Raw genomic sequence first — 461,373 nt, 5'->3', positions numbered from 1 at the left:
AAATCCCATTGGCTGTCAGCTACTTCCTGACATTCTTCACCATCATCGTATTGACCAACGCCTTCAACCTCATTGATGGTCTCGATGGACTCGCTGGCACCATAAGTACTATTACCCTCACCTTTTTAGGTTGGTGGTTTATCACCGCCGGCATGCTTCCTTACGGCATCATTGCCTTCACCATGGTGGGTGCAATATTGAGCTTCCTGCTTTACAACTGGCATCCAGCCAAAATCTTCATGGGAGACACCGGTTCTTTGAGTATCGGTTTTGTACTTTCAGTGTTGGTGATACTCTTTATCGATAAAAACGGCACAATGCTCGGCGCAGAAGGTTTCAAATACAGCGCTCCGATCGCTTCAGGTGTGGCCTTACTTATTGTACCAATTTACGACACAGCAAGAATTTTCACTAAAAGAGTACTGAATGGCAAATCACCATTGGCACCGGATAAAAGCCATGTACACCACTTCCTATTGAGAATGGGTCTTGGCCATGATCAGGTGGCTTATGTGTTGGGAACAGTTAAGCTGCTGTTTATCGGCTTGATTTTCCTAGGCCAATCCTACAATGACCATGTCATGTTGCCAATTGTGGTTTTAAGTGCTGTTACGTTGGGATTGGTATTGGACCGATACACCCTCATCCAGATCATCAAAATCAACAAAACCAAGCCTACGGTACTTTCCACTAGGATTACCAAAAAGGCCTACAAGAAGCCCGCTCTTTCAAAAGAGGTATTGGATAGGGAGAAGTTGAATATGAATTAATTCCTGGTACAGACAATACTTGGTACTAAGTACAAGGTACCAAGTACACCGCAGGACAGACCGCTTTTTTAGGCAATTTTGATGTTGTTCTTAAGGTTGCCGCTGTCACGTTGTCTCACGTTGTCCCGAGGCTGTGCCTCGGGACTCCGAAAATTGAGGCCTGCCTTTGCCGGTAGGCAGGCTTTGCCTCACATTCCGAAACCAACCGCAAAGATTCGCAAGAAACGCAAAGTCTTATTCACAAATTACTTTTTCCTTGCGATTCCTAACTTAGTACAAAATACCTAGTGCTTAGTACAACCCAACGCCACCTTCAAGCTATCCCTCCAATGCGGGATTTCTATATCCAGTGCTTCCTTGATCTTCGACTTGTCCAATACACTGAAATGAGGTCGCTGGGCAGGAGTGGGGTATTGAGCTGAGGGGATGGGTTTGACTTTTATAGATAAGCCACCGTAGTCAAAAATACTATGGGCAAACCCATACCAGGTGGTGACACCCTCATTACTGAAATGATAAATCCCCGGAGAGATCCCTCCAAGGTCAACGATCTTGATGATAGCTTTTGCGAGATCACCGGTATAGGTTGGGGTTCCAATCTGGTCAGCCACCACATTTAGCTCCGATCGGGTTTCAGCCAAACGCAGCATAGTTTTCATGAAGTTGTTGGCATAACTACCATAAAGCCAAGAAGTCCGCACTACCACGGCATTCTTTGCCACTGCAAGCAAGGCTTTCTCACCATCAAATTTAGTCTGCCCATACACTCCCAGTGGGTTGGTGACAGCATCCTCCTTGTAGGCAATATGGGAAGTCCCATCAAATACGAAATCAGTGGAAATATGGATGATGAGTTTATCCTGGCCGAGTTCTGCCAAATGCCTTACCCCATCCACATTGATAGCCTTTGCCCTTTCATCATCCTCCTCGGCTTTGTCTACAGCTGTATAAGCTGCACAGTTTACAATTACGTCAGGGTTTATATCTTCTAAAAATTTCTTGAGCTTTTCCCTATCGGTAATATCCACCTCCTTACTAGAAGCAAATATCCATTCCCCCTCATGTCCAGACTCCCTCACAAGCCCCTCCAACTCCTGGCCCAATTGCCCCTTACCACCGGTTACTAAAATTTTCATATCGTTAAAGTTTTAAAGGGCCACAAAGGCTCCAAGACGCTAAGTTTTTTTCTTTGCGCCTTCGCGCCTTCGTGGCTATACTCTGTGAAATACGAGATATCTGTGTTTTTTTTTTTGCCACAAAGGCTCGAAGACACTAAGTTTTTCTGCTTTGCGCCATCGCGCCTTCGTGGCCAAATTCTTCCACACTATACACTGTGAAATCCGAGGAATCTGTGTTTTTTTCCCACAAAGAAACTAAGACACTAAGTTTTTCCCCTTTGAGCCTTTGCTCCTTCGTGGCCAATTCTTATTAATACTCAAACGGTGAATCAAAATCCATCAGCCTAGGCAGGTTCCTATCTTTTTCGGACAGGATAATCTCTGACTCATCCATCTGCCAATCTATCTTCAGGCTGGGATCATTATAGTGTATACCGCCATCGGAAGGCTGGTTATAATAATTGTCGCATTTGTAGAAAAACTCAGCCGTCTCAGAAAGCACCAAAAACCCATGGGCAAATCCCCTAGGCAGATAAAACTGCTTTTTGTTTTCCGCACTCAGCAACACTGCATGATGCTGCCCAAACGTCGGGGAACCCTTCCGGATATCCACCGCCACATCCAAAACCTCACCGCTTATTACGCGCACCAATTTGGCCTGAGCGTAAGGCGGTGCTTGAAAGTGAAGTCCTCTGAACACCCCTTTTTTGGATTTGGACTGGTTGTCCTGCACAAAATCAGGCTTTATGCCAGTCACTTTCTCGAAAGTCTGCACATTGAAGGATTCATAAAAATACCCTCGCTCATCCCCTATTATATCCGGATCTATCTCAAAGCAGCCCTCTAAGTTGGTCTTAATGATTTTCATGCTGCAAAGATAAGGAAATCATGATGGATTGTAAATGTGCTTGGTAACTTCCTCCAAAAACCGCAAAGATAAGAAGAAACGCAAAGGGGGAGGCAGTTTACCAGAAACCCTGAAGGGCTTGAGCATTTCAGAAAAAGGGAGCAATTTGCTCCCTTTTTTAGCATTATGTCAACTTATTTCGCATTAAAAAATATATAATTGGACCCACAATTGGAAAAAACACCAGAAGCCAGATCCAATATACACTTCTTTTATTTCCTTTATAAACATTTTTATTTATATCAATTACAGCTAAAATAAATAATATAAATACAAATACTAACCCTATAAGATATAATTTTTCAGTTGATATCATAAACATTTATTTAATGGCTAATAGCGCAATGAATTATTGCTGCTGCAACTGTAAATGCACAGGTGTCCATAATGCAGGAAATAGAAGTATTCTATAAACAATAATAGCAATAAGAGTTATCACATGAAATTAATTTAGACAAACTGGCTTTTTCTCTAGACAAATACTCTGTTTTTGCACCGACCCTTTATAAGGGGGCCAATTTTCCCTCAACTTCAGAAGTATAGCGGATTCATTCAACCCAGCAACCCTACAAGGGTTGAACTTTTCAGTAACCGTGGGTGCAGCCCACACCAACAAGTCACCACAACCCCAACAGGGGTTGAGCATCTCCCACTATAAATCAATCTGTGCAAATTTGTGTAATCTGTGGTGACCTATTTAGACTTGCAACCTCGCGTATACCCTTTATCCCCTAAAACTTCACTCCATAGGACACCGTCGGCAGAATTGGAAACAGTGAAAATTGCCTAAAACTAATTGACTCCCCGGTTTTCTCGGTATAGATAAAATAGGCATTCTGACGGTTATAAGCATTGTAAACGTTTACCGAGAATGTCCTTACCCAGTTGTTCCTCCACCTTTTACGATGGCTCAAAGCCAAATCCAGACGATGATAATCAGGCATGCGGTAATTATTCATATCCCGTACCAAAAGAACATCCTCAAAAAAAGTAGGATTCGGGTTCGGAAGATCAAAATTTGCCGGCTGATCGGCATAGTTCGCCAAAGAGATACGGTGGTTGTTGATGGCATTATAAGTCTGGGTACCCAATGTCATCGGCTGGCCAGTTTGATACGTCCAGAGCAGGGAAAGCGTAGTCTTCTGGTTCAACCTCACCAGAGAGGTCAGGGTAATATTATGGGGTCTGTCAAAATTATGGGCAAATACCTCCCCGCCGTTCAGCTCATCAAAGCGCCTGAGTGATCTTGAGAAAGTATAATTTCCCTCAAACCTGAATTTTTCATACTGCTTATCCCCAGAAATCTCAAAACCATATGCCTGACCAAAACCATTATGGGCAAACTGCTCGTCCCAATTTTCTCTAATAGTCCCAAATCCCGAACTTTGGTTGAACTCGATCAGGTTCTGCATTTCTTTATAAAACACCCCCATTTGAACACTGGCGCGTTGAGGTTCCCATTCTTGTGAATAAGAAAACGACACCTGGTCACTGATAGCAGGTCTCAGCCTATCCGTCACGGGAATCCATATATCTGGAGTCAAAGAGGTCCCCGAAGAATTCAAAGAATGTACAGTCTGTCCCATCCGGGCATAATCCGCCTGAATAGTTTTATCCGGAGCTAGATCGTAGGCTGCATTGAATCTTGGTTCCAACAGCAAAAACCCATTAGATTCCGGTAGAAAATATTTGCCTGCCCGAATGCCTGGCTGAAGCCGTAGCCTGGTATCCAATAAAGAAAGGTCGCTTTGAAGATAAACAAACCCATCAAAAGCATTTAACTCTACAAAGTTTCGATTTTCATAGCTGCCAAGCCCCTCCAGTTCAACTCTACTTTGCTCCCAGTCAAGAGGCTGAAAATGGTGGGCCGTAAGGTGCAGACCGGCCTTAAATTTAACCTGATTGGATAAGGCAAAATCAAAATCATTTTTCAACACCAAATCCCGGACCGCTACACGGTAATGATAGCTGTTATATAAATTAATCTCTCCATTATCCAACACCTCATCTTCATTGGAAAGATTATAGCCAAAATCAGAGTATGCAAGTGTAAGATTATAAAACACATTGCCCCCCAATAACCTGTTCCACCTTAAACTGGCAAATCTGTTACCCCAGTCGTTCCTATAAGAACTGTTGTAGGTCCTCAACACATTTTCTCTTGCCAGGAAGGTGCGTGAGCCCACTGTGCTGATTTTATCTCCTCCTGAATAAAAGCTAAAAAACAGCCGGTTCTTTTCATCCACAATATGATTGAGTTTTACATTCAAGTCATGATAATTGTAGTTGAACTTATTTTCAGTGTTTTGTTGCAAAGCATACATTCCCTGTAGAAACAAATCAATAGTAGATCTACGGAAGGAGACCAAGAATGAACTTTTATCCTTTACAATCGGACCCTCCAATGCAATCTTGCCAGAAAACAACCCGATGTTTGCCTCCCCATGATACGACTGCAGATCCCCTTCCTTCAAATAGATATCCGTTACCGAAGAAATCCTCCCGCCGTACTGCGCGGGAAAACCTCCCTTGTAGAAGGTCATGGAATTAATAGCAAAAGGATCAAATATGGATACAAACCCTGCCAAATGACCTGTATTATAAAGTGGGATATTATCCATAAGGATCAGGTTTTGGTCATTATTGCCCCCTCGGACAGAAAACCCAATTGACCCTTCAAGCCCCGGCTGTACTCCCGATTGTTGTTGCAATACATTTAATATATCCACATCAGGTTTAAATGAAGGATATTCCAACAGAGCTGGCGCATTGAAGTTTACCTTGCTAATGGATTTTTTTTCGATCTTTTTATCACCTATCACTACCACTTCTTCCATAAGCTGTGGTGTCAATCTAAAATTAATGGTGGTATCGCTTTCCGCCAAAAGGGTCAGGGTTTGACTCTTATATCCTACGTAACTTACTCTTAAAGTGACCTCATGGCCCCTCCTTTCTTTAAGTGAATAAAACCCATATTCATTGGCAGATGCCCCACTACTTGATTGCGGCAGAAATACTGATGCACCGATAAGGCTTTCCCCAGAAGCAGCATCGGTGATAATGCCATTTATCCTTACTTGTTGACTTTGGGAATTAAAGTGGATGCCAAGAAAAACTAATATCAAAAGGTAATATTTATTCACAGACATTTCCATTCAGATTACATGTTGTAAGTAATTCACTCCTACTGACACCCGCAAAAATTCCAATGCCTCCCTCTATATTGGAGTAAACTGGCTGGATCTGCTTAAAAATATTGGGTAAGTAAGCATCAGAAAGTGTAAAAGAGTTTGGGCTCCCAATCGCGTCCACATGATTAACCAAAGATTTTTTATAGTTATAATACTCCTCTGAAACTGTTAATAATACAGGAAAAAAATCATCAAAAAAAGGATTGCCAATCGTACTGTCAAAAGCAAGACTGATTTGGTCCGGATCACCTGCCTCTTTTTGAAATACAAATGCATGTAGATAATTCGATGGAAGGTTTTCCCTCAAAATCAACTCATCGTTATTATAGGTTTTAAGTAGGTTGTATATGGGGTCTTCATCATCTTCCACATTCCAATAGTCAGTATAAATAAAAGCTTCAAAAAATTGATCTTCATTTGAGTAAGCTTCAAGGTCAAAGGAAATTCGAAAATAAGGGCCACTCCTAGTTTCTGTATCCATAAAACCTGCTGGAAATATCAACCTGCTAGATAGGATTGGTACTGCTTGGGGCACAACGGTGGTTGCGGATAGAGTCCCCTCAGGTGTATCCACATGTAAATGATATTTATTCCCTTCAAACACTTCGGCATTACCCATATAAAAGGAATCAGCCTTCACCAATTGCTCAGAAATTAAATTGCCATTTTCATCCTCCCAGCTGAGGGTTACATCCAATATGTCATCAACCTCAGATACGGAAGATTTGTATAGATGGCTTTTGGAAATGTAAATAGCAGGTAATTGCCCATGCTCAAGGATTCCATTGACTACATATTCAGATTTATTTATGTCAAGACCGGAAGGGTGATACTCTGTGGAACATGAAATAAAGATTATTAATAATAAGAAATAACAGTACTTTTTCAATTTTAAAATTTTTATATAACAAGGGTTCCGAAACTTCCGAAACCCTTAGTTTTAAATTTTCAATAAACTTGTCTCCAAGGGTCATTCCCCCACTTTTTGAAAAACACTTTATAATTCCACCAATTACTACGAACTTTTGCTCTAATTCTTCTTGAATCATATCGAACCAACTCTGATACTGGATTTTGCTCACTTAACGTAGCGCCAAACAAATAATTCATTGAACATGTGGAGCAACCTCTATAATACCATTCAACCCTAATATCAGGATTTTGGTTAACCGTAGTTTCATACTCAACTCTACCATAATACATCCACCTATCAGGACTATCATAGTTAATATCATTAGCAAAGGTCATCAAATTTTGACCAATACTTTTTTCTTGATCATAGCTCACTTCCAAGAAAAACCCATTTGCATCTTCATCCAGATTTAAGTCCATAACAGTCATTGTTATTTCTCCAAATTCTCTATCTGGAGCTTCTCGAGAGGTTTCGTCAGAATTTTCATTTGAGGCTTCCATCAAATCATCAGGGTAGGTCATTGCCAATGTAAAATTAGTATAACTTAACATATCTTCAACTACTCCGTCCTCATCAGATCCAAAATTCACCCTAACTGAGTAATTACCCGATACATCAGAGACAGTTACCACTTTGTTAAACTGAGTTTCAATGGAGGCTTGATCAAAATCAAGATAGTTAATACTTTCCTCAGGAATTATTACATTTTCCTCATCATATCCAGACTCTGAACAGCTATAAAAAGCAGAGGCCAATGCCAATGCTGCAATTTTTAAAGTAAATCTATTATTCATTATTTCTTTTCATTAAATCAAAGAATTTATTTATCGACATGATTGGCCAATCAATCTTAGGTTTCAAAACAAGTAAAAAATTAACTAAAACAACTATTTTTTAGACTAACCCAGTGATTTGTTCGATGAATTCACGCAGTTAAAGATTTCTGAGGGCTCAAAGGTAAAGATGGGCACTACTAGTCCCAGGTAGCGAAATGGAAAAGCGATGAGAGCAGAATGGAAAAAGTCACCAAGTCGAAAAAGTTCAAAAGAAGTCACACAGCTTCCCGAGTAGCGGATCGTGAAAGGGAGATTAAAAATTAGGAATAAGGAATATATAAAATAACCGAGGAAGAGCAGAGAGCACAGAATGATATGAAGGTAGTAGTCGTGGCCACAATCCAAGGTCAATAATGCCCCCATCTCACAACAACCCTGAAAGGGTTGAACCATCAGTAACCGTGGGTGCAACCCACGATTACTGAAAAAACTAAATTGCCAAAACCTTGAGAGAGATTGAACATTATCTGCTGTATAACCTGTAGCATTAAAATCTGGAAAATCCGAGTTATCCAACCATTTCAGATGGCTTATGAGGCTTCTTTCCCGGTTGAAGCATCTCCTACAGGAAACTTGAAGGTATCCAGTCAGTTTTAATAGTCTTTCAATTAGGTAAATGTTTCTGTTAACAAAAGAAAGTTAAAATATTCTAATTGTAAAATCCTTTTACATCGTACACACCGTTAGGCAATTTTTCAACTTCTAAATATTTACCAATGTACTTTGTCAGGTCAACCCCACCAAATGAAACACCACCACCAAAGCTAACGCCAGGAGTCATTGTTACACCGTTAATATGTACTGGTGTCTTAGGCTGTACAGCTCCGTTATGTACGGAAAATAATTCATCAAAATGCACTTTCATAATTTCTTTATTTTTGATTTATTTATTATCTGCACTATAATTATTAAAACACCCACCATTCGATCCTATCTAGTGAATGTTAACCTTTATTAAACGATATTTAACAATCCCCAAATAAACCAAACACAAATCTCAATTTAAAATCTTTTAGACCAAATATCTAAACCACTAGACTAACCAGTTATTGCCAAGTATGAATGCTTGTACCCTTGAACAGGATCATCCAATAAAACAAGATAGTAAGTGAATATAGATTTGGAGAATAGGTTGAACTAGGTTGTCCCGAGGCGAAGCCTCGGGACCCTGAAAATGGAGGCTGTGCCTCATGACCTGATCTACCGATCCGCAAATTCTTCTCGGATCAGACACTCACTAACCCCAAAAGCATCGGGGCCACTGCACCAATCCTTAACGATCGGCCCTCATTGGCATCATACCAATAATTAACATCATAAGCACTCGGGTTAGTAGTTCTAGACGCATACACACTTGGACCATATCCCGTCAAACTACCGCTCCTTGGGATTTGCAATCCCTCAACCTGTTTTCCACCATACTACCTCAAACCCCTCGCCTCCACACCTGTCCCGAGCAGCGTAGCGAATCGGGAATCCTATGCAACTAATAATAATGGTAAACCATCGCCTGCATAGGATCCTGCTCCAATCCCGGGAGGTCGGTATTCATCCACGCTATATTGCCGTTGTACAAGCCTGCTGTCCCCCTTTGCTCATCATACCGATTCCACAGCCCATCCCTTCCGTCACTTGTCACCACATTCGGGTTAATCGGCTTGAAGTCATCGGAATGGTAACCCAGCGTAAACGCAAAAGCATCTTTCCCGGTTTTTAATCCATTGATTCCATCCTCTCCCATATCACCTTCTCCCGGCATATTGACTCCCTTCAACCAGCCTTGCAAAGTATAATAATAATCCAAGCCCTGCACATTGTATTCACCAAGCTCAACCCTCGCGAGTGGTTCGTGAGGATAGTAATGATAAGTGGCTTCGCGATTCCATAGGTAAGCATCCGTACTGGTATGTACGTATTCAATACGGTTGTCTGCATCGTAAGTTTATCTATGACACCCACACGGAAACTATTATATTCATTATTTTGGTGGATAATAATTATCCAACTTCCATGCGTTATCAATTTTTAGAAGCTTAAACCCTGAAGGGTAGTTTCCTATGTCAATATTCTCATAACCTATAGAGAAGACAGCCTCATTTTTTGAAATTTTCACTATCTCCAGCGGCTGTCCTTTATATGATCGGCAAAACTCTTTTAGAATTCTCCCTTCATTCTCTTCAGAAACTTGAAGAACAATTTTCTGAAACCCTTCCACAGTAGACAAGCTTTTAACATTCTCACCATCACCTTCACAAGCGTAATCCATAAATCGATCCCAAAACTCAATAACGCCATCTTTCCCACCTAAATTCTCCTTTAGCAATGCTGAAGTACAACTTAACAATAAAACAAAAAAAATCACGCTGAATATAACCCTTATTCCTTTCATTTCCCTCTTGTATTTTTATTTAACTTATCTTCTTCATAGTTTTTCTGAATTACTTTAATTTGAGCCGGATTAATTTCTGTGGAAGTTTTATCATTCAAATATGTACCACCAATTACCGGGTTAAATCCAGAATACATGGCATTATTGACATTATCTTCTACACATGGAGTGCATGGAATAAAATGTTGACCATCAAAAACATCCGAAAATTCCATATGAGTAATCCTATCGGAGTGTTTTAGACCTCCCGTATGTCCAAGCTCATGTGGAATAGTGTTATTATCGTTCCCAAGAATCATATTTATTACGTATTGTTCATTGAGATAAACTTGATTCCCATTGAGCGGAGCTCTTCCATATCCACTAAAACTAAAGTCACCCTTATTTACCACTTGAAATAGATGATCAGATTCAGAAGCCTCAGAAATATTATTTATCACTCTAACATTGGCAGTGGTTTCCACTTTAGTGGTAGTTCCATCTTTATTTTTATAAGTCATACTATATGAAGTTTGAACCTGCTTTTTTATAGCATTTGCAAGATCCTGCATTTCTAAAAACTGATTTTTACTAGTATTAACTACAGCAGCTTCTAAAGTAATTTTGATAATGGTATTGCCATTTTTTATCAGTTATAGTACTGATAGACCAATCTCTGCCGTCCAATTCTTTATTTAAAATGGGATTATTTGCAACAAAACTATAAGGAGACAAAAATGGGTATTTGGATTTTAAAGGATCTGTACTAAACCATTTGCCGATTTTCGGATTATATAACCTCGCACCATAATCTATATTCCTATTATTTATCACGGACTCTTGCCCTCCAAACCCATACCTATACTCAGTCGTATCCTGGTAAATCCTCCCTCCCATCGCAAGACCAAACGGATAATAATCCGTCAGACTACTCACTTCCGCCCAAGTACTATCCTGGTTAAGGTGAATATTATCAGAAATTGAGATACATGCTTAAGGGAATCCTTTTGGGACTCATCCATTTTTATATCCACACGTTGCGCCCATACTTTCTGGGTAAAAAACAAAATAGCAATCAGCAGGTAAAATTTGCTCATGGCTTAAAAAGGTATATTTCAACAAAAATTAACAAATAGCTCGAAAAGCAATACCAATAGGCTTTTTGGGATCTAACTCAGTAACAATCTGAATAATAAGATTAATGTGCTTCAAAAAACAACAATACCCAAATAGGACATGAATAAAGATTAAATTTCAAACAATAAGTAGAATTAAATTACGTTGTCAAATTTTTAACGCAAACTTTTAATCACATTTTTACTTAAAAAAAGTCAAAATCTACTTAAAACGGATTTAAAAGGAGATTTTATGTAAGAATTTTTTTAATCCAATCCAGCTGAAAATTGTTTCTTACTTCCTCAAGGATGAGTTGTTTCATTCTTTTACAATCTTCTACTTTCTCACAAAAAAGCCAGCCCGGAACCCAGACTGGCTTTTATTCAACGACTTTTCAGTTGTTGACAGGTCCATAAAACCAATCACTCAGAAAACACCTACTACTGGAAAGTACCAAGTAGGCATCGAATCACAAACTTTATAAACTTCATATAACCCATTTAAAACAAATTCCCCCCCAGTTCAGACTATTCTCAGCCTACATCATATCTTTCTCCCCTAGAATTGATCCAAAAAAACTATGGATTATTTCTACAGAACGCCCTTATGGGATCTAAATCCCTATGATGAAGAGGAGGTGATAAATCATTACTCACAAATTCTGAATGCAGTCAAACTATCCTCTAAAAGCCTGCATGATAAAATAAAACCCAAATCCTACAAGGAATTATTCCCCAATGAAAAAACCTCCCTGCTAGCCTATATTCTCAGAGGTAGGTATAGAGCTGTACCGTTTGGAATCTGGGCTGCATCAGGTGTAGGGAAATGGGGAGCCAATTTCGAATCACCTGAGGCGGAAATAGCCACCTTCATAGAAAATCCCATTCCATTTTCAGCCTCAGTCAAATTTCGCCTCGCTCCTCAGACAGTTCATCATCATAATCATATCTACTTTTATTCATTCTCTGAACCTGAAAATAAATGGATTCAAAGGAGACTGAAGCCCAATCTGGTTTTACAATTAATCATAGATCACTTTCAGAGAAACTCGTTTTTGAAAATACCGACCTTCATCAGTTGGTTTGATAATTCACCCCAGGAAGAGGCATTAGACCTTTTTGAAAAAATGCTTGAGGTTAAGTTCCTCATATCGGAAAGTGAATACTCTCCTTTGAAGATTAATATTCAGAAGCATCCGAAAAGCAAATTACAGTGCTATAACCCAAAACTTCCTCAACAAAAGATCAACGTAAATATAAATAGCGACTTGATCCTCGATGAAAAACTGAGATCCAAAATATCCACCATCACTTCCGAAATGGGCAATCTCCTAGAGCTCTCACAAACCAATTACCTTGATCATTTCAAAAAGCATTTCATAAATGAGCATGAGGACCGATACGTCAAAATCACAGATCTATTTATTCACCCCTCATTATTAAAGGAATTCTTATTGAACCCCATTACCCCTTCAAGCTCCCATGAAGCAGAAAACCCGCAGTTACAGCAAATAAGGGCTCATAAAGATAAAAATGCAATAGACTTAAGTAAACTAACCAAACATGCTCCAATTACCCAAAATAAATTCACAACGCTCCTATTCACACCTATATTTAACGGATCTACAGTTCTAATTGACCATATCCATACAGGCAAGCCTTTTTCATTAAATGGCAGAAATACCATATTTAAAACCCATTTCAAACAGGCTTGGCAAACATTCAAAACTATAGATAAAAACGAAGAGGGAATATATGCAGACATTGAGGTTTGGGAAAAACCATTTAACTACCTCACGGCCCATAAAAATATTGCCCCCTACTGCATTAAAATCTTTTCACAATCCTTAACTCACGCTGACATTCCCTTGGAGCGTCTTTATATAGGTATTTCACATAAGGAGTTTATTATTTTCGATCCTTACTTAAATAAAAGAGTAATCCCGCTAATCCAACATTGCCTTAATCCAGAATTGATTACCCACCCAATCTCCAGGTTATTGGTCGAAGTCGCTGGCCAATTTTCTTTCAACACGCCCTTCAGCAATTTTAATCCTAATCCAATTTTCCCTACACTACCTAGAGTCTATTGGAGGGACGCTGTTTTGATGCCCCAAAAATGGTTTATTACCAACCATACCAAGCCAACCGACATAGTCGATTTCAAAAAGATAATTGGAAAATATCCGCTGCCCAAGTATTGTCTGTTTGGTAATGGGGATACACAGGTTGTAATCAATCTCGACCACGACCCCTCACTTCAATACTTATTAAGCAAAGTGAAATATAAATCCGGATTTATCCTAGCTGAATATTTGCCTGATCCTGAAGCCACGAACCCTCAGATTGGCATCAACCTTATCAATACACAATACATCAACTCCCAAAACACGTTTCTTTTCAACCCAAAAATTAAGAAAGACCGGGAGTGGTATACCTTTGATATCAACCTTTGCCCCGACGATTCCCGATATTTTGTTGCGGAGACACTATATCCATTTTTTACCGAGCATAAATACAGAATAGCCTCATGGTATTTCTTGGCTTACCAGTCAGACAAGTTTTTCATTAGGGTAAGGATAAAATTCTCAGACCCCGATGCTAATTCGCCGACCCTATTTGAAAACCAGATGCTAAGGTCGTCAGTAATTTATAGCATACATAGAAAAAGCTATTATCCTGAATATGAAAAATACGGAAGTTGCTGCATCCATCTTAGCGAAGCCCTATTTCATAAAGAAGCTCATTTCCTTTGTACAGGTGAGTTTGACAAGATTCAATATGATACTATCCCCTTATTGGATCCCCCTTTATTATTATGCAAGTTCATATCCCATTTGGCTTGTTCCTCGATCATTGACGAGCAGATGGAGGTATGGATTATTAAGCTAAAAACCAACATAATATCCCAGTTAGACCACCCGCAAAAAAGAAAATTCATCAATTTAAAATCAGAAATAAAAAAGGAGAAACTAACAGAACCTCATGAATTAATTATTCAAAAGTATTCCGATTTTTTTCTTTCCCATCCGTTTAGACCCAATAAATCAAAGTGGGAAATCCTGATTGAAAACCACCTTCACATGCTTATAAATCGGGTTTTTCTCAATCAGCAACCAGAATTTGAATCTTTCATTTGGTATTTGGTATACTCCGGTCTTCTCAAAAAAAAACATACAAACTCTTAAATCTTATTACATGGATATTTTTATGCGCTTCGAACCCGAAAATATTGACCCCTATATGCTGTCCTTATTTTACCTCAAAGTCATCGACACCATCATTCTCCCAAGTATGGGGAATGATGACATGACACCTGGCTCATTTATACCGGCAAGCTGGATGAGATCGAAAGGAATGGAAAAAATGCTTTACTTACATCCTGATGCCAAAGAACCCAATGCAGATCTTCTACCGGATATTACATCGTATCCAAGCCTCTTGGACCTTATTCATGAAATGAAACTTTATAAGCACGGAATCCTTTTATTTTCGCCTTATGAACAAGAACCCCATAATTTTGAAGAACTACCTATATTTAAATCTTTAAATACAGTAAATGTGGACAGAATATACTGGATTGAACAGGATACCGAATATATGCTGGTCAGGACATATCATCACTCCCACAATAAAATCAAAGCCTCACTTATTTCCGACAATTTTATTACTTACTACAGGAGCGCAATCCCCCTAACTCTGCCAAAAGAGATTGAGAATGCATGGGATGAAAGTGATCACTTAGATATCGACAGCCTCAGGGAATTTAAAGTAATTGAGCGATTGATTGGAAGCATCCGGCCCAATTAATCCCAAATTATTTTTCTTAACCAAATCAACTTCATCAAACTAATTTATTAAATTCAAACCTCCAGGATTCCACTCTATCTTACCGCAAGATGAGCAGGCAATCAAACGGTGAGTTATTACAGGATTTATAATTATGTAATAGTATGTTGAAATATTATAAAACCCTGATAAGGGCTCAAAAAAAAAGTATGATTAGAGGCCTCGTGCAATTCTATATAGTTGGGCTGGGAATACTTTGGATCTTCTCCCTCATAGGTTTTTCAAACCTGCTGAAGGACAATAAACTGATCTCCCTTGTTACATGCCTGATTTTTGCCCTTTTTATAGTCTCAGGCTCTGTATTATTCAAAACCCTTCAACATTTCACACTGTCCAAAACGTTTGACAAACCGGCCTTTAGGTCCCTGAATTTTTTAAATATTATAAACGATTCGGGAAACATCCTCAAGCATATCAATGGCATGTTAATGGGGAAATTCAAACACTATCACTTCCGAATCAAGGTAGTAAAATCCTTTGAAAATTACTTTTTGGAAATTGTCCCCATGCTTCAAAACTCAATGGCTCCAGAGATCGAAGCCATTTTTGTCAAGAAATTTGGATACTGTTATTTTAGCCACCTGGGCAAAGAAGTGGAAGCTTCATCAACAGATTTGAATAACTATGCCTTTTTAAGTAATATCCTATCCGAGATGGAAGATCAACTGTATGCCTATAACGCCACGCCCATTGCACGTGAATCCATTTTAAAATAAAGCTGACTTATTGGTTTCACATCCGGAAACTTCCTGTCAAGTAAATATGCCTCTCAACAAGGGCACTACAGCCTCCCGGTAGGTATCTCCTATCGGCAGATAGTGCTTCCCACTTCCATCCAGATATACTTCTTCCGAATTCATGCTGTATACCTGTTTCAAATTCACGATATATTGCCTGTGAATCCGAATAAAGCCCATAGGCTTCAACTTCTCCTCTAGCTTGTTCAAAGGAAAATCACTAAAATAATACTTATCCCTAAAATGGATCTCCGGAGTATTTTTATAGGATTTTATATACACTATTTCATCCAATGAAATATTGACCAACCCCTGGTCTTTATCGGTATAGGGCCTTACAAATTGTTGATTGAAATCCAATAAGACACTTCCACTGGGTTTTACTTTAGACTCAAGCCTTCTTGCTACTACATGTTGCAATACTTTGGTCAACTTGGCTATTCCGACTGGTTTTCTGACAAATCCAGCTGCGTCAACCTCGAAGGCTTCTGATGCCTCCAGATTTTCTCCAGTTATAAATACAATAGGGATATTTGTTTCCATCAGCATTGCGGCAAGCGCAACCCCATCCATAGCAGCCATATTAATATCCAACAAGAGAATTTCCGGAGAATGTTTTTCAACCAGTGGCAGGCAATTCAGGGGATTGGTATCGATAAAGCAAGTTTCAAATCCCGCTATTCTACTGATTAGCATATCCAAATATTCAAGAGCGGGCAGTTCATCATCAATAATGCCTACTTTATAATTTTGATCCATAATCTATATTTAAAATCTGACAGAAAGTATTTTCATATGTCGTTGATATCAAAGTATATGAATTTTTAAAAGTATTTTCAAGCAGATCCCTACAACTCTCCAATCCCATGCCGTGGCCTCTCACCCGATTGTTGTTATTAACTTTGTTTTTAATGATAACCTGAAAGTATAGCCTTTCCTGAACCTCTACAGTTTTTAATAGTCGTATGGTAATGGAAGCGGGAAATTCAACATCATCTACTACACCATGAATAAAAATATTTTCCACTAGGGTGGGCAGCACCAGCCTGGGTATTTTCAATCTTTGGCCATACTCTTTTTCTACATCCACCTGCAGATTCACATGCATTACACCCCCTTTATTATACTTATGGGCCTCCACCAACCGGGTTACTTGCTGGATTTCATCATTCAATACGACTTCAAGTTCATCCTGTCCTATACCATAAGTTACTACTTCAGAGAAATTATATACCTGGTCATATAGGGCAGGTGATTCCTTATAAGTATTGAAAAGCAACGAGGTAAGCGAGTTATTTAAAAAATGTGGGCTCAGCCGATTTAGAACTTTTCCTATTTTCAGACTTTTTACATTTTCTGCGAGCTGCCTCACCTCTTTGTCCAAAATGATGATCAAAACTGGTAACGTGGTTGACAGGGCATAGGAACCAAAATTATAAACCCTGAACATTTCATATATAAAATGTTCAGAAAAGGTATATCCCAAATCGATAGAAACAAAAGAAACCTTGGCTTTCACTAAGCTTGCCAATAAAAACAACATCATGCCCAAAAATACTTTCCTGGCCCCATGCTCCGGATTGCTAAAGAAAACAACAATATACAGGGAGACCAGATAGAAAAACAGTATTACAAATACAACATTGAAAATCAAATATAACAGCGGGGGCAATTCTTCGGCAAACATTGGCCAGGTTTTATAACTGATATACAGATATAGAATCCACAACGTCACATGTATGTACCAAGATTTTCTGTACAGCCTATCCAAGACTGCGTTCAGCCTGTTTTTATCCATATTGAGCATATTCATCCAGTTAGGTTAAAAGCCCCAAGTATCTTCAGGCAAAATTTAAAACACATAAATTATGAATTTACTAATTGAATTAAAGTACTCCATGCTTAAAGACACTAAGCAAAGCAATTTTGTAGTAAATGGCCTCACTAACAGGAAGGAGCAAAAGAAGAAGTTGGCCTACAGCATTTTTACAGAATGCAAGCCTACAATTATCTGGTAAAAGCTCCGACTATTACCTTCTCCTGTTAGCATGATTCCATTGATCGATTCTCTAGAATAGTCAATGATATTCTAAATACCGGATTAGTATCCGGTTGGGTTAAGCAACCCATTAAATAAAAGTGCAGTCCATATCTGATATACCCATATATGGAACTGCACTTTTTTAATCAATACTAAATATATACTCCAACAAACGGTCTACCGGCATTCCCAAAAAATCTGCGAAATCATCAAAGGTTATGAATTGGAAACTTTCTTTCTGATAGTACACTTTCATTTTTCCTATCAAATCATAAGCATAAGTTTTCTCTTTGCCAGTAATTTTCATGATATCCTGTACGGTCACAATTCTACGACCTGTATCCTTCATTTATACCATATACAATTGATTTAGTAGAAACACCTTGTAGCCCTAACATAATCAGGCCATTAATTTTACAACTACCTTTCTTCATAAATTAATTATTGGTTTAACGCACTCAAAATAATTTATCCTCCTGAATTTATCAAATAGTTGAAGCTTTATTTTTTTCGGTTTATTCCGGATTTTTATCCGCAAGTACTCCAGCATCCTCCTTGGCCATTTGGGCAATTACCGAAATCACAGACCCACAGGTCACCATATATCCCCCTATAGCCACTATTAGCGAAGGGAGTGCTACCGGGGCAGCCAGCAATGCAGTGCCCACCCCTACCATAGCCAAACCTGCTTTCTGAAGCCTTTTGAAAAACTTTGGGGTAGGTGAGTTCCACCTCTCCTGTAATTCATTCGTACTATACATATTATCGATTTTTTAAACATTAAACCTTAACCCATAAGCAGTTTCTGAGGTCGGCCTACGGACCCGCTCCCATATTCTCCTTCCTGCTCAGAAGCAGGGCATGTTCGCATGAGATATAATCCCTGATTATTTTCTGCTCCGCTTTTAGGTAGATACACAATTCCCTCAGCTCCCGCTGATCTACCCGCATTTCCCTGATATCCAGCACCATCAGGTGAAGCAGGTAGGCAGATAGGGAAAGTAGGAGGGATATGATCCCCCCTACAATTATTGACATACTTAATCCATCCATGATTGCTCAAACTGAACCAAATTGAGCGCGGCATCTGGATAGCTCCTTATCTCCAGCAATACCTCCTCCCCACTGTCAATTACCTGAAAGACCAACTCCTTAAGCTTCTCAAAGGCTAACTTGGATTGGCTACCCTTACCTTCTCCCGTAAACCTGCTTACCGGTGCTATGCATCCCTCCAGCTGCTTAAGGGCATCATTGGCTGGATGTATCAGGATCAGGGACCTATTGGGCACATTTTGCACTTCTATGTGCCAGTCCCACTTCTCACTGTACCGCTTCACCAAGGGGTAAATTCCCTCAGGTATACAGGACACATTTTGCTGGTTCCGCTTCCACGGCCGTTCTATCGTCTGGCCGATTTTGAAGTCCTCCACTGTCAGGGTACCGTTGGTCCCACCGGGCCAGTACTCCCTCTCTAGATGAATCTTCATTAAGAACCTGAAGCTAATATCAACTTTGCAGCATTATGCGCCCCATTGTTGAGCACATACTGCTTCCCATTGATTTCCTGGAGAAACTCAATACCGATTCCGTAGAACTGAAAAGGCTTATCTTCTATGCGAGACACAGTTAGCATCAGATCACTCACCTCTTCGTTCCCAAGTTTATACACCCCACTGGATACCACCCTGGTTGAGTGTGTTCTGCTTTCAAAATCAACACCCGTACCCACAAGAAAAAGCCTGAAATCCGTTGCTCCGGCCGGCATGGCAATGTGCTTTTTGGGAACAAACTCATCAAAGGCTACAATTACCTCGTCCATTTCCTGCTGTATCCCATGATCCACATAAATGGTGGCTTCATACATACAGTTGTTGCTGAATTGAAACCCAACGAACTGGGACATATCCCCATTTTCAACCTTGCGTTCCCCTCTGTCCGACACCAAATCAGACTTCAGCACTTTGAGCGATGTACTGTACAGCCTGTTGTGGGTTTTGATATCACGGGCACGTAACGTAATTTCCCTAAAGGCATCCTTAAGCATTTTGCCTGCGGCAGCTGCCCTGGCAAACTCCGCCAGATTTTCACGTGTCCGTTCAAAATTTGGATCATTCATAATCCTGGACTTGGATATCCCCCCTTTTTGGCGGGCATGATAGCCATTTGGTCCTTTAAAAAAGGTAACATCTCCCATGGTACCTTCCAGCTTAATAAAACTACTTTGTCTAGCCATTTTTTATGGTTTTAGAATTAAACATGCCCAAATTTGACCCTAACAACCTGACCATCAAAACAAACGCGGAAAATACGGACTATAGCGGAAAATGCGGTAAATACAGGAATGCCAGCAGCTATTATTATATAGTGTCCCCCCAATTTATTTCATTTCCACTTGCCTGCCTCAAAGCCTACCCATATTTGGGGTTAAAGCTGGGGATAAGTAGACCTTGGGATATACATCAAATTATTTTGGGATGCGGATTCAGCCTGTTCGGATAGTAAATTCCCCCATTCAGCCCATCGGCTCCAATTCTCCCTTTTCAAATATTAAATTCAGAGTATAAAATAGTAAGCATTTAAAAGTTGCCACCCCAAGAGCGGAGTTAAATTAAACTCCGCCAATTTGGAAAAAATCAGTTCACTATGGCCTCCAGATCGTCAATAAATACATCAATAATAGCTATTCCACTTATAGTATTATTTGCATATACTGGCCTGGCCAAATTAATTGACTTTCCGGAATTCCGGAGGAGCATGCTTAACCAGCCTTTCCCTACTGAGTGGGCGGAGGTTTTTGCTGTTGGCGTTCCTATAGGTGAGTTGCTTTTAGTAGCCTTACTATTTTGGCAACCAACTCGATTATGGGGAATGGTCGGTTCACTCATTTTAATGACTTCATTCTCCACTTATGTTACCTTAATATGGATTGGTAGCTTCCCTTATGTACCCTGCGGATGCGCAGGCATCTTCGACTCCATGAGCTGGGGAGCACACCTGATAGTAAACTTGGCCTTTGTAGCCATAAGTACTGTAGGAATCTACTTCTACACCAAAATACCTGCTGTAGTATTTCAGGAAGTGGGGACAGGTTGATAGGTTTAATTTCCGCATTGCGGAAGGTGAATGGATTAAGGTAAAACAATGACAATAAACATTCTGCCTCTTCCAAGGTGAGGATAGGAAGCTCACCAAATCAGGTGGAATATAGGGGTCGGTCCGATTCCTTAAAAGAGACCAAGCCACGCGCAGCCTAAGCTCTTACGGACCAAGCGCATGCATGCATTTTAATCAATAAGTTAACCCAACAGTAGCACAACTATTGTTACAACATTTTAAAACAATGAAAAAACTATTTAAAACGCTCCCAGCCCTAGGATTAGCGCTGGCAGCAACCATGGCATTTGCATTCAATATGCCTGAAAATCAGCCAAAATTTGGAACCCCTGACGATGGCGACACTTGGTATGATGTCACTAACATTGACCCAGGGCCAGAATCCTATCAATGTGTTGCATCAGGAGTATGTTTAAGAAGTGCCCCCGATATGGAAGCTCCGCAAGTTGATTCGGGACAATTTGTTTTGACAGGATCCTTAGATCCAATTAGGTAAAATCAAATTATGCCCCGGTTTCCCGGGGCATATCTTTATCTAGGATTTTGCTTTAATCCACCCAGATTTATTTCCTCATCCGGAAGTGGGAATACATACCTGGGACTATTGGCTGATAAGGTATACACCTCCCCACCTATCTCTCTTTCCATATTTATTGCCTGCTGAAGATCCAAATTTAACCTTTTCATATCCTGCCATCTAATACCTCTGAACAAAAGACCTTTCCTTCTCTCCAACAAAACTTTTTGAAGAGCTTCTTCTTGATTGCTAAAGGTGATTGGCTCCAAGGTTCCGCTAACATACCTTGTACTCAAAAGATGATTCATGTAGGTGGCTGCTTCTTCAAGGTTGCCTAACCTCACGGCAGTTTCTGAGATAATATAATACAGCTCATCAGTAGCCAAACCACAAAAAAGTGAAAAATTACCTGTATAGTGGCCTCTGAAATTATATCTTCCATCACCTCGCGGGGTAAAGTATAAGTGAGTCCTAAGATCATCTTGATCGTAAGAAGCAATTAACTCATTATTCACGTACACCTGATTACTAAACTGATACATATAAGTAATCATTTTGGAATGAAAGATTACCTCGGGATTAAATTGTGCAAATGGATAAAATATATTTGGATCAAGGTTATTGTAGTCCATTAAGTCCTGCTTAATGGCCAAAGCCGATTTTGCAGCATCTCCTGCCTCTTCGTAATTTCCCATATTCAGGTATACTCGGGCTAATAAGGCATAACAACTCGCCCTTGAAGGCCTGCTTGGAAAAAGCGGTCTGTCAGGCAAATAGGAAATCGCTGTCTTCAAATCCTGAATTACTTGAGCATAACTCGCTTCCAGTGAAGCTCTTTCCAACCTTTCTTCTACATTTGGAGAAAGACGAAGCGGAACACCCAAATCGGTTGCAGAAGTATTGGGATCATAAGCATTGGAGAAAACAGTCAACAGATCATGAAAAGCATTGGCTCTATAGAAATGAGCACTACCGATCACATTATCCAAATCCGACTTCTTGTTCTCAGGAACATCCAAAAACTTTTGAACTTCTTTTAACACTACATTAGAATAAAATATCTGCCTGTAACTCATCGTCCATTCAGCTGAAAATGGATCATCGTAAATGTTCTCCTTCCACAGATAAGCATTTTGTTCAGCCGTAAAAATAAACCCCACCCATCCTGCATCTGTAGTCCATAAATCATCAGAACCTATTTGGGTTAAACCAGGTCCATCATTCATCCCCATAGTACTTGCGTCCAATAACCCTTGTAAATCTTCAATTGATTCCGGTACAACCAGATCCATTCTGGGTTTTTCATCCAAAAATTCCTCACAACCCATCAAAACTATTGCAAATAGAATATTGTATAAAATATATTTGTGATTTTTCATTTTCTTAATTGTTTATGGTATTTTTTCATCATGAATAGATGCCCCGCCCACCGGAACCGTGTAACTAAACCTTATGAAGAAAGTACGGCGGAACGGGGCATTTTTCTAAAATTCTATTCTTGCACCCATTGAAAAGCTTCTCAGGGCTCTAGAAGTACGAAAATCTGGGTCTGCTACCGCATCGGTCTCTTTCCATAAGATTCCCAGATTATTAGCATACCCATACACCTCCAATCTTCTAAAGGGCAGAGTTTTCAATTTTTCTTTGCCAATAGTATAAGATAGCCTCACATCCTGCAGCCTTACATGGTCCCCCTTTTCAATCCTTACCTCTGATACATTATAAAATGCCTGTCGATTATTATTCAAGGTAGTAGGCATAGAGGGTACATTCGTAATTAGCTCATCCCCGGGCTCAGTCCACCTCCTTGCAAAATCCTCATGAGTGATTCTTCCCTGTAATAAAGCCATGTAATCCACTGTAGGCCTCCTAAAATAATATCCCAACCTATAACTGACATTGACAGAAAGTGAAAAATTGCCGAATGAAAAATCATTCCTAACCGAACCAAAGTTCGTAGGCCGCCCGGGGCCATGATAAATCAAATCCTCCGGCTGCGTGTTTGAAAATATCCCAGCATAGTTCGTACTCGGTTCATTGTTGATATATCCCCGTGGAGCTCCAGTATTGGGATCAAGCCCCGCCCAAGCATAGCTAAACACCGAATACCTAGGAAATCCCTCTCTCGGCAATGGAGATCCTCCTAGGGCTCCTGAGCCATAAGCCACATAATCCCTGCTGACAGCCTCCAAATCATAAGAGATGACCTTTTCCCTTATCATGCTATGGAAAAAATACGTCTGCCACCCAAATCTCCCTTTAAGAATATTGGTGACGAGTTGCACATCCAATCCATGGCTTTCAGTAGCTCCAAAATTCCCTCTAAACCTGTCAATTCCTGTTGAAGTGGGAAACGGACTATCACCGATCAAGTCTAACCCTTGCTTATAATAGTATTCCAAACTTCCACTTATAAGCCGGTTTTTACTTTCAAAATCCAATGCAAGATTTGTAATATGTATCCTTTCCCATCTCAGATTTGGATTAGGAGGATTCACAATCTGAAGATATCGTAATCCAGAAAGTGCATTTGCCGACCCTGGCATATACATAGCAGTGGTGTAGGCACTTACATTTTTATCAATATTGCCATTAAATCCGTAGGTAGCCCGCAGCTTTAAAAATGGAAGCCAAGAGGCATTATAAAACTTCTCACTGCTGACTACCCAACTTGATCCAACTGACCATAATGGAACCCCCCTCTGGTTCGCCTCTACCCCAAATAAATTAGAGGCGTCTTTACGAGCACTTGCCGAAAGGATATACATATTTTTATACGTATAAGACCCATTTAAATAATAAGATACAAACCTATCAGTTAATCCCCCTATACTGTTTCCATAAGGGATTCTTCCCAATGAATTATTTTGGTATCTCCGATATTGGGTTAAGTAATCCACCGGTTGATTCACCCCTATATTATCATCGTAACCATAGTATCTGACACTGTGGTCACTTCTCCCATAATCTTTGAGCTCATACCCGCCTAATCCTACAAATTCATGGTCCTTGTTCCAGACCTTATTATAATGAAGCTGACCTCTCAGACTATGACTTTCCTCGGACACCCCACTTAAATTCAATATCCCCCCTTCTGGAACAGCACGTAATAAGGTACCATCAGGCTGGACCTGAGTGAACGTATTAATCATATCCCGGGCAAAAAAACTTTCAAAAGGATGGTGGACCTCGCCATTGGTCTGGGCATTCCAGTACTGGTAGAGCACCTCAGCTTTTAACCCAGGGAATATTTCATAGCTGACAGTGGTATTTATTCGCAAATCATTGGTTTCTGAATTATCCCTCATCATACCCCGTTCGGCCAAGGGGTAATATTTCCAATCCAATAAACCAGCACCCATAGCACCGTCTGTAAAAGTCCCCCTTATTCCTCTATTGATACCAAGGGGATTACCCATTTCATCACCAAAATGAATATAGGGTGAGTTGTACCCTTGAGGCAATGCGGTTCCGCTTAAAGACCTACTTTGCGCGTAATATACACCTGCCTGTACATTAAGCTTGTTTTTCAAAAACTTCCAATGGTTTTGCCCATTAAGTGTTATTCTACTATCACTATTATCCACTACATCCCCTGCATTGCGATCTAGACCTACTGAATATACATACCGGTAACTCTGACTCCCACCTGAAATATTTAAAGCATATTGTTGATTTACAGCAGGCCTATAATAGTATTTCTCCAACTCCCTTCTGACATCGCGCTGAGAAAACTCACTTATTGCCCTTTCAGCCTCCATATTACTGATGATGCCATCCCGCTCCGCTATCAAAGTTTCAACTACTGGGGATATAAGCGGACGTTGAACAGAGTTTTCCTGAGAATTGTAGTATCCCAGACCAAAAAGCTCCCTCTCCACTCCTATGAAATCTCCAACATCCATCTGAGGGAAATAAAACATATCAGGCTGCTCCCTCAAGGTTATATTTGAATTAAAAGTGACTCTGGGGCGGTCTCCTTCAATCCCGCGTTTAGTCGTTATGACTATTACGCCGTTCCCAGCCCTGGCACCCCATATGGAAGCCGCCGCGGCATCACGCAATACCGTAATACTCTCGACATCATTGGGATTTATGTTTTCTATCTGTCCATCATAAGGAAAATTATCTACAATTATAAGTGGCTGTGCATTTGCATACAGGGTACTGGTGCCCCGGATACTTATTTCAGTCCCTGCCCCTTCCCTGTCCCGATTAAAAACTAATCCAGGAGTTACATCTTCAAGGCGTTCTAGAATGTTGGGACTTACACGCCGGTCCACCAGTTCGCGGTCGGCATGCACAAATGAACCTGTAGCTCTTTCCTTAGAAAGTTGCTGATATCCAGTAGATACTATTTCCACTGCATCCATGGCCATTCCTTCTTCCTGAAGTGAAAAGTTTATGGGTTCATCCAGTGGAACATTGATTTCTAAAACCTGGGGCTCATAACCCAAGAAGCTAATTAAGAGTACATGGCTCCCAGCCTCTATCATCAATCTAAAATCACCCTCTTCATCAGTGACTACTCCATTGTTCGTCCCCTGCACCATCACCAAAGCTCCAGGCAGGGGCTGGCGGTCTTCGGCCGAATACACCTTCCCGCTCACGGGATGGGTTTGTGACTGCATGCCGACCCCTACCGGGATCAGAGCAAGCCATAACATTACTGTAAGTAAAGCGTTTTTCATTTTTATTGGGTTAGTGAAACATGTATATTGATTACTTTTCTGCGAGTGCCGATTCAATAGCATTTTCCAGATCATATTTATCCATAAGTCCAGAAGTTCTAAATATCCTCCCCTTCTTATCCAAAAGGATGAGTCTAGGAAATGCCTGTATATCGTAGTACTTTAAAAATGGGTGTTTAAACCTGTCCTCCATGAAAAGATTAATTGCCTCAGCTGAACTGTATCTGCCTTCCGATAGGCTCTTTTTCCAGACATCTTTATTTCGGTCAGCAGCAATGGAAACCACCACAAAATCCTCCCTTTGCCCATATTTAAGCTCAACCGGATGCACAGTGGTTCTAAACAATTCAACACAGGGAAGGCAGCCTGTAAACCAGAAGTCTATAAGGACCACCTTCCCTTGAAAGTCACTCAGCCTTACTGTATCTCCATTGGAATCAGGAAGAGATAGCTCCTTCATAGGCGTGCCTATTGCCTGTCTAGAGAGGTTGGTTAAAGGAGTCAGTACTACTGAATCCGACACTTTAGGCAATATCTCCCGTAGCATTTCGCCGCTATGTGGATAAATGCTGAAATAAGACATTAAAAATTTCCCCCATAAACGGTCACGTAATGGAGAATCAAAATTTCTTTCTACGATTTTGTAAAATGGTTCCCCATGTACCTTGGACTCTACTACAATCCTTTCCATGAGGTAATCCATATAAAGGGGGGAATTAATGACTATATCCGCATCAAAATCCACAAGTGGTGTTTCCAAGATATATTCATTATAGAGTCTGTTAAATTCGTCTGAATCTTTTCTATAGGAAATATTGAAGCTGTTAAACGTTTTATAAAGTGTCTCACCTATAATCCTGGATTTCAATACTTCCCGATCGACGCGATCCATCAAATGTTTATTGGCATTTAGGATATCAATACCAGGGTAGTTGCCATTTTTAATTTTAACCAGCTCTTGCTCCATTATGGCCACCTTTTCATTTTCAGTCTCCACAAATTTCATTTTCCTATAGGGAGACTTTTGAGCTGTTTCATACTGATCCCTGTAGTTTCCACTTTTAAGAAATCTATCCTTGCTACCAGTCACCATTACTGGATCCTGACCCATTTTATAGGTTTGCCTAGCAAGCTCAACTTCATGCTGGATCCTAAACCTGTCAGCAGATCTTCCAGAAAAAGTGGTCATACCTTTTTTGAGATCAATGTGGATATACACACTGTCACCGGGACGCACCATGAATAGATTTAGCAAGGAGGCCTTGTTGTCTCCAATAGTTAGATAGCCTATGTCAGTAATTTCTCCTGAAGAATAACTAAACACTCTTTTATCAAGAGCCCCTTCCATAAGACTTCCCTCGTTGAGAGGCATAGATTTGATCTCTGGGCCAGGGTCACTGATAAATTTTCCCAGATAATTTTCCCAAAGTTTAATAAATAAAGTATCTACAGGCTGGTTGGAACTGACCTCACCGTAAATGAATATGTTGCCTTTTTGAGGTTCCCCCTCCCCTGATATTTGGGGAGGGTGTTCGGAACCCGGGGAGGAAGGCTCCCCATCAGGTGTAAAAGCAACTTTAAGCCCATATCCCCCCGCTACCATAAGACATAGCGATGCCAGGAAGAAAAAGATGGTTCTTTTTTTCATTGTTGTTTTTTTTAATAAATTTTAAATTGGTATTCCCCTACTGCATTCCGACCAGCAGGCCAGCACCCATGTGACAAACTACCCTCTCCCCCGCCCGGGATCGCATATCGAGTTTAGCTAGGTTAGACATAATCCACCCAGGCAGAGAAAAGGAAGTTCAAATGTCGCGAGCTATTCCCCCTTTGAAGAGCTTGTCCCGAGAGCGTAGCGAATCTTGAGGGGATAAAGGGGGATGTGACTCCAAGGCAACTCCCCCTTTGAAGGGGGCTGGGGGGATGTATCCCGTAGTTTCACCTTTATTCTAAGAGGGATTTGTTTCCGTCAGGTGGCTCCTCCGCCATGGGACTAATCCTCACTTCCACCTTCAGCCTATTCTTCTCCCCCTCCTCTCTTAGTATGACTCCGATTGCCTTGCACATCAATATCGCCTCCTGCTGCTCCCGGCTCAACGGATTAGGCTTAGGGTCAGGTACATATGTGCAATTAGGTTTCGACTTGCTGAGCATCCCCACCTCCAGCCCCCTATCCCCCACCAGGAGCCACAACACACCGTCAAGAAATTGTTTTATACTTTTCATGGTTTAAAGTTTATTGTCCGCTAGCGCGGACGGTTAAAGTTTAATCATATCCAACTCCCCCTTTGAAGGGGGCTGGGGGGATGTGTAACGAGAATTCCATTATAATCCATCCCCTAAACGGCGAAGCCATGTAATCCATAATCGGCGAAGCCAATAACCGGCGAAGTTTGCGAAGCCATCGGACATACCTCTTCCCCGTAGAATTGACACATCCTTTTTTTCATAAGATCAAATGTTAAGAATTCACCGCGACCAATTCCCCCTTTAAAGGGGGCTAGGGGGATGTCCATACGGATCCTATAAACGGCGAAGCCATTTAACCCTTAAACAGCGAAGCAACGCGAAGCTCCGCTTCGCTCAATCCGGCGACTTAATCAGATTTCTCTGTAATTGCTTAATTGTAATATTAACTTTTATTGGAATTGGTCTCTGAACGAGGTCAGAGGGAGATAGGAGGCAGCAGCATACGGAGTATCCCCATAGTCCGTAGCGCAGATAGAAAATTGAAAATAATGAAGTATCTAAAGCATTTGTAAGTAAGAAAGGATATGCAGTGAAAAGCACAGACCTCTTGAACTCATTGCTGAGGTCTGAGAAGTCACCAGAGCCAAAAATTGAAGAGGCCGTGCTTCCACTACATAATATCTTAAATATCCATTTCATCCTTTACTGTTTTGGCTTCTCAGACCTAACATTGAGGATGTTATAAAGCAAATATAATAAGAGCTCACCACTAAACAAATATGTTTAGTAAAAATTTTCATGATTTCTGCAATTTCCATTAATGGATATGGAAATAGAAGACTTTAGAAAGAGATTTGGCTCGAATTTGAAAAGAATACGCTTAAATAAAAAGCTTACCCAAGCTCAATTAGGCGCTTTAGTAAATAAGGATTATCAAGACATCAGTAGGTTGGAAAATGGTCATGTCAACCCATCTGCTTATTATGCATATATCCTAAGCAAAGCTCTAGAGATAAAAATTGAAGAAATCTATCCATTAAATGATTGATTCAATTTTTCTCAAACAAATTGCATGTACAATCCTTTTCATTTCCTTCACCTTTTCCACAAGATCTGAACATTCTCTTTCGGTAATCTCAAAATTCTTTTTATACCTCGCCTCAATGTACCCCCTTCTTAAAAGATTAAAAAGATTGGCTTCATAATCATCTTCAGAGGGTGTTAAAAAGAGTTTATAAAGCTCCTCATTGAGATGTTTGGAATAGTTTCTCAATTTTTGAAGGTTGTGAACAGTTGGTTTATATCCAGAAAAAACAAGTAAAACAGTCCCATAGAAATTTTCAGCCGCTTGATGTAATTCAAATACAGCTTTTCTAAAGCTTCTCCTTTCAAAGGCATTATTTGCATCAATTAAAAACTCTTCCCCCATAGGGAACCATATATCAAAATAATCTTGAGCCCTTTCCTTCAACTGCTCTTTTGTTAAGGCCTTAGGTTTGATAAATTCATATTCTTCAGAATCAAATAAAGTTATCCCTTCATGGATTATTCTGGTAAAGAAAAACTGGCCATAGGATAGACCGGTATTGATGTAATCTATGCTATGAACAATGATACTAACAATCCCTTCGAACTCTTGGTTACACCTATTTTCAATATGACTAATAATTTGATGCTCTTTAGTGGAATTATCCCTAGTCACAACCAAAAAGTCATAATCGCTTAAATAACTTAAGGTAACCCCATCTTCTTCGAGTGAAGAATCAACCCATTTTCCCGTAGCATGGCTTCCAAACAAAATAACTTTGACTGGGTCGGCTTCTTCTTGAATGATTTGAAGTATTTGGGCAATTTCATCCTGCTTGGAACCTGGGAGATGTTTTACATTCATATCCTTCTATTTATAGGTACAATAATAAAGAAAATTGACCAAATAACCGTAAAGAGACCTTTTCACCACCGCACACCGCTTCCTTAAGAGTTGGGGACTATTCGGTTTTATCAATGACTGATTGTTTTACTCCTGAATAAATGAGGAAGTCAATCCGAAGGTAGAAAAAATAAAGAATTGATATTTGTTTTTATTTTCAAAGTGATTAAATTAAATGACTTTTTTAAACAGCTCACTATGAATCGGTTCAGCGTCTTACCCGGACTTTCAATCTTCTTATTTTCTGGGTGTTTAGAGGAAAGACTATTTCCTCCTTTTGAAAGTTTATCACTTCCATCACAAGTTCTTTGGAAATCAAAAGACGAAAGCATAGTGGAAGTAAATAATTCAGGATTACTAATAGGCATCAGGGCGGGGACCACTGTAGTGAGTGCAAGTTCAATGGATTATACTAATATTCCTGAATGCCTGGTAACTGTTCATCCGACCAATTTTCTCTTTCAGGAGCCATCAGTTAAATTTAACAGCACAAAAGATGTAATTAAACGGAATGAAACCCGCACCCTATCATCAGAAGGTGAGAATCAATTGGTGTATAGGGGAGAAAATGATCATGTCCGCTCTATTCTTTACACGTTTGACAAAGGGTCATTAGTAACTGCTGTAGTGTTTTTAAGATCCAATTTTACTTCCAGAGAAAAAGTCATTGATTTTTTAGAACAGCGGTATATCAGAGAGGAATATTCATTTGAGCACATCTGGTTTAAAGGAGAAAGACATCATACGATATATTTGGACGATGGCAGCTTGGGGATGAGGGTGCAGTATCAGTTTAGGCAAGGCTAAAAAAAGAAAAAACTTCCAAAAGTAGTTTAGTTGAACATTATCAGCTCATTTGGGGAGCACATGAAAATGCATCAATTCGTCGTATTATCACTCCAGTTTGAAAATTTGCCTATAGGGAGTCTGGAATAGAAGGGAAAATGATAGTTAAATGATTGGGACGGAAGAGTAGGTGAAAAAATGCACAAGTAGGCCGCCCCCAACCTTCATGATCCAACGGAACGAAAATTCAATTAAGTCCTGCTTTAATAAACTTTCATTTTTTCTTTATCGGAATTCAAAATTAATTTCTAGCAACTTGTAAGGGCAAGGACCGCCACCGGCTGTTGTAGGCAGTTTTTTATTTGAAGCCCCCATTTGTAAAGTTTAAGTCATTTGTTAAAGCATAATAAAATGCTGTCTGCCAAGAATTTTTATTTACCTTCTCTCTTGTGTAGTAGCTGTCTAATAAATGATTTTTAAGAACTACATTTCCTAAACTGGTGTGTAATTCCGTCAATTGATTCCTTATGTTTTCAAATTCTTCTTGAGCGTGTATGGAATATAATTCATTTAAGTTGTAAACTTTAAAATGAAATTTAATCCGCTTTTTTAATAACTCATCCCAATCATTGGGTGGTGAAACAAAATACTCGATTACAAATGGCTTACAATGTAATATTTCCATTTTTAACCAACTGCCCCCTTCTACATCATCAAAATAAGGATGCAAGGTTTCTTCTTCTCCTTTAGTTGGAACTTCCACAAGTTTATCTTTATTACAATCTGTGCAAGCTGGTACAAGGTTAATAGGAGTAATCGAATAAATAGGATACTTTGACTTGGGAAGATAATGATCAAGCGCTCTAACAATTCTCTGAGAGCATAAAGGACATTTACCATTTGGGGCAGAAACAAAAATACTGTCATAGTATTTCCTGCCCTTATTTTGTTTATTGACTAGTCTATTTGTGTATAGTTTTTTTAATTCATCAATATTTAAAGAAGTACTAATTTCTTCTTTCATTTGTATTTTATACAACTCATTTATTAAAATTTTATTTTCCAATTCAAATTCTGCTGTAGTAAAAACTCCAATTGATTTTTGAATTTCAGATTTTAATACAATATCAGTCATATTATCAATGCAATCATCAATAACGGCACTTACTTTTATTGAGGGCTTAGCTATTTTTCTCATTATATTTAATTAGTGTTCTTAAAATGGCTTTTCCTTCTTGACCAAGTTGCTTATCAAGCTTTTTTATACCTGATTCGTAGCTGTCGGAATCGTGGGCTATTTGTTTTAAAATATTATGAAAACCCGAATCCGTTACTTCTAACCCAAATACTTCTTGAGTTAGCTGTCCAATATTTTCTCCAAATGACTCAATTTCAAGTCGCTCTGCAATTGCTGTTGCACCGTGTCTTCTTAACTTCCAAACACAGCTTGCTGGAACTTCTTGTAAAACAACGGGAGAATGAGTTCCAATAATTGCAACTGCATTTCTTTTAATTAATATTTCAGATAAAGCACGAACAAATGCAGAAAGTAAAGGTGGATGCAAGTATGCTTCGGGCTCGTCTAACAGTACTAGACTTTTTTCTTCAATTGTTTCTACTAATCTTGTTATAGTTAACAATACAATTTTATGCCCTGAACTGAGATTGTTAAAAATCGAAGAGGCTATTTGTTTGAACTCATCTTCTATGTTTATTTTAGCAATTTGAGAAACCTCAGCTTCCTTAAATATAGGGTCTGACTCTAACATTTCTAAGGCTTTAACCCATTTACTTCTTTTTCCTTGATGTTTACATACCTCCACACTTTTTACGAATTCATTTTTCAAAACAATTGGACTTTTCGGTGGTAATCTTGCTTTATTCTTCTCTATTCGTTTAAGTCCAATATATGAAAAGTTCATATATTTTGTTTTGTCCCTTTTCTCTTCCATTGGATTAGTTTCATCAAATGCACTAAAGGATACTGAAATTAAGTTAGCAAATGGATTTTTTGTTTCTTCTTGTGAATTCGTGAAAAACCCGTTTTTGATTCCTTTCTGATTACCATTTAAAAGTGATGAAATCATACTATTAAATAAATGGGTTTTACCTACACCATTTCGACCGATTATAACATTAATATTGGTGGGGGGATTAGATTTAGGTTGAACATTAAAATCAAGTTTTATATCGCCTCCTTGACTTTTATAATGTTTGGGAAGATGAAAAGTAAAATTATAAGGAGTGAGTTGTGAGTCGCCAACTGCTAAACGTTTAAATTGTCCCTCAACTGAGACTTGGCTAACCGAACGAAGTAAAGAAATCTTAGTGACATTTTCTTTTAATGCCTCTTTGTAGGTCTCTTCTTTTAAAGCTATATCATTTAAGGCATTTAAAACAGTATCCCTAAAGTCAACCCCAATTGTACTGAGTTTTTCATAATAACTTACGTCCTGTCCTAATGAAAAAAATATGTCGTTTAATGTTTCAAAAAAATCAGGAAGATTTGGTCTTCTTTGGTCATTTGCCATATCCTTTTGTCCAATTTTAACCGAACCTAAATGCATAACATCTCCATTATTATCGTAATAATATAGATTATACAAAGTAGAATATCTAAACCAATCATCCCATGCTGATGGAACTAAAATAATGATGTCTAATTTTTCTGCTTGATTGAATCCTTCAGTGTCTCTTAAGTAAAATTTCATTTTGAATAGTGTGTCTTTTGAATTTACCTACAATCGTGTTATGCAAAGGAATATCAACAAGCTTCCCCAAGCCTTAGCCGACCAGTACATCAAAGGTTCTTACAAAATATAAGGTGATTTGATACACACCCGCTCTTAAGGTAAATTATTCAGCGCCCCCTTTGACCCTACTACGAAGAACTGAACTTTAAATTTACCACTTTCACATCCTACGATACACGAATCCCCTGCTTGCAATTCATAGAGTTGATATGTTAGGTTTCCTATATCATCCGCTTATTTGTTGTTTGTTTTGGTCCTTCAGTTGGGCAAAGCAATCTTTGCCAAGCTCAAGATTTATTGTTAATTGAGGAGAATTGGCATTGTATCTGGCTGTGAAAGGTTGTGTTAAGATTCATTTTCGTAATAAATTTTATAATATTTTCGCCCTTTTTCGTCTATTCCTCGTTCTATTAGTTCTTTATTTCCGTGAATATAGATATGAAAGTTTTTGTCGAGTTTAAGAACGCTTTTAAATATTCTAGCTTGTTTTTTTACTGCTTGTTCCGATATACCAAAATTATCAGAAAGTTGAAATTCATTTTCCTGTCTATAAGTTTGGTCAAACTTTCGGAATGATTCCATTACGTTACCATCTCCAAAAACCTGTTTTTCAAATTCTTGTTTGTCAAAAGCGTCGTTCTTTTTAAAATAATCAACAGAACGGTTTAGAAAATCAATTTTATCCGTTTTACTCACTTCCAAAAAATCATCCAATTGCTTTGTAACAAACTGTTTTGCTATTCCTAAAAAATGGTTGGTTTGATGATAATCATTGTTTAATGGCTTGACAGATAAAAAGTTCTCTTTCCAATAAACAGTTTCATGGCTCCTTCCTAAATTGTCAATAATGCATACCTTATAACCTAATTCTTTATCCAAATTTAAAATAATACAACCTTTATTCAATTTATTCACATTAGATCCTTCATCATAAGAGATAATATCAGTTTTACTTTTGACGTTGGATTTAATGTAATTTTCCTTTGTTTCTGATTTGAATATTCCAATAGCATTTATTAATTTATCTTCATAAACTACATCTACAAAATAACCAATAAACAATTCCCCATTCTTTATTTTTGGATGATTACTATTTTCATACAGATGTTTTGATATTAATTTTGTTTGATCGAAAAATACATCATTTTCTGCAAAAATTTTGTTAGCAATTGTGTATATTTCATTTTGTTCTAATCCCACCGAGTTATAAAAATTATACATTTCATTTCCCGAAAAAGATGAAAGAAAATACCGTTTAATAACATTTAGTAAATCCTCATCTTCTAAATCTGCTAATTTAATAGAAAATTGAATACCTTCATCAAGTATTTTATTACCAACCTGATGGACTGCTAGTTTTTTAATAATTAGACTATCAAATTGTATCATTTACACCAGGCTTTTGTTTGTATTTTGCGTAGTTTTTATCCCTTATTATATTGATTTCTTTTTTAATCAATGCTTTGGTACTTTTGAAATTAGTATCAAACGAAGATGGAGCAGGGGTTATTGAAATACGTAATTCTGTGTCTTTATAACCTTTCGCTCCTAATGCTCCGCTAAAAGCTACCTCAATAGAACAAATTCCATTTCTGTTGAAATATTTGTAGCTAATATTAAACCTAACTTTCTCACATAAAATGGCTGACCTGTATCCTCCATCAGATAAATAAATTGTATCGTGAAGCTCTTTACCATTAAGGTTTAAATTCGAAACCCTACCTTTTAAAGATTCTAAATCTTTCGGCAAACCTGATATAGTATCATCCGCTCTAAACTTCATACTATCCAGAGTTATGTTTTTAATATTAATTTCTTTTGAACTTTGCAAAGTTAGAAAACTTAGTAGAAATTGAACCCTTTCGTTATTGGTGAAATCAAGAAATTGTATTGACTTAAACTCTTCAATTAATAAGTTCTCTTTCTTTAAAGCTTTTTTGAAACCATCAAAATAATTCTTATTCAGCTTGTATGTTTCGGATGAAGTATGTTGGTCTATAAAAATAATTTGGTTGTTTTCGTACTTTATTTCCATTAGAGCATCGTGAAAGGTCTTTCCAGTAAGAAAATCCTTGTTTGTATTTTCTTTTTCAATTTTATATTTTAGTATTAAGTGATTATAGTCAGAGTTAACTCTTGCTAAAATCGGATTCCCTACCAGATTGCAACTTTTTGGTAGTCCCGAGTTATTTACCGATTTTAAAATAGGGAAGAATTCATTGAATGTTTCCCATAAAGATTTACTTCCCAAGTTAACCGTTGCTATACGTTCAATTTCTTTTGGTTTATCCTCTTTTTCTCTGTAAGTTGCTTTTAGACTATCCAGTTCATCTGGACTCAATAGTAAGCATGAGAATAAAGGAAGAATATCATTTTTATTTTTTTTTGCAGTAATGATACCTTTCCTATTTAAAAAAACATGGAGATTTACTTCAGACAAAATACTTGTCCTTAATTTAGGAATTAAGATATCACCATATGGTAATATTTTATCAATATCATCAGAAATTTTGGTAGAGTGAGTAAGCTCGACTTGTTTATCTTGAATCGATTTAGTAAAAGGTGTTTTACTTTGGGTTTCTTTAAGGGAAATTAAATCGAATTTATTGAATCTGTGAAAAGTGATTTTTGTAGTGAAAGTCTCATCTTTATACAATTGCTTTACTGCATTCACTTCATATTCTTTATTGTTATCATAATTGGGGAAATATATTCTGATTTCATTGGTTAGGCCACACAATTTGTGAGATAACCATATTAATCTTGAAGCATTTTCTTTGCTATATGGATTATTACAAAAAATTAAGCAGGAAATTCTTCCTGTATCTTTTTCTTCTTTTACAATTGGAATTATTTCGGAATTAATAAATTGAATAGGTAGTCTTTCACCTGATAAAAGGAGTTGGGACTTTTCCATATTCTTCCCAGTGTTCTGGTAAAGAAATTTTACTTCGCTTAAAGGCAGGTAGTTCTCCGCTGTTTTTATAGAGCTTATCAAAAAAGTAGCTCTTTTATTATCAACCAAAAAAATTTCCTCAAATTTATTCGTCCCAAAATCAATATTATTATTAGTATGTTGAGCTAAGTCATACTCTTTTTCAGAATCTAAACTACTAAGACAGAAAAGCAAACCCTTAAAATGTGTTTGTAGCTTTGAATTCCCCACTAATTGAATTATATTGTCACTTTGTTTAGTACAATCTAGGTTAACAGCTAATTCGTTTATATTCTTTGTTAATTCAGAACCTTTCGAACTTGGATATCCATTTTCGGAATGCTTTACAGACCCGATAATTATATCACGTCTGTCATGATATAAAGGGTTGTCATAGGAGTATAAAATATCTATACCGTGATGTGGGTTACTTTTCACAGTTGGTTTATGCCTTGTCGGGAAAGCACAATCAATGTCAATATTCCACGAGGCACTTCCCCAACCAATAAGTTTGAGAATTTCATTAGCAATTTTTTCTCCATCGCGACCGGAGCGTACTGAATTTTCTGCCATTTTTTTAAACTTTACAAATTTCTTCTATTGTCTATTTCGGAAAACATAAACTAGGTATTGTGCGACTTGGCAACGTGTATGTTAATCCACTGTTTCAATTTCAATTATCTCCCAATCATCATGATTTATATCCGACAAAACCGAATCATATCGATCCTTATGAATTGCAATAGATAATAAATGTGTTGGTCTAGAAAATCCGACATAGGCCATTCTAGCGGATTGCTTTACTCTTGTCCCAACAGTTGATGATATTTGTTTTCCCATTAATTGTCCTGCTAATCTTTGGGATTCATATGATTTTGCATTGGCTCCGTTGCCATCTTTATGAAAATATGTTTCAAGGTAAAGAGTAGCTGTATGGGTTTGACCTTTTGCAGAGTGTATTGTCCCAATCTCAATGTTTACTCCATCGGATTCAAATCTGTTTAATTTAGGCTCATCCTCAATTTCAACTTCTTTAATTTCAGACTCACTATTTATGAAGTTTGCGGATGAAGCGATGGTTTTTTGGAAAACAGAAAGGAAAGTGGGGATATACTCCCTAATTGAAACAATCGTTTCTTGCCCCTTTCCTCTTATGCTTGAAATGGACCATTTATAAAGGTTCAATATCAGAACCTCATATTCATTGTTTTCAAGAGTTTTAAAAAAGTTAAATAATTTTCTTTTGGTGTAAACTCTTTCGTTTTCATCTTCAACATTTTCTAATCGAAGAATCTTTAAAAGTGCATTTAAAATGTTCTTACGAACAGATTCTAGAGTTTTTTTCTCTTTGTCAAAATAGAGGATATAGTCCTCAAGTACTTTGAAGTCAATTTGTGGACCTGAATTTGCTTTTGCAAAAGGGGGCCAATAATCGCTTAGAGCCATTTTGTCCGCATCCTCATGTTCTTTTCTCCAAGCAACTGCCATAAATTTATGGGATGGGTTAATTGGAATTGAACCAGAGGCTTGAAGTTCTTTTATTTTATCTGCAAATGCTGGAATCACCATTCCTTTTGTATCATCTAGATAAACAAAGATTATTGGTTTTATGTCAATGGATGAGCCATCAGAATTAACATTTCTACCCTCAACAGGATTTGGAGTAAGGGCAAGGTTTTGTACCAAAGAAGCAATTCTTGGACTTAATCTGTGACTTCCATTAATGTAAAGCACACTATTCCTGACTGACCAGATATTTTCTAATTGTACAGACCCTGCATTATATATAGCTTGATTTTTATCACCGATTCTTTGAAGTATGGACTGAGTAGATTCATCTGGATGAAAGACCTCTTCAATCAAATTATGTTGATGAATATCCATGTCTTGCATTTCATCAACAAACACATATAGAAACCTCTTTTGCAGAATTGATGAGTAATTACTTATTGATTTCAATTGGAAATCAGCCAAAGAATATGCGTCATCAAAATGAAGGTATCCTTTTTTTAAAAGGTTTAGTTTAAATTGAAGTAAAGACTTGTAGGTGGCAGTTTCAGGGTTCTTTAGTTTAAATGTCTCAGGAGTGCCATTTAAGTATGAAATCAACTTACCCTGTGTTGTTATTCGAAGGGACTTCAGAAATGCTAAACCATCGATTTGTCTATTGAGATAATTCTTGAGACCTACATTATTTGTGTTTAAGTAGAACCTTTCAACTTGTTCGTCATAGATTTCATTGTCGATACGAAACGGTTTTTGTTTAAATTGATTAGTAAAGAATGGAATCGCTAGAAATGTGTCAACAAAACTTTGAATTGTTCCTATAAAATTTGGATATGCAAATAGTTTAGGGCAATATTTCCCAATTCGTTCTTTTATCTCGTCTACAGCTGCATTGGTATGAGAAATAACCAATACTCCACGCCCACTGTTTAGTGGCATATATTTTTCCAAGATAAGAAGTTTCGCTAGAAGCGCTGTTGTTTTGCCACTTCCAGGTACAGCTTGCAAATCAAGTGTTGTAAGGTCACGAATGAAAGTTCGTCTTTCAGGATCAAACTCTTTTCCTTCGGATAATAAGATTTTCTCAGCGTATCCAATATCAGTATCAGTTATGTTAATTTCCTGCCGCATATCGTATGGCTTGAATTAAGTATTTGATACTGTCATCATTATCTTTATCAATATTTATGGTTCGCTCATCTGGAGTCTTTTGTAAGTCTTCATCTATAGCGGTTGCTAATCTATAGGCAATTTCCGTTTTGTTTAGTTTTCTGTTCTTGTCAATCAATTTAATAGCCATCGTCTTTTCAAAATCGGTGTCCCAATCAGTTCCCGAATGAATTGACTTACACACGCTTTGAAGAGTAGATGTTAGGCTAGTTGATTTAAACAAAGAATACTCTAAGGTCCAGTTTGGTGCAGTATAATATTTTATCGATTGTTCGGATCTCGTTTCGTTAAAATCAATAGCTGCTTGGGTTTCTAGTTGGATTGTATCTTCATTTCTTTTTACAAAATCATCCCCATCTTTTTCATATTCTCGAATGTCAGAATCTGTAATTACCGCTATTGGAATATTCATGTAAGGCTCTTCTTTCCTAATGTAAATCTTGGAGTAATGATCGAATCCTGTATTTCCTATATTTACTATGGACACACCCTTTTCAGTTAGATTTATCCCTATAGCCTTTGCTATGCTGGGAATTAATATTTCTTCTGCCCAGCCTTCTACCAGAATAACTCCTTTAGCGAAAAACAGGTTTGCTTTCGTTGTATCAAGAAATTTTTCAAGAAACTTATAATTATCAGAATCTAATTTTGTGTATGCTGCTCCCATCGGGAAAGCATTATTATCATTACAGATAACTAAGTTTTCGAGCTTTAATTTTGAGGCTAGATTAGGGCTGTGAGTAGTTAAGATTAATTGAATGTTTTTTTCGTTTTGAAGCGCTTCGATGATTTGCATTTGTGCTTGAGGGTGGAGATGTGCTTCAAGTTCTTCTATTAATCCTAATCTTAAACCATTCCAAATTTTCTTTTGAAGATGGAGTAATTCTGAAGCCATAAACAATCTGTTTAAAGTTCCTAAACCCGGATTAAGTTCATCCTTAATGGATAGCTCAAGCTTCTCTAGAATGTTTTTGAGATTATTCCCAAGGACGCCAAAATTCGATTCCTTATCCCTAGAGTAAAATGCTTGAATAAACTTATCTATCTCTTCCTTCAGTTCTTTCCCTTTTAAATTTTCACCAGTAAGGGCTGCACCATCCTTGTCTGTTCCTTCAAAATATTTTGCAACGTGCTCATTGAAATCTTGAAATAGCTCTACTAATAGGTGGTCTTGATCTTTTCCTTTAAAGGCTTCATGCCCTTGAAGTATTTGGGTTAATCTAGAATTCTTGCGCGGTATTAATTCCGATTTCGCGTCTCGTAGAGGTTTTAAGTAGGTAGTTTTTAAATACTCTCTTGCTTCTGCCGTTAACTGATATCCTATTTCATCAACCCCGGCCTTAATTTCAGTTGGATAGATATACTGATCTTCGAGATTTCTTTTAGTATCATAGATTAATCTTAAATATGGTTCTGCATTATCACCCTCACCATTCCACCCAAGCCATTCAGTAAAATTCTTTGCTTCATCATCTAAAAACTTTTCAAATCTTAATTCAATTCTTAATCGATTTGAACCAACATAAAAATCATCCCAATCCAACCTGAACCATTCATAACTATGAGTTTTTAAAGCAAGTTTTATTGAATCGATAATTGCACTCTTTCCCGAGTCATTTTCACCGATTAAAACATTTATGCCTTCAGTGAAGTTTAAATCTAAATGTGGTTTTTCTAAATCAAAACTGGCATTGTCACCAAATTTTCGAAAATTCCATATTTTAAGGTTCGATAAGTTCATATTTTTAACTTCTTCTATATTCAGTTCATTTGGAGCGTGTTTAAAAACAGCACTTGTGTTTTTAGCATTGGCTCATGAAGCGCAAAACCAGATTTGTTGGAAGCGCGTGGGACCTATTTTGAATGCATCACAACTCGTAAATAACCAACCCAGTACACAAATCCATTTTTATTCAGCATCCTTGGTTAATCTTATTTTTTTCATTATTGGCCTAAAACTACCTCATTCCCCCTCCCCCCACAATACCGTGATTGGGGTATTTTGCAAGAAGATTAGTAAAAAAGCCAATTTTTAAATTGAATAGTTATGCTTTACTTGGATTTTTTTGTTGAGAAATAGGGGATGACAGATAGTCGATGGAAAAATTTATGATCCGGGCTTTGGAAAATAAAGCGGATTAACCGGTTCTTCGACCAATGCCGGCACAGTTTAAACCGGAACAGGGAGCAGTCCGGGGTAGCATTCTTCTTCAAGCAGTGGGGCGGTAAAAACAAAAAGAAGGCAGGAAGGGAGCTCAATGGCAGGACGTATGATGAGATTCCGGAGATGGAGCTGCAGTGGAGTGTTTAGTATATTAGCACTTGGTCTTCAAAAACCCAAAAAAGCCACGATGTCTCGGAGGCCTTGCGGTATTTCAATTCCTACATGGTGCGATTAAAAGTATAGTAACTTATGCAAAGTTATGGGAAAAGCCGTTATTTCAATTCCTACATGGTGCGATTAAAAGCTTGGGGTCTTTGGCTATTGCTACCTTGGAGCCTTATTTCAATTCCTACATGGTGCGATTAAAGGTTAAAGTTCACCTCTTGATTGTCCAGGGTTTTGCCTATTTCAATTCCTACATGGTGCGATTAAAAGTGTTGATGAAATATTTATCCAGGCTATTCACCTATTTCAATTCCTATATGGTGCGATTAAAAGTGCCAATGTTCAACCCATGGAAATGACCTTAAACCCATTTCAATTCCTATATGTGCGATTAAAAGACTTGATCAGCTCGTAGGTAGCCAGGTCTTTCTTCTATTTCAATTCCTATATGGTGCGATTAAAAGGTGTGTGGTAGCTCAGGCACACGGAGAGATTTCAGATTTCAATTCCTATATGGTGCGATTAAAAGTTTAGTGCACCACCTCCAGGGTAGTGCAGTAGTTAGATTTCAATTCCTATATGGTGCGATTAAAAGTTCAATTTTAACAAACACAAAAATGAATTTAGACAAATTTCAATTCCTATATGGTGCGATTAAAAGGAAGCTGGTGCACGTAGTTGGCCCCGTGGATGAGGAATTTCAATTCCTATATGGTGCGATTAGAAGTACCGCAGCGTAAAACGAGCCAGTGTGACCTTGCAAATTTCAATTCCTATATGGTGCGATTAGAAGCTTCAGCCCGAAATCACCCCATACATGCTAGATGAATTTCAATTCCTATATGGTGCGATTAGAAGCAGGTCACGGTTTCCTTTTAGATTTTTCATAGTCGTATTTCAATTCCTATATGGTGCGATTAGAAGTTACCATCACTGCGGAGATGAGCAGGCAGCTTCACCATTTCAATTCCTATATGGTGCGATTAGAAGACATGCGATCCATCTGCTAGGCGCTTGTTTGATATATTTCAATTCCTATATGGTGCGATTAGAAGTGAAAGTGCACCGGTAGCTTTCTGCAATTCCTGATATTTCAATTCCTATATGGTGCGATTAGAAGCTAGAAGGGGTGGATGAAATTGATACCGAAATAGTATTTCAATTCCTATATGGTGCGATTAGAAGCTCCCGCCCCGTCTTCAATCCCGCCTTCCTTACCGAATTTCAATTCCTATATGGTGCGATTAGAAGCAATGAGGTCAACAACGCAATCGTAAAGCTTTCCGCATTTCAATTCCTATATGGTGCGATTAGAAGACTGCTGATATGCGTGAAAAGCTGGTAAGCCTAGCATATTTCAATTCCTATATGGTGCGATTAGAAGCGAAAATCCCCATATGGATTGGGAAACGATTAAAATATTTCAATTCCTATATGGTGCGATTAGAAGCCACCCTACCCGAACCATTACCCTGCTGGATTACAAATTTCAATTCCTATATGGTGCGATTAGAAGTGGGCACTCAGACCTATGAGGAAAAAATTAAGGAAAATTTCAATTCCTATATGGTGCGATTAGAAGGAAGCAGGACGGACTTTATCAACAGCCTGGAAAAGCATTTCAATTCCTATATGGTGCGATTAAAAGAAAGAACGTGCTTGGCTCCATCGGGGTATTTTCCCATTTCAATTCCTATATGGTGCGATTAAAAGCATCCAAGACCCTGAGACACCGGGAGCATTCCTAGATTTCAATTCCTATATGGTGCGATTAAAAGTCCCAGACAATTGATATACGTATTCCATTTTTCTTATTTCAATTCCTATATGGTGCGATTAGAAGTATCTTTTGGTAAGTCCCTGACAAGCGAATTAAATTATTTCAATTCCTATATGGTACGATTATAAGCTTCGCGTCCATACTCTACATCGTAATCATTATCTATTTCAATTCCTATATGGTGCGATTAGAAGATTCAACGCGAAAGAGGTCGAAGGGCTTAAACTCATATTTCAATTCCTATATGGTGCGATTAGAAGCGAATTCAAGGTCTGGAAAATCGAAACCTTCCGTAAATTTCAATTCCTATATGGTGCGATTAGAAGTACCGCAGCGTAAAACGAGCCAGTGTGACTTTGCAAATTTCAATTCCTATATGGTGCGATTAGAAGTATTTTGGAGGGTATTGGAAATGAGTGCGTTTATCAATTTCAATTCCTATATGGTGCGATTAGAAGGGTTGGCAACTGCTCACCCCAAGTACCAGGAGGCGCATTTTAATTCCTATATGGTGCGATTAGAAGGATCCTTGGATGGAGGCTAAGCGACTGGACCTACGATTTCAATTCCTATATGGTGCGATTAGAAGGGTATTCGATGTGGTACTTGAGGTTGATGGAATTGTATTTCAATTCCTATATGGTGCGATTAGAAGTTTTGACGGAACCATAAACAATCTTGCGGTTAACGAATTTCAATTCCTATATGGTGCGATTAGAAGCGAGTCCAGGATAAAGACCTCTGATGTTTTAAAGGATTTCAATTCCTATATGGTGCGATTAGAAGTTTCCATGTGCTTTAGTCTAATCATGTTAAGCCTGATTTCAATTCCTATATGGTGCGATTAGAAGCAGAGCGAGGAACCAAAAGTCCGCAAGACCCATCAATTTCAATTCCTATATGGTGCGATTAGAAGCAAGACCATCACGGTAGGCACCTACATCGCAGCCAAATTTCAATTCCTATATGGTGCGATTAGAAGGTACCTTTTTCATATCCTAGGTTGCCTGGTATAACTATTTCAATTCCTATATGGTGCGATTAGAAGCCTAGTTCGTTCAGCTTGGCGAAACTTACAAACCTCATTTCAATTCCTATATGGTGCGATTAGAAGTGCTTGTTGGTATGCTGCAAGAGCTGGGTGAGCTTATTTCAATTCCTATATGGTGCGATTAGAAGATCTTCTTTCCAAACTGGATGGACTTTCTTTCGATCATTTCAATTCCTATATGGTGCGATTAGAAGCAGTAAATCCAATTATGTAGATGTGTTCTTTTACGAATTTCAATTCCTATATGGTGCGATTAGAAGTTCGTGGCTTTGCTAATGAGGGGTATGTTATTCAATTTCAATTCCTATATGGTGCGATTAGAAGGCGATTGGTACCAATCTTTTGCTTGATTGCTTAGTGATTTCAATTCCTATATGGTGCGATTAGAAGTTCATCAGCCCAAACAAATACCATTATACCTAAAAAATTTCAATTCCTATATGGTGCGATTAGAAGAAAAAACAGATGCCAACTGAAACAAAGAATTACATATTTCAATTCCTATATGGTGCGATTAGAAGGTTTCCGAATTTGAAATTAAAGACAGAAAAAACGTATTTCAATTCCTATATGGTGCGATTAGAAGCCTACCAAGTATGCACCCCTTGAATTACCATAGTGAATTTCAATTCCTATATGGTGCGATTAGAAGGCTCTGTGGGGTTGGGATAGGTCGTGGGGTGGTCTTATTTCAATTCCTATATGGTGCGATTAGAAGCTTGGTAAATACCACCTCCGGACGTCTTATTTACGCATTTCAATTCCTATATGGTGCGATTAGAAGTCGCTTTTGCTCACTTTATTCCCCAGAACCTCACATATTTCAATTCCTATATGGTGCGATTAGAAGTCGGCATGCAGAAAAGGCCTGTATTTTATTTCCCCTAATTTCAATTCCTATATGGTGCGATTAGAAGAATTGCGAGACACGACAATTCTGATGGAGATTCTACATTTCAATTCCTATATGGTGCGATTAGAAGAATGCGAATAGTGAGATTGAGTGATCTCGAAGAAATATTTCAATTCCTATATGGTGCGATTAGAAGGGTGTCCACTTTGGAGAGAACTGCTGCACCAAAGAGGATTTCAATTCCTATATGGTGCGATTAGAAGACTGTCAGCAGAGGAGTCGATCTACATCGAAGCCCATTTCAATTCCTATATGGTGCGATTAGAAGCTCACTGACCCGATCGTAGATGTGCGGGTTTTCGGATTTCAATTCCTATATGGTGCGATTAGAAGGCTAAAACCCAACTCATAGCCCTTGTAAAATTTCAATTTCAATTCCTATATGGTGCGATTAGAAGAAACTACAATCAGAGCAAAATCAGCCATATTATGTATTTCAATTCCTATATGGTGCGATTAGAAGTTTTGACGGGAATTATCCCATTTATAATTTCTATTATTTCAATTCCTATATGGTGCGATTAGAAGCTTGCCTCTAAGATACAGGCAGGAATCTTAATCATATTTCAATTCCTATATGGTGCGATTAGAAGTTTGTCACTTATGATGAGAGCAGAAAGAAAGGTGGATTTCAATTCCTATATGGTGCGATTAGAAGGGAGTTTCTCGGCAAGTACTTTATAGGTAGTGGCGAATTTCAATTCCTATATGGTGCGATTAGAAGTCCTCTTCTGCGCGTTTCATACGGCTATTCAGTTTGATTTCAATTCCTATATGGTGCGATTAGAAGTAGGGTTGCCATTTTGATGACACTTATGTTTTTCCATTTCAATTCCTATATGGTACGATTAGAAGAACATATACACGGTTTAAAAAACCCTCTGTCGTAAATTTCAATTCCTATATGGTGCGATTAGAAGAAAAATTGATGATATAGTAAACAAAGTCAAATCAAATTTCAATTCCTATATGGTGCGATTAGAAGCTTGCTCTCTATACTGGAAGACAAATGGGTAAGCGGATTTCAATTCCTATATGGTGCGATTAGAAGCACCGTCCGGTCAGTTTGTCGATACCGGAGCTTTATTTCAATTCCTATATGGTGCGATTAGAAGCCGTTCCTGTGGGACATTTGTCTTTCCTTAACCAATTTCAATTCCTATATGGTGCGATTAGAAGTTTTGTGGCATCCTGCAATTATCAGACAAAGCCTAATTTCAATTCCTATATGGTGCGATTAGAAGTGAGGAGGATTTAAACATCCTCATTAAAGGAAATTGATTTCAATTCCTATATGGTGCGATTAGAAGTAAGGATTCAAAATAAGATTCGTAGGCAGAGTAGGATTTCAATTCCTATATGGTGCGATTAGAAGAATGGTCAGCTTATGCACGGAAATAGTATTTTCTAAATTTCAATTCCTATATGGTGCGATTAGAAGCATCGAATGACACCCTTTGATTGTTTTCTTTTTTGGATTTCAATTCCTATATGGTGCGATTAGAAGCTGAAGCGATCTTTGATACCCTCATTATTCTATGCATTTCAATTCCTATATGGTGCGATTAGAAGTTTCTTCAAAATTTCACCTATTCTAAACCTTTTCATATTTCAATTCCTATATGGTGCGATTAGAAGTATGGCATCAGCAATTGAAAAGCTAGCCGGAACCAAATTTCAATTCCTATATGGTGCGATTAGAAGTCCTTTGTTGAAAACGTTTATAATTATTTCAATCAAATTTCAATTCCTATATGGTGCGATTAGAAGGGGCATGGTACATAGGACAGAGAATCCCACAGTTATATTTCAATTCCTATATGGTGCGATTAGAAGACCCTTTATCACTAGCGGAAGAAGCCTTATTAACCGATTTCAATTCCTATATGGTGCGATTAGAAGCCAAGAAATAGCGGTCTTTATGGGCCTGTGATAAATATTTCAATTCCTATATGGTGCGATTAGAAGAGCCAGAAGCTGACAAGTTGCCTCCTGAGCTTTATAATTTCAATTCCTATATGGTGCGATTAGAAGAGGAATTTCATGCTGTGTTTGCACTGACAATAAAATATTTCAATTCCTATATGGTGCGATTAGAAGAGAGGAGTCGGAGCAGTTCTGGATTGCACCTTCATATTTCAATTCCTATATGGTGCGATTAGAAGTGGATACTCAGCAAGGGCTGGGTGGCCAAGACCGAATTTCAATTCCTATATGGTGCGATTAGAAGTTCGTCCCACATGAATATGGGGTACTCATCTGTGGAATTTCAATTCCTATATGGTGCGATTAGAAGCAATCTCCTTGTCGAGGAGGCCTTCCGGAATCAGCATTTCAATTCCTATATGGTGCGATTAGAAGAGTATGGCATAATCCCACCTGCCTTATATCCAAAAATTTCAATTCCTATATGGTGCGATTAGAAGGAAGAAGATCTGAAAGATGAAATAGTAAACTCCATATTTCAATTCCTATATGGTGCGATTAGAAGCAAGTGCTCCATAACCTCTCTCCCCTGCGCTATCATATTTCAATTCCTATATGGTGCGATTAGAAGGAGCGTTTGGAGCGCAAAACGGTCACCAATACCTAATTTCAATTCCTATATGGTGCGATTAGAAGTTTGAAGGGGGGCCGATCAACCAGACCAACTTCAAATTTCAATTCCTATATGGTGCGATTAGAAGTACTGCCGAAAAATGAGTAATTTAGGAGAGCTAAAATTTCAATTCCTATATGGTGCGATTAGAAGCAAGTTCTGGGACTCTTTTCGATTCTGTTACAGAAATTTCAATTCCTATATGGTGCGATTAGAAGTTTGTAGCAATTTTTAACGCAATTGCTGGGTTTTGAATTTCAATTCCTATATGGTGCGATTAGAAGGGAGACCGAAGGGGAACCACCTTCGAGGTGCAGTTATTTCAATTCCTATATGGTGCGATTAGAAGTGAAAAATTCAAGGAAACGGATTGGGCCTCATTTTAATTTCAATTCCTATATGGTGCGATTAGAAGAGTACCTCAGGGATTTTAAGTACAGTATTGATCTGGATTTCAATTCCTATATGGTGCGATTAGAAGAAGATTTCGAAGCAGCTCAGGCCACAAAAGATGCCAATTTCAATTCCTATATGGTGCGATTAGAAGAGTTTTGGTTAAAGGCTTATGATAAGCATTTTTTATATTTCAATTCCTATATGGTGCGATTAGAAGAATCAGAACGAAGGCGGTAATTTTAAAGTAACCTAATTTCAATTCCTATATGGTGCGATTAGAAGAAGGAAGACCGCTACCGCTACGTGTTTACGGATTTATTTCAATTCCTATATGGTGCGATTAGAAGAGGATTCCCGAGGGGAATGGCAGGAAAAAATAAAAATTTCAATTCCTATATGGTGCGATTAGAAGCAATGTTCATGGCGTCAGACCCACCCGTGCAATAGAATTTCAATTCCTATATGGTGCGATTAGAAGCAAGAGTTCCAAAGTCTTTCCACCGAACCTTCACTATTTCAATTCCTATATGGTGCGATTAGAAGAGACGGGTTAGAACCTCCTACTAAGGAGGAATACCTATTTCAATTCCTATATGGTGCGATTAGAAGCTCCTATGCCGAGCAGACGGACAATGATGTGATAGAATTTCAATTCCTATATGGTGCGATTAGAAGCCTCGACCTTAAGCTGGTCTGGCCGCTTCATAGGTTATTTCAATTCCTATATGGTGCGATTAGAAGTTGTCGATTCCGTCTTGGGTAGAGGTGAAATAGTTGATTTCAATTCCTATATGGTGCGATTAGAAGGATGATAAATGAAGAGTATTGTGGAGTTTTAGTTATATTTCAATTCCTATATGGTGCGATTAGAAGTGGATTGTCAGTTGTCGTTTTTATCTTTTTGGACCTATTTCAATTCCTATATGGTGCGATTAGAAGATTCACTTCAGCAATCGTAAAACAAGCGATTAACCTATTTCAATTCCTATATGGTGCGATTAGAAGCCTGTATTTTGTAGTGCGGTTTGAAGACCTGGTTCAATTTCAATTCCTATATGGTGCGATTAGAAGTTTCCTTGTATTGTAGGGTGTAATGCCTGGATACTGATTTCAATTCCTATATGGTGCGATTAGAAGGTTATCTGGGGCTGTCTTATATGCTGGACAGAGCTGATTTCAATTCCTATATGGTGCGATTAGAAGAGGCGTAAAAACCCTCATCCTGCCAGCCTAGCATTTATTTCAATTCCTATATGGTGCGATTAGAAGAATGGCACATAACTCACGGATAGGGGAAATTGTGGCATTTCAATTCCTATATGGTGCGATTAGAAGATACAAGCAAAACACAAATAGCCATGAACGAAACAAATTTCAATTCCTATATGGTGCGATTAGAAGTGTATGGGAATGCAGACCACCATGCCACACATAAAATTTCAATTCCTATATGGTGCGATTAGAAGCAGTTACCTTGGCAGATCTGGCATCAAGCTCAGCATATTTCAATTCCTATATGGTGCGATTAGAAGCTGGGGATTTTTCAGTTGATTTCTACGGAAGAAAAAATTTCAATTCCTATATGGTGCGATTAGAAGGGTGGAGCCAATCCGCATACCCTTCTGCCTTTTCTTATTTCAATTCCTATATGGTGCGATTAGAAGTTAGGTCCTTCTGTTCCTGTGCAAATTCTGAAATTATTTCAATTCCTATATGGTGCGATTAGAAGAACGGATCCTTCGCCGTTGTATTCTCTAATTCCGTATTTCAATTCCTATATGGTGCGATTAGAAGCATAAATAATACTGTTTGTCCCATAACTGTTATCCACATTTCAATTCCTATATGGTGCGATTAGAAGAATATCTCCCTTAATATTTGGCGTTATCCCTAATTATTTCAATTCCTATATGGTGCGATTAGAAGTCGGTTAATCGCGTCTTTATACATTACGGTAACGCGATTTCAATTCCTATATGGTGCGATTAGAAGGTGCAGATAGCTGCCGTCCTGTTTGCTCTCTCCCGATTTCAATTCCTATATGGTGCGATTAGAAGTTTGCCAAAGAGCCTGCCGAGGTCGAGGTGATCAAATTTCAATTCCTATATGGTGCGATTAGAAGATATGACTTTTCAAGAGGGAGTGGTCGATAACAATATTTCAATTCCTATATGGTGCGATTAGAAGACCCTCATTGGTGAAACGGGCACCCCACTCGGCAAATTTCAATTCCTATATGGTGCGATTAGAAGAGAGGGCAAAGGTTTTATCGAGGTATATTCTACCCTATTTCAATTCCTATATGGTGCGATTAGAAGTTGAATGCACACAGTTGAAACCACCCATACAGCTATTTCAATTCCTATATGGTGCGATTAGAAGGTAATTCACCGTTCGCTCTTCCTTTGGCTCTGTTATTTCAATTCCTATATGGTGCGATTAGAAGCCATGTGCTGAGACATAAATTGTATAACCCATTTTATTTCAATTCCTATATGGTGCGATTAGAAGGGAAAATCTGAACCCCTAAAAAACGGTCGTCTTTAAATTTCAATTCCTATATGGTGCGATTAGAAGTCAGCGTATGTATTTATGTCCTTCTGATACTCTGAATTTCAATTCCTATATGGTGCGATTAGAAGTTGTGCCTTCCAAATCGAAGTCCAAAGAACTGTCTGATTTCAATTCCTATATGGTGCGATTAGAAGGACTGTCGAGACATCGTGAATCACTGGAAAAGCCAATTTCAATTCCTATATGGTGCGATTAGAAGGTTTTATAATAGCCTTGGGTTTGAGTCGGTGCTTATATTTCAATTCCTATATGGTGCGATTAGAAGTTCAGTATTGGTTAAAAGGATGCCCGAACCTTGCAAATTTCAATTCCTATATGGTGCGATTAGAAGACCCATTATCATGGCAAAAATTAAAGCAGTAACAATATTTCAATTCCTATATGGTGCGATTAGAAGGGTTCATGATTTCCACGGAATGGTTGGCTTCGACTAATTTCAATTCCTATATGGTGCGATTAGAAGCCTCGGGGAGTGCTGCATAGGCAGTTCCACCTGCGTATTTCAATTCCTATATGGTGCGATTAGAAGGATGAAAGATCAAAAACCCGACTGTCGGGACATCGATTTCAATTCCTATATGGTGCGATTAGAAGCCGTTGGTTTGAGAGGGCAAAAAGACCGTCTACTATCTTCAAGGACCCTTTCAAAGTTAATAAAAATGATAAGATTTTCGTCGATCGGCAGTACCCGATTTTCCCCTAGTGTTCGACAACCTGCAATGCCTGTCCTATTTGAACTTTTCCACAAAAATCAGAGAAAATCTTACCTATGCTTTCACTGCTAAGGACTCCTCCGACAACTACAAAAAAGTATCTAGATTATTCTTCTCTTCACCAATTACCTCCTTTTCAAGCCATTTTTTTTCCCTGCTCTTAAAGATAATCATACTATCCTCCCCTTTCTTCATCAATTGGTTTGCCTCTGCTTTTAGTTCCTTCAGCTTTACAGGCGTGATCTCCCCCTCAAAGACAGAGTTCTGTATCCAGTTGAGGTAACGGCGACAAAGCTTGAGCATCTTGCCAACTCGCTTTTGACCAATGTCATATACCAATATTACATACATAGCTTCTCTCTTTTACCACCAGACCTTGAATGGTCGATAGGTTTCCATATCCAATAGGTGCTTACTTAGTTTATAGCATTCCAGTTTAACCAAACTCTTGTAACTCACCTGCTTCTTCAACACCCTATGTTTGAGGGTTTTGTTCAGTCTTTCCTCAAAAGCCTTGATAAATACTTTTTTACCGGATTCCTTCAGCACAACCTTGTTGACGTGAAAATCAAAATCCTTGGACTGAATTTCTCTTTTGTTCAATACCCTGAATATGGTCCGGTCCACCAGCAGGGGCTTGAATATTTCGGCTATATCCAGAGCCAGTGAATACCTCCTATAGCCCGGCTCGTGCAAAAAACTAATGGTGGGATTCAACTGGGTATGGTAGATCTGGCCCAGGCAAAAGGTATAGCACATCATGTTGCCAAATGAAATAAGGGCATTAATCTCATTCATGGGCGGCTGTTTGCTCCTCCCTTCCATTGCATGATCTTTCAGTATCCCATCAAAAGCCTGATAATAAACATGCCTGATATTACCCTCCACTCCCATTAATGCCTGTACATTATTGGCCCCACCAATCTGTTCAGCTAGGTTGCCGATTTTTTCCAGGCTACCCTCCAGGTCCTTGCCCCGGTTCTGGTAATATCGAAGGTTTTTACAAATGTTGAAGGCAGCCCCTTCCACGAATTTTCCTGCAATGGCTAGCCTTCTGGTCGGGGAAAGATAATGCTTCGTTTGCTGGATCTGCATCTTACCGGCCAAAAGGTATTCCTTGGGCATAAAGCTTCCCGTGTAATGCTCGTAATAATCAAAAAAGTGGACACTGATACCGGCTTTTCCCAAGAAGTTATACATGGCACTGTTTGCATCCAACGCTCCGAAACAGTACAAATCCGAAATTCCCTCCACGGGAAGATATTTGGGTGTCCCTTCCTTCCCGGATTCATCTACGGGGGTAAACTTCAGGGTATTGTCTTTCCGGCTGATCCTGCCGGGGTTAAAAAGGTAGTAGGTCTTTCTCAAAATCTCAATAATTAAGTCAAAAATTTAAATCAGTTCCTCCGGAAGTTCCCCGGAATAGCAGAATTCGAAATAACTGCAGGTTCGGCATAAACTCTTCTTTATTAATGGAGGGCACTTTTCTTGAGATATTAAGCCCTTTACTTCATCTACCCATTTTAACACCAACTCGTCATCACCCTCTTCAAATTCTACCACTTGACTTTGCCGCATCTTGGGATATTCCAAAATAGCAGTCACCCCTTCAATGCCATGTTCTTTCAACACATATATATAATATTTGACTTGTGCTAAATGGGCATATTCAACTCTGTCAGATTTTTTGATTTCATGGACGACTTTGTTCTTGGCGTCATAATAATCAATTTTGATATTGCCAATTTGCAGTTCGGTGTATTTCTGCGCCCTACTTTGATAACTTGTATCCCCTATAAGTTTACCCTCAGCTACCACTTGGGAAGTATGCTCCATTCGAATTCCCTGTGCATGTAACCACATTTGCCGTTTACATACATGGAAAAGGTTGATTAATGTGGCATTAATTCTCATAGTTAAATAAAAATAAGTTCAGAAAATTTCAGATCCTGTAAGCCATTTTCATAGCTGTAAACTTCTTCATGGCTAACTAAATATAGATAGCCATATTCTTCTTTATTCCCTGCATTTCTCAATTCCTTTACCACTTTAGATTCTGAAAAAAGTGAAAAAGTGTACATTCCCATGATGGATTGCAGCATTTTTAAATTTCTTTTTCTACCCACAAATGTATCATTGCTGTCGGTGATCAACTTTTTGTACAAGTCAAATACATCTTTCCCCGCCAATTTGTCTTCACACGGATTTAACCCTAAACTCTCCAGAAACCCCAGTTGATGCGGCGTAAACACTTTTTCTGATCCATGTGTAACAGCCATTTTCAATGGCACAAACACACTGATATTGGATTGATTAATTAGGGTGAATTCAGTATCTATTTTTGGGAAATTTAGTTTTCCAATTAATTCCTCCCGATACTCTTTGTATGTACCAGCCAGTCCCATTTCTTGATTTGAATCATCCAACCACCCTTTTACCTTATCATAAAGCACATCAAACCTTTTTGTCCGTAGGATCTTGAAATAATCTTTCTCCAGGCTGTTGCGAGTCTCCTTAAACCTCTGGTCCTTACCGTAAATCAAACTGGCATTATCCAAATCAAAGAGATAAACTGTACACCCCTCCTTCTTTACATTTCGATTGACACGACCAGCAAGTTGTTCTTCAGAATCTATGATAGAGCGATTTTTAAAACCTAGATCCATGTCAATGTCAACCCCTGCTTCCACTACCTGAGTGGTGATCAATAAAACATTTTCTTCCTGATTTCTTTCAGCTTTTAATTGCCTAATAATTTCCTTTCTCCTAGGTTCCAGAATGGTTCCACTCAGTACATAGATGTGATACCCATAAAACATCTCTTCAGCTAACGCTGCAAATTCGGTAGCTGATTTTTTGAAGATGAACTCAACAATAGTTCTTACCTTACCGTGATGAGCCTTATAATCTTCCGATTTCTCAAAGATCTCAGCTGACAGCCATTCCAGGTAAGCTTGCCGGTCTTCCTTGCATGGCTGTTTTCTGATTAAAAGTTCATCACTGAAGATTACCCGATCGGCAAAATTGGCATTTAGGAAAAAACGGTCGATGGCACCCGGAAGCAGGTAACAGAAATCTGCCTCCACCAAGGTTCCGATTTTGGGTAATGTAGCCGACATCACTATAAACCTTATGTTAAAAGCTTCAGCATATTCTTTTAGCAAGTAGGCCATTTTATCCCATAATGCCGGATTATAAGCCTGCACCTCATCAATGACTACAATACTATTGGCCAACCTATGCAAAAGGTAAATACTGGACTTCTCATTGGATTTGATAATATCAAAGAAGCGGACATGGCTCAGAAAGGTATAAGGATAATTTACAAACTGGTTATGGATGTCATCTAGCCGCTCAACACCATACAGTCCATCTTTTTCTACTTCCTGATCTCCCTTTTGTTTCCAAGGTGCCCTCCCGTGCAATTCTATCCATTCATCCTGCTCCAAGCCGAGTGTTTCCTCCGCTGATAAAAGGGTTTGAGTAACCAAAGTTGTAAAGGGGAAAACATAAAAAACTTTATTCAATTCCTTATTGGCTTGCAGAAGCTCCATTGTAGAAATGAATGCCATATTTGTCTTGCCTCCACCTGTGGGAGCTTCTATGTAGAAAAGCCTTTTTCCCGAATTTTGGCGTATTCGATGAATTACCTCGGCTGCCATTTTTGAACGCAAACCATTTAGGTTTTCAGGAGACTTCTCTAGGTATTTTTCTAAGCCCTCGGCAAGCAAATTTTCTAATGATTGATAAAGTGCATTATTATGGGAATGCGTTCGCTGAAGTGCTAAAAAATGGTTACTCCGTTGACAATCGGTTAAAACACCAAAGGATTCATAATGTGAGGTCCACCCATAACAATAATGAGAAGTAGCATAATAATCTGCTGCTGTAAGCAATGAGAAATTTAGCCGGATCAGCGCGAACCATTCAAACCCTAAATTTTCAAAATTCACATTTCTTTTTCGCAAAGTAAGTAACCCTTCCACCAATTGCGGGGGGAAGGGTTTGTTATAGCAGTAAAGATAACTTTCTAATCCCTTGCACAAATCCGTACTGAGTTTTTCAAATGTATTTCCTGCAGATAAATCTTCCAAGTTGGGACTGTGATGCCTCCCTATATTGTGAGCCATTGCAAAGATGAATAATATAACCTTTTGCTGACTCTCTGGACTCTTGTCTCCTAGCACCCTAAACCCATCTGAAACCTGATGAACCAAGAAAATAAAGGAACTTAAAACAGAATGTTGTGACTCAATACCGTTTTTGACATTATTCGGAAAATGCTTTACATTTTCCAGTTTTCGCTGAAAATTCTCGTTTACCTTTCCGAAATCATGATAAAGAATCGCTTGCCAAAAAAGCCTTTTACAAAATTCAGCCAGGCTTTCTTCATCCTTGCAAATTTTTAGCAACAACCTGTCTATTATTGGCTCTAACCCATGTATCCTAACCAAAACCTGAAAATAATGGGTTACTAAATCCATGTGTTCACTCAAGGTTTCAGCAGGAGTATGCGCTAGGTATTTTTTCGACTCTTTCAGCAAAGTCTCTACCTGTTCCTGGCTGATCACTCCCTTAAATGACCTCATGATTAGTTTAATTGGATAACCTGGTTATCATTAAGCCTGTACAGGTTTTCTAACTGATAATCCGCAGAAAATTTTGCGTTGGAATACACAAAAGGAGCCATCAAGTACTGGTATTCCTTTCCACGCTTTTTCATTTCAAATTCCTGAAATCCCACAGGCAAACGCTCGAAATAAAAAAAGGATTCTGAATACTGCGTAAACATGGCGGCAAACCCAAGGTCGTTGCCATTGACTTCATTATTTCTACTGGTTTCACCTTCATTTTTACGAAAAAGCGATTTTACCTGATAATCTTGACCAAAATCGAACGGCTTTAAATCATACTCCCGAAAACTTTCAGGTTTCCACCATACCGGAAATTCATTTTTCCCCAGATAAGGGATAAATTCCGCCTTTGCATCTTTTAATGAAAGATACAACGGATGATCATTGGCTAGTGCCACAAACACCCGATAGGATGGCCTTATTAGGGTATTTTCGTACGCGATTAGATTTCCATCCTTGTTGGCATAGCCCACAGTGTTAGTATATACGATCATAGTTTTAGGAAAATTTCCGCGCTCAGCACCCAAAGGGGAAATCCCAACTTTAAGGCCCTGGAGTTGCATATAGTACTCAGGAAGCACTCCTCGCTTTTGGTAACCTTCCAGTCCTAATACAGCACCGAAAATACCAAGTAAAGCAGGCTTGTGCAGCATATTGTAGCTCATAGCGATGCCATCATTGGTATCAGGCTTCCGCAAAAAACCAAAGTCTGCTTCTAAGTCTATGGATATTAATTTTTCCATGTATCAAAGATCTAATTCTATTGAACCCTCCGGAAGATTGATTACACTAGATATCGCTTTATTGTAATATATTTCCACTTTTTTCACTTCTGATTTCACATGGTTTTGAGCCAACAATGTTGTAATATCCCCTAAGTCGATCTCCCGCTTCCCATTTTCACTTACTTTTATCAGTTCGGTGAAAGAGGGGAGTACTACTTTGGCATCTTCCTTCAATTCTATCCAAAGCAACAGTTCATTATCCGTTCCAGCTTTGGAGGACGAGTCGTAATAGGTAGCTCCTCTTCTTAAGCCTATTTTCAACTTCTCAATATCATCCTCAGAAAGGTAATTATCTGTCCCTGACAGCTCAGTTAGGGTTGAAAGGTTTTTGGGATTTACAGAAATACCATGCACATAATGTCCTTCCCGCAGTTTGGATTGTGATCCAAGGGTAGTCATGGCTGAATCTTCTTTGCCTTCCGCTGAATTCCTAAATGGAGACATAATTTGCTCTGAATAGATTTCTCCCCTTTCAAATTGGTTGATGCCATGAGTTATCTGTACAGGGCCGTGAAGGGAAAGATTGGTGGATCCGGCATATGTACCTCCAAAAAGCCTGACGTCTAAGCTTTTTAGAAGATTTCCTAGCATTTCCCTTTTTTTTGAAGCTTCTTTCTCTACTCCTTTCCCTTCCCCTTTAGGAATTTCACCAAAATACTTTACATAAGTCTCGTCCAAAGACCGGGGATTTAGCGTATCCTCTTTTAGAGTCTTAAAATAAAAAATTTTATCCTCAGTCTCGTGTTTGAGATAGTTTCTTATTAAATATTTCAATGCCTTATCCGTAGCATAAACCCTACCATCAGGTAAAGTACGAGGCTGATGGGTAAAGTCTGCATTGTAGTTTGAGTTGATGCTTTTAATTACAGCTGCACCATAGGCTCTTCTATTAAATTTGCTCATTGCTTTGAAGTTTATAATTTGAATCTGATTTTTTTGTAAAAAGGACATTTGGACAGAAATAACCTGCCAAAAGGAATGGACGTAACTGTTGCAACCCTGTAATAGGTTCGTAGGCCAAAACTTCACCCGCTAGTTTGTTGAAACGCCGGAAATCAAACCCTATAGCATGTTTATATTTCAGTAGGATCCCTGATATTGCTTCGTTAAAGTGAGCATGATTGGTTTTTTGTAGAAATGGCTCCAGCACAGCATGTGTACGTTCTCCCGCTTCACTTTTTGAGAGCAAAAAGTAAATCAATTGCCCTGCACCAAAGGCATAGGAATCATCTGTGGCAAAATGGGCATCCGCCTCCTCCACCACGCGGGCTATTTCGGCTTTGTGTTCTTCTATTTTACTTGGCATGTGTATATGATTATTAGTTCTGTCAAAATAAGGAGAGAGACTGAAGAAAATATTCAGCTTAGTCTTAATTGCGTATTCTTTATTACTTTCTTTGTTCCTAATATCATCCATGATTCCGGTCATGCAAATGTCTTCAAATTGATGCCTACCCAAATTTGTACGCATAGATTTGTAGATAAAATCATAGATGGGCTTCCTGTATTTCAAAAGTAGGGTATATTGTGCAGCACGGTAATATTTCGGATCTACGTCATCAAAATAACGCATAGTAAAGGTTCCTTTTTTATCATCTATTTTGACCAATGCATTATTGAAAAGTTCCCTGATTACTATTCGCTCAAAATCAAAAACGGTCTTTAATCTAATAGGAGGTTTTAGAGCTTTTTCCTTATCTCTGATCTCGGTGAGATTATTAATTATCCATTCATTGGGCTCGCCCATTTTTCCTTCCCCTAAGAGATACCTGAATTTACTTACGTAATCAAAATCCTGTATTCCCCCTCCTGAAAAGTAAAGTAAATAATAATTCCCAAGATCCTTTTGCCGCTTCCATAACTCAGTGATAAGTTCCCGATGTGAAGGTTTTTGGCCTTCTGATCTGTGATAAAGGTTAATGGCCTCATGAGTTAGTTCGGGTTCATCTATAAATATCGGAGTGGGGTTAGGATACAACCTTTTGCCTGCAAAAATCTGAAACTCCGAAAGGGCTTTAGCTTCCTTGGCACTAATTCTTGATGTGATATCAAAGGAAGCCGTTTGATGCATAAGGAAAGGCTTTTTACTATTAAACCCGTTGTAAAAATTACTTGTACCGAAAACATCTTCTTCAACTTCAATATTATATTCTGACGTATTGAATAATCCTCCTGAAAGATAAATCCCCTGAAACACTCGGTACTTTTCTACTGGCTCATTCCTGTAAAAAATTACATAATCACTCCCATCTAAATCTGTATATTCAGGAATTTTAGCAAGTATATTATTCATTTCGGCTTTCATAAAAACCTTAAATTGAATGGCACCCTGCTTTTCAGTTTCACTTAGTTCGTATTTTTCTTCAAAAGTCTTTCCGAAATAGATGTCAAGTCGATTTAACAGATTTGGTTTTTTGCCATCGGTAGGATATTTGTCTCCTCCTATCCACGACTCACGCTTGAAAGCTAGACAATAGGGGCTAGCTGAATGCAGCCCTTTAATAGGAAGATCAAAACATTTATTTGTATCAATCATCCAAGCGGCTTCCTGCTTTGAAGCACTTTCTAATAAAAAATTTGAAGGTTCCCCGTGCTTTTTACCTAAATAGCGTTCACTCTCAATAACCTTTCCCTTCCCTTCTTCGTCAAATCCAATGAGTATATGTAGCCCTGCCTTGGGTTCCACCGCCCGCTGTTTTACCGATGCGGGCATATCTTTTACCAATTGCACCAATTCCTTTATCATAATTTCTCCTTTTTAATCTCCACACACCCAAACCCCTGACTCCCCAAATGCCCAAACCCAGCATAATATCCAATCTCCTGTAATTCAACAGGAGCCCGAAATTCAAACTCGTAATTGTAGCCGATCAGATGGGTTTCCTGTCGAGTCAGCTGCTTTATCCGAATACCATTTTTATAGACCTTGCCTTTGGGAGCAAATGAAAAATCCGGAACAGCCGCAGACTCGTCCTCCAACCCTTCCCCCACACTGGATTTAAAGGCCCGCCCTTTGACCATCAGGTTTTGGATCAGTAAAATGCCATAGTCCCTGTCTGAGGGATGCAGATAGTCCTCCCCCCCGCTATTTCTTTTTCTTCTTATAAAAATTGGGGAGAGACATCTGTACCGCATAGATTCTTCAAAAACAGGCGGCTCCATAGCCACAATATTTTCAACAGCATAAAATACTTGACTGATTTTATCTCCCAGCACAAAAACCTGGTCCATAAATAATCCTTTGACAAACTCCTCGGCCGCTCTGTCCACCATAAAACTGATCTCAAAACAAGCTCCTTCGCCATGGTGCTGTATCCTTCCTGCCTCCCGAATTATCTTAAAGCCATCAAACGAAAGCCTTGAAAAGGTGAACAGTCTGAAATTCCGACCAAAGGCCAAATATCCCTGCTCATGCAAAAACCTGCTAAAGGCGCTGTCTGCCCGGTCAATGGTCTTATAAATGGCCGATGAAAGCTCATATTGATAATTGATGGGCAAAAAAGCCTTCTCCCCCTCTTTTCTTAAATGAATCCTAAACCGCATATATCAAAATATTTCTTCTAAAATAGCCAATCCCAAAACAAGGCGCCAACTAACGACAGAGACTGTCGCAATTCCTTATCCTATATTTATTCCCTAAATTAAATCACCTCCAAGTTGAGACTTAAATAATCTAAAATCAATACCCCGATCAGGGTATTTTTGCCTATAAATAGCATTAAATTTGATGTTTTTGCCGGATTCCGGTGTGAGTTCTATAAAAATAGCAGTACAGTCCATTAGGTATGCGGCAGCAATACCTGCAGGACCCAAACCAGTCAATGAAATTTGGAACCAGAATCTCCACGTTTTACAGGAAGGGATTATCCGCTGAGAAGTAAACCAAGCCATTTACCTAAAGGCCGTTCACATTACCTCCTCCAAGATTAAGGAATTAATTACAACTAAAAAAAACCGTGATTGGGGTATTTTGCAAGGAAGATGTTGGAATATGAGATCCAAGGGTGTCGGATGATCGATACTAGATTTAATGAGTGTCAATTCAGTGATGACGACAAGGCTAACTGACGTTCGTTAAATTAAATAGGCTTAAATAATAAAATGCGGGACGGCTGAGATAAGCCTGACGGATGAAAAATACCGTGATTAGGGTATTGTGCTTAATACCTGGAAACCATATTTTTATAACTATGAAAATATCCACAAAACATCATAAGCCACATCTCAACATAATTCTCGTTTTGACTTTTATAGGCTCCTATATCTATCATCAGTTCACCCATGGATTCAGGGATTGGCTGACTAACGGACTGTATATATCAGGTGATCCAGATATTGGGTTTCTCTTTTCCAACCTCGGCTGGTGGCCAAAATATTTTCTTATCCCTTTTCTGATTGCTTTACTAATCAGCTATAGATTACGATTTTATCAAATTACAATTAGTGATTCTCCCAATCCAGCTGAGTCTTTTAAAGAAATAGTACATATTTTAGATAATGGCTCAAAAGTACTGATCCCTATCAGCAATGAAAGTGAAAACTGCACCTTTCGAGCAGCCCCACTAACCATGCACGGATCGATATTCGGCACAGATAATATTAATGTCAATTTGCAAGACGGAAAAATAGAGATAGTAGGAAGAAAAAAATTTTTAGCCGAATTGGAAGAAAAACTAACCAATATCCCAACCTCCCCCTGATTTTAGAGCATTGGATGCTAATCAGTTTTAACCGAATCGTTAAATTAAGTCGTAAACGCCGTCTCTTTGAGGGCTCACCGCAGGGCAAATGGTAGTAAATGGTTGTGCAACTTTCCGGTTTACTACAGTTTGGATAGGTGGATGACATGTCAGAGCCAGGCAAATAAATGTAGGAAGCCCAAATCCAGATAGCTATACGAATATTCCAAGGGTCTAAAGGTGGTGGGAGTTTGCTCAGCTTTCCTGTGAACGACGGGTTTTGTCGGGTGAACGACATTCCTGAACCTGTCAAATAAACAAAGTAACCTAAAGCATATATAGATTAAGTCGTAAACGCCGTATCTATGACGGATTGCCGCGAATTGAATGATAGTGGTTGGATCAGCTTTTTGGTGAACGTAGGGTTTTAACGGGTGAACCACATGTCGGAACTGTATATCATTTCACAAAGTAACTTCAAGTCCAGATAGATTCAGTCGAAAACTCCTATGCTATTATGGTACGTCGCTAGTTTGATGGTGTTGGTCATTTGGTCAAATTTTCTGTGAACGATGGGTTATAATGGGTGTTCTACATGGGGTTCATCCTTTAAATTAACGAAGTAACTAAATGTAAAATAGCTACAGTCGCAAGATCCATCATTTTGATTGTACTCCGCAGGGTGGATGGGGTTCGTAGGTTGTTCAGCTTTTCGGTGAACGACGGGTTTTACCGGGTGAACGACATGCCGGTACCTGTAAAACACCCAAAATAAACCCACCTCGCATTTGGCAAAAAACCTCTATTTCAAATAATCAAACTCCGTAAATCCTGAAATTCTATTAAAAAATACCCCGATCGGGGTATTTTTTAATAGAATAGAATGAGCTAAATTTAATCCACAGTTAATCTTATTGATTTTTTCATTTTACCTATTTTTCTATGGCACACACTAATAAGGAAAACACCATCTCTTTAGGGATATGTATGGCAGGGGCTGTTTCTGCAGGGGCTTACACTGCCGGTGTAATGGATTATTTGCTAGAGGCTCTCGATAAATGGGAGGAAAGGAAAATCTCAGATCCCGAAAACACCCCTAAACATAGCGTAAATATTCCAGTAATAGGAGGGGCATCTGCAGGTGGGATGACTGGGATTATCACCGGTTCAATCCTTGAAAAATCTTTTAACCCTGTGCAAGGCCTTGAAAACGGATCAATCCTAGATCCTCAGCCTCATAACAAACTTTATCATTCCTGGGTCGACATGTTGGAGGACGATATGTTTTCAATGATGTTGGATACCTCTGATATAAAACACAGAAAGATCTATTCTTTACTCAATTCAAATTTTATTCAGCAGATAGCAGACAGGGCAATCCAGTTGGACGCAGATCACCCTACAATAAGTAGAAATTACATTGCTGATGATTTGAAGCTATTTGTTACTTTAAGTAACCTCCAAGGATTTTCTTATGACATGAATTTCCGTGAAAGGGAAACTGAAAGGCAAAAGTATTTGCTTCGAAAGCATGCTGACTATGCCTGCTTTTTGCTAAATAAGAACGGTGCACCTCATAATTTGAAGGAAGAAAAAACAAAGGCTGGATACCTTTAGATTTTGCTCAACCTTTAAATGCGGAGATTGCAAAAGCTGCGGCTATGGCAACAGGTGCATTTCCCCTAGGTCTAAGACCCAGGCAAGTAAGTAGAAGCAGTAGTTTTATTTCAGATAACGCATGGAATCATTTATTAAATATTATCTATACCCCAAAAAACGACCCCTATAGCAGTTACTTTGTTGATGGCGGCCTAATAAATAATGAACCCTTTGAGCGTGTACTCGATATTTTAAATGGAAATAAAAACGATGAATCCATAGAAAACTTCAAATCTGCTTTGTTAATGATTGATCCATTTCCAAGTGCGGAAACGAGGTATGAGGATCATGTTGATGAACCTGATTTAAGTGATCTATTTTTTAGAACTTTTTCAGCTATGACCGGCCAGCTGCAAGTTAAGCCCCACCTGGTTGAAAAGGCCTTTAATATTAACAACGGTAGCCACTTTTTAATCTCCCCAAAAAGAAGTTTGGAATATGTAAAAGATGGAGTAAAACAAAAAGAACCATTATATGGCAAATATGCTATTGCTGGAGGTGCACTGGGAGGCTTTAGCGGATTTATTCATAAAGAATTCAGAGTACATGATTTTTTCCTGGGGAGAGCTAACTGTAAGAGGTTTCTAAGAAAACACTTTACTGTCCCCCTTGATAAAAATCATAAAATAATTAATTATGGATATCATCATTTGACAGAAGCGAGAAAGAATTATTTTATTAAGACTAATCAGGATCATAAGCAGGCAGTACAGATAATCCCAATCTTTGACGAAGAGGTCAACAATGATTTTTATATGCCAAAATTCAATAATGGCACTAAATGGCCCTTCAGACAATCAGAGGAGATTTTTAAATATAAAAAACCAATTCGAAAAAGGGTGGACAAGCTCATTATGAATGTTGCCGACCTAAATTTCAAAGACAATCTTCTACTTTGGGCTGGTAAGCAGGTATTTCTGAGAAAAAAGCTTACAAAATTAACTATTGATTTTATAGAGGATTCATTAGAGGACCATAAACTATTGCCTACTGACAACATAAATTTAAAGCCATGACTAGCCCCCAATATCCGATTCTTGGGTCATATGATCTGCCCAAGAAAAATGTTTTCGTCCTTAGCTGCATAGACCTAAGGTTTTCAGATTCATTGTCAAAATTCCTAGATCATGATAAGTTAACCAATAGGTATGACCATTTCATCCTTGCAGGAACATCGTTAGGTACTCAGGGTGCCGGAGTATTAGAAAGTCTATTCAATGATAAGGTAATGGAGAAATATAACAGCTTCTCGGAATGGAAAATGCTTTTTTGCCAACATTTGGACCTGGCTGTAAATCTTCATCAAGTAGAGGACGTTTATATTATGGAACACGAAGATTGCGGAGCATATAAGGGTTTTTTGAAAGATGGCATTTTCACGGAAAGAGAAAAAGAACATAAATGCCATAAACATTTTGCCTCTCAATTGGCCAAAGACATCCAAGAAAAAACATTTACAAGGACTAAACCGGATGGAACCAAAGAGGACTACAAACTAAATGTTCACTGCTTCATTCTGGATCTCAGAGGAAATGTGGATTTACTTTACACAACAACAAGAAAAACCAATGAAACAGAAAATTGCTACGCTAAACAACCATCAAACTAGGATAAAATAAAACAATACGCTTAAATTGGCTGTATTTCGCATTGATACAGTGCAAATAAAGTAGGTGTCCATGAAGGTAGCTTCCCGAAGCTAAAAGAGTAGAATAATTAATTTGCTGTGATCAAGTTGTTTGTTACCCTAATAATTGATCAAATAATAGGCCCTCGAGAGATCGGGGGCTTTTTTTAAAGTTGTGGAAAAGAAGGAACTGGTTCATGCAGCATTAACCTAATCTCTGACCAATAGGCTGGAACAGGTAACCAAAATACAAAATAATAGCAATACTTACAGTAATTAAAACAAATCGATTTTAATCGCCCAGGCCAGCTGCTAAATGACACGATTTGACCCGTTTACCTATTTGGTGATAAAATTTGTATTCCATTTAGAAAGGGAGATAAAAGTGAATCTAAAATCCTTTATACATTCATACACTGATCTCTAGTATTAAATGCATGCTGTTCCATTACAACGACAGGTTTTAATGATTAGTCGACTGAATTAATAATAATTATAAATGAAACGCTTCTATATAAACAGATTTTAGAACTTCAAAAATAATATCAAAAGAAGGTAGTATATTTTTTTTGAAACTTTTAACCGAAACCTAAAACTTACACACAAGTATCATATTAACATTTAATTTTGAAAATATTCAAGATCTAGCAAAAAAACTTTATCAATTCCTATAATTTCATAGTTTAATCTTTGCATAGCCAATATCCCTAAACCAGATTTTCCAGTCACAATCCCTTTTGGATAAAAGTGGTCAAAATTATATCCATCGTCAGATTTTAATAATTTATTAAGTACCCCTTCCCAATAAAAAATAGAATTTTTAATTTCTAAACTTGGAAATATTCGTTGTATTTTATCTAACATAAATATATGACCAACAATACCGTGACAAAATGAAAGGTTCATCCTACCAAGATTATCACTCAGAATAATTATAGGTTCACCATCATTTCTAAAGTCAATTGTAAGCGGTAACCAACAATGCACCAAAAATGGTAAATGGGAGTGCACCAAAAATGGCAACAGGCGTGCACCATTTTGTAAATATACGCTGCCTATTCTTCCTGTTCAAAGAAAGTTTTCCTGTTTTTCATTCTATAACTTTTCCCCGATAAATTTATAATATCGCAACGGAACAGCAGGCGGTCCAACAATGCCGTTGCCAGGACTTCGTCATCAAGCATTTTGGCCCATTCTGCAGGCATTTTGTTGGTGGTGATGATGAAGCAGGTCCGCTCATAGATTTGGTTTATAAAGTTGAAAAGGGAGACGGCAACGCTTTTTTCCACCGGAAAGAGCATGATATCATCTATTATGATGAGATCCGCCTTCTGGAGCCTTTTGTATTCGGCCATTGACGACCTGGTCATGTCCTTCAGCTTCAGGATGTTTGTAAGGTCTTCCATTGTCTTGAAGTAGGCCTTGTAGCCCCTGTCCACCGCATCGGCACCAAGCCCCGAGGCCAGGAATGTCTTTCCCGTACCGGAAGGGCCCATGAGCATGAGGTTGAACCCCTGGTCGAGCCAGTTGAGCTCCCGCAGCTGGTTTATCCTTGTCAGGTTCAGGCCGTTTTCGGCTCCCGGATCGTACTGGCCTAGGTCGTTTTTGAGCGGCAGTCGTGCGGCCTTTCTCCGCCTTGCCACCTCGTTTTTGAGCCTAAGGTTCGATTCCTCCCGGAGCAGTTCAAGGAAGAAGTCCGTGAACCCGGAGCGCTGTTTTTCCGCTTTGGCGATGACCTCGGGCAGGCTGTTGGCCATTCCGGTGATCTTAAACTGCCTGCAAAAGGCGTTGATCTGTTCTTTTTTCTCCATTTTCTGTCTGGTTTTGGGGCCGTGGAAGGCATCCAAAAGATTGCTCCCACGGCCTGTTTTGGTTAACTGTTGCTTTTTTTCTTGCTCTTCACGATATCCTCATACTCCCCGATATTGCTCTTTTCGGGCTGTACCAGGGCGCTGTCGGGCATTTTTCCGCTCAGCGGGTTGAGTACCCTGATGTTGGTTTCCTCCTTCCTTGAGGTGTCCTGTAGCTCCAGGATGGATATAAAATCCGACGCACTGCAGATTGATTGCTCAAGGCAGTACCTCAGGGTGAGCCCGGTCTTTTCCGGATCGGCGCCTATAAGGGCTTTTTCGATCATGCTGAGCTGGTCCCTGACATACCGGGGCTTCTCGGCGCGGATCATTCCTATCCACCGCCGGGCCTCCTCGCTGTCCCTGAACATTCCGGCAACCAGGGCGGCTTTCTCCTCAAGGGAGCCGCTTTTGTCCCTCCTGTGGTCGGTTTTGAGGACTTTTTGGCCTGTTCCCACAGGTATGTCGTGGCGGCAGATTTCCGTGGTGCCCCCGGGTTCATAGATAAAAAGGCCATCCCCCTGTGCCTGTACAGCCACTTCGCTTCCTTTTCCTTTATAGGTGCCCAGGGGAAGAGAGTAGAAGTTGCCCCTGTAAGAGACGGTGTTGTCCTTCCGGACGGCAAAGAGGGCCGGTACGGCGGGTTTTGGGGCACAGGGCCGGTACGGGGTGAGAAAGGGCAGCTCGATGTAAAGCTCTGACTGCGGCTCTTTTTTGGTCACCGCATGGGGAAGTGCGTTTGCGGTACGGCCAAGCCATCCCATGGCCTCGTCGTTGAGGGTTTCGATATTGTGGAAGGTGCGGTTGTAAAGAAAGCTTCTCTTTACGTACCTGACCACGTTTTCGACCTTCCCTTTGGTTTCGGGATCGGCTTTCCTGCAGAAGTAAAGGCTGAAGGACTGCTCCCGGGTATAGGCCCTGAAGGCGTCCGTAAGGATGAGGTCCCCTCCGTTTTCGCTTACCATGAACACCTTGTCCTGGTCATAGACCATTTCCAGGGGGATGCCTCCGATGTATGCAAAGGCATTTTCATGGGCCTCTATGGCCAGCAGGGAAGTGAAGTGCCTGTCGGTGAACCATACGTACTTGAACCGCGAGCGGGAAAGGACAAGTGTGAAGAAAAACACCTTTACCCTCTTTCCCGTGCCGCTTCGCATGTTGTATTCGCCAAAGTCGACCTGGCCCTGTTTGCCGTACGGAAGCTCTTCCGTCATTTCGTACTCTCGGGGGAGTTTGACAAAGGGAAGGTTGTGTTTGTCCCTGACCCAGGAAACGAAGTTGAAGACGGTCTTTGGGGAGACCTTTGGCAGGTCCGGAAAATGTTCCTTCAGCCAGTCATGCATCTGGGCTGCAGGTGTGTCCCTGAAGTTTTCCAGGCGTTGCCTGACAAACTCCTCATAGGGAGCAAGGACCTTGGGGCGCTGTGACTGCTGTATCAGCATCAGCTCATAGTCCTGCTCGCTCATGGATAGGTACCTGCTTACGGTTCGCCTGTTGAGGACAAGGTGCTCGCTGATCTGCCGGAGGGAAAATCCCTCCCTTTGGAGGCGGTGGATTTCGAAATAAGTCATAAATTTGTCTAAGTACACATTCATAAAATGCTAGTTTTGGTAGACCAGCAAAATACTCTAAAATCCTCTTGGGGCATGCCCCAAGAGGATTTTTAGTGGTGCACTATTGTTGCCAAATTTGGTGCATTCTTATTTACCGAAAGTGGTGCAGTTTTATTTACCGATTACAGTCAATATTTTCGCACCGAAAACTAGTTAATAGGGTAATATTTTTTTTGAATAATTTAATCCACATTTCATCTTCTAAAACACAACCACCAAAATAAAACCCAAAACTATTGGAAATAACCCCATGGCACCACCCTTGTACTGAAATTTCATGTTTATCAGTAAAGAACGATTTAGCCTTTTTATCATAGTACAAGGAATTAGGAATTAATCCATTATACAAATTATAAATAAGTTTTAAAAAATTTAAAGCACCATTTAAAAGTTTATGGGTACGAGACTTCAGAATCCCAGATTTAAGAAATTTAGACAGAAAATATATAATGGATCCATGGCCATGTAGAAGACCCATGTTAATTTTCAACTTACCATGTTCACCTTCAGTATAGTAATCAAACCAAAATATTTCATTTTCGGAATAGTATTGAGCTGTATTATCTAAAAAATCAACTATTTTTTCTAAATAAATGGAAACTCCAGAAATATTTCTTTCTAAAAAATAATGAGCTTTACCAAAAGCGCCAACAGTTAAATCATATGAATTATAATTAAAATCACTAATAAGACTTTTCCCAATAAAATGATCAATAGTTTTAATATTATTTAAGACTTTCTTATCAATCAAATTCATATTAACAGATAAACTTAACATCCAGGCTAATCCAGTGACACCATGACCCCATTTAAAATTCAATAAATATTTTTCTGCAGTATCTAGATGATAATCAACAATAAAGTTGCCTCTATTTATACTATCAAAATCATTTGACTTAGACCCATAACAAAGTAAAAACAATCCGTCTGATAAGACTCCACTTAATATCTGGCAATTATCATCAAGATCAATCAAACAAACTGCATTAACACATTGTTTTAACAAGCTATTAAAATCAATATTATTTTTCATAAATTTCTTTTAAAATAAATTAAAAACTCTTGTTTTGGCACTAATATATTTATAATTATCAAGGGGGTATTTATCTAAAACAAAAATGTAATCATAAGTAGAGGATTCAATTAAAGTAACATTAATAAAATTACAATGACTTTTTTCGTCACATAAAATAATATATTCAACCTCTTTGTAAAATCGTTCAGGTAATCCTTTAGTATTATTAACAATAAACTTATCACCCTCAAACCTTCCGGAAATATTCACTTCAACAGAATAAAAGAAAAACCAATAACCAAAGAAAATTAAAAATAATAAAAACAGTAACGAAATTGATAAATTATTAAATTTAATCATACTATTTCTTGTTTTTTGGACAAATTAAAATATAGACCATTGTTAGATAAAAGTTCACTATGTGTTCCAGTTTCAACCACACTCCCTTCATCAAAAACTAAGATATGATCTGCATTTTTAATGGTACTCAAACGGTGAGCAATGATAATCACTGTTCTATCTTTATAAAACTCTTCTAAATTATCATAAATCAAATCCTCATTGATTGAATCGAGGGAATTGGTGGCTTCATCAAAAATCAAAATATCAGGATGTTTAAAAATAGCTCTTGCTATTAAAATCCTTTGTTTTTGCCCACCACTAAGACCAACCCCATCTAAACCAACAGTACTATTTATTGCCCGAGGAAGCTTACCAATTACATCTTTTAAATTGGAAATTCTTATGGCATTTTCCAATTTATCATTATCAATTTCCCCTCCTCCGATAACAATATTATTTAATATTGATTCAGAAAAAATAAATCCTTCTTGTAAAACACTCCCCGATCTTTCTCTCCAAGAGTCATAGGAAATACTATCAAGATTATCTCCGTTCACGAAAATAGATCCAACAGTGGGAGAATATAGTTTTAATAAAAGCTTGATAAAAGTTGATTTACCACTACCACTAGGACCAACTATGGCATTAATCTTACCATTTTTAATAGTTGCATTAATATCCTTCAAAATAAAATTATCTTTATTACCAGAATAGGAAAAACTAACATTTTGAAAAACAATATCAGTATTAATTTCAAGACATTTTTTTGAGTTAATATCGTTTTCGGTAGGGAAATCTGAAGTTTCTTTAAATCTAGAAGAACTAACTTTAGCTAAATCATAGGCTAGTTTAAATTCAATTATTCCATCAATCGGAAGAGAAAGCTGAGCAATAATATATTGTATGGCAATAAACTCGCCAACAGTCATTACACCATCTATAACTTGAAATGCGGTGTAACCTACAATAATTAAGGAAGTAAAATTCATTATGCATAGATTTAAAAATCTACGATATTGGTGTAATTTTATACTTTCTTTTGTAATTTCATAGAGATCACTCCTTAAACCGGTCCATTCTTCAATTTTTTTTGAAATACCATTGTTAAGTTTAATATCCAATATTCCATTTATCATTTGATAAATAAAACTTTGATTTTTGGACATAGTTTCAAACCTAAGATAATCTATACGTTTAAATTTAAACAAAATACTTTTGCTTGCTAAAACATAAATACATATAAAGAAATTTAAAACCAAAAAAAGTCTCCAATCAAAATAAAATAATATAAATTGAAATACGATTAGATTTGTTAAAGAAAGAAGAAAGGAAACCAACTCATTAGTAAGAAAATTTTCAATTCTGGAATTATCAGAAATACTTTGAATAATATCACCTGAATTTTTTGTATCAAAATATTTATATTTAAAATAAACTAATTTAGTTAAATACTTTGTTACTAAATCTATACTAATTTTTGTACCGGTTTTTAGTGCAATAAAATCCCTAAAATATTGTACACAAAGCCGAATAACATGAAATATTATTTGAGATAAAATAATAAACAATACAAAATTATAACTACCATCATCAATACCAAAATCAAATAAGGCTTTAGATAAAAAAGGAAAAATAGCTTGTAATAAAAGTGAAAGAAACAGTCCAAATAAAATAACTATATAAGATATATAATATTTTTTTAAACTGGAAATAAAAAAATAATCTTTATCATTATCCAGATATTTAATTGATTTTTCTGAAAATTTAAAATGATTAAAATGTAAAACATAACCACTATCACCATTGGAGCACCAAAGCCTTAAGAACTCTGATTCATTTAAATTATACTTACCTTTATAAGGGTCTGCAATATGAAAACTTTTTTTACCATTATCTTTACAAGTAATTTTAATTAAAATAACAAAGTGATTATTTTCCCAGTATAAAATAGACGGAAAAAGCTGGTTAACATATAAGCTATCAATATTGGTTTGGTATCCATCACCAGTTAAGCCAAATAATTTGGCGCCTTTATTAATCGAATAAAGCGAACACCCATCCTTTCCAACATCACAGACCTCTCTAAGATAAGAAATTTTAAATTTATATTTTGTAAAGTGATAGAGTATCATTTGAAGACAACAAGGTCCACAATCCATCCTATCTAGTTGCTGAAAAAATTTAAATCTCATGTTAATAAAATTTTATTTATAATATTTATCTTTAGTTAATAGCTTATATAAAAAATCATAACATACTAATTCATAAAGCCTATATTGTTGTGAAAAAATTTTATTAACAAACATATGAATTAAACTCCATACAATACTTTTGGGAAGTTCCTGCTCACCAAATTTTTCATTTAACTTTAAAATTAAATGTTTCTTATTAGAAAATAAACTCAAAATATTTTCTGAAAGATTAATTTGAATATCGGACCAGCCCCTAAAATAAAGGTCAAAAATTTTATTTAATGACTTTTTTGATTCTTTATCAAAATTAAATTCATCAAAATACCCTTCTTTGGAAAGTTTAACAAATCTATACTTATCTTCTAAATTAAAAAAACAATCTAGATAGTAATTCATTCCAAAAAGACAAAAATTCAATTTATCAATATCATTATTTAAAAACCCCTCATTTAAAACATTACATAAAATTTTAGAATCTAAAATAAAAATATTTTCAACATCCACAATTGTAGGCCAGCCGTAACGATTAATTTCTCGAAGATATGTTTCAATGGAAACACTTCTAATATAAGGTTTACTATAAAATAATAAATTTAAGTTAGACATTACTTCCTCTAAACCCTCTTCATTACATTTAATTCTAATTCTTAAATGATCTAATTTATACTCATCAACATACCTAGTAAAGAAAAAATTATGATCCCCCAGATTATTAAGTAAATCAGATATATTTAATATACATTCATCAAAACTATTTTGATTTAAATAAATATTATAATATAACCATTTATCCCCTGGTAAAAATTTAACACAATTAACATCTACTTCATTTGAATCAAATGAAATATCAAACCTATTTATAATTTCATTTTTCATATTTACAACTTAAAAGAATTTCATTTGAAAATGGAGTAAATGAATCAAAATATTCTTTCACTTCAATATATTTTTTACCTTTAATATGTTTAGATTTACAAAAATTATAAAACGTTCGAATACATCTTTTATCATTAATATCAATGTATAATAATTGATCACTATCACCAATTTTAATGTGATTGGAAATATTAGGATGATTTATTTTAATATTATCTATAAAAAAATCTAAATCATCCTTTTTAAAGGCCTGATCCAAGTTAATAGACCAAATTTTGGGACAAAATATTATATCCTTATACCGTACACGAGGAAAAAATGGAACTTGATTAGCCCAATTTCCAACATAAAAATTAGGAGTGTAAAGAGATTTTCTATGTTGAAAATCACAGAGAAACAGAAAAGCAGGATGCTCATTTAACGAAAAATTATAGGCATTTACTAAAACAGGATGAATATATTTTTTATGTTTATTAGAATAAATAACAAATTCATCGTCCACTACCCCTAAATTTAGATCAGATATTTCAATTATAAATTGATTATTAGCATGCGAATTGATTAGATAAGGAATTTCATAATCATAAACTCTTTTATGATGCAGAATATCACCAATTTTAGAATCTGGAATATGGGATATATCTGCAAAAATTAAATTAGGATTGGAATTTTTTTCAAATAAAGATATTTTATTACATAATTCATATATATCTTTATTAGAATTGGTAAAACGACCTAAATAAGCAGACGCACTTCCAGCCAAACAATTTTTTAGAACATAATATGGATTTTCACGATCATCATTAATATTTTTGACAACAGAAAGCATTGTTGAAAAGGTATATGACGAAGGAGGTATTACTTCTTTTAATCCCTCTATATCTTGATCAGTAATTAATATCTCATCATTCCCAGTATACAAACAATCAAGATATTTATTAAACCAAAATTTATTCTTAACTGATATCTTAATTTCAGAATTTGTGCCATGTGGTTTTGACAGCATTGGAAGTATAACATCCCTTTCAGTGATTTTTTTATTATTTAAAGGATAGTTTAGACCAGATACAGGATCAAAAACCAAATTAAATGGAACCATTTGATCCCCGTACATTCTGGAAAATATAGTTTTGAATTTATTAAACCAGGAGTCAGTGCTTTCCAAGCTAGTAAATCGATTCAAAACATGTATGGCTTCTAAAGCCTTATCCTTAACCAATTTATAATCAATCTCGGAAGGTTTATTTTCATAGGTATTAACAAAAAGAATTCTACTTGGAGAACATTTTATGTTTAAGTCAGAAAGTATACTAGAAATTTTTTTGATTATACTTTCAAAATTCGAATAAGGATCAATATTATCTAACATACGAAATATCGAATACAAATTAGACAAATTTTGAAAACTTTTATTTAGGTTTATTTTTTTTATTTCTTCTTCAACAATTATATGATTGGAATCATCACTAACACCTGACATTTCTATTGCATTAATTATAATTTTCATTTCTATACATTGATCAATAAATTTTTTAATATCAAGTATGGAATAATGAGGAAAGGCACCACATATTTCATTTATCAAATCCTGGTACAGGAATATTTTATATTTATTAGAAAATAAAAAATCAACAATATCATTGGATTCAATTGAAAGGTTCTTGTAAACATTTCGATTGTTTACATCATCATATCTAGTAAATATGTAATTAAAATTTTCCTTAATCAAAGAAGAATTAACTTTAAATCTGCAAAAAATCTTATAGTTTTCTGATAAATAATTTACAATTTTATTCAATAATGAAGCGTTGAAAACAACATTCAGTTTAACCCAATTATTATCAATAGAATTAGAATAACCTTCATTAATAACAGATATTGAAGAAAACAAGCCATAAGGCGTACTCCTGGAGCATGCTCGATTATAATATTTAAAAAAAGAATTATGTAATTTTTTTGTTTTCTTTAAACTATATTCATGAGGATTATTTATTAATTTTTTTATTTCATTATAGAAATCATAAGAAGCTAATAACAGCGCATTTTTAAAAACAGTATCCTCCATCGATTCTTTAATTAAATTATTCATATCTAAAGAGGAGTTCGATAAACATGACAAAGGTTTAATCGATGATCTCAAAATTACAGTTTCAAAAATTGAGTATTTATTATTTTTCATATCTCAACATTAATCAATTCACTAAGACTTTCAATGGTTTGATTCCTTTGCTCTATTGATCTCGATAAGTCATGTATAATGATTTCATTGGTGTTAAATAACTCAAAAAACTGTTGAATTCTGTCCTTACAAAAACTAGGTTCGCCTATAATCTTAACGGAATTAGAGTCATTAATAGAAATATTATTTTTAAAAGCCATTTGTTTTAAAACTTTAGGATCCGAAATTGATGAATATTGAATAGCAATATTGCACTCAAGATTCTTTTTATTAAAACTTTTATCTCTCTCCTCCAAAAAAGATTCCCAAATATTTTGGTATTCGGAAATATTTTTCTTTTCATGAAATAGGGAAAGACTAAAATTTGTGTTTAATTTAATAGAATTAAAAGCACTTGATAATGAGGTACCTAAAGACCACGTAGAGGGTAAGGCACCACCATATGGAGGGATTGGCACCATATTTCCATTAGCATCATAAATATTATGGTTATACAAATAATCATAAATCAATTTTTCATTTTCAACTCTTGAATCATACGACATCCCCTCCTTTCCTAATAAATGGTTTAACATATGAGGATCAACCCCACCTCTAGCCAACCCCAAATCTATCCTTCCTGGAAATAATGATGATAACATTTTAAAAGTAGAAGCAACTCGGAAAGGAGAATGATAATATATTAAAATACCAGCTGCTCCTAATTTAATTTTATCTGTTGTTCCAGCCAAAATAGTTAACAATACTTCGGGATTAGTCCAAGAACAAAAATCATTATAATGTTCTGCCATCCAATATCTAGAAAATCCAAAATCTTCTAAATTTTTTACCAATTTTACCGTGTAGTTAATTAAATCGACAGAGGTATTCTCATCAGGATCAAAATATCCAAAGTCTAATAATCCTATATTTTTCATATATAATATATTTAATTCATTCGTTCTCTTTCCCTGAATTTATTTGGTGTGCTTACAGATTTTGTAGTTGAAGAACCTATTCTATAACGTAAAGTCAGCCGATACATTCGGGCATCGAAATACTCTCGACGAAATACTGTAAATTGGTTATATTCAGAATAGGAACGTGTAATGGATTGGCGCCCTAAGTCAGTAGCAAGCACACTAATATTAAGCTTTTTGTCAAAATACGAGGCATTAAATCCTATATCTAGACTGGCAAAGGATCGATAAAAAGTGTTGTTTTCATAAAATGGAAGGTCCTGCCAGTAATTAATTGATAACGTATATTGCTGCTTAGAATCAAGAAAAAAGCGATTATTGAGCTCATATGTAAAGGCATTACCCTGAATATCCCCAACATAATCAACAGTCGACTGCATGCGGTTGTGGTAAAGATTGGCAAAAAAATCCAATTCCCACCAATCTAGTCTGTCAAACAAATAGGATCCTGAAAAACCATATCGAGCTTCATTAAAATAATTCTCATAGGTAAATCGCCACTCTGGATCATCAAAAAAATCAACCGTACTATATCCATTATTAACCCATTGACTGTATAGAGAAAGGTTTACATTACCTAAAGAGTAATTACCCTGTACCATATCACTAATAAACGGCAATAAAAATGGATTACCGGTTACGTATGAAATAGTATTATTATACCATCGAAAAGGAGTAATGGAGCTAAATCTTGGCCTATTGATTCTCCGAGAGTAATTAACAGAGAAATTGGATTCATCGTTAATTTCATATCGCACATAAAACGTGGGAAAAAAATTACCCAGCCGGCGGTTCACTACCTGGCTTTGCTCCTCCTCAGTATGTAATTCAGCCTGATTATACTCATATCGTAAGCCTCCTTTGAATTGAAGACGATGTATTTTTCGCGTCAAAAAACTGATATAAGTAGCATAATTGTGTTCTTTGTAATTAAATAAATCAGTATTAATACTGTCATTAATATTATAATCAATTCGAGAGTTATTCGTCAAATAAAAATATTGAAGACCATATTCAAGTGTTCCTATAGAGTATGGAAAATATGCATCTAATTGGGTAGAGAAAGCTTGGTTATTCAACCGACTTTTATTTTGAAGGTGGTCCTCCAACCCAGTATCGCTATAATGGGTTATGGCATCAAACCTCTCCCGAGGTTGATAATCATTAAAACTTAAAAAGGAAGTTATTCGTTTTCCTGTACTATCGAGTCGGTATATGTATTGAAAATCGATGGCCCATTTATCCTGATCATTCCTTCTTTCTCCTTGAGTTTCCAGAGTATTAAGATCTTTTCTAAGGTTAGAATAAACGTTACCTTGCATTGCATCTAAATACTGAAATGATGCAGTCATCTCATGCGAAGGTGTAATCTGATAGCCCAAATTTACATAAGCACCCAACCTACGCCCCTTATCTCGACGGTTAGTCTGCTCTGAAACCTCATTTCCTTCAGCAAATAAATCAGCCTCAAGCCGGGTAAGGTTATAAAAAAAATTGGAGCTTACTGTAAACCGATTTTTATGATAATTGAGGGCCACTGCATTGTCAAATCCTAGTAGTGAACGTTGAATGATCCCGCTTCGGATAGAAGCATTCCAATCATTCCTATTTGGATCACTTGATCGGGTAACTATATTGAGAACTCCAGCATTTCCTTCAGCACTGAAATTCGCAGGTGGGCTCGTGATTACTTCAATACTTTTTAAATTAGAAGGGTCAAAACTATTTAGAAATGATAGAAGCTCATTGCTACCCAATTGCTGAATTTTACCGTTTACAGTAACAGTAATTTTTCCTTTTCCAACGATACTAAGCATATCATCACGTATTCGGAGCAACGGAACACGGCGGAGCAACTCTTCAGTACTGAGTGTCGCAGCCAATGGATCTGACTCTATATGGTAAACCAAACGATCAATTCTACTCTCCATCAATTGTTGCCTTCCTTGCACTGTAAAGGTTTCCAGTAGTTGATCAGATTCTTCTAAGAAGACTTGAAAGGTTGTATCCTTTTTAGCAACCAATTGTAATTTAAGGGCCTTAGTATTAAAGGATTGAAAATTTAGCTCATATGTAAATCCGACCTGAGCATCTAGGATAAATGTTCCTGTTGAATCTGTAATAACCCCTGAATCATGTTTTTCATGTTTTAGGTAAACGGCTACTCCTTCAATCGGTTTCTTCGATCCTTCCTCCAATACTGAGCCTCGGATCTTTACTTGCGAAGAAGCAGTTGTAGAAACAAATAATAAGAGAAAAATTAATAAACACTTCATAATATAAAACACAACCAAGTCTCCGGTTTATTTATAATTTAATTTATATACTATTCAATAGTCTCACAAGTATCTCGCGAAACATTTCTACAACTGTTTTTACAGGACCCTGAGGTACAACTTGGGTTATCCGCATCAAAACTTCTCCCCCCCTTTATTTCCTTCATAGCGTCACTATCCAAAATAGCAACAGTCTTAACATTTAATCTTAGCGCTTTAATTTCATTATTATTTTCCATGATATACATATTTAATTTAAAAGATTTATTATATAGAGACTTAGTTGTGTTTCTTATTAAAAATCAATAATACATACCTAAACAGGTATTTAAAATAATAAACAAAATCCAAAACAAACTAATCCAATTGATATGGAAAATATTCTAGACTTTCATGTTATACAACCAATTTATACTTTTGTATTTAAATTGAAAATTTTATTAGACTAACCTTTTGTATTTTTAGACATACCCCCCCTTTTACTCGATGAATAGATAGAAGGCGACTTGGATTAATCCGGAATTAACCAAAGGAAAGAAAGAAATAGAATACCAGGAATTCCACTAAATCTTTCAAATTTCAAAGATATTCAAAATGATATCTTATGACAGGACCCTAATTAAGATCTGATTTAGTCTTTTTTTATGGACAGACAAGAGAAACATACTATATAAAATAAACTTAGTACGGTAAATTACTAGCATGAGACATTGATTAGTGGGTGGAATAAATAAAGAAAAAACTTTGATAGACTTTTATAAATTAAGAAAAAAAGTTTACAGAATTAAGATCTCACCCAAAAATACTACATATTCTTATCTTTACTTTTCTCTTTTGCCCTATTATAAATAAAAAAATTTATCATTTGCCCATATTGATACACATTCAATACTACTTGTGGAATAAGAAACAAAGAATAAAACACTAGCAAACAGCCAAAGAAGAGAAAAACTAAATTAATTAATTCACTGAAAAAAGCATGATAAAAAAAATAAAATCCAGTTAAACAAATTATCAATATCTTTAAACTAACCAAACAACATAAAGTAAACGATTGGACCAATATTACCCATGCAAAAACAGATATTATTTTTTGATAGGTAGATCCTTTTAATTTACCATCCTTTACTTTGTTATTTACCATTGAAGAAACCATATCCTTATCACCAGCCGAAATTATAATTGCATAACCTGCAAACGTCAAACCTAAAATAGAGGGAAAAATACTAATTCCCAAATCAATAACTAGGTTTAGGAGTGGGTAAAAAAGAAACGGCCCAGATAAAATAGTAATAAAACTACATAATCCAATTAATAATACAGAAATAAATATAGATAGTTTAAAAATTTTACTTTTAAAAACCCTTCTAAAACCCCCATACAAATGGAAAAGAATGTTAAATTTATTACTATGAATTTGTTTTAAATCATACTGAATCCCACCTTCTTCCATTTCCTTATCTATCTTTTTCCCCATATCTTTTATCAAGATCTGTTTTTACTTTATGGGAGAATTTAATAGGATCATGATTATAATCTTTAATTAAAATGGTGTTCTTCTCAGGATGCCTTTGAGTATTAATAGTTTTTTTCCTATTATTATTGTCAACAATTCTTGCAATTGTGTATCCATTTTCCTTAGATAAAGCTATAGCCCCTTTTAATAATTTGGCATTGGTATTTATGCTTCCCGAATTATCTGGATTAACTTGCATTTTCATTGACCTCGAGTTGCTAATCTTCATTTGTTCATCAAACCATTCAGCAGCTTCTTCACCTGTATCATCATTAGTATACGATACCTGTATCACTAAGGACTTAACAATTTTTGCTGATATTATCTCTTCGAATTGATCTTCGCTTTGTTGTAAGGTAATAGTTAAATGTTCATTATCTTTTAAAAATTGATTAAAAATTTTTTCTAGGAATTGAACAATATAATTTATACTAAGACTTGATGATTTTTCAACTGCCAGGCGGTGATATTTAGGATAAAAAGTAAAGTTAACTTCCTTTAAATCAAAAGCTGCATTTTCAGGAATATGAATATTTAAATCTTCTGCAGTTTCAATATCCTTACTGCTTTTCCCACCTAAATCAATAAACTTTGAAAAGCGTCCATAAAATACTTGTTCACCTTCAATATTTTTTTGAAAGAATAGTCTTATATACAAAGCATCACTCCCACGTACCTTTAACTTTTTTCGCTCCTCCTTTGCAATTGAAAAAAACGAGGAAAGGACGTCTTTTCCTAATCGGAAATCTGAATTTAGGTTTAAATTTAATAAGTAATACTTAGGCGCGGATATTCTAGACATGCGAAAATTTTATTTATATAACAATAATAGTAACATATAAATAAAAACCGAAATTTTTTAGATTAATGTAATAAATCATTAGACGAACCCAATCTATCAAGTATTCCAAATAGCAATCAATTAAAATAATTTTCAGATCCTTGCGGTCAGATTATAGCCACCTTTTCTTACTTTGAATAAATAAATACGTACAGGACAAACCTCTGATCAATTTACCGGAAAAAATTAAAAATATTTAACTTAAAAAAAGGGACATGCAATTGTCCCAACAACACTCCCAGTGGATATCTCATATAAATCTAAAACTTAAATAATTACAAATAAAAGAATTATTATAATCAAGTGTGGAAAATTCCACACTTGATTATACAACTTTTCAAATCCATGAAGTCATTGTAAACTCAATATCCCCCATTCTGAAAATTGGTCTTCCGCTGTTAGGAAAATAACCCCATCCCATATTTGTTTTATCATGTATGATATCCAAAAGTGTACATTTGTCTTTTGGTGCCATGGAAACCAATAATGAATTGCTACTTAGCCACCAAGGGATGTTAATATCTATCCCCTCCCTATTCATAGACAATACTCCTTCCATATTTCTAATTGTATTAGGTCTATCTACACCCCAGACCACTATTAAATTATTAGACTCTTGTTTAAAATCGAGTAAAACATGAGCTGGTCCATTTACCCATCTCATGCTGTTAGCATCGGACCTTGATACATGAACATTATATATTGGCCTTCTGATAATAGCTTGAACTGTATTTTCACTTAAAGCTTCTCCAGTAATTACATACATTCTCATAACATTGGCATTTGGCCACGATCTAATGTTATGACGAAGTCTAAAGTGAGGAATATTTAGACTTAATCGAGTATCTTGAGATAAGTCGATGCACCTCGGAGGACTAATTACAGGGGGATAATAATCTCCATCATCAGGAGGTGGCAAGGTGATGTAATCATCCCCCTGTGATTCTATTGAATAATCTTTAAAACTCCCCAACACTATTGTGGGGTTGTCAATTGCATATTCATCATTTGTAATCACATAGTTATTTTCTATATAATTTATCCCTACATTTTTTTGCCTGAAATTCAGCAAAGATTTTTTGCTAATTGGCACTTTGAAACCAGGGGTTTCTCCAACCCAATCAGGATCATCCAAATGTTTTTCATCCATTTCTTCGGTCCACCATGAAACGGTTAATTCATTTATATCATTAAAATCAAAATTCTCCGCTAAGTAAGGAGCCGTAATAGAAATATTATTATCAATAACAAAAGCAATTAAATCATTAAAATCATTCTCAGTTATTTCTTTATGATTTACTTCTCTATTTATATAAAATTGTTGTACGATCCTTGAGGGAGAGCCTTTTTCTATAATTTCATTGCCTTCAAAAAGATGTTTTAGGTTAATGTTTATTTCACCAGAATTGCTAGGCAATTCGCCATAATCGAAAAGCTCCTCTACAACCTGCCGTTCCTGTAATACTTCTCCCATAAACAAGGCGAGTTCCTTTAACTTCTCTTCATAATCACCAACTTTAGAATCAGTCAATAAAATTGGATCCATTGGAACCTGTTCTTCGCATGAAGTGAGTCCTGCTATAAACACCACCCCTAATATGTACAATATTTTTTTTCCCATATCATTTTTTTTAAAAGGGCCGCAATATAAATTGCGGCCCACAATCTAAATCATACTAAAGATCAATTGCTAATCCCGTATTTATCACAACCATTTCACTTCTTGAAATATTAGTCATATACCCGAAATTTGAAACCCAAGAAACTCGATCTTTTAATTTATTCATTGATGAATTGTTTTATAATACCATTGAATATGGCTTGCCTCATGAATAGGATAGTTAGTTCCAGGAAAAAATCCACGTCCCAAATCCGTTCTATGAAAATTATGCTCTAAAGCTAAGCACTTATCAATAGCTGTATATGCAGGCAATAACATACCTCTTGTTATTTCCCATTTTACATTTACAGAACCTTCTGGTTTTCCATCAGAACTTACTTTTGCCCCTCCTTCAATTGTTCTAGTTGTATTAGGCCTTTCTACTCCCCATACCATATACCAATTTGCCGATTCATATTGCACATTATGAATAATATATGTAGGCCCCGGCTTCCATACCCCATTGTTAGCCTCAGATCTAGAAACTTTAACGTGACCTAAAGTATGATGTACATTGAACCCAGGCATAGGGACTCCATTATTGTTCTCATATTCTCCAGTTATATTCCATAAGTACATATAATTACCATTAGGCCAACTTCTTAAATTACTTGTCAGCCTAAAGTGCGGCATTTGTAGTGTTAGGTAAGAACTTGGAGTTAAATCTGGGCAACGAACACCTCCAGTAGTTGGAGGAGGCAAATAACCACCTCCATCACCAGGAGGAGGAAGAAGAATAGGCTCATCAAAATCACTTTGTTCTGTTTCAAAATTTCCTAGAACAATTGTTGGATTTTCGATAGCATACTCATCATTAGTTACAACAAAATTATTTTCTATATAATTAATTCCGGTTTGTTTTTGTCTGAAATTTATAAGGTTATCTGCATTTTTCATAGAAACTACAAATCCTGGAGATTCGCCCTTCCATTCTAAATCATCAATATGCTCTAGTTCCATCTCATTAGTCCACCAAGAAATGGTAATATTAGACAAGTCATCTAAATTGAAGTTTTCGGCAAGATATGGAGCCGTTATAGAGATATTATTTTCCCGAATAAATTCTATGAAGCTATCAAACTCTTCACTACCTTCTGTGCGATGATTTTCTCTACCAGTATTATAAAAACTATTTACAATTGCAGAATACCTTTTACCTGATGGATCAGTCACCTCATCATCAAAAAGCTGTCTTAAGTTAACGTTTATTTCTCCAGAATTTTCTTCTAAATCTGCAAAACTAAAAAGTTCCTCTCTAGCCTCTGAGTTTCTAAACACTTCCCCAAAAAACAAGGACAACTCCTTTAGTTTTTCCTCATAAAAAGGATCTTGAACTTCAAGTTGATCTAAGCCTATGTCATCTTGCCCATTATCCTGACAAGAAGCCAACCCCCCAAAGAGTAGGACAACAAGTAATTTAAATATAAGTAATTTCTTTTTCATAATAGATAGTAAATATTAAACATTTATTTCCTATCAATTTGATACTATTACCTTATATTAAAAACTTTTTTAGACTAACTTACAAATTACTTAGACCAAATCATTAAAAAATTAATTCAAGTCTCTCCAAAATGTGTTAAAACATATTTTTTGGAAGCACTAGCCCCGAGTATCCCGTACCCATCCACAATATTATCATACACCTGAACTGGCTGTGAAAATGGGTCTTGACTGTTAAATCGCTGCAAGGCCAAGGTGTGTACGTAATCATAATACTCTTTAGAAATTGACCTCAGGGTTATAGTCACCTCAAGTTCAAGTTCAGGCATCAATACTCCAGAAAAATCTATTTGGGCTTTTCTACCATTGAATAATACGTCATCAATAATCAGATTGGTACTACCAATAAGGTATTCCTTTTGGTACACTGGATTTTTAGCCTCCAACTCTACCAATTCTTCAAAAACCATTGGATCATCCCGCCAACTGACATCCATTTCTCCTCGGTAATAAACACTGATTTCATAAAAATTCTCTTCCAATGGATCTTCAAACTCAAGGATAAAATCTGTAATAGTGGCTCTGGTGGATGGATCAATTATTCGGGTGGTCAAATTAACATTATCAATTTCAACCGGAAATGGAACCCTTACAGTGGCAGAGGCAGTAGGTAACCCTGGCTTTGACACTATAAGCTGGTATTCGCTTCCCGGTTTAATTTCAATATTATCCGATCCGTAACTTATAGGATCATTATTTTCCTCTCCTCTAATTAAACTTAACTCATAAGACCTGACGCCGTCTTCTATTAGCTCTACCTTTGCATCGTCCACTGCTTGGAAATCTGCCACTTCCATTACATGCTTACTTTGGCTTACAAAAACCTCTACAGGTTCTCCCGCCCTCAGATCAGCATTCACCACCAAGCGGGGCTCTTTGTCGGGCAATTCCATTTCAAAAAACCTTTGACATGAAAAAAGACAAAGTAGAATAATCGCAAAAGTTATAATCTTCTTCATAGTCATTTAAAACTTAAACCCATACATAACAGATGGTAATATTGGGAATAGGGAGTATTGTTCCATCATTTTGGTGCCGGCTTGCTGATTAAAGCCAATGTCGACAAAAAACGGGTTCATGCGGTTATAGGCATTATACACTGACACGTTCCAGGTACGTACACCCCACCTCGTATCCTTTACAAAGCTTACCCCCAAATCAAGTCGATGATAATCCCTGACCCTAAAGTTATTTCTGGATTCATAATGCTCCACATGACCTGGAGCTATGCCTACCTCCGGATTATTGGTGCTTTGGTAAATAGTAGAAGGAAAAGAGATGGCATTCCCCGTACCATATACCCAAGTCCCAGATAAATGTATTTTGCTGGAAAGTTTATGCGACACCGTTAAGCTCACATCATGTGTCCTGTCATAACGGAAGGGAAACCAGCGGTTAAAATTGATATTTTCAAACTTACGCTCAGTTTTTGAAAGGGTATATCCAAGCCATCCAGTCGTTTTGCCAAGTTTCTTTTGGACAAACATTTCCAACCCATAACTTCTCCCCCTCCCCACTTCAACCAAGTCTTCCCAGTTTTTATTAATGTGTAGAAAAGATGCTCCATCCTGATACTCAATCAATCCGTTCATATCCTTATAGTACCCTTCCACACTCCACTCAAGCCCATGGGTCAGGCTTTTAAAATAACCAAGACTGCCTTGCCAGGAACGCTGGGGACCAATATTTGAAGTAACAGGAACCCACAGATCAGTGGGAAGGCCCAACCCTGCATTAGTCAATAAATGGACGTATTGGGCCATTGTCACAAAAGAAAATTTAATTGAGCTCTTTTCATCAAGCATGTAGCGGCCTGACAACCTAGGCTGAAGGTAGTTGTAATGCTGATTGTCTACCAAAAATCCAGAATAGTGCAACCCTACATTGAATTTCAGGGTATTGGTAACCGCAATATCGTTTTCTATATAGGCCGCATATTCCTGACTGTCCATTTGGTTGGCACCCAAGTTTTGTAAAGTGTCTGTTTTGGAAATTCCCGCAAAGACTCCAGGAGAAAACTGATGAAATATATTGCTGAGCCCAAACCTGATATAATTATTGGAATTAGGTATATAGTCAAAATCAGCCTTGAGAGCATAATCCCGGATTCCAGACCTGTAATCAGCTAAATAATAATCTTCAAAATCTTCCTCCCCACCAACTCGAGAATGGTCATTTTCATTGAAAAGCCTAAAATTATACTTGGTATAGGAAGCCGTAAAGTTACCAAATAGCTTGTTGGAGAATACATGATTCCATCTTAGGGCCGAAATCAAATTTCCCCAGCTTAATCCGAATTCGCTTTTGTCTGTAAAAGTTTCTCCGTTAATGACATGGGACCTATCGGATTTTGAATACCCAACATCATCTCCTGCATAGAGGCTAAAAAATATGCGGTTTTTATCATTTACAATATGATTGAGCTTAGCATTGACATCATAAAAATAATAGCCTAAATTATCTCCATCAGAATAATTACTAATTAAAGGTTTGGCTAGATAGTCTATATACGTCCTTCTTCCTGAAATGAGAAAGGATGTTCTATCCTTTATGATAGGCCCTTCAAGGGTAAGCCTCGATGCCACCAAGCCAATTCCACCTTCACCATGGAACTCTTTCATGTTGCCCTCCTTCATATTGATATCAATAACAGAAGACAACCGTCCACCATAGCGGGCTGGAAATCCTCCCTTTACTAATTCCACATTGTTTAAGGCATCAGCATTGAATAGGGAGAAGAATCCGAATAAATGAGAGACATTGTAAACCGGTACCCCATCAAGAAGGATCAGATTTTGGTCGGGACTTCCTCCCCGCACATAAAGTCCGCTGGCACCTTCCACCCCCGACTGCACCCCAGGCAATAACTGAAGAACTTTAAGCACATCAACCTCCCCCATAAGTGCAGGCATTGATTTTATCTGTCTAATAGGCACATTGATGTTTCCCATTTGAGCGCTTTCGTGGATGGGTTCACTCCTTGAGCTTTCCACAATTACCTCATCCAGCTCATTTAATGGCTCAAGCTGGATATGCAATACCGTATCTTTGAGAATATTAAACTCCACCTTCTCAGGCTGAAACCCAACATAACTGAAAGATAGTGAAGTAATGGAGGTATCCTTTGAAAAACTATAGTAGCCAAACTGATTGGTGACTGTTCCCCGCCGAGAAATATTATCCTGAACCGTAGCCCCTATCAACACTTCCCCGTTTTCGGAACTTTTAACTGTCCCGCTTATGGTTATATTTTGACTATAACTTATAGAAGCGGAAAGAATGAAACAACTAATCAAAAATAATCTTAACATGTCTTAATCTGCGACCCTACCCGAAAGGAGCCTTTCTTAGTTGAGGTGTCTTTTATTTATACATCAATCTAGCGTAACACTTGGGTTAGACTCAGGTAAATCTACTCTCTATGTTGATTTAGACATTCCTCCAGTGAGGATACAATAAGGGTAAAAATTAAGTTAAAATAAATTAAGTTAGACGAATACGGGATATCGTTAGACTAATGCACTCTTAACCCCGCCTGCCTGATTTCGTAAATTATGACTATTGGATTTTAAACAATAAGGCATAGCCTACAAACGATCTCTCTGATAATTAGCTTGGCAGGAAACCATGGGGATACAACTTGATAAACCCAATTACTCCCACGAATACCCCACCTAATCCTAAAAAAACCACGCATCACTCCCCCAAATATGGGTAAGCAATGCGTGGTTAAAAAAGTTATGATCACTTACTTAGGATCGTATAACGTAGCGCTCGTTTCGAAATTCGTTCCGTACGCCGCGTGAAACTCTTTAAATCATTCCCCTGCAAAAGGAAATACCTGCTTCATCACGCTTTTATTGGATTTTTCGGGTAGCTCCTCGATTCTCTTGCCATCTACGGCTACCAATTCGTAGTTTTCGATGATCTTGTCGGCCTTTATGATTCGGGCTAGGATGATCTGCTGCTCGGTGATCCTTACGACTCTGTAGGGACGCTTTACGTCGGTTAAAGCCAAGTCCAAGAACACATACCCATTTTCCTCATAAGGCTCTTCTAGTTCCATAGGCTGTTTTGTATGGAGCATGGAGTCTGTGCTTGGACCAAACCTGTTGCGGTTGTAACGGGTCAGGGTTCGGGGATGGTAATTCCGGTCTTGGAGCAAAGATTTTACCCTTTCCACTGTGATAGGCTCCTTCACATAAGGTGTGGCCGTATAGGCTACCTGAACAGGGGAATAAAATTGCACACCTTTCTGATAATTGTTGGAAACATAAATAGCATCAGCACCAAGCATGGCTGCTTCTAGCTTAAGTTTACGTAGCGCACGGTTATTCACGTTGTTGATAGCCGCAAAGATTGTCACGCCACGAGCCTTGCTATAAATCTGAGGAAGGGCCTTCATGCCATCCAATTGGGACTCGAAGTTAGCAACTTCAATATCCGGCCATCTTTTATAGGCATTGAGGTTAAGGTTTTGGGAAAGAGCAGGAAAACTCAAAGTCACTAGAGCCATAATGGCAAAAATCATTTTATACATATAGAGGGATTGGTTTCTCAAATTTATAGAAATTCATTAAAACTAATTAAATATTACTCAGAAATAATAAAGATTTAGACCAAAATTAACCAGTCTTCAGCTCCCCATCGGACACCGGTCATCCCACATCGGTCATCGGTCTTCCGTCTTCCGTCTTCCGTCTCCTATCATAAAAAAAGCGCCCACCTTTCGGGGACGCTTTTTCTTATTTTCAATTATCTACTAATATCCAGCTACTTATTAATTAAACAAGTATCTAACACCTACCTGCATTCTCCATACGTTTGCGAATGAAGTTGACTGACGGAAGGATTCAGTTGGGAAGTCAGTAGTAGAAGGATTAGGGTTCATTCTGTAAACCGGCTGTCCTGCATCGTTAACACCTCTGTAGTTCAAGAGGTTGTTTTGCCACTGGAACTGAGGGATACCCCAGTCAGGGTTGAACATGTTACCAATATTAGTAAAGTCCATAGAAAGCTGAAGCTTATGCTGACCGTCTCTAGCTACATGGATATCCTGCAGGATTCTCAAGTCAAATCTGTGCACGAAAGGAGAGATAGCTCCATTTCTTTCAGCCAATTGGCCTCTTCTACCGCTCAAGTAGTCACTTTGGTCAATGTAAGCATCCAAAACTTGTCTCTGCTCATCTACTGTTACTATTCTACCACCCAATTCATACTCTTGGAAGTTTAACTCATTGGCAGAGTTAGGAACGTACATCAATCTGTTGGATCCATCACCGAAGTTGCCCGAGTAAGTGTAGCTATATCTACCTGCATTTCCACCTTCATAGAACACACCCACTGTAGTATTGTTAGTCTGGTAAGATAGGCTAGCAATCAATCTGTGAGGTTGATCAAAACCTGCATATCCGAGTTCAGGAGCATTTCTGTCAACCTGAACCGTGTTTGGCCATAGAGAGATCGCCTGGCTACCACCTGAAGCATCCAAATCTCTTGATCTAGATCTTGTATAAGCAATGCTAGTGAAGAATCCACCGTCAAATTGCTTAGACAACTGTGCTGTCAAGGAATAATAATCAGCTTTCTGAGAAGCGTTAGTCAAATAGAATACGTTTCTGAAATTAGGATCATTTGAATAGTTGGTACCGCTCCAGAAAGGTCTATTGTCAGGACCAGCTAATGTTCCGTCAGGTGTTCTTACAATTGCGTTGTAAGCAATAGGTGTAGTCACATCCTGAGAATAGATGAAGTCAAATGTACCGATGATACCGAAAGGAAGTACCTGGTCCACACCAAGGTTGGTTCTCCATACCTGAGGAAGTCTAAAGTTCCTGTCAGTAAGGTTAAGCTCATTGGAAAGTGTAGTTGCTGGATTTTCAGGAGTATAAGCCGTTACATCTGGGTTGAATACGATGCCAGCGTCAATTACTTCCTGTCCTTCAAGACCGTAACCACCTCTGATCACACCTGAACCATTCACCTGGTTTGACAACCATACGAAAGGAATACGTCCGGAGAAGACACCTGTACCACCTCTAACTTGAGTAGTTCTGTCACCAGTCACGTCCCAATTGAAACCTACTCTTGGAGAAAATAAAGGATTAACCTTTGGGAATTGGGCAACATCTGGAACAAATGTGTTTCCATCAGGACCAACAAACTCCTTATTCAACTCATCCAACAAGGGGTTGCTTGGAATATTGATTGGGTAGAAAGGCATATCGACTCTCAAACCACCTGTAATTTTCAACTGAGGAGTAACTTGGAATTCATCCTGAATGTAAACACCTAGCTGACCAAATCTAGTTTCGTCGGTTGGAGGCGTCGTAGAACCGTCCAAGGCAAAACCTTTTGCAAATGCAGTTGGATAAACGTTAGGGTTTCTGTTGATCACACCTTCTACGAAATCATCGTAAGAACCGTATCTGTAGAAGCCGTTGAATACAGGGTTGAACGCGTTGTCAAAAGTCATGTATTCAAAGTTACCACCGATGGTATAAGTATGTCTTCCTTTGTAGATAGAGAAGTTGTTAGTGATGTTAAGTACATTGTTTTCCAACAAGTTACCTACAGTAAACAACTCGTTACCCATTGACATGTAGTAAAGTGGGTTTCCAGAAGCATCTGGCTGCATTACTTCGATGAAAGGGAAATCCTGTCCACCTGGAACACCTCTCTTAGGGTCGGTGATTGAAGTATAACCAATATTCAACTGGTTAGACATGTTATTGCTGATTCTGGAAGTCAATTCAGCAACCATTGACTGTACTCTTCTGTCGTTGGTATAGTTGGCGTTTCTGAAGTTAATACCTTCTACACCCGTTCTGTTGGTGTTGAAATATCTAGTCTGGATATAACGGATGGAGTTACCATTTGTCGGGATGTCGGTAAAGGCCGTGTAGTTGTTATATCTCAACGTCAACTTGTTGTTGTTGTTGATGTTATAATCCAATCTCAAGTTGAATCTTTCCTGCTCAGAGGCAAAGGGATAAGAATCAGGAGCACCAGTTTCATAACCGTAAACACTTCTCATTTGATCCTGAACAAATAACGCCTGATCAAGTGGTACTCTTGAAATAAACTGTCCATCAGGAGTTTCACCTGGTCTAGCTGCTCTTCTCAAGAATGGAGGAGGAGTGGTTTCTGATTCTTTTTCGTAGTTTACGAAGAAGAATAATTTGTCCTTAATGATAGGTCCGCCCAATCTAAAACCCATGATTTCGTTTCTAGCATCGCTAGGGTTTACAAAGTTGTCACCGATTCTATTACCGATCATTTGATCGTTTCTCAAGAAGTAGTAAGCAGAACCTGTAAATTGATTTGTTCCTGATCTTGTTACAGCGTTTACACCGGCACCGGTGAATCCACCCTGACGAACGTCATAAGGAGCAAGGTTAACCTGAACTTCCTCGATAGCGTCCAAAGATACTGGGTTGCCACCGGCAAACTGACCAGAACCAAGACCGAAGTTGTTGTTGTAGATGTTACCGTCAATGGTAAAGTTGTTGAATCTAGAGCTGGTACCAGCGAAAGAGTTACCGTTTGACTGTGGAGTCAATCTGGTAAAGTCGTTGATACTTCTAGAAATAGTAGGTAGAGAGTTGATCGTCTCGTTAGAAAGGTTTAAAGAAGCACCTGTTCTATCAGAGTTCATCACTTTATCCTTAGAAGCACTTACCTCAATTACGTCAAGATCCATACCGTCGCTCATTCTAGCGTTGATAGTATAGTTTTGACCAAGGGCAAGTTGGATGCCTTCAAAGATTCTGTCCTCAAAGCCAATGTAAGTGATAGCTACACGGTAAGGACCGCCCACTCTTACGTTAGCCAATACAAATCTACCTTCCACGTTGGTCACAGCACCGTAGCGGGTTCCGGATGGCTCGTGAATGGCGACTACGTTCGCGCCAGGAAGCGACTCTCCTGTCTCATCGGTCACTATACCCTGCATACTTGCAGTAGTAACCCCTTGTGCAAACAATGCTCCTGAAGCGGAGATAAACATTGCAAGCGCAATCACACATTTAAGTAAGGAATTCCTCATAATATTTTGTTTTTGCGGAAAATGGATTTTAGTTAGGTTATATAATTTTCTTTTCCGGCAGCAAAGATAGATTTGATTTGCTAAGTGATTGACATGCCAATGTTTACAAAATATTAACAATTAAGGTTTTTTAACAGGTTTACTTAACATTAACTTAACATTGAAATCCCTAAAAATCTCTTATTTAACTATTCCAATGTTTAGTGATTTTATTCGTGGATTTACTTCCATTTATTATAAAATCCCAGTGTATTTAGCCAGGGTGAAGGGAAGGTTTAATGAATGTTAATTTCGGTTGTATTAAGTACGATGTACTATGTACTAAGAAAAAAAACCTGCCAGGTTCTGAAAACCTGGCAGGTTTACTACTGCTCCACTCCGTCCTTCGTACCTCGTATTTCGTACTTAAAAAGTATATCTCAATCCCAATTGCGCTCTCCACCTCGAGAAAAAATCATTGGCAAGCCAGGCTTCATCACCACGAACGTCAGCTTTGAATGCTGGAACATTTGGGTCTACAGGTGCAGGAACTCCATTGATCGTTTGCGGCTCTGCTCCGGCCACCGGGTTGCTTCCGAATTGAGCCACTGTCATAAATTGTGCGTTTTGGATGGCATAAGAACGCCCCCACTCATTATTAAGCAAATTACCTGCATTGAGCACATCAAAGGTCACCTCAATCCTGCCGGCATTTCTTACGATGATTTCCTGGGCAATCCTCACATCAAATCGATGCTCAAATGGCGTTCTGGCACCATTTCGCTCAGCGTAGGATCCCCTTCTTTCATTCAGATAAGAATTGTTGCTTATGAAATTATTGACAGCATTATATTGCTGATCGGCTGTTTCAGTAAGTATCCACTCTCCATCCTGAACCGTATAGCGGTCATATAATACAATCTCATTTCTATTACTAGGTACATATATAAGATCATTCCCAAATACTCCATCTCTGTTCATGTCCCCCTGATAGGTAAAGGATATGGGCACACCAGATTGTCCATTATAGAATATTCCAAAAGAGGTGGCCAGAAATCCTGCATACTCTTTTCTATAGTTAATAGCCGCCACGATTCTGTGTGGCACCATAAACTGGCTGAAAGAAAGTTCAGGATTGTTGGGGTTACCAATGGTAGGCACGTTTCTCCAGTTGGAGATGGCCTGGGAGGAATTGCCGGGGTTGATATCCTTGGCAACCCCATAGGTATAACCGATGTTAGCCATCAACCCGTTTTCAAACTGTTTGCTTAACTGAGCTGTCAAGTTATATGTATACCCCTCATCGGTATTAGTAAGGTATACTACATCAGTAAAATTGGGATTGATAAAAGAGCCATCAAACCGTCTCCTATTATCCGCTCCTTCGAAAAAGGTGAATTGATTGTCCTCCAAACCGGTAATGTTGAGGTTTTGGTAGAGAATATTGTTGAAGTTTTGGGTATAAATTCCATCAAAGGTAAATACATAACCGTCTCCAATCATATAATCAGCACCCAAATTCAACCTCAATACCTGTGGATATCTAAACCTCCTATCCGTCACGTTGATTTCTGAAGTAAAGGTCGGAAGTCCTAAATCTGCTGCATTGGGCTGATTATTAGGGTCCGGATTGAAAGTGAATCCCTCCGGAAAATCCCCCCGCTGACTTTGAGCCTGCAACCTGGCTATCTCTATACCGGTGTTGGAAAACTGGTTGGAAAGCCATACAAAAGGTAACCGGCCCGAAAATATACCAACCCCACCTCTTAATTGGAAGGTGGCATCCCCTCTTACATCCCAGTTAAACCCAAATCTGGGCGACCATAGCAGGTTTGATGCTGGCATTCTGTTAGTCGCCACATCAAAGCGGCTTGCAATAGGGGAGTTGTTGAATTCGGGGTTTGCCGATGGATCATCAGGGAAAATCGGAACATCCACCCTCACCCCAAACGTCAATTTCAAATCATCGGTAGCCTGATATTCATCCTGGGCATAAAAACCCAATTGGATTGCCCTGAATTCCGCACCCCAATTTGGCTGACCCTCTACATTGGAGAATGAGAGATCATAGGTCAGAGGTGCGACTTCCCCAGGAGTACCCACCGTCAACCAGTCATCCAAGCTGGCATATCGGTAAGACCCAAATGCTTGCCTGATAAACAGGTTATAGATATTATAGAACTCATTGTGGGTTCCCAGAGTGAAAGTATGCTTTCCTTTGAAAATGCTGAAGTTGTTAGTCAAGGTAAAAACATCCTGATTCAGGGTATTGGCAGTACCAAACTGCTCGGATCCCAGTTGCACATTTCTACCACCGCCTAGATCAACCTGCACATAGGGAAAAGGAGTACCTACAAAACCTCTATCGTCGCGAACCGTGGTATACCCTATCCTCAATTCGTTAGAAGCGCTATTCCCAAAACGGGAGTTCAGTTCCGCAACAGTAGTATTAGTGGTACTGGGGAAAAATTGGGCTCCACCGGACAATACAAAGGTGTTGGCATTCCTAAAGACACTCAACGCTTCGGCATTCACATAGTTATGTCGGATAGAAAAGGTATTGTTATTATTAATGTTCCAGTCCAGCCTTACAAATATCTTTTCCGTGTCAGTGGTTTGGTTGAAGGGCCCCGCATCCCCGATATCGGCGTTAGGAGCTATTCGGTTGATAACGCTAGTTACCTGATTGATTTCATCCTGGGTGATATTGGAGCCTTCACCGATACCAAATAATTGGGGCTGGGTCCTTTCGGTCATTTCCCCATTCAGGAAGAAAAACAGTTTGTCTTTCACAATTGGACCTCCAACTCTAAAGCCATATTGCCTTTCAGTATAATCTGGCACCCTGACCCCTTCAGTAGCTGGGAGCACACCGGTACCAGTGAGGTTTTGGTTGTTTACAAAATAGTAGGCAGATCCACGGAAAGTGTTTGTTCCGCTTCGGGTTACCGCATTGATACCCCCGCCAGTAAAACCGCCCATTCGCACGTCAAAGGGAGCAAGCTCCACATTTATTTCCTCAATAGCGTCCAGAGAAATAGGTTGGGTACCGGTTTGTCCGCCGTTTGTGCCGTCGGCAGCCAATCCAAACACGTCATTATTAACTGTACCATCAATGGCAAACTGGTTATACCGGTTGTTGGTCCCTGCGAAAGAGATACCGTTTCCTCGGGTATTGGCTTGAGGGGTCAGCCTTGCAAAGTCTTGGATCCCCCGCTCGATGGAGGGAAGGCTGTTAATTCTTTCTGAGCCGATATTAGTAGATGCCCCAGTTCGGTTACCGTCAAAGACCTGGTCCCGTCTGGCTGAGATGACCACTTCATCTAGTTCTGCGGCATCATCCTGCAGGGTGATATTTAGGTTTTGGGTCTGACCTAAAGAAAGGTTGACATTTTCGTAGATGGATGATTCGAAACCGATGTAGGAAATGGTGACGGTGTAGGGTCCACCTACCCGCATGTTTGGAATTGAAAACCGCCCCTCCATATTGGTGGTGGTACCGTATCTAGTTCCTGATGGCTCGTGAACAGCCACCACATTTGCCCCTGGCAGGGTTTCCCCAGAAGCTTCAGCTACCCGACCTGAGAGTCCCGATGTGGTGACCCCCTGTCCCATTACCTGCCCACAGCCCAACAGGACCAGAGTAGATACAACAACACACTGTAGAAATTGCTTCATAATAGTAGAATTTTGCGCCAAATGAATTCATTTATATATAGAACTTATTTTTTTTAAACCGTAAACTCCTCCCGACCTCCAACATCCCTAATCCGTCATCCCACATCCGACATCCGTCATCCCACATCCGACATCCCACATCCGACATCCCACATCCGACATCCCACATCCGACATCCCACATCCGACATCCCCACAAATTTAATGTAGTTAATATTCTAAAAGGCAATATTAAAGTTAATTTTTTAACAATTTTTCACGTTTTAGAAACATTTTACTAACATCAATCCTTTATAAAAGTTTTTGATTTACAGGGAATTAAAACAAAACCGTCCATATAAAGCGGCACAAGGGCGTTTAAAAGAATTTCCTATCTTTATTGGCTCAAAACAAAAAAGTGAATGGCAAGGAAAGGAATTGTATGGCTGTATGTGTATCTGATAGCGGGAATAGCTGATCTGGCATTTGTAGCCAATAACGAAAGTACATACAGATTCATAAGTAAGCCTTTGCTATTGCTGTCACTTTATATCTATTTCATCACCAATACCACGCTGATAAAAGGGAGTTTGCTTCGCAAAAGCATGGGGGCAGCATTGCTGTTTTCTCTGGCAGGTGACAGCTTGCTTCTATTCCCCAACCTGTTCCTATATGGGTTAGGGGCATTTCTGATGGCACACCTCTGTTATATAGTAGCCTTCAAACTGACCCAGCATTATCAGTTCAGTTTCTATACCGTCAACTTCGTCAAGCTTTTTTTCTACAACCTCCCCATTTACATCCCGGGGGCAATTGTATATTTCCTAATCCAGCCTAACCTCAATGAGCTTAAAATACCGGTAGTAACCTACCTAATTGTAATCCTGATGATGGCCACACTGGCAAGGGAAAGATTCAAAAGAACAAATGCATCAAGTTTTTGGCAGGTGTTTGTGGGAGCCATACTGTTCATGGTCTCGGATGGGATTTTGGCGTTGAACATGTTTGGTTATCCGATGGCGGATGGGGATACCTTGGTGATGGGGACTTATATCTTGGCCCAGCTGCTCATTGTAATGGGAATACGAAGCCATATCGTATCGCATCCTACAGAGTGAGGTTTAAAGGTTTAAGTCCGCTGGCGCGGGGAGAGTATAAGAGTTCAGGGTTGAATAGAAAGTAGTTGTGGGACGTCATTGCGAACCCGACCACCATATTTGAAACAATGTTTTAGTCGGGTGAAGCAATCTGTAACGGGATTAATTTACGTTGCAGGCTGCTTCATTCCCTCGCAGTGACGGGTTTTCGTCATTGCAAGGCCGGTCCTAAAAATTAACACCCTCCGGCGGAATCAATCTATAAACGTTATTAAATGACTTTACTTAGGCAAATGAAATATATAACCTCAGAATTTCCCGAGAATTGAGCAAACCGGGAGAGGCTTCGGGATAGTACAGGAAATGGACATAGCGGATGGAGAACCTTAGTGATAGGGGGCCTATTTCTAAGCCCAACTGCTGTTTGTGAAGGGAATAAGGACCAAATTGTCGCTTCAATAAATTTGGTCAAGGATAAAGCCAAACTTGCAAAAGTGCTTAATTAAAAACTTGATTTGTACAAATCAATTAGTTATAATTGTTGAAAATGAGCAGTTGATCCCTTGAGCAGTATTGATTCTTTTACAAAAGTTCTGGTTAGGCAACCATTATACCCATATACCCATCTTCTCAAAGCCGATTGGCAATCAATAGTATTGAACGATCCCATGTTTGAAGAGGCCATTTTTTGGTCTTCACCTTCACTACATTCAGCCTTTCAAAAGTTAAAATCAAACACATTAAAACCTAAAGATCGAAGCAAAGTAATAGCTTCAATTTATAAATATTTCATTAGAGTATCATCTAGAGGGACGCCCTTTGGTATAAACGCTGGATTTAATTTAGAAGATATTGGGGATTTAAACACAAAATTAGACTTACGGGAAAAGAGAATAGTTACACCTGACATGGCTTTTATAAGTCGACTCATTTCAATAATTTCAAATATAAGTGAGTTAAAGTCTAAAATGATCTATTATAAAAACCCTACACTCTTCAAGGTTGGTGATGACTTTAGGTTTTATGAAGTTTATGGAAAAGACAAGATTGATTCCTTCAGGCTGTCTTCCGTACAATCCTACTTAATTCTTGATAAAATCCTCTCAGCTTCTATATCCGGATCCACTTGGGGGGAGTTGGTCTCCCTCCTGGGGGCTGAGCCTTCTATGGAAGAAAAGACATCCTTTCTAAACAATTTAACAGATGAAAACCTCTTAATAAATGAACTGCAATACAATATACTATCCAAGGAAATTTTGGACAAGTCCATTTCCCTACTCAAATCAGTAGATACTGAGGAAAAGCAGTTAATCGTCCTTTTGATTAGATACAGGGAAATTATTGAAAAATTAATTAATAACCCATTAGGAGAGGTCCCCTATTTAGATATCAAGCACCTCAAAGAGGACTTCGAACTTGAAATGGGTATAAATGATATTAGGGAACTATTCCAGGTTGATTTAAATAGGAAAGTTAATAATCCAGGACTCAATGTAAAGGATGTAAGTCAAATTAAAGAGGTAATAGACTTCTTGAGCAAATTAATAATACCTGAAAAATTAGAAAACAGGGATCTTTCAAACTTTAAAACCGCGTTTTTTGAAAGATATGATAATGATACAGTTCCATTATTGAATGTACTGGATCCCGACACTGGGATAGGATTTCCAGTTATTAAAAATTTTGGAGCTAATGCTGAAAGTTTTCTACTTTCAGAAATAGAGGTAAAAAAACCAAATAAACCTTATCAAAAAATCAAAATCCAGGAAGATATTTTCGATTTAGATGATCTTTATTTAACAATCGATAAATCAAGCGGTATTAACCTCGGCCAATTGGACGTATCAGGGAAAAGAAGTACCATTCATAACATGGCGCCCACATACTCTGGAATGTGTTCAAAGTTACCTGATGGACATATTTTACTTTATAATGTGGGAGGAACCTCTGCGGTCAACCTTTTAGGGAGATTTGGTATTGAGAATGAGGATATTGATGCTTTCTGTGAAACCATTTTTAAAAAGGAAAAAAACACATATAAAGGTTGTGTATTGGCAGAGGTACTTATTAATCCACTAGGAAAAGATGGAAACGTGGTCAAACGCAAAGTCTATACGGATTATTACATCCCAATTAATAGTGAAATCCCCGTAAAAAATAAGATTGCCATAGAACCAAGCGATATGTATGTTACGGTCAATAAGGGGGAAATTATTTTGCTGTCTAAAAAACTGGGTAAAAGGATTATTCCCCGAATTTCATCTGCACATAATTTCTCGCGAGTAAATTTACCTCTTTATCAATTTTTAGGCAGTATTCAGCATCAAAAATTAAACGGATTCAACCTTGACTCTATTTTACTAAATAACAAAGGTAACTACAGTCCTAGAATTTTTTACAAAAAAATTATATTAAGACCAGCTTCTTGGACATTTCCTATAAATGTCTATGCAAAAGTTGTTGAAAATGGTTTTGATAAATTTAATTTAATTGTTTTTTCATCAAAATGGAAGCTTCCACGGTGGGTAGCCATAAAAGACGGAGACAATGAGTTACCAATTGATTTAAAAAATCCGAACAGTAAAAACATTCTTTGGGAATATTTTAGAAAAAAACAAGAGATTAAACTAATAGAATGGCTTCATTTTAAAGATACATTAGAGGAATATCCTCAATATACAAACCAAATTATAATTTCATTCGTAAATAAAAATATTCAGCCAGATCTCTGTAATTATTCCACTTGTTTTGAGGTAAATACCCCTAAAAGAACCTTCCTCCCAGGCTCTGAAGTTATTTCATTTAAAATTTACTGTGGCGCATTTTCCTCTGACAAAGTCCTGGATGTGTTATTAAATCAATTAGGCAATAAACTGATTAAAGAAGGATTAGTGGACAATTTTTTCTTTGTTAGATACCTCGACCCCCATTACCACCTTCGAATCAGGTATTTTGTAAATACTAAAGTTCAGAATGGTTTTGATAAAGTATTCTCTCAGGTTATAGAAAATGCTGATTTGCTAAAGGAAGCGGGCCAAATTTGGAAAATAGATTTAAGTACTTACAATAGAGAGTTAAACCGGTATGGCTCTAAAATGATTATTTTAGTTGAGCAAATTTTTTACCTTGATAGTATTTGTTATTTAAACCTGGAATCTGAAATCCAGTTTACGGATAATGAGAAAGATCGTTTATTATATGCTTTTGCTAACGTTGATTCTTGGTTTAATTTAATTAACTTAGATCTCACCGAAAAATTATTATTTACAGAACAAATAAAAAAAAAATTTTTATTTGAATTTAATGAGTCAATAGATAGAAAAAACATTAATACCCTTTATAGAAGTTTGGAAGAAGAAATACATAAAATCTTAGAGCCTACTATTGTGACCGAATTTTCTAATCGAACATACGCAATAAATCAACTTATGATGGAAAAAGAGGTCAGCAGGTTAGGTTTACGTGATTTGCTACCTGATCTCATTCATATGAGCCAAAATAGATTCTTTGCTTCTGAACAACGTATTCAAGAATATCTGATATATGAACTGATTTGGAAATATTATAAATCGGAAACAATGAACAATAGAAAATGATAAAAGAAAGTTCTTATTTGAATGAGAAAACCTTACGGAATTTCCTGTATGCTGGCATTTTTATGATAGTGTGGGTAATGAATTTAGTCTTATTTAGATATGGATTTTACAATCTTACCTTTTTCACTTATTCCTTATACAATTTTCTTGTTGTTTTTGTCGTTTACTATATTTTATCTAAAATTATTACATCAACACAAAACCCTATCAAATGGGTGGTTGGCATTATTGCATTTGTTTTGCTTTCTTTTTTATCTGCCTATTTATTAAGTCTTCCATTCAAACTTATGATCCTTATTTATCCAGATAATGGATTAATATTGTATTATTATGACACTTACTATATTCATTCATTTAACCACCTTTTTCGTTCTTTCCCATTGGGTTTTTTGATGAATCGATTATATATTCATTTGATCTTATTTTTCTTGACGTTTATGGCAATTGAGTATGTCCAATACCTGAACAAGATCTCGGAATTACGAATAATTAATGCTAACCAAGAACTTGAACTCCTTAAATCTCAAATACATCCTCATTTTTTATTTAATACCCTTAATAATCTATACCGACTGGTGATGGACAACGAGAAAGCCGGAGAAGTCGTATTAAAGCTTTCAGAGCTAATTAGGTTTACTTTATATGAAACCAATAAGGATTTGATCCCGCTTAAAAAGGAAATTAAGTTATTACAGAAGTATATTGAACTGGAAAAAATCAATTTGGGCAGTAATTTGGATATCTCTTATAATTTTAAGGAAATTGAAACCAAAGAAAAATACATCGCACCTATGATCTTACTTAGCATAATGGAAAATGTACTTAATCATGAACCTATTACATCAAAAAAAAAATCTTGTATAGAGATTAATTCAAGCCAGACTAACCAAACCATATTCTGTAGTATCACCATCTACACCAACTTTAATCCAAACACCTTTTCGTTTCAAAAAAATAGCTGGACTAATATTCAAAAAAGACTAGATATCCTATATCCGGATAAATATACACTGGAAATAAAGGATTTCAAGTGTTATTCCCAAGTCAACTTAACACTTCAACTGGATTGAATAAATTACAAACTGATATGGTAAGTTTCATTCATAAAAACAGAAATTATTTGCTTTTAATACTCTTAATTTGTCTTTTCATATTGATGTGGTCGTTTGATTCATATTGGCTAGAAAGACCATTTTTTGATGATGTTACTTTTTTGTATACTGTTGTATCATTTTTTACAGTTTGGATTAACTACTTCATTATTTCAAAAATTATCTTTAGAATTAGCAATCCCTTTAAATGGATAGTGCTGATTTTAAGTTTGGTATTGCTTTATTTTTTATCCCTTTACACTCTTACATTTCCCCTTAAATATATGCATCTTAGATACCCTCATCATGAAAAGTTAAAATTTTTTTACGAAGGCCTTTACATCACTTCCTATAATGACTTGTTATCCCCACGAGGCCCGGCTCTGCTAATGAGCCAATTATATTTATTCTTGTTTTTATTTCTCGCAGCATCAATGGTTTTTAAGTATATCGAGTCCATAAAGAAAGTTACCGATTTAGAATTGACTAATGCCGAGCAGAAATTGAATCTACTAAAATCACAGCTCCACCCAAAATTCCTTTTAAATACCCTGAACAGTTTGCACCTCCTAACGGAGGACAATGGTAAAGCCAATGATGTGATATTTAAATTATCGGATTTATTAAAATTCACCCTTTATGAAAGTATGGAGGCAAAAATCCCATTAAAAGCTGAACTCTCCTTTCTTCAAGATTTTATCGAGCTTGAGAAAATCAGGCACCATGATAATGTGAAAATTGAATATGACTTCAGCTCCTTCGAAAATGATAAGGTTAAAATTGCGCCATTACTTTTTATCAATTTCATTGAGAATGCCTTTAAACATGGGGTCAACAAAACCCGCGGAAGCTCCTGGGTTACAATAAAACTTGTTCAGGAACCTAAATTTTTGGAATTTAAGATTTTAAACAGCAAGCCTAATCTTAGTAAAGCCGAGCCTAGCAGTATCGGTGGCAAAGGCTTAGTAAATATAACCCGCCGTTTGGAACTTCTGTATCCAGAAAAGCACTATTTGAACATAGAAAATAAGGAAGAAGTATATTCCGTGCACTTAAAAATTGACTTAATATGAACTTAATTAAAAGCCTGATCATAGACGATGAGCCATATGCACAGGAGGTCATTGAGGAATACATCAAAAAAGTTCCCTTTCTCCACCTACTTAAAAAATCTAATGATGCCATAGATGGCCTGAAAGATATTGAGGAGCTAAAGCCTGACCTGGTCTTCATGGATATCCAAATGCCTGAAATGACAGGAATTGAGCTGATAAAAATATTGCAAGGGCATAAACCTGCAATAATCATTACTACGGCCTATTCAGAACATGCCTTGGAGGGTTACGAGCTTGAAATTTCTGATTATCTGCTGAAACCCATTCGTTTTGACCGGTTTTTAAAAGCAGTTAATAAGATAAAGAAGCAGTTAACGCCCTATGAACCTAAGGCATCTCAATATTTTTGGGTAAAGGAAAACGGTAAACTGGTCCATGTCCCCATGGAGGATGTATTGATGGCCAAGAGCATGAAAGATTACATACAACTATACCTTAAAAAAAGAAAAATTATCACCTATCAGACTATGAAACGCATGAAGGAAATATTACCAGCTGAGGAATTCATGAGGGTAAGCCGTTCCTGTATAATTAGAAAATCGGCCATTAAGTCAATTAATGGTAATATTCTAGAAACTACGGTGGGTGAAGAAATAATCATTGGAGGGACCTACAAGGAGGCTATCAAATCCGAGATCAATGAGTGGCTGAGATGATATGTCTAAAAAAATGATACTCCCTCTAAATTAATTTCGTAATTTGGGTAAATTAAGTTAATTCAATTAAATCTTTAAAATTTAAATCATGAAAACAACATTACCAATTATTAAAAAAAGAACTGTAAGTAAGTTAGTAAATCGTAAAACTGGGCCGGGTCAATCAGCAAAAAATATGAGCATAGAAGTTACTTGTACATGGAGCGGTATTAAAAATAACGCCTGAAATGTGTCATTTTGAATTACTTCGATGAAATAATCTGAAGATTTAATAGGACATATAAAGGCAGAATCAAAAATCTTAATTCCTTTCAAGATTTCTCCCTTCCCTTCGGTCGGGCGAAAAGACTAATTAATTAAAAACCCACGCAACTTAAATTGTTACATGGGTTTTTTATCTAGGTCTGCGGTTATATTTATACTTCCTTACTATCCAACTTGATGTGCAGCTCCTTCAGCTGATCCTCAGCGATGGTGCTCGGGCTGTCAATCATCACATCTCTACCTGAGTTGTTTTTAGGGAAGGCAATGTAATCCCTGATGGAATCGGATCCTCCGAAGATGGCGCACAACCTGTCAAAACCGAAAGCAATGCCACCATGTGGGGGAGCACCGTATTCGAAGGCTTCCATAAGAAAACCAAACTGCTTCTGTGCTTCCTCATCTGTGAATCCAAGATGTTTGAACATCAATTGCTGGGTAGCGCGGTCGTGGATCCTGATCGAACCTCCACCTATCTCCACTCCGTTAATCACCAAATCATAGGCATTGGCGCGAACGGCTCCTGGGTCAGTTTCAAGCAATGGAATATCCTCCTGCTTGGGTGAGGTAAATGGATGGTGCATGGCGTGGAATCTCGAGGTTTCTTCATCCCACTCCAGCAATGGAAAATCCATCACCCATAGCGGTCTGAACACCTCCCTGTCGCGAAGACCTAAATCCTCGCCCATTTTAAGCCTAAGCTCAGACATTTGCTTTCTTGCGGTATTTTTATCGCCTGACAAAACCAAAATCAAGTCCCCGACTTCGGCACCACACTTATCTGCCCAAGCCTTCAAATCCTCCTGGTTGAAAAACTTATCAACAGAAGACTTGTAGCTTCCGTCAGTATTGCATTTCACATAAATCAGCCCCTTGGCTCCAATCTGCGGGCGCTTCACCCAGTTGGTCAATTCGTCCAACTGCTTTCTGGTGTATTCAGCAGCTCCTTTTGCACAGATTCCCAAAACTAGCTCTGCAGAGTCAAATACTCCAAAGCCTTTATTTTGAGCCACATCGTTCAACTCGACGAATTTCATGTCAAACCTAAGGTCAGGCTTGTCATTTCCATAATATTTCATGGCATCGGCAAAAGTCATGCGTTCTACTTCACCAAGTTCAACACCTTTCACATGGGTAAAAAGATGACGCACCAACCCTTCAAAAGTATGAAGAACATCCTCCTGCTCCACAAATGACATCTCACAGTCTATTTGTGTAAATTCCGGCTGCCTGTCAGCGCGAAGGTCTTCATCCCTAAAGCATTTTACAATCTGGAAATAACGGTCAAATCCGCTGACCATCAAAAGCTGCTTAAAAGTCTGCGGAGATTGCGGAAGAGCATAAAACTCACCTGGATTCACCCTGCTAGGCACCACAAAGTCCCTTGCGCCCTCTGGTGTAGACTTTATCAACACCGGGGTTTCCACCTCGATAAAATCCTGTCCGTCCATGAATTTACGGGTTTCCTGCATCATGCGGTGACGAAGCTGAAGCTTATTGCGAACCACATTTCGGCGAAGATCCAGATATCTGTACTTCATCCGCAATTCCTCTCCCCCATCGGTTTCATCTTCAATGATGAAAGGGGGTACCTTGGCCTTGTTCAGCACCTCTAAGGAAGCCGCCTTTATCTCAATATCTCCAGTGGGTATCTTATCGTTTTTGGAAGTCCTTTCGATCACCTTGCCTTGGACCTGAATCACAAATTCACGTCCAAGTGAAGCGGCTTTTTTAAGCAATGCCTCATCGGAACTGCCTTCTTCCAGTATCAATTGCGTCACCCCATATCGGTCACGAAGGTCTACCCAGATCAGGCCGCCTTTGTTTCTGACACGCTGCACCCATCCGGCCAACGTCACTTCTGTATTTATATCTTCCGCGCGGAGTTCTCCACAGGTATGAGTTCTTAGCATAACTATCAATAATTTTAGTCACAAAGGTGCAAAGATAAAGGTTCTGCCAGCAGATTGCAGTTTTTTGGGAGATGATTATTTACTGGTTGGAATATTTTTTGAGATGAAACAAATTTAAACCAAGTCCTTTTTAGTATATTTAAAATAACCTTTTTGACTTTTCAATGAAAAAATACCTGTTTTCGGCTCTCTACGTTATCAATTTAAGTTGAGCTTTAGGAAGAAAAATATAAAAAAATAAAGACCATCACTTAGTTTTTCAGCATTTTATGAACTTATTTTGTACAAAACGATACGCTCTAATTAAGTAGCCATGAAGAAAATTTGGATGACTGTGGGACTTGTCCTACTGGTAGCGGCGGGGTATAGCTATTTGAAATACAATAAGCAGGAAAAAGAGCTCCTAGCCAATCAACACCTTGAAAACGAGGTGGATTTAGAAGATGAAGTAATCGAAGAAATAGAGGAAATCCTCTATGGAATCACCATCAATGACCTCGAGATCACCGAAGGCTTGATCGGGAAAAACCAAACCCTCTCCACCATCCTTTCACCTTTTAATGTACCTTATCAAATCATAGATGAGGTCGCCAAAAAATCCAAAGACATTTTTGACGTCAGAAAGTTAGCTTTCAACAAAAAATACACAATCCTTACTCCAAAGGATTCTTCCCAGGCACAATTCTTCATTTACGAGCCTAACCCTGCTGAATTTGTAGTTTTCAGGTTAGATACCGTTGACATCTACAAGGAGGCCAAACCCATGGAACTTCGCAGAAGGGAAGTTGCCGGTACCATCACAAGATCCTTATATGTCAACATGGTAGAGCAGGGAGTCACTCCTGATCTGATTGACCAGTTTGCGGATTTGTACGGTTGGACGGTTGATTTCCAGCGAGTACACAAGGGAGATAAGTTCAAAGTGGTGTACAACGAGAAAGTGGTCGATGACCATGTAGTAGGCGTAGAAGACATCGAAGTAGCTTATTTTGAGCACTTGGGCACTCCTTATCATGCGATTCCTTTTGAGCAAAACGGCGAGATTGCCTATTTTGACCAAGAAGGAAACAGCTTGAAAAAGGCATTCCTGAGAGACCCTTTGAAATATACTCGGATCAGCTCCAGATATAACCTGAAGAGATTCCACCCTGTACAAAAAAGATACAAGCCGCACCTGGGAACAGACTATGCAGCTCCTACGGGCACCGAAATTCGGTCGGTTGGTGACGGCACAGTGGTTGAGTCAAAGTTTACCAGCGCCAATGGCAATTATGTCAAAGTAAAACATAATGGTACTTACACCACCCAATATCTCCACATGTCAAAGCGTGCCGTTGCAGCTGGAACCCGCGTGAAGCAGGGGCAAGTGATCGGCTATGTAGGCAGCACAGGCTTGGCAACAGGTCCTCATCTTTGCTTTAGATTTTGGAAAAACGGCAAGCAGGAAGATTGGTTGAGGGAAAAAATTCCACCGTCCGCACCTATCGCCAAAGACAACCGCATGGCTTACGAAAGGCTTCTAATGGAAAAATTGGACCAACTGGCCAGTATCCCATATGTAGGCGAAGAGCAGCCATTGCTTACGAGCGTGGAGTAAAAAAATGAATAGCCACGAAGGCCCGAAGGCGCACAGAATTTAAACTTTGCGCCTTCGCACTTTTGTTGCAAAAAAAGACGGGAGACCGTAGACAGAAGACCGAATAGGGGGCAATAATCAATCTTCATAATTGGATGAAGCTGTCACTTTTTCTTTTGCTAGTTCTTCCTCTTGAGCTAGTTCTGGATTTGCGGAAAATCTCACTTCTGTTCTTCGATTAGCCTGATGCTGCTCTTCGGTGCACTGGCTGCAATCCACCACCGGGCGGGTTTTGCCAAACCACTGGAAGGCCATCCTGTTTTCATCCACTCCACGCCCTTTGAGGTAATCAAATACCACCTGAGCCCTTCTTTCCGAAAGCCTCTTATTATAATCTTCCGATCCACGGATATCGGTATGCCCCTGCAAGTCCAGATGGAAGTCCCTGCGTTGCTGCATCCATAAGGCAAGTTTCTCCAGCTCCATTTTATGTGGAAGCCTCAAAGTATGTTTATCAAAGTCAAAGTAAACCCGAGGAAGGGCAAGCAACCCATTTTCCTGCAACCTATCCTGAATGGCAGCCAACAGCGTGTTTTCATCACAATCGGCAGCTGCTAGGTCAATCGGGAAGTCATAATCTTTTCCACTTTCCGGGAAGGCTCGCAATACCAACTCACTTCTTCTGTTCAGCTGGTGATCAGTTTCCGAACAAGGCTGACCATTCCCACAATCCCTGACCGGTTTAGTCTTACCGTGCCATTCAGGTGTGATCCGGCTTTTCGAAACGCCTTTTTTAACCAGATATTCCACCACAGACTCTGCTCTCTTTTGGCTTAGTGCCAAATTATAAGTTTCTGAAGCCCTCACATCGGTATGTGAATTAACCTGCAGATCCAAAAAGTCATTCTCCTTCATCATTTCTGCCAGCTTATCCAGGGCAGGCTTGGCTTCGATTCTAATTTCAGATTTATCTAAATCATAATAAATGAGGTCCACAAATACCGGCATCCGATAAGGTATGCGTACCATGGTATAAAACCTTTCTAAAATTTCATCCTCAATTCCTCTAGTAGAAACCGTACTGTCAACTTTGGCAAAATAGCCCTCCCTCTGAATTTTGACCAGATAGTCCGACTCGTTATTCAGCTCAGCGGTATAGATAGCGTATCTGTCTTGTTCAGTCTGCACGTCAGAATTCAGGTTTTTATCCTGAAGAGCAAAAAAGAACTCTTCCTCCACCTCATTCCCATTGCAATCCAGCAAGTTGGCCAGAAAACGCTTGTACATTTCCTCCACCTGATAAATATCATCCAAGCCTTTTCCGCCCAGTCGGTCAGAGGAGAAATACGCTTTCCCTTTTTCCTTGTAAAAATATGCATAATCATCCTGAGGGGAATTATAGGGAAGACCAAGGTTTTCGATTTCACCAAAGCCATCTTCCTCAACAGAAGTCTTGAATATATCCAAGCCCCCTAGGCCTTCATGACCTTCAGAGCTGAAGTATAAATGCCCGTCTTTTAGGAAAGGGTTTCTTTCATTTTCGGCTGTATTTACCACAGGCCCCAAGTTTACTGGGGAGCCGAATTTCAGGTTCTCATCAAAATCCACATAGTAAAGGTCAAGTCCCCCATGCCCGCCTTTCATGTCGGAGGCAAAATAGAGCCTTTGATTTTCTTCATCCACAAATGGGGTGATGATGGCATGGTCGAGAAATGAATTGTGGGGAAAAGCCTTATACCCTACCAGTTCACCCGTACTGTCAATCCGACTAAAGTAAAGCTCGGGATTGATATCGTATACCCTTTTCTTCACCCCTTTCACCTCCCTGGTCACCGTGTAAAATACTATCGGCTGCTGTTTTAAGAAAAAAGGATCGGCAAAATGGTAGGTATCAGGCACCGGGGACTGCACCTCCGTAACCTGAAAATTCTGGTCAACCTTATACACCGTTAGAAAGTCCCTTCCAGTCCAGCCATATGCATCCCGACTAAACCTGTTTCGCCCATCTATCCTAATTGGCTTCTTGCCCTTCCCGATTTCACCCCTGTCAGAGGTGATATAAATATTTCCCCGGTAATCTTCCGCCCAGCCAAAATCCGCAAAACCTGTATTCAGCGAATCCAAAGGCTTCGCTTCCACCAGACGGTTTGGGTTTTGATTTTCCCAAGCCACAAGGCTTACGTTTTTGGTCTCCAGCACTTTTTTAAGCTGGTAAAACTTATCCATCTCTCCTGCACGCTGAGCGGCAATTGCATAGGCTTTCCAGTCCTCAGTAGTGGCCTCTTGATGGCCAGTGACAATTTGCCTCCACTTATAAGCTAGTTCATAATCCCGCATCTGCTCATATGATTGGGCAGCACGTTGCGCGGAGTGGTAAGTGGCTTTTTTCCCGTAAGCTTCAGAATAGACCTTTGCGGCTTCTTGATAATTCAATTCTTCAAACTGCCTGTCGGCGTACCTGAGCATGGAGTTTTGGGCAAAAACCTGGATCCCCATGGTCAATAAAACGATAATCAACAATATCTTCTTCATAATCAAAACCATCTAGGATTCTTCATTCGAACATTGCGCGGAGTGACATAATAACCCACAGACAACTCGTGGGAGTTGTTCCGGTAGTTATTCAGCACATTGGTATTGTGGTCATAGGCGTAGCCTAGTCGGAGATTGCTAAGGGCAAAGATCTCCACGATGAAAGCTACCGCATTACGCCTGTTGAGGTTTGCTTGCAACTGTTCCGAGCCAAGATCCACATTAGAGCGGTAACTTGCTCCCAACCAAAGCCTTTCCATGAAAAGGAACATGCCATTAAGATCATAGCTGGTTGGTGCACCGCCAGTTTCTTCCTTAATCAGGAAGGAAGGTTTGAACTCCACCTGGTCAGACACTGGAAAAAGTGCTCCTGCAGTGAAGTAAAAGTGAAAATTGTGATAAGCAAGTGCCAAATCTTCTCTTTCCAGCGCCTGCCTACCCACCAAATTAAATGCGCTTAAACCAGCATAATACTTGGAGTTGTGCCAAAAGACCCCGACATTCATATTAGGAGCAAACATATTATTCCGTCCTTCCGGAATGTGGATATCGCCATGGTCATTGGGATTAAAAATCGAGCCGTCAATTACATACTCCGTCACACCGGCACTTACCCCAAAGCCCAAAAAGGAATCATACCCGGTCTGCAGCCTGTATGCATATGTCAACAAGGCCCCAGAAGTTTGGGAAGGTCCCAGCCTATCTGACAAGATGGAAGCCCCAAAACCCATTCTGCCTTCATTGGCACTAAGATCCGCTGTGACCGTAAAGGTGCGTGGAGCACCAGGAAAATCCATCCACTGGCTTCTATAAGTACTTTGGACATATGGCTCTCCCTTGTATCCGGCATATCCAGGATTGATGTGAAGGCCATTAAAAATGTACTGGCTAAACTGCGGCAATTGCTGCCCCTCTACTTGCTGGGGCATAATCCACCCGAGCAGTCCACAAACTAGTATTACTCTAAAAAATTTTTCCATTTCCGTCTTTGATTACTTGTATCCAACCCTTAAAAATTGTCTGCTGACCATTACTATCGGTGGATTTGATCACATAGTAATAGGTCCCTGAATTCAGTCCCGGCGCGTTCCAGTTGTTTTGATAGTTGGTGGCCTCATAAATATGATCCCCGTATCGGTTGAAAATGGTTAGGTCGTTTTGGATAAACTTATCCAGCCCCTTGATCGTGAAGAAATCGTTTTTCCCATCTCCCCCAGGAGTGATTACATTCGGAAAGAAGATCTCCGCAATTTCATTTTCATCCCTAGCCTTGTTGTTTGTAGGGTCCACATCTTCCTCCCGGGAGGTTACCTCCACTTCATTGATGATAATCCCTTTATTGTTTGCCTTCACTTCCAGCGTAAAAGTAAGTGTTCCCCCTGCAGGAATCCTGTCAACCTGCCACTGCACTTCCTGCCCATTGACCTGCACGGTGATTTGAGCATCAAAGTCGGCGGTATGGCTGAAGCCCAAGTAGGAAACTTTGGAAGGAAGTACATCTGTCACGATGACCATGTGGGCAGTTTCAGAACCGATGTTGGTCACCTCGATTTCATACTCAAAGGCATCGCCTTCCAGTATTTCTTTGTTGAAGGAGGTTTTCGTGATGGACAGGTCTACCAAAGCATTACGGATATCGACTTTCTCCGCTTCAGCGTCAGCTTCAAAATCATCAATTGTAAGATGTGCACGATTGACAACTTCGCCTTCGGCAATAGCCATGGTTTCGATGACAAGTTCCACCGATTCTCCAGCACCCAGTTTTTCAATTACAAAGACTAACTTCTCCCCATCCTCTCTTTCCAGATTGGAAGAAATGAACATCAATTCCTCTGGAAGGAAATCCTCGATCCTGATATTTTCCAAAGTTTCTCTGCCCTTATTGGTCAGAGTAATCGTGTAGGTAATCATGTCCCCAACCATCACCTCGGTTTGGTCCACATTTTTGACAAACTCAACTTTAGGATCGCCAGACAGCAAGGTGAAGGTAACAACTGCCTTATCGCGGTTCTGCGGGTTACCAAGTTCCCAAAGCTCATACTCCAATGTATATTCCCTTGCCTCTGCAACTCCAGGCATCAATCTCAATGTACCGTCTTCTTCGATTATCAATCCTAGAATGCCATCCAAATCTGTAAAGATGAAGTCAACCTGTTCAGGTCTTACCTTTTGGCCATTTAGAAGGTCATTTCCGAGTATGTTGCCCAGTACCCCGCCAACCTTGGCATCAAACTCACCGAACTCATCATCATTGGCAATGATAGTCGGATTGTCGCCTGGTGGAGTTCCTTCTCCTGCCCGATAGACGACCAAAGCATGTGCTTCCAAGGCAAACTCCACCCCACCGGCATCCACTGTGACGGCATAAGCCCTGTTTCTGATTTTTCCGGCTTCAATATCAGCAGCAGTAACGGTATAAGAAGTGAATAGATGATATTTGCTAAAAGGAGCAACTTCGTCAACGATAGTTTCTAGGCCTGTAAGCGGATCTTCCACCTTGACATTATTGGCCGCAAAGTCCCCCTCATTTTCAATCTCAATCACATAATTAATCTCCTCACCCACCTCGCTGAAAATTGCGCGATCAGCAACCTTGGTCAAGGAAAGGGCAAAGTCAGCCAAGACCTTCACCACCACTGGCACCTTCTCACTTTCACATCCCGCCTCATTTACCTGGCTTACATACACGGTATGCACGCCCGGGAACCAGAGTTGTACCACCGGCTCTTCATCCAGTTTATTACCCCGGAAGTCGTACCACACCAACGTATGATTCTGGGAAGCCTCCACGATATAGTTGGTAGTGCCGTAATCGATGTCGACCACCTTGTTTTTCACCTTGGGCGGCTCCACTTCATTGACCTTTATTTCAAAGGCAAATGCACAAACTTCACTTTCCATCCCCGGAGGAACTGCATAGTAGGTTCCTGAAACAGTAGGAAAAGGATTCGAAGCATCAAATTCCTTCAAGTCCACATTTGGCCCCGGGATTTCGTTATAGAACTTGATTCCAGCAGGGAAAGTCTCGCTGACTTCATCAAAAGGCACTTCCTCACCCTCTGCCAAGCAAAATTCAAACACTCGGTTTTGTGAGTAATCTCTGCACTGGGCAGCATCAAAATTTTCGGTATTCACCCAGACCACCACTGGGCCGGTAATGATTTCACCTTTGCAATCGCCTCCATCCTGATAGCCTCTTATCAGTGAAATTTCAGTGAATGGAGTTCCAGATACAGCCCCATTCCCTGAAATCGAACCTTCTATAGAAATGGATGGGTTGCAATCTTCGTTGGTCAGGATAAAACAATCCTCAGTGGCTCTTACGGTGTAGGTAAGCGTGGCCAGTACAAAATCAGTTGCTTCTCCTAGGCTGGATGGCATAGGCAAGTCGCCCACCTTCCAGATAATAGAGCCATTCGGCCCCATATTCGGGCCAAAACTGGCTCCCGAAGAAGAGTGGTTGGAGAAAAACAGTTGCTCTTCTACAGCCGCATGGGAAGCCGTAAAAGGCAGTGGAATTACTATCTCTGCTTCCTCTATCGGCTCAGTACCCTTATTATATAATTCTATGGTAAATTCAATTTCTTCTCCAGGTTCCACCTCTGCATTCACTTCGGTTAAATCCTTTCCATTAATCCTGCTCACTTTATTTAGGCCCACCACTTCAGGGACGTAGGCATCTACAGAAAATGTCAGGTTGAAAATGATATAGCGATCCCGGTCTGTTCCATATTGGAAAAGGGTAGACGTCTGCTTATTACCAATTACCTCATTGTTTGCATTGGGTATCTCGAACATGGAAATATCCATCCCAGCATTGTGCTTCAGGAAAGGATTGCGAGGATTTTCCCCTGTATGGATGGAGGAATTGAAAAAGTTATCTGGATTGTTTCCCTCATGGCTGAGCCGGATAAATTCTCCGGAGTTAAGTCCTTTTTCGATTTCCAGGTAATTTCCATCTAGGTCCATATCGCCCTCACCGGCCATCACTCCCAGCTTGATGTGGACATCACCGTTTTGGGCGGTTTGGAAACCTTCAATCGGAATCTGATATTCCAAGACCTGGCTCCCGGTCACATAGGCATGCCCGTCAAAAACGGTCACATCCCTCCAGTTCATCTTGGAATTCTGATAGACGATCACCATGCCCCAACCTCCGTAGAATCCCACTTGCTCATCGGTACCTTCAGCCAATGCCATATCAGCCAGGAAGTATTCTCCCAGCCCATGTTCTTTGACCAAATCTGTCACCTCGGCATAGGCCGAATACATCAGACTTTCCGAGCTTTCAGGAAAATAGATTTTGTCAGGCGTGGCTGTAATGGTTTGATAATCGCCTTGGGCGTGTTTGAACTTCACCTCTCTTTTGTTGAGAGTTTTGGTGACCCCATCCTTGGTCACCTCAAAAGTCATAGGACTTTCAGGTCCCGCAGTAGCCCTCCCGGTCCAATAGAGTCCTGCAAAGACAATTTCCGAACAGCTTGGATCTGCTCCGTTTTCCTCAGAAAAAGTCAAGGTGGCGGAGGAAGAATTGAAGGTGTTGGGATCATCGTCTATGTCCACATAGACCATTGAAGAGTTGTTGTTTGTCGCATCGGGGTCCTTGGTCTGGAGGTTGGTGTTACCGATCATGGTGAAATCACCTTTGATGCTGTAAATAGTTTTCTCCGGGGTCGCCGTAGCTGTACGGGGAGAAAAGGGCACCTGAACCTGTGCCTTGACGGGGGACATGCCGGCCATCATGAAGATGAACAACACGCAAATCCACAGCGCCCTTGAGGTACTACAGAAAGAATTCATAATCAAAAAGGTAATGCCAATAAAAAGTCGACCTATAAAAGACCGGTTTCCCTTAAAGTGAAGGATTAATTTTCGCTGAAAAGGAAGGTTTCTGAATCATCGGATGAAAAAGCAGGTTGAAAACCTATATTCTTATCCAAAATACAACCTGATGGGGGCCGAAAAATGCCTGAGCCAACAGTACCGAAATAAAGTATAGATTCTATTCATACAGTAAAAGTTAGATAGTAAGAATCCCTTAAAACAATGTATCATCGCAGGTTATTGGAAATTATTGCTTGAATTACTTCCATAATCCCTGTCAACAATATATAAATTAAAATGCAAAAAATGTTATTTATCTAGGGGATATTTTTTTACAAAGTAAATAATTCCTCAAGATAATGTGATAAAGTGCTTTTATATGCATAAAAAAAGCAGGTGAGTTAACCTGCTTTTCAATTGTTTTTTACTTGATTTTTGTCTTTTTATCTTTAACCAACCGCCTCACATACTTTTCCAAAACCTCGCGTTTGTAAGTCTCCAGCAGCTTTGATTGAAGATTTAACTTATCTAAACTCCAAACCATAACCTTATAAATTAATTTTCTGTCATAAATATAAAACGAAATACCCCTTTACAGGGTTTTAACCAATTAAAACCCATTGGTATCCTAATTTTTGTTATTGGCCTATTTTGACTAACTTGAAAACAAACCACTGATTCATGGAAAACAGAAACTTATCCAAGTTACAGGAAGAAATCAACGAAACTTTTGAACTTCATAGGCAGCAAGCCCTCAAGCTCCGCCTTAGCACCAAAGAGGAACGGGCGCGCAAGCTCTCCAAACTGAGAGAATGGATTAAGAGAAACAAAGCAGAAATTCGCAAGGCCCTTTACGCTGATTTTAAAAAGCCTGCCACCGAAGTGGATTTGACGGAAACCTACTTAGTGCTTTCCGAAATCAACCTAGCTCTAAAAAACCTGAGTAAATGGATGCAGCCAAAAAAAGTTAAAAGCCCCATTACCTTAACCGGTAGTTCATCCTATATACAATTTGAGCCAAAGGGAACATCACTGATCATTTCTTCTTGGAATTTTCCATTTCAATTGGCAATCACACCGCTTGTTTCAGCATTGGCAGCTGGTTGCACTGCCATAATCAAGCCATCGGAAAGTTCACCCCACACCAGCGCCCTGCTCAGAAGAATGGTGATGGAGGTCTTTTCCCGTGATGATGTGGCCTTGTTTGAAGGTGAGGTAGAGGTTTCCACAATGCTTTTGGAAAAACCTTTTGACCATATTTTCTTCACCGGAAGCCCCAAGGTGGGACGGATTGTAATGAAGGCAGCCGCAGAAAACCTCAGTTCAGTGACTTTGGAACTGGGTGGGAAAAACCCTGTGATCATTGATAAAAATGTAAATCTGGAAGATGCTGCACAAAAAGTTGTTTGGGCAAAATTCATGAATGCGGGCCAAACCTGCGTTGCTCCTGACTATTTGATGGTCCACTCCAGCATATTGGATCCGGTTTTGGCTGAAGTTAAAAACCAGATTCAGAAGATGTATGGTACCAAAGGAAAGGCTATCGCAAAAAGTAAAGATTTCGCTCGCATCATCAACTCCAGACACCACAAGAAATTAACCAGATTACTTAGTGATGCACGTCTCAAAGGTGCATCGATTTTCTTCGGTGGCGATATGGATGAGGAAGAAAATTACTTGGAGCCTACCATCCTGACTCAGGTAACTGATGCCATGGACATCATGCAGGAGGAAATTTTTGGGCCAATATTACCAGTTGTTACCTACACAGATATCGAGGACATCGTCCACACCATTAACAGCAAGCCAAAACCTTTGGCGCTTTATATTTTCTCTGACGAGCAATTTGTGATCGATTTTGTTTTAAGCAATACTTCTTCTGGCGGGGTCTGTATCAATGACTGCATTATACATTATTTGCAGCCTGAACTTCCCTTTGGCGGGGTGAATGAGAGCGGTATAGGAAAAGCCCATGGACACTTTGGATTTAAGGCTTTCAGCAATGAAAAGGCAGTTCTGAAACAAAGAGTGGGAATGACGCCAGCCAAAATGTTTTATCCCCCATATGGCTTCGCCGAAAAGAGAATTTCCAAACTGTTCTTGAAGATTTTCGGCTAATGAAAAAGGTACTTTTGGCCTTGTCCGTGATGTTGGTGATGGAAAACAGTTCCGCTCAGCAGAGGGCTAGGGATTACGGGTTTGAATTCGGTGTAATGTCTCCCGGACCGCTCAATTCCATCACGGATGTGGACGGGGTAAAGGTTGGCCATATTACTCTGCATGAAGGAGATAACATCCGAACGGGAGTGACTGCTATTCTTCCTCATGATGAAAACATTTTCCAGAACAAGGTCCCCGCAGCCATTTACCTTGGTAACGGCTTTGGGAAATTGGCTGGCTACAGCCAAGTCAAGGAACTGGGAAACCTAGAAAGCCCCATAATCCTGACCAATACATTGAGTGTGGCGGCTGGGATAGAGGGGGTTATTGATTATACTTTTTCCTGGGTGGAAAACAGCAACGTCTACTCCGTAAATGCGGTAGTAGGGGAAACCAATGATGGGTACCTAAATGCCATTAGGAAAAGAGCCATCAACCCCAGCCATGTGCTTCAGGCTATCGAGGATGCAAAAGGAGGCAAGGTAGAGGAAGGAAACGTGGGTGCCGGGACAGGCACTGTGGCTTTTGGTTTTAAAGGGGGGATCGGCACAGCTTCCCGAAAGCTTCCAGCAAACCTCGGTGGCTATACCGTAGGAGTTCTAGTCCAGTCCAACTTTGGCGGGGTCCTGACTGTTGACGGCCTTCCTGTAGGGAAGCATTTGGAGCAATATTCCTTCAAAAATCAGTTGGAATCTGCAGATGGCTCCATAATGATCATCATTGCAACCGACGCCCCAGTGGGAGAAAGAAATCTGGAAAGAATTGCCAAGCGCGGCATGCTCGGTTTAGCCAAATCCGGCGGTATAGCCTCTAACGGTTCGGGGGATTATGTGATCGCTTTCTCCACTGCCAAGGAACTACGCATTTCGCACAGTGAAAAACCCCTCACCCTATCTCAAACCTCCACTTTACGAAACGACGACATGAGCGCCCTATTCTTAGCCACCATTGAGGCCACTGAGGAGGCGATAATCAATTCCCTTTTTGCGGCAGAGGATATGAAAGGGCGAGATGGTCATGAAGTGAAGGCATTGCCAATCAATGAAGCCATCAAGCTGAAAGAAAAGATGGGAAGGTAGTTTCATTTCGTTCCCATAATGGGATGAAAGACCGAAGCATACCTAACTCGGGGCGGGTCATACTCTTCCTCTATCCATATGCCCAGTTAGCAGTGTACGGATTAGGTATGGATGAGGTATGGACAAGCTCTATATTTGACCTAACCGTACATGGGAGGAGACCTAGCTCACCCCTACCTCAATATCCCTATAAGGTCCCTATAAATTCCCTGTAAGGTCCCTAAAAGGTTTCTAAAAGGTTTCTCGCAAAGGCCACAAAGTGAGTCGCAAAGGGAGCAACGCATAAATCTGTGTGTTTTTTTTAATGGTCTCTCTGAACCTGTTTTCTACTATTGCACCTGACTGCTTTAATCAAAGCTTCAACGATACATTTCCCCCCGTCAGGATAAGTCCAACCTTTTTACCTTGGAATTTTCTGGGGTGCTTCAGGATTGCAGCTAGAGGAACTGCACTCGAAGGTTCAATCACTATTTTCATTCTTTCCAAAATCAGTTTCATGGCTGCTTTGATTTCTTCATCGGAAACGGTGATTATCTCTTTGACCCTTCCTTGGATAATGGCAAAATTTATTTCCCCCAATGAGGTAAGCAAACCGTCTGCTATGGTATTGGGATTCAAGCTGGGTTGGCGAGTACCTGTTTGAAGGGAGCGATAAGCATCATCGGCCCCTTGGGGTTCGCCGGCATACACTTCTAGGCTGGGGTTCATAAACCCGGCCGTAAGAAGAGTCCCCGCCAATAGACCTCCACCACCTACGGGGGTAATGATCACATCCAGCTCCTCCACATCTTCAATCAATTCCAAGGCAGCTGTGGCTTGCCCCTCGATGACGTCCATAAAGTCATAAGGATGGATAAAGGTCGCTCCGGTTTTTTCCACCACCTTTTCCAACATTTCCTCCCGGGCTTGCTGGGTAGGTTCGCACTCGATGATTTCACCTCCATAAGAAGCCACTGCTGCTTTTTTAATACTTGGAGCAGTTTTGGGCATCACGATGTAAGCTGGTATCCCCGCCACTTGGGCCGCTCTGGCTAAGGCCGCCGCATGGTTGCCGCTACTATGGGTCGCAACGCCTTTGGACTTTTGCTCATCAGTGAGCTTTCGCACGGCATTTGCTGCTCCCCTGGCTTTGAAGGCTCCCACTTTCTGAAGGTTTTCGCATTTGAAATAAAGGTGGCAGCCGGCAATCTTGTTGATTGCCGAAGAGGACATCACTGGAGTGCGATGGATAAAGGGCTGAATGGCCTTGTGGGCATCACGGATATTTTCAAGGCTTGGCAGTTCGAAAGTCGACATAGTATGGAGCGGTTGATTCCTTTTGCTGGCAAATTAACATTTTCCTGAGCACAATGCTTATATTGAAAGGGTAAATTGATATTGAATGGATTATAATAAGCTTTTTCGACAAAAGGACGCCTACCCAATCATGGGAGAGCAATTGACCGCCAAAAACACCAAAGTGCTGAACCTCACAGTCAGCAATCCCCATTTATCGGAAGTAAACCTACTGGACATCGCTGATTTCAACCGTTTTATCAAACAACAGATGAATGGCAAAAAGTATGGTATCGGCGGATATATGGAAAATAGGGATATTTATAGACGATCGGAGGTATTTGCACACGATGAGGCTTTCCGGAATATTCACCTGGGCGTAGATATTTGGACTGAGGCAAAAGCACCCGTTTATGCGCCATTCGATGGGAAAATCCACAGTTTCCGGGACAATGCCGGTTACGGAAACTACGGCCCGACAATCATTCTTGAACATGAGGTAGAAGGAATAACGTTCTTTACACTTTATGGCCACCTGATGCGCCAAGACTTGGAAGGGCTGGATAAAGGTCAGGAAATAAAGCAGGGACAACTGTTTTGCCATTTGGGCGAGGAAGAGGAAAATGGTAATTGGCCCCCACATCTACATTTTCAATTAATGAATGACATGCTGGAAAATGACGGGGATTTCCCGGGTGTGAGTGCTGCCCATGAAGCCGACTATTATTGTAAAATCTGTCTAGATCCCAACTTGCTCCTCAGGTTTGAAAGGGATAGCCAAACAGAAAGCTCTATTAGAGGTTGAATAGATAACAAAAAAATTTAGCATGACCCAAAAAGAACTCAAAAGCCTCACTGATTTTAGACGTAAACTTCATCAATACCCCGAGCTTTCCCATGAGGAAAAGGGGACTGCCAAGATGGTGAAGGACTTTTTCCAAGCTTTAGACCCTGCAAAGAAATTTGAAAACTTAGGCGGACATGGAATAGCCTTTCAGTTTGACGGAAAGGAAGCTGGTCCCACCACGATGATAAGATGCGAATTGGACGGTTTGCCGATTGAGGATTTGAGCGAAAGTAAACATGCTTCCAAAAACGATGGAAAGTCGCATACTTGCGGGCACGATGGCCATATGGCGATAGTGGCAGGGGTCGGAGTTCATCTTTTCCAGCATCCCCCCGAAAAAGGAAAAGTTGTTTTGCTTTTCCAACCGGCTGAGGAAACTGGAGAGGGAGCGGAAAAGGTAATCAACGACAAGACCTATCAGGATTTTAAACCCGATTATGCTTTTGCCCTCCATAATCTACCCGGCTATCCCGAAAATCAGGTAGTCATTAAAAAGGGTTCATTTGCCGCAGCCTCTACCGGCATGATCATAAAACTAACTGGAAAAACATCCCATGCAGCGCATCCAGAAGATGGAATAAGTCCTTCTTTAGCGATGAGCACCCTTATGGTGGGTTTACCGTTACTTCCTGAGAGCATGAAGAACTTTGCACTTACTACAGTGGTGCATGCCCAATTGGGCAAAAGGGCCTTTGGCACCGCCCCGGGAGATGCTACCATCATGGCAACTTTGCGCAGCCACGACAATGAAACTCTAGCCGACTTGAGAAGTTATTCGGAAGCGTTGGTCCATAAGGTGGCGGAGGAAAACAAGTTAAAAGCAGAAATCAGTTACACGGAGTCATTTGCTGCGACTGAAAACAGTGAGGAAGCTTATAAATTGGTCAAGGAAGCGGCGAAGCGGCTGAAATTAAAGACCAAAAACATCCGGCTACCATTTAGATGGTCGGAGGATTTTGGTCATTTTTCTAAAGAGACCAAAACAGCTTTATTTGGCCTTGGGGCGGGCAAAAAGCAGCCTCAACTTCACGAACCCACCTATGACTTCCCGGACGAAATCATCGGCACTGGGGTTGGTATTTTTATAGAAACTTTAAAGGAATTTCATTATTGACCATGCAGGGAACCAGCTATATCCAAATCAGCAAATCCGCGTACAAAAAAAACCTCAGCTATATCAGACAGGAAATCGGGGAGCACCCTATAATTTCCGCAGTGGTAAAAGGCAATGCCTATGGACACGGAATCGAAAACATGGTCAAAATCGCTGAAAGTTCAGGTGTCCGTCATTTCAGTACGTTTAGCGTAGATGAAGCTTACCGAGTTTTCCATGCCAGTAAGAAAGGAAGTCACATCATGATCATGGGAATGTCAACAGAATCTCAATTAGAATGGATAGTGGAAAATGGCTTGAGCATATTTGTCTTCGGTATGGATCGGCTGGAAAAAATTCTGACGATTGCCAAGCACAAAGGAAAAAAGGCCAAAATCCATATTGAGGTAGAAACAGGTTTCCACCGCACCGGATTTGAATGGACAGAGAGAGAAAAGCTGAGTAAGATTCTGGTAGAAAACCTCGATCATTTGGTGTTATGTGGCCTTTGTACCCATTATGCTGGGGCGGAAAGTATCAGCAATTATGTACGTGTGAAGGAGCAGATAGATGTCTTTCATCGCTTTAAGGAGTACTTTACAGAAAAAGGGCTGGCATTTTCACTTTATCACACGGCCTGTTCTGCCGCAGCACTTACATACCCAGAAACGGTAATGGATATGGTGCGCATTGGTATTTTGCTCTATGGCTTTTGGCCAAGCCAAGAAACCTACATGGCCAAATACAAACACTTGCTCACCCAAACGACCAAAAACCCACTTAGAAGGCTTCTAAGCTGGAAAAGTGAAATCATGAGTCTCAAAGAAGTAAAAATGGGGGATTTTGTCGGTTACGGCACCAGTTACATGGCTCCACGAAACATGAGGATTGCATTAGTGCCTGTGGGTTATGCGCACGGATTTAGTCGGACGCTGAGCAATCTGGGCAAGGTGCTCATACATGGCAAAATCGTATCTGTAGTCGGAACGGTGACTATGAACAGCATCGCCGTGGACATCACAGAGCTCAGAAATGTAAAAGCTGGAGAGGAAGTGGTGATTATCGGAAAGCAACGCTCACAGGAACTCACCGTGGCCTCTTTTGGTGAAACCTCCCAACAGGTCAATTATGAACTGCTCACCAGACTTCCCCAAAACATTGAGCGTACGATTACAACTTAATCCAGAAGCGCTTCGATATCCTCCTTGCTGAGGCTCTTCATGAAGCTTTCCTCGGTGCTGATCAGCTCTCCGGCCAAGGCCATTTTCTTTTCCTGCAGGGCCATAATTTTTTCCTCCACCGTATTACGAGTGATGAATTTATAAATCATGACCTTATTTTCCTGCCCGATTCTATGGGCACGGTCAATCGCCTGCGCTTCCACAGCTGGATTCCACCATGGGTCAAGTAAGAATACATATTCTGCCTTGGTAAGATTGAGTCCAACACCACCGGCTTTTAAGGATATAAGGAAAATCTTGACATCATCGTTTTCTTGGAATTCCTTCACCTGCCCTTGTCGGTCCTTGGTTGTACCATCCAAATAGGCATATCGGATATTCTCCTCATCCAAAAACTCTTTTACAATCGCTAAGTGTCTTACAAATTGGCTAAATACCAAAACCTTGTGACCCTCACTGGCAGCGGAGTGGAGCATGTGTGTCACATCCTCCAGCTTGCCGGAATCACCCTTATAAGATTTATCCGTCATTTTCGGGTGGTTGGCAATTTGTCTAAGCTGTGTTAAACCTCTTAAAAGGGTGAACTGCTTTCTTGCCATTCCTGGCATTGTCAACTCGTTGACAATTTGCTCCCTGTAATAGCTCTTCACTTCTTCGTAAGCTTTCTCCTGGTCACTGGTCATGGAAGAATACTTCACGTTAATCAGCTTTTCGGGAAGATCGGTAGCTACCTGTGTTTTGAGTCTACGGAGGATGAATGGCTTTATCGTAGCATGGAGCTTTTGAGCTTTATCCATGTCGTTCTTTTTCTCGATAGGAAAAAGAAACTGTTTTTTGAAAAGGCTCTGGTTGCCAAGCAGACCTGGATTGATGAAGTTCATCTGAGACCATAAGTCCATGGTTCCATTTTCCACCGGAGTGCCCGTTAGGATAAGTTTGTTTTTACAGGCAAAATGATTGACCGCTTTGGAAATATTGCTGCCTGGATTTTTGATCGCCTGAGATTCATCCAGAATCACGTAGTTGAAGTAAAATTGCTTCAACACCTCTATATCTAGCCTTGTGATACCGTATGAAGTTAGTACCAAATCATAGTTGGCGAACTTGGAGGTATCTTTGACACGGAAAGAACCGGTATAGGTTAAAATCTTGAGTTTAGGGGTAAATTTTCTCGCCTCCAACTCCCAGTTATAAATTAGGGAAGTTGGCATCACTAATAATGAAGTACTGTCGGGGTTTATCTCCTTTTCATGGGCCAGCAAAGCAAGGGTCTGTACTGTCTTACCCAGACCCATATCATCAGCGAGACAACCACCGAAACTGTAGTCATTCAAAAACCTAAGCCAATTGTAACCAGCTTTCTGGTATGGCCTGAGCTCCCCCCTGAATGTTTTGGGTAAGTCGTAATCCTCAATATTTGAAAAGTCTTTAAGCTTTTCAAGCTTGCGGCTCAAGGTAAGGTTGATTAATTGCCCTTTCTCCAACTCCTGGGCGAGGGCTATATGATGCTTTTTAAGTTTATGATGCTCGTGGGTAGCATCCGTATCTTCTAGAAAGGCAAAAATCTCCGCATAATTGACAAACCAGCTGTCAGGTATTACAGCAATCTCTCCATTTGGCAGCTCAAATTCATTCTTGCCTTGGATAAGCATTTTCCGGATTTTGTGAAAAGGAATTTCAAACTCACCAAACTTGATGATGGCGTTGACATCAAACCAGTCGATGTTTTCTTTAATTTCCACCGAAATAGACGCTTGCCCAATGAAGTACCTTTTCCCCTCGAGATTGTTGTTCTGAAGGATTTTCACCCCCATGGACTCCAACTGCTCGCGATTATGGTTTATCCAATCGAAGGCTTTAGTCTTTTCGAGGGAAAAACGGGAAGATTTCACAGGCAGCCCCATTTCTTTGAGGTAGTCGCCGTAGCTTTTCTCCTTTTCAAGGTCCCTCATGACCTTGTAGAAAATATAATTATCTCCTTGTTGTTCCAATTTCACATCATTGGGACGTTTTTCATCGGATCGGAAGGAATAGTTACCGTATTGAAATTTAAGGTCAAAAATGATTTTGTCCTCAGATTCTCCCTCACCGGAGGTAGCATTGCCGAACAGGTCCTGTGAAGCCCCATTTCCAGGTAGGTCGCTTAGGCTTAGGAATGGCTCCGGCTGCTTTCTTTCTACTTTGATATCAAAGCCTTTGGCATATACGTCAAAAGAACTGACCAGTTGGGTCACAAATTTTTCGTAGTATGACTGCTCTACTTTCTTAGGGATGACGATAAATTTCTTGTTCAGGAATGGCGTCAGTTTCTTGCCGTCAACATTTTTCTCAAAACTATAAAGCTTTTGATCCACCACGAGCCACGCCGGTTCTTTGCAGATGAGGTAGCCGTTTTTGTATTGCCATTCCAGCCTTTCACCGTCATATTTGATGGTGGGAAAATAATGGGTATTTTCATCATTTCTTCTGAAATGGAAAAGTACGGAAGCCTTGTTGGGCATCACTTGGATTTCCTTCCAGATGGGATTGCCATCGTTGCCCATCTCGAAAAGTCGCTTGCCTTGAAGTTTCTCCAATACCTCTGCCCTCAAGCTCTCCAGCTTTACTTCAATTTGTTCCTGTATAGTTTTGTTACCGGTTTTATCATCGTAGACCTTCCGGATAAACTCTTTTGGCTTTAGATTTTTGGTGTTGAACTTTTTGGAAATAGCATCATGCTGCATATTGTCCATGAGCTTGATGAGTTCATAATCCCTATCATCAAGGCCAGATGCAAAATCTTTTGCATTCTTGAAGGAGATGTTTTGATTGGCATATGAAAGCCTTCCCCGCTCATCCAGTTGTACCACAAAGGACTCAAACAGAATCCCAAAGTATTCGTGGATAAAGAGGGCATAAACAATTTCAAAGGGCTTCTCTGAAGAAACTTTCATAATCAATCAGGTTACAAGCAACGGAGGGAAAATGGCGATGAAGGCACAAAATCCATAATACAATAGCTCGCAAAATAATCAAAATTTAGGAAAAAAGCCCTATAAAAGATCCGAAAATTGACCAATCAAAGTTGTTCAATTGTTTTAACTTTAGAGGCAATTATAGCTGGACGGTAGGAAGCCATTAGGGTTATGGCAATCACACTGATGCAGGTATATAAAAAGTCGGTCCACACCATTTTGACAGGATAATTGTCAATGATGGAACTGGCCACACCCAAACTCACAAGCCCGAAAGTATCCTGCAGCCACACGATCAAAAAGCCCAAAACCAATCCGATAATAGCACCGGAAAATGCGATTATAGCTCCTTGTTTCAGGTAAATTGCCTGAATTAGGCTGTCTTTGGCACCCAGTGCCTTGAGCACGGCTATGTCTTTCTTTTTCTCTATTGCCAACATACTTAGAGAGAAAAAAATGTTGAACGATGCGACGGCAAGAATAAAGGTAAGTGTGAGGTAAACAAACAATTTTTCGATCTTGATAGCTCGCAATAATGAGGCATGCTGCTCATCGGTGTCCCTTACGAGGAAATCTTGACCTAAATGTTCACGAAGATTTCGCTTCACTTGTGAGATACGATATCCATCCTGAACTTTTATTTCCAAAGCGGTTCTACGATTGCCATACTCGAGTAATTCCTCCACAAAGCCAATCGGGGCAATGATATATTCATCGTCAAACTGCTTTTCAATGCTGAAATAGCCTATAGGCCGGATGATTTCCCGGTTATACATTTGGCGGGGATCGATTGTTCCTGATCGGCTTGCTTTGGGATAATAAACGGTCAGAAATTCCAGATCATTATTAATATCCACTCGAAGCGTACTGGCCACACCCATACCAAGAATGGCTTCGGGTTGTTTTTCTGTACCCAGGGAAAGCTTTCCACGAAAATAGCCCTGCTCAAACCTGCCCTGATCCAAAAAGTTGTCCGACACGCCTTTTAGCTTAGCCACCTTTTGCACGCCTTTGTAACCGAAAAGGGCATTGTCCTCGATCACCTCGGTGACCACTTCGACTCCTTCCACAGCTTGAATATCATTGAGCCAATCTTTTTCCACACGGAAAGACTTCCCTACTGCTGCCTCTACCTTCAATTCCGCATCAAAGGAGGCATAAAGGCCCCGGATAAGATCTTCCAAGCCATTAAACACCGAAAGCACTATGATCAGAGCCATAGTGCCTACCGCTACCCCGATCATAGAAATCCGGGAAAGAATGGTGATGAAATTTCGCTTCTTTTTGCTTCGGAAATATCGGGAAGCTATGAAAAAAGATAGGTTCAAGATTGGTAAAGCGGTTAATTATTTGTCATCCTCATCATCTTCGTCCTCATCAGTCTTTGGAATGTCAAGGTCAGATATTACCTTATCCATATACTGCGCATAGGCCGCTGAATCATCAGGAAAGAATGCAAGTTCGGGAATTACCCTAACACTTTTACCGATTCTACGGCCAAGGTGCTTGCGGATTTCTTTCTTACTGTCTTCTATTTTCTCAAAAGTCTCCTTATTGTTAGTCAACAAAAAGCTAAGGTAAATCTTAGCCACTCCCAAATCAGGGCTCATCAACACACGGGTTACGGTCACCATGGCGCTGCCGACCAGATGACGTCCCTCGCGTTGGAAGATTTCCCCAACCTCTTTCTGGATTAACTTTGAATATTTTTGCTGTCTTTTGCTTTCCATAACTGATAATTATCGTTACAAATGTAGTGAATTAAATGCGTAAGGTTTAATTTCGTGTTTGCAGATTGCTAAACATTCAACCCTAATCGCCCTTGTTAAGTTTTTTTAAAGTCAATGACCCGTTTCGGATTGCCGGCATTTTGGTAATCCTGCTTATCCTTCGGGTGCCTTATCTGCTGATGGATATTCCGCTACTCACCCCAGAGCTTATGTGGATGCTGACAGGTGAGCGGATGTCACAAGGGTACAATATGTATCTTGATATAATCGATGACAACGGTCCATTTTCGGCTGGGATTTATTGGCTAGTGGATATGGCTTTTGGAAGATCATTAATGGCCTACCAGATTATTGCAGGATTGATCATTATCTTTCAGATTGTCTATATAAACCACTTGTTTATTCGGTATCGGGCTTTCGCCGACACAACATACCTACCTGCATTGGTGATGGGGGTCCTGTTCCACCTTTCCTTTGACTTTCTGACTCTTTCACCCGCCTTGCTTGGCAGCACATTTCTAGTTTTGGCTTTGGGGAAAATTTTCAGTTTGACTTTGTTGAGCGAGGATAGTACTGAGTCTGTCTTGATGGTCGGGGTGTTTGGCGGAATTGCTGCTTGCTTCCACTTTCCCTTGATTTTCTTCCTACCTTATTTGATTGTAGCGGGCATTGCCGTATCGGGATTTAGTTTCAACCACTTCATTCTATCCATGGTCGGATATTTCCAGCCAATTCTGCTTTGCAGTTTGTATTATTTTTGGCAGGATGGATTGCCAGAATTTCTGATGGAATTTGTGTTTGCTACCAGAATCATTGAAACCTATATCCATGTGACCTATTTGGATATGTTGATCTTGTTTATAGTTCCTTTTGGGTTTGCGGCAAGTGGTTTCCTTTTCAGTTCCCTGATGCGGAGCCAAACCATCAACCAGCAGAAGCAAATGCAGCTGATGATGCTTTACATGCTTTTTGCGCTACTTACTCTATTGCTTTCTAATAGGAGAACACCTTATCAAATGCTTGCCTTGTTACCAGCTCTGACCTACTTTATCAACCAGATTTTCATGAATGTGGAACGGAGAGCTGTATTGAGAGGCTTCTTTTATAGCTTTTTGATTTTGGTGCCATTAGTGGGCTACGCTTGGACCTTTCAGAAAATAGAATCTGGAAGGATTACGGCTTATGGGGTTGAAAAAGATACAAAGTACAACTTCACTCGAGACAGAAGAGTGGTCGTGCTAGGTACGGATATGGGCTATTATCAACATGCCTATCCCTCCACGCCCTTTTTGAATTACAACCTTTCCAAGAGGGTTTTGACCGATTTTGAGGATCTCCATGACATGGCCACCACCTTTAAGTATTTCAACAATGAGAAGCCTGAGTACATCATTGATGAGGATGGCGTATTTGAGGAATTGCTCCTTCAAATTCCAGCGCTGAAAGACCTTTACCGCCCGCAAAAGGAAGGCGTTTATAAGTTGAGATAGGATTAGAGGCTCTAAACCCCTACTCTGTTGCTAATTCATTCACTGCGATGAAAGCCATTAGGCCGGAACCGACTTCAAGGGCATCTTCATCGATATCGAATGTAGGCGAATGCACTCCAGAAGTGATTCCTTTTTCTTCGTTACGGATACCTAGACGGTAGAAACAGCCAGGCATTTCTTGGGTATAGTAGGAAAAATCCTCAGCTGCCATCCAGATATCTAATTCTTCCACATTTTCCTCGCCAAGATACTGCTTGGCAGCTTCCTCGGCACGGGAAGTTAATTGAGGTTCGTTGACCAAAAATGGGTAACCCTTTCTGACTTCAAAATCTACCGACCCGCCCATGCCTTCGGCAATTCCTTCGGCCATTTTGACCATGGCAGCATGGGCTTCAGTCCTCCATTTTTCGTTAAGAGTCCGGAAGGTGCCTTCAATTTCAACCTTTTCAGGTATGATATTGGTGGCTCCGTTTGCCTGGACTCTACCAAATGATAGGACTGTAGGGGTTTTAGGACTGGCTTTTCTGCTGACAATTTGCTGAAGGGCTACGATGATGTGACTGGCTATAAGTACCGGGTCAATAAAGTTTTCCGGCATAGCACCATGACCGCCTTTACCTTTTACTGTAAGGTAAAGTTCATCGGTACTGGCCATATACATGCCTTTTCTGAAGCCAACTTTCCCTACATCAATCAAGGGCATCACATGCTGCCCTACAATGCCACTAGGACGAGGTTTCTCTAAGGCACCATCTTTTATCATCAATGAAGCACCGCCTGGAAGCAATTCCTCACCAGGTTGAAAAACTAATTTGATTGTTCCTTCAAATTCCTCTCTAAGCTCCTGGAGGATTTTTGCAGCGCCCAATAGAGATGCTGTATGAACATCATGCCCACAAGCATGCATCACACCCGGATTTTGGGATTTATAGGAAACGTCATTTTGCTCTTCTATGGGAAGGGCATCCATGTCACCGCGGAGGGCCACTATTTTTTTATCGGGATTCTTCCCTTTTATCAAGGCCACCCAGCCAGTATCTGACTTTTTCTCGATCTCCGTAATGCCATACGAGCGCAACTGTGTTTCCACAAATGCGCTCGTATTGTATTCCTTGAAGGATAATTCCGGGTTGGCATGTAGGTGCCTTCTGTTATCTATTACCTCGCTTTTATACTTTTCGGCAAGGGCTTTGATTTTATCTTTCAGCATCAAAATCGTCTTCTATATCATTCTCTTCGAAACCGTCTCTTTCAAATCTATCTTGGATAATCCTTGCTGAAGGAAAATCCTCCTTAATTTTATAATAAAGAGATTGGGCTTCAATTCTATTTACATATTGACCAACTTTCACCAAATACCGGGGCTGCTGGTATTGCATATCGGCTTTCACATCTGGGTGGGTGGTGTACAGATCGTTACGGGTTTCAAAAGCCTTGTCCCTATCCACGCCACTGTAAACCAAAATGGTAAAGCCATTGTAATATTGCTTATCCTCGTTGTCACGTTTAAAATAACCTATGGCTTCCTCCAAGTCCTCATCAACTGGTGAACCTGCCCCTTTAGCAACTGAACTTTCACTTTCCATTTCATCAGGGTCGGGTAATTCCGGAAAAGTCACCCGGGTTTCCGAAAGGTCTTCCGAGTAATCCTTATAAGCATCGGCCGGCCCCCTTTTGATGGCAGCACAGCTAAGGGCAAACATGGAAACCAATATTACAATTAATGCATTTTTCATATCGCAGAATTAATTTTCGATGATTACGCACCGACCGCTTTGAAGGTCATCTTCCACGCTTTTGAATTTCACATTCTTTTTCACGCTACCGTTGGAATATTGAACGGAAACTTTGTCGTTTCTTCCATAAGCTTTATCTGATTTCCTTGGCTCCACCACTTGCTGTCTGCTTGACGGGGCAGTGGCTGCCGGTGTACGGTTACCTGCAATTGAACTGCCAACTTCTTCCTTGGAAGCCTGAACTTTTGGTTCTGGAGCTCTTGGAGCTGCCTGGGCCGGGTTGACCTGATCAGGATTTTGCTTTGGAAGTTCCGCTTTGGAAATGAAAGAAATCACGTCCTCATTAAGCTTTCCAACAAAGCGCTTGAACATCTCAAAGGCCTCAAACTTATAGATAAGCAATGGATCCTTCTGTTCGTAAACTGCATTCTGAACGGACTGCTTCAAGTCATCCATATCCCTGAGGTGTTCCTTCCAGTTTTGATCGATAATTGCCAGGGTCACATTTTTCTCAATGGCCCTGATCAAATCTCTACCTTCGTTTGCGATAGTAGACTCAAGGTTAACCACCACACCAATTTGCTTGATGCCATCAGAGATAGGCACCATGATGTCGCGGACAGTTCCGCCTCGCTGCTCATGCACATCTTTAATTATTGGCAGGGCTCTGGAAAGAATCCTATCGTTTTTAGTTCTGTAATTCTTATATGCCGCATCGAATAGCTCTTGGGTAAGGGTTTGTGAATCCTTAGATTTTACCTGATCCTCAGTGAATTTGTGATCAATACCCAAAGAACTGTAAATGTTCATCCTCAGATTTTCCATATCATCGGAAGCTTTGGCCATATCAATGATGTCGGAGCACACATCATACATGATGTTCAGGATGTCAAGTTCAAGCCTTTCGCCCATCAGAGCATTTTTCCTTCTCTTATAGACAACTTCCCTCTGGGAGTTCATCACGTCATCATACTCTAGCAATCTCTTCCGAACGCCAAAGTTGTTTTCCTCTACCTTTTTCTGGGCTCTTTCGATGGATTTGGTAATCATAGAATGTTGAATTACCTCTCCTTCTTCAAGGCCCATTCTATCCATGAGTTTGGCAATCCTTTCGGAACCAAAGAGCCTCATTAGATTGTCCTCCAGTGACACAAAGAACTGGGAAGAACCCACGTCACCCTGACGACCGGCACGTCCTCTAAGCTGTCTATCGACCCTTCTAGATTCGTGTCTTTCTGTACCGATGATGGCCAAACCGCCAGCCTGCTTGGATTCCGGAGTCAGTTTGATATCCGTACCCCTACCGGCCATGTTGGTTGCGATAGTTACTGTGCCTGGCTTACCCGCTTCAGCTACCACTTCTGCCTCTTTGGCGTGCTGCTTGGCGTTAAGGACCTGGTGTCTGATCTTTCTCAAGGTCAACATTCGGCTGAGTACTTCGGAAATTTCCACCGAAGTTGTACCCACTAGAACTGGCCTTCCAGCCTTAGTCAACTCATTAATCTCGTCAACAACAGCGTTGAATTTTTCCCTTACGGTTTTGTAAACTTTATCCTGTCTATCATCCCTGGAAATAGGACGGTTGGTAGGAATTACAACCACATCCAATTTATAGATTTCCCAGAATTCACCTGCTTCGGTTTCGGCCGTACCGGTCATACCCGAAAGCTTATGGTACATTCTGAAGTAGTTTTGCAAAGTAACCGTGGCGTATGTTTGAGTGGCATCTTCCACCTTCACGTTTTCTTTTGCCTCGATAGCCTGGTGAAGTCCGTCAGAATAACGACGACCTTCCATCACACGGCCTGTCTGCTCATCGACAATTTTCACCTTACCGTCAACAAGAATATACTCGGTGTCTTTTTCGAACATACAATATGCTTTCAAAAGCTGATTTACTGTATGGATACGCTGAGCTTTTACGCCATAGTCCTTTATGATTTCTTCTTTGCGGACCAGCTTTTCTTTTTCATCTATTTTGGCACTCTTTTCCATTTCGGCGATTTCCATACCGATATCGGGTAGGATGAAAAAGTCAGCCGTTTCGTTTTTAGTAGTCAACACCTCGATACCATTATCGGTAAGGTCTACAGTATTGGATTTTTCATCAATGGTAAACAAAAGAGGTTCATCCGCTTCCGGCATCATTCTTTTGTTATCTTGAAGATAGAAATTCTCTGTTTTCTGAAGGATTACTCTGATACCTGGTTCGGAAAGGTATTTAATCAAAGGCTTATACTTAGGCATTCCTCTGAATGCTCTAAAAAGGGATAGTCCACCTTCTTTTTGGTTTCCATCCTTGATCAATCGCTTAGCCTCAGTCAGGTAGCCTTGAATAAGTTTTCTTTGTTCTTCCACAAGAGTGGATACTCTTGGCTTTAGCTCATAAAATTCGTGCTCATCCCCTCTAGGAACCGGGCCGGAAATGATCAATGGCGTCCTCGCATCATCAATCAATACAGAATCGACCTCATCAATCATGGCAAAATGGTGCTTGCCCTGGACAAGGTCATTGGAATCCCTGGCCATGTTATCCCTTAGGTAATCAAAACCGAATTCATTGTTGGTTCCGTACACAATGTCGGAATTGTAAGCTTTTCTTCTTCCGGCTGAATTAGGCGGAAATTTATCGATACAATCTACTTTAAGACCGTGGAATTCAAAAAGTGGCGCATTCCATTCGGAGTCACGTTTGGCAAGGTAATCGTTGACTGTCACCACATGGACGCCTCTACCTGAAAGTGCATTAAGGTAGGCTGGAAGGGTCGAAACTAGAGTTTTACCTTCACCAGTTGCCATTTCGGCGATTTTTCCTTTGTGCAAGGTGATACCACCAATGAGCTGCACATCATAATGAAGCATGTCCCAGGTGATCTCGGTTCCGGCAGCATTCCATTTGTTATGCCAGATAGCTTTCTCACCATCGATTTCAACGTTTGGCTTATTGGCAGCCATCACTTGATCTTCAGGTGTGGCGGTCACAACAAGTTTACTGTTTTCTTTAAACCTCCTGGCAGTTTCCTTAACTACGGCAAAAGCCCTTGGAAGAATTTTTTCCAAAGACTTTTCCAACTCTTGATCCCTGTCTTTTTCGACTTTTTCGATATCGTTGAAAAGGGCATCTTTTTCATGGACTTTGTCAGCCGCCATGCCATTGATCTTTTCCTTGATGGATTTGATCTGCTGGTCAAACGACGCCAAGTCTGTATTGATGATGCTTTTAAGCTCAATAGTCTGGGCCCTCAACTCATCATCCGTAAGCTGGTGAAGCTTGCCAAATTCCTGATTGATCTGGTCAACGACGGGCAAAACCTCCTTTATATCTCTATCTGACTTGGTTCCGAAAACCTTTGCCAGTCCTTTTGCTATTATATCTAACATATATTTTGATCAAATTAAAACGGCTTTAAAATTACTTTCTTTTTGGCAGAATAGTAAATTATTGTCCTCTTTTGATAGTTTTATCTTGGATTCTTAATCGATTGCAATACTGCCTTTGAAAACTTGGCGGGCCGGACCAGAAAGTACCACATCGGTAAACCTTTCACCATCGACCTTCTTAAATTTAACCTGTAAGGTACCCCCTAAAGTTTTGATTCTGATGTTATTTTGTCCAGAAAGGCTGCCGTGCACCAGGGCACATGCCGTCACACCCGTGCCACAAGAAAGCGTCTCATCCTCAACACCACGCTCATAGGTCCTCACATTAAGTTCTTGATCATCGAGAATCTCGACAAAGTTTACATTGGTCCCTCGAGGAGAATATTTGGCACTGTATCTAATTTTAGCTCCTTCTTCCACTACGGGATAATGAGCTGCATCAGCCACAAATTTAACATGATGAGGGGAGCCGGTGTTGAGAAAAAATTCCTCGCCATCCTTGGCTATTCCGGGCACATCACCCATCTCCAGGTGTACGGTTCCTTCATTGAAGAAGGCTTTGTGGGGCCCGTCAATAGCAAGGAAGTAGGTCTCCTCTTTAATAATCCCTAAAAAATGAGAAAAGGCAACCGCGCATCTTGCACCGTTGCCACACATGCTTTGGGTACCGTCAGCATTGAAGTACACCATTTCAAAATCATAGTCCGCATGATTTCTGATCAGAATCAAACCATCTGCGCCGACTCCAAATTTGCGGTCGCAAATACTGTTGATCAGGGGCAAATTTTGGGCATCAAAAGCGTTTTGCCGGTCATCGACCATGACAAAATCATTACCAGTACCCTGATATTTATAAAACTCCAGATTCATTCAATTATTAAGATTTATACGGGATGATTAATATTTCAAAAACCAAACCAAGCCGGATGAGTTAATAAATACGGCGAAACTTGTCAGGAATTCGGACTTATTGGCCGACCTCTTTTTTGTAACGGGCATTTATGGCTAACTTAGTGTGAGCGCCAGGTTGTTTTGGACCACAATTTTATACAATTAAATGAACATAAATAAATTATAATATGAGCAATTTTTCGAGAAGGAGTTTTCTTTCCCGCACTACCAAAGCCACTCTTGCCATAGGCATAGGGTCCAGTGCAATGGGTTCGGCACTGATGGCCTGCAGTACCACTACCCAACAGGATGAGGTGCTGGAAAACTTAAGAACGGGCTTTACCCAGACAGACTTACCGTACGGGTTTTCCGCGCTGGAGCCGCATATCGATGCCAAAACGATGGAGATCCATTACACCAAGCATGCCAAGAGCTACGCCGACAATCTGCAGGAAGCTGCCGGAGAGGAGGATGTTGATATGGAAAAACCCCTTGAGGAAGTAATGATGAATATTTCTCACTACTCTGAAAAAATGAGAAACAACGGGGGAGGCCATTACAACCATGAGCTCTTCTGGAAAATAATGTCTCCAGATGGTGGTGGCCAGCCGCAGGGAAACTTAGCCGAGGCTATCAATGATTCATTTGGAAGCTATGAGGAGTTTGTAAATAATTTTGAGCAAGAAGCTAAGGATAGATTTGGTTCCGGTTGGGCTTGGCTGGTCTTGGATCGCGACAAAAATCTGGCAGTAGGCTCCACGCCAAACCAAGATAACCCACTGATGAACGATGTGGATTTTCAAGGGATTCCACTGATGGGCATTGATGTATGGGAACATGCCTATTACCTCAAATACCAAAATGAAAGGGGAGAGTACATCTCCAATTGGTGGAATGTGGTGGATTGGAACAAAATTGGGGAACGCTATGATAGACTAAAAGCCTAATTTTAATTTATATTCAAGAATCTATTTTTTGGCCCGGGACAGTTTTTACAAAAAAACTGAACTTCCGGGCCTTAATTTTTGACTTTAAAAACTCCCCCAGAGTCATCCGAAATAACATCCTAACACGTTGATTTTCTTTACCTTATTATATAAATGTAACTTTCTTCAATTTAAGGAATAAGCTCATTGGCATATGGTTTGCAAAGTTCGGGAGAAACAAACCAACAAATACAAATATGAAAAAATCATTTTTGAACATCGCAAGAGTAATGATGCCATTCGGCGTAGCCTTTGGCATGATTGCATGTACCACAACTGAGGATGGAACTCCTGTAGAATCAGAAAGCCGTGTTGCCCTTAGAGCAACTGCCAATCCAACTGCAGGAGCAGAAAACAGTAGAGTGGATGTGGGAGCCATTTCTGTAACCGAGTTTCAAGTAGGTACCCAAGATGTAGAAATGCGCTATGCAGCCAAAAGCGAGCTGGGAGCTGGCGTTAACATTGGCAACATCAGCCTTTCGACAAACCTTAATGCTGAATTAGGTACTTCGGCAACACAGCCGAAGTCGAATGTACTGATCCAAAACGGAGAACATCAAACGGCCGTGATCGGAGAGGGAAGAACTCCGGACGGCACTTACACTGAGATCACTTTTGATCTTTATCAAAACACCAATGTGGAGCAGGATCATTTTGCACATGGCAAGTCCCTTTACATTATAGGAGAGGTTAACAATACCCCTACCCGTATTTGGTTTGATTCTGAGGAAGCTTTGAGAGCTACAGCCAGAAATGGAGAAGGGTATTCGATCGACGGAGATGCTGACCTTTGGTTATATTTTGACATGGCGAGCATGTTTGACGGTGTGGATTTCTCTGCTGCCGCGGATGCTGATGGTGATGGCTTTATAGATATTGGCCCGAATGACGTAGATGGGAATGGTGATCTCCATACCGCCATCAGAGCCAACCTGGACTCTTCTGTGGAGTTTGTAAAATAACATTTTTTGATCTAAATCACCCCTAAAGGCCGGCGAAAGTCGGCCTTTTTGTATTTCAGCAGGATAGGATTTTACCAAAAAAAAAGGCTGGTAATCATACCAGCCCTTTGAATTTTAATTGAGCGAAAGGCAAGATTTGAACTTACGACCCCAGCCTTGGAAAGGCTGTGCTCTGCCACTGAGCTACTTTCGCTTTTGTACGTAAAAAAGTATATATAAAAATCCCAGATTTGCCAAAAGGCATTAAAAAATAAGATTTAAAAAATCGCAGGTTCCGTATGAATCTGCTTGGAGCGAAAGGCAAGAATTGAACTTACGACCCCAGTCTTGGAAAGACTGTGCTCTGCCACTGAGCTACTTTCGCTTTTGTACATAAAAAACTCATTTAAAAAAACTTTAGCTATGCCATCCTCTATGGCTCAAAAAGTAATTTAAAAAGAAGCTTGCATCCTTGTGAGGCAAACTTGGAGCGAAAGGCAAGATTCGAACTCGCGACCCCAACCTTGGAAAGGCTGTGCTCTTCCACCTGAGCTACTTTCGCTTATTTATGGAGCATTTATGCAATTACGATTCCAAAAACTGGGCTGCTGGCAACTTTTTTGACCCATCTCAAACAACACCCTGATAGCCAGAAGGAAAAAATATTTATTATTGAAATAATGCAAATTCTAAGTTTTTTATAAGATAGGTAAATAATTATAATTGGGATAAACTTATGATTTGAGGATGGATGTGGGATGACGGATGACCGATGTCGGATGAGGGCAAAAAAAAAGAGCCACTCAGATCTGAGCGGCTCTTTGTACCAGGAGCGGGAATCGAACCCGCACGGCCTTACGGCCACAAGATTTTAAGTCTTGCGTGTCTACCTATTCCACCATCCCGGCAGCATTTCTTTTTACAGAAAGGCTAAAACAACAAAGCCCTTTTTCAAGGGCTTTTGAGCGAAAGACGAGATTCGAACTCGCGACCCCGACCTTGGCAAGGTCGTGCTCTACCAGCTGAGCTACTTTCGCTTATTTGTTTTTAGTGCTTACAACCTCGTGCGATTGTGGATACAAAGGTATAGCACTTTTCTTTATTTGCAAACTCTGCCTTGAAAAAAAATCAATAAATTTCGACCTTAAAGCCCTATTTATTGATTTTCAGAAGCTTATTTATTATCAACTTTTATGCATCATGATTCTGACCAATTCCAAGGTGGAGTTGATTTTGAGTTTTTTCATGATGTTCTTTTTGTGAGTAACCAAGGTATTAGGACTGATGCCAAGCTCCTTAGCCAATTCTGCTGGCGGCATGCCATTCACGATCAATTGGGCCACTTCATATTCCCGCTTGGAAAGGGTATTTTTAGCCACATCCTCAAACTGCTTTTCTACCTTAATCAAGGCACCGTTGTTAGCTGTGTAGTGAAATTCCCAATGAAATTTGGCAGGGTTAGGCGGGGCATTCAACCTCATACAGATTTGTAGATCTAGGATGATATTCCCCTTTTCATCTGTCATATAAGGTACAATAGATGTCTGCTGCCAGATTTCCTCACCTGTCAACCTATGAATCCATCTATAAGTATAACTTGCTCCAAATGTCCTTTTTTCAGCAATACTTAAGGAGTCATAAGTATCAATGTTCATCTTCTGAAACTTGAGCACTTCCTCTCTATCTTCCTCATGAAACATGGACATGGTTGCCTCAAGCCCATACCTTTTAAAATATTCGGCAGGAAGTCCTGACACGTCAAATATATTATCCGTAAAGAAAGCTAGACTAAAATCTCTATAATCAAAGCTACCCACGATAAGGTTATCCTTGATTCCTACTTTCTCACTTAATTCCTGGAGTTCCTTTATGAATTTCTCTTCCTTTTTCTGTCGGCCAAATTCTCTATCGGACCAAGCATGAAATAACTTCCTATACTTGTCCTGAGTCTTTAGCGCTTCCAATAACTCTACACCCATAATCTTTTCGTTCCTCTGATAGCGCTATTATAACCAAAATCGTTCAAAATTGTGCGATTACTCTAGCTTTTTTTTGATTTCATTTAGTTTAATTAGGGCTTCCACAGGTGAGATAGTATTTATATCCAGTTTTTCGATGGTTTCCTTAATTTCCTTAAACTTAGGATCAATTTCAAATAGACTCAATTGGTAATTGTTTTTGGGAACATCTTTAAGCTTTTCTTGCTGCTGATGTAGGCTTTTATCCTTCTCGAGGTGTGACATGATTTCCGAAGCCCTTAACACTACAGGATTGGGCATCCCAGCCATTTGCGCTACATGGATACCGAAGCTGTGCTCACTGCCTCCTTCCTTAAGCTTACGCATGAAGACCACTTTATTCCCCACTTCTTTGACGGATACATTGAAGTTTTTGACCCTTCCGAAGTCATCGGCCAATTGGTTAAGTTCATGGTAGTGGGTGGCAAAAAGTGTCTTTGCTTTGAACTTGGGATGGTTGTGGAGAAATTCCACAATGGACCAAGCAATGGAAATACCATCGTAGGTGGAGGTTCCCCGACCGATTTCATCCATGAGTACCAAAGACCTGTCGGACAGGTTGTTGAGAATACTCGCCGTTTCTGTCATTTCCACCATAAAGGTCGATTCACCCTTACTGAGGTTATCAGATGCTCCCACACGCGTAAAAACTTTATCAATAAGGCCAATTCTGGCATAACTGGCGGGAACGAAACTCCCCATCTGGGCCATCAACACAATCAAGGCCGTCTGTCTCAAAAGTGCAGATTTACCAGCCATGTTAGGGCCGGTGATAATGATAATCTGCTGGCTGGAGTGGTCCAAATAAATATCATTTGGCACATATTCCTCTCCTATACCTAATTGTCTTTCGATTACCGGATGCCTTCCATCTTTGATTTCGATCGCATCGGTTTCGCTGCACTTTGGCCTGCAGTAATTATTGGCTTGGGCCACTTGAGCAAAGGAAAGCAGACAATCCACCATTGCCAACATCTTTGCATTTTGCTGGATACTGCCCACGTACTCGGCAGCATCCTGGACCAATAACATAAAATATTTTTGCTCTAGCGCAATCAGCCTTTCTTCGGCATTCAGGATTTTTTCTTCATAAACTTTCAGTTCCTCGGTGATATAGCGCTCTGCATTCACCAAGGTCTGCTTTCTAATCCACTCAGCAGGCACTTTAGCCTTATGTGTGTTGGAGACTTCCAAGTAATAGCCAAAAACTTTGTTATAGGCTACCTTGAGAGATGAAATTCCAGTTTTCTGGATTTCCCGCTGCTGCATCTGCAAAAGGTAGTCTTTACCCGAATTGGCCAACCTTCTATATTCATCCAAATCCGCGTCAACCCCATTTTTTATCACACCACCCTGGTGGGTGAGCATGGGCGCGTCCTCCATTAACTCATTCTCAATCTTCTCCAGCAAAAATTCACAGGAATTGATCTGGTCCGCAATTTTCTTGAGTGAAGGGTTTTTCTGTTTTTTAAGCAACTCCTTAATGGGTAGAGTGCTTTTAAGGGCCCTTTTCAGCTGGTTCATCTCACGTGGGTTAATCCTGCCCACGGCAACTTTGGAAATGAGCCTTTCCAAATCTCCAATGTGTTTCAAATGGCCGAGAACCTCCTCGCTCATTTCGGCTTGCCTGGAAAAGTACTCCACCACATTCAATCGCTCTTCAATCTGGTCCTTTTCCTTCAGAGGCAATACCATCCATTTTTTCATCAATCTCGAACCCATCGGGGTCACCGACTGGTCCAAAATCTGAATCAACGGAACACCACCCTCCTGTTGAGAATAAACCAGTTCCAGATTCCGGATGGTAAACTTATCCAGCCAAACGAATTTTTCCTCCGCAATCCTGGAAATGGAGGCAATATGCTTTACCTCCTTATGCTCAGTTTCTTCCAAATAGTATAAAATCGCACCAGCAGCGATAATTCCTTCCTCAAGACTTTCTATACCAAAGCCTTTTAAATTGGCCGTCTGGAAATGCTCGGTGAGCTTTTCGTAGGTGTAGTCATATTGAAAAACCCAATCCTCACAGTGGAAGGTGTTGTATTGATCCTTCAAAAGCTCGGAAGCATTGTTGCGATGGGATTTGGAATAAATTACTTCCGAAGGAGCAAAACTTTGGAGCAACTTCTCAATATAAGAGGTACTTCCCTGGCTGGTCATAAACTCTCCGGTAGATAGATCTAAAAATGCCAATCCATGTTCGGTTTTACCGAATTTTATTGACGCCAAATAATTGTTTCGGCGCTTGTCCAGTACATTATCGTTGAAAGAAAGACCGGGAGTTACCAGTTCTGTCACCCCTCTTTTTACGATCCCTTTCACCTCTTTCGGGTCCTCAAGTTGATCGCAAATGGCGACCCTATTACCTGCCCGAACTAGCTTTGGCAGGTAGGAATCCAGGGAATGGTGCGGGAATCCGGCCAATTCAATATGGGAAGCTGAACCGTTGGCACGCTTGGTGAGCACTATATCCAGAATCTTGCTCGCCTTAATGGCATCCTCTCCAAAGGTTTCATAAAAGTCACCGACCCTGAACAATAACAATGCGCCAGGGTGCTTGGCTTTTATAGCATTATATTGCTTCATCAAAGGGGTTTCTTTGGGTTTGGTTTTGGCCATTTTAAGGGGGATTTAAATCTTTGTGCTAATTTTGAAGTGCAATTCAAACCTTGAAATTAAAGGTTTTTAATCAAAAAGCAGATGAAAAAATTAAGTATGGACGAATTAAACCGTCTGTCTGTCGAAGAATACAAGCAAAAAGCCAAAACTCCCCTAGTTCTGGTACTTGACAACGTCCGCAGCCTTAACAATGTCGGCTCATCCTTCAGGACTGCCGATGCTTTTAGGCTGGAGAAAATCATGCTTTGCGGCATTACCGGCACTCCGCCCCATCGAGAAATCCAAAAAACAGCGCTGGGCGCCACAGAGTCTGTAGACTGGGAACACCTGCCAACCACATTGGAGGCAATTGAGAAACTCAAGGCAGAAGGATTTCAAATTTTGGCGATTGAACAGGTGGACAAGAGCGAAATGTTGCATGAATTCCAGCCAGAAGAGGATCAAAAATATGCTATGGTTTTTGGAAACGAGGTTTTTGGCGTGGAGCAGGAAGTCATACAAGCTGCCGACAAGGTCATCGAAATCCCCCAGTTGGGAACCAAGCATTCTCTAAACATTTCGGTTACCATGGGGATTGTGATTTGGGATTTGGTGTCGAAAATGGGGATTTTAAATAAATAGAAAAACCCGGACCTTTCGGCCCGGGCATCCAATTGTCCGAGGATTAGCTCAGGACAATTTGTTCACCTAGTTAAAAAAGTTAACCACACACTGTTTTTAATATCTGAAACATGGGATAATCCTGCTTCTCCTGTCCCGCTGATTCGGGTCCCCATAAAGGAAGCTATATCGGATAGAAATCTCATGCGCACCCCCTGCATTGATAAGGCCTAGCTTGGAGGTGGTAAAGTCAAAGCTGTAGCCGATATCGACACCACTATCGAGCGAAAAACCAAATAGGGCCACAATGGACTCATTGTTTGGCAGTGAATACTTGGACGGCAACCCTCTATACCAAAGCCCCATCACCATAGGTTGTAAATAAATCTGGGTTCCAATGTCAAGTTGGTTAAATGGGTCTTGATGTTTCAAGTTGAAGGCAAAGGAAATTTCCCTTTCCTGTCTGGAATTACTGAAGAAATTATTAACACTACCTGCTCCAAGGTCAAAACGGATTCCGCCATGTGCAGAAAGTTTTACTGGAAGTCTGCTAATGTTATCATCCAGAAAGCTCTGATTGGGCTGGGTCACGTGATGACCAGATATACCCACCCAGTAGGACTCGCCATTCAGCAACATGCCAAAATTGAAATCGGCAAACCTATGACGGCTATCGGTACCTAAGAGTTCACCGCTAAAATCATCCACTGTACCTCTGTGAATATCTAATTGAGACCCGAACACCAAATTGTTGAAATTAACATCCCTCGCTACATAACTCACCTGGCCACCAAATCTTAGGAAAGTATTCATATTCAATCTTACTCTGTAAGAATAGATTGCTCCAACCTCCATAGTACTAAGATGGGCCATGCTTTCCCTGTTGCCGTTAAAGATTAAGCCAATCCCACTGTTGATGTCAAACATATAGTGGTCAATGTAGGCTGAATAGGAATTAAAGGAGTGGTCCAAACCAGGCCATTGGTTTCGGTAGTTTACTCCCACCCGACTCACTTCTGAAGAACCTGCAAAAGCAGGATTCAGATACATAGGATTGGCATAGAACTGCGAATATTGCACATCTTGGGCCGCCGCCGCTATGGCAGAGCCTAAAAATAAAACGAGTAGTAAAATTCTTTTCATCTTCACTGTGGTTAAGTAATACTCCAGTCGCGGTGAACTAACTGGAAATCATTTAAAAAATACTCCTTACCAACACTCTTTGCCGGTTACTTTTACTCTATTAACTCTGGTTTATTCAAGGTTTAAATTTTGTACTATACACTTGATTAATTGCTTTTCATTTTTAGGAATAATATTTTATGTTTTTTAAATACCCCTAAATGAAATTTCTATAATCAGCTGATTCATAGTAAATAATGAAAGAAAATTGGTATATGCAAAATAATTATAAAATTATTTTAACCCTCCATTAATCATCGAAAAACATAATTTTTCTAAAAATTATACAATAAACATAATTTATATTATAAGAGGCTTTTTTACACTTGTAAAGAGAAAATCCGGAGAGTGAAAAATTTTTCCACTCTCCGAAAAAAAATCAATTGATTAGAAGGAATACACCTGATCGGCTGGATCGCTTGCCCTCTCGGGTGGTGTAGTAGATCTTGTAAACATAATTACCGTTGGGACTGAGTTTGCCTTGGTGGAAACCTGTCCATCCTGGATCTTCCATAGAGGTGGTGGTGTACAGTAATTCACCCCAAGTATTGAAAATGTGCATTTCGAAATCAGACAAGCCTCTAAATTTCGGCATGAAGGTATCATTCAGGCCGTCCCCATTTGGTGTAAAGGCATTTGGTATAAGTATTCTATAAGAATCGGTCACTTCCACTTCAATTCGGCTCATGGTGCTGCAACCATATTCGTCATACACCCGCAGTGCGATTTCATAAGTACCAGGGCCTGAATAGGTGTGTTTTGGGTTTTGCTCATTGCTCTTAGTGCCATCCCCAAAATCCCAGTCCCAGGCGATCACATGTCCCTCACTCTCGTCAATGAACTGTATAGGGTCGTTGACCAAAATTTCGCCCTCGCCATCCAAACTGATCACAGAATAGGTGAAATCAGCATCGGCAAACACAGGTGGAAAATCAATCATCCTCGACAGATCAATGTTGCAGCCACGCTTGTCCCTTACAAAAACCGTGATTTCACCAGCTTGATTGAAGTTGACTTCCCTGACATTCTTTTCTCCACTGCTCCACTGGATTTCATACTCTCCAGTGCCACCTTCCACAGTCAGCCAAGCTGTACCAACCACTTCTCTGGTTTCACAGTTGATATCGATCCTTGTGAATAAATCAGCCACCAATGGATCCGGTTCGTCTATTACATAGGTTTTGCTTAGGGTACACCCGTTTTTGTCTGTGACTTTGACCGAGTATTCTCCTGCGCCTAAGCCTGTACGGCTCCAGCTTTTTATACTATTGGAATCGGACCATTCTATGATATAGTCCTGCACACCTCCGCTGATTACATTTTCAATGACCCCGTTTTCAGCACCATGACAAGCCAACATTTCTGTGTGTTTGGACTCAATCTGTAATTGGTCAGGGGCCTGGATCTGTATGATCTCACTGATTGAACAACTGCCATCTTCAACCCTTACTCTATATCGGCCAATCTCAAGACCTGAAATACCGGAAGTGGTTCGGTCTTTAATCCAGTGGTCCGGATTGTCAAGGTTTTCCCAGCGGTAAGAATACGCCCCGCTGCCACCGGTTAACTCAAGGTTAATGGAGCCATTGTCGCTATCGTTACAAGTGGGATTTTGATGTTGTGGTACGATTTTCAACGGAGCACGGTCACCAACAGTGTACACACGTGAAGTTCTACATCCGCCCTCACCCTCTATATCCAAGATATAATTGCCGGGCTGGAGGTTGAATAATTCAGTTGCTCCTTCGAATTCATATAAAGGTGATTGGACACCCGTTTGCGGATCGCTGAATTTCCAAGAAAGCTGAAGATCGCCCATTCCGCCAGATACGTTTACAGATATCATACCGTCCCACATACCGTTACAGGAAATCGGTTCCAAATCCACAGTTTCGACGATTATAGGATCGGCAATGACAATCTCTACGGTATGTTCGGCTTCGCATCCGGTCTCAGTATCTTTCACTGTTACGGTATAATCTCCAGCAGGAAGATTGATCAGACTAGAGGCCTGAGAGCCATTTGACCATTTGTAGGTATAATTGCCTGTGCCACCATTTACCGTAAGCTGAACATTCCCCCTTTCTTGGGGACTGCAGAGAATAAGCTTGCCGTCAGATTCAATTTCAAGAGATGGGGCAGGTTTTGGCAATTCTACGGTGATGGTTTCCGTACAGCCTTTTTTATCTGTAACGGTCACCTCATACATGCCCGGCTCGATACCAAAAATATCCTTGGTGGTGGCGCCATTTGACCACTCATAAGTGTAATCCGGTGTGCCGCCCCTCACTTCCAAAGTAATTGAGAGTTCACCATTTTCAGCACAAAGAATATAATTAGGAGTGGCTACCACCGAAAGTTCCTCTTCGGGCTGGCTTACATAAAATCTTTGGGAAACTCTGAAGCACTTCCTGGAATCCTCTACCTCTACTCTGTAAAATCCTGCTGTCAAGCCTTCCAAAAACGGTGTATCCTCATCTGTATGTTCCCAATGGTATCGGTATGGAGAGTCTCCCTCAAATGGGGTACCGCCCGTTACCTCCACAAAAATTGACCCGTCAGCTCCACCGTGACATGAAACGTCGATGATTTCTTCCTCAACCACCATAGGATCGGTCACCGCTACCACTACCTCAATAGACTCTGACTCACAATATCCCACGGTTGAGTTTCCAATACCTGCTTTAATGGTATATGTACCCGCCCGCACATTCAGTTCATTTCCGAAAATCTGCTGACCATTGACAAAATAAGAATAATTGAGTTGACCATCTCGCTTGCTTCCACTGGCTTTTATGATTAGTTTTCCATCCATATTGTTTCCACAAGAAACAGGAATTATATCAGCCTCCACTTCAATCTTCTCTCCATCCTCAAGCTCAAAGGTGTCCGTCAGCACCAGGCAGTTTTCCCCATCGGTCACCTCAAAGGCATATTGACCAAAAGGAAGGTTGGAAATGGTGTTGATTCTTTGGTTGAATGTATAGGTTTCAAAAGCTTCCCCGTTTCTGGTCAATTCCATGGTGAAGGGGGCAGTGCCGCCTTCAAAATTCACCTGGGCGTTAGTTTCTCCATCGATACAGATGATGGTACCGGGATTCACCGCAACGGTAAAGCCATCAGGCTGGCCAAGTTCAAACTCCCGCTCGATAGGGCATCGTTTTTCATCCAGGAGGGTAAACATGTATTCCCCTTGCCTAAGGTTTTCAAATTCATGCGTGGCACTGGCAGATAAGCCGGAAAGCGTTAGTTTCTCACCGGAATCTTTGTGCAGAAGTGTGGCTTCATAATTTCCATTTCCACCAGAGACCCTAAACTTCAACCAGCCCTCGTCACCCTCAAAACAGGTTGGGTCCTCAAAATCAAAACGTTCAATTTCCAATTCGTCCGGCTGGCTGATGGTGAAGCTTTTCGACTGCTGCCCACAACCTTCCGAATCAACCAACGCTACATTGTACTGCCCCGGTGCAAGCCCAGTGAATACCGTTTGACCCGCTGGCATTGCCTGCCCGTTAATCCGAACCGTGAAGTTTCGGCCACTTTCAACTTGAGGGTCAAGCATGCGGATAACGCCATCGTGGGCACCAGGGCAGGTAATGTCATCAAATTCCACATCGGCAAAAGTAGGCTCCAAAACCTCGTGGATGGTAAATACATGGGCCGTTTCGCCACAACCTTCATCCGTCAATAACAGCTCATAATCACCTGGTGCCAAATCCCTAAAGGTGAAGTTACCTTCAAAAAGATTTTCCTTGATATCGATTACCTCTGAGCCCGAAATAAGCTGTAAGGATTTACCGGATTTCCCTCCGGAAACCGTAAAGGTGACACTGCCCAGATCATCGTAGCAGACCAACTGGGTTGCCAACAAGGATGCCTGAATGACGTTTGGCTGCTGAATGGTGATATCATTGGTCCTTTCGGTACAGTTTTCAGCAAAAGTCACCTCCATAAAGTAGGTGCCTGCCTCCAACTCATCCAATTGACTATCGGCAATCGGCTGTGGATTTTGGCCAGGTAGCCTTTTATACCATTGATGCGAAGCACCGGTCACCGAGAAATCAATTACTCCATCATTCCCCCCGTAGCAGGAGACATCCTGAACCTTATTGGCAGAAAATGATGGGGCATTTGGCTGGGTGATGGTCAGGGTACTGTCATCTTCGCAACCTTTTGCATCTCTCACCATAACAAGATAATCTCCCGCATCTAGCGAAGTAAGTACTGACCCACTCAATGGTGACCAGTTATCGCTTTCATTTATTTTATAAAAATAGTCATACGGGGCAAACCCTCCGGAAGCATTCAGGTAAATAGCTCCCTCTTGTTCAGGGCAGGTTGGATCCACCTGAGAAGTCAAAATGGTAAGTGGAGATTCCGGTCCTTCAATTCTGAGCACCCGGTCAACCACACAGTCTTCCCCAGCCGACACAAAAACCTGATAGAATCCCACATTTAGGCCCTCAACTGTAGTCTGGTTCTGGCCAAACTGCTCATTGGTCTGCAGGTTTAACCAATGAATATTGAAATCAGCGGCATCAAGCCCATTGCCCAAGCCTATCTGAAGCTTTCCACTGTTTTCCTCACAAACTACATCGCTCTTATCCAACAACTGAATGGAAGGACGGGGAAGCGGGGCAATGTTAAAGGTTTCGGAAGTGGCCTTACAGCCATTGGCATCAAATACCTCCAGGGTGTAGTTACCTGGTCTTAAGTCGTAAATATTCTGATTGGTCTGGCCATTGGACCATCTGAATTGGTAATCGCCGCTGCCACCACGAGTGTCCACTTCTATAAAGCCATCGTTTCGGTCAAAACAACTGATGCCCTCTTTTTGGGAAAGTACCACCTGAAGTTCTTCGGGCTGGTTAACCACTATGGTCTCTTGCGCCTCACAGAATCCATCAGCAACAGTCACCAAATAGGTCCCCGCTTTTACGTTTTGGCTCAAGATTCGGGAGGTTTGACCGGGAATTATTTCAAATTCCTGAGTGTCCTTGTTGAAATACTGCCAAGAGTAATCGTAATTTCCTACTCCATTGCTTGCCGTAATTTCAATCCTGCCGTTTTCACTGCCAGAACAACCTGGCTGAGTTACTTCCGGTGTATTTATCGTAAGCCGGTTTTCAGGTTCGTTGACCGTATAGGTTTGCTCAAACAAGCAAGTATTGCCATCGGTGATGGTAAGTTCGTATGTTCCTGCAGGCAGGGCAGTAAGGGTCCTTTCGGAGGATGTCCCATTCGGCCCGGTCCATGTCACTTGGTAATCTCCTCCATCAGCCAAATTTCCACCGGTAATGCTTTGGATATCCAAAACCCCGCTCTCATCACCTTGGCAAACCACATCGGTGATCCTCACATTAGCCTGTATGGCCGGAGGAGATTCAATAGCAAAGGGACCGAAGATTTTATAACAATTGACATTTCCTGGATCAATGACTCTCAAAAAATAATTCCCGTCCTGCAGCCCTTCAATAGTTAAAGAAGTACCTAAAACCTGATTTGGATAGCCCTGCAAAAACCACTCATATGTCAAAATCTGGGATGAGCCGCCTGTGACTGTCGCCTCAAATCCACCATCATTGCCGCCTTCACAGGTTGGCAAGATGGGATTTAATTCTTCGAGCTCAATTTCCTCTGGCTGGTTGATGGAAAAACTGATGGTCTGGGGAAGGGTGCAGCCGTTTTCATCTCGGATGTGCAGCTCGTAAGTTCCAGCGGCGAAACCGTCAATCCGACCGTTTTGCCCTAACCTTTGGTAATTATTTCCTTCAAATGAATAGTAATAGGGAGCTGTGCCTCCTTCAAGGGAAATTTCAACGGAGCCCGTTTCTCCAAAACAAAGCGGGTCAGTAGTGGCATGCTCCAAGTAATCAAGTCGGCTTGGCGCCTCAAAGGTGAATGGGTTAGAGATTATTTCACAGTCATTTCTATCGGTCACCACCAAACGGTAAGTCCCTTCACCCAATCCGGAAATGTCAATTGAAGCTTCACCGGCCAGAGATTCCCACTGCCCACTTGGAAGCTGCTTTTCCCATTGATAGTCATAAGAAGGGTTGCCGCCCTCCACGCGGAGTCCGGCAACACCTCCATCTTGGTCATTATAACAAAGTAAAGGGCTTATGTTATTGTCATAAATAATGACCAAAGGGTCAGGCTGCCCCACGGTGATATCCCTGTAGAGCATACAGCCTTCTGCAATCTGAATAGTAACGGTATATTCGCCGGCCTCCAGACCGGTAAATTCAGCCTCAGTTCCCATATATTCCTCTCCATTCAGCCCAATCAAGTAGGGTTCTGAGCCTTGCAAACGAACAAAAATAGACCCGTCTCTATCGCCATGGCAACTAGTTGGTTCTGAACTCAAATCCTCGATAATAGGGCTCTCGGGATCGGTAAGGGTAAATTCGAATGTTTCGTGGCAGCCGTTGGCATCTATTAAAGTAAGTATATAGTCCCCGGCAGGTACATTTTCCAGTTTTTGGGATTGGCTTAACACATTGGTCGAACCAGTCCTCACCCACTCGTAGGTCCAAGGGGCTCCCCAGCCGCCGACAGCCTCTATCTCGATAGACCCGCTTGCCGCTTCCGGGCAATTGGGGTCAGTGAGGCCGATTAGGGTGTAGCTGATATCCATTTCCGGCTCCCTCACTTGTATTATGTCAGTATTGGTCAGACAGCCATTGGCATCCATGACATATACGGTATAGCTACCGGGAGCAAGATCCTCAAAAGTCTCGGCAGAAGAGGATGAAGGAAGAAGTCCGGCAAAATTATTTTCCAGGCTGAACATATATGGAGCTGTGCCTCCCTGTGCCCTTACCCGGATAGCGCCATCCACGCTGTCAAAGCAGACGTCATTTACCAATTCCACATTTACGCCAAGTTCGGCGGGTTCGCTAATGGAAAAAGTGGTGCTCATCTGGCAACCGTCATCGTCGGTGATGGCAACTGTATAGTTTCCTGGCTCCAGACCGGTTAAATTCAAAGGATCAACGCTATTGTGCTGAGTGGCTGCTCCGCCGTTTATGGTGTAGGAGAAAGGGGCATTGAGTGTGCCCGATAGGGTCAACCTGGCAGAACCATCATCTTCTCCATAGCAAGTGATAGCTGTGGGAGTTGGCTGGATGGTAAATTTGGGGGCATAGACGATCTGGAAAGCATAGTCTTCAAAGCAGGTATCATCGGTAGCCTGATCAGTGAAAACCCTGAAGAAGTAAGTCCCTGGCTCAAGGTCAGTTTCGGTGATCTGCCCGTTGTTTTGAGTTTGGCGGTTATCGCGATAGAGCGCCCCATCTTTCCACAATTGGTAGCCAAATTCAGGACCGTTTCCACCAAGGATTCGCGTAGTGGCGGAACCAAGGTCATTTTCACATACAGGATGCGTCACCTCAGGGCCATTTCCGTCGGCCTGCTCTAGCGGCTCGGGTTCTTCGATGATGATTTCGGCAAAGGCCACACATCCTGCGATGTCCCTGACTTCCACTATATATTCGCCTGCAGGAATATTATTTAGCTGACCCGTATTTTCATACTCCCGGATCAGTTCAGTCGGATTAGATTTATCAAATAATTTTACAGTAAAATTCAGGTTACTGCTGATATTCAAAATAGCCTGACCATTAGCTACCCCGTTACAGTTAGCATCGATAACGGTCACTATTTCCACCCCTACCGGATTGACAATATTTACATTTAAGCTTCGAGTGGCTTTATTGCCATGCCTATCAATAGCTTCAACTATATAACTCCCGTCTGGAACCACTTTGGAGGAAATATAATAATTGTTAGCATCAGGGCTTGCCACTACATCCTCAGCCTCCAAAACCCCATCACGCAGATACCTAAAAGTAATCGGCCCTTCACCAGTAGCTACCAGTGTGGTCTCCTGCAAACAGTCATCAATGGATGTTCTAATAATTGAAACTTGCCCATACGAATTCTGTATCAGGCTGAAAAAAATCACAGCCATCCAGATTAAGATCCAGTTTCGATTAATATGTAGCTTCATGGTCACAGACTCTGGTAAAAGCCAACTATTTTAGCACAGTTCCTATATGAATATTTGAATTTTAAAGAAAAAATAAAGCTTTTTGTGATTACCTATTTTATTTTATGCAATTTGTATTACATAAAATGATATTCTTCAATAGCCTGATTTTTAATAAATTAAAAGAATAAAGTTTTTAAACGCAACAAATAATATTAAAAAACTGCAATTATCGGTTTACCAGTTATATGCTCCAATTACTACATCCTATCTCTATCTGCATTTCCCTAGGGACCAACCACATTTGCTCTGCTAGAAATAAATTTGACTTAAAACGAAAAAGAGCCTAAATAGGCTCTTTTTACATGGTTGGTGGTTGTGAAAATTATCAATTGATCAGCAGGAATACACCTGATTGGGATTTGCGGTCACCCTCTTTGGTGGTGAAATAGATTTTGTACACATAGTTACCGTTAGGGCTCATGCGGTCTCTTACCGTACCGTCCCATCCTGGATCTTCCATACTGTAAGCAGAATAAATCAAGTCTCCCCACTTATTGAAGATATGGAATTCGATATCCTCGACGCCACGATACATTGGCTTAAAGGTATCATTCAGCCCGTCACCATTTGGCGTGAAGGCATTCGGCACCAGCACCCTGTAGGATGCCAACACCTGGATTTCCATTTCGTGAATAGAAGTACATCCAAATTGATCTACCACAGATAACTTCACGGTGTAGAAACCAGTTTGGGCATAACTGTGCTTCGGTTCCTGTTCATTGCTGGTGATGCCATCTCCAAATTCCCATTCCCACGAAACGATATCTCCTAAGGACAGGTCATTGAACTGTATATGGTCGCCCAGCAACACCTCGCCGTTGGTTGTCTGCGTTTCTATAACCGTATAACTGAAGTCTGCAGTGGCAAAAGATGGAGGGAATTCAATTACCGTTTCCACATATTCCATACAGCCGTTTTCATCAAGTATGGTTACCGAGAATTTGCCGTCCTGGGTGAATGAAATTTCATCCACATTTTGCTCTCCATTGCTCCAGTTGATTTGGTATTCTCCAGTACCGCCTGTAACAGTAAGATAGGCTTTCCCAACCACTGTTCTTTCCTCACAGTCTACCTCAAGAGAGGTAGTGAGGTAGGCATCAATTTCTTCAGGTTCTTCGATGGTAATTGTTTTTTCAACATAGCAGCCATTTTCATCTTCTACCCTCACCTCATAGACACCAGCAGGAAGACCAGACCTAGAGTAGCTTTTTTCATCTTCATCATCCGACCAGAAGATTTCCCTGGTTCCCCAGCCACCTTTAGCGTCTATATGGATAAATCCTTCTAGGCTGCCATTACATTCCAGCATCTCAGAATATTGCTCCGTCATTTCCAACAATGGAGGTTCAATGATTTCGATCACCTCCGTAATGGAGCAAGCCCCACTGGAAACTGTCACGGAATAAATGCCAGGACCCAGGTTTTTCCTTTCGGGCAGGGTAGTGGTAAAGATTTCCTCCTCGCCTTCTTTCTGCCACTCATACACATAGCTTCCAATTCCTCCGGTCACCGGAAGGAATATTCTGCCATCATTGGCGAAATGACAGGAGATGTGCTGAGTAACTCTATTTTCAGAAATCTTCAGCGGCTGTGGCGCCTCAATAGTAAAGGTCCTGTTTACAGAGCATTCTAGGGCGTCCTCAATTTTTACTGCATACCCCCTTGGAGAAAGTTGGTCGATGGTAAAAACATCCTCTGTAAACCTCATTTTTCTGATGACATTGTCATTGACAATCAAATCTACAGTGAAAGGAGCCTGATAACCGGTCATTTCATATGTGACTGTACCGTCATTTACACCTTCACAACTAACATTCTGCAAGGCAGCTTGGCGGACTATCTTTTGATCCATAGGGACGATGTAATAGTTTTCCTCAACCCAGCAGCCTGTCTCCTTGTCAATGGCTCTTACAATGTAAGTTCCAGGATTCAAGTTGGTAGCCTTGTTGCCAATCAAGGTCGAACTATGGCTCCACTTGAATTCAAAGTCTCCACTGCCGCCCTCCACCTGAGCTTCGATCTCTGCCTGGTCTCCATTGAAGCATACAGACATTTTGCCTTCCAAAGTAAGCGTCATCGGTTCCTTTGGCTCAGGCATCACCACTTCCTTTTCTATCCAACATCCATTGTTATCAGTGATCACCACTTTATAGGTACCCGGCGCAAGATCTACTACTTTGGCTGTGGTGCTTTGGGCCGCATCATTCCATTGGAAAGTATATGGCCCCACCCCACCATCAGGCTCCACCTCGGCATAGATCTCCTTGGAATCGCCGCAGATATCTACCTTCACGGTGATTTCTGCCTCTAAGCGTCTTGCTGGCTGCTCAATTGTGATGATTTCAAACTTCTGACAGTTTCCATCAAAAATGGTCACCATATAATCCCCAGCGGCAAGATTTTCCAATTTGTACCCTTGTCCAAATGGACCCCAGTTAGGAACAAAATTCCCACTTCCTCCGGTCACCTCGATCTCTATCATGCCAGTTTTTTCACCATGACAAAGCACATCCCTTTTTTCGATTACCTTGATGACAATCTCCTCAGGGTTTTCTATCGTATACTTTTCTGTAATTGAGCAATTGTTTTGATCCGTCACCGTGGCCTCGTAAGTGCCAGGGGAAAGTTCTTTTCTCTCAAACTTGCCCTGATCTTCATCATTATCGGAAAGGTCGGCCCACTTGACAGTCTTGGTACCAAAACCGCCGGAAGCAATCAGCCTGATCGACCCGTCAGTTTTTCCATAACAGCTCGCATCAAATACAATCGGTTCAACACTTAACTCGGTATCGGGCTGGGTGATCGTAAATGTCTTGTTGATCGTACAGCCATTCCCATCGTTAACATACACTTTGTAGCGACCTGCTTTTTGTTCGGCAAGGTTACGAGAGGTAGCCACCTCCGTCTCAGAGAGGTCCGGATTTACCCTTACCCACTTAAAGTCATAACCCCCAGTACCCCCTTGGATGTCCACCAAATTGACACCACCTGTTTGATCGCCATGGCATAACACATGTTGTATCTGGTCGCTTTCGATGGTAATCTGGGTGGCTCCTTGGACAAAAATTTCTCCTTTAATATTACATTGAGATTCATTATTTGTATCATAGAGCGTAAAGGTATAGCGGTTTGGAACAAGCCCCTTACGTATAAAGTCATTGCCAGCAGGATCATCCCACACGATGGAATAGTTGCCCACCCCACCACTAGGAATGATTTCAATCCTGCCATCCTGAACATTGAAACAGCTTTGGTCTCGAACCGAGGAGGTGAAGCCCAAGGCCTCAGGCTCTTTAATTTCCACTTGTTGTTCTACACGGCACAACATGGCATCTTCCAAAATCACCTTGTAGGTGCCGGCCTTTAAGCCCCCCCTTGTCAAACCACTGCCTACTTCAACTTCCTGATTGTCAATTACCACAAACCATTTATAAGACCCTATACCTCCAGCCCGGTTGCTGATGGAGATCGTACCGTTTGACCCATCATGACAGCTGACATCGGTAGCAGATGCTTCAAATCTGAGGTTGGCATCAAATACGGTCAGTTCCTCAATTATAAAACATTCTTTGGCATCCAAGATTTTGATTTCATACTCCCCAGCAGGAATCCCTTCAACTCTGGCATCCGTAAATAGTACCTCCAAGCTTCCCTTTAGCCTCCACTCATATAGGTATCCACCATTGCCACCGATAGGAGTCACCTCCGCCACCATACTGGATTGCTCACCGCAAGCCTCAAGGTTTGCCACCACTTGGGCGGTTAGGTCCAATTCCGGTTCTTCAATTGTAATCGTTTCGGAAAATTCACATTTGCCGTCAGAAACGGTATAGGTATAGGTTCCGGCGGCTAGGCCAGTTCTCCTCAAGGACTTGTTGCCGCTGTTTTCCCAAATCACTGAGTAATCGCCGCTTCCACCTTCAACCTTGAGCTCAATTTCCCCATTGGTCATTCCTTTACAGGTCACATCCTTAATTTCGGGGGTAACTGTTAGCTCAGTAGGTTCAGTTATGGTCACCTGTCCCATCGTGGTACAAAGATTTGCATCCGTCACCGTATACTTATATGTACCCGGCTCTAAGCCGGTTCGGGTGGCCCCTTTCACATCGGTATCTTCCCAGCTAACTTCTCTGATCCCTGTTCCGCCAGATGGAGACACCGTGATCCATCCATCTCCCGCCATAAAGCATGAGATATTTTCAAATGTATGGCTGGCCGCCAATTTCGCTGCAGGCTGGGTGACCTGGAAAGTCCTATCAATAGAACATCCACTTAAATCCGTAACCACAACCAGATAGCTGCCTGCCTCTACATTGGCAAGATTTCTATCCGTGCTGATTACATTTTCTCTTTGGGTGTCGGAAGCCAAATACCAGTTATAGCTGTAATCACCTCTGCCACCGGATACGCTGATGTTTACACCACCCGTTTCATCACCATGGCACAAAACCGGAACCAGCTCCTCTTGGGTAAACCTCATCTGGGTTGCCGCCTGAATGGTCACCTCTCCGTCGTAGAAACACTGGTTTTCATCGGTGATTCTGAAAGTGTGGGTTCTTGGGCTCAGGCTTTCCCGGAGGAAATCTCTATTTCCATTATCCCAGACAATACTCAATTCACCAACGCCTCCAAAAGCTCTAATCTCCACCACACCATCACCAGCGCTAAAGCAGGTTTCATGCTGCAAGGTTTCGAATTCAAAACCGATCTGCTCCGGCTGGTCAATTACCACTTCAATTTCTTCCCTGCATTCATTAGCATCTTCTACTACCACTTTGTAGGTACCGGCTACCAGGCCTGATCTTCTAAATGAACCTTCATCCAATTGTACTCCTGCTACAAAAAACTTGTAAGGCGACACTCCACCCTTGATGTCACTTAAAGTAATGGATCCGGTGTTGCCTCCGTGGCAAAGAACAACTGTTGGGGTGGCGGTAAAGGTGATGTTGGCATCATAAACATCAAAAGTCTTGGTGATTTCGCAGCCTTTTACATCTTCAACAGTAACAGAATAACTGCCCGGCTGTACGCCTTCCTGTCGGCTACCCGTCCAGGATGGCTCAGACCAAGTGTAGGTATAATTGCCGTTTCCACCTTGGGCAGTGACTTCCACCACCATGGATGATTGCTCTCCGCATGTTTCCAGCCTCACCACAACTTCCGCAGAAAGCTCAAACTCGGGTTCCGCAATTTCTACCGTGTTAGAAACTTCACATTTGCCATCAGAAACGGTATAGGTATAGCTACCTGCTCTGAGGCCAGCTCTATTTAATGAGCTGTTGCCGCTGTTTTCCCAGATTACCGAGTAGCTGCCGCTGCCGCCTGTGACGATGAGTTCAATTTCTCCGTTGCTGCCACCTTTACAGGATACAGCTGTAATTTCAGGATCAACCACGAGCAATTCAGGCTCAAGTATGGTTTCTTCGCCGTGGATTTCACAGTTGTTTTTGTCTCTGACGGTATACTTATAAGTACCGGGAGAAAGGCCACTTCTGGTTTCCCCTTCGAAATCGGTATCCTCCCAAGTGACGGTTTTGTCACCCGTACCGCCGTTGGCAATAACCCTGATTTGTCCATCATCTGCTCTGAAACAGCTGATGTGTGTAACATCTGCTCGCGCAGAAAGTGCTATAGTAGGCTGGGTGATTTGATACACCCTGGAGATTATGGTACAGCCGTTTGCATCAGAAACATGCAACCTGTAATTGCCGGCCACTACGCCGGTGAGGTTTTGCTCCTCGCTGATGACGGTCTCCATGTCGGAGGTTCTATACCACTTAAAAGTATAACCACCTGCTCCGCCCTCAACGGAAATTTCCACTTCTCCGGTAGGGTCGCCAAAGCACAAAACAGGCGATACGATTTCCTGCGTGAGAGAAATTTGGGTAGCCTCCTCAATAAACACTTCACCGTCCAATCGGCAATTTTGGTCAGTAATAACAAATGTGTGCCTACCCGGAGCCAGGTTATTTCTTGTGAAAGAGGTGGAATTATTATCCCAACGGATATTAAGATCTCCGGTGCCACCTTGCGGAACAATTGTTACCGAACCATTCTTGGCCAGATAACAGGTTTCGTGCTGGAGGTTTTCAAAAGCAAAACCAAGCTGATCAGGCTGTCCCACTTCCACTTCATTTTCCACCACAAAACAATTCATAGAGTCTCTCACCGTAACGGTATAAACGCCGGCAGACAATCCTGATCGGGTGAAGCCGGTAGTCACTTCTACCCCATTGACTTCCCAGGTATAATCACCTGTGCCGCCTCTGATGTCGGAAATGGTGATGGCGCCTGTGGCATCTCCAAAGCAGAGTGCTGGAGCAGGAGTAGCCGTAAATTCCAGATTGGCATCAAATACGGTAACGGTTTTGACAATATCACAATCTTTGGCATCGATTACGGTAACCTCATAATCTCCAGGAGCCAATCCAAGGGCTCTTTGGTTTCTGTCAATCACCGTTTCGGTACCGGCAAATCTCCACTCATATCTATAGTCACCATTGCCGCCGGAAGGAATAACCTCTGCAATCATGGTATTTTGGTCACCACAGGTTTCAAGCTCCAAGTTTACTTCAGCAGCCAAATGCGCTGCAGGTTCCTTAATTTCTACCGCATGCTGCACCAAGCAATAATTTCTGCTGTCGGTCACATTGACGATATAGGTCCCAGCTTTTAGTCCCGTTTGTTCTAAACTTCTGCTCCCGTTATGAAGCCAAGTGATGATCGGCGCCCCTGCACCTCCCTCAACGGAGATTTTCACAGAGCCATCTTCCCCACCTTTACAGGAAACATCCTCTTGCGCCACAGTTGTGACGATAAGTTTGGCGGGTTCCTCTACTGTAAAGGTTTCGGTCACCTGGCAATTATTCGCGTCCGTCACAGTAACTGTATAATCTCCAGCTGGCAGTTCCTCCCTGTTTCTAACATGAGACTCATCCGTGGTGGGTAGATCATGCCATCTTACGTGACGGAATCCCGTACCACCTTCCAAGAGCAATCTGATTTCGCCATTTGTATCCCCATGGCACTGGACATCAGACACAAGGGCATCCACTGATAAGGCTTGGGAAGGTTGGGTGAGGGTAAAAGTCCTGCCAATTGTACATTCATTTTCATCCGTGATCGTAACCCTATAATCCCCAGCAGACACATTGGTCAAACTCTTTTCCGAAGAAATCGCTTGGCCTGTAGCTAAATTTTTCCATTCATAAGAATACGTCCCCGTCCCGCCGGTGATGTCCAATTCGATTTTTCCGGTACTTTCTCCAAAACACAAGATGTTTGAAATCTGGGAATCCACCTGGATCGGTTCAGCCCTTTCAATTCTTACTGAACCTACTACTCTACATCCATTGATATCCGTGACTTCATACTGATACATACCAGGGTATAGGTTAGTCCTTAGAGGACCCACCCCTCCATCAGACCATCTTGCCACAGCTCCGCCTGCACCACCAGCAATGGTCAAAGCGGCCGTTCCGTCATTGGCATTGTAACAGGTTTCAGGAGTTCCTGTAGCGCTTACAGTCAGCAAAGGCGGCTCCTTAATCTCAACTTCGATAATATCAGAACTACACACTCCGGTACCGTCCATTAGCCAAACTTGATAAGTCTGCTTTGCCCTTAAGTTATTGGTAGAAAGGCCTGTTCTGGAAATTCCGTCAATAACCAGTCGGTAATTTCCCCTTCCTCCTTGAGGATTTTTGATGGTGATGCTTCCAGTATTTCCTCCGAAGCAAAGTACATCCTCCACATCTACCTCAAAAGTGATTTCCTCAGGTGCCGTGATTTCATATTTTTCAAAAATCTCACAGCCTCTATCATCATAGATTCTTACTTCATACTCGCCTTCGGCAAGATTGCCTACCCTATTGGTATTGCCGATCATGTCGCCAGACTCCAGGTTAGTCCATTGGTATCGGATCACACCTGTCCCACCGGTAACAGTTATATCAATTTGTCCGTCTCCTCCTTCAAAGCAGGTCGTTTGGGTGACATTTGCTTGGGAAATCTGTATAGGCTCAGGCTGGGTGATGGTGATCTCATCATTCCAATCACAACCCTTTTGATCCACCACCCGAAGTTGGTAATTTCCGGCAGGCACCTCATCAAATATGATTTGATTACCCTCTAGGGTAATTTCTCTATCATTTAAATATGCCGTGTAGATGCCGTTTCCACCTTGGATGTTAAACACCACATTGGTGGTTCCCTCAAAGCATCTTACATCTTCCTGATATTGCAGGTTGACAGAAATTCCCGCCAAGGGCTGGTTTACCCTGATAGTTTTTGTTTCACTGATACAGTTACCTCTGGTAAAATAGGACGTGTAGTCACCGAATTTAAGATCCCTGATTTCAAAAACTCCACCCACGGCTGCAACTTCTCTATTGTTGACAAACAGACGGTAATCCCCTGCAAGTCCACCCTCCGGTGTAAAGCGGATGCTACCATCTTCCCCACGGAAACAGGTTACATCGGTGACATCAAAGTCAAAATCAAGTAAATCCGGTTGCGGAACATGGATTTCATCTTCAAACTCACAGCCTTTATCGTCTGTAAGTACATATTTATAATATCCCGCATAGGCGTTGGAAAGGGTACGCCCAGTTTCTGAAAGTTGGGTGAATGTGACATTGTCCTGGGAATATTCCCAAGCAACTGAAAAAGGAAGTGTACCGCCCTGCACAGAAAGCTGGATTTCAGTAGTCCCTCCATAGCAAAGGATGTCCTGAAATCTGTGCGTGACCTTAAGCTCGTCAGGCTGGGTAAGCGTGCGTGGGAAAAGTACCAATGCACACCCGTTAGCATCCACAACGTCAAAGTTATATTGTTTTTCAGCCTCCAAGCCTTCAAAAACCTTCATCTCGTTTTCGGTCAGGGTATAATCCTGTCCTTCCAAAGAAACTGTGTAAGGTGCTGTCCCACCAGTTAGCTGCAGGCTAATGGTTCCATTTCCAGATTCAAAGCAGCTTAAATTTGTCTGACTATAATGGCTATAAGAAAAGGCCTGCTCCGGTCCATCAATTACCACCGTTTGCACCGGGCTGATACAACCGTCTGCATTCATGACATACACTTGGTACTCACCTTTGCCCAGCCCGTTGATGACCGAATTGGTGTAGGCTCGGTTATTTACATAATAAATGTATTCTCCGTCATTACTGCCTTCAGCATTGATTTCAATTTGCCCGTTGAAGCCGTTGTAGCAGGTTTCTTCCTCAGCGGTAAATGTGAATTCAAGCTCCTGGCCCTCAGCAATAACAATTGGGGATTCTGATGCTACCAGACAACCGTTTCTGTCCGTGATTTCATAGACATACGTGCCAGCACCTACATTATTATATACGCTTCGGTTGCCATTGATCAGGTGGGAGAATTCCCCAAACTTATCCCCATTTTCATTGAGGGAGAAATATTTCACATCAAATGGCGCAATACCCCCACTTAGATTGACCTCGATGAAGGTGGTGCCGCCCAAACATAGGATTAAACCAAAATTCTCCTGAGCGATAAATGGATCAGGCGTGTTGATGGTGAAAGTCTGGGTGTCAAGGCAGTTTTCCTGCTGGTCAGTCACCTCAATATGGTAATCCCCAACCTCAAGCCCATCAAAAACAACAGGGTTTCCTTCGTTGATGCCTTCAATTTCCTCGCTGAAAGTATTGTCACCGACTTTGGTCAAGACAGCATGGTAAGTTTCCCTGCCCCCAAAGATTTCAAAAGTTGCCTTACCGTCACCAGCCTCATAACAGGTGATGTCGGTTTTGACAAACGAGGTGATCTCAAGCTCCCTTTCTGGCTCTTCAATGTCGATGACAAAATCTTCAGAGGAACAGCCCAAGGCATCCACAATGTTGACAATATAGCGTCCGGGTGTTTTAGGGCCGAAGATCAGCTTGTTTCCTTCTACCATAGGAGTTTCGGAAGAACCATTCACGAAAACCTGATAACTTCTTCCATGTTCAACAAGTAGATTCACAAAGATAAACCTTCCATCCGCTGCGCCGAGACAAGTGACATCATCTACCAAAACTTCATCCACTGTCGGACGCTGTATACTTTCAATGTGGAAAGAACCGGTGAGAGGATCACAATTTACGTCCTCCACTACAAAGGAATAATCCCCGCTTGGCAAATCGGTGAAAATATAATCCGTCCTGTTATTGACATCTTCAATAGTCTGGAAAGTATTATCCGGATAGGTCAGGATGATTCTTTTATCCTCATTGCCTCCATCTACGGAGATGACGAAAGTCCCATTTTCATCCCAACAAACCGGCTGAGTTTCCTCGGCTTTGACTAACTCAAAATCTATAGGCTCTATAATGACAATATCCTCACTATCCTCAAAGCAATCATCATCCTCATTATAAAAAACTCTTAATTTATAGAAACCCTCTGTGAGGTTGGGCAATCTCTGCTCACCTTCATTAGTGTCAATGAAATCATACCCCGGCACAACTTCCCAATTGGATCCTCCGGCAGATTTCAGCCAGCTGTATTGAGTAGCGCCACGGATTTCATACAGGATTTCCCCGTCATTTCTTCCCCAGCAGCTGATGTCCTGAACCTTTTCGGCATGGACAAATGCGGGGGCATTGTCAGTCAAGGTGATAGTTTTCTCGTCTTTACAGCCTTTGGAGTCCACTACACGGAATTCATGATCCCCAGCGTTCAAGGATGAAATCACGGCATTAGTGGCTCTTACCCAATCTGTTCCGTTGAAATATTCAAACCTATATGTTGGTATACCTCCTTTTGCAAAAAGCGCAATGCTTTCCGGCCCGCAGGAATTGGCCTCCATATCGATCACCAATTCCAGTGCCTCCGATGGTCCTCTAACCTGGAAGATTCTTACCAATTCGCAGAAGCCGTTGTTTGAATATCTCAGTTCATAAAATCCGGGGGTAAGGTTTTCAATTTTATTGATCCCCTCACCTTCAGCTACCACTGCTTCGGTGGTTAAGTTAGTCCATTTGGTATTTCTCTGCCCTTCGATACCTCCAAGTAGGTTGACTTCAATATGGGAGGGTGAGCCGAAACATTGCGGATCCAGGATTGCAGCCACCGTGATGCCCAGCTGAGCTGGTTCCACCAAGGTGATCTCCTCTGAAGTGACTTCACAACCATACCCATCCCTTACCGTGACGGTATAGGTACCACCGCCAAGGTTTACAGGATCCTGACGGCTGGAACCATGGCTCCAGGAGTAATTGTAAGGGCCGCCGCTTCCCCCCTGCACATCAATTTTGATGCTTCCATCATTTACCCCAAAACAGGTCGGGTTGGTTTCCTCCACCACTGTGATGGTCAAAGGATCAGGGTTGATCAATTCGATTTCCAAATCGTCTACACAGCCATTCTGATCAACTACTTCCGCCATATATTTTCCAGGCGCTAATCCGGCTAGCGTTGAGGTCGTCCCCGGTACTTGCTCATATGTGCTGCCGTTGAATTTATACCAAGAAATTGTTTTTACCCCTGTACCGCCGTTTAGGTTTACCTCTATTCGACCATTAGTGCCGTTGTGGCAACTTGGATTTACGGCATTGATCAGGTTGATTTCTACTGGGCCGGCCGGTTCTCTCACCACCAGGTTGCTCATGGAGAATTGGCAAGACTTGGAATCAAGGATGGTTACCGAGTAAGTTCCCGGCTTTAGCCCGGAAATATTAGGCTCCACACTGCTAAAGCCGTCTGGCCCCTCCCATGTGATAAAATAGTCCTCACCGGGCGTCAAGGTACCCCCGGAGATATCCAGGTTAATGGCTCCATCCTGCTCACCAAAGCATAAAATATGTTCAATAGTAGGCACAGCTAAAAGCTCCGGGGTTCCCTCTATGGTATATTCCCTTGTAACCTCGCAATTAGGGTTATTCAGGTCCCTCACCCTTACCACATACTCACCGGGGCCCAGACCGTCGATTTCCTGTTCGGTCCCGATGGTGCTATTGCTCCCCCTTCTTGTCCAGCGGATATCGAGATCACCTGAGCCTCCGCTTATGTCCAAATGGATAAAACCATCCCGGCCGTTGAAACAGCTTTCAGGCTGAAGTTCCAGCTTTTCGATGATGATTTCATCAGGTTGCTCGATTTCGAAAATGATGGGTGTCAACTGGCAATTGTTGGCATCACGGATCTGGATCACGTTTCCCTCCCCTGCCGGAAGATTGGGAATGGAAAGCAAAACATTGGGGGTGGTCACTTCAGTACCGCCATTGAAGCTATAGGTATAAGGGGCTACCCCCCCAGAAATCACGATAGCCGCACTTCCGTCTCTGGACCCAAAACAGCTTGCATCGGTAAATGTCTTATCCACCAACTTGAATTCGCCTGGTTGATTGATGGTATAAACTTCATAAAGGGAACAGCCTTTAGCATCAGTTACATAAAGTCTATAAGATCCTGCACCGATACCAAAAATATCCGGTTGCTCCTCACCCTCAATTTTGACGAAGTTGCCTCCTATATTTTTTCTCCACTCGTATTGATAACCACCGTTTCCTCCCACAGCTCTAACCCCCGTGATGGAACCCGTCTCTTCTCCATAACAAAGCACATGTTCCCTTCTAAGCTCACTGTTATCTATTCGAAGCTCCAAGATATCAGGAACTGTGGCCCATTCGATAATCTCACAACCATTCCCATAACTGATTATTACTTCATACGTACCAGGGGACAGATTATTGAAGGCGATATTATTACCCGCCTTGGTTTCGCCGTTAACAGTCGTCAGATAATTGTGCTCATCATTATCAATTCTAACATGGATTTCTCCATTGTCCTGCGCATAACAGATGGGGGCGATGGGATTAACTTCCACACCTGGAACTTCAGCAATCGGAACATTGAAGGGGAACTCCTGAGTACAACCTTTATCATCAGTGATTAAAACAAAATTCTCCCCAGGGGGGAGGTTTGTAGCGGTCTGACCTTCCTGACCATTACTCCACAAATAAGTATAGGGACCGCCCCACCCCCCTGAAGCGGTTACAGTCGCATTTCCGTCAGCAGTACCGACGCATGTAGCTGGGTCCGTATTAAAAGTCGCCTGTATCAGACCCGGAGGGCCAACCACTTCCACAGAAAACACCTCTTCACAACCTTCTTTGTCTCTCACCGTTACTTCGTAAGTTCCAGCACGAAGATTTTTTGCCGTTGGAGTTTCCTGTTGGGCAGGATCGTTCCACTTGTAGGTAAAGCCTCCCCAGCCGCCTTCAGCAATTACCGTAGCCGTACCATCAGTACCATCAAAACATGACACTGGGGTACTTGAAATTTCCCCAACTGAAATAGGTGCCTCAGGGGCCATTACTTCTACTTCGAAATGAAGCCAGCAATCTGTAACCTGATTTCCTCCCTGCACAATTCTGAACTTATGTATTCCAGATGGCATATTTTCATATTCCCAGTAAGGATTGTTACCCAATCCAAGAGAACGATTTGGATCATGTATTTCTGTTCCACCTGGAGGTGTCCGGTATATTCGAAGATTTTGAGGAGGGCCAAGTTGGCCATCCATGTGTCTATTTATCCTGTGAAAATCTAAAATAATATTCCCATCATTTCCACCAAAACATGTTACTGGACTCGTTCGCACTCCAACTTCTATCCTTCTCCAGTCAGGAATTTCAATACTTATCTTCTCTGGGCAGTCTTCTCTTCGGTATTCATCAATCACATGGAGCTCGTAAAGCCCAGACACCAAACTGCCGACCTGCACATGGTTCCCTTCTACATTCACCCAAGAAGAAGCTGGATGATCTGCTCCATCTATTCTACTCGTAATCCTAAAAAGTCTGTATTGAATATTGTCCCCTCCATTTTCGACAAAGTAGCTGAACGCTCCATTAGCATCACAATCCTCTGGATGTATGTTATCCAAAGCCAGCTCGAATGTTTCTATCTCCTCAAAAACCACCTCCAAAATCTCCCTACATCCTGAATTGTCGATGATTTCCAGAGTGTAGGCACCGGAAGGAATTTCATTAAGGTTAACATCCCTGCCCACTCCGCTTTCTGAAAATACTGGGCTGGAGGAATGCTCCCCATAAAGATTAAAGGCAAAGGGGGCGGCACCCCCGACAATATTTCCCACAATTTTGCCATAAGACTGCCCCTCACAGTAGTGGTCCTTTTCAAAATCCAAATCGTATTGGAAATTTCGGCTATCGACGAAATTAAAGGTCTGTGTCAGCTGCTGGATAGGGCTGCTATTGTCAAATACCGTTACTGTGTAGGTCCCGGATTGGGCCATGGATAAAATGGACATGGAACCATCCGCAATGATGTCAACTTGCACTTCCACACCATCTTTCTGCCAAACATACTGATAAGGCGGCAGTCCGCCCCTCACCCGGAGTTCAGCAGTTCTCGCACACTGTGTAAATGACATGTGGTCCACCTGCAAAGGAATATCATCAAATGAAGTTGAGCTGAAATGGCTGTACACCATTGTCCCCGATCCCACTAAAAGCAGAGTGGCAACTAAAAACTTGTAAAAAATACTACTGTAAAAGTTCTCCATACAGAAATTCATTCACAAAACCCCATTTTTCAGCAAAATACACTGGTTTTTAGATATGAAAATTGGTGTTTTACTTAATTTAATTTGGATTTCGTGTTTTCAAATATCATTATTTGCATTACACAAACTGTAATATGATATTTGGATTTAACTAATTTAACTTAGAAATAAAGTAAATAAGTTACATAACTTCCAAATAATGTTGCGAATATATTTTTTAGCGTGAGATACAGCTTTTAAATACAGAGGGTGTTAAAAGCAAAAAATTAGATACAAGAAACAAAAATAAAAACCCCGGAGAGTTGGCTCCGGGGCTTCATGAAATAGTTACAACTACCAGGGCTATTTGCAGTGGTCAACTTGTATTGTAAAAGTATAAATTTGCTTTATATCCTCAAAGCAAATTCTTGTTAAAATTTCTATAAAATCTATAAATATGAATAATTCATTTTAAAGCTCTATTGATACCTGATGCCTTAATATATCCTCAAATGTTTCCCTTTTTCGTATCAAATGTGCCTTACCGTTCAAAATCATGATCTCGGCAGGCCTTAGGCGGCTGTTATAATTGGAAGCCATGCTGAATCCATAGGCTCCCGCATTTTTGATGGCCAATACATCTCCTTCTTTCACTTCCTTAAGTTTCCGGTCTGCCGCGATGGTGTCTGTTTCACATATATAACCTACTATAGTATACACACGTTCAGGCCCTTCTAATCGGGAAATATTCTCAACCCCATGATATGCATCATACATCATCGGTCGAATCAGATGGTTTAATCCAGAGTCCACGCCAATAAAGGTAGAAGCTGGAGTTGCCTTGATTACGTTAGCTTTCACCAACAAAACACCACATTCGCTGACCAAGAATTTTCCAGGCTCAAACCATATTTCCAGTTCTCGGCCATATTCCTTACAGAAATCTTTAAACGCGGCAGATACTTTTTCCCCCACTTCCAAAATATCCGTAGCAATATCTCCTTCCTTATAGGCAACTTTGAAACCTCCACCAAAATCCAGAAAAGTCAGGTTTTTAAATTCACGGGCAGCATCAAATAGGATTTCTGCACCTTTCAAAAACACTTCGGCATCCAGAATATCCGAACCCGTGTGCACATGCAGGCCTGTTACATTCAACTTATGCGCCTCCACAATCTTGAGAATATGCTTCAATTGCAGGATACTGATACCAAATTTGCTATCAATATGTCCTACCGAGATTTTGGCATTACCACCCGCCAGAATATGGGGATTGAGACGGATACAGATAGGTACCTTACTACCATATTCGGTCCCAAAATGCTCCAACATCGGAATGTTATCTATATTAATCATCACGCCAAGATCAACAGCCTCTTGAATTTCTTCAAAAGACACACAATTTGGGGTGTACATGATTTCGTTAGGCTCAAAACCTACGTGTAGGCATAATTTTACTTCTTCAATAGAAACCGCATCCACACCTGTCCCTGACTTCTTCATCAATTTAAGCACATTGATGTTGGAAAGGGCCTTAGTGGCATATTTGATCTTCAAGTTGACGGTCGAAAAGGCCTGTTTGAGCAGGTTAACCTGGTCTATGATCTTCTGACCATCATAGACATATAAAGGCGTACCAAATTCCTCGGTCAGGTCCAAAAGGGATATCCCCTGAATTTCAAATTGCTGATTGTTGATTTCCATATTTCCTTATTTGCCGACAAAGATATAGATTGCCCCACAGGAATAAAAAATATCGTTTGTGATTTCTGCGGCCTGCTCAGTCTCCGGTCTTCCGTCTTCAACCCAAAACCTTGGTTAAATATTGTTAAGCAAATAGCCCCCAGAGGATTTATACCATAAATTTGTAATATGTCCAAAACCAAAATGAACATAGTGATCGTCCTTATGTCCATGGCCACTATTGGCCTGGTGGCATTCCAGTACTACTGGGTCAACGACGCACTGAAGATTAACCAGGAAAGGTTTGAGCAAAATGTCTATCAATCCCTTGCCTCCACAGTGGACAAACTGGAGAAAAACGAGGCTAAAGACATGTTTCTCAGCAATCTTATCCAGGACACAGCTATGCAGGAATCATTTTTCCAACGGATTGAGCCAATTGAATTTACGGTAAGAAGGCGGCAGGTCAGCCGAAAGCGTCCTTCGATGGTCGATAGCATTTTTACCACCACCATGCCCGAAATATCCTCATCCTTTGAAAAGTTGATTCAAACTTATGGCGGGGATCTTGAACTCATTGTGGATGTGGAGAGCTTTTTTACCTACATGCCACCATCTATTGCCAAACAACACCTCACTCCTGATGAACTGGAAATTTTGCTCAATGAGAAAGAAAGGGAGTACCAGTACCTGCAGGACCAATCAAGAAACAACCGTCGGAGAAGGGCCACCAGACCAGAAATCACTCAAAATGAGATCATAGAGGAATTTAGGCTTCCAAAAGATGCCGCAGATCGAATCGTTCAGGCCAACCTCAAAATTGAGGTCATGGAAAAAGTCTGGAACGAAATGATGGAAGGCCAGAAAAGAATTATGGACCGTATTGACCCTCAGGAGGTCAAGCACACTATTTCTTCCCAACTTGCCCAGCGCGGAATCAATCAAACCTTTAAACTTGCGGTGCTGGACGATTCCGACTCAATCATCGGGTTAAGTGATCCCAATCTTAAAGAGGAAATGCTGTATGGAGGAATCAAGGCTCGCCTTTTCCCAAGCGATATTGTCGGGAGAGACAATTATTTATTGATCCATTTCCCCGAAAAGCAAAAGTTTTTACTCAAGCAGGTGTGGATGCCATTGATGAGTTCTTTGGCTTTTTTGGTGATAATTATCGGCTGTTTCGTTTATGCTATCCGTGTGATTATCCGTCAAAAGAAGCTTTCAGAGACCAAAAATGACTTCATTAACAACATGACCCATGAGTTCAAAACCCCCATTGCCACAGTGAGCCTGGCCGTAGAGGCATTGCAGGATCCGGAATTGTTGAATGCCGAAAATTTCCGCAAGCGCTACCTGGGGATTATTCGGGAGGAAAACAAAAGATTAGGGGTACACGTAGAAAAGGTATTGCAAGCGGCAGCTTTGGACAAAAAGGATTTCAAACTCAAGTTTGAAAAAGTCAATCTTGCGGAAATTTTGGAGAAAGCCAAACAACATATCGGCTTACAGGTTGAAAATAGGGATGGAGTGATAAGGTCCCAAATTGACTTGAAAGATCCATATGTGCAGGGGGACCCTTTTCATTTGGCCAATATTATCAATAATCTTTTGGACAATGCAAACAAATACTCAAAAGAGAGCCCCGACATTACCCTTTTGGCTTATGAGGAAAACCAAAAAGTAGTGGTCAGGATTGAAGATAAAGGCATAGGTATGAACAAAGAGGCGCAAAGGAAGATTTTCGAAAAATTCTACCGCGTGCCCACCGGCAATGTCCATGATGTAAAAGGCTTCGGTCTTGGTCTGGCATATGTCAAAACTATGGTTGAGGCGCATAGAGGAGAGGTTTACGTAGAAAGCGAACCGGATAAAGGAAGTATTTTCACCATATATTTACCCAAAAAGAAATGAGCAAAGCAAAACTTTTAGTTGTAGAAGACGATCCCAACCTAGGGGACATTTTGCAGGAATATCTCACCATGAAAGGGTATGGCACTACCCTCTGCAAAGACGGTGAAGAAGGCTGGAATAAGTTTAAAAAAGACAAATTCAGCCTCTGTATACTTGATGTAATGATGCCCAAAAAGGACGGCTTCACTTTGGGAAAAGAAATCAAAAAAGTAGAGGAAAACATCCCAATTATATACCTAACTGCCAAAAACCTAAAGGATGATGTAATCGAAGGCTTGAAAGTAGGCGCTGACGATTACATTACTAAGCCTTTCAGCATGGAAGAACTTCTTTTGAGAATTTCAGCCATCTTAAAAAGGACCATGAGAGGTAGCGGAAATGCCGGTAGTCTGAAAAGCTACAAGTTCGGAGATTTCACGCTGCACTATGATCAGCAAATTCTCGAAAGCCCAAAAGGCAAAAATAAACTCACTAGTAAAGAAAACGAACTTCTGCGCTTACTTGCTGCTGAAGTCAACAACAACGTGAGCAGAAGCCATGCCTTAAAGCAGATCTGGGGTGACGATAGTTATTTCAATGCCCGTAGCATGGATGTGTACCTAAGTAAAATCCGAAAATTATTGAAGGAGGATCCGAAAGTTCAGATTATTACACTGCATGGGGAAGGGTTCAAGCTCGTAGTCGGAGAGGTATAAAATGAGCGGACAAAATCGAAAGGACATCGCCATTGGCCAATTGGTCAATGTGGTTCAAAAAGAGGATCAAAGATCCGGAGAACTTACGGAAGGGGTGGTCAATGCTATCTTGACCAAATCCCCCTTCCATCCCCATGGCATCAAAGTCCGGCTAGAAGACGGAACTGTGGGAAGAGTCAAGGAAATCCTAGAAGAATGATTTAAAACGCCTCGCCGATAAAAATATAAAACCCGGTTCCTTCCTGCGTGAAGGCTACATCCAACCGGGTGTATATATCTTTCTTTGGAAAAAGAAGAAACCTCAAGCCCCCACCAGCGGAGAAAACCACTTTTTTGAGGGAACTAATGTCAAATTCTGGAAAAACTGTACCAGCCCCAGCAAATACCGCTGCCCCAATTCTGTCCGTGAAACCTAGAGGCAAAGGCAAAAACCTATATTCCACCTGAGTGGCCAATTGGTTATTGTCGCGGAATCGACCATAATAGTATCCACGCATGATACTTTCTCCCCCTAGCAAGGCCAATTGATTGAAAGGAACCTGTCCAAAATTAAACTGTCCCAGCAGTTGCGCCGCCAAAACATTGTTTTTTCCCATTGGACGGTAAATCCTGGTGTCAGAAATAAGACTAGTGAAATCGAAAGTACTCCCCCAAGCCCCATCAAAACGCAGTAAGGCAAGTTCTGAAAAGAAGGCATCCCGCACATTCAACACATTGTGCCTTGAGTCATATACCAATCCCAAACCCAACCCTAAGTTGTTACTTCCCTCATAGCCGAGTGGCAATTCGTCAAATGAATCACCTGATCTAGGAACAAAGTTGACGGAAGAAGTCCGCTGAAAATCCAGTTCAGGTCCAATGAAAAGGTTTTTGCCAACCTTTCGTAATGCTCTTTCCTTGATGATTATCTGATTAGCATCCACCCGTGCGGTATAATCCTCAGGTGTATCCATCCCCACACCGTGATAAAAAAGCGGGAAACTCTGTACCCTAATTCTGCCGAGGAAAAGCCATTTATTCTGGTCGGTATACAATGCATGGTCAAACCAAATTCCGTATTGGTTTTCCAAGGTCACAAAAGTGAACCCATTGACCTCACTTAGCCGGTTAGTAGTGTCACGATTGGCATAATAGACGTAAAGCGAGCTAAACCCAATCTCCCAACTCGTCTCAGGAGCATAAGCAATTGTAGGATAGACCAAAAACTGGGGCCGTGTGATATCGCTAGTATCCATGAGGATACTGTTAATGTAACGCTTGAACAGGCTTTGGCCAAAACTGTTGGGAACTTGAGCAAAGAGGGTAAGTAGTACTACGAAAAATGTAAATCGAATTTTCATCAAAGAGAATTAGCGTGCTAATTTACAACTCTTCTTAAACAGCATAAGCATTCAAAAAGTTATTTTTTGAGGAATCAGGAAATTCCATTACTTAAATCTTACAACCTTGCCGTGTAACTTGCTCGTCATTGTCTCAGGAATAGCATTTGTAATTTCTTGAAAAAGCAACTCAACTAACTTTTTCTTAAGAAAGGAACGAGTCAACACAATACTTACTTCACGTACCGGCTGTTCCGCCCCATAAAAAGTCCGTAACCTAGATTTTTCTTCCTCATTGAGGTCGTGAGTTGCCAATTCTGGCAAAAGCGTCACACCTTGATACCTATTGACCATATTCTTCAGGCCTTCCAAGGAACCACTTTCATAATGAAAATTCATCCTGTGGAATTTCGCTTGGTCGCAAATATTCAAAACCTGGTCCCTAAAGCAGTGTCCCTGTTGTAGAACCCAAAGCTCCTCATCAAGTAACTCCTCAATTTCTACTTGTTTTTTACCCAATAATGCGTGTCCCTGGGAAAGGAAGGCATAGAAGTTTTCATAAAACATGGGCTTTTCCAAAATACCTTGCTCGCTGAGTGGTGTTACCACAATCCCCAAGTCCAGCTCGTCATTGCGTAATCTCTTGACCACCTCTTCCGTAACCATTTCTTCAACATCAAGTTGAACGTTGGGATATTTTTCAAGAAACCTCCGCACAAATAGGGGCAAAAGGTATGGAGCAAGTGTAGGAATTATCCCAAGTTTAATCACCCCGCTAATGTCGCCCTTCAGAGAGGCCACCATTTCATAGATCCCTTTACTTTCAGACACTACTTTTTTTGCTTGGGCAAGTATCTGGGCACCTACCTCTGTAGGTATCACGGGCATCTTGGAACGGTCAAAAATTATGATTTCTAATTCTTTCTCCAATTTGCTGATCTGGGCACTTAATGTAGGCTGGGTAACAAAACAGGCCTCGGCAGCATGACCAAAATGGCGATGCTTATCTACGGCAAGTATGTATTCTAGCTGCTGTATAGTCATTTTAAGGGTCAATTTTTTACGAGGCGTAAATATAAAAATGTTTTTTCCTTTTATTTAGATTTGATTTAAATAATGATTAATTTCGCCTCAAATTAAATAAGACTATGCTTAAAACTCTCAAAAAAATTGTGCTTGGCGCAGGATTAGGGATGTTTCTTTTCTCTTGCCAATCGAATGACGAAAATATTGTAAACGTATATACCCACCGACATTATGAAGCAGACCAGCAACTTTTTGATAAATTCTCCGAACAAACCGGGATAAAAGTAAATGTTGTAAGCGCAAGTGCCGATGAACTTATTCAGAAACTAGAACTTGAAGGGGCTGGCTCACCAGCTGATGTATTAATTACCGTAGATGCAGGAAGGCTTTTCCGAGCTGAAGACAAAGATCTATTGCAGCAAATCTCCTCTGACGTTTTGGAAAAGAATATTCCAGAGAAATATAGAAGCCCTTCGGGAAAATGGTTTGGACTAACATATAGAGCTAGAATTTTAGCTTATAGCAAAGAGCGAGTAAACCCAGGTGAGTTGACTACTTATGAGGATTTAGCCGATCCAAAATGGAATGGCAGGGTTTTGACCAGATCATCCGAAAATATTTACAACCAATCTCTTTTAGCCTCCCTTCTATTGGCTAATGGCGAGGAAAATGCCACTGAATGGGCCAAAGCGGTGCTTGGCAATATGCCTAGATCTCCAAAAGGTAATGATAGAGACCAGGTAAAGGCAGTAGCTGCCGGCGAAGGTGACGTGGCAATAGTCAATACCTACTATATCGGCATCATGCTCAATGACTCCAACGCGGAGGAAAGAAAAGCCGCTGAGCAAGTGGGCATCTTTTTCCCCAATCAAGAGGATCGTGGCACTCATGTAAACATTTCAGGAGCTGGAGTGACAAAGCATGCTCCACATAGAGAAAATGCCATTAAACTATTAGAATTCCTATCTGAAGCAGAAGCTCAAAGTATTTTGGCCAACATCAACTTTGAATATCCGGTGAACCTCAATGTGGAACATTCCGACTTGCTCAAGTCTTGGGGGGATTTCAAAGCTGACGAAATTAATCTAGCTCGATTGGGGGCTAAAAATAAGGATGCGGTCATGATCTTTGACCGTGTGGGGTGGAAATAATTATCAATCTGAAAGTTTATAGTAGTCTTGGATATAACCAAACAAAACTATTATTGGTGGAATAAATGGTCAGGGGCTGCGGTCATCATATTGATTGTGATCGCAGTGCCTGTGTTTACGATTTTCTTCAAAATTTTTGAGCCCCCCGGAAACAGCTGGAAGCATCTGTCCGAGAACTTACTAGCAGGCTACTTCCTAGACACCATCCTCCTTTTATTTGGGGTGGCTTTTTTCACTTTTCTGATAGGAGTAACCACTGCCTGGCTCGTTTCCAATTATGATTTTCCAGGCCGAAGATATTTCGAATGGCTTCTAATTTTGCCATTAGGCTTCCCTGGCTATATTATGGCTTATACCTATACAGGCATGTTGGATTATGCCGGGCCAATTCAGTCGTTTCTGAGAAATACCCTAGATATCCAGGTAACCGGCAGCCTGTTGGATATAATGAATCTGCCTGGGGCAATTTTCATATTGTCAATCACACTCTTTCCATATGTATTTGTAATTAGCAGGTCCTCCTTTCTCCAACAGTCCAAAACTTTGCAGGAAGCCTCAGCCCTTTTGGGAAGTAGTAGGTGGAGAACCTTTCAGAAAGTAGCCTTACCATTAGCTAGACCTGCAATAGTGGGAGGCATAGCCTTGGCCTCCATGGAGGTGCTCAATGATTATGGTACTGTCAAATATTTTGGGGTCAACACTTTTACCACGGGCATTTTCAGAGCATGGTTTTCGATGGGAGATGCCACCACAGCCATATACCTTTCAGCCATTTTAATGCTGTTTGTCTTCACCATCCTATATTTGGAAAGCCTACAACGCGGCAACCGCCAATTTGGAAATGCAAACTCCCTGACCAAACCTTTGGAAAGGGTGCACATCAACTGGCAGAAAAAAGCCGTATTTACCACTTTTTGCACAGTGCTTTTCCTTATAAGTTTTCTTATTCCATTGATCCAGATCATCTATTGGGTGATTTTAACTTATGAAAAAGTCATTAATTATGATTTTTTCCTTTTGATTTTTAGAAGCTTCAGTCTAGCTGCAGGCACCGGTGTAGGCGTAGTAATACTGTCTATCGTCTTGTTATACGCCTTGCGACTTAGCCCTTTCAAGTGGATGAAAAATGTGACCAAAATAGCCACTTTGGGCTATGCCATCCCGGGAGCAGTGATCGCTGTGGGCATTATGGTGCCACTTTTGGGTTTTGACAAATGGGTAACTGGGATTATTTCTCCTGGAAACATTAGACTACTCCTTTCCAGAACCCTTTTTGGATTGGTCTTCGCTTATATAGTCCGTTTCATGGCGGTAGGCTATAATCCCATAGACTCTGGTTTCCAAAAGATAGGAATACACATCAACGAAGCCAGCCGGCTTTTGGGCAAAGGTTCCACCAAGACCCTATGGAAAATTGACTTGCCCCTAATCAAGCCCAGCCTCTTCAGTGGGATATTGCTTGTCTTTGTGGATGTTTTAAAAGAATTACCCTTAACTTTGATCCTTCGCCCATTCAACTATCACACATTGGCCACTAAGGCTTTTGACATGGCCACCAACGAAATGATAGCAGAATCGGCAAATGCTGCCCTGATTATTATTTTAACCGGTATTATCCCGATTATATTTCTGAACCGGATGATCAGAAGAAAAGAAGCTTAGGATAAAAAATGACGATATTAGAACTACAATCTGTAGATAAAAAATATAGCCAGGCCGACAATTTTGCGGTCAAAGATGTATCCTTCCAGGTAACCTCTGGCGAAATCCTCGCCCTTGTCGGGGAGAGCGGTTCCGGTAAAACTACCCTTTTAAGATTAGTAGCCGGCCTGGAGCATCCTGATAATGGGATTATTTATCTTTCAGGCAATAAAATCGTCGAGGGTAGAAAGTCTGTGCCATCAAACCAGCGGAAAGTAGGTATGGTTTTTCAAGACTACGCCCTTTTCCCCCACCTCACAATAATTGAGAACGTCAAGTTCGGTCTTCCCAAATCTGGGCCTCATCCTGACAAGATAGCCGAAGACACCCTAAAACTGGTTGGTCTTTCGGAGAATTTCAGTAAATACCCTCATCAACTTTCTGGAGGTCAACAACAACGGGTAGCATTGGCCAGAGCTATAGCCCCACAACCTTCTATATTACTGATGGATGAACCATTCAGTAATTTAGATGCAATGCTAAAAGATCAGGTAAGGGAGGAAATACGCCAAATAATCAAAAAAACCGGAGTTACGGCCATATTTGTAACACACGACACACGAGATGCCCTCTCCACTGCCGACAGAATAGTCATCCTACACAAAGGACGATTGCAACAAATCGACACACCCCGAAATCTCTACGAAAAGCCAGTGAATCCTTATGTCGCTAACTTCTTTGGCAAAAGAAATGAGATCTTGGCGACACCCACAGTAGATGGTTTTTACACACCTTTTGGATTCATTTCTGACGAACGTTCCAAGCAATACACTGAAAGGGTAAGAATACTTTTCCGGCCTGAACATGCCACCTTATATCGAGAAGTGGACCGAGTACTGAGCGGATTTCTTTTCAAGGTGTCCTATTATGGTGATCATCAAATAGTCAAGTTGGCTGACGAAGACGGCAAACGAGTAAGCATCAAAACCCAACCTCATCTGGACCTGAGCGATTTAGCCCAAGTTGGCTTCAGTTTAGACTATTTTGAGGTAGAGCCTGCCTTTTAAAACCACTAATTTGGCTTCCCTACCTATTTTTTTGAAAAAATTGCCATTGATGTAAATTTCCGATTTCCATTCTTTCTATTTTAAACTATAAAAACATGACATTGAGCATGTTTTACTCTCATTTCATTGCCGAATCCGAAAAATCCCTAAACTTTTGTTGTTAAAATTATTGAATTTGTTTCTTTTGTATTATATTTAGAATACTGTAATAGGAAAATAGTGCCCTTTCGAGTCGAACAGTATTGTTTTCGATCAACCTATTATACCCCATTTTATCACCTTGTAAATTCTTAATTATGTTTGAAATAATTCCATCTATATGGCTCATAAACGGCAAGTGTGTCCGCTTGAAGAGAGGGGATTTTGCCACGCAGGAAGTAATTTCCAATAATCCATTGGAAATAGCGCAGGCATTCGAAGATCATGGTATCGAGCGACTGCACTTAGTTGACCTTGATGGCGCAAGACGAGGGGAACCTAAGAACTACCATATCCTTGAAACAATTGCAGGGTATACTAACCTAAAGATTGACTTTACGGGGGGTATCTCTACGGATGGAGATGTGATAAAGGTGTTTGAACATGGTGCCCTTACCCTTACTGCCGCTTCAATTGCAGTAAAAGATCCTGATAAATTTACCCAATGGATGGTTTCTTATGGACGTGAGAAAATTAACCTTGCAGCTGATACCAATCCAGTAGATCACAAGATCAAAATACGCGGTTGGCTGAAAAAAACTGAAATTGATCTTTTTGACCATATCCAATATTTCTATGACCGAGGACTGAAGTACTTGAAGTGCTCTGACATCACAAGAGATGGTGTAATGGAAGGACCAAACTTGCAGCTTTATTCTGAGATTCAAACTAAGTTCCCTGACTTGAGCCTAATTGCTAGTGGGGGAGTTAGAAATGTAGATGATTTTAGAAAACTTAGAGATATGAACCTTAAAGGTGTGGTGTTTGGGAGAGCCTTCTATGAAGAGAAAATCAGTTTGGCTGATATTGACAAGTTTATGGCAGAAAAAGTAGAGAAATAAAAAAAGGAGATTTTAAATCTCCTTTTTTTATGCTTAATATAGTGCTTTACTAATTATCTTCTTTGAATTTATCTACTATGTAGAGGAATAAGTTAAAAGAAAGCGTAGAAACATTATCCTTTCTCATATCTTTTTCTCCACCTTGTCGATAGATATTACCTTGCTTGCTTGAGGTAGTTGCTGGCTTTTCTTTAACTGTGGCAGGTTTTTCTGTAGCACGTGGAGCAGTATATTCGAATGCTTCCGGACTCTCCATTCCAAAATTTTCTTCTACGCGTGGCTCTGGCATATTACGTTCTCCTTCATGACTCTGAGCCATTGATGTTACAGCTAGGGCAGTACATAGCAATGCACTCATTGTAAAAACCTTTTGCCAAATATTCGAAATATTATTCTGTACAACCATTTTTGTTCTGAATTCTATATATTTCCAACGCCAACATAGCAATGAAAGTTTCCAAATATACAAAATATAAGATATGATGCAAACGATTGACTTTATTGATTTCCAAAAGGTTGAGCTTCGAATTGGGACCATAATCGAGGTTTCCGAATTTCCTGAAGCGAAAAAACCAGCCTACAAACTCAAAATTGATCTTGGCCCTATCGGCATCAAACATTCATCCGCTCAGATCACCACCCGATATTCCCTAGAGCAACTAAAAGGTCGACAAGTAATCTGTGTTTGCAATTTCAAACCAAGGCAAATTGCTAACTTTATGTCAGAAGTTTTGGTTACTGGATTCAGTGACGAAAACGGAGCAATTGTCCTGGCATCTGCTGATCAGAGGGTGCCTAATGGATCCAAACTACATTAAATATGATTAAGCCACTGACGCTGCCTGTATTGCTTTCAACTGTGGAAGGTAGAGTGATTCTACAAGGTGACACGTTCGATATCGAAAACATTATCACCGATACCAGGAAAATCACTACCGCCACAAATTCACTTTTCATAGCCCTTTCTGGCCCCCACCACAATGGTGTGTATTATTTAGAGGAAGCATACAAGAAAGGAGTACGGATGTTTTTGGTTCAGGAGGAACTGCCAGATTTCTCAATTTTAAAAAACGCAACAATCATAAAGGTGAAATCAAGCCTGCGTGCTCTCCAACACATTGCCTCCTACCAAAGAAGGCATTTTAAAGGTCAGGTCATATCACTTACTGGGTCCAATGGCAAGACAATCGTCAAGGAATGGCTTAGCCAAATTTTAGGTGAAAAGTATTACCATTACAAAAGTCCAAAAAGTTTCAACAGTCAGGTAGGAGTTCCGCTTTCCATGATGGGTCTACAAGCCGGCCATAAACTGGCCATTTTAGAGGCAGGCATCTCCAGACCGGATGAGATGGATAACTTGGAGTCCATTATTAAACCCAATTTAGTAATATTCACAAACCTAGGATCCGCCCATGCAGAGGGATTCGAAAGCAGGTTTCAAAAGTTAAAGGAAAAAGCAAAACTGGCTGCCAATGCTGACTTTATTATCTATAGGAAAGAACAAGCTGAAGTTGCCCAATATCTTGAGGGAAATTTTCCGGATGGCAACTTAGTTTCTTGGTCCGACAATGTGGGAGTGGACTATTGCTTAAGTGTAAAGATAACAGAGGAGCAAACCAAGATTATTTTACTGCAGCCCAATCTGCAGATGTTTACCTTCACATGCAATTTCAGCGACCAAGCAAGCTTGGAGAACCTTCGCCATGTGATCACCACTGCTTTGACTCTTGGCATGTCTCCTTCTGAGATACAAAAAGGTCTGAGCAACCTACGGCCTTTGGATATGAGAATGTCCATCAAACAAGGCGTAAATGACTGTATACTGATTGACGACACCTACAGCAACGATCTTGAGGGTTTGAAAGTGTCATTGGAGTATATGCAACTCCAGCGTCCAAAACGTCGCAAAGTGCTAATCATATCTGATTTCCTTCAGACAAATCAGAAAGAAACCTATGAGGTTGCGGCCGGCTTGATGCAGCAGCATAAAATTGACAGGATCTATGCTATTGGAGAGCAAATAACTCATTTAAAGAGCTTCAAAAGTTTGAATTGCAGCTTTTTTCAAAACACCTCAGGTTTTCTTGAAAATTTTTCCGTCGATGATTTTCATCAGGATCTAATATTGGTCACAGGGGCACGCAAATTCCAGCTAGAAAGAATCATTCAGCACTTGGAGCAAAAAGTGCACGGCACCTCACTGGAAATTAATCTTAATGCACTAGCCCATAATTTCCATTATTATAAAAGAAAACTCCATCCCAAAACTAAAGTGATGGTGATGGTAAAAGCCTTCGCTTATGGAGGTGGGTCGGCAGAAATTGCAAATATGCTCCAACAAGTCAAAGCAGATTATCTTGCAGTGGCATATACAGATGAGGGTATATACCTTCGAAATAATGGCATCACACTGCCGATAATGGTGCTGAACCCTTCGCCAGAGTCTTTCCCCTTGATTTTTAGCCACCAGCTGGAGCCTGTTATCTATAGTTTTGAGATGCTCAAGCAGCTGACCATTTTTATGAAAACTATGGAAAGTATTATTAATATCCACCTAGACTGTGATACAGGAATGCACCGATTGGGCTTTATGGAAGACGAAGTGCCGGAATTGAAGAAAATCCTGCATAAATCCCCGTTTCTAAGAGTTGCTAGTATTTACACCCATTTGGCCGGAGCTGATGACGATCAGTTTTTAGAGTTTTCTAGACTACAGCTTGAAACTTTTTCTAAAATGGCTGAGGAGTTGTGTAGCGGTCTAACTGAGCAACCCTTATTGCACGCTTTGAATTCGGCGGGGATTATAAATTTTCCGGAATATCAATTTGATATGGTCAGATTGGGCATTGGGCTTTATGGAGTTGAGGTTACCGGTAAGCATGAGTCCCATTTACAAGCTATCAGCACACTTAGAACCACCGTATCTCAAATCAAAACTTTGCCTGCAAGAAGCACCATCGGGTATAGCCGCAAAGGGCAAATGACCAGTGGTGGAAAAATTGCAACCCTAGCCATAGGGTATGCAGACGGGTATGATAGAAGGTTTAGTAACGGAAAAGGATACGTACTTATTAATGGCCAAAAGGCGTCCGTCATAGGCAATGTCTGCATGGACATGACCATGGTAGACATCACAGGGTTAGACGTCAGAGAAGGCGACCAAGCCCTCATCTATGGGGAAGGCATTTCCCTTAAGGAACTCGCTACCAACATAGGTACCATTCCATACGAACTTCTCACTAACATAAGCAGTAGAGTCAGGCGTATATATTACTCAGAGTAACTTTTGATTTTCCTAATTTGCCCTATCACTCGTATCCTTTTTAGCAGGAATAAATCCACCCAGCCCTCTACGCAAGGCATTTTTGGCTTCATTGGCAGCTTTGTTTTTAGCTTCTTCTACCTGACGGTCGGCCTCACGCCGTACGCTATCCCTTGCCGAATCTGCTTTTTGCTTCAATTCATTCTTTAAACTATCCTCCTTTGCTCTATACTGTTCTACGACCTCAGCCTGTACTTGCTGAAGCTGATCTTCAACTTTACCCCTTTCAGCATCTACGCGTGCGCGTACTGCTTGGGTCAATAGGTTTTCAATACTATTTCCTCCCGCCAAATTAAGTCGTGGATTTTGATAGGACCCTCCAATATTGATTGATACCGGAATGATTGTGGAAGTAGCTCCAGCACCGGCACCTGATATGGTGGACAACAAATTATTAACCTGTCCGCCAAAACTACCCGCAGGTACTTTCATGTTGAGCAAGTAATTAATAGTCCCATCAAATCCAGTACTTCCTTCGATGCTAGTCTCATAATCCCAAAGCCTAACATTAAATGGACTTACCATAAGACGACCATCCTCAATCCTAGTACTTAAAACTAAATCCCTGAAAGTAATCGTTTTCGCATCCTTAAGCTGGGTCAATGAGGTAATTCCCTGGATCAACCTACTGTCCTCAACAGCAGCCTGAACAATCTTGATCAACCCGCTACCATCCAAGCTTGAGAGTACTGGCATCATATTCGGTCCCAAGTCACCACTTAAAGCGAAATTAGTATTAAAATTCCCTTTAACATTTTGGGCAATGGGGGCAAACGCCTGTACGGTATTGAGAGAAGTAAACGCCTCCTGAATGCTTACCGCATTAACATTAAAATTCATATCAAATGAAGGCGACTTGATGTCCCTTGAGTCATAGACACCATTGAAAGTCACCTGCCCACCTAGTGTTTGTGTAGCCACGTCTTTCAAGGAAAGTACACCATCCTTCAAAGCCATGCTTCCACGTGCATTTTTTAACACTAAGTTGTCATACAAAACTTCATCCACCCCAATTCCCATAGTGAAATCAATATTTCTCGGCAATTCGATTACCGAAAGGGAGGTGGTATCCTGAGTTTCGTCTCCTCCAGTCATCCATTCATTCACATCAAATTTTGTGGATTTGATGTCCAATTGCCCAGTCAACACCTGATCCTCGCTCATAGCATAGGCGATATAGTTGCTGAGACTACCTGTTGCGGTCACTGGGCTTTGCCCTAGCCTGGCATCAAAATTCCTTAAATTGATGCTATTTGGAGAAAAATCAGCTTTTGCATTTTTAATCCGTACTCCCTGGGGAAGGTCTAGATCAGTATAATAAAGATTCATGATCTCCACATCCCCTTTGGTATCCACCCTATCATAACGGCCAGCTTCCACATCGGCATACCTCCCTTTGGTATCAATATCAGCACGGATTCTCCCCTCCATTATTACATTTTCCATGGGGAAAATAGCGAGCATTTTACCTAAGTCCACTGTTCCATGCAGGCTCCCATCCCAATTTAACTGCTTCAGATCACTTACCTTCATATTTCCACTGATGGTCTCTCCTTCCAGGCTAAATCCAAATTGACTGATATCCACCTGCATATCATCCATGTTGCCTGTGGTGTTGATAATTCTCGTATGAACTTGTAGGTTTTCAATAGGTGCAGGATATTCTGCATTTCTTACATAGCCGTTCCTCAAATTCATGGTTGCGTTGACGGCTGGAATTCGATTGGCAACGCTGTCATATCGCCCTTTGGCAGTGGCATCTACAGAGAGCATTCCTCTCAATTCTGTCCCTTCAATTGGGAAAATACTTGTCATTTCCTCCAAATTTAGTGATCCTTGCAGCTGCCCCTCCATGTCATAAGTCCTCAAATTATCCACAGCCAGTCTTCCACTTACCGGGTTATCCCCAAATTTCATCCTAAAAACCGGAATCTGGACCTGTGTATTTCCCATGTCTGAGGTAGTGTTTCTCACCAACATTTCCATATTCACATCACTAACTGGACGTGGAAGGTCTGGATATTGAAACATCCCATCCGCAACGTTCAGTGCCATTTCAAACGAAGGCATGCTTTGCTCATCAAAAACTCCTCTCACATAACCTGCAAAATCCATTGTCCCTGAGGTCTGAAGCCCCTGGAAGTTCTCATTGTAAATACCCGGAACCAAGGATAGTACACTTCTAAAACTATTATCTTTGCCTCCAAACACAAAATCCATTTCTATTGCTTCAGTCGGCATAGCTAACCATCCGGTCAAATCAAAATTGAACTCATTGAGTGTAAAATCACCTTCTGAGAAAGCAAATCTCATCTGGTCCATATCCACATTGATTTTGCTATCTGCTTTGAATCTCTTGTTTTGAAGATAATTCACCCCTTCATAATCCACTCGAATAATGTCAGCTCGAGCATCGGCATAAAGGTCATAAACATCCAAGGTAAAGTCACCCTCACCCTCCATATCCACATTGGCCAGAGCCATAAAAAAATCTAATTCCCTATCATCATACACCAAGTTCAATCCTTTTACTTCGATAAGATTGATACCCATTCTGAATTCAGAAGGCTCCTCAGAAGCCGCTTCTCCGCTATCCACAGCTATATCATAGTTAGCTGTGCCATCTTCCAGAACTTTGACGTACATCGAGCCTCCCAACAAATGGATTCCACTCAGTTCCGGATAATCATCGAACAAAACAGATCGCAAGTTGATATCCACCTGCAGTGAATTGACATGCATCAAGGTGTCATTCTCAAATGGGGCATTTCCTCTGATGCCAAAATCCCGAATAGTCGCCGACATGTTTGGGAAACGACGCAGTAAACTCAAGCTAACCTTGTCATAATCGTAATAGACCTGGGCGTTAACAGAGGCAGCAATTTCCTGATCTATGCGAGCAAGGATTTTATCTTTGAAAAAAAATGGAATGGCAATCAATACTAGGATAATGAAAAAAAAGATACTTCCTGTAATAATAAGTGCTTTTTTCATGAGAAGATGCGAATTTTAAAGGGATAAGGCCTTATTCAGGCCATCATCTATAACGTAAAAAGCCCTCCAAATGATTTGGAAGGCTTCAATGATTTCAGTCTCGCGTACTTAAACGGACATCAACTTGAAGTGATAATCAGAAGAACTGTTTTTTACATGAGTGATTTCTTTTCTTAAATGATAAAAAGCCTCAAGCAAAAACGCATTCTGCAATTTACCAGCATCTATAGCCTTAAACCCAATTAGCTCTATCAGTTTTTTTACTTTTGCCTTTTCATTCTCACAGTCTCCACAGAAATAGGTTTCTTTTAATAACTCTAAAGGATCGGATTTTGGATAGTCCAATCCCAGGTTATTAAAGGCTTTGTAAATCTTTTTGTGACCAGCTGTTTGCTGAATGTAAGTAGTATTGCAGCCTAGGTCAGGGCAGAATTGCCCGTTGGTGCAATCTATTATTATCTTTTCGGAATTGTTTGAGTTGTTTAGGCAGGCTACTATTTTAGGTAAATACTCATTCTCGCAGCATAACATTACCACATCAGCACTTTCAATTGCAGTACAATATCCATAGAGCTTGTCCTTTTGCATTTCTAGAATTTTCCATTCTATCTGCTTGGGCTCAAACTCGTCCCGCACGCCGAAAATAACATCCACACCACGGGACATGTACTTGTTCCCCAATGTGACGGCTAATTTCGTTCCTCCTATTATTGCTAATTTCATTTTAATCTAGTTTAGTAAATATTAACTAAGCTCTATTGATTAACGCTGTCTATTCAGTATTGTGTTATTAGGTGAAGAAAAACCTCAAAGATTTTTTCGACCCTGCCTCGGGACTTCTCCGTTAATCTTCTGAAATGTAGCGAAATACACCAGTAATACCAAATTTTTTACCGATAAATTGGTTAAATTAAAGCATAATACAATTAATGAAACAAGAAATCCTTAATTATGACTGCGAAATACCTTAGGATTTTTTGAAGATTTGGATCTCTCCAAGCATTTCTTCTTGAATTTTGCCATTACTTGCGATTATTTCTCGGCCAAACACATAATTCGAACCCCCATCAAAATCTGTCACTTTCCCTCCGGCTTCTGTTACGATCAAAGCTCCAGCAGCCACATCATAAGAGTTTAGGTTGTATTCGAAATACCCCTCGACTCTTCCACAAGCCACATAACATAAATCCACCGCAGCACTTCCCAATCTCCGCAATCCATGGGTTTTCTTCATCATACTCTCCAATATGGCTAAATACTTCTGCATCAAACCAAAATCATAATACGGAAATCCCGTAGCAATAAGACTGTCTCCCAAACTGGGCGCTTGGGAAACCTTGATAGGTTTACCATTGCAAAAAGCTCCTCGATCTTTCTGGGCATAGAAGCATTCGTCACGGTTCACTTCATACACCACCCCGAGTTGCAGTTCATTTTTGTGAATAAGAGCAATACTAACCGCATACACAGGTATTCCATGTACAAAGTTGGTCGTCCCATCCAAGGGATCAATGATCCAGCTGTAAGCCTCGCCGTTGTTTTCAGCGGTTCCTTCTTCGGTGATAAAACCCGCTTCAGGCAAAAGTTGACTTAAGTTATCCACAATAATCTTTTCTGCCTGCTTATCCACATAGGACACCAAATCGTTAAAACCTTTATGTTCAACATTATCCACATTAAAGTTTTCACTTTCGGTACGGATAAAATTCCCTGCTAACACAGCGACTTCCTTCGTTTTTTCTAGAATGGCAGTTATATCAATCATTAAGCTTTGGGGTTTTTTCCAGCTACGGTTAGCACTATTTCTCCCTTGATGGGATGCTCAGTATAGTATTCAATCACTTCTTCTAATGTTCCAGCAATGTTTTCTTCAAACATTTTGGTCAGCTCCCTAGATACGCAAGCTTGGCGCTCTGCACCGAAAGCTTCTTTTAACTGCTCCAACGTCTTCATTAGCCTATGAGGCGATTCATAGAAAATCATCGTTCGCTGTTCATCCAATAAAGCTTCTATACGGGTCTTTCTACCTTTCTTATGGGGAAGGAACCCTTCAAACACAAATCGGTCGTTAGGCAGCCCCGAATTGACCAGGGCAGGCACAAATGCTGTAGCACCTGGCAGACAATTGACCACCAGCCCCGCTTCTCTTGCTGCACGAACCAATAGAAACCCGGGATCGGAGATGGCAGGAGTGCCGGCATCACTTACTAGGGCAAGTTGCTGGCCTTGCTCCATCCTTTCAACCAGCTTTTCCACCGTTTTGTGCTCGTTGAAAATATGATAGCTTTGAAAGGGTCGCTGAATTTCAAAATGCTTTAGTAATTTCCCTGTCGTACGGGTATCCTCGGCTAAAATAAGATCAACTGACTTGAGCACATCAAGTGCACGCAGGGTAATGTCTTGAAGATTGCCGATAGGGGTGGGGACCAAATAGAGATCAGGCTTGATAGCTTCACTCATATTTATAGCTTGTCGATGGCATTTGCCAGTTTGCGGTCCTTATCAGTCACTGTATTGCCGGCATCATGCGTGGTGAGCTCAATATCCACCTTGTTGTATACATTGCTCCAGTTAGGATGATGCTGATGCTGCTCGGCCAAAAAAGCCACTCTGGTCATAAAAGCAAATGCCTCCTGAAAATCCTTAAATTCAAAAGTCTTCCTTAATCTGTTGTTCTCTTCAGCCCACATAGGTTTAAGTATTTAAAGTGTTAAAGTGAAATTACGCCCTCTATGGTAGAGGCACGCTCATATACATCCATTACAGCATCACTACTTGGCATCATGGCCTTGATGGTAGCACTGACATAGGTCCCCTTAGTGGATTCCTTCACCGTCATATCACAATTCGGAAGCAGCGCGGCAATTTCATCCTGCCGACCGTTAGGGATGATAAATTTAAACATATAAACAGACGGAAAGTTGGTCTGAGCTTCTAGCTTTTCCTTAAAACTCTCCTTATCAAATTTCTTCTGCATATTTTCTCGATTATATAAACTTCATAACGCCCGTGTATACAAATTAAATCCCTACAACAAAAAAATCCCACCCTCTGCAAGGAGGATGGGATTTAGTATATGTAGGACTCTCCTAGAAGAATCTGTATCTGTAATCTATCACTTCTGCCAATTCTTCCATTGCCATCATTAGCATATAGGCAGTTCTCTGCGAGGAATTCGTAGTCAATTGGCTCTGGTACCTGGAGTAATCAGAAAGCTCTCCAGCTTTGGTTACATTGTTCACTTTCACCAAAATCACCCCAACGTCTTCCTTAATCGGCTGAGAAACTTGATTATTTTCAATTCCAAAAATAGTACCGATGGCTCTTGGAGCAAACCCAACGCCTGGGATCACTGTAGAGCCCAGTCTCAAATCAGGTGTATTTCCTAGAGAAGCGTCGCCTTCAAATACTGCTTTCATATCTTCCAAGGAACTCTTTCCTTTCAACTTTTCAGCGATGATCTTAGCTTTCTTCTCATTTTTCAACAAAGTAGTTACCTCATCTCTTACTTGCTCCAAAGAAGCAGTTCCTTCTTCAGTTTTGTCAGTCAAGACAGCAACCACATAAGCATTATCAAGTTCAAACACTTCGGATACCTTATTTACTGAAGCATCATTGAATGCCCATCTGATCACCTCTCTAGCATTCTGGATGTTGTTCAGGTTTCTGGCTCCTTGATCAAGGCCGTTAGCCTGCAACACTCTGTAGCCTTCTTGCTGAGCATTTGCTCTGAAATCACTTTGACTGGAGCTACTTGCTGCAAAATAGTCCGCATTTCTGTATGCCTCGTTTCTTGTCATATCGCTGGCGATAAGCTCAAGCTCCACGGTAGCAACTTTGTAAGCCTGCGTTTGAGGCATTTCAGTTACTTTAATGATATGGAAACCATATTCTGTTTCAACCAATCTTGGAACTACTCCAGTAGATTTAGCAGCGTAAGTTACACTTGAGAATTCTTCGATAAAGTCATCCTGACCAAACCATCCAAGATCACCACCTCTTTGGGAAGTACCGTCTTGACCATGCTGCATAGCCAATGTAGCGAAGTCTTCACCATCACGAGCCTGCTTAAGTACAGCTTCCGCTTGATTTTTTAGTTCTGCTTTTTGGTTTTCGTCCAGTCCTTCTGTACCAAAAAGAATGTGGCTTGCTCTCATTCTTTCGGTTCCCTCAAATTTGTCAGAAACCTTGTAAGTTACGAAAGTTGATCTCTGTGTTAAGAATGGTCCGTATACACCGCCTTTTTCTAAGTTTTCAACATTCGAAGTCAAAGTGTTTGGAAGATTATCACCTGCCAAATAAGTTCTAAAGGCATTGTTGGTCTCAGAGTTTCTAATTGCAAACACAGAATCAGATTCCGTAGCTCTCAACTCCTCAGTCAATCTTTCGATTTCTCTTCTTACCTGAGCCGAATCTTCAGCACTTGGGGTAAGAGCGAAAGCCACATATTCAATATCTCTTGAGTTACTTACCTGAAACTTATCCTTGTTATTCTTGATATAGTCTTTTAACTCGCTATCAGTTACCTGAACCTCGCTGTCAGAAACGGCATAGAATGGAATAAACAAATGGTCTACATCAGCAACAGTATTTTCCATTTTGTGCTCCAATTTACCTTCGGCTTTAGAAGCGTATACAGCAGTGGAAAGCAAATTGTCATACTTAATTCTCAATCTGGCATCAGCAAACAACCTTTCCTGCTGGGCCCAGAATGCTCTCTGCTGGGGATCCGCGTCATCAAGCGACTGAAGGAAAGCGATTAATTGCTCTCTGTCAAATTCACCTGTTTCCGGATTAGTCAACTGCTGACGCAACTCGGCCACAATGTTTCTACCTTGTACCATGTCTACCAACTCTGCGTCGGATACCATCATACCTAGTTCATCGTACTGCTCAGCAAACATACGCTCAACGATAAGCGCCTGCCAAGCTTGCTCACGAAGACTGTACATCTCATTTTCAGAAGGGGTTCTTCCAGTGTTTTGCTGAAAGGAGAACTTAGCTTCCTCTATCTTCTGCACATATTCCTCATAGGAAATTTTCTCACCCGCTATTTCACCTACGGTGTTTGAGCTACCGCCCAAAAGCGTTGAATTCGGGCTCAATATATCTCCTCCTACAAGGAAAAATATTAAACCTACCGCAATAACACCTATTGCAAGACCTGTTCTCTGTCTGATTTTTTTAATTAATGCCATTCTTCTAGTTTTTGAAGTGTCGCAAAATAATTACATCTGGCCGTAAATTCAAAATTATATGCCTTCAATAATTATTAATTGAGTTAAGATACGGGGAGGATTTTCAATTTTACGGTATCAATTCGGTGCTCCTGCTTGGACACGACTGTGAAATGATAGGGTCCAAACGTCGCTGAAGCTCCTTTTTTGGGAATATCTTCTGTAATTGACAAAATAAATCCCGATAAAGTTTCAAAATCTCCGGAGGGTAGATTCCAAGAATATTTTTCATTTAAATAATCTATTTCATGCCGAGCACTGAGCAAATATTCATTTTCACCAATCTCTTGTTCTATCAAATCGTCATTATCATACTCATCCTCTATTTCTCCGAAAATTTCTTCGATGATATCCTCCATACTTACAATACCACTCGTGCCTCCAAATTCATCTACCACCAAAGCCATACTCTTTCGCTCTGATATAAACTGAACCAGTAAATCATTAGCTAAAGCAGACTCCGGCACGATGATAATTGGAGTTAAAATATCAGATATGCTCTTCGGCTTTTTGAAAAGCTCCAACAAATGGCAATACCCAATCACATCATCAATGCTGTCTCTGTACACAATCACTTTGGAATGCCCACTTTCCACAAACACATTTTTAATCTCCTCAATGTCTTCCTCGATATCCACAGCGACCACATCGGTTCTGGGCACCATACACTCTCGAACTTTGATGGTTTTGAACTCCACTGCTTTATCAAAAATCTTGGTATCCAAATCCATCTTTTTCTCATCCCCGACTACCTCAAGATTGTTCTGAATAAATGAATTTAAATCAGTGATCTTAAAAACCGGCTTATCCTCACTGTACTCCAGATTAAGTACTTTGGTGATGAATACCTTAGATAGCCATACCACCACCCATACTATCGGATACATGAAATAATAGATGATGAGAAATGGGACAGCAAAAACGGCAAGTAAACTGTTGGGATTGAGCATGAATATACTCTTAGGTATAAATTCAGCAGTCACGAGCACTACCAGGGTAGCAATCACAGTTTGAATGATTAATAGAAAAGCCTGATTTTCAAAAATGGCAGGCAACCACCCCAACAGGGCAGGCTCAAGCAGGTTAGCCATGAAAATACCATACAACACCAGGGATACTGTATTGCCTAACAGGGTAGTGCCCAAAAATTGCCCCGGCCGCTTGTTGAAATTAGAAAGGACCCGGCCAGTAAAATCTCCCTGCTTCCCTTGAAGTTCAATATGAAGCTTGTTGGCTGACACGAAGGCTATCTCCATCCCTGAGAAAAAGGCGGAAAACAGCAATGAAACTAATACTATTCCAAAGTAAGAATAATCCATCTAGCGTTTCTTTTTCCTTTGAAGCCTTTCTTCGGGTTTGTGATCTGGGTTCATCTCTTCCTGTTTGTTACGCCTGAGCTTAAACCAAAACAGCAACGCCACCGCAAACATAAACACAGGGTAGGACAGTCCTATTCCCTGAGTGATGGATAGATGTATACCAATTATAATCAATGCTGCTGACAGCGCCAGCAATACTATGTCTTGTACTTTCATTATTCGTCTTCTCCAGGTATGGGAAGCATACCCGTTACTTTTTTGAATTGATATTCGTTAAAGCCTTCGTCAGCCTCCAGACCCGTACCGTTAATAATACGCCCCTCTTCCTGCACCGTAACAAATTTCTCTGTATAAATTATCTTCTTGTCCGGATCCCAAAATAACTCTTCAGAGTTTAGCTTCTGGTTTTTTTGCAGGTTATTCACTCTTACATCGCCTTCTCCCCTGTAAAGGTTCGTTTTCCGGTCAAAAAACCCTTTGTCAGCTTGGATGGTAGACGACATTTCCCCATCCTTTTCGAAAAAGTGGATTTCTATGCCTTCAGGAAATTCATAATCTCCATTGGCAAACTCCATCTGCTTGTCACCCATCAATTTGGTCCTCACTATCGTGGAATCACTATGGTAAAGGACTATATTATAACTTACACTTGTCGGGCCCATGTAATCCTCCAGCTGGCTAGGATCTACATCTTCCCTACAAGAAAACAAACTTATGCAAATAAGCATAAGCACAAAGAAACTTCTCATGTTGCAAATTTAGAAAATAATTCAGGAAACTAAGCTTTGTGCTTAAACCACAAAAAAAAGAGCGGCATTCCTACCGCTCTTTAAATTTATGATTTTTTATCAATTAATCTCTTGTTGCCAAGGCTACGTCTTCACCTATCCAGCAACCAGTATTAATAGTCTGCCCTACTTCATACCCTTCTGTAAACAACTCCTCTTTGGAAGGGAATCTTGCTTTCGCATTAGACATTCCAGAATTGTCACCAGCTCTGCGGAATGCATCGTATGCAGCAATGAAGATAGAGTAATCTTTCACTCTACTCTGACCACCACGACACTCCTGAGAAGAAGACATATATAAGTTTCCAATCAATGAGTAAGAATCTGCAGTTTTGTTAGAATTCAACTCCGCTGCTTTTCTTGCAGAAGATCTAGCTTGAGATTTTTTACCTGTTTGAGACTGCGCCTTAGCGATGTCATAATGTACATCACCTCTTTGCTCGTCCGTAGAAGCCAATGTCAAGGCTTTTTCGAACAACTCAATAGCTCTATCATACTCTTTATTCTGCATATATCTCATACCTCTCACTTGAGAAGTCGAGAATGTAGGGTCATCATTATCGATGATTTCAAGAGATGCTGTAAAAGCTTCTGTGTTTGTACACTTGTATTTAACAGAGTATTGGAAGATTTGCTGAGCCAGCTTGATATTCTCAGGCTCGGCTTGCAACCTTGGACCTAACTTGTTTTCGATAAAGTCACAGTCGATCAAATCCATCGCTACTACCAATTGCTCCACCTGACCTCTCTGAGTGGCCACGTTTGTACCTTCAGCCTCAGCATTGTCAATGATTTCAGTTACCGTTGCCAACCTGTCAAGCAAATCATCTGTAGACAAAGTCTTGTTCATCAGATAATGTCTTCTTACCAAGTCAAAGTAAGCTGGAGTCAAAGTATGAGAAATTGAACCGTGGATTTCAATTGCTTTGTCGAAATCTTCCACAGCGCCTCCTACTCTTTCTTTATCATCTTTGAAATACTGATAGCCGTAGTAAGCCTTGTTTTCAATCCACCTGTCTTCATTATCATAAAGCTCATTTCTCTTGTCATATATAACCATGACAGAATCCTGATATACTTTTTTCTGATCTGCGTCTTCCACTGCCTTCTGAGCTCCGTCATAAACTTTCACCCCGTTGATATAAAGGGCCTCGTTCAAATCTGGTGCATTAGTAAGCAACCAGTTTAAAGGTTTCGTGGCGGCAATAAACTCACCGGATTTCATGTAATCGTTGTAGGCAGCGTTATACTCTCTGGCTTTCGATTCTTTTTCAGGATCTTCCGGCCAGTTCCAAGTTCCCTGAGCTTGGACCATCCCCACTACCATGAAGGACAGTACACCTAATAAGGCTGATTTTGCTTTCATCATTTTCATATTTTATTCAAATACTTTTTTATAGAACCAACTATTGTCATTTATCGAAAAACCTAAGGATACCTTGAAATAGTTCTCTTGAACCAAACCATTATCGGTAGTTCCTCTTGTTCCTAGTTTCATTGCGACGTTCATCAGGGAGAGCTGATTCATAGGAATCGACGCTCCAAAATTAATGCCAAGGTCATTGATTGCCGTGTTATTAACTAAATATGGCGTTTGTTCAAATTCTACCCCAAATCGGTACATAGAGCGGGCAAACACACTTTCTATAGAGAATAAATCCGGGATATATTGACCTCCCAAGGCCACTTTAAAGGAGTTGTTCATCACTCCGGTAGCACCATCAAATGATCTATACTTAGAGAAGTCCTGATGCTGGGCCTCAAGTCCAATCATGAACTTGTTAAGTTTTTCATAACTGACACCATAACCTACTCTGTTAGGTAAATAGATGGATCCTTCCACATTATCACTTAGAACGCTACCTGGGGCATTCGGGTTGCTAGCTTGACCAAAATCGGCCACTTTAGCAAATTCTTTTCCACTAATGTCTCCGTAGACCTGATAAATGGCTCCTAAATGAAGATAACGCTGTTTTCCCAAGGGAGCCATATAGTGCGCACCCCCCTTAAAAGCGATATCGTTCAATGTTAATCTTTCATAATATTCAGACTCTACCCCTCGCCTTTCTCCATTTTCATTCTCCAAAGAAAGAATATTCGTTCTTACTGTCGAACCGAAAACGTATGAAGCTTGCAAGCCCAAATGGAAGTTTTTGGCTACTTTGAATCCTGTATTGACATAGGTTTCACTTAGCCCGCCGTTCCCTTCGATCACATTGAAACTATATAAATCAGAATTTTGGACCGGACTACGCTGGGAAAGATCATAGTTTACCGAACTGATCTGGTTTAGTCCCACACCGATCGACATCTTCGAGGGTTTTACAGGAAGGGACATGGCCGCGTAGCCTAATCCCCCACCATCAAGTTGAGCAGACCTGTCTCCAGTAGTTGCCGTCAGTCTGTTATAATTAAACGCAGCCTGAAAGTTGAAGGCATAGTTTTGAACAGACAGAGCCGGATTGACGTGGTTGACCCCTAAGCTGTTGCCGTAGCTAATGCCCAAGCCTCCCATTGCTTGGTTTTGTGTAAATCCAGAAGTATTGAGATGACCTATACCCAAAGAGCTATAAGTAGTCGTCCCGGACTGGGCAAACACGGTAAATTGTATTAAAAAGGTGCTCATCACACCCAGGATATTCAGTCTAGTTTTTCTCGACATTGTAAGTTAAAATTCTATTCAATCCATGAAGGACCAAATTGGGGATTACAAATATGTGGTCTTTTGTCAGACTTTCAAAGTAATTAGCGTCACCACCACAAATAAACACCTTCAAATCTGTATGATTTTGAGCATATTGGTCGACAAAGCCCAAAATCTCGCCCTTTACCCCATGAAAAATTCCGCTCTGCAAGCAGGTCTCCGTGCTATCCCCGACGGCCTTGACCGATTGATCAAAAGAAACCATTGGAAGCTTGGCGGTAAACTCATGCATTGCCCTGGCCCTCATCTGCAGCCCAGGTGAAATGGCCCCGCCCAAATAGTTTCTACTTTCATCCAGCAAATCATAAGTGATGCAGGTACCCATATCAATGCTTAAAAGTGGGCCTTGTGCCCAATCTAATGCACCGATCACGGCAGCAAGTCGGTCAAGTCCCAGTGTTTGGGGAGTTGAATACCTATTAAATATAGGTATGGGCAAGGTGTGATCGAAATACAGAAAGTCAAACGACCATTCGTTCCTCAGCGTATCCTGGTCTTCACGCACGGAACTTACCAGCGTTTGATCCATCTCCACAGATTCGGCATATTGGGTAACCTCGGAAAGCAATCCAAACCAGCGTTCCTCCTGAAGCTTGTTGCTCCAGAAAAGCCCGGTTTTGATGCGGCAGTTGCCTATGTCTATAATTAAGTTTCTCAAATTGCCGATAAGGGTTGATTTTGGCTACAGCCGAAAGTTCGCTCTAAATTTAAGGAATAATAAAAAAGGTCGGGTTTTCGATAGAATAAATTTAACTTTACCCCCTTGTATTTAACAAACTTTAACCCAGCATGTCTACTAGCAAAACCTATGGAATAATAGGCCTTATGTCCGGTACATCGGGCGATGGCTTGGATATAGCCTACTGCGAATTTGTAAAAACCCAAGGTTGGAGATATGCTATCAAAGAGGCTAAAACGGCTACCTTTCCTGACGATCTGGGCAACCAACTTTCTCAAAGCCATTTGCTTGACGCAGAAAAACTCAGGTTACTGGACATCAATTTTGGAAAATGGATGGGTAAACAGGTCAAAACATTTTGCGAGGCTACAAACCTCCAACCCTTGGCAGTAGCCTCACATGGACATACGGTTTTCCACCGTCCCGACCTAGGCAACACTTACCAAATCGGCAATGGCTGGAGCCTACACGAAAGTTGCGGATTGCCGGTAATCAACGATTTCCGGATGCGTGATGTGCAGCTAGGAGGACAAGGCGCTCCTTTGGTTCCAATTGGTGATATGCTTTTATTCAATGAATTTGACTATTGCCTGAATCTTGGCGGTATTGCAAATATCTCATTTGAGAACGAGGGAAGAAGACAAGCTTTTGATGTCTCCCCGTTCAATCTTTTATTGAATCATTTCGCGAAAAAACTTGGGAAACCCTATGATAATGGAGGAGAATTGGCCAGAAAAGGAAATGTAAATTCAGATCTACTCCAAAAGCTAAACTCTATTCCTTTTTATGCGTCTAAAAAGGCTAAGTCTCTTGGCCGGGAAGATATCGAAGAAGTATTTTTTCCCATGTTTTCTGAAATTCCCACTTTGCCAGAAGATATTTTGGCTACTCTTAACGCACATTATGTAGAGCAGCTGGCAAACGCCATCCCTAAGAAGAAATCAGGCCGTATGCTGGTGACTGGAGGCGGAGCATACAACATCTATTTTATAGAAAGTCTGCAGCAGCGGCTTTCACCTAAAATTGAGGTAGTAGTGCCTGAAGCAGAAGTAGTGGAATATAAAGAAGCGTTGATCTTTGCATTTATGGGTGCACTCTTCCTTAGAAATGAACCCAACTGTCTGGCCAGTGTGACTGGGGCGAGCAAGGATAATATAGGTGGCATATGTTATGGTCTGGAATTGATTAATGATCTTCCCTGACAAAAAATCCAGCGCTTTGCTAACCTGGCCCTTATTTATGTGAACAATTTTAATATTTTTGCCTAACACTATAAACCCAAATGTAATGAAAGAATTATTAGCCAAGTTTGAAAACAAACAACCTGAAATTGTTTTTGAATGGAGCGATAGCGAAACCGAAGCGGAAGGCTGGGTGGTCATCAATTCACTCCGTGGCGGTGCTGCCGGCGGAGGAACTCGAATGAGAAAAGGTCTAGACAAAAGAGAAGTAGAATCCCTTGCTAAAACCATGGAGGTAAAGTTCACCGTATCAGGTCCTGCTATAGGCGGAGCCAAGTCAGGAATCAACTTTGATCCTGCCGACCCTAGAAAAGACGAGGTTTTGAAAAGATGGTATAAGGCTGTTATGCCTTTGTTGAAAAACTACTATGGCACCGGTGGGGACCTCAATGTGGATGAAATCCATGAAGTGATTCCGATCACCGAATCATATGGGCTTTGGCATCCACAAGAAGGTGTGGTAAACGGTCATTTCCACGCCACCGAACCACAAAAAATCAGAAAAATAGGCCAGTTGCGCCAAGGAGTTTCCAAAGTTCTGGAAGATCCCCACTATACACCTAACGGGCAGAAGAAGTACACCGTAGCCGATATGATCACCGGATACGGAGTAGCGGAGGCGGTTAGACATTATTACAAAACTTGGGGTGGCAACCTCAAAGGTAAAAGAGCTGTCATCCAAGGATGGGGCAACGTGGGTGCCGCTGCTGCATGTTTCCTCGCAGTGGAAGGCGTAAAAATCGTCGGCATCATCGACCGTGAAGGCGGTTTAATCAACGAAAACGGTTTTAGCCTTGATGAAGTCCGTGAGTTATTTGTAAACCGAGATGGCAACAAATTGGTGGCGGAAAACATGATTTCATTTGAGGAAATGAATCAGAGAGTTTGGGATATTCAGAGTGAAATATTCATTCCTGCTGCGGCTTCCAGACTTGTTACCAAGGATCAGGTGGAAAGAATGGCCAACGCAGGACTTGAAGTTATCTCTTGTGGTGCAAACGTACCGTTTGCAGATAGCGAGATTTTCTTCGGCCCCACGGGTGTTTTTGCAGACGAGCGAGTAGCCGTAATCCCTGATTTCATTGCCAACTGCGGAATGGCAAGGGTTTTTGCCTACCTTATGTCAGAAAAGGTATTGTTAACTGATGATGGAATCTTCAAGGACGTCAGCAGAACCATTGCCAAGGCCATGAAAAAAACCCATGAAAAGAACCCAGAAAAAACCAGGATCGCCCAGTCATCCTTCGAGATAGCGTTGAAGCAATTGGTTTAATTTATGGGCGTTTAATTAATATTGAAAACCAGGCTATATCTTTCGGCCTGGTTTTTTTATGCTATTTCACTTCCTATTTCCCAATTTTAAATCATTGAATTCGCTGTGAAGGAACTCTGCGAAACTCCTTTTAAAACTCCGCGTAACTCAGTGTCCCTTTTTTGATTTCAGGCTCCCCTTACCATTCATACATTTTTTTTTCTAAATGTAAAAAGAGATCTATCTAATATCTAAATTTGAGGATCCAGATAGATCAAACCTTAATGAAAAACTTTGTTGCTGTTTTAATGCTGCTGATGGGCCTTTCTCTTTCACCCCTACAGGCTCAGCAAACCACACCCACGCAAGAAACCAACCCAGAATATCAAGAGAACATCCAAGATTTAGACACCGACCAGGTGCCTGAATCCATCTTGGAACCAGAACATTTAGAAGAGCATGGCCATGCCCCTGGGTGGCTTGTTATCCCATTTGTACTGCTGCTGTTGATGATAGCGACAGGACCTCTTTTTTATGAGCATTTTTGGCACCATCATTATCCAAAAGTAGCGGTAGGATTGGCTTTCATAGTGGTCTGTTATTACCTATTTGTACTGCACAATGTACATCACCCGGTTCATGCTATGGCCGAGTACATACAGTTTATCGCACTTTTGGCTTCATTGTATATAGCTTCTGGGGGTATATTGATCGAAATTGACAAGAAATCTACGCCCTTGGCCAATGTTGCCCTACTGGTAATCGGCGCATTGGTTTCCAACTTGATAGGCACCACTGGGGCTTCCATGTTGCTCATCCGTCCTTTTATCCGACTCAACAAAAATAACATCAAGGCTTACCATATCATCTTTTTCATTTTTATGGTTAGCAATGTTGGTGGCTCCTTGACACCTATTGGCGATCCTCCGCTCTTCCTTGGCTTCCTAAAAGGGGTGCCTTTCTTTTGGACTCTAGAGGCAAACTGGCCCGCATGGGTTCTTGCTTTAGCTTTACTTTCAACAGCCTTTTTCTTCATTGACCGTAGATTTGGAAAAACTAAGGATGAACTGGCTTTGGAGCACGAGGTGACTTACTCCAATAAGTTTAAAATGGTAGGCGCCAAAAACTTCCTTTGGCTTTTGGTGGTGATCTTATCAGTTTTCCTTGACCCGAATGTTCTGGACTGGGTCCCTGCCATTCATTACGATGGCCAAAAGTTTTCCTTCATGAGGGAAATCATCATGCTCAGTGTCGCATTTCTTTCCTACAGGTTTGCCAATAAAGAGGCAATTAAAGGTAATGAATTTAACTTTGAACCTATCCGAGAGGTAGCCTTCATATTTATTGGCATCTTCGGAACAATGATGCCGGCCTTGGAACTTGTGGGTAACTTTGCCAAATCTCCTGAAGGGTCAGCACTTATCACTCATAATACGCTATTTTGGGGAACGGGTCTCCTTTCCGGATTCCTCGACAACGCTCTCACTTACCTGAATTTCCTTGCAGCGGCCATGGCTTCTCAAGGGGCAGATATAAATAGTGTTTCCATGGTACAGGATTTCGCCCTTAACAAATATGAAAATTCGGCATTTGAACTGATGGCCATTTCCATTGCGGCGGTATTCTTCGGTGCCATGACCTATATCGGCAACGGTCCCAACTTTATGGTAAAATCCATAGCAGAACAAAACGGCATCAAAATGCCATCTTTCTTCGGCTACATCCTGAGATTCTCCATTCCGCTATTACTGCCAATCCTAATAATCACTTGGTTGATCTTCTTCGCGTTCGTCTAAAATAAAAAAATAAACCGCCGAGGAGCGGAAGACGCAGAGAGCAACCGTGTCCTACCTCGTACTTCGTTTTTCGTACTTCCACTTAATCAACCACCTTACTCTTCACTTTCAGCGTCCTAGGGCTCAATACAACCACTTTCTGGGTGGTTTCAAGCTCGTATGTGGATAACTTACCAGTAAGTGCGTCTGTGGATAACTTCGCTAAGGTTTCAGATTGGTAGAACGTATTCCTGTCATGTGACTTTATCCAGACTTCATCTACTCTCTCCCCATTGTAAAAAACTGTCATTTCCTGAATTTCGGACTTTTCTCCATCCTTCAACTTATACAAAGTCTTCCCGTTATTCTCCTGAATATCATAAGCTGTTGCTAAGGATGCCTTATTAATATCAGCCTGAATGAACCAATCCAATTCATTTCTCCATTCCTCTGAAGATAAACGTTGGATTACCTGTTCATGGTCACCGTTGACATAGAGGTCCTTCTCAATAGCCAAACCCTCCAGTCTTTCAATTTGATCTTGGATAAAATCAGCAATGGAAAAATATTTCTGGATCTGGGTGGGGTTTTCCACAGGCCCTTGGGGACTGTTTTGACAGGAAAAACAACCAACTACCAAGATCCAGAATACTAATAGCTTTTTGAACATATTATTTCAACAACACATCTCCAGTCATCTCAGCTGGAATATCCACTCCCATTAATTTCAATATAGTAGGAGCAAGATCACCCAGCTTTCCGTCTTTTACTTCTAAGTTATCCACAGGATCTACCATAATACAAGGGACAAGATTAGTCGTGTGGGCGGTATTTGGTGTACCATCCTCATTGATCATCATATCACTGTTTCCATGATCGGCAATTACAATGGTAGTATATCCATGCGCCAATGCAGTTCCAATGACTGACTCGGCACACTTATCCACAGCTTCACATGCTTTGACCGCAGCTTCAAAAACCCCAGTATGTCCTACCATATCAGGATTAGCGTAATTGAGGCACACAAAGTCCACATCCTCACGTTCCAGCTCAGTGTTGATTTTGGAAGTGATCTCAAATGCGCTCATTTCCGGCTTAAGATCATAGGTTGCCACTTTGGGCGAACTGCAAAGAATACGGCTTTCGCCTTGAAAAACCGTTTCTCTTCCTCCCGAGAAGAAGAAAGTCACATGTGGATATTTTTCGGTTTCAGCAATTCTTATTTGGGTTTTACCTGCCTCAGATAGCACTTCGCCAAGAGTCTGCTGCAGATTATCCTTATCAAATATCACCTTCACATTGTTGAAGGTCTCATCATAATTGGTAAAAGTGATGTAATCCAGGTCAAGCTTTCTCATCTGGTATTCATCAAAATCCCTTTGGGAAAGCACCTGGGTTATCTCACGTCCCCTATCAGTTCTGAAATTGAAACAGATAACCAAATCTTTATCCTCTATCAGACCAAGAGGCTTACCTTCGTCGTTCATTCTGATTATTGGGCGGATAAATTCATCCGTCACGCCGTTGTCATAAGATTTTTGGATGGCCTCAAGAATATTTTTTGATCTTTCACCTTCTCCCTTCACCATGGCATCATAGGCCAGTTTCACCCTTTCCCAGCGGTGGTCTCGGTCCATGGCATAATAGCGGCCAATTACGGAGGCAATTTTGCCGGTAGAATGCTCCAAATGGGCTTCCAGGTCCCTTAGATAAGCGACCCCTCCTTTAGGATCGGTATCACGGCCATCAGTAAAGGCATGAATGAAAGCCTGTTGTACCCCATTAGCCTTTGCGGCATCGCAGAGTCCCTTGAGGTGGTCGAGATGGGAATGTACCCCTCCGTCAGACACAAGCCCGATAAAATGTACTTTCCCTCCCCTTGCCTTAGCATTGGAAAAGGCTTGGGCTAAAATTGGATTATTTGAAAGGTCACCATTCTTGACCGCATTGTTGATTTTGACCAGATCTTGATAAACAATCCGTCCGGCGCCGATATTCATATGTCCTACCTCGGAATTGCCCATCTGGCCTTCAGGCAAACCTACAGCAAGCCCAGAAGCTTCCAGTTTAGAATGTGGATATCTTTCAAAAAGAGAATCGATAAAAGGTGTCTTGGCCTTGGCAATGGCAGAAACCTCCGGATTGGTTGCAATACCCCAACCGTCCAGAATCATCAGTAAAACTTTCTTATTCATAGGGCAAATATAGCAATTTTGCTTCAAGGCCTACCCAATCATCGGGATACCTTTAGCAGATTCAAATTTAAAGTCATTGAATTTTTAGAATTGAAATATTTTAGGTTGCTTTGCACCACAAACATAAATAATCCTATTTTTCCAAGTTAAGTGAAATTGGCAAAGTATTTGAACAAGCCACAGTAATGAAAAAATCCAATGCCCTTTTTGTTTTAATTTTCTCCATGTTGATCATGATACCCATCGTGGCCAATGGTTTAGCCGTGGAAGAAATTATCTCATCTTTCAAAATGGGGTCAAGCAGGGATTTGGCTAAATATTTTGAGAACACCGTGGAATTAAATGTTAACGGCAGCCAGGGTGATTTTTCTAGAAGCCAAGCGGAATTGGTTTTTAGGGACTTTTTCAAACGTTATCCGGCTGAGGACTTCCAAGTGGTCCACAAAGGGGAATCCCACCAAAACATCAAATATCTAATCGGCTACTATTCCAGTGATGAATGCACCTTTAGAGTTCTTATCAAAGGTCGTGAATTTAACGACCAGATGAGAATCTACAGCATGGACTTCAAAAAGGACTAATTTCCGATCTTCACAACCCCTTCTTTTTTCCGCTTATCCAGCATCAATGATTTGGGCTTCTTGCCCCAATATATATGAACGATATTCTGCTGCCCTGCAAACCGCTCGAGCAAAAGGGTGTTCTTGTATTTAACCTCTCTAGGCTTTCTTACCTTTTCACTTTCCAGATAAAACCAGGCGGCATCCTCCTCCACTTCAAATCCCAGATACGACATTTGAATTAGCTTACCATTGACTTCAACCTTATTATGGGCCAAAAGGTATTTTTCAATCATATGATCAAGTACTGTTTGGTCATCAGGTTTCAGGAAATTCACCGATTCCCCATATTCCGCAGACAAGGCTTCCTCCAAGTCATCCCAGAAAATCCGTTGTGCTACCTCCAACCTTTGGCTATCAGTATTGTACCTTGCTTCGGTAAGACTTATGTAAAAGGGGTGAAAAAAAACCATCCATCCCAAAATGGTGGTGATAATAAAATGGACAGGCATTTACTTATTTCTTTTGCTACTTTTGTGCAAATTATACATTAATATTACAATCCCGAAAAGGGCCATCTTAAAATATTATAATACAAGTCACAATTATGAGTCAATTTGAAGTTTATTTCAAATTAGGTATTGCCCACATATTAGATTTAGAGGGGTTTGATCACATTCTGTTTGTTATTGCACTATGCGCCATTTACCTAGGTAGAGATTGGAGAAAGATTATTATTCTGGTTACCGCTTTTACAATTGGTCACTCTATCACTTTGGCATTGGCCACCCTTAATATCATTAAGGTCAACGGAGCTATGGTGGAGTTTCTCATCCCGGTGACCATTGCCATTACCGCCATTTTCAACATTTTCAAGCCCCGACCCACCAATGGCCGCGGCGTACAGCTCAACTATTTCTTCGCCCTTTTCTTTGGACTGATCCACGGACTGGGCTTTTCAAACTACTTGCGCTCACTACTTGGCAAGGAAGCTTCAATCTTCCAGCCTCTGTTGGCATTCAACCTAGGCCTTGAAGTTGGACAGCTGGCTATCGTAGCCATATTCTTAATAGTAGGATCCTTGTTTGTCGGAATATTCGGTAACCGCAAGGAATGGACCTTAGTCACTTCAGCAGTGGTGTTGGGTATGGCAGTGATGATGGTTTTGGAAAATAGATATTGGTAAAAAAGACGGAAGACCGGAGACGGGAGACCGGAGATTAAAATAGTTAGTTAATTGCGGGAAGGCTGAGGGGAAAATCACAAACATCAACTTATGAAAAAAACGTTTCTATTTGTCCTAATAGGCTTTATGCTTTCCCCATTGGCCCAAGGACAGCACAGTGAACAAAACCATGCTGAAAGGTTTGAACAGCTCGGACCTATGCTCCGATCACCGAATGTTTACAGAACCGCCTCTGGTGCGCCTGGACATATGTATTGGCAGCAAAAAGCCGATCATGAGATAGAAGTGGAACTCGATGATGATAACCAATCCATTACCGGCACCCAAAAGGTCACCTACTTCAACAATTCTCCGGATCAACTGACATACCTTTGGATCCAACTCGACCAAAACGAGCGGGCAAAGGATTCGGACACACATAAAATTGCGCCGAGTAAGATTGATTCTCTCATGTCCCTGCGACAGCTGGAAACCATTCTTTGGCATGACCTTGACCTTGGGTACCAAATCAAATCGGTACAAGACCTCCAAGGCAATGACATCCCGGTTACCATCAACAAAACCATGATGCGCGTGGACCTCCCCGAGCCTTTAAAAGCGGGTGAGACTTTCGAATTCCGCGTCGACTGGTCCTTCAATATCCATGACCGGATGAGTTTTATTGGAGGTAGACCAGGTTATGAGTATTTCGAAAAAGACGGCAACTACCTCTACACCATGGCTGAGTGGTTTCCTCGCATGGCCGTTTATTCTGATTTCGAGGGCTGGCAAAACAAGCAGTTTTACGGCAGAGGGGAATTTGCCCTGACCTTTGGCGATTACAAAGTAAGCATCACGGTACCGGCTGACCATATGGTGGGTTCCACCGGAGTGCTCCAAAACCCTGAGGAGGTAATGAGCCCGGCCGAACTTGACAGATGGAACCAAGCCAAGGAGACTTTTGACAAACCGGTCGTAATCCGTACTCAAGCTGAGGCTGAGCGTTTGGAAAAAGGCCGCGCCAAAGACAGGAAAACGTGGATTTTCCATGCCGAAAATGTTAGGGACTTCGCCTGGACCAGTTCCAGAAAATTCATCTGGGACGCCATGGCTGTTGAACTTGGCGGCAAAAACGTAATGGCCATGTCCTACTACGGCAAGGAAGGTAACCCGCTTTGGGAGCAATATTCTACCAGAGTAGTAGCACACACTTTGAAATCCTATTCTGAAAAGACCTTTGATTATCCATATCCAGTTGCCATTTCTGTAGAAGGTAGCAATGGCATGGAGTACCCCATGATCTGCTTCAACTACGGCCGTCCAGATGAAGATGGAACCTATTCTGAAGCAGTTAAATACGGCATGATATCAGTGATCATCCATGAGGTAGGCCACAACTTCTTCCCAATGATTGTCAACTCTGACGAAAGACAGTGGTCCTGGATGGACGAAGGGTTGAATACTTTTATGCAGTTTATGGCCGAGCAAGAGTGGGACAGAGATTACCCATCTCGAAGAGGTCCAGCACATAAGATCGTACCTTACATGCGTTCGGAAAAGCACCTGCTCGAACCCATCATGACCAATTCTGAAAACATCATCCAGTTTGGGCCAAATGCCTATGCCAAGCCTGCTACTGCTCTGAACATCCTAAGGGAAACGGTGATGGGCAGAGAGTTGTTTGATTATGCATTTAAGGAATATGCCCAGCGATGGAAGTTCAAGCATCCGACTCCGGAAGATTTCTTCAGGACCATGGAAGATGCTTCGGCAGTTGATTTAGATTGGTACTGGAGGGGTTGGTTCTTCGGCACCGAGCCTGTGGATATGTCCATCAGCGAAGTGAACTGGTTCAAGATGGACAGCAAAGATCCCAAGGAGGTCAAGGCGCGTCAAAAAGAAGCCTTTGAAAGGGAAGAGGACTACATCTCCAAGGCCCATAATAGAAATGACATCGCAAGCACGATAGTAGAGTCTGATCCAGAAACCCGCGATTTCTACAACAGCTACGACCGATTCCGTGTCACTCCGGAGGATGAGAAAGAGTATAAAGAATTTATGGCCAGTTTGAGCGAAAAAGAAAGAGAATTACTTAACTCTGGCATGAATTTTTATGAAGTAACATTTGAAAACATTGGCGGATTGGTTATGCCATTGATTATTCAGTTTAACTATCAGGACGGCACCTCCGAAATCGAAACGATTCCAGCCGAAATCTGGAGACTGAATGAATCGGAAGTGACCAAAGTGTTCCCTAAAACCAAAGAGGTCAAAAGCATTGTCTTGGACCCTTACCGGGAAACAGCCGACATTGACGAAGCAAATAATTACTGGCCAAGACAGCAGCTGCCATCCAGATTTGAGCTTTTCAAGCAAAACTCAGGAGCAAGAGGCGCCTCCACGGGAGACAATCCCATGAAGCGGGCCAGAAGAAGATAATTACCTTGATTACATAAACCAACTAATCCAGGTAGGCGGACCTTTAGGGGTCCGCCTTTTTTACTTTAAGGCAGGTTTACTTTAGTAATAATTTTTGTCAAAGGGCAGTTCACTAGGTACTTACCACCATGCTCCTTGACATTCAATACTTTTCCTACCTGATCTTTTCACCTACACTCTTTTATATTTTCTAGTGACAAACGGTAGAGAATCCGTATTGGATCGGGAGAGCCTAGGAATTGGTTATAAGTTTGTACCCTATTCAAGCCAATATTATAATATCGATAACGGCACTTGATGATTGACTAGGCTTGGCTTTATTCGCTCTTTCAGAGGGCCTTTTATGGATCGAAATCCAGGACACTTAAAAATTACCTTTGGCGCAGTTTGTGAGGAGTGCAGCCCAGTTAAAAAGTAGATTAAGAATTCCCAGCTTGGAATAAATTCTTTAGTTTTGGGACTTTGAATTAGAAACGAAAACTGATATATAAAATGAGCAAACCAACACTTTTAGTACTAGCTGCCGGAATGGGCAGCAGATATGGTGGCAATAAGCAAATCGACGGATTCGGTCCAAACGGGGAAACCATCATCGAGTATTCCATTTTTGATGCCATCAGAACAGGCTTTGGCAAGGTAGTCTTTGTGGTTAGAAAGGAAATCCTTGAGGAAGTAAAGGAGAAATTTCTTCCTAAACTAGAAGGCAAAATCGAGGTGGAGTTTGTACTACAGTCTCTTGACAGTTTTGTACCTGAAGAATATAATAACCCCGAAAGATCCAAGCCTTATGGAACCGCTCACGCAGTTCTATGCACGCAGGATGTCATCAAGGAACCGTTTGCAGTGATCAATGCTGATGATTTTTATGGTAAGGAAGCCTTTAGTGTGTTATCTGATTTCTTGAGCAATGGTGTTCAGCCTAACCTCCATAGTATGGTGGGGTATGAATTACAAAACGTATTGTCTGACAACGGAACCGTTTCCAGAGGTATTTGCGAAACAAATGAAAAGAACCAGCTTTTGGGAATGGTGGAGACAACTGATATCGGAAGAGAGGGCGATAGGATTGTAACCAAAATGAACGGTGAGACTATCGAATTGGCCCCGACTGCAAAGGCTTCCATGAACTGCTGGGGATTCCATCCTTCATTTATTGAAGCTATCAATGAGCAATGGTCCGAGTTTTTAAAAAACAACTACACCAATCCTAAATCCGAATTTTACATCCCAACAGTAGCCAATCACCTTATCCAAGAGGACAAAGCAGCTGTTGAGATTCTCTCGGGAGGCAAGACATGGTTTGGCGTCACCTATACCGATGACAAACCAGAGGTAATCAGCTCGCTAAAAAAATTACACGAAGAAGGTGAGTATCCTGAAAACCTTTGGAGCTAAAAATTAAAGCCATGCGAGAAATTGCATGGCTTTTTTCATTCCCGTTTCCCGAAATAGGGATAGGCATGCATGCTGTGTTCGTGGATATCCAAACCTTGTTTTTCTACATCCTCAGGCACTCTAAGTCCGAAGGTCTTTTTAATAGTATAAAATGCGACCCAACTGAAAACTAAGCAAAAGCCCCCTACGATCAGAACCCCTAGAATCTGGGATACTAATTGATTCCAGCCCGCTTTTTCCCCGATGATCCCCACTGCAAGCGTCCCCCAAATTCCACTCATCAAGTGAACAGGAACCACCCCTACAGGGTCGTCTACTTTGATTTTATCCATTAAGATTACCCCGAAAACCACCATTACGCCGGCCACCAACCCGACGAGTGCAGCCTGCCAAACATTCATAACATCGGCCCCAGCCGTGATAGAAACCAAGCCCGCGAGGATGCCATTTAGCACCATAGTGATATCAAAAGTCCGGAAAGTCACATAGGAGGTGAAGTGTGCACCGATAGATGCGGAAGCAGCCCCTACAGCGGTGGTTACAAATATCCGGGACAGTTGCCCTGGTTCGGCAGACCCTAATGATCCGCCATTAAATCCAAACCAGCCGAACCATAACAAGAAAACCCCTAAAGTGGCCAAAGGAATATTATGGCCCGGGAATGCCCGGACTTTTCCCTGATAAAATCTTCCTAACCGTGGACCAACCAATATGGCCCCGACTAATGCTGCCCAGCCCCCAGCACTATGCAGTAGCGTACTACCGGCAAAATCATAAAATGGCGTATCCCAATTATCCATAAATCCACCACCCCATTTCCATCTGGCTATAATGGGAAAACAAAGCCCTATATATAAGGTGGAAAACAATAAAAATGGTTTTAATTTAATACGCTCCGCTACGCCCCCAGACACAATAGTGGCCGAAGTGGCCGCAAACATGGCCTGAAAAATAAAATGGGTGTAGTAGGTGTATTGTCCGTCCACAGTTTCAAATCCATCCCCTTCGGGAAAATAGACTCCCAACTTAAACAAGCCTTTCACATCCTCCGCATGCATGATGTTATATCCAATCAGGGCATAAGTAAGTATTCCAATGGATGGAATGATGGAGTTTTTATAGAGAATGTTGATGGTGTTTTTTTGACGGGTAAGTCCTGATTCCAACGTAGCAAACCCAATATGCATGATAAAGACCAAGATGGTGGCCATAATCATCCAGAGGTTGTTAATCATCAGGTTTCCCTCCATTATAGGTCTGGATTTTGAGAAAAAGACTTGAACTCCTTTACTTCCGTGACCACATAGGCTAAACCTGCGTTATTGTAGGTATCCAAACTCTGATAGATTTGCTCCAATTGGTTAGGGCCAACCACAAGTTCCAGCTTTACTTTTTCCTCAAAAATTGAAGGGGAGGGCACTCCTCGATATTGTGTTCCTTTGCTTCCCAGCACAGCAACGCTGCTAACTTGCGAAAAATTTATCATCAGTACTTTTAGCCCCTGGATATCCTCCATCAGTGCATCAAAAGTATGTATAGGCATTAAAGCTTCAATTTTTACCATAATTCAACCGATTCCTACATTAGGCCAACTAGACCAAGATGGGATTGTTTGATCAACGGTAAAGGAGTTTAAACTTTTTATCTTAAAATTGGTAATCTTTAAACGGAATATTTATTGTGGAGTAGTTTTTCTAAATAATACGATCATGAAACAAATGATATTTTCCACCCGCCCATTCTTCACCGACGTAGGATTACTCATTTTCCGTGTTGGGGTTTCACTAATGATGATGACACACGGCTGGGGCAAGATTCTCAACTTCAGTGAGCGGCTAGGATCATTCCCAGACCCATTGGGCATAGGCTCGGCATTCTCCTTACAACTGGTGATTTTCGCGGAATTTTTCTGCGCCATTTTGGTGGCATTGGGCTTTGCCACCCGCTTGGCTTTAATCCCCCTCATCATTAACATGCTCGTAATCGCCTTTGTGGTGCATGCGGGTGAAGGGTTTTCTGACAAGGAATTACCTTTACTGTTTCTGCTTTCATGGATATTCCTTTTCCTCAGAGGAGCCGGAATATATTCTATGGATGGGCAGATGATGAAGAAAAAAAGGTATTAACCTTCAGGCTCCGGCCTAATTGTTCCTTTTTCAATCCGGAAAAAAGTCTTTTCCGCATCTATGGAAGACAAAATCTGCTTGGACCTCTCTGGCCTTGCATCAGTTATAAAAAGTTGCCCAAACTGATGGTCGGCCACCAGGCTGACCATCTTTTCTATTCTGGCATCATCAAGTTTGTCAAAAATGTCATCTAAGAGTAATATGGGCTTTACACCCATTCCTTCCTCCAGAACCTGAAATTGGGATAATTTTAAAGCAATTAAGTAGCTTTTCTGCTGACCTTGAGATCCATATTTTTTCAAAGGAAAGCCATCTATCTCAAAAGCAAAATCATCCCGGTGAATCCCTTTGTTAGTCCTTTTTAAAGCCAAGTCCCGCTGTAGCGATTCCCTGAACATCTTTTCAAACCCTTCAGGGTCACAATGGCTTTCATACCTGACGGTCACGGCCTCCTTGCTATCAGAAATAACCCTATAATGATGCTCCAATTTCGGGCTGAAGTTTTCAATAAACTCTATTCTTTTGGCATAGATGACATGACTCAGCGAAATCAACTCCCGATTGTAAGGTTCAAGCAACTCCTTATCAAACTTGCCACTTTCGGCAAATTGCTTCAACAAAGCATTTCGCTGCTTGAGAAAATGTTGGTAGCGGACAAGGGCCTGGAGATAATTTCTATCCAACTGGGAAAGCATGCTATCGACAAACTTCCGCCTATCCTCACTCCCCCCTTTTATAAGCTGTATATCATCGGGAGCAATCATTACAACAGGAAAAAGCCCTATATGGTCACTCATCTTGTCGTATGGTTTTCCGCTTAATATAAGCTGCTTTTTCTTTCCAGCCTCAAATACGCATCTAAGTTCAAGGTCTTTCCCTTCCCTTTCAAATTCTCCTCCAATGGTAAAAAAACTTTCCTCGTGAAGAATATTTTGAGAATCGATGGTATTGAAAGCGCTGCGAGTGAAACACAAATAATGAATGGCATCTAAAATATTGGTTTTGCCGCTACCATTCATTCCCAAAAAACAATTGATTTCCTTCGAAAACACAGCTCTTTCCTGTTTATAATTCTTGAACTGGTTGAGCTTGATGTTTTTTAGGTGCATAAGGTTTGGTTTGGGGTGGTAAAAGTACGTTTTATGCGTCAATATAGAAAACACCAATGTCCTTTAAAAAGCGCCTGAAGCAGCTCCCAAAACATGGAAAGGTTTTGCTAATCAGCGAAACATGGCCTATATTTGACCCGCAAACTTAGGCTATTTATACAAAATTCGATATGGCGAAGAAGAGTTCGAATAAAACCAAGGCGAAAGCAAAATATTCAAAGGAGACCTATACCTATTGGTATGAGAGCATGTTGCTCATGAGGAGGTTTGAGGAAAAGGCAGGCCAACTTTATGGACAGCAGAAGATCAGAGGTTTCTGTCACTTATATATTGGGCAGGAGGCCTGTGCTTCCGGTGCCATCACCGCACTTGAAAAAGATGACAAGTGGATCACCGCTTACCGTGACCATGCCCACCCACTGGGACTAGGCACTGATCCGGGTGCTGTAATGGCCGAGCTTTTTGGTAAGGCTACTGGCACTACCAAAGGTAAAGGCGGTTCTATGCACATCTTTGACAAAGAGGTAAACTTCATGGGTGGCCACGGAATCGTAGGTGCACAAGTACCAATGGGTCTTGGAATCGGCTTTGCCGAAAAATACCGAGGGACCAAAAATCTTTGCATCTGTCACATGGGTGACGGTGCGGTAAGGCAAGGTGCAGTTCACGAGGCGTTCAACTTGGCGATGCTTTATAAGGCTCCTGTTATTTTCGTGATTGAAAACAACGGTTACGCAATGGGTACTGCGGTAAAAAGATCTTCAAATGTAGATGATCTTTCCACTATAGGTGAATCATACGACATGCCTTCCTTCCCAGTGGACGGTATGAATGTAGAAGCCATCCACGAAGCAGTGGCGGAAGCTGCCGAAAGAGCAAGAAAAGGAGATGGTCCTACTTTGCTCGAATTCAGAACTTATCGTTATAAAGGTCACTCCATGTCAGATCCCCAGAAGTACAGAACTAGGGAAGAAGTGGAAGAGTACAAGCAACGTGACCCTATCGAGCAGGTGAAGAAAACCATTTTGGACAATAATATCTTGACCGAAGATGAGATCGACGCGATCAATAAAAAGGTGAAGAAGCAAGTGGACGAAGCGGTGAAGTTTGCTGAAGAGTCACCATGGCCTGACGGGCAGGATGCCTTCAAGGACGTGTACGTTCAGGAAGATTATCCTTTTGTGATGGAATAAATTAACCATATAAGATATTTTAACCCCCAAAATGAAATCATTTTGGGGGTTATTTTTTTATAAAACAAAAGAATGTCCTAATATTAAGGCTTCATTTGCCGAGCTCCTTTAGTTTCTGGCAAATGACAGGGGAAATAAGATATTGCTATTAAATAAAACATCCTCTATATTTGCGACTGAAAATTAGTAAAAATGGCGAAGACAGACATTAAAAACGTAAAAGCACAACAAGAGCAGGCAAATGAACTTCTGGAAAATCCGGACGTAATTGCTGACAGGTTAGGTAGAGGCGAGGCGTTCTTGAAGGAGAACACGAAATTAGTAGGAGGGATAATCATTGCTATCGTTTTGGTAATCGCCGGAGTAATTGGTTTTCAAATCCACAAAGCCAACCAAAACAAGATCGCCCAAGCAGAAATGTACCAAGCAGTATATTACTGGGAGCAGGATGAAGCAGACCTTGCCCTTAACGGTGACGGAGAACATGCTGGCTTTTTGACAATCATTGACAAATACAGCGGAACGGATGCATCTAATCTAGCACATTTCTATGCTGGATCTCTTTACCTTGCAGAAGGAGAGCACCAGAAAGCGGTTGACCACCTTAAAAATTTCTCTTCAAGTGATTTCTTTGTTCAGGCTAGAGCTTATGCCTTGATCGGCGATGCTCAGATGGAGCTTGGTCAAACAGGTGATGCTATCAACTCCTATAAAAAAGCTGCTGACTACAAGGAGAACAAATTCTTCACTCCTCGCTACTTGAACAAGTTGGCAATTGCCTATGAGGAAAATGGCGACATCAACAATGCAATCAAGACTTACGAGGAGATCGAGGAGAAATACTTCGAATCTTATGAATTTACTGCAGCACGAAAGCATAAAGCGCGCTTAGAAGGCCTTGCCTCTAGGTAATGCTGCTGTGCAGAGCATTTTAGAGAGAGTAAGGCCCACCGGCTTTACTCTTTTTTTGTTTTTATAACTAATCAAAACCCACCAACTCATGGCTACCCAACTTAAAAACCTCAGTGAATATTCAGCAGGCAACATCCCCGATATCAGCGATAAGAAATTTGCCGTAGTGGTGTCAGAATGGAATGAAGATGTGACAGAGGCCCTTTACGAAGGGGCTATCAGCACCTTGCTCAAACATGGGGCTAAAAAGGAAAACATCTTTAGAAAAAACGTACCTGGCTCCTTTGAACTTTCCCTTGGTGCCCAGTGGACAGCTGAAATTGAGGAGATCGATGCAGTTATTTGCTTAGGCTGTGTTATACAGGGGGAAACCAGGCATTTTGATTTTATTTGTGATGCCGTGGCCCATGGAATTACAAATGTCAGTCTAAAGTATAACAAACCGGTGATCTTTGGGGTATTAACACCTAACACTCAGCAACAGGCATTGGACAGGTCAGGAGGCAAGCATGGCAACAAAGGCGACGAAGCTGCCATCACTGCCATCAAAATGCTGGGCTTTTAACCAACTATTTATTTAAACCTATTACTTCCGTATTTGGAATACGGATGCTTTCAGTTATGAAAATCATGAAATTTGGCGGCACGTCTGTCGGCAGGCCCGAGAGAATGCACCAGGTCAAAGACCTTATAATTCAAGACGACTCTCCCAAAATAGTTGTCCTTTCCGCCCTTGCCGGCACTACCAATGCCCTAATCCAAATCGGGGAGGCATTGAGCCAAGCCAATAAGAAGGAGGCCAAGCAAATTATAGATGAGCTGCAAGTTCATTATGAAAGTTTCTATATGGAGCTTTTGAGTACCGAAGCAGGAAGAGCAAAAGCCCTCAGCATCATCCAGGAGCATTTCGAATTTTTGAACATCATTCTGAAGATCAATTTCAACGAGGCCATAAACCGGGACATTTTGGCTCAGGGCGAACTTTTGTCCACCAAGCTGTTCTGCACTTTATTGGATGAATTGCTGATAGACGCTGTATTTCTACCTGCCATCGACTTTATGAGCATCGATGAGAATCAGGAGCCAGAACTGCTTAAAATTGAGGAGAGGTTGAAGTCCATCCTTTCGGACTACCCACACCAAAAGCTATTCATCACTCAGGGTTTTGTCTGCAAAAATCACCGCAAGGAGATCGACAACCTCAAAAGAGGGGGCAGTGACTATACAGCCTCACTTATAGGGGCAGCGCTGAACGCGGAGGTAATTGAAATCTGGACCGATATTGACGGGATGCATAACAATGATCCGAGGATCGTAGACCAGACCAAGCCGATTGCCCAGCTGTCATTTGATGAAGCAGCTGAATTGGCCTATTTTGGAGCCAAGATACTCCATCCTGCTTCTATTTGGCCAGCTCAGATGTACAACGTCCCCGTCAAGCTACTCAACACCATGCAGCCTGATGCATTGGGTACTACCATCACCGCTGAAGAACAAGGACAAGGCGTAAAGGCTATAGCTGCCAAAGACGGTATCACTGCCATCAAAATCAAATCAAGCCGCATGCTGCTCGCCTACGGCTTCCTGAGAAAGGTCTTTGAAATCTTTGAAGCATATAAGACGCCGATTGATATGATTACCACTTCTGAAGTGGCTCTATCTGTAACTATCGATGATGAAACGCATCTTGTAGAGATCATCTCAGAACTGGAGCACTTTGGGATAGTGGAAGTGGATCAAAATCAAAGTATCATTTGTATAGTGGGCAACATGGTAGCCGAAAGTAAGGGCACCTTGAAGGATATCATGGATGCCATGATCGATTTCCCTATCCGCATGGTATCTTATGGGGGTAGCCGTCACAATGTATCTTTACTGGTGAACACCTCAATAAAAAATGATGCGCTCAAATCGCTAAACAGTAATCTTTTTACATTCAATTGATGAAAAAGCCAGCCTTCGGGTTGGCTTTTTAAATTTGGCTAGACTAACCTAGCCATCCATCTGGATAATAGTACCTCGTGGACGATATATCCACCCTCATCTTCCTCAACTACCAGCTCAAGTCTTTCCAGTGCTTTTAAGGCAGTAGCTACGGTACTTGCAGCTCCTAACCCATATTTCAGCAGGAAATCCTTTCCTTGGGGGGATTGAAGAGGCTCTTCCTTGGCTATAGCTTTAAAAAGCCTCCATTGTGTCTTGGTGAGCATTTTAGCCATGCTACCAAACATCCCCTGATGCTGGTTCAAAATCTCATCCAACACAAATGTTATATCTGCATCGCTGACTTTCACACAGTGTGAAAACAAATAATTGCAGATGAGCTGAATGGTGTAAGTCTGCCCTCTAGCCCATTGGTAAATTGTATCGATTTGTTCAAGGGATATTTCTTTCGACCTTGCCTGAAAATGCCCCTGGATAAAAGGCGCATATTTTTCCAACGGTATGGGATCCAATGCCAACAATTGGGCGCTATGGTAAAATGGCCGGTTCTTTTCAGCAAACATGCTAACCATCATTTTTCTATGGCTTCCGCTAAATATGAACCTTACCTCTGGAAACTGCTGCACCCATGTCCTAAAAACCGCCTCGGCATGCCCGTTCTCATAGTTTGACACTTGCTGGAACTCATCAATGGCCACAACTACCCTTTTTTTCCTTTCACTTAAAAACTGTCCTAATGCCGATAAGGAATGTTCTGGTATAGTAGTGGGATTCACCTTGAAGTTGATTTCAGGAACTCCTGTAAGTGCGTTAAATCCCACAGTTACACCCAAAACAGAAAATAGCCTTTGAATGGTAGCTGAAATTCCGGTTTTGGTCTTTCCGTATTTTTCATAGAGGGCTTGTGTGAGGGTATTTATGGCATCCTCTACACTCCTTGTAGCTAAGAAATCTACATATAAACATTCAAAATTACCCGACTCTAACTCATCAAAAAGTCGATAAATCAATGCGGATTTACCCATTCTCCTCCATGAGTAAAGCACAATATTACGGTCATTTTGAAGATGATCAAGCATTGTAGAAAGCTCGTTCTCTCGGTCACAGAAGTATTTTTTGCCCCTGTAAGAGAGAAGAGGAAAAGGATTAAACGGTTTTTTGCTCATTCCAAGCCTGTTTTTAAATTAATCAATCTGACTTCACGCACTTTACGTCATGCAACTTACGTCACGCACTTTGCGTCACGCACTTAACGTCACGCACTTAACGTCACGTAAGTTACGTTATAATGTGAGGTTTTGCAATAGGGAGAGAATGTCAGTTATTTAGTATCTTCATCCAAAATTTGAACAATATGCGTTTTTTATATTTTGCCATTTGCTTGATGATAGCTCATTCAGCGATAGCACAGACCACTTTATACGAGGCAAGTTCAGGTAGTCAAACGGCTCCGTATCCCGAAATTATAAGCTTTTACGAAGCTCTAGCAGATACCTATGAGCACGTAAAACTCTGGGAAAAAGGATTAACCGACAGTGGCTTACCTTTGCATCTGGCAATTTATGACCATTCGGGAGCATTTGACGCAGCCGCCTGGAAAGAGGAAGGTAAGAAGGTAGTCCTCATAAACAACGGTATCCACCCTGGGGAGCCAGCTGGTATAGATGCCTCTATGATGTTGCTGCGGGATTTGGCCGAAAAAAAAATCACCCTCCAGGAGGACATTATTTTGGCCATTATTCCTGTCTACAACATAGGTGGGCATCTCAACCGTAACTCCACCACTAGGGTCAACCAAAACGGGCCGGAGGAATATGGATTCAGGGGAAACGCAAGGAATTATGATCTAAACAGAGATTTCATCAAAGCGGATACGCGGAATGCGGCTTCATTTCACGAAATCTTTCACCTCCTCAATCCTTTAGTATTCATAGACACCCATACCAGTAATGGGGCCGACTATCAGCATATCATGACATTGATCCCAACCCAGCACGACAGGTTGGCCGAGCCATTGGGAAGCTACTTAAAGAGCGAAATGATTCCTTTCCTGTTTGAAAAAATGGAGGAACGACAATATCCACTGGTACCGTACGTAAATGCATGGGGAGGACCACCCGAAAACGGTTGGGTGCAATTTAAGGATGGCCCCAGATATAGCAGCGGTTATGCAGCCTTGTTTCATACGCTTAGTTTCATGCCTGAAGCACACATGCTAAAGAGTTATAGGAATCGAGTGGAAAGCATGTACTCCCTGCTGGAGGTATTCCTCCAACAGGTTGAAATGGATGGAGATAAGATGCTGACCTTACAGCGTGAAGCCAAAGAAAAAACCAAGGAGGCCACTGAATTCGGTTTCAACCACATTCCAAATAGGGAGGAATATGAGCTCATCAAGTTTTTGGGTTATGAATCTGGAACCAAGGAAAGCTTGATTTCTGGACAGGACAGGCTTTACTACGATCAAAGTAAGCCTTTTGAGGCCGAGGTAAAATATTATAACACTTATGAACCTAGCTTAAGGTTGAGTAAACCCAAGGCCTACATCATCCCCCAAGGTTGGCACAACGTGGTCAACCATCTCAGAAGGAACGGAGTGCAGTTGAGCCAAATTAAGGAAGACACTACGTTAACCGTGCAGGTTTATCATATTGAGGATTTTGAAACTTCAAACAGGGCTTACGAGGGCCACTTCAACCACAGTAAAGTAAAGGTAGGGAAGGAAGAAGAGAAATTATTGATAAAAAAGGGAGATTTTTGGCTCGAAATGAATCAAGAAAGCAATCGCTTTGTTATGGAGATTCTTGAGCCACAGGCTGAAGACAGCTTCTTTTCGTGGAACTATTTCGATATGATTTTACAGTCCAAGGAAGGCTATTCAGCATATGTTTTTGAAGATTTGGCAGCTGAATACTTGGAAAGTAATCCTAGTCTTAGGGAAGAATTAGAAGAACTAAAGGCAGCAAATGGGGATTTTGCAGAAAATGGACCGGCCCAATTGAGGTGGGTTTTTGAAAACAGTCCATGGAAGGAAAAAGCCCACAATCGCTACCCGATTTATAGAATCGAAAATTGAGAAAATGAATAAACAAACGACGAAATCACCCTCTTATCTGCACAAGCTTCAAACCAAATGGGGGCTTTCTAGCATGTGGCAAGTCTTTTTAGTTCTCATGGTGTTTGCTGCAACGGGGACTACCATCATGATCCTCAAAACCCCTTTACTAGAATTGATGGGAATTGATATGAGTACAGGCGGTTTTTGGAAAAGTACCCTGTACTTCCTGTTTGTACTCCCGCTTTATCAGATCGTATTGCTGTTTTATGGCTTTTTATTTGGACAGTTTTCCTTCTTCTGGGAAAAGGAGAAAAAGCTGGTCAAGCTCTTCAGCCGATCTAAAAACAAAAAGGTGGATAGTTAATCCACCTTCATTTTATTCCAGCCCAGGAACATAAACAATCCCCCCGCAACCGCAACAGCTGTTGCCACCATTCCCGCTGCCACATTACCATAAATCCAAAATCCGGTAGCGAATAAAGCGCAATACACAGTAATACATCCTGCGAGCATCAAACTGATCTCAAAGGGAAGCTGTCCTTTTTCCGGACGGATATCAGGATTTCTCTGAAGGAAAGTTTTCCAACCCTTAGCAGCAGGGTGCACAAGTTTGTAAAAACCTCTGAGCACCTGATTATTTTCAGGCTTTGTCAACAATGTCACAGATATCCAGGCAATGCTTGTAATGGTAACACCCCACAGCAGCTTTTCATGGCTTAGCAAAGGCTCAAAACCAAGTTTTTCATGGTATAGCTCGAAATATATGGCTAGAACAAAGGACACTACCATCCCGGTAATTTCTGTGTAGGCATTGATCCTCCACCAAAACCATCTAAGGATGAATATAAGACCTGTACCCGCACCAATTTGAAGTAAGATTTCAAAGGCTTGAAGCGCATTTTGAAGTTCTAAAGCCAGGAATGCAGCAAAAACCATAAGCAAAACCGTACTCAAGCGGCCCACCATCACTTGTTCCTTATCACTGGCCTCTGGCTTGATAAACCTGACGTAAAAATCATTGACCACATAAGAACTTCCCCAGTTGAGGTGAGTAGAAATGGTGGACATAAAAGCAGCGATCAAGGAGGCTAGTACTATCCCCAGCAAGCCAACCGGCAAAAAGGTGAGCATGGCAGGATAGGCTAAATCGTCATTTAACTTGTCGTCCGGCAGATGTGGAAACGCAACTTTAAGATCACTGATCTCGGGGAATACAACTATCGAGCATAAGGCAATGATAATCCACGGCCAAGGTCTGAGCGCATAATGGGCAATATTGAAAAACAAGGTGGCCCCAATAGCATTCTTTTCATCTTTGGCAGAAAGCATTCTTTGGGCAATGTAACCACCCCCGCCGGGCTCTGCTCCTGGATACCAAGTGGCCCACCACTGTACAGCTATCGGCACAATCAAAAGGGGTATTAATGTAGTGCTATCGGAAAAATCTGGTAAAAGGTTGAGTTTATCTGCAACTTGTGGATTTGCAAAAAGTGCATCTAGAGATCCTATCTCGGGTTGCTGAAGAATATACCACGCGGCACCGAAAGAACCGGCAATGGAAATAAAGAACTGGAAGAAATCTGTTAATAACACTCCTCTAAGTCCACCCAGTGAGCTGTAAAATACGGTGACAATAGAGGCGATTAGCATCGTTTGCACAGGTGTCAGCCCCAGCATCACACCTCCAATTTTAATAGCCGCCAATGATACGGTAGCCATAATTACAATGTTAAAAAATACACCTAAGTATAAAGCTCTAAAAGCTCTTAAGAATGCAGCCGGCTTCCCACCATAGCGGATTTCATAAAATTCAAGGTCAGTGGTGATTTTGGAGCGCCTCCATAATTTGGCGTATACGAATACAGTAAGCATACCGGTAAGCAAAAAGGCCCACCAGACCCAGTTACCTGAAACCCCATTTTTCCTGACAATATCAGTGACCAGGTTTGGAGTATCGGCAGAGAAGGTAGTAGCCACCATGGAAACACCCAAAAGCCACCAAGGCATATTTCTGCCGGAAAGAAAAAACTCTTTGGCATTCTTGCCCGCCTGCCGGGAAGTAATCACACCAATGAGCATGGATACTACAAAAAATGCGGCTATGATAGCCCAATCGATATTACTAATAAGCATAACAGCAGGTTAAATTAATCGGCTATATTATCATTTAAGCGCCAAACCTCAAAAGTTTACCTGCTTATATTCTCAATTAATTGACGAATGGAAAATTACCAACTTCCTCCGGCACCACCGCCTCCGAAGCTACCGCCACCGAAACCGCCAAAGCCTCCACCTCCACCAAAGGAACCTCCGCCCCCAAAGGAACCACGACCCGATGAGAAATCCCCGTATTTGCCACGGCTTTTCCCTCCACCAAGCATATTCATTAGCATCAAAGTGGTAAATACATCCACTCCACCACCACGGCCACCCATATGGTTGTTGTTGTCGCTTTTATTTCGGATTAAGGGAATGATTACGAAAAGAAAAATAAAGAAAAGGAAGAACACCACTGCCCCTCCCGAATTACCCTGACGTTGGGCTCGGTCAGCTTGATACTCACCTGCGGCCAATTTGATGACCATATCGGTAGCCTTATCCAAACCTTGAAAGTAGCTCTCCATCCTAAAGTTAGGCACAATGACCTGATCTACGATCCTTCGGGCCATTACATCAGGGATTGCCCCTTCAAGTCCATAACCCGTGGCAATAAATACCTTCCGGTCTTCCATAGCGGCTAGTATCAACACGCCGTTTTCTCTTTCCTTCGTACCTATGCCCCAGCGATCTCCCAGCTGAAAAGCATAATCACTGATGTCATATGGCCCAACTGACTTAATCAAAACAATACTCAACTGATTACTGGTGCTGTCTGCATAAGCGACCAATTTTTGTTCAAGCTGATTTTCTTCGGTACTGGATAGCACATTTGCAAAATCATTAACCAGACGGGGAGGAGATGGTACTGCCGGAAAATCACCGTCCGATTGGGCGATGGCTTGTCCAAAGGTTAGGAATATAAGAAGGGAAAGTAAGTATTTTGAGAATAATGGCATGTTTTATCCGAAAGAGATTTCATCGGGGAGCTCATTGTCATCCCCTTTTTGGTCATAAGGAAAATGTGATTGAAGCTGCTGACCGGTCATTTCTATACCTTTTCGCAGCCCTTCTGTAAATTCCCTCTTCTTGAATTGAACCACCATGGCTTCCTTAATATCCTCCCAAAAGTGGGGTGGAACCGCCCTGTTGATACCCGCATCGCCCAGAATGGCAAACTTATGGTCCTCAACCGCAAGATAGAATAACACTGCATTTCTATACTGTGTCTTGTGCATCTTCAGCAATTCAAAAACCTCAGCGGCACGGTCCATCACATCACCAGTACAGTGATTCTCTAAATGAACCTGGATCTCACCGGAGGTTTCTCGTTCAGCTTGCTTGATGGCATCGATTATTGTTTTTCTATCCTGTTGGGAAAAGAGTTTTTCAGGCATGGTGTAGTGTTTTAAAACTGAACAGTTGGCGCTTGCTCCGCTCCAGCTGTAGCTTCGAAATAGCCTTTGCGCTCAAATCCATACCACCCTGCAAACATATTATTTGGGAAAGTTCGCAGTTCGGCATTATAGCTTTGAACGGATTGGTTGAAGTTTCGCCTGGCAACGGCAATCCGGTTTTCTGTTCCTTCTAGCTGGGCTTGAAGGTCCCGGAAATTTTCATTGGCCTTCAGATCGGGATATCTCTCCACGGTCACCAAAAGTCTGCTCAAGGCACCGCTTAACTGGTCTTGAGCACCTTGGAATTCGGCAATCTGTTCTGGAGTAAGGTTGTCGGCATTTACATTGATGGAAGTGGCTCTGGCACGAGCGTTGACTACCCCCTCCAAGGTTTCCCGCTCAAAATCGGCATAACCACGGACAGTATTGACCAAATTTGGAATCAAATCAGCCCGACGTTGGTACTGCGTTTCCACTTCAGCCCATTGGCCATCTATGGTTTCCTCTTTTTGCACAAATTGGTTGTAAACACCAACCGCTTTGGTGTACATAAACAGCCCAACAAGGACGATGACAATTATTGGGATTAAAGCTTTTTTCATATGATTGCTAAATTTCACTCAAATTTAGCAAATAACACGAAAGAAAGCCGATAGAGTTGCCTTTTTATGAATTAATGGTAGGTTCGGTTATCGGTTTTTTAAGAGCCATGCTTTTTAGAAAGACTTTGAAAGTAGTTCCTTTTCCAAGTTCGCTTTCTACAGTAAGGTCACCATCAAAAGCCCTGATCTGTTCTCTGACCAAATAAAGTCCAAGTCCTTTGCCGTCTACATGAGAGTGAAATCGCTGATAGAGTCCGAAAAGCCTATCTCCATAGCGGTCCAAGTCAAGCCCGATACCGTTATCGGTAAATGCAATAATATGGTAATCTCCCATTTTGTAAGATTCTACATGGAGCGCAGGTGGTCTTTCGGGATGCTTATATTTGATTGCATTCGTCAGGAAGTTTAAGAAGAAGTTTTCCAGATGCGAATAGACATAATTGATATCGGGAGCCTGGTTAAAGTCTGTTGAAATTTTTACTCCAGACTCGATGATCTGTTGATAAAGACTTCTTTCTACATTGTTGATCACATGCTGGAAATTCAAGTGTTCAACTTTGGGCACCTTTTGTTTCTTAATGGATACTACCTCAATAAGGTCCATCAGCGTAGCACTAAGCAGTTCTGTGGATATCTTAAGGTTATCGATCACCTCCTTGTTTTCTGGATCTGCTGGATCTTCCTCATCATAAAGGTTGAGCAAGGCAGATATGTTAACTATTGGAGCCCTGAGATTATGGGATACGATATATGCAAAGCGCTGTAACTCCTCATTGTGCGATTTGAGATCTTTGATAAGCTTTTCCCTTTCCCTCTCAGATTTTTTAGATTCGGTAATGTTTTGGGTCACCAAAAGAATCCTATCAATCTCCCCATCAGCATTGGTGAGAGGTACTCCACTTTTGAGATAATGCTGACCGCCATAGCTGATCTCATACATAACCGTTTCCCCTCGGAGAACTGCATCCAGATGAGTTTTTGCTTCCACTGCCACCTCTGCCTCATACTTAAGTAAGTGGAAAGATCCGATCAGCTCTTTGGGGTTCATGCCTAAATGCTGATATTCCTTGCCTTCTGTATAGATATAGCGAAGATCTTTATCGAGTACATCCACAGTTCCTTTGGGGAAATTTTCGGCTATACTTCGATAAAGCTGCTCAGACTCGATTAGTTTTTTCTCAGCAGAAGTCCTTTCGGTGATATCATCGGCAAAGATCACATAGTTGCTATTACGATCATCACCCAGGGTCACCACCGATATTTTCAACTCCCTGTGCTCCCCATCAGGAACCGGAAGGTGGAAATAGGAGGAATAATTCTTGGTTCTGGAAGCTTTTGCAATCAGACTTTTCAGTCTGATCATTTTGTTTTTATCTATAAGTCTGATATCCAACAGTTGATCTTTATTTTCAATGTTGAAAATCTCAAGGGTTTTTTCGTTGATAAGATTGATGTGGAAAAGGTTGTCCACAGAGAAAATGGCATAATCTGCTCCATTAAGTATGGCCTGCTGCAGATGATTGGTGGTAATGAGTTCCTGTTCATATTTGACCCGCTGCATTTCAACGCCTACCCGGTCACCGATAATTCTCAGGATCTTGGAAATATTTTCCTCATTATCCATTTGCTTTTCATCCATAAAGGCTAGAATTCCGATCTTGTTATCCTCAGCGTCCAAGATCGATAATGCAGCATAGGATTCAATATTTAAATCGGTTAACAACTTATCCTTATAAAATTGATCAGCAACCCCATTTCTAATCACCAATGGTTGATGACCAGGTTGATAAATGGCATGGGAGCAAGGAGTGTTTTCCAGAGGATAATTAAAATTGGGAAGTAGCTGGCCGGCCTTGGCAATGGCCAACGTTTTTATATCATTAGTGCTGGCAATATATTCCCCAATCATGCAATACCGTATGCCTAATCTAACTGTCAAAAGTTCGCAGAGTTTATTGAAAAACTCAGTACCTTTCAGCTGGGCGGATATGTCGGCGACTTTATTGAGGATGTTTTGAATAAATTCCTGTTCAGTAAGGTCCTCTATGGTTGCCAAAAATGTATCACTGCTTTCAATTGATCTGACCGTGATTCTTACATAATAGCTGATTTTATGATAATAGGTTAAGTAAGGTCCCTCGTAAAACCCTTCCCCCGTACGAATAGCGTCTTGAAAAGCTTGATATGCAGGCTTATCATATAGAATCTCTGCTAGGTCTTTGCCAACCAAAATATCCTCACTTTTCAATTGAAGCTTTTGTAGAAGTCTCCTATTTAGCCCCTGGATGGTCCCCTTTGAATCAAACTGTATGATTGCAAGTGGGCTTTCCTCATATAGGGATCTGTATTTGAGATAATTAAATTGTGCTTCAGTCTCTTTTTCTTTGGTATAGGTAATGTCGATGAAAAACCCAGCCCAAATATATTCATCTTTGTATTGCTCAAGTTTGTTGGAGGCGCCATAGACCCACTTGGTCTGTCCACTTGGGGTGATGATCCGGAAATGTGATTCAAATTTAGTCCCAGCCAAATATGCCTCCTCATCTATGCGCAACACTTCATCTACATCCTCGGGATGGATTAGTTCAATCAAGCTTTGTACAGAGTCCATCAACACTGTAGAGTCAAGTTCCAAGAGCTGCTTAGAACCTTCGCTGACGAACATAAATTGCCTGAAACCTCCCGTGCCTCGCTTGAGCATATACACCATGCCAGGCACCACACCGGTAAGTTCCTTAAGTTTTGACTTGTTGTCCAGGAGGTCCATTTCGGCCTGCTTCAACTCGGAAATATCCCGGATAGCTCCTAGTACAAACATTTTTCCCGTCGCAGATTGAAAAAACGGTTTTGCCAGGTCGTGAACAAATATATAATCACCCGCCTTGTTTTTCATCCTATATACTACATCAAAAGTCTGCTCCAAATCCAACTTGTCATCAAAACCGGTGATCAAAGGATCTCTATCGTCAGGATGTATGAGCTCTCTCCAATCTAAAACTGAAATTTGATTGAATTCCTCAAATGTATAACCGAGGACTTTTTCAATCGCCCCAGACCATTTCACTACTTTGTTGCCGATTTCGTGTTCATAATAAATGGCGCCCGACTGCTGCTTGATCACTTGCTCATACACCTCTTCATCCATAATATCCATTTCAGCATCAGAAGATCCATAGCAGATGGAAATCAATCGAAGTCCATTTTTGAGCATTTCGGATTTAATAAACAACTGTTTGCTGAAGATTTCGAATTTGGAGTTTGTATTTGTCTTCAAAAAGTTTTCAAGCTCTGAACTGTTCAAGAAATTGAACCGCTCCAAAAGCAAATACAGGATATCACGAAGCGAGTTTGGCTTATTGTTCTGCTGATTCTTTTCATAACAATACACCTCACCAGAAGCATTTATTAACCAACTGAGGTGTATTTCTTTGGGGACAGGTTGCTGGAAAACCAATATATTACATAGGTAGGATTTGTCCTCCTGAGCAATTACGCAGCCTTCTAGCTGGGCAAAAGTAAACTGATGTTGATTGAGAATAAAAGGGGTGCAGACTTGCTCACCGCTACCAAGAATTGAGAACATTTTGGCAAAGAAGGGCCGGTCGAGAGCGGGCATTAACCTTTCAAAAAAAGATTCCTGCATCACCTTTTCTCCCACATTCAGAAATTTCTTAATGGCTGTGGAAAGATAAAGTAACTCAAAACGTTGATTTGGGTGTTTTCTGAGAGTTAATAATATATTCTCAATATTTAAGTCGGCTCCTACCACCATTATATCTAATCAATTACACATGTAGTTTCCCAAAAATAGCCTATTTCTCTTTACTTCAATAATTTATAGGTAATATATTATCGATTACAAAACTCTTAGTCTTGATCCTATCAGATTTGCCGCTCGAGTTTCAGGTCTTTCACCAGGTTGACCTTTGCATCTTTGATTATCCGATGTATTTCTACCCTAATCTTTCTACCATCACGACTTCTAAATAGCTCGGTCACATCAGGCAAATTCCAAAATTCAACCGGAATGCCGTTGACTGCCACAATCTCATCACCTACCTTAAAGCCTACTTTTTCAGCTGGTGAATCACTGCGAATTTGCTGCACAAAGAACCGCTTTTCTGCAATCATGGGCATACGAATGGTCAGCCCACTCATATCAAATTCAAAAGGTTGCCTGAAAGAGCTGGCCCTTTTATAATAAAGTCTTTCTCGGGGATAATCATATATGATCAGCGCCCTGCTCAAAACATCCGAACCTAGACTCCCCAGCCTTCCGGTTTCGATAATTATATCCGAAAACTGCGTTTCATCAGGATAAGAGGTAATGATATCCTTAAACCGCAACCGCCCAACCGTCAACTTTTTGACACGGCCCACCTCACCGGTAAGGTCGCCGCCCAAACTCGTACCCAGGTCACTTTCCAGGGTTTTTTCAGGTAGCACTATATCTTCTGAAGTTTCTTGGTTGAGCAAAAGTCCATGGTTAGCTCCGGTGTCAATTAGGAGTTTGGCCTGAAGGGTTGGCCCTGATGCTTGTCGAATGACGGAGGTGACATACGGTTTTCCATTGTCAAGCGTCATGTTCATTTTCTTATAACCAAAAGGCTTTCTTCGGAACCTATTTTCTCGATAAAAGGTGATGATGTTGTTGTCATAATCCACTTTTACTGGATTGAATTTAAAAAACTCATGCCCTATCACCCCGTGAATAGGAATCCCCACTACTCTTTCCAGCTCCACAAAGTCTTTATCCAGTACCAAAAGCGCTTGCACACTCCCCACCAAACCGTCCATTTGAATCTCATTATTGGGACTTATTGATGCTGATAGCACAGTTTTACCATCAGCACCCATGAGGTTGATTTTTCTGGAGTAGAATAGATCAAGTTCATCCCCGATGGTTTTACTGAAAAGTAGGTTGGACTTCACCCCAGTGTCGATAAGAAAATTAAGCTTTGGTGACCCATTAATGGAGGCAGGCAAAATGATAAGGTTGTTATTCGAAAGGAATTGCAATTCAATTTTATTTTGCTCTTCCTCCATAAAAAACCCCGGCACTTGGCTATGGCTTCCAAAGGCAAAAAAAATGAGAAATAAGAGGGTCAAAAGACTGGGTTTGATCATAATGGGTTTAATCCTACCCATTAATATATAAATATTTTTTGGCTTCCCATTCCCTAAACCAATTTCCTGGGTAAGAATATGCGGTTTATTTAGAATGATAGCAAATAACAGTATATTAAAAGGGTGTGGTTTGAAAAAATTTAAAAATCCTGCATCTTTATTGATTATTACAATTTCTTATGGCAGAAAAGTCGGTTTTAGAAAAGGCAAAGAAGATTTTTGAAAATTTCCTCAGCAGACAGGGAAGCCGAAAAACCCCAGAAAGGTTTTCGGTTATTGATGAACTATATGCGCTCCCCCAAGATGAGCACATTGATGTAGAGGGACTGTTTCTTTTGATGAGAAACAAAGGCTATTCAATTAGTAGAGCCACCATCTATAATACCCTTGACCTCTTAGTGGAATGCGGACTGGCCGTGAAGCATCAATTCAAGGATAAAGTCGCTCTTTACGAGCAGGCGCTTACTTACAAGCACCATGACCACCATGTGTGCAATCAATGCCGAAAGATCCGGGAATTTTCTGATGAAAGGATCAATCTTATCAAAGAAGCTATGGGCATTGAATTCCAATCAGCCATATCAAGCCACTCGCTGGTGTTATATGGAGATTGCCAAATCCCAGGTTGCGAAAATCTCAAGCTCGGCTAACGAAAAAGCCGCTTATAAATAGGTTTACGGTACAGAAACTGCAACCACATCGCAGGATAGAGCAGGAGAGTAAGCGGTAAAGCTCTGCCCTCAAACGTTATGTTATCCACAATTTCAGTCTTACCATTTTTGCTGATTAAAAGATGTTGATGCTTCCAAGACTTTAAAAAGAATGGAAGCTTATCTCCCTCATCGATAAAGAAAAAGGACTCTTTGCCCTCATAGGACCTGGTTACTTTACCCAGCCATCGTTGCGTGAAGAATCCAAAATTCAATTCCATTTCAAACTGGTTGTCTAGATCAATACCATCAAACCGCTTGATGGTCACCTTGGGGAATGGAGGACTCAATTTTTGCAAAAGCTCGCTGTTAAACTGGGACTTAACCTTACCTATGTCCTGATTGACCAAAGTTTTGATGCTGATTCTCATGAATGATAAAGCAGAAAATGAGAGATAATGTTCTAAAAATGAAACACCGAGTTAAAGGATGGTTTAAAAAAAAAGTCTCACAAAGTACTGAGATAGCACATTGTGAGACTTTTTATAATTTTGGCCCAGATATTATTAAGGCAACTTGTTCAAATATTTGAAGAACTCACTGTCTGTTGAAATTATTAAACTAGTCTTGTCATCCATGGATTTCTCGAAACTTTCCATGGTTCTCAAAAACTTGTAAAGCTCTACAGATTGCCTGTTCTTATTATAAGCAGAAGCATAGATATTAGTGGCTTCAGCATCAGCCCTACCTTTAATCTCCTCAGCCTCTCTAAAAGCTTCTGATTGGATTTTGGCCAAATCCCGCTCTTTGTTTCCTTCGATCTTCCTTGCCTCACCTTGACCTTCTGATCTAAATTGGTCAGCAATCCGGTTTCGCTCACTTATCATCCTATCATAAACCCGGTCTCTTACCTCGTCCACATAGTTCATCCGCTTAAACCTGAAATCCAAAATTCTCACTCCAAGATCTGTGGTCCGTTGATTGGCTTTTTCCAGAATTATGGTCTCAATCTGGCCTCTACCTACCCCAATGTCTTCCAAAATTTCAATCTCTTCCATAAAATCTTCCGTTACTTCGGGCTCCCGGTTTGTAGATCTCACCAAGTCCAAAAGCTCATGACTTGCAATGGCATTTCTTGTCTCTCCATCTAAAATATCATCAAGCCTAGACTGAGCCGACCGCTCATCACGGAGCCTGATGAAAAACTGTAATGGATCCGTTATTTCCCAACGGGCATAAGTATCCACAAAGATGAATTTCTTGTCTTTAGTCGGCACCTGGTTTCTGTCTCCATCCCATTCCAAGAATCGTTTGTCGAAAAACTGAACCTTGTGGACAAACGGAGTCTTAAAATGCAGTCCTGGGCTCGTCCTTGGCTGCCCCACTGGCTTTCCAAATTGCGTCACAATGGCCTGTTGGGTTTCATCCAATATATAAATACTGCTGGTCAGTACTATCAGTCCTGCTACAGTTAATACGATCCAACCTATTTTATTCCTTCTCATATCAATTCTTTTTATCCAGGTTTAAAAGTGGCAAGACATTGTTGCCTTTCTCGTCAGTGATGACCTTGTTACCGATATTCGGAAGAATTTTTTCCATTGTCTCCAAATAAATCCGCTGCTTGGTCACTTCTGGCGCCTTCTGATAGGCCTCAAAAAGTGAATTGAATCTATCGGACTCACCTCGTGCTCGGTTTACCCGGTTTAAGGCAAAAGCTTCGGCAAGTTGAATCGTCTCATCGGCCTCCCCTCGAGCCCTTGGAATCACTCGGTTGTATTCAGCCTCGGCTTGATTGATTAGGGTTTCCCTTTCCTGTTGGGCTTGGTTAACTGCATTGAAGGAAGGTTTTACTGGATCCGGAGGGTTCACATCCTGAAGTACTACCTGGTCGATGCGGATGCCATTTTCATATTCATCGCACAACTCCTGAAGCAACACTTCCACACTCGTGGCAATTTGTTGTCTTCCCACTGTAAGAACCTCATTTACCGTGTGGTCTCCCACAATTTTTCTCATAGCTGCCTCAGACATATCACGAAGCGTTTTTTCTGCATTTCTCACGCGGAACAAAAACTTGTAGGAGTCAATGATCCTGTATTGCACCACCCATTCCACATCAGTTAGATTAAGGTCGCCGGTCAGCATCATCGATTCGTCGCCATAAGCAGTTTTCGAATACTCAGAACGTGGGCTTGAAGTTTCGGTCCTGAAACCAAATTCTTGCTTCAACTGCCGCTGAACGGGAATCTTGTGCATTCTTTCTATTCCGTATGGAAAAATGAAATTAAGGCCAGGCATAACTACTCGGTCAAACTCACCGAGCCTTACTACCACGCCTTCTTCTTCCGGGCCGACTGTTTTGACAGCGGTGAAAATCCCCACTAATAATAATAAGCCCACTACAATTTTGCCGAGATACATCTTAATCCAATCCGGATTGATGTTTATCTCATACTCTCTATCTGACATTTTCGAATTATTGTTTTCGGTGAAGGTAATGATTAATTGCTAAATGCAGGTAAAAGTTAATTAAACGAGGCAAATATTAAAAGGAAAAGTATAACCCATATTAAATCCATAAAATACCAATAAAGTACAAAAAGGCGGATTTTCATTTTCTCATAAGGATTCACCATGAAAAGCATACTTTTGAAGGGATCTTTAGAAGCCAACTTCAATTGTCCAAAAAGTAGAAACGCAAAAACCAGAGCTCCCAATAAATGAATAGCGTGAATGCCGGTGAGTACAAACAAATAGCTTTCCGAAGCCACTCCCCTAAACCTTACTCCCATACTCTGAAGCTCCAGCCAGCCTAAAAGCTGAAGTAATGTAAATATCAATCCCAGTAGAAGCATACTAAGGACCATTTCCTTCAATTTGAAAAATTCATCTCGGATGTAAAGGTCTAACAATTTTGAAGCCGCCACACCGCTTCCCACCATTACTCCGAGACTTGCCAAAAAAGAAATTGGAAATTTAAACGACTGCAGAACAAATTGCTGCTGAAAAGAAAAAATAAAGGCAATGCTGAGGTAAAAAAATATCAACCCACTGCCGAACATCCCCAGATAAACCAATGTTTGGTAGGGATGCAAATCTTCAACTTTCTTAAACCAAGTAGCCACGCTCTAATTCATTCCTTTCGCTTTATAAAACATTTAAAAACAACTTAGGTTCTGAAGCAGAGAGATAAACTATTGTAAAAAATGATTTCCTAACTTTGCACCACAAGATTTTAAATCTCAAAAACCACATACTTTGGAAAAACAGGCTTTTCTTTCCCTCTATCAACACGACCCGATTTTCAAAACCATTGCTGCTGATCTTAAAAAAGCAACGGGAGACACCTTGCATTTAAAAGGGGTTTATGGAAGCTTGGACATGATACTGGCTTCAACGCTTTTTAATCAGTTAGCAGCTCATCAGCTTATCGTGGCACATGACAAGGAAGAGGCGGCTTATCTGGCGAGTGATTTGTCCTCATTGATTGATGATGAGATCTACATTTTCCCAACCTCCTATAAAAAACCCTATCAGCATGATGAAGTAGAAAATGCAAACGTACTCATGAGAGCAGAAATTCTCAACCTCATTTCTGATAAGAATATAGGGAAATTACTTATCGTAACCTATCCAGAGGCACTTTTCGAAAAAGTTATCAACAAAAAATCACTAAAGGAAAACACCTTTACCGCTCAGATAGGCGAAAAAGTTGATTTAGAATTCATTTCCGAACTGTTATCCACTTACGATTTTGAGAAAACAGATTTTGTATATGAGCCAGGCCAATTTGCCATACGGGGTGGTATTATTGATATTTTTTCCTTTGCCCATGATGAGCCCTACAGACTCGACCTTTTCGGGAGGGAAATAGAAAGCATAAGAACTTTCGACCCAGAAACTCAGCTGTCAATAGCTGAAATAGACAAAATCAACATCATCCCAAATGTGCAGACAAAGTTGCTTCAGGAAGTAAGGCAGTCCTTTATCGAATTTCTGCCAAAAGACACCATCCTTTGGTTCAAGGACTTTCAGCTCAATTTGGACATGCTGGATACGGCTTTTCAGAAAACTGTGGATAAATACGAAAGTCTCACCCAGGATGGACAGCCGAAAAAGCTTCTCACGCCACCAGCAGACCTATTTGAGAATGCAGAATCCTTCAAGATACAATTAGAACCTTTCTGCAAAATTGAGTTTGGCAACAAGTTTTATCTCACGGCCAAAAAAACCTATGAATTTGACGTTTCCCCGCAGCCATCGTTCAACAAAAACTTTGACTTGCTTGTGGATAACTTAGGAGAAAATGCCGAAAAACGCTTTATAAACATCATTTGCTCGGAAAGTGAAAAGCAAATGGAAAGGTTGCTTAATATCTTTGAAGAGTTAGACCCAACCTTGAAAGTGCAGACACTATCCATCAATCTCCGTCAAGGATTTGTGGATAAGTCTCAAAAAATCGCCTGTTACACTGACCACCAGATCTTCGATCGATATCATAGATATAAGACAAAAGCAAAAGCTAGCAAAACTAAAGCACTCACCTTAAAAGAACTCAAATCACTAAATCCAGGGGATTTCGTAGTTCACGTGGATTATGGAGTCGGAAGGTTTGCCGGATTGGAAAAGGTCGATGTTAACGGCAATTTCCAGGAAGCAGTCCGGTTGATATTCCGCGACGATGATTTGCTTTATGTCAACATCCACTCCCTTCATAAGATTTCCAAATACTCAGGACAGGAAGGCACCGCGCCTACTATGTCCAAACTCGGAAGTCCGGAGTGGGAAAACAAGAAAAGCAAAGTCAAGAAAAAGGTCAAGGACATTGCCAAAGACCTTATTTCACTGTATGCCAAGAGGCGAAATGCATCGGGTCATCAATATAAACCCGACAGCGTATTGCAGGTGGAATTGGAAAGTTCCTTCCTCTATGACGACACTCCCGATCAAGCCGTAGCTACAAGCGATGTCAAAACCGATATGGAAAAGCAGTATCCCATGGACAGATTGGTCTGTGGGGATGTGGGTTTTGGAAAAACTGAGATTGCCATCCGCGCTGCCTTTAAAGCGGTGAACGATCGCAAGCAGGTTGCTATTTTGGTGCCTACTACCATTTTGGCCATGCAACATTACCAGACATTCAAAGAAAGGCTTCAGGATTTTCCGGTCAAGGTGGATTACATCAACCGTTTCCGCACTACAAAAGAAATTAAGGAAATCACCAAACAGGTGACCTCTGGAGAAATTGACATCCTGGTGGGCACACACCGTATTGTCAACAAGGATATTAAATTCCGCGATTTAGGATTGTTGGTTATAGATGAAGAGCAAAAATTTGGCGTGAAAGTCAAAGACCAGCTCAAAGAATTAAGAGTAAATGTGGATGTGCTCACACTGACGGCAACGCCAATCCCCAGAACACTGCATTTTTCCTTAATGGGAGCTAGAGACCTTTCGGTAATTGCCACCCCGCCACCAAACAGGCAGCCGGTGACCACTGAAATCCACACGTTTCAGGAAGAGGTAATCCGCGATGCGGTAGCCTTTGAAATAAGAAGGGGTGGGCAAGTTTTCTTTGTCCACAACCGTGTGGGAGAGATTGACAGTATCGCTAATCTTATCATGAGGTTGGTACCAGATGCAAAAGTAATTGGGGCGCATGGGCAAATGGATGGCAAGAAATTGGAAAAAGTAATGGTAGACTTTATCGAAGGTGAATATGACGTCTTAGTTTCCACCAACATCATCGAATCCGGCTTGGATATCCCAAATGCTAATACTATTATTATAAACCGGGCCCACATGTTTGGCCTGAGTGACCTCCACCAAATGCGCGGAAGAGTAGGCCGAAGCAATAAAAAGGCTTTCTGCTATCTTCTCACTCCTCCAACTTCAGGCTTAACTTCCGAAGCTAGAAAGAGATTGCAGACCTTGGAGGAATTTTCCGACTTGGGAGATGGCTTCAAGGTAGCTATGCGTGACCTCGACATCCGCGGAGCCGGCAATCTTTTAGGAGCTGAGCAAAGTGGGTTTATCACCGATTTGGGCTTTGAGATGTACCACAAAATTCTTGATGAGGCCGTTCAGGAATTGAAGGAAAACGAATTTGCATCCTTGTTTGAAGATGACCTGAAGGAAAAAGTAGAGATTTTGGTGCAGGATTGCGTAATCGAAACGGACATGGAATTGTTAATTCCGGAGTCTTACGTATCAAATATTTCAGAAAGGTTGAGTTTGTATTCAAAATTGGATAATATTAAAACTGAAGAGGAGCTGGAGAAATTTAACAACAGCCTTCAGGATAGATTTGGACAGATTCCTGAGGTGGTAAAGTCTTTGTTAGAAACTGTTAGGCTTAGGTGGATGGCAGAAAAACTCGGTTTTGAGAAGTTGGTTTTGAAAAACGGGGTCATGAAATGCTATTTTGTACCCTCGACGAGAGAATCTTATTTCAAATCAGACATTTTTGGCAAAGTTTTGGGTTACATACAGACACAGCCTAAATTTTGTAAAATAAAAGAACACAAAAATCGTTTGTTACTTACTATCAGCGGAGTAACTTCAGTGGGCAAAGCCAAGCAGTGGTTACACGATATGAAAAGCTGAAATTTTTGAAATTTTTTCACAAGTAAAATTTTGTCATTTCAGCATATATTTATGCAAAATTTCCAAAGAATAGGAAATATTCAGGTTTTTTGGCGTTTAGCAAAAAATTCTTTTAGTTGTAATACGGTTTTATAGATTATATATTAGCACTTTAATAGGCAGCAAAAATTGATTGTCAAATGATATTTGGAAACAGAAACTTAGGATTAATCTTAACTGTACTGACCTTAGTGGCAGTTACAGCTTTGTCTTCATGCAGTAGGGATGGCAGAAGAACAGCCGGAAAGCCTGGAAAACAAAGTGCCTCTACAGGTGCGGATTTCAGCTTTAATGACAATGACACCACCCAGTTCAGGGTAGTGCGAGTCAACAAAGAGGTGGTCGGGCCAAGACTGAAACTCATCCAAGGCGGACGTGCAGTGATAGGCTCACAGGAGCAGGATGTGATGGCGTTCAGAGACAATACCGAAAGAACCGTTACAATCGCCTCCTTCTATATGGATGAAACCGAAGTAACTAACCTTGACTACAAAGAATTTCTCTTTGACATGGGCAAGAGAGTCAGCCAAGATTCCGTACTTCGTTTAGAGCCAAACGAGGGAGTTTGGGCCGGAGCAATGTCCTACAACGACGTTTACTCCACCTACTATTTCCGTCACCCAGGTTTCAACTACTACCCTGTAGCCGGTGTAAGCTGGGTTCAGGCAAACGCTTACTCTGAATGGAGAACCATCCGGGTAAATGAGTTGATGAGAGAAAGAGAAAAACTTGATACTACCCTAACTAGAAATCAGCTAATCGAAAGAGGCGTGGTACTTCCTCAATACAGACTTCCAAACGAAGCTGAGTGGGAATATGCAGCCAAAGCAATGATTGGCACCCAATATTTGGATGAAAATCAGGAAAATGGCAGAATTTATCCTTGGGACGGTAGAGGTATGAGGAATCCGTATAATGTCAAGAGAAAAAGAAGACAAGGTGATTTCTTGGCCAACTTCAAACGAGGTCGTGGTGATTACGCAGGTATCGCCGGTGGCATGACCAACGATGGTGAAATCATCCCAACCAACGTATATGATTTCCCTCCAAATGACTTTGGTCTTTACAACATGGCTGGAAACATGAACGAGTGGGTTCAAGATGTTTACCGTCCGCTATCCTTCCAGGATTTTGATGACCTTAACCCGTTGAGAAGAGATGGAATCTATGATGAGGAGTCTACGTATGGTACTTCTTTAATAGATGATAATTTTAGAGTTTACAAAGGAGGTTCATGGAAAGATGTAGCTTACTGGCTATCTCCAGGTACCAGAAGATTCATGCACCAGGATTCAGCAACCAACCATATCGGGTTCCGTTGCGCCATGATCAGAGTAGGTGCTGAAAACAAATAAGAAAAAAACAAAAACTTTAGAAGCCGGGCCTTTCCACAAGGGTCCGGCTTTTTTTTGACCGTTCAGCCCCTAAACCCACCATCGGGGAAATTTTCTCTCCCCTCTTGCCGGATTTTTATTATCTTAAAAACTGGAATTAAACTTAATTTGTATATCCGCTTTATTGCCAGGATTATCTTCGGTCTTCGGTCTTCCGGCTCCTTAAACAAGAAATTAATGGTTACTGGCATCATTGCGGATATTCATAAAACTTAATATATATGATTATAAAAACTACTTTACTTAGAAAAGTAAGCTTGGTCTTGTGTGTGGCTTTGGGAATTTCATCCCAATATGTCCAGGCACAGGAATCCAGCTATCAAACTCCTCCAAGTGAAATCGAGGAATTGGTAAAAGCTCCAGTGACCCCAGCAGTTACTTTTAGCAAAAGTGGCGACTTCATGTTGCTTCTTGAAAGAGCCGGATATGGCTCTATCGAAGACTTGGCCCAGCCAGAACTTAGAATCGGGGGCATACGGATCAACCCTGCCACCAATGGGCAGAGCAGAACCTCCTCGTTCAACAACATAAAATTCAAAAAAATCAAGGACAATGAAGCTCAAAGTATTTCGGGACTTCCCGAAAATCCTAAAATAGGCAACATCAGTGTTTCCCCAGATGAGAAATATCTGGCATTTACCCACACTACAGGTGAAGGCATAAGCCTTTGGGTGGCAGATTTGTCTACCCTTGAGGCAAAAGAGCTGGCCAGCAATCTGGTAAACCAGGTTTACGGACGCTCCATTCAATGGCTTCCAGACAACAGAATATTAGTAAAGGCAGTCAACCCCGAAAGAGGTGAAGAACCTAAGGCACCCCTAGCCCCAAAAGGGCCGACTATTCAACAGTCCACTGGCGATGCTGCTCCATCTAGAACTTACCAAGATTTGCTTCAAAATCCGCATGATGAGGATCTCTTGGCCTATTACATGGACAGTAAGTTGATGGTGTTTGATCTAGATGGCGGAAAACAGGAAATTGGCGAGTCGGGTATGATCAAATCTGTGAGCCCTTCACCAGATGGCGAATATTTTATGGTAGAAACCATCCAAAAACCATTCTCCTATCTCGTGCCAGCATCAAGATTCCCTTATAATGTGGAAATCTTAGATAGAGAAGGTAACAAAGTGAAAACTTTAGCAGAAATACCATTGGATGAAGTGAGACCAACAGGTTTCGATGCGACAGTCACGGGTCCTAGATCTATCAATTGGAGAGCAGACAAGCCTGCTACGCTCTACTGGGCGGAAGCTCAAGATGGAGGAGACCCAAGAGAAGACATTGAAGAAAGAGATGTGGTCTATATGCAGGAAGCCCCATTTAATGGAGAGAAAACTAAACTTGCTACAACTTCACTTAGATTTGCAGGGATTAATTGGTCAGATGACAAATTTGCCATTTTGAATGAAAGATGGTTTGCTTCCAGACAAGAGAAGCGCTCCCTTATCAACCCTTCCAAACCTGGAGAAAAGGAAAAAGTCATCGTTGAGCGTTCCTATGACGACATTTACAATGATCCGGGAAGCCCATTATTTATTGACAACCAATATGGTAGATCAGTTATCCACAGAAAAGGAGATAAAATTTTCATGTCCAGCGAAGGTGGCTCTCCTGAGGGCAGTATGCCCTACTTATCCACATTAAATGTAAAAGATGGCAAAGAGGAGATCCTTTGGAGAAGTGAGGCACCTTATTACGAAAGAGTGGCTAAGGTCATTAGCACCGATGGCAGTGAATTTATCACCGTCCGGGAAAGCACTGAAGAGCAGCCAAACTATTGGATCAGAAATACTAGAAAAAGAATTGCTCCAATACAGATCACAGATTTTGAGCATCCTTACGAATCTTTGAAGGGCATCAATAGAGAGTTGGTTACTTATGAGAGAAATGACGGCTTGAACCTTTCTGCTACAATTTATACCCCTGAAGGTTATGACTCAGAAAATGACGGCCCATTGCCGGTATTGATGTGGGCATATCCTCGTGAATACAAGTCTGCAGCAACAGCAGCACAAGTAAGAGGCTCAAAATATGAGTTTACGAGATTAAGCTGGGGCTCCCCCCTTTATTGGGTAACTCAGGGTTATGCAGTGATGGACCGTACCGAGATGCCGATTGTTGGCGAAGGTGACGAGGAGCCAAATGACTATTTTGTGGATCAGTTAGTGGCCAACGCAGAAGCCGCAATCGATTATATTGCTGAAAGGGGCATTGGTGATCGTGATAGAGTAGCAGTTGGAGGCCACTCCTATGGCGCATTTATGACGGCTAATTTATTGTCGCATACTGATTTGTTTGCCGCGGGTATTGCAAGAAGTGGTGCTTACAATAGAACTTTGACACCATTTGGATTCCAGTATGAGCAAAGAACGTATTGGGAAGCACCAGAGATATATAATACTATGTCTCCATTCATGAATGCACACAAGGTAAAAACTCCAATTCTATTGATACATGGAGAAGCCGATAACAACTCTGGAACATTCCCTATCCAAAGTGACCGTTATTACAATGCCTTAAAAGGCCATGGCGCAACCACACGTTTAGTGTTTCTTCCACATGAAAGTCATGGGTATGCCTCTATGGAGTCTATCCTCCACACACTTCATGAGCAACATGAGTGGTTGGAAAAGTGGGTGAAAAACAAGAATTAAGATTATTTGCATAAAAAAAGGGACCTCAAAGGTCCCTTTTTTTATGCAAATAATTTTTGGCCAGGAAGTCAATTTATACATCAATATTTCTAATTTTAATTTTTAATTCATTTTTCCTGTTGTTTTTCTGCATGAAAAAAATATACCTGCTCCTCATCTTTTGCTTTTGCATCAATATGGCCTTTTCCCAAACCTGGAGAAGAGTCTCCAATTGGGGCAATGACTATAATGCCATTCATTGGGTAAATGAGGAGGTGGGTTTTATTGCTGGAAAGAATATTATCCTAAAAAGTATTGATGGTGGTTTGAGTTGGGTGGAGCAGGAACCACCATTAAGAACTTCCATGCGTGGAGTCACATTTTTCAACCTTAACATTGGCATGATGGTCGGGGACGAAGGCCAAGTTTTCCGTACATCTGATGGGGGAGAAAATTGGACCACAAGCCAACTTCCATCACAGGAAACATTTACTAACATCCATTATTTTGACGAAAACGAAATCCTGGTTTCCGGTGAGAAGGGTAAAATGTATCGTTCAACTAGCGGGGGAGATTCCTGGAATCCTGTGTCCATTCCCACAGGCGCAGATTTGAACTCCCTACATTTTGTGGATAACTCTATCGGATTTTCATCCACATCCACATCTGAAGTCCTCAAAACCACCAATGGAGGTCAAACCTGGCAAGTTATCCCTACCGGTTTCGATTCTAATTTAAAAGACATCTACTTTGTAAACGACACTTTGGGATACACTGCCGGTACTGCCGGGACCATTCTAAAAAGTATCGATGGTGGTCTAAATTGGACTTTTATAAACAGCGGTGTCGATACGGATTACACCAAAATAGCCTTCAGCAGAGTCAACCCCAATATCGGCCTATTTGCCGGAAATGACGGATACCTCATGAGGACCACCAACGCCGGTTTGACCCTAGCCGCAGTAAATAGCCGCACGCCACAGACGATTAACGACCTTAAATTCAGATTCAATACTAACGCTGTCTTTGCTGTTTCCAATAGCGGAACTCTAACCTCCTCCACCAATAGTGGGGGCGGTTGGGCTATCAGGCTTTCGGGAAACAGAAATGATTACAATGCCACTCATTTTAAATCCGAAAACCATGGTTATATCGTGGGGGAAAACGGGCTGATCTTATCAACAAATAATGGAGGAAACAACCTTGCAAATCGCTCAAGGCCTATTTCTATTTCTATTTTAAGCCTTTATTTCACCACCAATACCCTAGGCTATGTGGGTGGGCAGAACGGAATCATTTTGAAAACCACCAATTCTGGAGGAGGCTGGACAGCCCTGAATGCGGGCACCAACCGCGATATTTTCGGGCTATATTTCTTCAATAATAATTTGGGATATGCTGTAGGAAGTAGGGGCTTTATCACCAAAACAGAAAATGGTGGGGTAAACTGGGTCACCGTAGACCCAGGCAATAAAAACTTAAAGTACAATGATATCAAATTTTTCAATAATGAAGTAGGCCTTATCATTGGTGAAAATGGCTTTTTATCCAAAACTGTGGATAATGACAATTGGGAAGAAATAAATTTCCCAGCGAATGAATACCTCACTTCTATTGAAATATTAGACGAAAACACCGCAATTATTACCGGCAGAAACGGTGGATTGTGGAAAACTTCCGATCAGGGAGATTCCTGGACAATCATTCCCACACCTTACACAGTACACTTCAATGATGCCCACTTTTTGGATGAACAAGTGGGTTTTATAGCGGGTGACAATGGTCATATCATTAAGACCGCAGATGGAGGCAAAAGCTGGGAGAAAATACATACAGGTACTTATCAAAATTTTACGGGAATTAGTTTTGGGGATCTCAGCACTGGTTTTGCCGTCGGAGAAGCAGGCACATTTTATAAATACAGCTGTCTGGTGCCCGAAAGCCCTGTTGTTATCTTTGGAGAGAGCAACATCTGCGTCAGTCAACAAGCTTATTCTATTCAAGGCACTACTGAACCTGGAGTCACTTACGAGTGGCGTGTGGATGGAGGTACTATCTTGGAAGGACAGGGAGGCACTCGAATTGTGGTTAGGTGGGATAACCCCGGCCGCCATGCAGTAATGGTTAGGGGTCAAAATAATTGTGGAAACAGTGCGACAAGAGCAATGGAAGTAGCAGTTTCTAGCGAACCAGGTCAAGTGAACGAGATAATCGGAAGCGGATCAGTTTGTATCAACACATTTGAAACCTATGAATTGGACTCCTTAGTTGGAACCGAGTATTTTTGGGAAACAAATGGTGGAATAATCAGAGAAGGACAAGGCACAGGTAGAATTTCAGTGGAATGGACCAACCTGAATGAATATAGCTTAAAAGTATCACCCATCAACCCATGCGGGGCAGGTTCTTCAGTGTCTAAATCCATTAAAATTAACCGCGAGCCAGATATGCCTGACGAAATCAGGGGAGCAGCAATGACAGGCCTGGGGATGGAGGAAGAATATGAAGTGGATGCAATTGCCGATATGAGCTATCAGTGGCAAGTAGAAGGTCCCGGACAGATCCAGTCTGGTCAAGGTACTTCCAAGATAAAGGTCAAATGGCTCGAAGAAGGAGATTTCACCATTAGCGTGATCCCAACTAACTCATGTGGAACAGGCGAAGCTAGACAAAAGGCCATCAGGGTGGATTTCATCACCTCCGTCGAGCGAGCGACAGACCAGGATTGGAAACTATTTCCCAACCCTTCAACTGGAAACGTTCAGATTGATTTTAATGGAATTTCAGACGTCAGAAAAATTGAGGTTATCAATTCTACTGGCCAAAAGGTGCGAGAAATCTATCTTTCCAGCCCTCAGCAGCATTTGCAGCTTCAAAATTTACCCAAGGGATTGTTCAGCGTCCGCTTAATCGGCAGAACGCAAGAATTTAACAAAAAGCTGGTGGTTAATTAAGCTACCATCCGATTCCAATATTAAATGCGTTTAGGATTCTAGAAAAGATGGGGCTACCAAATAAAATTTGGCATTATTAAAACAATATACTTTTTATTCTATTTTAATAAAATTTTAACAAACCTCAACCTCTTTTAACAACACATTATTTTATAACCTTGGTTGGAAAATCATAGGAAATTACTGTCCTTTGCATCAAATTAAACCCAAATAACGATGCATAACAGAGATTTTCATCCGGAAAGTTTGATGATGACCCATGGCTACAAGCCAGAACTTTCAGAAGGCGCCATCAAATGTCCAATTTTTCAAACCTCTACCTTTGTTTTCAAGAATGCCGAAGAAGGCAAGGCCTTTTTTGAAGTGGCATACGGAAAGCGTGAAAAGGATCCACATGAGGAACTAGGGCTGATCTATAGCCGCTTGAATAACCCTGATTTGCAGATTTTGGAGGAAAGACTTTCTCTATGGGACAAGGCCGATGAATGTTGTGTATTTGAAAGCGGCATGTCTGCCATTTCCACCGTAATGTTGGAATTTTTGAGGCCAGGGGATGTGATCCTTTATTCCAAACCCGTTTATGGTGGCACCGATCATTTTGTTAACAAGGTACTTCCTGAATATGGCATCAATGGCCTAGGGTTTACAAGCGAACAGTCCAAAGAGGAAGTTTTGGAGATGATTAAATCTCGAGACTTGCAATCCAAGATAAAAGTTATCTACATCGAAACTCCTGCTAATCCAACAAACGCCCTGTTTGATATAGAGATGTGCAAAGAGATCTCTAATGAGTTATCCACACCTGAGCAAGAAATTGTCATAGTCGTAGACAACACCTACATGGGTCCTTTGTGGCAACAGCCTTTAAAACATGGAGCTGATTTAGTGGTTTATTCTGCTACAAAATACATTGGAGGACACAGTGACCTCATCGCCGGAGCGGTCCTTGGGAAAAGCGCTCATATGCAGAGGGTACGTCGATTGAGAACTTTCCTAGGCAATATGGCAGGTCCTTGGACTGGCTGGCTACTAATGAGAAGCTTGGAGACGCTGAAACTGAGAATGACACAGCAGGCAGAAAATGCCAAGCACGTTGCTGACTACTTACTGAATCATCCAAAAGTGGAAAAGGTTTATTATTTAGGCCACCTGAGGGAAACCGACCCCTCCTATAAAACTTACAAAAACCAGCTTTCTTGCGCCGGGGCGATGGTTTCATTTGATGTCATTGGTGGAGAAAAAGAAGCTTTCAAATTTTTGAACTCACTTAAGCTGATGAAACTAGCGGTATCCCTAGGAAGTACAGAGTCATTGGCAGAACATCCGGCATCTATGACCCATTCTGACGTTTCTGATGATGATAGAGCCCTATTGCATATCTCCGACAAGCTGGTAAGACTGTCTATTGGTGTGGAACATTATAGTGATATCATTTGGGATGTTGAGCAGGCCTTAGAGCAGGTTTAAAAGAAAGAACATATTATCATCTTAATAAAATAAAAAGGGCTTGCATTTAGCAAGCCCTTTTTATTTTATTAAAGAAATCTATTCAGTTTCGCGCAATCGCACGTATTGAAAAAGATCCCCCATTGTACCGTTTTTAATGAAAGCATTTTTCAATATCGCCTCGGCTTGATACCCTGCTTTTTCCAGCACCCTCATGGATGCTACGTTGAAATCGTAGGTCTGTGAGAAAACTCTTTGAACGTCAAATTTATTGAATAGGTGATTGGTAAAAATCTTTACCGCCTCGGTGGCTATACCTTTTCCCCAGAAGGGTTCCCCTATCCAAAAACCAATTTCCATGTTGGGCCTCAGCTCATCCTTGCCCCTTTCAGACCCTATCGAGCCAACCAGTTGGCCATCAAGCTCAATGGCAAAATTCTGAGGAGGGTTGAATTTTTGATTATATTCTATCCAATGCCGCGCATCATGAATGGTATAAGGTTGGGGGTAACTGTCCCTTAGATTTTTGGCAATCTTTGGATTATTGGCTAATGGATAAAGTTTATGAAAATGCGTGTCTTTCCAAGTTGTCAAACTGACCCCATTTTCTCCGGTAAGTCTCATATAGTAAGTGTAAGGTTGGTTTACAAAGTTCTATTGAAATAACGGAAAGGGGCTTCAATCCTTATCAATTCCGCCAAGTTTATCAGTCTTCCATTCCTCCGCCTTTCATCTTTTCAGCATTTTCCGCAAAACGAAGGGCGGATATGAATTCTTCAATATTTCCGTCCATTATGTCCGGAAGGTTATACACAGTTTTATTGATCCTATGATCGGTCACTCTACTCTGGCTATAATTATAAGTTCGGATCTTATCCGAGCGGTCCCCACTTCCTACCATTGACCTCCTTTGAGCACCTACAGTCTCATTATGCTTTGCCAGCTCTATCTCATATATCCTAGAACGAAGCACCTTCAAGGCCTTCTCAAAGTTTTTGATCTGGGATTTCTGATCCTGACAGGTTACTACTAATCCCGACGGAATGTGGGTAAGTCTTACCGCCGAATAGGTGGTATTTACCGACTGTCCACCTGGACCTGAGGAGCAGAATGTATCTTTCCTTACATCATTAAGATCAATGGTGACATCCACCTCTTCCATCTCCGGCAACACAGCTACTGAGGCCGCCGAAGTATGTACTCGTCCCTGAGTTTCGGTCGCTGGAACCCGCTGCACCCGGTGCACTCCAGATTCATATTTCAACATACCGTACACATCGGCACCCGTCACGGTGCTGATTATTTCCTTATAACCTCCAGAAGAGCCAAATGTTAGATCAAGAACCGTTAGATTCCAACCTTGCTTCTCGCAAAACCTTTCATACATCCGAAAAAGATCCCCTGCAAAAATAGCTGCCTCATCTCCTCCAGTACCACCACGAATTTCAAGAATACAGTCCTTGGAATCATTAGGGTCCTTTGGAATTAGCATCTGCTTAAGCTCTTTTTCTAACTCCACCTCGCGGTTTTTCAAATCGTCAAGCTCGGCTTTGGCCATTTCCCTGAAATCAGGGTCCTTTTCTTTATCCAGCATCTCCTTGGAACTTTTGATGTTATCCAACACAAGTTTATACTCGTCATAGACCTCTACCACCTTTTCCAGATCCTTGTACTCCTTGCTCAACTTGGTATATTTGCTCATATCAGACATGGCATCCGGTTGAATGATCAATTGACCCACTTCTTCAAATCGCTCTTTTATCGCTGCTAATTTATCAAGCATGTTTTCTGTAGTTTGAACTTGCAAAATTAAGAAAATAAGTCGTATAGCGAAGGCATCAAAAAGAATCTAGATGCGCAATTCTGAGCTTTGGAGATTATCCCTTATCTTTAATTAAAGAAATGCAGCACAATTTACTAGTTAACGACAAAACCTGACAGATTCTTGGTCAGTACCTACATTGGCCCGTGTTTCGGTCTTCGGTCTTCATTCTTCGGACTACCTGATCTAATCAAAGGAAAATTGTCTACTGGCATCATTGTCGATTATAACATTTAAGATTTGACTCATATCATGAAAAAAGAAATATACCTTTTGCTATTCGCATTTGTCGTTGCCACAGCCTGTGATGACAATCGACGCATAGATAGACAGGAGTATGAAAGCGGCAGAAAGGACAGGGAGGTCAAAAAAATAAACGAAGCCGACGTAACTAGAAAAGCCTATGAAATGGGTGATGAAATCAGCACCGCTGCCCAGCAGGAACTCATGGCAACCCTTACTAAGGCAATCGAGGAAAAAGGCGTGGAAGGCGCTGTAGAATTCTGCAATCTTGAGGCGCTCCCTCTTTTGGAAAATGTGGGGCAAAAATATAACGCAACCATACGAAGGGTCTCCAATCGATATCGAAATCCTAATGATCAGCCAGATTCGGATGAAGATATGATTCTCTCAGCTTATGAATATAATATGGAGAATGACATCAAAAGCGAACCCAATATTCAGAAAATCGACAATGACCAAGTGCTTTTATACACAAAAGCTATCACCATTCCTGGCCAGCTTTGCCTAAATTGCCATGGAGAGCCCGGAAAAGATATAGCTCCGGAAGTAATGGCTAAAATAAACCAACTTTACCCGGACGACAAGGCCACTGGACACGCTGAAGGGGATCTCCGAGGAATGTGGAGCATACGCCTACCCAAAAAAGAAGTCATTAGAAACCTTTAACTATATCAATCATGAGACAAAGACTAACCAGATCAATAAATGAAAGAATGATAGCCGGTGTATGTGGCGGAATCGCCCAATATATAGGCTGGGACCCCACCACAGTCCGTATTGCTTATATTCTGATCTCTATAATTAGTGCCGCTTTCCCGGGAATTCTGGTTTATGTAATCCTTTGGATAGTAATGCCAGAAGAGGAGTTTCCTTGGAGACAGCATTAAAAAAACTGGATGGCTATGCTGATCAAAATCAAGCTCACAGCCATCGAGTAAAGTACCAATAGCCCCGATTCCTTCTCCTTGCTCCCCAAAAATGAGGCAAACACAGTAATGTTAGCTGCTATGGGGAACAAGGGAATCAAGGCCAGTAGTTGTCTATCTTCCTCATCCAAGATGTCGAAAAGGGTATATTCCAAGACTAGTATACCCGCCATAATAGCAACCCCCGCCACAGTGCGCAACACCATGAACTTATTTAGGTATTTCCAGTCAATCCCTTTAATTTTTAAGTTACTGACATTCATACCTATAATCATCATTCCAGCTGCGGAAACGATATAACTAAACACATCTGTTATCGGCTCCACTTCATCAGGGGGCTCTACAGCAAAGATTTTTAGAATCACAGCAATTATAAAAGCATAAAGGAAAGGTACCTTTAACGTTTTGAGAATTGACTCCTTTGTACCATTTTTAGATTTTGAAACTTGATAATAACCTATTAAGTCTCCATAAAGCGCCGTACCCACATAAATGGTGATTAAGGTAGTAACCCCCTGTTCTCCAAAGAGAGCCAATACAGTCGGGATACCAAAAAAAGCTACGTTGAAAAAGGAAAAAGAACTTTTGACTAAATAGGGATTCTCTTCCGTGGCAAAGGTCTTATTCGCCAACATGGCAGGAAGATTCATAAGCAAGGCTAATGAAAAAGACATTATCGGCAACACCATAATGGTATTTTCCTCAGCTTCGAGCACGTGGTTGATTACCAATACAGGCATCAAAAGGTAAATGAGGGGAGTGGTGATGTATTTTTTTGGAACCCATTCTTTTTTACTCAGCCAATATCCAACAGGAAGAAATAACAAGTACGGGGCAATACCGCCCAAAAACTCAGCAATTTTCTCCATATCGGGCTTTAAATAAAATATCCTGGCAAAGGGAAGCTATGGATTTCACATTATACCATACCGCATTCACATCCAACATCATCCCATTGAGCAAGTGTCCGGTAGCATAGATCCCGGAGACCTTAGACCTATTGATAGCCTCCAAAGTTAGCTCGTTAACCAAAATACCCCCAGAGGAATAAGGATGGATGAGTTCCTTTTTCAAAATATTCTCAGTTAGCTCACAATCCATATCCTTAACTTTAGATGGGCTTCCTGTGGCATTTATAAGGTTATCCACAGTCTTTTGCCCATTTTCGCCATATTCCACGACAAAATTATCCTCATTAGGTGTTACCTTTCCAATTTCAGCATGGATTTCCAACACCCCTTTATCCATCAGCTCCTTCAATCTCTTGGCATTACTCAATGGCATGCCATGTCGATTTACACCCCAATGTGGCCCTAACCATTTTTTAAACTTACTCTTTTCCTCTTCAGACAGCCAACTCCAAAGTTTAGACGCGTCATACCTTAGAGAATAGGCTATATTTAAAATAGAATCCCCTCCATTTTCCGCCAACTCAATATCGCGATCAAGATAATAGCCAGCTTTCTTCCCAACTCTATCTTGGTTTTGCCAATCGATCGGACCTTTCTCCACATTTTCTACATCCCGCATAAAAAGCCTAAACAGCTCCTTAACCTTTGGTGCCCGGAAATGCTTTCTTTTGATCATATGGACATTTTTCAAAGTTAGATAGGAACGCTCTACATCAATATTTTCTATCGGCTGAACCCTAGGCAACATACCTTCCGGACTGAATAAGGTGATTTTTCCTTCATGTCCATGGTCCATCAAGGCCACCACCGCATCAATAGAACTTAAGCTAGTTCCCAAAATTCCTACATGGGCCTTCTTGTCGATTTTCTCCAACATCTTATGAGCGGGCCAAGGCGAATTGATAAAATGAGAATAAGGTTGGAATTCCCTGAAATTAGTGGCTTCAGGATTGCCTAAGGCAAGAATCACATAATCACTTTCAACAGGATCACCCTCCTTAAGCTTTACCAGGAATCTACCCTCCTCCGCATCTATATCGTAAGCTTGATCGCATACCAGATTCACTGTCATGCCTGTAGATTTAGCTTTTTTGAGATGAGAAACAAACTGCTCGTGAAGATAATCCCCATACAGAATTCGAGAGGTATAGGCATGGTCAATATCTCCATTTTCTTCTTCAACTCTACCCCGAGTACGATAAGCATTATCATTCAGCCATTCACTAAAATGCTCCACCTCATCAGCAAAAATCCCCATCAACTCGGCTTGCGTGTTGAGCAAATGGCTCTTCTCGGTAGTGCCAAAGGCCAGTCCATACCCCACTTTCTTGGATTTTTCCACAATGGTAATGCTGAGCTGATCCTGCAGGCCCTGAGTGCTTATCTGTACAAATAACTCAATAAACGCCGCAACGCCACAGGCACCCCCGCCGATGATGCATATGTTTTTCATGATTGGATAGGTTTTGGTAATCTTCTTAACCCTTTCCACCCATTCATGTTTATTTTCTCCCATTTTATTGCCTGATTTTATGATTACTGGTTTGATTGCCTTATGGAAAGCAGTTATCTTGTGCTGATTTTCTGGCAGATGACCAGCATTTATTTCCATTCCTATGAAAAAAGCTTTACTGATACTTTCACTCCTTATTCTACAAGTCGGCGTTTTTGCTCAGACAAAATCCCCCTCTGAATTTTTAGGTTATGAATTAGGCGAAAGGTTTACCCCCCACCATAAAATTGTCGCCTATTTTGAGCATGTGGCGGAGCAAAATGAAAACATGGAAGTCCACCTTTATGGGGAAACTTATGAGTTAAGACCCTTAATTGTAGCTTTTATCTCATCAGCTGAAAATATCCAAAACAAAGAACAAATCCGCGAAGACAATCTTCGTCGGACAGGTATGCTAGAAGGAAGTCCTTCTTCAAAAGTTGCCATAAACTGGTTAAGTTACAACGTCCATGGGAACGAGGCTGTCTCCTCAGAGGCTACCATGAAAACACTTTTTGAACTGGTTAACCCTGAAAACGAAAAGACAAAAGCTTGGTTAGAAAACACTATGGTGATCATGGATCCCTGCATCAACCCGGACGGGAGAGACCGCTATGCGCAGTGGTATAATCAAAAGATGAACAAGCGCATGCAGCCCGACCCTCAATCCATAGAGCATAACGAACCCTGGCCAGGTGGAAGACCCAACCATTACCTTTTTGACCTGAACAGAGACTGGGCATGGCAAACACAAACAGAATCACAGGCGCGCATCGCTCTATACAACCAATGGATGCCACATGTACATACTGACTTCCACGAGCAAAGCATCGACTCTCCCTATTATTTCCCCCCAGCGGCAGAGCCTTTGCACAAGCAGCTTTCTCCCTTTCAGCATGAATTTCAAAACATGGTGGGGAGAAACATTGCCAAATATTTTGACCAGGAAAGCTGGTTTTACTTCACTAAAGAGCGGTTTGACATCCTTTACCCCAGCTATGGGGATAGCTATCCAATGTACAATGGCGCAATAGGCATGACCATTGAACAGGGTGGATCTGGTAGAGCTGGAATCGGCGTATTGACCGCTGAAGGGGACACGCTTACGTTGAAAGATAGAATTTCCCACCATCATACCACCGGTTTGGCTATTTTGGAGGTGACTTCTGAAAATGTGGATAAAGTGCTTTCATCCTTTCAGAATTACTTTTCCGACAGTAAATCTGCCCCTGCAGGTAAATACAAAAGCTTTGTCATAAAGAATGTGGATAACCAATCAAATGGAGCCAAACTTCTTGAATTGCTGGATAAAAACGGCATACAGTATGGCAGGGGAAGCAGTCGGGGAAGCCTGAAAGGCTATCATTATAGAAGTGGCGAAGAGCAGTCTTTTACCCTCGGTGAAAATGACATTCTTATCAGTTCAGACCAACCCAAGTCCATCTTGACTCAAATTCTCTTTGAGCCCAATCCAACATTGGCTGACAGTATAACATATGATATTACCAGTTGGGCGATGCCATACGCCTACGGACTGGATGCTTATGCACTGGAGACCAATATAAATGTTGCCGGCACCTTTGAAAAATCAGCATTTGTGAAAAATGAGCAATCTGGTGAACCATTAGCCTATATTGCACCCTGGAATAACACTACCCATGCGGCATTCCTTTCTGCTCTATTAAATGAAAAAATAAGGGTACGCAATACCGGTTATGAATTCGAAATCGGAGAAAACAAATATCCTGCTGGCTCATTGTTGATAACGAGAAGAGGTAATGAAACCAAGAGGGATTTTGATGAAAAGGTAATCGAATTGGCCAACAAACACGAGGTCAAACTCTCCACCACCCAAACCGGTTTTGTGGATAAAGGCAAGGACTTCGGCTCTCCCCACGTCCACTATATCAAACCTCCAAAAGTTGCCTTAGTAGGTGGAAAAGGCACCTCTTCACTCAATTATGGAGAAATATGGCACTTCTTCGAACAGGAACTTGATTATCCGTTAGTCACTTTGGAAAAGGAACAGCTGGAAGACGCAGACCTTTCTTCCTATACCGTGCTCTTACTTCCAGCAGGAAGCTACAACCCTAAGGAAGAAAAGCTGACCAAAAAACTTCAGGAATGGATAAAGAATGGCGGCAAGCTGATAGCCATGGAAAGCGCCTTAAAGCTTTTTGCTGATCAAGAGGGTTTTGGGTTGAAAAGTTATGCCACTGAGGAAGAGAAGAAAAAATGGGAGGAGAAAACTAAACAGTGGGAAAAAGAAGCCCAGACCTTTCCATTCCAAGAGGCAGAACGCAGAGCCATTTCCGACAACATTACCGGAGCTGTCTATGAAGTGAAGATGGACAAAACTCATCCCCTTTCTTACGGTCTAGGTGACACCTATTATACCTTGAAAAACAATAACAATAGATACGCCTATCTTCAGAAAGGGCAAAATGTTGGAGTGATTACTGGCACGGAAAGCCACCGTACGGGATTTGTAGGGTATAAAGCCAAGGAAAAAATTGCTGAATCCCTTGTGATCGGGACCGAAAAAATCGGCAAAGGTCAAATAATATACTTTGTGGATAATCCAAGTTTCCGTAACTTCTGGCAGAATGGAAAATTGATCTTGGCCAACGCTATATTTTCACCAATTCAATAAATACCTTCCAAATTCGGTCTCCCGTGTTACCACCTAATTTTACTTGATACGTTTTGCAAGCTATTCAATTTTTATCCGCGAAGCAGCCTTTATGGAACTTCTTTTAAACCCTGACTGCCGTCGGGCAGGTTTGTGTCCTTTGCCTGCCCGCCGAGGCGGGTGACCCATTTGAACACCGTCTTCCCTCTTCCAGGGCCCTTAGCTCAGTTGGTTTAGAGCGCTGCTTTGACAGAGCAGAGGTCATCGGTTCGATTCCGTTAGGACCCACTTTCTTTTATCATGAAAATCGTAACTCTCACTTTCGTTTTTCATGGATAATTTCATATTTTTACCATGAAAATCGTAACTCCCAGTTTCGTTTTTCATGGATAATAATTACCTTTATATGAAAACCTAATAACATTTTTCATGGTAAAGGTACGCTCCATATTGACTTCCTTGACAGAATACCTGTCCATTTTTCCTGCTGTAGGTATTCTGGGACCAAGACAAGTTGGTAAAACCACCCTTGTTAAGAATTTGGAATTGCCAAAACCGGTCATCTATTTGGATATTGAAAAGGCCAGTGACCGGGCAAAGCTTGCTGATCCCGAATTGTTTTTAAAACAACATTTGGATAAAACCGTCATCTTGGATGAAATCCAGTTTATGCCTGAATTATTTGCAGAACTACGGAGCCTTATAGATGAAGAAAAAGTTCCTGCACGGTTTATTTTGCTAGGTTCAGCATCTCCTGATCTAATCAGAACCAGCGCGGATTCACTTGCCGGCAGGATTGGGTACTTGGAGCTTTCTCCTTTTACGGTTATGGAAACTGATGATGTGGAAATCCTTTGGCTAAGGGGAGGGTTTCCTCTTTCAACGTTTGCAAACAATGACCGCAACAGTTTTATATGGAGGGAAAACTTTATTAAAACCTATATTGAAAGGGACTTAGGACTTTTGGGACTTAATACCGATCCGAGATTAGTGGAAAAGTTTTGGACCATAATAGCCCATAATCAGGGCAGTACATGGAATGGGGACAACATTGCCAAATCTTTGGGAGTGACCCGGCCTACTGTTAGCCGTTATTTAGAGTTTCTCGAAGGATCCTTTATGATACGAGTACTCCAACCATATCATAATAATATTAAGAAAAGGCTGGTAAAAAGCCCCAAAATATACATTCGGGATAGTGGAATTCTTCATGCCTTGGCCAGTATCAAAAGTCAAGATGAGCTGTCTATGCACTTGCTGACCGGTGCCTCATGGGAAGGTTTTGTCATTGAGCAGATCATAAATACCTTGGGGGAAGCTTATCATTATTATTATTATCGAACTCACCAAGGCAGTGAATGTGATCTGATGTTGGTAAAAGGTAATAAAGTCGTGGCTGCGGTCGAGATAAAAAATACATTGGCACCCAAAATCACGAAAGGATTCCGGATTAGTATGGAAGACCTCAAGGCTGAGGCCGGTATTGTCATTTCCAGAAGCCCGGATGACTTCCCCTTGGATAAAGACATTCAAGTGATGAGTTTGGTTAGTTTCATAAACAGGTTCAAGTTATGACAGTAAACAGATGCCCATGGTGCCTAGGCTTTGAGCAGTATATCCGCTACCATGACGAGGAGTGGGGCGTTCCAGTGTATGATGACCAGGTCCATTTTGAATTTCTGGTGCTGGAATCTGCACAGGCAGGCTTGAGCTGGTCCACTATCCTCAAAAAAAGGGAGGGATACAGACAGGCCTTTGCAGGATTCGATTATAAAGAAGTAGCCAAGTACACTAAGTCAAACGTAGAAGAGCTTCTCCAAAACCCTGGCATTGTTCGAAACCGACTAAAAATAGAGGCAGCTATCAACAATGCTCAACGATTTATGAAGGTCCAAGAGGAGTTTGGGAGCTTTTCAAACTATATTTGGGGATTTGTGAACAACCAAGTTATCCACAATTCTTGGAAAAATCTCAGTGAAGTACCTGCCACCAGCTCTGCATCGGACTCTCTGGCTAAAGACATGAAAAAGCGAGGATTCAAGTTTTTGGGTTCCACCACACTTTATGCCCACCTGCAGGCCACCGGATTGGTCAATGACCATTTGGTGAGCTGCTTTAGGTATAATCCACAGAAGGCTCCTTAGACAGAAACTTCATAAGGCTTCGTATTCTATCAATTAATTTTTTAATTTAAATTTTTAACCGTCTGACCATGAAACATATTTCCGCAAAGATTATTTATTTTCTTGTTGCTTTTTCCTTCAGTGCATGTATTGACGAAGTCCCTATCCAGATGGACCAATGGGAGAAAAAACTTGTGGTGGACGGATGGCTTTCAAATGATCCAAATTTAACCTACATAAAAGTATATTACGCCCAACCATTCCAATCGGGTCAATTCAACAGAAACATAACTACCCCAAGCATTTCCAAGATTTACGTAGAATCAGAAACAGGTGGTGAAGAAATCGAATTTGAGTTTGTGGAGCAACTGGCAAGCGGAAGCGGTAGGTTTCTTCCGAAAGACACATTTGAGTTCCGGTATGAGGAAAAATATAGACTTAATTTTTTCCTTGAAGACAACTCCCATTACCAATCCCCTTGGCAGAATGTGGTTCAGCCCCCAAATATTTCGGAAGTCAAGGAGGAGGTAGGTACCAAACTGGAGTTCCGCCAGCCAGTTTTCGGTGCCCCTTTTCCTCAAAATGTAGTTTCAGTTGACATCAATGCGGTCTTTGAACAACAGGAAAATGGCCCTGCGGGATATTATTTTAAGACATCAGGAATTGAGGAAGTCTACACCCGGTCTAATTGTGAATATTGTGTTTGCACATGCTATATCCATTATGATATTTTGAATACACAAATCAATATAGTTGAGCACCCTGAAAACCTAAGCGAAGCCACCGGAACCATCACAACCCTTCCCATGACCCGACTAGGAAAATTCTTTTTGGAAGTGGGTGCATATGGGCTTAATGAGGAACAAACAAAATTAATGCAGCAGATATACACCCAACAAAGTAATACAGGCACAATTTTCGACCCAATGCCCTTCAGGATCCAAGGAAATATCCGTAATCTAGATGATGATAATGAGGAGGTCTTAGGAACATTTTCTACAGCTTCATTCACTGAAGGGAGTATGATAGTAGACCGTCTTCGGCTTTATGAAACCAACAGAGGTTTTGATTATACACAAGAAGCACTTCCTGAGGTAGGCATTCATTGCCTCGAGTACTTCCAGGATGAAGCGACCATTTATGTACCAGAACAATTCCAAGGTGAAAACTTCCTGGGGCAGCCTGTAGCACTTGATGTCTGCCAGTGGCCGTATCCTTTATAGATTTACCCTTCCCTCTCCTTTAATTCGTAAATATAATAGCATTGATAATCCTTCTCAAAGTCATGAATTTCTGCTTGATCTGCATATTGTAAAAATCTGTTTTCACCGACATTTAAAATCAGTTTCCCTGGTCGCTCCCAAGCGATAGGTGGAGCGACGGTCTTCCCATCCTCAATGGGATAATAATATAGCTTTCGGGAATTTTTTATGGCATCCAAATTTTCAGGTGTAGGTTTTTCCCAGTAAACTTCCGGGTCAGCACCGGTCTGATACTCCACAATAAACTTGTCACCCTTTCCTAGTATGTTTTTGAATGCCCCCCCAAGGCTAGCATTTTCAGAACGATGCTGCTTCACAGTGGTATAGGAAGCTTGACTCATGGGCACATCTAAGATATTATCAGGGCTCAGTCGATTAAAACTGATCTTGTTAGCAGCTTCAAAGCCCTTTCTAGGGTCAAGTTGATATAATACAGAATCCCCAGAGAAAATCGCACTGATATAGTTGGAATTTTTGTCCGAAAAATAAACGGGTTTATCCATAAAGGGAAAGAACCTGCCATGAGTAAGCTTGCTGCTCTGGTCCAATTTGCCTCCTTTGGTGACCTCTCCTGTTAAAGGATTAACGAGGTGGGCAAGGTTCAACGTATCATAGTAATCTTCTGGATAAGGTTGCAAATAACTATCGCTCAAGTTCGCAACTGCCATTACCTGCCCATCCATCGAGTAGGTGCTCAGAAAATCCAGTGTAAAATGGATCAGTTTGACCCTGGACTCTTGTGTGAAGGGAAACTTCCTCAGCTGTTTGAGATCCAAGTCATACATGAATATCGTCTGGTCGCTGACAAACATGATTTCATCTCCTACAAAGCCAGCACGGTGCAATACTAGCCCAAACGCATCAGGGCCTTCACTCAGGAAGTTTTCAGCAACTTTTTCCCCCCCCGAATTAATTAGGCTATATTTACCCTCCATACTTAATTTTTTAACCGTCAGGTAGAGTTCCTTGTCATGATCATAGTCCAAAATTATTAAAGTTTCCAGTTCATCAAAAACCAAAGAATCCACTAGAACAAACTCCATTTCCCGACTGCCATCATCATTTGTAGCATACTTGCAAGAGGAAAGCAAAAAGACAGCAAATGTTAAAAGAAAAGTAATACGCATGGCTTTAGAGATTTAATCCTTAAACCTAAAAAATTAATAATAAAAACCCAACACCTGCCGGATTTTAAACATGGCAGGTATTTTTTAGTCTTACTTCTCTCCAAATAGCGGAGGCCTTTTTTTATTCCACTCTGTAATTTCCTGATATGCTTTACCCAGCATAATCAGCTTTTCTTCATCAAACAGGTTAGCTAAAAAGGTAATCGAGGTAGGACTGCCATTTTCCCCAAACCCATTCGGCAGACATAACGCCGGATGGCCAGTTAAATTAGTTATCAACAATTGATTGCCGCCGTAGGTTGGGGTTACGATTACATCATAATCACTGAAGAGTTTGTGCATTTCCTCTATTAATACTGCCCTTTGCCTGCTTGCTTGAATATATTCCACGGCCGGAATGAATCTAGCCGCCCTGAACAAGTTTGGCCAAGCGTTCTTATGCTGGGCCACCAAAAGGTCATCTTGATTTTCCCTTGTAAGTTCATCAAAAGCCGCAGCACCCTCTGCCATCAACATAATACTCATCCCGGAGGGATCCACGCTCGTCTTCAGCTCCACAGGATGCAGTTCCACTCCAAGACCTTTCAAATCCTCCAAAACCTGTCAATCATTTTCATGCGCATTTTCGAAATACTTATCAAAATACCCAACTCGAAGATCTTTAAACGATTTTTCTGAATCGTAATTAAAGGCCGCCTGTATGGTACTCCTATCCTTTTCATCACGACCATTAATAGCAGCCAAAACGATCGCATTATCTTCCGCTGTTCTGCTTATGGGACCTACTTTATCCATTGTCCAAGAAAGGGCCATGGCCCCGTGCCGGCTTACCCTGCCAAATGTAGGCCTCAGACCTGTGACTCCATTTCTAGTAGATGGCGACACAATAGAACCTAACGTCTCTGTGCCAATAGCGAATGGAATCAAACCTGCACTAACCGCCGAAGCTGAGCCTGCCGATGATCCACTGGCTCCTTGCTCTAGATTCCAAGGGTTTTTGGTAACCCCGCCGTACCACACATCTCCCATGGCTAAGGCTCCCAAAGTGAATTTGGCCAAGAGAACTCCGCCTGATTCATTAAGCTTATCCACAATTGTAGCGGTTTCTTCTATCTCCTGATCTTTAAATGGCATGGCTCCCCAAGTTGTCTTTGTGTCCTTCACAGCAAAAAGATCCTTTACCCCATACGGAATCCCATGCAAGGGGCCTCTGTAATTTCCAGCTTGGATTTCTTTGTCCATCGCTCTTGCCCGCTCCAAAGCCTCCTCTTCAAGAAGACTTATCAACAATTGCAGAGTATCTCCATGAGTTTTAATTCTTTCCAAATATAGCAAAGTCAATTTTTCCGAAGTGATTATACCATTTTTGATCCATGTGGATAAAGTGCTCACCGGCGCGTAAGCAATGTCTATATCATTGATATCCAGTATACTTTTTTCTACAAAACCCCATTGGATTGGTAGTTGGTCAGTTGATGGGTGGAAACTGCTCGGTAAGGGATCAAACGTTAAAACAGGAGCTATATCATTTGGTAGAGAGTATTTGCGAAGTGATTCATAGCTGCTTCGCTGGCGTTCAAGATTGCCGATCATGCTGTCTTTTTCTGCCGGACTGAATGCAATTCCAATTATACTTTCGGCATGAGAAACAGTTTCACTTGAAATCTTCTCATAATTTTTTCCCAACATAAAACCCAATCCCAGAAAGCCCAAGCCTCCTATACAAATGATCGATAAAACCCTGTTTTTCATTTTTTTAAAATTATGGTTAATAGTAATCAGCCAGTCCCCTATAAAATTTCTGCAGATAGTTTGTAATTTGCAGCTTACTGTCTGCGCTGGATAAATATAGTATTAATTACCAAATAACGAACTCGGTTTTATACGGGTGAAAAGTTGAAAAACCTTATGGAGAAAGCATCATTTCCTCAATATAGCATGACTATGCGAGGCATTGTATTGATTACGGGTATGTATACGGTGGCCTGGGGAGCCTTTTTCAAATGGTTTGGGGTAGCACTCACCGGCTGGCTGGCCATGAGTCCTGGGCAAGACCTAGGCATCAGCACCAATTTTTATGGAAGCCTAGGCTTGATTGTAGGTACGTTGATATTTCTCTCCGGCTTCTATCCGATCAACTGGAAATGGCTTACAGTCATCGGCATTGTGGGAAAAGCCATAATGGCCATCTGGTTTGCTGTGACCTTCATCGAAGTCCTTGGCTGGAACAAGCGTACAGGCTTCCACCTATTCTTCAACGAACTCCTTTGGCTCATTCCTTTGACCATTTCATTTCTTAAAGCGAGGAAGGTGGAGAAGTATTTGAATACTAAGTACTAGGTACAACAAAGAATTTAATTTTTTATGTATATCCGCAATTGCACCAGTAAGTCGATAAAACCTGCCGAATTCTTGGTCTGATACTAAATGGCCCCTTACTTCAGTCATCGGTCTTCCGTCTTCGGCCCAAAAGCAAAGGGGAATTGGCTACTGGCATCATTGCGGATAATCACGTAATTTTTTACCTCTTTGTGCCCTTCTTTGCCTTTGTGCCCTTCGTGCCCTTTTTCTCCACGAAGTTAAACTTGGACTTTTTTTAAAAACTTTGTGCGCCATAGTGACTCACTTTCACCGCAACTTTGTGACCCATTCAATTTTTACAAAAAAATTCCCCAGGCCTACTGGCCCAGGGAATTCATATTCCCTAGCAACGCAAATTATTATCTTCCTCCTCTACCGGATCTCACTGCTCCACCACCGGTACTTCTGGTACTTCTGGCAGGAGCGGCAGTCCTGGTTTGAGTTCTAGGAGCCGCCTGTCTTACATTGTTGTTGGTTCTGGTGTTTACCCTAGCATTCCTAGCATTGTTCTGCTGTCTGTTTTGGGTAGCTTGAACCCGTCGGGCTTCCCTCCTAGCATTATTTTTGGGTGCTACCTGTTGGTTACCACCTTTATTTATGATTACAGGTCTTCTGTCCTGAACGATTACTGTGTTCCCATACATTCCTGGATGTCCATGGTAATAAACATTATCATAATACCCATAACCATATCCGCCACCTCCTGCGATCCGAGCTGAACCTGTACAAGATGACATCAAAGCGGCTCCAAATACTGCGAATAATATATACATTAACTTTTTCATGGCTTCCTCCTTTTTAGTTGGTTGTCTACCCTTACTAACGAGAATATTAGGCCAGAGATGCCGCTATTGGATGCATTTAACACCTTTTAAGACTAATCATATTTCATTAACAGTTTTAAACAAATAATATTCTTTAAAAAATACTTTACACCAGCTATTAACACTTAAACCACTGAATTCTTAAACCCTCAAAAAAATCCATAATTCCCAAATTAATAGCATAAAAGGGTTATTACTTCCACAAATTGGGGAATATTTAGAATGATTTAGATAAAATATTAGATTTTTTTGATTTGGATGAATTTTTGTAAATAGTAATTCATTTGAATCCGCGAAGTGGCCTTTCCCGATCCGCGAAAAGCTCCTCGGGACAAGTGTGCAACTTCTTTAAACTTGGTGCCCTTTGCCTGCCCGCCGAGGCGGGTGGCCCATTTATTCTAGAACACAAAAAAACCGACCAATCTCTTGGCCGGTTATTCATATCTAAAACATTTGGAAACTCTTAGGCAAATATCAGGATCAAAATTAAAATAAGGATAATTGCACCGACGGAAATATAAACTCCACCGGAAAGTTGCTTAGCCTCTTTGTTAAGCTCCTTCAATTCCTTCTTGATCCCTTTTTTCTCAGCTTTGGACATATCTCCAAAGTCCATAGCTTTGATTTCATCCACACGGTTTTCAATTTCGCTTAACCTTTCTTTCTCCTCTGCGGTCAACTCGAGCTTTTCCTTCTCTTTATTGTCAGCCGCAAAAGCCGGAGCAAAGGCCGTAAATAACATCATCAGTGATAATAAATATGCGATCTTTTTCATAAGTATATGGATTAAAAGTGGTTATTAGGTTAGTAGAATCAATAATAACAAGATAATGATAATGGCACCTACGGAAATATAAACACCCCCGGAAAGCTGCTTGGCTTCCTTGTTCATCTCCTTCAACTCTTTCCTCACATCTTTACGTTCCTCTTTGGACATGTCCGAGAAATCCATCGCTTTGATTTCTTCCACCCTGTCCTCTATTTCAACAAGTCTTTCTTTCTCTGCAGCAGTCATTTCCTTCTTTTCTTTATCTTTAGTAGGAGCCCCTACAGCAGCTGGCACAAATGCCGTCATTAAAAACAAAACTGATAAAAAATATGCTATCTTTTTCATGGTGATTAGGTTTTTTATAAATATAAAATGCAGAAAATACATTGTTTATTAATATTTAGGGTAAGTTTCAATAATCAGACCACTTCCAGATTTCGTTCTTATTTTTTTTAACTTTTCTTAAAATATTTTCACAAACCACTCACATACAAACAATAAGAGCAACCTCAAAATTTCACTTCAGATTTCTCTGTTCAATAATCCCCAAGGCGAGCACTATATTTCCCCATTCAATTTCGTAAATTAGCCCACCGAACATTCCATCACCAATCCGAAAAACATAAATATGTCTCAAAAAGACGGAAAGAAACTATTTCTACTGGATGCTATGGCTTTAATATACCGAGCCCATTTCGCGTTTAGCAAAAACCCCCGAATCAACTCCAAAGGGCTCAATACAGGCATCATGCTGGGTTTTACCAATACCCTGCTGGAGGTGTTGGAAAAGGAAAAGCCCTCCCATATGGCTGTAGCTTTCGATACCAAAGCACCTACTTTTCGCCATGAACAGTTTGAAGCCTATAAGGCAAACAGACTTGAGCAACCTGAGGACATCGAGGTAGGGATTCCCTGGGTAAAGGAAATCGTACAGGGATTCAATATACCTGTGCTGGAACTAGACGGATATGAGGCGGATGACATTATCGGTACCATTGCCAAAAAAGCGGAATACAAAAGCTTTGAGGTATACATGATGACCCCCGACAAGGATTACGGACAGCTTGTCGAGGATCACATCTTCTTATATAAGCCCTCATTCATGGGCAACTCTGTAGAAATCCTCGGTCCTAAAGAGGTCTGCGCTAAATGGGACATTGAAAACCCAGACCAAGTGAGAGACATCCTTGGCCTGATGGGCGATAGCGTGGATAACATCCCAGGAATTCCCGGAATCGGAGCCAAAACCGCCACCAAATTACTGAAGCTTTACGGAACTGTAGAAGAGCTCCTAAATAATACCGACCAACTGAAAGGCAAGCAAAAGGAAAATGTAATCAACTTTGGCCAGCAGGGCCTGCTTTCCAAGGAACTGGCTACCATTAATCAGGAAGTCCCTATTGAATTCAATCCTGAGGAATATACCTATGATGGCCCAAATGAAGAAAAGCTGAAAGCTTTATTCGCCGAACTAGAATTCAGGACGCTCAGCAAAAGAGTGTTTGGTGAAGGCCTCAAAAAACCCCAAATCAATGTAAATGAACAGCTAGGCCTGTTCACTGGTCAGGAAGAACCAAAAGAAGAGGAGAAAGAAAGCGCACCTGTACAGCCAAAATTGATACAAACGCTGGAAACATCCGTTCACAGCTACCACCTCATCCAAACCGAAGAGGAGATAAGGGAGCTGCTTCCCTACCTGGAGGCCCAAGAAGAACTTTGCTTTGATACAGAAACCACCTCACTGAATCCAAATGCTGCGGAACTGGTAGGGCTTTCTTTTGCCTATGTGAGCCAGGAGGCTTTTTACATTGCTATACCTTCAGATCAGGAGAAAGCCAAGTCTATATTGGAGCTTCTAATACCAATTTTTGAAAATGAGAAGATCACCAAGATAGGGCAGAATGTCAAATATGACCTTTTGGTGTTGAAAAATTATGGTTTGGAACTAAAGGGGCCAATTTACGACACCATGCTAGCCCACTACCTCATTGATCCGGAGGGTAGACATTCCATGGACTGGCTGGCAGAGCTTTACCTTAATTATAAACCCGTCTCTATCACTACCCTGATCGGGAAAAAGGGAAAAAATCAAGGCAACATGCGGGATGTGGAGCCAAAACTGATAGCAGATTATGCGGCTGAAGATGCAGATATAACCTTGCAGTTAAAGCATGTCTTGGATCCCAAAATCAAGGAAAACAAGCTGGAAAACCTTCTTTATGACGTTGAAGTGCCCTTAATCGGCGTTTTGGCTGCTATGGAATTTGAAGGAATCCGCATAGATACGGAGAGCCTGGCCGAACTTTCCAAGGAGCTGGAACAGGAAAGCAAGACGATTGAGAAAAAGGTATACGAAATTGCAGGGGAGGAATTCAACCTTGCTTCTCCAAAACAGCTGGGGGACATACTTTTCAACAAAATGAACCTTGATCCCAAGGCTAAGAAAACCAAAACCGGCCAGTATGCTACCGGTGAGGAAGTACTTAGCAAACTGGCCAATGAACACGAAATAGCACAGGCTATTTTGGATTACCGCCAGCTGGTAAAACTTAAGTCCACCTATGTGGATGCCCTACCTGCTCTAATTAACGAAAAAACTGGCAGGATACATACTTCATACAACCAGACAGTAACTGCTACAGGTAGACTTTCTTCTACCAACCCAAACCTGCAAAACATCCCTATCCGAACGGAAAGGGGGCGTGAAATCCGTAAGGCTTTTGTTCCAAGAGATGAAAATTATGTGATTTTAGCGGCTGATTACTCTCAGATCGAACTCAGGATCATGGCATCTTTTGCCAAAGATGAATCCATGATTGAGGCGTTTAGACTCGGCAGGGATATTCACGCCACCACCGGGGCCAAGATCTTCAAGGTGCCATTGGAAGACGTTACCTCCGATATGCGGCGAAAGGCCAAAACAGCAAACTTTGGGATCATTTACGGTATTTCAGCCTTTGGACTCAGCCAGCGACTGAACATCCCAAGAGGTGAAGCCAGCGATATCATCAAAGCCTACTTCGAGGAATTTCCAGCGGTGAAGAAATATATGGATGCAAGTATAGAGAAGGCCAGAAAACATGAGTATGTAGAGACCATTTTGGGAAGAAGGCGCTACCTACGGGACATCAACAGTAGAAACGCTACCATGAGGAATTTCGCTGAAAGGAACGCCATCAATGCCCCAATTCAAGGTAGTGCAGCCGATATGATCAAGGTCGCCATGGTACATGTGCATAACTGGATGCAAGAAAACAACCTCAAATCCAAAATGCTACTCCAAGTACACGATGAACTTGTATTCGATGCCCACAAGGATGAAGTTGAACTACTAAAGAAGCACATCCCTGAACTCATGTCCAACGCCGTCACCATCGAAGTCCCGCTGGAAGTAGAGACCGGGATAGGAAAGGATTGGTTGGAAGCGCATTAGTTTTGGGTACTAAGTACAAAGTACTAGGTACAAAGTACTAGGTACAAAGTACATCGGAGGATCACCGCTTTTATATGCCACTTGAAAGGTTCACCCAGCGAAATCGCTGAAACGAGACCTCTCCCTCCGCAAAAGCTACAGTCGAGGAGACGAAAAAGAGTGTCGAAGCTCTGTGAAACTCAGTGACCCAATCTAACTGGCTATTCTATTTAACTTAAAAACTTTGTGCTACTTCGTGACCATTTTAATTTCACATCCCCCCCGCCCCCTTCGAAGGGGGAGTTGATCCCGGTGTGAATCTGTGATATCTGTGTTAAATTAACTTTCGACAAAAACTTTGTGCTACTTCGTGCCAAACTTTGTGCCCTTGGTGACCCTATTTAAAGCTTATGCCTAAAACCAAAACAACCTTTTTCTGCCAAAACTGCGGATCGCAATCCCCTAAATGGGTAGGCAAATGCCCGGCATGCGGGGAGTGGAATACTTACGTGGAAGAAGTTATCCACAAAGAGGAAAACGGTCGGGGCAACTGGAAACAGGATGCCTCCAAACTAAAGAGAGCTACTGTTCCCAAAAAACTACATGAAGTTAATTTTGAGGCCCAGCCTCGGGTTGTCACCCAGGATGCCGAACTTAACCGTGTCTTAGGTGGGGGAATTGTACCGGGCAGCCTTGTCCTTATAGGTGGTGAGCCCGGGATCGGCAAGTCCACCCTTATGCTACAGATCGCCCTTACCCTTGTAAATCACAAGATATTATATGTCTCGGGTGAAGAAAGCGAATCCCAGATTAAAATGAGGGCTGACCGTATGCCTTTCAAATCTGAAAATTGCTTCGTGCTCTCTGAAACCAATACCCAGCAGATCTTCCAACAGGTAGAGAACCTAAAACCTGACATGTTGGTCATTGATTCCATACAGACCCTGTACAGCAGCCACGTGGAATCAGCAGCCGGTTCCGTCAGCCAAGTGCGGGAATGCACCAGTGAACTGATGAAGTTTGCCAAGGAGACAGGGACTCCGGTATTTTTGGTGGGCCACATTACAAAGGATGGTAGCATAGCAGGCCCTAAAGTACTCGAACATATGGTAGACACGGTCCTTCAGTTCGAAGGAGACCGCCACATGTCTTACCGTATCCTGCGCACTTCCAAAAACAGGTTTGGTTCCACACACGAACTCGGCATTTATGAAATGCGCGCCGAAGGTTTAAGAGAGATATCCAATCCTTCAGAAATCTTGATTTCCCAACGTGAGGAGCAACTCAATGGCGTGGCCATAGGTGCTATGCTGGAAGGCAATAGGCCATTGTTGATAGAAATACAGTCATTGGTAAGCCCGGCCACATACGGCACCCCCCAAAGAAGCAGCACAGGTCATGATTCAAAGCGTTTGAATATGCTTTTAGCTGTTTTGGAGAAACGAGGAGGAATGAGATTGGGACAGCAGGATGTGTTTTTAAATGTGGCTGGGGGCTTAAAGGTTGACGATCCGGCCTTGGACTTGGCCGTATGTGCATCACTTATCTCAAGCTATGAGGACAGCCCTGTTAGCCATCAAATCTGTTTTGCTGGGGAAGTAGGCCTCGGAGGTGAGATTAGAGCCGTAAATCGAATCGAAAGCCGTATCGCCGAAGCAGCCAAACTCGGTTTTAAAAAAATAATAGTTTCCAAATATGCCATCAAAGGCCTCGACCTCGCCAAATTTGACATCCAAGTCATCTCGGTAAGCAAGTTGGAAGAAATGTACCAGGAAATAGTTTAAGGGGTTATCATCCCTGCGGGATTGGTTATGGTTGATGGTTTATGGCTTAAGGTTTATGGTTTAAGGCTTATGGTTTTATAAGCTTTAATCTTTAAACCTTAAGCCAAATTCCGCCGTGGCTTGAAATCATCCGCGAAGAGATCATTTACGGCGTTATACTTAGTAATTGATACTTGGTATTTTGTGCAAAAGTTAAAAAACATTCCTTCTGAATAACAGGTTATTATCTTATCCATTTATTAACCCAAAGTAACAATTAAACCATGGATATAGCTGCAAGAAAATTAACCATAGTTCAGAGACTACTCGAGATCGATGATGAAGAAATTATCCACAATTTAGAAGATTTGCTCAATAACCTACTCAGTCCGTTGGACCCGTATAGTCCAAAAGAAATTAAAAGGGTTGCCGAGGAAGTGGAAAGATTATGTAAGAAAGGAGAATGGTTTACCACACAGGAAATACTGAATTATCTGACCCTGAAGAACAAGTAACCTGCTGATGAAATTTTACCAAGAAACTTTAACCCTACCCTCTTTTTCAAGAGGGTTTCATCTTATTACAGACCAAGTTGTTCATAACTTCAAGGAAATTCGAAATATTGAAGCGGGAATGCTCCAAATCTTCCTTAAACATACCTCTGCGGGCCTTACCATAAATGAAAATGCCGCCTCAGATGTTAGAAAAGATTTCGAAACCTTTATAAATGACCTGATTCCCGAGACTTACCCACACTTTATCCACACAGTCGAGGGCCCCGACGATATGCCCGCCCATATCAAAACCGCCTTCTTCGGAAACTCACTTTCCATCCCCATCACCAACGGCCAACTCAACCTCGGCACCTGGCAAGGAATCTACCTCTGCGAATTCCGAAATCGAGGAGGAAATAGGAAGCTGGTGTTATCGGCGTTTGGGAGTTAGAAATCAAAATAACCGCAGAGGACCAGAGGGCGCAGAGGAAAAAACCTAATCTATCCCTACACGGTTATCTCCACTTCGTACTACATCCCGTGTTTATCCCGTGTTTATCGCGTGTTTAACCCATGATATAGTTAGGCATACTTAGTATCTCGTACTTCCTACTCATGTCCCCAAGGAGCATCTGGCGTATCCACCTCAGTAGTCAGATCAAATTTAACCGAGAAATGGCTGTCTCTTTCTACTCTTCTGAGGTTGTAGCTGAAGTTTTCTTCGTCTAGGGTTACCCACCATACATTTGAAGAAGCATAAGGAATTAAATCTGTGGTTTCCTGATCAGCAGGGAAGAACTGCATCTTACCGTTTCCGGTGCTGGTGCTGGTACCGCCGTACATGGTTACTCTGTCAGGACTTCCGTCTTCGTGACGGTGATCATGCTTCAATTCGATCGTCCCATCTTCCATTTTGGTGAAAACCCAGGTTCTGGACCTATCATCTCCTACGAAGAAAGGAACCTTAATCACATTATCCCCGCATTCTCTTACATGCATCACTAACTTTTTACCGGCAAACGTATCATTGGTAGCCTCCGACGCTAATTCACCTTCATAAGCTTTACCACAATGAGCCTTCAAGTTCTCCCAGAAAGTCTCAGATCCCGGAGTTCTTGGTTCTTGATTAGTATCCTGTGCAAACACCTGCACTGTAGCCATCATCATAATGGCAAGAAACATTTTTTTCATAAACTAATTTAAATTTTCCTTTTAAAATATTTTACTTCACAAAGACGCTTTCGTGCCCTTGTTTTCCTTATTGTCCTTTTCCTGCACGCCGCGGCGGGTGACCCCTTTTTAACCGCGTAGAAGCCTTTCCCGATCCGCTTCGCTACTCGCGACAAGCTGTGCACCTTATTTTTCTTCGTGTCCTTCGTGGCCATTTACCTCCGCGAAGAGGACTCTGAGAAACTCAGTTTTGAACTCTGAGCAACTCTGCCTGGCCGCCGTGGCGGGTGTCCCATTTTTCAACATAAAAAAAGGCGGCCAATTGACCGCCTTTTTTATTATATGCTTACTCTGATTAGTAACCAGGGTTTTGCTCAATTGGAGCAGAAGCATTGTTCAAGATCTCTTCTTGAGGAACTGGCCACACAAATAGGTTGCTTGAGTATTCCAAAGCGTGATCCAAGGTAATCTCCTCATCTCCAGTATAGAAATCAATACTATTTACAGATCTAGAGGCAGCTTTTTGAGGGATACCTGGGATTCTACCCTCACCAGCTAACCTGTGGATATCTGGGAATCTTCTACCTTCAGCCAAGAACTCAATTCTTCTTTCCTGAATAATAGCGTCGATTACCTCTTCAACTCCACCTAAACCTGCGGCAGTGTAAGAAGCACCAGCAGGTACAGCTCTATCTCTTACTTGATTCAATAAAGAAACAGCTTCACCAGTGTTACCTAGTCTTGCATGAGCTTCAGCAGCTGAAAGTACAACCTCAGCAAAACGCTGAATCACAGTTGGATCAGAGAAAGTAGTATTGTCAACATATTTGTTGGTAAAGATCCCTAGGTCACCAACTGTAACCATTCCATCTTCTTCTCCCAATACACTTCTTCGTGAATCATTCTCTAACCAGAAGTCCTGAGTCCAAATAACTGGGCTGATCTTAACCAAACCTCTGGCACCCAAATCAGGGCTGCCGTACATATTTGGAAGAGCACCATTTACACCGGCATTTGAGGCATCTGTATTCTCAAAAGAGAAAATATTATCAGATGACGTCCCTCCTCGGAATGGAGTCAATGGATCCTCAGTTACTGCAAGTTCACCAGCAAGTTTGGTATACTCATCAATTACACCCTGCCAATCTTGCATGTGAAGCTTAACTCTTGATTTAAGACCAATAGCTGCTTGGCTTCTGGCACGGAAAGCGTTACCTGAAGTTGGTAGAAGCTCTTCAGCCTCATCCAAATCAGCTAATAATTGTTGGTAAACACTTTCAACAGTACCTCTGCCTACAGCTTCACCATCCTGAACTTTTGATACATCATTGATGGCAAAAGTTCTGTAAGGGATACCCATAGAAGAAGGGTTGTCAGAATAAGGTCTGGCAAAGAACACTACTAATTCATGGTGAGCTAAAGCTCTTAAGTAAAGAGCTTCTCCACGGAAGGTATTTCTTTCAGCTTCAGTCAATACTCCATCAGCAAGCGCCTGATCCAGATTCTCAATCACAATATTGGCTCTGTTGATCATTCTGTATAGAGAGATCCATTGACCATTATTGTTAGCTGATTGAGGTGTGTGACCATTGATATAGGTAATTTCATAGAACAACTGATCGTTGTACATATCCTCACCTCTCATGTCACCTTGCTGGGTAGATGCAGCACCAAAAGGATAACCTCTTTGTACTGATCCGAGATAGAAACCTCTCTGGGCAGCTTCGTAGATACCCAATACTGCTGCGTTGATTCTGCTGGCATCAGTAAATGCTTCCTCATCTGGGATTATTGTAGCCGGCTGCAAATCGGTGACCTCACAAGAGGACATACCCACCATAGCCAAAGCTATAAAAGCAGTCTTTATTTTATATGAAAATTTATTTGTCATTTTTATGCTTTTTATAAGGTTTTAATTAGAATCCAACATTAAGACCTACAGACCAAGTTCTGATGATTGGTGCTACGTTCCAGTCAACACCGAACTGAAGCTGAGGTGCAGTACCGCTAGCATATTGGTTAGACTCTGGGTCTATACCGGAGTATCCAGTAAAGATGATTGGGTTCTGTACTTGAGCAAACAATCTCGCAGATCTAATATTACCGTTAAAGGTAGTATTCAAGAATTCAGCTGGAAGTCTGTAACCAAGCACGATGTTTTGGATTCTTACAAAATCGCCTCTTTCCACAAATCTGGAATTGGAAGCAGAAGACTGCCACATGTTAGCATCTTGACCAGAATAAAGCTTAGGCACGTCAGTTACCTGACCGCTCTCAGTCCATCTGTTCATGATAGAAGCATGGTTGTTAGAGAAACCTTGTCCTAGCAATCCTCTTAAAGATTCGTTCATGATGTAGTTTCCACCACCGTATCTGATGAAGATTTCAGCATCCCAGTTACCCATGTTGAAGTTGTTAGACCAACCCCCAGTGTATCTTGGAAGTGTGTTACCCAAGAATCTCTGAGTAGGTCCACCAGCTGCGGCTTGAGACACATCAGCAGGGTTGTTTGGATCATATGCTCTCCAAGAGATCGCACCTGGTTGGAGGTTCAACTGAACAATCTCGTCATCACCTCTGTAATACATTGGGTTACCATTAGCAGAGTTTACACCTGCCCACTCAAATCCGTAAAGCTGAGCAACTGGGCCACCCTCTACAGTTCTGTTGAAAGAACCTGTCAAAGGTTGGATCAAGTTTGTAACTTCATTATGAAGCCAAGTAAAGTTAAAATCAGTGTTCCAAACAAAGTTTCCTCTTTCAAGCACTTTGGTTAACAATCTGAATTCCACACCTTGGTTAGTCATCGCACCTACGTTCTGGCTAATTGTGTTACCAGGAACCCCTAAAGATGGAGCAGTTGGCGCCTGAAGTACCATTCCATCAATGTCGTTTCTGAAATAATCAGCAGCAATGGTTACATTACCAATGGTCATATCCAAACCAACGTTCAACTTCTGAGAAGTCTCCCACTGAAGACCTACGTTAGCTACGTTACCATATCCGATACCGGCACCGGCAGCCGCCAGTACTGGACCAAATCCACCAGCATAAGGGAAGGATCCACCTGGAAGGTTAGTATTACCTACCTCAGCATAAGATGCTCTTAATTTCAAATCTGAAATCAAACCAGAGTTGAAGAAATCTTCATCAGATACTCTCCACCCGATAGATCCACCCGGGAAGGTACCTCTTCTGTTATCAGCAGCAAGTTGGGAAATTCCGTCATTCCTTACAGCAAATGACAATAGGTATTTACCTCTGAAGCTATAGTTGAATCTGGCAAAGTATGAATCAAATCCAATCTCAGAAAATCCACCACCAGAGAACTGGTTATTGTATGATCCAGAAATCAAGTTTCTTTGTCTGAAGAAATCATCAGAAAAATCAGTTCCTTGCGCAGTAAAGTTAGAATAAACTGCATATTGATATTCAGCTCCCACAGTAAAGTTTAAGGAGTGATCATCCGCTAAAACAGTTTGATAATTCAAAGTGTTCTGCCAGTTCCATTGGGAAGCTGGCCTATATGACATATAAACACTACCATTCGAGCTTCTTCCGTCACCGTGTCTAGGATCCAAAGTCTGGAAATCTTCAGACATTGTTAAATCCACACCGATCTGAGATCTTGCCGTTAAACCAGTTACGATATCCACTTCACCATAAGCATTACCCAAAATCCTATGAGTTTTGTTTCTATAGTAATTGTTTTCAATTACATAGGCAATATTTGGAATATTATTGTCAGGACCAGCAAGATTAGCACCAAAACCAGTAGTAGCACCATTAGGTGTAATGTTGAATCCATTCCATTGAGTGTTCTCAGGATCAAAGATCGGAACGTTTGGAAGTGCTCTTGTAGCGTTATAAACCGCACCAGATAGTGAGTTAGCGCCTTGATTCAAACCTGTAATTTCAGTATAAGCGTAGGATAAACTAGTACCTACTCTTACACTATTAGAAATAGAGTGGTCTACATTACCTCTAAAAGAATATCTTTTCAAGTCGTTTGGTCTGATAGCAGATTCCTGATCTGTGAAACCCAGAGAGAAAAAGTACTTAGTAGCATCAGATCCACCACTAATAGAAAGGTTATGCTGCTGAGTAGTACCTCTTCTGAAGATATGGTCTTGCCAGTCAGTATTGATACCGCTTGGTCTCGCATTACCCTCAGCATTAGGGTTAGTGTTTCTTACTTTCTCATTAGCAATTGTTACAAACTGATCACCATTCAATAAGTCAAACCTGTCAACCGTTTCATTGAAACCAGTACTCATACTATAGTTAACTTGAGCTTTACCAGTCTGACCTCTTTTGGTCGTGATCAAGATTACACCGTTAGCCGCTCTGGAACCATAAATAGCAGTAGCAGAACCATCCTTTAATACTTCGTAAGACTCGATATCAGCAGGGTTGATGTTAGCCAATGGATTTGAAGCTACAATTGCAGATCTGTCAGAATCCACTACAGGCACACCATCAATAACGATCAAAGGATCAGCACCACCCGAAAGGGAGTTTACACCTCTAATACGGATGATTGGTCTCGCACCCAATACACCAGAAGGAGTAGTAACGGATACACCTGGAGCTCTACCAGCAAGCTGCTGATCAAAGGAAGGCGTTACCAAGTTTTCGATTGCTTCATTCTTAATAGAAGCAACAGAACCGGTAAGTTCTCTTCTTTCCTGCGTACCGTAACCAACTACTACGACTTCACCCAATGTTTTCACATCCGGCTCAAGAAGTACGTCTACGCGAGACTGGTTACCAATTGGAAGTTCCTGAGTAAGGAAACCAACAAAACTAAAAACTAGAGTGTTTGCGTCGGCAGGCACTTCGATGGAATAAGATCCATCCAAGTCAGTGATAGCACCGACTGTAGTACCCTTCACCCGGACGTTTACGCCCGGAACACCCTCCGGTTCTTCAGCGGAGGTAACCGTACCGGTCACCGTCCTGCTTTGTGCCATTACAGATACCACTGTAATAAAGGCGAGCACAAAGCTGAGTAAAATTTTCTTCATGTGTCTTTGATTAAGGTTTATTAACAATTCATTTGGTACAATGATAAACGCATTAAAACAATTATCCAAAACAAGATATAATAACAGCGATTTAGCCGCCTTATTTAATTCCGCTAAAAAGCCCTTTAACAGGTTTTTAACAGATATTAAGAGAAATTTAAATGCTATTTTAAGCCAAAAAATCCTTAATTGGTATTATTATAATTTTTTTTTAACCTTATTGATGATGAAAAATTTTAAATATAATCTTTTCATTATAGCCCTGAATTCTAATGAGTGAATTATTATTACGAAAAGTAAGGCACAAAGCTTATATTATTTTATTATTAAGAAACTATAGGCTCAATATCAGGAGATTATTCTTCAAAACTCGGTTTAAGGTCTTCTTAAAAATGGGAAAAAATACCGAGAAGGCAGGTATTGAAAAAACTTTATATTAATTCAACCATTTTGAAAATTTAGCCCCTCTACCGTTAATATGTATAAAAAAGAGACTTTCATCTGAATTAAACCCTTTTATCAAATACTTCCCTCATTAAAGTCATTTTCATCCAAATCCCCTGATTTATCAAAAGGAAACTACACCTAATTTCCTCTACCCCAACTGACCTTCCCCAATACCAAAAACCTTCCAAATCCAGCACCCATTAATCACATAAAATTTTAATTATCAGTATTTAAAATATCAGTTACTACTGAAAAACAGAGGGTTAAGTAGCCCATCCGCTTTTCACGGATCGGGAACAAGAGCTTGCGGAATGCTTGCCTGCCGTGGTGGGGAGAAGTCTAGATATGAGATAAGGAGTTATCCGCTTCGCTGTTGTCCGTCACGTGGGTCGGCTTCGCCTCCCCGGGATTGTTGTCATTGTTGTCATTGTTCTACTTCCGCGCCCAGCAGTCGCTGCTGTACCTTCATCCCGCCCGTGGGCTACACATTGAATAGAACAATGACACCACTGACAACTGAGGACCGCAGGACCGAGACAACAGTCCCGAACAGCGTAGAATTTTCGGGACGGACAACCATCACAACCATTTCAAACATTAACCCCGAAGCTTTGCGGATCACTTGCCGTGGTAGGGAGGGTCTAGATATGAAATAGACTCAAAATGGCATATAGAAACGATTGTTGCTGAGTTACTTTGTACTTGGTACAATGTATTTAGTACAATGAAAATATGGCACAAAAAAAACCTGGCAGATTAAAAAAACCTGCCAGGTCTAACGTGAGCATTACATAGTACATCGTACTTAGTACCTAGTACAATATCAATAACCCGGATTTTGCTGCCCAGCCAACAACGGATTATTCACAATCTCCTGCAAAGGAATCGCCCATACAAACAAATTACTGCTATAGGGAACACTATGATCCAAGGTGATATCAGCATCAGGCTCATATTGCTCTATCGAGCCTATAGAACGGGAAGCCGCTTTGGGCGGAATTCCAGGAAGCTCTCCCATGCCGGACAGCCTATGGATATCATACCACCAAAGGCCTTCAGCCAAAAATTCAATCCTTTTCTCGTTCCATATCCCCTGAATCACCCCATCAGGCAGGGCCCCGGCATCATACGATGGCGTGCCTTCTGGGGTGGCCCGATCACGTACAGAGTTGAGTAAAGTAAGCGCAGTAGCCTCATCACCCAATCGGGCATGAGCCTCGGCAGCATTTAGTACCACTTCGGCATACCTAATCAATGGAGTAGGATCATCACGGTTGATGTACCCAGTATATTTTGCGGTATAATACCCATCTGGACTGCTGGTAGTAAGCTCAGTCCTACGCAGATCATCCTCCACCCAGAAAGGTTCGTTCCAAATCAATGGACTGATCTTCACCAAGCCCCGACCACCTTCAGCGGGGTTGCCATACATAGCAGCCAAAGCACCATTGACTCCAGGATTTGATTCAGCTGTGTTATTCAAAGAAAATATACTTTCCGGGTTGCCATCTGGGCTATCAAATGGGTCAGCTGGAGAAGCTGCAAGTTGGAAATTAGTCAATTTGGCTGCCTCTTCCAATACTCCAGCCCAATCCAGTTGATGAAGTTTCACCCGTGTCTTGAACGCAATTGCCGCAGCTTGTGAAGCCCTGAATGGTACCCCTGTATTGGTCCCTAACTGTTCGGCTTCATCTAAGTCCTGAAGGATCAAAGTATAAACTTCCTCCACAGTTCCTCTTCCAACTGTGGCTGCTTCTTCCAACCGCTCAGTATCACTGATAGCTGTATTCCTATAAGGAATGCCCAAATTTCCAGAAGGATTATCAGCATAAGGCCTACTAAAGTCGGTCACCAATTGCCAGTGAGAAAATGCTCTCATAAAAAGCATTTCAGCTCTGTAACTGTCATGTTCTTCTTGATCGATAATTCCATTAGCCAAGGCAGTCTGAAGCCCCTCCAAGACCACATTGGCACGATTGATAAGCCTATATGTACCTATCCACATCCCCTCTTGATTGGCTGTAGATGGCGTCCACCCCCCTATATAAGTGACTTCATAGAAAAGCTGGTCATTGTACATATCCCCGCTGCGCATATCACCCTGCTGGATGGAAGCCGCGCCAAATGGATACCCCCTTTGAATAATGCCAAGGTAAAAGCCTCTCTGGGCGGCATCATATACGCCTAGGATGTTGCCTTCCACTTTTCCGGCGTCAGCAAATGCTTCCTCTTCAGGCACCAAGGTGACTGGACTTTGATCCGTCACGTCACAGGCTCCAAAAACCAGGAGTCCTGAAATAGCGGCAACAAATATATTTTTTGATTTTATACGTTTCATATTGTTTTTATTTAAAATCCACCACTTAGAATCCTACATTAAGCCCAAATGACCAAGTTCTGATGATAGGAGCTGAGTTCCAGTCAATACCAAATTGAAGCTGGCTTCCAGGGAAGGTATTTAGCTCAGGATCCACACCGGTATAATTGGTAAAGATGAACGGGTTCTGTACCTGTCCGAAAATACGCACAGAACGGATTCCACCGTTGAAGGCATTGTCTAGCCACTCGGAAGGAATTCTGTAACCCAGCACTATATTTTGAACCCGCAAGAAATCTCCTTTCTCCACAAACCTACTGTTGGCCGCTCCTGCTGCCCAAATATTGGCATCCTGACCGGTATATAGTAAGGGGACATCTGTAGTCTGACCACTCTCAGTCCAACGGTTGAGGATTTCAGCATTATTATTGGAGAATCCCATGCCCAGTTGCCCTCTGCGGGTTTCATTCATAATATAGTTGCCGCCGGAGTACCTGAAGAAAATCTCAGCGTCGAAATTTCCGATTACAAACTGGTTGGTCCAGCCTCCTTGCCATCTGGGAAGCGTATTGCCCAACAGTTGCAGATCACTTCCCCCAAGGCCTGTAGCAGTTTCTGAAATGTCACCCGGGTTGTTTTGGTTATATGCTCTCCAGCCAGTATTATCCTGCTCCAGATTATATTGGACCAGTGAACCATCACCTTTCACATAAATAGGGTTACCATTGGCCGAGTTGACCCCAAACCATTCATAACCATATAATTGGGCAATTGGACCCCCTACTTCTGTTCTATTGAATGTTGAGGTAATCGGGCTGATCAAAGTGGTGACCTCATTTTGTAACCATGTAAAATTGAAGTCTGTATTCCAACTGAAGTTATCCCTTTCAATAATTCCAGCCATAATCCTTAACTCAACCCCCTGATTGACCATAGCACCCACGTTTTCAAAGATTCGGTTTTGTGGTACACCATATGAAGAGGCGGTAATCCTCTCTAATACCAGGTCGCGGATATCATTTCTGAAATAGTCGGCAGCTACTGTTACATTTCCAACGGTGAAGTCAAGTCCCGCATTCAATTTTCGAGAAGTCTCCCATTGCAGATTAGGGTTGGCGATCTGGTCAAAACCAATCCCTGGACCAAGGCCAGACAAAGCTGCAGAATAACCACCTACATAAGGAAAGAATCCAATTTCTGTGTTACCTACCTCAGCAAAGGAAGCCCTCACTTTAAAATCAGAAATCAAGGCACTGTTAAAAAACCCTTCATCGGATATCCTCCAGCCTATGGATCCACCCATAAATGTACCTCGCCTATTATCTACTGGCAGAGCGGAAATACCATCGTTTCTTACAGAGGCTGATAAAAGGTAACGACCATCAAAGCTATAATTGACCCTTGCAAAATAAGAGTCAAAACCCTGTTCGTCCATACCACCACCAATCTGCTGCACTCCCGCGGATCCGGTTACAATGTTAGACTGCTGGAAGAAAACATCTGCAATCTGTGTACCCGTAGCGGAATAAAAATGCTGGTTGGTATATTGGAATTCAGCACCAACAGTCACATTCAGGCTGTGACTTTCACCAAGAATAGCCTGATAATTCAAAGTGTTCTGCTGATTCCAACGGTATACAGGTCTATAGGCCTGTAGCATCAAACCGGCATTACCTCGACCATCCCCGTGCCTGGCATCCCAGGTAAGAAACTCATCGGCGAATGTCATATCAGCACCAAACTGAGTCCTTAACGTCAAATCAGGTACAATATCCCATTCTCCGAAAATATTTCCTAAGAACCTGGCAGTTCGGCCACGATAAACATTATTTGCCAACACAAAAGCTATATTGGGAATATTGTTGTCAATATTACCCAAGTTAGGTCCCCTACCAAGCGCTGCTCCATCAGGTGTGGTATTGAATCCGTCATAGAATGTATTCTCGGGATCGAATATGTTGATATTCGGAAATGCCCTTGTCACATTATAAGTAGCACCGGAAAGGGAGTTTTCCCCATTATTAAGGGATTCAATTTCAGTAAAGGAAAAGCTCATATTTGTCCCTATCCTTACCCTTTGGGAAATATTATGATCCACATTCGCTCTAAGCGAATACCTGGTAAGCTCATTGGCCCGGATATATCCTTCCTGGTCAGTATAACCCAAGGAGAAGAAGTATTTGGTATCCGCCGATCCACCTCTAATCGATAGGTTATGTTGGGTTACCAGACCCCTTCTGAAAATATAATCCTGCCAATCGGTATTAACTCCTGGCTGGGCAAGATCTCCTAAACCAGCATTGGTCCTTTTCTCATTGGCAATGGTAACAAACTGGTCCCCGTTGAGCAGATCAAAACGGCTAACTTCTTCATTCCAACCCACGCTCACATTATAATCCACCTGGGCCTTGCCTTCTATACCCTTTTTGGTAGTGATCAAGATCACCCCGTTGGCAGCCCGCGAACCAAAAATAGCCGTGGCGGAACCGTCCTTCAGTACCTCAAAGGATTCTATATCGGCAGGGTTGATCTGAGCAAGCGGATTGCTGGGAAAGTTTGCAGCTCGGTCAGCATTCACCACCGGCACACCATCGATTACGATCAGCGGGCTAGCGTCCGAAGTAATGGAGTTGATACCCCTAATCCGGATTACAGGAGCCTGACCCAGCACCCCACCAGGGGTGGTCACATTTACACCTGGTGCCCGACCTGCAAGCTGCTGGTCAAAAGATGGGGTCACCAGGTTTTCAATTGCCCGGTTATCAATAGATGATACCGACCCTGTAAGTTCCCTACGTTCCTGAGTACCATAACCCACGACTACCACTTCACCCAGGGTTTTCACATCGGGCTCAAGCAGTACATCGATAGTGGATTGGTTACCGATTGCAATCTCTTGGGTCAGGAAACCCACAAAGCTAAATACCAAGGTATTACCGTCTTCTGGCACTTCAAGGGAGTACGAACCGTCAATATCGGTGATCGTACCCACAGTGGTGCCTGCTACCCGCACGTTGACGCCGGGCACCCCTTCTGGTTCTTCTGCGGAGGTCACCGTTCCGGAGACCGTCCTGCTTTGCGCCGCCACAGAGAATACTGTGAACACGGCGAGCACAAAGCCTAGTAAACTTTTTTTCATGCAGTTTTATTTAAGGTGGAACAAATAATTTGGAACATCTAAATTAACCACATTAACATATCTTAACAACTTGATTTATACCATTTTATAATGTTAAAATACCAATAAGATTATTTTTTGTACCTAGAGGAAATAATTTTTAATAAAATTGTACATTACTGAAGTTGAGGAGGTTAGAAGTTTATTGTCCCCGAAGTGCATAGCTGCGCTGCATGCACTTCCGGGGTACGGTTTAGGGGAGGGGTAGGAGTTGAATCCACAACCCCTTGAGCCCCCCAAAATAGTAGGCTTTAAGAGACTGACAAGCCCGGTCCGGTAGTGGAAACCTACGAATCCAAACCCAATCCCAAAGTCCCAGTGGGACGGTCGATATACTAACCCCAGGTGCCAACCTGGGGACCCAAACCAACACCACTCCCCACAAAGTCCCAGAGGGACGAGCCATATTAAGACGTGCTCATATCGGCCATATAGAGAGATCTAAATCCTAACCTCCCAAATACGGAAGACTTAGGTAATAATAGAAATTATCCCTACTTTTATTGTAGCGGACTGGGACAATAAACCGTATGGTCTTTACAACTAAATTTTATTATGATAAAATACTCCTTATTAGCATGCTTGATGGCTTTAATCTTTTTTAGCGCATGCCAGGAAGATAACAGCATCACGACTGAAACATCCGTTGAAGGCCAGTGGGAACTTCAAGGATTGAGAAGCAACTGGATTGATGATATGATTTCTGTGGATGAATTGAATTATTCAGATAGCTACACCTTCAGAGCTGATGGTACTTTCACTAAGTTTAATTCCGTATTGGGATCGGAATTATCGGGAACCTTTGAGGAAATCACGCCAGGCACTGAAGCAAATGTCAACCATGTCAAACAATTAAGACTTACCTTCAACCCTGATGAATTAGAGAATGTGCTTAATGCGGAGGACGCCGGTGGCTGGAATCAAGAACATCAATTTCATGTGTTTTATGGCCACAACGAAACTGAAGAGCTTACCCTCCACCCAGATGGCACCCTTTCAAACGCTGGATTCGCCTGGAGAGATGGACCTATTTATATCTATAAAAGATAACCATCCTTTCTTTGCGACTTAGCGACTTAGTGGCTAACCTAATACTTAGACTAAACTTTACTATAAATGAAAAACCTACTATTATTGGCCTTTGCCGTATTGATCTTGGCCGCTTGCCAAAACGATGACAATCTCAACATGCCGCTGACTGAAATAGGGGATTGGAAGCTTGAGCAGGTAACCCAACCAGGCTCAGGAGAAGTAATTTCAGCTGCAGACCTAAATTTTAGCCAAACCTATACCTTCAAAACCGATGGGACATTCTCTAAATTCAGCACAGAAACAGGCGTGAACCTATCCGGGACATATGAGGCAGAAGACGCAGAGCCCGATGATAGATTTGAGCCCTTAACAGTTAAATGGTTAACACTCACCTTTGACATAGATCAATATGAAGCAATTTTAGTGATGGAGGACAGCATGAGCACCACTGATGTCGACAAATACATCTTTGGAAGTGACAATATGGAAGTAATTGCCTTAAGAGTAGACCATACCCTCATGAACATCGGCCAGCGCTTTCATGGCAAAGCTATGCTCTACACTAGAAAATAAACTGAAAGGATACCTTTCCTTTGCGACTTCCCGCCTTTGTGGCTAACCTTTTCGCAGGTATTTGTATTTCTAGAACTTATAAAAAGAGAAAGGTTAAAAGTAAGAAGAGAAAAAAAAACTTTGTGCCCTCGCGCCTTAGTGGCTAACCTAATACTTAGACTAAACTTTACTATAAATGAAAAACCTACTATTATTGGCCTTTGCCGTATTGATCTTGACAGGTTGTCAAAACGATGATAACCCAACCGTATTGACTGAGATAGGGGAGTGGAAACTAGAGCAGTTGACTCCTGTGCGTTCAACAGAAGTGATCTCAGCGGCCGACCTTGATTTTACCGAAACCTACCATTTCAGGGAAAATGGGACTTTTTCAAAATTCAGCACTAGGGCAGAAATGGAGCTTTCAGGAACTTATGAAACAGTTCCAGTTGATCCTGATGACAGCTTTGACCCAATGATGGTCAGACAGCTTATTCTAACCTTTAATAGTGATCAATACGAATCTATATTGGATCGTGAGGAAGGTTCGAATCGGGCATATGTAGATTTGTATATTTACGGTGTTGACAATTTTGAAGTATTATCCCTGCGGAATGACCACACCCTTTCAAACGGTGGCCATCGTTCTCATGGGGACTTTTTGGTATACACTAGGAAGTAACTTAGAAAGTACGAAGTCAGAAATACGAGGTACGAAGGACAAAAAAACCTGCCAGGCCTCTCCAAAAGTACGAAGTCAGAAGATAAGTTTGGCAGGTTTTATAAATACATAAGAAACCTCAGAGGATTGAATACCACGTCAATCGCTAGAAATACTTGGTACTTGGTACTTGGTACTTGGTACCTAGTACAATTTGAATCACTACCTCCCAATTCCTTTCTCCCTTTTTCAACAGCGCCACTTTATCCACATATAAGCGCTCAAAAAAACCTTCTTCCTTCAAAAAAGCGAGGCACTCATCAAAACGGCTGTCTTTCACATCCTTGGAAGCTATAGTCATATGGGGATTATATGCTTTGTCGGCCAGCTCTTCTATTAACTTCAATTCCCGTTTGCAAAACTCACCTAGCTCCTGCTGCAAAGTCATCAATTCGGGGGGCTGGCTGACTCTGATGTAGAGTACCCGCCGTCCAAATCGGCCAATGCCTTTCAGTTCAAGGTCAAAAGCAGGCTGCTGGCCTAAAAATGTGGATAAGTGATCAATCAGTTTCTGCTCCTTTGCCTCATTATACCTAAACGGCATCTTGAGCGTCACATGGGCCGGAGATTTTAGGGCGTATTTGAAGTTGAATTTATCCTTGACGGCCAACTTCAAGCCCGTGGCCTTCTCCTGAATTTCCCCCTCAGGAACAATCGCTATGTAGTATTTAGCATAATTGGGCATTTCTACACCTTAAACAAGGCCTCTAAGAACCCCATATTTTCTCCTTTGGTTTTATAGATCAGCATGGGAATCTCATAATTGAGATGCACAAGGCGCTCAGCCACGCTCCCTATCAGCAAAGCGGCAGAATCCGTCCTTCCACGGCTTCCCATCAGGATCATGTCCGTCTCCAATGCCTTTGCCATTTCCATTATGTATTTTGAGGCGTGCTTGTCTTCTTTGAGCATAAACTTGCACTCGTATTCCGGCAACTTATTTTTCCTGATAAACTCTCCATATTCCTTTTGGGCATTCTTCAGCATGATATGTGCAAACTCCTCATAGGACTTACCTGTCTTATAATACCCTTTAGGCACCTCATATATGTGCAGGCAGGTAATGGTTGCTTGGAATTTCTGCGCCAGATTCTCAATTAGGCTTAAAGTAAGATGGGAATACTCGGAAAAATCAACCGGCACCAGGAAATTGTTAATCTCTTTAACTTTAAGGTTTTCTGTGAGAAACAAAACCGAACAAGGTGCCTTTTGGGCCAAGTTTTTCGACAAGGTACCGCTGCCTTCGAGCACAATCTTGCGCCCCATAATCAACAAGTCTATGTTTTTGATCTTTGACCAACGCAGCAAAGTCGCCATAGGGTCACCCTCCTTCACGCTGATATCCACCTCCACGGAAGTGGGAATAAACTCAGAAGCTTTGTCTTGGATGCTCTTTTTAATAGATTCATCTACAGGGGCCATCAGATCAGGGTAGGTGCTGGTTACTTCGGCAGGCAAAGCCAGGTCCTTTTCCACATGGACAAAATAGATCTTCTCAATCCCTAAGAGATCAACAAGTTTACCCGTCTTTTCCATCAGGATCTGGTCCATCTCCGTGAGATCCAGGCCTACTAATACTTTTTGAAATTGCTTCATAGGGAGTAGGATTAGCGCAAAAATTAAATTTTTAACGTGTTTACCATTCTTAAAAGGTACAAAGTACCAGGTACCAAGTACAAAGTATTTCTAGGACAAATCACGTTCGAAGCAATGCAAAGGTTGTTCTTTCATTGACCGTTTTTACTTTCTGGGGATCCTTTTTGTTTTGTCAGGTCCTAAAATTCTCAGTACTTTTCTCTATTTAACTTTCCGCGAAGGAGCTCTGTGAAACTCCTTTTAAACCTCTGCGAAACCCTGCCTGCAGCAGGCAGGTCTGTGTCCCTTTCCCTTCGTACTTCCAACTTCGTACCTCGTACTTCTAATAAGCGTTTTCCCTATTAAATATCAACTCATGCACGGTCTTCACCACTATTGACAGATCCAACCAGATAGACCAATTTTGAATATAGAAATAGTCCAACCTGACCCTAGAGCGAATTTGGTAAGGCATCTCAATTTCCCCACGATAGCCCTTCACCTGCGCCAAGCCGGTAATCCCCGGTTTGATCTTGTGCCGGGTGTTATACTTTTCTATGCTCTGCTTAAAAGTCTGGTTCATAGGTACCGTATGCGGTCTTGGACCCACGATAGACATTTCTCCGAACAGCACGTTGATAAACTGCGGCATTTCATCCAATGAGGTACTCCTCAGGAAAGCACCAATTGTCGTCACCCTAGGGTCACTTTTGGTGGCTTGCTGCGTATCGGCGTAGTCATTCGGCGTCATGGAACGAAACTTCAGGCATCGAAAAACCCGGTTGTTTTCCCCATTCCGCTCCTGTACAAAAAATATCGGTCCCTTGGATTCCAATTTGATAAGCAAGCCCACCAGCGGGATTAGCCAACTCAGAATAAAAACAATCACCAAAGATGAAAATACTATGTCAAAAGCCCTTTTTGCAAACCTGTTAACCACATTATCCAAAGGGATGTCATTTACATTGATAACCAAAAAATCCCCATACTTCGAAAAGGATAGGTTTTTCTCCAACTGAAGGCTTTTGTCTGGGATGATTTTGACCTTGATGCACTTATCATCGGCATAGTTGATGATACTTTTGATTTTGTCAGCTTCAAGATTTTCATTGATATAGATCAGATCAAGTTCCATCTGTTCAGCCTGCTCAAAAAAATCAGTCACTTTCCCTTTGGTTTCCAAGCATGAAAACGCATCATCATAATAGCCTAGGAAATTGATCCCAAAATCCCTGCGGTAGGAAAACATCTGCGCCAGACGGTTGCTTGCCCCACCTTTGCCGATGATCACAGCATTTCTATAATTGCCCCCTTTGATACGGTATTGCTTCAGCGCAATATGCACAGCCACGCGGTACACACTCAGCAAAATAAGCATCATGTGCACATTAATCAGCAAATAGAGGCGGCTGAGATGATAAGTCTGGAATAGCACCCACATCACTGAAATGATGGCCACAAACCAGAGAACGGACCCAAACAGCTGTTTAAGCGTCTGGCTATAGTCGGTCGTACGGCCAAGTTTATAGTCCTTTCTGAAGAGGGTAACGCCAAGCCACACCATCAGAAAGCCTAGGTAAAAGACATCAGAAGTGAGCTCAGTATTGAAAATAGAGGCGAGGATCACTTTCGAAAGCAAAAGTGACAATACAATAATCAAAGCATCCCCCAGGCTGAAAAGCCATGGGAAATTTTTATAAAAGCGTTTAGCCATAAAAATCCTGTACCGACTTGTTCCCCCACAAGCAGGGTAATTCAATATTGTTCTTTCAAGGTTTTATGAGAACCTAGCGAGATTTCAATGCAAAAATAATCAAATATTAATGACTCACTACCATATCCTTTGATTAATCCGCACAGATTTGTCAACACATTCATGCAATTTGACCGCCAATTATTGCGATATTTGGAAATTCAGATGCAAGATGCTAGTTGTCCGATGTCCGATGACCGATGAAGGTAGGCTACATCCGACATCCGACATCCGTCATCCGTCATCCGTCATCGGACATCCGTCATCCGACAATTAACAACAAAAAAATGTGGACTTTTAAATCTCTTTTAGCCTCTTCGGAAACGGAAGGATCTCTGGGTAAAAAATTCAGGGAAGAAAGGTTTAGGTTTTTTGAGCAGCTAGTTGAAAAAACCTTTCCGCCAAACCAAAAAATCAGCGTACTTGATGTAGGGGGAACTCAGGCCTATTGGGAAGGTAAGAACATACTCAAAAAGAGAAACCTTGAAATCACCGTGCTAAACCTGATCGAGTTTCCGGTAAGCCTGCCCAATTTTAAAACTGTGGCAGGGGATGCTACTAATATGCCTGAATTTGAGGACAATAGTTTTGACCTGGTCTTTTCCAACTCGGTAATCGAGCACCTTTACAGCCGGGAAAACCAACAGAAAATGGCCAATGAAATCAGAAGGGTTGGGAAGAACTACTTTGTGCAGACCCCCAACCGCAACTTTATCATCGAGCCCCATTACGCTCTTCCACTTTTTCAGTTTGTACCAAAAGGCCTGGCCTATAGCATCCTCACCAAAACCAAACTCAGCCGCTTCAATCGCTGGGACCCCACCATTGCCCAGCAATATCTCGACGAAATCCGCCTCCTAAGCATCCAGGAAATGAAAGCCCTATTCCCGGACGGGGAGGTTTACCTGGAAAAATTCCTGGGTATGAATAAGTCGGTGACGATGTTTAGGTTTTAAGTACGAGGTGTCATTTAAAAATCCATATAGCTTACGGGCATTCTGACAAAGCCATTGGTAACTTCTCGCTGAATACTGGTTTTAACACCATTGCCTTCATAACCAAATACTTTAGCCTCAAATGTTGCCTCTATATAGGTGTTCCCATTTGGAGTAGTGCCCACTTTGAGAATCTCAAAACTGGAATCAGCTTGTGCATCATCCTTTACTAGGGTTTCAAAGCCATAGGGAGCGGTAGAATGTGTAGTAAGATAATGGCGATGCTCATTTTCGCCTAGCATAGCCAACTCCAGGGCTACCCCATCTTGGGAATTGTGCCTGTCATAGTCGAAGGAATAGGGATACATACCTTCTTGGATAAAATCCTTTCTATCTTCTTCATATAGGGTGTAAAGATTGCCAGTTCTGATTTTTAACTCCTCTTTCAGATACTTTTTACCTAGTATAACTTTCAAACTGCCATCACCTGAGTGATCTCTCATAGATGTGGAAACTTTGAAGAACAATGAATCATACTCCTCGAAGGTGGGCTTTTGGGAAACGTAATAAGCCTGCAGAACCCCCGTTCCATTACCATTTACGGAATTGCCGGTATATTCCACTCCCCCAATGGTATAGGTAAACTCCCAAACCAGTTCCGTTTCCTCTTCCTCCTGGATTACTGGTTCTCCATTTTCCTGACAGGATGCCAGTAGAAGTACGGCAAAAATCAATGGTAATACTCTTTTCATATTTTTTTCTTTTGAACGAAGATAAGTATAATTTTTTTTCAATTCTTAAGCTTCTAGGTATAAAAATTCTGGGGCCTCCTTTTATGCACTCATTTAAGCCTACATCGTACATTGTATTCGTACCGCTAATGATCATAAATAATCTGCCTAAAAGGCTCAGGTACCTCCATCGTTCCTTCTGTGTAATAGTCCACGCATATATTCATACCCTCTCTTAAGATTGGTATACCCTCAACTCTATACCGGAAATCCTGATGGGAAGCATAGAAATTGACCCTTCTCACCATTCTTGAATCAAACTTGTGATTTGAAGTAGAAAAAGTACCCAAAACTACCTCCTTGTTATCTGCAAGATTTGAAATATTTCCTTTTAAATTGGATGGCATAGCATCAAAAATATTTCCAGTGTTCTCCTGTTGTTCTTGAATAAGGCCAAAATAGGATGTTTGAAAGTCATTTAATCCATACATATCAATCTCCACGTAAAACCTTCCCAATCGGTTCATAGGTAAAGCCACAACATTAAATCTTCCTTCACTCCCCAAGCCAACATTGGAATGATAAGGGTTAATATTAATTTTAGGGGTTAATATATTGTAGTATATATAACAGGTACATTGACATTCCCCCCGAGGTTCCTCAGGGTCGAATCGGGTATGAACTTCCTCAATCCCTTTGGTTTTGAAGTAATACCCATAAGCCTTCTGCGATTGCCTTTCCAACTCTACATTAACATTCAGAAACACCTGCGTTTGCCCAAAGGGCTCCCCAAACACAGGGCTTATGAATACTAATTTTTCCTCAGCTTCATAGTTATATTCATTGATTTTAGGCGCAGGCGCCACTTCCTGCCAAGTTGACTGATAATGGGTCCTGTCCTGAAGGAGAAAATTCAATCTGTACCTTTCATTCTCATCAAGCTCAAAATCACCTACTGGCAGATAAGCCCCTACAAGGGAATCCAGAGCCAGGGAGAATTCAAATTCAATATTTTTTCTGGCAGTTTCCGTCTCCACATACATCCTTCTGATCTCAGGCCTATCAGTATAGCGGTTGAAAGAGCCGGACTGAAAGGCGGCAGGGTAGTAGACCTTCACATACGTCATATTGGGATCATTGGACACCCAGCCATCCACCGCTAATTTCCTTTCCTGCTCTGGCACATTAATACGGATTTCGTCAATGCAGGAAACCTGAAGCAAAAAAATGAAAAAAACACAAACCTTACCGAATCTATACATCAACTAAATATGATGGTTTTATGGCTAAATTCAAAACGTTTAGAGTGCCAATGGCGCGCTTCCAGACCCTGCCTTGAAACCTCGTAGATGGCTAGCATCTTCATGGATAAACTGCATTATACCTAATACCCAAACTTCCATCACCATTTGAAACCGCATTAAAACTTCCAGTTAACCTATCCGGATCATACCCGTATGAAGTATATAAGGTAAATACTGAACCAAAATGAGCTATTACTTCATCTGTATTTGCATCAAAAAATCTGATACGCGGATTTTGATTAATTGAATAACCATTTCCTCCCAACGGGATATTTTCAACTTCCCATGAAATAGGCAAATCCTGACTATTAAAGCTTGAAAACACCTCACTTCTATATATTTCACTTTCTAATATTTCCCCACTGCCATGTGGTGAGGTAATTTGATTCACCGTAAAATATATGTCCATATCACGATTCCGGTATTCAGGGAAAATATTATTTAGCTCTAGACTATTTGCATGGTATTGTCCAATAATGACATCTTTTTGGCTAGTGGTCTGACTTCCCCCAGTACTCATTACAGTCAAGGTAATGGTAAAGACCCCTGCTTCCTCATATACAATATTATTGGGGCGTTGTTCATTGGATGTTAACCCATTCCCAAAATCCCAATCGTAACGGACTCCTCTTAAAGTTACTTCTTCAATAATTAGAGGTTCTCCGACTATGAAGTCAGGTTGAGCAAGTTCAAAATCTGCCTGCAGTGTGGGGTTTTGATCTTCAGGTGAGCAGGAGAATAAAAGTATTAGGAATACAATTAGGGGGGCTTTTAATTTTATCATTTTATTGTAATTTGTTTTTCTGCATTTCTACCACAAGTCCGTTTCGGTCTTCGGTCTTTTTATTTCTTACAAATACCATATCATTCTTACCCACATCCCCATTCCCATGAATTAGATTCATCACCAAACTATCAGAGTTCACTTCTTTAATAAAAAATTTATAAGTCTTGATCTTCGAAAGGTCATTTATGTACAGCGTATCTGATGTTACATGCCACCGCCCCATTTTCTCAATCATTTGATTTTCCTTGTAATCTGAAAAAAACACCGTATCCATGTCAAAATGATAGTACGTATTATCCAATACCATTTGAAATGTATTTTCAACCCGAATTCTTTCTTCATCACTGGCTTCAAAATGTCTAGGGGAAGAAATTATATTTGAAAAGGCCTCAAAAGAGACTAATTGCCATTTTCCTAATAATTCTGATTGAATTAGGCTAAATGGAACAAGTACAAGAAAAATTGCTTTCATAGAGTGGTATATATAAAAACTAAATTGAGTATGTACAAATTAAGGATTTAAATTGCTTCTCCCAAAGAAATAGGTGATTTTATCAAATTTATACCGCTCAAATTACCCTCATCAACACGCCAACCTTTAAAAATCAACCTGACGAATTAATGCAAAAACTAGATCTTAAATCATTTATTTAAAGGCATCAAACAGAATCTAAAGCCATATAATCTTCTTATCAACTTTTGACCACCTTTTTACCATGTTCTAAGCATCTTCTAATTTTGTTAAGCTTATAAACAAAAATGGCCCTCAGTATTACTGAGAGCCATCTATTTTAAAATCTAAATAATAAACCCCAAGGTATTACGCTTAAATAGCTTTCACTACATCACTTTTCCACTTGATCCACTTTTTCGATACGCTTACTTAAAGCTACTTTCTTACCGGAAAGTCGCTGGAAGACCTCCAAATACTTATCCGTCACGATTTCCCAATCATACTTCTCGGTCAGCCCATCTCGGGAGGTTTTTCTAAGTTCATCCATGGCGGCAGGGGCGGATTCGGATCTGGATACGATGTCGACTACGGCATTGGCATTTTTCTCGAAAAACCATCCATGTTCCCCATCCTGCAGCATCTCCCTGTTAAAAGGTGTATTGAGCGCCAGGATAGCACAACCGAAGCCCAGGGCTTTTAACATGGCTGGATTGGTACCTCCGTACTCATGTCCGTGGAAGTAGGCATAACTGTTTTGGTATAAAGCGGCCAGGTCTTCAGGATCAGTGACATAGCCTGTAAAAAGAAGGCGCTTGTCGTCAATGCTTTTCAACTTATCCACATAATCATCCTGAAATGGTACGCCGCCCACTATAACCAGTTTACGCTTTGATTTGGACTTCACAAACCCTTCAATGATCAGGTCGGCATTGTTGTCCGGCACAAGGCGACCCACTATTAGGAAATAGCCTTCCGGATAAAGATTCCACTTATCTATTCTCGCCGGATCGGCGCTGAGGGTAGGGTTTGCTCCATAGGCGATCACTTCTGATTCGGCGTTGAACATTTCCTTGTACACCCGCTGCATTTCGTCGGAGTCATTGATCACCTGGTCGTACAATTTGGTGGCAAGGCGGCTGGCAAATTTAAAGTAGCGGGAACCTATTCCCTTCCACTTTGGCCGCAGCCATTCCAGTCCGTCCACATTGATGGCGGTTCTCTTTCTAAAAATACGGGAGATCATCCCAAAAGGACCATTGCCACTATTCACTACAAAAATCACGTCCACGTCGGTAAAGCAGGCGTGGACCATGGAAAGAAAAGAATGCGTCAACTGGGTTAGGCTCTTGGTCTCTATGGCTGGAAGGTATTTGAGCTTGATGCCGTTTACCTCCTCGGGTTGCTGCTCAAATAAGGCACTATGGCAATATACGGTCACTTCTACGCCCCGTTCCTGCAGCCTTTCCCCCAGCTCCTTCACCATGGTATCATACCCACCATACACATAGGGATACCCTTTGGCTCCCAATATGGCTACTTTCAACTTTTCTCCTCCTGAAGTATTTGACATATATACTATTTTCTTCACTATGATTATCCGCGAAGATGCCAATAGGCAGCTTTCCTTTGATTTTGAGGTAGGATGACCGAAGACCGAAGACCGAAGAAGCCTTAAATCCTGATTTCAGCCATTCGTACATTAGTTGACGGTGCATACTGGCAATAAAGCTGATATAAACATTTCATAAAACCTTTGCAAACCAAAGGCCCCAATTGCACTAACGCGGAATATTTATCCCAATTTATTGCTAAATTCTTCAATCTCAAGCAACTCACCGATGAAATTACCTAACTCGACCTTCAAAAACCCAAATCCAACGAAATGCGTTCCAATCGGTCAACCACCTGCTCAACCCTTAATTCTTTCGAAAGAAGAACGCTGCTTGGTCTCCTTTTCTAGCTTTATTTAATCGAATCGCTTCTTTTTCCCATTTAACTATAGTCTCTTGATCAAAATAATCCAAAGGGTTTGCGCCAAAGTGGGAGATGTTCTTTTTACATAATTCACTAGCCCAAAACTGAAAAGCCGTACTGTCATATTCCACCTTTTCCAAAGTAAAACCGGCCGATTGACCCAATATCTCCATTCCCTTTTCACTATGGATAAAAATATGCCTAGGAGCATCTAATTGCACCCAATCAGCACCATATTTATCCCAAGCTTCTCCATTGGATACCGGGATTCTGATAAGTAACTGTCCTTTGGGATTAAGGATCTTATAGGCTTGCCTCACAACCTCCAAGGGTTTGTCCATATGCTCAAAGGCATGATGCATCATGACACAATCAAACTTTTCCTCAATTTCGAATACAGACTTTCTTTCTAATTTCAACGAGGAACTAATGACACCTTCATTTTTCATAAAAGGATCAAACCCGGTCAAATCCTTATACCCGCTGCTATAAAGCTCATAAAGCAACTGTCCAGATCCACAGCCTATATCTGCTATTTTATCACTGTATTTGAGGTTTAACTTTCTAAACCAAGGTCCGTATATAGGTTCCAGCCACTTAAAGGGAAGTTTTTGATAACCTTTTAAACGAACTTTCTTGACAAACCTTCTAAAGGCATTGGAATAATTTAACCCTAAATAATATTTCGGTGGGTAATAGGGGGTAAGATCCTGGGGAGGGTTTAATTGTTGGATGGTACCACAGTTACTGCAACTAGAAAAGGGGAAGGTTTCATGAGTCCCAAACATATGTTCCTTCACGTAAAATTCGCGGTTACCCTCGGAGTTTTGACAAACCTGGCAGGTTGTTGAAGACATAGGTTTATTTGAATTTAGTAGGAGGGAAGCTCTTTTTTCCAAGAATGACCTTTTTTCACGTGCACGATTGCCTCTAGCTCTTCAGCAAAAATGTTAGTTGAATTACCGATTTTTGCCAGAAAGCTATATAATGGATAGCCCTTGATTACCTGTTTGTAATTTTTATAATTATACTGATTAATCGTCACCTCAAAGTCATCGGAAAGACTAGGAAAATAATGCTTCAGTTCCTTGGCAGAATATTCTTTCCAATGATGCCCGTAGGTAACCTGATTTAGTATATCATCCACATTTGTACCGATTCCCTTGAATGAAATCATATTCTTCAGGCTTCTGATAAGGCTGGGTAAGCTTAATGAGTTGGGGGTTGAAATGTATATATCACCTCCTGATTTGACCACCTTGTGCAGTTTTTTCCAAAAGGATACAGGATTAAAAGTAATATGCTCAAGGATTTCGGTAAAAAGGATCAAATCGTATTTATCCTCGGTGCCGGATAGGGAATTCAAAGAAGGCAGATCATTTTCCACAATTTTATTGATACCAAAAGTCTCCCTGCGGTTTTCCACAAAGTCTAGTGACCAAAACTCTTTGACATCCATGCCATCCACATGGTACCCCAATTTTCTCAAGATGATGGAAGTATGTAAATAATGGCTTCCAATATCCAAAATTACAGTTTTAGCCGGGTCGTAATGTTTTACCACATAATTAGCCATCCGCCTAAAACGGTCTTTATGGAAATAAAAATATTCCAAATCTTTGGAAACAGCATTTTCCTGAACCAATCCTTCCAATTCAAGAATTACCTCATCTACCGTCTTTTTATTCATATCACTATTGGGATTTACCCATTCAACTTTTCTTCTCTTGAAGAACTTGGTAAAAATAATTTTCTATTTCTTCATTAAACCTTAGCAAACCAAAAGCTTGTTTTGCTCTTGCCTGTGATTTTACTCCCATGCCTTTTCTTAACTCTTCGTCCTCTAGTAAATTCACAATAGAATTAACCCCGCTCTGCACGTCAGAAACGGGAATAAGATGCCCCGTTTCACCTTCCAAAACCATTTCCACCGATCCTCCGGAACGTGTGGCTACAACAGGCAACCCAGCACCCATGGCCTCCAGTATAACTGTCGGAAAGGAGTCAGGCAGTATGGAAGGCAGCACAAAGATATCGCTTATGGCCAGAATTTCAGCTATATCAGATCGGAAACCTAAATCTATAACATTGTTTCCTACTTTGTTTTTCTTTATAAAGACCTGGATTTCCTCTAAAATATATTCATAGCCTGGGTAAGGGTCCCCAGCCATAAGAAAGACCACATCGGTTCTCTTCATCAAAATCTCCTTGGCCATTTCTAAGAAAAACATCTGCCCTTTCCCGGGATTGACTCTACCGACCATCGTTACTACTTTGTGGTTGGGCATAATTCCCAAGGTTTCTCTAAAAGCAGGTTTAGATACCTGCACATCCCTATAAGGAATCCCATTGTGGATAACTTTCACATTTTTTTCCACCCCATATTTTTCCCAATGTTGGGCTACTGAATGAGACACAGCCAATATATTATCCGAGCGCTGCATCTGGGCTGCGAGGAACTTGACCAGGAAAGTAGGTGAGGGGATGATCTCGTGGACATGCCAGATGTGGGATATTCCTTTCCTCCGACTAAAAAACGCACCTATCAAAACGGCCAAAGTATTCGAATAAACCAAATCCAATCTATTTTCTTTATGCAATTTAGCTAGAAAGCGGTAAGCTGAAGAAAGCTTTTGAATTCTGTTGAGTAGTCCTAAGGGGTTGAAGTATTTCCTTCTCAACACTCCCAAGTTCTGGATTTCAACTCTTACCCCTCGCTTTTGCAATTCCATTGAAAGTTGGCCACGATAGGGAAGTACCACTATAGGTATAAGTCCTAGTCTTAAAGCAGACTCCACAACAAACAACAAAATAAGCGAAGAGCCATAGAGATCAGCAGACCCGTGCAGAAATAGAGCATACTTGCCGTTTAGCGAATCCCTATTCATTTGTCAGCAATTTATGAAAGGAACTATAGAAATTCTTCCGTGAAAAATCCTCTCTTCTTTTCAGACCACATTTAATTAATTTTTCACGCAAATCAGGCTCCAGAAGCAGTTTTTCCATTTGAAGCGAAAAGTTATCCACATCCCCTATAGGGGATACCAGCGCCGCGCCACCTGCAATTTCCGTCAAAGCTTCCTGCTCAGAGATGATTACCGGCACCCCATTGTGCATAGCCTCAATTACCGGAATACCAAAGCCTTCATTGGAAGAGGGGAATACATAGGCAAAAGCATTTTGGTAAAGCGCCTTCACTTGTTCATCTGGCAAAAATCCTGGCATGATTACCTTTCCCTGTAAGCCCAATTCCTCTATTGTCCTTACCACCTGTGGATAATCATCCAGCGCAGAACTCAATCCTCTTTCCCCTACAAGTACTAATTTCTTTGCTCCAGGATGGTTTTGATCAAACTTGGCAAAAGCCTTTATCAAAACCGGTAAATGCTTTCTTTTGTCAAAACTGCCGATATGGATAAAATAACCTTTCGGTGATAGCTCTAGCGAATTGATTACGGAATCATCAGCCATTTCCGGCAAAAGTCTCGGGCATTGGTACACTACTTCAATTGAATGCCCAATATCTGTAGCCTCCAAAATGGACCTCCTGGAATATTCACTTGTGGTGACCACGGTTGTATTGTCCTTTAGTCCCCATGAAATTGCTTTCAGAAAGTATTTCCGCCAATGGGAATTATAATTTTGGGGCATTTGCCAAAAAAAGGCATCATGGATTACCACAACGCTAGGCTTGTTATTTATAGCTGGCGCCACAAAATCAAAGCAGATCAATTGATCTGCTTTATGGGTAGTCAGTCTCAAGGGTAAAACCACTTGTTTGTACCAAAAGTAATAAAGGTGATAGAGTAACTTCCTCCAATAGGGAACATCTCCCCGAAAAAAGTGCTTGTTGGCCTGTTGATTGGGATCGTGTGAAAAAATATATTTAACATCATTTTGAGAATGCTCTTTTACGGCCTCACAAAACTCCAACATATAGGTTTTTATCCCTGTTAAGGCCGTATTAAGGTAGAACAAATCAACGTAAACCCGCTTTTTCATGAAAGTGCAAGTTTTGGATAAGCGATTTTCTGATAGGCCATCACACTATGGCCGACCATCCACCAACTGGTCCACGCAACATAGGCGTACACTTCTGCATTGGCGGTAAATAAGGGAAGCAGCATTCCGACTTTGACGGCTGCGGCCACGAAACCTACCCGGGCCACCATCACATTTTCACTTTGCCTGAAGACCCGCAGGGAAACTTTTACTGCATAGTAAAGCATTAAAATGTAAAGGATCATGCCCAGCCAACCCAATTGCACACCGTAGATCAGGAATTGATTCTCACCGCCAATACGAAACTCCTCGTCCACAGCACCCACATTTCCACTCATCCCCAATCCGATTCCCAGTGGATTTGACACCATGGAATCCAGCGCTAGGACCCATTCGATGACGTGACCTACGCTGGAGGTACTTTGGAAAGTCAGGGTGTCCACCACAAAATAATAGAAATCTTCTGAGGCGAAGAAAAGCACGTAGACGACAAATAACATCAACCCCGCTGCTCCGGTAAGGATTAATTTATATAGCCTAAAAACCAGAGCTATAAAGAAAATCATGACGAAAAAGGCCAAGAAGGCTGCTCTTGAAGCAGCAAACAACAAACTCGCAAAGGAAGTGGCCATCACCACTGTGGGCAACATCCAATCTCTTCTGTCAGAAGTGAGGAAAAATATCAAACCAGCCGAAAAGCCTAGTAAAATCGAGCTGGCCAATTCCAGTGGATCAGAGAAAAAGGAGGCCAGCCGTTTGGTAACCGCAGAGGTTTCAAATGTCCATGTAAGTCCAAAATGCCCAGAAGCTTCAATATCCTGTAAATCTAAATTGTATCTAGCATACCCCGTCAAGGACTGTAAATGGGTGTCAATTAGCGATTCAAATACATTCACCAAAAAAGCAGCGATTGCAATGGAGAAGATGATGGTAAAAAACTTTTGATAATCTACTTGAGAAAAATTGCTGTTACGGCCGATGAAATACACCATCGCCGGAATAAGCAGGTTTTTGTAGTAAAGTGCACGATTCAAAAATGTGGCCTCACCGATGGGGAGAAGGAGGAATAAGAAGGCAAGGGCAATAAAGGCCAAAAACAACTTATCCACAACATGAAGCCGCCAAGGATAATCATTCAGGTTATTCTGATAGGCCACAAACCCCATCAAACCCAGCAGGACGATAAATTCTTTTTGGTATTGGAAAAAATTGACAGCAATGGGTGATCCCGTCACCTGATAGGTCAAGGTGAGGATGGTGGTGTAGAAAGGCAGAAAAAGCATCAAAAAGAAAATCGAATACTCGTATCTTCCTTTGAAGATCATCTGCTTCAGTGTAAACTGCATCAACACAGCCCAAGCAATCAATATGATTAATAACGCAATCAAGGCTTGAGGGGAGTGGGGCTGGTTGGGTCCAATCTATAACCGTCCAAAAGACCTCTCCATACGGCTTTAAGTTTCTTCTTGCGGTTTCTCAGTAAGAAATACCCCATGTAGCCCAGCATTTTGGCAGTCTGAAAGGGAAAGGCCGAAAAGCGACTAAACAGATCCTTATGTTGACGCATGAGAAAAAACTGGTTGCGAACATTTAGATAATGGGCTGATGGGGAGAGGAAGCCTTCTTTTTGTTTGATCTTGGATTTTGTGGACCCACTGGCAATGTGGTAAATTTTACTGTCCAATACCACGGCTAGCTCGTATCCAGCCTTTTTGATGCGAAAGGAATAATCCACATCTTCAAAGTATGCAAAATAGGAGGGAGTAAGTGGACCAACCTTGTGCAAAACTTCCTTGCGGATCATCAATGCACAACCGGTGAGCCATTTAGTGGTAAATATTCCAGAGTGATTTTCTAATGTGGAAGAGGAGATAGTGGATGCAAACGTGGTCAGAAAATCCCCGCCTGCCTTCCATATTTTTTCCCGCTCGGGATGGTTGTATATCAATGGCTGCACGGCTCCTAAATTTGGGTTGACCTCCATAGCTTCCACAAGTTTTGCCAAAAAATCGGCCTCTAAATAAACGTCATTGTTGAGAAGCAAAACGTACTCATAATCCTTTTCAAGGGCATAATTTAGGCCTACATTGTTGCCCCCCGTAAATCCTAAGTTATCCACATTTTGAAAAAAAACTAGCTCAGGATATTCATTTCGCAGCTTTTCACCCGAACCATCATGCGACCCATTGTCCACCAACAGGATCTCCACATTGGAATAACTTTGCTTAATCAATTGGTCAATACACTGCTTGCTATACGTGTAGGTGTTCCAATTGACAATAATTATGGCGACTTTTCCTTTGTTCATTTCTAGTCCTTAGAATGGGATTAAGGAATAATAAAATCTTCTCACTAACGGCCGACTGGTGATGTTCAATAAAACAAGGTTAACTACAAAACTCACTAGCTCTGTACTCAACAATGCAATACATAACCCGATTGGGCCAAATTGCTGAGTCAAGACCACCGAGACAACTAACATGTAAACACAGACAATCCAGCTTCCTTTAAAAAACAGTTTCTTTTGATCAGTTATCAACATGAATAAAACATTGACAATGTTGAAACATGCCAGCAAGGGTACAAATGCCAATAATTGCAAATAAGAAACAGCTTCTGGTAAATTGCTTTTAGAAAGCAAAGTAATGATGTAAGGGGATGCAATTGAAAATCCGAACGCCAATATTAAACCGCCAAGGATAGCTAATCCATATATTTTTCTGACAAAAACTACCACTTCTTCCGCCCCTTGTTGCATGAGCCTGGAAGCATTGGGATAAATGGCCTGTATGACGAGAGCAGGAAAAATCCTCAACACCATCGTCACTCTTTCGGCCAAACTGAAATTTCCTAATATTTCCGCCGTCGCATAGAAAGACAAAATAATTAGTCCTCCATTCACGGCAATGTGGGAGATGAAACTAGAAAGGAAAAGTAGAATATTGTTGCTGAGGGATTGATATATCTGACGAAAATCGGGTTTGAAAAACCTGATTTTCATTTCATAATGGATATAAAGCAGCAAAAGAAGATTGATGGAGAATGCGGAAAAGCCTAAAAGGAAGTTGACCCATTTGGCCTGATCGGGATTGTGGATAAACAGCACAATGCCCATCAGGTAAAGGAGTTTGCTGAAGACATTGGAGATGGAAATCAGTTTCATCTTTTCCATTCCCTGAAAAAACCACAAGGGTAGGGTAGCCTCCGAAAAAAGCAACATGATCGAAAAAGCCAAGATTACCTGGTATTCACTGAAGAGCCCAAACCCAAATATGCTGATCAACAACACGGTTGCCGCAAGAATGGCTAAGAAGACTTTGCTGAAGATGATGTTGCTGACAGAGTGGGAGAGTGCCAGCTTGTTCTTTTGGTTGATGGCCACTTCCCGGGGTCCGCTGAGGTTGTATCCGAATCCCACCCAGATATTGGCAAGTATGATAACCGAAAGGGCAAGGTTGACCAAGCCAAACTGGTCCACTCCAATAGAAGTGATCAACAGCGGCATGGAAATGAGGGAAATCAGAACATTGGAGGACTGGATGACAGCCAAAAAAATGAAGTTCTGAAAGGATTTGTGCCTTATCCAGTGAACAAAAGGCAGGGAACTTAGTTTTTCTATCATTTGGCCCTTAAGCTGCCTGCCTTATATTAGTCCTATAAAGCGTAGATAGGTATATATAGAAAATCCCGATAAGCAACATGATCATCCCGCCAAAGACAATCCCTTTCGAAAGTTTGATCTTGTCTTCCTCCAGTGGAAAACGTGGAGAATCTATTATCTGTATCAGTGGGGAGTTGTTACGATGATTGACTTTTGCGATCTCGAGGTTTTTGACAATCTCACCATACACCGTTGTAGAAGCCTGCACATCCACCTGCCGCTTTTTAGATTCCACCATGGCCCGCTGCACAAGTGGGTTAGGGTTGGGAACATTATCAGTAGCCGAGGCAAAATCGCTGATACTCCTATCAAGAATATTCCTTACCGAATCCGCTTGGGATTGCAATATTGCTAGGTTTTCTGCAGTTTTCTTGGTTTTGGTCTCATGGTAGAAGTTATTCACATTATCTACCAGCTGCTCATTGAAGTACTTGGCAAATACCTGATCCTTGGAATTGATTGTCACGTTGATAATACTGAGCTTCCTGTCCGGCTTTTGCACCGATAGGTTATCTCTACGAATATCCTTCATGATTTCCTTTACAACACTGTCCTGTTTCACCGTAAATTGATCTCTAGGAAGGCTGAAGTTCATTGTGGATAAGTCCACTTTTCTCCTCCACTTTTTCTCTAATTTATTGAACGTAATATATCTATCAATCAGTCTAGTAGTACTGTCTCCCGCCATAGGGCTAAGCAGGGTTTTGCTGAGCATGTTGTCAGAACGGTAAAGCTCCATGATGTTATCTCCTGAAAACAGCCCGTTTCCTCCACCCAGAGAACCCAGGTTAATGCCTACTAGGGAAGCTATCCCCGACATACCCCCGCCCATCCCCGACATATCCGACTCTTCCAATACAAAGGAAGTTTCAGCGGTATATACCGGTTTTTTCAAAAATGATGCAGCTGCTCCCAGCAGCATGCCCACTAGCAGAAAAATGGCCAGCAACTTCCATTTAGATCGGAAGGTCTTTCCCCAGCCGCGCATTCTTAGCACCAATTCGCGAAAGGTGATTTTGTCGTCTTTTATATGTTGGTACTCTGCCATCGGTTATTCTCCTCCTCCATAATTGATTTGGCTTAGCAACAAAGCCAATGTCGCCAAACCTGTTGTAACACTGATAATCTCACCTGGTCGGAAAGGAATTCTTGGCCCCTTAGTCGGCACAATTACCTCCGCTCCCGGCTCCACACTAGGGTAGAACCTCAAACCCAGAAAGCTCTTGGTTCTGGCTACCTCGCCATTAGCATATACAACGTAAGTCCTTCTTCTTTTTGCCCTGTTGTCAAATCCGCCCGCCCTGTTGATGAAGTAACTCATCGAGCGGTTGTCCTCATATTTGACCGTAGTAGGGTAGATCACATCACCCCTCAACCTCACGGTCTGAAGACGCTTAGGAATGCTGATGATATCTCCTTCTTCCAAAATCAAGTCATGCCTGGAACCAGGGTTGTCCAATATTTTTCCAAGATCTATCGCAATAGCTTCCGTCTCCCGTATTTTCAGTGGGGCGATCTCTGCTTTTCGCTCTGTGATACCACTCAATACATCTACTTTAGACTTTACTACCAGATCTTCTTCCAGCTCCGTAGTAAATTCCTGATAATTTTTGATATCCTCACCGATGCGGGCCAATAATCTTTTTTGGGACTCGGTAAGATCATCGCTTTCCTGAGAAACTCTAGCTAATAGGTTCTCGTAATTCTTCTGCTTTCTAATTCTTTCAGACTCGGTTTCATAAAATTCAGTCCTTCTGATTAAGGTTGCTCCTTTTGGGTAGGCAAATTCAGTCAAACCCCCCGCCCTGCGGATAACATCCGAAATCTTTTCCTCGGCATTCTTCACCGCAAACTCCCCCGGAGCGGCTACCTGACCTTCAATTTTGATTACCTTCTCCAACACAAAGTTAGGCTTTCTCCTGATGATCACATGGTCAAACGGCTGCAGCACTACGGGTGTGCCCGAAGGACTTAGATCACGATTAACGCTGGTAGCGATGATGTCCGAAATATCACGTGCATTATCCTGAGCGGCACGACGGGCAATTTCTACATCCGACAAGGATGCTGCCTCTTTTACTCCCCCTGCAAAGACAAGCAAATCCTCCACTGTCATATTCTTCGAGAAAGGAAAAATCCCTGGATTTCTAACCTCCCCGGTAATCTTAACATAAAATTCCTCGGTCAGGTCATAAATGGACGCCACTCTCACAATGTCCTCACGCTGTAGGGCCAGGTCATTTTGACCGGCCATCACCTCTGAAAGGTTCACCTGAATCACCTCTGTGGATAAGTCCTCATGTGTTCTCATCACCGTTGCCCTTTCCAAAAATGCCTCTCCGCGTAATCCTTCTGCTCTTTTGATCAAATCGGAAAGGTTCATCCCATCCGTGATCGCATAGTTTCCTTCCCGGAATACCGCCCCTTTGATCTGCACCCTGTTGGTAAATCTGTCCAACAGTTGTCCTGCATAATATCTGTCACCACCCTTAACGGTAAACATTTCAAATTGATCTCTGTAGATATCTGATACTGTTTTCTCCTTAGGGGTATTCCGCACCACACTAACTCTGTCTGTGAATGCATCATCGGTAAATCCACCTGCATAACGCATGACAGATTTAAGATCTTCACCTTCTTTGATTTCAAAAATCCCAGGTCTCTTTACTTCACCTGCCACTTGAACCCGGGCTTCGAAGGGTTCGACCATGATTACGTCTTGATCCTGGAGCTGCACATTAAGGTCGGCAGTTCCTTCCATCAAAAACTTATAAATATCTATTTTGGCAATTTGTCGGTTGTTTCTGATCAGCTTCACATTTCTCATGGAGCCCCTATCATTGGGGCCTCCAGCCGCATACATGGCATTAAAAACGGAACTGAAAGCACTCAGAGTAAAGGTACCTGGCAATCGCAGTTCCCCGACCATGTGGACTTTAATGGTTCGCACATCTCCGAGAGATACTTGCACGAAAGTGGCTGGATTGCTTCCTCCCATACTTGGATAGTATGTTTGCAGTCTCCCTTTGATCCTTCTGGTTGCTTCCTCAATTGAAAGCCCTGAGACACTAACAGGACCCACGTTATCCAACATCAGATTTCCTTCAGGAGTCACATTGGCTTCGTAATTTTGCTCTGACTCGCCATAGATATCAATGAACAACTTGTCACCAGGACCCAAAATATAGTTCTTTGGCGTTGCCAAATTCAGGTTTGGCTCAAATGTCAAATTCCTTTCAGGATTGTAAAAAAGGTCCATTCCAAAAATGGGTAGATCGGCTTGGCTTTTCACCACTTCTCCCTCTTGATTTAAGAACCCCTGGGAAATTTTTTCCAGGTCCACCTGCTTGCGAGGCTCCCTTTTGGCAGTTCTAGTAGTGGTACGGGCAGGGCCATCTCCAAGCAGGTCAAGTTGCTCCATTCGCAGGCGGAGTTTTTCCACCTCTGGTTTTGGAAGCCCTCGGGATTCGGCCATCTGAAGAAGTTCCTGATCAGAGAGTCCGGCGGCCTTTCCTTTAGCCACAAGTTCCTTCACCTCATTGTCAGATAGGTCATCCACCCGGATGGTGGCAATATCAGGCATAGCCTGCCCCATAGACTGCGGGATTTGGATAATCAAGCTGGCCATTACTGCCAGTAAAAAGATAAGACGTATTTTCACTTTATGATTTGAACAGATGTTTGACGAAGTAAAATTTAAAGCTTGCTCGGCATTTGGTACAGCTTCGCCACCTCAATCCCAACAAGGCATTGAGCCGCGAAATCCCTGCTTTGGACAGGGCATGCCAAAAATCACCGTAAAGATAATTATTCCATTCTATTGGGAGAGGTTCTTTGGGATTTATTCCACATTTGCAGGCTATTCCGTGCAGTTTTGACATATGTTGATCTGGCTTCTGTCCTGCAAAAGCTGCTTTCTAAACGTATTGTATAGGGGTTTATTCCAAATAGCGACCATTTTTTCCGTTTTCAGGCTGCCCATCACGTACTTGGCATCCTTATCAAAACAACATGGAACAATCCTGCCATCCCAAGTCATCACTGCCCCCTGCCACATTCGCCAGCATTTGTTCTGAAGGCTCTTCTTAAGTTTCCAGGTCCCATCGGGGTTGGGTAAATAACGTGAATATTTAAGGTTATTTACCGGAATGAGCGGGGAGCCATTTTGATAATCGTAGATCTGGGTGGTTTTGAGTTGTAGTTCGTCCACCTTTAGCTCTTCCGCCAATTTCTTGATCTCTGGAATCTGATGTTCATTCACCCCGGTTACCAAAAATTGCAGGATGACCTGAGGAAATTTATTTCCAGTTTCATTTCGGTAAGCGATGAGGTTTTGGATGCCCTCGGTGACTTTGGTAAGCTTGCCACCAATCCTGTAATTCTGATAAATTTCCTGGGTGGTGCCGTCCATGGACACAATCAATTGTTTCAAACCTGACTCTACAGTCTTCTGAATATTTTCTGGTGTTAAATAATGCGCATTCGTTGAGGTAGCGGTGAAGATTTTCCTACTGTCGGCATATTTTACAAGTTCGAGAAACTCAGGATGGAGGTAGGGTTCCCCTTGAAAATATAGATGCAGGTAGGAGAGGTGTCCTTTCATTTGGTCGATTGCCGTTTTGAAAAGCTTTTCCTCCAGCATTCCCTTAGGCCTCGAAAAGCTTCGTAATCCACTAGGGCACTCTGGGCAGCGGAGATTGCAGGAAGTGGTCGGTTCGATTGAAAGACTTGTAGGTAATCCCAGGATTTTGGGTTTACCCATTCTCCTGGATAATTGGAACGAAATAGCAAGCAACAGGTAATTGTAGACCTTACTCCAGGTGAGGTAATTTAAAAATGCACGGGCTAGGTGTAGGTTCATGGAGTAAATGTACAAAGTACTATGTACCAAGTACTAAGTTCATGGCACATTTCACCGTTTTTTTCAGGTTTTTCAGCACTATTGTACTTCTGCTTACTTCACTATTATTTATTCAGCGTTCATCATTCATCATTTAAGAACAAGAATCAATATAATTCCTACTTCCATATGCCATTACTGTTCAACCCTTTCAGGGTACCAAAACTTGAGACGGAACTTACAATCCCCGGGTTGCACCCGGGGCTACTAATGGTTGAATCCCTTCAGGATTCCAAATCTGGTCCATACTTGTCCATTCCTCCGCGAAACTCATTTTTAAACTCTGCGAAACCCTGCCTTTGCCGGCCAGGCAGGTCCGGCTCCCTTTGTTCTCTTCGTACTTCACTCTTCCTCCACCGGCGGTATCAAAATCTGATCTATCCCATGAATAACCCCATTGCTTGCTTCCACATTTGGGGTGAGGATGGTGGCGGATTCGTTGATGGTGATATTGGTACCGTTGGCCTGGAATGTTAGCGATTTGTCTGGGAGAAGGGTCTCCATAGCGGCATTGGGTACTTGGGAGGATAATAACTCCCCACTCATAATATGATACAGCAGCAGGTCACGGGTTCCTGGCCGGGCAAGAAACATTTCCAAGTCCTCGCCATGTGCGTTGAGGTAATTGTTGAAAGCATCATTAGTTGGGGCAAAAAGAGTGAAAGGGCCATCTGACATCAGGTCATCAGCCAATTCTGCAGCCACCAACGCTTCTTCCAGAAGGCTGAAATTATCATTTTCTTGAAGGATTTGTATAATAGTCCGGTCTTCCAGCACCTCATCAATATCCTGATGACAGGACATCATACCTATGATTGCAAGGCACATTAATAAAACAATTGGTTTCATGGTCGGTTAAATTGGTTCATTTAATATGTATTATGAAAGGTAGGGAAATATTAGGGGTCCTTTGTGCCCATTTATCTCCGCGAAGTAGCCTTAGTGCTACTTCTTTTAACCCTGTCTGCCGCCAGGCAGGTTTGTGCGACTTAGCGACCCATTTCCCTCCGCGAAGAAGCCTTAATTAAACCCCCACTTCCAGCCAAGTGTTTGGACTTTTTAACGCCCGAGCAAAAGGTTGTTTGTCAGAAAACCCTATTTTTGCACGCAAACGCATTTAATCATGACATACATCCGCTTAATTATACCAATTCTTTTGATTTCTATCATGGCCTCCTGTGGCCGGAAAGCGGATGATTGTACTTTGTCAGAACAGATTTTAAATGTTCCACTGGATCTAAAGGTGGAAAGGCTGGAAGAAAAGTTTTATCAAATCAGCAGCAGAGAAGAATTATCCTATTTCTTAGAAGATCACCCAGAGTTTACCCAAGAATACCTGCAGGAAAAGGCATATGCAAGTAGGGAGGAATTGGAAGTAGAGCTATTAGCCATTATTGAAGATTCCCTCATGCAAGACCTTAATGAGGAGGTTTTAGCTCATTTCGCAGACTTTGACCAATTAGAGCAAGAGCTGGAGAATGCCTTCAAATACTTGAAATATTATTACCCAAACTTTCAGGCTCCCAAAATCTACACTTTCGTCAGTGGCTTCAGTTCTGATTTTTATATAGGAGAAGATATCATTGTCATCGGTTTGGATTATTTCCTTCCGGCTGATCACCAATATCAGCCTGATGAACTTCCCCAATACATCAGCAACCGCTATCAGAAAGAGTATTTGGTTCCTACCTTGATGACGGCTATTTCAGCTCAATTTAACAAGACAGATTACCAGGATAATACCTTGCTTGCGGAGATGATTTTCTATGGAAAAAGCTACCATTTCACAAAAGCTGTGATGCCATGCACGCCTGATTCTCTTATCCTTGGTTATTCACAGGATCAAATTGTGGCCAGTTATGCCAATGAAGGTATGATTTGGAGCCATTTTATTGAGAACGAACTGCTTTTCGAGACAAACCCATTTGAAATCAGAAAATACACAGGTGAAGCTCCATCCACGGATGAAATCAGTCCCGATGCACCTGGAAGAATCGGCCGCTGGGTAGGTTGGAATATCGTAGATGATTATGTGGACAAAACTGACGTCAGCCTCCCTCAGCTAATGGAGGAAAGCAGGTCTGATCAAATTTTCAGGCAGTCCGGATATAAACCCCGTCGTTGACTTTAAGGGGATGCTTGGTAGGATTGATGACATTGAGAACCCTTTTGACAGCAAAATCTGAGGAAAAACTGTTTTCCGCCAAAGCACGCGCATTCTTTCTAGCCAGTTCTCTGGCTTCTTTATCCTCCATAAAAGTTTCCAAAAGACTCCATGACTTCTCAGGTTCCTGTGCATCAAAAAGCACACCCAACTTGTGGTTGTGGATAAGTTCCTCCACCCATCCCTCATGATTGATAATCAAAGGCTTGCCCATGGCTAAGGCATCAAAGAACTTATTGGGACTATTGGTTCTCAACACTGGATGATGGGCAAAACTAATATACATCACATCACTTCTTTCCATCAAATCACGCACAGCCTCTTTGTTCCCAAAAGGCAAAAAGCTTAAATTTCTCAACCCTTTTTCCTCTGCCAACCTTTGTAATCTGGGCACGTCAGCGCCACTTCCCATAATGTTAAAATGCCAATTCTTCTGATGGTATTGAGCCTGAGCAGCCATGTTTACGAACTCATGCAGGGCATTTACCCTTCCTATTGCTCCGGCATAACTGATGGTCAGAGGCCTCATAGACTTGACATTACTGTTTTGATAAGGCTCAAAAAAATCGATATCAGCAAAATTAGGAATAAGGTAAACCTTGGTTTCATGCGAGCTCTTCTCTATGTAATGTTTGATGCCAGGAGATAGGGCCACCACCTTCAGGGCATGCCTATAAATGCTTTTTTCAAGTTTGTAAAGAAACTTGATCATCAAAGGATTCCTCACCACTCCCATTTGAATTGGCGCCTCCGGCCAAAGATCCCTCACCTCGAAAACATAGGGAAGTGCATATTTCATCTTGGCCCAAATACCAATTAACCCAGTGGTTAGGGGAGTAGAAGTGATATACATCAGGTCGGGACGGGGAAGCTTTTGAATTAGGGTTTTGGCTTTACGCACAAAGCGGATAAAGGCACGAATCCTTCTTCCAAACCCATAATGGTTGTAATAGAAGACAGGAAGGTAATGAACCCTTATCCCATCGATGATTTTTAGGTCATAGTAATCCTTGTTGTGGGCCGTGATAAGATCCACCTCGATGCCATCCTCCACCATACCCTTGGCAAGGTAATAGGATCGCACCGCACCGCCTTCCTGCGGGGTTACAAAATATTGATGGATGTAAATGACTCTCATATTCCCTGTTTTTTGACCCAGCAAGCCAAAATATATATATTATACAACTGTAGAAAACCGGACTTGATATACCGGTCTGGACTTTTGGCCATTTTCCTCATTTCCTCAGGCAAAAGCCCCTGATGGGAGTTATGGAATTCCTTTAGGACCCTGAAAACCGTTTCCCTAAACTGGTCTTCTTCCGAAAACCATTCCTTCAGCGGCAATCCAAAACCCAGCTTTTTGCGCTCGGCTACCTTCTGAAGACCATATTTACCCAACAATTGTTTTATCCACAATTTCGGTTCCAAGCCCAGGTGCATCTCGCCGCTCAAAGACCTGCTGAGATCCACGATACTTTTGTCAAGATACGGAGCCCGACCCTCAATACCATGGGCCATTGTGGCATTATCATGCACTTTGAGCACATCGTTTATCAGATAAAAAGTCCTGTCCCATTCCAAGGCTGCCTTATAATCCTCATCATTTTTCGGATAATAGGCCAAGAATAACGACTGATACTCTTTAGGAATATTTTGAAGGGATGAAAAATTCAGATAGGTAAGTTGGGGATCTGAAGAAATAGCTTGGGCAAACTTTTTCAAATATCGCGTTCCTATGCCCAAATTGCTGACTATTGAGGCTAATCCCTTATATAATCCCGGTTGGGTAAGGTACTTCCTATAAGCCTGGTGTCTGTTGTATCCGCTAAAAAGCTCATCGGCTCCGGCACCGCTAACGAGCACTTTTACATGTCTTTTGGCTTCCTTGCCTATCATCCAAGTCAGAAATCCCGCACTGTCCCCAATGGGTTGGTCCAAGCTTCCAATATAATCCTCCCAATTTTCCAAAAAGACCTCTGGAGTGATCAGAACTTCATGATGAGCACAGTGCATTTTGGTAGCGACCTCTTTTGCGAAGCCGGCATCCGGATAATTTTTCTGGTATTTTTTGTCAAATACAGCGGTGAAAGTGTGTAGAGGGGTTCCAGTCTCATTATGCCAGGTTTTCAACAGCAAACTGCTATCCGCCCCTCCACTCAGGATCACTCCAACAGGAACTTCCGCGTGAAAATGCTTTAAAACCGCATCAAGGAGCAGGTCCTCGAACTGATCCAATGTAGGAAGCTCTTTTGCAATCTCCACATCCTGTTTCAGATCCAACTCCTTCACAATTTCTCCCTCAAAATTGATTTCCAGTAAGCTGCCAGGAAGCAACTGTTTGATCTCCCGATAAAATGAGCTTTGAGGAAAAGAGTGTCTCGAGTAAAAGTAGGGGACAAGTTGTGCGGAATCCAGTTGACTTTTCAAAAGACCAGATGCTACTATCCCGCGGCTTTCAGAGGAAAAGGCCCATTGATTGCCTTGGTGATAAAAGTATAGTGGTTTTTTGCCGGTGGAATCCCGTGCGATCAGGACGGACTTTTCGGACTTATTCACAAATATGAAAGAAAACATCCCTTCTAGCTTCATTACGCCTTTAGCCCCAAAGATTTTCAGCCAATGGATCAAAACCTCCGAATCCGACTGGGTGGTAAAGCTGACACCTTGATCCAGCAATTCATTTCTCAGATCCTGATAATTGTACAGAGCACCATTCCAGACCAAGATTCCATTGCCATCGGCAGTTAAAACGGGCTGATTGGCAAGTTCACCCAAGTCAAGGATCTTCAGCCTGTTACCTGCGACAAAGATCTGGTTATCCACATCGATCCAGTCGGAGTGATCAGGACCACGGTGAAGGGTTGCCTCCATCATGGCTTGAATCTTCAGGTGCCCCTCAATGCCCGGATTGACCAAAAGGTTGATGCCACACATTTACTTCTTTGATTTGGGGATGAGGTCAGCTTCCAGTTGCAAGGTTTTCTGGTTTTTCTCAAAATACCGGCAGAAATGAGTGATTGTGCAATCTTCACATTTTGGCTTCCGGGCCAGACAAATGTATCTACCATGGAGAATTAGCCAGTGGTGGGCCACATGGATATGTTCTTTGGGAATATGTTTGATCAAATGTTTTTCTACCTCCAAAGGTGTTTTGGCATTTTGTGGCACAAGTCCCAACCTTTTGGAAACCCTGAAAACATGCGTATCCACGGCCATATTGGGCTGGTTCCATACCACACTGGTGATCACATTGGCTGTTTTTCTTCCTACACCCGGTAGTTTGATCAATTCATTTACAGTTGAAGGAATCTCACTGTTAAAAACCTCCACCAGCATTTTTCCGAGGCCAAGAAGGTGCTTTGTTTTATTGTTAGGGTAGGAAACGGTTTTGATATAGGGAAAAAGCTCATCAAAATTGGAAGAGGCTAAATGCTCCGGAGTAGGAAAATCCCTAAAAAGCGGTGGCGTCACGATATTGATTCTCTTATCGGTACACTGGGCACTCAGCACCACTGCTATCAGCAACTGAAACGGGTTTTCGAAATGAAGTTCCGTCTCTGCCTCCGGCATATGATGTGAAAAGTGATCTATAAAGGCTTGGTAGCGTTGTTTTTTAAGCATTTTTACTACGTGTTTTTTAGGGTACAAAGTACAAGGTACCAGGTACCAAGTGTTTCAGATTTTTCTGTGGTTTTAGGCCGTTTTGGCCTCATTTCTTATTTAATCCCTTCGCACTTCGTACCTCGTATTTCGTACTTTCGAGTTTTTTGTACTAAGTACAAGGTAGGGTGCTTTCAAATATCTTCTTCCGCGGAGATGCCTCCCGATCCGCAAAAAGCTTCTCGGGACAAGTACTGCGAAACTCAATTTTTTAACTCTGAGTAACTCCCCGTCCCTTTTTGCAAATTAACAATTATTCTCTCCTCCAGCCACAAAAAAACCACCCAAGAATGAACTTGGGTGGTGATATAATTAATTTCTTATTTTAAAATCAGACGTTCTCTTTGGTCAGACATTTTAATTTGATGGCATCCACTACTTTTTCAGAGGGCTCCATAAAAACTTGATCGAGTTGATCTATGGCGCTTCGAAGTTCAATGTATTGCTCCATAAGAGCTTCATCGGCATGAAGAGCCTGGGTAAGTTGATCACTCTCGGTTTCACTCAACTCTTGGTAAATGTAGCTTACCAGATCATTTGGGGTAAAAGATTTTGTCATAGGCAAAATTTATCTGTTTCATCTTCTTCCGCATGTTGATTAAAGCATAGCGCATGCGGCCTAGAGCAGTATTGATACTTACCCCGGTCTGCTCAGCTATCTCCTGGAAGCTCAGATCCATATAATGCCTCATAATCAGCACCTGTTTCTGCGTCTCCGGCAGTTCGTCAACAAGCTGCCTAACCAGTTTATGGGTTTCGTCCTTCACTTGGAGGTCTTCCACAGACTCATCGGCAAACTTCAGCGTATTAAACAAATTGGAACCGTCCTCCATGACTATGGATGGGTACCTTTTCATCTTTCTAAAATAATCAATGGCCAAGTTGTGAGCTATTCTCATCAACCATGGCTGGAATTTTCCTTCTTCGTTATAACGATCGGAATTTAATGTCTGTACTACCTTGACAAATACGTCCTGTAGTAAATCCTCTGCCACACCCTGATCCTTTACGATCATGTAAATTGTCGTAAATACCCTGGATTTATACTTATCTACCAATAACTCAAATGCAACTTCGCTACCATTTCTATATTGTGCGATAAGTTCGCTGTCCTTAGGCCCTAACCTTTTACTCATAAATTCTAACTTTTAAAATAACGTAGAGGTTTATCCCATATTGTGATTTTGATGGTGAAACAAATATCTAAGAATCCAAATGTATATATTAGAAAAATACAACGCAATCAATTATCTAAATTTTTTCTATCCAAATAAATGATAAAATAATTTATCACAAAATTATCATCGGTTTATACAATACCTGCAGAATTATCTAAATTGATGAAAGTTTGACAAAACCTTTTCAAGGCGCAAAGCAAATGCCACCAAACTCAGAAAAATGCAATTCAAAAGTGCTTTATATTAGTTGATAGATAAATTTACCAATTAACTAGTTGAAAACCAAAAGAAAGCAACTCAACGGCGTATAAAATTATATTTTGCTTTTAACATATTTTAACATTATGAATATACTAAGAAAAATTGCCTTTCTTCAAGAATAGGCTTTTCAACAAAATTACCATTTGCCGTGTTTGGTAGGTATATTTGTATTTATGGACAAAAGCATGCAACACCACCACGGAGCTTTGGAAGAGCTTGACCCCCGATCCTACATCATTATCAAAAACGCCAAAGTCAACAACCTGAAGAGTTTGAGCGTGGCCATCCCCAGAAACAAACTGGTGGTGGTGACCGGACTATCAGGATCTGGCAAATCCTCCCTGGCATTTGACACCCTCTTTGCCGAAGGCCAAAGGATGTACGTGGAAAGTCTAAGTTCCTATGCCCGCCAGTTTCTTGGCCGTATGGAAAAGCCCGAAGTGGAATACATTAAAGGAGTCTCCCCAGCCATTGCCATACAACAGAAGGTCAACACCCGGAATCCCAGGTCCACTGTAGGCACCTCAACAGAGATATACGATTACCTAAAACTTCTTTACAGCCGTATCGGGCGCACCATATCACCCATTTCTGGAGAAGAAGTGAAACACAATACGGTTACGGACGTCGTTGATTATATCCACAGTTTCGAGGAAGACTCGAAAGTGATGATCAGCTGCCCTCTACAGATTGCGGCAGATCGAACCGTTAAGAAAGAGCTTGAAATACTACTTCAAAAAGGGTTCAGCAGGATTTTAATTGACGGAGAAGCCTATTATGTAGAAGACCTCTTGGAAAGCGACGATTTCCCCAAAGGGGATTATGAAATCCTCATCGACCGCGTGACGGTGCAGAAGGAGGATGAAGATAACCAGTTTAGGATCTCAGACAGTGTGCAAACTGCTTTTTACGAGGGCCATGGAGAATGCCATATCATGCTTCCTGGAAAAGGTGAAAAAACCTTCAACGATAGATTTGAACTTGACGGGATGACCTTTGAGCATCCATCGGTTAACTTTTTTAGCTTTAATAACCCCTATGGGGCCTGCAAAACCTGTGAGGGTTTCGGTTCAGTACTGGGAATCAACGATGATCTGGTCATTCCTGACAAAAGCCTTTCAGTTTATGAGGGCGCCATTGCCCCATGGAGAGGGGAAAGCTCCAAGAAGTGGGTGGAGCCTCTGATTAAAAATGGGATCAACTTTGACTTCCCCATACATCGCGCTTATGAAGACCTGGACGAAGAACATAAACAACTCATCTGGACCGGCAATAAGTATTTTCAGGGCTTAAATGACTTTTTTGCCCACCTCCAGAGCAAAACGCATAAAATCCAGTATAGGGTAATGCTTTCTCGCTACCGTGGAAGAACTACCTGTCCAGACTGTAAGGGCACGCGATTGAGAAAGGATGCCTCATATGTCAAGATTGACAATCATAGCATAATTGACGTGGTATTGATGCCGACGGAAAAAGCATACGAGCATTTTCAAAGCATAAAACTTACCCCACAGGAGGAAAAAGTAGCCAATCGCCTACTTAAGGAAATCATCAATAGGCTGGAATATATCAATAAGGTGGGATTGGTTTACTTGACTTTGAACCGCCTGACCTCCACACTTTCTGGCGGAGAATATCAGCGGATAAAGTTGGCCACTTCCCTTGGCAGTGCCCTGGTTGGCTCAATGTATATCCTGGATGAGCCTAGCATCGGCTTGCATCCAAGGGACACCGATCGCTTGATCACCGTGCTGGAAAGCTTGCGGGATATGGGCAATACCGTAATAGTGGTGGAGCATGAAGAAAAAATCATGAAAGCCGCAGATGAGATCATCGATATCGGACCGGAAGCAGGAACCCATGGCGGAGAGCTTGTTTTTCAAGGAAACCTAGAATCCCTCCTTACTGAAGGAAATACCTACACGGCCAAGTACCTAAAAGGTGAGGAAAAAATCGCTTTCAACAAATCTACCCGAGGGTGGAAAAACAAATTTACCATCAAAGGTGCAAGGGAAAACAACCTCAAAAATCTTACGGTTAGCTTCCCTTTAGGAGTACTCACCGTGGTCACTGGAGTCAGCGGTTCGGGTAAGTCTACGCTGATCAAAAAGGTGCTTTATCCATCCATAGGCAAAATTCTGGGCACAGTCAGCGAAGAAACGGGCAAGTTTGATAAACTGGAAGGTGATTACAAAAAGATCACCCAAATAGAATTTGTGGATCAAAACCCGATCGGCAAGTCCTCAAGGTCCAATCCGGTAACCTACGTGAAGGCCTATGATGCCATCCGGAACCTTTACTCCGATCAGCCAACAGCAAAGCAAAGGGGCTACAAGCCTGCTTTCTTTAGTTTCAATGTGGATGGGGGACGTTGTGAAGCCTGTCAAGGTGAAGGCACCCAGAAGATTGAAATGCAGTTTATGGCCGATATCTATCTGACTTGTGAATCCTGCAAGGGAAAAAGGTTTAAAAATGAGATCCTCGATGTTAAATTCAATGATAAGGACATTTCTGAGGTATTGGACCTTACTATTGAGGAAGCTATGGATTTCTTTAAAGACAAGCCAGCAATTATCAACAAATTGGAACCACTTTGGGAAGTTGGCTTAGGCTATATAGGCCTAGGACAATCCTCCAATACCTTGAGTGGTGGTGAGGCACAACGTGTAAAGTTGGCTTCTTATTTGGGGAAGAATACCTCTAAGATGGATGAGCATATCTTGTTCATATTTGATGAGCCCACCACAGGGCTGCACTTTCATGACATCAAGAAACTGCTGCATTCCATTAATGCCTTGATCGACCAGGGCCATTCGGTTATTATCATTGAACATAATACCGAAGTAATCAAATCGGCTGACTGGGTAATAGATCTTGGGCCGGAAGGTGGCGATAAAGGCGGCTTTTTGACTTTTGAGGGTACTCCCGAGGAACTTTTGGAAGAGCAAGACAACTATACTGGTAAATACCTGAGAGAATCATCTTTGAATCATTAGCAATTACTTTTTTACCCCAATATGAAAAAACTATTATTTGCCATGTCCTTGATTTGGGGGACTCTCCATATTCTTTCCTGCGGGGCAAAAGTAGCCGTAGAAAATCCCGAACCAGGTAACTGGTTGATGATGGATACGCCAGTAGATGTATCCTTGAGAGGTTTGTCACCTGTTACTGAGCATATTGTGTGGGCCAGCGGCGCAGACGGCACCTGGCTATTAACCATGGATGGTGGTAAGAGTTGGAAACATGGAGTTATCGATGGTCTGGACACGGTGGATTTTAGGGACATTGAAGGTTTTGATGCTAGCACGGCCATTGCCATATCTGCTGGACAGCCGGCTGTGATCTATAAAACCACCGATGGTGGGGAAAACTGGAAAAATGTATATCAAGGCAAGGCAGACGACTTCTTAAACGGAATGGCCTTCAGAAATGATAAAATTGGCTATGCCTATGGGGACCCCATCAATGGAAAATGGACGATCATAAAAACAGAAGATGGTGGCGATACCTGGATAAGATCAGAATCCTCCCCAAAAGCAATCGAGGGAGAAGCTGGATTTGCCGCTAGCGGATCTATCATGGTAGTAGATCAGGACAATCTTTATTTGGCCAGCGGCGGAAAAGAAAGCAACATTTACTATTCGCACAATAGAGGGGACCAATGGGCCGTCACCCATACGCCAATGACCCAAGGGGAAGCATCACAAGGCATTTTTAGCCTGACCATTATCGACAATAGCAACATTATCGCGGTAGGTGGCGACTTTGAGGATCCGAATAACCATACGGCTAATGTCACCTTATCACATGATAACGGTCTAACTTGGGAACCAAACAAGGGTAATACCCCATCGGGCTACAGATCTGGAGTGGCTTATTATCCCAGATTACATTGGGTAGTTGCCGTGGGCCCGAGTGGAACCGATTACAGCACTAATGGTGGAGAACACTGGGAAAGTCTGGGTACTGAGAGCTTCCATACCGTCAAAAGATCCAAATCCAACGGCTCAATCTGGGCCTCCGGAGCAGACGGCAAAGTCGCCACACTAGAAATATTGTAAGATGACGGATGACCGATGTCGGATGTTTCATCGGTCATCCGACATCTGACATCCGACAAAATCACTTCTCTGATGCTTTGATTAGCCCTTTTCTCCTCAAAATAGTCTCCATGAACTTCTTCTCATTATCGGTATTGAAAATCCGATAGGGAAGGTGGATAAACTGGGCTTTAGACATAATCAGTACATAGGCATCTTTATCCACATAGGCCTGTTTGATCATGTCCCAATTAATCGGCATGCCTTGTTTGGGGTTGACTTTCATCAGCACCTGGCGGCTGTCGATCTCATAGGCGAGTTTTTCAAACATGACTTTATTTTGCTCCATTTGCGTAACTCCTGCAAACTGGATAACCCAAAACAACAAATAAAGTACGTAGGCCAATATCGCCATACTTATCCACCACCAAGACGCAATCCAGAAATATCCAGCAGCAATGGCCAAAGCGATCAAAATCACCCACCACTGTTCCTTGAAGACATTTCTAAGTCCTAGCTTGATATAAGTACCCGTTTCTAATTTATATTTTTTGGTTTTGATAATCATGGCGATAAAATTTGACGCAAATATCTGATGATATCGGCTATAAACCAAATTATCTCCCAAATGCTAGGATATTTTAGCCAATTCCCAACAAAGCCAAACTGCTTATGGTTAGGTTTTTGAGGATTAAAACATATTCGCGTAGAAATATAAAATAACTTTTAACCATGAGCAGCTTATTTATCGATCTGGTTTTGTGTGCGCTTGCCTATGTGGTGTTGATCTATTTTGTAGCAACCATGACAAAAGCTCGCTTCAATAACCGTAACAACGACGCAGATGATGGAGATGGAGGTGTGGAGGATATGACCCCGCCAAAAATTGATTTGCCACCAGGAGTAATATGGCCAAGTGATGTGCCTAAACGTAAAACGCCTACACCAATGCTTTGAAGGAGTATTCGGTCTTCGCTCTTCGGTCTTCGGTCACCCGTCTCCCGTCTCAACTACATTTGTCACACACCCCTTGAACCAACAGGTTCATTTCTTTGCCTACGTAACCCTTGGGTAAAGTAATAGAAGGAAGGGTGAGTTCTTCAATACAGTTGGTTTTGCCGCATTTTTCACATTTGAAATGGACATGATCATGATTGTGGTGATGATGGACACTGCTATCCTGATGTTCGTGCATGCAAAGAGCATATTTTGTTGCCCCACTATCATCAAGAACCTTGTGCACCATATCATTTTCCAAAAAAGTCTTCAAAGTCCTATAAATTGTAACCCTGTCGAAATTCTCCTTTAACTCTTCTTCAAGGTCGGCATGGGAAAGAGCTTCCTGACGTTTTAGAAAAGTCGTTAACACATCTCTTCTACAGCTGGTAACCCTAAGTTTATTTTCCCGAAGGATATCTGAAGTTTTTAAAGTCATGTCCTGGAATTTGGTTTACTAACTGTTCAACGGTATAGACGTAAAAATAATTCTAATGTCTGACTTTAAAAAAGGTATGTAAGAAATATGACTTAAAAGACGGAAGACCGAAGACGGAAGACGGAAATAGCGGCCATTGTAGATACCGGCCATGGATCTTTTTGGTTTTGGCGTTTACAGGGAAAATTATGGATATGCACTATAAAAAAAAAGGGGAGTCAAGGACTCCCCAATTGATTAGGCTTTCGGATTTAAAATAACATTTATCCTTTCCAAAGCATCCTCTAGGTGTAGTTTGGACACTCTGTCGGATGTTCTTGGGATTGCAGCTTTTACTTGCTTTTGAAGGGTTTTCAGTTCACCTCTCACAACCGGACGGATATCCGACTGGGAAGCGTTGATCTGAGGACCCACAAACCTTCTGTAACTAGCCGGAACATTTGGCTCGTCTTTAGTCATCAAAGCTTCCAATCTTTCCAAGTGGGCTCTCTGAAGAGCTCTTCTGTACACGTCTATCTGCTTACCAGCATTAAGCTCAGTCCAGATTCCAGAACGAAGGTCATCAAAAAGCTCAACCATATTATAAGCATTGCTGCCATTGATAGCTTCATTTTCAATCAAACGGCCGAGTCTTCCATGGTCAAGGATACTGTTAAGCGTTCCTACCTGGATACCTCTGATTTTCTCCAATGCACCGAAATCGGCAGTTCTAGCAGTAATCTCATTGTCGATCAACCAGCTAGGAGTAGCAAACAGCTCTTGGTTAAGGAATTTCACCGCTTCTTTCTGAGTGGCTTTGTCAGTATGAGTATACACTCCCTCACCATCACCAGTAGATTTATAACGTTCGTAAACACCACCAACGTTGGTCTTCACGTGCCCCATGTAACGGTTGTATTGTCCGATTACCTGGCCGTACATTTCATTCAAGTCTGTGTAATCTTTGAACGGCTTGTCTTCTTCATAAGTCCACTCAACCAAGTTAGGCATGATGCGCTTCAAGTTCTTGATTCCGTAGTCAGAGGCCAACATGGCGTTATCTCCTAAGTCTTCGCTTTGTGCACTTGGATCATAAGAGTTGCCCTGACGACCATAACGGTAAAGCGGATCACCATTTTTGGACGTTATCCACTCGTTCAGGATAGTTTGCTCGTCTTCTGGAGTCTCAGCATCCAATATTGGTCTATAACCCCAAGAAATAGCATATTTATCATATACCCCTACGTCAGGGAAAAGGCTTACTCCTTTATCTTCCGGTTGGGCAACATAATTAAATCTGGCGTAATCCATGATTGATGGCGCCGTACCATATTTCTGAGTAAATTCTGCCGAACGCAAAGAATCCACAGGGATAGCATTGGAAGAAGCAAAATTATGCGGCAAACCTAAGGTGTGTCCCACTTCGTGAGCAGACACAAACCTGATCAGTCGTCCCATTACATCATCTTTGAATTTCACACTTCTAGCATCTGGGTTTACTGCTGCAGTCTGAATGAAATACCAGTTTCTCAACAGGTTCATCACATTGTGATACCATCCGATATCAGATTCCAGAATTTCACCGGATCTTGGATCAGACACGTGAGGTCCGTATGCATTTTGGATATCAGAGGCGAAATAACGGATCACAGAATATCTGGCATCCTCTGGGCTCCATCCCGGATCTTCTTCAGGAGTAGGGGCATCTTTAGCCTGGATAGCATTCTTGAAACCTGCGGCTTCAAAAGCACGGTTCCAGTCCTCTACACCTTGCTTAAGGAAAGGTCTCCACTTATCAGGAGTAGCAGGATCAATGTAATAGACAATCGGCTTCTTAGGCTCTACCAATTCACCAGCATTGAATTTCTCGATGTCCTCGTCTTTTACTTCAAGTCTCCATCTGTCCAAGTAGGTTCTTTTAGTAGCTCTTTGCTCGTCCAAGCCATAATCGGTTACCGAGGTATTGAACCAACCCACTCTTCTGTCAGCCAAACGCTGTTTCATAGGCTCCTTTGGAAGCAACAACATGGAGCTGTTCATTTCCACAGTAATAGAACCGGTGCTAGAATTGGAAGGTGGGTTGTTAGCCAAATAAGTCATGATGTACCTACTCTCGATGTTGATCGGGTAAGTGTGGATATGTTCGATATAAGAACGGTCCCCGTCAAGACGAGTCACTTTATAGCTTTCTCTCCTGTTTTTTGGAAGACCCAAAGCCTGAACATCTTTGCTGTAAAGATCAGTAGCCTCGATCACCACGCCTTCTCCATCCTTGGATTTGGCCTTGATGTCGAAAGAATGGATGATTGGCTCCAAGTTGGAATTTTTCACCGCTTGGTAAATCGGTAATGAATCAGAAGCAGTGTTTTTATAGCTGACCAACTTCAAGTTGATGCGGTTACCATTTCCACGGTCCCATCTCACCATTTGAGTATTGGTACGCTCTCCACCATAACCTATGCCTTCGGCAGTTTTGGCAATCGTGGTTACAATCAGCATTTCTCTTCCGATCAAAGAATCTGCAATTTCATAGAAATACTTTCCGTCCATATCATGAACGGTAAAAAGGCCTTCTTTGGTTTTAGCCTTGGAGGTAATTACTTCGCCATAAGGCTTAATTCCATTCTTGCTGGCCGCTGGTTTTGCTTGAGCCGCTGCAGTTTCGGCCTCTTTTTTCTTTTTCTTGCGTTGTGCTTGCACGTCCTCTGAAGCGAAGACAGCACCGACAAGTAAAGAGCCAATGACTACATGTTTTAAATTCCGGGATGAAAACATCTTATTATTTATTGGGTTGATAATTTCGTTGCAAGGCACAAAATATGACTTATATTAAAAACCCTATCTATATAGTTTGTCATTTTTGATAAACGGTATATGAAACTCTTAAAAGGTCTGCATGACTCAAAAACAGAAGGTTGTGATTATCGGTGGAGGGCTTGCTGGCCTTACAGCCGCCTATTTACTGGCTAAAAAAAGTCATCAAGTCACGCTTGTGGAAAAGCAAACCTACCCCTTTCATCGAGTTTGCGGCGAGTATATCTCCAATGAGGTTAAGCCTTTTTTGCAAAGCATGGGACTTTACCCCAGCCATTTAGGCCCCAATGAAATATCACGGTTTCTTCTTACTTCCCCAAGTGGGAAAAAAGTAGAAATGCCATTGGATATGGGAGGTTTCGGGCTGAGCAGGTATGCATTTGACCAATTTTTATTTGAAAAATGTAAAGAGGCCGGTGTAACATTCCTCCTCAAGACAGAAGTTTTGGAAACCGGCTTTTTGGAAAAAGAGAACACTTTTTCACTTTCCCTTAAAAACGGTGAATCCTTCTATACAGATCACGTCATAGGAGCCTTCGGCAAAAGATCACGCATGGACAAAGCCTTACATCGGCCATTTATGGAAAACCGCAGCCCATTCATTGGCATCAAATACCACGTCAAAACCGACTTTCCCGATGACACCGTCGCCCTTCACAATTACAATGGAGGATACCTAGGCATCAACAAAATCGAAAATGGGACCTACAATGTGTGTTATTTGGGCGACAAGGAGCAACTGCGAAAGGCTGGATCGATTGAGAGTATGGAAAAAACCTACCTTTTCGAAAACCCCTTTATAAAAGAACTTTTCCACAACAGCGAAATGATTCTCGACAAACCTGTAGTAATCAATGAGGTAGATTTCTCAAAAAAAGCACCGGTAGTGGATCATATCCTTATGGCTGGAGACGCAGCTGGGTTGATAACTCCACTTTGTGGCAACGGCATGGCCATCGCCATTCATTCGGGAAAACTCGCAGCCGAGGCAATTATCCACAATTCAGAAAGAACAGACATAGAAAAATGGTACGCAACCAATTGGTCCCAACAGTTTCAATGCAGACTGTGGATAGGCAGAAAGGTTCAAAAGCTGTTCGGCTCGGAATTATCAGCCAATCTTGCTGTTGGGTTGCTTAGGACATTTCCTCCGGCTGGTAGATCCATTATGAAAAGAACGCATGGATTGGCTTTTGGCTTTGAGGATTAGATTACCTGAAGCACTTGGGTTCGCTCAAGGAAATAATAAATGAAAAACACATTCAGGCCAAATGCTGAAAGACGGATCATCCACATGGCCCAGGGATAGGTGGCGTATTTGACCGGATTTTTTTTCACAAAGTAAAACCAGGTATAGAAGAACAAGATAGCCGGAGCCACCCCAGCCAAAAAGCCCCAAACAGCCCAGGCATGCGATTGACCCAAGAAATAGAAAATAAATCCGGCACCTGCAACCAAAAACCACACGGAAGAAAACACGAAAGTACCTGAATAACCTAAAAATATACTCATGGTCTCATCCCCCCTCTCACCATCTTCCTCATGCTGGTAAACCTGCGTGAGGGGATAGTTGCCCAAGATCATGAGGCTGGTAAGTAGGCCGGGGATAAAAATATGGCTTTTCTCGAAAACATTCCACCCAAAACCATTGAGCCCAGCATAAGCCATCGCAAACGTAAATAGCCCTTGAAAAAACCCAGCCGTTAACCAACCCAAAATCGGGTATTTTTTAAGGCGAATGGCGGGATGGCTATAGGCCATTGAAATAAGTGCATATAACAACATCATACCTGCAAAAGCCATATTAATCCACATTCCCAAAACAAGCGCCATTAACAAAAAGATAAAGGATAAGTATAACAAACCCGGTGTTACTTTAGGAGGATTTTTGATGCCAGCTATGCTCTTTTCATCTTTATCATAAAAGCTATTGTAGGCATTGCTCGAAGGGTAGAGGAAAAGGTGCAAGGCCAAAAAGGTTACTAATAATCTGAACCCATCTAAATTTGGCGCATGAGCCAGGGAAAAAAGAAAAACCGGCAAGAGGTAAAAGGAAAAGGATATTCTAAGGAGCTTCCAATTGGAGAGTTTAAACATATAGGCAAAAGGAAAAGTTAAGTTGGGGCTGTTAGCAAGTTTTCAATAATCAATATAGGCATTTAAATCAATTTAATGAATAACTCCATAATTTCCATCGGTACGGCTAACCCCGGGAAGGCCATTCGCCAAAGATCCATCGGCGAATTCATGAAAATGGCCCATTCGCTGGGACCTGTAGATGCCAGAAAATTACAATTTGTCTATAACCAATCCGGAATTGAAACCCGCTTCAGCGTATTGAATGATTTTGAAAAAAGTGATTTTAAGGATTTCAACTTTTTCCCAAACTCGGCCGACTTAGAACCATTTCCCTCCACCAAGGACAGAATGCAGGTCTTCCGAAAAGAGGCACCAAAGCTTGCCGTGGAAGCTATCAGCAATTGCCTTTCTACTTCGCAAGTGAAACCTGAGGAAGTTACTCACCTGATTTTAGTGAGTTGCACAGGGATGTACGCCCCCGGCTTGGAATTGGAAATCATGGAGAAAATGGGGTTTAACGATACCGTGGAGCGGTATTGTATTCACTTTATGGGTTGCTATGCAGCCTTCACAGCAATAAAAATGGCCGACAGAATCTGTGACAGTGACCCCGATGCCAAAGTAGTGCTCGCTTGTGTGGAACTTTGTACCATTCACTTTCAGAAAGAATACAATGAAGACAATCTTTTGGCCAATGCGCTCTTCGGTGACGGTGCCGCGTCAGCGCTAGTGGCCAATTCCAAAGAAGGTATAGCCATCAAAGATTACCAGAGCAATCTGGTGAGGGAAGGAGAAGGCGACATGGCCTGGCATATCGGAGACTTCGGCTTTGAAATGAAACTGAGTAAATATATCCCGGGATTGCTGGAAAAAGGAATTGAGGACTTAGGCAAAAAACTGGAGGAAAAATTCAAATTATCCACAATTAAAAATTTCGCCATACATCCTGGAGGTAAGATGATTTTGAAAAAGGTGGAAGAAAGCTTTGGTATTGCCTCAGAGCAAAACTGCTTTGCTCATCAGGTGCTAAGGGATTTTGGCAACATGTCATCGGCCACCATTCTATTTGTGCTTGAAAAAATACTGAAACAAACCGGCAACCCTGGAGAAATCCTGGCCATGGGATTCGGTCCGGGCTTGACATTAGAAACACTTTTATTGGATAAAAGATGAGTAAATTCAAGCAAAGAAGTTTTGAAAGAGAGCTCATGGATGACCTTAACTGTGGTGGTGATGAACTGGTCCAAACTCTTAAAGAGCTTAAAATCATAAACCGATTATTAGGTGGCAATAAGGTCTCTACAAACGGTTTAGAGCAGATCATCAAAAGTTATCCACAAGCACATTATCAAATCGCAGACATCGGTTGCGGGCAAGGGGACATGATCAAGGTGATGGCTCGATGGGCAGAAAGAAACCGAATCCACGCCACATTTCATGCTTTGGATGCCAATCCAAACATAATTGAACTAGCAAAAAAAAATCTCGTGGAATATCCAAATGTGGAGTTTCATGTGGCAGATGTATTTGATTCAGAGCTGCTCGATCAGCCTTTGGATATCATCACCTGTACGCTGTTTACACACCACTTTACAAACACTGAGCTGATCACTATGCTGAAAAACTTTAAGGCTAATTCAAAGCTTGGCTTTGTGATCAATGACCTCCACCGGCATCCCTTGGCATATTATAGTATAAAAATGCTCACCCAAATGTTTTCAAAATCCCCTATGGTCAAAAATGACGGACCCATTTCTGTATTAAGAAGTTTCCGCCAAGATGAGCTCGAGGAAATTTTGAGATTATCCGACTGGGATAAGCACAGCATTAAGTGGAACTGGGCGTTTCGCTGGCAAGTGCTTGGGCTGCAGTAAGCAAAACATGACGAATCCTTTATTTATCTGCCCAAACTTTTTAATTTTGGGCTTTCCTTCATCATTAGATAAATTATGGATTTAGATTTAGATATTGCCACAATTGAACATTTCACCAGAAGGGCTATAGACGCAGCCTGGATCGTCGTCCCAAACATTCTTTTGGCTTTGATATATTATTTCATCGGTATGTATATTATTCGGTTTTTGATCAAAACCATCAATAATATCTTTACCAAATATGAAATCGAAGCCTCCCTTGCCATATTCTTAAGCAGTTTTATCCGCGTGGTTCTCTATGTGGTTCTAATTTTAGCAGTTGCCTCCACACTGGGCTTCCCAATCACATCCTTTATCGCTATTTTGGGTGCTGCCGGTTTGGCCATTGGTCTTGCTTTGCAGGGATCACTTTCCAATTTTGCAGGCGGGGTGTTGATTTTGATCTTCAAGCCATTTAAAGTGGGGCATACCATCGAAGCGCAAGGAACCCTGGGAAGTGTGGAAAGAATTGATATTCTTTATACCACTGTTAGAAACTTTGACAACAAGGTAGTTATTATTCCGAATGGCGGACTGGCCAATTCCAGTATCACCAATCTTTCTATGAAGCCTACTCGAAGAGTGGAACTTAGCTTGGGGGTTGCCTATGGTACGGATTTAAAAAAGACGCGTCAAATCGTTCTTGATGTTTTAAAAAAGGATGAAAGGGTGTTGGAAGATCCTGCTCCAGTTGTCTATTTCACCAATTTCGGCGACAGCTCCTTGGATCTCAGTGTAAGATGCTGGGCCAATGCAGCCGACCTTTGGCCGGTATTTTGGGACAATATGGAGGCAATCAAAGAAGCTTTTGAAGCCAATGATATCGAGGTGCCATTCCCTCAAAGAGATGTCAATCACTATTTTCCTGAAGGTAAACCAGAATTGACCCTTTCTGCTGAGAAAAATAACAACTAAGCATAAAAAGCCCACTTATCCAGTGGGCTTTTTCATTCCTCTCCGGTCTCCCGTCTCCGGACTCCGGTCTCCCACCTTTTCCAACATATAATTTGACAGATTAGTTATATTTGGCCTATGATCCTAGATTTTAACTACAGAGAGCCCGAAACAACGCTCAAAAAAACCAGCAAAAGAATAGCGGGCCTTTCCATTTCCAGACTCGTTCTATTTTTCTCCATGTTGGCTATCATCATTATTGGCCTAAGTGAGGTACAATGGGTGCTTTTCCTCTTTTTCCCCGTCAGCATCCTCTTTGTCCTCTCCATCAAAAGATTTAATAAGCTTAAAGACAGACAGGCCTTTTTGAAAGCCATCCTGGCGGTAAATGATGAAAACCTTTCCCGAAAAAAACGTGAGCTTTCTCGCTTTGACCAAGGGCAGGAGTTTATGGACAAAAAACACCCTTTTTCGAATGATCTCGACCTTTTCGGAGAGCATTCTCTTTTTCAACTACTTAATCACACAGTAAGTGGAGAAGGTAGATATTTACTAGCCCAGGAAATGAAAGCGTATCATCCTGTAGCAAAATCTAAGGAAAGATATGCTGCTATTCAGGAGTTATCCACAAAAAAAGACTTCTTGCTTCATTTTGAAGCCTTTGGCAAAGCTTTTCTTAGAGAAGAAAAGGCTAAAACTGGATTTTACGAATGGATCAATACGGCCAATCAATGGAAAAAATTCTTTTACATCCCTCTGGTCATTGGGCCAATTGTAGGATTAGGCGTCTTGGGAGCTACAGTGTTGGGATATATCACACCAGGCTGGTTTTCACTTTGGTTACTGATCGGTGCATTTGCATTGAGTTGGGTATTGCGCCCGCTGATGGCTGCCGGCAAGGTCATGCCTGATGAGGGAGATTTAAAAACTTTTACGGCTTGGGCGAGGCTTTTGGAAGGGGTCAGTTTTAAAGACAACACACTTAATACGCTCCAAAAACCGATATATGATAAAGAATTTAAGGCTTCAAATTCTCTTAAAAGTCTAGAACAACAAAGCTTCATGGTACAAAACCGCGCCAACATGGTGTACTTGGTATTCAATTTCCTCTTTTGGACTGATTACATCGTGCTTTGGAGACTGGAAAGATGGAAAGCCAAAAATCAGAGCCATGTCCACTTTTGGCAAACCTGCTTTAATGAATGGCAGGTATTGGTATCACTTGCCGCCTTTACAGATCAGGAGGGCACCCATACCCCAGTGGAATGGACAACTGGGCTCAACCTGAAAGCTGAAAGTGTAAAACATCCCCTTTTGCTTCCTGACAAGTGTATTCCGAATAATTTTGCCCTTTGTGAGGGAGAAAAAATTGTTCTGCTCACCGGTAGCAACATGTCTGGAAAAACCACCTTCATGCGTACAATTGGCGTAAATCTCGTGCTGGCAGGTATGGGCTTGAGCCCTTTTGCAAAAAGCTTTTCCACAGGAACTTTCCAGTTGTTTACCAGTATGCGCAACACTGATAGCCTTGGAGAAAGCGTGAGTTCCTTTTATGCGGAATTGGCTAGGATCAAAAAACTGTTAGACCAGGCGGAAAGTGACCTTCCGGTTTTCTTCCTATTGGACGAAATATTGAAAGGAACTAATACCACAGACCGCGTAATGGGTAGTGAGGCATTAATTAATCAGCTTCGGAGTACCCATAGCAAGGGAATAATATCAACCCATGATATTGAACTGGCCGACCTGAAAATTGAAGGAGTAATGAATTATAGCTTCCATTCTACCATTCGGGAGAATGAAATACTCTTTGATTACAAAATAAAAAAAGGCCCTTGCCCAAGTTTTAACGCACATAAACTTATGGAATTGATGGGAATAAAATTTAATTAAGCACTTTGGCATTGAACTTGTCTTTTTATCGGTAAAACATCATTTAACCACAAAAAAATAAAAAAGATGAGTTCATTACTTTATATAATAGCATTGATTCTAGTAATCGGTTGGATTTTTGGCGCTCTGGTCTATAGTGTAGGCGGGCTGATCCACATTCTTTTAGTCTTAGCAGTGATTGCAGTCCTGTTTCGGATTATAGGCGGAAGCAGGGTCTAATTTATAAATGAAATAAAATGGAAAACCGCCTCGAGCGGTTTTTTTATTACCAGTTTTATAAATATTTTAATTAAATTTTGACCTATTTATGCATTTGGCGCAAATTTTGTTCAATATCAATAACTTATTTTAACCACTAAAACCATTAAACTTATGGGATCTATTCTTTATATTATCGCAGTAATCCTTGTCATAGGATGGATTTTCGGGGCATTTGTTTACAGTGCCGGAGGGCTGATACATATTCTATTAGTCTTAGCAGTGATTGCAGTTCTGTTTAATATCATAGGAGGCCGCAGGGTTTAGCCATCCGATTGACTCCACAAAAAGCACGGCCAATTTTTGGTGGTGCTTTTTTTATGCTATTTTCCGTAATATTCCCACAAAATATTGAAAATCAATTAAATAAAATATACTATTTTCTTATTTGGCGTAAAATTTGAAGATATAAAGTAAATTATTCATTCACCTAAATACTTTTGTTATGGGATCTATACTTTATATCATCGCCGTTATTCTAGTAATAGGATGGATCTTCGGCGCTTTTGTATATAGCGTCGGTGGATTGATTCATATATTACTGGTATTGGCAGTAATTGCTGTTTTGTTCCGAGTAATAAGTGGTGGAAGGGTTTAGCCTTTCCGGTACGAATGCATAATTTAAGGAAGCTTTTGGCTTCCTTTTTTTATTTTCGTCTCAGCCTGGCAGAGGATTATCACCTTTTTACATACCGAAATTTCCCCTTTGCTGATATTTGTCTTAATTTTATTCTCCAACAAACAACAACCATCGTGCAGACCAACTATCAAAAGCAGACCCTCGGTGTATTGGGTGGTGGCCAACTGGGTAGAATGCTCATTCAGTCAGCTATCAACTACAACATTGACATTCATATCCTGGATCCGGACGCCAATGCGCCCTGCAAAACCATTTGCCAAAAGTTTACCCAAGGCAAGCTCACCGACTACGACACAGTTTATAATTTCGGCAAAGATTGCGATGTAATCACCATCGAAATTGAGAGTGTCAACACGGATGCGTTGGAAAAACTTCAAGAGGAAGGAAAAAAAGTGTTTCCTCAGCCCCACATAATTAAACTAATTCAGGACAAAAGGACCCAAAAACAGTTCTACCAAGAGCACGACATCCCGACTGCCGAATTCGTTTTGGTCGAGGATAAAGAAGATGTCATGTCCTTTAAGGATTTTCTTCCCGCCGTTAACAAGCTGGGCAGAGATGGCTATGATGGCCGGGGGGTGCAGATTCTGAGAGATGAATCCGACTTGGATAAGGCCTTTGATTCACAGGGTTTGTTGGAAAAGCTGATAGATTTTGAAACGGAAATTGCAGTGATTGTCTCCAGAAATGAAAGGGGAGAACTGTTTGCCTTCCCTCCGGTAGCTTGTGCTTTCCATCCAACTGCTAATCTGGTAGAGTTTCTTTTTGCCCCGGCTAATATTCCAGTAGCGATAAGTGAGAGAGCTATTGCCATAGCGCAAAACGTTATTGAAAAATTAGACATGTACGGCCTTTTGGCGGTAGAAATGTTCGTGACCAAAACCGGTGAAGTCCTGGTAAACGAAATAGCCCCACGCCCGCACAATAGCGGTCACCATACCATAGAGGCCAATTTTACCTCACAGTTTGAGCAACATCTTCGGTCAGTACTGAACATGCCGCTGGGGGATACTACCCTGCGCATGCCCGCTGCCATGGTCAACCTTTTGGGAGAGGACGGTCATGAAGGTGATGCCATAATCGAAGGTTTGGATGAGGTCCTTAACCAAAAAGGGGTATATGTACACCTGTATGGTAAGAAAACCACAAAACCATTTCGCAAGATGGGACATGTGACCATTTTGGAAGAAAACATAGATGAGCTGAAAATAAAGGCTTTGAGAATTAAGAATTTAATAAAAATAAAAGCAGAAGCATGAGCAAACAAGTAGGCATCATCATGGGAAGCAAATCCGATTTGCCCATAATGTCGGAAGCCGCAAAGGCATTGGATGAGTTGGGAGTAAGCTATGAGTTGACAATTGTGTCGGCCCACCGCACCCCCATGAGGATGGTCAATTATGCAGAAAACGCACGTAAAAGAGGAATTAAGGTTATCATTGCCGGAGCAGGGGGAGCAGCCCATCTTCCAGGAATGGTGGCTTCACTAACGTCACTTCCTGTAATTGGCGTACCGGTAAAATCCTCCAACTCTATTGATGGATGGGACAGTATCCTTTCCATCCTCCAGATGCCAGGCGGAATACCTGTAGCAACTGTAGCCCTGGATGGCGCCAAAAACGCGGGCATTCTTGCTGCATCCATGATAGGGGCATTTGATGCTCGAATAGCTGAAAATCTCGATAAGTTCAAAAAAGAACTCAAGGAAAAAGTAGAAGAAAGTGCCCGAGAAGTGGAAATGAAAGGTTGGAGAGATAGGATGGAGGATTGATTGAACAATAAAACCTGCTAGGTTTTCATCAAAAATATTATAAACCTGGCAGGTTTTACTTTTTTTCTTTTCTCTACTCACCCCATCGCAAACCACACACTAAATCCCACCAAAATAGCTCCTATCACATAGGCAATAGCCCGTATATTTTTATAAAGTATATTATACATATTACACTATTTCAAATCTTTCAGAATAAATACGTCTCCAATCCACCCCCAATTTTTTAAGTGATTTTTCACTTACATCCATTAATGGCTCAGGACCACAGATGTAATACACAAAATCATTCCTGTCTTTAGGCAAATGCTTTTTAATCATCTCCTCATCTACGAAACCTGTTTCACCAACATATCCATGAGGTGGATTATCCACAACATTAATAATTTGAATATTGGGAAGTTTGTCCAATTCTTCTAATTCTTCACGGAAGGTAGTTTCTTCCCAATTTTCATTGGCATAGATAAGTATGATTTCCCTATTATCCTTTCGGTCTACCATACTTCTCAACATGCTTAATCCCGGAGTAACACCTATTCCCCCCATGATCATAAACAAGGGATCAGTGCCTTTTGGAGTAAAAGAACCAAAAGGCCCTTCCAAAACCACCTTTGTTCCGGGTTTCATATTCTCCCAAGTGGCAGTAAAATCCCCCAATACCTTTGCAGTAAAGCAAATTTTATCATCCTCATCGCTAGACACAATGGAAAAAGGATGTTGCTGGAGGGTGAATACTTTGTCTCCAACAGTCATCCAAAAAAACTGTCCTGAAATAAAATCGGCTCTTTTAAACCCATCGGCCTCAATGGTCATGGTATAACTTTCCCCACGCTCGGCCTTAATATCTACCACCCTGTAGGGCTTTTTTCCATTCAGATAGAGTCTGACCAAGCGGGTATGAATTACCGCATAAACGCAAATCCCCATCAATACAACAATAGCAATCTGCTTCCAAAGTTCATCCAGATAATGGGCTACTTGGATGGAGTGGGTAATCCCAACAAAAACAAGTAAAGCACCCACCCCACTGTGGATAAGCCTCCACCATTCGTAATTCAGCTTAAAGGACTCGCGCCACAAGCTGGTAACGGTGATGGCGATAATACCAACACTTGCAAAGCTCAAAGCCAATGCCCGGGGAAAATTAACCGTGGGATCGAAGTATTTGATGAATTCCGGATCTGCGATAAGCAATATAACGGGATGAGCGAGCACAAAGAAAAAAGAAATGATTCCGATCTCACGGTGAAACTGCAGAATATTGTCCATCCCAAATGTAGGAGCAATAAATTTGTACCTGCCACTAAATACTGCCTGCAAACCCATCGTGGATAAACCTATAAACCCCATGGCCACTCCAAATTCTATCCAAAATGAGCGATAACCGGGCCTGTCGCCCAATAAAGCTATTCCAAGAGGTAAAAGGGCAAGGAGGGTATAAAGGCCCAACCATAAAAATGCTTTACTTAAGCTATACTTCATAGGTTCGTGTGGTAGGTTTAGGTTGCCAAACGGTTTAAAAATCTTTAACCATACTCTCCAATTAACTGCCAAACTCGCAAACTGTTAAAATTTATGAAACAGAGGTGGAAAGATTTATGTTATCAAACGGAATTTTCCGGCATTCGCAATGGTTTCCCTATCTTTGAAGCCCTATGAAAAAACTATTCCTTCTTACCTGTATATCCTTGTGTATGGCCTGCGGTTCGGATTACCTTCCCAAACCCAAAGGATTTAACCGCATCGACTTGCCTGAGCGGGAATTTGAAAAATTGGCGGAAAATTTTCCTTATAGTTTTGAGCATTCCGCACACAGTCTTGTCGAATCCGATGAGTTCAACCCCGACCAGGAAGCTTGGATTAACCTCAATTATCAGGACATGGAGGCAAAAGTACACCTTACCTACAAGCCTATTGATGGGCAAGAGGAAAGATTAAAAAGTTACCTGTCTGATGCCATTAATCTTACCTCAAAGCATCAAGTCAAAGCCTACGGAATCGATGAATCGGTATTGAGGACACCTAAAGGTTACACTGGCGTGGTAGCTGAACTTTCAGGTGAGGTCCCTACACAGTTTCAATTCTTTGTGACCGATTCCACCCAGCATTTTCTCCGAGGCGCCCTATATTTCAATGTTGCTCATAAAAATGATTCTCTGGCTCCTGTAATTGAATACATCAAAGTAGATATGATGCATCTGATGAACACACTGGAATTTAAGCAGTAAGATTAGCCTTAATAAAATCACTTACCAGGTAACTGACCAGTTTGGCGGTACCTGGTTTTTTTTGTCCATTTTCCATCTGTACAGCTCCCTCACAAATGTGCACATAGCCAACTCGACACCTTTTGGCCGTATGATAGAGGTATTGCCTTGCCTGCACACTGCTGATTCCTGATGGAGTGGCCGCACTAGAAAGCACCCCCTCTATACAATCCAGGTCCAACTCGATGCCTGTGATTTGGTCCTGAGTAAAACTGATTGCCTCATCCAAGCACTGTGGATAACTCTTCTCCTCTCTTATAAAAACATCCTCAAACAAGCTGAAATGCATATTTTCATTATCAGCAAGCTCTTCCAATATTTCTTGACTGTTATAATTTTCATGCAAACCCACGATGGCGTAATTTTTCAGATAACCGGCCTCATAAGCATACCGAAAACCATTACCACTGTGCCTTCCTTCCTTCTGTCTAAAATCGGAATGGGCATCAAGGTTTATCGCATTCATACCTACTGTTGATAAAACACCGATGGAAGTAAGCCCTTCATTCACACCTTTCAAAATCGGGTAACAATTGTTATGTCCACCCCCAATGATAATGGGAATTTTCCCTTTTAATACTATTTCCTTAATTAAAGAACTCACCTCGGCATCGATAATTTCGACTGCTTTTCGATAGTTATCCACAGGCAGTTTCTGTCCTTCAAGCAAGCCCTTGAAATCAAAATGCCCGACCACAGAAATTTCATCACCACGGAATTTAGCGGTGCTTTGAATATTGAGAAAAGCTTTCAAAAATTCCGGCCATAAAGTTTCCGTTCCGCCAACGCCAAGATTTCCTTTCACGCCAATGGATTCGGGGATGCCGAGCAACACATATTTTTCGCCCTCAAAACCAGTCCTGATTTTCTCGCCAAGTTTGGTTTCATTTTCTCGGGGGTTTACGATTTCTTTTAGATTTTCTGAAGTGAAAGGATGGAAGTGGTTCATGGGGAGGGAGGTTGGATGTCGGATGTCGGGTGTTGGATGTTTTGAGGAAAGGGAAGGCTTTTTAAAACCTTCCTTTTATCATGACCTTATCGATTAAATTACTGCCGAACGCATAGGGAAGATAGGCTAGGGAGGGGATGGGTTTGGTGAAGATCAGGTTGGCTTTTTTGCCTTTCGTGATGCTTCCCATTTCATTTTCCACGCCCATAGCAAAAGCGCCGTTGATTGTGGCTGCATTAATGGCTTCCTCCGGCGTCATTTTCATTTGTATGCAGCTCATTGCAATCATTAGTGGAATATTACCGCTTGGAGAGGAGCCTGGATTGTAATCCGTGGCCAAGGCAACTCCGAGTCCTGCGTCAATCATTCTTCTGGCCGGCTGAAAAGGAAATCTCAGAAAGAAAGCCGCAAATGGCAAAAGAGTGGGAATCGTGTCGCTATTTTTCAGCGCATTAATTTCTTCCTCACCCATACATTCCAAATGGTCAACCGAGACAGCTCCATTTTTCACACCTAATTGCACTCCACCTGAATTCTGTAACTGGTTGGCGTGCAGTTTTACTTTCAATCCGTGTTTCTTGGCCGCATCGATAACCTGCTGCGATTCCTCAAGACCAAAAAATCCAGCTTCGCAAAACATATCTACATATTCCGCTAATCCTTCCTCGGCTACTTTCGGCATCATTTCATTGCAAACCAGATCCAAATAACCTTGATGATTCTCTTTATATTCCATCGGATAAGCATGCGCACCAAGGAAAGTAGCCTTAATAGCCACATCGGAATTTTCCCGCAAGCGTCTGATGACACGGAGCATTTTAAGCTCTGCCTCCACGGTCAAACCATAGCCACTTTTAATTTCTATAGCTCCTGTACCCAAACTTTTCACCTCCTGCAATCTCTTCCAAGCTTGTTCGTAAAGTGAATCCTCTGAGGCACTTTGCAATCTTTTGGCGGAATTGAGGATTCCACCGCCCTTTTTGGCGATTTCCTCATAGCTTACGCCTTTGATTTTATCCACAAACTCCTCTTCCCGACTTCCATCAAAAACCAGATGAGTATGAGAATCACACCAAGCCGGCAATATAAACTGTCCTTCAGCATCAATTTCCTCTTCACCATTCTGGGCAGAGAGATCCTCCATTTTGCCATAATCGACAATGGAATCACCCTCAATCCTCAAAAAAGCATTTTTTATCGATGGCAGGGAAGCCATCTCTTTCCCTTTTAGGAAAACCGTTTCCTCCCTGACACCGAATAACTCTTTTATATTTTTTATAAGCATATTATCCGAGTTTAGAATCCAAATCTAATCCGTGCTCCTTGGCGGTATTTTGAGCAATTTCATAACCAGCATCCGCATGGCGAATCACACCCAATCCTGGATCATTGCGCAATACGCGCTTCAATCTCGCCTTGGCATCTTCAGTGCCGTCGGCAACAATTACCATCCCGGCATGGATTGAATAACCCATCCCAACTCCACCGCCATGGTGAAGGGAAACCCAGCTGGCACCCCCAGCGGTGTTCATAAGAGCATTAAGAATTGGCCAATCGGCTACGGCATCGGAACCGTCCATCATGCCTTCAGTTTCACGGTTTGGTGAGGCCACCGAACCTGTGTCCAAATGGTCACGCCCGATTACGATAGGGGCTTTCACTTTTCCACTTTTCACTAGCTCGTTAAAGGCTAAACCTGCCTTTTCTCTTTCGCCCTGACCCAACCAGCAAATTCTAGCTGGAAGTCCTTGGAAGGCAATCCTGTCCTGAGCCATGGTTATCCATTTTTTCAATCCCTCATTTTCAGGGAAAAGCTCCAGAATCAAATCATCGGTAGCCTTGATATCAGCCGGGTCACCTGAAAGTGCCGCCCAACGGAAAGGTCCCTTTCCTTCGCAGAAAAGCGGACGGATATAAGCCGGCACAAATCCAGGGAAGTCAAAGGCGTTTTCAACACCCTTTTCATGTGCTCTTGCTCTCAGGTTATTTCCATAATCAAAGGTAATCGCTCCCTTAGCTTGAAGTTCAAGCATCAATTTGACATGCTCCACCATCGATACATAAGCAAGCTCCACGTATTTCTCTGGATTGCTTTTTCTAAGTTCAAGCGACTCCTCAAGGGAAATCATATGTGGAATATAACCAGTCAGCGGATCATGGGCGGAGGTTTGGTCCGTCAAGGTATCAGGGATTACGTTTCTTGCTTTCAGTCTTTCCAAAAGGTGCACGGCATTGCATGGAACACCGATTGAAACTCTCTCACTATTCTTTTTGGCCTCTAGTGCTCTATCAATCGCCTCATCAAGATCATCGATCTTTTCGTCTAAATAGCGAGTTTGAAGTCTTTTTTCAATTCTCCAGTTCTCCACCTCAGCTACCAGGCATACCCCATCATTCATCGTGATGGCCAATGGCTGAGCGCCGCCCATGCCGCCTAGACCAGCGGTTACGTTCAAGGTACCTTTCAAAGAACCGCCAAAATGCTGTCTAGCCAACTCCCCAAAGGTCTCATAAGTACCTTGCACGATTCCTTGGGAACCGATGTAGATCCAAGAACCGGCTGTCATCTGCCCATACATCATCAAACCGGCTTTTTCCAATTTGTCAAAATGCTCCCAGTTGGCCCAATTGGGTACCAATTGAGAATTGGAGATCAATACTTTTGGGGCATCCTTGTGCGAAGGAACGATTCCGACGGGTTTGCCGGACTGCACCAACAGGGTTTCGTCATCTTCGAGGATTTTCAAGCCCAGGATGATTTTGTCCAAAGCCTCAAAATTTCGGGCAGCCTTTCCACGGCCACCGTATACGATAAGCTCCTCAGGCAATTCGGCTACTTCAGGGTCGAGATTGTTGAGCAGCATTCTGAGCGCCGCCTCTTGCACCCAACCTTTGCAGTTAAGCTTGGTGCCAGTAGGCGTGGCGTATTTTTCCTTGGTATATTTCTTATTGATCGTTTCCATAGAATTGATGTTAATGGTTATTATGATGACTGCAAGGCAGCCGGTTTGTTTTTGATAAAGGCAATTGACTTGGCAATGTCTGTGGATAACACTCTGTCCACATCATTGAAAGGAACATCTTTGCGGTAATTGCCCATGATTTCTTCGATGTAGGCCGAACTTTTGGCTGGTCGGCGGAATTCAAGTGCCTGAGTTGCTGAGAAAAGCTCGATAGCCAGTACCTTTTCCACATTTTCCACTACTCGGAAGCATTTGGTGGCTCCATTGGCCCCCATGCTCACGTGGTCTTCCTGACCATTGGATGAAGTGATAGAGTCAACCGATGAAGGGGTGCAAAGTTGTTTGTTTTCACTAACCACACTGGCGGCGGTGTATTGCGGAATCATCATTCCCGAATGCAAACCTGGATTTTTTATCAGAAAAAGCGGCAAACCGCGCTGTCCGGAGAGTAGCTGATAAGTTCTTCTTTCGGCGATACTACCGATTTCAGCCATGGCGATTGCCAAAAAGTCAAAGCAAAGAGCTAATGGTTGACCGTGGAAATTACCTCCGGATACGATTTGGTCTTCCTCAGGAAAAATGTTCGGATTATCGGTCACGGCATTGATCTCCCTCTCAAATACGCTCAATACATAGTTGAAAGTATCTCTTGAGGCACCGTGCACTTGTGGAATGCAACGGAAAGAGTAAGGATCCTGAACTGCCTTGCTTTTAGACTCGGCAATTTCACTGCCTTTCAGGAATTTTCTAATGTTTGCTGCCGTATCCACCTGACCTTGGTGAGGCCTGATTGCATGGATATTTGGGTTGAAAGGCTGCATGGTGCAGTTAAATCCATCGATGCAAATAGCCGCAATGATATCTGCCCATTCCAAAAGCCTCTTGGAACTCATCAGGCAATAAATGCCATAGGCAAGCATAAACTGCGTCCCGTTGATTAGAGAAAGGCCTTCCTTGGACTTTAAAGCAATAGGAGACCAGTTGAATTTCTTCAAAACATCAGCGGAATCAACTGTTTTTCCCTCAAAATAAACTTCTCCCAATCCTATCAAAGGAAGACTTAGATGAGATAGTGGCGCCAAATCGCCAGAAGCACCCAAGGAGCCCTGACGATAAACTACCGGAAGGATGTCATGATTATAAAAATCCACCAACCGTTGCACAGTTATCAATTGCACCCCACTGTTTCCATAGGAAAGCGACTGGATTTTTGTAAGCAGCATGAGCTTGACAATAGATTTAGGCACTCTTTCCCCAACTCCACAGGCATGAGATTTCAGCAAATTATATTGGAGTTCGCTGATTTGATCCTTTTCGATTCTCACGTTTTGCAGATAACCAAAACCCGTGTTGATACCATAAAACAAGGCATCGTCATCCTCGGCAAGCTTTCGGTCCAGGTAATCCCGGCAACCTGTGATTCTATCCACTGCTTCCTGAGAAAGCTCCAAGGCCATTTTTTGATCAACGATCTTCTCAATTTCCTCCAAGGACAGCCATGATGAGCTGATTTGGTGGGTTTTTTTGTTTTTATCCATGTTGTTTTTTTTTTGTACAAAGTACTAGGTACTATGTACTAAGTATTTCTAGCACCAAACCTTGTTTTCTTTACTTTTGGCACTTATTTATTAATCACCACATCCCCCTTGCCCCCTTCAAAGGGGGAATAGTTCTCGTCAATTAAATCTCGCCGAAAGGAAGCTCTGCGAAACTCCTTTTATTTTAACTCTGTGGCACTGTGTGTCCCTTTTAAATCTCACTCAAATTTCCCCAATTCCATTAATAATAAAAAATAACATTAACTTGCCTTATTAATAACTTATAGTGATCAATGGAAATACGACAGCTTCAATATTTTGCGGTTTTGGCGGAGGAACTTCACTTCAACAAGGCTGCGGCAAAGCTACATATTGTGCAGCCTGCACTTTCCAAGCAGCTTCAGCAACTCGAGCAGGAACTGGGGGTGAAATTGATGAACCGGACGAAGCGGAAGGTGGAGCTCACTGAGGCTGGAGAGTATTTTTTCCATGAGGCAAAGGAAATTCTTCACCGCATTGACAAGTTGAAAAACCAGACCCACTTGGTACAGTCTGGGGAAAAGGGCGAAATCAGAATTGGTTATGTGGGGTCTTGCATACATACTTTTTTGCCGGACTTATTGACTTCCTTAAATGCTGACTTTCCCCAAATTCAGACTTACCTTAATGAAATGACCTCCTCAGCCCAATTGGCAGCCTTAGAAAATGGGGATTTGGATGTGGCCTTTGTACGAAACCCCATACCCAGCCCCGATATGGGTCAAAAATTGGTTTTCAGCGAGACCTTTTCATTGGTGATGCCGCAAAACCATCCATTGGATGACCCAGCCCAACTTAAAGATCTCAAAGCCGAAAAATTCATCCTTCCCCCCAAAACGGACGGGGATCTATACTATAAGGTACAATTGAGCATCTGCGAGGATGCTGGATTTTTGCCGGACATTGCCCATGAAACGGTTCACGGGCATACGGTGTTAAGTCTTGTGGACCATGGGTTAGGCATTACATTTCTGCCTACCTCATTCAAACAGGTCACTAATGTGAATGTCAAATTCGTTGAGCTTAAGGAGATTCCGCAGCGGGCGGAGATTACGGCTGTGTGGTTTAAAAACAATCCCAACCCCAGTCTTCACAAGTTCGTTGAATTGATAATTTAAAAAAAGCCTTACCTTTGTCCCCGATTTAAAATGGGTTAGTAGATTCTATGGCTAAGAAAAGAGGAACCGCGCTGGAAGAACATGAGAAAAGGAAGCTGAACAAAGATAATTTTCGCAAATTAGGTGGGATTTTCGGCTTCATGATGCCCTATAAGGCAACTTTCATCCTTGGTCTGCTCTTTTTGGTTTTCTCAAGTTTGACCCTTCTGGCCTTCCCTTTTATAGCTGGAAAGCTCATTGACACCGCCTCAGGAGAAGCCTGGATCGTCAATGACATCAACAGCATTGCACTTATCCTGGTAGGAATTCTTTTCGTACAAAGTGTATTTTCATTCTTCAGGGTGTGGCTTTTTGCCCAGGTGAGTGAAAAATCCATGCGTGATATCAGGGTGGCTCTTTACGACCGTTTGGTCCATCTGCCCATGTCATTTTTCGACAAGCGCCGAACTGGAGAGCTAATCAGTAGAATTACCGCCGATATTTCCCTTTTGCAAGACACTTTCTCGGTTACTTTGGCTGAGTTGATAAGACAATTAATTACCCTTCTTGCCGGTACATTATTTCTTTTTTACACCACTCCAAAGCTTACGCTTTTCATGTTGGCAACCTTCCCGGTGTTGGTGTTGATTGCAATGGTGTTCGGAAAATATATCCGTAAGCTCAGCAAAGCAACTCAAGACGAACTTGCCTCCGCCAATGTAATTGTAGAAGAGACCTTACAGTCCATCATGACGGTGAAATCTTTTGCCGGAGAAGATTACGAAACCAAAAGATATGGAACTGGCCTTAACAGGGTTGTAAAAGTGGCTTTAAAAGCCGCTAGCTTCCGAGGAGCGTTCATTTCTTTTATCATATTTGCCCTCTTTGGCGGTATCGTGGCCGTGATGTGGTACGGGGCGACATTAGTGGCTTCCGGAGATATGAGCATTGGGGATTTGGTTTCCTTTGTGCTTTATACAACTTTTATCGGGGGTTCCATCGCAGGTTTGGGTGACATTTATGGCCAGGTGCAGAAAGCTATCGGTTCGTCGGAAAGAGTTCTGGAAATTCTAGACGAAAAGCCAGAAGAATCCTTAGCAGGCTATGAGCATACTAGGCTAAAAGGAGAAGTAGCTTTCCAAAATGTAGCTTTCAACTATCCAACCCGACCGGATGTGCAAGTACTTCAAAACATTTCTTTCCACATTGAACCGGGTCAGAAAATAGCCCTTGCCGGGCATAGCGGCGCAGGAAAATCCACCATCATTCAGTTATTGCTCAAATTCTACCAAGTAGGAGCAGGGGCCATCAAAATCGACGGTCAGAATGTGGATAAGTGGAACCTCAAGCAGCTGCGTTCCAATGTGGGAATTGTGCCCCAAGAAGTGTTGCTCTTTGGTGGAAGCATCGGTGAAAACATCGCCTACGCCAAACCGGACGCTACTGAAGAAGAAATCATCCAAGCCGCCAAGCAAGCAAACGCTTGGCAGTTTATCAAAAGCTTCCCCGAAGGCCTCAACACCATGGTAGGGGAGCGAGGCGTCAAACTTTCCGGTGGACAAAGACAGCGTGTGGCCATCGCCCGAGCCATTCTCAAAGACCCAAGCATTTTGATCCTAGATGAAGCAACCAGCTCCTTGGATGCCGAATCTGAATCCCTGGTTCAGGAAGCCATGGACGAATTGATGAAAGGTAGAACCACCATCATCATCGCCCACAGGTTATCCACCATCCGCAAAGTGGACAGAATCTACGTACTTAAGGAAGGCCAAATCGTGGAAGAAGGTACTCACGACTCCCTTGCGCAAAAGGACGAAGGTTTTTATGCCAACTTGGTAAGGTTGCAATTTGCGGAGTAGTATTCATAGCTAATAAAATCTCAAAAGCAGAGGATCCCTTACCTTTACTGTACACCTAATTCAGGTCCAATCCGCCTCCCCGTCAGGTCCTCTTCGGGTCCACTATGGGTTTTTGCATTTTAAAGCCGAACTTAAGGCTCAGTAAATAGTGCTTATAAGCCTATTGGTACCCTTACAAAAGTTTTCCAATTCTAACTTTTGGGTAATAGATTCTACTTACAATAGTAAATAGGCTATCTTTATTACTATATTTTACCAAACATTATTCACACATGAAATATCTTGTCATGCTGATAGGTTGTTTGACTATGGTCGGTTTTCAAGCCCAAGCTCAAACGCAGGAGTCTTATCTGGAGGAAATTTATCCCGAAATAGAAGAGCTTTATAAACATTTCCACCAATATCCAGAACTGTCCCTACAAGAAGAAAAAACTGCTGCAAAGATTGCCGATGAGCTTAAGAATTTAGGTTTTGAGGTAACAGAGGGAATTGGCGGATATGGAGTGGTTGGTATTTTTGAAAATGGGGATGGCCCTACTTTACTAGTCAGGACGGATATGGATGCCCTTCCTTTGGAGGAAAAAACGGGGTTACCCTATGCTAGCAAGGAAAAAGGGGTGACGGGTGACGGGAAGGAAACCTACATCATGCAGGCCTGTGGGCATGATGTTCACATGAGTGTTATTTTGGGCACCGCCAGGATGCTGATGAATTTCAAAGATGAGTGGCAGGGAACGCTAATGATGATCGGTCAACCAGCTGAGGAAAATGGGCTTGGTGCCTACAATATGCTTATTGATGGTTTGTTTGAGCGTTTTCCTTACCCTGATTACGCCATTGCCCTGCATGATACGCCGCATTTGCCTGCGGGAAGCATAGGATACAAAGCTGGACCGCTGATGGCAGGTGTTGATATGATGAACGTGACCGTGCATGGTGAGGGTGGACATGGTGCCGCGCCCCATATGACCATTGATCCTGTGGTAATGAGTGCCCAGATGATTCAGGCTTATCAATCCATCGTAAGCAGACGGATTGCTCCTACAGAGCCAGCTGTGGTGTCGGTAGGCTCCATACGTGGGGGCCATGTGCACAACATTATCCCCGACGAAGTGGAAATGCAGCTGACATTAAGGTATTACAATCCTGAAATTAGGGAGGTTTTGATAGAAAATATCAAGAAAATCAGTGAGCATGTGGCACGCTCTGCCGGAATGCCGGAAGACAAATTGCCAACTTACTGGATCAGGGAACCTTATACCCCGCCATTGATCAATGATGAGGAACTGACCCAATTGATGGTGGGGGTATTTAAAGCTAACTTTGAAGAAGAAAAAATCGTCGAAATCGAGGCTGAAATGATAGGTGAGGATTTCAGCCGCTATGGCATCCAAGAACGTGAAGTCCCAATTTCAATGTTCTTCCTAGGTGCCACTCCCAATAAACTGTTTGAAGAAGCCAAGGAAAACGGAAAAGATGTCCCCGGCTTGCACAGCCCCATGTTTGCCCCAGAAGTGGAGCCTACCTTGAAAACGGGGGTAAGGGCGATGAGTGTATTTGCGATGGAGATTTTGAGGAAATGAAGGCTGACCGATGTCGGATGTCAGATGATAGATGCTGGGACTAAGGTTAAAATGGTAGGAATAGAGGTACGTTGCTGGAATACTTGGTACATGGTACTCTTTGTACCTAGTACAAAAATACCTGCCAGGTTTTTTAGAAAAATACATTCAACCTGGCAGGTTTTAATTCTTACTTCACCATTATATACTCATACGACGACTGCAGTCCCAGGGGATATCCCACAGCCCAATAGCCGAGTAGGAAGATTGTCCACACAATCAACAGCACTACGGAATAAGGAATCATGATGGAGACCAAGGTTCCAATGCCTGTGGACTTGACGTATCGCTGGCAGAAAACTACTACCAATGGGAAATAGGGTAGAAGAGGCGTGATGATGTTTGAAACGGAATCACCGACCCTATAGGCCGCTTGGGTGAGGTCAGGTGAAATACCCAATTGCATAAGCATAGGCACGAAGATCGGGCTAATCAAGGCCCATTTAGCCGAAGCCGAACCTACCAAAAGGTTCACAAATGCAGTCAGGAACACAATTCCCACAATGGTCACCTGCCCTGGCAAATTCATGCTTTCCAAAAAGTTTGCACCTTTTAGAGCGGTCATGGCTCCAATGTTTGATTTGCCAAAAGCATCGATGAACAGGGCACAGAAGAAGGCCATCACAATATAATGGGCCATACTTCCCATGGCTTTACTCATGGAAGCGATGGCATCCTTCATTTCTTTATAGGTGCCAGAAGCAAATCCATAAACCAATCCTGGTAGCCAGAAAAGGAAAAATATCAGCGGCACGATGGATTTCATCAATGGAGCGGCCAGGGAGGTAATTTCCCCATCAGCATCCCTCAATGCAGAATCAAGGGGATAGGCCCAGAAAACCAAGCCTACCATTCCTAAAACCATCACCAAAGAAGCCAACCAAAATGCTTTTTTCTCCCTTGGTCCGATATCCTCCATTTTAGGGGCATCGGTCATATCTTCGTCCACTTTAGCAGTTTTGTTCAATCTAGGCTCAATCACCCTATCGGTCAAATACCAAGCAACTAAAACCACTACAATACTTGAAGAACCCGTAAAAAACCAGTTATTCAATGGGTTGAGGCTGATGGTTGGGTCAATGATCCGCGCGGCGGACTGGGTGAAACTTTGTATCAAAGGGTCAATACCAGATGGGATAAAATTGGCGCTAAATCCACCGGAAACCCCGGCAAAAGCTGCTGCAATCCCCGCCAATGGATGTCGACCGGCTGCATAAAATATCACCCCGCCCAAGGGAATCACCAAAACATAACCAGCATCGGCGGCAGTATGACTGACAATCGCTACTAGGACTAAAATAGGTGTCAGAAGCATCTGAGGGGTAAAATTGAGCAAATACTTTAATCCAGCATTTATATAACCAGAGTGTTCAGCCACCCCAACACCTAGCATGGCGACCAAAACCACGCCCATAGGAGGGAAGGTAATGAACACATTTACCATGTTGGAAAGGAATGCGGCCAATTGCGTGCCGGTAAGTAAGTTAAGGATTTGTAGGTCCTCGCCGGTTCTGGGGTCAATTTCCCCAAAATCGATGGGGGCCAAAATTGCCGACATGACCCAAGTGGCCAGCATCAAGATTAGAAAGAGGATGGCAGGATCGGGGAGTTTATTGCCTGCGTATTCGATTACATCTAGAAACCTGTCTAGAAAAGATTTCTGCTTTTTTTCTTTAGTGGGAATCATCGGTTATTTTTTGGGAAAACCAAATGTAAGCAGCCCGACTAAATTATAAAAGGAAAGTTTATTGATTCACCCACTTCTTAAAAGCGGTAACCTTTTCCCGGCTCACGATAAGGTCTTCGGGAAAGTCAATTTTTGGCGTTATTTTCAGCCTACTGTTAATGTGTTTGTGGATGGGGCCGATTGCATTGATGTTAATAAGGGTGCTGCGATTGATTCTGAAAAATTCTTTGGGATCCAGCACATCGGCTTCCAAGTCCATCAACTTTTGATTGATGGTGAATTTTTCCCCTGTACCCATTTCATATAGATGCGTCTGCCCAGTATCAGCGAGGAAAAATGCTACCTCTGATGGCATTTTGGCTAAATAGGAAGATCCTGACTTGACCATGAAGCGGGATTTTTGGTTTCCGTTGAGCTGAGTTTCCCCTGAGGAAGGTCCTGTCGGGGAAGTACCTACCTGAATGGAATAAAGTACCTGGAATTTTTCAAAGCTCTTTCTAATCCTGTCCTGGTCGGCATTTTCATTGATGAAATCCAGACAATTGAGGCTTAATGCTTTTTCGGTAATAAAGGGTTTGGGAGAAGTAAAGATTACCGGAATTCGCATATCCAGCTTTTCAAATATGTAGGGATGCATGTCAGTCAAATCATAACTTCCCACAATCAGATCCACCCTATTGCCTTTTTCCACATAGTTGTAGGCCTCCTCCCAAGAAGAGAGCACCTCGACGGTTTTCAAAAACGGATTGATAGTTTGGAATTTGTGGCTCCATTTGTAGCCTTCCTCGCTACGATGGACGATAATGCAATTGATGAACTGACTTTCTACTCCCATTTTGGTACTCTTTGATATTTATAAGTTCGAAGCTAAACAGCTTTGAGACTAATATCAAGACTTTTTACATGATGTGTAAGCGCCCCGACCGAAATAAAGTCTACACCGCACTCAGCAACATCTTTGAGGGTTTCTTCGGTAATTCCGCCTGAAGCCTCGGTTTTATATTTGCCACCGATGATTTTCACCGCCTCTTTCATAGTTGGACAATCCATATTGTCAAGCATAATAACATCGATACCGCCCGTTTCCATCACCTGCCTAACCTCATCAAGGTTTCTGGTTTCCACCTCAATTTTGAGCTTGAGCTTGTTGGTTTTCAGATAATCTTGGGTGGCCTTGATGGCTGCGGGGATTCCTCCGGCAAAGTCGATGTGATTATCCTTGAGCATAATCATGTCATACAGCGCAAAACGGTGGTTTTGCCCTCCTCCGATAGCCACTGCCCATTTTTCCAGCATTCTGAAATTGGGTGTAGTCTTTCGGGTATCCAGAAGTTTGGTAGAAGTGTGCTTGATGAGCTTGTTAAGCTTGTGGGTTTTGGTGGCAATGGCGCTCATCCGCTGCATACAGTTAAGCACCAACCTTTCGGTGGTAAGAATGGATGCCGCGCTTCCAATAACCTTCAAACCTATATCCCCAGCTTTAACCTTATCACCATCCTTCAACAAAAGCTCCACCTCAAGCTGATGGTCAAAATGCTCAAAAATCATCTTTGCCAATTCCAGCCCGGCAATGATACCATCCTCTTTGATCAAAAGGTGAGCAGCCCCTTGGGCATTTGCCGGCAGGGCTGCCAAAGTGGAATGATCACCGGTCCCCACGTCTTCCAGCAGGGCCGATTTGATGAATTTCTGTAGATTATCTTGGGTCAAATACGAATTTTTCACCCTGCAATATTACTAATTTTCTCGGGAAGAATCGCCACCAAGCGAGGAAATGGGCACCTGGGTCACAATCAGGTTGCTGCTAGCCTTAGCGATGATTTTGCCCTTGGCATTAGTGATTTCCGCCATCCAGTGGTTTACATTTCTTCCGTTGCGAAGAAGTTTGGCTTCCACGGTAAGCTTTTCACCCAGATGGGCAGCTGCCAGAAAATCGATGTTCAGGTTTATGCTAGTCATCAGGTATTCGTTGCCTGTGACAAAGTTTGCCCCGCCGATAACATCGTCGAGCATGAGGGAGGCTACTCCACCATGCAGAATGTTGCCAGGATTGCACATTTCCTCTCTTACAGTGTATTCCATGACCATCCGTCCATATTCTACTTCACGTAGCACACCTGCAAGCCAATTGCCGGCTTTGGAAGGGGATTTGTCAATGGTGGTGCCGATTAGTTTTTTGTAATCTCTGAGAAATAAATTGTCTTCCATAAATAAAGGCTGATCAAATTGACCGTGTCGAAGATTTCATAAATGTTTTTAGGAACAAAAGGGGAGATAAGAACCCGATAATGTCTGTTTTTGTCCTGCTGTATAATGAGGCTGTATTTATCTTTTAAGCGAAGTATCTCCTCGGGGAAAAAGATCTGCTGGGGCATTTTAACCGGAGAATTTTTCATTCCGAATCGCTTTTTGACCCTGCCATAGACCTGTCCCACGATTTTTTCATTGAATCCTCGCTCCTGTATTTCCAGCTGGGATTCTTGGAGAAATTTGGGATTGAAAGAATGAATCAAAGTGATTCCGGATTTGATAAAACGGTAGGATACTTTGGAGTCCACCGCCTTTTGAAAAGGCAAATTGGTCTTGACTTTACAAAAATTCCAAAGATTCTCTATCCGCTTCAGTTCCATCATTTGTTTCTCTCCTCTTGTTCCAATAGTCTAAAATAATCAAATACAGTGATTTTGAATGCATCCCTTTCCTTTCTTTCTGCCAAAATGGGTTTCCAACCTTCAGAAGTCTCAATTTCAAATTGGGCGTCCTGGAGCAACAAAGGGTAGACTTCAGCCACAAACCTAAAATGGTCAAACCTATCCCCTCCTTCGAAAACTACCATGCCAGAGCTATCATTTTCCACCAAATGGTATTTCAGAGAAAGCTTTCCATTGGGAATAGCTTCCGATGGCTCTATATAAATATACGCGTCTTCTTTCACCCGGTTGAGGATGATGGACAAGTTGATTACCGGCCGATCTTCATCCACAACCCTTTTGGAAAGTCTAAATACATTCATTTTGGCATCTGCACGGTTTTCCCTGTCGTAAAAAGGCTGCCGAACATTCATAAAATAAAGCCGGCTGGCCGCAGTAATGGATGTGCGGATCTCCCCCTCTTCTAGTTCGATGTGTTTAGTGTTGAAAAAAGAAAGGGCAAAAACCCAGACCAAAGTCCCCAATCCAAAGATTTTGAACAGTTTCATCAGTTCTGGATCAAAAGTTTTATTTTGGGACATCTTCCAGCTGCGGTATCTTTTCTAACAACAAACTCCAGGCGTTTTTGATATGGGATTCTTCCACATCTGTCTGGCCAATCACCCAGCGGATTACAAATTTTCCGTCAAGCTTCGTATGTGTAAAAAATGCAAGCCCCGTTTGGTTCACTTCTGCCAGCCACTTTTCATTGAGCAGGTTGAGTTTTTCGTCTGAAACATTCGGATTCACGAAACGAAAACAAATGGTGTTCAATGGAACAGGCGCCAAAATCTCTAGGCTCGGATGGGCCTTTATCCATTCCAACACTTTATTGGTAAGCTCAAGATGATGACGTAGTTTCTTTCTCAACCCATTTAATCCATAGTGCCTGATGACAAACCATAACTTTAAAGCTCTGAACCTTCTTCCCAGTTGGATACCCCAGTCGCGGTAATTATTCACTTGTTCGTCCAGCTGTGTTCGCAGGTATTCCGGTGTAAGGCTAAAGGTGTTGATGAGATATTTGGGGTCTTTGAGGAAAAGAACGGAGCAGTCAAAATTGGTAAACATCCATTTATGAGGATTGAACACATAGCTATCTGCCTTTTCATGCCCCTCGTTCATCCAACGAAATTCCGGTAAAAGCAAGGCAGCACCAGCAAAAGCAGCATCTATATGGTGCCAAATATTATATTTTTGGCATATATCACCAATTTTATTTATTGGATCAATAGCTGTGGAGCTTGTTGTGCCCAAAGCGGAAACCACACAAAGGGGGGTGAAGCCATTAGCTATATCTTCCTGTATGGCTTTATCGAGAAACTCAGGAATTAAGGCATACTTGTCATCCACCCTAATTTTCACCAAATTATCCTGACCTATGCCAGCAATCCGCAATGCCTTGTCGATGGAGGAATGAACATGTTCAGAGCTATAAACTCTAAAATTTTCATCTCCCTTAAAGCCTAATTGATTGATTCTATAATTTGTAATGCGCTCTCTGGCAGCGAGAATGGCACTCAAAGTAGCGGTGCTAGCAGTGTCATGAATCACACCTTTCCACGTGGAACATATTCCTTTTGCATCTCTGAGCCATTCCAAAACTCGCTCCTCAAGCTCGGTGGCAGCGGGAGAGGTCAACCAGGACATACACTGCGCACCTAAGGTGGACATAAGCATTTCAGCCAGGATGGACGGCTCTGAATTGTTGGCGGGAAAGTAGCCAAAGAATCCCGGATGTTGCCAGTGGGTCATCCCCGGAAGAATGACATCCTTAAAGTCCCCAAATATGCGATCAAAGTCTTCCCCTTCTTCAGGTGCTGATGTGGGCAATTGATTTAATATATCACCAGGCTGGACATTTGGGGTGACAGGATATTCTTCCTTCCCTTCCATATAGTCAGCCATCCAATCCACCAGCAGGTGGGCATGTTTTCTAAACTCCTCTTTGTCCATCATCAGTGTACGTAAGAACCCGCATTGATATCAATAGTACAGCCAGTCGAATGGTCTGCCAAACCTGAACATAATAGGGTTACCATTGGTGCAATATCCTTAGGTTCAGTTAGTTGATTGAGGGCAATGTCATTTAAGGCAAAATCTTCTCCATATTGGTCCATGAAATCTTGGGCCATATCTGTTTTGGTGAAACCAGGCGCTATGATAAAAGCCTTGATGCCTTCTTTCCCATAATATCGGGCTAAAGAACGCGTATAGCTCACAATGGCTGCCTTTGAAGAAGCATAGGCTAAATAATCGGGAGTATCTCCTCTGAAGGCTGCCCGAGATGAAATATTGATGATTCTCCCGTTTGAATTTCCTTTAGCATGCTCCACAAATTCCTTACAGATGATGGCCATAGCGTTGATATTTACATCCATGGTCTTGAGCCAATCTGCTGTCCAATCTGAGGTGGGTGCGTTGTCAGGAGTAGAAATGGCAATACCGGCATTATTAACAATAGCGTCGATTGGGCCGAATTTCTCAACCAGAGAAGGCAACCAACCCATTACAGCCTGGAGGTTCGAAAGATCACAGGCAACGGGGTGGGAGGGGTTAGGCAAGGATTTCTGCAATTCCTGTGTTTCCTTTTCACTTGAATTATAATGTAAAAGCACTTCGGCGCCTGACTCGGATAATTGCTGGGCAATGGCCTTACCGATACCACGAGAGGCTCCGGTGACTAATATTCTTTGTCCTGATAGGTTTATATGCATACTTGAATGAATTCCGGTTAAGAAAGCAATTTAAAAAGGCTTGAGTTATAAAGCCATGCCGATGGTATAAAGTTTTAAACCCTTCCAGCCGCTATTACCGCCAAATCTACTTTTTTTGACCCAGCAGAAAGTAAGGCATTGGCGCAAGCTGCCAATGTAGCCCCGGTAGTCATGACATCATCGACCAATAATATGTTTTTCCCAACCATGTCCTTTCCTTCAAAATGAAAGACGTCCTTAACATTTTCCCATCGTTCCATACGGCTCTTTCTGGTTTGCGTTTGTGTGAATTTTATCCTTTGCAATCCCTCATGAAGGGGAATGTCTAAAGAATGAGAAAGTCCCATTGCAAACTTGGCGCTTTGATTATACCCCCGGCTTCTCAGTTTTAGAGGGTGTAGGGGAACGGGGACCACGAAATCCCAATGATGATCAAAGTTATCTAAGATCAGCCTTTGACCGTATAACTTACCAAGCACTTCTCCTAATTGGGGTTTGTTTTTGTATTTGAGCTGATGGAGCAATTTTTGACTGAGGCCTGATTTGGAAAATCTTAGATGGGCAAACACCTTTTCAACCTCGGTGAGTCCGAGCAGTTTTACCGTAAGGTCATTATCGGTAGGGCGGAGGTGATAGGAAGCCACAGGTAGTGCCGCTTCGCACTTTCTACAGAGCTGATTTTCGAAAGCATAAAGACTTGTTTTGCAACCGCAACAGGTCTGAGGAAATACCAAGGCCAAAAAATCCTCCAAAAAATTGAAACGCATCATGAAAAAGGCTTGTTTGTTCTGAATGACAGGAAAATACCTGTTATATTTACCGGTTAATCTAAAAGTTAAGGAAATTAATGAATTTAAGAGAAGAATTCAACGATTATAGGACCAAGATGAATGAAAAGATCTTGGCTGAAGACAACAAAGTTATCAAACGCTTTTTCAACCTCGACACCAATGCCTACGCAGAAGGTGCTTTGGATGTAAAAACAAAGGAAATGCTCGGGCTTTCCAGTTCAATGGTCCTAAGATGTGATGATTGCATCAAGTACCATCTGGAGAAATGTTTCGATGCAGGAGTAACCAAAGCACAGGTTTTCGAGGTGTTTTCGGTTTCTATGATCGTGGGAGGATCCATTGTAATTCCACATTTGAGAAGGGCAGTTGAATTCTGGGAAGAGTTAGAAAACCAGACCAATGGTTAAAAAGGATTACGATCTAGAAATAAGATGGGGAAAGCTGCTAAATGGATTGAAAGATCTGGTCGGCAAAAAACCGACTGACCTAAATGGTGTACTATTTTTGATAGGAGTACAGGAATTGGGACAGGGTCTGAAAACCTTTTCAAAAGAGCAGAAACAGGATCTTATGCACATTGCCATCTGCAAGGTGCTTAGTTTGGGTGGCTTTTATGAACTGGATTATATAGATCAGGATGGTTGGCCACATTGGAAACTAATAAAGAAACTTCCTCATTTCGATATGTTGGATCAGGAAAAACTGTTGAAAATCCACGTGATTGAATATTTTGAAAACGAATTTGATATAGAGATTAAATAATCCCAGTGGAGGCAGAAGACCGAAGACCGGAGAGGGCTTAAACCTAGATTTTAGCCAATCTTTCGTTAGTTAAGAAGACTTCATTGGATACACACCGAAAATAAATACACCGAAAAAGAATGAAATTCGTATCCTATAATGTCAATGGCATTAGAGCAGCACTGAATAAAGGTTTTGCGGAATGGTTAAAGGAGACAGATGCCGATTTGATCGGTCTGCAGGAGGTAAAAGCCATGCCGGAGCAAGTTGATTTAAGTATTTTTGAGGATCTTGGTTACCATGTATATTGGTACCCTGCTGTAAAAAAAGGATACAGTGGAGTGGCCATACTCAGTAAGATCAAGCCGAACTTTGTAGAATATGGAATGGGGGTAAATACTTATGATGATGAGGGAAGGATGATCAGAGCAGACTTTGATGATATTTCCTTTATCAGTGCATATTTTCCTTCTGGGACTACAGGTGATATTAGACAGGATTTCAAATATCAATTTCTCGATGATATCTATGGTTATAGTCAAGACCTGATTAAGAAAATTCCTAATTTGGTCTTTAGTGGAGACTATAACATTTGCCACAAGGCTATTGATATCCATAATCCTGTGAGCAACAAAAACTCCTCGGGATTTCTACCTGAAGAAAGGGCTTGGATGGATAAGTTTACACAAGCAGGTTTTGATGACAGTTTTAGAATGCTCAATCCTGACCCGCACAACTATACCTGGTGGAGTTACCGAGCCAATGCCAGGCAAAAGAATTTAGGTTGGCGTATTGATTACCACATGACTACTAGTCCTATTAAGGATAGGATAAAGAGTGTAGATATTTTAAGTGAGGCGAAGCATAGTGACCATTGCCCCATACTATTGGAAATAGATTAAAGATTAAATAAAATTTGAATCTGAACAGAAACTTAATGAAATCTATCAAAATTTCAATCCCTTCTCTGATTGACAACATCAAGATTGTCGAAAGTTTCATAGACAATGCGAAGGAAAAGTTCCATATCAACGATGATATCTATGGAAATATTATGATTTCGGTTACCGAATGTGTGAGCAATGCAATCATCCACGGCAATGGGAACAACCCCAAGAAGACGGTTAATTTGGAACTTAAATTCCTAGATAACCAGTTGAAGTTTATCGTGGAAGACGAAGGCAATGGTTTTGACCAAGGCGCACTCGTCGACCCGACTTCACCGGAGAATATTGAAAAATATGGTGGAAGGGGGGTTTTCATCATGAAACATCTTAGCGATGAGGTTTCATTTGAAGAGGATGGACGAAAAACCGTCTTAACCTTTTACATGAGTTAATATCAGAGATGGCAATTAATTTCTTCAGTGAGGACGTAAGTTTCAATTTAAAACCCAAGAACAGCTACAAAAAATGGCTGAGAAAAGTAGCAGGTGAGGAGGGTTTCAATATAGGTGATTTGAATTATATATTCTGTTCAGATGAATATTTGTATTCCATTAACATGGAATATCTTAATCACGACACATACACGGACATAATCACATTTGATAATTCCGAAGAGGAAGATATTATCGAAGGTGACATATTCATCAGTATAGAAAGGGTTGATGAAAATTCCACCACTCAAAGTACAGATAAGGATGAAGAACTTAGACGGGTAATTAGTCATGGACTTTTACACCTCATGGGATATAAAGACAAATCCGAGGAAGACGAAATACTGATGCGGAAAAAAGAAAACGAAGCGATAGCCAAATTTTTAACTGTTCCACGTGGAACAGTTAAATGAAGAGAAGCAAAGTGTTCCACGTGGAACACCAAACTTCAGACTGAATAAAAAATCAAAACGTTCCACGTGGAACACCTTAAAAAATAAAGTATGTTTCCAGTATATGATGTGATAGTAGTAGGGGCGGGGCATGCAGGCTGTGAAGCCGCACATGCTGCAGCGAAGATGGGTTCAAAGGTTTTGCTTTGCACCATGAATATGAATACTATCGCTCAAATGTCATGCAACCCAGCAATGGGTGGGGTGGCAAAAGGTCAAATAGTAAGAGAGATTGACGCCCTCGGTGGAATGTCAGGAATAATTTCTGATAAATCCATGATCCAGTTTCGCATGCTTAATCGATCTAAAGGTCCTGCTATGTGGTCTCCTCGATCCCAAAATGACCGGATGAGGTTTGCTGAAGAATGGAGATTAGCCTTAGAAGCCACTCCAAATCTTGATTTTTGGCAGGAAATGATCACCGGACTGGTAGTGAAAGATAATAGGGTGGTGGGTGTAAGTACCGGAATGGGTCTGGATATTGAAGCCAAATCGGTTGTATTGACTAATGGAACCTTTCTAAACGGTATTATCCATATCGGAGAAAAGAAGTTCGGAGGCGGAAGAACAGGTGAAGCAGCGGCAAAAGGAATCACCGAGCAACTTGTAGAACTGGGTTTCGAAGCAGGTAGAATGAAGACAGGTACTCCACCAAGAGTGGATGGGAGAAGCCTAGATTATACCAAAATGGAAGTTCAGCACGGAGATGAAAATCCGGAGAAATTCTCCTTTTCGAAAGAAACCAAACCTTTGGAGAAACAGCATACCTGCTGGATAACCTATACAAATAAAGAAGTCCATGAAACCTTGGAGACAGGCTTTGACAGATCTCCAATGTTCAATGGAAGAATTCAAGGCTTAGGACCTAGGTATTGTCCATCCATTGAGGATAAAATTAACAGATTTGCAGAAAGAGAAAGACATCAGATCTTCGTGGAACCAGAGGGATGGAATACCGTGGAGATTTATGTCAATGGATTTTCAACCTCACTGCCAGAAGATGTACAGTACAATGCCCTTAGAAAAATCGCTGGGTTTGAAAACGCGAAAATGTTCAGGCCGGGTTATGCTATAGAATATGACTATTTCCCACCTACACAACTGAAGCTTACTTTAGAAACCCAGCTCATAGAAAACCTTTATTTTGCCGGGCAGATCAACGGGACTACCGGATATGAGGAAGCGGCCTGTCAAGGTCTGATGGCTGGAATCAATGCACACCATAAGGTAAGAGAGGAAGAACCCTTGTTATTAAAACGATCTGACGCCTATATAGCCGTATTAATTGATGACCTGATTAACAAAGGCACAGAGGAACCATATAGAATGTTCACCTCTAGGGCTGAGTTCAGATTGTTGCTAAGACAGGATAATGCGGATTTGCGTCTCACTGAGTTGGGTCACAAAATTGGATTGGCATCTGATGAGCGTTTGGAAAACATGCTTGATAAGAAGAATGCCACAAAAGAACTTATCAAAGCTCTCAAGGAAATGAAACTCGCACCAGAAGCAATCAATGCTGGGCTGGAAAAACAACAGACAGCAGCAATCAAGGAAAAAATAACCATTGAGAAGCTAATTAAAAGACCTCAATTGGGTTTGAGCGAATTGCGTGGCATGGATGAAGAGTTTGATAGGTTTCTAGAGGCTTTCGACATAGAAGTGATGGAGCAGGCTGAAATCCAGATAAAGTATGACAGCTACCTGGATAAGGAGCAGGCAATGGTAGAGAAATTGAACAGCATGGAAAATTTTAGGATTCCATTGAGTTTTGACTATTTGTCCATCCCAGCACTTTCAGCGGAGGGAAAACAAAAACTAAATAAAATTCGTCCTGAAACTTTGGGACAAGCTTCGAGAATTAGCGGGGTATCTCCGGCTGACTTGTCCATTTTGACAGTATATCTAGGAAGATAATCATATGTATGAAAGATTGACCAAATGCCCGCTTTGTAAAAGTGGGCATTTTAATAATGCCTTGGTGGTAAAGGACCACAGCGTATCCCAAGAATCTTTTACTATTTGCAAATGCAAAAAGTGTGAGTTGCTGTTTACCAATCCAAGGCCTGATATTCAAAACATCCAGAAATATTACGAATCGGAGGATTACATTTCCCATAAGGATTCGGCCACCAATATTACCAACCTATTATATAAACTTGTCCGCACTTATACCTTGAAACAAAAGGTGTCGTGGATAAACCAATACGCCAGCAAAAAAGGAAGGCTTCTGGATTTTGGTTGCGGAACAGGATATTTTTTAGCCCAGGCAAAAGATAACGGCTGGGAAACTGTGGGACTGGAGCCTAACTCTTCAGCAGCTAAAATTGCTAAAAGCAAGAATGGTTTGAATGTCTATTCAGACCCAGAGGATTTAGATGCAGAAAAGAAATTTGATTTTATTACGTTATTTCACGTGTTGGAACATGTCCATGATTTGCATGGGACATTGGATAAGCTGTTGGGCAAATTGAAGAAGAGGGGAGTTTTGATGTTGGCTGTCCCAAATTATACCTCTTGGGATTCAAAGGAATATGGGGAGGATTGGGCTGCTCTGGATGTGCCAAGACATTTGTACCATTTTACACAAGAAACCATGGCTTCTTTGGCCGAAACCTTTGATTTGAAAATTAAAGAGGCAATACCCATGAAATTCGATAGTTTTTATGTCTCACTTTTATCTGAGAGTCATAAAAATAAAAAGAAAAGTATTATGAATGCAATATTGAATGGCTATAAGTCTAATAATTATGCTAAAAAGAACAACAAGAATTATTCAAGCTTGCTATATATTTTGAAGAAGAAATGAAGTTAAAAAATCTGCTGTTACTGTTTATAGCAATTACTGTACTATGGGCTTGTGCCAGGGAAAGTGCACCCATGGGAGGTCCAAAAGATGAGGAGCCACCACAACTCCTAAGATCAAACCCAGAGCACGAATCTCTCAATACAAAGCCAGAGGAAATTAATCTTGAGTTTAGCGAGTTTATTAAGGTTGAAAACCCCAATAAACAAATCATTATCACGCCTAGGATCAACACCCAAGAAATGGAAGTGGTGGCATTGAAAAACAGGGTGAGAATCAAACTCAACCAGGAACTTGAGGACAGCACTACCTATGTATTCAATTTCCAGCAAAGCATAAAAGACATCACCGAAAACAATCCCGCGGCTAATCTAAAATTGGTATTTTCAACAGGAGATGAGATTGACAGTCTTAAATTTTCAGGTAGGGTTAGGCATATCTTTCCTCAAAAAGATAAGCAGATCAAGGATGTCTTGGTAGGCTTATATGACATTACTGATACCACTGACCTATTCAATGATCCTCCATATTATATAGCACAAGCAGATACTAGTGGAAGATTTGAAATCACTAATATCAAAGCGGGCACTTATAGGGCTGTGGCTTGGCAGGATGAAAACAACACCCTCAAAGTGGAGTCTAAGGTAGAGCCATACGCCTATTTCTCGGATTCAGTTGTCATTGACAGGAATGTAGAAGGGGCCAATTTCAACCTGTTCAGAGCAGATCTTTCAGCCTTTTCTATAAACAGATCAAGCCCAACGGGAACCAACTATGACGTGGTGGTAAGTAAGGCTCCGGCTGAAATCCGTTTGGAGCATCCTGATTTCAATGATAAGCTATTTTACCGCCTTTCTGAGAGGACCATTCGTCTATATCACACAGAGATAAGAGAAGACAGTACAGAGGTGAGATTGACTTTAAAAGATACCGTAGGGTTCAGCATCGATACAACTTTGTATGCAACTTTTGAGGAGAGTACCAGAAATAAAGAAAAATTGGATATAACAGTGGATAGTGGGAAGGGGTTCATAAGAAATCTGGTGGCTCAGTTGGACTTTAACAAACCTGTAGTGAACATAAATTATGACTCCCTGATGGTTCGTTATGACACAGCAAGTTATATCCCTATTCAACGCGAAAATCTGAGCTTGCTGGACAGTAGCAACTACACCAAATACATTGTTAGGGTAGCTCTACCTGATACACTCCCAGCAGGTACCTATACTTTATATGGTGCCGATTCTACCTTTCAGGATGTAGAAGGACTTTGGAATGAAAACAAAGTAGAAGCCAACTACAGAAAGATTAAATCCGACAATCTATCGGATGAAATATCAGGAGTAGTAGAATCAGATGAGTTACCTATTATCTTACAGCTACTCAACAAGCGAAACGAAATAGTGTATACCACCTATTTGACAGAAAGAAATTCATTTAGGATAACCAATATAGAAGCAGGAGACTACAAATTGAGGGCTATAATCGACAGGAACGGCAACCGAAGATGGGATCCAGGAAACTATAATGATATGAGCCAACCAGAACCAGTGTATTATTATATCAATCCGGCCAATGGAACTCGGGAATTCACCATCAGGCCTAATTGGTCAAATGTAGATCTCAACATTCCAGCAATACCAGAAACAGGTTTAGACCAAAAACCTGATACCGAGGAGGAAGGCATGGATTTTGAGATAGAAATACCGGAATTTATCATCCCGGATGAACTTTAACAAGGGATGTCGATAACTCACCCGGAAAGTGTGAATAAGTGTCGACAACTTATGGATAATACTAGAGTTATCCCCCAGTGATATTTTTCATTGGGGGATTTTTTTGGACTCTATGGATAACCACAATATTCTACACCGTAATCCACATTTTCCCCCACAGCTAATCATACACATTTAACTTTAGCGTATATTGTACACCTAAATGGGCATAAGTCTATTGATTATTGACCACTAACCAGTTACAAGTGGATAAAATGTGAATGAAGCGTGTATAGCAGGGGGATAAATGATCATACGCTTGTGGGAAACTTTATCGAAAGTATTTGTCCACAAATCCACACCTTAATAACTTTAATAGTTTTTATTTAATTAAATAAAATAGTATATATATAGAGGGGTGGATAAGTGATTTTGACATGAAACCAGCTTAGGAAGTTTTACAAAATTGAAGCTCTTTTAAATGCTCAGAAAATGGAAAAAATTTTATGGCTCGTTTTTCTTTTCAGCATAGGCACTGATTTAGCTGCCCAAGAATATCTGCATTTCACAGATATTTATGTTTCAGGTGGATATCGGAACCAACCTTACAAAGCATTGAATCAAAGATTGCAAAATGCGGGCTATCAGGATTTCGGAGAGCACGCGGGCATCGTGGGTATAGGTATCAATCATTTTAACAGCTCAAGGTGGGGCTTTTATACTGAAAGCGAACTGACCCTTCACAAAAAGAGATCGTCCAATGAGGAGGTTAATTATAGGTATCTACCGCTACACCTAACTGCCGGGGTTCAATACAAACTTTTCCAAGACCGGAGTTTTTCTCAATGGAATTATTTTCCCAGGATTGGCGTGTTTTACGGCACCACTTCCCTTGATTTATTAGCCAATAATTTGAATAGGGATTTTGATGATAATATCACCGGAGCCATGAATAGCAGCTTTCTTTACCAAAGAAATTATGGACTGAATATTAGCATTAATGCCGATAAAATCATCGGAGCATTTCTTAAGCCGACAACACAAGTCGGGATATATAGCCGATTTTCTCTGCAAGCTGGCTATATTTGGAATATCTTGAATAGCCGCACCAAACTTAGAAGGAATTTTAATCCGGATATTAGGGATGATTTTGCTATTCGAAACTCACCAACCTTTGATCCTAGTGCTTTTTATATCAAAGCCAATATCGGATTAGGAAAATTCAAAAAAACTACCAAAACTGAAAAAGAAGCGGATTATTAATTATGCGTAAATTTCTTTTTAGCCTTATCTTTTTTATTTCTCCATTCCTACTATTAGCTCAGGAGGACGTTCCGCCAGATTTTTTGGAAAAGCTTCACCTGGAAAGATCGGAAACCAGTCCATCATTGATGAATTTTTATTTTTCCATGGGTTTAGAAAACTTACTTTCGATCCAGCCTTTTACCGAAAGGTTAGAAGCTGCTGGTTTGAGTTCATTTCCTAATAGGAATTTTGTAAATGGCCTTGGTTTCAATATTCAAAATGAAAAATGGACCATGTTACAAGTGGATTTCAGCTTTGCAAACAGTAGCGACATAGGTGACATTCAAGGCATTCGCGAAAGCATATTTTATTCAAATGCTCGGATAGGGGCGGGCTACAACGTGTTGTCAGAAAGTAATCAATTTAGGTTTGAACCCGGATTGGGCTTTTTGTTTGCCAATGGACGTTACGTATTGAAATCAACTGATGAAGTCGGGAGTTTTGATGATTTTCTAAGCAATCGAAATTTCAATGAGCTAAGACTTAGCCAGAGCAGTGTTGGTCTGAATGTGAATGTTCTTATCAGTCCCAACCATTTTCACCCTGAGCCTACAAAAGGAATGTTTGATTTTTTTTCACTTGAAATAGGCAGCAACTTGCTTTTGCATCATTTTGGGGCGCAGCCTACCCTCTCAGATTATCCAAATTTTGATTTAACAAGCATATATTTCAAAGCTAGAATAAATATCATTAGTCAATGATAAAAAGTAAATATTTTTATAAGAAACTTAATTCGGTATTTTCAGTTTTTTAAGAATTTTTGTTTATTTAATAGCTCAATACCTGTTCATTACAAAATTTAATTATAACTCCTCGCTTCATATCTGATAATTATTTTAAATGGGTAAATAAAATTCTATGTTAATGGTATGCATGCATACTTTATTTTTCTTAACTTAGGTATTCTTAAACTAGCTTGAGAAAATGAAGAGAGAGGAAACAGTGGATTATCATATTAAATCTGCCTGGCATGCCATCAACCGGATGTATAACCAACGGGCTGTGCAGGATGAATTTACCACATCCATAGGGTTTGTCTTAATAAACATCAACTCAAAGGAAGGGACACCGGCCACCAAGATTGCTCCATTAATGGGATTGGAGGCCAGAAGCCTGACTAGAATGCTCAAAACCATGGAAGAAAAGGGCTTGATTGTACGTAAACCTGATTTACAAGACAAGCGATCGGTCCGGATATATTTGACCCCAGAAGGGAAAAAGAAAAAAGAGATCAGCGTCAAGACAATCAAGGAATTTAACGAGGAGGTCCAACAGGCCGTGGGAAAGGAAGAACTGGCCAGGTTTTTCAAAGTTTTTGACAAGATCAACCTCGTAGTAGAAAAAATACAGTCGTCAACTATAAACCCTCAAACAACGGTTGAAATTAGGGATTAAGTAATTAGACCTTTTTTCAGAAATCACTAAAACAATATGAAACGAACAATTAAGAAAATCGCCATTTTAGGTTCCGGCGTCATGGGATCCAGGATAGCCAGCCATTTTGCCAATATTGGCGTGGAAGTGTTGCTTTTGGATATCGTACCAAGGGAGCTTAATGAAGATGAACAGAAAAAAGGACTTAGCTTGGATGACAAGCAGGTCCGCAATCGAATTGTAAATGATGCCCTCCAGACGGCATTGAAATCAAAGCCATCACCAATTTATAACAAGGATTTTGCAAGTCGAATCTCTACCGGTAATTTTGACGATGATCTCCCAAAGATCAAAGATTATGATTGGGTGATGGAAGTTGTAGTCGAAAGACTGGATATAAAGCAGTCACTTTTTGAGAAGGTGGAACTTCACCGTAAAGCGGGAACCTTGATTACTTCTAACACTTCAGGGATTCCAATGCACATGATGTGCGAGGGTAGAAGTGAAGATTTCAAGAAGAATTTTGCAGGAACGCACTTTTTTAACCCTCCAAGGTACCTTCGATTATTGGAAATCATTCCTGCCCCGGAAACAGATCCTGCTATAATCGATTTCTTGATGGATTATGGAGACAGGTACCTGGGCAAAGAAACGGTGCTTTGTAAGGATACGCCTGCATTTATTGCTAATAGAATTGGCGTTTATGCCATCATCAGTGGTATGCATACCATAGAAAAAATGGGCTTAGGCGTGTCTGAGGTTGATAAATTGACTGGTACTATCATCGGTCGGGCCAAATCGGCGACTTTCAGAACCATGGATGTTGTGGGTTTGGATACCACGGTAAATGTGGCAAACAATCTTTACAAAACACTAGAGCACGACGAGTCTAGGGACAAGTTTAAGCTTCCCAAGATCATGGAAGTGCTCTACGAGAAAAAATGGTGGGGAGATAAGACTGGCAAAGGGTACTTCAACATGATCCGTCATAAGGATGGAACAAAAGAACTTAAAGAGATTGATTTTGATACTTTTGAATACAAAGATGTAGAAAAGCCGAAATTCAAAGCCCTCGAAGGATCCAAGGAAATTGATGATCTGAAGAAGAGGATCAAATTTCTGGTAAACTTTGATGATAAGGCGGGTGAGTTTTACAGAGCTTCTTTCTATGATCTTTTCCGTTATTGCAGCAACAGAATCCCGGAGATTTCAGATGAGCTATACAGAATCGATCAGGCAGTGACAGCCGGATTCGGTTGGGAATATGGACCATTTGAGAATTGGGATATTTTGGGTGTCAAGGATACCGTTGCTAAAATGAAAGAGGCAGGTGAGGCTCCTGCGCAGTGGGTGGATGACATGCTTGAGGCAGGCCATGAGTCATTCTACAAGGTGGAAAATGGCGTCAAGAAATATTACGACATCCCTAGCAAAACTTACAAAGCCGTACCGGGCATGGATGAGTATATCCTCTTGGATACTCTAAAATCTGCTGATAAGAAAATATGGGGCAATGCAGGTTCGACCATTTACGACATGGGCGACGATGTGATTGGACTTGAATTCCACACCAAAATGAATTCCATGGGTGCTGAAGTGATAGAAGGCATCAACACGGCAATTTCGATGGCTGAAAAGCAATACAAGGGTCTAGTGATTGGAAATGAAGGGGGGAATTTTTCGGCAGGTGCCAACCTGGCTATGCTATTTATGTTTGCCGGAGATCAGGAATTTGACGAGATCAACCTGATGATTGCGCAATTCCAAAACACCATGATGCGGGCAAGGTATTCTTCCATTCCTGTAGTGGTAGCTCCTCATAACATGGCCCTGGGCGGTGGTTGTGAACTTTCTCTACACGCAGATGCTGTGCAGGCGCATGCAGAGCTATATATGGGCTTGGTTGAAGTTGGGGTAGGGGTGATTCCTGCCGGTGGCGGTACCAAAGAAATGACGTTAAGATTTTCTGAAAGCATCAAGGATGGTGATGTAGAGCTGAACAGACTTCAGGACACCTTCATGAATATTGCTATGGCAAAAGTGTCAACTTCAGCTGAAGAGGCAAGGGGCCTTGGCTTTTTGCAAGCAAAAGATAGTATTACACTGAACAGAAAGCGTGTATTGGCAGATGCCAAGCAGAAAGTATTGGCTTTGCACCAGGCAGGATACACTCAACCCGTTCAGAAAACTAACATTCGAGTGTTAGGCAAAACCTCTCTGGCATTATTTGAAGCGGGTATTACCGGAATGAGATACGGAAAGTATATCTCTGAACATGATGCTAAGATTGCCAGAAAGCTGGCCTATGTGATGAGTGGCGGGGACCTTTCCCAACCCACCGAAGTCAGCGAGCGCTATTTGTTGGACTTGGAAAGGGAGGCCTTCTTAAGCCTTACCGGTGAAAAGAAAACCTTGGAGAGAATACATAGCATTTTGTTCAAGGGTAAGCCGCTTAGAAATTAATTGGATAGGTATCGATGTTTAAATTTTGATACTAATTATTTCAAAAACAATCACTTATAATCAGAAATAATGGAAGCATATATAGTAAATGGATATAGATCGGCTGTAGGAAAAGCCAAAAAAGGTGGTTTCAGGTTTTACCGACCAGATGACCTTGCCGCTGATGTGATTACGCATCTAGTGAGTGAAATTCCTGGATTGGATTCCAAGAGAGTTGATGATTTGATCGTAGGAAATGCCATTCCGGAGGCAGAACAGGGTATGCAGATGGGAAGAATGATATCTTTATTGGCCTTGCCACAAGAGGTACCTGGATTTATTATCAACCGATATTGCGGTTCAGGTTTAGAGGCCATAGCCTTAGCTACAGCCAAAATCAAAAACGGAATGGCGGATTGCATCATTGCCGGAGGTACAGAATCAATGTCTCTTCTACCGATGATGGGATACAAGACGGCATTGAACTGGAAAATAGCCTCTGAGAATCCCGATTATTACTTGAGTATGGGTTTGACAGCAGAGGAACTTGCTAAAGACTATGACATCACGCGTGAAGATTCAGATCAATTTGCAGTTAAATCTCATGAAAAAGCACTAGCCGCAATAGAAAGTGGCAAGTTTAAAGATGAGATTGTGCCTGTTGAGGTAGAAGAAAACTATGTGGATGAATCTGGAAAACGTAAAACCAGGAAGTTTACCGTCGATACCGATGAGGGGCCAAGAAAAGGAACCAACATGGAGGTGTTGAGCAATTTAAAGCCAGCATTTAGACAGGGGGGTCAGGTGACAGCTGGAAACAGTTCTCAGACTTCTGATGGGGCTGCTTTTGTAGTAGTTATGTCTGAGCGAATGGTAAAAGAGCTGAATTTGGAGCCAGTTGCAAGATTGGTTTCCTACAGTGTTGCCGGAGTGGAGCCGCGCATCATGGGTATTGGACCAAAAGTAGCTGTTCCGAAGGCTCTGAAGCAAGCTGGCATCACTATGAATGACATCAACTTGGTAGAGCTGAATGAGGCCTTTGCTGCGCAAGCCTTAGCTGTAATCAAATCACTTGATATGAATCCAGACATAGTGAATGTGAATGGAGGAGCGGTGGCATTGGGTCACCCGCTGGGATGTACTGGAGCTAAACTTTCGGTTCAGATCATAAATGAGCTACGTCGCCAAAATGGTAAATATGGACTTGTGACCGCTTGTGTGGGTGGTGGACAAGGTGTAGCCGGGGTAATTGAATTATTGAAATAGAAAATTAATATATTATGGAAACCATAAAAAAATCAATCAATGGGGGTGAGTTCTTGGTGAAAGATACACCTGCTCAGGACATATTTATTCCTGAGGAATTTACCGAGGAACAACGTATGATGGCGCAAGCCTGTCAGGACTTTATCGACACGGAGATAGTGCCGAAGGCTGAGGAAATCGACAGCATGAAAGATCCTCAATTGGTACCTAGCATTTTTAAGAAAGCCGGAGAGCTTGGACTTCTGGGAATCTCTGTTCCAGAGGAGTTTGGAGGGATGGGTATGAGTTTCAATACTTCCATGTTGATTGCAGATATCATAGGTGCTGCGGGGTCCTTTTCCACCACCTATGGTGCGCATACTGGGATTGGAACCCTGCCGATTTTATATTATGGCACGGAGGAGCAAAAGCAAAAGTATTTACCAAAACTTGCTACTGGAGAATGGGCGGCCTGCTATTGCTTAACAGAACCTGATGCGGGATCTGATGCCAACAGCGGCAAAACTAAAGCGGATCTTTCCGATGACGGTAAACATTATTTGCTGAATGGCCAGAAGATGTGGATTTCCAACGCGGGATTTGCGGATATTTTCATCGTGTTTGCCAAAATCGAGGATGATAAAAATCTTACTGCCTTCATTGTGGAAAAAGATTTTGGTGGAATCACCATGAATGAGGAGGAGAAAAAAATGGGTATTAAAGGATCTTCTACTCGTCAGGTGTTTTTCAACGACTGCAAGGTACCTGTTGAAAATATGCTTTCCGAAAGAGGAAACGGTTTCAAGATTGCTGTGAACATCCTTAATATAGGTCGGGTAAAATTGGGTGCTGGAGTTTTGGGAGGTTGTCGAACAGTTATTTCTCAAGCCATCAATTACTCCACCGAACGTAAGCAATTTGGCACTTCTATAAATACTTTTGGGGCTATTAAGCATAAATTGGCTGAAATGGCAGTAAGAACTTATGCTAGTGAGTCGTTGTCTTACCGAGTAGGACAGGACATCGAGGATAGAATTGCAGCCTTGGCATCTGAAGGAATGGAAGATAGCGAAGCCAAGCTGAAAGGGGTGGAGCAATTTGCTATTGAGTGTGCGATTTCGAAAGTGCATGGATCAGAGGTCTTGGATTATGTGGTGGATGAGGGTGTGCAGGTGTATGGTGGTATGGGTTATTCTGCTGATGCCCCTATGGAAAGAGCCTACAGAGATGCTAGAATCTCCAGAATCTATGAAGGGACCAATGAGATCAACCGAATGTTGATGGTGGGCATGGTGCTAAAGAGAGCCATGAAAGGCGAGGTTAACATTTATGAGCCAGCGATGGCAGTGAGCAAGGAATTGACTTCTGTGCCGTCATTTGATTCAGTAGATACATCTGAACTTTTTGCGGCAGAAAAAGAAGTGTTGAAAAAGTTGAAGAAAGTATTTTTAATGGTTGGAGGAAAGGCTGCCATGACGCTTCAGGATAAGATCGAAACCGAGCAAGAGATCATGATGAACCTTGCTGATGTGATGATTGAACTTTACGCTGTGGAATCAACCCTTTTGAGAACCGAAAAGCTGGTAAGTCTTAAAGGTGAAGAAAATTGCAAGCATCAGATCGCTATGACAAAGGTATACATGTCTCAGGCTGCTGATAAGATTAATGCTGCTGCCAAGGAGGCAATAGGTTCCTTCACATCAGGAGATGAGCAAAAGGTGATGCTTATGGGATTGAAGCGGTTTACCAAAATGGACCTGGAGGATACTAAAACCTTGCGAAGGGAAATTGCTGATTATATGGTAGAAAAAGGTAAATATCCCTTCTCTTAAAACAGAAATTAAAGCCCTCCAATGGAGGGCTTTAATTTTTTTACCCCAATTATAACCATATAATTATCAGGAAAGTCACCCTTCTAGGTAATACTTACTATACATTTACAATTAACTGCAGTTTATTTCATTTTATCCAATCTTATTATTTACCTTTAAGGTTCAAAAATTATTACCCTATACATGATAAATCTAAATAATTGTGATAAAGAGCCAATTCACCTTCTCGGAAAGCTGCAGAGAAACGGTCATTTAATTGCCGTTGAGGTGGATACTCTTAAGGTCGCATTTGTGAGTGAGGGCATTGATGAATCCCTCGACATGTCTGTAGAGGAAATTTTTAAATTGGATATTGGTAACACGTTTGGTCCAAGGTTTCTCGAAGATGTGAAGCAATACTCGACCACTACAAAAAATTACCAAATTGTAAAAGAGCTGATAAATAGAGGCAATTCTTTCTTTAAAGCAATTCTATCCAAATCCAACGGATATCTATTAATCGAACTTGAAGACATTACTAATCTTCAAAAGTACAATGCCTTGGCTAATGAGGGACTCAGCTTTATAGATGAAGCAAGTCAAGTATTTGATTCTGTCAATGATGAAATCAAAATGGCTAATAACGCAGCTTCATTGCTGAGAGGTTATACAGGATTTGACCGGGTGATGGTCTACAAATTTAATGATGCAGGTGACGGAAAGGTAATTGCGGAAGACAAAAAATTTGGTCTTGAGCCTTTTTTAGGGCTTCAATATCCAGCTAGTGATATACCCAAACAGGCCAGGTTGCTATATTTAAAAAATAAGGTACGAGCCATCTATGATGTTGATGATGAAGGAAAGGAAATTTTCAGTTTGGATGGTTCCTATGCATTAGAAAGGCTGGATCTAAGTTATTCTGTATTTCGCAGTGTAAGTCCTATTCACCTGCAATATTTGAGAAATATGGGAGTCAAATCAACTCATGGCATATCTTTGATCATCAATAAGAAATTATGGGGAATGTTGCTCTGTCATGACCATTCCCAAACAAAATTTCTTTCTATTGAGCAGCGTTTGACAACCCAGTTTTTTGGAGATATTATTTCTAATAAAATCGCATTGCTCAATTCCAACAGGAAAAATCTGGAATTTGAAAAGCTCAACAATATTGTCAACTCCCTGAAATTTACTACACATGACGATCTGGGTATTGCGATCCAGACTCATTGGGATGATATTGCTAATCTGATCAATTGTGATGGTTATTTTTTAAAGTCACCTTTGGGTAACTATCAAGCCGGGGATTTTATAAGTGAAAAACAGATAGAGGTATTAGGTTTGGCTATGGAATATAACCAAAATCAAGTGTATACCAGTAATTCCCTTTCAAACGAGGGAATGAATAATGAGGAGGGTGCCTTCCCCTATTCTGGCTTTCTTCGACTTACTATCTCGGAGGAAAATCAAGAGTATGTATATTTTTTCCGAAAAGAAAAGAAGAAGAGAATCAACTGGGCGGGCAATCCCAACAAACCGGTTTTGATAGAGGAAAATGGCTCAGAAGTTCTTACCCCAAGAAAATCATTTGCAAAATGGGAACAATTGGTGGAAGGCCAATCGGAGGATTGGTCTGTGGAGGATATAGAATACACCAATATTTTAAGAGACGCCTTTATTACATTTGAAATAGAGCATCTTAAGCAAGTGTACTCCAGGGCCCCAGAGGTGGAGGAGGCAACTGAACATTATAGAAACCTGCTTTTCGATAGAAACAAGGAATTGAATAAGCTGAATACTTTGCTGAAAAAGGAACTGGAAGAAAAGACCAAGTCTCAAAATAACCTGCGGATTGCCAAAGAAGCCGCAGAGCAAATGAATAAGATTCACACAGAGTTTCCTTCAACCCTAAGCCATGAGATGCGTACACCATTAAATGGGATTATGGGACTTTCACTGATGATTCAGGAGAAATCTATTTCTCCAGAGCTGAAGGAATTTGCCAGTATGCAGATTGAGACTACCAAAAGGATGACTAAAACCTTGAATAGGGTCTTGGAACTGGCAAAAATTCAGAGTGAGGGAACTAAACCAGTGCTAGATGCCTTTGATTTAAATATTTTCCTAAATGAGGTAACCAAGCCTTTCAAAGAAACAGCTGCCAAGAAAAAGCAAAAGCTGCTTCTGATCAACCATGAGGAAAGTAAGCAATTGATTTCCGACAGGATCTTGCTTGAGCAAATTATTTCTAATTTGATAACCAATGCGATTAAATTCACTCCTGAAAATGGGGTGATACAATTAAATATCAAATTGGTTAGTAAAAATTTGAAAGAAATTTTAGAAATTGCAGTCGAAGACAACGGTATAGGAATTTGGGAAGAAAATTTAGAAAAAATCTTCGAACCATTCTTTAAAGAGGGAGAAATTACCAAGCATTCGGATAACAGTTCTGGTTTAGGATTGTTCTTGGTAAAGAAATACACGGAATATCTCAACGGAACGATCCGCGTAGAAAGTGAAAAAGGAGTGGGAACCATGTTTCTCCTTCAGATACCGGTCATCAAAGCATAACAATAGGTTTTAATCAAGAGTATATGAAAATTCTGTATATCGAGGATAATAATATTAACAGGATGATTTTCGAGACGCTTTTGTCTCCCAAGGCCGACATCGCTTGTGCAGAAAATGGTCCGGCCGGACTAGAAATGGCTGCCAAGGATTGCTATGAAATGATTGTCATAGATCTCAATCTCAACGATCCCAAAATGGATGGATTTGATGTCTTGAAGACCCTAAGAGAAAATGGATATTGCAAAAAATGCAGCTCCTCAAAACTATTTGCCTTGACTTCTTATGCCGGTGACGAATGGGAAAAGAAGTGTATTGAGGCAGGTTTCGATGGCTACTTTAACAAGCCGTTGGATCCTAACATCATTCTTGAAAATTATAATGGTAACTGAAACCCTTAAAGAGTCAACCAAAAAACTTCATTCCCTCACCGAAAAAGCACTAAATTCCAAACAGATTTTCCAAAAATCATTCGATTTAGAAGCTTATATCCAGATACTAAAGCAACTTTACAGCGCCCATCAGCTTATAGAAAGTAAGTTGATGGAAGAAAACAGCCCTATTTTCACAAATCTGATCGACAAGCATTATAGAATGAGGTTAGATTTGCTTGAAAATGATTTGCACAACCTTTCTAGTGATATTCCTACGGATTCTCAAGTAGAGTTTGGTTTGGAAAATATCTTCCAGGCACTTGGGGCACTTTATGTGCTGAAAGGTTCGACTTTAGGAGGAAAATTCATTTACAGCCATCTCAAGAAAATCTCTCACAACTGGGACAAAACTTCCCTTGAATTTTACGGATTCGAACATGATGTAGTGATGGAAAAGTGGAAACACTTTACACAGGATCTAAATGCATTGCCCTTGACCTCTGAGGAGGAAAAGCAAATGGTGATAGGTGCGGAGAAAGCCTTTACTACATTTATCGAAGTCAGCGAGGAATTTTCCCAAGCCTAATAATCCTCATTCCTGACCACTTTAAATTCACCGTTATCCTTCGTAGCCACCAAATGGATCGCCAGCTCGAAAAGGTGTGCCTCTGATCATAAAAGTTAGTTAAATTAATTATCACAAAAAAAGCTATATCTATAAGAAATAGCTTTTTTTTTTAAATAAAACCAACTTGATATTCGGTATTTTAGTAATTGACGATCTAAAACGCATAAATACTGTTTGTTTGAATCGTTTATTGTTAAAATAGTATTGGTGCCTCGAGTAGCTGAACCACGCAAAATAATTCCGCAGGTCTACAAAAAAATTCAACTACTCGAGGGCTTAACTTCTTCGCATTGGAAAAGGTATATCCAAATTCGGTTAGCAATTAATAGATCCTGATCTCAGAATGAGATTTAATGCAATTGCTGATAACCCACAATACCATTCTAATGAGCTCTTTATAATTTTATTTAGTGTTCAATTATTAAAATGGAAACCTTATCATTTTTTTCTGCATTTAAACTCAATCTTCCCCCTATTGGTAAGGTTAGTTTCGGAGCGGTATGGCCAAAATCCACATTCCCAATTACCGGTATAGACTCAAGTCCTCTAATATTTTTTACCATATGCATGAGTTTTTCCCTATCTACATTACTGCCTTTCTGAAAACGACCCAATAGAAGCCCTTTGATAGTAACCATATTTTCATGGTTGAAGAGCGATTGCAATTCATTTTGTATATCCTTATAGTCCATTATATAATTTTCCTCAAAATATAAAATACAATCCGATAAATCCGGCATATACTCACTTCCTATGATAAAATTGGTCGTTAAAAAATTGCCTCCAATACATTTACCCTCAGCAGTCCCCTCATTTAATGTCCAAAAACCTGTATTCAGCACCTTCTCTATGTCATCCGGCATATCGTTATAATAATTTGATGGTTTAATTTCAACAGGCCCTTCTTCCATTAACACTCGCTGCATATACTCTATGGAATAATCGACCAAGGTACTTTCTCCAAGCATGGTAAAGTGGGGACCATAATAATTTACAATGCCTGTTTTCTGATATAATGCATATGATAAAGCCGTGATGTCAGAAAGACCGCATACTATTTTCGGATTTTCCTTGACCAAGGCATAATCTATTTCATTCAACAACTGGCTTACACTAGACCCACCTGTAGCAGTCAAAACTCCTTTTACATTAGGGTCCGCAAAGGCCTCATGCAAATCAATAAGTCTATTCAACACAGTGGTAGTCTCAAACTCATTTACCTCATTAACATACTTGCCAAAAGACACGGATACTCCGAGGCTTTTCAAACAGTCTAATGCCTGTTGTCTTTGTCTGTCTGTAAATGCGGGTGGTATGCTGTGGGAAGGGGCTATAACTCGAATTTCATCCCCAGGTTTTAATTTGGGAGCTAACATAGATTTTCAGTTTTCATTATCTTCTTACAATACCCATGCAATCCATCTCCCGATACCAGCAGCCATCATTTGTTATCAGAAATAAAAAAAATTGACTAAAAAAGAAACAGATAGAGACATTTTGAGTAAATATCTGTCCTGTTAAATACACGGTTGCCTTCCTTACCGGAATAAAAACCATTCTGAACAACATAAAAAAAGGATTCCTGAAGGATTCCCAAAAAAAATATCCAGACATTAACAAAGCTCGAAGTTCCATATTCGATTTACCCTATAAATAAAGGGATCATATTTTGTTAGAAGAACCAAATTTAAAATGTTTTGCCCATTATTTCCCAAGTTTTTTCCGTTTTGAGACTTCCACAAGGTCTACTCTTTGCATAGAAAATAAGCTACCCCCAAACCACTTTAAACTATGGCCAATTCCGTATTTCTTTGCATTGCCTGCAATCAAGAGGTTCAGGTGGGAATATTTACTGAGGATTTCATCCCAACATTAATAAAAGTAATCTTACCACTGATAATTTTAGTGCCGCTTCTATTAATATATTTCAATACGATAAAGCTAGGAGATAAAAATACAATACAAAGAACCCCTGTAGTCATATCTACCTTGACTTTAGGTATCGGAATGGGGGGTTTTGTAGATGCAATTACTTTACACCAAATCCTACAGTGGTGTCTATTACGGCGATGATGGGCCAGTGATTACGGAGCATGCCGGGCCAGTGATTACGGGAATAACTGGGCCACTTTCCATGTGCAATTATGGGATTATATTTTAATTGTCCAACTTCTTTCTACTTCTCATAGATTCCCCTTCCAGTTCTATCCTGTGGGAGGAGTATACCAGCCTGTCAAGAACGGCATCTGCAATGCTGTCATCTCCGATGGTAGCATGCCACTGGGCCACCGGGATCTGTGAGGCTATGATGGTAGAGCTTTTCCCATACCTGTCCTCCATAACGTCCATCAGGGCATGCCTGGCTTGGGTGTCCATGGGTGCCAGTCCAAAATCATCCAGGATCAATACCGCGGTTTTTTCCAGCTTTTTAAGTAGGTTATGGTAGGTGCCCTCCAGCTTTGCAAGCCGGACCGTGTCAAAAAATCTCGAGGTATTGTAATAAAGTGTTTTGTACCTGAACTGGCATGCCTTTACGCCGAGGCACTGGGCTAGGTGACTTTTTCCGCAACCTGTGGCACCGGTAAGTATGATGTTTTCCCTGTTGCGGATGAAGCCAAGCCCTAGCAGCCTTTCAAACACCGACCTGTCGAGATTACGTGAGGCATGGTAATCGATGTCAGTGGCGGCGGAAGCCTGCTTGAAACCGGCCTGGCGGATTAGGTTGTCAATCGTCCTGTTTTGCCTTTGTTCCCATTCGCTGTCGACCAACAAGGTCAACAGCTCATCGGCAGAAAATTCTTTGTAAAGGTTTTCGGTGAGCCGTTTGTGGTAAAGTTCGGCCATGGCCCCCATGCGCATCTGTTTCAATTTTTCGATTGTGTTGTATTCGTTCATAGTTTATATGGATTGGTTTTTAATGTAGATGGGTTGAAGCCGCTCAACTGAAAAGCCCCCTGATGTTTTTGTGTTCAGGTGTCACTCGGTCCTCCGGAAAGGGGATCTCCTCCATATCCATTTTGTTCTGCAACACCCTTTCAAGGGTATGGTAAGAGGCTTTTTCGAATCCCAGAGCCCTTTTACAGGCCCTTTCCAGGCGCTCCGGTTCGTAGCTTTTCAAAAAGGCAAGGATCCCCTGGGCCTGCTTGTAGCCAATTTCGGGATAGTCATACTGCCCGATCAGCCTGCCGATGTACTCTTGGGTGTGGGGACCGACCTTTTGGGCTCTCCGGTGAAAAAATTCGGGGCTCCATTCATTGAAGTATTGGTGGCTGCTGGGCATATGGTCGCCCACTGTGATGTAGTGACCTGCTTTGAAGCTCCTTTTGTGGAAGGCTATCCTTTCCTGCCTGTGGAAGATCTCCACTATGTCCTGATTGTACTGTACTTCCACGGCCAGCCCGATATAGCGGTGGGGACAGCTGTAATAGTTCTTGTCCTCTCCCATGAAGACGTGGGAGGTTTTCTGGACTGTGGCTTTTTTATAGTTCCTGATACTATAAATACCACTTGGCAGGGGCTGAAGGAACTCTTTTTCAATATCGATGAACTGGCTCCTCCTGCTGCCCTGTCCGTGGCTCAACAGATAATCGTTGAACTCCACCAATTTGTCGGCAATGGCATCGTTGAGCTCGGCCAGGCTGAAAAAGGTGTGGTTGCTCAGGGGGTAGTATATCCGTTGATAGACAATGGTTACCGTCCGCTCGACAAGGGCCTTGTCCTGTGGGCTGTAAGGGCGTGTGGGGTCAAGTGCACAGCCATAATGTTGTCCAAAATCGGCAAAAGTCTTGTTGAGTATGGGGGCATATTTTGAACTTTTGCTTACGGCAGACTTAAGGTTGTCCGGCACCACCGCATAGGGGACGCCTCCTATCCATCCGAGGCAATGGACTAGGCAGCTGATAAAATCTTCACGGTTCTGGCTGGCCACGGCCTTGACGTAGGTATATTGGCTACAGGGCATGATCCCCAAAAAAACCTCAACATCGATCTGTTCGCCGGTATGCCTGTCCACATAAAAGAGTTTCTTGCCGCAAAAGTCCACAAAAAGCTTTTCTCCGGCCCTGTGGGTCAGCTTTCCGCTAACATGGTGGCGTTTGCTCCATTGCCGGTAATGCCAGGTAAACTGGCTGTATTTATAGCCTTCCGGATGTTTTGCAATATATGCCTTCCAAAGTGCCTGCAGGGTGCACCCGGGCTTTTTCATCTCTTTCTGGAAGTGTGGGAACTGTCCGGAAAGCTGTTCGTACCGTTCCTTTTCCGTCTGGCTGTTTTGGGTGAAAAGTTCCTCAAGATCCTTTCCCTCAAGAGTCAGGAGCTCCCCGTACCCCAAGCCGAGTTCCTTGAACCGCTTGATGTACTCGTCTACGGTTTTCCGGTTGACACCCAAAAGGGCGGCCACCTTTCGGTTGCTCAAGCCTTTTTGCTTAAATGCTATCAAACTTCTTAATTCCATGATGTTTATTCTTTGTCCTGCCATGTAGATTGTTTTTAAAAACTACAAGGCTAATAATTATCATGGAAAGTGGCCCAATGACCTCCGGAATTCGAATGGGTTGCCGTAATTAAATGGCCCAATGACCTCCGGAAACAACGCCTGATTTTTGGCCCGTTGATTCCCGGAATGGCTGGCCCAGTATCAGCGTAAACTATGGCCCAGTGACCTCCGTTTTAGACAAGTGGCACCAAATGCTATCCAACCAGATCTCATTTACTAATTTTGAGGGAAATAGTATCAATATGTTTTGGGATGGTATTTTCGAAGCAGTAACCTGGATTATCACCATGGTGGGCATTATCTTGCTTTGGCATTCCAGAATCAACCCTAACCTTCAATTTTCCAACAACTTATTGATTGGAGGTCTTCTTGCTGGATGGGGCACTTTCAATGCAATGGACAGCATTTTTAACCATTACCTATTCGCCTTCCACAACGTAAAGGAAATAGACCGCAACCCCGAACTTTGGAACCTGGGATTTTTAATATTTTCATTTATTCTGATCATTACCGGGTGGATAATAATCAGAAAGAAGTAAGGTGAATCATTCTCGCGCCCTACTCGTGAAACCAACCCTAACATAAAAACCCGAGATCTCTCCCGGGCTTTTCATATTATTTATCCACCTTTGCCACCTGACTCACGGCTGCAAGTACTGAGCCACCGACCAGCAAGTAGCCGGCTGCCGTAATTAGCACGGCGGGAAGGGCCACCGGCGCAGCAAGCAGGGATCCCCCCACCGCTCCGAGGATCATCCCTATAAATTGCACCTTCTTGAAAAAGGGCGGCGTCGGCGCCTGCCATCTGTTTTGGATTTCATTCATTTGTTCATGGTTTAATGTTTAAAATAGACAGAAGACCGAATCTGATGCAACTCGTACTTCGTCCTTCGTATTTCGTACTTGAAGTTCACGTGGTTGTCTTGGTTGTCCGCTTTTCCGTTGCTTCGCATCGGAATTCGCTGTTGTCATGGTTGTCAGATGGAGCATCTTGGCGGCCCATTGTGGCCATTTTTGCACTTTCAGTTTTTTCAACGAATAGTGGAAAGCGGCCCGCAAATAGAACAATGACAACCCGACAACAACCCGGGGAGGCGGAGCCGACCCACGGGTGGACAACCCTGACAACTCCTAACTCCTTTTCTCCAACACCTGAATCCTATTCCTCAGCATCGTAAGCTGCGTCTGAACCATGGACTTCAGTACCAATTGCTCGCCTTGTAAACTGGCCACCCCGACTTTAACCTCCACCAGTTCACCCTTCAGCTCACGCAGATCCTGGACAAGGTACCTGAGCAGGAAACCGGAGATGGAAAGGAGGACTGATAACAGTCCCCCAACTCCAATTAAATAAACTCCTTCGTCCATCGCTCATCGGTTGCGGCCAGATTAAGTCCATGAGCGGCATCGCTGAAAATTTCAAGCATCACCTCCTCACCTCTTTCCATAGCCTCAAATACAAAATCCCTAAAGCGGTAAGTCGCATTTTGGGAAAATGTCCCTTGCCCTTCTCCGGTATGCAAAGTTACCGGGGCAATACAGCCCCTGAGTTCCCGCAAGGCATCATTAGCCGAATGAAACAGGATTCCAGACCTGTCCTTCACCCCCTTCACCAAAATATGCCAACCGAATTTTTCCGAATACCTTTTACCTAGGCGATATACACCTTCCGGAATACAGGAAACATTTTGCTGGTTCTTTTTCCAGGGCAACTCTATCGTTTTGAAAAGCAGAGAGCCCTCATGGCTGATCTGTCCATTGGTTCCCCGCGGCCAATATTCACGGTTTAGGAGTAACTTCATACTTAAACCTTTTCCGTTTCCACTATGGCAGCGGCATTGTAACTGCTACTGTGCAGGGTAGCCTCATCACCGTTGACCATTTGGACAAACTCGATTCCTAGGACAAATAACCGGTGCATGTAGGGCAGGTCAGCCTTCTCAATTGAAAGTGTGATCGGGTCAGTGGTTCCATATTGGGGTAAAAGCCCCGTATCCACCCTAACGGATGTATGCAGGTCTGTACCGACAGCAATCGCACCTCCTACCAGGAACATCCTGAAATCTGTACTGCCTGCAGGTGAAACCAGCAGATCTGCCGGATTGAAAGCAGGAATGGTGACTGAGAAGGCATCCGAGCCATTATCCAAGTTGATGTTAGCTCTTAGTGTAGACCTCAGAGAAGCCGACTTGTTGAGCTGAATGCCCCTGAGTAGATTCCAATTGCCCTCCACCACTTTGCGCTGGCCACGGGAATTGACATCATCAGACTTGACCACTCTCACCATCGCTCTTTGCAGCCTTGCAAACAATTTGGAATCGGCCGCACTGATTAGCGCTGGACGGATCGAGTCCTTGAGCAGCTTGACTGTTTTGGCAGCTTCTGCAAACTCCGCCATGTTTTCTCTGGTGCGGGCATACTTGGGATCAGTCATGATCCGCTCCTTGGACACCCCGCCTTTTTCACGGACTTGGTATCCGTCCTTGTTTTTGTAAAATGTGAGTTTACCGATGTTGCCGGTAAAATTCAGGAAACTTGATTGTTTTGCCATTTTTTTATGGTTTTAAATGTTAAACATGACCAAATATCAAAGCTAAAAACCTGAAAATAAAACGATTGCGCCCCTCAGACCAACAAAGCCAAAAATGCCTGATATGCGGAAGAAAGTTTGGAAATCCGTAAGGACTTGAAGACATTCATATCACCTTAAATTTTCAACAACCATTGAAGACAAATGAAATATTAATCTAGTGTTGGAATATCTTGTATGAAAAACTTTAAAAAAATCGATGGAGGTAAAGATTAGTATCTGAAAATATAAAAAGCCTTTCAAACTGAAAGGCTTTTTAATATTAATTTATACTAACGTATTGCCTGCCGAAGCCGAGCTGGAATCATTGCGGTTTATCCTAAACATTAATAAGCAACTTGAGGATTTCCTTTTTTTGAGGATGGTGTTTTCGTCATCAATACAGTCAGAATTTCAAATACACCAAATAGCAAGTGTGGTAAATAGACTTCCTCTGCAAACCCAAACAGCCAAGGCGAGCTCGCCAGTAGTAATCCTGCAGTAAAATCAGCTGACAAGTGTACTTTAAACGGAATAATTTTTGCTACTCCTACTTCGTAGGCAGTCATCAAACTCATTACAATTGTTACCACACCTATAGTTATGGGTATCCAAGATTCTGTGTTCCCATTATAAAAACCAAAAAGCCAAGGAGAAGCAATCAATAAAATACCCATTAAGTAGTCTATGTATCCATGTAATCTTGTGCTAATAATTTTCATAGGTAGGGAGGTTTAGTGATTTAAATAATTGAATTTTATACCTTTAAATTGATCGGGTATACAAAAGGTATAATCAAATAGATCATACCTTTTGTGAGAAGTTGTAATCTCTATTTATTCCGTAACGGCCTTATTATTAATTTCGCTTTTTGCAAGTTTGGTAAGAAGTTCATCAGTTTTTTTCTCTTCTTCTAATGTTTCTGATAGTAAGTTGGCTATTTCGTCATTCCCTATAATTTTTGCTAGAGAGACAAGGCTACCGTACGAAGCTATTTCATAATGTTCTACCTTTTGTGCGGCTATAATTAATCCAGCATCTCGTACCATAGTATCAGCTTTGGTATCCTCAATAATTTCCTTCCCTTCTTCGATAAGTCCTTCCATAGCCTCACATTTTTTACCTCGTGCAGCCACATCCAAGATACCGAATATTTTTTCCAGCCTTTCGACTTGACCTTCAGTTTCCGCCTTGTGATTCTCTATGGAAGAAGATAACTTCTCGGAGGTTGCTGCTTTTTGCATTTTTCCAAGGGCATCGACTAGGTGTTTTTCAGCCCAATAGATATCTTTTAACTGGTCTTGAAATAATTTGAAAAATTTTGATCCTTTGAAATCTTCAATATTCTGATTGTTTGCCATGATTATAATTGTTTAGTTTTAGTCTATTAATTTATTCTTATATTCTAATCAAACACATCTTTAATTTTTTCTGTTATACCTTGTCCTTTATCTTCAATCATTTGCTCCTTCTGGGCATGTCCCAACGGATTAGGACCAGCTAATGCAGGCTCGCCTCCTAAAGGTTTTGCCTTTTCAATAGTTAATTCCCCTTTGCCATCTAGCGATTTACCCTTGCTCCACCTTCCTTCTGTCCTTTTTTCTTGGTCTATGTGGGTAGAAAGGAAGTTATAATTGAAGTTGTTATTCTCTTCGGCTTGAGGGAATGAGTTTGGAATTGGGTGGATATTTTCTAAACCTCCTAATTCTTCTAATACAGCCAGCCATTGATTTTGGTGCATCGTATCTCTAGCAATCAAAAATGACAACATATCCTTCATGCCTTTATCATCGGTCGATTCCCACAGCCTTGTCGCCAAAAGTCTTCCAGATGATTCTGCCATTACATTAGCATACATATCGGACGCTAAATTACCGGTACCAACTACCCAAGATCCGTTAAATGGCACCCCATTACTGTCTGTAGCCATCGCAGCCATTCCAGATGAAAGAATATGTCTAGGATTAGCTCCCCCCATTATAGCTTCCAATAGGGGATCTTTTCCAGCCATTTTATCTTTTAGATCATTGTTGGCTGTTTCCAGATTTAATGCAACAGCAGTGGCCAGCATTTCAATGTGGGCCATTTCTTCAGTTCCTGTTTCTAATAACATATCTCTATATTTGGCCGGGCCTCTAGCTCCCCACGCCTGAAACAAATATTGTAAACAAACTCTGATTTCTCCTTCAATGCCTCCTATGGCCTGTTGAAGCAATTTCGCAAAGTGGGGATTAGGTTTATCCACCTTAACTTTGTATTGTAATTTTCCATCATGATAAAACATAGGCAGCCAATTTAATAGTGAAAAACGATAATGCTTTTATCAATATACTTAACTCCAAAAGCATGCCTGATACAGAATATAACTATATTTTATATTTTAATTTTAATAATTAAGCATTTTTTTTGTAATAAATGAGTATTTAAATCTTCTACTAATGATACTTAAATTCAGCAAATTGTATCAGATTCTCTACATTTGACTCGTTTAAACCCCTAATCAAGACTGAATACCCTGTGCGAATGGCTTCAGATTTTGTACCCCTGAATTGAGAGTCTCCGACTCGGGTGAACGTTACAATCTTAACCGTAGAACTTGCCTAGAAAACCAAGTCCGGATCCATTTTTAAATACCTAAGCTTTTGTGATAGGAAAACACAGAAATTGGTAGTCTGTAATTTTCATCATTGGGATCATGCATGCTTCTAAACAACACGAAGGAAAAAAGAAGAGGATTGTTTTTGTAAATTTCCGTTAGGGGTGATTTATCTTCCTTATTCAGGTAACCCAACTTTATCAAAAGTTTTAAGGAAATAGCCGAATTGATGGCAGGTAGTGGATAATCACTGCCATATAGCAACTTATGGTGATGCTCCTTTTGTTCAAAAACGGTTCGAAGCGGCGCCCCACACCGGTTAGCTTGGGCCAAAGCAGAAATATCACCGAAAAGTTTTCCTTCATATCTAGGCTCATCCATCATTCTGAAAAACAACTCATGGTTAGGCACTTTTTTTCCTTTGTTCTCAAGGTCCTTCCCGTCGCCTTTACCCGCACAGTGCGCCAATATCACTTTTGTACCAATTTCAAGAGGAAGCCTGAATAGCAGCGGATTGTTAAGGGGCTGAAATTTCTCTACCGGCACAGTCTCCTCCTCCCCGGCATGGGAAATCAATACCATGTCCAGATCCTTCATTTTCTGGTAAAATGGGACACATCGGGGTTCGGAAGGATCCATACCCATAGTGGCTGGCATCCATTTCACCATTTTCACACCTTTTTTAGCCCATTTTTCCAGTTCAATTACAGCATCTGTTCTATAAGGATGAATGGATACCACTGGCACCAATTTGTCCGGCAACCGTTGACAAATTCGGAAAACATAATCGTTAGAAATATGGATTTTGGTATCCTTTAAATTTACCTCACCATTAAGATCATAGCATTTTTCCCATGCAAAAAGACAATACTTGCCGGCTATAGGAATTTTTTCTATTAACTGAAACAGCTGATTTAAATACTGTTCATCAGCTTTCTTTTTATTCCTAATACCAGAGGCATTCATAAATACTTTTGCCTTCAAAAAGTCAAATGGGTGGATTAATGATAATACGGTGGGGTTAACCCATATATCCCTTTCCTTAGTCCCAAGTCCAAGTAAATGCATATGATAATCATAGAAAGTTTCTAAACCATCAGAGGCGTCGGCGATAAGTTGCTGGGCTTTGGGGCTCCATTTTGCAGATTTCTTTCTGGTTTTAAAATTCCCGCCTATCAAAGTAATCAATGGGTTTCTCATGTTAGTGGTTTTAAAAAGGTCGAAAATAGAAATTAATATATGTTACAAGAAGCTTGCCTTAGCGCTTTAACAAACCTGAAGATGTCGTCCCTTTGCGATTTCTAAATCCCTAATCAGGTAGCAGGCCCATTAACTCCTAAACCAGGCCGCATGCCGAATAACCTCCTAAACCCCAATTTTATTCCTCATCATTTTTCATACGTCCGATCTTAATTTCAACATCCAATCCGACTCTTTTACCTTCCTCCTTTAGTATGACGCCTAAGGCTTTGATTAGCAACACAGCCTCCTCACGTTCTTTTTCCTCCACTGGGCGAGGGTTTGTCTTCGCTCTAGACATATAATTCAAATTTTGAACCCCACCTTGATGTGTGTTCTTTTCCGATTTTAATCCCAAAAGCTTCAATATAAACTGTATTGCTGTTTTCATAAATTTTATGGTATTTGAATAAGTTGAAAGGTTGAACTTCTAAAAAGACGTTCAACCTTTAAACACTTCGTCCCTCGTACTTCGTATTTCGTACTTAACCCATAACCCAGCCCGCAGGGCGAATAACCCTTAAACCCCTAATTCTCCACATACCCCTTCAGCAGCTTGGCTATGATGGGTACTTCCTGCAGTTCCTCAATCCTGAGTGATTTTCTTCTTTTGTAGCCATCTGCCACCCTTTTGTCGCGGAGGTTAAGTTCAGGGGCCTTGTGGTAGCTTAGGTTATAGGGGCCCACGCAGGTGATTTTGGGTACACAGACGGAATGCTTTTTGGATGACCGGTAATAACTATAATTGACCTCCTCATTGTGGTAATAGTAATATTTGGCCTTGGTAGTCCGGTCCAATTTAAAAGGGTATTTAATCCAAATTTTCTCTCCCTCATTGGGATCATCAAAAAGATAATCCGCCGCATCTGCCAGGCGCATCTGCATGGCCAGCGTGTAAAGATCCGGAAATGCCGTTGGCCCGAGCAGTACAGCGGCATCTGGCAGTTCCAGTCCGTATTTGGAAATCAGTTCAAACCGCTTCTTCCGCTTCCGGTATCTGCAATCGACCTGTCCGAAATAAATCATCCAGGTGAAGTAAAGCAGCTCATAGGCAAAATCCCCTTTTTGGGGCATAATGAATTGCCCGATATCGTCTTCCTCCCGTTCCGGATCACCCTGAGTATACATGGTATAGGGCATAGGACCGCCGAGGGCATCGATAATAAATGTGGAGATCCTCCCGGGTTCGAGTTCGTAAATGCTGAAATAGTCCATTTTTGTTTATGGTTCGTAGTTTAAAGCTTATGGATTATGGTTTATAGGTTATGGTGAGGATTAAGGGATTAAAGGATTAAGGAGCTGCGCCGGTGGTGGGGACATGCTTTCCCTAAACCTCTAAACCATCCCGATGTGCGCCAGCACCACCCGGGATGATAACCTCCTAAACTTCTACATCAGATCATTCCTTCTCACGAGACTTGGAAGGTTATGCCCCGTTGACTTCGTCCTTCGTACTTCGTATTTCGTACTTTAAATTATCCCCAGGTAAACGCTGTTTGAGAATTCATACACGCCTTTTTTGCTGACTTTAAAAAAGGACAGGTAGCCGTGCAGCTTGCCCACTTCCTTTTCCCCATCATACACCTGCACGCTCTGCTGCCCCGTAAACCTAAAGTTACCTGAAAGCACGTAGTAGGAATTCAGGGTTTCGGGATTGTAGAGCAGGGCCATCGCCCGGTCACTTTTGCGGGCATTGCCGATGTAGGAATTGTCATCCCATTCTATGCTTACCTGATCGGGAGTGAGCCATTGCATCCTACCCCGGTCTATGCCAGTGAGCATCCCCGAACTCACCAGTACTTTTGAAGGGTCCACCTCACAGGTGTCCCCTACATAGTTCATCCCATGGTTGAGCACATAGCTTGTGGCCACGTTCAACCCCGTGCGCATCCCCACTTTGAATTTTTGGAAGCCGTATTCCAGGGGGATTTTCAGGGGTTTGAGAAAAGCCATCACGAGTCTGAACTTTTCGAAATAAAACTGCTGAAGGAGGCTTGGCTCCCCCTTGACCGTTTCAGTATACTCCTTGGCGTAGGTCTTACCGTTGACCTTGTAATAGACTTTGCCGCCTTTTTTTCCGCGGAATCCCTCCCCAGATGAATCTAATCTAGCCATTTTTAAAACATTAGTAGTTAATAAAATATGATTATTCCGTGAAAAGTTACGGAAAGCCCCTTCGCCAAACCCACGTTTTCTTTGTTTCCGATCTCCTACGGCCTATTTCCTAGTCAATTTTCGGAAAATTCCGTAACTGATCCGTAAGTGATCCGTAGGTGATCCGTAAGTGATCCGTAAGTGATACGGGGGAAGGTCGGTTGGGCCTATGGTTTATAGCTTAAAGTTTAAGGTTAAAGGGAATTTTTAAACCTTAAACCATAAACCTTAAACCACTTTCAGCACCTCCTCCTCAGGAATGCCGGAGAAATCACAGAATTCGGTAACCGTAATAAACTGGTGCTTCTTCTTGTTGTAGTACTTTTTCATCTTGCAGATCAGGTTGTTGCAGTAACGGATGCTCATGCCTGTGAGCAGCTGTATATCACGGGAGTTGATGATTCGTCGCTTCAACATATCACCTCCCTTTTGGCGAAAAAATAATCGTCGGAATGCAACAGGTTCACACTTTCCAATAAGCCCAGTAGTAGACCTTTGAGCCATAGCCACTTGCGGTATATCCGCAAACCTCCGGTGATATGGATTCCGGTAATCATGCTTAGGAAGTTGAAGAATTTTTTGTTTGGGATTGCTTTCATTTTTTGATTGTTAGTGAATAAAATATTGTTTATTATTATTGCTGGGATAAATCAAAACTTAACTATATCTCTTCGATATATTGACCGACCACTCCACGGTACCGCTGATCTGGTATTTGATGGCTTTTAGGGAGGCCCACAGGCTCCTGTCCACTGGCATCAGGCTGGAGAGCAATACCTGCTCTTCCTGTAGGAACTTGGCCAGCGTGGCCTTATGATCCTCAACCAGTGCATCCTTGGCCTTTTCCACATCCATGTTCCTATGGATAATCAGCAGCTCTATCCAGTTGTGAAAATCCCCAATGCCCCTTTCCTTTTCATAGGAAATCAGGTCGTTGGACAGAAATATCAGTTTTGACGCATAACCCACTAGGCCAGACATACGGGACCAATCCTGGTTGATATCCGGATGCTCGTGCTCCATGGTGAAGGGAATCAGCTGCAGGGCCAGGTTGCCTCCCGAAAAGAAGGGCCTGTTCTGCAGGTATTGGTCCATACTGGGCACCACACCCCTGTCTTTGTTGGCAGCCTCCCATTCATTGCTTTTGATGAACTGCTCCAACACGATAAGAAAATGCCTGTAGTATATCGGTGAGGCCAGGGTTTTCAGTTTGCTGAGCCTTTCGGCCAGGATACCAGCCATCTTGTTTTTCCTGTGGATCTGGATGGGGGATTCGCCGCGGATCAGGTCAAACTGCCGCACCATCTCTCTCCAAAATTCCGCCTTTTTCCCTTTTACCAATGAATCGGTATAATCGTCCATGATAAACAGCAGGAGGTAAAAACAGGAAATCCACTTGGACACCTGGATTGTTGCCTCCGGATATAGAAATGCGGACAGATAGGAGAGCTTTTGGCTGCTCAGCTTTTGGCGCTTCCTTGCCGTGGGAAGGATTTTATTTTTGTTTGCCCATTCTCTGGTAAGGGATTCTATTTCCTCGGCATCATCGTGCAGCTTGCTTTCAAAAGGATAATTGAGCAGTTCTTTGGTGTTGAACTTATATTCAAATGTGTTCCGGGCATCGTACAGCTCCCTTTTGTACCTGCGGAAGGTCCTCACGTCTATACCCAAAAGGGAACTCCACTGCGTTTCTGTCAAGTCTACTTGGAGCGACTGCAACTTGGGAGCCAGGGAGAGGTAAGTCTTTTTATAGTGCATCTGGGACAAGGCCACCCATTTCTTGGTATCATGCATGACCAGGGCCTTCAGCTTGCCCGACAGGTCCTTTACTTCTGGAATGCCCTCCAGCACCTTGGACTCGTTTTCCCTGGTAAGCCGGATGATCTTCACTTCCGAAAGGGTTACAAAAGTATAGAGTGATTCCCTGCCTTCCTGATAGGCAAAGAAATCTACCGCGACCTGGTTGGCAAAAAACAGTCTTTCCAGGCACCCCTCTTTGTACAGGCCTATTATTCCCGAGAGGATAAAGCGTGAACTCTCCTCCACCTCCCCCGCTTGCTGGAGGATCCTGTTTGGAGGATAGGTCTCCACTTCCAAAAATTCCAGAAGCATCTGATATGCCTCAATAGGCGTTACGACGATTTCGTCAAACACCTGTTTCAATTCCGTAGCTTTAATTTGATTTTCCATGCTTTAAAAGTTTGATATAAAAATGATTGGGATAAAAATAAATTATTATCCCACATTATCTCAAACTAATAATAGGAAATTCGTTAAAAAACTACAGATTAGGACAAAACCATTCAATTTTCATATCCCTTTGCAATAAATCGGCTGAAAAATTGACATGGATAGCCTCAAACCCTCTAAACATCAGCGGCTAACCAATTCTTTTTTTCACCTCCCTGCTCAGGGTTTCAGGTCTGATGTCCAGAAATCTCGAGAGGTCCTTCCCTTTCATGTGGGTGATGAGTTGCGGATAATAGTTTTCCAGGTAGGTGAGTTTATCAGTCAGGGACAGGGACATCAGATCATCCAGCATCACCTCCATCTCGGCTTCCTGGTCTCTTAGGCTATTAATTAGGATTTCGGCATCTAGCCCGTACAATTGCAGCCGGGTGAGTACCTGTTGATAATCAAAGCTGGAAATAATGGAAACGTCAGCTGCCTCCCAATTGCACACCGTCGATTGCACCAGCCCATCGGCATGCACCATTTCCCCGGGGAATATCACGCGGGTAATGTCAAGTATAGGATCATGTGACCCCAGGAGCTGGCCGGAATGCAAGAATAGTAAGCGCCCCGAAGGATCCAGGCTCCCCTCAGCAGGGGTAAGCATCAGCTCCTCGCTTTCGGCCAGGAGGCTTGGAGCCAGTTCAGGGTGCACCATCCCCAAGCGGTTGAGGTAATGCTGGAGCTGCACCTTTTTCTTATAGCGCTTCATGTACGGGGTTTTTGAATCAAATTTACTGTTCATAGATTTTTAAAAACGATAAGCCCAAAAAAATTTAGCCCTAAAGTGAAATTCAGGGCAAAAGGAGCCAAATTTCACGTTTTCAGTTATTTTTTTTGCCTAATTTCTTGACATCGGATTGCTAACTCCCCCAAAACCGAATGCCAAATTTTTGGGTCTTGACCAACACAATTCACCTTATTAACTTTATGATCATCAATCTCTAACAGAACTGATTATGAAACATTGGCAAAACATAGGGTTGGAAATTTTGCTACTGGTGCTGGTCATCCTGTATACCTATACGGGAGTGGCCAAATTGGTGGACTTCGGCGGTTTCCGGAGCAGCATGCTCAACCAGCCCTTTCCCACCGAGTGGGCGGAAGTCTTTGCCCTGGCGGTGCCTGTGGGCGAACTGGCCCTGGTGGCCCTGCTGCTGTGGCCATCCACCAGGCTTGCAGGCATGGTAGGATCCCTGATCCTCATGACAGCCTTCACCACCTATGTAGCCCTGATCTATATCGGCGCCTTCCCCCGTGTGCCCTGCGGCTGCGCAGGCATCTTTGACTCCATGAGCTGGGGAGCGCATTTGGTAGTAAACCTGGTCTTTGTAGCAATCAGTGCTGTAGGAATCTACCTCTCCACCACAATGCCTGCTGTAGTAAATCAGGAAGTGGGGACAAGTTGATAGGTTTAATTTCCGCATTGCGGAAGGTGAATGGATTAACGTAAAACAATTACAATAAACATTCTGCCTCTTCCAGGGTGAGGATTGGAAGCTCACCAAATCAGGTGGAATATAGGGATCGGTCCGATTCCTTAAAAGAGACCAGGCCACGCGCAGCCAAAGCTCTTACGGACCAAGCGCATGCATGCATTAAATCAATAAGTCAACACAACGGTAGCACAACTACTGTTACAACATTTTAAAACGATGAAACCACTATTTAAATCGCTCCCAGCCCTGGGATTGGCGCTGGCAGCAACTATGGCATTTGCGTTTAACATGCCATCAAAAACGAATCAGGTCAAATTCGCCGACCATCCTACCTTAGGTCCAATAAATGTTACAAACTGGACACTTGGAGAGGATTATGAATGTGATTCTGGAGACCAATGCACCTATGACGAAAACGGAATGACAGTGGAGCAAGGAGCTTTCATACCATTGCGTGAGTAGTAAGGGAAATAAGGTGATGGAAAAATTCCATCACCTTTATTACTTACCTGGGATTCTGCTCCATATTATTTAAAATCACCTCCTCCATAGGTAAGGGAAATACATATCGGGGGTCATCCGGCAATAATTCATATTCTACCCCATCAACAATCCTTCTCAATACCCTGCCATAAATGCCCTCCCTGTTCAACCGCTTCAAATCCAACCAATTTACCCCCCGGTGGATCAGTGACTTCCTTCGCTCGGCAACCACCAAAGACATGGGGTCATCTATGGATTCAGTGGTATAGGATTCAAACGTCCCCGCCATATATCGATGATCGAGCAACTCATTTAATGCCTCGATCCCCTCTTCCACCTGCCCCAACCGAATAGAAGCCTCTGCATAATTTAGATACATCTCATCCAGGGCAATTCCCCCAAACCATCTAAACATTCCCGAATACTGCCCCCTGAAACTTTTACCTGTTGGTCTATCGATAAAATACAAGCTCTTTCTCAGATCACCGTCTTCGTATTTATTTAGCATGGCGGAATCAACCAATGTAGTAACCCTCGAAAATGTGGCAGAATGAACCAAACTGGCATGAAATACCACCTCACTGTTATACCTTTCAAATGGGTAAAGGATAGAACTATTGAACATATTATAATCCATTAATGAGTAAGGCCCCGTCAATACTGAATCTGCATAAAACCTGCTCATCTCATAATTGCCCATACTATGATAGATCCTGGACAGCAACCCGTACACGGCATATTTGGAGGGTCTGGTTTTGATTGCCGAAAAGTCGGGAAGGTCTGAAACCGCATCTTCCAGATCCATTAAAATTTGTTCATAACTTTCCCCAAGCGTACTTCTAACAGGCCTTTCCAGTACATTTTGGCTCAACTTCAAGGGAATGCCCAGCTCCTCTACATCCGCGGGATCATACTGCCCTGCAAATATGGACACAGCATTATAGTGCCCGAGCCCCCTAAAAAATTTTGCACTAGCTACTATTTCCTTAATTTCAGCATTGTCGGGTTCGTTTTCCAAAAACTCCAATGCTTTTTCCAAAACCACATTGGCAAAGTACACAATCTGGTAACACGACCTCCAGTCTCCAGGAAACTCCCCCTCATATATTTCAGGTTGCCAAGTATAGGCATTCCTTTCAACTGCGTTGGTAAGACTGTTATAGGCTTCTATTGGAAAGTAAATGTCATCTGAACTGAATACCCCCAAGGAAGGTACAAAATTCAGCACTTCAGAATTGTCCAGCATCAGGTTAAGGTCATCTATGGAACCGGGAACCACTATGGACTTATCCGGTCTCTCGTCCAAGAAACCCTCACAACCGACTAGCATTCCCGAAAGAAGATGATGATAAAGTATATATGTTTTTTCATGATATTAGATGTTAAATGTTAAGGAGTCAGTGTTAAAAGTTCATGGTAAAAAACCAACCGTTAACCGTGAACTATAAACATATAAATACCCCGCCCGCCGGAACCGTATAACTAAACCTTATGAAGAAAGTACGGCGGAACGGGGATATTTATGACTTGATTCAGAGATCAACCCGTATCCCAAAGGCAATGCTTCTCAGGGGTCGGCTTATTGGAAAGTCCGGGTCCAAAGGATCATCACTGGCTTTCCAAAGGATGCCAAGATTGTTGGCATAGGTATAAACTTCCGCACGTTCAAATGGCAGCCTAGGAAGTTTGCTTTTACGCAACATATAAGAGAACCGAACATCCTGAAGCCTGATATGGTCTCCGCGTTCTACCAGGATTTCTGAAAAACGGTATATGTTATCCCTGCTGATATTCACGGCGGAAGGGATAGAAGGCACATCCGTTATAAGTTCATCCCCGGGTTGCTGCCACCGGTCAGAGAAATCCGAATGGGAAATCCTGCCTGCCAATACTTCATTGTACAATACGGAATTCCGTCTGTAGAAATACCCCAGCCTGTAACTGATGTTGACCGATAGTGAAAAATCCCCAACTGCAAAATCATTTCTCAACGCACCGAATACTGGCGGCCTGGCAGGGCCATGGTATATCATATCCCCAACCTCGGTATTGTTGATAACCCCGAAATAATTGTTGCTGGGTTCACCGTCCAGATATCCCCTGGGGTCTCCCGTAGCAGGATCCAGACCTGCCCAAGGAAGGCTATAAACTGAGTAAAGTGGTCTACCTACCAGGGGATAGGCATTTATTGATCCCATGGCACCGCTGCCATGCATTAAATAATTATTGACCGTGGCCTCAAAGAAATACCCGGTGATTTTTTCCCTTACCAGATTGCCGATCAGGGTCCCTGTCCATTTCAAGCCTTTATCCAATATGAGGGTATTGAACACCATATCAATTCCCTGGCTTCTGGAAGTGGATGTGTTTCCCCTAAACCTGATTACCCCACTGGATGGTGCCATTTCGGTATCACCGATCAAGTCCTCTCCATATTTGTCAAAAAGATCAATACTGCCCCAAAACCGGCCATTTCCATATTCAAAATCAAGTCCCAAATTGGTAACCCGCGTCTTCTCCCATCTTAACATGGGATTGGCCGGATTTTGGATCAAACTATAGGGCAGGCCCGGATTGATTGTACCTGACCCCCCCACAATACTGGAAGAAGTCACCTCCGCTGTCAGTCTTTTATCCACATTGCCGTTATAGCCGAAAGTACTTCTGAGCTTCAAAAAATTGAATTTTTGATTTTGCAGAAAGTCCTCGTTCGATAGCACCCAGCTGCCTCCCACAGACCACAACGGCACTCCCCTCATATTGGCCTCAACCCCAAATAGATTGGATTGATCTTTTCTCATGCTTGCCGAAAGACCGTATCTTTCGTTGTACAGATATGACCCATTGAAATAATAGGAGACAAACCTGTCCGTAAGATCAGTATGGGCTAGACCATGGGGTATCGTGTTAAGCTGGCCGGGATTGTTGTACATCGGAAACCGACTTACATAATCCACTGGGAGACTCATGGCCAAATTGGGGTTATAGCCGTAAAATCGATTGGAATTGCCACGGGTTTCCAGATCCTTGACTTCCCATCCCCCCAGTAAATTGATATCATGTACCTGACCAATTATTTTTCTGTATCGCAGCTGCCCCCGAAGATTATGGCTTTGGGAAAACCTGTTGTTCCGGTTTGATATGGCCCCCAGCGGAATGTGCCGCACCAGTTCCGTCCCCACGGTTTCAGTATATCTATTAATCAGGTTTCTTGTAAAATAACTATCCGCGTCCCAAACCGTACCCGCATCCCTATCATTTTGCCAATACTGATACTGAACCTCCGCATCCAATCCCGCCAGGATATTATAAGAGGTTTGCAGATTTACCCGGATATCCGTGCTTTCCATATGCTCACGCTGCCTCCCCAGATCTTCAAGCGGAATATATTGCCAATCCAACAGCCCCTGGTCTCTGGCCCCATTTACAAATCCCTGCCTATAATCCCGGATTATGGATTGCGGCCTACCCTGATCATCGACTAACCTTGCATAAGGATAAGCTGGATCAATGGACTCAAAGGTTACCTGGGAAGGCCCCTCATTACCCGATGTTCTGAGGTCTCTGACCAGATAAAGGCCCGTTCCCACTTTTAGCCTGCCTTTCATGCCCGTCCAGGTGTTTTGGGCCGAAAGCGTAATCCTGTCTTCATTGTTGTGGGTAAAGCCGGTGGTATTGTTATCATACCCTGCCGAGTAGGCATAGGTACTGGATTTGGTCCCTCCCTGTATATTGGCCGCAATTTGATAGAGATTGCGCGGTCTCAAATAATACCGGGACAAATCATGCCTGACATCCCTGCTTCCCAGCTCACTTCTGATGGCTCCCAACTCTGAGTCGGATATCAGGCCATCCCTGTGCCTTATCATGCTTTCTACATAAGGAGTTAGCGCACGGTTGTCAATGGAGCTCTCCCTGGCATTGTAAAACCCCCTGCCAAACAACAGCTCCTCCACCTCTAGAAATTCCGGGGTGGACATTATTGGATTGTACCACAGGTCATCCTGCTGGGTAGTGGTAAAATTTGTATTGATACTCACGCGAAGGGGCCGCTCCAGTCCTCCCTTTTTCGTCGTGATCACTATTACACCGTTCCCGGCCCTGGCCCCCCAAATCGACGCTGCAGCGGCATCCTTCAGTACCGTCACCGATTCCACATCATTGGGATTGATATTTTCCAGGGGACCGTCATAAGGAAAATTATCGATAATGATCAGTGGCTGTGAATTGGCAAATATGGTATTTCGTCCTCTTATACTAAGTAGGTCCTGAGGGGAACCGGTCCTGTTGAAAACCAATCCCGGGGTGACATCCTCCAGCCGGTCCAATATATTGTTGCCCACCCTTCTATCCACAAGCTCGTTGTCCAGATAGGAAAACGAACCCGTCATTCTTTCCTTTGGCAACTCAAGGTATCCTGTGGAAACCACTTCCACCATCTGGAGCGCATTCTCACTTTCCTGAAGCGCAAATACCAATTCATTTTCGCGGGGAAAATCAACCCTTCTTACCAACTGTTCAAATCCCACGTAATCCACCGTGAGCGTATACGACCCGGCCTCCAGATTCAAAATGAAACTTCCCTCCTCATCACTCACTGCCCCCAAATCCCGGTTTTGGATCCTTATGACCGCCCCGGGCAACCCCTGCCCATTTACGGCATCCACTACCGTACCTCTGAAGGTCCGGTCGCTTCGGGTCTGCCCCATTGCTGTCAGACAACAGAGGCAAACCAAAATTTTAATCAGTAATACTCTTTTCATATCAGTTATTTTAAGGTTAAAGATTTATTGTTGACTGCTTCCATGATGAGCTTTTTCATATCCTCAGGGTCGTAGGATATTTTTCCGGACCGGAAGACACGGCCTTGGGCATCAAGTATCAGGATGAAGGGATATCCCGAGATGGCATTTTTGATAAGAAAGGGGTGTCTCCCCCCATATCCATCCGTATGTAGGTTTACGGCATCACTACTGGTATATTTTCCGGTAGAAAGACTCTTGAGCCAGGTATCCCTGTTTTTGTCCACCGACACGGTCACCACCTCCACATCTGGATTGTCAGCAAATTCCTCTTGTATATGGGAAAGGGTATTCTTGTAGAACCCCAGACAGGAGTTGCAGCCACTTATCCAAAAATCCAACACCACCACTTTCCCCTCAAAATCCTTCCACGTGACAAGGGAACCTTTCTCATCCACAAACTCAAAATCCATCACTGCACCTCCTGCTTTGCGGTTGGCCACAAACGCATCCAGGTCTCTCAATACCCTCTCACTTTCCACATGCATTTTGGCCATTTGGATTTCCTCCTCGGCGGATACTATGGAATTAAAAAACCGGATCAGGCGGCCCCCTATTGCCTTGTCCCGCGCCATGGAGGGAGGGAGGCTGTATAAGGATTTTATTGCTTCTCCGCTTTCGGCTTTGGCGCTGGTCCTGGCCCATTGTACTATCAGATCTATGTATGCGGGAACTACCCCGAGTATGCTTTCCTCCACACCGTAATCCGGCAGGGTCCCATACCGGCTATTGAAATATGAAAGTGCATGACCCCTGATGCCCGAGGGATCCGTTTCGGTATTAAACTGTAGCGCTAGCTCAATCTTGGCCAAAATCCTAAGATCCCGCTCCGCTTTGGCAGCCACTTCCATTGCCTTAAATTCGGAGGCTGAAAAGACCTCCCCAAATCTGGATAATTCCTCGAGCAGCCCCCTGAGTTTTGACTCCTCGATTTTTACCACTTCCCCGATCGGTTCGGTACCCGGGCTAAATATTCTGGACTCACGGTGGGGAACGGCATTCGCATTTTCAAAATTTTTAAGCTGGGCTTCATCGGCATACACCTGCTCCCTATCGGTAATCAGGGATAAGGGATGGTCCAGAATCTGGTTTCCCTTATAGGCCTTCAGATAGGATTGGGCAAAAAGCTTTTTACCTGCCGGCCCTCCAAAATTCAATGTCAGGGAAGGCATATTAATCTTGACATAGGCAGTGTCTCCGGGAGACATAAGATAGTTGTCCATCAGCGTCCTGCCCGGTTGGAAGAAACTGACAAAAATTGGATCCGCCACGGGAGGGGACACCCAGGTAAAATTCCGTGTGTTGGCTGGAACCTGGCCCAGATAGATATTCCCTTTTTCAAGTGCCAGGAGCTCGTTAACTATCCCAGTGCCAACAAAAGCATCATAATAATAGTCCAGATAGGCTTTCACACTTAGCTCTTCAATAGGCCCGAAAGACACTATCTCACCATACACCACCACCGGCGCCCCGCCGACCTTTTCGGCGGAGCTTTGAGGGTGAACGGCAACTTCCTGCCCTACTACTATTTCCACTCTCCCAAAAAGACATACCAGTCCCAGGAAGAAAAAGATCATTCTTTTTTTCATCGTTGATTTATTTAGAAAATTGAAAATTGTACTCGTGAACTTCAGAGGTTCACGGTTAAGAGTTCAAATGTTCACAGCAAATCCAGCAACCTTAACCGTTAACCATAAACCTTAAGCCATAAACCTTAAACCATCACCTACTGTGGCTCCGGCTCCTCTGCCATGGGACTAATCCTCACTTCTACCTTTAGCTTATTCTTCTCCCCCTCCTCCCTCAGTATCACCCCTATCGCCTTGCACAGCAATATCGCCTCCTGCTGTTCCCGGCTCATGGGCTTCGGCTTGGGGTCCGGGACATAAGTATACCTGCTATCCGAATCTACTTTAAGATTCGTCAATGGCCTATCCCCCACCAGCAGCCACAGGATGCCATCAAATAGTTTCTTAATCTGTTTCATAATTGTTGTGGTTTAAAGTTTACTTTTTCCCCTGCGGGGAAAGGTTAAGGTTTATGGTTCACGGTTCACAGTTCACCGCGAACAATTCCCCCTTTGAAGGGGCTAGGGGGATGTCACCGCGCATTCATCCTTTAACCGGCGAAGCCAATAAACGCGCAGCCTGGACATACCTCTCCCCCGAAGAATTGATGCATTCTTTTTTTTTTCAATACCTTCTTGGTTTATGGCTTACTTTTTCCCCTGCGGGGAAAGTTTATGGTTTATGGGTTCACCGTGACCAATTCCCCCTTTGAAGAGCCTGTCCCGATAAGCGAAGCGTTTCGGGAGGGATTAAGGGGGATGTAAAACCTTCCCTTAACACCTCTCAGTGTACCATTTTAGCTTCCCGCTGGGATCCTAATGGTCAAGTCTATGCTTTAAAAACCAAAACCCTTAAACCTTAAACCATAAGCGCGCAGCAAGTAAACGGCGAAGCCAGAACCGGCGAAGCCAAATAAACAGCGAAGCCTCAGTCCGGGCTTTTAATCAAATTTCTTTGAAGTTGCTTCAAGGTTTGATAGAATTTTTGGGAGCATGGGGAAACAGCACAGCAGCAGGCGGCCCATGCAGGAGAGCCGTAGCGCAGATATGAAGGTTTGTATTGTTGCTGTTCCATAATTATTATATAGGAACGCCTCTGCAAAAAATAAAGCCATTGGTGTGGACTCTCTTTCCTGCCTGAAACTGAGGTACGACCAAGCACCGGCGAACAAGCAAGCGAGTAGCCCACGCCAATGGCGTGAGCATTTCTCACTTTCAATCTCGTTCGTATTGGAAAATTGGTCGTTTTCAGTTTCGAGACGTAAAGTGCGAATGCTACAAAAGCTTTTTAAGTAGAATTCGCTAAACTATTAAAGGAATTATAATTTTTCAAATTCCTCATCAATTTAACTCCTGCTAATTTAGATCAAATATTTCAATGTTACAAGAACTAATAACAGATTTTTTTTGATTATCCATGAGCTTAGAGTTATGGCAGCTAAAATGAAACCGAGAGACGTGGATAGAATGAGGAAGTTTAGGGAGCTACTAATTCAGTTTAGAGAGGAAAAAGGCCTCGGACAAAGGGAATTATCTCTGAGATGTGACATACACCATTCTAAAATAAGCGTTCTAGAGACAAAATTGGACTCAAATCTTACTCTGACTACCTTGTTTGAATTAGCTAAAGGACTTGGAATTCATCCAAAAGATCTGATTGACTATGATTTCGATTTTGATAGTAAAAAGTGAGTAATGCCGCTATATTCGGTTATTCACAGTTGAATCCATATTATTTAGGCGGACATGCCCCTTTTTTCAATTTATTATGGAAGCTCACACCTATAGAATCAATTAGCATGGTATATTTGGTAAAGCGTGGTTTCTAGGTATTAATATAGTTTTAATAATGAATTGCGATTTAGTTGTTGACCACCCTCAAATGAGTAATTAGAAGCCCTCGAGAGATCGGGGGCTTTATTGATTTAGGGACTAGAATCTCTATTATTACACACTCCTCTGCAGCTCCATCTCGGGCATCTCGTCATAGGTCCTGCCATTGAGTTCTCTACCAGCTTTCTTCTTATTCTTTCCTCCCCATTGCTTGAAGAAGAATGCCACTCCTGCTCGATCGCATTGCTCTTGGATATCCAATACCCAATCAGCATCCATCGGCCTAGGTTTGTGGCCACTCTCCCCTCCTACTATGACCCAATCGATACCATCAAGATTAAGGTTGGGCAATGGTCCTATCAAGGGCTCACAAGAAAGAAACTTGACCCTTGCACCTGTCTGCCTGAGCAGGTCTATTCTGTCTGTCACCTGCTCATCTTCCACCGATACCCCCATCCAGATATTATGGGTCCACTTCAGTTCTTGGTGATATTGCAGCAGTACATCCGCACGCTTAGTCAGCACCTGAAAGACATGCTGAGGATTTTCGTTCATGACTTTGAAAACCTTTTTGATGAATTCCAAAGGCACATCCACATGGAAAAGGTCACTCATGGAGTTGACGAATACCACTTTGGACTTCTTCCAAGAATAAGGGGTAGCCAAAGCATCGTCGTGGGTGCGGACTTTTTTAAAACCATCTTTATATTTATCCACCCTCATGGCCTGCAGCCGCTTGGACATGACTTCTGCATAGCAGAACTTACATCCAGCGGAATTCTTGGAGCACCCGGTTGTGGGATTCCAAGTCAATTCGGTCCATTCAATGCTTGATTTAGCCATAATTAAAATAATTCATATTGATGCCCATTTGTTCTGGAAGACTAGCCCCTCTAAATTTCTATTTCTAAAAAAAAATCAAAACTTTTCAAACATAACCAAATCAATACAAAGTTTTATATTTTAAATAAAAACAAATAAATAGGTAAATTTAGACACCATATATGTTTATAAATTCAATAAATTATTAAAATCTCAGAATAAAAAACTTTCACTAAACTTCTTGTAAATAAATATTTCTTTAATTGTACAATTTGCAGAATTTTTAACTTATAAATTATCTTATAACTTTGCATAACATCGAATTTTTAAATCAAAAAAATTTAGTCCATATGTTAAATTTCCTAAGATGCTTTCCTGGATTTATCTCTGTCATGTGATTTTTAACCTCTCTTTTCAAAAAGAAAAAAGAAAGGACAAACAAAAGCTTTATCAATACTAATAGCGGTAAAAACCTTTATGTAACCCAGATATTCATCAATGATTCGACAAATGAAAGTCCAAAAATATGAAATCAGTCAATAGCCTTATAGTCAGCGATAAATTAGATATACTTAAGGCCAAATCCCGTGAACGACGGGTTTTAACAGGTGAACGACAAGCTGCCAGCTGTAAAAATATAATCAATCTCAAATCCCAGAAATCCATAGCCTTATTCCTATGTAATATAATCTGCAATAAATTGGATAAGGAATAGGCCGAATTCCGTGAACGACGGGTTTTAACAGGTGAACGACAAGCTGCCAGCTGTAAAAATAGAATCAACCTCAAATCCCACAAATCTATACCTTATTCCTATGTAACATAATCCGCTATTAATTGGATAGCCTTCAGGCAAAATCCCGTGAACGACGGGCTGCCTGCCATAAAAAGTGAAAAAAATCCCATTATACCTTAAGCCATAGCTTTTTTCCTATATAATATTATCGCGAAAAATTGGTTAGGGAACAGGCCGAATCCCGTGACGATTCTTGGTACGCTGTTTAGAAGGTTATCTTCCGATATCCGCTTCGCGGACCGGGAAGGTTTTGAAGTTTAAAGTACACGCCAAACTTAGATCCTTGCGCCCTTGGCGAATTTCTTAGCGCCCTTGGCGTGAAACTGCCGCAATGTAGTCATGCCGCCGCTTTGCAATTTCTAAACCCCTAAATCAGGCCGCAGGCCGAATAATCAAAGTAGCGCAGAGAAGTATGGGGTATGAGAAATTACAATTAAAAATCCGTGGAAATCTGTGCTTTCTGTGGTAAAAACACACCATATCACCACGGACCAGCCTGCGCGGGCATAATAAACTGTAACAAGTGTTAACTATTTTTAGTATATTTAATTCTCATAAGTACAAAATGGTTAGTAAAGGGTTTCCACCTGCTGTGGAGGCTTTTTTTAATTACCCCATCCATAGCTCAAAAAATTGATCTGACGGTACCTATGCGCATCTGAAACTAATGACATAACAGTCCTTAAAAATTATACTTACCTGTGACCAACACAAACCTGATTTCCCTTCCTAACCCACTTATCGACACTGGTTACGACCAAAATGGTGGAGGCCACTAATGAAGACATTCCCCAAGCCAGAGTTAGTGTGAAATCAATCATTCAAAAATCTGTGTCCTAGAGAAAAAATTAGATTCTAGATTAAACCTACTACCTAAGTCCAATTAGGTAGAGGACAGGAGGTTCAACCCAAAGATTCATCAGATTTTGAGGAAAACAAATAATGAGAATGGATATTCTTTTTTCATGCACATGAATAATTTAAATTTATTTGCACCCTCCAGTGAGTAACTCGAGCGATCGGGGGATTTATTGTTTCTATTCGCTTACAAGGTTAAGTAATACATTTTATTAATAATCCGAACATAACAGCTTTCTTACATCCTTCTTTTTTCAGTAACTATCTCCAAATTTATGATTCCTTTAAAACCCTGAACCTCAATTTTTAGGTTCATATAATAGTGGTCAGTGGTTAAATATTTATTCTGTTGTGATTTTTTATAGGATTATCGATCCAAAATCATAAATTTGAAACTAGAACAGAATAATTCATATAATTAGTATTAATAATAAAATGTGCAAAGCCTGCGCCAAGAATTCGTAACTATGGGTAGATCCCTCATTTAACCTGGATGTTAATGGAATTTGAAAGACTTACTGATAAAAATTTTCCTGAGGTAATCCAACTTTGGGAAGACTCGGTCCGCTTTTCTCACGACTTTCTGAAAGAAGAGGACATATCTTTGATGAAACCCTTACTCATAAATACCTTTTTACAATCTCTCAATCTTGTGGGGCTGTATACCGACCGACTTATTGGGTTCTATGGTACCCGCTCTAGCAAACTCGAAATGCTGTATGTTCTTCCTGATTTTATAGGAAAGGGATATGGAAAGGCATTGCTTCAACATGCCAGAGATTTTGAAAAAATTGATGCCGTGGAGGTGAATGAGCAGAACATTTCAGCTTTAGAATTTTATAAACACCAAGGATTTAGAATCGTCAAAAAAGTAGAACAGGACCATTGGGGATTGGGATACCCTCTGGTCCATATGGTTTTTGATTAATTATCGGAATCTTTATGGTTGTCCTTTGGCCATACTTCATGGAGTTTTTCCCCTCCTTTGATTCCAAAATCCAAGGTTCTGATAGGGAATGGAATCATAATGTCATTTTCATCATACTGTTGCTTAATAGCCATTATTGCTTCGCTTCTAGCTTGCAAAAAATCTGGTTGCTTCTTAAATTTTACCCAAAACCTGACCACATAATTTATTGAGCTGTCCCCAAATTCGGTGAAATAAAGGGAGATATCTTCCTCGGAAAGAACATTGGTTACAGACTTTACGGCTTTTAAAGTGACCTCCTTTACTTTTTGCAGGTCATCACCATAAGATACACCACATTCTAAATCTATCCGTCGTTTGCCAAATGTGTTATAGTTTATGATTGTGTTTTCGAAGACTTCTTTATTGGGAATAATGTGAATCTGTCCCTGTAAGGAGCGAATTACTGTGGAGCGAAGATTCAACCTTTGAATGATACCTTTGGAGCCTTCTGATTCAATCAGATCCCCTTCTTCAAATGGTCGCCTGATAGCCATTATGACTCCTGACATAAAATTGGCCATGATATCCTGAAAAGCAAAGCCCAAGGCCAATCCAATAATACCAGCACCAGCTAACAAGGTAGTAACCGTTTTGGTAAGGTCTAGTACTCCCAGGGCTATGAAGCAAGCCACCAAAATGATTGCCACATGAATGGTAGTAGTGATGAGAGATAACAATGACTCATGCTTAGTTACTCGCCGAAGAGCCTTATAAATCAGGTTTTTAGCAATTTTGGCGATTATTACCCCAAGAAAGACCACCAACACTGCCAATACAAAATTCGGGAGCATGGCGATTATTGTGGTTGCCCAGTCTTCCAGTTTGGTAAATATTAAATCTGATGCGTCCTGATATCCATTTGCAAAAAATTGATTTGGTCTCTAATTCAACAAATCAAAAAGGTGATTGTTGTCTCTACATACAAAATTCTATTCTAGATGAAGATTTTACTCACCGGAACCACTGGATATATAGGGCAGCGTTTGTTGCCAGCTTTACTTGCTGATGGGCATGAAGTAGCCTGTTGTACACGAGATAAACAGCGGTTTGATGCTAGTAAATACGAGCAGAAAAATCTATCGATAGTTGAGGTTGATTTTCTAAAAGTATCCACGTTGGATGCTGTCCCTGAGGATATAGATGTTGCTTTTTACCTTATTCACAGCATGTCAAGTAAAAAGGGTGATTTTGAATCATTGGAGGAGAAATCAGCCAAGAATTTTGTTTCCGCCATGGAAAGAACTAATGCAAAGCAAGTTATATATCTTGGGGGTATTGTCAACGACAAACAGTTGTCAAAGCACCTCAGATCCAGAAAACTGGTGGAGGATACGCTCGGGAAGGGAAAATTTGCTTTGACAACTTTGAGGGCTGGGATAATCCTTGGTTCGGGGAGCGCATCTTTTGAGATTATTCGGGATTTAGTGGAAAAGCTTCCAGTGATGGTGGCCCCCAAATGGCTCAATACCAAATCGCAGCCCATCGCCATCCGTAACGTGATTCAGTTTTTGAAAGGTGTAGTGGGAATGGAGAAAACTTACAATCGCCATTTTGATATTGGTGGCCCCGAGATTTTAACATATAAGGAAATGCTTGAGCGCTTTGCGAAAGTGAGAAACCTCAAGCGCAAGATTATCACTGTTCCGGTTATGACACCTAAATTGAGCTCATATTGGCTGTATTTTGTCACCTCAGTGTCTTATTCCCTTGCAGTAAATTTGGTAAGCAGCATGAGTGTGGAGGTGATAGTGGAGGAAAATGATTTGGCGGATTGGCTGGAAATTGAGCTATTGACGTATGAAGAGGCCATTCGATTGGCATTTGACAAAATTCAAAATGAGGAAGTGGTGTCCAGCTGGATCGACGCTCAGGCACGAAATGTCTTGGCGGGGGGGATATCGCAGTTATCTCAGGTGCCCACTTATGGGTGTTTCATTGATAAAAGAGAAAAGGAAGTACGTGATGTAAATGATACATTACATAAAATCTGGACAATCGGTGGTGAAACGGGCTGGTATACTTCTGATTGGCTGTGGAGGTTTAGAGGATTTTTGGATAAAATTTTTGGGGGTGTGGGACTTCGGAGAGGTCGTAAGCACAAGTCGGCGATCTTTGCTGGGGATTCGCTTGATTTTTGGAGAGTACTTTATGCCAATAAGGAAGAAAAAAGGCTTTTACTTTATGCTGAGATGAAGCTTCCTGGTGAGGCATGGCTGGAATTTGAAATCAAAGAAAATAAACTCGTTCAAACCGCTACTTTCCGACCATTGGGAGTGGCCGGTAGAGCATATTGGTTCTCGGTTTTACCTTTTCATGGAGTGATTTTTAGGAGAATGCTGAATGAACTGGTAAGGTGATAATTTTCAATTTTCTCACAGGTCTATTTTCAGCTAAATCAAATGGTTATCACACAGCAAGATAATTGATTGGAGAAAGATTAATTTTACCATAATATAATTTCCTTCATGCCATTTTTTGAGTATATTTATTCAAGCCTTTTTAGCATTCAGGTAAGTGCCATTTTTCGAAGCGCACTTTTTGGTGTTTAGTTTTATTATCAATTTTTCCTGAGCGATATGAAAAAAATTCTTGTTCCCACCGATTTCTCTGAAGGTTCAAAAATAGCCACAGAATATGCCATGGCCATTGCTGAAATGTGTAGCACCTCTATAGTTTTTCTACATATTGTTGTTACGCCACTGGATTGGGTCAATTTACCTTTAGAGAAAGAGAATCTTTATCCCGAAACCAAAGCTGAAATAGGCAATTCCAAACGGGCGCTTAAAGAATTAGAAAATTATGCTCACAGCAAGGGAGTACCTGTGGAAACCAGTCTTCAATTTAACAAGAGCCGGGAAGCTATTGAAGAGCATATCAATAAGGGTGAATTTGACTTGGTTGTCATGGGTTCACACGGAGCGAGGGGAATACGCGAGTACATGATCGGTTCCAATGCTCAAAAAGTCATTCGCAATAGCGCAATACCAGTGCTCGTGGTAAAAAACCAGCCGGATGAATATACTTTCAGAAATATCGTCTTTGCTTCTACTTACCAGGATGGACATGTTCCTACTTTCCAAAAAATCATTGAACTAGGCGAAAACCTCACTGCTCCGATACATTTGCTGTATATCAATACACCTTATTATTTTAAGGAATCTGAAGATATGGAATATATGCTAAACAGCTTTGCGGAAGGATTTCCAAATTACAATTTCCAAAAACACATTTACAATGCCTTTAACGAGGAACGGGGCATCAGTAATTTTATGACTAAATGGGTATGGATGTGTTGGCTATTGCAACTGAAGGAAAATCGAATATTAAGCAGTTATTTTCCCCAAGTCTTACGGAAAGCCTCATCAACCATCTGGATAACCCAATATTGACCCTTAATCTTAGCAAGATAAAGTAAAAACCATATACAAATGAAAGGGGGATGCTGATCAGTATCCCCTTACTTTTTCTCGGAGGTTTTCCCAAACATTGCCTCGTTGGTTGCGTTTTTTCAATCGCTGTCGTTGGCGTTGCTTCTTTTTCTGCTCCTTACTTTTGACAATCACATGTCGTGCTGATATGCCCACTTGACCGCTGTACCAGGGGGTGCGGGACCCAACGATGTTTACGTTTGGCTTGTAATCCAGACTTATATTTGTTTTGAGCAGGGTCATTTCTATACCCACAATAAATTCGGCATTCAAGGTATTGTTGCCATAAGTGGTTATAATTTCTCGGGTTTCCGGAATGCGATGGGTGCTTTCCTCCCAACCAAAACTTACTCCGGTGCCATAGTAATAGTTAAACCTACGAGAGATAATCCTGGAATGCTTCTGTATCAGGGCATGGAAGGTGGTGTTATTGTTGAAATCCGTTTGGGCAATCCCTTCTAGGGTAATGTTGTCAAAAACCCTTTGTTGTAAACTTAGGCCAATTGTGCGATGAGATTTGTTGCTGCCAAGTCTTAGTCCTGCCGAGGTACCGTAGCTTTGCGACCAGGCTGAAGTGCCTTGGAAAAAAATAATGCCCAACATGACCCAAAACCATTTCATAAGAAACCTGCTTAGCTAAATTTTTAACCACTGTAGCCCAGTGATTTTACTTTTCACGCAATTATAGTTCCCAACGTTCAATATTCATAATTAATATCAAAAGTCGCTAAGTAGTTTTTGGCTTCCAGCAAAATTTGGTTTTCCTGATCGATCCACTCCTCGGTGCTTTTATGGGTCAGAGGCTTCCAATTTTGGTCTGCCCATACTTTCATTTTGTTGTCCTCAATTATAAAATGTCCTCTTGGATTATCTACGGCTAGTAATTGCTGATTTTGGAAATAGTACACAAATTTGCCCTCAGGCCTGTCCACTTCCATGACTACCGGCCAATTCTCACCGTCAGACCTCAAGACCAAAACTTCTTTTTGGCCCAAGGAATCCTGCTTTTCCTGTTCTTTTGCATCGAGAGCCGAATGTGCCGCCGATAGCATTTGTTCCAATTTTGGTTTAATTTCAGAAACCTTACGTTCCTCGCCTCCATTCGTTACCGTATCCATAGGCTCATTGGAGGGTATTGGGGCCTCACTGCTGGTTTGCGGGGCCTGACAGCCCACCATGACCGCCAAAATCAGCCCACTGATAAAATTCTTGTTCATACGTCAATTGGTAATCTCGTTCAATTTACATTTTATTATCCTTTAAAATCAATCCAAAATGCCATATTTAATAAAAAATATTTTTGGATTCTTTTTTGATATGTAAATAAGCCTAACCTTAAATTTTTCAAAAACCTCTTTAGGATGAAATTGGACAAGAAAGTAGTGATAGTGACGGGTGCTTCTAGTGGTATTGGTGAGGCAATTTGTTTTAAATTGGCCGAAGAAGGCGCCACCGTCGTAATGGGTGCGCGAAGGGAAGATATTTTGGAGCAGAATTGTGAAAAAATAAACCAAAGAGGAGGAAACTCCTGCTTCGTTCCCACTGATGTGACTTTTAGAGGCGATTTGGACCGTATAGTTAAGTTCACCCTTGATAAATTTGGAAGGATCGATGTGATGATTAATAATGCAGGAGTAATGCCTTTGTCTTATTTTGAAAGCTTGGATCATGATGGCTGGGACAACATGGTGGACACCAATTTAAAGGGGGTAATTTATGGATGTGGGGCCGTGTTGCCAGCATTCCTAGATCAGGGAGATGGTCATATAATTAACATTTCCTCAGACGCTGCCTTAAAAACCTTTCCTGGAGGGGCAGTCTATACAGCAACAAAAGCTGCGGTAAATGTATTCACAGAAGGCTTGAGAGCTGAATTGTCGGCAAGTAAAGGGATTCGGGTTACCTGTGTGATGCCGGGGGCGACCATTTCCGAAATTTCCTCCACTATCGAGGATCCAAAAGTGATAGAAAACCGTGAAAAAAGTGGTATGGACAAAATGAGGATGCTGCTTCCCGAGGATGTGGCAGGCACGGTACTCTATGCCATATGTGCTAGTAAGCGTGCCAACGTGAATGAGATTATTGTAAGGCCAACAGATCAGGCCTGAAGAGGGAAGACAGGAGACCTTGGAACGGAAAAGGAAGGCTCCTTATATAAAAATTGTGATTCCTTCATCCGATAGCTCCGATTGGTAGACTTTCAGGTCAGGACAATTGTCACCTGAGCGGAGGTCTCCGGTGTGAAGGTCAAAGCGATAATGATGGAGGGGGCAGATTATTTCATCGAAGCTGTTGATTTTGCCATCCACCAATGAGGCGGACTGATGGGGACAGAGGTGCTGGAAGGCAAAAATCTTTTCTCCAATCCTTGTCAAACAGATCAAATCATCTCCTAGCTGAACTTTACGGATCGCTTTTTCGGGAAGCAGGCTTAGGGCAGACGACCTGTCAGAGCCTAACGTAAATTTTTTAGACATATCGCAATCCATCTATTTGCCATAAAATAATACCATAAATAACAAATCTAACAACGCGCCATAGACTATATCTTAGGTATTTTTTGCGATTGTAGGCTGAGGCTCCCCCCATGAGACAGATAATCCCGAAAGGTAGGGGACTCAAGGCGGCTACAATTATTAAAAAGCCGCCATATTCACGGAATAATTTATCGTATTTGGAGAAAAATTTCAGCTTAATAGCTCTGAATTTTTGGTTGTTGCGAAGATTTCTCCCAACTGTATATAAAAGGAATCCAGCTCCATAGGAAATTAAGGAAAGAAATAGAACCTTGAACATGAAATGAAGGAAGGTGCCATCCTGCATCGCCCAAATGATGAAGATTTCCGGGGGCAATAGGCCTGACAAACCCTCAGAAGCTATAAAGATTGAAATGATTAAGGTGACCCTTCCGAAAATTGGCTGAATCCAGGCAAAGCGTTCAGGATCGAGAGTTTTACCCGCGATGATAAAGGTGCCTATCAACAAGGCAAACATGGCTAGTCCTTTAACAATGTTTTTAATTAAATAAGCTCTCTTCTCTTTTTGAGAATGAACCCGTTTCTGTTGTTCCATTAACATTTTAAAAATAAATCCTGTTTTTGATCCTAGGGGAAACAATGTAAATTAGCATAAGGTTGCCTATTAGGCATTTAATCTATTTTGCCTAAGTGCAAGTTCCGCACCATAAGCAGGTAGGCAATCAAGAATTATTTGACGCTGCAAAGAAACAATTATTTTTAACCAAATAACCCTTTATAACATGACAAGATTACTATTTATAGCATTATTTATGTTTACCGGACTCGCTTATGGGCAAGATCTGGAAGGCGCATGGAAGCTTACTCATGTCAACGGTCAGGATATGCCCCAACATGAGTTTGTGAAGATTTACCAAGATGGGTATTTTGCCTTTGGGGCAAAGGAAAAAGAAGGGGATAAATTCCACAGTGCCGGTGGTGGCGAATTTCAACTGGATGGCAGCACTTATTCTGAAACATTTGATTTCCACACCGACAATGAGGATCTAATTGGATCTTCTAATTCCCATCAAGTGGACTGGGTAGAAGGTAAGTTGGTCATTACAGGGCAAGATGATGGCAGGGAGAGAATTGAAATCTGGGAAAAAATCAGTGATAATACTGATGATCTTAGTGGCAACTGGGTGTTTACCGGCCGTCAAAGTGACGGAGAAATGAGCCGCTCCACTCCTGGAGCCCGAAGAACGGTTAAAATTCTCGGTGGAGGACGATTCCAGTGGATTGCCTTTAATTCTGAGACGAAGCAATTTATGGGTACTGGGGGTGGCACCTACTCAGCCGAAAATGGAAAATACACAGAGAATATTGAATTTTTCTCCAGAGATGACAGCAGGGTGGGAGCCAGCTTAGAATTTGATTATGAGGTAAAAGACAGTGAGTGGCACCACAGTGGGATGAGTTCCAAAGGTGATCCGATTTATGAAATATGGTCCCCTTACAAGGATGCATATAAAAAATAAGTAATGTCGGGCTTCAGTTTTTGAAGCCCGACTGCTTAAATTTGCCCTTATGATAGCTGAAAACAACAAAGTAGTAAGTGTGGCTTATGAGCTACATGTGGATGATGGCGAAAACGGCAAGGAATTCCGGGAAAAAGTAACCAAAGACGAACCTTTTCCATTCCTTTTTGGCGCCAATAATATTCTGCCCAAGCTTGAGGAAGCGATTGCAGGTAAATCAGTGGGAGATCCTTTCGAGGTTTTTATAGATTTTGAAAACGGCTATGGTGATTACGATGAAGCCAGAAAAGTGATCATTCCGAAATCAAACTTTAAAGAACAAAGTAAGAAAAACAAAGATATCCTGAAGATTGGAAACGTGATCCCAATGAAGGACGATAAAGGAAATCGTCTGCGAGGAGAGATTCTAAAGGTAGATTATAAAGGGGTACATATGGATTTCAACTCTCCGCTAGCCGGATATGATCTTTATTTTAAAGGCGAGGTTGTATCTATTCGGGAGGCCGAACCGGAGGAACTTGAACATGGCCACGTACATGGGCCAGGAGGTCACCAACATTAAAACAAATAAAGACGGTAAGAAGCCGTCTTTTTTGCTTAAGGGACAAAACCTTTTTGTCCAGAATGAATTGAGTTATATATGAAATTTATTATGCGTTATTTTTTCCTTTTACTCCTGGCAATACCAATCACCTTGCAAGCCCAGGAGGTTCAGTTAATAATTTTAGATAAAGAAACTCAGGAAACTATACCTGGGGCCACAATCCAGGCAGAGGGTATGGAAACCCAGGTCTCCGATGAAAATGGAATAATTAGCTTTAGCCTTTCTCAAAACTACTTTGTTATGGTCAGTCATATTGCTTATGAAAACCAAAGTTTTCAACTGAGGCCAGGAATGAGCAGAGAAGTAAGACTGGATAAAAAGACCACTTCCCTTGGTGAAGTGGTGGTTTCGGCTTTTGAAGCGGATAGACCCTTATTGGAACAGGCCGCCGCCATTAGCAGAGTTACTGAAGCGGAACTTTATAGGTTCAATGAAACGTCAATTGTCCAGGCATTTAATACCAAACCGGGAATAAGAGTTGAGGAGAGGGCACCGGCCAGTTATAGGATTTCCATTCGGGGCAGCGCTCTACGCTCTCCTTTTGGGGTGAGAAATGTTAAGGTATATTGGAATGACATGCCATTCACGTTTCCGGACGGTACGACACCTTTAAATTTGTTGGACCTTTCAAATATCCAGAATTCAGAAATTATTAAGGGCCCTGCTGGTAGCATTTATGGCGCAGGTAATGGAGGGGTAATAAACCTTCAGAGTCTTCAGCAGTCGAACCAGAATAAAATCAGTTCTGAATTGGCCATTGGAGATTTTGGGATGCGACGGTATCGCTTTGCTGTGGATCAGCGATTGGAGAACGGAGGGATAAGTGCCTCATACGTACATCAGCAATCTGATGGATACAGAGAGCATAGTGCTGTAGATAGAAAGGTTTTCCAATTGGGTGGTCATTTTTCTCCCTCTGCTAAACAAAGCATTTCGACCAATATCCTCTACAGCGATCTAAATTATCAGATCCCCGGAGCATTGACCGAAGAGCAGGTGCTTGAAAATCCCCGAATGGCAAGGCCGGGGTCAATTGAGCAAAACTCCTCCATAGCTCAGAAATCACTTTACGCAGGGCTAACCCACACTTACCAAATTATGGAAAATTTGGAAAATGTAACCTCGGCATATGCCCAGACAAGTGAGTTTGAAAACCCTTTTATTTTGGATTATAAAAGGGAACTTCAGCACAGCTATGGTGGGAGGACCAAATTTACTTATAATGACAGGATAGGAAACGTAGGACTGAGGTTAATTGTCGGTGGGGAGTATCAATACGGTAAGACGGCTGCGCAGAATTTCGGAAATCGTGATGGGGTGGCCGATACGGTGAGGTTTGCCGATGATTTGATCACCACTCAAGGGTTCTTTTTTCAGCAGGCCGAATTGGAGTTGCCTTCCGATATCATTTTGACTTTAGCGTTGAGCGAAAACTTTTCACGGTATGACATCAACAGAAGTATAGATGCTCAGCTCGGGACCCCATCTGCGGCAGGAAGAAGATTTGATCCTGTGGTTATCCCAAGGGTGGCGCTCTCCAAAAAACTCAATGACTTCTCGGCAGTACATGCCAGCGTCAGTTCAGGTTTTTCTCCGCCCACTATCGCCGAAGTGAGGACTAATGAGGGATCTATTAATTTGGACTTGGATGCCGAAAGGGGTATTAATTATGAAGCCGGGTACCGTGCCGGATGGTGGCAGGGAAGGGTAAATTTCGATGCGAGTGTTTTCTATTTCAGGCTGAATGAAACCATTACAACCTTCACGAATGAGCAAGGAGTGGTTTTATTTAGGAATGCTGGAGCTACCGATCAACGGGGCGTGGAGGCACAACTTGATTATTCCCTAATTCAAAACCCTACTGGGGCAATTACAAACCTAAAAATAACTCATGCCTTTACCGGCCATTATTTCGAATTCCGGAATTATGAAAGTGGTGGCAATGATTTTTCAGGCAACCAACTCACAGGCGTTGCACCTAACAGCTTGGTGAATCAGCTGGATCTAAGCACAGCTTGGGGATTCTATGTAAATTTCACCCATCAGTATGTGGATAAAATTCCTTTAAATGACGCCAATACGGTTTTTCAAGAAGAGTATAACTTACTTAGTGCCAGGATAGGGTGGAGGAAAACCTTAGCCAACCGTTGGGATCTGGAGGTTTATGGCGGTGCCGAAAACCTGCTCGATGAGTCGTATAGCCTGGGAAATGACCTTAATGCCTTTGCTGCAAGATATTATCAACCAGCCCCTGGAAGGAATTATTTTGGTGGGGTGAAGGTTGGTTTTAGATATTAAAAAGACGGAAGACGGGAGACCGAAGACCGTAGTAGCATAAATCTAGACGTTGATCATGCTTCTAAAAGTTAGCGATTCCGGTTGGCGTAATAATTAAGCAAAATATTAAACGAGAAAAATAACATTTTATGGAAAGACCTGATTTTAATATTGAAGAGGTAAATAAAATTATTCGTAACAGAAGAAGCATGTTTGTGGCTCAGTTTAAGGAAAATGATCCTGTTGATGAAAGCATCATCCAGGAAATGCTTGAAAACGCCAACTATGCACCAACCCACAAATTGACGGAACCGTGGAGGTTTACAGTTTTTACGGGAGAGGGTTTACAGAAATTTGCTGATTTTCAATCTCAGCTTTATATGGAAAGGGCGGAAAAAAATGGGACATTTTCGGATGTTGCATATAAGAAGCTTCAGGAAAATCCACTGAAAGCCTCCCACATCATTGCTATCGGGATGAAACGCGATCTAAAGGCCAACCTTCCAGAGATGGAAGAAATCGCTGCTGTGGCCATGGCGGTGCAGAACATGTATCTGACAGCATCGGCTCATGGATTGGCGGCTTATTGGGGGACAGGTGGGGTGACCTTCTATCCGGAAGCTAAGGAACATTTAGGCCTGAAGGATGAAGACAGGCTCATGGGTTTTTTCTATGTAGCCAAGCCCGCTTCCGACCATTGGCCGGCAGCCAAAAGAAAGCCAATTGAGGATAAAGTTTTCTGGGTGAAATAAAAGCTGGGTTTACCAGTTTTTTTTCTGATGCATGAGGATGTAAATGATCGGAAGGATGCCGAGGGAATTAACAAGTAAAATCGCTACAAACCATTCTTTTTGGTCGCGGCGAGCAGATTGCCAAAGTGCCAAAGCTTTCCAGAAAAACTCCCATACCACTGCCAATAGAATTAGCAGGATTATCCAGTAATTGTCAAAAATAGATTCGTCCATCTTCAATTATTTAGCTTTCCCTAATATACCAAAAAATGGGCATTAGATTTTATTTACCTTAATTTTGCCTTAAAGCTTAAAATATGGATTTGAATAGGATTATAAAATTCAGGATTGGAGATCAGGACTGGGAAATGCCTTTGGGGGTACTTTTGCTTTTAGGTGGGATTGCCTTGGTGATGATGATTGGAGGGGTGTATTTGGGCTTTGCGTTTGGGGAGAATCAGTTTAGGTAGGAAAAGGCGGAAGACCGGAGACGGGAGATAAAAAAAGCGGCTCGAGGGCCGCTTTTAGATTTTTAGAATGGAAGTACGTCGTCTCCGCTATCTTCGTTGAAAGTAGTTACTTCCGGCATCTTGTTAGGAGATGCTGCACCTGCACTTTGTCCACCTTGCTTGTCCACTTTCCAAGCTTTTACATCGGTGTACCATTTGCCGTTGTATTCTCTGCTTTCTACTTCGATTCCGGCTGTCACATCCATGTTTTCTTGCATGCCGAACTGGTCGATTTTGTCACCCCACACGGTGATGCAAACCTTCTTAGGATATTGTCCGGTAGTTTCTAGGATGTAATCCTGCTTTCTCCAAGCACCATTTCTGCCGGTTCCACCTTGCTCAGGAAGTACCTGAATAATTTTTCCGCTGATTTCCATATATATCTGTTTTAAATAATTTCCGAACCACGAAGGTAATCATTTTTGAGCGATTAACCTTTTGGTCAGGTAATTCTCTTATATCGGAGATAATTCCATCAAGTTGATTAAATTAAATCATTTACTGTTGATTAATGGTATTGAACTGTATTGTAATTAGATTATTTGACTAAGTCATTTATGGCTAAAAATTTTCTATTGATATCCTGATTTTAAATTACACGGAATAGAATAAAATTAAAATTGTTGTTTATAATACAAAATATGATTTTTATACACTCAAGAATAAAAGATAGTGTTGTAGCCTAAAAATCATCATAAAACAATCAGAATTGATTTTAAAATGTATAGAATAATAGTTTAAATGTGTTAAATGGTTTCTTGAAGTTTTTAAGAGCTACTTTTTACTTGGTGGGAAAAGCATTTCTTTCTTTTCGAACGTTAGGACTGGTTAAGGTACAAAATTGGATAAGTTTTGCGATTGAAGAAACTTATCAGGGTAGGCAGGTGGTTATTTAAAGATTCAACCAATTTTTATGACATCAGGAAAAAGAAAAAAATTTACAGAAGGGAGAATCCTGAGTTCATTGGTCAGTCTAGCTGGCCCCATCATTTTGGCTAATATTCTACAGACTGCATATCAGCTAATTGATACCTTTTGGCTGGGAAGACTGGGTGCAGATGCGGTGGCAGCGGTGAGTTTGAGCTTTCCCATTTTATTCCTAATTCTTGCTATCGGGGGTGGGCTTACCCTGGCCGGTACGGTGATGGTGGCACAGCATCACGGAGCAGAAGATCAGGAGCAGGTCAATTATAGTTCGAGCCAAACGGTTATCGTAATCTTTTGGGTTTCGCTGGCCTTGTCAGTTGTAGGTTATTTTGCTGCCAGGCCAATGATGACATTGGTAGGGGCAGATCCGGAAATCCTAGAGGACTCGGTTGCTTATTTTAAAGTGTCCTCTATAGGATTCGTATTCCTCTTCATGTTCTTCGTATTTCAATCACTGATGCGTGGAATTGGGAATGTGATGTTGCCAGTTTATGTGATATTAGTGACGGTGTTCTTGAATTTAGTGCTCGATCCTCTCTTTATCTTTGGCTGGGGGCCTATCCCTGGCTATGGTGTGGCTGGGGCCGCTGTTGCAAGTATCATTACCCAGGGGCTTTCAGCGGCCACTGGATTATATCTTCTATTCAGAGGTAAAATCGGGATCAAGATTAAATTTTCAATGATGCGTTTCGATTATCCTTGGGTGAAAAAAATGGTTTACCTGGGCATTCCTTCAAGTGTGGAGCAGTCCACTAGGGCATTGGCTATGGTGATGATGATAGTGCTGGTAACCAGTTTTGGGAGTGAGGTAGTAGCTGCTTATGGTATTGGAGCAAGAATTTTGAGTTTTGTGATCATTCCTGCTTTAGGGTTTGCGATAGCGACCACTTCTTTGGTAGGTCAAAATATTGGTGCCCGAAAGATCAAGCGGGCTGAAAAAGTTGGAAATCTCAGTGCAAACATTGCCTTTTTTGGTCTAACTTTCTTTGGGATTCTCTTATTCATTTTTGCGGAGCAACTGACTGCTTTCTTTGTGCCCAATGAGCCCACTGTAATCCGTGACGGCGCCTTGTTTATCAAAATCATGGCACCCAGCTTTGGCCTTTTGGGTGTGCAGCAGATCTTGAACGGGGTCTTCAATGGTGCAGGTTTTACTAAGGCTTCCATGTTGATTTCCATCATGAGCCTCTGGATTATCCGTTTTCCTTTGGCGTATGTCTTGGCTTACAAAACTCCACTGGGATATGAAGGTATCTGGTGGGCATTTCCAGCATCAAATCTTGTTGCTGCGATCGTGGCTTTTGTTTATTTTAAGATGGGATATTGGAAACTTAGAATTTTCCGGTACAGGCATTCCAATTTGGTTTAAGCGTTTAATATTTTCCTCTTAAGGTGAATTTTGGGTACCTTTAAAGCCTATGACGTTTAGTATCAAAGATTTTTTTCACAAGGAATTTGTCTCAAAGGGGCTGGATATTGAAAACCATCAATTTATCCAAGCCATGGAGATTGCCCTTTTTTCCGACAGGTCACTTTTTTTGACAGGAAAGGCGGGTACGGGAAAGACAACTTTTCTGCATACCCTCAAGCATCTGGGGATCGACAAACGGATGGCCGTGGTGGCACCCACTGGTGTAGCCGCCATCAATGCCAAAGGAAAGACCATCCACTCCTTTTTCCGGATTGATCCTCGGCAACTGTTTTTGCCTGACGATCCAAGGTTGAGTGCCAAGACCCTAGACAAAAAAGTCTCCATCTTTAGTACATTTCAGTACACCAGGGAGAAGGTCAATATTTTTAAAAAACTTGATCTGCTTGTCATCGATGAGGTTTCTATGGTCAGGGTGGAAATGCTTGATGTGATAGATAAGATCTTGCGAGTGTATAGGCGAAAGCAGCATCTGCCTTTTGGAGGTGTGCAATTGATATTGATAGGCGATCCTTTTCAACTACCCCCTGTGGTTAGAAATGAAGAAAGGGCGCATCTTGAGCCTTATTATAATACACGGTTCTTTTTCGGTTCACGGGCTTTTCAGGAGTTGGCGCCCATCCATATTGAGTTGCAGAAAATTTACCGGCAGAAAGATGAGGACTTCAAAAACCTGCTCAATAGGGTGAGAGAAAATCAGCATACCTATCAGGATATCCAGCTCCTCAATCAAACCACCGCAAAGTATGATTTTAAGCTTCTGGATGAAGGGTATATCCTTCTTGGGACCCACAATCACACTATCAACGGCATAAACGAAATGAAGCTCAAGGAGCTTAAGGGCAAGGAATGGAAATACACTGCCAATACCAGCGGAAATTTCCCCGCCAATCTTAAGCCCTTTGATCCTGTGGACCTGGTGTTAAAGGAAGGTGCGCAGGTGATTTTTATGAAAAACAATCCTGAGCTGGGCTTTTACAACGGCATGATTGGGAAAGTGCTAGAATTGAAACAAGATGTCATTAAGGTTCAAAATGACCGTGGGCGGATATTTGAAGTCAAGTGGGAGGCTTGGGAAAATATCGAATATAAATACAATGAGGAGAAGGATCACTTGGACTCAGAAACCATCGGTACGCTATCGCAATTCCCGCTGAAGTTGGCTTGGGCGATTACGGTGCATAAAAGTCAGGGGTTGACATTCGATAAGGCGATTCTGGATATAGGAAGAAGCTTTGAAGCGGGGCAGGTTTATGTGGCACTGAGCCGTTGTACCAATTTGGAAGGATTGGTATTGAAAGGGAAGATTTGGGAAAACAGTGTGAAAGTCAGTCCGGATAGCATCAGCTTCAGCCAGCAAAAGTCAGATTCCGTTTACATCGAGCAAGAGCTGGAATATGCCAGGGCATTTGTGGCCTGCAGATATGCTTTTTCGGCTTTTAAAGTAGGAAATTATAAGGCAGCCCAAGAGCTCTTTGACGAAATCCAATCCGTAGTCGACATTACGCAAACGGTGAAATGGCAACAATTCCTCCAAGTCAAAGATTGGCTTGAAAATAGGACTTATGTGAAAGATGAGTGAAAAATCGAAGAGGAACATTTAGTGAGAGTGAGAGGTAAGAGGTAAAAGGTGGACACGTTTTTACTTCTTACCTCTCACTTTTTACTTAATACTAACCTCTGCGCCCTCCGAGCCTCCGCGGTTATTTTGTCTAGTTATACTTCCCACTTCTCCAACCTATACGCGCTATCCCAAAACATCCACTCCAGCTTACTGGCCATTTCGAAGGCTTCTAGCATCTTCTCCTGAGCTTCGGGGCTTGCTTTCTCGGCTAGGGCATCTGTGATATCGATAGCCAACTTTACCGATTGGGCAAATTCCTCACCGGCATAGGTCTCTATCCATTTTTGATAGCGGTGGCCTTCATGGTGGTGGTTTTCGTAGATGTAGTCGCCAACCTTTTTATATATCCAGAAACATGGAAGGACGCCTGCCACACCGACTTCCACATTGGAATAAGCGGCTTGATTGAGAATATAATTGGTGTAGAGCAGGCAAGTCGGGGAGGGATTGACTAGGTCAGGGATACCAAATTCCTTGAAATAGCTTTCGTGCAAAGCCCTTTCGACCACTATTGCACCGCTGGCAAATTCTGAAAAAGCGAGAACATGGTTCAAATCATCCAGGCGTCCGCTCAATGTACTGAGGGTTTTTCCAAACTCACCCAAATAGTAAGCATCCTGGGCCATGTAAAATTTGAACTTTTCAATCTCTAATGTACCCTTCATCAATTCCTGATTAAAGGGCATGGCTAAAATTTTCTCATAAAGGGGCGTGATACGCTCCCAAGCTCGTTGGCTAAATTTCATTCTTAATCTGTTTTTTTGGATTATAAAAATGGTTTAATGGTCCGCTTCCCGCTCCCGTAACTACATCCTTGCCTTGGTCAATGGCTTGCCAAATGTAATCCCGGGCGTTTTCCACGGCCTCTTCCAAGGTCTGCCCTTTGGCCAATTCAGCTGCTATGGCTGATGAAAGCGTGCAACCTGTGCCATGGACATTTTTGGTGTGAATTTTTGGTTTATCAAAGGTCAAATGGGCATTGCCATCCTTGACCAATACATCGTAAACAGTTTCCCCAGCCAAATGCCCACCTTTGAGCAAAACTGCCTTTGCACCAAGGGAAATTAATTTCAGCCCGGCGATTTCCATCTCCTCTTTATCCTTTATTTTCATTCCGGTCAGAATTTCCGCCTCATCTAGATTAGGTGTAATGATCTTGCATAAAGGGATGAGGTTTTTGGAAAGAGCCTCTACCGTTTCGTCTTGGATGAGTTTATCCCCACTGGTAGCTACCATCACTGGATCAAACACCACGGGAATCTTAGGATAAGCCTTCAAAATTTCCACGATGACATCCACCACCTCCGGACGGTCCAACATCCCGATTTTGATGGCTTTGGGTTTAATATCTTCAATGACGGCCAGGATTTGACCTTTGATGATCTCGGGGGGAATAGAGTGGATTGCGGAAACTCCGAGTGTATTTTGAACCGTAATGGCGGTAATGGCCGATGTCCCAAAACATCCCAAGGCGGCAAAAGTCTTAAGATCCGCCTGGATTCCAGCCCCCCCGCCACTGTCCGAGCCAGCAATCGTCAGCACGGGAATGTATCTGTTTCTCAAGTAATTTTTCATTTAACTCTTACTCTTTTCTATTTCTTTTTTAAACTCCTCAGCAGCCTTTCCTGGACTTTTTGCGCTGCAAATCCCTGAAACCACAGCCAAACAGTCCGCACCTGCCCGCATGACCATTTCGGCATTGCTGATTTTAATGTTTCCAATGGCCACTAAAGGTTTACTGGTCAATTGGTGAAGTCTGCTCAGGCCTTCCAGGCCCCATTCGGTATAGGTATCTTCTTTGGTAGGAGTGGTGAAAATGGGGCTGACCCCAAAATACCAGGCAAATTGGCTTCCCGCTTTTGTCAATTCGGATTCATTTTCAAGTGATAAACCCACAGGAAAATCACTTCCCAAAATTTTCTTTACCTGCTGCATTTCCTCATCTTTTTGACCAATGTGAAGCCCCGTGGCCTTGGCAGCTTTTGCTACTTCTACGTTATCGTTGACGATGAGCGGGACCTCATATTTGGAACAAATTTCATTCAATCTGAGAGCTTTTTCAATGAATTCAGGTGTTGAAAGTTCCTTTTCACGCAGCTGAATGATATCCACCCCGCCTTTAAGAGCTTCTTCCACCACCCAAAAGAAATCCCTTCCCAGACAGGCTCTTTCATCTGTGACTAAGTATAAGTGATAGGGAAAATCTTCAATGTCCATTTAAAGCATGCTGATTTTAGCAAGATTGGTGATGTCGGTATCGCCCATCTGATAAAGGCTGTCATAGATATAAAGCTGCATGGAACCAGGTCCCGCGGCCATCTCGGAAGCCATCTGCCCGGCAATTCCTAAAACGGCCATGGCGGAAACTGTGGCTTCGAAAGGATCTTCAACCACAGCGGCAAAAGCTCCAATCAAGGCAGTAGCTGTGCAGCCCATTCCGGTAATTATGCCCATCAAGGGATGGCCATTTTCTATCATCGAAACCTTATCATCTTTGATCACATAATCCTTTTCCCCTGAAATGCATACTACTGCACCGGTAGATTTGGAGAGGCTTTTTCCTGCATCAACTGCCTCATCGGAGCTATTGCTACTGTCCACCCCTTTGGAGGCAATATCGATTTTGGCCAAGGACATGATTTCAGAAGCATTGCCCCTGATGATGGTTGGGTTGTGGTGGAGGAGTTCGGCGAGAGTGTCGTTGCGATATTTGGAGGCTCCGGCACCGACCGGATCTAGGATCCAAGGTTTCCCGAGCGAATTAGCTTTTTTGGCTGCCAACATCATGCTGTCTACCCAATATTCATCCAGGGTGCCGATATTGATGACAGAGGCGCCGACTATATCGATAAGGTCCTCGACTTCAGGGTGGGCATGTGCCATGATAGGGGAGGCCCCCACGGCCAGAAGGGCATTGGCAGTATTGTTCATCACCACATAATTAGTGATGTTGTGAACCAGAGGATTTTTCTCCCTGACTAAATTAAAATGTTTGATGATAGACTCCATGGTAGTTTTGTGGGTTTGTTAGGAGTCCCTTTGAAAAGTTTGCTTTCAACTTTTTCCTTCGTCAGTATGAACTGCATCAGGTTCAAAGGGTATAATCTCAGCCATACGGCACCCCTAAAGTTAGATTATAGCAACTAAGTTAACGAATCTTGGCTCGGAAGCCAATTTATGGCCATGCTTTTAGCGCCGCTTCCGCTATGATACCATCCTGCTCGGAGGTCACCCCGCTGATCCCGATGGCGCCAATCACCCGGTCACCATCCTTGATTGGTAGGCCCCCTTCCACGGCCACTACATTGGGAAGGCTCATCAGGTGGCTATTTCCACTTTTGGCACCGTCCTCAAAAACTTTGGTTGGGCGTTTAAAATAGACGGAGGTCTTGGCTTTGGCAATGGCAACATCCACGCTACCAACCTGGGTCCCGTCCATGCGTCTCAAAGCCAACAAATGCCCCCCTTCATCAAGGATAGCAATAACGACATTCCAATTGTCCTGCCTTGCCCTTTCCTCTGCCGCATCGGAAATTTGTTGGGCAGCATCCAGATTGAGAGTTCGGGTTTGGGAAAAGCCAATACTGCTGAAGGAAAAGAAAAGTACAGCGATTAAAAATCTTTTTTTGATGTTCATGGCGAAGAAAATTAGTGGAGATTAAATTTACGGATTTCCCTGCTGAGATTTTTAGAAAATTGGATATTATTAGCAATGCGAGGTGTTTGTCAGGCTTCTGCAAAAATAAAACTCTGTGAAACTCCTTTTTTTAACTCACTTAAACCCTGCCTTTGCCGGCAGGTCTGTGTCCTTTTTGTTTTTCGCCTCAACTTATCCTACTCCAGTTAATCTCGTGCTTCTTTTGATTTTTAATCTGACGAAGGATAAGCGCATTGCTAGGGTGGGTAAGTTCAGGGTCCTCGGCGAGGATATTCTGGGCAGCATCCCGGGCGATGGCCAAGATTGGAGCATCTTTGCTCAAATCCCCGATCAATAGGTCCATAATACCACTCTGCTGAGTGCCCATTAGATCTCCGGGACCGCGAAGTTTGAGGTCAACATCAGCGATCTCAAAACCATTGTTTGTGCGGACCATGGTGTCCAACCTGATTCGGCTGTCTTTAGAAAGTTCGTATTTGCTCATCAGCACACAGTAGGACTGCTCGGCGCCCCGGCCAACACGCCCCCTGAGCTGGTGAAGCTGTGAGAGGCCAAAGCGTTCAGCATTTTCGATAATCATCACGGAGGCATTGGGAACATTGACCCCTACCTCGATCACCGTGGTGGCCACCATGATCTTGGTTTCGTCTTTGACGAACCGCTGCATCTCGTAGTCTTTGTCGGCTGGCTTCATGGAGCCGTGCACAATGCTCAATGGATATTGGGGAAAGGCTCTGGCAATACTTTCGTATCCATCCATCAGACTCTTCAGGTCCATTTTTTCAGATTCTTCAATTAGCGGGTAAACAATGTAAACCTGCCTGCCCAGCTCAACCTCTTTCTTGATAAACCCAAAAACCTTGAGCCTGTCCTTATCAAATCGGTGTACTGTCTGAATAGGTTTTCGGCCTGCCGGTAACTCATCGATGATGGAAATATCCAGGTCGCCATAAAGGGTCATCGCCAAAGTCCTGGGAATAGGCGTAGCGGTCATGACCAGGACATGCGGTATATATTGCTTGTTTTTGGCCCAAAGTTTCGCTCTTTGCGCCACACCAAACCGGTGCTGTTCATCCACAATGGCTAGCCCAAGATTCTGGAACTGGACCACATCCTCGAGCAAGGCATGAGTTCCGATCAGAATATGAAGCTCGCCACTCAAGAGAGCCGCATGGATTTTCTTCCTTTCAGATTTTTTGGTGGAACCTGTCAGCAAGGCGATGTTCAGCCCCATCATGTCTGCAAACTCCATTAAGCCCTCATGATGCTGATTGGCCAAAATTTCCGTCGGGGCCATCAGACAGGCTTGGGCTGATGAGCCAATTGCCACCAGACAGCAGATGAAAGCCACCATCGTTTTACCGCTGCCGACATCACCCTGTATTAGACGGTTCATCTGCTTTCCGGACCGCATATCGCTGTAGGCCTCTTTGATAACCCTTTTCTGCGCTCCGGTTAGTTCAAATGGAATATGGTTCTTATAAAACTCGGTCAGCAGGATGGTATCTGAGAGAATCTGCCCCTGGGATTTTTCCGTGCGGGTTAATTTAAGTTTCAGTAACCTGAGCTGTACATAAAAAAACTCCTCAAATTTAAGCCTGTAGATGGCTTTTCGTAAGACCTCAGGATTTGATGGAAAATGAATTTCCTTGATGGAAGGTTTTTTAGGAAGGAGGTTAAACCGCTCCAAAATATTTTCGGGAAGGGTTTCGTGAATTTGAGGAAGGGCATTGTGCAAGAGGCCTTCCATGATTTTGGAGATGCCCTTACTGTCCAAAAATTTTGCTCTTAGCTTTTCCGTGGTAGAATAGACGGGTTGAAAAGCATTTCTCTTTTCTGTGGCCGCGGTATAAATTTCAAGTTCCGGATGGGCTATGCTGAATTTGTGCCCATATTGGTTGGGTTTGCCAAATGCTATATATACTGCCCCAACGGTCAGCTTTTTGACAACCCATTGTACCCCTTTAAACCAGGTGAGTTCCATTTCCCCGGTTTCATCCCTAAAATAGCCTACCAGCCTTTTTCGACGGCCTTCACCGATGGTCTCTAATCTGACCAGCCTTCCCAAAACCTGTACCTGGTCGAGTTCCGGGGTCAGGTGGCGGATTTTATAAAACTTGGTGCGGTCCTCATACCGAAAGGGGTAGTGCTGCAACAGCTCCCCAAAAGTGAAAATGCTGAGCTCCTTGTTAAGAAGTTCAGCTTTTTGGGGGCCTACGCCTTTGAGAAACTCTATTTTGGTATCGAAGTAGCCGGGCACGGGTTGGGAGTTACATACCTGCGAGGTTTAAAAAAACCTGGCAGGTTTTCTAATTAACGAAAAACACCCCAAATTAAGACAAATCCTGGAAAAGGCTGTGCGGCAATTGTAAAAACAGTTAATTTCCATGTATTTATCTATCTTTTTAGTCATATTGTAAATTCATATGAAACGACTTTTATTTCCAGCAATTTTATTGCTTACCATTGGATGTACCGATAAGGATTCAGATGGCCATGCAACAGAAATCCTTTCACTCAGTTTTGAGCTCGACACAGTTATGGTGGATGCGGGGGACGATATGATTTATGTAATGAATTCTCTTTTTCACGCCAGTATGAGCGATGACGGTAAGGCCCTTTTTAATTTCAATAACCAAGAAAACCTGCTGGAGGTAATTGATATGGATAACCTTAGGCTGTCACATAAAATACCTTTTGAGCGGGAAGGGCCAAACGGAACTGGAGGGGTTAGCGGTTTTCAAAATTTAAAGGGGGGAAATTACCTTCTGACCAATTATACCTCCATGGGTATATTTTCTGAGAAGGGTCAAAAAGAGTATTCCTTTGATTTTTCCAAAGTGCCTGAAGGGATTTTCGAGGAAAATGAAACGGTAGTTCCAGAAGGAATTATTTCAGAGGATGGGAAAAGCTTTTATACCTTTTACGCTAAAGGATGGGCAGGTAGCAATGGCATTGTAAAACTTGACCTGGAAACTGGAGAAATGAGAAGAACACCTGTAGACCAGCTTAAAGCATTGGACAGATTCACGATAAGGAGCCATGATGAATACAAAATGGAGATTAACATGGTAGCTAGGTACATTTCGTGGCAAAACGGAAAATTGCTTATCAGCAACTCAGCAGAAAACCAATTATTAGTGTTTTGTGCTGAAGGGGAAAACTTATTCCAATTCGACTTTTTGGCCCACTTGACACCTAATCAAATTATGGAATTACCAACAAGGGATGTCGATGATTTCGAGGAAATTCCTGAAATCTTTAAAGTCCTTGATAAGGATGTTTTCTTTGGCAATTGGCTGTATGATCCCCTAAAAGAAAGGTATTATAGATTGACCTCATTTTTTGAAAAGGAAGTGGAAAACCGAACAGAGTATAAAGTGGTGTTGACGGTTTTGGATAGTGAGTACAACCAACTTTATGAAGGCTTAACTCCATTGAAGAGTAAGCAATTGACAGCGTTTGTCAGAGAGGGGAAGCTTTACACCTTTGAAAATATTGAAGATGAATTGGGTTTTGTAATCCTATCCATGCATGAATCATAAATTTTTAACTATATGAAAAGATTTTTATTACCTTCCTTATTGGCCCTTGCATTTGGCTGCTCGCAGCATATCGATGAAAATAATGCTGCCCAAAACCTGTCCTTAACCTTCGAGCTCGACACCGTCATGGTTGATGCCGGGGAGGATATTATTTATCTCCAAAGTGCCTTGAATTATTCAGACTTGAGCAGGGACGCCAAATTGCTTTATAATTTTAATGGGCGGGAAAATCTTTTAGAAGTGATGGATATGGAAAAGCTTGAGCTTTCACATAAAATACCTTTTGAGCAGGAGGGACCTAATGGAACAGGAAGGGTATTGGGACTCCAAAAATTGGATGACGGAAATTTTCTATTGAAAGAATTTGCAGCTGTGGGTATTTTTTCTGAAAACGCCCAAAGGCACCAGCATTATAAATCTACTGAACTTACTGATAAAGGTTTGACCAAGGATAAAATTTATTATAAGGATGGCGTGCTGGATCAAAATAGCCAAGTTTTTTACACTTTCTATGGTGAGGAAATTTTGAGAAAGGGAATAGCAAGAGTAGATTTTGGAGCCAATTCTCATACAAAAATCCCTATTAGTCAGTTTGAAACTCATGAAAGGTTTACGTTTAAAACTTCAGGAAATAAAGGTTTGGTAGCAAGTGTGATTGCGAACTACTTATCCTTGCAGGATGAAAAAGTATTGATTAGCAACTCTGTTGAAAACAACCTCATAGTTTACCATCCTGAAAGGGACAGTATGGTCCAATTTTCATATAAAAGTGAATTAACTCCTAATGAAGCTAAGCATGTTGTACAAAGGGAATTGGATTCTGCAGAGGAATTGCTTACCGTCTTCAAGGAATATGATAAGGAAATCAAGTTTGGCAAATGGTTATTTGACCCCGAATCAAAAAGGTTTTTTAGGTTAACAACTCAATTTGTTATGGAGCGTGATGATAAAATGGAGTTTCAGGTGGTGTTGACAGTTTTCGACCGAGAATTCCAGCAGGTTTACGAAGGTATTACACCACTTAAAAAGTCTTCTTCCAAGATGTTCTTCCGCAACGGCCAACTCTACCTCTATGAAAACATCAATGACGAACTAGGCTTCATTGTTCTTTCTATAAATGAGGTTTGATAAATTATTCATAGTCATCTTGTGAGGATGCGCTATGCAATTTGCTTCATTCTGGTATGGCTCTTATATGCAATTTACCATACAGGACCCTTAGAGGACCCGACGGAGACCTGAAGTGGAGCCATTTTGGATGTACCTTTTCGGTAGGGGATCAATATTTTTTTAGTTCAAAACTGGAGGTTGAAAAACGGGAAACTCTGCGCTCCTTTTTGTATCTCGTACTTCGAATTTCGTAATTATAACTCTCACTCCAATCTCGGCAAACTTAACTTGTACTTTACCGCCACTAGTCGGATGATGATAACGATGCCGATGGAAATGAGCATGTTGGGGTCCCTATCAAGACCAAAATGATTGAGCACCAAGTAAATGATTGCACCGGCTAGGCATGCACTGGCATAAACCTCCCTTCTAAAAAGGATGGGAACTTCGTTAGTCAGGGTATCTCGGATCACCCCGCCCATCACCGCGGAAAACATTCCCATGATAGCGGCAATTTCTACCTGCACGCCAAGGCTCAAAGCTTTTTCCACCCCTAGGATTGTAAAGAAAGCTATTCCCAGCGTATCAAAGAGAAATAGCGTTCTCCTCAACTTTCCCAGACTCCGGTGGAAAAGAAAAGCTACCAGGATTCCGGCAAATATTGAATATAGAAACCACACGTCATTTACCCAGACCAAAGGATAAGATCCCAAGATAATGTCCCGAAGGCTACCCCCGCCGATCGCAGTAATAAACCCGGTGAAGCCGGCGCCAAACAAATCGTGTTCCCTGTCCTGCACGGCCAATGACCCGGAAATGGCAAACATAAAAGTTCCTATTAATTCAAGGGGGTATTGGATGTCCATTTAATAAATGTGATTTTTTGTCATCAAAAATGTCCCCATCGTCCTCTTATGATGTACTAGGACGGTTTTGGGTTCTTCCAGAAATTGCAAACAATGTTTTTCCATCAGCTTTTGTAATAACTCTTCGCCCAACAAAAACCTTGTGCTGCCATCAGGAAGCTGATGTAAACCTTCCTCGGTCATTACACTTTCCACTTCTATTCCCCCCATTTCCGTGCAGCAGCGCAGGAAAAAGATGCCGCCTGGCTTGAGTAATCGCATCATTTCATCCCAAAGTTTGATAAAATGCTCCTCGTTTTTCGCAAAATGCATCACCGCCGATGATATTACCGCATCAAATGCCTCCTTATGGAAAGGCATGTCCTCTACTTGTGCTGTCTGAAACCTATGGACATCAAAATCAGCATTGATGGTCTGCGCATATATCCTGGCCATCTGTATGGCAATGGGGTTGTAATCCACCCCAAAAATCTGAAAACCCTTCCGGATGAAATAATGGGTGTTTCTTCCTTCCCCACAGCCGGCATCCAGAATTTTCATCTCTTTGGAAAACCTGCCCTTCAGGATTTGGTCCAGCAGGTAGATGTCTATGTTTCCCAGTAATTGGTTAAGTTCGTTTACATTCATATGAGGTTTTTCTCTCTAAGGCTGTCCAATGCTATTTCCCGACCGATTTCAGTGATTTCCTTTGCCCTATAAAATTCAAACGTACCACATTGCTTTCGGCTGATTTTGATGTGGACATCCACAGGATGGTTTTCCAGAATGTAATCGGAAATCCTGTCCTGCATAGTGTCGATAGTCAGGTTCATCAGGTCGAGAAAGCTGATGCTTTTGGTCTTTTGGATCTTCTTTTCAGGAAGATATCTCGAAACTTTGGCTTTGTATTCCTTAACCCAGGCTGGCATAGTCACCAAATTGGACCCTTCCTTTTCCGCAAATTTATGGGAAATAAGGCATTGAAGGGGGCCGTTGACATCCGATGCAATACAGATGTCAGTCGGAAAATGTTTGATGAGTTCAACAGGCATGGGGTTTAAGATGCCCCCATCCACATAGGAAATATTGTCGATAATGGCCGGCTGCATCACGGTGGGGATGGCCGCTGAGGCCCGAATGGCGGAAAAAAGACTGCCGCTTTTAAAAACCATTTCGCTGCCATTGAGAATATCCACTGCATTGCAGGAAAACGGAATGGGCAAATCCTCAATCAGACAGTCTCCCAAGAGGGTTTGGATGACCTGAAATACTTTTTCGCCTTTGATAAAACCGCTTGTGGAAAGGGTGAAATCCATTAGCGAAAAAACATCAATCCTGTCCAGATTGCATATCCATTCTTTGAATTCCGGTAGGTTGCCCTTGGCATAAACACCTGCGATCAAGGCCCCCATCGAACATCCGGCGATAGAACTTATCTCAAAACCATTCTCCTCCAACACCTCAATGACACCAATATGGGCCAAGCCTCTGGCGCCACCACTGGATAGGACTAAAGAAACGGTTTTTTGATCCATAGTATTTGATTAAATTCGTTCTAAATTAACCGCAAAGAACGCAAAGGTCCCGCAAAGATTTTCTTACTGATTCTCGCGAGCGCTTTCGGATTGAAATCGAAATTTAAATTTACAATAAAATGACACAGTATAACCCATTCCACTTGGCTTTCCCGATCAGGGATATAGAAGAAACGCGGGAATTTTATCAAAATCTCCTAGGCTGTGAGATTGGAAGGAGCACCGACAAATGGATTGATTTCAATTTCTTCGGTCATCAGCTTTCAGCCCATGTCAAACCTGAGGAATTACAACAGGCAAAATCTAATGAAGTGGATGGTAAAAATGTGCCGGTGAGACATTTTGGGGCCATCCTGGAATGGGAAGCATGGCAGGAGCTTGCCGATAAACTGAAAGCGTATGGAATCGACTTCATCATCGAGCCTTATATCCGTTTTGAGGGAGAAGTAGGGGAGCAGGCCACCATGTTTTTCTTAGACCCAAGTGGAAATGCCCTGGAGTTTAAGGCATTCCAAGATAGGGAGCAGATTTTTGCGAAGTAGTTTCAAAGGGGCACAGAGTTGCGCAGAGTTTTAATGGAGTTTCACAGAGCCTGTTGGCCGAGGTAGGCGTCGACAATTTCAACGTCTTTACAACAAAATGGAGGGAGAGATGGAAAATAAGAACGTGACGTCGTTGATCAAAACTCCGTGAAACTCTTTTTTTTAAAACTCTGAGAAACTTCGTGTCCCTTTTCTTTCCGCGAAGAAGTTTTCTTGAGTTTACAAACTTTCGTCAAAGGCCTTCACTGCTCTTAAAACCGTTTCAGCGGCTTGGTAGTAGAAGTCTGGGTCGATGTTTTCGAAGGTGTCTGTGGGCTTGTGATAATCGGGATGGTCTTCCACCCCAAAATAGATATGTGGGATATCTTTTCTGTGAAATTGTGCATGGTCAGAACTGAAAGTCCAATCATCCTTGCCCATTTCAGGATCGTCATGTCCAAATTTGAGGATTACTCCACCAAAGGGCTCGACTGCTTCTAACACAGGTTTCAGATGAGGGTTGTGGAAGGTGCCGGAGGCATAAAGTTCGTTGTTTTCATTACGGGAAATCATATCCATGTTGATGTTCAACTTCACTTGTTTTAAAGGAAAAGGGAAATCAGCCACTAATGCTTTGGCCCCCTGATGGCCCATTTCCTCTGCGTCCACAGCTGCAAACATGATTGAGTGCTTTGGCCGGTTGACGGAAAAATACTCCGCCATGGCCAAAAGAGCAGCCGTACCGCTGGCATTGTCATCTGCCCCGTTGAAAATCTGGCCATTGATTACACCCAGATGATCGTAATGGGCGGTAATGACTATCAGGTACTCGGATTCACTGCCCGGGATAAAGCCCACTATATTTGCCGCGCGTTCATACTGCACGCTGTCCCGGGGGTTCATGAAGGAGAAGTATTGGGTAAAATCACTGTATTGGCTGGTCAGGTTAAGTCTATCAAACCTTTCCTTGATGAATTTTTGGGCTTTTAGGTTACCGTCCGTAAGTGGCTTTCTTCCCTCCAGTTCATCGGAGGAGAGATATTGAATATCGGCGATTAGCTTTTCCTTGTCTATATTTTGGGCGGTGGCTCCAAAGTGGACTAAAACCCCTAATGACAATAGGAGGTATGCAGATTTTAGTAGGTATTTCACTTCAAATATTTAAATTGTGTTGATAATAGTTTTCCTTTTGGATATTTGCATAAAAAGAGATCTGTAAATTGGTTCTTCACAATAAGAAGACCCGTTTTTAAGTTCTCACAGTAAGGGCAAAAATTTCCCTAGTCTAATATGGGGCAATTATAACGTATTATGAAGTCAAAATTCCTCGTTTTATTCTTTTTTTGTATCTCCAACCTGCATGCGCAATCGGGTGTGCCTGATTTTTTTCTAGATGGCAAATCCGTGGTTTTGATTTCTAACGCACCATCGGCCCGTCCGGTTTTAAGTTTTGAGGAAATTGCCCATTCAGTTCATAAGGGCTTGGTGGAGGCTGGAGGGGATCCTGTAGGGTATTTCGAACTTGAAGACATTGTGCTGAACGAAGAAATCCAAGCCGGATATGCTAGTCTATTTTCCAAAAGGTTAGTAAACGGCATCGTGATTTTGACCAGATTGCCTAATGGGGCTTTTGAAATGAATGTTGCTCCATTTTCCCAAAATAAGAACATTGTAAATCCCGGGGCTTCCTGGAGCATGAGAGGGTCTGATATTAAAGAGCTCAATGAATCCTTGAAAAAAATCGGTGAGGTGACGAAAACGAAAAACTTATTGGTGCTTGAAGTTCCTGAATTTCTACAAGGAAGCGAAAATGGTGCAAGTAACTACATTAGTCGAAATCCATTAAACTTAAACATCTTTCGCTTAGGCATCCCTTTAAGCGGTGCGGGTGGCGAAGGCAGTCACCTTACTTCGTATCGTTATGACCTTTTGGGAAGGAGCGAGGCCGAAAGATCAAGGTCTCAAGAGCGTGAAAAGGACCAGCTTCAAGCTATATTGGAAACGCGCTATCCTCATCAGGTTGCTTTTCTTACTGAGGCCAAAACCTCTCAGGAACTCATACGGGATAGGGTGCAATTTGTGTTACGCAGGGTAGAAGGGCGTGAAGGTGACTTGATGAGAAGTATGGGAGTAGGAGGCCGAAGCGCCAATCCGGACAAGGTGGTGGTGAAATATTACATCCATTTTCTGGTAAGGGACGAACTTTATATTGGACCAACGTGGGATGCGGATGCTGATTGGCAAGTGGCACTTTCCAACTTTTTACAAAACCTCAACCCTGAAAAATAAGAAAGGTGTACCAGGAAGGTACACCTTAAGCTATTAATCGGGTGGTTAATACAACTTCTAGCTTACTATTTATTTGTCGATTGAGCCAGTCACTCTTTTCATAAAAGCGTTCATAGCTTCTTTTTTATCCATGCCATCCTTTATCATTTTATGGACCTCAAGGGTGCCATACAAGTTGGAAAGCAGTTCCCCCATGACTTCGATTTCCTCATCTTTGAGTGAAGGAATCTCTGTCATAGATTCTAAAAGTTCAATTGTTTCATTTACCCAGTCCTCATCGTTTTCATCGATGAAGCCCAAAACATGCTTAATTATTGGCAATCTCATCTATAAGTGCTTTTAAGTTTTCCTCCTTGTTTGTCTGAGTTTGGTTGACTAAAACGCCATCTTTAAATGTTGCAAAAGTAGGAAGATTGGTCACCGCAGCTAATTTTCTGGATTCTGGAAGTTTTTCTGCATCCACATACAAAAATGTAACAGCATCATAATCCTTAGCCAATCTTTTCATTTTTGGCTTCATGATTCTGCAGCTACCGCACCAGCTGGCACCGTATTGAACCACTACTTTATTCTTTTCTGTGATAATGTCCTGTAGGTTGTCGTTTTCTAATTCTTGTAACATATCTTATTATGATTGTAAGTCTAAATTTGTATTGCAAAGGTAATGTCTATTGAAACAAAAGTCCAATTGATTATTTCTATATGGGTTAGAGCAGCTCAATCAGTAGATTTTTGTGTTCATAAAAGGCACTAAAGCCAAAATAATGGCCTGCTCATAATAGCGCTTTCTGTTTACAGCCCCATTGGTCAAGATACCCACGGCCCCATCTGTTTCCTTTGAATTCTCTCGATTAAAAAAACTATCATCAGCCTTTCCGAGTTCCATTCCGTCCTTTACCAGTTTGGAAATTACCTCAGGAAGATAAAACGTAGAAGTTTTGGCCTTGCCTATTTTATTTTCTTTGTCGACCACCACCACCCAGGCAAAGGCATTCATTCCATGGGTGTCCTCTTCAACGCCGCCTTCTATTCCGAGCCAATAATCCGCTTCCGGAAAGGCATTTTTTGCATTTTTCGCCCGGTTCAAAGCTCCTTGCAAAGTTTCCTCATCCCCAATGGGTTGGTCGGCTACCTCTGAAGTAACATTGATTCCCTGAACGATAAAACTGTCTTTAAAACACTGGTGAAAGGCAGCATCTGTGCTACTGATTTTTACAGGGTTTCGACTACCGACGATAATCAATAATTGCCTTTTTGATTTTTGAAGATTTTCTCTCTTTGGAAAGCTCATATTATATTTAAAAGGATTGGACTCCGATGGTTCACCAGTCCAGTTTGAAATGTACCCTAACGGGATAAAAATAAACAGCCTTCGGTATTATAACCGAAGGCTAAAAGTTATGCCATGTTATGATATACGTTGTTCACGTCATCATCTTCCTCCATTCGCTCAATCATCTTGTGGATGTCTTCCTCCTGCTCTTCAGTTAACTCTTTGGTAGACATTGGGAATCTCTGAAAATCAGCATTGGTGACTTCGATGCCTTTGTCTTCAAGGGCTTTCTGCATGTTGCCAAAGTCCTCAAATTCAGTGTAAATGAAGATTTCCCCCTCATTCTCATCTATATCAGAAAGCCCAAAATCTATAAGCTCAAGCTCTAACTCCTCCAAATCCCAATCTCCTTTGGGGAAACGAAATACGGCTTTGTGATCAAACATGAAACTCACCGACCCTGAAGTGCCGAGAGAGCCTCCCGCCTTTGAAAAGAAATGGCGCACATTGGCTACCGTTCTGTTGATGTTGTCCGTGGAGGTTTCGATGATTACTGCGACACCGTGAGGGCCGTAGCCTTCATATACCACTTCTTCGTAATCTTTCTCGTCTTTGTTGCTGGCACGAGCAATGGCTGCTTCAATCCTGTCCTTAGGCATGGATGCACCCTTGGCGTTTTGGATTACGGTTCGCAGCTTGGCATTGTTGTCCGGGTCCGGTCCGCCCACTTTCACGGCCATCACAATTTCTTTACCCAAGCGGGTAAAGACCTTGGACATCTTGTTCCAACGTTTGAATTTTCTCTCTTTCCTGAACTCAAATGCTCTTCCCATATAGATTTATTTCTCGGGTATATCTAGGTTGTGTATGCGTTTCTGATAATTAAATTAATGTAAAAATAACAAATCTTTTCATTCCATCCAGAGGAAGTTTTAAAGACCTGATTTTCAGAAAACATTATGCATTGAATTCTGAACGAAAAACTCTTGTTGACGTAAAAATAAGGAATTAACCGCTACCATATGGATTTTTCTTCCGCTTATCCGCTTCCCAATCTTCCCCAAAGCCAATTCAAACGTGTTGTCATCCTCGGGGGAGGATTTGCTGGTCTTCAGTTGGCCAAAAAATTGTCAGGAAAACCTTATCAGGTGCTTCTCTTAGACAAAAACAATTACCATCAGTTTCAGCCCTTATTCTATCAGGTAGCTACTTCTGCACTTGAACCAAGCGCTATATCCTTCCCTTTGAGGAAAATTTTCCACGATAGCAAAAATGTGACTTTCCGGATGACTGAGGTGGAATCCATATCACCAGAGCAAAACAGGGTCTTCACCAAAATGGGCTTTGTAAACTATGATTACCTGGTTTTGGCTATGGGGGCGGACACCAATTATTTTGGACTTGAGAATATCAAGCAAAAAAGCACTCCCATGAAATCCGTTTCGGAGGCTCTTTATATCCGAAACCGCATTATTGCCAATTACGAAAAAGCCATCAACACCCATGACGAAAATGAGAAAAGGGCCCTGATGAACATTGTGATAGTAGGCGGGGGGCCTACCGGGGTTGAACTTGCGGGGGCAATGGCGGAATTGAGAAACAGAATCCTGCCTAAGGATTACCCTGAACTTGATTTCCATCAGATGCAGGTGATCTTGGCAGAGGCGGGGGAAAATTTGCTTGCGGGAATGACTCCCCAGGCCAGCGAACACGCCCTTAAATACCTTCGCAACCTTGGTGTGGAGGTGATTTTTAAGGCTGCCGTTACAGACTACGACGGTTTGACCGTTAAGGTGAAAGATTATTCCGATTTTAACAGTAGAACACTTGTATGGGCCGCTGGGGTGAAGCCCAATGCTGTCAAGGGTATCCATGCCGAGCAAGTGGCCGGTAATGGCAGGCTGTTGGTCAATGAATTTAACCAACTTTCTGGAACGCAAAACATTTATGCTTTAGGTGACCAATGTGTGATGACATCGGAAGACTACCCAAGAGGTCATCCTCAAGTAGCCCAGGTTGCCATTCAACAGGCTACTAATTTGGCTAAGAATTTTGTTTCTCTACATAAAAACCAACCCTTGCGTCCTTTTAGTTACAAAGACCTTGGCTCAATGGCTACGGTGGGAAAAAAGCTTGCGGTGGTGGATTTACCTTTTATTCGATTTCAAGGCTTTTTTGCTTGGGTGACCTGGTTATTTGTGCACTTGATGGCAATATTAGGCGTGAAGAACAAACTCTTCATTTTGCTCAACTGGGCTTGGAATTATTTCTCTTTCGACGTTTCTCTTCGCCTGCTAATCAGGCCAAGGATGGTTAAGGAACATGAAAGTAAAGAATTGGTGGAGGACAAAGATTAAAATATTTTTGCTCCGCTTCGGTTGACAATATTCTCTAAGTAGTCATTGGGAAGTTTAAATGCCTTTCCACCATCTACGATATAGGCGAGGTAACTTTCGGAAGGAAAGATGTTGTTCATGTTTTCCGGGCTGAGAAAAGTCCCTGCCTTTACTTTACCTTGGTTGGTGTGGATTTCTATTTCCTTGTATTCATAGCCGGGTTCGCTTTTTAAGAAATGCCGTAGATCATCTTCGCTGATTTCATAAAGCACACCATACACATGCTCATTGGGGCTGGCGACGATGTTTGCCCTTGCAGTACCGTCCTCCATGGGGTGATTGAATCTAAACCCATATTGTGAAAGGATCCCCACTCCTTTAAATTGAGCCAAATGGCCTAGCCTTTCCTCAAAAAGTTCTTTTTTTAGGTTGCTTGCGTAAGCGAAGTATAGCATGTTTTTCATCCTAACAATTTACCCCATTCAACCCGCTCTCCCAAATTCTCATTAAGATTTCTTAACAAAGTAATGGGTAAACCTGCTTAAACCTTGAGGAATGGCTTAGGTCTAAGAAGTATAAACCAAAACAAAGAAGGATATGAAAAAGCTAATGTTATTTGCCGCGATATTTACTGTTGTATCATTTACTGCTGATGCCCAAAAGAGAGGTGAGCGTAAAGGACAGGAAAGAATGGACCCTGAGAAAAGGGTTGAGATGAGGGTCAACAAAATGGCCGAGCAACTTGAGCTGACTGAAGAGCAGAAGGAGCAGGTTCACCAAATCCACATGGAAAGAGCCGAGGAACAAAAGGAAGTTCGTGAGGCTAGAAAAGCTCAACAAGAGGAAAGAAGAGCGGCCATGCAGGAAGAGAGAAAGGCCCAGCAGGCTGAAATCGAAAAAGTTTTGACTCCTGAGCAAAGAGAAAAATGGGAGGAAATCAGAAACGAAGAACGTGAAAAAATGCGCAAGTACCGTGATGCCAGAGGCAATGATGATACCGAAAGGTTCAAAAAGCACAGAGGCAAAAGAGGCGGTGGCGTTGATAGAAAATAATAAGTGTTAGTGTTGGTGGAATTAGGTTTATGTTAAACTTAAAAGGGAAGGCTGTGTAGCCCTCCCTTTTTTTGGTTTCATCCATTTTCAGGTCTTCCGTCTCCGGTCTCCGGTCTTTCAAATTCATAATAAGAATGGTCCTTCTGAGGCAAAGAACTTTGTCCTTGGAGAAACCTGTCCACGTGATAGGCAGCTTCCCGGCCTTCGGAAATAGCCCAGACCACCAGGGATTGGCCTTTTCTCATATCTCCGGCCAGAAATACTTTTTCATGACTGCTTTGATAATTCTGGGAATTTGGCAGGCCGTTTTCCAAAAAATCCACTCCAAAGGACTCCAACAACCCGTCCTTTTTCGGACCTGAATAACCGATAGCAAGAAAAGCCAAATCACAAGGAATAACTTTTTCTGTGCCTTTTACCTCTTCAAAGCCAAAAGAACCGTCATCTTTTTCTTTCCACTCAATTTCCACTACTTCTAGTCCATTGACTTTTCCCATCTCACCTTCCAAAAACCGCTTTGTCAGCACCGACCACACCCGCTCGGCGCCTTCCTCGTGCGAACTGGAGGTGCGTAGTGTCATAGGCCATTCAGGCCATGGGTTGCTTTGGGTACGTTGCTGTGGAGGCCTCGGTAAGAGTTCTAGCTGGGTGACCGATGCCGCCCCGTGTCGTCTGGAAGTGCCTATGCAATCACTGCCGGTATCCCCGCCTCCAATCACGAGAACATGTTTGTCTTTTGCAGAGATGTGATGCGAATTCACCTCTCCATTTATCACTCGGTTTTGCTGGCCCAGAAACTCCATGGCAAAGTGGACGCCTTGGAGGTCATGGCCGGGTATATTCAAAGCTCTTGGTTCCTCTGCGCCAGTGGCCAAAACTACCGCTTGGAAATTCTGTAAAATATTCTCCGCTTTGATATTAAAACCCACTTCCACATTGGTGGTGAAAGTGACACCTTCCTCACTCATAATTTTTATCCGTCGGTCGATGACCCACTTTTCCATCTTAAAATCAGGAATGCCATAACGCAAAAGCCCTCCGACTTTTGCGTTTTTCTCGAAAACCGTCACCTCATGCCCCGCTTTGTTAAGCTGGTCGGCGGCTGCTAGGCCTGCGGGTCCGGACCCAATTACGGCCACATGCTTTTTGGTTCTATTGACCGGAGGGTTAGGCTTGGCCAACCCGAGTTCATAGGCTTTCTCAGCAATACTTTTCTCTATCAGTTCTATGGTCACCGGGTCTTTATTTATCCCCAGCACGCAACTCGACTCACAGGGTGCAGGGCAAATTCTGCCGGTAAATTCCGGAAAATTGTTTGTACTTTTCAGAATGTCAAAAGCTTCCGCCCATCTCTGCTGGTAAACTGCCTCATTGAAATCGGGAATTACATTACCCAGCGGACAGCCTTGGTGACAAAATGGGATCCCACAGTCCATGCATCGCGCGGCTTGCTGATTGAGCTTTTGCTCATCCAAGGGTTGGTAAATTTCCTGATAATCGTTTACTCTTTCTGATACCGGCCTGGTTTGCGGCAGTTCTCTTTTATATTTGATAAATCCTTCTTTCTCTCCCATTTTAAGCTACGGTTTGATTGATCTCACTTCGCTCTTGAAGCACTCGCTTATAATCTCTTGGAAACACTTTTATGAATTGGTTTTTTACTATATCCCAATCTTCCAGCAGTTTGGAAGCGACGGTGCTTCCTGTAAGTTCAGCGTGTTTCTGGATTTGATAATAAATTTCCTGATGGTCTTCCTCATACAAGGGATCCAAATCCACCATTTCAGGGTTGACCAGTTTTTTGAAATCTTGGTAGATATAGGCTACCCCTCCGCTCATTCCTGCTGCGAAATTCCTTCCTATTTCTCCCAAAATCAGCACCTGTCCCCCAGTCATATACTCACAACCATGGTCACCGATTCCTTCCACTACTGCCTTCACCCCTGAGTTTCTCACGCAAAATCGCTCTCCAGCTTTTCCGTTGATGTAGGCTGAGCCTGAGGTGGCACCATAAAAGGCCACATTGCCGATGATGATATTGTCTTCAGGTGAAAAAGTTGCATTTCTGTCGGGATAGACGATCAGTTTTCCTCCTGAAAGACCTTTTCCAAAGTAATCATTAGCCTCACCCTCCAGTTTGAAAGTTGCCCCTTTGGTCAAAAAGCCTCCGAATGTTTGTCCGGCGGAACCCCTGAAGTCAAACTCAATAGTATCTTCCTCAAGTCCTTTGCTGCCATAAATCTTCGAAATCTCATTGCTTAGCATAGCCCCAACGGTCCGGTCCACGTTGTTAATGGAAAATTCACCTTGGACTTTACCTCCTTGCTCCAAAGCAAGCTTGGCGGCTTCGATGAGCCTTCTGTCAAGCACCTTTTTCAGTTTAAAATCTTGGTCTATTTGCTTAAATATACCCACATGTTCCGGCACTACTACTTTGTGGAAAATCGGACTGAGGTCCACCGTGTCCCATTTCCAATGTCCATGGATGGGGGCTGCCTTGAGGATATTACTTTGGCCGACCATTTCTTCCACGGATCTGAAACCCAGATCAGCCATGATTTCCCTAAGGTCCTCTGCCAGGAATCTAAAATAGTTGACCACATGGTCAGCGTTGCCAGTGAAGAGCTTTCTTAATTCTGGGTTTTGGGTGGCTATGCCCACAGGACAGGTGTTCAGGTGGCATTTTCTCATCATGATGCAACCTTCCACTACAAGTGCGACAGTAGAGATGCCCCATTCCTCTGCACCTAAAAGTGTGGCAATAGCCAGATCCCTTCCAGTCCTGATTTGTCCGTCCGTTTGGAGGACCACTCTGTTCCGTAAGTTGTTTTTTACCAAGGTCTGATGGGCTTCCGATAAACCTAATTCCCAAGGGAGGCCGGCATGTCGGATAGAGCTCAGCGGGGAAGCGCCCGTGCCTCCATCGGCTCCAGAAATGAGAATCACATCGGCATTGGCCTTGGAAACGCCGGCTGCGACCGTTCCCACACCAGCTTGTGCAACAAGCTTTACATTGATTCTGGCTTTTCGATTGGCATTTTTCAGATCATAAATGAGCTGCGCCAAATCCTCAATCGAATAAATATCGTGATGGGGTGGAGGTGAAATCAATCCCACACCCGGAGTGGAATGCCGAACTCGCCCAATCCACTCATCCACCTTATGTCCAGGTAGTTGCCCGCCTTCTCCCGGTTTGGCGCCTTGGGCCATTTTGATTTGAAGCTCCTCGGCATTGGTGAGGTAATTGCTGGTGACTCCAAACCTTCCCGAAGCCACCTGTTTGATGGCAGACCGCTCCCAGTCACCATTTTCATTTCTTTCAAACCTGATTTCATCTTCTCCCCCTTCACCGCTGTTGCTTTTTCCGCCTATGCGGTTCATGGCAATGGAAAGCGTGGAGTGAGCCTCATGACTTATCGACCCGAAGGACATAGCTCCTGTGGCAAATCGCTTAAAGATATTTTCAGCCGGCTCCACCTCGTCAAGTGGTAGGGAGGGGCATTTCTTAAACTCAAATAGTCCCCTGAGCGTAAGAGCCGCCTTGCTTTGGTCGTTTATTTTTTCCGCAAACTTCTTATAAAGTTGGTAATCATTGTTGCGGGTTGATTTTTGGAGCAAATGGATGGTTTCAGGGTTGAAAAGATGTTTTTCACCCTTTCTTTTCCATTGGTAAACTCCGCCTGCTTCTAACAAAGGCATATCGGTAAGGTAAGCTGCAGAATGCTTAATCAGCACCTCCTGCGCCAATTGGTCAAAAGAAATACCACTGATACGGCTGAGGGTTCCCTTAAAGCATTTTTCAATTACTTCAGGCCCGAGCCCCAAAGCCTCGAAAATCTGGGCTCCTTGATAGGATTGCAAAGTACTGATGCCCATTTTGGAAAGGATTTTCAATAATCCCTTTCCAATGGCATATTGATAATTATCGAATAGCTTTTCCTGAGATAGTCCATTATCAATCATCCCGGAGTTTTTCAATTCAAGTATGGATTCCAAAGCCAAATAGGGGTTGATCGCACTTGCTCCATATCCTATCACGGTAGCAAAGTGATGGGTTTCCAAAATATCCGCTGCCTCCACCAAGATGCCTGCCTTGGTTCTGATTTTTTTGCCGACGAGGTAATGATGCACCGCACCGGTAGCAATCAGTGAGGGAATTGGTGCCTGAGTCGGATTTGCATCCCGGTCTGATAGGATCAGGATATTGCAGCCATCCTCTAAAATCGCTTTTTCAGCCATCTTGCAGATTTCATCCAGTGCTTTTAATAAACGGTCCGGCTGATGGTCTGCTGGAAATATTATGGGTAAGGTTGCTGCTTTGTAACCATCCAGGTTTTTGATCTTTTCAAGGTCCTCATTAAGTAGTACCGGCTGGCTGATATGGATTTGCTTGGTGTGTTCAGCGCTTTCCTCGAGTATGTTGTAGCTTTCTCCCAATCGGGTGAAAAGCGACATAACCAATCGCTCTCTAATAGGATCGATAGGGGGATTGCTTACCTGGGCAAATAGCTGCTTGAAATAATTGCTGATATGCTGACTCTGGGTGGAAAGCACCGCCAAGGGGGTGTCGGCACCCATTGAACCCAAAGGTTCTTGTCCGTTTTGGGCCATGGGAGTAAGAAGAATCTTGATATCCTCTTCTGTATAGCCAAACAGCTTTTGACGGGTCTTCAAGTTTTTCAAGCTGTATGGATACGTTAACCTCTCCGGGTTAGGTCGCAACCTCAATTTGACCCTTTCCTTACTTATCCATTTGCCATAAGGCTGCTGGGAACTCACCCGTTGTTTTATTTCCTGATCAAATCTGACTTTATTTTCTTCTAAATCCACCCAGATCATCCTTCCAGGACTTACCCGGCCTGTTTCTTTGATGGTAGCCGGCCGGATTGGAAGTGCACCAGCCTCTGATGAAAAGATTATCCGCTCGTCAGTGGTGACAAAATAGCGAAGGGGGCGGAGTCCGTTTCTGTCCAAAGTAGCACCCATGGACTTGCCATCGGAAAAAATCAATGCCGCCGGACCATCCCAAGGCTCCATCAGTGAAGCGTGGAATTTGTAAAAATCCTTTCGGTTTTTATCCATCGTCTTGTTGTCCTGCCAAGCTTCTGGTACCAGCATCATCATCACATGGGGAAGCTGTCGACCACTTAGGGTAAGCAACTCTACCATGGCGTCAAGATTGGCGGAATCCGAATAGGCATTGCTGGTAACCGGCATCAGCATATTTATTTCCTTCTCGGTGAAATTGGCAGACTTCATCAGGTATTCTTTGGACCTCATTTTATTGAGGTTACCCCGGATGGTGTTGATTTCTCCATTGTGGGAAATGCAGCGGAAGGGTTGGGCCAGGCGCCAATTGGGAAAAGTATTGGTCGAAAACCTGGAATGAACGATGGCTAAGGCCGAGCTGATTTTTTTGTTCTGCAGGTCTTTGTAAAAGGGAAGCACTTGGTCGGTCCTCAACTGGCCTTTGTAGATAACAGTCCGGCAACTGAAACTGGAGAAATAAAATCCTTTATTGACTCCTGGAACAAGTTTATTGATTTGGTGGCTGGCATAATTTCTCAGCACATAGAGTTTTCTTTCCAATTCAATACCGTGGAGCTTATCCTTATGTTGAACAAAAACCTGTTCGATTGTAGGCATTACCTCTAAAGCGCCCGAACCGGGGACGGTGATGTCTACTGGTACCTCCCTATAGCCCAAAAGCTCAAAACCCAACTCTTCGATAATCTTATTGAGCAGTCTTTTGGACTTTTTATGTATCTGGGGGTTACTTGGGAAAAAAACCATGCCCAAGCCATAATAACCAGCCTCGGGCAGGCTGATTTGGCTGATTGGTAATACGGTCCTTAAAAAGTCATCCGGGATCTGGATCAAAATTCCCGCCCCATCACCGGTCTTGGGGTCACTACCTCTGCCTCCCCGATGCTCCATGTTGGACAGCATGAGCAAGGCATCGCTGATGGTTTCATGGCTTTTCTTATTCTGGATACTTGCCACGGCGCCAATACCACAGGCATCGTGCTCCATGGATGGCACATACATTCCTTGGTTCATTATCAAAATAGCTAAATAGGTTTGAATCGAATTATAAAAATTACAAAAAATATTCTATAATCTGAAATCTATGATGATATAATGGATGGTTAGGTGGCGAATAGTAATGAAAAGAATGTTTTCTTTGAATATTTGAAAATTAATTTGGGTTACTTTCTATAAAGTAATGTCAAAAAATAACCGGTGACTTTTATCACCGGCTGTTTATCAATCTTCGTTGGAATTGTAATTATCGATTTCCTCTTTTTGGGGTAAAATATGCACTTTGACTTTCTTGATTTTTCGGGTATCCACTGCCATGATGGTAAACAAGAAGCGGTCATATTTAATTTTGGCTCCACCTTTAGGGAGTTTGGAGTTGATTTCCAGCAGAAGTCCTCCAAGGGATTCGCTGTCCCCTTTCACCTCATCAAAAACTTGTGGATCGAGATCAAGCTTTTTGCAGAAGTCATGCAATGATATCTTTCCCTCAAAGATGAAAGTACGGTCATCGAGCTGTTTGAAAAAGATGTCATCTGTATCGTCAAATTCATCGTTTATCTCACCAATGATTTCCTCAATTAGGTCTTCCAAGGTCACAAGTCCAGATGTCCCCCCGTATTCATCTACAACGATTGCCATGTGGACTCTTTTTCTCTGAAAGTCTTTGAGCAGGGTGTCCACTTTTTTGTTTTCCGGTATAAACATCCCCTTTCGGATAAGGTCTTGCCACTTGAAGTGCTCATCTTTATCAATATAATTGAGCAGATCCTTTATATAAAGTATGCCCTGAATGCTATCAATTGTATCTTCATAAACGGGAATCCTAGAATATCCGCTTTTGTTGATCTTATCCATAAGTTCATGGAAGTTCATTTCCACATCCACGGCGGTGATATCCATTCGGGACTGCATGACCTGTCTTACCGACAGGGTACTGAAATTGACAATACCTTTGAGGAAATCTTTCTCTTCAGAAGTTGTGTCATGACTGGTGATTTCGAGGGCCTTGTGTAATTCATCAACCGATAATGTGTAGCCTTTTTTCTCAATTCTATTTTCTATCACATTACTCAAGGCCATCAGCGTAACCGAAAGCGGATTAAGCAATGTGGAGAAAAAGCCAATCGTGGAGGCCATCACTTTGGCAAAAGGGATTCGGGCTTTGTTGGCGTAAACCTTTGGTACAATCTCTCCAAAGAAAACGATGGCGAAAGTCACTCCTACAGTCTGGAAAAAAATCACTATTGCAGAAGTAACTGAGGTACCCATAATCGACCACGTAATGAAGGTAGTCAACATGACGATGCCAATATTAATGAGGTTGTTAAGGATTAGAATGGTGCTGAGAAGTTTCTGGGGCGTTTCTACCAGTTTGATAACCTTGTTGGACCGCTCATCATTTTCATCGTTGAGCTGGCTCAAGTCATCATGGGATAAGGAGAAATAGGCCACCTCTGAGCCAGAAATCAGAGCGGAAAAAACCAGCAGGAGGATAAAAATAATGGTGTTTACCACAATATAACCGGCTGAAGCCTGAAAGGCCTCAGCCAGCAATAAAATACTCGGATAGGGGTCGTCGTCCATTAAATTTTTCTAATCTTTTTACAAAATTAAGGATTAAAAAATGAATAACCCATTTTAGAACGGTAGATCATCATTGTCATTGTCGTCCATGCTGCTGGAACTGCTCGGCATGGAGGCCGTTTGAGCGGGTTGCTGATTCATGGTGTTCGGGTTTTGGCTTGGTGCTCCACCGCCTTGGCCGTCATTTCTGCTGCCTAACATGGTGAAACTTAATACCCTTATTTTGGTTCTTTTGCGATTTTGTCCCTGATCATCCTGCCAGGTGTCACTTTTAATTTTGCCCTCTACGTAAAGCTGGCTGCCTTTTCTGAGGTATTGCTCGGCAATTTTGGCTTGCCCGTCCCAAAGCTCAAGATCGTGCCATTCGGTGTTATCCACGCGATTGCCCATTTTATCCTTATAGGATTCTGTTGTTGCCAATCTGAGGTTGGCTACCACTTTGTCACCTTCTAAGTGCTTTACTTCAGGGTCTGCACCCAAGTTACCTACCAAGATGACTTTGTTTACTCCTGCCATTAGTTTTAGTGTTTATATGATGAACAAAAAGTTTTTCTTCAATTTAATCAAATATTCTGATCGTTCAAATAGTTTACGATCAGTTTGGGCTTGCCTAATTCTTCCACCTGATTAGCGGTAAGAAGCTTCCAACCATGTTTTTGTCCCAAATTCTTCAATTGAGAAAGGAATTTACTGTGGACTTTTACCTCTACAAAGGTTGAAAAAATTCTTTGATGGGAAAGAATATGCCGGTATTTGATTTGGGGCTCATAATGAACCGAAGCACTTATTTCCTCTAGGGCAGGGTAATATTTTGAGTTAGTAAGTTCAAATTTATCCAGCTCCTCGATTTCCTCAAGGGGAAAATCATGGAGACCTTCCCAGATATCTTGTCCGCCTCTTTTTTTCATCATGAGGTTGTCGCCACAGGAAATAGCGAAATACACGAAATTTCTGGTCCTCACCTTCACTTTTCCTTTCTTGACAGGTAGCTCACCAATGAGGTTGTTTTGATAGGCCACACAGCTTTCTTGAAGAGGACAGCTTTCACAATCGGGACTTTTCGGAGTACATTGCAGCGCTCCAAACTCCATGATGGCTTGGTTAAATTCATCTGGCTGGTCTGCTGGGATGAGCTCATTGGCCAGTTTTTCGAATTCTTTTTTCCCCTTCGGAGAAGAAATATCCTCACTTATACCAAAATATCGGGCAAGGACGCGAAAGACATTACCATCCACCACAGCCACTTTTTCTTTATAGGCAAAGGAAGCAATTGCTGCAGCAGTATAACTGCCGACTCCTTTCAGTTTAAGTAACTCCTTATATGATGTTGGAAAAGTTCTGCCGAATTCTTCGCTGACTTGCTTGGCGCAATGGTGCAGGTTTCTCGCGCGGCTATAGTAGCCCAATCCCTGCCAAAGCCGGAGCACATCATCTAATGGAGCAGCGGCTAAATCTTGTACGGCGGGATATTTTTGGAGAAAATTCTCAAAATAAGGGAGACCCTGAGCCACACGGGTTTGCTGAAGTATTATTTCTGAAAGCCAAATGATGTATGGATTTTGGGTGTTCCTCCAAGGTAGATCCCGCTTGTTTAGGGGGTACCATTGCAGAAGCTCCCTAGTGAAATGCTTGAAATTCAAAACTTTTGAAAATTTAGAGAATGACTTTACGTTAAACAAATGACGCTAATTTTCCTCAATTTGTTTTTATATTGTAATCATTGGTATAAATTTGCATTCCCAAAATGAGTTGGTTAATAGGTTATTAGCTTATTAGATAATACTTAATTTAAATTAAACAGAAGGTGACTAAAGCAGAGGTAATCACAAAGATTTCGGATAAGACCGGAATCCAGAAGGACGATGTGACTCAAACGATTGAGGCATTTTTCAAAGTAGTAAAAGACTCCATGTCAGAAGGAGAGAACATTTATGTCAGAGGTTTTGGAAGCTTTATCAATAAGAAAAGAGCTAAGAAAATCGCACGTAACATCTCCAAGAACACGGCTATTGTAATCGACGAGCATTATGTGCCGGCTTTTAAGCCATCCAAGGTGTTTATTGACAAAATCAAGAACAGCAAACAAGTAAAAGAATTGGCTCCTCAGGAATAGGACGCCGAAAGTGATTTTGTGGCCATCTCACCCATGGCCACATTTTCTTTATTCTCCCCACATTCATGAAAAAATCGCAAATCATCGTATTAACAGCTGGAGTTGCATTAGTGGCCGGTCTGTACACCTTGCCCAGAGTGGTAGTGGACAGCGCCGATGAAGGCCAGCCTGTGGAGAACACCGCAGCCGCCGAAGCGCCTGTTGCCGAGGATATGCATGACCCAAATGCCAAAGCTGTCGACTACGATCAGGTGGCGGAATTAAGGGCAAAAATGGATGCTGAGGAAAATAAAGAAAATTTTGCTATCTTTGCAGATTCTATTGGCTCACTTTATGCAAATTCGGGAAAATACGACAGTGCGGCATATTATTATGCGCAAGCTGCCGACAATGTTCCTGCATCGGCAAGGTGGGAAAAAGCCGGAAACGCCTATTATGAGGCATACGGTTTTGCCATGAACCAGGAAAAGATCAACTCCCTAGCTGGAAAAACTCAGGAATACCTTAATAAGGTCCTTGAGCAGCATCCAGAAAGGTTGGATCTGAAAACCAAAGTTGCGATGACTTATGTGACATCGGAAAATCCCATGCAGGCGATAGGCATGCTTAGGGATATTTTGGAACAGGATCCCCAAAACGAGTCGGCTCTTTTCAACATGGGTGTGCTGTCTATGCAGTCCGGCCAATACAAAAGAGCAGCTGAACGATTTGAGGATTTGGTCAGTTATCATCCTGAGCATATTCAGGGGCAGTTTTACCTAGGGGTAAGCTACTTTGAATCAAAGCAGAAAAACAGAGCGAAAAAACAATTTGAGTTAGTGAAAAACATGACCCAGGATCCTATGATCCTTAATAGTGTGGAAAACTACTTGGATAGAATATAATTGTTACACTTAAAATCAACAAGACTATGCCTTGCGGTAAAAAAAGAAAGAGACATAAGATCGCTACGCACAAGCGTAAGAAAAGACTTAGAAAAAACAGACACAAGAAGAAGTAGTAACTACTTCTTCTTTTTGAGTTTTTAAACCAAACGTTCATTAACATAAGAAAGGAGACACGATTTGAGTACGGAATTATTAATCGATTCTGCTCAAAACGGTAGTCGAATAGCCCTTTTAAAGAACAAGAGCTTGGTGGAGCTTCACACAGAGGAAGACGACTCCAAGTTTAAGGTTGGTGATATTTATCTGGGCACTGTGCGTAAAATTGTCAGTGGGCTGAATGCAGCTTTTATTGACGTAGGATACGAAAAAGATGCCTTCTTGCATTACCAGGATCTTGGCCCTCAGGTCAAGAGCCTGAGCAAGTACATCAAAATGGTGCGGAATAATAACTACACTAGCTATAATTTAAAAGGGTTTGATCCAGAACCTGAAATAGAAAAGCTGGGAAAAATTTCCCAAGTCCTTTCTAAAAACAATCAAATTTTAGTTCAGGTTGTGAAGGAACCGATCTCAACGAAAGGTCCACGACTATCCTGTGAGCTCTCCTTAGCCGGTCGCTATCTCGTATTGGTGCCTTTTTCCAATTCAGTCAACGTTTCCAAAAAGATCCGAAGTGCTGAAGAGAGAAGAAGACTTGCCAGATTGATCACGTCCATCAAACCTGCCAACTTCGGAGTAATTATCCGCACGGTGGCAGAAGGCCAGTCGGTAACCGAACTGGACAAGGATCTGAGAAACCTGCTCACCAGTTGGGAGGAAGGCATGGCCAAACTGGCCAAAGCCAAGCCCAGAGACAAGGTAATAGGAGAAATGAGTATGGCATCCTCTATCATAAGGGACCTGCTCAACGAATCATTCGACGCAATCACGGTGGAGGATGAGGTAATTTATGATCAGATAAGGTCTTATATCAGATCTATCGCCCCTGAAAAGGAAAAAATTGTTAAGCTTTACAACGGAAAAGCTAAGCTCTTTGAAAGTTTTGGAATTGAAAAGCAAATCAAAAGTCTTTTCGGACAATCTGTAAGTTTACCCCAAGGGGGCTATGTTATCATAGAACATACAGAAGCCCTGCACGTCATTGACGTGAATAGTGGTAACAAGTCCAATCAAGAAAGCGACCAGGAAACTACAGCATTTAAAACCAACCTGGTAGCTGCCAAAGAAATTGCCAGACAACTTCGCCTCCGAGATATGGGAGGGATCATCGTCATTGACTTTATAGATATGAAAAAGGCCGACCATAAAAAGGCAATCTATGAAGCCATGAAGGAAGAAATGAAGTCTGACAGGTCAAAAAACACCGTCCTACCCCTTACTAAGTTTGGTCTTTTACAGATTACTAGACAACGGGTGAGACCTGAAATGAACATTGTGACTAAGGAAACATGTCCATCCTGTAATGGCACCGGTAAGATCCAAGCCTCCATATTGGTGGCGGACAAACTGGAGAAAGATCTTGATTACATGATTTCAAACCAAAACCATCCAGATATCAAAATAGGCTTGCACCCCTATTTGTACGCTTACTTTACAAATGGTATCGCGTCTAAGAGGGTCAAGTGGTTTTTTAAATATTTCAAATGGGTGAAATTGATCAGAGATTCCTCACTACCAGTGACGGAGTACAAATTCCTGGATGAAGCAGGAGATGCAATAGAACTTCAAGTAAAAAGCGAGATCGAATAGGTCTCGCTTTTTTTGTTAATGAGGGGTGGGCCACTAAGGCGCTAAGGCGCGAGGTTTATAAAAACCTAGCTCTTATCGTGGGCATTTTTTCTGCATCCATCGTTTGAAATTTCATGTCCCAATAAAATCCTCAAACCCCGCTCGGTTTATTAAGGCAGTGGTATGCTCTGGATAGGCTTGAAGAAAAGAAGCCGGAAATCTTGCTTTTTTTTCCTTCCATTTGAATTCAAACGCATGTAAGACACCATCTGACTCTTCAATGTAGTCAATTTCGGCTCTGTCATGAGTTCGCCAAAAGTAGGTGTTTACATGCCTTCCGTTATATGCATTGTTTTTTAACCTTTCCGAAATCAAAAAATTCTCCCATAGCGCACCCTTGTCCTGCCGCATCTCGGGAATGGAGAAATTGCTGATTAGGACATTCCTGATACCGTTATCGTAAAAATAATATTTTTTGCCTTTCTTGATTTCATTTCTCAAGTTACGGTTGAATGCAGGTAGTTTGTAGATGACAAAGGCCTTCTCAAGCAGATCAAGGTACTTTTCCACCGTGGCCGTATCAATGTTTCCAATGGTTTGGGACAATTCATAATGACTGACCTCGCTTCCTACCTGAAAAGCCAATGCCCGCAACAGTTTTTCGAGAAGGCTGGGCTTTCTTATGCTTTCCATTTGCAATACATCCTTGTAAAGATAACTCTGTGCTATCTCTACCAGTATTTCCTTTTCATTTCCAGGATTATTGACCACTTCTGGGTAAAGCCCATATACTAGACGAGTATCAAGGAGCCTTTTTGCTTCCAATAAAGATGTATCATCCACCGTTTCCTGATAACTAATGGGGAACAAATGAAAGGTTCTCTTTCTTCCCGTTAAAGGCTCAGCTGTATTATTCTGAAGCTCAAAAGCAGAAGATCCGGTAGCAATGATTTGGACCTCTGGTTTGGTGTCAAAAATCAGCTTGAGCTTTTTACCTATTTCGGGAATCTGCTGGGCCTCATCTATTATGACCAATTGGTTTTTGGGGCCTATAAGTTGTATCAGTTGCGAACTGGTATCTGCAGTAGAAAATGCTTCTAAAACATCCGCCTCATCTGCATTTAACCATGTGTATGGCATACCTAATTGCTTCACCACCTCCCTGAGCAGCGTAGTTTTTCCTACTTGCCTTGCTCCTATTAAAATTATCACCTTGTTTTTGAAGCAAGCGTTGATAGGCCTAATATTTATAATGTAATCCAATTATTAGGCCTAAAATTTCAATTGCACTCTAAAAAATACGCCTTATATTTAGAACGTATTCTAAAGATTTGGCATATATTGCAAAAATGTAAATCTTTAAAACCCTGTCCTTCCAGGAGATTCCACTGTTCCAGTTAGTCAATACACCCATTTCAACCTGAATAAAATAGTAAGGAAAGGAATCTAGTGGGGCGGAAATTTGAAAATTTTAGACTCCATGGATGGAAACCTTGAATTGATATAGTTCTCTATTGTTGTTTTAAACCCTTCAGCCTCCAAAGCCTCCACCAAGGTGTGCCTGGACTGTCGTGGTGCTCGTAATGGTAGCCAAAAAAATAGCAGCTCAGAAATCCCCAAACATGATTGCCTTCCATCGTTCCAGATCTATGCTTATTGTCGTGCTCACCCTTATGGGGAACATAGGTGCCAAAGTAAAACAGCTGGAAGGTTGATAGAATAGCGGGGAGCATCCAGAATAGAACCAGGTTTTCTACCGGGAAAAATAACTTGAGTATATTGAAGCTGATGGCCATTAGCAATATCTGCCAGACATTCACATAGGTGGTGATAAATGAAAGATACCAGCGCCAGAAATTTCCTGAGGAGTGAAAATCCGGATCATGATCTGTGGCTACATGCTTGTGATGATCATGATGCTTGGGGTATAATCTGTAATAAAAGTTGAAGCTGAAAAGAAGGGCTGAAATGAATCCGATACCGTGGTTAAGCTTTTTTTTACTGCTCACTACGCCATGCATTGCATCATGGGCGGTGATGAATAAGCCAGTATAAAGATGCATTTGAACTAATATTGCCAAATACACTAATGGGTTCGTATAGTTTATTTCAATATTCAGCAAGAACGCAAGAGAAAGTGCCCACAACCCTATTATGGATAGTGCGATAAGGGTGCCGGTGGGATCTACTTTTTTGCGCTCATGGGTTTTCATGACTAAAAGGTAAGAAGTTTTTCCCTTACATTCTCCATCAGCCACATAGGAGTAGAGGTTGCTCCACAGATGCCTACAGATTGATTCTCCGCAAACCAATTGGAATCCAACTGATTAATATTCGATATAAAGTGGGTGTTTGGATTGGTGTTTTTGCATACCTGATACAGTACCTTCCCGTTTGAGGATTTGGTACCGCTTACAAAGACGATTTGATCAAATTTTTTGGAATACTCTCGAAGTTCCTTATCTCTATTTGATACCTGCCGGCAGATGGTGTCATTGAAGTTGACTTGAATGCCACTCTCCTGAAGCATTTTTTGGATTTCGTAAAACTTGTCCGTGCTCTTGGTGGTCTGGCTATACAGGGTAATGCTTTTTGGTAGAGTCGAAATATCGAGTTCATCCACATCCTGGAAAACTACCGCCTCATTGGAAGTTTGACCTAAAAGCCCTTCGATTTCTGCATGGCCCGGTTTTCCGTAAATGTAAATCTTTTCGGCTTTGTCAAATGAGTTTTTTACCCGGTTTTGTAACTTGAGAACTACCGGACAGCTGGCGTCAATCAAAGTCAAGTTGTTGTTCAAGGCAAGTTTATAGGTGGATGGGGGCTCCCCATGTGCCCTAATCAACACCTTTTCATTTTGTAAGTCTTTCAACTTCTCATGGGTAATGATTTTAAGTCCCTTTTTTTCGAGCCTGTTCACCTCCTCATCGTTGTGTACAATGTCTCCAAGACAGAAAAGGTAATCCTCTTCCTCTAAGATTGCTTCTGCCATTTCGATGGCGTAAACCACCCCGAAGCAAAATCCTGAATGCTTGTCTATATCTACTTTAAGATTTAACATACAAATTTTCATTAATTACAGGGTGATTAACTTTTTTAAGAAGCATCTCATAAATTGATATGTTCATTAACAAGAGACTCATAGAATAAACGGTGTCTTCCAGAGGGATGGTTCCCAATCTAATACCCAGATTTTCGGCATTGTTATACCACACTATAGGTTCTTCAATCCAAGAGCCTGTCAATATTCCATTGACAATTAGGAATGGAACCAGATGAACCAAATAGGCCAGGTAAAATCTTCCTAAATGCTTGGTTCCAAAGACACCAAGATGGGCTGTCAACACAGCTGCAGCAAACAGGAAATTCAATCCAGTGTACCATTTATCCAGGTTCCAAAAACCAACCAAGATGAATACAGCTATCAGAGTAAGGGTTAATGGCTGACTGAAATTTTTAAAATAGTCTTTTGGTACAAAATAATTGAGTACCTCATAGATAAAGATGCAAGCAAATGGAACAGTGAAGAAGAACATCCATTCCTCTAGGGGGAGGGAAAATATGAACACGTCCAGTAAATAGGTAGAGTTAAATCCCCAAACGCCTATTTCGGTAAAGAAGTGGTCCCATATAATGAAGACGGCTGCTGTGAGCCCCATCGCTGGAAATAATGCTTTCCACTTCTTGGCATAATTGATCCTCGGCTCGAAGGAGCGGATCAGCGGAACAGAAATTGTCAGCAGATTGATGATTAGATATAGGTATTTTTCCATTATTCAAGTCCTAATTTGGTACCGAAATATGTACCGACCAATAATGATAATTTTCGGGAATTAGGAATTCTTACCCGTGTAGAGGAAATCGTCTCTGGACTGCAGTCCCTAATCTTGTTGAAAAGGGAACGGTAATATTTATATGCCAGGTAAACTCCAGTTCTCGCTCCTTCAGGGAGCTTTTTGATGCCTATCAAAGCCTCTTGGAAATCCTTTTCAATATCCTCTTCTATCTGGCTTTTGGCCATTTCGTTAAATTTACTGTAGTCAAGTCCAGGGAAATAAACTCTGCCCCTTTCTTCGTAATCACTTTTCATGTCTCGCAGGAAGTTTACCTTTTGAAAGGCTGCTCCAAGTTTACATGCCTGTGCTTTTAGCTCTTCATATTGCTTGGGGTTGTCTTTGCAAAACACTTTCAGGCACATTAGCCCTACCACTTCTGCGGATCCGTAAATATATTCTTCGTAGGTAGCCTTATCATACACCAAATCTTCAAGGTCCATAGCCATACTCTTCAAAAAGGCCTCAATAAGATCCAAACCTATATTATACTTGTGTACCACGATTTGAAAGGCGTGCAATACTGGATTAAAACTTATTTGTTCATCTATGGCTTTATAGGTTTCCGCTTTGAAAGCCTCCAGTAATTTTCTTCTGTCTTTATCGTGAAAAGTATCTACAATCTCATCAGCAAATCGAACAAAACCATAAATACCATAAATGGGCTCATGGTAAGTTTTGTCAAGTGATTTTATCCCTAAAGAAAAAGATGTACTGTACCTCTGGGTAATCAATTTGCTGCATTCTAAAGAAGTAGTATCAAAGAGTTTAATCGCATCCATGCCTAAATCGTTACTGTTGATAGTTTAAAATCCTTCATTACTTCCTTGGCCACCACTTCACCTGAGATTAGGGAAGGGGGTACTCCCGGGCCAGGTACGGTCAGCTGGCCAGTGTAATAAAGGTTGTTTAAATTCTTGTTCTTTAAAGTAGGCTTAAGAAATGCGGTCTGGGTTAAGGTATTAGCAAGTCCATACGCATTGCCTTTGAAGGCATGGTAATCCTTGCTAAAGTCCGCATGTGCATAACTGCGCTTATAGATAATATGTTTTCGGACCGGTTCATTTATGTATTTCTCCAGCCTTTCCATTACCATGTGGTAATACTTTTCCCTAGTCTCCTCGTCATCTTTGAGGTCTGGAGCAAGGGGGACTAATACAAATAGATTCTCCTTGCCTTCTGGAGCTACACTTGGGTCCGTCACAGAAGGTGCACAAACATAAAATAAAGGCTTTTCTGGCCAGCGTGGATTGGTATATATAGCATCTGCATGCTCTGCCAGTGATTCATCGAAGAACAGGTTATGATGATGGAGGCTTTTTAATTTTTTGTCCACACCTAAGTAAAAAATCAGACTGGAAGGCGCCATCACTCGTTTATTCCAATATTTTTCTGGATAATTGCTCACATTAGGAGGAAGCAAATGTCTATCGATATGATGATAATCGGCACCTCCGATTAGGATGTCTAATTCATGGCGGGTATTGTCTTTTAGAACCACAGCAGTGGCCTCGCTCTGTTTGGTTTGGATATAATCAACTTCGGCATCGTAGATGATCTTTACGCCCTTTTCTTCAGCTAGGGCCACCATTGCCGCTATGATCTCATGCATACCGCCCAAGGGGTACCAAGTGCCCAGCTTTATATCAGCATAATTCATCAAGCTATAAAGTGCGGGTATCTTTTCGGCCGTCTGGCCTAAAAACAAAACCGGGAATTCCAGCAATTGCAGTATCCTTGGGGATTTAAAATACTTTCTTAGGTGCCTTGACATGGATTGGAACAGATCCAACTTGATCAAATCTTTGACAAGGGAAACCTGCGTAAACTCCAACATGGACTTGCTGGGTCTGTAGACAAAATCCTGTATGCCCACCTGATATTTATAGGCTGCCTGCTCAAGGAAAAGCTCCAGTTGCTTTTTGCTTCCTGGTTCGATTTCCTCAAAAATTTCTTTCAGTTCCTCCAGAGACGCAGGAACGTCCAATCGGTCGTTCTCACCAAAATATACCGAATAGGAGGGGTCGAGCCTTATCAGCTCGTAATAATCCGAAGTTTTTTTACCAAAAAAGGCAAAATATTTATCAAACACATCCGGCATCCAATACCAACTTGGACCCATATCAAAAATAAAACCCTCGGCTTCGAACTTGCGAGCTCTTCCACCGGGGGTTCCATTTTTTTCCAACAAGGTCACTTGGTAACCCTGATGTGCTAAATGAGTAGCGGCGGACAATCCGGCAAAGCCGGCACCAATCACTACTACTTGATTTTTTGACATACTAATTCTTATTCTTATATACGTTTAGTTCTTCTTTGAGGATTTTTCTAGCAATGTGTATCCTATTTTTTACTGTTCCTATTGGAATAGCCAGCTTACCCGCGATTTCATGGTATTTAAAACCTCTGAAGTGCATCATAAAGGGGGTTTTATATACATCATCCAATTTGGCAATCGCATTCTGAATGTCTTCCATAGCAAAATCACCGTATGCGCCATTTTCGATAAGGCTGTCACCCGAATTGATGTAGTGAAGGTTGTCCGTGGTATCCACAAAGGTTCCTCTTCTTATCATTCGCTGGTAATTAGTAATGAAGGTATTTTTCATTATGGTATATAACCAAGCCTTCAAGTTGGTACCGTCAGTAAACTTATCTTTATTAGTAAATGCTTTGACTATAGTGTCCTGCATCAGATCATTGGCATCATCCATATCTCTGGTAAGCTTTAGGGCGAAAGGCTTTAGGGATTTGGACATCTTGTGGAGTGAGTAGCTGAATTCTAAAGTTGTCATCGTGTAGTAGTTTTAGTGGTGTTTAATGGTTTTGTTTAAGTAAAGTTAATGAAGTTTAAACAAATATCCAATAATGAGTAGGAAAATTTGCAGAAAAATTTTTGATAATCTGTTGTTTCCTATCAAAAATGCCCTATTGAAGCCGGGAGGGCTAAAAACAAAAAAGCAGGAATAAGAAATATCCCTGCTTGCAAATGTTAGGTGTGAAAAAGCGGTTACTTATTTTCTCCGACGGCCTCAAGATCCTCTAAAAGCTCTTTAATTTGCCGGATGTGCTTAAACACTTTGGCATTTTCCGGAACTTCCAAGTCTTGGTTCAAAACCTGGTAACCGGTAAGCAGGATTTGCGATTTTTGGAACCTGTCACATAATGCCTCTACGTAATCTTGGACATACTCACTGCTAGGTGAGGTAGTGACAATGGTCAGTAAAAAATCAGGTTTATGAATTTTATAAACCGACAACAAATCATCATTTGGTGTACTTTGGCCTAAGTAAATGACCTTGTGTCCCTTAGACTTAATTATATACGCCGCAAATAACAGTCCAATTTCGTGCAATTCTCCCTCGGGTAAAAACAATAGCCATTTTTTTCCGCTATCCCTATACATCTGTCCATCTATCGCCACGATTAGTTTCTGCCTGACCAAATTGCTTATAAAATGCTCATGTGAAGGGTTGATGGCGCCTGTTTGCCATAGGATGCCGATTTTGGCCAAAAATGGATAGATAATATAGATCATGGTTTGCTCAAAACCGATCTTAAGGATGTTAGTTGAAAGAATTTTGTCAAAACGTTCCTCGTCCATTTCCACCATGCTGATGGTAAGTGCATAGATCTGGTCTTCATGGGTGATGGTACGTTTGGTAAGGCTATAGACTTCCTCACGCATCTCTTCCATACCCATCTTGGCGATCTTGCTGATTTTGTAGCCATTTTCATTAAGCAGGGCCACGTTAAGGATCAACTTAAGATCGTCATCATCATAAAATCGAATATTTGTATCTGTCCTCTTAGGACTAAGCAGACTATAGCGCTGCTCCCAAATCCTCAGGGTATGGGCTTTGATCCCCGACAGCTGTTCTAGGTCTTTTATTGAATATGTACTCACTATGATGTTGATTAAATTATTGATCCTTTCCTTTAATGATCCTCCCACCACCAACTGCACTTTGCTAGGAAGAGATAAATTTTATAAAAAAAAATGAGATTTTAGGAGCCTATCTTCTTTTAAAAGCCAATACTTGGAAGAATACTCTTTTATTACCATTAATAGGTAGTTAATTTTTTAATTGTCTACCTGACATTTATCTGTTTTTAGAGCATAAATAATTGAAATATGTTGTTAATTTTAATAAAACCATTAAATATTGTGAATTTTCATCCTTACAGGATGATTGCTAGAAGTGCAAAGAATGCAGTCATAGCTAATAGTAAAGTAAAAGAGAGGGGGTTTTGTTTAGCGAAATGAGTCTTTTTGTAAAACAATTGTAACAATAATGCCACACCTAACCATCCCATGTAATTACTTATTGGTATCACTCCGCCTTCCCATTGCCAAAAATCCAGAGCCACTGCTACAGGTTCAATTAAAAAATCCATGCCCACCATAAGCACTGCCGAAAGAAAAGCCGCAGCATAATCATTGCTCACAAAACCATGTACTGCATGTCCGGTCAGGTAGACTAGCAAAAACCAATTAACCCCGATCATCAGAGGGACATCCCAAATTTTTAATCCCAAAACTTCGCCGTAAACATAATTTCCAAAAATCAACCCCGTCTGCACTCCAAGTACCTCAGCTAAATAACCGACTAGAAAAGTCCCCATCGCAAAAACAATAAATTTGGGATTCCAATCCGAATGGAATAAGAGTAAGGAAAAAGCACTGATAGCTAGATGAAAAGGTGTAAGGAACTGGAAAAGGGGACGAAGTGTGGGGGCTGACATCCCTATCACTCCCACGGCATATAGAAGAACGGTTACTATCTTCCAAAGCCTTAAATTCTTGAAGATTGAACTGTCTTTAGACTCAACTGCGGTACTTGGCATAAATTTAAACCTGCTATTATGGTTCATTGCTTAACTCAATAGCCTTATATTTGTTATAAAGTTGGCAATCTACATAAAATAAGAAATAGATGATATTATATAGCGTGACAGTCAATATTGACAATTCAGTGGAGCAGCAATGGTTGGATTGGATGAAAACGGAGCATATCCCTGATGTGATGGCTACTGGGATGTTTTGTGAATACAAGTTTTACAGACTATTGCATGAAACTGAGGACGGAGGGGTCAATTACTCCGTGCAATACTTTGCAGATCACATCGACCGAATCGAGCAATACCAAAAGGAATTTGCCACTGAGCTTCAGCAGGAAGTTAAGAAGAGGTTTGAAGGGAAGTATGTGGTTTTTAGGTCGCTTTTGGAATCAGTTTAAAAGTGTACTAAGTACGATGTACTAGGTACTAAGTAATCCGGAAATTTACGGTTGTTTTATACCTTTTAGGCCTTGATTAAATTTTTGGCCTTTCGTATTCGTACTTGCCCTTTTTTCTCCACTTTATCATTCATTATTCATCATTCGCTATTCATTATTAAAGTATTCACTTACTTTTTCCGCGAAGAGCCCTCCCCGAAATCACTTTTCAGCTTAGAGTGATTCGGGGTTACCTTTTTTCATATTCTCCATCGCTATCAGCCTTATTCCTTCCAAAGTCAAATTCCTGTCCACCTCATCAAATTCACCTTCAAGTTTGACCAAGATCGAAGATAGGCCGCCTGTGGCAATGATTTTAAAATTCATTTCTTTCAGTTCCTTCTTGATATCGGCGAGCATTCCCTTAACTAAGCCGGTATAGCCATAAAGAATTCCGGCCTGTATGGAATGGACTGTGCCTTTTCCTACCACTGAGTCGGGCCATTCAAGGCTGACTTCGGGAAGTTTGGCGGTATTGGTGGAGAGGCTTTTGATAGCTGTTTTGATTCCAGGGACGATGTTTACACCCAACACTTCCCCAGTTTTTCCTATGATGGTGAAGGTTAGGGCCGTGCCAAAATCCACAATTATTGTAGCCTGTTGGTATCGCTCATAGGCTGCGGTCACGTTGGACATTAGGTCGGTGCCGATCTCGTCGGGTCTGGCGACTTTTACCTTTAAGGTATCATAACTTTTGCCCGTGATGATATGGGGTTCCCGGGCAAAAAAAGATTTGCAGAACTCAGTGATAGTAGCATTCAGTTCCGGCACCACCGAACTCACACCTATTCCATCAATATCGCTAACATGGTAATCTTTTTCCAAAAAGTAGAGATGCATTTTATCCTGAAGTGAAGACACCAGCAGGTCAGGCCTGGTCTCTATCCTAAGCTCAGCCTTCCATTCCCCCTTTGCTAGGTCATATAAACCGAAGACTATGTTTGAGTTTCCTATGTCGATTGCTAAGAACATATGTACGTATTAAACTTCATTATTCATCATTTTTAAAGTACCAAGTACAAGGTACCAAGTACCAAATATTCCTGATTTTACCGTTATCTTAAGCCAATTTAGGCATTCCTTCATTTTTACCCATGGTTCGCTTTTAGCGAATAGATCCCGCCTTTATTCACCTAAGTTAATTTGACTCAGTCAGGAAGTAGGTTCAGCTTCCAGAAATAAACCATATTGTTATGTGGTCCAATTGTTTAATCCCTGCCGAAAATAAGGTTCTGGGCGACACAATAGAACAATGACAACTCGACAACTGCCCGGGGAGGCGAAGCCGACCCACGGGCGGACAACGGCAAAGCGGACAACCAAACAGTTTTTACTTCCTCGTGCTTCCCACTTCGTACTTAAATATATAAAACCCCATGCATCTTTCTGCATTTTTATTAACTTCAGCGCCATGTACACGATCAGAGAAGGAAAAAAAGAGGATTTGCCAAGGGTTTTTGAACTTATCCAAGAACTTGCCCTATACGAAAAGGCACCAGAGCAGGTGACCAACACGGTCGAAATGATGGAAAAGGACGGCTTTGGTGACAACCCGGTTTTTGGGTTCTTTGTTCTCATCAAAGATGAAACCAATGAAATTATCGGGACGGCAATTTATTATTATAGATACAGCACCTGGAAGGGGAAACGGCTTTACCTGGAAGATTATATCGTCACCGAGCAGGAGAGAGGTCAAGGTGCAGGAAAACTGCTTTTTGATAGAGTGCTCCAAAAATCTCTGGAGGAAAACTGCACCGGCATGATGTGGCAGGTCCTAGACTGGAATGCCCCGGCGATCAACTTCTACGAAAAATACAGCACCTATATGGAAGGCGGCTGGTTCAACTGCCATCTGCAATCGGAGGAGATAGAGGCATTGCTGAAGGCTAAATAGGTCACTACGAGAAGTGGAAGATGGGTACAAAGGGGGGAGAGAAAAGGGCACAATGGGCACAAAGGTAAAGAAGGGCACGAAGGGGGGAGGAATAGGGCACAATGGGCACAAAGGTAAAGAAGGGCACGAAGGAGGGAGGAATTGGACACGATGGGCACAAAGGTAAAGAAGGGCACGAAGGGGGGAGGAATTGGACACGTTGGGCACAAAGGAAAAGAAGGGCACGAAGGGGGGAGGAATAGGGCACAATGGGCACAAAGGAAAAGAAGGGCACGAAGGGGGGAGGAATAGGGCACAATGGGCACAAAGGTAAAGAAGGGCACGTAGGAGGGAGAGAAGAGGACACGATGGGCACAAAGGTAAAGAAGGGCACGAAGGGGGGAGGAATAGGGCACAACGGGCACCAAGGAAAGGGCACAAAGAGGTTTATTAATAATTGGAAATAAGGAAATTGTATTAATCAACCTATTGGTAAGCAAAAAAGGAGAGAATTATTGGATAATTTTGTATTTTCATTTTTTTAATCTCTATCATACTTTTTTATGGAAACTGAGGAATTGTTGGCTAAAGCAATCTTAAATGCTGCCTTTAAAATTCATACTGACCTGGGACAGGGGTTACTTGAAAGTGCATATGAAGAATGCCTGTCCTATGAATTAGAAAAAAACGGTCTTTTGGTCGAAAAACAAAAAATTCTTCCTCTTAGATATTGCGATCTTGACCTCAAGGCAGGGTATAGGCTTGACCTTTTGGTGGAAAACAAGGTCGTCATTGAGGTAAAGGCAGTAGAGACTATTAAAGACGTGCATATCGCTCAAACCCTTACCTATTTAAGGCTAACCAAATGTAAATTAGGTCTTTTGCTTAATTTTAATGTAAAATATCTCAAGTACGGAATAAAACGAGTAGTAATCTAGCCAGAATATCCAACTCTTACATTGTGCCCTTATTTTTCTTTGAGCCCTTTGTGCCTATTTTTTCGAACTTAGTGTACCTTTGTGCCCAATTGTTTGCACATGAAAAAGTTGTTACTAGCCATATTTTTCCTGCCTTTATTTTCATTTGCTCAAAGTGAGGCTGATGAGGGGGGGGCGAGTAGGGGGAAGGTGTTTGAGAAGCTTTTTGACGCCGCTGATGGGGTAGTGGACTTTATTAGCGGGGAGAAGTGGAGCTTTATTCCGGCGGTGACATATTCTCCGGAGACCAGCCTGGGCCTTGGTATCCGTGCTATCCGTATATTCCGACACCAAAATGACACCACCGGAAACGTACGTCCAAGTACCTTACCGATAACATTTCTTTATACACTCAACAGACAGGCAATCCTCACCGGGGAACTCAATTACTGGCTCAACGAAAACCGGGATTTTCTAAATGCCCGAATTGAATTGACGGATTATCCTTTTAAGTTTTATGGAATCGGAAATGACCTCCCCGCCGCACAGGAGGAGTATTACGCTACCCGATACATTTACATGCACCTCAATTACGAAAGAGAAATTCTTCCTAGACTGTATGTCGGGCCACGATACGAATTCCGCACCGATGAGATCTACGAAAAGGAACCAGAAGGCATCCTTGACCGCCAACTTGTTGCCGGGGCGAATGGACAAAGACTTTCCGGACTCGGTATGAAGGTCAACTGGGACTCCCGGGACAACATCTTTCAGCCAAGCAGGGGGACCTTCCATCAGTTCTCCTACATGACCTTTCAGCCTTTCCTAGGCAGCAATTTTGCCTTTGATCAATTTGATGCCGACTTTAGGAAATATATAGGCTTCAAAAACCAAAATGTACTGGCTTTGCAAAGCTGGTGGAGTTTTACCACTGGCAATCCTCCCTTTCAACACGTAAGTCTTATCGGCGGAAGTGACCGTATGAGGGGATATTTTGAGGGAAGATATAGAGACAACCTAGCCATGGTGCATCAGGCTGAATATAGATTCAAAGTATACCGTAACCTGGGAATGGTAGCTTTTGGTAGTGCCGGACAGGTGGGAGACCGCTTTTCCAGCTATAATCTAAGTCGTATGCGTTATGGTGCAGGGGTAGGTTTCCGCTACCGTCTCAACTCTGAAGGCCTCAACATCCGTCTTGACCTGGCTTATGGGGATCAGAGCGCTTTTTATTTTGGTTTGAATGAAGTGATTTGAGGATTAACCGCAGAGAAAATAAAATTCACCGCAAAGGACGCTAAGGGGCGCAAAGAAAAAATTGAGAAGGCGCGAGAGGTTTCCTGAATTTCACGTAGCGTTCATAGCGAATTCGCAGCGGCCGCCGCGGGAAACTTGACAATCAAAAAAGACGGACGCTTTTACTTATATATTATGATACCACTTTCTACTCCACACCTTGCCGGTAATGAATGGTTATATGTAAAAGAATGTCTCGACTCTGGCTGGATCTCCTCCTCGGGTGATTTTGTGCCAAAGTTTGAGTCTGCTATTGCCGAGCTTATCGGTTGCCCACATACAGTGGCGTGTGTAAACGGTACTGTAGGACTTCAGCTGGCCCTGCAAGCTGGAGGGCTGTTATCAGGTGAGCACGTAATTATTCCTAACCTGACTTTCGTAGCAACGTCCAATGCCGTGCATCATGCTGGGGGTGATCCCATTTTGATGGATGTGGATAAAGAATGTTGGCAACTTGATCTGGATTTACTGGAAGATTTTCTGGGCAATCAGACTTTTCAAAAAGAGGAAAACGGAAAAATCTCCACCTTTTTCAACAAGACAGGAAAGAGGATAGCTTTCATCATGCCAGTACATGTTTTGGGAAATATGGGTGATATGGATAGGTTGACTTCAATTGCCAACAAGTATCATCTCAAGATTGTGGAGGATAGCACCGAGGCCTTGGGAAGCACTTTCAAGGGAAAACATGCTGGGACCATTGGGGATTTTGGCGTTTTTAGCTTTAACGGGAACAAAATCATAAGTACCGGGGGCGGTGGGATGATCGTGTGTAGGGAAAAAGGAGAGGCGGACAAACTCAAGCACCTGATCAACCAGGCGAAGGCCCATCCCGAGGAATATACCCATGATGAAATTGGCTATAATTTCCGCATGGTGAATGTCTTAGCAGCCATTGGATTGGCCCAAGCAGAACAGTTTGGATCCCATCTTGCCAAAAAAAGAGATATAGCGAAAACCTATAAGAGCCAGCTGGAAGGATTGAAAGGTATAACTTTTCAAAAAACATTGCCAAAGGTTGAAGCCAATCAGTGGATGTTTACTGTTCTGGTGGAGGATCCGCTTGGTTTACACAATTGGTTGAAAAACCATAACATTCAGACCAGGAGACTTTGGGTGCCCATGGACCAACTTTCCATTCATAAGCATTTGCACTACATACAATCTGATAATCAGAGCTATCAGCTTTATGAAAATGGATTAAGCCTTCCCTGCTCGGTGGGCTTAGAAGAGAGTCAATTAATTCATATTATTGGTAAAATAAAAGAATTTATTGGTGTATAATACGTCTGAATAGAAATTTTATTCTAGTTCCCAATAAAATAATCGCTTTTACTTTTGAATATCTAAATTTTTATTCTTCTTTATCTCATAAATAAATTAATTAATATAACGGGACAGTTATGGTAGGATTTTTACGTGTAGAGGAGTTTATAGACAAACATATTACAAAAAGGGAGCGCAGTTTTTTTGCGGAGGATTTTGAAAGCAAGAAGCCTTCTCTCAAGAAAGAAATAGAAGGTAAATCCATCCTCGTTATTGGCGGGGCAGGTACCATCGGATCGGCATTTATCAAAGCAGCGTTGGAGTTTTCGCCAAGCCGATTGTTTGTGGTGGATATCAACGAAAATGGCCTGACCGAGCTAACCCGCGATCTTCGCAGCACTCCTAATCTAAAGGTGCCGGAAACCTACAAGACCTATCCAATGGATTTTGGTTCTTTGGCCTTCCAGAAGCTTTACCTGCGGGAAAGCAACTTTGACATCATCGCCAATTTTGCCGCGCACAAGCATGTAAGAAGCGAGAAGGATATTTTTGCCATTGAGGCCATGTTGGATAATAATGTCTTCAAGCCTAAAAAGCTTCTTGAACTATTGAGTTTGAGGCCGCCTAAGCATTTCTTCTGCGTGTCCACTGACAAGGCCGCCAACCCGGTTAACATTATGGGGGCAAGCAAGAAGCTGATGGAAAACATCCTGCTAGCCTATCAAAATGAATTTAAGATTACAACCGCCCGCTTTGCCAATGTGGCCTTCAGCAACGGAAGTCTTTTGGACGGGTATATTTATAGGATAAAAAACAACCAGCCGCTTTCCTGCCCGGAAGACATCCAAAGATATTTTCTCTCCCAAGAAGAAAGTGGGCAACTCTGTCTTTTGGCAGCTATTTTCGGTGAAAGTGGTGATGTTTTTTTTCCGAAGCTGAAGAAAGAAAGCCTTGTTTCCTTTAAATCCATCACGGAAGCTTTGATAAAACAGTTGGACTTGAATATAAAAACATGCAAAACTGAAGAAGAAGCAAAACAATATGTACCTTCAGGCTCGGAATACCCCGTTTACTTCTTTACCTCTCATACGACGGGAGAAAAATTGGTGGAGGAGTTTTATTCACCATTGGACATTATTAACGATTCGGCCTTTAAAAGTCTTGGTATCATCAGCAACGGAAGCCAAATTGAGATGGGTAAAATCGTCAATGTTCTCAACCAAATCCGTGAGCTTTTGGACTGCACCAATGCGGAGAAAGCGGACTTGGTAAACCTTCTGGCCCTTCACATGGGAGATTTCAACCATGTGGAAACCGGAAAATCCTTAGATCAGCAAATGTAGAAGTGTATGATCCTTTGATCTGTTTATGAAAAGAACTTTTGATATTACCGTTTCACTGGTGGCGCTTATTTTGTTTTTGCCACTGTTGGTTCCAGTCATCATTGCCCTTCGCCTCACCGGCGAGGGCTATGTTTTTTATAAACAGGAAAGGATAGGGCAAAATAACCGCACATTTTTTATTTACAAATTCGCCACCATGCTCAAGGACAGTCCCAACTTGCCTGGAGGTATAATCACCACTAAAAGGGATCCTAGAATGACCCCAATGGGTCCGTTTTTGAGAAAGACCAAAATCAACGAACTGCCTCAACTTATCAACATTTTAAATGGTGAAATGAGCCTAGTAGGCCCCAGACCAGTGATGATGCAGAGTTTTGAGAAATATCCTCCAGAGGTTCAGAAAACCATTTATCAATTGCCTCCTGGCTTGACGGGGATAGGTTCTATCATTTTCAGCAATGAGGAACAACTGATAAGCGAAGTGAAGGAGAGGGGAGAAGATGTATGGGACTTTTACATTCACCAGATTTATCCCTATAAAGGTGAGCTGGAGATGTGGTATCAGCAAAATGTTTCCTTTCAGACGGACTGTAAAATTCTGTTTTTAACTCTTTATTCTATTTTCTCTGAGGATAAGGATCTTACCTATAAGGTATTCAAAACCTTGCCTCGAAAGGAATATGTGTTTCAAACAGATCTAGCCTAACTTTTTGTGCAAGTTCCAAGGTAAAAAACAATTGTTGGAAGGTTTTTTGCAATAGTTGAGGTAGCGCCTCGAATTGTTTTTTCGGCGTTAGTTTTTCTACCCAGCTAATTTTTGCCATGAATCGTTTTTTAATTCTCACACTATTAGTATGCTTGCTTTCTGCCAATTTAAAGGCTCAAAGCTTCAACTATAAAAGCCCTGACAGGCCTTGGTCGGCCGAAATTGGGGGCGGGACTTCTTTCGTGCTAGCGGACAATTCCTTTCCGTTTGATGATCAATTAACTTTTCGGCCTACCTTTGGCGGATCACTTGGCCTTACCCGCAATGTGAGAAATAACTTTGGTTTGAAGGGAACAGTGGGTTATCAGAAAGTAATGGGGGAGGCACTTGTACCTCGGGAGGAGAGACTTTCGATGGGTATGGATGGGCATGCTTATCAATTTTATGGATATACCATCTTTGCGGATTTCTCTCCTGAGATCAAATACCTAAACAAGACTTTTATCAATAGCCGCTCACACATTAATATGTATTCAAGCCTTGGGGTAGGAGCATTGATGGTGTTGACGGATAATCAAATCCAGACAGGTTCGGGAAATGAAAAACGAAAAAATAATTTCTTAACCCCTATAATTCCCTTTCGCACGGGCGTATCCTATAGATTTTTGCCTCTCTATGAAGCCTCCCTAGAAGCCGGCCTGTTATTCACTTTTTCCAACAACATTGATGGACGTACCAACAACAATGGGATTGACGACCATATTTTGAGTTTCAAGTTCAAATTAAGAAAGCTGTTCTCATTTGATTATTAATTTTCTCCCGACTTCGGTCTTCGGTCTCAATTATAAAGACTTCTGCGAATGGCCACTTTGAACTGGAAAAGGTAATCATTTCCAAAAGTGTTGTAACCTACATTGCCATCAAGGTCATCCGATAGGGTGAAGAAGAAAGAGGTTTCTGCGGCAGCCGACCAGTTTATGTTCAATTGTCTGGAATAGCCAAATCTAAAAGGAAAATAGGCGGTTTGGGTGAATGCATCCTTGGTGACCACCCGTTCGGCAATAAGCGTTTGCTGTGTTCTGTACACTTGCAATATGCCTAGTCCTATACCTCCGTAAAACCTATTTGGGGACCTTTTATAAGGATCCCCGAAAGTTATTTCCGGCATGATATCGAAATAGTAGGCTGTTCCAGAAAAGGCGAAGGCCTGATTTTGTTCCCCCCATTTTTCAATTGTGCGATCCGGCACCTGCGTGTTGCTCTCCAGCCATTGTGTTCCTAGAGTGGCTCTGATGCCAACCTTTGGGTTGAGGTGATAAACATATCCCAAGTCAAATACTGGCCTGGTTTTGAAATCAAATTGAGTCAGTCTTCCCCCATTATCTGCATACATAAATCCGGGGCCAAATCCCAGCATAATGGTATGTTTAGGCAGTTTCATGCCCGGTCCAAAACTCTGCGAGAACGCCTGGAAGCAGATAGCAAAAAAGAATATTGTAGATAAAAAGTGCTTTTTCATGAAATAAGCTTTTCTATTTATTAGCAAAGGTTTGACCAGTTTTTTGTTGTACCATACGATTCCCCCTTAGAAGGGGGGCAGGGGGATGTTGAAGATAAACTCCTTCGCGGATTAAAATAGCCACCAAGTCGCTCGAAGTTTGAAAAGAAGTCGCACAAAGTTTAATGAAGGTGGGCTCGACGTGACGAAAAGGGGGCGCAAAGGGCACGAAGGGAAAGAAGGAGCACACTTGTCCCGAGTAGCGCAGCGGATCGGGAAAGGGATGAGAGAGACGAAAATAAATGGTCACCAAGTCGGGGTGCTCCTGAGAGCAGGAATTTTTCCCTTCGTACCTCGTATTTCGTCCTTCTCACTTCCCATTTGGCTCTTTTTTTGTAATCTCAATCTTGATTACTTTTAGACAATCACCATATGAAAACAAAATTTTTACCTCTATTCCTCATACTTTTTATGGGAGGATTTCAGGTCGTGATGGGCCAGAATTTTAATTTTCAAAGCCTAGACCGGCCTTGGGCTGTAGAGGCTGGTATTGGAGTCGGTTGGACGTATGCCGACAATTCCAGTGCCTTCCGGCGGGCAAGTTTTTCTCTACATCCTGCAGCTTCAGTCTCCTTGGCCCGAAATATTTCGCCTGTCATATCTTTGCGGGGTACCTTTGGTTTCCAGCAGATGGAGGGAAATTTTAATGCAGACCTGGACCGTAAGATCCGTATGGGAGAGCAAGGCAATGCCTATCACTTTGGAGGTGAAATCTTTTATTTCGACTTTATGCCCGTGTTCAACTTTGTAGGAGGACCACGCCACGTCAATCGTAGCCAGGTAAATATCTATGGAGGCGTTGGAGTCGGGGTATTGGGAATCATGGGGGATTATGACATCATGGTGAATGGCGAGTCCCAAAACATCAACAACGACATGGTGATAGCCACCTTCCCCGCCCGTGCCGGAATCTCCTACCGCTTCCGTCCACAGCTGGACTTTGCCCTGGAAGGAACTGTCCTAATTACTTTAAGGGATGACATTGATGGGCACACAGGGTACAACCGCTTTGATGATTACCCTATGAACGTACAGTTTAAAGTGAGGAAGATGTTTTCGTTTGATTATTAACTTATTAGATTGGTCTAGAGGTTTATTTCCCGGTGCTGACGCACGGCGGGAGGTTTAGGGGTTTAGTAATGAAGGCAGATACGTTCTCTGCCCTCATCTATAAACCCCTAAACCTCCCGATTTGCGCAGCGCCAATCGGGAAATACACCTCTACACCTATTTAAATATATACGCCACCCCCACATTCTCCACAAAATTCTTTCTGTCCGATCCAGGGGTCATGTAGAAGTCGGGGTCGTTTTCTAGGTACCATTTGTAGTTTAGCGTGTTTACATACTGGAACCTGTTATGCCAAGTCTCTGACTTGCGCATCCCTGTGTCGTTATTAATTCCTAATTCAATGGGGTCACCAAGTCGCGCTAAGTTAAAAAGAAGTCGCACGAAGGGGTGAGAATTAATAATTAATAATTAAAAATTAGGAATTTGAAGCACGGCAGTTCATTATTAATTCCTAATTATTAATTCCTAATTCAATAGGGTCACCAAGTCGCACAACTTGTCCCGAGCAGCGGAGCGAATCGGGAAAGTAAAATGGGGCACCAAGGAAAAAAAGGACACCAAGTCGCACTAAGTTTAAAAGAAGGACACAAAGGCCTCTTCGCGGAGAAATTGGGGCACCAAGGGCTCAAAGAGAAAGAAGGGCACGACTTGTTCCGAGCGGCAGAGTGTATCGTGAAAGGACTGAAGGGTGGCGAATGGCAACCATCAGCCTTAAACCTTTAACCGGTGCCGCAGGCATGATAAACCTTTAAACCAACCCGAGGCGTTAATCCCAATAAAACGGATTATGCCGTCCAATATATCTCCTAACCATAATCTGAAACTGAAACAGCATATCATTATGCAGTTCCTTAATACGGATGTTGTTGCCATCCACATCGGAACTCATTGCTGTCATCAGGGTGATCTCAGCGCCGATATCCCAGTTGCGGCGGAAGTTTGTTGAGGCACCGATCCGAAGGGGAATATAGGCAGTGGTGGTGTTTCTATTGATTGTGGCATCCGCGCCAATAAAAGTTTCACCGGTTTCCGGTATAATCACGGTATTTAAAAGCAACCGGTCTTCTCTTCTAACATGCATGACCCCTATACCTATGCCTCCATAGACATTGACTTTGTAATTGTACATGTCTTTCATACCTCGGTTCGGATTAAATTGATACATGGGCATAATATCCGCAAAATATGCCTGTCCCTTGAAATCATAAGCCTGATCATCTAAGCTCCATTGAAGAATGGCATCCATATCATCCACTCGTCCTCCCGCATCAAGTACCTGCACCCCCGAGGTAACTCTCACATCCCATCTTCTCCTTAGCTGATAATTGACCATCAGAGAAGCAGAAGGGCGGAAGCGGTAGTTCATGCTGCTAAGCGAACCGGTGTTGTCTCCATAGATCATGGAGGGGCCGATGCCCAATGCCACATAATCCCGCAGATCGAGTTGCGCCGATGCAGGCGTGACGTTTAGAGCAAACATAAAAAGTATGGCTATTAGGTATTTCATAAGTATAAGTCTAAAAATTTGTATAAATGCAGGGATTGCAAATTGGAGTAGTACAAAAAAAAGACCAAAGTAGTGTATTTATGAAATAGATTTGATTGGTGTAGTGGTTTATGTCCGCTCGTGGCTGCGCCCCAAGCGAGACGGTTTAGAGGTTTAGGGATGAAGGCAGATCCCGTGGACTGGCCTCATCTCTAACCTTCTCTACCGTCCCGAATCGGCTCCTAATATTTCACAGGCGCTCCTCGGGACATCTACTATCTACTACCTTCGTATATACCTTTTCACTACAAAATTCGCTTGCAGCAACACATCAATCCCAATCTTTTTATTTCTCGTGATATTCCCATCGATATTCGAACCGGTGACAGGGAGAGCGGTGAGCTCAAAGCCGAAATCCCAGAGATCTTGCGTGTTGGTGGTCATGCCCAGCCTAATTGGGATATAGGCATTGGTGCTAATGCGGCGCTCAACAACGGTGGGGTCTTGGTGGCCGGGGATGGTTTCTTGTTGGGGTCTTTCTTCTTCCCGGACAGCATGCATGAGGCCCAAGCCTAGGCCTACATAATAATTCACCCAATACTGTCTTCTTCCGGGAATGTTGGGGTTGATGTAATAGATCTGGCTGGCATCGGCGTAATATACCAGGCCTCGGAAGTTGCCTGCCTGTCCACGGAGCTGGCTAAATACTTCCTCGTTATCCGGGTGGTTGGCACTTATCCACTGCATGCCCACGGTGGCGCGGAAATCCCAATAGTCGGCGACATGCTTGCTGTAAGTGAGGGCCATACTGGGGCGAATCTTGAATTCCCCGGTTTCGTAGTTGCCTCCATTATCCGCATAGATCATAGATGGGCCGACAGAAATTGATAGATAGTCCCGATAGAATTGGGCATTAGTTTCGGTGATCGAAACAATTGCAAATAATAAAATACAAATTAACTTATTCATACTGCAAATTGATAAAATAGCGGTATTAAGTAAGATAATATTTGGGTATAAAGCAAGTGGTAGGTGTAGAGGTTTATGTCCGCTCGTGGCTGCGCCCCAAGCGAGACGGTTTAGGGGTTTATAGATGAAGGCAGATCCGTTGCTCTACCACCCCGAAGCGCCTCCTGATTTTTGATAGGTGCTTGACGGGAGCAATTCCCCCTTTGAAGCGTCAGTCCCGAGAAGTGAAACGGATCGGGGGGGGGTAGGGGAATGTGGTAACGGTTTCAAAAAAAAATAAAACCGCAAAGAATATAAGGTTCGCAAAGGAGATGAAGCAAAGAAGGTGGTTTCAGGATTTAAGTTAAAGATGAAGGAGTCCGGAGGATTTCGTAATTCTGGTTGGGGATGTCTGGACGAGTTTATTGAAAAAATATTCGCTTCCTATTCCCATGAAAATATGGATTTCTAGGGAAATGTTTGCTCCATCTTAACAGCTGTGATTAAACTGAAAATAGATAAGACTCCAACTCTTCGTCGGTCTTAAAAATTATTCTTTCTACAAATGTTGACTTCTTATAATCCACCTTTTTGGATTGGGCCACTGTTTCAATCATTTGATTTACGTTTTGAGAAACATTGGCTAGTGAAATGGATTTACCCCTATTCTGAAATTTCTCTAAATAAAGGGTGAGTTCATGCGCAGCAGCTCTAGAGATAAATACTATGTCAGAAAAGTCGATAGTAATAAAGTCTACATTAGGCAATTTATCAAAAATCAGCCTCACAGATTCTCTATTACTGACAGCTTCAGCATAATATTCGGAAAGCATGATGGTTGTTGATAAATTCTTCATAACAATGCAAAGTTAAATCTATTAAACTTATTCTGTATAACTATAAATGTTAAAAGTCTTATTGAAGTTCAAAACCGGTATTCTTAAAAATGCCAGTGAGAATGTTATTTCTCACCGTTGTATCTACTTCTGTTTTACCATTGTTAAATTTAATTATTGGCAAATAACTCTTTCCGGAAAAGGCCTCAAGATAATTCTGCCAGTTTTCGGTAAATATAGGATTAAACCCTTCTAAAAAACGAATAGTGCGTGGATAGCTCGATGAAGGTGCTAATTCAACTTTTAGACTTTGACTATTATTGACTATTGCAGAAAAGAAAATAGACAATAATGGGGGGCAGAAATTAAACTCTGAAAAATCA

At 41.8% G+C, this 461,373-nt stretch carries 374 protein-coding genes, 6 tRNA genes, 2 CRISPR repeat arrays and 1 riboswitch (2 of these 383 running past the window's edge); of the genes, 144 read left to right on the top strand and 236 right to left on the bottom strand.

Annotated features, from left to right (window positions below; translation table 11 throughout):
* On the top strand, positions 1-770 hold the 3' portion of the coding sequence (locus FPL27_RS02115; protein WP_143959519.1) for a glycosyltransferase family 4 protein. The gene continues 385 nt to the left of window position 1, outside the view; only the last 770 of its 1,155 coding nucleotides appear in the window; its start codon lies off the left edge, out of view; the stop codon is at positions 768-770.
* A 284-nt stretch (positions 771-1,054) separates the two neighbouring features.
* On the opposite strand, the gene rfbD is transcribed toward FPL27_RS02115, so the two are convergent.
* From rfbD to FPL27_RS19740, 12 genes are all read right to left on the bottom strand, one after another.
* A complete protein-coding gene (gene rfbD, locus FPL27_RS02110; RefSeq protein WP_143959518.1) occupies positions 1,055-1,906 on the bottom strand; it encodes a dTDP-4-dehydrorhamnose reductase in 852 nt (283 codons plus the stop codon).
* 292 nt (positions 1,907-2,198) lie between these two features.
* Complete coding sequence (gene rfbC / locus FPL27_RS02105) at positions 2,199-2,756, bottom strand: dTDP-4-dehydrorhamnose 3,5-epimerase (RefSeq protein ID WP_143959517.1); 558 nt, start codon at positions 2,754-2,756, stop codon at positions 2,199-2,201.
* 163 nt (positions 2,757-2,919) lie between these two features.
* Positions 2,920-3,111, bottom strand: coding sequence for a PLDc N-terminal domain-containing protein (locus FPL27_RS20250; RefSeq protein WP_185974276.1), 192 nt, complete (start codon positions 3,109-3,111; stop codon positions 2,920-2,922).
* A 415-nt stretch (positions 3,112-3,526) separates the two neighbouring features.
* Positions 3,527-5,944: a TonB-dependent receptor gene (locus FPL27_RS02095; RefSeq protein WP_185974275.1), complete on the bottom strand. Its 2,418-nt coding sequence runs from the start codon at positions 5,942-5,944 to the stop codon at positions 3,527-3,529.
* On the bottom strand, positions 5,931-6,875 hold the full coding sequence (locus FPL27_RS02090; RefSeq protein ID WP_185974274.1) for a DUF4249 domain-containing protein: 945 nt from the start codon (positions 6,873-6,875) through the stop codon (positions 5,931-5,933). The genes FPL27_RS02095 and FPL27_RS02090 overlap by 14 nt, the downstream gene beginning before the upstream one ends.
* 59 nt (positions 6,876-6,934) lie before the next feature.
* Positions 6,935-7,693 carry a hypothetical protein gene (locus tag FPL27_RS02085; protein WP_143959513.1) on the bottom strand — a complete coding sequence of 253 codons (759 nt, stop codon included), beginning with the start codon at positions 7,691-7,693 and terminating at the stop codon, positions 6,935-6,937.
* A gap of 691 nt (positions 7,694-8,384) precedes the next feature.
* Positions 8,385-8,600: a hypothetical protein gene (locus FPL27_RS02080; protein ID WP_143959512.1), complete on the bottom strand. Its 216-nt coding sequence runs from the start codon at positions 8,598-8,600 to the stop codon at positions 8,385-8,387.
* 621 nt (positions 8,601-9,221) lie between these two features.
* Positions 9,222-9,539 (bottom strand): hypothetical protein, encoded by a 318-nt coding sequence (locus FPL27_RS02075; protein WP_143959511.1) that lies wholly within the window; start codon positions 9,537-9,539, stop codon positions 9,222-9,224.
* Positions 9,540-9,713: 174 nt separating this feature from the next.
* Positions 9,714-10,124 (bottom strand): hypothetical protein, encoded by a 411-nt coding sequence (locus FPL27_RS02070; RefSeq protein ID WP_143959510.1) that lies wholly within the window; start codon positions 10,122-10,124, stop codon positions 9,714-9,716.
* Positions 10,121-10,675 carry a hypothetical protein gene (locus tag FPL27_RS02065; RefSeq protein ID WP_143959509.1) on the bottom strand — a complete coding sequence of 185 codons (555 nt, stop codon included), beginning with the start codon at positions 10,673-10,675 and terminating at the stop codon, positions 10,121-10,123. Before FPL27_RS02065 ends, FPL27_RS02070 begins: the two co-directional genes overlap by 4 nt.
* Positions 10,676-10,700: 25 nt before the next feature.
* On the bottom strand, positions 10,701-11,039 hold the full coding sequence (locus FPL27_RS20245) for an RHS repeat-associated core domain-containing protein (RefSeq protein ID WP_143959508.1): 339 nt from the start codon (positions 11,037-11,039) through the stop codon (positions 10,701-10,703).
* Complete coding sequence (locus FPL27_RS19740) at positions 11,036-11,200, bottom strand: hypothetical protein (protein ID WP_185974273.1); 165 nt, start codon at positions 11,198-11,200, stop codon at positions 11,036-11,038. Before FPL27_RS19740 ends, FPL27_RS20245 begins: the two co-directional genes overlap by 4 nt.
* A 599-nt stretch (positions 11,201-11,799) precedes the next feature.
* Between FPL27_RS19740 and FPL27_RS02055 the strand changes: the two genes are divergently transcribed.
* The 3 genes from FPL27_RS02055 (at position 11,800) to FPL27_RS02045 (ending at position 15,783) form a co-directional block, all read left to right on the top strand.
* Positions 11,800-14,406: a thiopeptide-type bacteriocin biosynthesis protein gene (locus FPL27_RS02055; RefSeq protein WP_143959507.1), complete on the top strand. Its 2,607-nt coding sequence runs from the start codon at positions 11,800-11,802 to the stop codon at positions 14,404-14,406.
* Between the two features lie 10 nt (positions 14,407-14,416).
* Entirely contained in the window at positions 14,417-15,028 is a 612-nt protein-coding gene (locus tag FPL27_RS02050) for a hypothetical protein (protein WP_143959506.1), read from the top strand.
* 188 nt (positions 15,029-15,216) lie between these two features.
* On the top strand, positions 15,217-15,783 hold the full coding sequence (locus FPL27_RS02045; protein WP_143959505.1) for a hypothetical protein: 567 nt from the start codon (positions 15,217-15,219) through the stop codon (positions 15,781-15,783).
* Positions 15,784-15,819: 36 nt separating this feature from the next.
* Here the strand turns inward: FPL27_RS02045 and FPL27_RS02040 are convergent, their stop codons facing one another.
* On the bottom strand, positions 15,820-16,563 hold the full coding sequence (locus FPL27_RS02040; RefSeq protein WP_143959504.1) for a LytR/AlgR family response regulator transcription factor: 744 nt from the start codon (positions 16,561-16,563) through the stop codon (positions 15,820-15,822).
* Entirely contained in the window at positions 16,547-17,617 is a 1,071-nt protein-coding gene (locus tag FPL27_RS02035) for a histidine kinase (RefSeq protein WP_143959503.1), read from the bottom strand. The genes FPL27_RS02040 and FPL27_RS02035 overlap by 17 nt, the downstream gene beginning before the upstream one ends.
* A gap of 55 nt (positions 17,618-17,672) precedes the next feature.
* Here FPL27_RS02035 and FPL27_RS19735 point away from each other — a divergent pair, with 55 nt between their 5' ends.
* Positions 17,673-17,822, top strand: coding sequence for a hypothetical protein (locus FPL27_RS19735; protein ID WP_185974272.1), 150 nt, complete (start codon positions 17,673-17,675; stop codon positions 17,820-17,822).
* A gap of 165 nt (positions 17,823-17,987) precedes the next feature.
* On the opposite strand, the gene FPL27_RS02030 is transcribed toward FPL27_RS19735, so the two are convergent.
* From FPL27_RS02030 to FPL27_RS02010, 5 genes are all read right to left on the bottom strand, one after another.
* Positions 17,988-18,194 (bottom strand): hypothetical protein, encoded by a 207-nt coding sequence (locus tag FPL27_RS02030; RefSeq protein ID WP_143959502.1) that lies wholly within the window; start codon positions 18,192-18,194, stop codon positions 17,988-17,990.
* A gap of 166 nt (positions 18,195-18,360) precedes the next feature.
* The gene (locus FPL27_RS02025) at positions 18,361-18,606 is read right to left on the bottom strand and encodes a hypothetical protein (RefSeq protein ID WP_143959501.1); all 246 of its coding nucleotides are present in this window, start codon (positions 18,604-18,606) and stop codon (positions 18,361-18,363) included.
* A 55-nt stretch (positions 18,607-18,661) separates the two neighbouring features.
* Positions 18,662-18,883 carry a hypothetical protein gene (locus tag FPL27_RS02020; RefSeq protein WP_185974271.1) on the bottom strand — a complete coding sequence of 74 codons (222 nt, stop codon included), beginning with the start codon at positions 18,881-18,883 and terminating at the stop codon, positions 18,662-18,664.
* Between the two features lie 2 nt (positions 18,884-18,885).
* Complete coding sequence (locus tag FPL27_RS02015; protein ID WP_143959499.1) at positions 18,886-19,332, bottom strand: DUF5675 family protein; 447 nt, start codon at positions 19,330-19,332, stop codon at positions 18,886-18,888.
* Complete coding sequence (locus FPL27_RS02010; protein ID WP_143959498.1) at positions 19,332-20,078, bottom strand: hypothetical protein; 747 nt, start codon at positions 20,076-20,078, stop codon at positions 19,332-19,334. The genes FPL27_RS02015 and FPL27_RS02010 overlap by 1 nt, the downstream gene beginning before the upstream one ends.
* Positions 20,079-20,488: 410 nt before the next feature.
* Here FPL27_RS02010 and FPL27_RS02005 point away from each other — a divergent pair, with 410 nt between their 5' ends.
* Both FPL27_RS02005 and FPL27_RS02000 read left to right on the top strand, forming a co-directional pair.
* Positions 20,489-20,938: a MauE/DoxX family redox-associated membrane protein gene (locus FPL27_RS02005; RefSeq protein ID WP_143959497.1), complete on the top strand. Its 450-nt coding sequence runs from the start codon at positions 20,489-20,491 to the stop codon at positions 20,936-20,938.
* A gap of 247 nt (positions 20,939-21,185) precedes the next feature.
* The gene (locus tag FPL27_RS02000) at positions 21,186-21,455 is read left to right on the top strand and encodes a hypothetical protein (protein ID WP_143959496.1); all 270 of its coding nucleotides are present in this window, start codon (positions 21,186-21,188) and stop codon (positions 21,453-21,455) included.
* Between the two features lie 35 nt (positions 21,456-21,490).
* Here the strand turns inward: FPL27_RS02000 and FPL27_RS01995 are convergent, their stop codons facing one another.
* From FPL27_RS01995 to FPL27_RS01980, 4 genes are all read right to left on the bottom strand, one after another.
* Complete coding sequence (locus FPL27_RS01995) at positions 21,491-22,855, bottom strand: RagB/SusD family nutrient uptake outer membrane protein (protein WP_143959495.1); 1,365 nt, start codon at positions 22,853-22,855, stop codon at positions 21,491-21,493.
* A gap of 105 nt (positions 22,856-22,960) precedes the next feature.
* Positions 22,961-26,167: a SusC/RagA family TonB-linked outer membrane protein gene (locus tag FPL27_RS01990; RefSeq protein ID WP_185974270.1), complete on the bottom strand. Its 3,207-nt coding sequence runs from the start codon at positions 26,165-26,167 to the stop codon at positions 22,961-22,963.
* Positions 26,168-26,198: 31 nt separating this feature from the next.
* Positions 26,199-27,815 (bottom strand): TlpA family protein disulfide reductase, encoded by a 1,617-nt coding sequence (locus FPL27_RS01985; protein ID WP_143959493.1) that lies wholly within the window; start codon positions 27,813-27,815, stop codon positions 26,199-26,201.
* Positions 27,816-28,111: 296 nt separating this feature from the next.
* Positions 28,112-28,393, bottom strand: a complete 282-nt coding sequence (locus tag FPL27_RS01980; protein WP_143959492.1) for a hypothetical protein — start codon at positions 28,391-28,393, stop codon at positions 28,112-28,114.
* Between the two features lie 790 nt (positions 28,394-29,183).
* Between FPL27_RS01980 and FPL27_RS01975 the strand changes: the two genes are divergently transcribed.
* Positions 29,184-29,405 (top strand): helix-turn-helix transcriptional regulator, encoded by a 222-nt coding sequence (locus FPL27_RS01975; protein WP_185974269.1) that lies wholly within the window; start codon positions 29,184-29,186, stop codon positions 29,403-29,405.
* On the opposite strand, the gene FPL27_RS01970 is transcribed toward FPL27_RS01975, so the two are convergent.
* Positions 29,394-30,248: a HEPN domain-containing protein gene (locus FPL27_RS01970; protein WP_143959490.1), complete on the bottom strand. Its 855-nt coding sequence runs from the start codon at positions 30,246-30,248 to the stop codon at positions 29,394-29,396. The two genes, FPL27_RS01975 and FPL27_RS01970, sit on opposite strands and share 12 nt — an antisense overlap.
* A 237-nt stretch (positions 30,249-30,485) precedes the next feature.
* On the opposite strand from FPL27_RS01970, the gene FPL27_RS01965 reads away from it, so the two are divergent.
* A complete protein-coding gene (locus tag FPL27_RS01965) occupies positions 30,486-31,094 on the top strand; it encodes an Ig-like domain-containing protein (RefSeq protein ID WP_143959489.1) in 609 nt (202 codons plus the stop codon).
* Positions 31,095-31,431: 337 nt separating this feature from the next.
* On the opposite strand, the gene FPL27_RS01960 is transcribed toward FPL27_RS01965, so the two are convergent.
* From FPL27_RS01960 to FPL27_RS01935, 6 genes are all read right to left on the bottom strand, one after another.
* Positions 31,432-32,271 carry an HNH endonuclease gene (locus FPL27_RS01960; protein WP_143959488.1) on the bottom strand — a complete coding sequence of 280 codons (840 nt, stop codon included), beginning with the start codon at positions 32,269-32,271 and terminating at the stop codon, positions 31,432-31,434.
* Complete coding sequence (locus tag FPL27_RS01955) at positions 32,255-33,784, bottom strand: AAA family ATPase (protein ID WP_143959487.1); 1,530 nt, start codon at positions 33,782-33,784, stop codon at positions 32,255-32,257. The genes FPL27_RS01960 and FPL27_RS01955 overlap by 17 nt, the downstream gene beginning before the upstream one ends.
* Before the next feature lie 387 nt (positions 33,785-34,171).
* Positions 34,172-35,215, bottom strand: a complete 1,044-nt coding sequence (locus tag FPL27_RS01950) for a nucleoid-associated protein (protein ID WP_143959486.1) — start codon at positions 35,213-35,215, stop codon at positions 34,172-34,174.
* Positions 35,202-37,334, bottom strand: coding sequence for a hypothetical protein (locus FPL27_RS01945; RefSeq protein WP_143959485.1), 2,133 nt, complete (start codon positions 37,332-37,334; stop codon positions 35,202-35,204). Before FPL27_RS01945 ends, FPL27_RS01950 begins: the two co-directional genes overlap by 14 nt.
* A gap of 81 nt (positions 37,335-37,415) precedes the next feature.
* Positions 37,416-39,398, bottom strand: a complete 1,983-nt coding sequence (locus FPL27_RS01940) for a UvrD-helicase domain-containing protein (RefSeq protein WP_143959484.1) — start codon at positions 39,396-39,398, stop codon at positions 37,416-37,418.
* On the bottom strand, positions 39,382-41,178 hold the full coding sequence (locus FPL27_RS01935; protein WP_143959483.1) for an ATP-dependent nuclease: 1,797 nt from the start codon (positions 41,176-41,178) through the stop codon (positions 39,382-39,384). Before FPL27_RS01935 ends, FPL27_RS01940 begins: the two co-directional genes overlap by 17 nt.
* Positions 41,179-41,565: 387 nt before the next feature.
* On the opposite strand from FPL27_RS01935, the gene FPL27_RS01930 reads away from it, so the two are divergent.
* Positions 41,566-41,748: a DUF5131 family protein gene (locus tag FPL27_RS01930; RefSeq protein WP_317129449.1), complete on the top strand. Its 183-nt coding sequence runs from the start codon at positions 41,566-41,568 to the stop codon at positions 41,746-41,748.
* A 61-nt stretch (positions 41,749-41,809) separates the two neighbouring features.
* Positions 41,810-42,099: direct repeats of the CRISPR family, unit length 30 nt.
* A 100-nt stretch (positions 42,100-42,199) separates the two neighbouring features.
* Positions 42,200-51,673: a CRISPR direct-repeat array (repeat unit 30 nt; unit sequence ATTTCAATTCCTATATGGTGCGATTAGAAG).
* A gap of 206 nt (positions 51,674-51,879) precedes the next feature.
* On the opposite strand, the gene cas2 is transcribed toward FPL27_RS01930, so the two are convergent.
* From cas2 to cas6, 8 genes are read right to left on the bottom strand one after another with little or no spacing between them, the layout of a single operon-like run.
* Complete coding sequence (gene cas2 / locus FPL27_RS01925; RefSeq protein WP_143959482.1) at positions 51,880-52,143, bottom strand: CRISPR-associated endonuclease Cas2; 264 nt, start codon at positions 52,141-52,143, stop codon at positions 51,880-51,882.
* Positions 52,144-52,155: 12 nt separating this feature from the next.
* A complete protein-coding gene (gene cas1b / locus FPL27_RS01920; RefSeq protein ID WP_143959481.1) occupies positions 52,156-53,160 on the bottom strand; it encodes a type I-B CRISPR-associated endonuclease Cas1b in 1,005 nt (334 codons plus the stop codon).
* Positions 53,161-53,184: 24 nt separating this feature from the next.
* Positions 53,185-53,706: a CRISPR-associated protein Cas4 gene (cas4, locus tag FPL27_RS01915; RefSeq protein ID WP_143959480.1), complete on the bottom strand. Its 522-nt coding sequence runs from the start codon at positions 53,704-53,706 to the stop codon at positions 53,185-53,187.
* Positions 53,707-53,708: 2 nt separating this feature from the next.
* Positions 53,709-56,381, bottom strand: a complete 2,673-nt coding sequence (gene cas3 / locus FPL27_RS01910) for a CRISPR-associated helicase Cas3' (RefSeq protein WP_143959479.1) — start codon at positions 56,379-56,381, stop codon at positions 53,709-53,711.
* A 2-nt stretch (positions 56,382-56,383) separates the two neighbouring features.
* Positions 56,384-57,169: a CRISPR-associated protein Cas5 gene (gene cas5, locus FPL27_RS01905; protein ID WP_143959478.1), complete on the bottom strand. Its 786-nt coding sequence runs from the start codon at positions 57,167-57,169 to the stop codon at positions 56,384-56,386.
* A gap of 3 nt (positions 57,170-57,172) precedes the next feature.
* The gene (locus tag FPL27_RS01900) at positions 57,173-58,114 is read right to left on the bottom strand and encodes a type I CRISPR-associated protein Cas7 (RefSeq protein ID WP_143959477.1); all 942 of its coding nucleotides are present in this window, start codon (positions 58,112-58,114) and stop codon (positions 57,173-57,175) included.
* Positions 58,101-59,957, bottom strand: coding sequence for a hypothetical protein (locus FPL27_RS01895; protein WP_143959476.1), 1,857 nt, complete (start codon positions 59,955-59,957; stop codon positions 58,101-58,103). Before FPL27_RS01895 ends, FPL27_RS01900 begins: the two co-directional genes overlap by 14 nt.
* Positions 59,954-60,754 carry a CRISPR-associated endoribonuclease Cas6 gene (gene cas6, locus FPL27_RS01890; RefSeq protein WP_143959475.1) on the bottom strand — a complete coding sequence of 267 codons (801 nt, stop codon included), beginning with the start codon at positions 60,752-60,754 and terminating at the stop codon, positions 59,954-59,956. Before cas6 ends, FPL27_RS01895 begins: the two co-directional genes overlap by 4 nt.
* A gap of 647 nt (positions 60,755-61,401) precedes the next feature.
* Here cas6 and FPL27_RS01885 point away from each other — a divergent pair.
* The 4 genes from FPL27_RS01885 (at position 61,402) to FPL27_RS01870 (ending at position 65,158) form a co-directional block, all read left to right on the top strand.
* Complete coding sequence (locus FPL27_RS01885) at positions 61,402-61,911, top strand: hypothetical protein (protein ID WP_143959474.1); 510 nt, start codon at positions 61,402-61,404, stop codon at positions 61,909-61,911.
* A 921-nt stretch (positions 61,912-62,832) separates the two neighbouring features.
* Positions 62,833-63,507 carry a patatin-like phospholipase domain-containing protein gene (locus tag FPL27_RS01880; protein WP_143959473.1) on the top strand — a complete coding sequence of 225 codons (675 nt, stop codon included), beginning with the start codon at positions 62,833-62,835 and terminating at the stop codon, positions 63,505-63,507.
* 44 nt (positions 63,508-63,551) lie between these two features.
* A complete protein-coding gene (locus FPL27_RS01875) occupies positions 63,552-64,565 on the top strand; it encodes a hypothetical protein (protein WP_143959472.1) in 1,014 nt (337 codons plus the stop codon).
* A complete protein-coding gene (locus tag FPL27_RS01870; protein WP_143959471.1) occupies positions 64,562-65,158 on the top strand; it encodes a hypothetical protein in 597 nt (198 codons plus the stop codon). Before FPL27_RS01875 ends, FPL27_RS01870 begins: the two co-directional genes overlap by 4 nt.
* Before the next feature lie 639 nt (positions 65,159-65,797).
* Here FPL27_RS01870 and FPL27_RS01865 read toward each other — a convergent pair.
* The 19 genes from FPL27_RS01865 to FPL27_RS01775 form a co-directional block, all read right to left on the bottom strand.
* Positions 65,798-66,163 carry a lanthionine synthetase LanC family protein gene (locus FPL27_RS01865; protein WP_262712060.1) on the bottom strand — a complete coding sequence of 122 codons (366 nt, stop codon included), beginning with the start codon at positions 66,161-66,163 and terminating at the stop codon, positions 65,798-65,800.
* Between the two features lie 68 nt (positions 66,164-66,231).
* Entirely contained in the window at positions 66,232-66,987 is a 756-nt protein-coding gene (gene istB, locus FPL27_RS01860) for an IS21-like element helper ATPase IstB (RefSeq protein WP_143959469.1), read from the bottom strand.
* 62 nt (positions 66,988-67,049) lie between these two features.
* Positions 67,050-68,621, bottom strand: a complete 1,572-nt coding sequence (istA, locus tag FPL27_RS01855; protein WP_143959468.1) for an IS21 family transposase — start codon at positions 68,619-68,621, stop codon at positions 67,050-67,052.
* A gap of 133 nt (positions 68,622-68,754) precedes the next feature.
* Positions 68,755-69,672, bottom strand: a complete 918-nt coding sequence (locus tag FPL27_RS01850; protein ID WP_143959467.1) for a glycoside hydrolase family protein — start codon at positions 69,670-69,672, stop codon at positions 68,755-68,757.
* Between the two features lie 9 nt (positions 69,673-69,681).
* Positions 69,682-70,014, bottom strand: coding sequence for a hypothetical protein (locus FPL27_RS01845; RefSeq protein ID WP_143959466.1), 333 nt, complete (start codon positions 70,012-70,014; stop codon positions 69,682-69,684).
* Complete coding sequence (locus FPL27_RS01840; protein ID WP_143959465.1) at positions 70,011-72,188, bottom strand: peptidase domain-containing ABC transporter; 2,178 nt, start codon at positions 72,186-72,188, stop codon at positions 70,011-70,013. The genes FPL27_RS01845 and FPL27_RS01840 overlap by 4 nt, the downstream gene beginning before the upstream one ends.
* A gap of 12 nt (positions 72,189-72,200) precedes the next feature.
* On the bottom strand, positions 72,201-73,064 hold the full coding sequence (locus FPL27_RS01835) for a thiopeptide-type bacteriocin biosynthesis protein (RefSeq protein ID WP_143959464.1): 864 nt from the start codon (positions 73,062-73,064) through the stop codon (positions 72,201-72,203).
* On the bottom strand, positions 73,054-75,243 hold the full coding sequence (locus FPL27_RS01830; protein ID WP_143959463.1) for a lantibiotic dehydratase: 2,190 nt from the start codon (positions 75,241-75,243) through the stop codon (positions 73,054-73,056). Before FPL27_RS01830 ends, FPL27_RS01835 begins: the two co-directional genes overlap by 11 nt.
* Entirely contained in the window at positions 75,240-76,160 is a 921-nt protein-coding gene (locus FPL27_RS01825) for an LLM class flavin-dependent oxidoreductase (RefSeq protein ID WP_143959462.1), read from the bottom strand. Before FPL27_RS01825 ends, FPL27_RS01830 begins: the two co-directional genes overlap by 4 nt.
* A gap of 11 nt (positions 76,161-76,171) precedes the next feature.
* Positions 76,172-78,478, bottom strand: coding sequence for a TonB-dependent receptor domain-containing protein (locus FPL27_RS01820; protein ID WP_143959461.1), 2,307 nt, complete (start codon positions 78,476-78,478; stop codon positions 76,172-76,174).
* An 805-nt stretch (positions 78,479-79,283) separates the two neighbouring features.
* Entirely contained in the window at positions 79,284-79,955 is a 672-nt protein-coding gene (locus tag FPL27_RS01815) for a hypothetical protein (protein WP_143959460.1), read from the bottom strand.
* A complete protein-coding gene (locus FPL27_RS01810) occupies positions 79,936-80,796 on the bottom strand; it encodes a DUF4747 family protein (RefSeq protein WP_143959459.1) in 861 nt (286 codons plus the stop codon). The genes FPL27_RS01815 and FPL27_RS01810 overlap by 20 nt, the downstream gene beginning before the upstream one ends.
* 376 nt (positions 80,797-81,172) lie before the next feature.
* Positions 81,173-82,456: a hypothetical protein gene (locus FPL27_RS01805; RefSeq protein ID WP_143959458.1), complete on the bottom strand. Its 1,284-nt coding sequence runs from the start codon at positions 82,454-82,456 to the stop codon at positions 81,173-81,175.
* A gap of 162 nt (positions 82,457-82,618) precedes the next feature.
* Positions 82,619-83,938 (bottom strand): hypothetical protein, encoded by a 1,320-nt coding sequence (locus FPL27_RS01800; RefSeq protein ID WP_143959457.1) that lies wholly within the window; start codon positions 83,936-83,938, stop codon positions 82,619-82,621.
* A gap of 116 nt (positions 83,939-84,054) precedes the next feature.
* Positions 84,055-84,957 carry a DUF4249 domain-containing protein gene (locus FPL27_RS01795; RefSeq protein ID WP_185974267.1) on the bottom strand — a complete coding sequence of 301 codons (903 nt, stop codon included), beginning with the start codon at positions 84,955-84,957 and terminating at the stop codon, positions 84,055-84,057.
* Between the two features lie 6 nt (positions 84,958-84,963).
* Positions 84,964-87,309 (bottom strand): TonB-dependent receptor, encoded by a 2,346-nt coding sequence (locus tag FPL27_RS01790; RefSeq protein ID WP_143959455.1) that lies wholly within the window; start codon positions 87,307-87,309, stop codon positions 84,964-84,966.
* Between the two features lie 506 nt (positions 87,310-87,815).
* Positions 87,816-88,538, bottom strand: a complete 723-nt coding sequence (locus FPL27_RS01785) for a hypothetical protein (protein WP_143959454.1) — start codon at positions 88,536-88,538, stop codon at positions 87,816-87,818.
* A 240-nt stretch (positions 88,539-88,778) separates the two neighbouring features.
* The gene (locus FPL27_RS01780; RefSeq protein WP_143959453.1) at positions 88,779-92,045 is read right to left on the bottom strand and encodes a TonB-dependent receptor; all 3,267 of its coding nucleotides are present in this window, start codon (positions 92,043-92,045) and stop codon (positions 88,779-88,781) included.
* Positions 92,046-92,450: 405 nt separating this feature from the next.
* On the bottom strand, positions 92,451-95,702 hold the full coding sequence (locus tag FPL27_RS01775) for a TonB-dependent receptor (RefSeq protein ID WP_143959452.1): 3,252 nt from the start codon (positions 95,700-95,702) through the stop codon (positions 92,451-92,453).
* Between the two features lie 400 nt (positions 95,703-96,102).
* Between FPL27_RS01775 and FPL27_RS01770 the strand changes: the two genes are divergently transcribed.
* The 6 genes from FPL27_RS01770 to FPL27_RS19720 all read left to right on the top strand — a co-directional run bounded on the left by FPL27_RS01770 (position 96,103) and on the right by FPL27_RS19720 (position 103,461).
* Positions 96,103-96,798: a lysoplasmalogenase gene (locus FPL27_RS01770; protein WP_143959451.1), complete on the top strand. Its 696-nt coding sequence runs from the start codon at positions 96,103-96,105 to the stop codon at positions 96,796-96,798.
* Between the two features lie 542 nt (positions 96,799-97,340).
* Entirely contained in the window at positions 97,341-100,373 is a 3,033-nt protein-coding gene (locus FPL27_RS01765) for a lantibiotic dehydratase (protein ID WP_143959450.1), read from the top strand.
* A complete protein-coding gene (locus tag FPL27_RS20190) occupies positions 100,370-101,443 on the top strand; it encodes a sensor histidine kinase (protein ID WP_143959449.1) in 1,074 nt (357 codons plus the stop codon). The genes FPL27_RS01765 and FPL27_RS20190 overlap by 4 nt, the downstream gene beginning before the upstream one ends.
* A gap of 455 nt (positions 101,444-101,898) precedes the next feature.
* The gene (locus FPL27_RS19725) at positions 101,899-102,537 is read left to right on the top strand and encodes a sensor histidine kinase (RefSeq protein ID WP_185974265.1); all 639 of its coding nucleotides are present in this window, start codon (positions 101,899-101,901) and stop codon (positions 102,535-102,537) included.
* A complete protein-coding gene (locus FPL27_RS01750; RefSeq protein WP_143959447.1) occupies positions 102,534-103,235 on the top strand; it encodes a LytR/AlgR family response regulator transcription factor in 702 nt (233 codons plus the stop codon). Before FPL27_RS19725 ends, FPL27_RS01750 begins: the two co-directional genes overlap by 4 nt.
* Positions 103,236-103,323: 88 nt before the next feature.
* On the top strand, positions 103,324-103,461 hold the full coding sequence (locus tag FPL27_RS19720; protein WP_185974264.1) for a hypothetical protein: 138 nt from the start codon (positions 103,324-103,326) through the stop codon (positions 103,459-103,461).
* A gap of 190 nt (positions 103,462-103,651) precedes the next feature.
* On the opposite strand, the gene aspS is transcribed toward FPL27_RS19720, so the two are convergent.
* Positions 103,652-105,409 (bottom strand): aspartate--tRNA ligase, encoded by a 1,758-nt coding sequence (aspS, locus tag FPL27_RS01745; RefSeq protein WP_143959446.1) that lies wholly within the window; start codon positions 105,407-105,409, stop codon positions 103,652-103,654.
* Between the two features lie 313 nt (positions 105,410-105,722).
* Between aspS and FPL27_RS01740 the strand changes: the two genes are divergently transcribed.
* Positions 105,723-107,006: a M23 family metallopeptidase gene (locus tag FPL27_RS01740; protein WP_143959445.1), complete on the top strand. Its 1,284-nt coding sequence runs from the start codon at positions 105,723-105,725 to the stop codon at positions 107,004-107,006.
* Positions 107,007-107,123: 117 nt separating this feature from the next.
* Here the strand turns inward: FPL27_RS01740 and FPL27_RS01735 are convergent, their stop codons facing one another.
* The 3 genes from FPL27_RS01735 to FPL27_RS01725 are packed head-to-tail and all read right to left on the bottom strand — an operon-like array spanning position 107,124 to position 114,317.
* On the bottom strand, positions 107,124-109,517 hold the full coding sequence (locus tag FPL27_RS01735) for an OmpA family protein (RefSeq protein ID WP_185974263.1): 2,394 nt from the start codon (positions 109,515-109,517) through the stop codon (positions 107,124-107,126).
* A gap of 2 nt (positions 109,518-109,519) precedes the next feature.
* Positions 109,520-110,497, bottom strand: a complete 978-nt coding sequence (locus FPL27_RS01730; RefSeq protein WP_143959443.1) for a PorP/SprF family type IX secretion system membrane protein — start codon at positions 110,495-110,497, stop codon at positions 109,520-109,522.
* A complete protein-coding gene (locus FPL27_RS01725; RefSeq protein WP_143959442.1) occupies positions 110,481-114,317 on the bottom strand; it encodes a DUF7507 domain-containing protein in 3,837 nt (1,278 codons plus the stop codon). The genes FPL27_RS01730 and FPL27_RS01725 overlap by 17 nt, the downstream gene beginning before the upstream one ends.
* Positions 114,318-115,022: 705 nt before the next feature.
* Between FPL27_RS01725 and FPL27_RS01720 the strand changes: the two genes are divergently transcribed.
* Positions 115,023-116,459: an aldehyde dehydrogenase family protein gene (locus tag FPL27_RS01720; protein ID WP_143959441.1), complete on the top strand. Its 1,437-nt coding sequence runs from the start codon at positions 115,023-115,025 to the stop codon at positions 116,457-116,459.
* Positions 116,459-117,580, top strand: coding sequence for a DmpA family aminopeptidase (locus FPL27_RS01715; RefSeq protein ID WP_143959440.1), 1,122 nt, complete (start codon positions 116,459-116,461; stop codon positions 117,578-117,580). The genes FPL27_RS01720 and FPL27_RS01715 overlap by 1 nt, the downstream gene beginning before the upstream one ends.
* A 351-nt stretch (positions 117,581-117,931) precedes the next feature.
* Here FPL27_RS01715 and FPL27_RS01710 read toward each other — a convergent pair whose 3' ends face one another.
* Positions 117,932-118,876 (bottom strand): pyridoxal-phosphate dependent enzyme, encoded by a 945-nt coding sequence (locus FPL27_RS01710; RefSeq protein WP_143959439.1) that lies wholly within the window; start codon positions 118,874-118,876, stop codon positions 117,932-117,934.
* Between the two features lie 85 nt (positions 118,877-118,961).
* On the opposite strand from FPL27_RS01710, the gene FPL27_RS01705 reads away from it, so the two are divergent.
* From FPL27_RS01705 to alr, 3 genes are read left to right on the top strand one after another with little or no spacing between them, the layout of a single operon-like run.
* Complete coding sequence (locus FPL27_RS01705) at positions 118,962-119,660, top strand: peptidoglycan DD-metalloendopeptidase family protein (RefSeq protein WP_143959438.1); 699 nt, start codon at positions 118,962-118,964, stop codon at positions 119,658-119,660.
* Positions 119,661-119,682: 22 nt separating this feature from the next.
* Positions 119,683-120,816: an amidohydrolase gene (locus FPL27_RS01700; protein WP_143959437.1), complete on the top strand. Its 1,134-nt coding sequence runs from the start codon at positions 119,683-119,685 to the stop codon at positions 120,814-120,816.
* Between the two features lie 2 nt (positions 120,817-120,818).
* Complete coding sequence (gene alr, locus FPL27_RS01695; RefSeq protein WP_143959436.1) at positions 120,819-121,976, top strand: alanine racemase; 1,158 nt, start codon at positions 120,819-120,821, stop codon at positions 121,974-121,976.
* On the opposite strand, the gene FPL27_RS01690 is transcribed toward alr, so the two are convergent.
* The 3 genes from FPL27_RS01690 to rbfA all read right to left on the bottom strand — a co-directional run bounded on the left by FPL27_RS01690 (position 121,973) and on the right by rbfA (position 126,660).
* Positions 121,973-124,909, bottom strand: a complete 2,937-nt coding sequence (locus FPL27_RS01690; RefSeq protein WP_143959435.1) for a DEAD/DEAH box helicase — start codon at positions 124,907-124,909, stop codon at positions 121,973-121,975. The two genes, alr and FPL27_RS01690, sit on opposite strands and share 4 nt — an antisense overlap.
* Positions 124,910-125,034: 125 nt before the next feature.
* A complete protein-coding gene (locus FPL27_RS01685) occupies positions 125,035-126,258 on the bottom strand; it encodes an FtsX-like permease family protein (protein ID WP_143959434.1) in 1,224 nt (407 codons plus the stop codon).
* Between the two features lie 18 nt (positions 126,259-126,276).
* Positions 126,277-126,660 (bottom strand): 30S ribosome-binding factor RbfA, encoded by a 384-nt coding sequence (rbfA, locus tag FPL27_RS01680; RefSeq protein WP_143959433.1) that lies wholly within the window; start codon positions 126,658-126,660, stop codon positions 126,277-126,279.
* A gap of 92 nt (positions 126,661-126,752) precedes the next feature.
* Here rbfA and FPL27_RS01675 point away from each other — a divergent pair, with 92 nt between their 5' ends.
* Positions 126,753-128,150 (top strand): hypothetical protein, encoded by a 1,398-nt coding sequence (locus FPL27_RS01675; protein ID WP_143959432.1) that lies wholly within the window; start codon positions 126,753-126,755, stop codon positions 128,148-128,150.
* A gap of 19 nt (positions 128,151-128,169) precedes the next feature.
* Here the strand turns inward: FPL27_RS01675 and FPL27_RS01670 are convergent, their stop codons facing one another.
* The 4 genes from FPL27_RS01670 to dapF all read right to left on the bottom strand — a co-directional run bounded on the left by FPL27_RS01670 (position 128,170) and on the right by dapF (position 134,137).
* Positions 128,170-129,360 carry a M20 metallopeptidase family protein gene (locus tag FPL27_RS01670; protein WP_143959431.1) on the bottom strand — a complete coding sequence of 397 codons (1,191 nt, stop codon included), beginning with the start codon at positions 129,358-129,360 and terminating at the stop codon, positions 128,170-128,172.
* A complete protein-coding gene (locus FPL27_RS01665) occupies positions 129,347-129,886 on the bottom strand; it encodes a hypothetical protein (protein ID WP_143959430.1) in 540 nt (179 codons plus the stop codon). The genes FPL27_RS01670 and FPL27_RS01665 overlap by 14 nt, the downstream gene beginning before the upstream one ends.
* A 9-nt stretch (positions 129,887-129,895) precedes the next feature.
* Positions 129,896-133,267, bottom strand: a complete 3,372-nt coding sequence (secA, locus tag FPL27_RS01660; RefSeq protein ID WP_143959429.1) for a preprotein translocase subunit SecA — start codon at positions 133,265-133,267, stop codon at positions 129,896-129,898.
* A 93-nt stretch (positions 133,268-133,360) separates the two neighbouring features.
* Positions 133,361-134,137, bottom strand: a complete 777-nt coding sequence (dapF, locus tag FPL27_RS01655) for a diaminopimelate epimerase (protein ID WP_143959428.1) — start codon at positions 134,135-134,137, stop codon at positions 133,361-133,363.
* Positions 134,138-134,346: 209 nt separating this feature from the next.
* On the opposite strand from dapF, the gene FPL27_RS01650 reads away from it, so the two are divergent.
* Positions 134,347-135,105: a superoxide dismutase gene (locus tag FPL27_RS01650; protein WP_143959427.1), complete on the top strand. Its 759-nt coding sequence runs from the start codon at positions 134,347-134,349 to the stop codon at positions 135,103-135,105.
* A 236-nt stretch (positions 135,106-135,341) separates the two neighbouring features.
* A complete protein-coding gene (locus FPL27_RS01645) occupies positions 135,342-136,106 on the top strand; it encodes a hypothetical protein (protein WP_143959426.1) in 765 nt (254 codons plus the stop codon).
* A gap of 121 nt (positions 136,107-136,227) precedes the next feature.
* Here FPL27_RS01645 and FPL27_RS01640 read toward each other — a convergent pair.
* From FPL27_RS01640 to mutS, 7 genes are all read right to left on the bottom strand, one after another.
* A tRNA-Gly gene (locus tag FPL27_RS01640) sits at positions 136,228-136,299 on the bottom strand.
* Positions 136,300-136,395: 96 nt separating this feature from the next.
* Positions 136,396-136,470, bottom strand: a tRNA-Gly gene (locus tag FPL27_RS01635).
* 101 nt (positions 136,471-136,571) lie between these two features.
* Positions 136,572-136,647, bottom strand: a tRNA-Gly gene (locus FPL27_RS01630).
* 262 nt (positions 136,648-136,909) lie between these two features.
* Positions 136,910-136,993, bottom strand: a tRNA-Leu gene (locus FPL27_RS01625).
* A 56-nt stretch (positions 136,994-137,049) separates the two neighbouring features.
* Positions 137,050-137,122 (bottom strand) — tRNA-Gly (locus tag FPL27_RS01620).
* A gap of 147 nt (positions 137,123-137,269) precedes the next feature.
* Positions 137,270-138,064 carry a helix-turn-helix transcriptional regulator gene (locus FPL27_RS01615; RefSeq protein ID WP_143959425.1) on the bottom strand — a complete coding sequence of 265 codons (795 nt, stop codon included), beginning with the start codon at positions 138,062-138,064 and terminating at the stop codon, positions 137,270-137,272.
* 57 nt (positions 138,065-138,121) lie between these two features.
* A complete protein-coding gene (gene mutS, locus FPL27_RS01610) occupies positions 138,122-140,722 on the bottom strand; it encodes a DNA mismatch repair protein MutS (protein WP_143959424.1) in 2,601 nt (866 codons plus the stop codon).
* Positions 140,723-140,803: 81 nt separating this feature from the next.
* Here mutS and FPL27_RS01605 point away from each other — a divergent pair, with 81 nt between their 5' ends.
* Positions 140,804-141,343, top strand: a complete 540-nt coding sequence (locus tag FPL27_RS01605) for an RNA methyltransferase (protein WP_143959423.1) — start codon at positions 140,804-140,806, stop codon at positions 141,341-141,343.
* Positions 141,344-141,439: 96 nt separating this feature from the next.
* Here the strand turns inward: FPL27_RS01605 and FPL27_RS01600 are convergent, their stop codons facing one another.
* The 4 genes from FPL27_RS01600 to lysA all read right to left on the bottom strand — a co-directional run bounded on the left by FPL27_RS01600 (position 141,440) and on the right by lysA (position 166,770).
* Positions 141,440-142,465 (bottom strand): PorP/SprF family type IX secretion system membrane protein, encoded by a 1,026-nt coding sequence (locus FPL27_RS01600; protein ID WP_143959422.1) that lies wholly within the window; start codon positions 142,463-142,465, stop codon positions 141,440-141,442.
* Between the two features lie 418 nt (positions 142,466-142,883).
* A complete protein-coding gene (locus FPL27_RS01595; protein WP_143959421.1) occupies positions 142,884-150,515 on the bottom strand; it encodes a T9SS type B sorting domain-containing protein in 7,632 nt (2,543 codons plus the stop codon).
* A 367-nt stretch (positions 150,516-150,882) separates the two neighbouring features.
* Positions 150,883-165,087: a T9SS type B sorting domain-containing protein gene (locus tag FPL27_RS01590; RefSeq protein WP_185974262.1), complete on the bottom strand. Its 14,205-nt coding sequence runs from the start codon at positions 165,085-165,087 to the stop codon at positions 150,883-150,885.
* A 450-nt stretch (positions 165,088-165,537) separates the two neighbouring features.
* Positions 165,538-166,770: a diaminopimelate decarboxylase gene (gene lysA / locus FPL27_RS01585; protein ID WP_143959419.1), complete on the bottom strand. Its 1,233-nt coding sequence runs from the start codon at positions 166,768-166,770 to the stop codon at positions 165,538-165,540.
* A 168-nt stretch (positions 166,771-166,938) separates the two neighbouring features.
* Here lysA and FPL27_RS01580 point away from each other — a divergent pair, with 168 nt between their 5' ends.
* The 3 genes from FPL27_RS01580 to FPL27_RS01570 are packed head-to-tail and all read left to right on the top strand — an operon-like array spanning position 166,939 to position 169,554.
* The gene (locus FPL27_RS01580; protein ID WP_143959418.1) at positions 166,939-168,660 is read left to right on the top strand and encodes a sensor histidine kinase; all 1,722 of its coding nucleotides are present in this window, start codon (positions 166,939-166,941) and stop codon (positions 168,658-168,660) included.
* A complete protein-coding gene (locus tag FPL27_RS01575; protein ID WP_143959417.1) occupies positions 168,657-169,355 on the top strand; it encodes a response regulator transcription factor in 699 nt (232 codons plus the stop codon). The genes FPL27_RS01580 and FPL27_RS01575 overlap by 4 nt, the downstream gene beginning before the upstream one ends.
* 1 nt (position 169,356) lies before the next feature.
* Positions 169,357-169,554, top strand: a complete 198-nt coding sequence (locus tag FPL27_RS01570; protein WP_143959416.1) for a YwbE family protein — start codon at positions 169,357-169,359, stop codon at positions 169,552-169,554.
* Position 169,555: 1 nt separating this feature from the next.
* On the opposite strand, the gene FPL27_RS01565 is transcribed toward FPL27_RS01570, so the two are convergent.
* A complete protein-coding gene (locus FPL27_RS01565; protein ID WP_143959415.1) occupies positions 169,556-170,695 on the bottom strand; it encodes a BamA/TamA family outer membrane protein in 1,140 nt (379 codons plus the stop codon).
* Positions 170,696-170,782: 87 nt separating this feature from the next.
* The gene (locus FPL27_RS01560; RefSeq protein WP_143959414.1) at positions 170,783-171,718 is read right to left on the bottom strand and encodes a LysR substrate-binding domain-containing protein; all 936 of its coding nucleotides are present in this window, start codon (positions 171,716-171,718) and stop codon (positions 170,783-170,785) included.
* A 104-nt stretch (positions 171,719-171,822) separates the two neighbouring features.
* Between FPL27_RS01560 and FPL27_RS01555 the strand changes: the two genes are divergently transcribed.
* The 4 genes from FPL27_RS01555 to FPL27_RS01540 all read left to right on the top strand — a co-directional run bounded on the left by FPL27_RS01555 (position 171,823) and on the right by FPL27_RS01540 (position 176,599).
* Positions 171,823-172,851, top strand: coding sequence for a Fe(3+) ABC transporter substrate-binding protein (locus FPL27_RS01555; RefSeq protein ID WP_143959413.1), 1,029 nt, complete (start codon positions 171,823-171,825; stop codon positions 172,849-172,851).
* 27 nt (positions 172,852-172,878) lie between these two features.
* Positions 172,879-174,513: an ABC transporter permease gene (locus FPL27_RS01550; protein ID WP_143959412.1), complete on the top strand. Its 1,635-nt coding sequence runs from the start codon at positions 172,879-172,881 to the stop codon at positions 174,511-174,513.
* Positions 174,514-174,521: 8 nt separating this feature from the next.
* Positions 174,522-175,559, top strand: coding sequence for an ABC transporter ATP-binding protein (locus FPL27_RS01545; protein ID WP_143959411.1), 1,038 nt, complete (start codon positions 174,522-174,524; stop codon positions 175,557-175,559).
* A gap of 296 nt (positions 175,560-175,855) precedes the next feature.
* Entirely contained in the window at positions 175,856-176,599 is a 744-nt protein-coding gene (locus FPL27_RS01540; RefSeq protein WP_143959410.1) for a 1-(5-phosphoribosyl)-5-[(5-phosphoribosylamino)methylideneamino]imidazole-4-carboxamide isomerase, read from the top strand.
* Between the two features lie 49 nt (positions 176,600-176,648).
* Here FPL27_RS01540 and FPL27_RS01535 read toward each other — a convergent pair whose 3' ends face one another.
* Positions 176,649-177,005: a hypothetical protein gene (locus tag FPL27_RS01535; RefSeq protein ID WP_143959409.1), complete on the bottom strand. Its 357-nt coding sequence runs from the start codon at positions 177,003-177,005 to the stop codon at positions 176,649-176,651.
* 76 nt (positions 177,006-177,081) lie between these two features.
* On the opposite strand from FPL27_RS01535, the gene FPL27_RS01530 reads away from it, so the two are divergent.
* Positions 177,082-177,417 (top strand): tRNA-binding protein, encoded by a 336-nt coding sequence (locus FPL27_RS01530; protein WP_143962065.1) that lies wholly within the window; start codon positions 177,082-177,084, stop codon positions 177,415-177,417.
* 2 nt (positions 177,418-177,419) lie between these two features.
* Positions 177,420-179,882, top strand: coding sequence for a bifunctional UDP-N-acetylmuramoyl-tripeptide:D-alanyl-D-alanine ligase/alanine racemase (locus FPL27_RS01525; RefSeq protein WP_143959408.1), 2,463 nt, complete (start codon positions 177,420-177,422; stop codon positions 179,880-179,882).
* A 12-nt stretch (positions 179,883-179,894) separates the two neighbouring features.
* Here the strand turns inward: FPL27_RS01525 and FPL27_RS01520 are convergent, their stop codons facing one another.
* The 13 genes from FPL27_RS01520 to FPL27_RS01460 all read right to left on the bottom strand — a co-directional run bounded on the left by FPL27_RS01520 (position 179,895) and on the right by FPL27_RS01460 (position 193,621).
* Positions 179,895-182,915, bottom strand: coding sequence for an AsmA-like C-terminal region-containing protein (locus FPL27_RS01520; protein WP_143959407.1), 3,021 nt, complete (start codon positions 182,913-182,915; stop codon positions 179,895-179,897).
* A 108-nt stretch (positions 182,916-183,023) separates the two neighbouring features.
* Positions 183,024-183,638, bottom strand: coding sequence for an NADPH-dependent F420 reductase (locus tag FPL27_RS01515; protein ID WP_143959406.1), 615 nt, complete (start codon positions 183,636-183,638; stop codon positions 183,024-183,026).
* Between the two features lie 244 nt (positions 183,639-183,882).
* Entirely contained in the window at positions 183,883-184,680 is a 798-nt protein-coding gene (locus FPL27_RS01510) for an inositol monophosphatase family protein (RefSeq protein ID WP_143959405.1), read from the bottom strand.
* Positions 184,680-185,375 carry a 16S rRNA (cytidine(1402)-2'-O)-methyltransferase gene (gene rsmI / locus FPL27_RS01505; protein WP_143959404.1) on the bottom strand — a complete coding sequence of 232 codons (696 nt, stop codon included), beginning with the start codon at positions 185,373-185,375 and terminating at the stop codon, positions 184,680-184,682. The genes FPL27_RS01510 and rsmI overlap by 1 nt, the downstream gene beginning before the upstream one ends.
* Positions 185,376-185,377: 2 nt before the next feature.
* A complete protein-coding gene (locus FPL27_RS01500) occupies positions 185,378-185,605 on the bottom strand; it encodes a 4a-hydroxytetrahydrobiopterin dehydratase (protein ID WP_143959403.1) in 228 nt (75 codons plus the stop codon).
* A 20-nt stretch (positions 185,606-185,625) separates the two neighbouring features.
* Entirely contained in the window at positions 185,626-185,892 is a 267-nt protein-coding gene (locus FPL27_RS01495) for a DUF493 family protein (RefSeq protein WP_143959402.1), read from the bottom strand.
* Between the two features lie 112 nt (positions 185,893-186,004).
* The gene (locus FPL27_RS01490) at positions 186,005-188,113 is read right to left on the bottom strand and encodes a peptidylprolyl isomerase (RefSeq protein WP_143959401.1); all 2,109 of its coding nucleotides are present in this window, start codon (positions 188,111-188,113) and stop codon (positions 186,005-186,007) included.
* Between the two features lie 83 nt (positions 188,114-188,196).
* The gene (locus FPL27_RS01485; RefSeq protein WP_143959400.1) at positions 188,197-189,471 is read right to left on the bottom strand and encodes a hemolysin family protein; all 1,275 of its coding nucleotides are present in this window, start codon (positions 189,469-189,471) and stop codon (positions 188,197-188,199) included.
* Positions 189,472-189,687, bottom strand: a complete 216-nt coding sequence (locus FPL27_RS01480; RefSeq protein ID WP_143959399.1) for a hypothetical protein — start codon at positions 189,685-189,687, stop codon at positions 189,472-189,474.
* Positions 189,687-190,220: an LPS export ABC transporter periplasmic protein LptC gene (gene lptC / locus FPL27_RS01475; RefSeq protein ID WP_143959398.1), complete on the bottom strand. Its 534-nt coding sequence runs from the start codon at positions 190,218-190,220 to the stop codon at positions 189,687-189,689. The genes FPL27_RS01480 and lptC overlap by 1 nt, the downstream gene beginning before the upstream one ends.
* A 103-nt stretch (positions 190,221-190,323) precedes the next feature.
* Positions 190,324-191,628 (bottom strand): tetratricopeptide repeat protein, encoded by a 1,305-nt coding sequence (locus tag FPL27_RS01470; RefSeq protein ID WP_317129419.1) that lies wholly within the window; start codon positions 191,626-191,628, stop codon positions 190,324-190,326.
* A 9-nt stretch (positions 191,629-191,637) separates the two neighbouring features.
* The gene (locus FPL27_RS01465) at positions 191,638-192,921 is read right to left on the bottom strand and encodes a hypothetical protein (RefSeq protein ID WP_143959397.1); all 1,284 of its coding nucleotides are present in this window, start codon (positions 192,919-192,921) and stop codon (positions 191,638-191,640) included.
* Positions 192,905-193,621: a type III pantothenate kinase gene (locus FPL27_RS01460; RefSeq protein ID WP_143959396.1), complete on the bottom strand. Its 717-nt coding sequence runs from the start codon at positions 193,619-193,621 to the stop codon at positions 192,905-192,907. The genes FPL27_RS01465 and FPL27_RS01460 overlap by 17 nt, the downstream gene beginning before the upstream one ends.
* A gap of 131 nt (positions 193,622-193,752) precedes the next feature.
* Here FPL27_RS01460 and FPL27_RS01455 point away from each other — a divergent pair, with 131 nt between their 5' ends.
* The 3 genes from FPL27_RS01455 (at position 193,753) to FPL27_RS01445 (ending at position 197,931) form a co-directional block, all read left to right on the top strand.
* Positions 193,753-194,844, top strand: coding sequence for an anhydro-N-acetylmuramic acid kinase (locus FPL27_RS01455; protein ID WP_143959395.1), 1,092 nt, complete (start codon positions 193,753-193,755; stop codon positions 194,842-194,844).
* A gap of 85 nt (positions 194,845-194,929) precedes the next feature.
* Positions 194,930-196,156, top strand: a complete 1,227-nt coding sequence (locus FPL27_RS01450) for a Glu/Leu/Phe/Val dehydrogenase dimerization domain-containing protein (protein ID WP_143959394.1) — start codon at positions 194,930-194,932, stop codon at positions 196,154-196,156.
* A gap of 263 nt (positions 196,157-196,419) precedes the next feature.
* Positions 196,420-197,931, top strand: coding sequence for a sodium:proton antiporter (locus FPL27_RS01445; RefSeq protein WP_143959393.1), 1,512 nt, complete (start codon positions 196,420-196,422; stop codon positions 197,929-197,931).
* 82 nt (positions 197,932-198,013) lie between these two features.
* On the opposite strand, the gene FPL27_RS01440 is transcribed toward FPL27_RS01445, so the two are convergent.
* Both FPL27_RS01440 and gpmI read right to left on the bottom strand, forming a co-directional pair.
* Positions 198,014-198,580: a hypothetical protein gene (locus FPL27_RS01440; RefSeq protein ID WP_143959392.1), complete on the bottom strand. Its 567-nt coding sequence runs from the start codon at positions 198,578-198,580 to the stop codon at positions 198,014-198,016.
* Between the two features lies 1 nt (position 198,581).
* Positions 198,582-200,105 (bottom strand): 2,3-bisphosphoglycerate-independent phosphoglycerate mutase, encoded by a 1,524-nt coding sequence (gene gpmI / locus FPL27_RS01435; protein WP_143959391.1) that lies wholly within the window; start codon positions 200,103-200,105, stop codon positions 198,582-198,584.
* A gap of 185 nt (positions 200,106-200,290) precedes the next feature.
* Here gpmI and FPL27_RS01430 point away from each other — a divergent pair, with 185 nt between their 5' ends.
* Positions 200,291-200,686, top strand: a complete 396-nt coding sequence (locus FPL27_RS01430) for a DUF4783 domain-containing protein (RefSeq protein ID WP_235893353.1) — start codon at positions 200,291-200,293, stop codon at positions 200,684-200,686.
* Here FPL27_RS01430 and FPL27_RS01425 read toward each other — a convergent pair.
* Positions 200,683-201,177 (bottom strand): DUF6702 family protein, encoded by a 495-nt coding sequence (locus tag FPL27_RS01425; protein ID WP_143959390.1) that lies wholly within the window; start codon positions 201,175-201,177, stop codon positions 200,683-200,685. The genes FPL27_RS01430 and FPL27_RS01425 overlap by 4 nt on opposite strands.
* Before the next feature lie 95 nt (positions 201,178-201,272).
* On the opposite strand from FPL27_RS01425, the gene FPL27_RS01420 reads away from it, so the two are divergent.
* The 3 genes from FPL27_RS01420 (at position 201,273) to FPL27_RS01410 (ending at position 205,664) form a co-directional block, all read left to right on the top strand.
* A complete protein-coding gene (locus FPL27_RS01420; RefSeq protein ID WP_143959389.1) occupies positions 201,273-201,851 on the top strand; it encodes a HupE/UreJ family protein in 579 nt (192 codons plus the stop codon).
* Between the two features lie 90 nt (positions 201,852-201,941).
* Positions 201,942-204,269 carry a M1 family metallopeptidase gene (locus tag FPL27_RS01415; RefSeq protein ID WP_185974261.1) on the top strand — a complete coding sequence of 776 codons (2,328 nt, stop codon included), beginning with the start codon at positions 201,942-201,944 and terminating at the stop codon, positions 204,267-204,269.
* 492 nt (positions 204,270-204,761) lie between these two features.
* Positions 204,762-205,664, top strand: coding sequence for a sugar phosphate nucleotidyltransferase (locus FPL27_RS01410; RefSeq protein ID WP_143959388.1), 903 nt, complete (start codon positions 204,762-204,764; stop codon positions 205,662-205,664).
* A 35-nt stretch (positions 205,665-205,699) separates the two neighbouring features.
* Here the strand turns inward: FPL27_RS01410 and FPL27_RS01405 are convergent, their stop codons facing one another.
* Positions 205,700-206,914 carry an ammonium transporter gene (locus FPL27_RS01405; RefSeq protein WP_235893352.1) on the bottom strand — a complete coding sequence of 405 codons (1,215 nt, stop codon included), beginning with the start codon at positions 206,912-206,914 and terminating at the stop codon, positions 205,700-205,702.
* Entirely contained in the window at positions 206,914-207,207 is a 294-nt protein-coding gene (locus FPL27_RS01400) for a hypothetical protein (RefSeq protein WP_143959387.1), read from the bottom strand. The genes FPL27_RS01405 and FPL27_RS01400 overlap by 1 nt, the downstream gene beginning before the upstream one ends.
* Positions 207,208-207,373: 166 nt before the next feature.
* Here FPL27_RS01400 and FPL27_RS01395 point away from each other — a divergent pair, with 166 nt between their 5' ends.
* Positions 207,374-207,790: a DoxX family protein gene (locus FPL27_RS01395; protein WP_143959386.1), complete on the top strand. Its 417-nt coding sequence runs from the start codon at positions 207,374-207,376 to the stop codon at positions 207,788-207,790.
* Here FPL27_RS01395 and recF read toward each other — a convergent pair.
* A complete protein-coding gene (recF, locus tag FPL27_RS01390) occupies positions 207,787-208,899 on the bottom strand; it encodes a DNA replication/repair protein RecF (protein ID WP_143959385.1) in 1,113 nt (370 codons plus the stop codon). The two genes, FPL27_RS01395 and recF, sit on opposite strands and share 4 nt — an antisense overlap.
* A 170-nt stretch (positions 208,900-209,069) precedes the next feature.
* On the opposite strand from recF, the gene pdhA reads away from it, so the two are divergent.
* The 4 genes from pdhA to FPL27_RS01370 all read left to right on the top strand — a co-directional run bounded on the left by pdhA (position 209,070) and on the right by FPL27_RS01370 (position 212,948).
* Positions 209,070-210,092 (top strand): pyruvate dehydrogenase (acetyl-transferring) E1 component subunit alpha, encoded by a 1,023-nt coding sequence (gene pdhA / locus FPL27_RS01385; RefSeq protein ID WP_143959384.1) that lies wholly within the window; start codon positions 209,070-209,072, stop codon positions 210,090-210,092.
* A gap of 192 nt (positions 210,093-210,284) precedes the next feature.
* A complete protein-coding gene (locus tag FPL27_RS01380; protein ID WP_143959383.1) occupies positions 210,285-211,004 on the top strand; it encodes a tetratricopeptide repeat protein in 720 nt (239 codons plus the stop codon).
* Positions 211,005-211,092: 88 nt separating this feature from the next.
* Positions 211,093-211,569, top strand: coding sequence for a 6,7-dimethyl-8-ribityllumazine synthase (gene ribH / locus FPL27_RS01375; protein WP_143959382.1), 477 nt, complete (start codon positions 211,093-211,095; stop codon positions 211,567-211,569).
* Positions 211,570-211,625: 56 nt separating this feature from the next.
* Positions 211,626-212,948: an aspartate kinase gene (locus tag FPL27_RS01370; RefSeq protein ID WP_143959381.1), complete on the top strand. Its 1,323-nt coding sequence runs from the start codon at positions 211,626-211,628 to the stop codon at positions 212,946-212,948.
* 38 nt (positions 212,949-212,986) lie between these two features.
* On the opposite strand, the gene FPL27_RS01365 is transcribed toward FPL27_RS01370, so the two are convergent.
* A complete protein-coding gene (locus tag FPL27_RS01365; protein WP_143959380.1) occupies positions 212,987-214,114 on the bottom strand; it encodes an AAA family ATPase in 1,128 nt (375 codons plus the stop codon).
* A 188-nt stretch (positions 214,115-214,302) separates the two neighbouring features.
* Between FPL27_RS01365 and FPL27_RS01360 the strand changes: the two genes are divergently transcribed.
* Together FPL27_RS01360 and FPL27_RS01355 are read left to right on the top strand one after the other, a co-directional pair.
* Complete coding sequence (locus FPL27_RS01360; protein WP_143959379.1) at positions 214,303-216,024, top strand: M14 family zinc carboxypeptidase; 1,722 nt, start codon at positions 214,303-214,305, stop codon at positions 216,022-216,024.
* 4 nt (positions 216,025-216,028) lie between these two features.
* Positions 216,029-216,370, top strand: a complete 342-nt coding sequence (locus FPL27_RS01355) for a DUF6787 family protein (RefSeq protein ID WP_143959378.1) — start codon at positions 216,029-216,031, stop codon at positions 216,368-216,370.
* On the opposite strand, the gene FPL27_RS01350 is transcribed toward FPL27_RS01355, so the two are convergent.
* The 6 genes from FPL27_RS01350 to FPL27_RS01325 form a co-directional block, all read right to left on the bottom strand.
* Positions 216,367-218,139, bottom strand: coding sequence for a sodium:solute symporter family protein (locus tag FPL27_RS01350; RefSeq protein WP_143959377.1), 1,773 nt, complete (start codon positions 218,137-218,139; stop codon positions 216,367-216,369). The two genes, FPL27_RS01355 and FPL27_RS01350, sit on opposite strands and share 4 nt — an antisense overlap.
* 95 nt (positions 218,140-218,234) lie before the next feature.
* Entirely contained in the window at positions 218,235-219,062 is an 828-nt protein-coding gene (locus tag FPL27_RS01345) for a TPM domain-containing protein (protein ID WP_143959376.1), read from the bottom strand.
* Positions 219,063-219,065: 3 nt separating this feature from the next.
* On the bottom strand, positions 219,066-219,500 hold the full coding sequence (locus FPL27_RS01340) for a TPM domain-containing protein (RefSeq protein WP_143959375.1): 435 nt from the start codon (positions 219,498-219,500) through the stop codon (positions 219,066-219,068).
* A gap of 11 nt (positions 219,501-219,511) precedes the next feature.
* The gene (locus FPL27_RS01335; protein WP_143959374.1) at positions 219,512-220,102 is read right to left on the bottom strand and encodes a LemA family protein; all 591 of its coding nucleotides are present in this window, start codon (positions 220,100-220,102) and stop codon (positions 219,512-219,514) included.
* Positions 220,103-220,166: 64 nt separating this feature from the next.
* Positions 220,167-223,874: a PAS domain-containing sensor histidine kinase gene (locus tag FPL27_RS01330; RefSeq protein WP_143959373.1), complete on the bottom strand. Its 3,708-nt coding sequence runs from the start codon at positions 223,872-223,874 to the stop codon at positions 220,167-220,169.
* A 110-nt stretch (positions 223,875-223,984) separates the two neighbouring features.
* Positions 223,985-225,229, bottom strand: a complete 1,245-nt coding sequence (locus tag FPL27_RS01325; protein ID WP_185974260.1) for an aspartyl protease family protein — start codon at positions 225,227-225,229, stop codon at positions 223,985-223,987.
* Between the two features lie 179 nt (positions 225,230-225,408).
* Between FPL27_RS01325 and FPL27_RS01320 the strand changes: the two genes are divergently transcribed.
* The gene (locus FPL27_RS01320; RefSeq protein WP_143959371.1) at positions 225,409-225,879 is read left to right on the top strand and encodes a Fur family transcriptional regulator; all 471 of its coding nucleotides are present in this window, start codon (positions 225,409-225,411) and stop codon (positions 225,877-225,879) included.
* Here the strand turns inward: FPL27_RS01320 and FPL27_RS01315 are convergent.
* The 4 genes from FPL27_RS01315 to FPL27_RS01300 form a co-directional block, all read right to left on the bottom strand.
* Positions 225,876-226,310 carry an SRPBCC family protein gene (locus tag FPL27_RS01315; protein WP_143959370.1) on the bottom strand — a complete coding sequence of 145 codons (435 nt, stop codon included), beginning with the start codon at positions 226,308-226,310 and terminating at the stop codon, positions 225,876-225,878. The two genes, FPL27_RS01320 and FPL27_RS01315, sit on opposite strands and share 4 nt — an antisense overlap.
* Positions 226,311-226,445: 135 nt before the next feature.
* The gene (gene hflC, locus FPL27_RS01310; protein ID WP_143959369.1) at positions 226,446-227,384 is read right to left on the bottom strand and encodes a protease modulator HflC; all 939 of its coding nucleotides are present in this window, start codon (positions 227,382-227,384) and stop codon (positions 226,446-226,448) included.
* A gap of 1 nt (position 227,385) precedes the next feature.
* The gene (gene hflK / locus FPL27_RS01305; protein WP_143959368.1) at positions 227,386-228,351 is read right to left on the bottom strand and encodes an FtsH protease activity modulator HflK; all 966 of its coding nucleotides are present in this window, start codon (positions 228,349-228,351) and stop codon (positions 227,386-227,388) included.
* Between the two features lie 56 nt (positions 228,352-228,407).
* Positions 228,408-229,007 (bottom strand): cytochrome c oxidase subunit 3 family protein, encoded by a 600-nt coding sequence (locus tag FPL27_RS01300; protein WP_143959367.1) that lies wholly within the window; start codon positions 229,005-229,007, stop codon positions 228,408-228,410.
* A 133-nt stretch (positions 229,008-229,140) separates the two neighbouring features.
* Between FPL27_RS01300 and mfd the strand changes: the two genes are divergently transcribed.
* From mfd to FPL27_RS01275, 5 genes are all read left to right on the top strand, one after another.
* A complete protein-coding gene (gene mfd, locus FPL27_RS01295) occupies positions 229,141-232,488 on the top strand; it encodes a transcription-repair coupling factor (RefSeq protein ID WP_143959366.1) in 3,348 nt (1,115 codons plus the stop codon).
* 179 nt (positions 232,489-232,667) lie between these two features.
* Positions 232,668-233,882 carry a gliding motility lipoprotein GldJ gene (gene gldJ / locus FPL27_RS01290; protein ID WP_143959365.1) on the top strand — a complete coding sequence of 405 codons (1,215 nt, stop codon included), beginning with the start codon at positions 232,668-232,670 and terminating at the stop codon, positions 233,880-233,882.
* Positions 233,883-234,142: 260 nt separating this feature from the next.
* Positions 234,143-236,575: a prolyl oligopeptidase family serine peptidase gene (locus tag FPL27_RS01285; protein ID WP_143959364.1), complete on the top strand. Its 2,433-nt coding sequence runs from the start codon at positions 234,143-234,145 to the stop codon at positions 236,573-236,575.
* Positions 236,576-236,706: 131 nt separating this feature from the next.
* Positions 236,707-239,508, top strand: coding sequence for a YCF48-related protein (locus FPL27_RS01280; protein ID WP_143959363.1), 2,802 nt, complete (start codon positions 236,707-236,709; stop codon positions 239,506-239,508).
* 216 nt (positions 239,509-239,724) lie between these two features.
* Positions 239,725-240,975, top strand: coding sequence for a cystathionine gamma-synthase family protein (locus FPL27_RS01275; RefSeq protein ID WP_143959362.1), 1,251 nt, complete (start codon positions 239,725-239,727; stop codon positions 240,973-240,975).
* Positions 240,976-241,053: 78 nt separating this feature from the next.
* Here the strand turns inward: FPL27_RS01275 and FPL27_RS01270 are convergent, their stop codons facing one another.
* Together FPL27_RS01270 and prfA are read right to left on the bottom strand one after the other, a co-directional pair.
* On the bottom strand, positions 241,054-241,578 hold the full coding sequence (locus FPL27_RS01270; protein WP_143959361.1) for a GNAT family N-acetyltransferase: 525 nt from the start codon (positions 241,576-241,578) through the stop codon (positions 241,054-241,056).
* A gap of 82 nt (positions 241,579-241,660) precedes the next feature.
* Complete coding sequence (gene prfA, locus FPL27_RS01265) at positions 241,661-242,737, bottom strand: peptide chain release factor 1 (RefSeq protein ID WP_143959360.1); 1,077 nt, start codon at positions 242,735-242,737, stop codon at positions 241,661-241,663.
* A 291-nt stretch (positions 242,738-243,028) separates the two neighbouring features.
* On the opposite strand from prfA, the gene FPL27_RS01260 reads away from it, so the two are divergent.
* Both FPL27_RS01260 and FPL27_RS01255 read left to right on the top strand, forming a co-directional pair.
* The gene (locus FPL27_RS01260) at positions 243,029-243,685 is read left to right on the top strand and encodes a Tll0287-like domain-containing protein (protein ID WP_143959359.1); all 657 of its coding nucleotides are present in this window, start codon (positions 243,029-243,031) and stop codon (positions 243,683-243,685) included.
* Between the two features lie 11 nt (positions 243,686-243,696).
* Positions 243,697-243,906, top strand: a complete 210-nt coding sequence (locus FPL27_RS01255) for a PspC domain-containing protein (RefSeq protein WP_185974259.1) — start codon at positions 243,697-243,699, stop codon at positions 243,904-243,906.
* On the opposite strand, the gene FPL27_RS01250 is transcribed toward FPL27_RS01255, so the two are convergent.
* Both FPL27_RS01250 and FPL27_RS01245 read right to left on the bottom strand, forming a co-directional pair.
* On the bottom strand, positions 243,903-244,814 hold the full coding sequence (locus FPL27_RS01250; protein WP_143959357.1) for an AEC family transporter: 912 nt from the start codon (positions 244,812-244,814) through the stop codon (positions 243,903-243,905). The genes FPL27_RS01255 and FPL27_RS01250 overlap by 4 nt on opposite strands.
* Entirely contained in the window at positions 244,798-246,372 is a 1,575-nt protein-coding gene (locus FPL27_RS01245) for an FAD/NAD(P)-binding protein (RefSeq protein WP_221936576.1), read from the bottom strand. Before FPL27_RS01245 ends, FPL27_RS01250 begins: the two co-directional genes overlap by 17 nt.
* 100 nt (positions 246,373-246,472) lie before the next feature.
* On the opposite strand from FPL27_RS01245, the gene FPL27_RS01240 reads away from it, so the two are divergent.
* From FPL27_RS01240 to FPL27_RS01220, 5 genes are all read left to right on the top strand, one after another.
* Positions 246,473-249,001, top strand: coding sequence for a M14 family metallopeptidase (locus FPL27_RS01240; protein ID WP_143959356.1), 2,529 nt, complete (start codon positions 246,473-246,475; stop codon positions 248,999-249,001).
* Between the two features lie 192 nt (positions 249,002-249,193).
* Positions 249,194-249,268: transfer RNA gene (locus FPL27_RS01235), tRNA-Val, on the top strand.
* A 141-nt stretch (positions 249,269-249,409) separates the two neighbouring features.
* Positions 249,410-250,555, top strand: coding sequence for an ATP-binding protein (locus FPL27_RS01230; RefSeq protein ID WP_143959355.1), 1,146 nt, complete (start codon positions 249,410-249,412; stop codon positions 250,553-250,555).
* Positions 250,552-251,124, top strand: a complete 573-nt coding sequence (locus FPL27_RS01225; RefSeq protein WP_143959354.1) for a DNA-3-methyladenine glycosylase I — start codon at positions 250,552-250,554, stop codon at positions 251,122-251,124. Before FPL27_RS01230 ends, FPL27_RS01225 begins: the two co-directional genes overlap by 4 nt.
* A 68-nt stretch (positions 251,125-251,192) precedes the next feature.
* Positions 251,193-252,326 carry a DUF4249 family protein gene (locus FPL27_RS01220; RefSeq protein ID WP_143959353.1) on the top strand — a complete coding sequence of 378 codons (1,134 nt, stop codon included), beginning with the start codon at positions 251,193-251,195 and terminating at the stop codon, positions 252,324-252,326.
* A 2-nt stretch (positions 252,327-252,328) separates the two neighbouring features.
* Here the strand turns inward: FPL27_RS01220 and FPL27_RS01215 are convergent, their stop codons facing one another.
* The 3 genes from FPL27_RS01215 to FPL27_RS01210 form a co-directional block, all read right to left on the bottom strand.
* On the bottom strand, positions 252,329-253,492 hold the full coding sequence (locus FPL27_RS01215; RefSeq protein ID WP_143959352.1) for a hypothetical protein: 1,164 nt from the start codon (positions 253,490-253,492) through the stop codon (positions 252,329-252,331).
* Between the two features lie 90 nt (positions 253,493-253,582).
* Positions 253,583-254,089 (bottom strand): amidase family protein, encoded by a 507-nt coding sequence (locus FPL27_RS20185; RefSeq protein WP_317129418.1) that lies wholly within the window; start codon positions 254,087-254,089, stop codon positions 253,583-253,585.
* Positions 254,090-254,095: 6 nt separating this feature from the next.
* On the bottom strand, positions 254,096-255,244 hold the full coding sequence (locus tag FPL27_RS01210; protein ID WP_317129417.1) for an amidase: 1,149 nt from the start codon (positions 255,242-255,244) through the stop codon (positions 254,096-254,098).
* Between the two features lie 156 nt (positions 255,245-255,400).
* Here FPL27_RS01210 and FPL27_RS01205 point away from each other — a divergent pair, with 156 nt between their 5' ends.
* Entirely contained in the window at positions 255,401-255,832 is a 432-nt protein-coding gene (locus FPL27_RS01205; RefSeq protein WP_143959351.1) for a hypothetical protein, read from the top strand.
* A 380-nt stretch (positions 255,833-256,212) separates the two neighbouring features.
* Here the strand turns inward: FPL27_RS01205 and FPL27_RS01200 are convergent, their stop codons facing one another.
* From FPL27_RS01200 to FPL27_RS01190, 3 genes are all read right to left on the bottom strand, one after another.
* On the bottom strand, positions 256,213-256,638 hold the full coding sequence (locus FPL27_RS01200; RefSeq protein WP_143959350.1) for a hypothetical protein: 426 nt from the start codon (positions 256,636-256,638) through the stop codon (positions 256,213-256,215).
* A gap of 502 nt (positions 256,639-257,140) precedes the next feature.
* Positions 257,141-257,452 (bottom strand): hypothetical protein, encoded by a 312-nt coding sequence (locus FPL27_RS01195; protein ID WP_143959349.1) that lies wholly within the window; start codon positions 257,450-257,452, stop codon positions 257,141-257,143.
* Positions 257,453-257,476: 24 nt separating this feature from the next.
* A complete protein-coding gene (locus tag FPL27_RS01190; protein WP_143959348.1) occupies positions 257,477-257,791 on the bottom strand; it encodes a hypothetical protein in 315 nt (104 codons plus the stop codon).
* A gap of 283 nt (positions 257,792-258,074) precedes the next feature.
* Between FPL27_RS01190 and polA the strand changes: the two genes are divergently transcribed.
* From polA to FPL27_RS01170, 4 genes are all read left to right on the top strand, one after another.
* Complete coding sequence (gene polA, locus FPL27_RS01185; protein WP_143959347.1) at positions 258,075-260,879, top strand: DNA polymerase I; 2,805 nt, start codon at positions 258,075-258,077, stop codon at positions 260,877-260,879.
* A gap of 389 nt (positions 260,880-261,268) precedes the next feature.
* A complete protein-coding gene (radA, locus tag FPL27_RS01180) occupies positions 261,269-262,642 on the top strand; it encodes a DNA repair protein RadA (protein WP_143959346.1) in 1,374 nt (457 codons plus the stop codon).
* Positions 262,643-262,905: 263 nt separating this feature from the next.
* Complete coding sequence (locus FPL27_RS01175) at positions 262,906-263,136, top strand: hypothetical protein (RefSeq protein WP_143959345.1); 231 nt, start codon at positions 262,906-262,908, stop codon at positions 263,134-263,136.
* A gap of 7 nt (positions 263,137-263,143) precedes the next feature.
* A complete protein-coding gene (locus FPL27_RS01170) occupies positions 263,144-263,566 on the top strand; it encodes a secondary thiamine-phosphate synthase enzyme YjbQ (protein WP_143959344.1) in 423 nt (140 codons plus the stop codon).
* 158 nt (positions 263,567-263,724) lie between these two features.
* Here the strand turns inward: FPL27_RS01170 and FPL27_RS01165 are convergent, their stop codons facing one another.
* The 5 genes from FPL27_RS01165 to FPL27_RS01145 form a co-directional block, all read right to left on the bottom strand.
* Positions 263,725-264,306: a hypothetical protein gene (locus FPL27_RS01165; protein ID WP_143959343.1), complete on the bottom strand. Its 582-nt coding sequence runs from the start codon at positions 264,304-264,306 to the stop codon at positions 263,725-263,727.
* 334 nt (positions 264,307-264,640) lie between these two features.
* On the bottom strand, positions 264,641-266,176 hold the full coding sequence (locus FPL27_RS01160; RefSeq protein ID WP_235893351.1) for a RagB/SusD family nutrient uptake outer membrane protein: 1,536 nt from the start codon (positions 266,174-266,176) through the stop codon (positions 264,641-264,643).
* Positions 266,177-266,201: 25 nt separating this feature from the next.
* Positions 266,202-269,312 carry a SusC/RagA family TonB-linked outer membrane protein gene (locus FPL27_RS01155; RefSeq protein WP_143959342.1) on the bottom strand — a complete coding sequence of 1,037 codons (3,111 nt, stop codon included), beginning with the start codon at positions 269,310-269,312 and terminating at the stop codon, positions 266,202-266,204.
* Positions 269,313-270,582: 1,270 nt separating this feature from the next.
* Positions 270,583-272,097, bottom strand: coding sequence for a RagB/SusD family nutrient uptake outer membrane protein (locus FPL27_RS01150; RefSeq protein ID WP_143959341.1), 1,515 nt, complete (start codon positions 272,095-272,097; stop codon positions 270,583-270,585).
* 25 nt (positions 272,098-272,122) lie between these two features.
* The gene (locus FPL27_RS01145; protein WP_143959340.1) at positions 272,123-275,215 is read right to left on the bottom strand and encodes a SusC/RagA family TonB-linked outer membrane protein; all 3,093 of its coding nucleotides are present in this window, start codon (positions 275,213-275,215) and stop codon (positions 272,123-272,125) included.
* A gap of 624 nt (positions 275,216-275,839) precedes the next feature.
* On the opposite strand from FPL27_RS01145, the gene FPL27_RS01140 reads away from it, so the two are divergent.
* The 3 genes from FPL27_RS01140 to FPL27_RS01130 all read left to right on the top strand — a co-directional run bounded on the left by FPL27_RS01140 (position 275,840) and on the right by FPL27_RS01130 (position 277,520).
* Positions 275,840-276,304, top strand: coding sequence for a hypothetical protein (locus tag FPL27_RS01140; RefSeq protein ID WP_143959339.1), 465 nt, complete (start codon positions 275,840-275,842; stop codon positions 276,302-276,304).
* A 66-nt stretch (positions 276,305-276,370) separates the two neighbouring features.
* Complete coding sequence (locus tag FPL27_RS01135; RefSeq protein ID WP_143959338.1) at positions 276,371-276,859, top strand: hypothetical protein; 489 nt, start codon at positions 276,371-276,373, stop codon at positions 276,857-276,859.
* 175 nt (positions 276,860-277,034) lie between these two features.
* Positions 277,035-277,520, top strand: a complete 486-nt coding sequence (locus FPL27_RS01130) for a membrane lipoprotein lipid attachment site-containing protein (RefSeq protein ID WP_143959337.1) — start codon at positions 277,035-277,037, stop codon at positions 277,518-277,520.
* A 145-nt stretch (positions 277,521-277,665) separates the two neighbouring features.
* Here the strand turns inward: FPL27_RS01130 and FPL27_RS01125 are convergent, their stop codons facing one another.
* From FPL27_RS01125 to FPL27_RS01115, 3 genes are all read right to left on the bottom strand, one after another.
* Positions 277,666-278,244 (bottom strand): 2'-5' RNA ligase family protein, encoded by a 579-nt coding sequence (locus FPL27_RS01125; RefSeq protein ID WP_143959336.1) that lies wholly within the window; start codon positions 278,242-278,244, stop codon positions 277,666-277,668.
* 2 nt (positions 278,245-278,246) lie between these two features.
* Positions 278,247-279,155 carry a universal stress protein gene (locus FPL27_RS01120; RefSeq protein WP_143959335.1) on the bottom strand — a complete coding sequence of 303 codons (909 nt, stop codon included), beginning with the start codon at positions 279,153-279,155 and terminating at the stop codon, positions 278,247-278,249.
* 322 nt (positions 279,156-279,477) lie between these two features.
* On the bottom strand, positions 279,478-280,848 hold the full coding sequence (locus FPL27_RS01115; RefSeq protein ID WP_143959334.1) for an undecaprenyl-phosphate glucose phosphotransferase: 1,371 nt from the start codon (positions 280,846-280,848) through the stop codon (positions 279,478-279,480).
* A gap of 326 nt (positions 280,849-281,174) precedes the next feature.
* Here FPL27_RS01115 and FPL27_RS01110 point away from each other — a divergent pair, with 326 nt between their 5' ends.
* Positions 281,175-281,843 (top strand): class I SAM-dependent methyltransferase, encoded by a 669-nt coding sequence (locus FPL27_RS01110; RefSeq protein WP_143959333.1) that lies wholly within the window; start codon positions 281,175-281,177, stop codon positions 281,841-281,843.
* A 14-nt stretch (positions 281,844-281,857) separates the two neighbouring features.
* Here the strand turns inward: FPL27_RS01110 and FPL27_RS01105 are convergent, their stop codons facing one another.
* From FPL27_RS01105 to FPL27_RS01030, 16 genes are all read right to left on the bottom strand, one after another.
* Positions 281,858-282,574 (bottom strand): hypothetical protein, encoded by a 717-nt coding sequence (locus FPL27_RS01105; RefSeq protein WP_143959332.1) that lies wholly within the window; start codon positions 282,572-282,574, stop codon positions 281,858-281,860.
* Between the two features lie 125 nt (positions 282,575-282,699).
* Entirely contained in the window at positions 282,700-283,815 is a 1,116-nt protein-coding gene (locus FPL27_RS01100; RefSeq protein WP_143959331.1) for a DUF4249 family protein, read from the bottom strand.
* A 100-nt stretch (positions 283,816-283,915) separates the two neighbouring features.
* Positions 283,916-284,641 carry a PKD domain-containing protein gene (locus tag FPL27_RS01095; protein ID WP_143959330.1) on the bottom strand — a complete coding sequence of 242 codons (726 nt, stop codon included), beginning with the start codon at positions 284,639-284,641 and terminating at the stop codon, positions 283,916-283,918.
* A gap of 1 nt (position 284,642) precedes the next feature.
* Positions 284,643-285,116, bottom strand: coding sequence for a lipocalin family protein (locus tag FPL27_RS01090; protein WP_143959329.1), 474 nt, complete (start codon positions 285,114-285,116; stop codon positions 284,643-284,645).
* 373 nt (positions 285,117-285,489) lie between these two features.
* Positions 285,490-286,668, bottom strand: a complete 1,179-nt coding sequence (locus FPL27_RS01085; RefSeq protein WP_143959328.1) for a DUF1972 domain-containing protein — start codon at positions 286,666-286,668, stop codon at positions 285,490-285,492.
* 346 nt (positions 286,669-287,014) lie between these two features.
* Positions 287,015-287,929 (bottom strand): class I SAM-dependent methyltransferase, encoded by a 915-nt coding sequence (locus FPL27_RS01080; protein WP_143959327.1) that lies wholly within the window; start codon positions 287,927-287,929, stop codon positions 287,015-287,017.
* Positions 287,930-287,943: 14 nt separating this feature from the next.
* Positions 287,944-288,762 carry a class I SAM-dependent methyltransferase gene (locus FPL27_RS01075; RefSeq protein ID WP_143959326.1) on the bottom strand — a complete coding sequence of 273 codons (819 nt, stop codon included), beginning with the start codon at positions 288,760-288,762 and terminating at the stop codon, positions 287,944-287,946.
* A gap of 22 nt (positions 288,763-288,784) precedes the next feature.
* Entirely contained in the window at positions 288,785-289,960 is a 1,176-nt protein-coding gene (locus FPL27_RS01070) for a glycosyltransferase family 4 protein (RefSeq protein WP_143959325.1), read from the bottom strand.
* Positions 289,953-291,074, bottom strand: coding sequence for a glycosyltransferase family 4 protein (locus FPL27_RS01065; protein ID WP_143959324.1), 1,122 nt, complete (start codon positions 291,072-291,074; stop codon positions 289,953-289,955). Before FPL27_RS01065 ends, FPL27_RS01070 begins: the two co-directional genes overlap by 8 nt.
* Positions 291,071-292,462: an O-antigen ligase family protein gene (locus FPL27_RS01060; protein ID WP_235893350.1), complete on the bottom strand. Its 1,392-nt coding sequence runs from the start codon at positions 292,460-292,462 to the stop codon at positions 291,071-291,073. The genes FPL27_RS01065 and FPL27_RS01060 overlap by 4 nt, the downstream gene beginning before the upstream one ends.
* Positions 292,459-293,382 carry a glycosyltransferase family 2 protein gene (locus tag FPL27_RS01055; protein WP_143959323.1) on the bottom strand — a complete coding sequence of 308 codons (924 nt, stop codon included), beginning with the start codon at positions 293,380-293,382 and terminating at the stop codon, positions 292,459-292,461. The genes FPL27_RS01060 and FPL27_RS01055 overlap by 4 nt, the downstream gene beginning before the upstream one ends.
* Before the next feature lie 9 nt (positions 293,383-293,391).
* Positions 293,392-294,696, bottom strand: coding sequence for an oligosaccharide flippase family protein (locus tag FPL27_RS01050; RefSeq protein ID WP_143959322.1), 1,305 nt, complete (start codon positions 294,694-294,696; stop codon positions 293,392-293,394).
* A 7-nt stretch (positions 294,697-294,703) separates the two neighbouring features.
* Positions 294,704-295,783, bottom strand: a complete 1,080-nt coding sequence (locus FPL27_RS01045) for a GumC domain-containing protein (protein WP_143959321.1) — start codon at positions 295,781-295,783, stop codon at positions 294,704-294,706.
* Positions 295,784-295,786: 3 nt separating this feature from the next.
* Complete coding sequence (locus FPL27_RS01040; protein ID WP_407936414.1) at positions 295,787-298,363, bottom strand: SLBB domain-containing protein; 2,577 nt, start codon at positions 298,361-298,363, stop codon at positions 295,787-295,789.
* A 231-nt stretch (positions 298,364-298,594) separates the two neighbouring features.
* Entirely contained in the window at positions 298,595-299,596 is a 1,002-nt protein-coding gene (locus FPL27_RS01035; RefSeq protein ID WP_143959320.1) for a radical SAM/SPASM domain-containing protein, read from the bottom strand.
* Between the two features lie 381 nt (positions 299,597-299,977).
* Positions 299,978-300,484, bottom strand: coding sequence for a fasciclin domain-containing protein (locus tag FPL27_RS01030; RefSeq protein WP_143959319.1), 507 nt, complete (start codon positions 300,482-300,484; stop codon positions 299,978-299,980).
* Between the two features lie 274 nt (positions 300,485-300,758).
* On the opposite strand from FPL27_RS01030, the gene gldB reads away from it, so the two are divergent.
* Positions 300,759-301,760: a gliding motility lipoprotein GldB gene (gene gldB / locus FPL27_RS01025; protein ID WP_143959318.1), complete on the top strand. Its 1,002-nt coding sequence runs from the start codon at positions 300,759-300,761 to the stop codon at positions 301,758-301,760.
* Here the strand turns inward: gldB and FPL27_RS01020 are convergent.
* The 5 genes from FPL27_RS01020 to FPL27_RS01000 form a co-directional block, all read right to left on the bottom strand.
* Positions 301,729-302,937, bottom strand: coding sequence for a glycosyltransferase family 4 protein (locus tag FPL27_RS01020; protein WP_143959317.1), 1,209 nt, complete (start codon positions 302,935-302,937; stop codon positions 301,729-301,731). The two genes, gldB and FPL27_RS01020, sit on opposite strands and share 32 nt — an antisense overlap.
* Complete coding sequence (asnB, locus tag FPL27_RS01015) at positions 302,934-304,733, bottom strand: asparagine synthase (glutamine-hydrolyzing) (RefSeq protein ID WP_143959316.1); 1,800 nt, start codon at positions 304,731-304,733, stop codon at positions 302,934-302,936. The genes FPL27_RS01020 and asnB overlap by 4 nt, the downstream gene beginning before the upstream one ends.
* Positions 304,734-305,420, bottom strand: coding sequence for an endonuclease III (gene nth, locus FPL27_RS01010; RefSeq protein WP_143959315.1), 687 nt, complete (start codon positions 305,418-305,420; stop codon positions 304,734-304,736).
* Positions 305,421-305,790: 370 nt separating this feature from the next.
* Entirely contained in the window at positions 305,791-306,018 is a 228-nt protein-coding gene (locus tag FPL27_RS01005; protein ID WP_143959314.1) for an anti-sigma factor, read from the bottom strand.
* Positions 305,993-306,595 carry an RNA polymerase sigma factor gene (locus tag FPL27_RS01000; protein WP_143959313.1) on the bottom strand — a complete coding sequence of 201 codons (603 nt, stop codon included), beginning with the start codon at positions 306,593-306,595 and terminating at the stop codon, positions 305,993-305,995. The genes FPL27_RS01005 and FPL27_RS01000 overlap by 26 nt, the downstream gene beginning before the upstream one ends.
* Before the next feature lie 476 nt (positions 306,596-307,071).
* Between FPL27_RS01000 and uvrA the strand changes: the two genes are divergently transcribed.
* Both uvrA and FPL27_RS00990 read left to right on the top strand, forming a co-directional pair.
* Complete coding sequence (gene uvrA / locus FPL27_RS00995) at positions 307,072-309,894, top strand: excinuclease ABC subunit UvrA (protein ID WP_143959312.1); 2,823 nt, start codon at positions 307,072-307,074, stop codon at positions 309,892-309,894.
* Between the two features lie 21 nt (positions 309,895-309,915).
* A complete protein-coding gene (locus FPL27_RS00990; protein ID WP_143959311.1) occupies positions 309,916-310,962 on the top strand; it encodes a WD40/YVTN/BNR-like repeat-containing protein in 1,047 nt (348 codons plus the stop codon).
* A gap of 61 nt (positions 310,963-311,023) precedes the next feature.
* On the opposite strand, the gene FPL27_RS00985 is transcribed toward FPL27_RS00990, so the two are convergent.
* Entirely contained in the window at positions 311,024-311,509 is a 486-nt protein-coding gene (locus tag FPL27_RS00985; protein ID WP_143959310.1) for a YcxB family protein, read from the bottom strand.
* Between the two features lie 164 nt (positions 311,510-311,673).
* Here FPL27_RS00985 and FPL27_RS00980 point away from each other — a divergent pair, with 164 nt between their 5' ends.
* Positions 311,674-311,898, top strand: a complete 225-nt coding sequence (locus FPL27_RS00980) for a hypothetical protein (protein ID WP_143959309.1) — start codon at positions 311,674-311,676, stop codon at positions 311,896-311,898.
* Between the two features lie 49 nt (positions 311,899-311,947).
* Here the strand turns inward: FPL27_RS00980 and FPL27_RS00975 are convergent, their stop codons facing one another.
* Together FPL27_RS00975 and FPL27_RS00970 are read right to left on the bottom strand one after the other, a co-directional pair.
* A complete protein-coding gene (locus FPL27_RS00975) occupies positions 311,948-312,376 on the bottom strand; it encodes a Fur family transcriptional regulator (protein ID WP_143959308.1) in 429 nt (142 codons plus the stop codon).
* Positions 312,377-312,613: 237 nt separating this feature from the next.
* The gene (locus FPL27_RS00970) at positions 312,614-315,130 is read right to left on the bottom strand and encodes a zinc-dependent metalloprotease (RefSeq protein ID WP_143959307.1); all 2,517 of its coding nucleotides are present in this window, start codon (positions 315,128-315,130) and stop codon (positions 312,614-312,616) included.
* A gap of 121 nt (positions 315,131-315,251) precedes the next feature.
* Here FPL27_RS00970 and FPL27_RS00965 point away from each other — a divergent pair, with 121 nt between their 5' ends.
* The gene (locus FPL27_RS00965; protein ID WP_143959306.1) at positions 315,252-316,379 is read left to right on the top strand and encodes an NAD(P)/FAD-dependent oxidoreductase; all 1,128 of its coding nucleotides are present in this window, start codon (positions 315,252-315,254) and stop codon (positions 316,377-316,379) included.
* Here FPL27_RS00965 and FPL27_RS00960 read toward each other — a convergent pair.
* Positions 316,376-317,266: a UbiA family prenyltransferase gene (locus FPL27_RS00960; RefSeq protein WP_143959305.1), complete on the bottom strand. Its 891-nt coding sequence runs from the start codon at positions 317,264-317,266 to the stop codon at positions 316,376-316,378. The genes FPL27_RS00965 and FPL27_RS00960 overlap by 4 nt on opposite strands.
* A 75-nt stretch (positions 317,267-317,341) precedes the next feature.
* Between FPL27_RS00960 and FPL27_RS00955 the strand changes: the two genes are divergently transcribed.
* The 9 genes from FPL27_RS00955 to purE all read left to right on the top strand — a co-directional run bounded on the left by FPL27_RS00955 (position 317,342) and on the right by purE (position 324,617).
* The gene (locus FPL27_RS00955) at positions 317,342-318,421 is read left to right on the top strand and encodes a type III polyketide synthase (RefSeq protein ID WP_143959304.1); all 1,080 of its coding nucleotides are present in this window, start codon (positions 317,342-317,344) and stop codon (positions 318,419-318,421) included.
* Positions 318,418-319,122, top strand: a complete 705-nt coding sequence (locus FPL27_RS00950) for a methyltransferase domain-containing protein (protein ID WP_143959303.1) — start codon at positions 318,418-318,420, stop codon at positions 319,120-319,122. Before FPL27_RS00955 ends, FPL27_RS00950 begins: the two co-directional genes overlap by 4 nt.
* 75 nt (positions 319,123-319,197) lie before the next feature.
* The gene (locus FPL27_RS00945; RefSeq protein ID WP_143959302.1) at positions 319,198-320,076 is read left to right on the top strand and encodes a mechanosensitive ion channel family protein; all 879 of its coding nucleotides are present in this window, start codon (positions 319,198-319,200) and stop codon (positions 320,074-320,076) included.
* 117 nt (positions 320,077-320,193) lie between these two features.
* Positions 320,194-321,948 (top strand): MutS-related protein, encoded by a 1,755-nt coding sequence (locus tag FPL27_RS00940; RefSeq protein ID WP_143959301.1) that lies wholly within the window; start codon positions 320,194-320,196, stop codon positions 321,946-321,948.
* Positions 321,949-322,014: 66 nt separating this feature from the next.
* Entirely contained in the window at positions 322,015-322,167 is a 153-nt protein-coding gene (locus FPL27_RS00935; protein WP_143959300.1) for a lmo0937 family membrane protein, read from the top strand.
* Positions 322,168-322,320: 153 nt separating this feature from the next.
* The gene (locus FPL27_RS00930) at positions 322,321-322,473 is read left to right on the top strand and encodes a lmo0937 family membrane protein (RefSeq protein WP_143959299.1); all 153 of its coding nucleotides are present in this window, start codon (positions 322,321-322,323) and stop codon (positions 322,471-322,473) included.
* 178 nt (positions 322,474-322,651) lie between these two features.
* Positions 322,652-322,804: a lmo0937 family membrane protein gene (locus FPL27_RS00925; RefSeq protein WP_143959298.1), complete on the top strand. Its 153-nt coding sequence runs from the start codon at positions 322,652-322,654 to the stop codon at positions 322,802-322,804.
* A 155-nt stretch (positions 322,805-322,959) separates the two neighbouring features.
* The gene (locus FPL27_RS00920; protein ID WP_143959297.1) at positions 322,960-324,105 is read left to right on the top strand and encodes a 5-(carboxyamino)imidazole ribonucleotide synthase; all 1,146 of its coding nucleotides are present in this window, start codon (positions 322,960-322,962) and stop codon (positions 324,103-324,105) included.
* Positions 324,102-324,617 carry a 5-(carboxyamino)imidazole ribonucleotide mutase gene (gene purE / locus FPL27_RS00915; RefSeq protein ID WP_143959296.1) on the top strand — a complete coding sequence of 172 codons (516 nt, stop codon included), beginning with the start codon at positions 324,102-324,104 and terminating at the stop codon, positions 324,615-324,617. The genes FPL27_RS00920 and purE overlap by 4 nt, the downstream gene beginning before the upstream one ends.
* A gap of 171 nt (positions 324,618-324,788) precedes the next feature.
* Here the strand turns inward: purE and FPL27_RS00910 are convergent, their stop codons facing one another.
* Entirely contained in the window at positions 324,789-326,099 is a 1,311-nt protein-coding gene (locus FPL27_RS00910; RefSeq protein ID WP_221936575.1) for a ferredoxin reductase family protein, read from the bottom strand.
* A gap of 173 nt (positions 326,100-326,272) precedes the next feature.
* Here FPL27_RS00910 and gldD point away from each other — a divergent pair, with 173 nt between their 5' ends.
* On the top strand, positions 326,273-326,845 hold the full coding sequence (gene gldD / locus FPL27_RS00905) for a gliding motility lipoprotein GldD (protein WP_143959295.1): 573 nt from the start codon (positions 326,273-326,275) through the stop codon (positions 326,843-326,845).
* Here gldD and FPL27_RS00900 read toward each other — a convergent pair.
* The 4 genes from FPL27_RS00900 to hutH all read right to left on the bottom strand — a co-directional run bounded on the left by FPL27_RS00900 (position 326,835) and on the right by hutH (position 332,334).
* Entirely contained in the window at positions 326,835-327,833 is a 999-nt protein-coding gene (locus tag FPL27_RS00900) for an arginase family protein (protein WP_143959294.1), read from the bottom strand. The two genes, gldD and FPL27_RS00900, sit on opposite strands and share 11 nt — an antisense overlap.
* Positions 327,834-327,894: 61 nt before the next feature.
* On the bottom strand, positions 327,895-329,118 hold the full coding sequence (gene hutI, locus FPL27_RS00895; RefSeq protein WP_143959293.1) for an imidazolonepropionase: 1,224 nt from the start codon (positions 329,116-329,118) through the stop codon (positions 327,895-327,897).
* Between the two features lies 1 nt (position 329,119).
* Positions 329,120-330,796: a urocanate hydratase gene (hutU, locus tag FPL27_RS00890; protein WP_143959292.1), complete on the bottom strand. Its 1,677-nt coding sequence runs from the start codon at positions 330,794-330,796 to the stop codon at positions 329,120-329,122.
* 20 nt (positions 330,797-330,816) lie between these two features.
* The gene (hutH, locus tag FPL27_RS00885) at positions 330,817-332,334 is read right to left on the bottom strand and encodes a histidine ammonia-lyase (RefSeq protein ID WP_143959291.1); all 1,518 of its coding nucleotides are present in this window, start codon (positions 332,332-332,334) and stop codon (positions 330,817-330,819) included.
* 293 nt (positions 332,335-332,627) lie between these two features.
* On the opposite strand from hutH, the gene FPL27_RS00880 reads away from it, so the two are divergent.
* The 3 genes from FPL27_RS00880 (at position 332,628) to FPL27_RS00870 (ending at position 336,912) form a co-directional block, all read left to right on the top strand.
* Positions 332,628-333,491, top strand: coding sequence for a LysR family transcriptional regulator (locus FPL27_RS00880; RefSeq protein ID WP_143959290.1), 864 nt, complete (start codon positions 332,628-332,630; stop codon positions 333,489-333,491).
* Between the two features lie 47 nt (positions 333,492-333,538).
* Positions 333,539-335,329: an ABC transporter ATP-binding protein gene (locus FPL27_RS00875; RefSeq protein WP_143959289.1), complete on the top strand. Its 1,791-nt coding sequence runs from the start codon at positions 333,539-333,541 to the stop codon at positions 335,327-335,329.
* 272 nt (positions 335,330-335,601) lie between these two features.
* Positions 335,602-336,912, top strand: a complete 1,311-nt coding sequence (locus FPL27_RS00870; RefSeq protein WP_143959288.1) for an amidohydrolase — start codon at positions 335,602-335,604, stop codon at positions 336,910-336,912.
* A gap of 169 nt (positions 336,913-337,081) precedes the next feature.
* Here FPL27_RS00870 and FPL27_RS00865 read toward each other — a convergent pair whose 3' ends face one another.
* The 9 genes from FPL27_RS00865 to FPL27_RS00825 form a co-directional block, all read right to left on the bottom strand.
* Positions 337,082-338,638, bottom strand: a complete 1,557-nt coding sequence (locus FPL27_RS00865; RefSeq protein ID WP_143959287.1) for an AbgT family transporter — start codon at positions 338,636-338,638, stop codon at positions 337,082-337,084.
* Between the two features lie 58 nt (positions 338,639-338,696).
* Positions 338,697-339,473, bottom strand: a complete 777-nt coding sequence (locus FPL27_RS00860) for a LytR/AlgR family response regulator transcription factor (protein WP_143959286.1) — start codon at positions 339,471-339,473, stop codon at positions 338,697-338,699.
* A 32-nt stretch (positions 339,474-339,505) separates the two neighbouring features.
* On the bottom strand, positions 339,506-340,363 hold the full coding sequence (nadC, locus tag FPL27_RS00855; protein WP_143959285.1) for a carboxylating nicotinate-nucleotide diphosphorylase: 858 nt from the start codon (positions 340,361-340,363) through the stop codon (positions 339,506-339,508).
* Positions 340,364-340,375: 12 nt separating this feature from the next.
* The gene (locus FPL27_RS00850) at positions 340,376-340,846 is read right to left on the bottom strand and encodes a PaaI family thioesterase (RefSeq protein ID WP_143959284.1); all 471 of its coding nucleotides are present in this window, start codon (positions 340,844-340,846) and stop codon (positions 340,376-340,378) included.
* Positions 340,807-341,271, bottom strand: coding sequence for a hypothetical protein (locus FPL27_RS00845; protein ID WP_235893349.1), 465 nt, complete (start codon positions 341,269-341,271; stop codon positions 340,807-340,809). The genes FPL27_RS00850 and FPL27_RS00845 overlap by 40 nt, the downstream gene beginning before the upstream one ends.
* On the bottom strand, positions 341,268-341,870 hold the full coding sequence (locus FPL27_RS00840; protein ID WP_143959283.1) for a hypothetical protein: 603 nt from the start codon (positions 341,868-341,870) through the stop codon (positions 341,268-341,270). The genes FPL27_RS00845 and FPL27_RS00840 overlap by 4 nt, the downstream gene beginning before the upstream one ends.
* Positions 341,857-343,287: a pyridoxal phosphate-dependent decarboxylase family protein gene (locus FPL27_RS00835; protein ID WP_317129414.1), complete on the bottom strand. Its 1,431-nt coding sequence runs from the start codon at positions 343,285-343,287 to the stop codon at positions 341,857-341,859. The genes FPL27_RS00840 and FPL27_RS00835 overlap by 14 nt, the downstream gene beginning before the upstream one ends.
* Positions 343,287-344,045, bottom strand: coding sequence for an SDR family NAD(P)-dependent oxidoreductase (locus FPL27_RS00830; RefSeq protein ID WP_143959282.1), 759 nt, complete (start codon positions 344,043-344,045; stop codon positions 343,287-343,289). Before FPL27_RS00830 ends, FPL27_RS00835 begins: the two co-directional genes overlap by 1 nt.
* 74 nt (positions 344,046-344,119) lie before the next feature.
* A complete protein-coding gene (locus FPL27_RS00825) occupies positions 344,120-344,815 on the bottom strand; it encodes a ComF family protein (protein WP_317129413.1) in 696 nt (231 codons plus the stop codon).
* A gap of 77 nt (positions 344,816-344,892) precedes the next feature.
* Here FPL27_RS00825 and FPL27_RS00820 point away from each other — a divergent pair, with 77 nt between their 5' ends.
* The 17 genes from FPL27_RS00820 to FPL27_RS00740 all read left to right on the top strand — a co-directional run bounded on the left by FPL27_RS00820 (position 344,893) and on the right by FPL27_RS00740 (position 363,636).
* Positions 344,893-345,243 (top strand): carboxymuconolactone decarboxylase family protein, encoded by a 351-nt coding sequence (locus FPL27_RS00820; RefSeq protein ID WP_143959281.1) that lies wholly within the window; start codon positions 344,893-344,895, stop codon positions 345,241-345,243.
* A complete protein-coding gene (locus FPL27_RS00815) occupies positions 345,236-345,598 on the top strand; it encodes a hypothetical protein (RefSeq protein WP_143959280.1) in 363 nt (120 codons plus the stop codon). The genes FPL27_RS00820 and FPL27_RS00815 overlap by 8 nt, the downstream gene beginning before the upstream one ends.
* Positions 345,599-345,717: 119 nt before the next feature.
* Complete coding sequence (locus FPL27_RS00810) at positions 345,718-346,479, top strand: exodeoxyribonuclease III (protein ID WP_143959279.1); 762 nt, start codon at positions 345,718-345,720, stop codon at positions 346,477-346,479.
* Between the two features lie 35 nt (positions 346,480-346,514).
* Positions 346,515-346,916 carry an ATP-binding protein gene (locus FPL27_RS00805; RefSeq protein WP_143959278.1) on the top strand — a complete coding sequence of 134 codons (402 nt, stop codon included), beginning with the start codon at positions 346,515-346,517 and terminating at the stop codon, positions 346,914-346,916.
* A gap of 8 nt (positions 346,917-346,924) precedes the next feature.
* Positions 346,925-347,368 carry an rRNA maturation RNase YbeY gene (gene ybeY, locus FPL27_RS00800; RefSeq protein ID WP_143959277.1) on the top strand — a complete coding sequence of 148 codons (444 nt, stop codon included), beginning with the start codon at positions 346,925-346,927 and terminating at the stop codon, positions 347,366-347,368.
* A gap of 90 nt (positions 347,369-347,458) precedes the next feature.
* A complete protein-coding gene (mnmG, locus tag FPL27_RS00795; RefSeq protein WP_143959276.1) occupies positions 347,459-349,324 on the top strand; it encodes a tRNA uridine-5-carboxymethylaminomethyl(34) synthesis enzyme MnmG in 1,866 nt (621 codons plus the stop codon).
* A gap of 4 nt (positions 349,325-349,328) precedes the next feature.
* Positions 349,329-350,216 (top strand): class I SAM-dependent methyltransferase, encoded by an 888-nt coding sequence (locus FPL27_RS00790; RefSeq protein ID WP_143959275.1) that lies wholly within the window; start codon positions 349,329-349,331, stop codon positions 350,214-350,216.
* Positions 350,213-351,949: an Ig-like domain-containing protein gene (locus FPL27_RS00785; protein ID WP_143959274.1), complete on the top strand. Its 1,737-nt coding sequence runs from the start codon at positions 350,213-350,215 to the stop codon at positions 351,947-351,949. Before FPL27_RS00790 ends, FPL27_RS00785 begins: the two co-directional genes overlap by 4 nt.
* 471 nt (positions 351,950-352,420) lie before the next feature.
* Entirely contained in the window at positions 352,421-353,191 is a 771-nt protein-coding gene (locus FPL27_RS00780; protein WP_143959273.1) for a hypothetical protein, read from the top strand.
* Between the two features lie 2 nt (positions 353,192-353,193).
* Entirely contained in the window at positions 353,194-353,934 is a 741-nt protein-coding gene (locus tag FPL27_RS00775) for a hypothetical protein (RefSeq protein ID WP_143959272.1), read from the top strand.
* 223 nt (positions 353,935-354,157) lie between these two features.
* Positions 354,158-354,628, top strand: a complete 471-nt coding sequence (locus FPL27_RS00770; RefSeq protein ID WP_143959271.1) for a MarR family winged helix-turn-helix transcriptional regulator — start codon at positions 354,158-354,160, stop codon at positions 354,626-354,628.
* A gap of 36 nt (positions 354,629-354,664) precedes the next feature.
* Complete coding sequence (locus tag FPL27_RS00765; protein ID WP_143959270.1) at positions 354,665-357,070, top strand: 3-hydroxyacyl-CoA dehydrogenase/enoyl-CoA hydratase family protein; 2,406 nt, start codon at positions 354,665-354,667, stop codon at positions 357,068-357,070.
* A 69-nt stretch (positions 357,071-357,139) separates the two neighbouring features.
* Positions 357,140-358,315, top strand: a complete 1,176-nt coding sequence (locus tag FPL27_RS00760) for an acetyl-CoA C-acyltransferase (protein ID WP_143959269.1) — start codon at positions 357,140-357,142, stop codon at positions 358,313-358,315.
* A gap of 14 nt (positions 358,316-358,329) precedes the next feature.
* Positions 358,330-360,126, top strand: coding sequence for an acyl-CoA dehydrogenase family protein (locus FPL27_RS00755; protein ID WP_143959268.1), 1,797 nt, complete (start codon positions 358,330-358,332; stop codon positions 360,124-360,126).
* Between the two features lie 183 nt (positions 360,127-360,309).
* Positions 360,310-362,679 carry an ATP-binding protein gene (locus FPL27_RS00750; RefSeq protein WP_143959267.1) on the top strand — a complete coding sequence of 790 codons (2,370 nt, stop codon included), beginning with the start codon at positions 360,310-360,312 and terminating at the stop codon, positions 362,677-362,679.
* A gap of 23 nt (positions 362,680-362,702) precedes the next feature.
* Complete coding sequence (locus FPL27_RS00745; RefSeq protein WP_143959266.1) at positions 362,703-363,068, top strand: response regulator; 366 nt, start codon at positions 362,703-362,705, stop codon at positions 363,066-363,068.
* On the top strand, positions 363,058-363,636 hold the full coding sequence (locus tag FPL27_RS00740; protein WP_185974258.1) for a biliverdin-producing heme oxygenase: 579 nt from the start codon (positions 363,058-363,060) through the stop codon (positions 363,634-363,636). The genes FPL27_RS00745 and FPL27_RS00740 overlap by 11 nt, the downstream gene beginning before the upstream one ends.
* 449 nt (positions 363,637-364,085) lie before the next feature.
* On the opposite strand, the gene FPL27_RS00735 is transcribed toward FPL27_RS00740, so the two are convergent.
* Positions 364,086-365,054, bottom strand: coding sequence for a S66 peptidase family protein (locus FPL27_RS00735; RefSeq protein WP_143959264.1), 969 nt, complete (start codon positions 365,052-365,054; stop codon positions 364,086-364,088).
* Between the two features lie 415 nt (positions 365,055-365,469).
* Between FPL27_RS00735 and FPL27_RS20240 the strand changes: the two genes are divergently transcribed.
* Positions 365,470-365,751 (top strand): DUF2243 domain-containing protein, encoded by a 282-nt coding sequence (locus FPL27_RS20240; RefSeq protein ID WP_143959263.1) that lies wholly within the window; start codon positions 365,470-365,472, stop codon positions 365,749-365,751.
* Positions 365,752-365,835: 84 nt separating this feature from the next.
* On the opposite strand, the gene istB (FPL27_RS00725) is transcribed toward FPL27_RS20240, so the two are convergent.
* Entirely contained in the window at positions 365,836-366,573 is a 738-nt protein-coding gene (istB, locus tag FPL27_RS00725) for an IS21-like element helper ATPase IstB (protein WP_143959262.1), read from the bottom strand.
* A 43-nt stretch (positions 366,574-366,616) separates the two neighbouring features.
* Positions 366,617-368,155: an IS21 family transposase gene (gene istA / locus FPL27_RS00720; RefSeq protein WP_143959261.1), complete on the bottom strand. Its 1,539-nt coding sequence runs from the start codon at positions 368,153-368,155 to the stop codon at positions 366,617-366,619.
* A 179-nt stretch (positions 368,156-368,334) separates the two neighbouring features.
* On the opposite strand from istA (FPL27_RS00720), the gene FPL27_RS00715 reads away from it, so the two are divergent.
* Complete coding sequence (locus FPL27_RS00715) at positions 368,335-368,712, top strand: DUF2243 domain-containing protein (protein WP_143959260.1); 378 nt, start codon at positions 368,335-368,337, stop codon at positions 368,710-368,712.
* A gap of 76 nt (positions 368,713-368,788) precedes the next feature.
* Here FPL27_RS00715 and FPL27_RS00710 read toward each other — a convergent pair whose 3' ends face one another.
* The 15 genes from FPL27_RS00710 to FPL27_RS00640 form a co-directional block, all read right to left on the bottom strand.
* Entirely contained in the window at positions 368,789-368,998 is a 210-nt protein-coding gene (locus FPL27_RS00710; RefSeq protein ID WP_143959259.1) for a hypothetical protein, read from the bottom strand.
* Positions 368,999-369,304: 306 nt separating this feature from the next.
* Entirely contained in the window at positions 369,305-369,541 is a 237-nt protein-coding gene (locus tag FPL27_RS00705) for a hypothetical protein (RefSeq protein WP_143959258.1), read from the bottom strand.
* Positions 369,520-369,975, bottom strand: a complete 456-nt coding sequence (locus tag FPL27_RS00700) for a DUF5675 family protein (RefSeq protein ID WP_185974257.1) — start codon at positions 369,973-369,975, stop codon at positions 369,520-369,522. The genes FPL27_RS00705 and FPL27_RS00700 overlap by 22 nt, the downstream gene beginning before the upstream one ends.
* Positions 369,976-369,977: 2 nt before the next feature.
* Positions 369,978-370,724 carry a hypothetical protein gene (locus FPL27_RS00695; RefSeq protein ID WP_143959257.1) on the bottom strand — a complete coding sequence of 249 codons (747 nt, stop codon included), beginning with the start codon at positions 370,722-370,724 and terminating at the stop codon, positions 369,978-369,980.
* Positions 370,725-371,089: 365 nt separating this feature from the next.
* Positions 371,090-371,464, bottom strand: coding sequence for an SPW repeat domain-containing protein (locus FPL27_RS00690; RefSeq protein ID WP_143959256.1), 375 nt, complete (start codon positions 371,462-371,464; stop codon positions 371,090-371,092).
* A gap of 114 nt (positions 371,465-371,578) precedes the next feature.
* Positions 371,579-372,103 (bottom strand): YciE/YciF ferroxidase family protein, encoded by a 525-nt coding sequence (locus tag FPL27_RS00685; RefSeq protein WP_143959255.1) that lies wholly within the window; start codon positions 372,101-372,103, stop codon positions 371,579-371,581.
* Between the two features lie 44 nt (positions 372,104-372,147).
* On the bottom strand, positions 372,148-373,026 hold the full coding sequence (locus tag FPL27_RS00680; RefSeq protein ID WP_143959254.1) for a manganese catalase family protein: 879 nt from the start codon (positions 373,024-373,026) through the stop codon (positions 372,148-372,150).
* Positions 373,027-373,368: 342 nt separating this feature from the next.
* Positions 373,369-374,538, bottom strand: a complete 1,170-nt coding sequence (locus FPL27_RS00675) for an amidohydrolase family protein (RefSeq protein WP_143959253.1) — start codon at positions 374,536-374,538, stop codon at positions 373,369-373,371.
* 178 nt (positions 374,539-374,716) lie between these two features.
* Complete coding sequence (locus FPL27_RS00670; RefSeq protein WP_143959252.1) at positions 374,717-374,968, bottom strand: hypothetical protein; 252 nt, start codon at positions 374,966-374,968, stop codon at positions 374,717-374,719.
* A gap of 137 nt (positions 374,969-375,105) precedes the next feature.
* Complete coding sequence (locus FPL27_RS00665) at positions 375,106-375,792, bottom strand: hypothetical protein (RefSeq protein WP_143959251.1); 687 nt, start codon at positions 375,790-375,792, stop codon at positions 375,106-375,108.
* Between the two features lie 255 nt (positions 375,793-376,047).
* Entirely contained in the window at positions 376,048-376,692 is a 645-nt protein-coding gene (locus FPL27_RS00660) for a DUF6266 family protein (protein ID WP_143959250.1), read from the bottom strand.
* Between the two features lie 267 nt (positions 376,693-376,959).
* Positions 376,960-377,148, bottom strand: coding sequence for a hypothetical protein (locus FPL27_RS00655; RefSeq protein WP_143959249.1), 189 nt, complete (start codon positions 377,146-377,148; stop codon positions 376,960-376,962).
* Entirely contained in the window at positions 377,142-377,330 is a 189-nt protein-coding gene (locus FPL27_RS00650; protein ID WP_143959248.1) for a hypothetical protein, read from the bottom strand. Before FPL27_RS00650 ends, FPL27_RS00655 begins: the two co-directional genes overlap by 7 nt.
* Positions 377,331-377,388: 58 nt before the next feature.
* Positions 377,389-378,921: a terpene synthase family protein gene (locus FPL27_RS00645; RefSeq protein WP_143959247.1), complete on the bottom strand. Its 1,533-nt coding sequence runs from the start codon at positions 378,919-378,921 to the stop codon at positions 377,389-377,391.
* Positions 378,922-379,111: 190 nt separating this feature from the next.
* Positions 379,112-379,708 carry a cyclic nucleotide-binding domain-containing protein gene (locus FPL27_RS00640; protein WP_143959246.1) on the bottom strand — a complete coding sequence of 199 codons (597 nt, stop codon included), beginning with the start codon at positions 379,706-379,708 and terminating at the stop codon, positions 379,112-379,114.
* A 214-nt stretch (positions 379,709-379,922) separates the two neighbouring features.
* On the opposite strand from FPL27_RS00640, the gene FPL27_RS00635 reads away from it, so the two are divergent.
* Complete coding sequence (locus tag FPL27_RS00635; protein ID WP_143959245.1) at positions 379,923-380,372, top strand: MauE/DoxX family redox-associated membrane protein; 450 nt, start codon at positions 379,923-379,925, stop codon at positions 380,370-380,372.
* A 246-nt stretch (positions 380,373-380,618) separates the two neighbouring features.
* Complete coding sequence (locus FPL27_RS00630; protein ID WP_143959244.1) at positions 380,619-380,864, top strand: hypothetical protein; 246 nt, start codon at positions 380,619-380,621, stop codon at positions 380,862-380,864.
* 43 nt (positions 380,865-380,907) lie between these two features.
* Here FPL27_RS00630 and FPL27_RS00625 read toward each other — a convergent pair whose 3' ends face one another.
* From FPL27_RS00625 to FPL27_RS00610, 4 genes are all read right to left on the bottom strand, one after another.
* A complete protein-coding gene (locus tag FPL27_RS00625) occupies positions 380,908-382,215 on the bottom strand; it encodes a RagB/SusD family nutrient uptake outer membrane protein (protein ID WP_143959243.1) in 1,308 nt (435 codons plus the stop codon).
* Positions 382,216-382,417: 202 nt separating this feature from the next.
* Positions 382,418-385,648 carry a SusC/RagA family TonB-linked outer membrane protein gene (locus tag FPL27_RS00620; RefSeq protein WP_143959242.1) on the bottom strand — a complete coding sequence of 1,077 codons (3,231 nt, stop codon included), beginning with the start codon at positions 385,646-385,648 and terminating at the stop codon, positions 382,418-382,420.
* 5 nt (positions 385,649-385,653) lie between these two features.
* Positions 385,654-387,276, bottom strand: coding sequence for a TlpA family protein disulfide reductase (locus FPL27_RS00615; RefSeq protein ID WP_143959241.1), 1,623 nt, complete (start codon positions 387,274-387,276; stop codon positions 385,654-385,656).
* Positions 387,277-387,413: 137 nt separating this feature from the next.
* Positions 387,414-387,674 (bottom strand): hypothetical protein, encoded by a 261-nt coding sequence (locus FPL27_RS00610; RefSeq protein ID WP_143959240.1) that lies wholly within the window; start codon positions 387,672-387,674, stop codon positions 387,414-387,416.
* A 1,011-nt stretch (positions 387,675-388,685) separates the two neighbouring features.
* Here FPL27_RS00610 and FPL27_RS00605 point away from each other — a divergent pair.
* A complete protein-coding gene (locus tag FPL27_RS00605) occupies positions 388,686-388,946 on the top strand; it encodes a helix-turn-helix domain-containing protein (RefSeq protein WP_143959239.1) in 261 nt (86 codons plus the stop codon).
* A 255-nt stretch (positions 388,947-389,201) separates the two neighbouring features.
* Here the strand turns inward: FPL27_RS00605 and FPL27_RS00600 are convergent, their stop codons facing one another.
* Entirely contained in the window at positions 389,202-389,930 is a 729-nt protein-coding gene (locus tag FPL27_RS00600) for a DUF5131 family protein (RefSeq protein ID WP_143959238.1), read from the bottom strand.
* Positions 389,931-392,062: 2,132 nt separating this feature from the next.
* On the opposite strand from FPL27_RS00600, the gene FPL27_RS00595 reads away from it, so the two are divergent.
* Positions 392,063-392,491, top strand: coding sequence for a GNAT family N-acetyltransferase (locus tag FPL27_RS00595; RefSeq protein ID WP_185974256.1), 429 nt, complete (start codon positions 392,063-392,065; stop codon positions 392,489-392,491).
* On the opposite strand, the gene FPL27_RS00590 is transcribed toward FPL27_RS00595, so the two are convergent.
* On the bottom strand, positions 392,488-393,354 hold the full coding sequence (locus tag FPL27_RS00590) for a mechanosensitive ion channel family protein (RefSeq protein ID WP_262712088.1): 867 nt from the start codon (positions 393,352-393,354) through the stop codon (positions 392,488-392,490). The two genes, FPL27_RS00595 and FPL27_RS00590, sit on opposite strands and share 4 nt — an antisense overlap.
* A 117-nt stretch (positions 393,355-393,471) precedes the next feature.
* Between FPL27_RS00590 and FPL27_RS00585 the strand changes: the two genes are divergently transcribed.
* Together FPL27_RS00585 and FPL27_RS00580 are read left to right on the top strand one after the other, a co-directional pair.
* Positions 393,472-394,890 (top strand): SDR family oxidoreductase, encoded by a 1,419-nt coding sequence (locus tag FPL27_RS00585; RefSeq protein ID WP_143959235.1) that lies wholly within the window; start codon positions 393,472-393,474, stop codon positions 394,888-394,890.
* A 219-nt stretch (positions 394,891-395,109) separates the two neighbouring features.
* Positions 395,110-395,922 (top strand): universal stress protein, encoded by an 813-nt coding sequence (locus FPL27_RS00580; RefSeq protein ID WP_143959234.1) that lies wholly within the window; start codon positions 395,110-395,112, stop codon positions 395,920-395,922.
* A gap of 57 nt (positions 395,923-395,979) precedes the next feature.
* Here FPL27_RS00580 and FPL27_RS00575 read toward each other — a convergent pair whose 3' ends face one another.
* Together FPL27_RS00575 and FPL27_RS00570 are read right to left on the bottom strand one after the other, a co-directional pair.
* Complete coding sequence (locus tag FPL27_RS00575) at positions 395,980-396,582, bottom strand: hypothetical protein (protein WP_143959233.1); 603 nt, start codon at positions 396,580-396,582, stop codon at positions 395,980-395,982.
* 77 nt (positions 396,583-396,659) lie between these two features.
* Positions 396,660-397,178, bottom strand: a complete 519-nt coding sequence (locus FPL27_RS00570) for a hypothetical protein (RefSeq protein WP_143959232.1) — start codon at positions 397,176-397,178, stop codon at positions 396,660-396,662.
* Positions 397,179-397,322: 144 nt separating this feature from the next.
* On the opposite strand from FPL27_RS00570, the gene FPL27_RS00565 reads away from it, so the two are divergent.
* Positions 397,323-398,069: an SDR family oxidoreductase gene (locus FPL27_RS00565; RefSeq protein ID WP_143959231.1), complete on the top strand. Its 747-nt coding sequence runs from the start codon at positions 397,323-397,325 to the stop codon at positions 398,067-398,069.
* Between the two features lie 42 nt (positions 398,070-398,111).
* Here the strand turns inward: FPL27_RS00565 and FPL27_RS00560 are convergent, their stop codons facing one another.
* Together FPL27_RS00560 and FPL27_RS00555 are read right to left on the bottom strand one after the other, a co-directional pair.
* Positions 398,112-398,438, bottom strand: coding sequence for a Rieske (2Fe-2S) protein (locus FPL27_RS00560; RefSeq protein ID WP_143959230.1), 327 nt, complete (start codon positions 398,436-398,438; stop codon positions 398,112-398,114).
* Complete coding sequence (locus FPL27_RS00555) at positions 398,431-399,033, bottom strand: hypothetical protein (RefSeq protein ID WP_143959229.1); 603 nt, start codon at positions 399,031-399,033, stop codon at positions 398,431-398,433. The genes FPL27_RS00560 and FPL27_RS00555 overlap by 8 nt, the downstream gene beginning before the upstream one ends.
* 187 nt (positions 399,034-399,220) lie before the next feature.
* Between FPL27_RS00555 and FPL27_RS00550 the strand changes: the two genes are divergently transcribed.
* The 4 genes from FPL27_RS00550 to FPL27_RS00535 all read left to right on the top strand — a co-directional run bounded on the left by FPL27_RS00550 (position 399,221) and on the right by FPL27_RS00535 (position 403,591).
* Positions 399,221-399,958: a hypothetical protein gene (locus FPL27_RS00550; RefSeq protein ID WP_143959228.1), complete on the top strand. Its 738-nt coding sequence runs from the start codon at positions 399,221-399,223 to the stop codon at positions 399,956-399,958.
* Between the two features lie 49 nt (positions 399,959-400,007).
* The gene (locus tag FPL27_RS00545) at positions 400,008-400,520 is read left to right on the top strand and encodes an FKBP-type peptidyl-prolyl cis-trans isomerase (protein WP_143959227.1); all 513 of its coding nucleotides are present in this window, start codon (positions 400,008-400,010) and stop codon (positions 400,518-400,520) included.
* 78 nt (positions 400,521-400,598) lie between these two features.
* Positions 400,599-402,860, top strand: coding sequence for a TonB-dependent receptor domain-containing protein (locus tag FPL27_RS00540; RefSeq protein ID WP_143959226.1), 2,262 nt, complete (start codon positions 400,599-400,601; stop codon positions 402,858-402,860).
* Positions 402,861-402,988: 128 nt separating this feature from the next.
* Positions 402,989-403,591, top strand: a complete 603-nt coding sequence (locus FPL27_RS00535) for a nitroreductase family protein (RefSeq protein ID WP_143959225.1) — start codon at positions 402,989-402,991, stop codon at positions 403,589-403,591.
* Positions 403,592-403,600: 9 nt separating this feature from the next.
* On the opposite strand, the gene FPL27_RS00530 is transcribed toward FPL27_RS00535, so the two are convergent.
* Positions 403,601-403,804: a DUF5652 family protein gene (locus FPL27_RS00530; RefSeq protein ID WP_143959224.1), complete on the bottom strand. Its 204-nt coding sequence runs from the start codon at positions 403,802-403,804 to the stop codon at positions 403,601-403,603.
* Positions 403,805-403,893: 89 nt separating this feature from the next.
* Here FPL27_RS00530 and FPL27_RS19715 point away from each other — a divergent pair, with 89 nt between their 5' ends.
* Positions 403,894-404,040 carry a hypothetical protein gene (locus tag FPL27_RS19715; RefSeq protein ID WP_185974400.1) on the top strand — a complete coding sequence of 49 codons (147 nt, stop codon included), beginning with the start codon at positions 403,894-403,896 and terminating at the stop codon, positions 404,038-404,040.
* A 62-nt stretch (positions 404,041-404,102) separates the two neighbouring features.
* On the opposite strand, the gene FPL27_RS00525 is transcribed toward FPL27_RS19715, so the two are convergent.
* A complete protein-coding gene (locus FPL27_RS00525; RefSeq protein WP_143959223.1) occupies positions 404,103-404,456 on the bottom strand; it encodes a DUF3127 domain-containing protein in 354 nt (117 codons plus the stop codon).
* Between the two features lie 536 nt (positions 404,457-404,992).
* Here FPL27_RS00525 and FPL27_RS00520 point away from each other — a divergent pair.
* Together FPL27_RS00520 and FPL27_RS00515 are read left to right on the top strand one after the other, a co-directional pair.
* A complete protein-coding gene (locus tag FPL27_RS00520; protein WP_143959222.1) occupies positions 404,993-406,375 on the top strand; it encodes an MATE family efflux transporter in 1,383 nt (460 codons plus the stop codon).
* Between the two features lie 49 nt (positions 406,376-406,424).
* Positions 406,425-408,017, top strand: coding sequence for an ATP-dependent DNA helicase (locus tag FPL27_RS00515; protein WP_143959221.1), 1,593 nt, complete (start codon positions 406,425-406,427; stop codon positions 408,015-408,017).
* Between the two features lie 134 nt (positions 408,018-408,151).
* Here FPL27_RS00515 and tenA read toward each other — a convergent pair whose 3' ends face one another.
* From tenA to recG, 6 genes are all read right to left on the bottom strand, one after another.
* A complete protein-coding gene (gene tenA, locus FPL27_RS00510; RefSeq protein WP_143959220.1) occupies positions 408,152-408,805 on the bottom strand; it encodes a thiaminase II in 654 nt (217 codons plus the stop codon).
* Positions 408,795-409,634, bottom strand: a complete 840-nt coding sequence (thiD, locus tag FPL27_RS00505; protein WP_143959219.1) for a bifunctional hydroxymethylpyrimidine kinase/phosphomethylpyrimidine kinase — start codon at positions 409,632-409,634, stop codon at positions 408,795-408,797. The genes tenA and thiD overlap by 11 nt, the downstream gene beginning before the upstream one ends.
* Positions 409,635-410,276 carry a thiamine phosphate synthase gene (gene thiE / locus FPL27_RS00500; RefSeq protein WP_143959218.1) on the bottom strand — a complete coding sequence of 214 codons (642 nt, stop codon included), beginning with the start codon at positions 410,274-410,276 and terminating at the stop codon, positions 409,635-409,637.
* A complete protein-coding gene (thiM, locus tag FPL27_RS00495) occupies positions 410,277-411,068 on the bottom strand; it encodes a hydroxyethylthiazole kinase (protein ID WP_143959217.1) in 792 nt (263 codons plus the stop codon). It lies immediately after the preceding gene.
* A 36-nt stretch (positions 411,069-411,104) separates the two neighbouring features.
* Positions 411,105-411,194, bottom strand: a riboswitch (TPP riboswitch).
* Between the two features lie 40 nt (positions 411,195-411,234).
* Positions 411,235-411,696: a GlcG/HbpS family heme-binding protein gene (locus FPL27_RS00490; RefSeq protein WP_143959216.1), complete on the bottom strand. Its 462-nt coding sequence runs from the start codon at positions 411,694-411,696 to the stop codon at positions 411,235-411,237.
* Between the two features lie 187 nt (positions 411,697-411,883).
* Positions 411,884-413,977 carry an ATP-dependent DNA helicase RecG gene (gene recG, locus FPL27_RS00485; RefSeq protein WP_143959215.1) on the bottom strand — a complete coding sequence of 698 codons (2,094 nt, stop codon included), beginning with the start codon at positions 413,975-413,977 and terminating at the stop codon, positions 411,884-411,886.
* A 166-nt stretch (positions 413,978-414,143) separates the two neighbouring features.
* On the opposite strand from recG, the gene FPL27_RS00480 reads away from it, so the two are divergent.
* The gene (locus tag FPL27_RS00480) at positions 414,144-415,262 is read left to right on the top strand and encodes a DUF4221 family protein (protein ID WP_143959214.1); all 1,119 of its coding nucleotides are present in this window, start codon (positions 414,144-414,146) and stop codon (positions 415,260-415,262) included.
* 12 nt (positions 415,263-415,274) lie between these two features.
* Positions 415,275-416,390 (top strand): DUF4221 family protein, encoded by a 1,116-nt coding sequence (locus FPL27_RS00475; RefSeq protein ID WP_143959213.1) that lies wholly within the window; start codon positions 415,275-415,277, stop codon positions 416,388-416,390.
* A gap of 245 nt (positions 416,391-416,635) precedes the next feature.
* Here the strand turns inward: FPL27_RS00475 and FPL27_RS00470 are convergent, their stop codons facing one another.
* Genes FPL27_RS00470 through FPL27_RS00460 form a run of 3 tightly spaced genes read right to left on the bottom strand, consistent with a single transcriptional unit; the run spans position 416,636 to position 418,752 of the window.
* The gene (locus FPL27_RS00470) at positions 416,636-417,238 is read right to left on the bottom strand and encodes a trimeric intracellular cation channel family protein (protein WP_143959212.1); all 603 of its coding nucleotides are present in this window, start codon (positions 417,236-417,238) and stop codon (positions 416,636-416,638) included.
* Complete coding sequence (locus FPL27_RS00465) at positions 417,239-417,865, bottom strand: class I SAM-dependent methyltransferase (protein ID WP_143959211.1); 627 nt, start codon at positions 417,863-417,865, stop codon at positions 417,239-417,241. It lies immediately after the preceding gene.
* Positions 417,862-418,752, bottom strand: a complete 891-nt coding sequence (locus FPL27_RS00460) for a patatin-like phospholipase family protein (RefSeq protein ID WP_143959210.1) — start codon at positions 418,750-418,752, stop codon at positions 417,862-417,864. The genes FPL27_RS00465 and FPL27_RS00460 overlap by 4 nt, the downstream gene beginning before the upstream one ends.
* 119 nt (positions 418,753-418,871) lie before the next feature.
* On the opposite strand from FPL27_RS00460, the gene FPL27_RS00455 reads away from it, so the two are divergent.
* Complete coding sequence (locus FPL27_RS00455) at positions 418,872-419,294, top strand: VOC family protein (RefSeq protein WP_143959209.1); 423 nt, start codon at positions 418,872-418,874, stop codon at positions 419,292-419,294.
* A 219-nt stretch (positions 419,295-419,513) separates the two neighbouring features.
* Here FPL27_RS00455 and FPL27_RS00450 read toward each other — a convergent pair whose 3' ends face one another.
* Positions 419,514-420,425, bottom strand: coding sequence for a M20/M25/M40 family metallo-hydrolase (locus tag FPL27_RS00450; protein WP_143959208.1), 912 nt, complete (start codon positions 420,423-420,425; stop codon positions 419,514-419,516).
* A 159-nt stretch (positions 420,426-420,584) separates the two neighbouring features.
* On the opposite strand from FPL27_RS00450, the gene FPL27_RS00445 reads away from it, so the two are divergent.
* On the top strand, positions 420,585-421,562 hold the full coding sequence (locus FPL27_RS00445; protein WP_143959207.1) for an NTPase: 978 nt from the start codon (positions 420,585-420,587) through the stop codon (positions 421,560-421,562).
* 69 nt (positions 421,563-421,631) lie between these two features.
* On the opposite strand, the gene FPL27_RS00440 is transcribed toward FPL27_RS00445, so the two are convergent.
* From FPL27_RS00440 to FPL27_RS00425, 4 genes are all read right to left on the bottom strand, one after another.
* The gene (locus FPL27_RS00440) at positions 421,632-421,889 is read right to left on the bottom strand and encodes a DUF6952 family protein (protein WP_143959206.1); all 258 of its coding nucleotides are present in this window, start codon (positions 421,887-421,889) and stop codon (positions 421,632-421,634) included.
* A complete protein-coding gene (locus FPL27_RS00435; protein WP_143959205.1) occupies positions 421,870-422,184 on the bottom strand; it encodes a thioredoxin family protein in 315 nt (104 codons plus the stop codon). The genes FPL27_RS00440 and FPL27_RS00435 overlap by 20 nt, the downstream gene beginning before the upstream one ends.
* Before the next feature lie 99 nt (positions 422,185-422,283).
* Positions 422,284-422,853 carry an inosine/xanthosine triphosphatase gene (yjjX, locus tag FPL27_RS00430; RefSeq protein ID WP_143959204.1) on the bottom strand — a complete coding sequence of 190 codons (570 nt, stop codon included), beginning with the start codon at positions 422,851-422,853 and terminating at the stop codon, positions 422,284-422,286.
* A 107-nt stretch (positions 422,854-422,960) separates the two neighbouring features.
* On the bottom strand, positions 422,961-423,668 hold the full coding sequence (locus tag FPL27_RS00425) for a YebC/PmpR family DNA-binding transcriptional regulator (RefSeq protein ID WP_143959203.1): 708 nt from the start codon (positions 423,666-423,668) through the stop codon (positions 422,961-422,963).
* Positions 423,669-423,857: 189 nt separating this feature from the next.
* Here FPL27_RS00425 and FPL27_RS00420 point away from each other — a divergent pair, with 189 nt between their 5' ends.
* On the top strand, positions 423,858-425,192 hold the full coding sequence (locus FPL27_RS00420) for an NAD(P)/FAD-dependent oxidoreductase (RefSeq protein ID WP_143959202.1): 1,335 nt from the start codon (positions 423,858-423,860) through the stop codon (positions 425,190-425,192).
* Here FPL27_RS00420 and FPL27_RS00415 read toward each other — a convergent pair.
* Positions 425,189-425,635, bottom strand: coding sequence for a gamma-glutamylcyclotransferase family protein (locus FPL27_RS00415; RefSeq protein ID WP_143959201.1), 447 nt, complete (start codon positions 425,633-425,635; stop codon positions 425,189-425,191). The genes FPL27_RS00420 and FPL27_RS00415 overlap by 4 nt on opposite strands.
* Positions 425,636-425,768: 133 nt before the next feature.
* Here FPL27_RS00415 and FPL27_RS00410 point away from each other — a divergent pair, with 133 nt between their 5' ends.
* Positions 425,769-426,224: a DUF4890 domain-containing protein gene (locus FPL27_RS00410; protein ID WP_143959200.1), complete on the top strand. Its 456-nt coding sequence runs from the start codon at positions 425,769-425,771 to the stop codon at positions 426,222-426,224.
* 77 nt (positions 426,225-426,301) lie between these two features.
* Here FPL27_RS00410 and FPL27_RS00405 read toward each other — a convergent pair whose 3' ends face one another.
* The 5 genes from FPL27_RS00405 to mutY form a co-directional block, all read right to left on the bottom strand.
* Entirely contained in the window at positions 426,302-427,798 is a 1,497-nt protein-coding gene (locus FPL27_RS00405; protein WP_143959199.1) for a glutamate synthase subunit beta, read from the bottom strand.
* A gap of 1 nt (position 427,799) precedes the next feature.
* Entirely contained in the window at positions 427,800-432,284 is a 4,485-nt protein-coding gene (gene gltB, locus FPL27_RS00400; protein ID WP_143959198.1) for a glutamate synthase large subunit, read from the bottom strand.
* 207 nt (positions 432,285-432,491) lie between these two features.
* Positions 432,492-433,850, bottom strand: a complete 1,359-nt coding sequence (gene gldE / locus FPL27_RS00395; protein ID WP_143959197.1) for a gliding motility-associated protein GldE — start codon at positions 433,848-433,850, stop codon at positions 432,492-432,494.
* 54 nt (positions 433,851-433,904) lie between these two features.
* Complete coding sequence (locus FPL27_RS00390) at positions 433,905-434,366, bottom strand: single-stranded DNA-binding protein (protein ID WP_143959196.1); 462 nt, start codon at positions 434,364-434,366, stop codon at positions 433,905-433,907.
* A 47-nt stretch (positions 434,367-434,413) separates the two neighbouring features.
* Positions 434,414-435,529, bottom strand: a complete 1,116-nt coding sequence (gene mutY / locus FPL27_RS00385) for an A/G-specific adenine glycosylase (RefSeq protein WP_235893348.1) — start codon at positions 435,527-435,529, stop codon at positions 434,414-434,416.
* A 125-nt stretch (positions 435,530-435,654) separates the two neighbouring features.
* Between mutY and FPL27_RS00380 the strand changes: the two genes are divergently transcribed.
* The 3 genes from FPL27_RS00380 (at position 435,655) to FPL27_RS00370 (ending at position 438,599) form a co-directional block, all read left to right on the top strand.
* Positions 435,655-435,963: an HU family DNA-binding protein gene (locus FPL27_RS00380; protein ID WP_143959194.1), complete on the top strand. Its 309-nt coding sequence runs from the start codon at positions 435,655-435,657 to the stop codon at positions 435,961-435,963.
* A 65-nt stretch (positions 435,964-436,028) separates the two neighbouring features.
* Positions 436,029-436,847: a tetratricopeptide repeat protein gene (locus FPL27_RS00375; RefSeq protein WP_143959193.1), complete on the top strand. Its 819-nt coding sequence runs from the start codon at positions 436,029-436,031 to the stop codon at positions 436,845-436,847.
* Positions 436,848-437,027: 180 nt separating this feature from the next.
* Positions 437,028-438,599 (top strand): Rne/Rng family ribonuclease, encoded by a 1,572-nt coding sequence (locus FPL27_RS00370; RefSeq protein WP_143959192.1) that lies wholly within the window; start codon positions 437,028-437,030, stop codon positions 438,597-438,599.
* 111 nt (positions 438,600-438,710) lie between these two features.
* Here FPL27_RS00370 and FPL27_RS00365 read toward each other — a convergent pair whose 3' ends face one another.
* The 9 genes from FPL27_RS00365 to FPL27_RS00325 form a co-directional block, all read right to left on the bottom strand.
* Positions 438,711-439,790: an ATP-binding protein gene (locus FPL27_RS00365; protein ID WP_235893347.1), complete on the bottom strand. Its 1,080-nt coding sequence runs from the start codon at positions 439,788-439,790 to the stop codon at positions 438,711-438,713.
* Positions 439,791-440,089: 299 nt separating this feature from the next.
* Complete coding sequence (locus FPL27_RS00360; RefSeq protein ID WP_143959190.1) at positions 440,090-440,791, bottom strand: fatty acid desaturase; 702 nt, start codon at positions 440,789-440,791, stop codon at positions 440,090-440,092.
* 2 nt (positions 440,792-440,793) lie between these two features.
* On the bottom strand, positions 440,794-441,639 hold the full coding sequence (locus tag FPL27_RS00355; RefSeq protein ID WP_143959189.1) for a 4-hydroxy-3-methylbut-2-enyl diphosphate reductase: 846 nt from the start codon (positions 441,637-441,639) through the stop codon (positions 440,794-440,796).
* Positions 441,626-442,351 carry a lycopene cyclase domain-containing protein gene (locus tag FPL27_RS00350; protein WP_143959188.1) on the bottom strand — a complete coding sequence of 242 codons (726 nt, stop codon included), beginning with the start codon at positions 442,349-442,351 and terminating at the stop codon, positions 441,626-441,628. Before FPL27_RS00350 ends, FPL27_RS00355 begins: the two co-directional genes overlap by 14 nt.
* On the bottom strand, positions 442,351-443,193 hold the full coding sequence (locus FPL27_RS00345) for a phytoene/squalene synthase family protein (protein WP_143959187.1): 843 nt from the start codon (positions 443,191-443,193) through the stop codon (positions 442,351-442,353). Before FPL27_RS00345 ends, FPL27_RS00350 begins: the two co-directional genes overlap by 1 nt.
* Before the next feature lie 2 nt (positions 443,194-443,195).
* A complete protein-coding gene (locus tag FPL27_RS00340) occupies positions 443,196-444,692 on the bottom strand; it encodes a phytoene desaturase family protein (RefSeq protein WP_143959186.1) in 1,497 nt (498 codons plus the stop codon).
* Position 444,693: 1 nt separating this feature from the next.
* Positions 444,694-445,206, bottom strand: coding sequence for an RNA polymerase sigma factor (locus FPL27_RS00335; RefSeq protein ID WP_143959185.1), 513 nt, complete (start codon positions 445,204-445,206; stop codon positions 444,694-444,696).
* Positions 445,207-445,421: 215 nt separating this feature from the next.
* On the bottom strand, positions 445,422-446,318 hold the full coding sequence (locus FPL27_RS00330; RefSeq protein ID WP_143959184.1) for a MerR family transcriptional regulator: 897 nt from the start codon (positions 446,316-446,318) through the stop codon (positions 445,422-445,424).
* A gap of 275 nt (positions 446,319-446,593) precedes the next feature.
* Positions 446,594-447,259 carry a carotenoid biosynthesis protein gene (locus tag FPL27_RS00325; protein WP_143959183.1) on the bottom strand — a complete coding sequence of 222 codons (666 nt, stop codon included), beginning with the start codon at positions 447,257-447,259 and terminating at the stop codon, positions 446,594-446,596.
* An 89-nt stretch (positions 447,260-447,348) separates the two neighbouring features.
* On the opposite strand from FPL27_RS00325, the gene FPL27_RS00320 reads away from it, so the two are divergent.
* Positions 447,349-447,651, top strand: coding sequence for a DUF4286 family protein (locus FPL27_RS00320; RefSeq protein WP_143959182.1), 303 nt, complete (start codon positions 447,349-447,351; stop codon positions 447,649-447,651).
* A gap of 213 nt (positions 447,652-447,864) precedes the next feature.
* Here FPL27_RS00320 and FPL27_RS00315 read toward each other — a convergent pair whose 3' ends face one another.
* Complete coding sequence (locus FPL27_RS00315) at positions 447,865-448,662, bottom strand: type III pantothenate kinase (RefSeq protein ID WP_143959181.1); 798 nt, start codon at positions 448,660-448,662, stop codon at positions 447,865-447,867.
* Between the two features lie 439 nt (positions 448,663-449,101).
* Here FPL27_RS00315 and FPL27_RS00310 point away from each other — a divergent pair, with 439 nt between their 5' ends.
* From FPL27_RS00310 to FPL27_RS00280, 7 genes are all read left to right on the top strand, one after another.
* Positions 449,102-449,584, top strand: a complete 483-nt coding sequence (locus tag FPL27_RS00310) for a GNAT family N-acetyltransferase (RefSeq protein ID WP_143959180.1) — start codon at positions 449,102-449,104, stop codon at positions 449,582-449,584.
* 542 nt (positions 449,585-450,126) lie between these two features.
* Entirely contained in the window at positions 450,127-450,501 is a 375-nt protein-coding gene (locus FPL27_RS00305; protein ID WP_143959179.1) for a GxxExxY protein, read from the top strand.
* Positions 450,502-450,600: 99 nt separating this feature from the next.
* Entirely contained in the window at positions 450,601-451,737 is a 1,137-nt protein-coding gene (locus FPL27_RS00300) for a BamA/TamA family outer membrane protein (protein WP_143959178.1), read from the top strand.
* 174 nt (positions 451,738-451,911) lie between these two features.
* Positions 451,912-453,060: an aminotransferase class I/II-fold pyridoxal phosphate-dependent enzyme gene (locus FPL27_RS00295; RefSeq protein WP_143959177.1), complete on the top strand. Its 1,149-nt coding sequence runs from the start codon at positions 451,912-451,914 to the stop codon at positions 453,058-453,060.
* A gap of 119 nt (positions 453,061-453,179) precedes the next feature.
* On the top strand, positions 453,180-454,385 hold the full coding sequence (locus FPL27_RS00290; protein WP_143959176.1) for a polysaccharide biosynthesis protein: 1,206 nt from the start codon (positions 453,180-453,182) through the stop codon (positions 454,383-454,385).
* Between the two features lie 25 nt (positions 454,386-454,410).
* Positions 454,411-455,091, top strand: coding sequence for a sugar transferase (locus FPL27_RS00285; RefSeq protein WP_143959175.1), 681 nt, complete (start codon positions 454,411-454,413; stop codon positions 455,089-455,091).
* 116 nt (positions 455,092-455,207) lie between these two features.
* Positions 455,208-455,903 (top strand): hypothetical protein, encoded by a 696-nt coding sequence (locus FPL27_RS00280; RefSeq protein ID WP_143959174.1) that lies wholly within the window; start codon positions 455,208-455,210, stop codon positions 455,901-455,903.
* Positions 455,904-455,929: 26 nt separating this feature from the next.
* Here the strand turns inward: FPL27_RS00280 and FPL27_RS00275 are convergent, their stop codons facing one another.
* On the bottom strand, positions 455,930-456,610 hold the full coding sequence (locus FPL27_RS00275; RefSeq protein ID WP_143959173.1) for a hypothetical protein: 681 nt from the start codon (positions 456,608-456,610) through the stop codon (positions 455,930-455,932).
* A gap of 411 nt (positions 456,611-457,021) precedes the next feature.
* On the opposite strand from FPL27_RS00275, the gene FPL27_RS00270 reads away from it, so the two are divergent.
* On the top strand, positions 457,022-457,720 hold the full coding sequence (locus FPL27_RS00270; RefSeq protein WP_143959172.1) for a hypothetical protein: 699 nt from the start codon (positions 457,022-457,024) through the stop codon (positions 457,718-457,720).
* Between the two features lie 156 nt (positions 457,721-457,876).
* On the opposite strand, the gene FPL27_RS19710 is transcribed toward FPL27_RS00270, so the two are convergent.
* From FPL27_RS19710 to FPL27_RS00250, 5 genes are all read right to left on the bottom strand, one after another.
* On the bottom strand, positions 457,877-458,032 hold the full coding sequence (locus FPL27_RS19710) for a hypothetical protein (protein WP_185974255.1): 156 nt from the start codon (positions 458,030-458,032) through the stop codon (positions 457,877-457,879).
* A 454-nt stretch (positions 458,033-458,486) separates the two neighbouring features.
* Entirely contained in the window at positions 458,487-459,227 is a 741-nt protein-coding gene (locus FPL27_RS00265) for an outer membrane beta-barrel protein (protein ID WP_143959171.1), read from the bottom strand.
* Positions 459,228-459,488: 261 nt separating this feature from the next.
* Positions 459,489-460,175, bottom strand: a complete 687-nt coding sequence (locus FPL27_RS00260; RefSeq protein ID WP_143959170.1) for a hypothetical protein — start codon at positions 460,173-460,175, stop codon at positions 459,489-459,491.
* Positions 460,176-460,657: 482 nt separating this feature from the next.
* The gene (locus FPL27_RS00255; RefSeq protein ID WP_143959169.1) at positions 460,658-461,011 is read right to left on the bottom strand and encodes an STAS domain-containing protein; all 354 of its coding nucleotides are present in this window, start codon (positions 461,009-461,011) and stop codon (positions 460,658-460,660) included.
* A 58-nt stretch (positions 461,012-461,069) separates the two neighbouring features.
* Positions 461,070-461,373: the 3' portion of a hypothetical protein gene (locus tag FPL27_RS00250; RefSeq protein ID WP_143959168.1), read on the bottom strand. It continues 32 nt past the right edge of the window; only the last 304 of its 336 coding nucleotides appear in the window; its start codon lies beyond the right edge, outside the window; the stop codon is at positions 461,070-461,072.

Origin of the sequence: Litoribacter populi (assembly GCF_007483685.1) — a bacterium.
Classification (GTDB): Bacteria; Bacteroidota; Bacteroidia; order Cytophagales; family Cyclobacteriaceae; genus Litoribacter; species Litoribacter populi.
This window is presented reverse-complemented; position numbering and strand designations above follow the sequence as displayed.

What these genes read in the sequence shown, in the direction of transcription:
- FPL27_RS01595 (WP_143959421.1), bottom strand. Translation starts at nt 150,515, where the DNA reads ATGAAGCTACATATTAATCGAAACTGGATCTTAATCTGGATGGCTGTG.
- FPL27_RS01170 (WP_143959344.1), top strand. Translation starts at nt 263,144, where the DNA reads ATGAAATTTTACCAAGAAACTTTAACCCTACCCTCTTTTTCAAGAGGG.
- FPL27_RS01335 (WP_143959374.1), bottom strand. Translation starts at nt 220,102, where the DNA reads ATGAAAAAAGCTTTAATCCCAATAATTGTCATCGTCCTTGTTGGGCTG.
- FPL27_RS00490 (WP_143959216.1), bottom strand. Translation starts at nt 411,696, where the DNA reads ATGAACATCAAAAAAAGATTTTTAATCGCTGTACTTTTCTTTTCCTTC.
- FPL27_RS01600 (WP_143959422.1), bottom strand. Translation starts at nt 142,465, where the DNA reads ATGAAAAGAATTTTACTACTCGTTTTATTTTTAGGCTCTGCCATAGCG.
- thiE (WP_143959218.1), bottom strand. Translation starts at nt 410,276, where the DNA reads ATGGACATTGAAGATTTTCCCTATCACTTATACTTAGTCACAGATGAA.
- FPL27_RS01740 (WP_143959445.1), top strand. Translation starts at nt 105,723, where the DNA reads ATGAAGAAAATTTGGATGACTGTGGGACTTGTCCTACTGGTAGCGGCG.
- FPL27_RS00870 (WP_143959288.1), top strand. Translation starts at nt 335,602, where the DNA reads ATGAAATATCTTGTCATGCTGATAGGTTGTTTGACTATGGTCGGTTTT.
- cas4 (WP_143959480.1), bottom strand. Translation starts at nt 53,706, where the DNA reads ATGAGAATTAATGCCACATTAATCAACCTTTTCCATGTATGTAAACGG.
- FPL27_RS00750 (WP_143959267.1), top strand. Translation starts at nt 360,310, where the DNA reads ATGATAAATCTAAATAATTGTGATAAAGAGCCAATTCACCTTCTCGGA.
- FPL27_RS00260 (WP_143959170.1), bottom strand. Translation starts at nt 460,175, where the DNA reads ATGAATAAGTTAATTTGTATTTTATTATTTGCAATTGTTTCGATCACC.
- FPL27_RS00840 (WP_143959283.1), bottom strand. Translation starts at nt 341,870, where the DNA reads ATGTCCCAAAATAAAACTTTTGATCCAGAACTGATGAAACTGTTCAAA.
- FPL27_RS00740 (WP_185974258.1), top strand. Translation starts at nt 363,058, where the DNA reads ATGGTAACTGAAACCCTTAAAGAGTCAACCAAAAAACTTCATTCCCTC.
- FPL27_RS01225 (WP_143959354.1), top strand. Translation starts at nt 250,552, where the DNA reads ATGACAGTAAACAGATGCCCATGGTGCCTAGGCTTTGAGCAGTATATC.
- FPL27_RS01245 (WP_221936576.1), bottom strand. Translation starts at nt 246,372, where the DNA reads ATGGGAGAAAATAAACATGAATGGGTGGAAAGGGTTAAGAAGATTACC.
- cas5 (WP_143959478.1), bottom strand. Translation starts at nt 57,169, where the DNA reads ATGGAAAAATTAATATCCATAGACTTAGAAGCAGACTTTGGTTTTTTG.
- FPL27_RS01575 (WP_143959417.1), top strand. Translation starts at nt 168,657, where the DNA reads ATGAGCAAAGCAAAACTTTTAGTTGTAGAAGACGATCCCAACCTAGGG.
- FPL27_RS00975 (WP_143959308.1), bottom strand. Translation starts at nt 312,376, where the DNA reads ATGACTTTAAAAACTTCAGATATCCTTCGGGAAAATAAACTTAGGGTT.
- FPL27_RS00515 (WP_143959221.1), top strand. Translation starts at nt 406,425, where the DNA reads ATGACGTTTAGTATCAAAGATTTTTTTCACAAGGAATTTGTCTCAAAG.
- FPL27_RS00535 (WP_143959225.1), top strand. Translation starts at nt 402,989, where the DNA reads ATGGAAAGACCTGATTTTAATATTGAAGAGGTAAATAAAATTATTCGT.
- FPL27_RS01995 (WP_143959495.1), bottom strand. Translation starts at nt 22,855, where the DNA reads ATGAAAAATCACAAATATATTTTATACAATATTCTATTTGCAATAGTT.
- FPL27_RS01990 (WP_185974270.1), bottom strand. Translation starts at nt 26,167, where the DNA reads ATGAAAAACGCTTTACTTACAGTAATGTTATGGCTTGCTCTGATCCCG.
- cas3 (WP_143959479.1), bottom strand. Translation starts at nt 56,381, where the DNA reads ATGAGGTCATTTAAGGGAGTGATCAGCCAGGAACAGGTAGAGACTTTG.
- FPL27_RS01540 (WP_143959410.1), top strand. Translation starts at nt 175,856, where the DNA reads ATGTTTGAAATAATTCCATCTATATGGCTCATAAACGGCAAGTGTGTC.
- FPL27_RS01970 (WP_143959490.1), bottom strand. Translation starts at nt 30,248, where the DNA reads ATGAATGTAAAACATCTCCCAGGTTCCAAGCAGGATGAAATTGCCCAA.
- FPL27_RS19740 (WP_185974273.1), bottom strand. Translation starts at nt 11,200, where the DNA reads ATGAGCAAATTTTACCTGCTGATTGCTATTTTGTTTTTTACCCAGAAA.
- hutH (WP_143959291.1), bottom strand. Translation starts at nt 332,334, where the DNA reads ATGGATAAAAACAAAAAAACCCACCAAATCAGCTCATCATGGCTGTCC.
- FPL27_RS00455 (WP_143959209.1), top strand. Translation starts at nt 418,872, where the DNA reads ATGACACAGTATAACCCATTCCACTTGGCTTTCCCGATCAGGGATATA.
- FPL27_RS00985 (WP_143959310.1), bottom strand. Translation starts at nt 311,509, where the DNA reads ATGATTATCAAAACCAAAAAATATAAATTAGAAACGGGTACTTATATC.
- FPL27_RS01075 (WP_143959326.1), bottom strand. Translation starts at nt 288,762, where the DNA reads ATGAATAAAAAGACGGTAGATGAGGTAATTCTTGAATTGGAAGGATTG.
- istB (WP_143959469.1), bottom strand. Translation starts at nt 66,987, where the DNA reads ATGGAGAAAAAAGAACAGATCAACGCCTTTTGCAGGCAGTTTAAGATC.
- FPL27_RS00940 (WP_143959301.1), top strand. Translation starts at nt 320,194, where the DNA reads ATGATCCTAGATTTTAACTACAGAGAGCCCGAAACAACGCTCAAAAAA.
- FPL27_RS00710 (WP_143959259.1), bottom strand. Translation starts at nt 368,998, where the DNA reads ATGAATGAAATCCAAAACAGATGGCAGGCGCCGACGCCGCCCTTTTTC.
- FPL27_RS01465 (WP_143959397.1), bottom strand. Translation starts at nt 192,921, where the DNA reads ATGTCGAGAAAAACTAGACTGAATATCCTGGGTGTGATGAGCACCTTT.
- FPL27_RS01555 (WP_143959413.1), top strand. Translation starts at nt 171,823, where the DNA reads ATGCTTAAAACTCTCAAAAAAATTGTGCTTGGCGCAGGATTAGGGATG.
- FPL27_RS01345 (WP_143959376.1), bottom strand. Translation starts at nt 219,062, where the DNA reads ATGCCATTATTCTCAAAATACTTACTTTCCCTTCTTATATTCCTAACC.
- lysA (WP_143959419.1), bottom strand. Translation starts at nt 166,770, where the DNA reads ATGGAAATCAACAATCAGCAATTTGAAATTCAGGGGATATCCCTTTTG.
- FPL27_RS02085 (WP_143959513.1), bottom strand. Translation starts at nt 7,693, where the DNA reads ATGAATAATAGATTTACTTTAAAAATTGCAGCATTGGCATTGGCCTCT.
- FPL27_RS00930 (WP_143959299.1), top strand. Translation starts at nt 322,321, where the DNA reads ATGGGATCTATTCTTTATATTATCGCAGTAATCCTTGTCATAGGATGG.
- FPL27_RS01115 (WP_143959334.1), bottom strand. Translation starts at nt 280,848, where the DNA reads ATGGCTAAACGCTTTTATAAAAATTTCCCATGGCTTTTCAGCCTGGGG.
- FPL27_RS01820 (WP_143959461.1), bottom strand. Translation starts at nt 78,478, where the DNA reads ATGAAGTGTTTATTAATTTTTCTCTTATTATTTGTTTCTACAACTGCT.
- FPL27_RS00255 (WP_143959169.1), bottom strand. Translation starts at nt 461,011, where the DNA reads ATGAAGAATTTATCAACAACCATCATGCTTTCCGAATATTATGCTGAA.
- FPL27_RS00680 (WP_143959254.1), bottom strand. Translation starts at nt 373,026, where the DNA reads ATGTTTTATCATGATGGAAAATTACAATACAAAGTTAAGGTGGATAAA.
- FPL27_RS01485 (WP_143959400.1), bottom strand. Translation starts at nt 189,471, where the DNA reads ATGGATTATTCTTACTTTGGAATAGTATTAGTTTCATTGCTGTTTTCC.
- FPL27_RS01260 (WP_143959359.1), top strand. Translation starts at nt 243,029, where the DNA reads ATGAAAAAAGAAATATACCTTTTGCTATTCGCATTTGTCGTTGCCACA.
- FPL27_RS01785 (WP_143959454.1), bottom strand. Translation starts at nt 88,538, where the DNA reads ATGTATAAAATGATTTTTGCCATTATGGCTCTAGTGACTTTGAGTTTT.
- FPL27_RS00310 (WP_143959180.1), top strand. Translation starts at nt 449,102, where the DNA reads ATGTACACGATCAGAGAAGGAAAAAAAGAGGATTTGCCAAGGGTTTTT.
- FPL27_RS00625 (WP_143959243.1), bottom strand. Translation starts at nt 382,215, where the DNA reads ATGCTAGTCGGTTGTGAGGGTTTCTTGGACGAGAGACCGGATAAGTCC.
- FPL27_RS01770 (WP_143959451.1), top strand. Translation starts at nt 96,103, where the DNA reads ATGGCAAGGAAAGGAATTGTATGGCTGTATGTGTATCTGATAGCGGGA.
- FPL27_RS00685 (WP_143959255.1), bottom strand. Translation starts at nt 372,103, where the DNA reads ATGGCAAACAATCAGAATATTGAAGATTTCAAAGGATCAAAATTTTTC.
- FPL27_RS01215 (WP_143959352.1), bottom strand. Translation starts at nt 253,492, where the DNA reads ATGCGTATTACTTTTCTTTTAACATTTGCTGTCTTTTTGCTTTCCTCT.
- FPL27_RS00410 (WP_143959200.1), top strand. Translation starts at nt 425,769, where the DNA reads ATGAAAAAGCTAATGTTATTTGCCGCGATATTTACTGTTGTATCATTT.
- FPL27_RS01370 (WP_143959381.1), top strand. Translation starts at nt 211,626, where the DNA reads ATGAAAATCATGAAATTTGGCGGCACGTCTGTCGGCAGGCCCGAGAGA.
- FPL27_RS02095 (WP_185974275.1), bottom strand. Translation starts at nt 5,944, where the DNA reads ATGTCTGTGAATAAATATTACCTTTTGATATTAGTTTTTCTTGGCATC.
- aspS (WP_143959446.1), bottom strand. Translation starts at nt 105,409, where the DNA reads ATGCTAAGAACTCATACCTGTGGAGAACTCCGCGCGGAAGATATAAAT.
- FPL27_RS01365 (WP_143959380.1), bottom strand. Translation starts at nt 214,114, where the DNA reads ATGAGCAAAAAACCGTTTAATCCTTTTCCTCTTCTCTCTTACAGGGGC.
- FPL27_RS00415 (WP_143959201.1), bottom strand. Translation starts at nt 425,635, where the DNA reads ATGAAAAACATGCTATACTTCGCTTACGCAAGCAACCTAAAAAAAGAA.
- FPL27_RS01500 (WP_143959403.1), bottom strand. Translation starts at nt 185,605, where the DNA reads ATGTGGGCTGAAGAGAACAACAGATTAAGGAAGACTTTTGAATTTAAG.
- FPL27_RS01900 (WP_143959477.1), bottom strand. Translation starts at nt 58,114, where the DNA reads ATGAGCAAATTTAATAGAAGAGCCTATGGTGCAGCTGTAATTAAAAGC.
- FPL27_RS01935 (WP_143959483.1), bottom strand. Translation starts at nt 41,178, where the DNA reads ATGAACTTATCGAACCTTAAAATATGGAATTTTCGAAAATTTGGTGAC.
- FPL27_RS00290 (WP_143959176.1), top strand. Translation starts at nt 453,180, where the DNA reads ATGGTAGGATTTTTACGTGTAGAGGAGTTTATAGACAAACATATTACA.
- FPL27_RS02015 (WP_143959499.1), bottom strand. Translation starts at nt 19,332, where the DNA reads ATGAAGATTCATCTAGAGAGGGAGTACTGGCCCGGTGGGACCAACGGT.
- FPL27_RS00550 (WP_143959228.1), top strand. Translation starts at nt 399,221, where the DNA reads ATGACAAGATTACTATTTATAGCATTATTTATGTTTACCGGACTCGCT.
- FPL27_RS01100 (WP_143959331.1), bottom strand. Translation starts at nt 283,815, where the DNA reads ATGTATAGATTCGGTAAGGTTTGTGTTTTTTTCATTTTTTTGCTTCAG.
- FPL27_RS00580 (WP_143959234.1), top strand. Translation starts at nt 395,110, where the DNA reads ATGAAAAAAATTCTTGTTCCCACCGATTTCTCTGAAGGTTCAAAAATA.
- FPL27_RS01590 (WP_185974262.1), bottom strand. Translation starts at nt 165,087, where the DNA reads ATGGAGAACTTTTACAGTAGTATTTTTTACAAGTTTTTAGTTGCCACT.
- FPL27_RS01150 (WP_143959341.1), bottom strand. Translation starts at nt 272,097, where the DNA reads ATGAAACGTATAAAATCAAAAAATATATTTGTTGCCGCTATTTCAGGA.
- FPL27_RS01895 (WP_143959476.1), bottom strand. Translation starts at nt 59,957, where the DNA reads ATGATAAAGGAATTGGTGCAATTGGTAAAAGATATGCCCGCATCGGTA.
- FPL27_RS00280 (WP_143959174.1), top strand. Translation starts at nt 455,208, where the DNA reads ATGAATCGTTTTTTAATTCTCACACTATTAGTATGCTTGCTTTCTGCC.
- purE (WP_143959296.1), top strand. Translation starts at nt 324,102, where the DNA reads ATGAGCAAACAAGTAGGCATCATCATGGGAAGCAAATCCGATTTGCCC.
- FPL27_RS01790 (WP_143959455.1), bottom strand. Translation starts at nt 87,309, where the DNA reads ATGTTAAGATTATTTTTGATTAGTTGTTTCATTCTTTCCGCTTCTATA.
- FPL27_RS02020 (WP_185974271.1), bottom strand. Translation starts at nt 18,883, where the DNA reads ATGTCAATAATTGTAGGGGGGATCATATCCCTCCTACTTTCCCTATCT.
- hflC (WP_143959369.1), bottom strand. Translation starts at nt 227,384, where the DNA reads ATGAGAAGGAATAAAATAGGTTGGATCGTATTAACTGTAGCAGGACTG.
- FPL27_RS20250 (WP_185974276.1), bottom strand. Translation starts at nt 3,111, where the DNA reads ATGATATCAACTGAAAAATTATATCTTATAGGGTTAGTATTTGTATTT.
- FPL27_RS01055 (WP_143959323.1), bottom strand. Translation starts at nt 293,382, where the DNA reads ATGAACAAAGGAAAAGTCGCCATAATTATTGTCAATTGGAACACCTAC.
- FPL27_RS00570 (WP_143959232.1), bottom strand. Translation starts at nt 397,178, where the DNA reads ATGAACAAGAATTTTATCAGTGGGCTGATTTTGGCGGTCATGGTGGGC.
- FPL27_RS00475 (WP_143959213.1), top strand. Translation starts at nt 415,275, where the DNA reads ATGAAAAGATTTTTATTACCTTCCTTATTGGCCCTTGCATTTGGCTGC.
- istB (WP_143959262.1), bottom strand. Translation starts at nt 366,573, where the DNA reads ATGAACGAATACAACACAATCGAAAAATTGAAACAGATGCGCATGGGG.
- FPL27_RS00540 (WP_143959226.1), top strand. Translation starts at nt 400,599, where the DNA reads ATGAAATTTATTATGCGTTATTTTTTCCTTTTACTCCTGGCAATACCA.
- FPL27_RS01020 (WP_143959317.1), bottom strand. Translation starts at nt 302,937, where the DNA reads ATGAGAGTCATTTACATCCATCAATATTTTGTAACCCCGCAGGAAGGC.
- FPL27_RS00285 (WP_143959175.1), top strand. Translation starts at nt 454,411, where the DNA reads ATGAAAAGAACTTTTGATATTACCGTTTCACTGGTGGCGCTTATTTTG.
- FPL27_RS01050 (WP_143959322.1), bottom strand. Translation starts at nt 294,696, where the DNA reads ATGATAGAAAAACTAAGTTCCCTGCCTTTTGTTCACTGGATAAGGCAC.
- FPL27_RS00355 (WP_143959189.1), bottom strand. Translation starts at nt 441,639, where the DNA reads ATGTTAAATCTTAAAGTAGATATAGACAAGCATTCAGGATTTTGCTTC.
- ybeY (WP_143959277.1), top strand. Translation starts at nt 346,925, where the DNA reads ATGGCAATTAATTTCTTCAGTGAGGACGTAAGTTTCAATTTAAAACCC.
- FPL27_RS02080 (WP_143959512.1), bottom strand. Translation starts at nt 8,600, where the DNA reads ATGAAAGTGCATTTTGATGAATTATTTTCCGTACATAACGGAGCTGTA.
- FPL27_RS01190 (WP_143959348.1), bottom strand. Translation starts at nt 257,791, where the DNA reads ATGAAAAAGATAGCATATTTTTTATCAGTTTTGTTTTTAATGACGGCA.
- prfA (WP_143959360.1), bottom strand. Translation starts at nt 242,737, where the DNA reads ATGCTTGATAAATTAGCAGCGATAAAAGAGCGATTTGAAGAAGTGGGT.
- yjjX (WP_143959204.1), bottom strand. Translation starts at nt 422,853, where the DNA reads ATGAGCTTTCCAAAGAGAGAAAATCTTCAAAAATCAAAAAGGCAATTA.
- FPL27_RS01490 (WP_143959401.1), bottom strand. Translation starts at nt 188,113, where the DNA reads ATGGCATTAATTAAAAAAATCAGACAGAGAACAGGTCTTGCAATAGGT.
- FPL27_RS00480 (WP_143959214.1), top strand. Translation starts at nt 414,144, where the DNA reads ATGAAACGACTTTTATTTCCAGCAATTTTATTGCTTACCATTGGATGT.
- FPL27_RS00820 (WP_143959281.1), top strand. Translation starts at nt 344,893, where the DNA reads ATGAATTTAAGAGAAGAATTCAACGATTATAGGACCAAGATGAATGAA.
- FPL27_RS00325 (WP_143959183.1), bottom strand. Translation starts at nt 447,259, where the DNA reads ATGCCAAGTACCGCAGTTGAGTCTAAAGACAGTTCAATCTTCAAGAAT.
- rfbC (WP_143959517.1), bottom strand. Translation starts at nt 2,756, where the DNA reads ATGAAAATCATTAAGACCAACTTAGAGGGCTGCTTTGAGATAGATCCG.
- FPL27_RS01250 (WP_143959357.1), bottom strand. Translation starts at nt 244,814, where the DNA reads ATGGAGAAAATTGCTGAGTTTTTGGGCGGTATTGCCCCGTACTTGTTA.
- FPL27_RS00830 (WP_143959282.1), bottom strand. Translation starts at nt 344,045, where the DNA reads ATGCATATAAACCTATCAGGACAAAGAATATTAGTCACCGGAGCCTCT.
- FPL27_RS00790 (WP_143959275.1), top strand. Translation starts at nt 349,329, where the DNA reads ATGTATGAAAGATTGACCAAATGCCCGCTTTGTAAAAGTGGGCATTTT.
- FPL27_RS00900 (WP_143959294.1), bottom strand. Translation starts at nt 327,833, where the DNA reads ATGAACCACTTCCATCCTTTCACTTCAGAAAATCTAAAAGAAATCGTA.
- FPL27_RS01130 (WP_143959337.1), top strand. Translation starts at nt 277,035, where the DNA reads ATGAAAAACCTACTATTATTGGCCTTTGCCGTATTGATCTTGACAGGT.
- FPL27_RS20240 (WP_143959263.1), top strand. Translation starts at nt 365,470, where the DNA reads ATGGCCAATTCCGTATTTCTTTGCATTGCCTGCAATCAAGAGGTTCAG.
- lptC (WP_143959398.1), bottom strand. Translation starts at nt 190,220, where the DNA reads ATGAGAAGTTTCTTTGTGCTTATGCTTATTTGCATAAGTTTGTTTTCT.
- thiD (WP_143959219.1), bottom strand. Translation starts at nt 409,634, where the DNA reads ATGAAAAATTACTTGAGAAACAGATACATTCCCGTGCTGACGATTGCT.
- FPL27_RS00960 (WP_143959305.1), bottom strand. Translation starts at nt 317,266, where the DNA reads ATGTTTAAACTCTCCAATTGGAAGCTCCTTAGAATATCCTTTTCCTTT.
- FPL27_RS00825 (WP_317129413.1), bottom strand. Translation starts at nt 344,815, where the DNA reads ATGATGCGTTTCAATTTTTTGGAGGATTTTTTGGCCTTGGTATTTCCT.
- FPL27_RS01510 (WP_143959405.1), bottom strand. Translation starts at nt 184,680, where the DNA reads ATGATTGATATAACTGCCATTCTAGAAAAAACGAAGGAAGTCGCTGTG.
- FPL27_RS01525 (WP_143959408.1), top strand. Translation starts at nt 177,420, where the DNA reads ATGATTAAGCCACTGACGCTGCCTGTATTGCTTTCAACTGTGGAAGGT.
- FPL27_RS00765 (WP_143959270.1), top strand. Translation starts at nt 354,665, where the DNA reads ATGAAACGAACAATTAAGAAAATCGCCATTTTAGGTTCCGGCGTCATG.
- FPL27_RS00990 (WP_143959311.1), top strand. Translation starts at nt 309,916, where the DNA reads ATGAAAAAACTATTATTTGCCATGTCCTTGATTTGGGGGACTCTCCAT.
- istA (WP_143959468.1), bottom strand. Translation starts at nt 68,621, where the DNA reads ATGAATGTGTACTTAGACAAATTTATGACTTATTTCGAAATCCACCGC.
- FPL27_RS01480 (WP_143959399.1), bottom strand. Translation starts at nt 189,687, where the DNA reads ATGAAAGTACAAGACATAGTATTGCTGGCGCTGTCAGCAGCATTGATT.
- FPL27_RS01255 (WP_185974259.1), top strand. Translation starts at nt 243,697, where the DNA reads ATGAGACAAAGACTAACCAGATCAATAAATGAAAGAATGATAGCCGGT.
- FPL27_RS00555 (WP_143959229.1), bottom strand. Translation starts at nt 399,033, where the DNA reads ATGGAACAACAGAAACGGGTTCATTCTCAAAAAGAGAAGAGAGCTTAT.
- nth (WP_143959315.1), bottom strand. Translation starts at nt 305,420, where the DNA reads ATGCTTAAAAAACAACGCTACCAAGCCTTTATAGATCACTTTTCACAT.
- thiM (WP_143959217.1), bottom strand. Translation starts at nt 411,068, where the DNA reads ATGGAGTCTATCATCAAACATTTTAATTTAGTCAGGGAGAAAAATCCT.
- FPL27_RS01045 (WP_143959321.1), bottom strand. Translation starts at nt 295,783, where the DNA reads ATGGCAGAGTACCAACATATAAAAGACGACAAAATCACCTTTCGCGAA.
- FPL27_RS01240 (WP_143959356.1), top strand. Translation starts at nt 246,473, where the DNA reads ATGAAAAAAGCTTTACTGATACTTTCACTCCTTATTCTACAAGTCGGC.
- FPL27_RS00545 (WP_143959227.1), top strand. Translation starts at nt 400,008, where the DNA reads ATGATAGCTGAAAACAACAAAGTAGTAAGTGTGGCTTATGAGCTACAT.
- FPL27_RS01565 (WP_143959415.1), bottom strand. Translation starts at nt 170,695, where the DNA reads ATGAAAATTCGATTTACATTTTTCGTAGTACTACTTACCCTCTTTGCT.
- FPL27_RS19735 (WP_185974272.1), top strand. Translation starts at nt 17,673, where the DNA reads ATGAATTTACTAATTGAATTAAAGTACTCCATGCTTAAAGACACTAAG.
- hutU (WP_143959292.1), bottom strand. Translation starts at nt 330,796, where the DNA reads ATGGAAACGATCAATAAGAAATATACCAAGGAAAAATACGCCACGCCT.
- FPL27_RS02030 (WP_143959502.1), bottom strand. Translation starts at nt 18,194, where the DNA reads ATGAAGGATACAGGTCGTAGAATTGTGACCGTACAGGATATCATGAAA.
- FPL27_RS00770 (WP_143959271.1), top strand. Translation starts at nt 354,158, where the DNA reads ATGAAGAGAGAGGAAACAGTGGATTATCATATTAAATCTGCCTGGCAT.
- FPL27_RS00860 (WP_143959286.1), bottom strand. Translation starts at nt 339,473, where the DNA reads ATGGGAGTAGAAAGTCAGTTCATCAATTGCATTATCGTCCATCGTAGC.
- FPL27_RS01270 (WP_143959361.1), bottom strand. Translation starts at nt 241,578, where the DNA reads ATGAGACTTACCGGAGAAAATGGGGTCAGTTTGACAACTTGGAAAGAC.
- alr (WP_143959436.1), top strand. Translation starts at nt 120,819, where the DNA reads ATGCAGGGAACCAGCTATATCCAAATCAGCAAATCCGCGTACAAAAAA.
- tenA (WP_143959220.1), bottom strand. Translation starts at nt 408,805, where the DNA reads ATGAAATTTAGCCAACGAGCTTGGGAGCGTATCACGCCCCTTTATGAG.
- FPL27_RS00345 (WP_143959187.1), bottom strand. Translation starts at nt 443,193, where the DNA reads ATGGATGCGATTAAACTCTTTGATACTACTTCTTTAGAATGCAGCAAA.
- FPL27_RS01845 (WP_143959466.1), bottom strand. Translation starts at nt 70,014, where the DNA reads ATGATTAAATTTAATAATTTATCAATTTCGTTACTGTTTTTATTATTT.
- FPL27_RS02065 (WP_143959509.1), bottom strand. Translation starts at nt 10,675, where the DNA reads ATGCAGGATCTTGCAAATGCTATAAAAAAGCAGGTTCAAACTTCATAT.
- FPL27_RS00935 (WP_143959300.1), top strand. Translation starts at nt 322,015, where the DNA reads ATGAGTTCATTACTTTATATAATAGCATTGATTCTAGTAATCGGTTGG.
- FPL27_RS01230 (WP_143959355.1), top strand. Translation starts at nt 249,410, where the DNA reads ATGGTAAAGGTACGCTCCATATTGACTTCCTTGACAGAATACCTGTCC.
- FPL27_RS01160 (WP_235893351.1), bottom strand. Translation starts at nt 266,176, where the DNA reads ATGACAAATAAATTTTCATATAAAATAAAGACTGCTTTTATAGCTTTG.
- FPL27_RS00695 (WP_143959257.1), bottom strand. Translation starts at nt 370,724, where the DNA reads ATGGCAAAACAATCAAGTTTCCTGAATTTTACCGGCAACATCGGTAAA.
- FPL27_RS00375 (WP_143959193.1), top strand. Translation starts at nt 436,029, where the DNA reads ATGAAAAAATCGCAAATCATCGTATTAACAGCTGGAGTTGCATTAGTG.
- FPL27_RS00670 (WP_143959252.1), bottom strand. Translation starts at nt 374,968, where the DNA reads ATGAAAACAGCAATACAGTTTATATTGAAGCTTTTGGGATTAAAATCG.
- FPL27_RS01080 (WP_143959327.1), bottom strand. Translation starts at nt 287,929, where the DNA reads ATGTCTTCAACAACCTGCCAGGTTTGTCAAAACTCCGAGGGTAACCGC.
- FPL27_RS01875 (WP_143959472.1), top strand. Translation starts at nt 63,552, where the DNA reads ATGGCAACAGGTGCATTTCCCCTAGGTCTAAGACCCAGGCAAGTAAGT.
- FPL27_RS01570 (WP_143959416.1), top strand. Translation starts at nt 169,357, where the DNA reads ATGAGCGGACAAAATCGAAAGGACATCGCCATTGGCCAATTGGTCAAT.
- FPL27_RS00630 (WP_143959244.1), top strand. Translation starts at nt 380,619, where the DNA reads ATGAAACCACTATTTAAATCGCTCCCAGCCCTGGGATTGGCGCTGGCA.
- FPL27_RS00470 (WP_143959212.1), bottom strand. Translation starts at nt 417,238, where the DNA reads ATGGACATCCAATACCCCCTTGAATTAATAGGAACTTTTATGTTTGCC.
- FPL27_RS01000 (WP_143959313.1), bottom strand. Translation starts at nt 306,595, where the DNA reads ATGAGTAAAAGGTTAGGGCCTAAGGACAGCGAACTTATCGCACAATAT.
- FPL27_RS00745 (WP_143959266.1), top strand. Translation starts at nt 362,703, where the DNA reads ATGAAAATTCTGTATATCGAGGATAATAATATTAACAGGATGATTTTC.
- hflK (WP_143959368.1), bottom strand. Translation starts at nt 228,351, where the DNA reads ATGTCAGATAGAGAGTATGAGATAAACATCAATCCGGATTGGATTAAG.
- FPL27_RS00945 (WP_143959302.1), top strand. Translation starts at nt 319,198, where the DNA reads ATGGATTTAGATTTAGATATTGCCACAATTGAACATTTCACCAGAAGG.
- gldJ (WP_143959365.1), top strand. Translation starts at nt 232,668, where the DNA reads ATGATATTTGGAAACAGAAACTTAGGATTAATCTTAACTGTACTGACC.
- FPL27_RS00815 (WP_143959280.1), top strand. Translation starts at nt 345,236, where the DNA reads ATGGTTAAAAAGGATTACGATCTAGAAATAAGATGGGGAAAGCTGCTA.
- FPL27_RS00910 (WP_221936575.1), bottom strand. Translation starts at nt 326,099, where the DNA reads ATGAAGTATAGCTTAAGTAAAGCATTTTTATGGTTGGGCCTTTATACC.
- FPL27_RS00360 (WP_143959190.1), bottom strand. Translation starts at nt 440,791, where the DNA reads ATGAAAACCCATGAGCGCAAAAAAGTAGATCCCACCGGCACCCTTATC.
- FPL27_RS01410 (WP_143959388.1), top strand. Translation starts at nt 204,762, where the DNA reads ATGAGCAAACCAACACTTTTAGTACTAGCTGCCGGAATGGGCAGCAGA.
- FPL27_RS01095 (WP_143959330.1), bottom strand. Translation starts at nt 284,641, where the DNA reads ATGATAAAATTAAAAGCCCCCCTAATTGTATTCCTAATACTTTTATTC.
- FPL27_RS00950 (WP_143959303.1), top strand. Translation starts at nt 318,418, where the DNA reads ATGAGTAAATTCAAGCAAAGAAGTTTTGAAAGAGAGCTCATGGATGAC.
- FPL27_RS00305 (WP_143959179.1), top strand. Translation starts at nt 450,127, where the DNA reads ATGGAAACTGAGGAATTGTTGGCTAAAGCAATCTTAAATGCTGCCTTT.
- FPL27_RS01870 (WP_143959471.1), top strand. Translation starts at nt 64,562, where the DNA reads ATGACTAGCCCCCAATATCCGATTCTTGGGTCATATGATCTGCCCAAG.
- FPL27_RS02035 (WP_143959503.1), bottom strand. Translation starts at nt 17,617, where the DNA reads ATGAATATGCTCAATATGGATAAAAACAGGCTGAACGCAGTCTTGGAT.
- gltB (WP_143959198.1), bottom strand. Translation starts at nt 432,284, where the DNA reads ATGAACCAAGGAATGTATGTGCCATCCATGGAGCACGATGCCTGTGGT.
- FPL27_RS02000 (WP_143959496.1), top strand. Translation starts at nt 21,186, where the DNA reads ATGAAAAAACTATTTAAAACGCTCCCAGCCCTAGGATTAGCGCTGGCA.
- cas6 (WP_143959475.1), bottom strand. Translation starts at nt 60,754, where the DNA reads ATGCGGTTTAGGATTCATTTAAGAAAAGAGGGGGAGAAGGCTTTTTTG.
- FPL27_RS00875 (WP_143959289.1), top strand. Translation starts at nt 333,539, where the DNA reads ATGGCTAAGAAAAGAGGAACCGCGCTGGAAGAACATGAGAAAAGGAAG.
- FPL27_RS01975 (WP_185974269.1), top strand. Translation starts at nt 29,184, where the DNA reads ATGGAAATAGAAGACTTTAGAAAGAGATTTGGCTCGAATTTGAAAAGA.
- FPL27_RS02045 (WP_143959505.1), top strand. Translation starts at nt 15,217, where the DNA reads ATGATTAGAGGCCTCGTGCAATTCTATATAGTTGGGCTGGGAATACTT.
- FPL27_RS00565 (WP_143959231.1), top strand. Translation starts at nt 397,323, where the DNA reads ATGAAATTGGACAAGAAAGTAGTGATAGTGACGGGTGCTTCTAGTGGT.
- FPL27_RS01985 (WP_143959493.1), bottom strand. Translation starts at nt 27,815, where the DNA reads ATGAAAAAAAGAACCATCTTTTTCTTCCTGGCATCGCTATGTCTTATG.
- FPL27_RS19710 (WP_185974255.1), bottom strand. Translation starts at nt 458,032, where the DNA reads ATGCGCAAGTCAGAGACTTGGCATAACAGGTTCCAGTATGTAAACACG.
- FPL27_RS02040 (WP_143959504.1), bottom strand. Translation starts at nt 16,563, where the DNA reads ATGGATCAAAATTATAAAGTAGGCATTATTGATGATGAACTGCCCGCT.
- FPL27_RS01720 (WP_143959441.1), top strand. Translation starts at nt 115,023, where the DNA reads ATGGAAAACAGAAACTTATCCAAGTTACAGGAAGAAATCAACGAAACT.
- FPL27_RS01705 (WP_143959438.1), top strand. Translation starts at nt 118,962, where the DNA reads ATGGATTATAATAAGCTTTTTCGACAAAAGGACGCCTACCCAATCATG.
- FPL27_RS01320 (WP_143959371.1), top strand. Translation starts at nt 225,409, where the DNA reads ATGGCAGAAAAGTCGGTTTTAGAAAAGGCAAAGAAGATTTTTGAAAAT.
- FPL27_RS01815 (WP_143959460.1), bottom strand. Translation starts at nt 79,955, where the DNA reads ATGGGGAAAAAGATAGATAAGGAAATGGAAGAAGGTGGGATTCAGTAT.
- FPL27_RS01085 (WP_143959328.1), bottom strand. Translation starts at nt 286,668, where the DNA reads ATGTCAAATACTTCAGGAGGAGAAAAGTTGAAAGTAGCCATATTGGGA.
- FPL27_RS01065 (WP_143959324.1), bottom strand. Translation starts at nt 291,074, where the DNA reads ATGAAAAAGCGGGTTTACGTTGATTTGTTCTACCTTAATACGGCCTTA.
- FPL27_RS00755 (WP_143959268.1), top strand. Translation starts at nt 358,330, where the DNA reads ATGGAAACCATAAAAAAATCAATCAATGGGGGTGAGTTCTTGGTGAAA.
- FPL27_RS01850 (WP_143959467.1), bottom strand. Translation starts at nt 69,672, where the DNA reads ATGAAAAATAATATTGATTTTAATAGCTTGTTAAAACAATGTGTTAAT.
- FPL27_RS00735 (WP_143959264.1), bottom strand. Translation starts at nt 365,054, where the DNA reads ATGTTAGCTCCCAAATTAAAACCTGGGGATGAAATTCGAGTTATAGCC.
- FPL27_RS19720 (WP_185974264.1), top strand. Translation starts at nt 103,324, where the DNA reads ATGAAAACAACATTACCAATTATTAAAAAAAGAACTGTAAGTAAGTTA.
- FPL27_RS01285 (WP_143959364.1), top strand. Translation starts at nt 234,143, where the DNA reads ATGATTATAAAAACTACTTTACTTAGAAAAGTAAGCTTGGTCTTGTGT.
- FPL27_RS01440 (WP_143959392.1), bottom strand. Translation starts at nt 198,580, where the DNA reads ATGTTCAAAAAGCTATTAGTATTCTGGATCTTGGTAGTTGGTTGTTTT.
- FPL27_RS01515 (WP_143959406.1), bottom strand. Translation starts at nt 183,638, where the DNA reads ATGAAATTAGCAATAATAGGAGGAACGAAATTAGCCGTCACATTGGGG.
- FPL27_RS01200 (WP_143959350.1), bottom strand. Translation starts at nt 256,638, where the DNA reads ATGAAAAAGTTAATGTATATATTATTCGCAGTATTTGGAGCCGCTTTG.
- FPL27_RS01780 (WP_143959453.1), bottom strand. Translation starts at nt 92,045, where the DNA reads ATGAGGAATTCCTTACTTAAATGTGTGATTGCGCTTGCAATGTTTATC.
- FPL27_RS01885 (WP_143959474.1), top strand. Translation starts at nt 61,402, where the DNA reads ATGAAAATATCCACAAAACATCATAAGCCACATCTCAACATAATTCTC.
- FPL27_RS00880 (WP_143959290.1), top strand. Translation starts at nt 332,628, where the DNA reads ATGGAAATACGACAGCTTCAATATTTTGCGGTTTTGGCGGAGGAACTT.
- FPL27_RS00620 (WP_143959242.1), bottom strand. Translation starts at nt 385,648, where the DNA reads ATGAAAAGAGTATTACTGATTAAAATTTTGGTTTGCCTCTGTTGTCTG.
- FPL27_RS01665 (WP_143959430.1), bottom strand. Translation starts at nt 129,886, where the DNA reads ATGAAAAATGCATTAATTGTAATATTGGTTTCCATGTTTGCCCTTAGC.
- FPL27_RS00805 (WP_143959278.1), top strand. Translation starts at nt 346,515, where the DNA reads ATGAAATCTATCAAAATTTCAATCCCTTCTCTGATTGACAACATCAAG.
- FPL27_RS01005 (WP_143959314.1), bottom strand. Translation starts at nt 306,018, where the DNA reads ATGACAAAATCTTTTACCCCAAATGATCTGGTAAGCTACATTTACCAA.
- FPL27_RS01360 (WP_143959379.1), top strand. Translation starts at nt 214,303, where the DNA reads ATGCGTTTTTTATATTTTGCCATTTGCTTGATGATAGCTCATTCAGCG.
- FPL27_RS00925 (WP_143959298.1), top strand. Translation starts at nt 322,652, where the DNA reads ATGGGATCTATACTTTATATCATCGCCGTTATTCTAGTAATAGGATGG.
- FPL27_RS00300 (WP_143959178.1), top strand. Translation starts at nt 450,601, where the DNA reads ATGAAAAAGTTGTTACTAGCCATATTTTTCCTGCCTTTATTTTCATTT.
- FPL27_RS00635 (WP_143959245.1), top strand. Translation starts at nt 379,923, where the DNA reads ATGAAACATTGGCAAAACATAGGGTTGGAAATTTTGCTACTGGTGCTG.
- FPL27_RS00690 (WP_143959256.1), bottom strand. Translation starts at nt 371,464, where the DNA reads ATGAAAATTATTAGCACAAGATTACATGGATACATAGACTACTTAATG.
- FPL27_RS01120 (WP_143959335.1), bottom strand. Translation starts at nt 279,155, where the DNA reads ATGAAGCAATTTCAAAAAGTATTAGTAGGCCTGGATCTCACGGAGATG.
- FPL27_RS01145 (WP_143959340.1), bottom strand. Translation starts at nt 275,215, where the DNA reads ATGAAAAAAAGTTTACTAGGCTTTGTGCTCGCCGTGTTCACAGTATTC.
- FPL27_RS01205 (WP_143959351.1), top strand. Translation starts at nt 255,401, where the DNA reads ATGGAGAAAGCATCATTTCCTCAATATAGCATGACTATGCGAGGCATT.
- FPL27_RS01445 (WP_143959393.1), top strand. Translation starts at nt 196,420, where the DNA reads ATGAAAAACTTTGTTGCTGTTTTAATGCTGCTGATGGGCCTTTCTCTT.
- FPL27_RS01605 (WP_143959423.1), top strand. Translation starts at nt 140,804, where the DNA reads ATGAAAAAATTAAGTATGGACGAATTAAACCGTCTGTCTGTCGAAGAA.
- FPL27_RS01530 (WP_143962065.1), top strand. Translation starts at nt 177,082, where the DNA reads ATGCAAACGATTGACTTTATTGATTTCCAAAAGGTTGAGCTTCGAATT.
- FPL27_RS00420 (WP_143959202.1), top strand. Translation starts at nt 423,858, where the DNA reads ATGGATTTTTCTTCCGCTTATCCGCTTCCCAATCTTCCCCAAAGCCAA.
- FPL27_RS01810 (WP_143959459.1), bottom strand. Translation starts at nt 80,796, where the DNA reads ATGTCTAGAATATCCGCGCCTAAGTATTACTTATTAAATTTAAACCTA.
- FPL27_RS01535 (WP_143959409.1), bottom strand. Translation starts at nt 177,005, where the DNA reads ATGGTTGTACAGAATAATATTTCGAATATTTGGCAAAAGGTTTTTACA.
- recF (WP_143959385.1), bottom strand. Translation starts at nt 208,899, where the DNA reads ATGCACCTAAAAAACATCAAGCTCAACCAGTTCAAGAATTATAAACAG.
- FPL27_RS00610 (WP_143959240.1), bottom strand. Translation starts at nt 387,674, where the DNA reads ATGAAACAGATTAAGAAACTATTTGATGGCATCCTGTGGCTGCTGGTG.
- polA (WP_143959347.1), top strand. Translation starts at nt 258,075, where the DNA reads ATGTCTCAAAAAGACGGAAAGAAACTATTTCTACTGGATGCTATGGCT.
- FPL27_RS01280 (WP_143959363.1), top strand. Translation starts at nt 236,707, where the DNA reads ATGAAAAAAATATACCTGCTCCTCATCTTTTGCTTTTGCATCAATATG.
- FPL27_RS00665 (WP_143959251.1), bottom strand. Translation starts at nt 375,792, where the DNA reads ATGGACTATTTCAGCATTTACGAACTCGAACCCGGGAGGATCTCCACA.
- FPL27_RS01495 (WP_143959402.1), bottom strand. Translation starts at nt 185,892, where the DNA reads ATGCAGAAGAAATTTGATAAGGAGAGTTTTAAGGAAAAGCTAGAAGCT.
- FPL27_RS01030 (WP_143959319.1), bottom strand. Translation starts at nt 300,484, where the DNA reads ATGAAACCAATTGTTTTATTAATGTGCCTTGCAATCATAGGTATGATG.
- FPL27_RS01315 (WP_143959370.1), bottom strand. Translation starts at nt 226,310, where the DNA reads ATGAGAATCAGCATCAAAACTTTGGTCAATCAGGACATAGGTAAGGTT.
- FPL27_RS01040 (WP_407936414.1), bottom strand. Translation starts at nt 298,363, where the DNA reads ATGGCCAGCTTGATTATCCAAATCCCGCAGTCTATGGGGCAGGCTATG.
- FPL27_RS00980 (WP_143959309.1), top strand. Translation starts at nt 311,674, where the DNA reads ATGAGCAGCTTATTTATCGATCTGGTTTTGTGTGCGCTTGCCTATGTG.
- FPL27_RS01950 (WP_143959486.1), bottom strand. Translation starts at nt 35,215, where the DNA reads ATGATACAATTTGATAGTCTAATTATTAAAAAACTAGCAGTCCATCAG.
- istA (WP_143959261.1), bottom strand. Translation starts at nt 368,155, where the DNA reads ATGGCAGGACAAAGAATAAACATCATGGAATTAAGAAGTTTGATAGCA.
- FPL27_RS02050 (WP_143959506.1), top strand. Translation starts at nt 14,417, where the DNA reads ATGGATATTTTTATGCGCTTCGAACCCGAAAATATTGACCCCTATATG.
- rbfA (WP_143959433.1), bottom strand. Translation starts at nt 126,660, where the DNA reads ATGGAAAGCAAAAGACAGCAAAAATATTCAAAGTTAATCCAGAAAGAG.
- FPL27_RS00615 (WP_143959241.1), bottom strand. Translation starts at nt 387,276, where the DNA reads ATGAAAAAAAGAATGATCTTTTTCTTCCTGGGACTGGTATGTCTTTTT.
- FPL27_RS01795 (WP_185974267.1), bottom strand. Translation starts at nt 84,957, where the DNA reads ATGAAGAAGATTATAACTTTTGCGATTATTCTACTTTGTCTTTTTTCA.
- FPL27_RS01700 (WP_143959437.1), top strand. Translation starts at nt 119,683, where the DNA reads ATGACCCAAAAAGAACTCAAAAGCCTCACTGATTTTAGACGTAAACTT.
- cas2 (WP_143959482.1), bottom strand. Translation starts at nt 52,143, where the DNA reads ATGTATGTAATATTGGTATATGACATTGGTCAAAAGCGAGTTGGCAAG.
- FPL27_RS01800 (WP_143959457.1), bottom strand. Translation starts at nt 83,938, where the DNA reads ATGAAAAAGAAATTACTTATATTTAAATTACTTGTTGTCCTACTCTTT.
- FPL27_RS19725 (WP_185974265.1), top strand. Translation starts at nt 101,899, where the DNA reads ATGGTTTTTAAGTATATCGAGTCCATAAAGAAAGTTACCGATTTAGAA.
- FPL27_RS00645 (WP_143959247.1), bottom strand. Translation starts at nt 378,921, where the DNA reads ATGGAAAATCAAATTAAAGCTACGGAATTGAAACAGGTGTTTGACGAA.
- FPL27_RS00780 (WP_143959273.1), top strand. Translation starts at nt 352,421, where the DNA reads ATGGAAAAAATTTTATGGCTCGTTTTTCTTTTCAGCATAGGCACTGAT.
- FPL27_RS00315 (WP_143959181.1), bottom strand. Translation starts at nt 448,662, where the DNA reads ATGTTCTTAGCAATCGACATAGGAAACTCAAACATAGTCTTCGGTTTA.
- FPL27_RS00435 (WP_143959205.1), bottom strand. Translation starts at nt 422,184, where the DNA reads ATGTTACAAGAATTAGAAAACGACAACCTACAGGACATTATCACAGAA.
- FPL27_RS00965 (WP_143959306.1), top strand. Translation starts at nt 315,252, where the DNA reads ATGACTCAAAAACAGAAGGTTGTGATTATCGGTGGAGGGCTTGCTGGC.
- FPL27_RS01580 (WP_143959418.1), top strand. Translation starts at nt 166,939, where the DNA reads ATGTCCAAAACCAAAATGAACATAGTGATCGTCCTTATGTCCATGGCC.
- FPL27_RS01670 (WP_143959431.1), bottom strand. Translation starts at nt 129,360, where the DNA reads ATGCTGAAAGATAAAATCAAAGCCCTTGCCGAAAAGTATAAAAGCGAG.
- FPL27_RS01340 (WP_143959375.1), bottom strand. Translation starts at nt 219,500, where the DNA reads ATGCCTGAAAAACTCTTTTCCCAACAGGATAGAAAAACAATAATCGAT.
- FPL27_RS01350 (WP_143959377.1), bottom strand. Translation starts at nt 218,139, where the DNA reads ATGCTTATTAGTAATATCGATTGGGCTATCATAGCCGCATTTTTTGTA.
- FPL27_RS00585 (WP_143959235.1), top strand. Translation starts at nt 393,472, where the DNA reads ATGAAGATTTTACTCACCGGAACCACTGGATATATAGGGCAGCGTTTG.
- FPL27_RS01420 (WP_143959389.1), top strand. Translation starts at nt 201,273, where the DNA reads ATGAGTCAATTTGAAGTTTATTTCAAATTAGGTATTGCCCACATATTA.
- FPL27_RS00655 (WP_143959249.1), bottom strand. Translation starts at nt 377,148, where the DNA reads ATGTTGAAGCGACGAATCATCAACTCCCGTGATATACAGCTGCTCACA.
- FPL27_RS20190 (WP_143959449.1), top strand. Translation starts at nt 100,370, where the DNA reads ATGATAAAAGAAAGTTCTTATTTGAATGAGAAAACCTTACGGAATTTC.
- FPL27_RS00595 (WP_185974256.1), top strand. Translation starts at nt 392,063, where the DNA reads ATGGAATTTGAAAGACTTACTGATAAAAATTTTCCTGAGGTAATCCAA.
- FPL27_RS00775 (WP_143959272.1), top strand. Translation starts at nt 353,194, where the DNA reads ATGCGTAAATTTCTTTTTAGCCTTATCTTTTTTATTTCTCCATTCCTA.
- FPL27_RS01940 (WP_143959484.1), bottom strand. Translation starts at nt 39,398, where the DNA reads ATGCGGCAGGAAATTAACATAACTGATACTGATATTGGATACGCTGAG.
- FPL27_RS00650 (WP_143959248.1), bottom strand. Translation starts at nt 377,330, where the DNA reads ATGAAAGCAATCCCAAACAAAAAATTCTTCAACTTCCTAAGCATGATT.
- hutI (WP_143959293.1), bottom strand. Translation starts at nt 329,118, where the DNA reads ATGCTTATAAAAAATATAAAAGAGTTATTCGGTGTCAGGGAGGAAACG.
- FPL27_RS00520 (WP_143959222.1), top strand. Translation starts at nt 404,993, where the DNA reads ATGACATCAGGAAAAAGAAAAAAATTTACAGAAGGGAGAATCCTGAGT.
- FPL27_RS01880 (WP_143959473.1), top strand. Translation starts at nt 62,833, where the DNA reads ATGGCACACACTAATAAGGAAAACACCATCTCTTTAGGGATATGTATG.
- FPL27_RS00970 (WP_143959307.1), bottom strand. Translation starts at nt 315,130, where the DNA reads ATGTTTTCATCCCGGAATTTAAAACATGTAGTCATTGGCTCTTTACTT.
- FPL27_RS01560 (WP_143959414.1), bottom strand. Translation starts at nt 171,718, where the DNA reads ATGACTATACAGCAGCTAGAATACATACTTGCCGTAGATAAGCATCGC.
- FPL27_RS01425 (WP_143959390.1), bottom strand. Translation starts at nt 201,177, where the DNA reads ATGCCTGTCCATTTTATTATCACCACCATTTTGGGATGGATGGTTTTT.
- FPL27_RS01110 (WP_143959333.1), top strand. Translation starts at nt 281,175, where the DNA reads ATGTGGACTTTTAAATCTCTTTTAGCCTCTTCGGAAACGGAAGGATCT.
- FPL27_RS01125 (WP_143959336.1), bottom strand. Translation starts at nt 278,244, where the DNA reads ATGCCCAATTATGCTAAATACTACATAGCGATTGTTCCTGAGGGGGAA.
- gldD (WP_143959295.1), top strand. Translation starts at nt 326,273, where the DNA reads ATGAAAAAACTATTCCTTCTTACCTGTATATCCTTGTGTATGGCCTGC.
- uvrA (WP_143959312.1), top strand. Translation starts at nt 307,072, where the DNA reads ATGGACAAAAGCATGCAACACCACCACGGAGCTTTGGAAGAGCTTGAC.
- FPL27_RS01840 (WP_143959465.1), bottom strand. Translation starts at nt 72,188, where the DNA reads ATGAGATTTAAATTTTTTCAGCAACTAGATAGGATGGATTGTGGACCT.
- FPL27_RS00270 (WP_143959172.1), top strand. Translation starts at nt 457,022, where the DNA reads ATGAAAACAAAATTTTTACCTCTATTCCTCATACTTTTTATGGGAGGA.
- FPL27_RS00955 (WP_143959304.1), top strand. Translation starts at nt 317,342, where the DNA reads ATGAATAACTCCATAATTTCCATCGGTACGGCTAACCCCGGGAAGGCC.
- mnmG (WP_143959276.1), top strand. Translation starts at nt 347,459, where the DNA reads ATGTTTCCAGTATATGATGTGATAGTAGTAGGGGCGGGGCATGCAGGC.
- FPL27_RS00560 (WP_143959230.1), bottom strand. Translation starts at nt 398,438, where the DNA reads ATGTCTAAAAAATTTACGTTAGGCTCTGACAGGTCGTCTGCCCTAAGC.
- dapF (WP_143959428.1), bottom strand. Translation starts at nt 134,137, where the DNA reads ATGAATCTGGAGTTTTATAAATATCAGGGTACTGGTAATGATTTTGTC.
- FPL27_RS00440 (WP_143959206.1), bottom strand. Translation starts at nt 421,889, where the DNA reads ATGAGATTGCCAATAATTAAGCATGTTTTGGGCTTCATCGATGAAAAC.
- FPL27_RS01325 (WP_185974260.1), bottom strand. Translation starts at nt 225,229, where the DNA reads ATGATCAAACCCAGTCTTTTGACCCTCTTATTTCTCATTTTTTTTGCC.
- FPL27_RS01830 (WP_143959463.1), bottom strand. Translation starts at nt 75,243, where the DNA reads ATGAAAAATAATAAATACTCAATTTTTGAAACTGTAATTTTGAGATCA.
- FPL27_RS01415 (WP_185974261.1), top strand. Translation starts at nt 201,942, where the DNA reads ATGAAAAAAACGTTTCTATTTGTCCTAATAGGCTTTATGCTTTCCCCA.
- FPL27_RS01735 (WP_185974263.1), bottom strand. Translation starts at nt 109,517, where the DNA reads ATGAAGAAGATATTGTTGATTATCGTTTTATTGACCATGGGGATCCAG.
- FPL27_RS00460 (WP_143959210.1), bottom strand. Translation starts at nt 418,752, where the DNA reads ATGGATCAAAAAACCGTTTCTTTAGTCCTATCCAGTGGTGGCGCCAGA.
- FPL27_RS01035 (WP_143959320.1), bottom strand. Translation starts at nt 299,596, where the DNA reads ATGAACCTACACCTAGCCCGTGCATTTTTAAATTACCTCACCTGGAGT.
- FPL27_RS01690 (WP_143959435.1), bottom strand. Translation starts at nt 124,909, where the DNA reads ATGAAAGTTTCTTCAGAGAAGCCCTTTGAAATTGTTTATGCCCTCTTT.
- FPL27_RS02005 (WP_143959497.1), top strand. Translation starts at nt 20,489, where the DNA reads ATGGCCTCCAGATCGTCAATAAATACATCAATAATAGCTATTCCACTT.
- FPL27_RS00700 (WP_185974257.1), bottom strand. Translation starts at nt 369,975, where the DNA reads ATGAAGTTACTCCTAAACCGTGAATATTGGCCGCGGGGAACCAATGGA.
- FPL27_RS01195 (WP_143959349.1), bottom strand. Translation starts at nt 257,452, where the DNA reads ATGAAAAAGATCGCATATTTATTATCACTGATGATGTTATTTACGGCC.
- FPL27_RS01155 (WP_143959342.1), bottom strand. Translation starts at nt 269,312, where the DNA reads ATGAAGAAAATTTTACTCAGCTTTGTGCTCGCCTTTATTACAGTGGTA.
- FPL27_RS01960 (WP_143959488.1), bottom strand. Translation starts at nt 32,271, where the DNA reads ATGAGAAAAATAGCTAAGCCCTCAATAAAAGTAAGTGCCGTTATTGAT.
- FPL27_RS00850 (WP_143959284.1), bottom strand. Translation starts at nt 340,846, where the DNA reads ATGGAAGACAATTTATTTCTCAGAGATTACAAAAAACTAATCGGCACC.
- FPL27_RS01450 (WP_143959394.1), top strand. Translation starts at nt 194,930, where the DNA reads ATGAAAGAATTATTAGCCAAGTTTGAAAACAAACAACCTGAAATTGTT.
- FPL27_RS00320 (WP_143959182.1), top strand. Translation starts at nt 447,349, where the DNA reads ATGATATTATATAGCGTGACAGTCAATATTGACAATTCAGTGGAGCAG.
- FPL27_RS01945 (WP_143959485.1), bottom strand. Translation starts at nt 37,334, where the DNA reads ATGGCAGAAAATTCAGTACGCTCCGGTCGCGATGGAGAAAAAATTGCT.
- mutS (WP_143959424.1), bottom strand. Translation starts at nt 140,722, where the DNA reads ATGGCCAAAACCAAACCCAAAGAAACCCCTTTGATGAAGCAATATAAT.
- FPL27_RS01330 (WP_143959373.1), bottom strand. Translation starts at nt 223,874, where the DNA reads ATGGTGGTAGGAGCCGACTTAAATATTGAGAATATATTATTAACTCTC.
- FPL27_RS02010 (WP_143959498.1), bottom strand. Translation starts at nt 20,078, where the DNA reads ATGGCTAGACAAAGTAGTTTTATTAAGCTGGAAGGTACCATGGGAGAT.
- FPL27_RS01470 (WP_317129419.1), bottom strand. Translation starts at nt 191,628, where the DNA reads ATGATGAAAGCAAAATCAGCCTTATTAGGTGTACTGTCCTTCATGGTA.
- FPL27_RS00465 (WP_143959211.1), bottom strand. Translation starts at nt 417,865, where the DNA reads ATGAATGTAAACGAACTTAACCAATTACTGGGAAACATAGACATCTAC.
- FPL27_RS00835 (WP_317129414.1), bottom strand. Translation starts at nt 343,287, where the DNA reads ATGATGGACAAAGAGGAGTTTAGAAAACATGCCCACCTGCTGGTGGAT.
- FPL27_RS01275 (WP_143959362.1), top strand. Translation starts at nt 239,725, where the DNA reads ATGCATAACAGAGATTTTCATCCGGAAAGTTTGATGATGACCCATGGC.
- FPL27_RS01395 (WP_143959386.1), top strand. Translation starts at nt 207,374, where the DNA reads ATGAAACAAATGATATTTTCCACCCGCCCATTCTTCACCGACGTAGGA.
- FPL27_RS00865 (WP_143959287.1), bottom strand. Translation starts at nt 338,638, where the DNA reads ATGATTCCCACTAAAGAAAAAAAGCAGAAATCTTTTCTAGACAGGTTT.
- pdhA (WP_143959384.1), top strand. Translation starts at nt 209,070, where the DNA reads ATGGCGAAGAAGAGTTCGAATAAAACCAAGGCGAAAGCAAAATATTCA.
- FPL27_RS01965 (WP_143959489.1), top strand. Translation starts at nt 30,486, where the DNA reads ATGAATCGGTTCAGCGTCTTACCCGGACTTTCAATCTTCTTATTTTCT.
- FPL27_RS00265 (WP_143959171.1), bottom strand. Translation starts at nt 459,227, where the DNA reads ATGAAATACCTAATAGCCATACTTTTTATGTTTGCTCTAAACGTCACG.
- secA (WP_143959429.1), bottom strand. Translation starts at nt 133,267, where the DNA reads ATGTTAGATATAATAGCAAAAGGACTGGCAAAGGTTTTCGGAACCAAG.
- rfbD (WP_143959518.1), bottom strand. Translation starts at nt 1,906, where the DNA reads ATGAAAATTTTAGTAACCGGTGGTAAGGGGCAATTGGGCCAGGAGTTG.
- FPL27_RS00405 (WP_143959199.1), bottom strand. Translation starts at nt 427,798, where the DNA reads ATGGGAGAGAAAGAAGGATTTATCAAATATAAAAGAGAACTGCCGCAA.
- FPL27_RS01955 (WP_143959487.1), bottom strand. Translation starts at nt 33,784, where the DNA reads ATGAAATTTTACTTAAGAGACACTGAAGGATTCAATCAAGCAGAAAAA.
- asnB (WP_143959316.1), bottom strand. Translation starts at nt 304,733, where the DNA reads ATGTGTGGCATCAACCTTTTGGTCAATCCGGGCATTGAGGGGCACCTG.
- gldB (WP_143959318.1), top strand. Translation starts at nt 300,759, where the DNA reads ATGACATACATCCGCTTAATTATACCAATTCTTTTGATTTCTATCATG.
- FPL27_RS00785 (WP_143959274.1), top strand. Translation starts at nt 350,213, where the DNA reads ATGAAGTTAAAAAATCTGCTGTTACTGTTTATAGCAATTACTGTACTA.
- FPL27_RS01405 (WP_235893352.1), bottom strand. Translation starts at nt 206,914, where the DNA reads ATGGAGGGAAACCTGATGATTAACAACCTCTGGATGATTATGGCCACC.
- FPL27_RS01730 (WP_143959443.1), bottom strand. Translation starts at nt 110,497, where the DNA reads ATGGAAAAATTTTTTAGAGTAATACTAGTTTGTGGACTGCTCGGGTGG.
- FPL27_RS01090 (WP_143959329.1), bottom strand. Translation starts at nt 285,116, where the DNA reads ATGAAAGCAATTTTTCTTGTACTTGTTCCATTTAGCCTAATTCAATCA.
- radA (WP_143959346.1), top strand. Translation starts at nt 261,269, where the DNA reads ATGCCTAAAACCAAAACAACCTTTTTCTGCCAAAACTGCGGATCGCAA.
- gldE (WP_143959197.1), bottom strand. Translation starts at nt 433,850, where the DNA reads ATGGACGACGACCCCTATCCGAGTATTTTATTGCTGGCTGAGGCCTTT.
- FPL27_RS00445 (WP_143959207.1), top strand. Translation starts at nt 420,585, where the DNA reads ATGAAGTCAAAATTCCTCGTTTTATTCTTTTTTTGTATCTCCAACCTG.
- FPL27_RS01070 (WP_143959325.1), bottom strand. Translation starts at nt 289,960, where the DNA reads ATGAATAGGGATTCGCTAAACGGCAAGTATGCTCTATTTCTGCACGGG.
- ribH (WP_143959382.1), top strand. Translation starts at nt 211,093, where the DNA reads ATGGCTACCCAACTTAAAAACCTCAGTGAATATTCAGCAGGCAACATC.
- FPL27_RS01430 (WP_235893353.1), top strand. Translation starts at nt 200,291, where the DNA reads ATGAAAAAATCCAATGCCCTTTTTGTTTTAATTTTCTCCATGTTGATC.
- FPL27_RS00810 (WP_143959279.1), top strand. Translation starts at nt 345,718, where the DNA reads ATGAAATTCGTATCCTATAATGTCAATGGCATTAGAGCAGCACTGAAT.
- FPL27_RS02055 (WP_143959507.1), top strand. Translation starts at nt 11,800, where the DNA reads ATGGATTATTTCTACAGAACGCCCTTATGGGATCTAAATCCCTATGAT.
- FPL27_RS01980 (WP_143959492.1), bottom strand. Translation starts at nt 28,393, where the DNA reads ATGAAAAGTATAAAACAATTTCTTGACGGTGTGTTGTGGCTCCTGGTG.
- FPL27_RS00600 (WP_143959238.1), bottom strand. Translation starts at nt 389,930, where the DNA reads ATGGCTAAATCAAGCATTGAATGGACCGAATTGACTTGGAATCCCACA.
- rsmI (WP_143959404.1), bottom strand. Translation starts at nt 185,375, where the DNA reads ATGAGTGAAGCTATCAAGCCTGATCTCTATTTGGTCCCCACCCCTATC.
- FPL27_RS01725 (WP_143959442.1), bottom strand. Translation starts at nt 114,317, where the DNA reads ATGAATTCTTTCTGTAGTACCTCAAGGGCGCTGTGGATTTGCGTGTTG.
- FPL27_RS00425 (WP_143959203.1), bottom strand. Translation starts at nt 423,668, where the DNA reads ATGGGAAGAGCATTTGAGTTCAGGAAAGAGAGAAAATTCAAACGTTGG.
- FPL27_RS00390 (WP_143959196.1), bottom strand. Translation starts at nt 434,366, where the DNA reads ATGGCAGGAGTAAACAAAGTCATCTTGGTAGGTAACTTGGGTGCAGAC.
- FPL27_RS01710 (WP_143959439.1), bottom strand. Translation starts at nt 118,876, where the DNA reads ATGTCGACTTTCGAACTGCCAAGCCTTGAAAATATCCGTGATGCCCAC.
- FPL27_RS00350 (WP_143959188.1), bottom strand. Translation starts at nt 442,351, where the DNA reads ATGGAAAAATACCTATATCTAATCATCAATCTGCTGACAATTTCTGTT.
- FPL27_RS00525 (WP_143959223.1), bottom strand. Translation starts at nt 404,456, where the DNA reads ATGGAAATCAGCGGAAAAATTATTCAGGTACTTCCTGAGCAAGGTGGA.
- FPL27_RS02025 (WP_143959501.1), bottom strand. Translation starts at nt 18,606, where the DNA reads ATGTATAGTACGAATGAATTACAGGAGAGGTGGAACTCACCTACCCCA.
- FPL27_RS01750 (WP_143959447.1), top strand. Translation starts at nt 102,534, where the DNA reads ATGAACTTAATTAAAAGCCTGATCATAGACGATGAGCCATATGCACAG.
- FPL27_RS00845 (WP_235893349.1), bottom strand. Translation starts at nt 341,271, where the DNA reads ATGATGGAACTGAAGCGGATAGAGAATCTTTGGAATTTTTGTAAAGTC.
- FPL27_RS01455 (WP_143959395.1), top strand. Translation starts at nt 193,753, where the DNA reads ATGTCTACTAGCAAAACCTATGGAATAATAGGCCTTATGTCCGGTACA.
- FPL27_RS01805 (WP_143959458.1), bottom strand. Translation starts at nt 82,456, where the DNA reads ATGGGAAAAAAAATATTGTACATATTAGGGGTGGTGTTTATAGCAGGA.
- FPL27_RS00275 (WP_143959173.1), bottom strand. Translation starts at nt 456,610, where the DNA reads ATGAAAAAGCACTTTTTATCTACAATATTCTTTTTTGCTATCTGCTTC.
- FPL27_RS01175 (WP_143959345.1), top strand. Translation starts at nt 262,906, where the DNA reads ATGGATATAGCTGCAAGAAAATTAACCATAGTTCAGAGACTACTCGAG.
- FPL27_RS01615 (WP_143959425.1), bottom strand. Translation starts at nt 138,064, where the DNA reads ATGGGTGTAGAGTTATTGGAAGCGCTAAAGACTCAGGACAAGTATAGG.
- FPL27_RS00760 (WP_143959269.1), top strand. Translation starts at nt 357,140, where the DNA reads ATGGAAGCATATATAGTAAATGGATATAGATCGGCTGTAGGAAAAGCC.
- FPL27_RS01400 (WP_143959387.1), bottom strand. Translation starts at nt 207,207, where the DNA reads ATGCCTATACATACTTTTGATGCACTGATGGAGGATATCCAGGGGCTA.
- FPL27_RS00340 (WP_143959186.1), bottom strand. Translation starts at nt 444,692, where the DNA reads ATGTCAAAAAATCAAGTAGTAGTGATTGGTGCCGGCTTTGCCGGATTG.
- FPL27_RS01135 (WP_143959338.1), top strand. Translation starts at nt 276,371, where the DNA reads ATGAAAAACCTACTATTATTGGCCTTTGCCGTATTGATCTTGGCCGCT.
- FPL27_RS00605 (WP_143959239.1), top strand. Translation starts at nt 388,686, where the DNA reads ATGGCAGCTAAAATGAAACCGAGAGACGTGGATAGAATGAGGAAGTTT.
- FPL27_RS00640 (WP_143959246.1), bottom strand. Translation starts at nt 379,708, where the DNA reads ATGAACAGTAAATTTGATTCAAAAACCCCGTACATGAAGCGCTATAAG.
- FPL27_RS01220 (WP_143959353.1), top strand. Translation starts at nt 251,193, where the DNA reads ATGAAACATATTTCCGCAAAGATTATTTATTTTCTTGTTGCTTTTTCC.
- FPL27_RS01165 (WP_143959343.1), bottom strand. Translation starts at nt 264,306, where the DNA reads ATGAAAAAAATGTTTCTTGCCATTATGATGATGGCTACAGTGCAGGTG.
- FPL27_RS01210 (WP_317129417.1), bottom strand. Translation starts at nt 255,244, where the DNA reads ATGAAAAACAGGGTTTTATCGATCATTTGTATAGGAGGCTTGGGCTTT.
- FPL27_RS01355 (WP_143959378.1), top strand. Translation starts at nt 216,029, where the DNA reads ATGAATAAACAAACGACGAAATCACCCTCTTATCTGCACAAGCTTCAA.
- FPL27_RS01105 (WP_143959332.1), bottom strand. Translation starts at nt 282,574, where the DNA reads ATGAAAAGAGTATTACCATTGATTTTTGCCGTACTTCTACTGGCATCC.
- FPL27_RS01825 (WP_143959462.1), bottom strand. Translation starts at nt 76,160, where the DNA reads ATGAAAAATATAGGATTATTAGACTTTGGATATTTTGATCCTGATGAG.
- FPL27_RS02070 (WP_143959510.1), bottom strand. Translation starts at nt 10,124, where the DNA reads ATGAAAGGAATAAGGGTTATATTCAGCGTGATTTTTTTTGTTTTATTG.
- FPL27_RS01520 (WP_143959407.1), bottom strand. Translation starts at nt 182,915, where the DNA reads ATGAAAAAAGCACTTATTATTACAGGAAGTATCTTTTTTTTCATTATC.
- FPL27_RS01380 (WP_143959383.1), top strand. Translation starts at nt 210,285, where the DNA reads ATGGCGAAGACAGACATTAAAAACGTAAAAGCACAACAAGAGCAGGCA.
- FPL27_RS01545 (WP_143959411.1), top strand. Translation starts at nt 174,522, where the DNA reads ATGACGATATTAGAACTACAATCTGTAGATAAAAAATATAGCCAGGCC.
- FPL27_RS01140 (WP_143959339.1), top strand. Translation starts at nt 275,840, where the DNA reads ATGGCTTTAATCTTTTTTAGCGCATGCCAGGAAGATAACAGCATCACG.
- gpmI (WP_143959391.1), bottom strand. Translation starts at nt 200,105, where the DNA reads ATGAATAAGAAAGTTTTACTGATGATTCTGGACGGTTGGGGTATTGCA.
- FPL27_RS00705 (WP_143959258.1), bottom strand. Translation starts at nt 369,541, where the DNA reads ATGGACGAAGGAGTTTATTTAATTGGAGTTGGGGGACTGTTATCAGTC.
- FPL27_RS00295 (WP_143959177.1), top strand. Translation starts at nt 451,912, where the DNA reads ATGATACCACTTTCTACTCCACACCTTGCCGGTAATGAATGGTTATAT.
- FPL27_RS01775 (WP_143959452.1), bottom strand. Translation starts at nt 95,702, where the DNA reads ATGAAGCAATTTCTACAGTGTGTTGTTGTATCTACTCTGGTCCTGTTG.
- FPL27_RS00575 (WP_143959233.1), bottom strand. Translation starts at nt 396,582, where the DNA reads ATGAAATGGTTTTGGGTCATGTTGGGCATTATTTTTTTCCAAGGCACT.
- FPL27_RS01715 (WP_143959440.1), top strand. Translation starts at nt 116,459, where the DNA reads ATGAAAAAGGTACTTTTGGCCTTGTCCGTGATGTTGGTGATGGAAAAC.
- FPL27_RS00530 (WP_143959224.1), bottom strand. Translation starts at nt 403,804, where the DNA reads ATGGACGAATCTATTTTTGACAATTACTGGATAATCCTGCTAATTCTA.
- FPL27_RS00660 (WP_143959250.1), bottom strand. Translation starts at nt 376,692, where the DNA reads ATGGCTAGATTAGATTCATCTGGGGAGGGATTCCGCGGAAAAAAAGGC.
- FPL27_RS01835 (WP_143959464.1), bottom strand. Translation starts at nt 73,064, where the DNA reads ATGAAAAATGAAATTATAAATAGGTTTGATATTTCATTTGATTCAAAT.
- FPL27_RS00675 (WP_143959253.1), bottom strand. Translation starts at nt 374,538, where the DNA reads ATGAGAAACCCATTGATTACTTTGATAGGCGGGAATTTTAAAACCAGA.
- FPL27_RS00335 (WP_143959185.1), bottom strand. Translation starts at nt 445,206, where the DNA reads ATGACAACTTTAGAATTCAGCTACTCACTCCACAAGATGTCCAAATCC.
- FPL27_RS01645 (WP_143959426.1), top strand. Translation starts at nt 135,342, where the DNA reads ATGAAAAAATCATTTTTGAACATCGCAAGAGTAATGATGCCATTCGGC.
- FPL27_RS01650 (WP_143959427.1), top strand. Translation starts at nt 134,347, where the DNA reads ATGAGCAATTTTTCGAGAAGGAGTTTTCTTTCCCGCACTACCAAAGCC.